At 63.6% G+C, this 405,849-nt stretch carries 338 protein-coding genes, 5 tRNA genes, 2 pseudogenes and 3 riboswitches; of the genes and pseudogenes, 181 read left to right on the forward strand and 164 right to left on the reverse strand.

Translation table 11 applies throughout. The features are described from left to right. The 4 genes from PCA20602_RS25825 to PCA20602_RS10150 form a co-directional block, all read left to right on the forward strand. Window positions 1-276: hypothetical protein (locus tag PCA20602_RS25825; RefSeq protein ID WP_217432401.1), on the forward strand; the 276-nt coding region annotated here is incomplete at its 5' end. Window positions 277-530: 254 nt separating this feature from the next. Then, entirely contained in the window at window positions 531-2,165 is a 1,635-nt protein-coding gene (locus tag PCA20602_RS25830; RefSeq protein WP_217432403.1) for a hypothetical protein, read from the forward strand. A gap of 852 nt (window positions 2,166-3,017) precedes the next feature. Next, window positions 3,018-4,478 carry a hypothetical protein gene (locus PCA20602_RS10145; RefSeq protein ID WP_150721135.1) on the forward strand — a complete coding sequence of 487 codons (1,461 nt, stop codon included), beginning with the start codon at window positions 3,018-3,020 and terminating at the stop codon, window positions 4,476-4,478. A gap of 41 nt (window positions 4,479-4,519) precedes the next feature. Beyond that, window positions 4,520-5,419, forward strand: coding sequence for a DNA adenine methylase (locus PCA20602_RS10150; protein ID WP_217432405.1), 900 nt, complete (start codon window positions 4,520-4,522; stop codon window positions 5,417-5,419). Between the two features lie 405 nt (window positions 5,420-5,824). On the opposite strand, the gene PCA20602_RS10155 is transcribed toward PCA20602_RS10150, so the two are convergent. Next, on the reverse strand, window positions 5,825-6,805 hold the full coding sequence (locus PCA20602_RS10155; protein ID WP_150721137.1) for a site-specific integrase: 981 nt from the start codon (window positions 6,803-6,805) through the stop codon (window positions 5,825-5,827). Between the two features lie 714 nt (window positions 6,806-7,519). Here PCA20602_RS10155 and PCA20602_RS10160 point away from each other — a divergent pair. Next, window positions 7,520-9,760, forward strand: coding sequence for an NADP-dependent isocitrate dehydrogenase (locus PCA20602_RS10160; RefSeq protein WP_150721138.1), 2,241 nt, complete (start codon window positions 7,520-7,522; stop codon window positions 9,758-9,760). 151 nt (window positions 9,761-9,911) lie between these two features. Here PCA20602_RS10160 and PCA20602_RS10165 read toward each other — a convergent pair whose 3' ends face one another. From PCA20602_RS10165 to PCA20602_RS10180, 4 genes are all read right to left on the reverse strand, one after another. Further along, complete coding sequence (locus PCA20602_RS10165; RefSeq protein ID WP_150721139.1) at window positions 9,912-11,222, reverse strand: MFS transporter; 1,311 nt, start codon at window positions 11,220-11,222, stop codon at window positions 9,912-9,914. Between the two features lie 390 nt (window positions 11,223-11,612). After that, window positions 11,613-12,815, reverse strand: a complete 1,203-nt coding sequence (locus PCA20602_RS10170; RefSeq protein ID WP_150721140.1) for an arabinose transporter — start codon at window positions 12,813-12,815, stop codon at window positions 11,613-11,615. Between the two features lie 405 nt (window positions 12,816-13,220). Continuing rightward, window positions 13,221-13,763 (reverse strand): Na/Pi symporter, encoded by a 543-nt coding sequence (locus PCA20602_RS10175; RefSeq protein ID WP_150721141.1) that lies wholly within the window; start codon window positions 13,761-13,763, stop codon window positions 13,221-13,223. A gap of 132 nt (window positions 13,764-13,895) precedes the next feature. Beyond that, entirely contained in the window at window positions 13,896-14,501 is a 606-nt protein-coding gene (locus PCA20602_RS10180) for a TetR/AcrR family transcriptional regulator (RefSeq protein ID WP_246182115.1), read from the reverse strand. A 177-nt stretch (window positions 14,502-14,678) separates the two neighbouring features. Here PCA20602_RS10180 and PCA20602_RS10185 point away from each other — a divergent pair, with 177 nt between their 5' ends. The 3 genes from PCA20602_RS10185 (at window position 14,679) to PCA20602_RS10195 (ending at window position 18,359) form a co-directional block, all read left to right on the forward strand. Continuing rightward, a complete protein-coding gene (locus tag PCA20602_RS10185) occupies window positions 14,679-15,518 on the forward strand; it encodes a metal-dependent hydrolase (RefSeq protein ID WP_150721142.1) in 840 nt (279 codons plus the stop codon). 403 nt (window positions 15,519-15,921) lie between these two features. After that, window positions 15,922-16,962 carry a porin gene (locus PCA20602_RS10190; RefSeq protein WP_150721143.1) on the forward strand — a complete coding sequence of 347 codons (1,041 nt, stop codon included), beginning with the start codon at window positions 15,922-15,924 and terminating at the stop codon, window positions 16,960-16,962. 104 nt (window positions 16,963-17,066) lie between these two features. Further along, window positions 17,067-18,359 (forward strand): NCS2 family permease, encoded by a 1,293-nt coding sequence (locus PCA20602_RS10195; protein ID WP_150721144.1) that lies wholly within the window; start codon window positions 17,067-17,069, stop codon window positions 18,357-18,359. Window positions 18,360-18,512: 153 nt separating this feature from the next. On the opposite strand, the gene PCA20602_RS10200 is transcribed toward PCA20602_RS10195, so the two are convergent. Continuing rightward, complete coding sequence (locus PCA20602_RS10200) at window positions 18,513-19,238, reverse strand: GNAT family N-acetyltransferase (RefSeq protein ID WP_150721145.1); 726 nt, start codon at window positions 19,236-19,238, stop codon at window positions 18,513-18,515. 103 nt (window positions 19,239-19,341) lie between these two features. Between PCA20602_RS10200 and pdxR the strand changes: the two genes are divergently transcribed. Then, a complete protein-coding gene (gene pdxR, locus PCA20602_RS10205; RefSeq protein WP_246182116.1) occupies window positions 19,342-20,922 on the forward strand; it encodes a MocR-like pyridoxine biosynthesis transcription factor PdxR in 1,581 nt (526 codons plus the stop codon). 38 nt (window positions 20,923-20,960) lie between these two features. Further along, complete coding sequence (locus tag PCA20602_RS10210) at window positions 20,961-21,374, forward strand: hypothetical protein (protein WP_150721146.1); 414 nt, start codon at window positions 20,961-20,963, stop codon at window positions 21,372-21,374. On the opposite strand, the gene PCA20602_RS10215 is transcribed toward PCA20602_RS10210, so the two are convergent. Both PCA20602_RS10215 and PCA20602_RS10220 read right to left on the reverse strand, forming a co-directional pair. Next, window positions 21,323-22,567 (reverse strand): MFS transporter, encoded by a 1,245-nt coding sequence (locus PCA20602_RS10215; protein ID WP_150721147.1) that lies wholly within the window; start codon window positions 22,565-22,567, stop codon window positions 21,323-21,325. The two genes, PCA20602_RS10210 and PCA20602_RS10215, sit on opposite strands and share 52 nt — an antisense overlap. 245 nt (window positions 22,568-22,812) lie before the next feature. Further along, complete coding sequence (locus tag PCA20602_RS10220) at window positions 22,813-27,894, reverse strand: NAD-glutamate dehydrogenase (protein WP_150721148.1); 5,082 nt, start codon at window positions 27,892-27,894, stop codon at window positions 22,813-22,815. 283 nt (window positions 27,895-28,177) lie between these two features. Here PCA20602_RS10220 and dbpA point away from each other — a divergent pair, with 283 nt between their 5' ends. Together dbpA and PCA20602_RS10230 are read left to right on the forward strand one after the other, a co-directional pair. Beyond that, window positions 28,178-29,620, forward strand: coding sequence for an ATP-dependent RNA helicase DbpA (gene dbpA, locus PCA20602_RS10225; RefSeq protein ID WP_150721149.1), 1,443 nt, complete (start codon window positions 28,178-28,180; stop codon window positions 29,618-29,620). Window positions 29,621-29,708: 88 nt separating this feature from the next. After that, the gene (locus tag PCA20602_RS10230; protein WP_150721150.1) at window positions 29,709-30,320 is read left to right on the forward strand and encodes a hypothetical protein; all 612 of its coding nucleotides are present in this window, start codon (window positions 29,709-29,711) and stop codon (window positions 30,318-30,320) included. Window positions 30,321-30,413: 93 nt separating this feature from the next. On the opposite strand, the gene PCA20602_RS10235 is transcribed toward PCA20602_RS10230, so the two are convergent. Beyond that, entirely contained in the window at window positions 30,414-31,442 is a 1,029-nt protein-coding gene (locus PCA20602_RS10235; RefSeq protein ID WP_150721151.1) for a LysR family transcriptional regulator, read from the reverse strand. A 169-nt stretch (window positions 31,443-31,611) separates the two neighbouring features. On the opposite strand from PCA20602_RS10235, the gene PCA20602_RS10240 reads away from it, so the two are divergent. The 6 genes from PCA20602_RS10240 (at window position 31,612) to PCA20602_RS10265 (ending at window position 40,438) form a co-directional block, all read left to right on the forward strand. Further along, window positions 31,612-32,877, forward strand: coding sequence for a D-amino acid dehydrogenase (locus PCA20602_RS10240; protein WP_150721152.1), 1,266 nt, complete (start codon window positions 31,612-31,614; stop codon window positions 32,875-32,877). Between the two features lie 160 nt (window positions 32,878-33,037). Continuing rightward, on the forward strand, window positions 33,038-33,940 hold the full coding sequence (locus PCA20602_RS10245) for a transporter substrate-binding domain-containing protein (RefSeq protein ID WP_150721153.1): 903 nt from the start codon (window positions 33,038-33,040) through the stop codon (window positions 33,938-33,940). 85 nt (window positions 33,941-34,025) lie between these two features. Next, a complete protein-coding gene (cuyB, locus tag PCA20602_RS10250; protein WP_150721154.1) occupies window positions 34,026-34,754 on the forward strand; it encodes a cysteate racemase in 729 nt (242 codons plus the stop codon). A gap of 526 nt (window positions 34,755-35,280) precedes the next feature. After that, window positions 35,281-37,056 carry a putative bifunctional diguanylate cyclase/phosphodiesterase gene (locus PCA20602_RS10255; protein ID WP_174980965.1) on the forward strand — a complete coding sequence of 592 codons (1,776 nt, stop codon included), beginning with the start codon at window positions 35,281-35,283 and terminating at the stop codon, window positions 37,054-37,056. A gap of 18 nt (window positions 37,057-37,074) precedes the next feature. Continuing rightward, complete coding sequence (locus PCA20602_RS10260; RefSeq protein WP_150721156.1) at window positions 37,075-38,574, forward strand: HDOD domain-containing protein; 1,500 nt, start codon at window positions 37,075-37,077, stop codon at window positions 38,572-38,574. A gap of 493 nt (window positions 38,575-39,067) precedes the next feature. Then, entirely contained in the window at window positions 39,068-40,438 is a 1,371-nt protein-coding gene (locus PCA20602_RS10265) for a nucleobase:cation symporter-2 family protein (protein ID WP_069344795.1), read from the forward strand. Window positions 40,439-40,441: 3 nt separating this feature from the next. Here PCA20602_RS10265 and PCA20602_RS10270 read toward each other — a convergent pair whose 3' ends face one another. From PCA20602_RS10270 to imuA, 5 genes are all read right to left on the reverse strand, one after another. Beyond that, complete coding sequence (locus PCA20602_RS10270; RefSeq protein WP_150721157.1) at window positions 40,442-41,107, reverse strand: hypothetical protein; 666 nt, start codon at window positions 41,105-41,107, stop codon at window positions 40,442-40,444. A gap of 543 nt (window positions 41,108-41,650) precedes the next feature. Next, a complete protein-coding gene (locus PCA20602_RS10275) occupies window positions 41,651-43,123 on the reverse strand; it encodes a hypothetical protein (RefSeq protein ID WP_150721158.1) in 1,473 nt (490 codons plus the stop codon). Window positions 43,124-43,351: 228 nt separating this feature from the next. Further along, window positions 43,352-46,807, reverse strand: coding sequence for an error-prone DNA polymerase (locus PCA20602_RS10280; RefSeq protein ID WP_150721159.1), 3,456 nt, complete (start codon window positions 46,805-46,807; stop codon window positions 43,352-43,354). A gap of 31 nt (window positions 46,808-46,838) precedes the next feature. Continuing rightward, window positions 46,839-48,629 carry a Y-family DNA polymerase gene (locus PCA20602_RS10285; RefSeq protein ID WP_174980968.1) on the reverse strand — a complete coding sequence of 597 codons (1,791 nt, stop codon included), beginning with the start codon at window positions 48,627-48,629 and terminating at the stop codon, window positions 46,839-46,841. After that, a complete protein-coding gene (gene imuA, locus PCA20602_RS10290; protein WP_150721161.1) occupies window positions 48,586-49,464 on the reverse strand; it encodes a translesion DNA synthesis-associated protein ImuA in 879 nt (292 codons plus the stop codon). Before imuA ends, PCA20602_RS10285 begins: the two co-directional genes overlap by 44 nt. Before the next feature lie 187 nt (window positions 49,465-49,651). Between imuA and PCA20602_RS10295 the strand changes: the two genes are divergently transcribed. From PCA20602_RS10295 to PCA20602_RS10315, 5 genes are all read left to right on the forward strand, one after another. Continuing rightward, window positions 49,652-50,962, forward strand: coding sequence for an Nramp family divalent metal transporter (locus PCA20602_RS10295; protein WP_150721162.1), 1,311 nt, complete (start codon window positions 49,652-49,654; stop codon window positions 50,960-50,962). A gap of 249 nt (window positions 50,963-51,211) precedes the next feature. Continuing rightward, the gene (locus PCA20602_RS10300) at window positions 51,212-51,853 is read left to right on the forward strand and encodes a CsgG/HfaB family protein (RefSeq protein WP_069344850.1); all 642 of its coding nucleotides are present in this window, start codon (window positions 51,212-51,214) and stop codon (window positions 51,851-51,853) included. A gap of 138 nt (window positions 51,854-51,991) precedes the next feature. Next, window positions 51,992-52,429 carry a DUF4810 domain-containing protein gene (locus tag PCA20602_RS10305; protein ID WP_150721163.1) on the forward strand — a complete coding sequence of 146 codons (438 nt, stop codon included), beginning with the start codon at window positions 51,992-51,994 and terminating at the stop codon, window positions 52,427-52,429. Further along, window positions 52,426-53,091 carry a DUF799 domain-containing protein gene (locus PCA20602_RS10310; protein ID WP_217432407.1) on the forward strand — a complete coding sequence of 222 codons (666 nt, stop codon included), beginning with the start codon at window positions 52,426-52,428 and terminating at the stop codon, window positions 53,089-53,091. Before PCA20602_RS10305 ends, PCA20602_RS10310 begins: the two co-directional genes overlap by 4 nt. A 347-nt stretch (window positions 53,092-53,438) precedes the next feature. Then, window positions 53,439-54,029 carry a DUF995 domain-containing protein gene (locus PCA20602_RS10315; protein ID WP_150721164.1) on the forward strand — a complete coding sequence of 197 codons (591 nt, stop codon included), beginning with the start codon at window positions 53,439-53,441 and terminating at the stop codon, window positions 54,027-54,029. 221 nt (window positions 54,030-54,250) lie between these two features. Here the strand turns inward: PCA20602_RS10315 and PCA20602_RS10320 are convergent, their stop codons facing one another. The 5 genes and pseudogenes from PCA20602_RS10320 to PCA20602_RS10340 all read right to left on the reverse strand — a co-directional run bounded on the left by PCA20602_RS10320 (window position 54,251) and on the right by PCA20602_RS10340 (window position 61,657). Next, window positions 54,251-56,467 (reverse strand): TonB-dependent receptor, encoded by a 2,217-nt coding sequence (locus PCA20602_RS10320; protein ID WP_150721165.1) that lies wholly within the window; start codon window positions 56,465-56,467, stop codon window positions 54,251-54,253. Window positions 56,468-57,092: 625 nt separating this feature from the next. Then, window positions 57,093-57,233, reverse strand: coding sequence for a DUF3563 family protein (locus PCA20602_RS10325; protein WP_087686702.1), 141 nt, complete (start codon window positions 57,231-57,233; stop codon window positions 57,093-57,095). A gap of 495 nt (window positions 57,234-57,728) precedes the next feature. Further along, a pseudogene (gene cueR / locus PCA20602_RS10330) lies at window positions 57,729-58,118 on the reverse strand (Cu(I)-responsive transcriptional regulator); the annotation flags it as partial. Window positions 58,119-58,125: 7 nt separating this feature from the next. Continuing rightward, window positions 58,126-58,932, reverse strand: a complete 807-nt coding sequence (locus PCA20602_RS10335) for an endonuclease/exonuclease/phosphatase family protein (RefSeq protein ID WP_150721167.1) — start codon at window positions 58,930-58,932, stop codon at window positions 58,126-58,128. 175 nt (window positions 58,933-59,107) lie between these two features. After that, entirely contained in the window at window positions 59,108-61,657 is a 2,550-nt protein-coding gene (locus PCA20602_RS10340; protein ID WP_150721168.1) for a heavy metal translocating P-type ATPase, read from the reverse strand. 277 nt (window positions 61,658-61,934) lie between these two features. On the opposite strand from PCA20602_RS10340, the gene PCA20602_RS10345 reads away from it, so the two are divergent. From PCA20602_RS10345 to PCA20602_RS10355, 3 genes are all read left to right on the forward strand, one after another. Beyond that, window positions 61,935-62,135 carry a heavy-metal-associated domain-containing protein gene (locus tag PCA20602_RS10345; protein WP_150721169.1) on the forward strand — a complete coding sequence of 67 codons (201 nt, stop codon included), beginning with the start codon at window positions 61,935-61,937 and terminating at the stop codon, window positions 62,133-62,135. Window positions 62,136-62,396: 261 nt separating this feature from the next. Continuing rightward, a riboswitch (FMN riboswitch) is annotated at window positions 62,397-62,573 on the forward strand. Window positions 62,574-62,669: 96 nt separating this feature from the next. Further along, a complete protein-coding gene (ribB, locus tag PCA20602_RS10350; protein ID WP_246182117.1) occupies window positions 62,670-63,386 on the forward strand; it encodes a 3,4-dihydroxy-2-butanone-4-phosphate synthase in 717 nt (238 codons plus the stop codon). 349 nt (window positions 63,387-63,735) lie between these two features. Further along, complete coding sequence (locus tag PCA20602_RS10355) at window positions 63,736-64,314, forward strand: PaaI family thioesterase (protein ID WP_150721170.1); 579 nt, start codon at window positions 63,736-63,738, stop codon at window positions 64,312-64,314. A 150-nt stretch (window positions 64,315-64,464) separates the two neighbouring features. Here the strand turns inward: PCA20602_RS10355 and PCA20602_RS10360 are convergent, their stop codons facing one another. Next, a complete protein-coding gene (locus PCA20602_RS10360) occupies window positions 64,465-66,249 on the reverse strand; it encodes a cation:proton antiporter (RefSeq protein ID WP_150721171.1) in 1,785 nt (594 codons plus the stop codon). Between the two features lie 529 nt (window positions 66,250-66,778). Between PCA20602_RS10360 and PCA20602_RS10365 the strand changes: the two genes are divergently transcribed. From PCA20602_RS10365 to PCA20602_RS10380, 4 genes are all read left to right on the forward strand, one after another. Continuing rightward, window positions 66,779-67,465: a DUF2848 domain-containing protein gene (locus PCA20602_RS10365; RefSeq protein WP_069344782.1), complete on the forward strand. Its 687-nt coding sequence runs from the start codon at window positions 66,779-66,781 to the stop codon at window positions 67,463-67,465. Between the two features lie 13 nt (window positions 67,466-67,478). Further along, on the forward strand, window positions 67,479-68,198 hold the full coding sequence (locus tag PCA20602_RS10370; protein ID WP_150721172.1) for a GntR family transcriptional regulator: 720 nt from the start codon (window positions 67,479-67,481) through the stop codon (window positions 68,196-68,198). A 2-nt stretch (window positions 68,199-68,200) separates the two neighbouring features. Beyond that, window positions 68,201-69,586 (forward strand): amidase, encoded by a 1,386-nt coding sequence (locus PCA20602_RS10375; protein WP_150721173.1) that lies wholly within the window; start codon window positions 68,201-68,203, stop codon window positions 69,584-69,586. A gap of 253 nt (window positions 69,587-69,839) precedes the next feature. Next, entirely contained in the window at window positions 69,840-70,352 is a 513-nt protein-coding gene (locus PCA20602_RS10380) for a disulfide bond formation protein B (RefSeq protein ID WP_150721174.1), read from the forward strand. Between the two features lie 127 nt (window positions 70,353-70,479). Here PCA20602_RS10380 and PCA20602_RS10385 read toward each other — a convergent pair whose 3' ends face one another. Beyond that, window positions 70,480-71,451 (reverse strand): LysR substrate-binding domain-containing protein, encoded by a 972-nt coding sequence (locus tag PCA20602_RS10385; RefSeq protein WP_150721175.1) that lies wholly within the window; start codon window positions 71,449-71,451, stop codon window positions 70,480-70,482. Window positions 71,452-71,709: 258 nt separating this feature from the next. Between PCA20602_RS10385 and xdhA the strand changes: the two genes are divergently transcribed. From xdhA to PCA20602_RS10420, 7 genes are all read left to right on the forward strand, one after another. Beyond that, window positions 71,710-73,182 (forward strand): xanthine dehydrogenase small subunit, encoded by a 1,473-nt coding sequence (gene xdhA / locus PCA20602_RS10390; protein ID WP_150721176.1) that lies wholly within the window; start codon window positions 71,710-71,712, stop codon window positions 73,180-73,182. A 12-nt stretch (window positions 73,183-73,194) separates the two neighbouring features. Continuing rightward, on the forward strand, window positions 73,195-75,534 hold the full coding sequence (xdhB, locus tag PCA20602_RS10395; RefSeq protein ID WP_150721177.1) for a xanthine dehydrogenase molybdopterin binding subunit: 2,340 nt from the start codon (window positions 73,195-73,197) through the stop codon (window positions 75,532-75,534). After that, window positions 75,534-76,622, forward strand: a complete 1,089-nt coding sequence (gene xdhC, locus PCA20602_RS10400) for a xanthine dehydrogenase accessory protein XdhC (protein ID WP_150721178.1) — start codon at window positions 75,534-75,536, stop codon at window positions 76,620-76,622. The genes xdhB and xdhC overlap by 1 nt, the downstream gene beginning before the upstream one ends. Window positions 76,623-76,718: 96 nt before the next feature. Continuing rightward, window positions 76,719-77,759, forward strand: a complete 1,041-nt coding sequence (locus tag PCA20602_RS10405; RefSeq protein ID WP_150721179.1) for an adenosine deaminase — start codon at window positions 76,719-76,721, stop codon at window positions 77,757-77,759. Window positions 77,760-78,031: 272 nt separating this feature from the next. Further along, window positions 78,032-79,498, forward strand: coding sequence for an NCS2 family permease (locus PCA20602_RS10410; protein WP_242559225.1), 1,467 nt, complete (start codon window positions 78,032-78,034; stop codon window positions 79,496-79,498). A gap of 19 nt (window positions 79,499-79,517) precedes the next feature. Then, complete coding sequence (gene guaD / locus PCA20602_RS10415; protein ID WP_150721180.1) at window positions 79,518-80,864, forward strand: guanine deaminase; 1,347 nt, start codon at window positions 79,518-79,520, stop codon at window positions 80,862-80,864. Between the two features lie 209 nt (window positions 80,865-81,073). Further along, window positions 81,074-81,258, forward strand: a riboswitch (yybP-ykoY riboswitch). Window positions 81,259-81,271: 13 nt separating this feature from the next. Beyond that, entirely contained in the window at window positions 81,272-81,829 is a 558-nt protein-coding gene (locus PCA20602_RS10420) for a TMEM165/GDT1 family protein (RefSeq protein WP_246182118.1), read from the forward strand. 135 nt (window positions 81,830-81,964) lie between these two features. Here the strand turns inward: PCA20602_RS10420 and PCA20602_RS10425 are convergent, their stop codons facing one another. Then, window positions 81,965-82,573 (reverse strand): DUF4136 domain-containing protein, encoded by a 609-nt coding sequence (locus PCA20602_RS10425; RefSeq protein ID WP_150721182.1) that lies wholly within the window; start codon window positions 82,571-82,573, stop codon window positions 81,965-81,967. A gap of 224 nt (window positions 82,574-82,797) precedes the next feature. Between PCA20602_RS10425 and pepN the strand changes: the two genes are divergently transcribed. After that, window positions 82,798-85,509, forward strand: a complete 2,712-nt coding sequence (pepN, locus tag PCA20602_RS10430) for an aminopeptidase N (RefSeq protein WP_150721183.1) — start codon at window positions 82,798-82,800, stop codon at window positions 85,507-85,509. Between the two features lie 64 nt (window positions 85,510-85,573). Here pepN and PCA20602_RS10435 read toward each other — a convergent pair whose 3' ends face one another. The 5 genes from PCA20602_RS10435 to PCA20602_RS10455 form a co-directional block, all read right to left on the reverse strand. Further along, window positions 85,574-86,170, reverse strand: a complete 597-nt coding sequence (locus tag PCA20602_RS10435) for a hypothetical protein (RefSeq protein ID WP_150721184.1) — start codon at window positions 86,168-86,170, stop codon at window positions 85,574-85,576. 326 nt (window positions 86,171-86,496) lie between these two features. Then, entirely contained in the window at window positions 86,497-87,090 is a 594-nt protein-coding gene (locus tag PCA20602_RS10440) for a class I SAM-dependent methyltransferase (protein WP_069344771.1), read from the reverse strand. A gap of 64 nt (window positions 87,091-87,154) precedes the next feature. Then, a complete protein-coding gene (locus tag PCA20602_RS10445) occupies window positions 87,155-88,594 on the reverse strand; it encodes an MFS transporter (protein WP_425495662.1) in 1,440 nt (479 codons plus the stop codon). Between the two features lie 271 nt (window positions 88,595-88,865). After that, the gene (locus PCA20602_RS10450; protein WP_150721185.1) at window positions 88,866-90,824 is read right to left on the reverse strand and encodes an aconitase family protein; all 1,959 of its coding nucleotides are present in this window, start codon (window positions 90,822-90,824) and stop codon (window positions 88,866-88,868) included. A gap of 204 nt (window positions 90,825-91,028) precedes the next feature. Beyond that, window positions 91,029-92,009, reverse strand: coding sequence for a LysR family transcriptional regulator (locus PCA20602_RS10455; protein WP_246182119.1), 981 nt, complete (start codon window positions 92,007-92,009; stop codon window positions 91,029-91,031). Between the two features lie 135 nt (window positions 92,010-92,144). Between PCA20602_RS10455 and PCA20602_RS10460 the strand changes: the two genes are divergently transcribed. From PCA20602_RS10460 to PCA20602_RS10470, 3 genes are all read left to right on the forward strand, one after another. After that, on the forward strand, window positions 92,145-93,428 hold the full coding sequence (locus PCA20602_RS10460; protein WP_039402605.1) for an aspartate carbamoyltransferase: 1,284 nt from the start codon (window positions 92,145-92,147) through the stop codon (window positions 93,426-93,428). Window positions 93,429-93,581: 153 nt separating this feature from the next. Next, window positions 93,582-94,595 (forward strand): class 1 fructose-bisphosphatase, encoded by a 1,014-nt coding sequence (locus tag PCA20602_RS10465; protein ID WP_150721186.1) that lies wholly within the window; start codon window positions 93,582-93,584, stop codon window positions 94,593-94,595. A 176-nt stretch (window positions 94,596-94,771) separates the two neighbouring features. Continuing rightward, window positions 94,772-94,847: transfer RNA gene (locus PCA20602_RS10470), tRNA-Thr, on the forward strand. A 251-nt stretch (window positions 94,848-95,098) separates the two neighbouring features. Here PCA20602_RS10470 and PCA20602_RS10475 read toward each other — a convergent pair. Continuing rightward, window positions 95,099-95,713 carry a DUF1415 domain-containing protein gene (locus PCA20602_RS10475; RefSeq protein ID WP_150721389.1) on the reverse strand — a complete coding sequence of 205 codons (615 nt, stop codon included), beginning with the start codon at window positions 95,711-95,713 and terminating at the stop codon, window positions 95,099-95,101. Window positions 95,714-95,939: 226 nt separating this feature from the next. Between PCA20602_RS10475 and PCA20602_RS10480 the strand changes: the two genes are divergently transcribed. From PCA20602_RS10480 to PCA20602_RS10490, 3 genes are all read left to right on the forward strand, one after another. Continuing rightward, on the forward strand, window positions 95,940-97,112 hold the full coding sequence (locus PCA20602_RS10480; protein WP_150721187.1) for an ankyrin repeat domain-containing protein: 1,173 nt from the start codon (window positions 95,940-95,942) through the stop codon (window positions 97,110-97,112). A 178-nt stretch (window positions 97,113-97,290) separates the two neighbouring features. Continuing rightward, on the forward strand, window positions 97,291-99,156 hold the full coding sequence (locus PCA20602_RS10485; protein WP_150721188.1) for an ankyrin repeat domain-containing protein: 1,866 nt from the start codon (window positions 97,291-97,293) through the stop codon (window positions 99,154-99,156). A gap of 199 nt (window positions 99,157-99,355) precedes the next feature. Further along, the gene (locus tag PCA20602_RS10490; RefSeq protein ID WP_150721189.1) at window positions 99,356-100,558 is read left to right on the forward strand and encodes a globin domain-containing protein; all 1,203 of its coding nucleotides are present in this window, start codon (window positions 99,356-99,358) and stop codon (window positions 100,556-100,558) included. A gap of 107 nt (window positions 100,559-100,665) precedes the next feature. On the opposite strand, the gene PCA20602_RS10495 is transcribed toward PCA20602_RS10490, so the two are convergent. The 7 genes from PCA20602_RS10495 to PCA20602_RS10525 all read right to left on the reverse strand — a co-directional run bounded on the left by PCA20602_RS10495 (window position 100,666) and on the right by PCA20602_RS10525 (window position 107,958). Then, window positions 100,666-101,493 carry a phosphodiesterase gene (locus PCA20602_RS10495; RefSeq protein WP_150721190.1) on the reverse strand — a complete coding sequence of 276 codons (828 nt, stop codon included), beginning with the start codon at window positions 101,491-101,493 and terminating at the stop codon, window positions 100,666-100,668. Between the two features lie 7 nt (window positions 101,494-101,500). After that, window positions 101,501-102,544, reverse strand: coding sequence for an ABC transporter ATP-binding protein (locus PCA20602_RS10500; RefSeq protein ID WP_150721191.1), 1,044 nt, complete (start codon window positions 102,542-102,544; stop codon window positions 101,501-101,503). Between the two features lie 60 nt (window positions 102,545-102,604). Then, the gene (locus PCA20602_RS10505) at window positions 102,605-103,408 is read right to left on the reverse strand and encodes an ABC transporter permease (protein WP_069344761.1); all 804 of its coding nucleotides are present in this window, start codon (window positions 103,406-103,408) and stop codon (window positions 102,605-102,607) included. Window positions 103,409-103,413: 5 nt separating this feature from the next. Next, window positions 103,414-104,238, reverse strand: a complete 825-nt coding sequence (locus tag PCA20602_RS10510) for an ABC transporter permease (protein ID WP_069344760.1) — start codon at window positions 104,236-104,238, stop codon at window positions 103,414-103,416. A gap of 49 nt (window positions 104,239-104,287) precedes the next feature. Next, window positions 104,288-105,301, reverse strand: coding sequence for an extracellular solute-binding protein (locus PCA20602_RS10515; RefSeq protein ID WP_150721192.1), 1,014 nt, complete (start codon window positions 105,299-105,301; stop codon window positions 104,288-104,290). Between the two features lie 275 nt (window positions 105,302-105,576). Then, complete coding sequence (locus PCA20602_RS10520; protein WP_150721193.1) at window positions 105,577-106,629, reverse strand: LacI family DNA-binding transcriptional regulator; 1,053 nt, start codon at window positions 106,627-106,629, stop codon at window positions 105,577-105,579. Window positions 106,630-106,941: 312 nt separating this feature from the next. Continuing rightward, entirely contained in the window at window positions 106,942-107,958 is a 1,017-nt protein-coding gene (locus PCA20602_RS10525; RefSeq protein ID WP_150721194.1) for a hypothetical protein, read from the reverse strand. Window positions 107,959-108,148: 190 nt separating this feature from the next. Here PCA20602_RS10525 and PCA20602_RS10530 point away from each other — a divergent pair, with 190 nt between their 5' ends. Next, window positions 108,149-108,715: an SRPBCC family protein gene (locus PCA20602_RS10530; RefSeq protein ID WP_150721195.1), complete on the forward strand. Its 567-nt coding sequence runs from the start codon at window positions 108,149-108,151 to the stop codon at window positions 108,713-108,715. 82 nt (window positions 108,716-108,797) lie between these two features. Here the strand turns inward: PCA20602_RS10530 and PCA20602_RS10535 are convergent, their stop codons facing one another. After that, a complete protein-coding gene (locus tag PCA20602_RS10535; RefSeq protein WP_150721196.1) occupies window positions 108,798-109,790 on the reverse strand; it encodes a hypothetical protein in 993 nt (330 codons plus the stop codon). 351 nt (window positions 109,791-110,141) lie between these two features. On the opposite strand from PCA20602_RS10535, the gene PCA20602_RS10540 reads away from it, so the two are divergent. The 11 genes from PCA20602_RS10540 (at window position 110,142) to PCA20602_RS10590 (ending at window position 120,075) form a co-directional block, all read left to right on the forward strand. Beyond that, window positions 110,142-111,614, forward strand: a complete 1,473-nt coding sequence (locus PCA20602_RS10540; protein WP_150721197.1) for a 2-hydroxymuconic semialdehyde dehydrogenase — start codon at window positions 110,142-110,144, stop codon at window positions 111,612-111,614. A 3-nt stretch (window positions 111,615-111,617) separates the two neighbouring features. Further along, window positions 111,618-112,058 carry a RidA family protein gene (locus PCA20602_RS10545; protein ID WP_150721198.1) on the forward strand — a complete coding sequence of 147 codons (441 nt, stop codon included), beginning with the start codon at window positions 111,618-111,620 and terminating at the stop codon, window positions 112,056-112,058. Between the two features lie 98 nt (window positions 112,059-112,156). Then, window positions 112,157-112,705, forward strand: coding sequence for a 3-hydroxyanthranilate 3,4-dioxygenase (locus PCA20602_RS10550; RefSeq protein WP_150721199.1), 549 nt, complete (start codon window positions 112,157-112,159; stop codon window positions 112,703-112,705). Window positions 112,706-112,766: 61 nt separating this feature from the next. After that, on the forward strand, window positions 112,767-113,762 hold the full coding sequence (locus PCA20602_RS10555; protein WP_150721200.1) for an amidohydrolase family protein: 996 nt from the start codon (window positions 112,767-112,769) through the stop codon (window positions 113,760-113,762). A 213-nt stretch (window positions 113,763-113,975) separates the two neighbouring features. Further along, entirely contained in the window at window positions 113,976-115,169 is a 1,194-nt protein-coding gene (locus tag PCA20602_RS10560) for an ABC transporter substrate-binding protein (RefSeq protein WP_069344750.1), read from the forward strand. Window positions 115,170-115,240: 71 nt separating this feature from the next. Then, window positions 115,241-116,113, forward strand: a complete 873-nt coding sequence (locus tag PCA20602_RS10565; protein ID WP_150721201.1) for an alpha/beta hydrolase — start codon at window positions 115,241-115,243, stop codon at window positions 116,111-116,113. Further along, complete coding sequence (locus PCA20602_RS10570; protein WP_150721202.1) at window positions 116,110-117,030, forward strand: branched-chain amino acid ABC transporter permease; 921 nt, start codon at window positions 116,110-116,112, stop codon at window positions 117,028-117,030. The genes PCA20602_RS10565 and PCA20602_RS10570 overlap by 4 nt, the downstream gene beginning before the upstream one ends. A gap of 29 nt (window positions 117,031-117,059) precedes the next feature. Next, window positions 117,060-118,034 carry a branched-chain amino acid ABC transporter permease gene (locus PCA20602_RS10575; protein WP_069344840.1) on the forward strand — a complete coding sequence of 325 codons (975 nt, stop codon included), beginning with the start codon at window positions 117,060-117,062 and terminating at the stop codon, window positions 118,032-118,034. Further along, window positions 118,031-118,801 (forward strand): ABC transporter ATP-binding protein, encoded by a 771-nt coding sequence (locus PCA20602_RS10580; protein WP_150721203.1) that lies wholly within the window; start codon window positions 118,031-118,033, stop codon window positions 118,799-118,801. The genes PCA20602_RS10575 and PCA20602_RS10580 overlap by 4 nt, the downstream gene beginning before the upstream one ends. Then, a complete protein-coding gene (locus tag PCA20602_RS10585) occupies window positions 118,798-119,508 on the forward strand; it encodes an ABC transporter ATP-binding protein (protein WP_069344746.1) in 711 nt (236 codons plus the stop codon). Before PCA20602_RS10580 ends, PCA20602_RS10585 begins: the two co-directional genes overlap by 4 nt. Before the next feature lie 207 nt (window positions 119,509-119,715). Continuing rightward, entirely contained in the window at window positions 119,716-120,075 is a 360-nt protein-coding gene (locus tag PCA20602_RS10590) for a helix-turn-helix domain-containing protein (RefSeq protein ID WP_150721204.1), read from the forward strand. A 121-nt stretch (window positions 120,076-120,196) separates the two neighbouring features. Here the strand turns inward: PCA20602_RS10590 and PCA20602_RS10595 are convergent, their stop codons facing one another. Both PCA20602_RS10595 and PCA20602_RS10600 read right to left on the reverse strand, forming a co-directional pair. Further along, a complete protein-coding gene (locus PCA20602_RS10595; protein WP_069344745.1) occupies window positions 120,197-121,153 on the reverse strand; it encodes a LysR substrate-binding domain-containing protein in 957 nt (318 codons plus the stop codon). Between the two features lie 10 nt (window positions 121,154-121,163). Further along, window positions 121,164-121,811 carry a TetR/AcrR family transcriptional regulator gene (locus PCA20602_RS10600; RefSeq protein ID WP_150721205.1) on the reverse strand — a complete coding sequence of 216 codons (648 nt, stop codon included), beginning with the start codon at window positions 121,809-121,811 and terminating at the stop codon, window positions 121,164-121,166. A 706-nt stretch (window positions 121,812-122,517) separates the two neighbouring features. Between PCA20602_RS10600 and PCA20602_RS10605 the strand changes: the two genes are divergently transcribed. The 3 genes from PCA20602_RS10605 to PCA20602_RS10615 all read left to right on the forward strand — a co-directional run bounded on the left by PCA20602_RS10605 (window position 122,518) and on the right by PCA20602_RS10615 (window position 123,934). Further along, window positions 122,518-122,955, forward strand: a complete 438-nt coding sequence (locus PCA20602_RS10605; RefSeq protein ID WP_150721206.1) for a hypothetical protein — start codon at window positions 122,518-122,520, stop codon at window positions 122,953-122,955. A 123-nt stretch (window positions 122,956-123,078) separates the two neighbouring features. Beyond that, on the forward strand, window positions 123,079-123,336 hold the full coding sequence (locus PCA20602_RS10610) for a glycine zipper 2TM domain-containing protein (protein WP_150721207.1): 258 nt from the start codon (window positions 123,079-123,081) through the stop codon (window positions 123,334-123,336). Window positions 123,337-123,352: 16 nt separating this feature from the next. Then, window positions 123,353-123,934, forward strand: coding sequence for an EF-hand domain-containing protein (locus PCA20602_RS10615; protein ID WP_150721208.1), 582 nt, complete (start codon window positions 123,353-123,355; stop codon window positions 123,932-123,934). Between the two features lie 179 nt (window positions 123,935-124,113). Here the strand turns inward: PCA20602_RS10615 and PCA20602_RS10620 are convergent, their stop codons facing one another. From PCA20602_RS10620 to PCA20602_RS10635, 4 genes are all read right to left on the reverse strand, one after another. Further along, the gene (locus PCA20602_RS10620; protein ID WP_150721209.1) at window positions 124,114-125,481 is read right to left on the reverse strand and encodes a DUF3100 domain-containing protein; all 1,368 of its coding nucleotides are present in this window, start codon (window positions 125,479-125,481) and stop codon (window positions 124,114-124,116) included. Window positions 125,482-125,921: 440 nt separating this feature from the next. Further along, the gene (locus tag PCA20602_RS10625) at window positions 125,922-127,436 is read right to left on the reverse strand and encodes an aldehyde dehydrogenase family protein (protein WP_150721210.1); all 1,515 of its coding nucleotides are present in this window, start codon (window positions 127,434-127,436) and stop codon (window positions 125,922-125,924) included. Window positions 127,437-127,561: 125 nt separating this feature from the next. Then, window positions 127,562-128,665: an NAD(P)-dependent oxidoreductase gene (locus PCA20602_RS10630; protein ID WP_281354656.1), complete on the reverse strand. Its 1,104-nt coding sequence runs from the start codon at window positions 128,663-128,665 to the stop codon at window positions 127,562-127,564. Beyond that, the gene (locus PCA20602_RS10635) at window positions 128,566-129,465 is read right to left on the reverse strand and encodes a VOC family protein (RefSeq protein WP_150721212.1); all 900 of its coding nucleotides are present in this window, start codon (window positions 129,463-129,465) and stop codon (window positions 128,566-128,568) included. The genes PCA20602_RS10630 and PCA20602_RS10635 overlap by 100 nt, the downstream gene beginning before the upstream one ends. Window positions 129,466-129,754: 289 nt before the next feature. Between PCA20602_RS10635 and PCA20602_RS25995 the strand changes: the two genes are divergently transcribed. After that, window positions 129,755-130,789 (forward strand): LysR family transcriptional regulator, encoded by a 1,035-nt coding sequence (locus PCA20602_RS25995; protein ID WP_246182120.1) that lies wholly within the window; start codon window positions 129,755-129,757, stop codon window positions 130,787-130,789. A gap of 652 nt (window positions 130,790-131,441) precedes the next feature. Next, a complete protein-coding gene (locus PCA20602_RS10650) occupies window positions 131,442-132,506 on the forward strand; it encodes a porin (RefSeq protein ID WP_150721213.1) in 1,065 nt (354 codons plus the stop codon). Between the two features lie 94 nt (window positions 132,507-132,600). Here the strand turns inward: PCA20602_RS10650 and PCA20602_RS10655 are convergent, their stop codons facing one another. Then, window positions 132,601-135,615 (reverse strand): autotransporter domain-containing protein, encoded by a 3,015-nt coding sequence (locus PCA20602_RS10655; RefSeq protein WP_174980970.1) that lies wholly within the window; start codon window positions 135,613-135,615, stop codon window positions 132,601-132,603. Window positions 135,616-135,693: 78 nt separating this feature from the next. Here PCA20602_RS10655 and PCA20602_RS25595 point away from each other — a divergent pair, with 78 nt between their 5' ends. Beyond that, the gene (locus PCA20602_RS25595; protein ID WP_174980972.1) at window positions 135,694-136,053 is read left to right on the forward strand and encodes a hypothetical protein; all 360 of its coding nucleotides are present in this window, start codon (window positions 135,694-135,696) and stop codon (window positions 136,051-136,053) included. Window positions 136,054-136,356: 303 nt separating this feature from the next. Here the strand turns inward: PCA20602_RS25595 and PCA20602_RS26190 are convergent, their stop codons facing one another. After that, window positions 136,357-139,452, reverse strand: a complete 3,096-nt coding sequence (locus PCA20602_RS26190; RefSeq protein ID WP_150721215.1) for an autotransporter family protein — start codon at window positions 139,450-139,452, stop codon at window positions 136,357-136,359. Between PCA20602_RS26190 and PCA20602_RS10665 the strand changes: the two genes are divergently transcribed. After that, on the forward strand, window positions 139,429-139,956 hold the full coding sequence (locus PCA20602_RS10665) for a hypothetical protein (RefSeq protein WP_150721216.1): 528 nt from the start codon (window positions 139,429-139,431) through the stop codon (window positions 139,954-139,956). The two genes, PCA20602_RS26190 and PCA20602_RS10665, sit on opposite strands and share 24 nt — an antisense overlap. Before the next feature lie 511 nt (window positions 139,957-140,467). Here the strand turns inward: PCA20602_RS10665 and nrdR are convergent. From nrdR to PCA20602_RS10680, 3 genes are all read right to left on the reverse strand, one after another. After that, a complete protein-coding gene (gene nrdR, locus PCA20602_RS10670) occupies window positions 140,468-140,950 on the reverse strand; it encodes a transcriptional regulator NrdR (protein ID WP_150721217.1) in 483 nt (160 codons plus the stop codon). A gap of 18 nt (window positions 140,951-140,968) precedes the next feature. After that, window positions 140,969-142,216: a serine hydroxymethyltransferase gene (gene glyA / locus PCA20602_RS10675; protein ID WP_069344733.1), complete on the reverse strand. Its 1,248-nt coding sequence runs from the start codon at window positions 142,214-142,216 to the stop codon at window positions 140,969-140,971. A gap of 98 nt (window positions 142,217-142,314) precedes the next feature. Continuing rightward, a riboswitch (ZMP/ZTP riboswitch) is annotated at window positions 142,315-142,422 on the reverse strand. Window positions 142,423-142,453: 31 nt separating this feature from the next. Then, window positions 142,454-143,464 (reverse strand): zinc-dependent alcohol dehydrogenase family protein, encoded by a 1,011-nt coding sequence (locus PCA20602_RS10680; protein ID WP_150721390.1) that lies wholly within the window; start codon window positions 143,462-143,464, stop codon window positions 142,454-142,456. A gap of 128 nt (window positions 143,465-143,592) precedes the next feature. Between PCA20602_RS10680 and PCA20602_RS10685 the strand changes: the two genes are divergently transcribed. Beyond that, window positions 143,593-144,507, forward strand: a complete 915-nt coding sequence (locus PCA20602_RS10685; RefSeq protein WP_150721218.1) for a LysR family transcriptional regulator — start codon at window positions 143,593-143,595, stop codon at window positions 144,505-144,507. 135 nt (window positions 144,508-144,642) lie between these two features. Here PCA20602_RS10685 and PCA20602_RS10690 read toward each other — a convergent pair whose 3' ends face one another. The 6 genes from PCA20602_RS10690 to PCA20602_RS10715 all read right to left on the reverse strand — a co-directional run bounded on the left by PCA20602_RS10690 (window position 144,643) and on the right by PCA20602_RS10715 (window position 152,670). Beyond that, a complete protein-coding gene (locus PCA20602_RS10690; RefSeq protein WP_174980973.1) occupies window positions 144,643-146,160 on the reverse strand; it encodes a hypothetical protein in 1,518 nt (505 codons plus the stop codon). 164 nt (window positions 146,161-146,324) lie between these two features. Further along, window positions 146,325-146,906, reverse strand: a complete 582-nt coding sequence (locus PCA20602_RS10695) for a DJ-1/PfpI family protein (protein ID WP_150721220.1) — start codon at window positions 146,904-146,906, stop codon at window positions 146,325-146,327. A 235-nt stretch (window positions 146,907-147,141) separates the two neighbouring features. Continuing rightward, entirely contained in the window at window positions 147,142-148,407 is a 1,266-nt protein-coding gene (gene boxA, locus PCA20602_RS10700) for a benzoyl-CoA 2,3-epoxidase subunit BoxA (RefSeq protein WP_150721221.1), read from the reverse strand. 37 nt (window positions 148,408-148,444) lie between these two features. Then, entirely contained in the window at window positions 148,445-149,872 is a 1,428-nt protein-coding gene (gene boxB, locus PCA20602_RS10705; RefSeq protein WP_069344728.1) for a benzoyl-CoA 2,3-epoxidase subunit BoxB, read from the reverse strand. A 115-nt stretch (window positions 149,873-149,987) separates the two neighbouring features. Then, window positions 149,988-151,643 (reverse strand): 2,3-epoxybenzoyl-CoA dihydrolase, encoded by a 1,656-nt coding sequence (boxC, locus tag PCA20602_RS10710; RefSeq protein WP_150721222.1) that lies wholly within the window; start codon window positions 151,641-151,643, stop codon window positions 149,988-149,990. Between the two features lie 112 nt (window positions 151,644-151,755). Continuing rightward, entirely contained in the window at window positions 151,756-152,670 is a 915-nt protein-coding gene (locus tag PCA20602_RS10715) for a helix-turn-helix transcriptional regulator (protein WP_150721223.1), read from the reverse strand. 281 nt (window positions 152,671-152,951) lie between these two features. Between PCA20602_RS10715 and PCA20602_RS10720 the strand changes: the two genes are divergently transcribed. The 4 genes from PCA20602_RS10720 to PCA20602_RS10735 all read left to right on the forward strand — a co-directional run bounded on the left by PCA20602_RS10720 (window position 152,952) and on the right by PCA20602_RS10735 (window position 157,670). Then, entirely contained in the window at window positions 152,952-153,422 is a 471-nt protein-coding gene (locus PCA20602_RS10720; RefSeq protein ID WP_069344725.1) for a DUF4863 family protein, read from the forward strand. A gap of 77 nt (window positions 153,423-153,499) precedes the next feature. Continuing rightward, complete coding sequence (locus tag PCA20602_RS10725; RefSeq protein ID WP_150721224.1) at window positions 153,500-155,083, forward strand: 3,4-dehydroadipyl-CoA semialdehyde dehydrogenase; 1,584 nt, start codon at window positions 153,500-153,502, stop codon at window positions 155,081-155,083. 170 nt (window positions 155,084-155,253) lie between these two features. Beyond that, window positions 155,254-156,834 (forward strand): benzoate-CoA ligase family protein, encoded by a 1,581-nt coding sequence (locus PCA20602_RS10730; protein ID WP_150721225.1) that lies wholly within the window; start codon window positions 155,254-155,256, stop codon window positions 156,832-156,834. 14 nt (window positions 156,835-156,848) lie between these two features. Continuing rightward, window positions 156,849-157,670: an alpha/beta fold hydrolase gene (locus tag PCA20602_RS10735; RefSeq protein ID WP_150721226.1), complete on the forward strand. Its 822-nt coding sequence runs from the start codon at window positions 156,849-156,851 to the stop codon at window positions 157,668-157,670. Window positions 157,671-157,679: 9 nt separating this feature from the next. Here PCA20602_RS10735 and selD read toward each other — a convergent pair whose 3' ends face one another. Further along, on the reverse strand, window positions 157,680-158,780 hold the full coding sequence (gene selD, locus PCA20602_RS10740) for a selenide, water dikinase SelD (RefSeq protein ID WP_150721227.1): 1,101 nt from the start codon (window positions 158,778-158,780) through the stop codon (window positions 157,680-157,682). Window positions 158,781-158,983: 203 nt separating this feature from the next. Here selD and PCA20602_RS10745 point away from each other — a divergent pair, with 203 nt between their 5' ends. Together PCA20602_RS10745 and PCA20602_RS10750 are read left to right on the forward strand one after the other, a co-directional pair. After that, the gene (locus tag PCA20602_RS10745) at window positions 158,984-160,141 is read left to right on the forward strand and encodes a transglutaminase-like domain-containing protein (protein WP_150721228.1); all 1,158 of its coding nucleotides are present in this window, start codon (window positions 158,984-158,986) and stop codon (window positions 160,139-160,141) included. 67 nt (window positions 160,142-160,208) lie between these two features. After that, window positions 160,209-160,817, forward strand: coding sequence for a TlpA family protein disulfide reductase (locus PCA20602_RS10750; RefSeq protein WP_150721391.1), 609 nt, complete (start codon window positions 160,209-160,211; stop codon window positions 160,815-160,817). 64 nt (window positions 160,818-160,881) lie between these two features. Here the strand turns inward: PCA20602_RS10750 and PCA20602_RS10755 are convergent, their stop codons facing one another. After that, the gene (locus PCA20602_RS10755) at window positions 160,882-161,826 is read right to left on the reverse strand and encodes a LysR family transcriptional regulator (protein WP_150721229.1); all 945 of its coding nucleotides are present in this window, start codon (window positions 161,824-161,826) and stop codon (window positions 160,882-160,884) included. A gap of 203 nt (window positions 161,827-162,029) precedes the next feature. On the opposite strand from PCA20602_RS10755, the gene PCA20602_RS10760 reads away from it, so the two are divergent. Next, window positions 162,030-162,611, forward strand: coding sequence for a chromate transporter (locus PCA20602_RS10760; RefSeq protein WP_246182138.1), 582 nt, complete (start codon window positions 162,030-162,032; stop codon window positions 162,609-162,611). Next, window positions 162,608-163,138, forward strand: a complete 531-nt coding sequence (locus PCA20602_RS10765) for a chromate transporter (RefSeq protein WP_150721230.1) — start codon at window positions 162,608-162,610, stop codon at window positions 163,136-163,138. Before PCA20602_RS10760 ends, PCA20602_RS10765 begins: the two co-directional genes overlap by 4 nt. 14 nt (window positions 163,139-163,152) lie before the next feature. On the opposite strand, the gene PCA20602_RS10770 is transcribed toward PCA20602_RS10765, so the two are convergent. Beyond that, window positions 163,153-164,508: a hypothetical protein gene (locus PCA20602_RS10770; RefSeq protein ID WP_150721231.1), complete on the reverse strand. Its 1,356-nt coding sequence runs from the start codon at window positions 164,506-164,508 to the stop codon at window positions 163,153-163,155. Between the two features lie 209 nt (window positions 164,509-164,717). On the opposite strand from PCA20602_RS10770, the gene PCA20602_RS10775 reads away from it, so the two are divergent. From PCA20602_RS10775 to PCA20602_RS10785, 3 genes are all read left to right on the forward strand, one after another. After that, entirely contained in the window at window positions 164,718-165,344 is a 627-nt protein-coding gene (locus PCA20602_RS10775) for a LysE family translocator (RefSeq protein ID WP_150721232.1), read from the forward strand. 122 nt (window positions 165,345-165,466) lie between these two features. Then, entirely contained in the window at window positions 165,467-166,318 is an 852-nt protein-coding gene (locus PCA20602_RS10780; RefSeq protein ID WP_246182121.1) for a DUF3047 domain-containing protein, read from the forward strand. 232 nt (window positions 166,319-166,550) lie between these two features. Next, a complete protein-coding gene (locus tag PCA20602_RS10785; RefSeq protein ID WP_150721233.1) occupies window positions 166,551-168,335 on the forward strand; it encodes a peptidoglycan D,D-transpeptidase FtsI family protein in 1,785 nt (594 codons plus the stop codon). Between the two features lie 550 nt (window positions 168,336-168,885). Here PCA20602_RS10785 and PCA20602_RS10790 read toward each other — a convergent pair. The 5 genes from PCA20602_RS10790 to PCA20602_RS10810 form a co-directional block, all read right to left on the reverse strand. Beyond that, on the reverse strand, window positions 168,886-169,254 hold the full coding sequence (locus tag PCA20602_RS10790) for a cytochrome o ubiquinol oxidase subunit IV (protein WP_069344025.1): 369 nt from the start codon (window positions 169,252-169,254) through the stop codon (window positions 168,886-168,888). After that, on the reverse strand, window positions 169,255-169,881 hold the full coding sequence (locus PCA20602_RS10795; RefSeq protein WP_069344024.1) for a cytochrome o ubiquinol oxidase subunit III: 627 nt from the start codon (window positions 169,879-169,881) through the stop codon (window positions 169,255-169,257). Between the two features lie 2 nt (window positions 169,882-169,883). Beyond that, the gene (gene cyoB, locus PCA20602_RS10800) at window positions 169,884-171,863 is read right to left on the reverse strand and encodes a cytochrome o ubiquinol oxidase subunit I (protein ID WP_069344032.1); all 1,980 of its coding nucleotides are present in this window, start codon (window positions 171,861-171,863) and stop codon (window positions 169,884-169,886) included. Between the two features lie 15 nt (window positions 171,864-171,878). Further along, window positions 171,879-172,934, reverse strand: a complete 1,056-nt coding sequence (gene cyoA, locus PCA20602_RS10805; RefSeq protein WP_150721234.1) for a ubiquinol oxidase subunit II — start codon at window positions 172,932-172,934, stop codon at window positions 171,879-171,881. Window positions 172,935-173,445: 511 nt separating this feature from the next. Next, a complete protein-coding gene (locus PCA20602_RS10810; protein WP_150721235.1) occupies window positions 173,446-174,075 on the reverse strand; it encodes a LysE family translocator in 630 nt (209 codons plus the stop codon). A 268-nt stretch (window positions 174,076-174,343) separates the two neighbouring features. Between PCA20602_RS10810 and PCA20602_RS10815 the strand changes: the two genes are divergently transcribed. Together PCA20602_RS10815 and PCA20602_RS10820 are read left to right on the forward strand one after the other, a co-directional pair. After that, window positions 174,344-174,808 (forward strand): Lrp/AsnC family transcriptional regulator, encoded by a 465-nt coding sequence (locus PCA20602_RS10815; RefSeq protein WP_044456539.1) that lies wholly within the window; start codon window positions 174,344-174,346, stop codon window positions 174,806-174,808. Window positions 174,809-174,979: 171 nt separating this feature from the next. After that, a complete protein-coding gene (locus PCA20602_RS10820; RefSeq protein ID WP_174980999.1) occupies window positions 174,980-176,440 on the forward strand; it encodes a sensor domain-containing diguanylate cyclase in 1,461 nt (486 codons plus the stop codon). Here PCA20602_RS10820 and PCA20602_RS10825 read toward each other — a convergent pair. Beyond that, window positions 176,368-177,552 carry a LysR family transcriptional regulator gene (locus PCA20602_RS10825; protein ID WP_150721236.1) on the reverse strand — a complete coding sequence of 395 codons (1,185 nt, stop codon included), beginning with the start codon at window positions 177,550-177,552 and terminating at the stop codon, window positions 176,368-176,370. The two genes, PCA20602_RS10820 and PCA20602_RS10825, sit on opposite strands and share 73 nt — an antisense overlap. Continuing rightward, entirely contained in the window at window positions 177,549-179,033 is a 1,485-nt protein-coding gene (locus tag PCA20602_RS10830) for an MFS transporter (RefSeq protein WP_150721237.1), read from the reverse strand. Before PCA20602_RS10830 ends, PCA20602_RS10825 begins: the two co-directional genes overlap by 4 nt. 65 nt (window positions 179,034-179,098) lie before the next feature. Between PCA20602_RS10830 and PCA20602_RS10835 the strand changes: the two genes are divergently transcribed. Next, complete coding sequence (locus PCA20602_RS10835) at window positions 179,099-179,779, forward strand: helix-turn-helix transcriptional regulator (protein ID WP_170836298.1); 681 nt, start codon at window positions 179,099-179,101, stop codon at window positions 179,777-179,779. Between the two features lie 109 nt (window positions 179,780-179,888). On the opposite strand, the gene PCA20602_RS10840 is transcribed toward PCA20602_RS10835, so the two are convergent. Further along, window positions 179,889-180,206, reverse strand: coding sequence for a YnfA family protein (locus PCA20602_RS10840; RefSeq protein ID WP_150721238.1), 318 nt, complete (start codon window positions 180,204-180,206; stop codon window positions 179,889-179,891). A 111-nt stretch (window positions 180,207-180,317) separates the two neighbouring features. Between PCA20602_RS10840 and PCA20602_RS10845 the strand changes: the two genes are divergently transcribed. Both PCA20602_RS10845 and PCA20602_RS10850 read left to right on the forward strand, forming a co-directional pair. Further along, on the forward strand, window positions 180,318-180,524 hold the full coding sequence (locus PCA20602_RS10845) for a SlyX family protein (RefSeq protein WP_069344030.1): 207 nt from the start codon (window positions 180,318-180,320) through the stop codon (window positions 180,522-180,524). A 216-nt stretch (window positions 180,525-180,740) separates the two neighbouring features. Then, window positions 180,741-181,421, forward strand: a complete 681-nt coding sequence (locus tag PCA20602_RS10850; protein WP_246182122.1) for a DUF1439 domain-containing protein — start codon at window positions 180,741-180,743, stop codon at window positions 181,419-181,421. Between the two features lie 106 nt (window positions 181,422-181,527). On the opposite strand, the gene PCA20602_RS10855 is transcribed toward PCA20602_RS10850, so the two are convergent. From PCA20602_RS10855 to PCA20602_RS10870, 5 genes are all read right to left on the reverse strand, one after another. After that, window positions 181,528-181,953: an organic hydroperoxide resistance protein gene (locus PCA20602_RS10855; RefSeq protein ID WP_150721239.1), complete on the reverse strand. Its 426-nt coding sequence runs from the start codon at window positions 181,951-181,953 to the stop codon at window positions 181,528-181,530. Window positions 181,954-182,242: 289 nt separating this feature from the next. Next, window positions 182,243-182,827 carry a TetR/AcrR family transcriptional regulator gene (locus PCA20602_RS10860; RefSeq protein ID WP_150721240.1) on the reverse strand — a complete coding sequence of 195 codons (585 nt, stop codon included), beginning with the start codon at window positions 182,825-182,827 and terminating at the stop codon, window positions 182,243-182,245. Window positions 182,828-183,019: 192 nt separating this feature from the next. Then, window positions 183,020-185,227, reverse strand: coding sequence for a TonB-dependent siderophore receptor (locus PCA20602_RS10865; RefSeq protein ID WP_150721241.1), 2,208 nt, complete (start codon window positions 185,225-185,227; stop codon window positions 183,020-183,022). A gap of 231 nt (window positions 185,228-185,458) precedes the next feature. Further along, a complete protein-coding gene (locus PCA20602_RS25600) occupies window positions 185,459-185,620 on the reverse strand; it encodes a hypothetical protein (protein WP_174980975.1) in 162 nt (53 codons plus the stop codon). 21 nt (window positions 185,621-185,641) lie between these two features. Beyond that, window positions 185,642-185,890, reverse strand: a complete 249-nt coding sequence (locus PCA20602_RS10870; RefSeq protein WP_174980977.1) for an NAD(P)H-dependent oxidoreductase — start codon at window positions 185,888-185,890, stop codon at window positions 185,642-185,644. Between the two features lie 55 nt (window positions 185,891-185,945). Between PCA20602_RS10870 and PCA20602_RS25605 the strand changes: the two genes are divergently transcribed. From PCA20602_RS25605 to PCA20602_RS10885, 4 genes are all read left to right on the forward strand, one after another. After that, a complete protein-coding gene (locus tag PCA20602_RS25605) occupies window positions 185,946-186,110 on the forward strand; it encodes a hypothetical protein (RefSeq protein ID WP_174980979.1) in 165 nt (54 codons plus the stop codon). After that, window positions 186,107-186,589, forward strand: a complete 483-nt coding sequence (locus PCA20602_RS10875; RefSeq protein WP_150721243.1) for an SRPBCC family protein — start codon at window positions 186,107-186,109, stop codon at window positions 186,587-186,589. Before PCA20602_RS25605 ends, PCA20602_RS10875 begins: the two co-directional genes overlap by 4 nt. A gap of 83 nt (window positions 186,590-186,672) precedes the next feature. Then, window positions 186,673-187,167, forward strand: a complete 495-nt coding sequence (locus PCA20602_RS10880) for an Lrp/AsnC family transcriptional regulator (RefSeq protein ID WP_150721244.1) — start codon at window positions 186,673-186,675, stop codon at window positions 187,165-187,167. Then, the gene (locus PCA20602_RS10885) at window positions 187,160-188,116 is read left to right on the forward strand and encodes a DMT family transporter (protein WP_150721245.1); all 957 of its coding nucleotides are present in this window, start codon (window positions 187,160-187,162) and stop codon (window positions 188,114-188,116) included. The genes PCA20602_RS10880 and PCA20602_RS10885 overlap by 8 nt, the downstream gene beginning before the upstream one ends. Before the next feature lie 76 nt (window positions 188,117-188,192). On the opposite strand, the gene PCA20602_RS10890 is transcribed toward PCA20602_RS10885, so the two are convergent. Further along, complete coding sequence (locus PCA20602_RS10890) at window positions 188,193-188,951, reverse strand: SDR family NAD(P)-dependent oxidoreductase (RefSeq protein ID WP_150721246.1); 759 nt, start codon at window positions 188,949-188,951, stop codon at window positions 188,193-188,195. A gap of 133 nt (window positions 188,952-189,084) precedes the next feature. On the opposite strand from PCA20602_RS10890, the gene PCA20602_RS10895 reads away from it, so the two are divergent. After that, window positions 189,085-189,990, forward strand: a complete 906-nt coding sequence (locus tag PCA20602_RS10895) for a LysR family transcriptional regulator (protein ID WP_150721247.1) — start codon at window positions 189,085-189,087, stop codon at window positions 189,988-189,990. Window positions 189,991-190,014: 24 nt separating this feature from the next. Here the strand turns inward: PCA20602_RS10895 and PCA20602_RS10900 are convergent, their stop codons facing one another. Continuing rightward, complete coding sequence (locus PCA20602_RS10900) at window positions 190,015-190,668, reverse strand: TetR/AcrR family transcriptional regulator (RefSeq protein ID WP_150721248.1); 654 nt, start codon at window positions 190,666-190,668, stop codon at window positions 190,015-190,017. 218 nt (window positions 190,669-190,886) lie between these two features. Between PCA20602_RS10900 and PCA20602_RS10905 the strand changes: the two genes are divergently transcribed. The 3 genes from PCA20602_RS10905 (at window position 190,887) to PCA20602_RS10915 (ending at window position 193,182) form a co-directional block, all read left to right on the forward strand. Continuing rightward, window positions 190,887-191,315: a VOC family protein gene (locus tag PCA20602_RS10905; protein ID WP_150721249.1), complete on the forward strand. Its 429-nt coding sequence runs from the start codon at window positions 190,887-190,889 to the stop codon at window positions 191,313-191,315. Between the two features lie 167 nt (window positions 191,316-191,482). Continuing rightward, entirely contained in the window at window positions 191,483-192,412 is a 930-nt protein-coding gene (locus PCA20602_RS10910) for an ABC transporter ATP-binding protein (protein WP_069344006.1), read from the forward strand. An 8-nt stretch (window positions 192,413-192,420) separates the two neighbouring features. After that, the gene (locus PCA20602_RS10915; protein ID WP_069344005.1) at window positions 192,421-193,182 is read left to right on the forward strand and encodes an ABC transporter permease; all 762 of its coding nucleotides are present in this window, start codon (window positions 192,421-192,423) and stop codon (window positions 193,180-193,182) included. 113 nt (window positions 193,183-193,295) lie between these two features. Here the strand turns inward: PCA20602_RS10915 and PCA20602_RS10920 are convergent, their stop codons facing one another. Further along, window positions 193,296-193,910, reverse strand: coding sequence for a glutathione S-transferase (locus PCA20602_RS10920; protein ID WP_150721250.1), 615 nt, complete (start codon window positions 193,908-193,910; stop codon window positions 193,296-193,298). Between the two features lie 95 nt (window positions 193,911-194,005). Between PCA20602_RS10920 and PCA20602_RS10925 the strand changes: the two genes are divergently transcribed. Next, window positions 194,006-194,695, forward strand: a complete 690-nt coding sequence (locus PCA20602_RS10925; RefSeq protein WP_150721251.1) for a type 1 glutamine amidotransferase domain-containing protein — start codon at window positions 194,006-194,008, stop codon at window positions 194,693-194,695. Continuing rightward, complete coding sequence (locus PCA20602_RS10930) at window positions 194,692-195,222, forward strand: GNAT family N-acetyltransferase (RefSeq protein WP_150721252.1); 531 nt, start codon at window positions 194,692-194,694, stop codon at window positions 195,220-195,222. The genes PCA20602_RS10925 and PCA20602_RS10930 overlap by 4 nt, the downstream gene beginning before the upstream one ends. Before the next feature lie 117 nt (window positions 195,223-195,339). Here PCA20602_RS10930 and PCA20602_RS10935 read toward each other — a convergent pair whose 3' ends face one another. After that, window positions 195,340-195,861: a DUF1993 domain-containing protein gene (locus tag PCA20602_RS10935; RefSeq protein WP_150721253.1), complete on the reverse strand. Its 522-nt coding sequence runs from the start codon at window positions 195,859-195,861 to the stop codon at window positions 195,340-195,342. Window positions 195,862-196,062: 201 nt separating this feature from the next. Between PCA20602_RS10935 and PCA20602_RS10940 the strand changes: the two genes are divergently transcribed. Further along, a complete protein-coding gene (locus PCA20602_RS10940; protein ID WP_150721254.1) occupies window positions 196,063-196,809 on the forward strand; it encodes a hypothetical protein in 747 nt (248 codons plus the stop codon). A 60-nt stretch (window positions 196,810-196,869) separates the two neighbouring features. Continuing rightward, entirely contained in the window at window positions 196,870-197,703 is an 834-nt protein-coding gene (locus PCA20602_RS10945) for a hypothetical protein (protein WP_150721255.1), read from the forward strand. Window positions 197,704-197,779: 76 nt separating this feature from the next. On the opposite strand, the gene PCA20602_RS10950 is transcribed toward PCA20602_RS10945, so the two are convergent. From PCA20602_RS10950 to PCA20602_RS10965, 4 genes and pseudogenes are all read right to left on the reverse strand, one after another. Next, window positions 197,780-198,232 carry a hypothetical protein gene (locus PCA20602_RS10950; protein ID WP_150721256.1) on the reverse strand — a complete coding sequence of 151 codons (453 nt, stop codon included), beginning with the start codon at window positions 198,230-198,232 and terminating at the stop codon, window positions 197,780-197,782. Between the two features lie 30 nt (window positions 198,233-198,262). Beyond that, window positions 198,263-198,523, reverse strand: a complete 261-nt coding sequence (locus PCA20602_RS10955) for a hypothetical protein (RefSeq protein WP_150721257.1) — start codon at window positions 198,521-198,523, stop codon at window positions 198,263-198,265. Between the two features lie 34 nt (window positions 198,524-198,557). Continuing rightward, a pseudogene (locus PCA20602_RS10960) lies at window positions 198,558-198,836 on the reverse strand (nitrogen fixation protein NifQ); the annotation flags it as partial. 107 nt (window positions 198,837-198,943) lie between these two features. After that, the gene (locus PCA20602_RS10965) at window positions 198,944-199,153 is read right to left on the reverse strand and encodes a TOBE domain-containing protein (protein ID WP_150721259.1); all 210 of its coding nucleotides are present in this window, start codon (window positions 199,151-199,153) and stop codon (window positions 198,944-198,946) included. A gap of 237 nt (window positions 199,154-199,390) precedes the next feature. Here PCA20602_RS10965 and PCA20602_RS10970 point away from each other — a divergent pair, with 237 nt between their 5' ends. The 4 genes from PCA20602_RS10970 to PCA20602_RS10985 all read left to right on the forward strand — a co-directional run bounded on the left by PCA20602_RS10970 (window position 199,391) and on the right by PCA20602_RS10985 (window position 202,140). Continuing rightward, on the forward strand, window positions 199,391-200,125 hold the full coding sequence (locus PCA20602_RS10970; protein WP_150721260.1) for a YoaK family protein: 735 nt from the start codon (window positions 199,391-199,393) through the stop codon (window positions 200,123-200,125). Between the two features lie 93 nt (window positions 200,126-200,218). Then, entirely contained in the window at window positions 200,219-200,980 is a 762-nt protein-coding gene (locus PCA20602_RS10975; protein ID WP_150721261.1) for a 3-oxoacyl-ACP reductase, read from the forward strand. Window positions 200,981-201,165: 185 nt separating this feature from the next. Beyond that, window positions 201,166-201,684 carry a hypothetical protein gene (locus PCA20602_RS10980; RefSeq protein WP_150721262.1) on the forward strand — a complete coding sequence of 173 codons (519 nt, stop codon included), beginning with the start codon at window positions 201,166-201,168 and terminating at the stop codon, window positions 201,682-201,684. A gap of 138 nt (window positions 201,685-201,822) precedes the next feature. Continuing rightward, complete coding sequence (locus PCA20602_RS10985; protein ID WP_069343994.1) at window positions 201,823-202,140, forward strand: VOC family protein; 318 nt, start codon at window positions 201,823-201,825, stop codon at window positions 202,138-202,140. A 126-nt stretch (window positions 202,141-202,266) separates the two neighbouring features. Here the strand turns inward: PCA20602_RS10985 and PCA20602_RS10990 are convergent, their stop codons facing one another. After that, window positions 202,267-203,223 carry a DMT family transporter gene (locus PCA20602_RS10990; RefSeq protein WP_242559307.1) on the reverse strand — a complete coding sequence of 319 codons (957 nt, stop codon included), beginning with the start codon at window positions 203,221-203,223 and terminating at the stop codon, window positions 202,267-202,269. A 133-nt stretch (window positions 203,224-203,356) separates the two neighbouring features. Here PCA20602_RS10990 and PCA20602_RS10995 point away from each other — a divergent pair, with 133 nt between their 5' ends. Together PCA20602_RS10995 and PCA20602_RS11000 are read left to right on the forward strand one after the other, a co-directional pair. Beyond that, complete coding sequence (locus PCA20602_RS10995; protein ID WP_069344026.1) at window positions 203,357-204,079, forward strand: AraC family transcriptional regulator; 723 nt, start codon at window positions 203,357-203,359, stop codon at window positions 204,077-204,079. Between the two features lie 40 nt (window positions 204,080-204,119). Beyond that, window positions 204,120-204,416: a YciI-like protein gene (locus PCA20602_RS11000; protein WP_150721263.1), complete on the forward strand. Its 297-nt coding sequence runs from the start codon at window positions 204,120-204,122 to the stop codon at window positions 204,414-204,416. Between the two features lie 124 nt (window positions 204,417-204,540). Here the strand turns inward: PCA20602_RS11000 and PCA20602_RS11005 are convergent. From PCA20602_RS11005 to PCA20602_RS11030, 6 genes are all read right to left on the reverse strand, one after another. Further along, window positions 204,541-204,616 (reverse strand) — tRNA-Glu (locus PCA20602_RS11005). Between the two features lie 16 nt (window positions 204,617-204,632). Then, a tRNA-Ala gene (locus tag PCA20602_RS11010) sits at window positions 204,633-204,708 on the reverse strand. A gap of 135 nt (window positions 204,709-204,843) precedes the next feature. Further along, complete coding sequence (locus PCA20602_RS11015; RefSeq protein WP_150721264.1) at window positions 204,844-206,028, reverse strand: DSD1 family PLP-dependent enzyme; 1,185 nt, start codon at window positions 206,026-206,028, stop codon at window positions 204,844-204,846. A gap of 49 nt (window positions 206,029-206,077) precedes the next feature. After that, window positions 206,078-209,173 (reverse strand): FAD-binding and (Fe-S)-binding domain-containing protein, encoded by a 3,096-nt coding sequence (locus tag PCA20602_RS11020; RefSeq protein WP_174980981.1) that lies wholly within the window; start codon window positions 209,171-209,173, stop codon window positions 206,078-206,080. A gap of 176 nt (window positions 209,174-209,349) precedes the next feature. After that, window positions 209,350-210,627, reverse strand: a complete 1,278-nt coding sequence (locus tag PCA20602_RS11025) for an MFS transporter (protein ID WP_150721265.1) — start codon at window positions 210,625-210,627, stop codon at window positions 209,350-209,352. A 203-nt stretch (window positions 210,628-210,830) separates the two neighbouring features. Beyond that, window positions 210,831-212,051 carry a pyridoxal-phosphate-dependent aminotransferase family protein gene (locus tag PCA20602_RS11030; protein WP_150721266.1) on the reverse strand — a complete coding sequence of 407 codons (1,221 nt, stop codon included), beginning with the start codon at window positions 212,049-212,051 and terminating at the stop codon, window positions 210,831-210,833. A gap of 187 nt (window positions 212,052-212,238) precedes the next feature. Between PCA20602_RS11030 and PCA20602_RS11035 the strand changes: the two genes are divergently transcribed. Then, window positions 212,239-212,955 (forward strand): GntR family transcriptional regulator, encoded by a 717-nt coding sequence (locus PCA20602_RS11035; protein WP_150721267.1) that lies wholly within the window; start codon window positions 212,239-212,241, stop codon window positions 212,953-212,955. Between the two features lie 153 nt (window positions 212,956-213,108). Here PCA20602_RS11035 and PCA20602_RS11040 read toward each other — a convergent pair whose 3' ends face one another. Both PCA20602_RS11040 and PCA20602_RS11045 read right to left on the reverse strand, forming a co-directional pair. Further along, complete coding sequence (locus PCA20602_RS11040) at window positions 213,109-213,765, reverse strand: flavodoxin family protein (protein ID WP_069343351.1); 657 nt, start codon at window positions 213,763-213,765, stop codon at window positions 213,109-213,111. A 560-nt stretch (window positions 213,766-214,325) separates the two neighbouring features. Continuing rightward, the gene (locus PCA20602_RS11045; RefSeq protein WP_150721268.1) at window positions 214,326-215,162 is read right to left on the reverse strand and encodes an IclR family transcriptional regulator; all 837 of its coding nucleotides are present in this window, start codon (window positions 215,160-215,162) and stop codon (window positions 214,326-214,328) included. A 288-nt stretch (window positions 215,163-215,450) separates the two neighbouring features. Between PCA20602_RS11045 and PCA20602_RS11050 the strand changes: the two genes are divergently transcribed. The 8 genes from PCA20602_RS11050 to PCA20602_RS11085 all read left to right on the forward strand — a co-directional run bounded on the left by PCA20602_RS11050 (window position 215,451) and on the right by PCA20602_RS11085 (window position 224,473). Beyond that, complete coding sequence (locus PCA20602_RS11050; protein WP_150721269.1) at window positions 215,451-216,899, forward strand: NAD-dependent succinate-semialdehyde dehydrogenase; 1,449 nt, start codon at window positions 215,451-215,453, stop codon at window positions 216,897-216,899. Window positions 216,900-217,021: 122 nt separating this feature from the next. Beyond that, window positions 217,022-218,314 carry an ABC transporter substrate-binding protein gene (locus tag PCA20602_RS11055; protein ID WP_240493611.1) on the forward strand — a complete coding sequence of 431 codons (1,293 nt, stop codon included), beginning with the start codon at window positions 217,022-217,024 and terminating at the stop codon, window positions 218,312-218,314. Window positions 218,315-218,501: 187 nt separating this feature from the next. Beyond that, the gene (locus PCA20602_RS11060) at window positions 218,502-219,398 is read left to right on the forward strand and encodes a branched-chain amino acid ABC transporter permease (RefSeq protein ID WP_069343349.1); all 897 of its coding nucleotides are present in this window, start codon (window positions 218,502-218,504) and stop codon (window positions 219,396-219,398) included. After that, the gene (locus tag PCA20602_RS11065) at window positions 219,395-220,402 is read left to right on the forward strand and encodes a branched-chain amino acid ABC transporter permease (RefSeq protein WP_150721270.1); all 1,008 of its coding nucleotides are present in this window, start codon (window positions 219,395-219,397) and stop codon (window positions 220,400-220,402) included. The genes PCA20602_RS11060 and PCA20602_RS11065 overlap by 4 nt, the downstream gene beginning before the upstream one ends. A gap of 16 nt (window positions 220,403-220,418) precedes the next feature. Next, a complete protein-coding gene (locus tag PCA20602_RS11070; protein WP_150721271.1) occupies window positions 220,419-221,201 on the forward strand; it encodes an ABC transporter ATP-binding protein in 783 nt (260 codons plus the stop codon). Further along, the gene (locus PCA20602_RS11075; protein WP_150721272.1) at window positions 221,194-221,835 is read left to right on the forward strand and encodes a branched-chain amino acid ABC transporter ATP-binding protein; all 642 of its coding nucleotides are present in this window, start codon (window positions 221,194-221,196) and stop codon (window positions 221,833-221,835) included. The genes PCA20602_RS11070 and PCA20602_RS11075 overlap by 8 nt, the downstream gene beginning before the upstream one ends. A 70-nt stretch (window positions 221,836-221,905) precedes the next feature. Continuing rightward, complete coding sequence (locus PCA20602_RS11080) at window positions 221,906-223,066, forward strand: iron-containing alcohol dehydrogenase (protein ID WP_150721273.1); 1,161 nt, start codon at window positions 221,906-221,908, stop codon at window positions 223,064-223,066. 693 nt (window positions 223,067-223,759) lie between these two features. Beyond that, window positions 223,760-224,473 carry an autoinducer binding domain-containing protein gene (locus tag PCA20602_RS11085; protein WP_425495663.1) on the forward strand — a complete coding sequence of 238 codons (714 nt, stop codon included), beginning with the start codon at window positions 223,760-223,762 and terminating at the stop codon, window positions 224,471-224,473. An 80-nt stretch (window positions 224,474-224,553) separates the two neighbouring features. Here the strand turns inward: PCA20602_RS11085 and PCA20602_RS11090 are convergent, their stop codons facing one another. Then, the gene (locus PCA20602_RS11090) at window positions 224,554-225,222 is read right to left on the reverse strand and encodes an acyl-homoserine-lactone synthase (protein ID WP_246182123.1); all 669 of its coding nucleotides are present in this window, start codon (window positions 225,220-225,222) and stop codon (window positions 224,554-224,556) included. Between the two features lie 985 nt (window positions 225,223-226,207). Beyond that, window positions 226,208-230,599 (reverse strand): hypothetical protein, encoded by a 4,392-nt coding sequence (locus tag PCA20602_RS11095; protein WP_150721275.1) that lies wholly within the window; start codon window positions 230,597-230,599, stop codon window positions 226,208-226,210. Window positions 230,600-230,810: 211 nt separating this feature from the next. Here PCA20602_RS11095 and PCA20602_RS11100 point away from each other — a divergent pair, with 211 nt between their 5' ends. The 3 genes from PCA20602_RS11100 to PCA20602_RS11110 all read left to right on the forward strand — a co-directional run bounded on the left by PCA20602_RS11100 (window position 230,811) and on the right by PCA20602_RS11110 (window position 234,854). Further along, window positions 230,811-233,180 carry a hypothetical protein gene (locus tag PCA20602_RS11100; RefSeq protein WP_150721276.1) on the forward strand — a complete coding sequence of 790 codons (2,370 nt, stop codon included), beginning with the start codon at window positions 230,811-230,813 and terminating at the stop codon, window positions 233,178-233,180. Window positions 233,181-233,286: 106 nt separating this feature from the next. Next, on the forward strand, window positions 233,287-234,315 hold the full coding sequence (locus PCA20602_RS11105; RefSeq protein WP_150721277.1) for a transcriptional regulator: 1,029 nt from the start codon (window positions 233,287-233,289) through the stop codon (window positions 234,313-234,315). Continuing rightward, window positions 234,312-234,854 carry a hypothetical protein gene (locus PCA20602_RS11110; RefSeq protein WP_150721278.1) on the forward strand — a complete coding sequence of 181 codons (543 nt, stop codon included), beginning with the start codon at window positions 234,312-234,314 and terminating at the stop codon, window positions 234,852-234,854. Before PCA20602_RS11105 ends, PCA20602_RS11110 begins: the two co-directional genes overlap by 4 nt. 133 nt (window positions 234,855-234,987) lie before the next feature. Here PCA20602_RS11110 and PCA20602_RS11115 read toward each other — a convergent pair whose 3' ends face one another. The 6 genes from PCA20602_RS11115 to PCA20602_RS11140 all read right to left on the reverse strand — a co-directional run bounded on the left by PCA20602_RS11115 (window position 234,988) and on the right by PCA20602_RS11140 (window position 245,027). Then, entirely contained in the window at window positions 234,988-237,240 is a 2,253-nt protein-coding gene (locus PCA20602_RS11115) for an autotransporter outer membrane beta-barrel domain-containing protein (RefSeq protein WP_150721279.1), read from the reverse strand. A 171-nt stretch (window positions 237,241-237,411) separates the two neighbouring features. Then, window positions 237,412-239,661 (reverse strand): autotransporter outer membrane beta-barrel domain-containing protein, encoded by a 2,250-nt coding sequence (locus PCA20602_RS11120; RefSeq protein ID WP_150721280.1) that lies wholly within the window; start codon window positions 239,659-239,661, stop codon window positions 237,412-237,414. A gap of 387 nt (window positions 239,662-240,048) precedes the next feature. After that, window positions 240,049-241,173 carry a glycosyltransferase family 9 protein gene (locus PCA20602_RS11125; RefSeq protein ID WP_174980983.1) on the reverse strand — a complete coding sequence of 375 codons (1,125 nt, stop codon included), beginning with the start codon at window positions 241,171-241,173 and terminating at the stop codon, window positions 240,049-240,051. A 188-nt stretch (window positions 241,174-241,361) separates the two neighbouring features. Next, window positions 241,362-242,942, reverse strand: coding sequence for a rhodanese-related sulfurtransferase (locus PCA20602_RS11130; RefSeq protein WP_246182139.1), 1,581 nt, complete (start codon window positions 242,940-242,942; stop codon window positions 241,362-241,364). Window positions 242,943-243,093: 151 nt separating this feature from the next. After that, window positions 243,094-243,759 (reverse strand): cysteine dioxygenase family protein, encoded by a 666-nt coding sequence (locus tag PCA20602_RS11135; RefSeq protein ID WP_150721283.1) that lies wholly within the window; start codon window positions 243,757-243,759, stop codon window positions 243,094-243,096. Then, the gene (locus PCA20602_RS11140; protein ID WP_150721284.1) at window positions 243,756-245,027 is read right to left on the reverse strand and encodes an acyl-CoA dehydrogenase family protein; all 1,272 of its coding nucleotides are present in this window, start codon (window positions 245,025-245,027) and stop codon (window positions 243,756-243,758) included. Before PCA20602_RS11140 ends, PCA20602_RS11135 begins: the two co-directional genes overlap by 4 nt. Before the next feature lie 261 nt (window positions 245,028-245,288). On the opposite strand from PCA20602_RS11140, the gene PCA20602_RS11145 reads away from it, so the two are divergent. The 9 genes from PCA20602_RS11145 to PCA20602_RS11185 all read left to right on the forward strand — a co-directional run bounded on the left by PCA20602_RS11145 (window position 245,289) and on the right by PCA20602_RS11185 (window position 254,169). After that, entirely contained in the window at window positions 245,289-246,386 is a 1,098-nt protein-coding gene (locus tag PCA20602_RS11145) for an LLM class flavin-dependent oxidoreductase (RefSeq protein WP_150721285.1), read from the forward strand. A 49-nt stretch (window positions 246,387-246,435) separates the two neighbouring features. Then, on the forward strand, window positions 246,436-247,335 hold the full coding sequence (locus tag PCA20602_RS11150) for a class II aldolase/adducin family protein (RefSeq protein WP_150721286.1): 900 nt from the start codon (window positions 246,436-246,438) through the stop codon (window positions 247,333-247,335). An 81-nt stretch (window positions 247,336-247,416) separates the two neighbouring features. Then, entirely contained in the window at window positions 247,417-248,460 is a 1,044-nt protein-coding gene (locus PCA20602_RS11155) for an ABC transporter substrate-binding protein (protein ID WP_150721287.1), read from the forward strand. A gap of 25 nt (window positions 248,461-248,485) precedes the next feature. After that, a complete protein-coding gene (locus tag PCA20602_RS11160; protein WP_246182124.1) occupies window positions 248,486-249,634 on the forward strand; it encodes an ABC transporter permease in 1,149 nt (382 codons plus the stop codon). Further along, a complete protein-coding gene (locus tag PCA20602_RS11165) occupies window positions 249,628-250,521 on the forward strand; it encodes an ABC transporter ATP-binding protein (protein ID WP_150721288.1) in 894 nt (297 codons plus the stop codon). Before PCA20602_RS11160 ends, PCA20602_RS11165 begins: the two co-directional genes overlap by 7 nt. Before the next feature lie 120 nt (window positions 250,522-250,641). Continuing rightward, the gene (locus PCA20602_RS11170; protein WP_150721289.1) at window positions 250,642-251,883 is read left to right on the forward strand and encodes a c-type cytochrome; all 1,242 of its coding nucleotides are present in this window, start codon (window positions 250,642-250,644) and stop codon (window positions 251,881-251,883) included. 78 nt (window positions 251,884-251,961) lie between these two features. Further along, window positions 251,962-252,939 carry an ABC transporter substrate-binding protein gene (locus PCA20602_RS11175; RefSeq protein ID WP_150721290.1) on the forward strand — a complete coding sequence of 326 codons (978 nt, stop codon included), beginning with the start codon at window positions 251,962-251,964 and terminating at the stop codon, window positions 252,937-252,939. Between the two features lie 247 nt (window positions 252,940-253,186). After that, a complete protein-coding gene (locus tag PCA20602_RS11180) occupies window positions 253,187-253,828 on the forward strand; it encodes a LysE family translocator (RefSeq protein ID WP_150721291.1) in 642 nt (213 codons plus the stop codon). Between the two features lie 98 nt (window positions 253,829-253,926). After that, complete coding sequence (locus PCA20602_RS11185) at window positions 253,927-254,169, forward strand: DUF3820 family protein (RefSeq protein WP_069343331.1); 243 nt, start codon at window positions 253,927-253,929, stop codon at window positions 254,167-254,169. A gap of 68 nt (window positions 254,170-254,237) precedes the next feature. Here the strand turns inward: PCA20602_RS11185 and PCA20602_RS11190 are convergent, their stop codons facing one another. Then, window positions 254,238-255,824 carry an amidase gene (locus PCA20602_RS11190; protein ID WP_246182125.1) on the reverse strand — a complete coding sequence of 529 codons (1,587 nt, stop codon included), beginning with the start codon at window positions 255,822-255,824 and terminating at the stop codon, window positions 254,238-254,240. Window positions 255,825-256,049: 225 nt separating this feature from the next. On the opposite strand from PCA20602_RS11190, the gene PCA20602_RS11195 reads away from it, so the two are divergent. After that, on the forward strand, window positions 256,050-257,258 hold the full coding sequence (locus PCA20602_RS11195; RefSeq protein WP_150721292.1) for a hypothetical protein: 1,209 nt from the start codon (window positions 256,050-256,052) through the stop codon (window positions 257,256-257,258). 91 nt (window positions 257,259-257,349) lie between these two features. Here PCA20602_RS11195 and PCA20602_RS11200 read toward each other — a convergent pair whose 3' ends face one another. Continuing rightward, on the reverse strand, window positions 257,350-258,090 hold the full coding sequence (locus PCA20602_RS11200) for a substrate-binding domain-containing protein (protein ID WP_174981002.1): 741 nt from the start codon (window positions 258,088-258,090) through the stop codon (window positions 257,350-257,352). 211 nt (window positions 258,091-258,301) lie between these two features. After that, entirely contained in the window at window positions 258,302-259,621 is a 1,320-nt protein-coding gene (gene tcuC / locus PCA20602_RS11205) for an MFS transporter (RefSeq protein ID WP_150721294.1), read from the reverse strand. Between the two features lie 363 nt (window positions 259,622-259,984). On the opposite strand from tcuC, the gene PCA20602_RS11210 reads away from it, so the two are divergent. Together PCA20602_RS11210 and PCA20602_RS11215 are read left to right on the forward strand one after the other, a co-directional pair. Beyond that, on the forward strand, window positions 259,985-260,953 hold the full coding sequence (locus tag PCA20602_RS11210) for a LysR family transcriptional regulator (protein ID WP_150721295.1): 969 nt from the start codon (window positions 259,985-259,987) through the stop codon (window positions 260,951-260,953). A 119-nt stretch (window positions 260,954-261,072) separates the two neighbouring features. After that, window positions 261,073-261,501, forward strand: a complete 429-nt coding sequence (locus PCA20602_RS11215) for a hypothetical protein (RefSeq protein ID WP_069343327.1) — start codon at window positions 261,073-261,075, stop codon at window positions 261,499-261,501. Between the two features lie 27 nt (window positions 261,502-261,528). Here the strand turns inward: PCA20602_RS11215 and PCA20602_RS11220 are convergent, their stop codons facing one another. The 5 genes from PCA20602_RS11220 to PCA20602_RS11240 form a co-directional block, all read right to left on the reverse strand. Then, window positions 261,529-262,251, reverse strand: a complete 723-nt coding sequence (locus PCA20602_RS11220; RefSeq protein ID WP_150721296.1) for a GntR family transcriptional regulator — start codon at window positions 262,249-262,251, stop codon at window positions 261,529-261,531. A gap of 47 nt (window positions 262,252-262,298) precedes the next feature. Continuing rightward, window positions 262,299-265,901, reverse strand: a complete 3,603-nt coding sequence (gene uca / locus PCA20602_RS11225) for an urea carboxylase (protein WP_150721297.1) — start codon at window positions 265,899-265,901, stop codon at window positions 262,299-262,301. 11 nt (window positions 265,902-265,912) lie between these two features. Then, the gene (atzF, locus tag PCA20602_RS11230; protein WP_150721298.1) at window positions 265,913-267,835 is read right to left on the reverse strand and encodes an allophanate hydrolase; all 1,923 of its coding nucleotides are present in this window, start codon (window positions 267,833-267,835) and stop codon (window positions 265,913-265,915) included. A gap of 252 nt (window positions 267,836-268,087) precedes the next feature. Further along, window positions 268,088-269,275, reverse strand: a complete 1,188-nt coding sequence (locus tag PCA20602_RS11235) for an alpha-hydroxy acid oxidase (protein ID WP_150721299.1) — start codon at window positions 269,273-269,275, stop codon at window positions 268,088-268,090. Between the two features lie 65 nt (window positions 269,276-269,340). Next, the gene (locus PCA20602_RS11240; RefSeq protein WP_058377695.1) at window positions 269,341-269,814 is read right to left on the reverse strand and encodes an Lrp/AsnC family transcriptional regulator; all 474 of its coding nucleotides are present in this window, start codon (window positions 269,812-269,814) and stop codon (window positions 269,341-269,343) included. A 270-nt stretch (window positions 269,815-270,084) separates the two neighbouring features. On the opposite strand from PCA20602_RS11240, the gene PCA20602_RS11245 reads away from it, so the two are divergent. Next, window positions 270,085-271,173 carry a porin gene (locus PCA20602_RS11245; RefSeq protein WP_150721300.1) on the forward strand — a complete coding sequence of 363 codons (1,089 nt, stop codon included), beginning with the start codon at window positions 270,085-270,087 and terminating at the stop codon, window positions 271,171-271,173. Window positions 271,174-271,453: 280 nt separating this feature from the next. Continuing rightward, window positions 271,454-272,938, forward strand: a complete 1,485-nt coding sequence (locus PCA20602_RS11250) for an amino acid permease (protein WP_174980985.1) — start codon at window positions 271,454-271,456, stop codon at window positions 272,936-272,938. 121 nt (window positions 272,939-273,059) lie between these two features. On the opposite strand, the gene PCA20602_RS11255 is transcribed toward PCA20602_RS11250, so the two are convergent. Next, window positions 273,060-273,812 carry a CerR family C-terminal domain-containing protein gene (locus PCA20602_RS11255; RefSeq protein WP_150721301.1) on the reverse strand — a complete coding sequence of 251 codons (753 nt, stop codon included), beginning with the start codon at window positions 273,810-273,812 and terminating at the stop codon, window positions 273,060-273,062. 148 nt (window positions 273,813-273,960) lie between these two features. Here PCA20602_RS11255 and PCA20602_RS11260 point away from each other — a divergent pair, with 148 nt between their 5' ends. The 3 genes from PCA20602_RS11260 to PCA20602_RS11270 are packed head-to-tail and all read left to right on the forward strand — an operon-like array spanning window position 273,961 to window position 278,287. After that, entirely contained in the window at window positions 273,961-275,241 is a 1,281-nt protein-coding gene (locus PCA20602_RS11260; protein ID WP_425495665.1) for an HlyD family secretion protein, read from the forward strand. Then, the gene (locus tag PCA20602_RS11265; RefSeq protein ID WP_246182126.1) at window positions 275,234-276,832 is read left to right on the forward strand and encodes a DHA2 family efflux MFS transporter permease subunit; all 1,599 of its coding nucleotides are present in this window, start codon (window positions 275,234-275,236) and stop codon (window positions 276,830-276,832) included. Before PCA20602_RS11260 ends, PCA20602_RS11265 begins: the two co-directional genes overlap by 8 nt. Window positions 276,833-276,838: 6 nt before the next feature. After that, the gene (locus PCA20602_RS11270; protein WP_150721304.1) at window positions 276,839-278,287 is read left to right on the forward strand and encodes an efflux transporter outer membrane subunit; all 1,449 of its coding nucleotides are present in this window, start codon (window positions 276,839-276,841) and stop codon (window positions 278,285-278,287) included. Between the two features lie 238 nt (window positions 278,288-278,525). Here PCA20602_RS11270 and PCA20602_RS11275 read toward each other — a convergent pair. Next, a tRNA-Arg gene (locus PCA20602_RS11275) sits at window positions 278,526-278,602 on the reverse strand. A gap of 148 nt (window positions 278,603-278,750) precedes the next feature. Further along, window positions 278,751-278,827, reverse strand: a tRNA-Arg gene (locus PCA20602_RS11280). A gap of 408 nt (window positions 278,828-279,235) precedes the next feature. Between PCA20602_RS11280 and PCA20602_RS11285 the strand changes: the two genes are divergently transcribed. Further along, complete coding sequence (locus tag PCA20602_RS11285; protein WP_150721305.1) at window positions 279,236-280,888, forward strand: AMP-binding protein; 1,653 nt, start codon at window positions 279,236-279,238, stop codon at window positions 280,886-280,888. A gap of 309 nt (window positions 280,889-281,197) precedes the next feature. On the opposite strand, the gene tcdA is transcribed toward PCA20602_RS11285, so the two are convergent. Beyond that, complete coding sequence (gene tcdA / locus PCA20602_RS11290) at window positions 281,198-282,034, reverse strand: tRNA cyclic N6-threonylcarbamoyladenosine(37) synthase TcdA (protein WP_150721306.1); 837 nt, start codon at window positions 282,032-282,034, stop codon at window positions 281,198-281,200. 40 nt (window positions 282,035-282,074) lie between these two features. Between tcdA and PCA20602_RS11295 the strand changes: the two genes are divergently transcribed. The 4 genes from PCA20602_RS11295 to PCA20602_RS11310 all read left to right on the forward strand — a co-directional run bounded on the left by PCA20602_RS11295 (window position 282,075) and on the right by PCA20602_RS11310 (window position 287,616). Continuing rightward, window positions 282,075-284,120, forward strand: a complete 2,046-nt coding sequence (locus PCA20602_RS11295) for an AsmA family protein (RefSeq protein WP_246182127.1) — start codon at window positions 282,075-282,077, stop codon at window positions 284,118-284,120. A gap of 352 nt (window positions 284,121-284,472) precedes the next feature. Continuing rightward, the gene (gene pdxH, locus PCA20602_RS11300; RefSeq protein WP_150721307.1) at window positions 284,473-285,120 is read left to right on the forward strand and encodes a pyridoxamine 5'-phosphate oxidase; all 648 of its coding nucleotides are present in this window, start codon (window positions 284,473-284,475) and stop codon (window positions 285,118-285,120) included. A 115-nt stretch (window positions 285,121-285,235) separates the two neighbouring features. Continuing rightward, window positions 285,236-286,447 (forward strand): SAM-dependent methyltransferase, encoded by a 1,212-nt coding sequence (locus PCA20602_RS11305; RefSeq protein ID WP_069342688.1) that lies wholly within the window; start codon window positions 285,236-285,238, stop codon window positions 286,445-286,447. Next, a complete protein-coding gene (locus PCA20602_RS11310; protein ID WP_425495666.1) occupies window positions 286,414-287,616 on the forward strand; it encodes a DUF72 domain-containing protein in 1,203 nt (400 codons plus the stop codon). The genes PCA20602_RS11305 and PCA20602_RS11310 overlap by 34 nt, the downstream gene beginning before the upstream one ends. Window positions 287,617-287,733: 117 nt before the next feature. On the opposite strand, the gene fabV is transcribed toward PCA20602_RS11310, so the two are convergent. Both fabV and PCA20602_RS11320 read right to left on the reverse strand, forming a co-directional pair. Beyond that, the gene (gene fabV, locus PCA20602_RS11315; RefSeq protein WP_150721309.1) at window positions 287,734-288,927 is read right to left on the reverse strand and encodes an enoyl-ACP reductase FabV; all 1,194 of its coding nucleotides are present in this window, start codon (window positions 288,925-288,927) and stop codon (window positions 287,734-287,736) included. Between the two features lie 167 nt (window positions 288,928-289,094). Beyond that, window positions 289,095-290,633, reverse strand: a complete 1,539-nt coding sequence (locus tag PCA20602_RS11320; protein ID WP_150721400.1) for an MFS transporter — start codon at window positions 290,631-290,633, stop codon at window positions 289,095-289,097. 479 nt (window positions 290,634-291,112) lie between these two features. On the opposite strand from PCA20602_RS11320, the gene PCA20602_RS11325 reads away from it, so the two are divergent. Beyond that, window positions 291,113-291,475, forward strand: a complete 363-nt coding sequence (locus tag PCA20602_RS11325) for a hypothetical protein (RefSeq protein ID WP_150721310.1) — start codon at window positions 291,113-291,115, stop codon at window positions 291,473-291,475. A gap of 459 nt (window positions 291,476-291,934) precedes the next feature. Next, window positions 291,935-292,915, forward strand: a complete 981-nt coding sequence (locus tag PCA20602_RS11330) for a hypothetical protein (protein WP_150721311.1) — start codon at window positions 291,935-291,937, stop codon at window positions 292,913-292,915. 78 nt (window positions 292,916-292,993) lie between these two features. Here the strand turns inward: PCA20602_RS11330 and msrA (PCA20602_RS11335) are convergent, their stop codons facing one another. The 10 genes from msrA (PCA20602_RS11335) to PCA20602_RS11380 all read right to left on the reverse strand — a co-directional run bounded on the left by msrA (PCA20602_RS11335) (window position 292,994) and on the right by PCA20602_RS11380 (window position 303,254). Next, on the reverse strand, window positions 292,994-293,566 hold the full coding sequence (gene msrA, locus PCA20602_RS11335) for a peptide-methionine (S)-S-oxide reductase MsrA (protein ID WP_150721312.1): 573 nt from the start codon (window positions 293,564-293,566) through the stop codon (window positions 292,994-292,996). Window positions 293,567-293,836: 270 nt separating this feature from the next. After that, window positions 293,837-294,793, reverse strand: a complete 957-nt coding sequence (gene hutG, locus PCA20602_RS11340; protein WP_150721313.1) for a formimidoylglutamase — start codon at window positions 294,791-294,793, stop codon at window positions 293,837-293,839. 127 nt (window positions 294,794-294,920) lie between these two features. Then, window positions 294,921-295,703, reverse strand: a complete 783-nt coding sequence (locus PCA20602_RS11345) for an amino acid ABC transporter ATP-binding protein (RefSeq protein ID WP_150721314.1) — start codon at window positions 295,701-295,703, stop codon at window positions 294,921-294,923. Beyond that, on the reverse strand, window positions 295,700-296,368 hold the full coding sequence (locus PCA20602_RS11350) for an amino acid ABC transporter permease (protein ID WP_069342679.1): 669 nt from the start codon (window positions 296,366-296,368) through the stop codon (window positions 295,700-295,702). The genes PCA20602_RS11345 and PCA20602_RS11350 overlap by 4 nt, the downstream gene beginning before the upstream one ends. A gap of 206 nt (window positions 296,369-296,574) precedes the next feature. Then, window positions 296,575-297,312, reverse strand: coding sequence for a transporter substrate-binding domain-containing protein (locus PCA20602_RS11355; protein WP_150721315.1), 738 nt, complete (start codon window positions 297,310-297,312; stop codon window positions 296,575-296,577). A 39-nt stretch (window positions 297,313-297,351) separates the two neighbouring features. After that, window positions 297,352-298,098: an IclR family transcriptional regulator gene (locus PCA20602_RS11360; protein ID WP_069342677.1), complete on the reverse strand. Its 747-nt coding sequence runs from the start codon at window positions 298,096-298,098 to the stop codon at window positions 297,352-297,354. Between the two features lie 266 nt (window positions 298,099-298,364). After that, window positions 298,365-299,894: a class I adenylate-forming enzyme family protein gene (locus PCA20602_RS11365; protein WP_150721316.1), complete on the reverse strand. Its 1,530-nt coding sequence runs from the start codon at window positions 299,892-299,894 to the stop codon at window positions 298,365-298,367. A 168-nt stretch (window positions 299,895-300,062) separates the two neighbouring features. After that, complete coding sequence (locus PCA20602_RS11370; RefSeq protein ID WP_150721317.1) at window positions 300,063-301,307, reverse strand: acyl-CoA dehydrogenase family protein; 1,245 nt, start codon at window positions 301,305-301,307, stop codon at window positions 300,063-300,065. A 49-nt stretch (window positions 301,308-301,356) separates the two neighbouring features. Beyond that, on the reverse strand, window positions 301,357-302,211 hold the full coding sequence (locus PCA20602_RS11375; RefSeq protein ID WP_150721318.1) for an alpha/beta fold hydrolase: 855 nt from the start codon (window positions 302,209-302,211) through the stop codon (window positions 301,357-301,359). Further along, window positions 302,208-303,254, reverse strand: a complete 1,047-nt coding sequence (locus PCA20602_RS11380) for a 2,5-dihydroxypyridine 5,6-dioxygenase NicX family protein (RefSeq protein WP_150721319.1) — start codon at window positions 303,252-303,254, stop codon at window positions 302,208-302,210. Before PCA20602_RS11380 ends, PCA20602_RS11375 begins: the two co-directional genes overlap by 4 nt. Window positions 303,255-303,390: 136 nt before the next feature. Between PCA20602_RS11380 and PCA20602_RS11385 the strand changes: the two genes are divergently transcribed. The 5 genes from PCA20602_RS11385 to kynA all read left to right on the forward strand — a co-directional run bounded on the left by PCA20602_RS11385 (window position 303,391) and on the right by kynA (window position 307,642). Further along, entirely contained in the window at window positions 303,391-303,930 is a 540-nt protein-coding gene (locus PCA20602_RS11385) for a flavin reductase family protein (RefSeq protein WP_069342672.1), read from the forward strand. 8 nt (window positions 303,931-303,938) lie between these two features. Then, entirely contained in the window at window positions 303,939-304,385 is a 447-nt protein-coding gene (locus PCA20602_RS11390; RefSeq protein ID WP_150721320.1) for a MarR family winged helix-turn-helix transcriptional regulator, read from the forward strand. A gap of 248 nt (window positions 304,386-304,633) precedes the next feature. Continuing rightward, window positions 304,634-305,320 carry an arylformamidase gene (kynB, locus tag PCA20602_RS11395; RefSeq protein ID WP_150721321.1) on the forward strand — a complete coding sequence of 229 codons (687 nt, stop codon included), beginning with the start codon at window positions 304,634-304,636 and terminating at the stop codon, window positions 305,318-305,320. A gap of 65 nt (window positions 305,321-305,385) precedes the next feature. Then, window positions 305,386-306,639: a kynureninase gene (gene kynU / locus PCA20602_RS11400; protein ID WP_150721322.1), complete on the forward strand. Its 1,254-nt coding sequence runs from the start codon at window positions 305,386-305,388 to the stop codon at window positions 306,637-306,639. Window positions 306,640-306,655: 16 nt separating this feature from the next. Then, window positions 306,656-307,642, forward strand: coding sequence for a tryptophan 2,3-dioxygenase (gene kynA, locus PCA20602_RS11405; RefSeq protein WP_150721323.1), 987 nt, complete (start codon window positions 306,656-306,658; stop codon window positions 307,640-307,642). A 362-nt stretch (window positions 307,643-308,004) separates the two neighbouring features. Here kynA and PCA20602_RS11410 read toward each other — a convergent pair whose 3' ends face one another. Next, the gene (locus tag PCA20602_RS11410) at window positions 308,005-308,853 is read right to left on the reverse strand and encodes an IclR family transcriptional regulator (RefSeq protein ID WP_246182128.1); all 849 of its coding nucleotides are present in this window, start codon (window positions 308,851-308,853) and stop codon (window positions 308,005-308,007) included. A 153-nt stretch (window positions 308,854-309,006) separates the two neighbouring features. Between PCA20602_RS11410 and PCA20602_RS11415 the strand changes: the two genes are divergently transcribed. Then, window positions 309,007-310,200 carry an acyl-CoA dehydrogenase gene (locus PCA20602_RS11415; RefSeq protein WP_150721324.1) on the forward strand — a complete coding sequence of 398 codons (1,194 nt, stop codon included), beginning with the start codon at window positions 309,007-309,009 and terminating at the stop codon, window positions 310,198-310,200. A gap of 360 nt (window positions 310,201-310,560) precedes the next feature. Here PCA20602_RS11415 and PCA20602_RS11420 read toward each other — a convergent pair whose 3' ends face one another. Next, window positions 310,561-311,199, reverse strand: a complete 639-nt coding sequence (locus PCA20602_RS11420) for a peroxiredoxin (protein WP_150721325.1) — start codon at window positions 311,197-311,199, stop codon at window positions 310,561-310,563. Window positions 311,200-311,424: 225 nt separating this feature from the next. Here PCA20602_RS11420 and PCA20602_RS11425 point away from each other — a divergent pair, with 225 nt between their 5' ends. The 3 genes from PCA20602_RS11425 to PCA20602_RS11435 all read left to right on the forward strand — a co-directional run bounded on the left by PCA20602_RS11425 (window position 311,425) and on the right by PCA20602_RS11435 (window position 312,754). Beyond that, entirely contained in the window at window positions 311,425-311,733 is a 309-nt protein-coding gene (locus PCA20602_RS11425) for an ElaB/YgaM/YqjD family protein (protein ID WP_069342666.1), read from the forward strand. Window positions 311,734-311,826: 93 nt separating this feature from the next. Then, on the forward strand, window positions 311,827-312,210 hold the full coding sequence (locus PCA20602_RS11430; protein WP_150721326.1) for a phage holin family protein: 384 nt from the start codon (window positions 311,827-311,829) through the stop codon (window positions 312,208-312,210). A 13-nt stretch (window positions 312,211-312,223) separates the two neighbouring features. Next, window positions 312,224-312,754 carry a DUF3318 domain-containing protein gene (locus PCA20602_RS11435; protein ID WP_174980989.1) on the forward strand — a complete coding sequence of 177 codons (531 nt, stop codon included), beginning with the start codon at window positions 312,224-312,226 and terminating at the stop codon, window positions 312,752-312,754. 165 nt (window positions 312,755-312,919) lie between these two features. On the opposite strand, the gene PCA20602_RS11440 is transcribed toward PCA20602_RS11435, so the two are convergent. The 8 genes from PCA20602_RS11440 to PCA20602_RS11475 all read right to left on the reverse strand — a co-directional run bounded on the left by PCA20602_RS11440 (window position 312,920) and on the right by PCA20602_RS11475 (window position 322,541). Continuing rightward, window positions 312,920-313,435, reverse strand: a complete 516-nt coding sequence (locus tag PCA20602_RS11440) for a GspH/FimT family pseudopilin (RefSeq protein WP_150721328.1) — start codon at window positions 313,433-313,435, stop codon at window positions 312,920-312,922. After that, a complete protein-coding gene (locus PCA20602_RS11445) occupies window positions 313,428-314,069 on the reverse strand; it encodes a pilus assembly PilX family protein (RefSeq protein WP_150721329.1) in 642 nt (213 codons plus the stop codon). The genes PCA20602_RS11440 and PCA20602_RS11445 overlap by 8 nt, the downstream gene beginning before the upstream one ends. Continuing rightward, complete coding sequence (locus tag PCA20602_RS11450; protein ID WP_150721330.1) at window positions 314,048-315,016, reverse strand: PilW family protein; 969 nt, start codon at window positions 315,014-315,016, stop codon at window positions 314,048-314,050. The genes PCA20602_RS11445 and PCA20602_RS11450 overlap by 22 nt, the downstream gene beginning before the upstream one ends. Further along, window positions 315,013-315,462, reverse strand: a complete 450-nt coding sequence (locus tag PCA20602_RS11455; RefSeq protein WP_150721331.1) for a hypothetical protein — start codon at window positions 315,460-315,462, stop codon at window positions 315,013-315,015. The genes PCA20602_RS11450 and PCA20602_RS11455 overlap by 4 nt, the downstream gene beginning before the upstream one ends. 496 nt (window positions 315,463-315,958) lie before the next feature. Then, window positions 315,959-316,216, reverse strand: coding sequence for an acyl-CoA-binding protein (locus PCA20602_RS11460; protein ID WP_069342659.1), 258 nt, complete (start codon window positions 316,214-316,216; stop codon window positions 315,959-315,961). A 412-nt stretch (window positions 316,217-316,628) separates the two neighbouring features. Next, entirely contained in the window at window positions 316,629-318,110 is a 1,482-nt protein-coding gene (gene adeC / locus PCA20602_RS11465) for an AdeC/AdeK/OprM family multidrug efflux complex outer membrane factor (RefSeq protein ID WP_069342658.1), read from the reverse strand. 3 nt (window positions 318,111-318,113) lie between these two features. Beyond that, window positions 318,114-321,293, reverse strand: coding sequence for an efflux RND transporter permease subunit (locus PCA20602_RS11470; protein WP_069342657.1), 3,180 nt, complete (start codon window positions 321,291-321,293; stop codon window positions 318,114-318,116). A 15-nt stretch (window positions 321,294-321,308) separates the two neighbouring features. After that, window positions 321,309-322,541, reverse strand: coding sequence for an efflux RND transporter periplasmic adaptor subunit (locus PCA20602_RS11475; protein ID WP_150721332.1), 1,233 nt, complete (start codon window positions 322,539-322,541; stop codon window positions 321,309-321,311). Window positions 322,542-323,032: 491 nt separating this feature from the next. On the opposite strand from PCA20602_RS11475, the gene PCA20602_RS11480 reads away from it, so the two are divergent. The 4 genes from PCA20602_RS11480 to modC all read left to right on the forward strand — a co-directional run bounded on the left by PCA20602_RS11480 (window position 323,033) and on the right by modC (window position 326,880). Then, window positions 323,033-323,701 (forward strand): TetR family transcriptional regulator, encoded by a 669-nt coding sequence (locus PCA20602_RS11480; protein ID WP_069342655.1) that lies wholly within the window; start codon window positions 323,033-323,035, stop codon window positions 323,699-323,701. Between the two features lie 481 nt (window positions 323,702-324,182). After that, window positions 324,183-325,016, forward strand: coding sequence for a molybdate ABC transporter substrate-binding protein (gene modA, locus PCA20602_RS11485; RefSeq protein WP_246182129.1), 834 nt, complete (start codon window positions 324,183-324,185; stop codon window positions 325,014-325,016). A 60-nt stretch (window positions 325,017-325,076) separates the two neighbouring features. Then, window positions 325,077-325,775 (forward strand): molybdate ABC transporter permease subunit, encoded by a 699-nt coding sequence (modB, locus tag PCA20602_RS11490; protein ID WP_150721333.1) that lies wholly within the window; start codon window positions 325,077-325,079, stop codon window positions 325,773-325,775. After that, window positions 325,765-326,880, forward strand: a complete 1,116-nt coding sequence (gene modC, locus PCA20602_RS11495) for a molybdenum ABC transporter ATP-binding protein (RefSeq protein WP_150721334.1) — start codon at window positions 325,765-325,767, stop codon at window positions 326,878-326,880. Before modB ends, modC begins: the two co-directional genes overlap by 11 nt. 101 nt (window positions 326,881-326,981) lie before the next feature. Here modC and PCA20602_RS11500 read toward each other — a convergent pair whose 3' ends face one another. From PCA20602_RS11500 to PCA20602_RS11520, 5 genes are all read right to left on the reverse strand, one after another. After that, entirely contained in the window at window positions 326,982-327,266 is a 285-nt protein-coding gene (locus PCA20602_RS11500) for a pentapeptide MXKDX repeat protein (protein WP_150721335.1), read from the reverse strand. Window positions 327,267-327,375: 109 nt separating this feature from the next. Then, window positions 327,376-328,194, reverse strand: a complete 819-nt coding sequence (locus PCA20602_RS11505) for a molybdopterin-dependent oxidoreductase (RefSeq protein WP_150721336.1) — start codon at window positions 328,192-328,194, stop codon at window positions 327,376-327,378. A gap of 49 nt (window positions 328,195-328,243) precedes the next feature. Continuing rightward, window positions 328,244-328,879, reverse strand: coding sequence for a cytochrome b/b6 domain-containing protein (locus tag PCA20602_RS11510; protein ID WP_242559382.1), 636 nt, complete (start codon window positions 328,877-328,879; stop codon window positions 328,244-328,246). A 154-nt stretch (window positions 328,880-329,033) separates the two neighbouring features. Continuing rightward, entirely contained in the window at window positions 329,034-329,549 is a 516-nt protein-coding gene (locus PCA20602_RS11515) for a winged helix-turn-helix domain-containing protein (protein ID WP_150721338.1), read from the reverse strand. Between the two features lie 19 nt (window positions 329,550-329,568). Further along, complete coding sequence (locus tag PCA20602_RS11520) at window positions 329,569-330,186, reverse strand: SRPBCC family protein (protein ID WP_150721339.1); 618 nt, start codon at window positions 330,184-330,186, stop codon at window positions 329,569-329,571. Window positions 330,187-330,509: 323 nt separating this feature from the next. Here PCA20602_RS11520 and PCA20602_RS11525 point away from each other — a divergent pair, with 323 nt between their 5' ends. Beyond that, entirely contained in the window at window positions 330,510-331,550 is a 1,041-nt protein-coding gene (locus PCA20602_RS11525; protein ID WP_150721340.1) for an XdhC family protein, read from the forward strand. A gap of 218 nt (window positions 331,551-331,768) precedes the next feature. Here the strand turns inward: PCA20602_RS11525 and PCA20602_RS11530 are convergent, their stop codons facing one another. Together PCA20602_RS11530 and PCA20602_RS11535 are read right to left on the reverse strand one after the other, a co-directional pair. Beyond that, window positions 331,769-332,218, reverse strand: a complete 450-nt coding sequence (locus PCA20602_RS11530; protein WP_150721341.1) for a carboxypeptidase-like regulatory domain-containing protein — start codon at window positions 332,216-332,218, stop codon at window positions 331,769-331,771. Window positions 332,219-332,320: 102 nt separating this feature from the next. Further along, window positions 332,321-333,865 (reverse strand): DegQ family serine endoprotease, encoded by a 1,545-nt coding sequence (locus PCA20602_RS11535; RefSeq protein ID WP_150721342.1) that lies wholly within the window; start codon window positions 333,863-333,865, stop codon window positions 332,321-332,323. Between the two features lie 306 nt (window positions 333,866-334,171). On the opposite strand from PCA20602_RS11535, the gene PCA20602_RS11540 reads away from it, so the two are divergent. Then, window positions 334,172-334,558 (forward strand): hypothetical protein, encoded by a 387-nt coding sequence (locus PCA20602_RS11540; RefSeq protein WP_150721343.1) that lies wholly within the window; start codon window positions 334,172-334,174, stop codon window positions 334,556-334,558. Between the two features lie 128 nt (window positions 334,559-334,686). Here PCA20602_RS11540 and PCA20602_RS11545 read toward each other — a convergent pair whose 3' ends face one another. Together PCA20602_RS11545 and PCA20602_RS11550 are read right to left on the reverse strand one after the other, a co-directional pair. Beyond that, entirely contained in the window at window positions 334,687-336,105 is a 1,419-nt protein-coding gene (locus PCA20602_RS11545; protein WP_150721344.1) for an ATP-binding protein, read from the reverse strand. After that, the gene (locus PCA20602_RS11550; protein WP_174980994.1) at window positions 336,105-336,827 is read right to left on the reverse strand and encodes a response regulator; all 723 of its coding nucleotides are present in this window, start codon (window positions 336,825-336,827) and stop codon (window positions 336,105-336,107) included. The genes PCA20602_RS11545 and PCA20602_RS11550 overlap by 1 nt, the downstream gene beginning before the upstream one ends. 365 nt (window positions 336,828-337,192) lie before the next feature. Here PCA20602_RS11550 and dacB point away from each other — a divergent pair, with 365 nt between their 5' ends. Both dacB and PCA20602_RS11560 read left to right on the forward strand, forming a co-directional pair. Then, complete coding sequence (gene dacB / locus PCA20602_RS11555) at window positions 337,193-338,782, forward strand: D-alanyl-D-alanine carboxypeptidase/D-alanyl-D-alanine endopeptidase (RefSeq protein ID WP_246182130.1); 1,590 nt, start codon at window positions 337,193-337,195, stop codon at window positions 338,780-338,782. 254 nt (window positions 338,783-339,036) lie between these two features. Next, window positions 339,037-339,984, forward strand: a complete 948-nt coding sequence (locus PCA20602_RS11560) for a sterol desaturase family protein (protein ID WP_246182131.1) — start codon at window positions 339,037-339,039, stop codon at window positions 339,982-339,984. 73 nt (window positions 339,985-340,057) lie between these two features. Here the strand turns inward: PCA20602_RS11560 and PCA20602_RS11565 are convergent, their stop codons facing one another. From PCA20602_RS11565 to PCA20602_RS11585, 5 genes are all read right to left on the reverse strand, one after another. After that, on the reverse strand, window positions 340,058-341,119 hold the full coding sequence (locus PCA20602_RS11565; protein ID WP_150721345.1) for an L-threonylcarbamoyladenylate synthase: 1,062 nt from the start codon (window positions 341,117-341,119) through the stop codon (window positions 340,058-340,060). A 3-nt stretch (window positions 341,120-341,122) separates the two neighbouring features. Further along, entirely contained in the window at window positions 341,123-342,316 is a 1,194-nt protein-coding gene (locus PCA20602_RS11570; RefSeq protein ID WP_150721346.1) for a 5-(carboxyamino)imidazole ribonucleotide synthase, read from the reverse strand. Between the two features lie 41 nt (window positions 342,317-342,357). Next, window positions 342,358-342,864, reverse strand: a complete 507-nt coding sequence (purE, locus tag PCA20602_RS11575; RefSeq protein ID WP_069342641.1) for a 5-(carboxyamino)imidazole ribonucleotide mutase — start codon at window positions 342,862-342,864, stop codon at window positions 342,358-342,360. A 16-nt stretch (window positions 342,865-342,880) separates the two neighbouring features. Next, entirely contained in the window at window positions 342,881-343,771 is an 891-nt protein-coding gene (locus PCA20602_RS11580; protein ID WP_150721403.1) for a phosphoribosylaminoimidazolesuccinocarboxamide synthase, read from the reverse strand. Window positions 343,772-343,917: 146 nt separating this feature from the next. Continuing rightward, complete coding sequence (locus tag PCA20602_RS11585) at window positions 343,918-345,621, reverse strand: hypothetical protein (protein ID WP_150721347.1); 1,704 nt, start codon at window positions 345,619-345,621, stop codon at window positions 343,918-343,920. Window positions 345,622-345,703: 82 nt separating this feature from the next. On the opposite strand from PCA20602_RS11585, the gene PCA20602_RS11590 reads away from it, so the two are divergent. Next, window positions 345,704-346,420 carry a hypothetical protein gene (locus PCA20602_RS11590; RefSeq protein WP_150721348.1) on the forward strand — a complete coding sequence of 239 codons (717 nt, stop codon included), beginning with the start codon at window positions 345,704-345,706 and terminating at the stop codon, window positions 346,418-346,420. Window positions 346,421-346,532: 112 nt separating this feature from the next. Here PCA20602_RS11590 and fba read toward each other — a convergent pair whose 3' ends face one another. From fba to PCA20602_RS11615, 5 genes are all read right to left on the reverse strand, one after another. Continuing rightward, window positions 346,533-347,597 (reverse strand): class II fructose-bisphosphate aldolase, encoded by a 1,065-nt coding sequence (gene fba / locus PCA20602_RS11595; RefSeq protein WP_042112359.1) that lies wholly within the window; start codon window positions 347,595-347,597, stop codon window positions 346,533-346,535. Between the two features lie 132 nt (window positions 347,598-347,729). Further along, a complete protein-coding gene (gene pyk, locus PCA20602_RS11600; protein ID WP_150721349.1) occupies window positions 347,730-349,163 on the reverse strand; it encodes a pyruvate kinase in 1,434 nt (477 codons plus the stop codon). Between the two features lie 239 nt (window positions 349,164-349,402). Next, complete coding sequence (locus PCA20602_RS11605) at window positions 349,403-350,608, reverse strand: phosphoglycerate kinase (RefSeq protein ID WP_150721350.1); 1,206 nt, start codon at window positions 350,606-350,608, stop codon at window positions 349,403-349,405. 86 nt (window positions 350,609-350,694) lie between these two features. Further along, window positions 350,695-351,018 (reverse strand): AzlD domain-containing protein, encoded by a 324-nt coding sequence (locus tag PCA20602_RS11610; RefSeq protein WP_150721351.1) that lies wholly within the window; start codon window positions 351,016-351,018, stop codon window positions 350,695-350,697. Next, window positions 351,015-351,878 (reverse strand): AzlC family ABC transporter permease, encoded by an 864-nt coding sequence (locus tag PCA20602_RS11615; protein ID WP_246182132.1) that lies wholly within the window; start codon window positions 351,876-351,878, stop codon window positions 351,015-351,017. Before PCA20602_RS11615 ends, PCA20602_RS11610 begins: the two co-directional genes overlap by 4 nt. Window positions 351,879-352,301: 423 nt before the next feature. On the opposite strand from PCA20602_RS11615, the gene PCA20602_RS11620 reads away from it, so the two are divergent. The 5 genes from PCA20602_RS11620 (at window position 352,302) to PCA20602_RS11640 (ending at window position 355,970) form a co-directional block, all read left to right on the forward strand. Continuing rightward, a complete protein-coding gene (locus PCA20602_RS11620) occupies window positions 352,302-352,496 on the forward strand; it encodes a zinc-finger domain-containing protein (protein WP_069342635.1) in 195 nt (64 codons plus the stop codon). A 120-nt stretch (window positions 352,497-352,616) separates the two neighbouring features. Then, entirely contained in the window at window positions 352,617-353,642 is a 1,026-nt protein-coding gene (gene waaF, locus PCA20602_RS11625; RefSeq protein WP_150721352.1) for a lipopolysaccharide heptosyltransferase II, read from the forward strand. Window positions 353,643-353,723: 81 nt separating this feature from the next. After that, the gene (locus tag PCA20602_RS11630) at window positions 353,724-354,179 is read left to right on the forward strand and encodes a nuclear transport factor 2 family protein (protein WP_069342633.1); all 456 of its coding nucleotides are present in this window, start codon (window positions 353,724-353,726) and stop codon (window positions 354,177-354,179) included. Window positions 354,180-354,195: 16 nt separating this feature from the next. Next, entirely contained in the window at window positions 354,196-355,227 is a 1,032-nt protein-coding gene (locus tag PCA20602_RS11635; protein ID WP_150721353.1) for a YheT family hydrolase, read from the forward strand. Window positions 355,228-355,286: 59 nt separating this feature from the next. Beyond that, the gene (locus PCA20602_RS11640; protein WP_150721354.1) at window positions 355,287-355,970 is read left to right on the forward strand and encodes a DUF2946 family protein; all 684 of its coding nucleotides are present in this window, start codon (window positions 355,287-355,289) and stop codon (window positions 355,968-355,970) included. 174 nt (window positions 355,971-356,144) lie between these two features. Here PCA20602_RS11640 and PCA20602_RS11645 read toward each other — a convergent pair whose 3' ends face one another. After that, complete coding sequence (locus PCA20602_RS11645) at window positions 356,145-357,719, reverse strand: M48 family metalloprotease (RefSeq protein WP_246182133.1); 1,575 nt, start codon at window positions 357,717-357,719, stop codon at window positions 356,145-356,147. A 322-nt stretch (window positions 357,720-358,041) separates the two neighbouring features. Between PCA20602_RS11645 and moaC the strand changes: the two genes are divergently transcribed. After that, window positions 358,042-358,521, forward strand: coding sequence for a cyclic pyranopterin monophosphate synthase MoaC (moaC, locus tag PCA20602_RS11650; RefSeq protein ID WP_150721355.1), 480 nt, complete (start codon window positions 358,042-358,044; stop codon window positions 358,519-358,521). 129 nt (window positions 358,522-358,650) lie between these two features. Here moaC and PCA20602_RS11655 read toward each other — a convergent pair whose 3' ends face one another. Next, window positions 358,651-359,523: an EamA family transporter gene (locus PCA20602_RS11655; protein ID WP_150721356.1), complete on the reverse strand. Its 873-nt coding sequence runs from the start codon at window positions 359,521-359,523 to the stop codon at window positions 358,651-358,653. Between the two features lie 78 nt (window positions 359,524-359,601). Here PCA20602_RS11655 and PCA20602_RS11660 point away from each other — a divergent pair, with 78 nt between their 5' ends. Beyond that, window positions 359,602-360,180, forward strand: a complete 579-nt coding sequence (locus PCA20602_RS11660) for a MarR family winged helix-turn-helix transcriptional regulator (RefSeq protein ID WP_150721357.1) — start codon at window positions 359,602-359,604, stop codon at window positions 360,178-360,180. Window positions 360,181-360,355: 175 nt separating this feature from the next. Here PCA20602_RS11660 and PCA20602_RS11665 read toward each other — a convergent pair whose 3' ends face one another. Further along, window positions 360,356-361,570: an MFS transporter gene (locus PCA20602_RS11665; RefSeq protein WP_150721358.1), complete on the reverse strand. Its 1,215-nt coding sequence runs from the start codon at window positions 361,568-361,570 to the stop codon at window positions 360,356-360,358. 102 nt (window positions 361,571-361,672) lie between these two features. Here PCA20602_RS11665 and PCA20602_RS11670 point away from each other — a divergent pair, with 102 nt between their 5' ends. Then, window positions 361,673-362,677 (forward strand): LysR substrate-binding domain-containing protein, encoded by a 1,005-nt coding sequence (locus tag PCA20602_RS11670; protein WP_150721359.1) that lies wholly within the window; start codon window positions 361,673-361,675, stop codon window positions 362,675-362,677. Window positions 362,678-362,863: 186 nt separating this feature from the next. Here the strand turns inward: PCA20602_RS11670 and groL are convergent, their stop codons facing one another. From groL to PCA20602_RS11685, 3 genes are all read right to left on the reverse strand, one after another. Next, complete coding sequence (gene groL / locus PCA20602_RS11675) at window positions 362,864-364,510, reverse strand: chaperonin GroEL (protein ID WP_039396571.1); 1,647 nt, start codon at window positions 364,508-364,510, stop codon at window positions 362,864-362,866. A gap of 48 nt (window positions 364,511-364,558) precedes the next feature. Then, window positions 364,559-364,849 carry a co-chaperone GroES gene (gene groES / locus PCA20602_RS11680; protein WP_069343957.1) on the reverse strand — a complete coding sequence of 97 codons (291 nt, stop codon included), beginning with the start codon at window positions 364,847-364,849 and terminating at the stop codon, window positions 364,559-364,561. Between the two features lie 274 nt (window positions 364,850-365,123). Further along, a complete protein-coding gene (locus PCA20602_RS11685; RefSeq protein ID WP_343032077.1) occupies window positions 365,124-367,811 on the reverse strand; it encodes an eCIS core domain-containing protein in 2,688 nt (895 codons plus the stop codon). 576 nt (window positions 367,812-368,387) lie between these two features. Between PCA20602_RS11685 and PCA20602_RS11690 the strand changes: the two genes are divergently transcribed. Then, complete coding sequence (locus PCA20602_RS11690) at window positions 368,388-369,767, forward strand: DASS family sodium-coupled anion symporter (protein ID WP_150721361.1); 1,380 nt, start codon at window positions 368,388-368,390, stop codon at window positions 369,765-369,767. A gap of 184 nt (window positions 369,768-369,951) precedes the next feature. After that, a complete protein-coding gene (locus PCA20602_RS11695) occupies window positions 369,952-371,154 on the forward strand; it encodes a hypothetical protein (protein ID WP_150721362.1) in 1,203 nt (400 codons plus the stop codon). Here the strand turns inward: PCA20602_RS11695 and PCA20602_RS11700 are convergent. After that, on the reverse strand, window positions 371,138-372,640 hold the full coding sequence (locus tag PCA20602_RS11700; protein ID WP_150721363.1) for a sensor histidine kinase: 1,503 nt from the start codon (window positions 372,638-372,640) through the stop codon (window positions 371,138-371,140). The genes PCA20602_RS11695 and PCA20602_RS11700 overlap by 17 nt on opposite strands. Beyond that, on the reverse strand, window positions 372,640-373,392 hold the full coding sequence (locus PCA20602_RS11705) for a response regulator transcription factor (RefSeq protein ID WP_150721364.1): 753 nt from the start codon (window positions 373,390-373,392) through the stop codon (window positions 372,640-372,642). Before PCA20602_RS11705 ends, PCA20602_RS11700 begins: the two co-directional genes overlap by 1 nt. Window positions 373,393-373,692: 300 nt before the next feature. Here PCA20602_RS11705 and msrB point away from each other — a divergent pair, with 300 nt between their 5' ends. The 3 genes from msrB to msrA (PCA20602_RS11720) all read left to right on the forward strand — a co-directional run bounded on the left by msrB (window position 373,693) and on the right by msrA (PCA20602_RS11720) (window position 377,301). Further along, window positions 373,693-374,331: a peptide-methionine (R)-S-oxide reductase MsrB gene (msrB, locus tag PCA20602_RS11710; RefSeq protein ID WP_174980995.1), complete on the forward strand. Its 639-nt coding sequence runs from the start codon at window positions 373,693-373,695 to the stop codon at window positions 374,329-374,331. Between the two features lie 168 nt (window positions 374,332-374,499). Then, entirely contained in the window at window positions 374,500-376,389 is a 1,890-nt protein-coding gene (locus PCA20602_RS11715) for a cytochrome c biogenesis protein DipZ (RefSeq protein ID WP_150721365.1), read from the forward strand. 102 nt (window positions 376,390-376,491) lie between these two features. Then, window positions 376,492-377,301, forward strand: a complete 810-nt coding sequence (gene msrA, locus PCA20602_RS11720) for a peptide-methionine (S)-S-oxide reductase MsrA (RefSeq protein WP_150721366.1) — start codon at window positions 376,492-376,494, stop codon at window positions 377,299-377,301. Between the two features lie 68 nt (window positions 377,302-377,369). Here msrA (PCA20602_RS11720) and PCA20602_RS11725 read toward each other — a convergent pair whose 3' ends face one another. The 6 genes from PCA20602_RS11725 to PCA20602_RS11750 all read right to left on the reverse strand — a co-directional run bounded on the left by PCA20602_RS11725 (window position 377,370) and on the right by PCA20602_RS11750 (window position 385,056). Next, window positions 377,370-377,744, reverse strand: a complete 375-nt coding sequence (locus PCA20602_RS11725) for a VOC family protein (RefSeq protein ID WP_069343983.1) — start codon at window positions 377,742-377,744, stop codon at window positions 377,370-377,372. Between the two features lie 215 nt (window positions 377,745-377,959). After that, window positions 377,960-378,643: a helix-turn-helix transcriptional regulator gene (locus tag PCA20602_RS11730; protein ID WP_150721367.1), complete on the reverse strand. Its 684-nt coding sequence runs from the start codon at window positions 378,641-378,643 to the stop codon at window positions 377,960-377,962. Between the two features lie 77 nt (window positions 378,644-378,720). After that, window positions 378,721-380,001 carry a c-type cytochrome gene (locus PCA20602_RS11735; protein WP_150721406.1) on the reverse strand — a complete coding sequence of 427 codons (1,281 nt, stop codon included), beginning with the start codon at window positions 379,999-380,001 and terminating at the stop codon, window positions 378,721-378,723. A gap of 206 nt (window positions 380,002-380,207) precedes the next feature. Then, window positions 380,208-380,927 carry a (2Fe-2S)-binding protein gene (locus PCA20602_RS11740; RefSeq protein WP_174980996.1) on the reverse strand — a complete coding sequence of 240 codons (720 nt, stop codon included), beginning with the start codon at window positions 380,925-380,927 and terminating at the stop codon, window positions 380,208-380,210. Continuing rightward, entirely contained in the window at window positions 380,924-384,037 is a 3,114-nt protein-coding gene (locus tag PCA20602_RS11745; RefSeq protein ID WP_246182136.1) for a xanthine dehydrogenase family protein molybdopterin-binding subunit, read from the reverse strand. The genes PCA20602_RS11740 and PCA20602_RS11745 overlap by 4 nt, the downstream gene beginning before the upstream one ends. Window positions 384,038-384,516: 479 nt before the next feature. Next, window positions 384,517-385,056 carry a GNAT family N-acetyltransferase gene (locus tag PCA20602_RS11750; RefSeq protein ID WP_150721368.1) on the reverse strand — a complete coding sequence of 180 codons (540 nt, stop codon included), beginning with the start codon at window positions 385,054-385,056 and terminating at the stop codon, window positions 384,517-384,519. Window positions 385,057-385,222: 166 nt separating this feature from the next. On the opposite strand from PCA20602_RS11750, the gene PCA20602_RS11755 reads away from it, so the two are divergent. Together PCA20602_RS11755 and PCA20602_RS11760 are read left to right on the forward strand one after the other, a co-directional pair. Next, window positions 385,223-385,813 (forward strand): helix-turn-helix domain-containing protein, encoded by a 591-nt coding sequence (locus tag PCA20602_RS11755; protein WP_150721369.1) that lies wholly within the window; start codon window positions 385,223-385,225, stop codon window positions 385,811-385,813. Further along, entirely contained in the window at window positions 385,813-386,379 is a 567-nt protein-coding gene (locus PCA20602_RS11760; protein WP_150721370.1) for a GNAT family N-acetyltransferase, read from the forward strand. Before PCA20602_RS11755 ends, PCA20602_RS11760 begins: the two co-directional genes overlap by 1 nt. Window positions 386,380-386,457: 78 nt before the next feature. Here the strand turns inward: PCA20602_RS11760 and PCA20602_RS11765 are convergent, their stop codons facing one another. Next, window positions 386,458-387,615, reverse strand: a complete 1,158-nt coding sequence (locus PCA20602_RS11765; RefSeq protein WP_150721371.1) for an alpha/beta fold hydrolase — start codon at window positions 387,613-387,615, stop codon at window positions 386,458-386,460. A 704-nt stretch (window positions 387,616-388,319) separates the two neighbouring features. Between PCA20602_RS11765 and PCA20602_RS11770 the strand changes: the two genes are divergently transcribed. Continuing rightward, window positions 388,320-388,958, forward strand: a complete 639-nt coding sequence (locus PCA20602_RS11770) for a GntR family transcriptional regulator (protein WP_170836297.1) — start codon at window positions 388,320-388,322, stop codon at window positions 388,956-388,958. A 118-nt stretch (window positions 388,959-389,076) separates the two neighbouring features. Here the strand turns inward: PCA20602_RS11770 and PCA20602_RS11775 are convergent, their stop codons facing one another. Then, window positions 389,077-389,619 carry a DUF4019 domain-containing protein gene (locus PCA20602_RS11775; protein ID WP_150721372.1) on the reverse strand — a complete coding sequence of 181 codons (543 nt, stop codon included), beginning with the start codon at window positions 389,617-389,619 and terminating at the stop codon, window positions 389,077-389,079. Window positions 389,620-389,756: 137 nt separating this feature from the next. Here PCA20602_RS11775 and PCA20602_RS11780 point away from each other — a divergent pair, with 137 nt between their 5' ends. Further along, entirely contained in the window at window positions 389,757-390,935 is a 1,179-nt protein-coding gene (locus PCA20602_RS11780) for a GGDEF domain-containing protein (protein ID WP_150721373.1), read from the forward strand. Between the two features lie 81 nt (window positions 390,936-391,016). Here the strand turns inward: PCA20602_RS11780 and PCA20602_RS11785 are convergent, their stop codons facing one another. Beyond that, complete coding sequence (locus tag PCA20602_RS11785; protein WP_150721374.1) at window positions 391,017-391,736, reverse strand: glutathione S-transferase C-terminal domain-containing protein; 720 nt, start codon at window positions 391,734-391,736, stop codon at window positions 391,017-391,019. A gap of 180 nt (window positions 391,737-391,916) precedes the next feature. Here PCA20602_RS11785 and PCA20602_RS11790 point away from each other — a divergent pair, with 180 nt between their 5' ends. The 12 genes from PCA20602_RS11790 (at window position 391,917) to PCA20602_RS11845 (ending at window position 405,346) form a co-directional block, all read left to right on the forward strand. Then, window positions 391,917-392,444, forward strand: coding sequence for a DUF2471 family protein (locus tag PCA20602_RS11790; RefSeq protein WP_150721375.1), 528 nt, complete (start codon window positions 391,917-391,919; stop codon window positions 392,442-392,444). Continuing rightward, window positions 392,438-394,111: an exonuclease domain-containing protein gene (locus tag PCA20602_RS11795; RefSeq protein WP_150721376.1), complete on the forward strand. Its 1,674-nt coding sequence runs from the start codon at window positions 392,438-392,440 to the stop codon at window positions 394,109-394,111. Before PCA20602_RS11790 ends, PCA20602_RS11795 begins: the two co-directional genes overlap by 7 nt. A 372-nt stretch (window positions 394,112-394,483) precedes the next feature. Then, window positions 394,484-395,464 carry a LysR family transcriptional regulator gene (locus tag PCA20602_RS11800; protein WP_069343988.1) on the forward strand — a complete coding sequence of 327 codons (981 nt, stop codon included), beginning with the start codon at window positions 394,484-394,486 and terminating at the stop codon, window positions 395,462-395,464. Next, a complete protein-coding gene (locus PCA20602_RS11805) occupies window positions 395,461-396,969 on the forward strand; it encodes a flavin-containing monooxygenase (protein WP_150721377.1) in 1,509 nt (502 codons plus the stop codon). The genes PCA20602_RS11800 and PCA20602_RS11805 overlap by 4 nt, the downstream gene beginning before the upstream one ends. After that, on the forward strand, window positions 396,966-397,940 hold the full coding sequence (locus PCA20602_RS11810; RefSeq protein WP_150721378.1) for an ABC transporter permease: 975 nt from the start codon (window positions 396,966-396,968) through the stop codon (window positions 397,938-397,940). The genes PCA20602_RS11805 and PCA20602_RS11810 overlap by 4 nt, the downstream gene beginning before the upstream one ends. A gap of 56 nt (window positions 397,941-397,996) precedes the next feature. Then, window positions 397,997-398,884: an ABC transporter permease gene (locus PCA20602_RS11815; RefSeq protein ID WP_150721409.1), complete on the forward strand. Its 888-nt coding sequence runs from the start codon at window positions 397,997-397,999 to the stop codon at window positions 398,882-398,884. A gap of 8 nt (window positions 398,885-398,892) precedes the next feature. Beyond that, complete coding sequence (locus PCA20602_RS11820; protein ID WP_425495664.1) at window positions 398,893-399,915, forward strand: ABC transporter ATP-binding protein; 1,023 nt, start codon at window positions 398,893-398,895, stop codon at window positions 399,913-399,915. Window positions 399,916-400,001: 86 nt separating this feature from the next. Then, window positions 400,002-401,000 (forward strand): ABC transporter ATP-binding protein, encoded by a 999-nt coding sequence (locus PCA20602_RS11825; RefSeq protein ID WP_150721410.1) that lies wholly within the window; start codon window positions 400,002-400,004, stop codon window positions 400,998-401,000. A 109-nt stretch (window positions 401,001-401,109) separates the two neighbouring features. Then, window positions 401,110-402,684, forward strand: a complete 1,575-nt coding sequence (locus PCA20602_RS11830) for an ABC transporter substrate-binding protein (RefSeq protein ID WP_150721380.1) — start codon at window positions 401,110-401,112, stop codon at window positions 402,682-402,684. 15 nt (window positions 402,685-402,699) lie between these two features. Then, window positions 402,700-404,217, forward strand: coding sequence for an acyl-CoA thioester hydrolase/BAAT C-terminal domain-containing protein (locus PCA20602_RS11835; protein ID WP_150721381.1), 1,518 nt, complete (start codon window positions 402,700-402,702; stop codon window positions 404,215-404,217). Next, window positions 404,214-404,750 (forward strand): CMD domain-containing protein, encoded by a 537-nt coding sequence (locus PCA20602_RS11840; RefSeq protein ID WP_150721382.1) that lies wholly within the window; start codon window positions 404,214-404,216, stop codon window positions 404,748-404,750. The genes PCA20602_RS11835 and PCA20602_RS11840 overlap by 4 nt, the downstream gene beginning before the upstream one ends. Further along, window positions 404,747-405,346 (forward strand): peroxidase-related enzyme, encoded by a 600-nt coding sequence (locus PCA20602_RS11845; protein ID WP_150721383.1) that lies wholly within the window; start codon window positions 404,747-404,749, stop codon window positions 405,344-405,346. The genes PCA20602_RS11840 and PCA20602_RS11845 overlap by 4 nt, the downstream gene beginning before the upstream one ends. Window positions 405,347-405,849: the final 503 nt, after the last annotated feature.

Consider the following 405,849-nt stretch of genomic DNA (forward strand, 5'->3'; position numbering starts at 1 on the left):
CTTCTTCATGTTCGTCTTCTTCTCCGAAAACGAACTTTACTAGACTCCGGCTGGCCCTGTTTGCAGGGGGCAGGTCAGGACGGCGGCACCTTATGCGCTTGGCGACCGGGCTGGACCGGATGGAGAAACTGGACGTGTAGCCTTAGCGATAGCGATTTGAAAAATCTGATGCACGTGCTCGGGTGGCTGCGCGGTAACGAATTTACCCACCAATGGCCCGAACCGGGGATGCAGGAGAGCGCGGCATTCAAGGTGACGCGCAAGGTGGAAAAATGACGTTTCACTAAACGCTCCACCAGCTCAGCCTCCTAGCAACTACTCCAACATCGAACTCTGCGCGGCAAGTGAGCATACAGACGTGATATTTGAAAGGTTTGATCGAATCGAACTGGCAGCGTCAGATCGACTGACTCGCTTCGGCCAGTTTCACCACGTTCGACATCACTCTCTGGATCGTCCACAATCCGGAACTGCGAGCCATATATGGCGAGCTAGACAGATTCAACTTACCTAACAAACATTAAAATCAAATGACATCTTACACGCAGTCAGTAAAAAACAAGGCTAGGCACATCGTTATAAGTAACGCCATTTCAGCACTCACGAAAAACCGAACGTCGTCTACATTGACACCACGCTCATACGTTCGCGCCGTAAAAGATCATATCCTCAACGCGAAAAATCCACTGGACACCAAAGTGGCGAACAATTTATCCAACAGTACAATTGAGCGATGGGAGTCATTTTACGACTCAATTATTCAATCAAGAACTGCCGCAAACCTTAAGATTGCCTATCTTTCGGGTCCAAATCCAGAAAATGATCTAAGAGTTTTTTGCGAAGCGGGCGTTCTTCCAGAAAATATCTGGGCATTTGAGTCCGAGAACTCAACGTATTCCGAGGCAGTAGTATCGGCTCTCAGTTCCGAATTCCCATTCATAAAAATAATCAATGGTGGACTGGACGCATTTGTGGAGGCATCCCCTCAACGCTTTGATATCATTTATTTGGATTTTTGCGGCCCACTACCAAACCGAAATAAAAAGCAAAAAACATTAACCGCACTTACTCGGGTTCTTGCCAAACACTCACTCAATTCGCCGGGAGTTTTGATAACAAACTTCTCTCTGCCCACCGAAGAGCAGGACTCCAATGGCCGTATGCTATTGGCAAAACTAGTTGCTTGCTACTTGTATCCCAAGAGCTTTATCGAGGGCGAAGATTCGGAACACGACTTTAGCGAAGGTCCGGTTGCGCTCGGCCTTGATCCAGACCAGTGGTACGAAATGGTTCTATCCAATCTTGATCATTACTATAGCCAATTTGTAACTCGCCTGCTGATGGATCACGCAAGCCTTATATCCCCTTACAACAGATTCCCAAAAAACAACTCACTATTTGGCAAGTTTTTTGATATCAAAGATGATCCCCTACTAAAAAAGAAATTAGAAAATCTATTTCATTTCAATGAAACGCAAGAAGATGAGATTGGCGGCGATGTTATTGCTGATTCAGGCGAATATCCCCTCCTCTGGACGCTTGCCGCACTCGACAAAGGATTGAATAAAAAAGACTCGAATTACCCACAATTTGTATTCACGGATGAAGAGTTCGCAAAGTTTGCCGATCTATTTATTTCTCAATTGGATATTGACGGAAACAAGAAAAATCTCATTGACAGCTTAATGCGACTATCATTTCTCTTGTCCGAGGGAAGAGATCAGGAAAATTTCTTGTCCGAAAGATTCAAGAGCATGTATAAATCGCATAAATTTTCAGATTTCCACCAATTCTGCGATCTCGTCTTGTTTCATCAGTCGATCGAGGCTTTATTCAGGCAAGTGGCAACGCCGTACCATGTAAATATAGAAAAAACTTTGCGGTGGAGCTACAAAGCCAAGGACACCCCAATGTTCATGGATATGATTATATTGGACGAGTGTCGATATCTTTACGACTGGATGCCCACAGTCGATATGTTCTCGGAAGCAATCAAGAATCCAGAGCGGCAACTGGCTTATCGTTTTGCACTGGATGGCGTCGCAAAGCACCATCGCTGGTATAACGCAGAATACTTTTCCGGCACGGCGATTGTCGATCAATTCACAAACGGCTTTAAGGCCAAGACGTTACAGCCGCGGCAAATGATTGAAGACGATCTTTGAGTCGCAGCAAAGGAACAGCGATCTTTTTTGCTTCAGCGAGGGTGGACGTCGCTAGGCCGTTTTTCCGGAATGGTGAGTTTCGGCAGTGGGCGATCACAGCCACTGGCAACGAACAGTCGCCCCGAGACTTAATCTGACTTTGCCCGACAGATTAGGTCTCGGTCTATATACGTGGATCAACACGCATAGGCGGCGCGACAAGAGGATCCGTTCCAAACACGCGCCATCCTCTTCACTCGCCCACTTTCCGGCACCATTCAGGAAGACGACATCTCCTGTGTCTCGGCCCTACGCTCAACAGGCGACTAAGTCATCTCAAGTGAGGTAAGAAGGATCACGCCGCCCAGGAAACATTCATTAGCCCCCCCCCCCGCCAAATCGGTTCGCGCGTCTTGTCTGCGTCCCTACGCAAACACCTCTCAGGTGCGTCAGCGAGGCGACCGCCCACAGTAGGCAGGGGCCGTGCGCTGCGAACGAGAACGGCTGCGGCAGCCAGCGTCAGGTCGACTGACTCGATTAGGCCCCCCCCAACTGTGCAATTGGCAGGTCGTTTGTGTGACGGCTTCAGCTCCGGCATCATCTTCGTCGATTAACCGCGGCCCCTTCATCAACCACATTAAAGCGCGGCCATTGAGCCGGGCTTTATTCATCCGAATAGAAGATCGCGCAGTACCCGAGCACGGGAGGGCCTGAACATCGGCAGAAGCAACAGCGCCGTTGCGGAATACCTCGATTTCATGTCGGAAAAAGCTCGACAGCGTGCAGCCCGACGTTACAGAGGGAGGGTGTAGCGCGCCGAGGCGATATCATGTATACCATCACGATCAAAAAATAACGTTTCCGGGGCAATATATGGCGGCCAAAACCGGCTGGACTACTGCAGAACTTGATCCTCGAAAAATCCAGCTAGACCTTCTGAATCCACGGATCGAGCTGAGTACCAACGCAAGCCAGGCAGAGATCCGCCTCAAACTCTTGACGCTTGAGGGCGTTCTGGAGCTAGCCCGAGGCATCGCCAAGAATGGTGGTCTTTTTCCTGGAGAGCGCGTGATCACGGTTGAAGAGGACGGCAAGCAGGTCGTGCTCGAAGGCAACCGCCGGATCGCTGCTTGCCAGATGCTTCTTAAGCCGTCCCTGATCCCAGCGGAGTTTGCCGACCGGTTCCCCGTTGCCAATGCTTCGGTCAAAGCAGCTTTGCGGTCCATTAGCGTTGACGTTGCACCTAACCGTCAAGCTGCCGACCCCATCCTGCAGAAGCGCCACACCGAACAGGGAGCAAAGCCGTGGTCTCCGGTCGCCAAGATGCGCCGCGCGGTGCGCATGCTCGAACGCGCATCCATCGAGGACGTTGCGGAGGCACTAGGCACGACCGCAAGCGCAATTCGCAAGCTCGTGAAGCCCTATCGTCTTCTGCAATACGCACTTGGCCTCGATACATGGACGGCCGACGAGCGGGCTGCTCTCGAAAACGAGAAACTCGTAACCACCCCGTACACACGCTTCTACACGCTCAAAGACACTCAACGCATCTTGCGCCTGTCTTTCGATGCCGACCAGAACCCAGTCAGCGAACTACCGCCCGACGTTTTTCGCGAACAAATGACGGCGATAGCGCGCGACTTTTTGCTTCCGGATCCAGTCAGAGGCCGCCCTCGACATGACACGCGTACCCAACCTCTCGACTACTTCGACGGGTTCCTGAAAACGCCCGAAGGCAAGGCAGCGATAAATGCGCCAGCCACGCGCAAGGGAGTAGCCTTACCGACTAGTGCGTCACCGGCAACCCCGACTACGAGCTCACCGACCGCGCAACCTGCCTCGCCGTCCCCCGCGTCCCCTTCGCCAGCAGCCGGCGCTGCAAGGCCGAAGGCACCCAAAGCATCTGTTTTCTTTGAAAACCTTGAATGCCACGTGGTCGACGATAACCTCATAAAGCTCACTCAAGAAATCAAAAGGATCGACCACACAAAGCTGCCCATCGCCGCGTCATTGATGATGCGAGCGCTTTTTGAGTGCGCGCTGGTGTACAAGATCAAACGGGCGAAGAAGTGGGGTGAACTCATCAAGCAGGCTCCGAAAGCAGGTTGGGATCCAGGGCTTGGCGATCTAATTAATTTCGCAAAGAACTTTGGTAACGGGGTCTTCGCAGAAAACAACATCTGCAAGGTTCTCGGTGGCCACCATACGCAACAGGCGAAACAGTACCTCGACGCAATGACTCACATCAAGTACCAAGGCATCGACGTGAATGCCCTGGAGACGTATGCAAATCATCTGCGCGGAACGATAAAGTATATTTTGGAAGACAATTAACGATGGCCAGAAGAAAGAGCCCCCTCCCTCGCAACGAGCCCATGAGCCCACTGCGCTACCCCGGTGGAAAGGCCCGTCTCGCGGCATACGTAAGCGGCGTGATTGAAGAAAACTACCTGAATGGCTGCACTTTTTATGAGCCATTTGCCGGCGGCGCCTCTGTTTCGTTGGAACTGCTGCGACTGGGATTCGTCAGCGATGCGGTACTCGTCGAAAAGGATCCGCTCGTTTACGCGTTCTGGTGGTGCGTATTCAATCAGACGGACTCTCTCTGCGCAGCTGTCGATACATGTCCTGTCTCGATGGAAACCTGGCTTGAGCTGCAGCCTACCCGAGACATTGCCAACCCCGCAGATGGCCGATATACGCTACTTCAGCTTGGGGTGGCTGGTCTCTTTTTTAACCGTACCAACTTCTCAGGCATCATTGGTGCCGGTCCGATTGGCGGCGAAAGTCAGGCGTCCGAGTACAAGATCGATTGTCGATTCAACAAGGAAAAGATTATTCGGCAGATTCGAGCGGCCGCTGCATTCGCGGGGCATGTCAGCGTCCACTGGGGCGACGCAATATCGTTTATGCGGGCCAACACTGAGCAGCTTGCCACGGGATTCGCGTTTGTCTATGTCGACCCACCTTACTATCAACAGGGGCGCAAACTCTATCGCCATCACTATGCGGATAGCGATCACGCAGAGCTCGCGGCGTTTCTTCAAAGCCAAGGCTATCCCTGGTTGCTGAGCTACGATGACCATCCTCGAATTCGAGAGCTCTACGCCAATAACACGGTTCAGCCGATCTACCTCGATTACAACGTCAAGTCGAGCCGCACGGCACAGGAACTCGCGATATCGAACCTTGTGATACCCGTCCCTGTCTATGATGGAACGCCGCAGCTACACGCTGCCGAAGTCGACGCCATCTCACCCATCGTTAGCGACTAGTTTCAGCCGCCCGTTTTCGCGACCTAAGTGGGATCCAGATTGGCATACCGCTTCAGGTCGCGCTAAGCCTTGCGCCACGTCACCGCATCGCAGCAACTTCTGGAATCTGCCAGCCCCCCCCCTCAAATAGCGCGCTGGTTAACAAGCGCAAGCGAATGATTTCCCGTCAATAGCTCTGAACATCTTGTGCGCGCACGACCTTCACAAAGTGGGCCTATAACGCGCTGGAAATCGGCATGACCAACAAAATTACCTGGCAGGCACGCTCTTGAGCGAGTGAAGAAAGAGGCATCCAACGCCTGGGTCGGTCACGCAACAACTCATGCTCCGCAGGACTGACGGCCTACCAAGGGCTCAACCGAGCGGCAAGGCCCAGTACCTCGCCGCACGCCGTTTACCGGACGATCACCCCATCAGTCCGACCAACTCGTCAGCCTTCAGGTGAGTGTAGCGAGAGAGCATGCGAATATCCTTGTGCCCACTGATCACCGCCAGTTGAATCGGGTTCAAGCCTGCACGAGCATATCGGGTGATTGCCGTGTGGCGAAGATCATGAAAACGCAATCCTTCGATTCCTACACTCCGAACGAGACGGATAAATCGGCGCTTCATCGCCTCCGCGCTCATCTGGAACACCAGCCCGTCGCCCTGCTCTAGGCCGTCCAGCGCGGCAATCGCTTTGGTCGATAGCGGTACGTCACGAGGAAGACCATTCTTGGATGTATGCAAACGGGCAACCTTGCGCGACAAATCGATGTCCGCCCACTTGAGCGCAGCAATTTCACCTTGCCTCATGGCGGTGGCTACAGCGAAATCGATGACTGGCCTAAACTCCCCCGCCTTAGCGGACAATTCCTCTTCCTCGTCCTCGCTGAGAATGCGGTCACGATGCGGCGGACTTTTCGGCCTTGCGACCTTGCACTCCGGGATGGCACAGCTCCATTCCGCCCTAGCTCGATTGATGGCGGCAAAGAGCAAGTTCATTTGACGGGCAACGGACCCCGGCTTGACCTCTTTCAGCCGCGCATCTCTCCACGCGGCCATGAACGCAGCATCCACGCCAACGAGCGGCGTTCGCACAAAATCATGCTCTCGAAGCCATTCGTTGATCTTCAGAACCTCGATCCACCCGCCGCGATGGTCCGGACAAACGGTATCCCGGTATCGCCGCAGCACGTCCGCTAAAGTGTTCAGACCGCCCGGCTGCGGCTTGTTAGGCTTCGGTAGCTCCCCACGATCCAGCGCCGCCTCGGCGGCCCTTACCCACTTTTCGGCGTCCTTCTTCTCATGGAAACTCCGCGTTTGGGTGGGTGCCCCCTTCCGCCGCACCTTTGCTTGAAATGTTACTGCACCACTTTTCGCTACATACTTGCTAATCGTTCCCATCTACGGTCATTTCGCGTCAGGGGTCCTGTACGCGTCCTATGAACGCAGAATCCACCCGGAAAGGTGCGTAGCTATTTGGTCTCTCACGTGCCTTCACACGGCAGGGGTCACAGGTTCAATCCCTGTACCACCCACCAGATTCGAAGGGCCGACGATACGTCGGCCCTTTTTGCATTCGGCGTTCGCTTTTGCAATAAGCGTATCGAACGCCACCATGAGCCGCCATCGTCTCATCCTGCCGCGTCCAGAACTCCAGGCCCGCGACTTCACCTCGCTCTCCCTCCCGGATTCGCATCCTTTCAGCATCTTCAAGCTTCCGCATTAGCATCACCCCGTCTCAGAGCAGCCGCGCCACCCCCAAGAAAAAATTTGTCGACGCTCACGAGAACGCAGCCTCGCACCGGAAATTCGCTCGCACTCTTCTATAGATTTTATTTATAGAAATTTTCCAGCGATCGCAAAAACCCGCACCCACACCCACGAGCGCGCCCCTATCCCCCGCACCCCCGCCCCACCCTGCGGGGTTTTCATCGAAGTTATGGGCACTTCCATGGCAGTCTTATATAAGACCCAAGCATTCACATTACGAAAAGGCATTTCAGTTTTGCCCCCGACCCGTGTCACAATCGAGGAAATTAGTCATGGCTAGCGGACTGTCACCCCAGTCGGCGGCGTTCCCCCACCTTTTCCTGATTCTTGAATCCGAGACCAGCGATGAGTACGCAGCAACCCAGCATCATCTACACCCTGACCGACGAAGCTCCGCTTCTGGCCACCGCCTCCTTCCTGCCGATCATCCGCACGTTCGCCGCTCCGGCCGGCGTTGCGGTCGAGACGAGCGACATCTCGGTCTCGGGCCGTATCCTCGGTGAATTCCCCGAATTCCTCACCGAAGAACAGCGCGTGCCGGACAACCTCGCCGAACTCGGCCGTCTGACGCAAGACCCGGACACGAACATCATCAAGCTGCCGAACATCAGCGCTTCGGTGTTCCAGCTCCAGAGCGCCATCAAGGAACTCCAGTCGAAGGGCTACAAGGTGCCGGACTATCCGGAAGACCCGAAGACCGACGAAGAGAAAGCCATCCAGAAGCGCTACTCGAAGTGCCTCGGCTCGGCCGTGAACCCGGTCCTGCGCGAAGGCAACTCGGATCGCCGCGCACCGCTGGCCGTCAAGAACTACGCCAAGAAGCACCCGCACAGCATGGGCGAGTGGAGCATGGCTTCGCGCACGCACGTCGCGCACATGAAGCATGGCGACTTCTACCACGGCGAAAAGTCGATGACGATCGACAAGGCCCGCGACGTCAAGATGGAACTCGTCACGAACAGCGGCAAGACGATCGTGCTCAAGCCGAAGGTCTCGCTGCTCGACGGCGAAATCATCGACAGCATGTTCATGAGCAAGAAGGCACTGTGCGAGTTCTATGAAGAACAGATGGAAGACGCACGCAAGACCGGCGTCATGTTCTCGCTGCACGTGAAGGCCACGATGATGAAGGTCTCGCACCCGATCGTGTTCGGCCACGCCGTGAAGATCTTCTACAAGGAAGCCTTCGAGAAGCACGGCAAGCTGTTCGACGAACTGGGCGTGAACGTCAACAACGGTCTCGTGAACCTGTACGAGAAGATCGAATCGCTGCCGAGCACGCAACGCGAAGAGATCATCCGCGATCTGCACGCCTGCCACGAACACCGCCCGGAACTGGCGATGGTCGACTCGGCCAAGGGCATCTCGAACCTGCACGCACCGAACGACGTGATCGTCGACGCCTCGATGCCGGCCATGATCCGCATCGGCGGCAAGATGTGGGGCGCCGACGGCCGTCCGAAGGACACGAAGGCCGTGATCCCGGAAAGCACGTTCGCCCGCATCTATCAGGAAATCATCAACTTCTGCAAGACGAACGGCGCGTTCGACCCGACCACCATGGGTACGGTGCCGAACGTCGGCCTGATGGCGCAGAAGGCTGAAGAGTACGGCTCGCACGACAAGACGTTCGAAATCGCCGAAGACGGCGTGGCGAACATCGTCGACATCGCCACGGGCGAAGTGCTGCTCTCGCAGAACGTGGAAGCCGGCGACATCTGGCGTATGTGCCAGGTCAAGGACGCCCCGATCCGCGACTGGGTGAAGCTCGCCGTCAATCGCGTGCGTAACTCGGGCATGCCGGCCGTGTTCTGGCTCGACCCGTACCGTCCGCACGAAGCCGAACTGATCAAGAAGGTCGAAACGTACCTGAAGGATTACGACACCAACGGTCTCGATATCCAGATCATGTCGCAAGTGCGCGCCATGCGTTACACCCTGGAGCGCGTGATCCGCGGTCTGGACACCATCTCGGTGACCGGTAACATTCTGCGCGACTACCTGACCGACCTGTTCCCGATCATGGAACTCGGCACCAGCGCCAAGATGCTCTCGATCGTGCCGCTCATGGCCGGTGGCGGCATGTACGAAACGGGCGCCGGCGGCTCGGCACCGAAGCACGTCAAGCAACTGGTGGAAGAAAACCACCTGCGCTGGGACTCGCTCGGTGAATTCCTGGCGCTGGCCGTCTCGCTGGAAGACCTCGGCATCAAGACGGGCAACGCCCGCGCCAAGATCCTCGCCAAGACGCTCGACGCCGCCACGGGCAAGCTGCTCGACAACAACAAGGGTCCGTCGCCGAAGACCGGTGAGCTGGACAACCGCGGCAGCCAGTTCTATCTGTCGATGTACTGGGCGCAGGAACTGGCCGATCAGAAGGACGACGCCGAACTGGCCAAGCTCTTCGCACCGCTCGCCAAGCAACTGGCCGAGAACGAGAAGGCTATCGTCGGCGAACTCACCGACGTGCAAGGCAAGCCGACCGACATCGGCGGCTATTACAAGCCGGACTTCGCCAAGCTCGAACAAGTCATGCGTCCGAGCAAGACGTTCAACGCCGCACTGGCCAGCGTCGCGAAGGCCTGAGTCATCAGGTCATCGCACCGCATTACCGGGCAGTCTTCGTGACCGCCCGGTCGCAATGAGGCAGACGGAAGTCGGTCGCGCTGCGAAAGGCAAATAAAAACGCCGCTTCGACAAAAATCGAAGCGGCGTTTTTTTGCGTCAGCCCTTAGTGTTAGCGGTTGACCTGCTCCTTCGATTGCGTGAGCGCCAGCACAGCGCCCAGGGCGAGCGCCGCCGACACGCAGTACATGCCCGCGTTGGTGCTCTGCGTCACGTCCTTGAGCCAGCCGATGACGAACGGGCTCACGAAGCCCGCGAGGTTGCCGATCGAGTTGATCATGCCGATGGCCGCAGCCGCCGAGCCACCGACGAGCAGCGCGCTCGGGTACGTCCAGAACACCGGCATCGTCGCGAGCATGCCCGCCGTACCGACCGACAGCGCCACCATGGCGAGCGGCACATTGTTGCCCCACACCGTGCTCAGGTACAGACCCACGGCACCGGCGAACGACACCACCGCGAAGTGCCAGCGACGCTCACGCGTGCGGTCCGAGCTACGCGCCACGGTGATCATGCTGACGACGGCGCACGCATAGGGAATCGCGGTCAGCAGACCGACGTCCAATGCGCTCTTCACGCCGCTGGCCTTGATGAGCGTCGGCAGGTAGAAGCCGATGCCGTAAAGACCCATCATGCAGCAGAAATAGATCAGCGCCATGCGCCACACGCGGCCATTCGAGAACACCGACGCCACCGTTTGCTGCGCCTTGCCCGCGCTGTCCTGCGCGATGTTGTGTTCGAGAATCGCCTTCTCGTCCTCGGTCAGCCACTTCGCAGCGCGAATGCCGTTCGGCAGATACATCAGGGTCACGACGCCCAGAATCACCGACGGAATGGCTTCGATGAAGAACAGCCATTGCCAGGCCGCCCAGCCGCCCACGCCGTTGAATGCCGCCAGAATCCAGCCCGAGAGCGGGCCGCCGAACACACCGGCGATGGGAATGCCGATCATGAACAGCGCGTTCATGCGGCCGCGACGCTGCGCCGGGAACCAGTAGGTCAGATACAGCACGATGCCCGGGAAGAAGCCGGCCTCGGCCACGCCGAGGAAGAAACGCACGAGGTAGAACTGCGTGGGTGTCTTGACGAGCAGCGTCGCTGCCGAGAGCACCGCCCACGAGATCATGATGCGCGCGATCCAGCGACGCGCACCGACCTTGTGCATGATGATGTTGCTCGGCACTTCGAAGAAGAAGTAACCGATGAAGAAGATGCCGGCGCCCAGACCGTACACGGTCTCGCTGAACTGGAGGTCGTTCAGCATTTGCAGCTTGGCGAAGCCGACATTCACACGGTCCAGATAGGCCGCGACGTAACACAGGAAAAGGAACGGCAACAAACGCCAGGTCGCTTTTGCGTAGGCTTGCGCCTCGATCTCGCGCGTATGCGCGTTGGCTTTGATACCGCTAGCGATAGTACTCATGGTCTCCACTTCGAACCTCGGCTGCCAGGCAGCCTGAATTGACTGCAACGCTGCACCCGGACCACTCGCACCGATCACGCTGCCTTACCGACTCGACCGCTCTGAAGACCTCACGATTCCCGTCGTACGAGAATCGATCCCGCGGGGTCCGGAGGCATTGTCTCCGGACGTCGCGCGCGGCCCGCAAGCCGTGACGCAACGTTTCTCACCCTGCCATCCCCTCTTGTTGTTGGGAGGCCGACGCGGATTGTAAACCATAGGACACCGCTCGATCTGGAACGCTTCCTCAGTCTTTGGGCGAATGACGAAAGCCAGGACGTGGCGAAGGGGCAACCCTTCGCCATCACCACGACGCGCGCAATCCGCTCGACACTGCCGCCGACGCTGAGATCAGCGCCGACGTGCACGTAAGGCGACGACGACGAATACCCCCACGACCGCCGCCACCGCGCCACACAGGAACACGGCGCGATAACCGAAAGGGTTGGCGACCGCACCGGCGAGCGGCCCGGTCGTCAGAATCGCGATGTCCTGAAACGCGGCATACGTGCCCAGACTGGTGCCGCGACTCGCGGCCGGCGCACGCTTGACCACTTCAATCCCCAGCGACGGGAAAATCAGCGACGCGCCCGCACCTGCCAATGCCGTGCCGAGCAACGCCAGCCACGCCACCGGCGCCTGCCAGACGACCAGCAAGCCGATCGCCTCCACCGCCAGCGACACTTGCGCGACACGCAGGTTACCGAAGCGCTCCGGCCAGCGTCCGCCGATGAGTCGCATCAGCACGAACGCCAGACCGAATGCCGACAGCGCGACAGCGGCCCCCGCCCAGCGCGACGCCTCGAAGTACAACACCACGAACGCCCCGACCACCGCGAACCCGACACCCTGCAACGCGAGCGCGAGCCCCGGCAGGAAGACGATACGCAGCACTTCCGCATACGGCAGCCCGCCACCCGCCTGATGCGCCGGCGCGACCGCCGGAATCCGCGAGATGACGGCCCAGCCGGCCAGCGGCAACAGACAGATCGCGATCGCCACGCCGGTCAGCGCCGTCGGCCCATAGAGCGCGAGTCCCAGCGGCGCGCCCACGGCGAATCCGCCGAAAACGGCAGCGCCTGTCCACGACATCACCCGGCCCGACTGTTGCGCGCCGAGGCTGGCAATGGCCCAAGTCAAGGTGCCGGTAATGCAAAGGCTTTCGCCCACGCCAAGCAGCAGACGCGCCACCGTCAGTACCGCCAGACGCGGCTCGGGAGCAATTGTCAGCCAGCTTGTGGCGAGCAGGGCAATGCCGGACAGCCCGACGAACGACAAGCCGCGCACCAATGCAACGCGCGCACCGCGCTGGTCGGCGGTGCGTCCCGCAAACTTGCGAGTGAGCACCGTGGCGAGCGACTGCACGCCCACCGCAAACCCGACGACGACGTTGTGATACCCCAAGGTGTTGTGCACGAACAGCGGCACGACGGAGAGCGACATGCCGATGGTCAGGCACGCGAGAAAAACGTTTAACGAAAAGCGCACGAGCAACGCCGTAGCGTTGGGCGGCGCGGTGGCCACATGATTGGCCGATGCAGCAGAGGACGACATGCGAGAAGACTCCATGGGTTGCCGGGAGACGCTGGACAACGAACGACAAATGGCGGATACCAGACGCCGACCGGCGGACGAACAACCGCAACCGGGCATCGGTATCGAAACGTACAAATCGGGGAGACGGCGCTTGTGGCGCTCAGAGAATCCGGCGCAGCGCTGAATGGGCTGCCCGGTCGTTCACCGGCGAACGCACGCCCCTCGACCGACGTGCCGGATCGTCCGGCCGCTGTCGCGGAGAATGCGTTGTTTCACGTGAACGCTTACGTGACACCAGCGAACGTTCTGCCGATGCCAAAAATCTGCAACCATTCTAGCCACGCATGTTGCGTTGCGCAAGAGACGTACACAGGGCGTGAAACCGGCGTCATCCAAGGCCCTCGTTTCAACGAATGGCGGGCGTCACGGCATCACGGTATCGACGCCGGCCGCATGAAGCAAGGCAACGGCGAGCGGAATCATCAGCAGCACACCGAGCGCGTTGAACGTCGTATGGAAGATGGCAAGTTTGATGGCGGGATCGGCGGCATAGCCCGTCCACGACATGCCGGTCGCAATGGCGCGGATCATCCACGGCAACAGCAGTAGCGCGACGGCCGCCGCCACCACCTTGAACGCGACGTGCGCCATCGATGCGCGCCGCGCGTTGGGCGTGGCGCCGATGGCAGCGATTACCGCCGTGTCGGTCGTGCCGACGTTCGCGCCGATCACGACCGCCGCCGCACCCTGCGCGCTCAGCAGACCGTTCTGCGCGGCCGTGAGCATAATCGCCATGGCCGCCGCCGACGACTGCACGATGCACGTGAGCACGAAGCCGACAACCACTTGCAGCAGCACATCGAGCGGACCCTCGCCATCGGGCAGACGGATCATGCCGGCCATACCGATGAGGAAGATGCCGACGCCCCCGGCCAGAATACTGACCGCCTTGACGATTTCACCCATGCGACGCGTTCCCCGGTGAGAACGTGAATCGAACGTGGATCGAACTTCGTAAGCCCTGCCGCAGCCCCCTCGTCAGTCCGGTCATTTCTGACCGAGCGCAATGCCTGCGTTGCGCACTCAAAAGACCCGCACTTAACCGTCGGCGCGCAACAGCCCCCAGCACAACCGGTAAAGCTCGTCTTCGAATTCCGGCGTGCCAAGCAACGGCGAGTCTTCGAGCACCGCCGAGCGCAGCGTGCCCATGAAGGCGCGCGTGAGCACGAACACCATCGCCGACGTGGGTTTGCGCATCTCCGGCGCATCGCGGCGCGCCATCGCCACCGCAATGTGCTCGGCCGCCTCGCGCATCGCCTGCATGATGTTCTCGTGGTGATCCATCTGCCAGGCCATCTTGATGAGCGAACGCTTCACGCGCCCGCCCGATGCGAACGCTTCGACCAGCAGGCGAATGCGCTCACGGATGACGCGCTCGGGATCGGCGCCTTCTTCGGCGGCCAGCGCGAGCCGTTCGTTCTGCTCGTCCATCACGCGACGGCGCTCGCGCGCAATCATCGCCAGCAGAATCGCCTCTTTGGTCGGGAAATACTGATACAGCGTGCCGATGGAAAAACCGGCCTTCTTGGCGATGCGATTGGTCGTGAGCGCCGCCTCGCCTTCTTCGTCGAGAACCTGAGCGGTGGCCTCGAAAATCGTCTCGACGGTGTGCTGCGCGCGCGCCTGCATCGGCCGCTTTCTCATAGTGGACGCGGCATTCGGCGTGGCGGGCGGCTTGGGTGTGGACATAGCGAAAAATCTGAGCGGGAAGCGAGTTGCGGCGTAACGCCTGGAAAATGAATAATGCTCACATTCACGACGAAATTCAAGAGACGGCGCTATTGGCGTCACAAGCGTCACTTTGAAGCGAGGTCCGCCATCATGAGCAACGACATTTCCGCCCTGACCGTACGTAAGCTGACCGTCGATCTGGCCAGCGGCTTCGACCGCCATTGGCATAGCGGCGACGCGTACCGCACCATGTACTACAACGCGCTGTCGATGAGTTTTCCCGTCGGCGAGCAGTCGTTCATCGACTCGGTACGCGACACGATGGACCGTTTGCCGGACGACGCGCGCTACGACACGTTGCGCGCCGACATCGCGCAGTTCATCGGTCAGGAAGCGACGCATCGCCATCTTCATGGCCAGTACAACGCGCAACTCGCCCGGCAGGGTCTGGTGAATCACTGGGAAAACTGGGCGACGACACGTATCAGTTGGGCGCGACGCCGCAAGCTCTCCCCGATGTACATGCTCGCGATCACCGCCGCGTATGAACACTGCACGGCGGTGTTTGGCGACGGCGCATTGCGTTACGACCGCTGGCTCGCGAAGGCGGAGCCGAAAATGCGTCTGATGTGGCGCTGGCACGCCGCGGAGGAAACCGAGCACAAGGCCGTGGCGTTCGATCTGTATCGGGCGTTGGGCGGCAGCGAGACGCAACGCGTGCTGACGTATCTTTACGTGCTGCTCATGTTCGGCCTCGAAAGTCATGCACAGACGATCAACAACCTCTGGCACGACGGCACGCTCTTCAAACCGAAAACGTGGTGGGGATTCGCCACGATGTTTTTCGGGCGCGACGGCGTCATCTGGCGCACCACCGGGCCGATGCTCAAATACCTGCTGCCGTCGTTCCATCCGAATCGTCACGGCGATCCGTCGCTGGCGCAGAACTGGCTCGAAGCCCACAACGCGAGTTGGCGCGCCGTACGCTGATTCGCGGTCATCTCAGGTCGTCATCGCGCTGGCCCTCACAGCCAGCGCCGCCCCTCTGTCTCCTCTATCTCCTCTCATTCACGCGCCTCGGCATCGCTCCCATCGCGGCTGCACAACGCCGTCCCCCCTACGCAAGTCGTTCAAGCGAGGCAACGCAAGAGGCAAACCGCCCGTGTTAACCCGCGAAGTGTGACGGTAACAACGGAATACCGAGTATCAACGCGGCGTGATATGTCGTTTGCCGCCTGTTGATAATAATGATCACGCCTCAACCTCAACGCAGCACCGATCACCGCGCGATGCGAAGTCAGTGTGTCAATGACTCAGGCGGGCCCCTTGCACTCTTCGGTGAAAAGAGAAATCCAGAGGCACGCACAAACTAAAACGAGACGGAGACACATTCATGAGCAAGGCAGCAGGTTGGCTGCGGGGCGCGCTCGCCCTCGCGGTCTGCGGCGCGGCGGGCGTCGCCAACGCACAATCGAACGTATCGCTCTACGGTCAGGTCGACGCCTGGGTCGGCGCGGCCAAAGCCCCCGGCGGCGATCGTGCATGGACGCAGGGCGGCGGCGGCATGTCGACCTCGTACTGGGGAATCAAAGGCTCGGAGGATCTCGGCGACGGCCTCAAGGCCATCTTCACGCTGGAAGACTTCTTCCTGCCGCAAAACGGCAACTACGGCCGCTTCACGGGCGACAGTTTCTTCTCGCGCAACGCCTACGTCGGTCTGCAATCGAACACGCTCGGCACCGTCACGATGGGCCGGCTCACCACGTCGTATTTCGTCTCGACGATTCTGTTCAACCCGTTCGTCGACTCCTATACGTTCAGCCCGATGGTCTATCACACGTTCCTCGGCCTCGCGGGTCAGGGGATCGTCGGTGACTCCGGCTGGAACAACGCGGTGATGTATGCTACCCCCGACTACAAGGGGCTCGGCGCGAGCGTCTCGTACGCTTTCGGCAACAAGGCCGGCGAAGGCGGACAGAACAAGTGGAGTGCGGCGGCAATGTACTTCCACGGCCCGCTCGCGGCCACCCTCGCATATCAGCAGGTCAAATTCGATTCGACGCCCAACGATCAGGCCGGTATCGCCGGTTTTCGTAATCAGCAGGCCCTGCAAGCGGGTCTGACGTACGACTTCAAGGTGGTCAAGCTCTTCGGTCAGTATCAGTACATCAAGAACACGATCACGGGCGGCAATCTGACGTCCAACGGCGGCCAGCTCGGTTTTACCGTGCCTTTGGGCGGCGGCAATGTGATGGCGTCCTATGCTTACACGAAGAATTCGGGCGCAGACAATCGTAGCCGCAATACCTGGGCCGTCGGCTACGACTACAGCCTCTCCAAGCGCACCGACGTGTACACCGCCTACCTGAACGACAAGGTTTCCGGGCTCGACGCCGGGAATACTTTCGGGGTGGGCATGCGCATGAAGTTCTGACAAACTCGCCTCACAAACTCGGTGGCAAGGGCTCGCGCGCAGTACAATGCGCGCGCCCCCGCTGCACACGGACAACGGCATAACAAAGCCACAAGGAGAGCACGTTGCTGACCAAATTCTTCAAACTCGAGGAGCATGGCTCCAATGTACGGACGGAAATGGTGGCGGGTCTCACGACCTTCCTGACCATGTCGTACATCATCTTCGTCAACCCCAACATTCTCGGCACGACGGGCATGGACAAGAGCGCCGTGTTCGTGGCGACCTGTCTTGCGGCCGCCATCGGCTCGGTGGTGATGGCCTTCGTCGCCAACTACCCGATCGGTATGGCGCCGGGCATGGGGCTGAACGCCTTCTTCGCCTTCACGGTCGTGGGCGCGATGGGCTACACGTGGCAACAGGCGCTGGGTGCGGTGTTCATTTCCGGCTGTCTGTTCATCATCCTGACGGTCACGGGGGTGCGATCCTGGCTGATTGCCGGGGTACCCAAATCGTTACGATGCGCCATCGCCGCAGGTATCGGCCTGTTCCTCGCGATCATCGCGCTGGGTAACGCCGGCGTGGTCGTGGCCAATCCGGCCACCAAGATCGGTCTGGGCGACCTCCACTCGCCGCAGGCGCTGCTGGCGATCTTCGGCTTCTTCCTGATTGCCGTGCTCGACGCCCTGCGGGTTCGCGGCGCCATCCTGATCGGGATTCTGGTGGTGACGGTGCTCTCGATGGTGCTGGGCCTGAACCAGTTTCAGGGCGTGTTCGCCATGCCGCCGAGCCTCGCGCCGACGTTCCTGCAACTCGATATTCCGGGTGCCCTGCACGCCGGCTTCGTGCACGTGATCCTGGCGTTCGTGCTGGTCGAAGTGTTCGACGCAACGGGCACCCTCATGGGCGTGGCCAAGCGCGCCGGTCTGCTCGAAGGCACGCACTACAAGGGGCTGGGCCGCGCGCTCTTCGCCGATTCGATCGCCATCTTCATCGGTTCGCTGTTGGGCACGAGTAGCACCACGGCCTACGTCGAAAGCGCTTCGGGCGTGCAGGCCGGCGGCCGCACCGGCCTCACGGCGCTGACGATTGCCGTGCTGTTCATCCTCGCGCTGTTCATCGCCCCGCTCGCAGGCTCGGTCCCGGCGTACGCCGCTGCGCCCGCGCTGTTGTATGTCGCCGGCCTGATGCTGCGCGAACTGCTCGACGTCGAGTGGGACGACATCACGGAAGCCACCCCGGCCGCGCTAACCGCACTGGCCATGCCGTTCACGTACTCGATCGCCACGGGTCTGGCGTTCGGCTTCATCTCGTACGCCGTGCTGAAGTTGTTCACGGGCCGCGCGAAGGACGTGCATCCGGCAGCATGGGTGATCGCAGTGCTCTTCGTGTTGAAGTACATCTTCTTCCCGGGCTGATCGCTCGTTACCGGTTGCTGCCGGTACAGGCATGACCTGCGTGATATGCGTGATATGCGTGACAAAAAGGCCCGCCGGGGAATTTCCCGGCGGGCCTTTTCGTTGACACCGTCCAATGCGATTGGATGCGATGACTGCGCCGCTATCTCGCGATCATGACTTCGCCGCCGAGATCAGCGCCGCCAGACTGGCGCGATGCTTGCCCTCGAGGTCGAAGTTCTCCGGCGAGAGCCATTGCTCGAAGCCACGGCTGATGGCAGGCCATTCGCTGTCGATGATCGAGAACCACGCGGTATCGCGGCTACGGCCCTTGTAGACGATGGCCTGACGGAAGATGCCCTCGAACGTGAAGCCATAGCGGGCTGCTGCGCGGCGCGACGGCGCGTTCAGCGCATCGCACTTCCACTCGTAGCGGCGATAGCCCAACTCGTCGAACGCGCGACGCATCAGCAGATACTGCGCCTCGGTGCCCGCGCGCGTGCGCTTGAGCAACGGCGAGTAGGCCACATGACCCACCTCGACGACGCCGTTCGCGGGATCGATACGCATGAGCGAGAGCGTACCCACCGCCTTGCCCGTCTCCAGATCGATCACCGCGTGATGCAACGGGTCGGTCGATGCCGCGAGCTTCGTCGCATACGCGTAATAACTGTCGAAGTCCGGGAACGGGCCACCGCCCATGTAGGTCCAGTCGCGACCGTCGGCAGCCGACGCATAAGCCTCGAAGAGATCCTTCGCGTGACGCTCGACGTCGACCGGTTCCAGGCGGCAGTAACGCCCGGTGATCGGCGTGCGCGGCGGCTGCGAACGCGGCGTCCAGTCAGGCAGCGGCGGGCCGACCGGCTGGTCGAATTCGTTGAAATGCGGGGCGTCCGTCATGTCTGTCTCATCTCCGGCAAGTGACTGGGTATTGTGCTGATGCTCAAGTTATCGCGTCGGTGGTACGATTAAAAGCACCATCACTGGCAAATCTCTTGGTGCCATGACATTCCAGCCCCCTGCCCGTTCCGAGGCCGTCGCGCCCGCCTCCGAAAACGTTGCCGCCCTGTTCGACACGCCGCTCGCCACCGGTCCGGGGCGCAACACCTCGCTCCAGAAGCAACTGCTCTCGCGCCTGAAGCACGCCATTCTCGAAGGACGTCTGCCCGCCGGCGCACGATTGCCGGCGTCTCGCACGCTCGCGGAAGATCTCGCCGTCTCCCGCAACACGGTATCCATCGTCTACGACCAGCTCGCCGCCGAGGGCTTCATCGTCCCGCATCGGTTGGGCACGCGTGTCGCGCAGTTGTCGCTCGATCCGCACATTGCCGCGCAGGCCGCGAAGGCCCTCGGGCAGAAGGCGCTGGCCGATGCGGCAGCAGCGGCCGCAGCGGAGGATGTCAACCCGCCGCTCGCCTCTCGTCGTATCCAGCGTCTGCCCGCCACGCGTCATGCGGCACGCGCCGACGAGACGCCGCTGCCCTTCACGCCCGGCGTGCCCGCACTCACGCGCTTTCCCGCGAGCACATGGCGGCGTACGCTCGAACGCGTGATGCGTGAAGCGCAGCCGCGTCACTACCACTACGGCGATCCGCTCGGCGAGCCGGCGTTGCGCGAAGCGATTGCCGGCCATCTGCGTATCTCGCGCGGCGTGCGGTGCGATGCGTCGCAGGTCGTCATTACGGAAGGCGCGCACGAAGCGTTGATCCTGTGCGTGCGGTTGCTCACGGACCCGGGCGACACCGTGTGGATGGAAGACCCCGGTTACCGTGGCGCGAAGGCCGCCTTTCATTCGAGCGATGTGCGTCTGCACGCGCTGCGCGTCGATGACGAAGGCATCGTGATTCCCGAGGGGCTCTGGGAACGCTCGCCCCCGAAACTGGTGTACGTGACGCCATCGCATCAATATCCGCTCGGCAGCGTGCTGTCCGCGTCGCGCCGACTCGATCTGATCGCGCAGGCGGGACGTCACGGCGCCTGGATTCTGGAAGACGATTACGACAGCGAATTCCGGCATCAGGGCGAGCCGATTGCGGCCATGCAAGGGATGGTGCCGGATGCGCCCGTGGTCTACGTCGGCACATTCAGCAAGACGATGTTCCCGGCGCTGCGTCTGGGTTTTCTGATTCTGCCGACCGCGCTCGCCACGCAGGCGCGCGACGCACTCGACGAACTGCTGCGCGGTGGTCATCGCTTCGAGCAACTCGCACTGGCGGACTTCATTCGCAGCGGGCAGTTCGCACGCCATCTCGGGCGGATGCGACGGTTGTACCGGGAGCGTCAGGCGGCGTTGCGCGATGCGCTGGCCGCGCATTTCGACCCCGCGTACGCAGTGATCGGAGAGCGTTGCGGCCTGCATCTGACCGTGCGGCTCGACCCCGCGTTTCCGGACAAGGCGATCGTGGCGGCGGCGCAGCGCGAAGGCATCGGCCCTCGCGCGCTGTCGAGCTTTGCACTCGATCCGCAACCGGCTGATAACGGGCTGGTGATCGGCTACGGGGATACGGATGCGTCCCGCATCCCCGGTCTGATCAAGCGACTCGCGGCGATTGTCGCGGCGGCCCGATCGACGTCATCGGATTGAGTCAGGGGTTCCGGGGCAGCAGACAAATCGGCGCGCCCGTGTCCGAGCAGAAACATCCCGGCGGCGGATTTTCACACTTGGCCGGCACGACGCGCGGCACCGGCGTAAATTCGGCAGCCTTGACCATTGCCACCGGGGACAAGAGCACTAACGACGTCGCCGAGATCCACCCGGCTCGCATCATCCAACTCATCTTCATTGCAGACTCCAGAAAGGTTTCCGATCCCTGCGCGAGTCATGTCTCGCACAGCGTTCATTCACTTCATACTGCAAGTCGATTTAAGACCTGCCGGAGAGAAGCCACTTTCAGGAATGGTTCACGCGCCGCCGATGAGGGAACTTTCCCCAAAGACATCGCGCGACGGCGCCGTTCAGCCAGTCGCGCGAAGGAAGCCATGCGTCAGGAAGACGTTGCGGTGCGTGCCGGTTTGCCCGACGACTCGCTGTCGTGAGCGTGTGCAACGGGCGCGTTGCGTGACATCCAGAACGTCAGCAGGACAGCCGTAATCGCGGCCATGGCGGCGCACAGATACACCTCGGCGTAACCATACGCACCGACGATCAGTCCGGCGACGGGACCGGTCACGCCCAGCGCGACGTCGAGAAACACCGAGTAGGCCCCCAGCGCTGCGCCGCGATTTTGCGCCGGCACGAGATTCACGGCCGCCACGCCCAGCGACGGGAACACCAGCGAGAAGCCCGCCCCCGAGAGCGCCGCGCCGAGGAGTGCGGTGAAGCCGGTCGGCGCAATGCCGAGCACGATCAGGCCGAACGCTTCGAGGGCGAACGACGTCATGGCGACACGGTAGCCGCCGAAACGGCCGATGCTGCTGCCCAGCAACAGACGCACGCCCATGAAGCACAGACCGAACGCGGTCAGCGCCAGTGCAGCGTTGTCCCAATGATGGCTTGCGTAGTAGAGCGTGATGAAGGTCGAGATGGCGCCGAAACCGATGGAGCCGAGGGCCAGCCCCATGCCGAACGGCAACACCCGGCCGAGCACCGCGCGAAACGCCAGACGCTCACCGTGAATCACGGGCGTCGCACGCTTCAGGCGGGCAAGCAGCAATCCGACGATGCCTGCCAACGCCACTGCGCCGCCGACGGCCTCGATACCGTACGCGTTGCTGAGCGCCACACCCAGCGGTGCGCCGAGCGCGAGCGCGCCATACGTCGCCACACCGTTCCACGAGATGACCCGCGCCGTGTGCGACGGTCCGACTTGCCCGATGCCCCACATGATCGCGCCCGTCGACACCCAGCTCTCACCGAAGCCCAGCACCAGACGCCCCGCGATCAACGCGAGCAACGCCAGCCAGGGCACACCGGAGAACACGCCGCCGAGTGCCACGAGCAACCCGGAAGCGCCGCATGCCACCAATCCGCAAAGGACGGTGCGCTTCGGCCCCCAGGCGTCGGCGGTGCGTCCGGCATAGGGACGCGAGAGCAACGTCGCGAGATATTGCACGCTGATCGCCAGACCGGCGATCACGGAGCTGTACGCCAGATCCACGTGGACGAACGACGGCAGCACGGCGAGCGGCAGACCGATCGTCAGATAGCAGAGAAACGTGAAGAACACGGTGGAGACGATCTGCAACGTCGTGGCGAACTGGCCGTTCGCGGGGCGGGTGTCGGTAGGCATTGCGCAGGAGATCAGAAATCGACGAAACCCCAGGACGCGACAACCCGCACGACGGGCAAGCATGCGTGCGGGTTGACTCAATCCTAGGGTTTTCCCGGATCATACGCCGTTTTGCGCGTTTTGTGTAAACGCTTAAAAGATGTCGGACAAGTCACATCGAGCGACATTGAGAGATGACCGTCATCATGCCGGGAAAACCGCCGCCGAGCCCCGCCCGGCGGACGATTCACCGCAGGCAGACGAGTTCAGCGGCCGACCTCGGCGAGCGATTTCAGGCTGACTGACAACATGGCAAGGTCGGCGTTACCCGCCGCCACCTGATCGGCCAGCACGCGGTGATAACGGGCGAGGGCTTCCGAATGCGTCTTCTGCCAGTTCGCGACCAGCCGGTCCGCCGGGCGCATGCCGTCGCTGTCAGCCACATCGCCGGCGGGCCCCTTCTCCTCCTTGCTCCCTGCCCGGCCGTCTTCGAGCACGCTCGCCGTCAGCCGTCGCCGCAACACCGACAACTCTTCGAGCAGCGTGGCGCGTGCCAGCCGCTGCCAGTGCGTCTGCATCGGCAAACCGAGCACGCCGGTCTGCAACCAGCCATAGCCGAGCGGCGCGTCCAGCGCAAAGTACACCTGTGCGGTCAGCGCCGGTTCGCACCCGGTCGTGCTCGCGACCTCGGCAATGTCGAGCAACGCGATCCGCGCCCCGATCCCCGCCGCCGTTTGCGCCAACTGCGGTGGCACCCCTGCGTCGATCATGGTCTGGCTCTGGGTGCTGGCCGCTTCCAAGGCCTCACCGCTGACCAATGTATCGAGCGTGGGAAGGAGCGGATCGAGCACATGCCGCAGACGCTCGACCGTCTGCGGCACGTCGGTCAGACGGCGCCGCAGGAACCACAGCGTCGCTTGCTCGTGCCACTGCGCCACTGCCGCGAAAAGCGACGCCTGCGTCTCATGCGAGACCCGCGCGTCGAGCGCGTCGATCTCGAGCCACAGCGCGTCGAGCCCATAGGCCCCGCGCGCTGCGAGACTCGCGCGCACCACGTCCGCCGCCTCGGCCCCGGTCTCCTCGCTCAGCCGATGGACGAACGTCACCCCCGCCCGGTTGACGAGCGCGTTGGCATGCATCGTCGCGAGAATTTCCCGCTTGAGCGGGTGACGCAGCATCGCCGCGCCGCACCGGCTCGCCAACGGCGTAGGGAAGTACGACGGCAATCCGTCGGCAACGAACTCGGCGTCGGGCAAATCGCTGGCGAGCAGCACGTCGTAGAGCCACATCTTGCTATACGCCATGAGCACCGCGCGCTCGGGCGACGTCAGCCCCGTACCCGCCGCGCGACGGGCATCGAGCGCTTCGTCGTCGGGCAGGAATTCGATGGCCCGCGACAGCCGCTGCGCGCGTTCCAGATACCGCATGAAACGTGCGTCGCCGTCGAGCGCCGCGGCCGAACGCAATCGTCCCAGCGACAGAGCTTGCGTTTGCAGATAGTTGTCGCGCAGGACCAGCGTGCCGACTTCCTCCGTCATTTCCGCGAGCAACGTATTGCGCTGCTTGAGCGTCATCTCGCCATCGGTGACAACCAGTCCCAGCAGAATCTTGATGTTCACTTCGTGGTCGGAACAATCGACGCCGGCCGAGTTATCGATGGCGTCCGTATTGATGCGGCCACCGTGCTGCGCGTACTCGATGCGCCCGAGCTGCGTCAGCCCGAGGTTGCCGCCTTCCGCCACGACTTTGCAACGCAACTCGGCGCCGTTCACGCGCAGGCCGTCGTTCGCGCGGTCCCCCACTTGCGCATGCGTCTCGGTGCTCGCCTTCACATAGGTGCCGATGCCGCCGTTGTACAGCAGGTCGACGGGGGCCGTGAGCAGCGCACGCAGCAGGTCGGTCGGCGCCATCTCGCCGGCGTCCACGCCGAGCCATTCGCGGATCTGCGGCGACAGCGCAATGGCCTTTGCCGTGCGCGGAAAAATGCCGCCGCCGGGCGAAATCAGCTTGGCGTCGTAGTCGGCCCAGCTCGAACGGGGCAACTGGAACAGACGCTCACGCTCCGCGAACGACGTTGCCGCGTCCGGCGTCGGATCCAGGAAGATGTGACGATGATCGAAGGCCGCCACGAGCCGGATGTGCTTCGACAACAGCATGCCGTTGCCGAACACGTCTCCCGACATGTCGCCGACACCCACGACCGTGAAGTCCTGCGTCTGCGTATCGACGCCCATCTCACTGAAATGCCGCTTGACCGATTCCCACGCACCTCGCGCCGTGATCGCCATCTTCTTGTGGTCGTAGCCGACGGAGCCGCCTGACGCGAAGGCGTCGCCCAACCAGAACCCGTACTCTGCGGAGATCGCGTTGGCGTAGTCCGAAAAGGTGGCCGTGCCCTTGTCGGCGGCGACGACCAGATACGGATCGTCGCCATCGATGCGCACGGTCTGCGGCGGGGGCACCAACCGGCCGTCGACGTAGTTGTCCGTCAGGTCCAGCAACCCGCGCAGGAACGTCTGGTAGCACGCCACGCCCTCGGCCAGATAGGCATCGCGATCTGCCGGCGACGGCGGCTGCTTGACCACGAAACCGCCCTTCGAACCGACCGGCACGATGACCGTGTTCTTGACCATCTGCGCCTTCACCAGTCCCAGCACTTCGGTACGGAAGTCCTCACGACGGTCCGACCAGCGCAGGCCGCCGCGCGCGACCCGTCCCCCGCGCAGGTGCACGCCCTCGACGCGCGGCGAGTACACCCAGATCTCGAACATCGGTTTCGGCTCGGGCAGCCCCGGCACTTTCGACGGATCGAACTTGAACGACAGATACGTCTTCTGCGAGGGCTGCGTGGCGCCATCCCTGGAAGCGACATCCTTTGCCGTCTGGAAATAATTCGTGCGCAGCGTCGCCTCGAACACGCCGAGGAACTGACGCAGGATGCGGTCTTCGTCGAGATTGGGAACGTCTTCGAGCGCCGCGTGGATTTGCGTACGTAACTGATCGGCACGCGACTCACGGACGTCCGCAGCCAGCGAGGGATCGAAGCGCGCGAGGAAAAGCCGCACGAGCATGCCCGCAATCGCGGGGTTCCCCGTCAGCGCGTTCTCGATGTACGCGTTGCTGAAGGTGGAACCGACTTGCCGTATGTACTTTGCGTACGCCCGCAGAATGCGCACCTCACGCCAGGTGAGGCCCGCTTGCAGCACGAGACGGTTGAGATCGTCGTTCTCGACGTCGCCGGCCCAGATTCGCGCAAAAGCGTCTTCGAAGCGCGAGCGCGCATGCTCCAGATCGACATCCGCCCCGTCGAGGCTCGTCATGCCGAAGTCGTGCATCCACACCACGCCAGCGTCGGTCGGTTCGATGCGGTAGGGGCGCTCATCATTTACGCGCACGCCGAGATGTTCGAGCATCGGCAGACTGCGTGAGAGGGCAATCGGCTCGCCCGCCTGATAAATCTTGAAACGCAACGTGCCGGGAGCCGCTTCCAGCGGGCGATACAGTTGCATCGCAAGCGCCGTCGCCTCCGAAGGCCCCGCGGTGCCTGAACTCCCCGTCTGCGGCGCCCGCCCTGCCGCGCTCAGCAACGGCTCGATGAGTTCGACGTCACGCACGGCCACGCGTGCTGCGTAGTCCTCGCGATACCCCGCAGGGAACGCCTGTGCGTAGCGGCGTAGTGCCCGCGTACCACGTTCCTCCCCCAGTTGTTCGCGTAGCGCGTCGGACAGATCGTCCTGCCAGCGCCGCGCCGTCTCGACGATCCGCGCTTCGAGTTCGGTGACGTCGACATCGGGCACGTGACCCGGTTCGGTGCGCACGGTGATGTGAATACGCGCGAGCATCGATTCCGACAGCAACGGCGTGAATTCGACGCTGGTGCCGTGATAGGCGGCGAGCAGCAGGTTCTGCACCCGAATGCGCAGATCGGTGTTGAATTTCTCGCGCGGCACGAACACGAGGCACGACACATAGCGGTCGAAGCGATCGCGTCGCACGAACAGCCGCGTGCGTTGGCGTTCCTGCAAGCGCAGAATGCCCAGCGCGATATCGGCGAGCTGATGGGCGTCGATCTGGAAAAGTTCGTCGCGCGGATATTGTTCGAGGATGGTGACGAGCGTCTTGGCAAGATGCCCGTTCGGCAGGAAGCCGGTATGGCCGATCACCTCGGCCACCTTGCGGCGCACCAGCGGGATCTCTTCGGCCGGCACCATGTAGACGGTGGACGTGTAGAGCCCGAGAAAGCGCCGCTCGCCGCAGACATTGCCTTGCGCGTCGAAGCGTTTGACGCCGACGTAGTCGAGATAGCCGGGACGATGGACGCTCGCGCGCGAGTTCGCCTTCGTCAGGAAGATCGGCGCGCTCGCCTGAACGATGCCGATGGCGCCCGGCGAGAGGCGCGTCACGTCGGGCGTGCTGGCGTCGCGCCGGGATTCCCTCAGCACACCGAGGCCGGTGCCGTTGACCCCTTGCAGGTAATGCTCGCCGTCACGCTCGACCAGTTCGTAATCGCGATACCCCAGGAACGTGAAGTGTCGGGCGAGCATCCAGTCGAGGAACGCCTGCGCTTCGTCGATCTCCTCGCGCTCCTGCGTGGTCACGCCCTTTTGCGCGGCGCGCTGGGTGAGCGACTCGATGGCGGCGTGCGCGGCGGCCTGCATCGCGCGCCAGTCCTCGACGGCGGCCCGCACGTCGCCCAGCACGCGTTGCAGGCCGTCGACCAGCGCCTGTATGCGCTCGGGCTCCGAAAACCGGTCGACTTCGATGTGGATATACGATTCGAAGCGGCTGCCGTCGTCGGCGGGCGCCGGGCGCTCTTGCGCCGTAGCGCTGCCGTTCACACTACCGTTTTTGCCGCCGCTTTCGGCGCCATTTTCGGCCCCATTTCCGCCGCCAGTTCCACTACCGACATTGCTGCTGCCGGGCGCAACGCTCAGGCGCTTGCCTGCCGCATCGCGACGCACGCAATAGACCGGATGGAACGCCGAATGCAGCGCCAGCCCCTGCCGGTTGATTTCCATCGTCACCGAATCGACGAGGAACGGCATGTCGTCGTTGACGATCTCGACCACGGTATGGCTGCAATGCCAGCCGTGCTGATCGAGGGTGGGGTTGTAGATGCGGATTCGCGGCTCGCCGGAGACGAACTTCTGGCCGAGTTGCCAGTGCGCCATCGCCGCGCCATAAAGATCGGCGACACTGCGCGAGACGACATCCTCGGCGTCGGCCAGACCGTAGTAATGCTGGACGAAGGGCTCGAACAGGGCGGCCACGCCGGGCGCGCGCTCACGGGCCATCGTGACGACTTCCGCCATGTGCTGGCGGACTTTCTCTTCCGGGTTCGCGGGCATGGGCACCTCTGCGGAAATGGACGAGACGGCGACCGGCCGACGACCGGCCCGTCGACGAGAAAGGACAGGCAAAAGACGTGCAAGCGGCAAGCAGAGCCATGCTACGCCCGGCGGCCCCGGACTGGCAACGGCGCAATCCCTGAGATCGGGTATGCTGGGCCGTCCGAGCGTACCGGCGTCCGAGCGTGCCGAGACCGTACCGATATGCGCCCTCCGCCCGAAACCCGTCCACCGGCGCCGCTGGAGCCACCGGAGCCATCGAACATACCCGGTATAATCGCGCATGAACTCAAAAGCCACCGATTCGCGCAACGACAGCGCCCCGTCGCCCTCCGCTGCGCCCACGACGACGCCCTTCTCGAACCTGCCGCTCTCGCCTGCCATGCAGGAGAACCTCGCACGGCTCGGTTACGTCTCGATGACGCCCATCCAGCAGGCGTCGCTCCCGGACATTCTCAACGGTCACGACATCATCGCGCAGGCCAAGACCGGCAGCGGCAAGACCGCCGCGTTCTCGCTGGGCCTGCTCCAGCGTGTGGACGCCCGCGATTTCGCCGTTCAGGCCGCCGTGCTCTGCCCCACCCGCGAACTCGCCGAACAGGTGGCGCAGGAAGTGCGCCGCATCGCGCGCGCCGAGGACAACATCAAGGTCCTCACGCTGTGCGGCGGCGCCCCGCTGCGACCGCAGGCCGAGAGCCTTGCGCACGGCGCCCACGTGATCGTGGGCACGCCCGGGCGCATCATGGATCACCTCGATCGCGGCACGCTCTCGCTCACCGGCATCAAGACGCTGGTGCTCGACGAGGCCGATCGCATGCTCGACATGGGCTTTTTCGACGACATCGCCACCGTCGCCCGCCAGACACCTGCGTCGCGCCAGACGCTGCTGTTCTCCGCCACGTACCCCGAAGGCATCGGCAAGCTCGCACAGCGCCTGCTGAAAACGCCGCGGGAAATCCGTCTGGAAGAGAAGCACGACGCCAGCAAGATTCGCCAGCGCTTCTATGAAGTCCGCGACGAAGAACGCCTGCACGCCGTGGGGCAGTTGCTCGATCATTTCCGCCCGGTGAGCACCATCGCGTTCTGCAACACGCGCGCGCAGTGCAACGACCTGACCGACGTGCTGCGTGCCGAAGGCTTCCACGCGCTGACACTGCACGGCGATCTGGAGCAGCGCGAGCGCGACATGGTGCTGATCCAGTTCGCGAACCGCAGTTGCTCGGTGCTGGTGGCCACGGACGTCGCCGCGCGCGGGCTCGACATCGCGCAGCTCGAAGCGGTCATCAACGTGGACGTGACGCCCGACCCCGAGGTGTACGTGCACCGCATCGGCCGCACGGGCCGTGCCGACGAAGACGGCTGGGCGTTCAGCCTGGCGACGATGGATGAGATGGGTCGCGTCGGCAACATCGAAGCGGCCATGGGCGGCGAAGTCCAATGGCACAAGCTCGCCGAGCTGACGCCCTCGGGCAGCGGCCACCTGCTCCCGCCGATGGTGACGATTCAGATGCTGGGCGGCAAGAAGGACAAGATCCGTCCGGGCGACGTGCTCGGCGCGCTCACGGGCGAAGCCGGTTTCGCCGCCGCGCAGATCGGCAAGATCAACGTGATGGAAAACTTCACGTATATTGCCGTGGATCGCGACATCGCCCCGGTGGCGTTGCGCAAGTTGTCAGATGGACGCGTCAAAGGCCGCAAGGTCAAGGTAAGATTCCTTCAGGATTGATTGCCGGGGCTCGCGCGAGCAACGCCGAGCCCACCCCATCCCTGCCGGATGTCCCCCCCTGAGCGCCACGCGCCACTAGGAGGCTGCAATGAGGTCACTGCGTACCCTGTTGTTATTCCCTGCGGCGTGGCGCCGGGCACCCCAGATACTGATCGGCGCGGCGGCCATCGCACTGGCCGCTTGCAGCACCAAGGGCGTCGCGCCCAACCCTGCCCTCACCGAAGACACGCTCGACGAGTACGCCATCGTCATCGTCGGCCTCGACACGCCATTGCAAAGCACCTGGGGCCCGTGGAATTTCTCGGACTTCAACCAGACGGTCAACGGCATCATCGGCGGCAAGATCACCCGAACCCTCAACAGCAATCCGCCAACACGCGGCTATCTCGCCATGCGTGTCTCGCCGCTCATGCGCAACGAGCGCTTCGGTCCGATGGAGTTCACGCCGCCCGACAACAGCTATCGCTTCCGCTATTGCAAGGGGCGCAAGGTGCCGACAGTTCAGGTCAAACGCGGGGACGTGATCTACGCGGGCACGCTCGTGCTCGACAGTCGCGACGGCAAACTCTGGCTGCGCACCGAGTTCGACATGGCGGGCGCGCGCCGCTTCGTGCAGGCGAACTATCCGTCGCTCGCCGACAAGCTCCAACCGCAGCCGTTCACGTATTACGAAGTGAAGAGCGAACCGGGTTGCCGGTAAATCCCGGATGCCCTGGCTCACGCCGATGAGCGCCGTCGGCGTGGCATCACGGCATGCGAGGTGCAAGCCGGTCCCTCGGGAGTCCGTCCGGGTTCAACCCGTCTGTGCCTCGTCGCTCGGCGTGAGCACGATCTCGCGCCCCTCGCACAAGGTGTCGGCGCGTTCGCTCAGTTCGTTCGCGACGTCGGACAAATGACGCCGCAGCGTATCGGCCAGCACCGACTCCGGGGCATGCGCCGGGCGCAGCATCTCGACCGGAAACTCGATGGCTGGCGAGACCCGGTACAAACGCTGCGCCTGCACATGCGCACTCGCTGCGGTGAACTGATCGAGTAGTGCGTAGCCCAGCCCATGCTCGACGAGCGCCGCCGCGAGCGAATACGTCTGCACCATCAGTTCGGCGTCTTGCAGCAGTTCCGTCTGGTCCAGACGCTCGTTGATCAATGCGCCCAGCGGCGTGTCGTCGTGCAGCTTGATGAGATCGCGACCGGCAAGCGCGTCGGCGCTGGCGGGCCCGCGCCGCGAAAGCTTGGGCCACGAGGCGGGCACGGCGAGCACGATGTGCCCCTGCGCCACCGGGCGGCTCACGATACCAGCGGCCATTGGCGGCGCAGACACGATACCCACGTCGACCGAGGACGTCAGGATCGCGGTGATCGTCTCGCTCGTGTGATGGGTGATGAGCTCGAAGACCACGTCGGGATGCGCCCGGCGCATGCGTTCGATGGCCGCCGGCAGCAGGCTCTGCGCAAGACTCGGCGTGACGGCGATGCGCAGATGACCCACACCGTGCTGACGCAGATTGCGCGACGTGGTCCGCAACCGTTCCAGATCGGTGAAGATGCGCTCGACGTCGGGATACAGGCGCCGGGCTTCCGCCGTGGGCACGAGACGTCCCTTGATGCGATCGAAGAGCTTGAAGCCGAGCTGCTGCTCGGCATGCTGCAACACGCGGGAGACGACCGGTTGCGAGACGTTGAGCAATTGCGCCGCGCCGCTGGCCGAACCGGTCAGCACCACCGCGCGAAATGTCTCGATATGCCGCAATTTCATGCCTGACGTGATCTCCCTGTCTTCGATGCCCGGATCGGCAGCACCGCCGATCCTATAGCCAAAAGACATATGCTGCCTCAAATCTGCATAGGTTGCCGAATTTTCTCCCCCTACACTGCGTAGCAAAGGGCGGGAGAAAAAGGACCCTGGAAGGGACCCCAGAAAGGACGGCACAACCGCCCTCCGCAAATTTTTTCCTGCCTTGCGTTCCCTTGCGTTTTTCGTTGTTATCTATCTCATGCACATTGGAGTTATCGGCGCGGGTATCGTCGGCCTTGCCAGCGCGTATCAGTTGATTCGCGCGGGTCATGACGTCACGGTGATCGATGCCGGACGCGGCCCCGGCCTCGGCACCAGCTTCGCCAACGGCGGTCAGTTGAGCTACGGCTATGTGTCGCCGCTTGCCGCCCCTGGCGTGCTCTCGCAACTGCCGTCGCTGCTGTTCTCACGCACGGGACCGCTGCGCATCAAGCCGTCGCTCGATCCGGATTTCTGGCGCTGGTCGGTCGAGTTCGTCAAACACTGCAATGCCAGCGCGAATGCCAGCTCCACGCTGCGTCTGCTCTCGCTCGGGCTGCACAGCCGCGAGGTGATGCTGGAATTTCTGGCGCAGGAATCTCAGGCGTCGGCCGCGTTCGCGTACCGTCTGAGCGGCAAGCTGGTGGTGTATCGCGACGCCGCCACGCTCGCGGCGGCAGAGCGCTCGCTGGAACTTGCCAACGGGCTCGGTTACCCGCAGCGCCGGGTCGACGCGGCGACGTGCGCCACGCTCGAACCCGCGCTGGGCAAGATCGCAGGCGAGCTGGCCGGCGGCATCTACACCCCGGGCGAAGGCACCGGCGACTGCCAGTGGCTTTGCAACGAGCTGGCGCGCATCGTCACCGCCTCCGGGCGCGGCACGCTGCGCCTCGAACAGGAAGTGACCGGGTTCGACGTGCGCGGCAACACCGTGCAGGCGGTTCGCACGCGCACCGGCGACATCCCGGTGGACGCCTGCGTCGTCGCCAACGGTCTGGGCGCCGTGCCGTTGTTGCGTGAGGTTGGCGAGCCGGTGTCGATGTACCCGCTCAAGGGTTACAGCCTGACGTACCGCGACGCGCCGTCGGATGCCCGCCCGCAAGTCTCCGTGACGGATGCCGACAACAAGGTCGTCTACGCGAGTCTCGGCGACCGTCTGCGCGTGGCGGGCATTGCCGATCTGGTCGGGTACGACAATGGCATTGCGGCACACCGCATCAGCGCGCTGCGTACGCTGTCCGCCGGGCTGTTTCCGTCGTTGCGCGGCACGCCGGCGCCGCTCGAATGGACCGGCATGCGCCCGTCCACGCCGCATGGGCGGCCGGTGCTGGGGCGCGCGGACAAGCTGGGGAATCTGTGGCTGAACGTCGGCCACGGCGGGTTGGGTTTCACGTTGTCGATGGGGGCCGCACGCGCCATCGCCGACGCCATCGACGGCAAGCGTCCCGCCGTCGATCTGACAGGGTTTGCCCGGCTGGCCGCGTAAGCGTCGGTATTCGACCATGTCGGGGCACTCGGGCACACGGCCGGCGTTGTGAGACGCCGGGTCGCACGCGAGGCATCAGCGGCACGACGCCCACGGGGAACGATGGGGCGTGTCGGGTTGTATCAGTGTTTTACATTCACCTCCGATAGGACAAGAGACCATGAAGAAGCTGTTTGCTCCCCTGCTGCTCGTCAGCGCCGTCGCCGCCCTGTTCGCGCAAGCCGCGAGTGCAGAGGAACTGACCGGCACGCTCAAGAAGATCAAGGACACCGGCGTGATCGCTCTCGGCGTGCGCGAGTCTTCGATTCCGTTCTCGTACTCGGATAACGCCGGGAAGACCATCGGCTACTCGCAGGAAATCGCGCTGAAGATCGTCGATGCCGTCAAGAAAGAGCTGAAGACGCCGAACCTCAAAGTGACGGAAACGCCGATCACGTCGCAGAACCGCATCGTGCTCATGCAGAACGGCACGATCGATCTGGAATGCGGCTCGACCACCCATACGTTCGATCGCGCCATGCAGGTCGGCTTCTCGCACAACATCTTCCTTTACTCGATCAAGATGATCGCCAAGACGGGCTCGGGCATCACCGACCTGAACAGCCTGAAGGGCAAGACCATCGCGACGACGGCCGGCACCACCGCCGACCGCATTCTCTCGGGCAAGAAGGGGGAAGTCGGCTTCAACCTGATTCAGACGAAGGAACACTCGGACGGCTTCCTGACCGTCAAGCAGGGCCGTGCCGTCGCGTTCGTGATGGACGAGCCGCTGCTCTACGGCCAGCGCGCCGCCCTCTCGGCAGGCGAAGCCAAGGGTTATGAAATCGTCGGCCCGAACCTCCAGTTCGAAAACTACGCCTGCATGATGCGCAAAGATGACCCGGCATTCACGAAGGTCGTGGACACGGTCATCGCCGACATGGAGAAGTCGGGCGAGATGGAGAAGCTGTACAACAAGTGGTTCACGCAGCCGGTGCCGCCGAAGAATCAGAACATGAACTATCCGATGACGCCGGAAATGCGCGCCATGTTCAAGGACCCGATCACGAAGGCTTACGACTGATCCTGACGGACTGACCGTTGTGCAGGGACCACGGTCCCTGCACCGGACGATCCCGTTTTTTGCCGTTTCCTCAGATTCCCCCCTCATGAACTCGCACGCCACGCTCGGCATCCTCGGCGGCATGGGCCCCGCCGCTGGCATCGACCTCTGCCGCAAGATCGTCGACCAGCACCCCGCCAACCGCGATCAGGATCACATCCCGTTCATCCTGTATTCGGTCCCGCAGATTCCCGACCGCACCGAAGCGCTGCTGCGCGACGGCGCCTCGCCCCTCGACGGCATGCTCGATGGCGTGCATGCACTGGAACAGTCCGGCGTAGGCTGCATCGCGATTGCCTGCAATACCGCTCACGCGTGGCTCGACGCACTGCGTCATCGCACCCGTCTGCCCATGCTCGACGTGGTCGAAGCGGTCGCCGGCGAACTGTCGACGTGCGTCGCGCCCGGCGCCCCGATCGGCCTGATGGCCACGGAGGGCACGCATCACGCCAACGTCTACCGGCCCCGGCTCGAAGCGCTGGGCTACCGTTTCGTCAGCCCGAGCGAGCCGCTGGCCCACCAGGCGCTCGTCAATGAAGGGATCCGCCTGACCAAGGCCGGAGACATGCGCCGCGGCGGTGAAGCCCTCGCAATGGCGATGGAACAACTCCTTGCCGCCGGTGCGCAGCGCGTGATCCTCGGCTGTACCGAAATCCCGGTCGCGCTGGCGACCCTCGATTCGCCGCTCGCGCGCTTCGGTCTGGATGCGTCCGCCGCGCTGGCCCGTGCCTGCATCGCCTGGTCGCTCGCACATGAAGTGCCGACACACGGCTGAACGGGAACTCGCCACGCGCGAATCCTCAATTTCCTGATTTCTCATTTTCCCGACGCCTCTCTCATCTGCCGCGAATCGCCGTTCCCCAAGGGCAGCGCGCGGCAGCGTCGGCCGACCATGAATGTTGCGATGTTGCATCGCAATGACAAAATCCACGATTGCTGCCCCCTCAAGTCGCTCCGGCTTGGGTAGACTGGCGCACGCAAGTTGATCGCGCCGGTGAAAATACCGGCGGCATGGAGGTGTTCCGGGCGGACGATGTTGACCGAACTTCGGTCAAACGCCACCGGCCATGCAGGAAAAAATCCCGATTGTCTTGTAGGAAAAAATCCAACACGGGAAATCCGTTGGAAAGCGGCGTGAAACGGGGATTGAGGCCATCAAAATCGCTGGCGTCTTTAGCTATAATGGCCCACAATCCATCGGACACCTGCCGGACCACGGTCCGGCCATGAGCGCGTTTGCCTTAACGGGGAAGCACATGAGCGGCAGCGCGCTCGACGTGATGCATGCACAGACAACAACAATGAGTTCAGATCGACTCCCAGCCGGTGTGCCTTTGGTCGAGCCTTCGACCCTGGCACCGGCAATCGCCGAGGCCAACGCCACGGCGCCGGCCCCGGCATTGTCCCGGGCGCTGGTCGAGCTGACCGGCGGACTTTCGGCACATGTTGCAGCCGATGGCCGTTTCCTTTTCATTGCCGAAGCTTCCCTGCGTCTGCTCGAGTACTCGCGTGAGTACATCGACCATGCCACGCTCTTCGAGCTGACTGGCATCGAAGACGTTCCTTTGTTGCAGGATGCGTTTTCCGCCGCCCAGACCCTCGGTCCCCAGCAGTGCACGGTACGCCTGCTGCGCGGTCTGACCGACCGTGTCTGGATGCGCCTTCGCATTGCCCAGTACACCCCGCGCATCGGCAGCGCCTCCAGCGCCACGTTCCTCGTGCACGGCGAAGACATCACCGCGTTCAAGGAAAACGAAGCGCGTCTGTCCGACCTGGCGGTACGCGATGCGGTCACGGGTCTCGGCAATCGTCAATATATTCAGCAGTGCATCGTCGAGACGATTCAGCACGCGCGTGAGGGCGGCCCGAATTTCGCCGTCGCCCTGCTCGATCTGGACGGCTTCAAGAAGGTCAACGACTCGCTCGGTCACGACGTGGGCGACCAGTTGCTGCGCGACGCCGGCCAACGCCTGATCGCGCAGATTCGCGAGACGGACATGGCCGCGCGCATGGGCGGCGACGAATTTGTTCTGGTGCTGCCCGGCTGCGATAACGAACAGGCGCTCGGCGGCATCATGAAGCGACTGCTCTCGGCGGTTCAACAGCCGTTTCAGGTCGGCGATCAACTGCTGCACCTGACGACGAGCATCGGCGTATCGTTCTACCCGCAGCACGGCGACTCGGCCGGCCTGCTGATCAAGCACGCCGACGCCGCCATGTACTGCGCCAAGGATCGCGGCCGCAACGGTCTGTTCGTCTACACGGACGATCTGGGCGATTTGCACCGCAAGGCGTTTTCGCTGGAATCGGCGATGTTCGAGGCCATTCACAACGGTGAATTCAGCCTGCATTACCAGCCGATCTGCGATCCGGTTTCGCTGAACGTGAAGGGTGTCGAGGCGCTGATGCGCTGGCATCCGGCACTCGGTCCGGTCTCGCCGGCCGAATTCATTCCGCTGGCCGAGGCCAATGGTCTGATCAACTTGCTGGGCGGCTGGGCGTTACGCGCCGCTTGCATGCAGCTCGCGCGCTGGGATCGCACCCGGCTCGACGGGATCTACATGTCGGTCAACGTCTCGGCACAACAGTTTCACCATCCGTCTTTCCCGAGCCTCGTGTGGCAGGCGATCGCCGACTCCGGCGTGGAAGGTCACCGGCTGGTGCTCGAAATTACCGAAAGCGTGCTCATGCGCGACCCGGAGCAGGCCAATCTGGTATTGCGCGAGTTGCAGACGCTGGGCGTGCGTTTCGCCGTCGACGACTTCGGCGCGGGCTATTCGAGTCTGGGATACCTCAAGCGTTTCCCGCTCTCGGCGCTCAAGATCGACCGCAGCTTCGTCAAAGACATGCCGACGTCACCGAACGACCGTACGATCGTCACGGCAGTTCTGGGACTGGCACGCGAGCTGGGTCTGTCGGCAGTCGCCGAAGGGGTCGAGACGGAAGAACAACGGCAGATGCTGATCGATCGCGGCTGCCATTCCATCCAGGGCTGGCTGGTGTCGAAGGCCTTGCCTGCGGGAGAACTGGAGGCGGCCTTTGCGAGCGGGCGTCTCAACGTGGATGCCGGCCACTGACCGGACAACCCCGCTACCATGAGCCTTACCAAAGAAAAAACGCTCGAATTGTTGTGGCAGCGCATGGCTGAGCGCGGCGACTTTCCGTCGCTGCAACGCTCGGTCACAGGCATCGTGTCTGCCATGCAAAGCGAGAACACGAGCACGGCCGACCTCGCGTCGTCGGTGCTCTCGGATTTTGCTCTCACCCAGAAAGTGATTCGTCTGGCCAACTCCGCCATGTATGCGCCGTTTGGCTGCAACGTGACGACGGTCTCGCGCGCGATCATGATTCTGGGCGTCGACACGATCGGTCACCTGGCCCTCAGCCTGAAACTGCTCGAAGGCTTCGGCGAGGTCGCCGCGCGTCGCGACGACATGGCACGCGAGCTGGCCCGCGCCACGCTCGCAGGCGCTTTCGCCCGCGACATCACTTCGAAGAACGGGATCCGCGACGGTGAAGAAGCCGTCGTCTGCACGTTGCTGCATCACGTGGCGCGTCTGCTGGTGACGTATTGCTTCCCCAACGAATGGGTCGAGATTCAGGAAATCGCGGCCGAGCAAGGCATCAGCGACAGCGATGCCTGCGAGCAGGTGCTGGGCATCTCGTTCCCGGAGCTGGCCGAAGCGGCAGCGCGCAAATGGGGCCTGCCGGAATCGATTGCGACGAGCATGCGCCCGATCGATCTCGATGGCGACACGCCGCTCTCGCACGCCGACTGGCTGTGCGCCGTCGCGAACATGTCCAACGAGATGGTGACGGAGCTCACACGCGGCGCCGATGCGGCACGTCTGGCCGAACTGGCCGAGCGTTATGCCGATCGCCTCGCGCTGGACATCAGCGAAGTGGTCTCCGTCGGTGAGGAGATGGCGCGCGACACGAGCCATCAGGAATTCATTGCGATCAGCACCGGCGCCTCGAACACGCGTCAGCCGCCGGCGGGCAAGCCGCTGGATTCGGCGCGACGTCTGGCCGACGGGCTTTCGGAAGTGCGCGCCGCCACCGGTGAGACCGATGCGGTCGGGCTGCTCAACCTCACGCTCGAAGCCATCCTGCAATCGCTGGGCTTCGTCAATTGCGCGGCGTTCGTGCGCGCACCGGCGGGCAAGTTCTTCGAGATGCGTTTCGGCATCGGGCGCGACGTGCAGCCGCTGCTCGGCCTGACCTTCCCGGAAGCGTTCGAGCCGGACGTCTTTCATCTCGCCCTGACTAACGGCCGTGCGATCCTGATCGACAACGCCCGCGAACCGCGCATCGTGCCGCGCATTCCGCTGTGGCACCGTCAGCACTTCTCGCACGTGAAGTCGTTCTTCCTGCTGCCGGTTCGCCAGCGCAATCAGACGGTGGCGTTGCTCTACGGCGATTGGGGCGGCGCCTTGTGCGCAGGCGGCATCGGCGCGAAGGAAATGGAGTTCCTGCATCACATGGGGGACGAGATTTCGAGCAAGCTCGAGAGCGTCGCTCAGCAAAATGCGGCAACGGGCAACACCACCGATTCGCTCGCCCGCAAGCCGTCAGGCACGACTGGCGGCCGTTAAGTTAAGTTAAGTTAAGGCCACGCCGGTTCATCACGCGAAGCCGCGACCGTCCGACAACCGTCGACGGTCGTTTTTGTTTGTCCGCGCCGATCGCAGCGGTGTCTCGGCAATTCATATCGTCAATGCAATCTTTGGTATCGCGGATTCGATATAGTCTGCGGCGCTCGTCCTGCGACGTCGGCCACGCACTGGATATTTCGCACACGTGCCGCCGTCCGCCATGGCAGCGCGATGTCACGCTATCAGGCGCTGTTCCCCGCGTGGCGTAAGGCGTCAGCCCGTTTGGGCGATCTCCCTGCACGCAGGCGTACTATGTCGCCAGACCGCAGTTTTTCTCCACGACTGCGCGTCAGTCGTCGGCCGCGCATCGTCCTCAATGTCCTTCGATGTTTTTTGACGCGACTCGCTGCACCCCGGTAAAAAATTTACGCTCGGTTTCGCCTTATCAGTCAGGCCATGTAAATCAAATCGTACCGTCGGATCAGGAGAAGACATGACGCAATCTGCTGCTGCACCGGTGCATCCGGTCGACGAGCGCCTGCCGCTCCCCAAGTTGTTCACGCTGGGATTGCAACACGTGCTGGTGATGTACGCGGGCGCCGTTGCGGTGCCGCTGATCATCGGTGGCGCGCTCAAGATGTCGGTCGATCAAATCGCGTTCCTCATCAACGCCGATCTTTTCGCGTGCGGTATCGCCACGCTCATCCAGACGCTCGGCCTGTGGATCTTCGGCCTGCGTCTGCCGATCATGATGGGCGTGACGTTTACCGCCGTGACACCGATGATCGCCATCGGCACGAACCCGGACCTCGGCCTGCTCGACATCTACGGCGCGACGATTGCCGCCGGCATTATCGGGATTCTCATCGCGCCGTTCATCGGCAAACTGCTGCGGCTCTTTCCGCCGGTCGTGACGGGCACGGTCATTACGGTGATCGGCATCTCGCTCATGGGCGTCGGCATCAACTGGGCGGCGGGTGGTTTCGGCAATCCCGACTACGGCAACCCACTGTATCTGGGCGTGTCGTTCGCGGTCTTGCTGTGCATCCTGTTCATCACGAAGTATGTGCGCGGCTTCTTCTCGAACATTGCGGTGTTGCTGGGCATTCTGTTCGGCACGATCGTGGCGATCGCACTCGGCAAAGTGTCGTTCGCAGGCGTGTCGGAAGCCCCGTGGTTCGGCTTCGTCATGCCGTTTCACTTCGGCGTGCCGCGCTTCGATCCGATCGCCATCGCCACGATGACGCTGGTGATGCTTGTCACCTTCATCGAGTCGACCGGCATGTTCCTCGCGGTGGGCGACATCGTGGGACGTCCGGTCGATCAGAAGACGCTGGTGCGCGGCTTGCGTGTCGACGGACTGGGCACGATGATCGGCGGCATCTTCAACACGTTCCCCTACACGTCGTTCTCGCAGAACGTGGGACTGGTCGGCGTGACGGGCGTCAAGAGCCGCTGGGTGTGCGCCATGGGCGGCTTGATTCTGATCGTGCTGGGGTTGTTTCCGAAGGTGGCGCACGTGGTGGCGTCAGTGCCGCAGTTCGTGCTGGGCGGCGCGGGCATCGTGATGTTCGGCATGGTGACGGCCACCGGCATCAAGATTCTCTCGACGGTGGATCTGTCGAAGAACCGCTACAACCTGTACATCATCGCGATCAGTATCGGCGTTGGGATGATCCCGGTGGCGTCGGACAAGTTCTTCATGAAACTGCCGCACGCCCTCGCCCCGTTCTTCCACAGCGGCATTCTGCTCGCATCGATCAGCGCTGTGCTGCTCAACGCACACTTCAACGGGTTGCGCAGCGAGGAAGAAGCGAGCGCGCTGGCGCAGGAGGCCGGCAAGCAGGCGGATGCGGCGCATTGAGGGTTATGAGGTGTGGGTGTTGAACCGATTTCTGATCATTTCATCGAGTTGCCGATGTTGTCGTTGCGTGCTCTCCTGAACTGCGACAGTGACGTCAGCTATGTGTTGATCGAGGCGTTCGTCATTGTAGTCAAATGGTTCGCGCAACGTTAGTCCGCTCAGCCAGTGCGGACCAGCAATGTCGGAAACGGCGTCGAGATCAGAGGTTTCAGGAGGCGCGGCAACTTCCGCTGGAATGCCTGCCGCTCGACCGAAGATCCATGCAAACCACATCGCACGCCGTTCCTTTTCCGAATCAAAGTCGGAACACATCGATCCGCTGGCACGATTCCGGACGACCATCGCCCCATTGGCCACCATTTTCTCGAAGATGTCTCCATCACATCGATCCAACTGAATAGACGATATGCGATCGGTCGACGCGTCAAACTCGGGAAACATCTCCTGGAAGTACGGCGCTAATGCCTCCTTCAACGACAGGAATGGCGCGGTATATCGCCTGGGCTCCGACGGTGGATTGAGCCCAAATCGGTCCAGCCCGGCCTTCATGACGCCAAGTGTCCGAGTCCATAGCGGCTGTTGGTGTCCAGCGAGGTAGAGTGTTGCGGTCTTTTTGTCGTTGGCGTGGTCAGTGGCATCACCGCGAAACATGAGGATCATGCCGGGCACGGCCAGACTGTCGGTTTTTTTGCCGCCGTATAAAACACGTTGATCCGGAGGGTAAAGCGTGCTCCGATACCGTGCGCTCCATCCCTACGGGGTTCCGACAGATGCTGCGCATGAGTGAGCGCATTCCGGGCGTTAGCTTTCTTTTCATGACGGGATCGTCGATAAGATCTGACAACGCGCGCTTAGACCACGGCACGATCACTTGGCGGCACGAAGAATCCGTTTCCGACAAAAGATAGTCGGCAACGACGTGCGCGAATGCGTGCCCCTGATCTTCTGGCAAACCAACCCGAATCCACGAGGCCGCCATATCGATAGCACGCCGGATAGGGACATAGACATCGGGCTTCCCCGACGCTGTCCCCTCGCGCACCCAGTTGTCCATTTCGTGCTCAGGCCAGCGGCCTATCCGGCTCGCAAGATCGCGCGATGATCTGCCATGCCGTCCCAACCGGTCGGATTTCTCGCGAATCCGGGGCTCTGTGCAAGATCGTCACATGCCGCAGATCGATGTCGCCCGGCTCGACCGATGGACAAAACCGCTCAAGGAGCCGGTGCGGCAGGGTGAACATTTCCCGTTCGACTGAATCGATGAAAGCATTCATTTCTCGCCGCAGATCCGTCCATTCGTCGGGTGCCGTTCACCGCCGCGACGATAGCATCGCTCATGCCCCACAAAGAAGCCGCCAATTGCCTGCCCGGATTCAGAGACAGCAACGCGTCTTCAAAACCGACGGTGGCGTCGGGGCGCCCTCCGAGCCAGTCGCGCCACAGACTTCGCGTCGTACTTTCCGATGCAAAGTCTCGCGCCATTGACGCCCTCGCACCCACATCGACGACACGAGCGGCGTCCGTCGCCATCTTTTCGAAGATGTCGTCGTTGTACGGCACCAGTTCGGCGCGGACAACCTTGTCCGACGCCTCCGAAAAGTCCGGCACCATCAGCTTCAGGTAATAGGGCAGCATCTCGCCCAACGACAACGTTGCTTTTGGAAATGCCGATAACGGCTTCACACTCGCGTTCGCGGCAAATTCGGCGATCGATCTCTCCATGCTGCCGAATGCGCTGGCCCTGAACGATTTCTCCATGCCGGCGCAGTAAAGCACCGCCGATTTCGTTTTTCTGTTTTCGGCGCCGCTGACGGCTGTCGAGACAATCACCATACCCGGGACAGTCAGGCTGTCGATACCGTTCGCACCCTTGCGAGAAACGCCAATCTCTACGGTGTAAGCAAACACACTGGCCCCTTTGCGATCAAAACGCGCTTCGATGGTGGGATGCTCACAGAGGGCATTCAAAAGGGAGGCAATCAATCGCTGCGCCGATTTCGTTTCGTCGATTTCAACCTTGGTGCGCGCAGCAAGCGCATCCCGATTCCATTGCGCGATCGTTTCCCGCGCCGAGGCATCGGTGAGCATGGCATCGGCAATCGACCGGGCTGTTGCACGCGCGCGATCTTCCGGCACATCCTGACGCACCCAGGTCACAGCGGCATCGATGGCCGATCTCGCCGGCTGGAATGTCTCCGGATCCTGACCATGCTTCACGCAAACCCACTGGTCGTAGTCCGCCTCCGACCAACGGCCGGTACCGCTCACGATATCCGCGATCAATTTTCCCGCCGATCCGACTACCTTGTACTGCGGCGGTTGCGGCGCCGCCTGAGACGCAGCCTCCCCCGAGGGAAGCACCACGCCGATGAGCATGTCTCTCGGATGCATGCCGTCCGGGAGATCGAGCGCGGAGAATATCTCCCGGGGCAATGCGTTCAGCCCGGCGTCTAGCGCCTGCGTGAATTCGTCGAGAGACGCCACGTCGTTCGACAACCTCACCGCATCCACCGAGGTCGATGGCATCGCGCCCGCTGCGATCGATGACGACACTGCGCCATCGTCCTGGGGGATTCGGGTGCTTTCCGATATCGATGAGGATTGTGAGGATGGCGCGGAATGGCTCGCGATATCGGGACTGACAGTGGGCACTCCCAGTCCTGACGATAACGAGTTGATTTCCATGAGGGACTCCGGATGTCTGATGTGGCGGATCGTCGGTGGATATCCCAATCCCACAGGACGGGGCGGGACATGCACGTTCGCCCTCACCGACGTTGCGCCATCGTTGCCCTGATATCGCCAAGGCACTTTCAACAATCGACCCAACGCCTGCGAGCTATTTCCCCCGCGCCGACGGCCCGGCGCTGTGACATCGCAGCTCCGCAGCACCACAGCGCCGCGAAATAAGCCTCAATGAAAATTCCGGCTCGAAATCGTGAGTTCGCCCAGCATCGGCGAAAGATCGATCAGGCGATGCGCGACCAGATGGGTAACGCGTTCCTCGCGCTGCCATATCCCTTCCACGCCCAATAGCGACGACGCCAGCAACTCCTTGCGCTGCGCCTCGACCAGATCGGGCCAGACGATCACGTTGATGACGCCCGTCTCGTCTTCCAGCGACACGAAGACCGTGCCGTTGGCCGTGCCCGGACGCTGACGTCCCGTCACAATGCCGACCGCGCGCACGCGTCGCCCGTGCACGCCATCGGACTGCAACTCCTTTGCCGTACGCACGCGCATTTTCGTCAGCTTCTCGCGCAACAGCAGTAACGGATGACGCCGCAACGTCAGCCCCGTACTCGCATAGTCGGCCACGATGTCCTGCCCCTCGGCCATCGGCGGCAAGGCCACCTGCTCATCCGCACTGCCCGGCGCGGCGTCGCGCAGGACAGTGGCCCCCAGCAACGGCGTGGGCGGCTGCCAGGCGGCCACTGTCCAGCGTGCCTGACGCCGTCCGCCCAGGAGGGCCGACAAGGCGTCCGCTGCCGCCAGCGCATCGAGATCGCGACGCAACAACGCGGCGCGCGACGTCAGATCGTCGATATCGGTAAACGGCCGCGACCGACGCGCACGCTCGATGGCCTGCGCGCCCTCGGCAGACAGGCCCTTGACCAGCGACAGGCCAAGGCGCACCGCCGGTCGACGCGCATCCCCATACCGGCCGACCCTCGCCTCGGGACGCGACTCGACATCGCTCACGCACACGTCCACCGCGCGAACCTCCACACGATGCCGTCGCGCATCCTGCACCAGTTGCGAGGCCGAATAGAAGCCCATCGGCAAACTGTTGAGCAACCCGCACAGGAACATCTCCGGCGCGTGACACTTGAGCCACGCACTGGCGTATGCCAGCGAGGCGAAGCTCGCCGCATGACTCTCGGGGAATCCATACTCGCCGAACCCCTCGATCTGACGACAGATCGCCTCGGCAAACTCGAGCGGATAACCATTCTTCAGCATGCCGTCGACGATGCGGGTCTGGAATTTCTCCAGACCGCCTTTGCGCTTCCATGCCGCCATCGAACGACGCAACTCGTCGGCATCGCCCGCCGAGAAGTCTGCGGCGATCATCGCGATCTGCATGACCTGCTCCTGAAAAATCGGCACGCCCAATGTACGTTCCAGTGCCGGTCTGATGGCGTCACACGGATAGACGACGTCTTCCGGTTTCAGCTTGCGCCGCTTCAGATAGGGATGCACCATGCCGCCCTGAATCGGCCCGGGACGCACGATCGCGACCTGCACGACCAGATCGTAGAACTTGACCGGTTTCAGACGCGGCAACATGCTCATCTGCGCTCGCGACTCGATCTGAAACACGCCCACGGTATCGGCGCGGCGGATCATGCCGTACGTTGCCGGGTCATCGCGTGGGATTTCGGCCAGTTCGATCGGCTTGCCCTGCCATTCGCCCAGCAAATCGAGCGTGCGCCGCAACGCACTCAGCATGCCGAGCGCCAGCACGTCGACCTTGAGCAGTCTGAGCGTCTCGATATCGTCCTTGTCCCATTGAATGACGTAACGGTTCTCCATCGCGGCCGGCGCGATCGGCACGAGGCGCGAGAGCTTGTCGCGCGCAATCACGAAGCCCCCGACGTGCTGCGACAAATGCCGTGGAAAGCCGATCAGCCGCGCCGCCAGATCGGCCCAAAGCCGCGTCGTCGGCGCATCGGGCGACAGTCCCTGCGCGGCCATGCGGGCGAGCAGGTTCTCCTTGCCGTCCCACCACTGCTGACTCTGTGCCACCTGCTCGACGATGGACAGATCGATCCCCAGCGCCCGCCCCGTATCGCGCACGGCGCTGCGCATGCGATAGCTGATGACCGTTGCCGCCAGCGCCGCCCGGTCGTTGCCGTACTTCCGATAGATGTACTGGATGACGATCTCGCGCTTCTGGTGCTCGAAGTCGACGTCGATATCTGGCGGCTCCTTGCGCTCCCTCGACAGAAAACGGCCGAACAGCACTTGCGCTTCGTCGGGGTTCACCGCAGTGATGCCCAGGCAATAACACACCGCCGAGTTCGCCGCCGAGCCGCGCCCCTGACACAGAATCTTCTGGCTGCGGGCATAGCTCACGATGTCGTAGACCGTCAGGAAGTACGGCTCGTACTCAAGCTCGCGAATGAGCGCCAGTTCCGCCTTGAGGAGCGCCACCACTTTCGGCGGCACACCGTCTGGATAACGCCACGTCGCCCCCTTGTCGACCTCCTGACGCAGATACGATTCCGGCGTATGGCCTGCGGGCACGAGTTCTTCCGGATATTCGTAACGCAGTCTCCTCAGATCGAAATGACATCGCGAAGCGATCGCCACCGTCTCGGCCAACGCCTCTTTCGGATAAAGCCATGAAAGCCGTAGCCGGGGACGCAGATGTTGCTCCGCATTCGCCGTGAGCGACAACCCGCACGCCTGCACCGGCACGCCCCGCCCGATGGCCGTGAGGGTATCTTGCAATGGCTTGCGCGAGCGCACATGCATGAGGACATGCCCTGTCGCGACGAGCGGCACGCCGCATTCGACGGAGATCGCACGCAGACGCGCCAACTGCGCTTCGTCGTCCGCACGGTGACGACGTTCCAGCGCGAGCCAGATCCGCCCCTCACCGAACGTCCGGGCGGCCCAACGCGTCTGCGCCAGCGTCAGTTCGGCGCTCGCGTCGGGGTCCGGCACCAGAATGAGCAGACAGCCCTTCAGACCGCGCAGATGCGCGTACTCCCCGGTCGGCGCACTGAAATCGCCCGGGTGCAACCGATAGCTGCGATTCGGACCACGCATGCGTCCGAGCGTGATCATCTCCGACAGATTGCCGTAGCCATCACGGTGCTGCGCCAGCGCAACCAGATGCACGGTGCCGAGTGCGTCTGGAAGATCACGGGGATCGAGGGGATCGTGGCCCGCCAGCGCGCCCGGTTCGATTCCCGTCGACCTGCGCTGTTCGGACGATGTGTCGTGTGACGATGGCGACGGAACCGGCGGCCGGGTCGTCGACGCTCCCGTCGATTGCGGTACTTGTGATGCGACACACTCGGGCGTCAGACGAAACTCGCTGCCGACGATCAGCTTCACCGCCGGATACTTGGTCGCTTCCGCAAGCGCCCGTACGACACCGGCCAGCGAACACTCATCGGTAATGGCCAACGCGGTGTACCCCAGATGTGCCGCCCGTGCGACCAACTCCTCCGGGTGAGACGCACCGCGCTGAAACGAGAAATTCGACAGGCAATGCAATTCGGCGTACGCCGGCAGGCCGCCTTCCTCCTCCCCGTACGGCCGAGCAGGGGCGTCTTCGGGGGTGTCGGCACCGTCGTCGTTGGCGGCCAACCCGTCGGTCGACCCTTGCCAGGGGAGAAAATCGTCGAAATTCATAAGGCGACTTATCGATCGGCGTTCACCGGCATCAGCCGAACAGGCCGTGCAGATACCACGCGGCGTCGGCCCCTTTCACCGGACGCTCCCGAAACACCCACAGCAGCGCCCCCGAGGCATCAGCCGCGATGAAGTAATCGCGCGTGACCGTGCCCGGCTCCCACCATCCCGCCTCGATCCGCTCGGGACCACTCACCAGTTGCAACGGCCCCTGCCGCCACGGACGCTCCTGCTGCACGCGCAACCGTTGCGGGGCATCGAGCAGCCATGCCGGACGTGGGGGCAATGCCTGCGCAGTCTCCGGCAAATGACGCGACGTCCTGGCGCTCGGCCCCCGCGCGCCATGCGTGGTACGGGTACCCACGCTCGCGCCTGGGTTGGTGTCCGGGCTGTTGCCTGCCCCTGCGCCCCCTCCCGCCCCATAAGCCACGCTGACGAACGCCGCCTCGGGGCGATGGTCGCCGCGCACCTGCAAACGCCGCACATGCTCATCCCCCAGACGCGCCGCCACACGCTCCATCAATTGCACGAAGTCCTGACGCTCGCGCCCGGGCTCCGGCAGTAACGACCCGTTTTGCGGAACGTGCGGTGCGGTCTGGGTCACATCCAGCCGTAGCGTCAGCACCGGTGCAACCAGCGGCGCACGCGCGAGCCGCTCCTTGCACAGCGACAGCAAGTGCGCCGGCGCGGCACTGGCCTCGGCCAGACGGATATCAAAACGCGTCGGCGCCAGCGTCTGTCTGCCGAGCGGTTCGTGTTCGAGTATCAGTGTCAGCGAGCGCGTCGCCAGTTGGCCGGCGGCCAGCCATCCCGTCAGTTGCGCCAGCAAGCGGCGCAAACCGAAGAGCAGCACTTCAACGTCGTGAGTGAGCGACGGCAACGGCAAGACCGCTTCGAAATGCGGCGGCGCGCGGTACCACGCCGGGGCTTCCGGCGTATCGCCATAAGCGCGGGAAAGCGAAGTCATCAACGCTGCGCCGCAGCGACGCCTGACGCCCGCCGCTGGCAGCGCTCGTAGCGCTCCCAACGTCGCACAACCGATTTGCGCGAGCCAATCGAGCCATGGCTGCGCTTCAGGCAGCAACGCGACCGATAGCGGGTCGAGTTGCGACGGCAGCACGGCCAGCGGAGGTGGCAACAACGGCTCGCCGGGTTCACCGGACTCGCCATGCCATGCCGACGAGATTGACGACGATGTCTCTCCGGACTTCGATGCCGCTGACGCCACGTTCACCGGCACGTTCACCGGCACGTTCATCGGCACAATCGAGCGACGCGACGCGCGCGACTTCATCGCTGCCTGCATATGTTCCGGCGTCGGTGCATGCGAATCGACAGGCGGTGAGGCCACTTCTGCGGCACGCGCGAGCAATACCGCAGCGCTGGCCGTCGCGGCCATCCCCAACGATGCGCGATGCCCGAGCGCTTCGGCACTCTCCAGCACCTGCACGGCCAACGACGCCAGACCGCCGAACAGGCGCAGGCTCGGCGCAACGTCGATCACCACACACTGCGGCGCGGCAATCGCGACATCGGGCCCGAAGCGCAGCAAGGCCAGCGCCAGGGCTTCGAGCGCCAGCGACTCGGCCCCCTCGTCGCGATCGTGAAACCGGGCTTGCGGCAACAGCGCCAGCACGCCGCCACGACGCATCCCCGGCTGCACCCCGGCCGCCTGTGCGGCCTCGCTCGCCTGCCAGACACGCGCCTGCGCCAGCACGACCGTCGTGTCGGCCTGCGCGCCCGCGTCCCCGTGCGCACGCATACGCGGCGAGGCGACCTCAAGCGCCAGAGATGGCAGATGCAGGGCGATCCAGCAGGCCATGCGAGACTCCGGAAGCAGAAACGAAAGAAGCGGTGGAAGGGGTGGACGGTGTGGACGGAACGGGCGACGGTGTCGGATCGGGCCGCACATGCCATGGCATCGCATCGTCCCAGGTCCCCGTCACCGGTTGCGGTGCACGCGTATAAGGCGCAGGCAACGTCAACCAGAGCGGATCGAGGCGGGGCGGTCCGCGACGCTTGTGAAACTGCACCCCTAGCCGACTGCCCTCCCCGACGGTAAGCCCGAGCCGCAGCGGCGCGGCCGAAGCTGTCGAGACCGCCGCCGGCGCACGCACCACCCAGGTCAGCGTCTCGCCGCCGCCCGCCGCGACCTGAAGCCGCCGGAGTTGCTCTGGCGTCGCTGCGGGCAGCCACGTCAGCACCGCCCCGCAGCAAGCGCTTTTGAGCGCCTGCTCGGCGCACCAGAGCATGTCGCGGTCCTCAGCCCTCATCCCCCGCCCCGCACGCTCACCGGCCCCGCGACGCCCCCGGGACACTCCGGACACCGCAGACGCCGGACGCATCACTACGCTCAGCCAGCGCAAATCGATCCCCCATCCCGCCAGTGCCGGTGCGTACGGCAGCATCGGCGGCGCAATGACCATCACCGGCTTGCCAGCCTGTGTCAGGTCGCGCAACGTCGGCGCCAGCAGCCGCCACTCGCCGATCCCCGGGCGCTCGCACAGCAGCTCCGTCACCGCACCATGCGGCCACCCGGCGCCGGGCAACTCGGCGTCGAGCGCGGCAAAACCGGTGGTGTGGCCCGCGCGGTGGCAATGCGCCAGTTCGCTGGCACGCCATAGCCCGGCAGGCAGGGAGGAAAGCGGCAGGGTCATCTGGAGAATCAAGCACCCAAATACTGTATGAATGTACAGTATAGCAGTTCATCGACTTTCGGCAGCATTCCAGTGGCTTCCCATCCATCGCGCCTGTCGCAATTTGTCCGTGCTTTCCCGACGATCGTGCTTGCGGGCAAACGCCGGCCCGGCTAACGTGAGCGTCATTGCCAGTCATCCCACCCTCATGCCCCTCCCGACTACCGCCACCGCGCCTTTCTGCCCCTCCGAGGTCAAGGGCAGCATCGTCATCGACGCGCGCCAATCGCGCTGGACCAAACTCAAACGCTTCGCCGGCCCCGGACTGCTCGTCGCCATCGGTTACATGGATCCCGGCAACTGGGCGACGGACATTCAGGCCGGCTCGCAATTCGGCTACTCGCTGCTGTGGGTCGTGGCGTTATCGAGCCTCGCGGCCATCTTCTTGCAGATGCTCGCCGCCCGCCTCGGGCTGGTGGCCGGACGTGACCTCGCACAAGCCAGCTACGAACGCTACGGCCGCACGGGACGTCTGGTGCAGTGGATCACGGCGGAGATTTCCATCATCGCGTGCGATATCGCCGAAGTGCTCGGCTGCGCGCTGGCCTTCAAGCTGCTGCTGGGGGTACCCATCTCGTGGGGGATCGTGCTGACTGCGCTCGACACGATGATCGTGCTCGGCCTGCAAGGCAAAGGCTTCCGTCAGATCGAAGCGATCGTTTTCGGATTGATCGGCACGATGGCGTTCTGCTTCGTCGCACAAGTCGCCATGGCGCCGCCCGACTGGCATGCCGTGGCCGCAGGTCTCGTCCCCGGCGCGCCCAGCCACGACCGGCGCGACGCCATCGTGCTGGCGCTGGGTATCGTCGGCGCGACGATCATGCCGCACAACCTGTACCTGCACTCTTCCGTCGTGCAAACCCGACGCGTTGTCGGCGGCAAGCGTGGCGACGTGCATGACACGCTCGCATTGGTGCGTATCGACACCTGGGGCTCGCTGCTGATCGCCATGTGTGTGAATGCGGCCATTCTGATTCTTGCGGGGTCGGTCTTTCACGCGAGCGGGCAGACCAACGTCACCGATATCGAGCAGGCGTATCAATTGATCACGCCGATTGCAGGCGGGGCCGCCGCTTTCATGTTCGGCATTGCCCTGCTGGCGTCCGGACAAAGCTCGACACTCACGGGCACCATCGCCGGGCAAGTCATCATGGACGGCTTTCTGCACATGAAGATCCCCTGCTACCAGCGACGCCTGATCACGCGCGGTCTCGCGCTGGTGCCCGCCCTCATCGGCGTGCTATGGCTCGGCGACGGCGCCGTGGGCAAGCTGCTGGTCTGGAGTCAGGTGTTGCTCAGCCTGCAACTGCCGTTCGCCATGTGGCCGCTCATTCGCTCGGTCAGCGACCCGCGCGTGATGAAAGGCAACGCGATCGGACGTCCCACGCAGGTCTTCGCATGGTGCCTGTTCGTGGTCATCACCGGCACCAATCTGCTGCTGATTTTCGGACTGAGCTGAAGATTCGGGCGTAAAAGCCCGCAAGGGCGACGCCCGGCATCCCTGTACGCAACGCCAACGCGACAATCGCACGTGCTACCATCAGTACCCCTTATGAATCCGCAGAACAAAAAAGCGTCAGGAAAATAAGGGACCAGATGACTCGCAACGGATCGATGCGATCGTGCATCGTCCTGCGAGCACTAAAACACACTGAGGGGTATCAACGTGCAGAAAAGCAAGTCCGGCATTGCGCTGTTCAGCGCCGCCATGCTCGCGATGGCAACGCTCGGCGGTTGCGCTACCGAAAGCTCGCGTACCGTAGAAGTCGCCAAGGTCGAGAGCGCAAGCCGCGCCTACGTCGGCGTGCGTACACCGATCGCCGTCGGCAAGTTCGACAACCGTTCCGCATACATGCGTGGTGTCTTTTCCGATAATGTCGACCGCCTCGGCAGTCAGGCCAAGACGATCCTGATCACGCATCTTCAGCAAACGAATCGCTTCAACGTGCTCGACCGCGACAACATGGCCGAGATCCGTCAGGAAGCCGACATCAAGAAGACCCAGCAGACGCTCAAGGGCGCTGACTACGTGATCACCGGCGACGTCGTCGAGTTCGGTCGCAAGGAAGTGGGCGACAAACAGCTCTTCGGCATTCTGGGCCGCGGCCGCGAGCAGATCGCGTACGCCAAGGTCAATCTGAACGTGGTCGATATCTCGACGTCGGAAGTCGTGTATTCGAGCGGCGGCGCCGGCGAATTCGCCCTGTCCAACCGCGAGGTCATCGGTTTCGGCGGCACAGCGGGCTACGACTCGACGCTCAACGGCAAGGTCCTCGACCTCGCCATGCGCGAAGCCGTCAACAACCTCGTCGCCGGCATCGAAAGCGGCGCCTGGAAGCCCGGCAAGTAAGCCGACCGCATCCCTTTTTGCAGCATGCCGCAGCGCGTGATTCGTCACGCGCTCGTTCGCGCGCGTCAATCGGGTGCGAGCAGCGCCTACCACGAAGGACGCGCAGGCTGCGGCATGCCTGTCAGGATCTCTATCGTCATGAATCGCACATTCCCTACACTCTCACCTACGCGCTCACCTGCGCGCTCATTACGCCGTCCCGGCGCTATCGGTCAGGCCGGCCGTCTGGGCGTAGCGGCCATCGCGGGCGCCATCATCGTCACGCTGTCGGGTTGCGCTACGCCGCAAAAACCGCTGTACGACTGGGAAAGCTACCAGCCGCAGGTCTACGAGTATTTCAAGGGCGAATCGAAGGAAGCGCAGATCATTGCGCTCGAGCGTGATCTGGAGAAGATCAAGGCGTCGAACAATGCAGCGCCGCCGGGCTATCACGCGCACCTGGGTCTGCTCTACGCATCGGTCGGCAAGCCCGACAAGATGGTCGAGGAATTCCAGATCGAGAAGCAGTTGTTCCCCGAATCCGCCAATTACATCGACTTCCTGCTCAAGAACAAGACCACGGAGGCCAAGCAATGATCGCCCGACTCTGCAAATGGATGACGGTTGCGGCACTGGCCGCCGTGATGACCGGCTGCGCCATGCATCAGGCCAAACCGTATGACTACACGGCGTTCAAGGAAAGCAAACCGAAGTCGATTCTGGTGTTGCCGCCGCTGAACGAATCGCCCGATATCGACGCCACCTACAGCGTGCTTTCGCAGGTCACGGTGCCGCTGGGCGAAGCCGGCTACTACGTGATGCCTGTCGCGCTGGTCGATGAGTCTTTCCGTCAGAACGGTCTTACCGTTGCCGGTGACATTCATCAGGTCAGCCCGGCCAAGCTGCGCGAGATCTTCGGTGCAGACGCCGCGCTCTACATCAAGATCACCCAGTACGGCACGAAGTACATGGTGCTCGACAGCGCCACGGTGGTGACCGTCACAGCCGATCTCATCGATCTGCGCAACGGTGCGAAGCTGTGGAGCGGCGTGGCCAGCGCGTCGAACAACGAGGGGAACAACAACGGTGGCGGCGGGCTGATCGGTATGCTCGTCACGGCAGCCATCAAGCAGATCGTCAACAGCGTGTCGAACGCGGGCTACACGGTCGCGGGCACCGCCAACGCACGCCTGCTCTCCGCCGGACGCCCCAACGGCATGCTCTACGGTCCGCGCTCGCCGAAGTACGGCACGGACTGATGTCGCGACGCCGAACCCACCGAGAGCCTCACGCTTAGCGGCCGGTTCGGTGCCACGGCGATGTCGGGTGACGGAAAGATTGGGGATCGTCGACCCCGTCGCCTATAGTGGTAGCGCATGATGCCGCCGGATCGCAACGGTCCGGCGCGTCCTGCGGAAAGTGTGGTATCTCGCTTCACCTGGACCGATAGCCGACCCCGTCGCAGCACGGGGACAGAAATGCCTGACGACGCGCGCCGTCGCTTGCGCGTGTGCCGGTGTCTATGCATGCCGACATGGGTTTCACGCCCCTTCGTCGGCTGACCCGCCCCACGCTTTGCGTCGGCAGGTTTCGTCCGGGAGTCATCATGGTCTATCGCTTCGCTCCATCGCTCGCCCAACCCCATCTCCGCCCCCAGCCCGCCATGGCGTCACGCAGACGTCCCGGATCACGCGCGGCTGCGGCAAAACCACTCGCGGCGCGCAAATCGACCAAGTTTTCTAAGGCGCTTGGCCCACTCAGGTCGTTCATCGGGCTCACCCTGCTTGTCGGCCCCGCGTTCGCCTACGCCGACCCGATGCACCTCTCCGACATCAAGGATGCCAACGGCCAGCAATTGAGCGTCGACGACTTGCGTTCGCTGATGCCCGGCGCGCACATCACCAACATGGTGCCGAATGGCAGCACGCGCAAATGGGTCAACGACACCAACGGCTCGCTCAATGCCACGAGCGACAACAAGGGGAATATGGGGTCCGGCGGCCGCAGCGTGCAGGTCGCACGCGCCACCGGCACCTGGTCGGTCAACGACAACGGATCGTATTGCGTCAATCTGGAGTGGCGCGCGCTGACCGAGAACTGGTGCCGTTTCATGTTCAAGGTCGGCGACAAGTACTACGGCGTGACCTCACTGGCCAACGGCGCCGCCATCGCGACTGAATTCAGCATCGAGAAGTAGAGGGAGCGCCGAACTCGCCGCGCAGTCCGAGCCCATCGACGCACACTTGGCGACTGCACGGGGTGCCGCTTTGCGTCGCCCCCCAAAAAAAGCGCCCCGGGCTGCGAACAGCGCCGGGGCGCGACTGCACGCTGCGTTTCTGTCGTCAGCGAGGCAGTTGGGGCTATGGCGCTCGGTAGCCACGCCCCGCGAGGGACGGAGGGCTAACGCGCGCTAGCGACTCAGAAGTCGGTCGTCATGGACAAGAGGAACGTGCGCGGTGCGCCGAGCGTCAGGTAGTTGCTCGACGATACGCTCGACCAGTAGGCCTTGTTGGTCACGTTCAGCACGCTCACACGGAAGGTCGTCGGCTTGCCGTAAATCTGCGTGGCGTAACGCGCGCCAAGATCGAAGCGGTCCCATGCCGGGATCGACGCCGTATTGGCAATGTTGGCGTACTCGCGACCCGTGTGAATCCAGCGGGCGTTAAGCGTCAGCCCCGGCACCCACGGAATGTCGTATTCCGCACCGAGGTTGTACGAGAACGTCGGCACGCCGACCGGACGATTGCCGTTCGTCGCCGCGCTCGACTGGTTGAGCAACGTGCCATTGATGTACGACACCCCGGCGATCACGCGAACGTCCTTGACCGGGCTGCCATACACCGACGCTTCGACGCCACGGTGACGCTCAAGCCCGTCTGCCACGTAGACGTTGGACGCGTTCGTGTACGCCGACGGCTTCTCGATCTGATAGAACGCGATCGACGCGCCGAATCGGGCCGTATCGTACTTCGCACCGAATTCGATCTGCTTGGAGCGGAACGGCGGCAGCGACTGACCGTAGTTGAGCGTGCCTTGCGGTGCGGTGGTGCCCGCCGCCAGCCCTTCGCTGCGGTTCGCGAAGAGCGAGACGTTCTGCCACGGCTTGAACACGAGCCCGAACAGCGGCGTGGTGATGGCATCGTTGTACGCGAGCGTCTGCGCACCGGTATAGCCGTAGTTGTTCACCCCGATCGACTGATGGCGCACACCGACCGTCGCCAGCACACGATCGTTGAAGAAGCCCAGCGTGTCTGACGCCGACACGCTACGCAACAAGGTGAGTGCCGTCGTTTGCGGATCGTTCAGATTCCCGCCCTGCGACGTAGCTGCCGGATAAGGGACTTGCGGCGGGTTGACGAAGCTCGTCGAGAACGCCGGCGCGAACGTAAATGCCGACTGCGAGTCCAGACGCGTGCCCGACGCGCCTGCCGTCACGAAATGCGTCACCGGACCGGTCGTGAAACGACCGCGCACGCCAACCTCGCCGGAGAGCGCATCTTCCTGGTGCGGAGCATTCAGACGCGTTGCGGTAATCGTGCTGGGCGAGCCCTTCCACGTCGGATTCGAGTACTCGCCGTTCTCGTTCGTATGACGGATACCGCCCGTCACGTAGGCCGTCCAGTGAGGCAGGAAGTCATACTCGGCACGCAGAATGCCGACGTTGTCCTCCAGCGTGGTGTAGCTCCACGACTGCGCGTAATTCGACGTTGCGGCCGGCGGCTGGGGCAGCACCGTGCCCGAGAAGTTGTACAGCGCCCGCCCCGAGCCGATGTGTTGCTTCTGATAGAGGAAATCGGCCGACAGACGCAGCTTGTCACCGCGCCAGTCGAGCGCCACTGCCGTGGTCTTCGAGTTCTGATGTTCGCGATCGACCGACGTCTCACCGTCGCGCACCGCCTGATTCACGCGAATACCGAATTGCCCTTCGCTGCCGAAGCGGCGGCCCACATCCACATGCGCGCCGAATTCGCCCGAGCCACTGCCTTCGAGCGTGACCCGGTTGAGCGGGGTATCGTCCGCGCGCTTGAGTTGCAGATTGACGCCACCGCCAATGGCCGAGCCGCCCGGCGACGCGCCATTCAGGAAGGCATTCGCCCCCTTGAACAATTCGACACGTTCGAGCGCTTCGGTCGACACGAGTTGTCGCGGCGTAATGCCATAAAGACCGTTAAGCGAAATGTCGTCGCCCGCCAGCGTAAAACCGCGAATCACAAACGTTTGCGCAAAGTTACCGAATCCGCGCGACATGCGCACCGACGGATCGTTGTCGAGCACGTCCGCCAGCGTACGCGCCTGCTGATCTTCGATCATTTTCGACGTGTACGCGCTCATGCTGAACGGCACGTCGAGCGTGCTTTGGTTACCGAGCACGCCAAAGCTCATGCCTCGCGCAATTTGGCCGCCTACGTAGGCCGGCGGCGTGTCGTTCGGCGACGCTTCGCGCGCGCCCTGCACCGTCACGGCCGGTAGAGCGACGTCGTTCTGCGCTCCCGCCTGACCTGCCTGCCCCGCATTACCCGGCGGCGTGGTTTGTGCGATCGCACCGACGCTAAAAACAGACGAGCCGAATGCCAGTACCGAAGCGGCAACGATCGGGCGCAACGACAGCCATTGGCCGGCGGCAGGCGCAGGCATACCGGCATTAGCAGAACGAGGAGCTCGGGCAATACGGGAAGAACGGGAAGCGAGCGACATGAGGAACAACTTCGAGGAAACGCCCCGGCAATCAAACATCACCTGGACGAGGAAGAGATTCGCCGGTCGGAAATCAACCCCTGCCCTCAAGCCACAAGAAAGGAAAGCTGCGTACGACAACGGCACCGTCAAGAGACTCGCGCTCACGGCGCGACATCTCCATTGGGCAAAAGTTTAATGATAATAACAATGATTATCAATTGCATTAACAAAAATACGACGCGCAACTCGCCAACCATTGGGGAGGGAACGTCGGTACGGAGAGTGTTGTGAAGCGACAGCCGAACTCGCTCGTCGAACCGTTGAGCGATACCTGCTACTTTTACCAGGGATCCAGGATGCAGTCGTTGCCGCGTGGAGGCTTCGATAGGGGGCCGTAAACGACAAAGCCCGCCGAAGTGGCGGGCTTGTTTTCACCGGTCCCGGAACAACGGGAACGGCATCCGGACTCACGGCTGGGCGCCGTCGCACGTCATTACACAATGACGGGAATCGCCCGATGAGACGATCGACTTGCCTGGCTGCGCCAGCGACGACCGTTCGTCCGGAAGGACTTCAGACTTGCTTAGTAACCGGCGGTTTCGAGCGCGCGGATACGTTGTTCCAGCTCAATGATGTCCTTCGACTCAGCCAGGAACGACTCACGACGACGGCGTTCAGCAGTTTCAAACCAAGTGTTCACGACTTCAAACAGGGCGGCAAACATGACGTTTCTCCAATTCAATTAGTGTGCTGCATCGCAGCAGTGCTTCGCATTATATAGGGTTTTCCCGTTAAGGGTTAGACCCTATATGTGAAAAACCAACAAAATCTGCTAGAGCATCACTTCGAATGGAGTCAATTCCATAAAATTCAATTAAAAATCAACAACATAAAAAAAAACCTCACCCAAAAGTACGCTGCGATCCGCTGTCGCACCGGCGCGATCAAAATTCGAATGACAAAAAAAGCGCCGCTGCTGCGGCGCGTCACGGGGTAGATGACGTGTCGAATGTGACACGCCCATCACGTCATGCCATCGTCGTCAGCCTTGCGGCGCATGGCGCGCGCCTTGGGCATCGCTCTCGACCACCGGCCCGCCCGCAGGGGTGTTGGCTGCGCTCGCCGACGGCGCCGCCGCGGGTTGTGTCGCACTGCCGCACGCGGCAGCCATCGTGCCGCAATCGGCTTGCGCCTTGTTCGCACCGAGACTACCGGGCAGTTCTGCGGCCGCCAGCCCTTCCAGAATCGGACAGTCCGGCCGGTCGTCGCCATGGCAATGCACGGCGAGATGCGACAGCGTGTCGCGCATGGCGACGAGTTCGCCGATGCGTTGATTGAGTTCGTCGACGTGAGATTGCGCCAGCGCCTTCACCTGGGCGCTAGAGCGGCCACGATCCTGCCAGAGCGCGAGCAACTGACGAATCTGGTCGATACCGAAACCCAACCGACGCGCCTGACGAATGAACCGCAGCAAATGCAGATCCTGTTCGCCGTACCGCCGGTAACCTGCCTCGGAGCGGGGGCTCGGGGGCATCAGGCCGATACTCTCGTAGTACCGGATCATCTTGGCCGTAACGCCGCTGGCCTGCGCCGCTTGTCCGATGTTCATGGCGACCTCACTGGGGGGAACGAGGGTTGAACGACGGGAGAGAGGATCCGTTCACGGCCTTCCCGGTATCCGACGGCACGAGTCGGGCACTGATCGGCGCATGATCGGAGATCCGTGACCAGGGACGCCCATGCAACACTTGCGCCCCTTCGATACGAAAGCCGCGTGCGTAAATACGGTCAAGTCGTAAAAGCGGCAATCCGCTCGGGAAACTGCGCGCCGGACGACCAGCGCTATTCTGAAACACTTCCGTCAGCGCCAATTTCTCAGCCAGCAGACGGTCCGCCTGATTACTCCAGTCGTTAAAGTCGCCGGCGATGATCAGCGGTGCATCCGAAGGAATGGCGTCCGCCACCCGCTCCGTCAGCATCTCAAACTGGCGACGTCGGCCCTGGCCGGCCAGCGACAGATGCACGCACAGGCAATGCAACGGTTGCTCCAGCCCCGGCACGGCAATTTCGCAATGAAGCATGCCGCGCTTCTCAAAACTATAGGTCGTGATGTCGTGATTGTCCGATTTGACGATCGGATAACGGCTCAAAATCGCGTTGCCGTGGTGCCCATGCTCATAAACGACATTCCGGCCATATGCGTGATCACGCCACATGGCGCCCGCCAGGAACTCGTGCTGCGGCTGCACCGGCCAATTACTGTGGCGCACCGCGTGCCGCTGGTGCATGCCCTGCACTTCCTGCAGGAAGACGAGATCGGGCGCCAGCCCCTCCAGCCCTGCGCGCAATTCGTGAACACGCAGTCGGTTGAACGCGGAAAAGCCCTTGTGGATGTTGTAACTTGCGATATGCAGACTATTCATATTCGGCAGCATTGACTCCGTGCCGGAAGACAGACGATATCACCTAGATGATGCCGCTTTCGGCGAATTTCAAGGCAAGTGAAAATCTCGGCAACGGACTGACGATTCACCGTCGGTACGTTGCCTCTGCTGGTTTCATTATGCGCCGATCACCTTGTGCCCGGGCAAACCGCCCTCAGATGCCCGCCCGATGGGCCTCACCGACGTGTTTCGCCGCCCCGCCGGCACCATCTACTGCGCCTAATGTCGCCGGTTGATCCGCAGGTCGCCACCGACGCAACAGCAGTGCATTACTGACGACACTGACACTGCTCAACGCCATCGCCGCACCGGCAATCACGGGACTCAGCAGCCCGAACGCCGCCAGCGGAATCCCGACCACGTTGTACGCAAACGCCCAGAACAGGTTCTGACGGATCTTCGACCAGGTGCGACGCGAGACGTCGATGGCATCGGCCACACGCAGCGGATCGCCGCTCATGAGCGTAATGCCCGCCGTCTGCATCGCAACATCGGTCCCCGAGCCCATGGCGATGCCGACGTCGGCAGCCGCCAGCGCCGGGGCGTCGTTGATGCCGTCACCGACCATCGCCACGACGGCGCCGTCACGCTTGAGTTGCGCAATGACTTCGGCTTTGTGTTCGGGCAACACGTCCGCGTGCACATCGTCGAGGCCCAGCGCGTTCGCAACGGCGCTTGCACTGCCCGCGTTGTCGCCCGTCACCATCACGCAACGCACGCCGAGGGCGTGCAACCGGTCGATGGCAGGCTTCGCACTGGCCTTGAGCGTGTCGCCGAACGCCAGCAGACCGAGCAGCCGTGCCGTTGCCGTCGTGCCACCAACGCCACCAACGCCATCGACGCCAGTCTCGACCAGCCACGAGACGGTGCGTCCCTCGCCCGCCAGACGCGTCGCCTCTTGCGCCAATGCGCCTTGCGACACCCCCAGCTCATCGAGCAATCTGGCATTGCCCAACTGAAGCGCATGGCGGCGGCCCGGGTTGCCGGCGTCCGACGTCTCCAGAATGCCGGCACGCATGCCACGTCCAGGCAGCGCCGCGATATCCGACGCCACGGGCACCTTCGACGTCAGGCCGCCTTCCTCAGCCGCCACCATGACCGCCTTGGCCAACGGATGCGAACTGCCCGACTGCACCGCTGCGGCCCATCGCAACAGCGTATCTGCGCTCGTACCGTCAGCGGGCAGATGCGCCACCAGACGCGGCTTGCCTTCCGTCAGCGTGCCGGTCTTGTCGAACGCCACGACGTTGATGCGATGTGCCAATTCGAGCGCTTCGGCATCCTTGATCAGAATGCCCTGCCGCGCCGCCGCGCCTGTGCCGACCATGATCGCAGCCGGCGTTGCGAGCCCCAATGCGCACGGACACGCAATCACAAGCACCGCCACGGCATTCAACAGCGCCGCCTCCAGCCCGATCCCGAGCGCCCAGCCGGCGATCACCGTGACGATGGCGATCAGGACCACCACCGGCACGAACACCGCCGCGACACGATCCACGGCGCGCTGAATCGGCGCCTTGCCCGCCTGCGCGTCTTCGACCATGCGGATGATGCGAGCGAGCGCCGTGTCGGCGCCGACCGCCGTCGTTTCCACGCGCAGCGTCCCCGCGCCATTGATCGAACCGCCCACGACCTTGTCGCCACTCGTCTTGTCGATGGGCAACGGTTCGCCCGTCAGCAACGACTCGTCGAGTTGGCTTGCGCCATCGCGAATCACGCCGTCGACCGGCACACGCTCACCGGCGCGCACCACGACCCAATCGCCCACTTTCACTTGCGAGAGCGGCACGTCAACCTCACTCGCTGCGCCATCCGGGTCGCGCAACACGCGCGCCGTCTCGGGCCGCAATGCCGCCAGCGCACGAATCGCTTCCACCGTACGCCGCTTCGCACGCGCTTCGAGCCCCTTGCCCAGCAGGACCAACGTAATGACGACCGCAGCCGCCTCGAAATAGAGATGCGGCATGCTGCCGGCAGGCGCACGCCACCATTCGTACAGACTCAGGCCATACGCCGCCGAAGTGCCCAGCGCCACGAGCAAATCCATGTTGCCGCTGCCCGCGCGCACCGCCTTGTAGCCTGCCCGGTAAAACCGCGCGCCGAGCCAGAATTGCACCGGCGTCGCGAGCAGCCATTGCACCCACGGCGGCGGCATCACATGCACCCCGAACGGTTCGAGCAGCATGGGCAGCAGCAGCGGCAGCGAGAGCACCGCCGCGACCGCCACCGGCCACCACGCCGGGCCGCCTTCGGTCTGGGCCGCCTGCGCCGGGTCCGTCACGGGCGACGCCTCATATCCCGCCTTCTCGACCGCGGTCGTCAGCGCCGCGATGTCCACGGCACCGCGTACCCCACGCACGGCGGCGCGCTCAGTCGCCAGATTGACGTTCGCCTCGACCACGCCCGGCACATTGCGCAGCGCCTTTTCGACGCGCCCCGCACACGAGGCGCATGTCATGCCGCCGATGGCGAGTTCGAACGATTGCTCCGCCACCTGATACCCGGCGTCGGCCACCGCCGCTTCGATCGCGCCAAGCAGAGCCGCCGGCTTCACATCGGCCGCGGCCTCGACAGCCGCCGTTTCGGTCGCAAGGTTCACATTGGCGCTCGCCACCCCTGGGGTGCGTCGTAACGCCTTCTCTACCCGCGTCACACACGATGCGCAGGTCATGCCTTCGATACCGACCGACCAGTTCTGAGTCATTTATGGGCCTCCCACGAGGACTGTCATCATGCGTCAAAGCATAGACCTTGCCATGACAGGAAGGTCAAGCACTGTGCGGCAACTTGTCACGCATCGTATCGACCGCCTGTCCGATCATTCAAGATAACGCGATCGGCACCGCCCGGGTTTGGGGGATGTCCGAGCCGTCACCCGACGCATCCGAAAAAAGCGCTTGAGCTTCCTGCAATGGGAAGGTCTATCATCGGTTCCATTCATTCGTGTCACCCTGCAATCGAACCTCTTCAAGGAGAACATCATGCAAGTGCAAGTCGAAGGTATGAGCTGCGGTCACTGCGTCAAGGCCGTCACGCGCGCGATCACCGAGCTGGACGCCGACGCCAAGGTCAATGTCGATCTGGGCGCCGGTCGCGTCGACGTGCAGAGCAATCTGTCCCCCGCCGAAGTCAGCGCCGCCATTACCGAAGCCGGTTATACGGTCAAGGGCACGCAGGCCTGAGCGTCATCTCGTCGTCCCGTCATCCCGTCATTCGGCCATCCGCGCCGTCCGGCCCGCTCGCCCGGACCCGATCGCGGCGTGGCCGAATATGCCGGACTCGAAATCCGGTATCCGGACGGAGAGCGGGAACGGCCCCGCCATTCCCACGCGCTCGACGCGGCCTTCGCTGCAAAGCGGCAAGACCTTGTGCTACGCTCTGTCTCGCCGACTACGTCATGACGCCGCGCGATGCGTTACTGCCAGCGACTGACGGGCGGCAATACACGTCTTCAGGGCGGGGTGAAAGTCCCCACCGGCGGTATGTGACGCCGCGCAGTGCGCTGCGCCGTCATGAGCCCGCGAGCGCCTGCCATCGTTGCTTTCGCGACACCGGCAGGGTCAGCAGATCTGGTGCGAAGCCAGAGCCGACGGTCATAGTCCGGATGAGAGAAGATGCGTCGACACCCACGTGCTATGGGACGAGCTCCCATGGTCACGTCCGTTCGCGTGCCCCGAAAACGTTTTTCGCCAATTGACTTACGCGAGGAGCGTTTCATGTCCACCAGCACCCAGCGCAATACCCAAGTTGCATCGCAAGACAACACCACGGCAGACGATCTGCATGCCTACCCGGCATTCGTCGATCTTGCGCCGGTCGAAGTCCGTCTGGCCGCCGCGCTCGACGCCATGCGCGATGGCCGCCCCGTCATTCTCATGGACGATCTCGACCGCGAGAACGAAGCCGATCTGATCGTCGCCGCCGAGAAAATCACGCCGGCCACCATGGCCATGCTGATTCGCGAATGCAGCGGCATCGTCTGCCTGTGCCTGCCCGACGAGACGCTTCGCCGCCTCGATCTGCCGCCGATGGTCGAGCAGAACCAGAGCCGTTACGGCACGGCGTTTACCGTGACGATCGAAGCTCGTCAGGGCGTGAGTACCGGCGTTTCGGCCGCCGACCGCGTCACCACGATCCGCGCGGCGATTGCCGACGATGCGCAACCGTCCGACCTGTCGCGTCCGGGTCACGTCTTCCCGCTGCGTGCGCAACCGGGCGGCGTGCTCACGCGTCGCGGTCACACGGAAGGCTCCGTCGATCTGGCGATCCTCGCCGGGTTGAAGCCGGCCGCCGTGCTGTGCGAACTGATGAATCCGGACGGCACGATGACGCGCGGCGCCGATATCGAGCGCTTCGCCAAGTTGCACGATCTGCCGATCCTGACCATCGACGAACTTGCCACTTACCGCCTCAGTCACGCTCAGGCCGCTTGAGTTGTCGGTTAGATAGAGGACGATGAAGCGTCGATAAGTCACTCATCGACGCAGTCCTTTACGGCAACGGCTCGCACCGTCGTGGCCGCAGCGTCACCTTCGCCTGCCGCGTCGTCAGCCCCTGTTTCATCGCGGACCGACGACGCTCATCGCCCCGGCCCGCCTACACACCTGCACGCCGATACGCCGGTACGCCGATATGCCGCGTACCACGAGCAAGCCCCGCCGCCCAGCCCGGCACCCGTCGACACTTCCCTCTAACGCGAAATGAGCAACCGAGCGCGGTCACTCCTATAATCGGCCTGACAATGCGATTGCCTAGCATGATAAAAGTTACGAGGAAGACGTCATGAATACCAAACTGGACACCCGCGCGGATGCCGCCGCCGTTCTGGCGCAGTGGGAAGCCGACGAAGCCGCCGTGCGCGAGCGCATCACCCGCAACGGTCCCGCCCGTTATGGCGTGGCCACGCCGTCGGACGTCATCGGCCTTTCCGGCCAGGAAATCTTCGACGCCATGTTCGACGGCAAGCTGCCGATGCCGCCGATCAGTGAAACGCTCGGCTTCATTGCCGTCGAGGTTGCCAATGGCCGCGCCGTCTTTCAGGGACGTCCGGCATTGCCCTATTACAACCCGCTCGGCTCCATTCATGGCGGTTGGTTTGCCACGCTGCTCGACTCGGCCGTGGCCTGCGCGATTCACTCGACCCTGCCCGCCGGACGCAGCTACACCACGCTCGAACTCAAGACCAACATGGTCCGCGCCCTCACCCGCGACGTTCCGCTCGTGCGCGCCGAAGGCAAGGTCATTCAGGCGGGACGTCAGGTCGGCATTGCCGAAGGCCGCATCGTCGGACCGGACGGCACGCTCTACGCACACGCCACGACGACCTGCCTGATCTTCGACTTCCCGCCGAAGAAGGCGTAAGCCAGTCGAAAACAGCGCTAGACGCGTCACCCGATAAAAAAGCCCGCCGGAGGATGACCCCGGCGGGCTTTTTTACGACCTGGCGCAGCACGCAATCATGCTCTCGCGCCGTCGATACCTACTGAAACGCGGCGACGCTCGAAACACGCCTCAGTGCGATGGCCCCTTGCCGCCATGCTCGCCATCGGGCTGATGTTCGAGCGTCTCCTTGAGGGCGATCTGCAACTTGGCGTGCATGCGCACGAACCAGCTTCGCATGATGACCGCCAGCACCAGCGTGCCGACAACGATCAGCGCAATCATTTCGGTCGACGGCAGAATGCTCGCCGACAACGCTGCCAACAGCAGGATCACGCCGACCATGGCGGCAATCGGCAGGATCTCGGCCACCACGCGTCGCACCTGGAACGTGTAGCGACCGGTCAGGCTCGGCGGCACCGACAGCTCCACGAGCAGCAACGACAGCGACTTGAGCTTGCGATACACCGCGATCAGGAACGGCAGCGACAGCACCAGCGCCGCGCCCCAGACCACCGCGCTTTGCAGGCTCGGATCCGACACCCACGGATTCATCAGATCCGCGAGGCGACGATAGAAGAACGCGCCGCCGAGGAAGATCGTGACGACCAGCGCCAGGTTGATTGCTACGCTCACCACGATGCGTCGCACGATGGTCACGATCGCCGCGCTGTCACCCGTCAGTTGAATGCTTTGCAGCCACTGCGTGTACTGTCCGAGCACGTAGGCCAGACGCCCCGGCATGGCGCGTCCCAGCCAGCCGGTCACCGGATCGGCGCTCTTGATGAGGTACGGCGTGAGCAGCGTGGTGATCACCGAGACGGCCACCGCAATCGGATACAGGAAGTCGCTGGTCACCTTGAGCGAGAGCCCGAGCGAGGCGATGATGAACGAGAACTCACCGATCTGCGACAACCCCATGCCCACGCGCATCGACGTGCGGCCGTCCTGCCCCGAGAGGTACGAGCCCAGCCCGCACGAGACGATCTTGCCCACGACCACCGCCACCGTGATGACCAGAATCGGCCAGACGTACGTGACGAGCACATTCGGGTCGAGCAACAGCCCAATGGTCACGAAGAACACTGCGCTGAACATGTCGCGCAGCGGCGCGACCAGACGCTCGATCGTGTGCAACTCCCGCGCCTCCGCCATGATCGCGCCGATCAGGAATGCGCCGAGCGCCACGCTGTAACCCATCTGGATCACAAGCAGACAGAAGCCGAAGCACAGGCCGAGCACGACCACCAGCAGCATCTCGTCGCTCTTGAACTTCGCGACGTAAGCCAGAATCCGCGGCACCAGCAAGATGCCCACGACCAGCGACACGACCATGAACAGCAGCAGCTTGCCCAGCGTGAAGGTGGCTTCGCCGGCATCGACCTGACCGCTGATGGCGATCCCCGAAAGCAGCGCGATCATGCCGATAGCGAGCACGTCTTCCACGATCAGTACGCCGAAAATCAGTTGCGCGAAGCGTTCGCGCTTCATGCCGAGTTCGTCGAGCGCCTTGACGATGATGGTGGTCGACGAGACCGCCAGCATGGCACCGAGGAAGATCGAATCCATCGCCTTCCAGCCGAAGAAACGGCCGATCTCGTAGCCGAGCCAGAGCATCAGCACGATTTCGGTCAGCGCCGCGACGAACGCCGTCACTCCAACGCGCGCGAGCTTGCGCAGACTGAATTCGAGGCCCAGCGAGAACATCAGGAACACGACACCGAGTTCGGCAAGGATCCCGATGGTCTTCTCGTCATGTATGAGAGCGAACGGCGGCGTATATGGCCCGATGATCACGCCCGCCACGATGTAGCCGAGCACGACCGGTTGCCGGAACCGGTTGAAGATGACCGTCACGATGCCTGCCAGCAGCATGATGACGGCCAGATCCTGAATGAAGTCGATGGCGTGATGCATCCGATACGTTCTCCCCGCAGCGCCTTGCGCCGATATTGATGTTCTTGACCCCACGCCGGTGACGCGCCGCGTCTTCGGAGAAGCCGCAGCGATGACACGAGGCGTGATGCTTGATGAAGGTGGGAAGCCGGTCAGGTTTGCCCCTGCCGGCTTGATAGACGTTGCGTTCGTATGCCCGGGTTCCGGACGAGCCTGCTGCCGAACCCCGTGATTTGCTGCATTCCTCCAACCCCGCGGAGGACGCCGGTTCGCACACCGGAACAGCAAAACACGCAAATATTCGGTCAATCCGACGGCTGACTACTAGCGCCGAATCAATATACGCGATGCCCTGACACGCGCGCAACCCAAGATTGACGGGGCTTTTCATAAAAAATTCCCGTTTTTCACCACATCGTCAGAAATTTTTCTTCTTGATTTTTGTCGATGCTCCTTGTGAAATATCACATAAATATCAATTGAATTTCACTGACCGCCGCGATTGGCTATCCATCGGCTGTCCAGCGGTCTTTTCAGGAGTTGTGGACGTATGAGTTCCCGTTTGTCACTGATGGTGTCCGGCGACGGCGCCCCCGTGCGCGTCGATGTCCAGGTCGACACGCTGATCATCGCCGGCTGGGCCGGGCGCGATCAGGACGCCGTCGAGCATCACATTGCCGAGCTGGCGGCACTGGGCGTACGCCGGCCGTCGAGCACGCCTTGCTTCTACCGGCTCGCCCCGGCACTGCTCTCGCAGGACGACGCCATCGACGTCGTGGGCCAGACCAGCAGCGGTGAAGCCGAGTGCGTCCTCGTGCGGCACGGCGACGACCTGTTCGTGAGCATCGGTTCGGATCACACCGACCGCGAAGTCGAGGCCTACGGCGTGACCGTCTCCAAACAGGTCTGTGCCAAGCCGGTGGCTCGCGAGGCATGGCGTTTCGCCGACGTCGCCGCGCACTGGGATCGCCTGACGATGCGCTCGTGGGTGACGAAGGACGGCGAGCGGCGCCTGTATCAGGAGGGCAATGTGGACGGCCTGCTGTCGCCGCAGGAATTGATGGCGAAGCTCGGGCCGCAAGGCTTGCCGGCGGGCGCGGCCATGTTCTGTGGCACACTCGCTGCCATTGGCGGCGTGGCCGGTGGCGAGCAGTTCGAGATCGAGCTGCACGACCCGGTCCTCGGCCGCACGATCCGGCATTGCTACGCCACCCGGGCGCTGGCGATCGCCGACTGACCGCCCCCATCCGATGCCCAACGACACCGCTTTCGAGTCCCGCGCTTCTCACATCGCCACAGACGCCGCCGCAGCCACCCTCGCGCCGCCCGCCACCACGGACGGCCGCAGCCTGACGGAACGCGCCTACGAAGCGATCAAGCACGACATCATCACGTTGCGTCTGCGTCCGGGCGAAACGCTCAACGAAGCGCAACTGATGCAGTCGACGGGACTCGGACGCACGCCCGTGCACCAGGCAATGCACCGTCTGGCGCTCGAAGGGTTGTTGGTCATCCTGCCGCGCAAGGGCGCGATGGTCTCGCCCGTCTCGCTGAACGATGCGCTCGAGATCATCGACGTGCGCATGATCAACGAGACGTATTGCGTCGAACTGGCCGCGCGTGCCGCCACGCCAGACGACCTCGCGGCCATTCACGCCGTGCTGAGGCGTTCGCGTGAGGCCATCGCCGCGCGCGACGTCGCGGCCATGATGCGCATCGACCGCGACTTCCATCTGGCGATTTCGCGCGCCTCGCGCAACCAGACACTCGCCGAACTGCTGCGCGGCCTGCACGAACGCTCGCTGCGCTTCTGGTTTCTCGCGCTGTCCACGCCGAGCCATCTGGAAGGCGTCTATGAAGAGCATCTGGAACTGTACGAAGCGCTGGCCGCCCATGACGGCGAGCGCGCCCGGCGGGCCATCGCCCGTCACATCGAAGAATTCCGCACCCATATTCTGAAAGCGATCTGACCATGAGCACCGACGCCATCGATCTGCAACGCCCCCTGTCCGAACTCGCCGCCGCGCTCGACGCGGGCCGCACCACCAGCCGCGCCCTTACGGAGCAGGCGCTCGCGCGCATCGCCGATCCCGCCGGTCAGGGCAATGTCGTTTTCACGCAGGTCGATGCACAAGCCGCCCGCGACGCCGCCGACGGGCTCGACGCGCTGCGCCGCGCCGGCACGCGCCTGTCGCCGCTCATGGGCGTTCCCGTCTCGGTCAAGGATCTGTTCGACGTCGCCGGTCAGGTCACGCGCGCCGGTTCCACGGTGCTCGCCGACGCAGCCCCCGCCACGCACGACGCGCTTGCCGTTGCCCGCTTGCGTCAGGCGGGCGCCGTCATCGTCGGCCGCACCAACATGACCGAGTTCGCGTTTTCGGGCCTCGGGCTGAATCCGCATTACGGCACGCCGCGCTCGCCGTGGCAGCGTGAAGCCGGCCACATCGCCGGCGGGTCCTCGTCGGGAGCCGCCGCTTCGGTCGCCGACGGCATGGCAGCAGTGGGTCTGGGCACCGATACGGGCGGCTCGATCCGCATTCCGGCGGCATTCTGCGGCCTGACGGGCTTCAAGCCAACGGCCTCGCGCACTCCGCGCGATGGCGCCCTGCCGCTGTCGACGTCGCTCGACTCGGTCGGCCCCATCGGTCGCTCGGTGGATTGCTGCGCGTGGATCGATGCGATTCTCGCCGGCAATCCGGTGGACGAAACCCCGGCCGCGCCGCGCAGTGTGCGCGGCATGCGTTTCGGCGTCTTGACCAACTTCGTGCTCGACGGCGCCGAACCGGCCGCCCTCGCCATCTACGAGCGCGCCCTCTCGGCGCTTGCCCAGGCCGGGGCCACGCTCGTCGAATTCCAGTTCACACCGTTCGACAACCTGCCCGCGATCAACCGCTTCGGCTTTTCCCCGATCGAGGCATATGCCTGGCATCGCAAGTGGCTCGCCGAGCGTGCAGACGGCTACGACCCCCGCGTGCTCGTGCGCATCCGCAAGGGCGAGCCTGCGGGCGCGGCCGACTATATCGACCTGCTCAACGCCCGGGCAGCGCTGATCGCAGCCGCCGTCCCCGTCTGGCAACGCTTCGACGCCGTGCTGTGCCCGACCGTGCCGCTCACGCCGCCCGCCATCGCCCCGCTCGAAGCCAGCGACGACGCCTTCACCGCGACCAACGCGCTCGTGCTGCGCAACCCCACGGCCATCAACATGATCGACGGCTGCGCCTTTTCGTTGCCTTGTCAGGCGAAGGGAGAAGCCCCAATCGGCCTCATGGTCAGCGGCGCACGCGGCGACGACGCGCGCCTCTTCCCGACCGGACGCGCCATCGAGCGCGCCCTGCGCTCGGCAGGTCTGGGGAGTTGACGCATCAAGCGTTGACACAAGACACGGGCGGGCGGTGCGCAACCGCATCGCACCGCCTGTCAGGGTCAATCCTCAACTCGCGAAGCGGGTGGCATCGGAACGTGCGCAACCGTCTGATTTTCGGACGAAAAGTTCCCTAATTTTTCGACTCACACACGCCCCGGGCTGGGGTTACAATCCCAGCCCAAGTGCCTGCTGCCCGGCGTCATGCGGGGATTCGCGGGATTTGTGATGGCCTACCGCCCGAAGTGAAATGAACGCTCAAATCGACCCGGCCCTGCGCCGCGAACGTCTGCTGTATCTCCTGCTCACCGTGGTTTGCCTCGCCCTGCTGGGCGGCGCACTGTACTTCCAGTACGTGCGTCACGAAGATCCGTGTCCGCTGTGCATTCTGGCGCGTTACGCACTGCTGCTGATCGCGATCTTCGGTCTCGTCGGTGCGGTCTCGCGGGGATGGGCAGGCATTCAGGTCGCGCGCGTGCTCGCTGCGCTGTCGGCCATCGGCGGCATGGCCGCGTCGGCCTATCTGATCTACGTGCAGGCCAATCCGATGGTGAGCTGTGGTTACGACGTGGTCGAAGCGTTCGTCGACGCGCTGCCGACCTCGCGCATGCTGCCGCAAGTCTTCCAGGTGCAGGGCATGTGCCAGACGATGTACCCGCCGATTCTGGGGCTGACGCTGCCGATGTGGTCGCTCGCCGCATTCGTGGTGATTTTCCTGGCGCTGGCGCTGCATCGCCCGCGTCGCGCGATTTCGTTGCGCTAAGGTTTGTCGCTCACGGCTTGTAACGCTGCCGCGACACGTTAAGCCACACACAACAACGGCCGTCAGCCCCTGGGGCGACGGCCGTTATGCTTTGGGCCACAAGCCTTGTGCTGAGACGCTATCGCGCTCAGGGCCGCGCCAAGGCAGGCGCTTCCGTTGCGCCGCTGCCGCCGCTCGCCGCGTCGAGTTCCGTCGCCACTTCGGCGATGCGTCGGCGCAGCCACGTCACCTCGGGCGCGGCGTGCGTGCGCTCGTGCCACAGTTGATAGAAGCGCATGGGCGGGAACTGGATCGGCGACGGCACCACACGAATCGGCAGATAACGCGCGTAATGCTGCGCAAACTGACGCCCCGTCGTAAACACCAGATCGGTGCGCATCAGCACGTACGGCACCAGCCCGAAGTAAGGCATCGTCATCTGGATATTGCGGCGCAGCCCCTGCTCGGCCAGATAGCCGTCGATGAAGCTCTGCCGCTCGGCGACGTAAGGCATCGGCGCGAGGTGCGGCAACTCCAGGTAGTGCTTGAGCGAGATGCCCTTGTTCGCGAGCGGGTGCTGCGCGCCGAGCATGCAGACGACCTCGTCGTCGAACAGCCGCGACATGTGCAACTGCGGCGGCGGCTCCAGCCAGTTGCCGATCACCACGTCGAGCGAGCCGTTTTCCAGCGCGCCCGCGTAGTCGAAGCCGGCATTGATCGGCTGGACATGCAGTCTGGCCGACGGTGCATCGCGGCGCAGCACTTCGGCGATGTTGGGCAGAAAGACGGCATCGAGGTAGTCGGGGGCGCCGAGCCGGAACGCCCGCGTGGTGGTTTGCGGCGCGAATTCGGTGGTCGGATGGGTAATGCGTTCGATGGCGGCGAGCGCGTCGGTGGCGTAGCCTAGCAGTTCCCGGCCGCGCTCGGTGGCCACCATGCCGCTCTTGCCGCGCACCAGAATGGCGTCGCCGGTGATCTCGCGCAGGCGACGCAGCGAGTTGCTGATGGCCGGCTGCGACTGCCCCAGCTTGAGCGCGGCGCGCGAGACGCTTTGCTCGGTGAGCAGCGTATGGAGTACCCGCAGCAGGTAGGCGTCGATCTGTTCGCGGGGTCTTTGCATGGGCGGGGGCGCTCTGAAGGCGTGTTGAACACCGGAAAACGGCAGGTTGAGCGGTAGTTTATGACAAGCACGGCTCATCGGGGCGCCCGAATAGCCATCATCATGGTGGCGAAATATTTCCCCCGTCAGCCGGTGCTATCTTCGGCTCATCCCTACGCCGGGCCTGCTCCATACCGCTCCTGCCCCGTCCACCGGGGCTTCCGGGCGATGACAAGCGATCCGGCACCCCTGCAACCCCACTGCACTACACTGAGAACCATGGAGACACAAGCCATCCGCTTCTTTTACCGCGGCAAGGTGCACGAGGTCACTGGCGAAGCCACGACCCGCACCGTGCTTCAGTACACGCGCGAAGACCTGCATTGCACCGGCACCAAGGAAGGTTGTGCCGAGGGCGATTGCGGCGCCTGCACGGTCGTGATCGGCGAGTTGGCCGACGATGGCAATGTGGCGCTGCGTGCGGTCAACGCGTGCATCCAGTTCCTGCCCACGCTCGACGGCAAGGCGCTCTTCACGGTCGAAGACCTGCGCGCTGCCGACGGCACGCTGCACCCGGTGCAGCAGGCGCTGGTGGACTGCCATGCCTCGCAGTGCGGTTTCTGCACGCCGGGCTTCGTGATGTCGCTGTGGGCCATGTATCTGAACCGTCCGGCCGACGCCGGCTGCCCGGGCCGCCGGGAAATCGACGACGTGCTGTCCGGCAACCTGTGCCGCTGCACGGGCTACCGTCCCATCGTCGACGCCGCACAGAAGATGTTCGAACTGCCGCGCCAGGCATTCGACCGGAAGGCGCTCGCCGAGCAGCTTCAGGCGTTGCAGCGCGGCGACACACTTTCGTATGAACACGACGGCCATGTCTTCCACGCACCGCGCACGCTCGCCGAACTCGGCCGTCTGCGCGCCGCCTACCCGGACGCCCGCATCCTCGCCGGCAGCACCGACGTGGGTCTGTGGGTGACGAAGCAATTCCGCGAACTGAAGCACCTCATCTACATCGGTCAGGTGGCGGAACTGCGCGAGATTTCCGAAGGTCCGAACGGCATCTACATCGGTGCGGGGGCCTTGCTCAACGATGCGTACGATGCGCTCGTCAATCACTATCCGGATCTGGCCGAACTGCGTCAGCGCTTCGCCTCGTTCCCGATCCGCAATGCCGGAACACTCGGCGGCAACGTCGCCAACGGCTCGCCCATCGGGGATTCGATGCCCGCGCTGATCGTGCTCGGCACGCGCATCGTGCTGCACCGCGAAGGCGTGGTGCGTGAAATGCCGCTCGAAGACTTCTACATTGCGTATCAGAAGAACGCTCTCGAAGCGGGCGAGTTCGTGCAGGGCATTCGCGTGCCGCTGCCGGGCACGGCGCAACGCTTTCGCACCTACAAGCTCGCGAAACGCTTCGATCAGGACATCTCGGCCGTTTGCGCCGCGTTTGCCGTCGAACTCGACGGCGACACCGTGCGCTCGGCGCGCATCGCCTTCGGCGGCATGGCCGCCACGCCCAAGCGCGGCAGCGCCATCGAGGCGGCACTGAACGGCCAGCCGTGGACGGAAGCCAATGTGCGCGCCGCCATGGCCGCCCTGCCGACGGACTATCAGCCGCTGTCCGACATGCGTGCGACGAGCGCGTATCGTCTGGCCGGCGCGCAGAATCTGCTGTATCGTTTTTTCCTGGAAACGCGCACCGACGCGCCGCTTGCGGCGCATGAAGTCAACGCGTTTGCCAACGTCTAACCGGAGTTGCCCATGAACACGCAAGTCGAAGGCTTCATGACGCAGACCGCACAGACTGCCGCCCAGGTTGGCCGCTCGCGCCCGCACGAGTCGGCCGAGCTTCACGTCGCCGGCGAGGCCACGTACACCGACGACATTCCCGAGCTGCAAGGCACTCTGCACTGCGCGCTCGGCCCGTCTCCCAAGGCGCACGCGCGCATTCTCTCGCTCGATCTCGACGCCGTGCGCCGCGCCCCGGGCGTGATCGCCGTGCTCACCGCGGCCGACATTCCCGGCGTGAACGATTGCGGCCCGGTCATTCACGACGACCCGATTTTCGCGGACGGTGTCGTGCAATACATCGGCCAGCCGATGTTCGCCGTGGTGGCCGAATCCCACGACGCCGCCCGTCGCGCCGCACGTCTGAGCAAGGGCGAATACGAAGACTTGCCCGCCATCCTCACGCCGCAGGCCGCCAAGGCCGCGGGCGCCGGCGTACTTCCGCCGATGCAATTGCGCCGGGGCGATGCCGATGCCGCGCTGCAAGCGTCGCCGAACCGCCTGAGCGGCACGTTCGAATGCAATGGGCAGGAGCAGTTCTACCTCGAAGGCCAGATTTCGTACGCCATCCCCAAGGAAAACGACGGCATCCACGTCTATTGCTCGACGCAACACCCGAGCGAAATGCAGGCGCTCGTCTCCCATGCGCTGGGCTGGCACAGCCATCAGGTGCAGGTCGAATGCCGTCGTATGGGCGGTGGCTTCGGCGGCAAGGAATCGCAGTCGGGCCTGTTCGCGTGCGTCGCGGCGCTGTGTGCCTCAAAGCTCAAGCGCCCGGTGAAGCTGCGTCTGGATCGTGACGACGACTTCATGATGACGGGCAAGCGTCACGGTTTCTACTTCGAGTATGACGTCGGTTTCGACGACGACGGCCGCATCACCGGCGCGAAGGTCGACATGACGCTGCGCGCCGGATTCTCGGCTGACCTGTCGGGCCCGGTCGCCACGCGCGCCATCTGCCACTTCGACAACGCCTACTTCGTGCCCGACGCCGATCTGCGCGCCCTGTGCGGCAAGACGAACACGCAATCGAACACGGCGTTCCGTGGCTTCGGCGGCCCGCAAGGCGCGCTCATCATGGAAGTGCTGCAAGACGCCATCGCGCGCCGTCTGGGCAAGGATGCGCTGGACGTACGCCGCGTGAACTTCTACGGCAAGACCGAACGCAACGTCACGCCGTACGGACAACTCGTCAAGGACAACATCATCCACGAGCTGGTCGCGGAACTGGAGCGCACGAGCGACTACCGCGCCCGCCGCGAAGCCGTGCGCGCGTTCAACCGCACGAGCCCGGTGCTGCGCAAGGGGCTGGCGCTCACGCCGCTCAAGTTCGGCATCTCGTTCAACGTGCAGGCGTTCAACCAGGCCGGTGCGCTGGTGCACGTCTACCGTGACGGCTCGATGCTCGTGAACCACGGCGGCACCGAGATGGGTCAGGGACTGAACACCAAGGTCGCACAGGTGGTGGCGCATGAACTCGGCGTCGACCTCTCCCACGTGCGGGTGACGGCCACCGACACGAGCAAGGTGGCGAACACGTCGGCTACGGCCGCATCGACCGGGGCCGATCTGAACGGCAAGGCCGCACAGAACGCGGCGTGGCAGATTCGCCAGCGTCTGGCCGCGTTTGCCGCACAGAAGTACGGCGGCTCGGCGGACGACGTGCGTTTCGCCAACGACCTCGTCAGCGCGAACGGCAACGACGTTCCCTTCCCCGACCTCGTGGAAGCGGCGTACTGGGCACGCGTGCAACTCTGGTCGGACGGTTTCTACGCCACGCCGGGACTCTCGTGGGACGCCAAGGCGATGAACGGCAACCCGTTCTACTACTTCGCCTACGGCGCGGCCGTCTCGGAAGTGATCCTCGACACGCTCACCGGCGAATGGCGTCTGCTGCGCGCCGATGTGCTGCACGACGCGGGCAAGTCGATCAACCCGGCGCTCGACATCGGTCAGGTCGAAGGCGCGTTCATTCAGGGCATGGGCTGGCTCACGACGGAAGAGCTGTGGTGGAACAAGGACGGCAAGCTCATGACGCATGCCCCCTCCACGTACAAGATTCCCGGCATCAGCGATTGCCCGACAGACTTCCGCGTGGCGCTGTTCGACAACACCAACGTGATGGACTCGATCCATCGCTCGAAAGCCGTGGGCGAGCCGCCGCTGCTGCTGCCGTTCTCGGTGTTCAACGCCCTGCGCGACGCGGTGGCCAGCGTGAACGACTATCGCGACGAGCCGGTGCTCAACGCGCCGGCCACTTCCGAAGCGCTGCTCATGGCGATCACCGAGTTGCGCACCCGGAGCGCCGCCTGATGCATCGCTGGGTTGACGTCGCCCACAAGCTGCTCGCGCGCGGCGAAGCGGCCGTACTGGTCACGATCGCGCGCGTGGAGGGCTCTGCGCCGCGTGAGGCGGGCACACATCTGCTTGTGACGCGTGAACACGTGTGGGAGACGATCGGCGGCGGCCATCTCGAATGGCGGGCGATGGATGTCGCGCGCCAGTTGCTGCGTCAGTACGGGCAGCAAGGCGCGCGCCACGTCGAGCGCTTTGCGCTCGGCCCGAGCCTCGGCCAGTGCTGCGGCGGCGCCGTCACCCTTGCCTTCGAAGTGCTCACGCTGGCCGATCTGGCCTGGGTGAGCGCCTTGCACAAGCGTCTGGCAGCCGGTCAGGCGAGCCTGCGCAGTGTGGCGTTCGGCGCACCGGGGGCAGACGCGGCGGCAAGTCAGCAGCAAGGCGGCCCGGTACTGCTGACGGCGCTCGACGCCAGCGAACCGCTCGCCCAACCGCACACGCTCACTCGCGACGCCGACGACGCCGCCTGCTCGTTCTGGCAAGGCAGCGACGGCTGGCTGTGGCTCACCGAGCGACTCGCGCCGAGCGACTTCCATATCGTGCTGTTCGGCGCGGGCCACGTCGGGCAAGCCATCGTGCAAGTGCTCGCCACGCTGCCGTGCCGCGTCACATGGGCCGACGAGCGTAGCGAGACGTTCCCCGAATCGGTACCGCCCAATACCGTCGTCGAGTCGACCGACACGCCGGAGGCCGTGGTGACCGAAGCGCCGCCGGGGGCGTATTTCCTCGTCATGACGCACAACCATGCGCTCGACCAGCGCCTGTGCGAGGAAATCTTCAAGCGCCGCGATTTCGCCTATTTCGGGTTGATCGGGTCGATGACCAAGCGTCGTCAGTTCGAACACCGCCTGCGCGATCGCGGCGTGCCGCCCGAGCGTTTCGAACAGATGATCTGCCCCATCGGTGTGGCCGGAATCAGCGGCAAAGCCCCCGCGACGATTGCGATTGCCGTCACGGCGCAGTTGCTGCGAGTGCGCGAACAGCAGATGCATCAGATGGCGCAGACCGCTCAGACCGCGACGCAGGACACCGGCATTTCGGCCTGACGATCTCGCGAACGTCACAGACGGCAACGCGCCCACGAGACCGGCGAGGGTCTCCGACGGTAGAATCCCGCCCATCCCCCTCACACAAGACACCCCATGCCACTCACGCCAGAACTCGCCAAGACCCTTTGCGCCATGCCCAAGGCGGAGCTGCATCTGCACATCGAGGGCACGCTGGAGCCCGAACTGATCTTCCGCCTCGCCGGGCGCAATGGCGTCACGCTGCCCTATCCCAGCGTGGAAGCCCTGCGCGACGCCTACGCCTTCACCGATCTCCAGTCGTTCCTGGACATCTACTACGCGGGCGCAAGCGTGCTGCTCACCGAAGATGATTTCTACGACATGACGCGCGCCTACATGACGCGCGCTGCCGCCGACAACATCCGCCACACGGAAATCTTCTTCGATCCGCAGACGCACACCTCGCGCGGCGTATCGATGGCCACAGTCGTCAACGGCATCGAACGCGCGCTCGCCGAAGCCGAAGCACAGCATGGCATTACGAGCCGTCTGATCCTGTGCTTCCTGCGCCATCTTCCCGAGGAAGACGCCCTGCAAACGCTGGAAACGGCGCTGCCGTATTTCAACAGCCACGGGCATCGTCTCGTGGGCGTGGGGCTCGACTCGTCGGAACAGGGGCATCCGCCCAACAAGTTCGCGCGGGTGTTCGAGCGCTGCCGCGCGCTCGGCCTGCGCATCGTGGCGCACGCCGGTGAAGAAGGCCCGCCCGAGTACATTCACGAAGCGCTCGACATGCTGCGCGTGGAGCGCGTCGATCACGGCGTGCGCGCCATCGAAGACGAGGCGCTGCTGGATCGCCTCGCGCGCGAGAAAATCGCGCTGACGGTGTGCCCGCTGTCGAACGTGCGTCTCAAAGTGTTCGACGACATGGGACAGCACACGCTGCATCAGTTGCTCAAACGCGGTCTGGCAGTGACGATCAACTCGGACGACCCGGCCTACTTCGGCGGCTATCTGAACGAGAACTTCCTCGCGACGTTCGACGCCCTCGACATGACGCTCGACGACGCTTACACGATGGCAAGGAATAGCTTCGAAGCCTCGTTCATCGATGACAGCGAGAAGCGCCGTCTGGTCGGTGAACTTGAGCAATTCCGCGCAGCGCACACGGCATAAACCGCCACCGCTAACCATTCCGCCAGTCAAACGCCCGAATCATTCGGGCGTTTTTTTAAGTGCGCGCGATCCGTAATGGTCGTAATAGCCGTAATGGCCGCACCGCGCGCGTCGCCACATTACCTGCCGATGATGTGGAACATTCCGCATGAGGAATATTTTCACCGGGGCCCGATGCTATTTTTCGAGCGTGCCCTGATACGTGCCAAAGGTGCCCCCACACCCCCGGCGCGAGGCGCACTCCACATAGAACATATCGGAGACAACACCCCATGGACTCATCGCTCAGCCCCCCGGCGAGTCATACGCTTGACGTCGCACTCGATGCCGCCATCGACAAGGCGCCGGCGGCAACGACTGCGACGAACGACGGCACGCGCGTGGCGGGCGCGCAACCGGCATCCCCACTCGATCGTTATTTCGGTATCACGGCGCTCGGCTCCACGTTCCGCACCGAAGTGATAGCGGGTATCACGACTTTCCTCGCGGCGATGTACATCATCGTCGTGAATCCGGCCATCCTGTCCAAGACCGGCATGGCCTTCCCGGCGGCACTGACCGCCACGGTGCTCATCAGCTTCTTCGGCAGTTGCGCGATGGGGCTGTACGCGCGCAATCCGGTGCTCGTCGCGCCGGGCATGGGTCTGAACGCGCTGTTTGCGTTCACGATGGTGCATGGCGTCGGCATGCCGTGGCAGACCGCACTGGGCTGCGTGTTCTGGTCGGGCATTCTGTTCGCCTTGCTCGCCGCGCTGAACGTGCGACGCTTCGTCGTCGAAGCGATTCCCGCGAACCTGCGTTACGCCATCTCGTGCGGCATCGGGCTGTTCATCACCGTGATCGGACTGGTCAACGCCAAGCTCGTGGTGAGCGATCCGGTCACGGTCGTGCGTCTCGCGCATCTGTCGCCGCCGACTGTCACGTTCCTTATCGGGCTTGCGCTCACGACCGTGCTCGTCGCACGTCGCGTGAACGGCGCGCTGATGATCGGTATCGTCGTCACCACGCTCATGGCCGTGCCCATCGGGCGTCTCTGGGGCGACGGCAGCGGCTACTTCCCCAAGGAAATCGCCACGGCCACGCTGGTGAACTTCCAGGGATTCTTCGCCGCGCCGGACTTCTCGGGCATCGGTCAACTGGATCTGATGGGCGCGCTCAAGGTGGCTTACCTGCCGTTCATCTTCGTGATGCTCTTCACGGCGTTCTTTGATACCCTCTCGACCTTCATGAGCATTGCCGAAGCCGGCAACATGAAGGATCGCGACGGCAATCCGCGCAACATGCGTCAGGCGATGATCGTCGACTCGTTCTCGGTGCTCATCTCCGGCCCGCTCGGCACGAGCCCGGCGAACGCCTACATAGAATCGGCTGCCGGTATCGCCCAGGGCGGCCGCACCGGCCTGACCGCCGTGGTGTGCGCGTTGCTGTTCCTGCCGTTCCTGTTCCTCTCGCCGATGCTCTCGCTCGTGCCGGCCATCGCTACCGCCCCGGCGCTGATCCTCGTCGGTGTGTTTATGATGGAGTCGGTCGCGCGCATCGAGTGGCATCGCATGGATGAAGCCATCCCGAGTTTCATCGCGCTCGTGATGATTCCGATTTCGTATTCGATCACCGACGGCATCGCCTACAGCTTCCTCGCCTTCGTCGTTCTCAAGCTGTTCACGGGACGCGTGAAGGAGATCAAGCCCGCGATGTGGGTCGTGGCAGCGCTGGCCGTGCTGCTGCTCACGCAAATGTAAAGACAGAAGGACCCCACTCATGTCCACCGCAAACCCCACCACGACGGCCGCCGGCGAGCTTCGCGCCGTGCGTGCCCAACTGGTCTACTTCACCCACGATCCCGCGCGCGCCTATCTCGACGGCACGCCCGGCACCGTGCATCACACGGACGGCATCGTCGCGTTCGCCAACGGCCGCATCACCGCCGTAGGCGACTATGCCAAGGTGGCGCCGACGCTCCCGGCGGGCACGCCCATCGAAGACCTGCGCGGCAAGGTCATCACCCCGGGCTTCATCGACACGCACATCCACTATCCGCAAACGGATATGATCGCGTCGCCCGCGCCGGGCCTGCTGCCGTGGCTGGAGAAGTACACGTTCCCGACCGAGCGCCGCTTCGAGAACCCGGAATACGCGGCCGACGTCGCCCAGTTCTTCCTCGACGAACTGCTGCGCGGCGGCACCACGAGCGCGCTGGTGTACTGCACCGTGCACCCGGGTTCGGCCGATGCCTTCTTCAAGGAAAGCGACTCGCGCAATCTGCGCATGATCGCGGGCAAGGTGATGATGGATCGCAACTGCCCGGACTTCCTGCGCGACACGGCCGAGAGCGGCGCGCGCGACAGCGAGACGCTGATCCAGCGCTGGCATAACAAGGGACGTCAGCTCTACGCGCTCACGCCGCGCTTCGCACCGACGTCGACCGAAGCCCAGCTCGGCGTGTGCGGCGAACTCGCCGAGCAGTATCAGGACGTGTTCATCCAGAGCCACGTTGCGGAGAACACCGACGAGGTCGAATGGGTGCGCTCGCTGTTTCCGGGGCATCGCAGCTATCTCGACGTCTACGACCATTACAAGCTGCTGCGCAAGCGCGCCGTGTACGGGCACTGCATCTGGCTCGACGAGCACGATCGCCGACGCATGTTCGAGACGGGCACCGTCGCCGCGCATTGCCCCACATCGAACCAGTTCCTCGGCAGCGGGCTGTTCGACTTCGCCGCCGCCGAAGCGACGCGCATGCCGGTCACGCTCGCCACGGACGTTGGCGGCGGCTCGACCTTCTCGATGTTGCAGACGATGAACGAGGCGCACAAGGTGGCGCGTCTGTCGGGTTATCACCTCTGCGCCGAACGCATGTTCTATCTCGCCACCGAGGGCGCGGCGCACGCGCTGGACCTGCACGGCACGATCGGCACGCTGGCCGTGGGCGCAGAAGCCGACTTCGTGGTGCTCGATCCGAAGGCCACGCCGCTGCTCGCGCGTCGTACCGCACTGGCTGAATCGCTGGAGGAGCTGCTCTTCGCGTTCGCGATGCTGGGCGACGACCGTGCCATCGCCACGACCTACGCGGCAGGCAAGCCGGTGCATCGCCGCGCGGCGCACTGAGCAGTGAGATGACGCCTCGTTGCCGGGCGTAGGGATGACGACACGACAGCTGTCTTTGCGAGGAAACAGCCGCCGCTGCCTTGGCGCGGCGAACGTTTCCCCGCAGTCGCCGGCCGCGCGCAAGGGGCATGCGGCCGGGGATCTCCTTGGGCGGCTTCGGCCGCCCTTTTTTTGCATTTTGCACATCAACGAGCGGATGCTATAATCCGCCCCGATTCATTGGGGAGTAGCCGCCCTGTCATAGACATCTGTCTTCGGCAGGGGCGTACGTCAACAAACTTGGCCGGTTCCGGCTATGGCGTGCGCAGCCCTCGGGCCTGGCGAGACCGATGACGATGCTTCCGCCACCCGGGCCGGGATGCATTGTCATTGGCTCGCAATTACACGGCCCGGCGGAGAAAAATAAGGTGTCCCCATTCCTCGTATCGACCGGTGTGGTCGCGCTTGCCGAAATCGGCGATAAAACCCAACTGCTGTCCCTCGTGCTCGCCGCGCGCTTCAAGAAGCCCGTACCGATCATTCTCGGCATTTTCGTCGCCACGCTCGTGAACCACGGCTTCGCCGGCGCTGTCGGGGAATGGCTGTCGAGCGCGATCAGCCCCGCCATCATGAAATGGGCGGTCGTCGCATCGTTCATCGGCATGGCGATCTGGATTCTCGTGCCCGACAAGCTCGATGACGAGGAATCCAACACCCGCCGCAAGTTCGGGGTGTTCGTGTCGACCGTCATCACGTTCTTCATTGCCGAGATGGGCGACAAGACGCAGATCGCCACGGTCATGCTCGCGGCGCGCTATCAGGATTTCTTCGGCGTGGTGGCCGGCACGACGCTCGGCATGATGCTCGCCAACGTGCCCGCCGTGCTCGTCGGTCACAAGTTCTCGGGACGTCTGCCCACGCGCGCGGTGCACGCCGTGGCCGCCATCATCTTCCTGGTGCTCGGCGTGATTACGCTGATGCAGTAATGCAAAACGCCGGAGCCAGGCCATGCGTCGTCAGACGCGGGCATTGACTCCGGCGCTTTTGTTGCATTGCCCGGATCCGTTGCCGGGGGTTCCGCCGCCGGGTGTCGGCTGACGTCACCGCCGGCGCATGCCGTCTTACTTCCCGACCTGCTGCTGCACGCTGACCGTGCGTCCGCTCGGGAACGGCAACTGCTTGAGTGCCGCGTCGATCAGGAAAGGCATCGCGGAAGCCATCGAGGTGCCGGCGTCGCTCGTATCGGCCTGCACGCGGTACACCTCCTTGCCGCTGGCGCGGTCGGTGAAACGCAACTGCAAACCGGCAAGCGCGTAGGGATAATCGCGCTGGACATAGGCAGGCGGCGCCCCGTAGGGATAGCCGTACCAGCCCCACGGACGTCCCCACGGCCCCCAGGGGCCGGGCGCGAACATCGGATCGTAGGCCGGTTCCGTCACGCGCATCACCTGCTGCTGAATACCGTAGGTCATGCCGACCAGATAGTGCGCACTCGACGCACTTTGCTCACTGAAACCATCCCCCGACAGACGCGTGCGCAACCACTGCTCGTAGGTGGCGTGTTCCTGATTGTTCTGCTGCTCGGGCGTGCGCGTGAGCGCGTAAGTGCGCGGCCCGTCGAAACCCGGCGAATCGCCGAACGCGGTGACCTGACTGGTGACCGTGCTGGCGCATCCGGACAGCAAGACGCTGGCGACGGCCAACGTCGCCATTCCCCATCGTTTCCACATGATTCACAGCTCCCGAGTTAATCCAAGACCGGCCGGGCGTGCGGCAAATGCCCTTCCATGGCCGGTAACCTGCGACGATTTAAGCATAGGACGGCGCCTCGCGCACATCCGAGTCATTTGACGGAAGCGTTGAACGAAAATTCAGCAAATTTGGGGCTTGGACGCCAAGGTTGCGCCACTCCGTTACAATTTGTGAATCCTTGGCCGTCCGCACATTACCGTCCATGCTCAGAACCGACCTCGCAGGTGTCATCCAACGTTCCGACTATACGCCGCCAGCGTATCTAATCGACACCGTCCAACTCGACTTCGATCTCGCCCCCGATGTGACCACCGTGACCAGCCGATTGCGCTTGCACCGCAACCCGGTCGGCGCAGGCGGCGACCTTGAACTCGTGGGGCAAGGGCTGCAACTGGTCAGCCTCGAAATCGACGGCAAGCCGTGGTCCGGCTACCGCACCGGCGACGAGACGCTCACCGTGCAGGCGCCGCCGCAAGCGTTCGAGCTCACGCTCGTGACCCGCTGCCGCCCGCAGGAGAACACGTCGCTCATGGGGCTGTACGTCTCCGGCGGCAACTTCTTCACCCAGTGCGAGGCCGAAGGCTTTCGCAAGATCACCTACTTCCTTGATCGTCCCGATGTCATGGCGACGTACACCGTCACGCTGCGCGCCGAGCGCGAAGCGTATCCGGTGCTGCTGGCCAACGGCAATCTGATCGACAAGGGCGACCTGCCCGACGGTCGCCATTTCGCCGTGTGGGACGACCCGTTCAAGAAGCCCAGCTATCTGTTCGCGCTCGTTGCGGGCCGTCTGGTGTGCCGTGAAGAACGCATCGTGGCCGGCGACGGCCGCGAGAAGCTGCTTCAGGTGTGGGTGCAGCCGCAGGATCTGGAGAAGACCGAGCATGCCATGCACTCGCTCATCAACTCGATCCGCTGGGACGAGGAGCGCTTCGGCCGCGTGCTCGATCTCGATCGCTTCATGATCGTCGCCGTGAGCGACTTCAACATGGGCGCGATGGAGAACAAGGGCCTGAACATCTTCAACACGAAGTACGTGCTGGCGGATGCCGCCACGGCCACCGACGACGACTTCGGCAACATCGAAGCGGTCGTGGGCCACGAGTACTTCCACAACTGGACCGGCAACCGCGTGACCTGCCGCGACTGGTTCCAGTTGAGCCTGAAGGAAGGCCTGACGGTGTTCCGTGATCAGGAATTCTCCGCCGACATGATGGGCTCCGAGTCGGGCCGCGCCGTCAAGCGCATCGACGACGTGCGCGTGCTGCGTCAGGCGCAGTTCCCTGAAGACGCCGGTCCGATGGCGCATCCGGTGCGCCCCGAGAGCTACGTCGAAATCAACAACTTCTATACGGTCACCGTCTACGAGAAAGGCGCCGAAGTCGTGCGCATGTATCAGACGCTGCTCGGCCGGGACGGCTTCCGTCGCGGCATGGACCTGTATTTCGAGCGCCATGACGGTCAGGCCGTGACCTGCGATGACTTCCGCGCCGCCATGGCAGACGCCAACGGTCGCGACCTCACGCAGTTTGGCCGCTGGTACAGCCAGGCCGGCACCCCGCGTGTGACGGTCGATGCCGCATACGACGAATCGGCGCGCACCTACACGCTCACGCTCACGCAGCGCTGCCCGAAGGTCGGCGTCGAATTACAGGACGAAACGCTCGTCAAGCAACCGTTCCATATTCCGTTCGCTGTCGGCCTGCTCGATCGCGACGGACGCGACATGGTGCTGCGCCTGCAAGGCGAAGCCGCCGACGCACCGGCGTCGACCACGCGCGTGCTCGACTTCACGCAGGAGCGTCAGAGCTTCACCTTCGTCGACGTGGAGCACTCGCCCATGCCCTCGCTGCTGCGCGGCTTCTCGGCACCGGTCATCGTCGAACACGAATACACCATCGACGAACTCGCCTTCCTGATGGCGCACGACAGCGACCCGTTCAACCGCTGGGAGGCAGGTCAGCGACTGGCCACGCGTCAGTTGCTCGCGCTCGTCGAATCGATTCAGATGGGCCAGTTGCCGAGCGTGGACAGCTACGTGCTCGAAGCTTTCCGGCAAGTGCTGCGCGACGAAACGCTCGATCCGGCCTTCCGTGCGCAGGCGCTCACGCTGCCGGCTGAGTCGTATCTCGGCGAACAGACGACGGAGATCGACCCGGCGGCGATTCATGCCGCACGTCAATATCTGCGCCAGCGTCTGGCGGCGTCGTTGCACACCGAGTGGCTCGCGGCATATCACAACCATCGCGTGCCGGGCCCGTACCAGCCGGACGCCGCATCGAGCGGCGAGCGGGCGCTGAAGAACCTTGCCCTGTCGTACCTGATGGAGTTGTCTGACGCCGGCATCGCACAAACGGCGCATACGCAATACGACACCGCCGACAACATGACCGACCGTTTCGCAGCGCTCACGGCGCTCGTGCAGCGTGGCGGCGCAGCGCGTGAAGGCGATGCGGCGCACGGTCAGAATCATGCCGCCGATGCGCTGGTCGACTTCTATCAGCGCTTCGAGAACGAGCCGCTCGCCATCGACAAGTGGTTTGCCCTGCAAGCGATGCAACGCGGTGACGGCAGCCATTGCGTGATCGATGCGGTACGCGCGCTGATGCGTCATCCGGCATTCACGCTGAAGAACCCGAATCGCGCGCGCTCGCTGATTTTCAGCTTCTGTAGCGGCAATCCCGCGCAGTTCCACGCCGCAGACGGCTCGGGTTACCAGTTCTGGGCCGAGCAGGTCCTCACGCTCGACGCGCTCAATCCGCAAGTCGCGGCGCGTCTGGCACGCGTGCTCGATCGCTGGCGCAAGTACACGCCGGCGCTGCGCGAGCGCATGCGTGAAGCGCTGGAGCAAGTGGCGAAGCACACGGCACTGTCAAAGGACGTGCGCGAGATCGTCGAGAAGGCGCTCGCCTGATCGCAGATCGTCAGACCCGCCGCTTTCCGGAGAGCCGGTCATGCAGCCGTGACGACACCCATCTTCACGGCTGCATGACTTCGAAGTATCCGCATCTGACGTAAAGCTTGTAGGGCCAGCGCGGCCCGACGCCAATCAACGGCCGCAGCGCCGGCACCGGAATGACAACCTCGTCGAACGCCCCTGCCATCAGGTGGTTTACGGGATCGTTGCACAGCGTGACCTTGCCGCTCATGGCGCTGATGGTCAGATGCACGTCCTGCCCCGGATAGTGCGGCGGATCGCGAAACGTCAGTTGATAGATCATCATGACGCGCGCATCCGGCGGGCTCTCCACCTCGTAAGTCCCGTTGAGCAGACTTGAGCGAAATGTCAGGCGCAGCGCCTCGTCGAAGGCGGCATGAGACGCGACGGGCGAACGGACTTCCCCGCGCACGCTCCACCAGAACGGTGAGCCGTCGATCGCTTCGAGCTTGACGTCGACGGGCAAAAAACGCTTCTTCTCCTCGCCGTCGTAGCACCACGCGCGCATACACCCGTCGTAATGCAACGCCCCGCGTTCCGGTGCGCCCTGCTCATCGATCGTGACGCGTGGATAACGAGTGTCGACGGAAACTGGCGGCACGAGATCACCGCGCGAAAGTAGAACGAACTCTTCCATGCGCTACCTCCCGACTTCTGCTCTACAAACCTGAGTCGTTGCCGCGAGCGCGCTTTCCCGCCTTGCCAATGCTCCCACCACTGCATCGCAACTCGCATAAGGCACGCCGCTTGCTTGTGATTGATCGTGTGCGTGCTATTTGCAGCGGAGTCTAGTCAACCAAATGCATTTGCGCACCTGTCAACCCTGACAGGTGCGCCGTCCCGAATGCTGCGTCCATGATGAAAAGCGCCGCCGATGCGTGTCCGTATCGGGGAGTGATTCAGCCATCCGCGCCCGCCCGGTCTGGCCCGGGATGGCGAATGACGTCGACCGGGCAGCGCTCGTCAGGCAGGCCGTCGCACGATGATCCGGCACACGCGCTTGCCGGAGCTGGCACTTGTGACGTCTTCTTCGTGCAACACAATGCCGTCATGCAACGCGGCGCGCACGACGGCTGGCTCGAAGGCGCTGTAGAGACGACCATCTTCGTGCCGGTGATCGGCGCCCTCGGTCACGCGCCACGACACGTACAGCACGCCGCCCGGGCGCACGAGCGTCCAGAGGCGGTCCGCGGCCTGCGCGACTTCGTCGGCGGGCAGATGCATCAGCACCGTCTCGCACAGCACGTTGTCGAACTGCGCCATTACGGTGTCGAGCATCGGCAAGCGGTCGAGGTGAAACGTCACCCAGGGGAAGGATTCGCGCGCCAGTGCCACCAGTGCGGGCGATGCGTCGTAACCGGTGACGTCGAACCCCTCTTGCGAGAGCCACGCGGCGTCGCGCCCGTTACCGCACCCAACATCGATGGTCCGCCCGCCCGGGACGAAATGCCGCACGAGCAATGCGTACATGTCGTCGGGCGGCGGCTGGTTGAGCCACTCCTCGCCATAACGCCGGGCATTGGCCTCATAGGCCGCTTCAGTCTGCAAGTCCGCCATGATGGGAATCTCCGGGAGGGCTCGAAAGCCCTCGAAAGCTTTCGCAAGTCTCCAGCTTAACCAACTATTGCGAAATCTTCTCGAGCGCGATATCCCGGGTGCGCGGCCCCATCAGACCGATGGAGAGCATCACGATCAGCATGGCGCACGAGATGAAGGCGAACACGCCCGTCACGCCGAAATTGCGCAATACCGATGCAATCAGAAACGCCGTGAAAATGGCCGAGAAGCGGCTCCACGAATAGACGAAGCCCACCGCGCGCGCACGAATGCCCGTGGGGAACAGTTCCGTCTGATAGGCGTGATAGCTGTACGACATGATGTTGTTCGCGAGCGTGAGACCGATACCCATCGCAATCAACAGGACCGACGAGGTGACTTGCGAGAACACCATCCCGCACACGATGCCGATACCGGCTGTCCACACGATGGCGTGCTTGCGCTCGACCTTGTCGGCCATCCACAGCCCGATCAGCGGCCCGACCGGCGCCGCGAGCGCAATCACGCTCGAATAGGCGAGACTCGTCGTCACCGTGATGCCCTGCTTGATGAGCAGCGTCGGCACCCAGTTGGCGAAGCCGTAAAAGCCCACCGTCTGGAAGATGTTGAAGAGAATCATCATGATCGCGCGCTTGCGATACGGCGGCACCCACATGTCGCGAAATGCGCTCTTGGGTGCGACCGGCTCGGGCGCGCCCGGCGGCGGCAGCGGCTTGCCGTATTCGCGCTCGACACTCGCTTCGAGCGCCGAGAGTACGCGCTCGGCTTCGTCGAGACGCCCCTTCTGGGCGAGCCAGCGCGGGCTTTCCGGCAACGCGCGGCGAATCCACCAGACGAACACAGCGCCGTGTGCACCGATGAGCACGACCCAGCGCCAGCCTTCCAGACCGAACAACTCACGAGGCACGAGCCAGTAGGAGAGCAACGCGACAACCGGCACCGCCGTGAAGCCGACCGCCTGCTCGCACGCGAACGCACGGCCGCGAATCTGCTTCGGGACGAGTTCGGCAATGTACGTGCCGATCGTCACGAGTTCGACACCGATGCCCAGCCCCACGACGAAGCGCCAGAAGTTCACGCCCGTGGCCGTCTCCTGAAACGCCATGATGACGTTGGCGACCGTGTACCAGAGCAGCGAGCCCGTGAACACGGCGCGGCGTCCGAAACGATCGGCGAGAAAACCGCACGCGATGGTGCCGATGAACAGCCCCGAGAATAGCGCGGCGATGAAACTCGCCACGCCGGTGGTGCCGAACAGGCCCGGCGTCGTGGGCGTCAGAATGCCGCTCTTCACGAGGCCCGGCGCAATGTAGCCGGTATAGAGCAGATCGTAGAGTTCGAAGAAGAAACCGAGACTGAGCAACACCACCAGCTTCCAGACAGTGCGGGTGGGGGGCAATCGGTCGAGTCGGGCGGAAATGTCGCCTGCGGTGAGGCGGGTGGCCGCAGTCGTTGCTTGCGCGGCGTGGGGCATGGAAGGCATCGATACGTCGGGGGATGGCATGAAAATCGTCTCCGGGCCTGTTCGGTCATGGCCGAACTGCTCACTGACCGACGTCTCTCCGGACGTCGGATACACCATGAATCGACAGGCGCGAGGCCGAAATTGTGCCACGAATAGCGCCGCGCCAGTCACCTTTGCCACGTACTACGAAAAATTGCGATGTTCACCAACAACAGCACAGTGCGCCACAACACTCGCGACCGGCAGCACATCCTCACGGATTGCACGGGACCGGCGGCATGCGTCGCGCCTGTCGAAACCCGATGCTGCGCTACGACGCCACCGTCGCCTTCAATTCATCGAAGCTGACGATGCGCCCGGCAAGCGCGCTCGCCGCGACCGTGTAAGGACTCGCGAGCCACACACTGCCCGGCCCCGAGCGTCCGGGGAAATTGCGGTTGATGGCGCTGATCGTGACCTGATCGGCCGACGTCGATTGTCCCGGCCCGCAGTTCGCGCATGCGCCGCATCCCGGCGAGATGAGCGTGACGCCCGCCGCCTCGAACGTCTTCAGATACCCCTGCGCCTCGCAGTAGGCATGCACGTCCATCGTGCCGAATTGCAGGAACAGCGAGCGGCCTTGCGCAACACGAAGGCCCTTCGCGACGCCCCAGGCGAGCACGTCGTGATAGGCGTCGAAGTCGTCGCGCTTGCCCGCCGTGCAGGAACCGCCGTAGGCAATGTCGATGGCCACCGGCGCGTCGAGCTCCGCGAGCGCAACGCCGTTGCCCGGATCGCCGGGACGCGCCAGCATGGGCGTGAGCGACGCGGCGTCGACGCGAATCACGTCGCGATAGCGCGCGCCGGGGTCGCTCGTCATCCACGGTTCCAGCGCGAAATCGATGCCGCGCCGCGCCTTGAGGAACGCCACCGTCTTCTCGTCGGGTTCGACGATGCCGGTGAAGCCGCCCAACTCCGCCACCATATTGGTCAGCGTGGCGCGCTCGTCGACCGACATGGCCCGCACGGCGCTGCCCGCATATTCGAAGACGAGGCCGATGGCGTCGCCGCTGCGAATCGCGTCGAGACGCAGCAGATGCAGCACGACGTCCTTGGCGGTGACGCCCGGCGCGAGTCGGCCGTCGACCTCGATGCGCAGCGTCTGCGGCACCTTGCAGCGCACGTAGCCCGTCACCCAACTGTTCGCGATGTCCGTGGCGCCCGCGCCGAACGCGAGGCAGCCCAGCGCGCCCGCGTGCGGCGTGTGCGAGTCGGTGCCGATCACGATCTGCCCCGGTAACGCATAGCGCTCGGCCATCAGTGCGTGGCAGATGCCGTCGGCACCGGCCGCGCCCGGCTCACCGTCCTGCGTCAGTTGCCCATGCGCCAGCACGGGATAGCGCGCGACGAATTCGCGATGGCCGCTCGTCAGATTGGCCACGCCCGGCAACAAGCCATGCGAGACGTGCGGAAAGCTCTGCGCCGCGAGCACCAGATGGTCCTGAAACGCGATGATGCGGGCGGGATCATGCAGCGCCGCCGGCTCGCCGAACGCGCGATGCATCAGATGAGCGCACATCCCGGTGAAGTAATCGTGCGAGAAGCGCCAGTCGACACGCAGGAATACGCCGTCGCCATGCGCTGTGCCCGGCGTGGCAGGATGCAGACGCCGCGCCATGATCTTCTCGACGAGCGTACGGGGCGTGGCATCGGCTGCCTCGACGGGGGCCAACGGTGCAGGCCACTCGGCGAACTTGCTGTAGGCGAGCAGACCGCCGCTGCGGATGATTTGCTGCGTGAGGGCGTCGCGCCCCTTGAGAAATTCGGTGATCGGAATGGACTCGCCGGCAAGAATACGGTCGAGCACACCGAAGTCGGTCGTCGTCAGAATGCCGATGTTGTCGCAGTTCTGCTGATAGATGCGCTCGAAGCTCTCGGCGACGATCAGCCGGATGCCCGCCGACAACTCCGCGAGCGGGCTCGATTCACGCGACGATCCCTTGCCATATCGCTTGCCCGCTACGGTGACCTGAAAGCCACCGCGACGCACGTCGTGCTCGCCGATGGGCATCTCGTTTCCCGCTTTGAAACCAACGTAGGGGTAGCGGCCAAGTCGCTCGTCATACGTGAGCATGACGGTCACCGGCGTGATTTCATCCGTCGAAACGTTGTCGCGCAGCGCACCGGCTTGCGCACGCGCGATGGACTCGCCCGACAACTGACGGCGCACGATGGCCGGGTCGTCGGACAGAAACAGCACGCGGCCGTCGAAACGAATGGTGTCTTCCATGCGGCATTACCTCCGGAAGACAGCATAGCGGCCGCGTCATCGCCCTGCCGTGCCGTCTCGGCAAGCCGGGCGTGATCGATTGCGAAGGGCGGACGTGAAGGCATGTGCGCGAGGCACGCGCTCAGGACGTTGCCGTGCGCCGCCCGCGCGCGGGGATGGCTCGGCCGTCGGCCGGACGAGGCGGGGCAGGCACGCGGGGATGGCTCAGCCGTCGGCCGGACGAGGCGAGGCAGGCGCGCGGGGAGCGTCGGGCGCGCCGTGTGCCTGACCTTGCTGTCCCTGCTGTCCCTGGGCGAGGAAATTCACGACCGCAGACGCCGTCGCACTCAGTTGCTCGCGCGAGGGGAAGACGAGCCACAGTTGCCGGTGCGCCCACTCGTCGGTGAGCGGACGCACGACGATATCGAGCTTGCCGACATACAACTGCCCGACCTGCTCGGGCGCGATGGCGATGCCCAGCCCGGCATGCGCCATGCGGCAAAGGGCGTCGAGACTGGACACACGAATCTTGATGCGCAACTGTTCTCCCGCTGCGCTCGCCTGCTGCCGCAACATCTGCGTGAGTGCACTGTTGCCCTGAAGGCCCACCAGCGTCTCCCCGACACAGGCCGAGAACGGAATCTCGCCGGTGCGCGCGGCCAGCGGATGCCCTGCGGGCAGAATCACCGCAAGCCGGTCACGACGGTACGGCACCATCGTGAAGGCTTCGATCCCTTCGACGGTGTTGCAGATGCCCACATCCACGGCCCGCTCGGCCACGCGCTGGAGCACTTCGTTGCTGTGCTGCTCGTCGAGTTCGACATCCACGGCGGAGAACACTCGCCCGAAGGCGGCCAGATCCTCGGGCAGGAACTGCACGATGGCCGACAGGTTCGCCGCAATCCGCACGCTGCCACGGGCGCCCTCGTGAAATTGGGACAACTCGGCGCCCAGCGATTCGATCGTGCCTAAAATACGTTCGGCATAACGGCGCACCGTCTCGCCGACCGGCGTGACGGTAATGCCGCGCTGATGACGCTGGATGAGGGGGAGTCCGACGATGGCTTCGATGTCGGCAATGCGACGGCTGATGGCCGACGGCGCGATGAATTCGCGCTCGGCGGCGCGCGCCATGCTCCGCTCCTGGCAGACAGCCACGAAAAGACGCAAAGAAGTGAGGTCAAGCTTGCGGAGAAGGTTTTCCATACCCGTACGGCAATACACCGGAAATGCCGGAAACGCCCGGCTGGCGCGGCCCCGCGAGGGGCACGTCTTTTGCTGGACAAACAACGAATCGACGCCTATTATACGCATCGCGTACACAGACCTGCCGACCCGACCATGAGTGCACAGCAGACTTTCCTGCGCGACGCGATGCGTCGCCTGAACATGACCCGCGACACCTTCGCCGAGCGCATCGGCGTTCGCCGGCGCGCCCTCGACACCTGGCTGCTGCCGGAGGATTCGAGCGAATATCGCACGATGCCGAGCATCGTGGAGAAATTCGTCGGCGAAATCCTCGGTCGCGAAGCCCCGTCCGCAGAATCTACGCAAAGCGCACACAAGCCGTTGCGCGAACGCATGGGCCTCGACGGCAAGCCGCACCTGATCTCCGTCGACCAGTTCTCGCGTGACTCGCTCGAAGAATTGTTCCACGTCGCCGACATCATGCAACCGATCGCGCGCCGTCAGAAGATTTCCCGCGTGCTCGAAGGCGCCGTGCTCGGCAATCTGTTCTTCGAAGCCAGCACCCGCACCCGCGTGAGCTTCGGCTCCGCCTTCTGCCGCCTCGGCGGCTCGGTGTGCGACACGACCGGCTTCACGTTCTCGTCGATGGCCAAGGGCGAATCGATCTACGACACGAGCCGCGTGATGAGCGGCTATGTCGACGCGCTCGTCGTGCGCCACCCGGAAAAGGGGTCGGTCGCCGAATTCGCTCGCGCCACGAACATCCCCGTCATCAACGGCGGCGACGGCCCGGGCGAACACCCGAGCCAGGCCATTCTCGATCTGTACACGATCGGCCGCGAGTTTTCGCGTCTGGGCAAGCTGGTCGACGGCGCGCACGTGGCGATGGTCGGCGACCTGCGCTACGGCCGCACGGTGCACTCGCTGATCAAGCTGCTCGCGCTGTATCGCGGCCTGAAGTTCACGCTGATCTCGCCGCCGTCGCTCGAAATGCCGACGTACATTCTCGATCAGATTTCGCAGAACGGCCACGTGATCGTGCAGAGCAATTCGCTCGCCGATCTGGCCGGCGCCGACGTGGTCTACGCGACGCGCATTCAGAAAGAGCGCTTCGCCGACGAAGCGATCGAGGGCTACACGCCGGACTTCCAGATCAACGAAGCGCTGATCAACCAGTACTGCGACAGCCGCACCATCATCATGCACCCGCTGCCGCGCGACAGCCGTCCGGGTGCGAACGATCTGTCGACCGATCTGAATCATGATCCGCGTCTGGCGATCTTCCGTCAGACGGACAACGGCATTCCGGTGCGTATGGCGATCTTCGCGATCCTGCTCGGCGTGGACAAGCAAGTCCAGCACAGCATGCGTGACGCCGCATGGCGCTCGCCGTCGCACATCGGTCCGGACGACGCGCTGTTCGACGGACTCGACTGATCGTCCCGTGCGGCTACGGTCTCGGATATTTCCGAGATGCGCACCGCGCCCGTCCGATACCGCACTGCCCCCAAGGATTTTTCGCGGGGGCAGTGTCGCTTTACGAGTAAAATTGCGTCCATCTCGAATCGGTACGCTTTTCCGGAGGCCCACATGCGGCGCAAGACCCTTACCCAATATCTCATCGAACAGCAGCGGGAATACAACAACATTCCCGCCGAGTTGCGTCTGCTGATCGAAGTCGTCGCACGCGCGTGCAAGTCCATCAGCCATGCCGTGTCCAAGGGCGCGCTCGGCGGCGTGCTGGGCAGCGCCGGCAGCGAAAACGTGCAGGGCGAAGTGCAGAAGAAGCTCGACGTGATCTCGAACGAGATCATGCTCGAAGCGAACGAATGGGGCGGCCATCTGGCGGCCATGGCATCGGAAGAGATGGAAGACGTCTTCCACATTCCGAACCGCTACCCGCAGGGCGAATACCTGCTGATGTTCGATCCGCTCGATGGCTCGTCGAACATCGACGTTAACGTGTCGATCGGCACGATCTTCTCGGTGTTGCGTTGCCCGGACGGCGTGACGGACCCGACCGAAAAGGACTTCCTGCAACCGGGTACGCAACAGGTCGCGGCCGGTTATGCGGTGTACGGTCCGCAAACGGTGCTCGTGCTCACGACGGGACATGGCGTGAACTGCTTCACGCTGGACCGCGAAATGGGATCGTGGGTGCTCACGCAGGAAGGCATGCGCATTCCGGAAGACACCAAGGAATTCGCGATCAACATGTCGAACGAGCGCCACTGGTATCCGCCGGTGCAGCGTTACATCGGCGAGCTGCTGCAAGGCAAGGAAGGCGTGCGCGGCAAGGACTTCAACATGCGCTGGATTGCGTCGATGGTGGCAGACGTGCATCGCATTCTGACGCGCGGCGGCGTGTTCATGTACCCGGCCGACAAGCGCGATCCGGACAAGCCGGGCAAGCTGCGCATCATGTACGAAGCCAACCCGATGAGCTTCCTCGTGGAGCAGGCCGGCGGCGCCGCCACGAACGGCACGCAGCGCATTCTGGACATCCAGCCGCAGAAGTTGCATGAGCGCGTGGCGGTGTTCCTCGGCTCGAAGAACGAGGTCGAACGCGTGACCGGCTATCACCTCGAAGCCGGCGCGAAGTAAGTCGAGAAGGTCGTCGTCGCAGTCTGGCCTAACGGCAAAAAATCTCGCGACGATGAAAGCGCAGGATCTCTGGAATTTCAATGATTTACGCGTGATGCACGCAAGCATCACAAAAAATCTTGAAAAAAGGTAGTGACAAATCCGGAAAACCTGCTAATATCTCACTTCTTCGCAGCGCCGGAGTAGCTCAGTCGGTAGAGCAGCTCATTCGTAATGAGAAGGTCGGGGGTTCGATTCCTCTCTCCGGCACCAGCGACTCGTCAGAGTCCTTGGTGATGCAAGCAAGACGAAGTCCTAAGCAGTCAGCAAAAAAGCCGCCCGAATCTGTCGTGCGGCTTTTTTGTTTTTGTCGTCCGGGAATCCGGTTCCGGAGAGAGGTGTCGCATTCTCGCCCGTGCTGCCGGGTCGGCGTGCCTCCCCCTTCTCCTGGAATGGGAGCGATGCCCGCTTCGGTGTATCACACGCCTGAAACTATCCTATCCCCGGCCTCGCCTGATCCTTCGTCATCGCTTGCCGTCATTCGCATCGTCGCCGATGGCGTTATCGTTCGCGCCGTCCTCGTCCTCCGCGGGCTGCGCCATCCACGCGTGGTACCCCGCAGCGCCCATCTTGCGCATCAGCGCTTCATTGCGTTCGTAGATCGTCTCGGCTTCGGGGAAAGCCTCCACAGCGCGGTCGAGACTCGCCTCACGCAGCAGATGCAGGATCGGATACGGGGAGCGGTTCGTGAAGTTCTCGACGTCGTCCGGCGCCGTGCCTTCGAACTGGTAGTCCGGATGGAAGCTCGCCATCTGGAGTTCGCCTTCGAGATGCAACTGCTTGAGCAGGCGTTCGGCGAAAAACAGCGCGTCGTTGTACTCATGAAAGTCGAGCAAGGCGTCGGGCAGAATCAGCAGCGTTGTGTCGACGACCAGCGGATCGGCCTGCGACAGCCACTGCAACTCGCTCTCCAGATCGAGTAGCGCCCCCTCCATGTCCCGCGCAGCACTCACCACGTAACGAATCTGATCCTTGACGTGTACCGCCTTCGCAAACGGACAGAGGTTCAGTCCGATCACGGCGCGCGTGAGCCAGTGGCGCGTCGCGGCGATCACGGCCTCGTTGTCCTGCGTCTGCATCGATGCCGTTGACGATTCGGTCACGGGCGCAGCGGGGGAATGGGTTTTCTCCGGCATACCAAAAACATAGCGATGATTCATGAATATCGCATTGTAGTTCGTGGTTCGCTGCCGATGGCAGGTCCGTGCTCGATAGCTTCAGGGGGTGAATGCCAAAACGCGGCGTTGGCGAATGCGCAACCATTCGGCCTTTCCAACGCAACGCGCCACCTGGCGCCTAACCATCATGCCCGGATCCCCGCCCATCACCACCTGCGCCCACAGCACCAGCGAAGGGTCAGCCGCGTCGACCCAGATGGCCGACAGCGCACATCTGACCGCCATGCCTTTAAGTGAATTGCTCGACGTCCAACGCACGCCGTTCTACCGCCCGCAGGACATGTGGAACACGCTTGTCAACGCGCAAACCTGTGCAGGCCGGGAATTGCGAGACGCCTGCGATCGGGCGTCGCGCAACGGCCCATTGTTTCTCGAGATGGTGACGTTGCTGACCATGCCGGAAAGCGATCGCACCCTGGATCGACTGTCCGACGCGGGCATCTTTCTCGCCCCCGATCCCGCCAGAAGCTTGCGCCCCGACCACACAGCGCTATTACGGAGCAACGAAGGCCTCGGACTCTGGCTGCGCTACGCCGCCACTCCCACGGGCTATCTGAATGTCTTCGACGGCGCCGACATCTTCGGCACAGCCTGCGCTAACGACCACACACGCATCGACAAGATTCTTCGGGTTCTGGTGGCAAGCGCACGCGATCACACCGACGCCGCCCCGTCCATCATGGTCGAGACCGCCCCGCTCAACCCGCTCGTCCATCTATGCAGTCAGGTCGCGCCACACTGGCTGGCTCGCCTGCTCGACATCGGAGCCAATGCCAATCAACGTAACCAGCGCGGCATGCCACTGACTGTCGCGGCCATGCGCGCCGAAGCACTGCGTCTGCATAACGGAGGGCAGGATGTCATGCACGCCCATGCGTCGCTGCACGCGCTGGCCAACCTGCTCAAACGGCATGGCGGCGATCTGATGGCGCCGAATCGGCGTGGCGTGCCCGCCGTCGCACTACTCACGTTCCATGGGCTATGCGGTGCCGCCGAAGCACTGCTCGCGTCAGACGCCGATCCGAACGCAGCCGATGCCCACGGCAATACGCTGATGCACCACCTCACCCATGCGGCGCGTCTGCAAGATGACCCCACACACAGCGACAACGCCAGGCTTGCGCATTACATGCTGATCGTCGCATCGCGATACGGCGGCGACCTCACCCGTGTGAACGGCAATGGACATACGGCGCGGGAATGGTTGCCGACGTCGCTACCGCTTGATGCGCGCGTCGACGATGCGTTTGTCGGCACCGTGCGTGCAACGGCCTTCCGGCGAATCAAGGCGCTCTGCTGAGTCGGCGCGCCTGTCGCAGCGCATGCCAGACGCCACGCCACGATGCCACCACGTCGCTGGGCCGCCGCGCACCGTCATGCTCATGACGAACATGCCCCCTCGCGGCGGCGCGCTCACCGCCCGCCGCACACCTCAAGCCTCAAGCACCTTTTTCCCGGCGACTACCGCCCGCGCCTTCATGCCTTCCATGCCCCTGACCGTATTAACACCATTGGCTCCCGCCCCGCTCCCAGTCCCGACGCCTGCGTCAGGCTTCGCCCCGCCCATCGCGCCGTGCGCCACGGGGCTGCGCGTCGAGGCGTCCCTCACGCAGATCCGCCTATCCGACATCGCGCTCGACGACCTTCTCGCCGCGCATCGGGACGGGCGCTGCTCGTCGCAAACCACCTGGGACACGCTGATGAGTCTCGCAACCGTCGCAGGCCGTGAGCTACGTGACAGCTGTCTGATCGCCAATCCGGCGGATGCCGCGGGCCTGGCCTTTTCAATGGCATCGCTGTTCAGCACGCCCGAGCGGCGTCGTACGCTCTCCGATCTGGACAACGCCGGCATCTTCATCGACCGCTCCCGATACGCGCGACTCGCCCCCGAAGACGCCACGCTCCTGATGTCCGATGAGGGACTTCAGCTCTGGTTGCGATATGCAGCATCCCCATCCGCGTACCCGACCCTCTTCGTCGATGCGATCATGAACGGCAGCTTTGCCCCGGAACCACCGCCAGCGATCGCCCGGGCCTTGCGCGTACTGATCGCCTGCGGACGGGACACCACCAACGACGTGCCCATCTCCGAGATGCCCGGCGACGTTCAGTTACCGCTCGCGCACCTGTGCGGCCACGTCGCCTGGCAATGGTTGCCATCGTTGCTGAAGTTCGGCGCGAACCCCAATCAGGTGACGGCAAGCGGCGTGCCGCTCATCGCATCGGCCATGGCGGCGCAGGCCGACCGCCTTCACGCGCAGGGGCACGATTTGCTTGTTGCCCATGAATCGCTTTACCGCCTTGGCAAGACACTCCATGCCCTCGGCGCCAGCCTCACCGCGCCGTCCCACAGCGGCTCACCGCCGATCATGCTGCTCGCGCTCAATGGTTACTGTGCTGCCGCCGAGGTCCTGCTCGGACTGGGTGCGACATGCAACACCGCTTCGGCCAACCGGGGCGGAAACACGCTAATGCATCAGCTTGCTTCGGCCACACAGCACAAGGGCTATTCATTCACGGCCTTCTTCCTCTTCATTCTCGCCCTGCGTTACGGCGGCGATCCCGACCTGCCCAACGATTCGGGCATCAAGGCCATCTCACTGCTTCCGGACAGCCTCTCGCAATACGTTCGACTAAGTCAGAAGATGAACCTCCAGGCACGCGAGAGGGCCTTGCACGTCATCGCCAATCCGAGACCGAAGTCGGCCGAGGAAATGAACGGAACGTTGCCCACCGTCAGCGCTGCACTCATGGCCGAAGCCAAACAGCTCTGCGATGCCGGGCAAGATCCTCTACTGCCGCATGCTTCGCTGCTGTTGCTGGCCGCAACACTCAAGCAACAAGGCGTCGATATCGCCCAGTCGCATCAGGACGGCTCCCCGCCCATCCTGTGGCTTGCATTGCGCGGGTACTGCGGTGCGGCCGAAGTGTTGCTCGCGCTGACGCCGGACTGCAACGCGCCTCAGTTCGAAGGCAATACGCTCATGCACTTCCTGGCCGTCGCCACACGTCATCCGGGCGACGCCATCTACGCGGATTACATGCTCAATACGGCACTGCGCTATGGCGGCGATCCGACCGTCTGTAACAACGCAGGCCATTCGGCGATCACCTCGCTGACGTCCGAACGTATCCGCTTCCTGCGCGCCGGGCTGTCTTTCGTCGCACAAACCCGCAAACGCTCCGCACAGACGGTCGAGAACCGTCGCAATCCGCTTCTGCGCGCAACACTGCTCGCCAGCCGCGCAGGCCGCGCCAGCCATCAAGACCGTCAAAACCGGCAGACGCCCGCGACCTCACTGACCGCCACGAACCCCTTGCGACATTCCGCCGCAGACCTATAACATGCATTTTATTTACATCTTATAATCACTCCGCCGGCCCCCTGAATGTTGTTGTCGTGATTTGAGTCTTGGGGGACCGGCGACCGAATGCCGCGCCGTGAATCTTTCGTAACGAGATGCCACGGGGCTCGAGAAACACCCACAAGTACGACCAAAAAGATGCATTTTGTTTGCATCTTATAAATTCAGGAGTCTTGCCATGCTTTCCGCCGCTTCCCGCCCGTATATCGACGCCAGCGTTCCGGTCCTGCGCGAACACGGTCTCGCGATCACGCGTCACTTCTACGCGAGCATGTTCGAGGCGCATCCCGAGCTGCGCAATCTGTTCAACATGGGCAATCAGGCGAGCGGCGCACAGCAGCAATCGCTCGCCTCGGCCGTGTTCGCGTACGCCGCGAACATCGACAACGCCGCGGCCCTCACACCGGTGCTCGAACGTATCGTCCACAAGCACGTGTCGGTCGGCATCACGCCGGCGCATTACCCGATCGTCGGACGTCATCTGCTCGGCGCCATCAAGGATGTGCTGGGTGATGCCGCCACGCCCGAGCTGATCGCCGCCTGGGACGAAGCCTACTGGCTGCTCGCTGGCGAGTTGATCGCGGCGGAAGCGCGTCTGTCCGAGAAATCCCGCGCGCCGTTGGGTACGCTGCGCGAGCTGATCGTGACCGACGTCGACCGCGAAACCGAACATGTCGTGTCGTACTACCTGCGCACGCCCGAGGGCGGCTCGCCGGGCGAGTTCTTGCCGGGTCAGTATGTGAGTGTCTGTGTCACGCTACCGGACGGTCTGCAACAGCGCCGCCAGTACAGCCTCTCCGACGCCCCCGAAGCCCCGCACTGGCGCATCACCGTCAAGCGCGAAGACGCGGGCGATGCGAAGCCCGCTGGTCAGGTCTCTAACTGGTTGCATGCCAACGTGAAGGCCGGCGACCGTCTGCGGGTCGGCCCGGCATACGGTGAGTTCACGCTGCCGCAGCACGACACGCGAGCGCTGGTGCTGCTCAGCGCGGGCGTGGGGATCACGCCGATGGTGTCGATGGTGGCCGCCTTGGCAGCCCAGGGGTCGCGTCGCGAAATTCTGTTCGCACATGCCGGTCGCAACGGCTCGCACGTTGCCCTGCGCCGACAACTGGCGTTCGCAAAGACGCAGTTGCCGCATCTGCGCGTGGCAACCTTCTTCGAGACGCCGCTGCCGATCGAGCGTGAGGGCGTGGATTACACGTTTGCCGGACGTATGGACCTCTCGCGTCTCACCCTGCCCGCCGATGCCGACTACCTGATGTGCGGCCCGTCGCCGTTCATGCAGACGCAATGGCGTGCGCTGCGCGACGCGGGCGTACCCGCCGAGCGCATGCATCGCGAAGTCTTCGGCCCGGACGCACTGGATCATCTGCTGTAATCGCACGCGCCCCGGTAAACGCACAAGGCCCCCGAGTCATCCTCGGCGGCCTTGTGCTATCTGCGCCGTTCATGTGGCTGATGCAACCGTCAGCGCCACGAACAGGATCAGTCGATCAGCGCACCGGTAGCGTCGTAGAACGGATGCGAGCCGCCCGCATCGTCGACAAACGCCAGATGGGAGACAAGGCCCGTCTGCGGCGTGAAGCGATGCAACTGGAACGCGGGAGGATCGAGCACCCAGGCGGACGGCCCGCCCTCACGCAGATCGAGGGCGACCTGGTGCGCAGGCGACGGACACACGCTCGCCACGGTGCCTGCGAAGCGCATGTGAATCGGACGATGCACGTGACCGCAGATCACCCGCTCCACGTTGTCGAAACGCTTCACGATGGCGGCCAGCTTGACGGCCGCCGCCGGATCGAGCGCCTGAATGTCCATATGCTCGATACCGCAAGCAAACGGCGGATGGTGCATCGCAATCACCGTCGGCGTTCCGGTATCGCTGGCCAGCGTCGCTTCGAGCCAGTCGAGACGCTCGTCGCACAACTTGCCGCCGCCATTGGGCGGATCCTGCGTATCGAGCGCGACGAGTCGCATCGGCCCGAACATCGCCGTGTACTGAACGAAGTCGCCCGGCTTGCCGAGGTACGTATGCTCCGGGAACACCTCTCGCAAGGCGTCGCGTCCGTCGTGATTGCCGATGACGAGGTAGTACGGGATTTGCAGCGGCGTGAGCAGACGTCGCAGGTGCTCGTACTCCTCGCGCGCGCCGAAATCGACGAGATCGCCCGTGAGCACCACGAAGTCGGGACGCGGTTCCAGCGTATTGAGACGCGCCACGCAGCGTTCGAGATAAGCGGCGGTATCGACACGACGATAGGCCAGCTTGCCGGGGCGTTTGATGTGAAGGTCGCTGATTTGCGCGAACAGCATGAGCGAATTATCCGTGAAGCGAAAAGACATGGGCGGCGGGCAGCGACAGGCCCACCTTGTCGCCGACGCGGCACTCGCGGCGGCTGGAAACTTCGACCAGCACCGCGCCGGCGGCCGACACGCCGCTGAGCGTCAGGCGCGTGCGGTCGCCAAGGAACTGCACTTCCTCGATCTGGCCCGTGAGCGCGGCGTCGCCGGCAGGCACCACGATGGCGTCTTCCGGACGGAAGTACAGCTCCTCGACATCGGCGCGCACATTCGGGCACGCCAGGTGACCGCCCTCCAGATGGAATTGACCGTCGCGCCACACACCGGCCAGACGATTGAGCGTGCCGACGAAGTTCGCCACGTGACGCGACGCCGGTTGATAGTAGATGTCGCGCGGCGCGCCGATCTGTTCGATACGGCCGGCGCTCATCACCACGATGCGGTCGCCCAGTGCCATCGCTTCGTCCTGATCGTGCGTGACGTACACCGTCGTCACGCCGAGTCCCCGCAGCAGGCGGTCCATATCGGCGCGCACGGTCTCGCGCAACTTGGCGTCCAGCGCCGTGAGCGGTTCGTCGAGCAGCAGCACACGCGGCTCCGGCGCGAGCGCGCGGGCCAGCGCCACACGCTGCTTCTGACCGCCGGAGAGTTGTGCGATGGCGCGGTCTGCGTACGGCGTGAGATGCACCAGATCGAGCAACTCGTCCACACGCTTGTCGATCTGCGCCGAGGGCAGACCGCGCAACTTGAGGCCGTACGCGACGTTGCCGCGCACGGTGAAGTTCGGAAACAGGGCGTAGTTCTGGAAGACCATGCCGACATGACGCTTTTCGATCGGCAGACGCGTGACGTCTTCGTCGCCGAAGCGAACGCGACCGCCGGCGTCCGGGCGCTCAAGGCCCGCGATCATGCGCAGCGTCGTGGTCTTGCCGCAACCCGACGGGCCGAGCAGCACCAGCGTCTCGCCCGCGCCGATCGTCAGATCGAGCGGTTGCAGAACGGTGTTGCCGTGAAACGTCTTGGCACAGCGTTCGAGGTGAATGGGGATGGAAGTCAGTTTCATCGTCAAATCCTTGGCATTCGGAGTGCGCGCGGCGCAATCGCTAAGTCAGGGGCACTCGGCTCAGGTGCGCCCGCGCGCGTTGCGAACTTTCGCGCGTTGCGCCGTCATCTGCATGACGATGAGCAGCGGCACGATCAATACGAAGAACACCGCCGTGTAGGCACTGCCGATCTCCAGACGCAGCGACGCGTAAGCGTCGGCCAGCCCAACCGGCAGCGTCTTGGTGTCGGGCGTGTGCAACATCCACGTGAGGTTGAATTCACCGAGCGAGAGCGTCACGACGATGAGCGCAGCGGCCACGATCTCGCTTCGGATGTTGGGCAGCACCACGGTCATGAAGCGTCGCAGGAAGCTCGCACCGAGACTCGCGGCGCCCTCCTCCATCAGCTTGATGCGCGAGTCGGCGCAGGCAGCCGCCACGGCGCGCACCATGAACGGCAGCGTGAAGATCACGTGGCCTACGATGATGAACGCCAGGCTTTCGCGAAAGCCGCGCATGCCGCCATACACGCTGATCAGCGCCAGCGCACTCGCCAGACCCGGCAGCGCGATGGGCAGCGTGAGCAGTTCTTCGATCCAGCGCGCGAAACGGCTCTGCCAGCGGGCGAGCACGTAGCCGGCGGGTACGCCGAGCAACGCCACGAGCACCAGCGTGGCGGCGCCGACGTAGAGCGAATTCAGAATCGCGTCGTGATAGTCCTGCCAGACCTGAATCACCCACTTGAACGTGAGGCCGGCGGACGGACCACGGAAATAGTTCACCGACAGGCCGGCGAGAATCGACATCCCGACCGGAATCAGCAGGAACGCGCACATCAGCAGCGTGAGCAGCAGTTGCAGCGTGAAAAGGGTTTTCTTGAGCATGCGGATCAACCTCCGGCGGCGACAGCCTGCCCAGTGAAATTGCGGGCCAGCATCAGCACCGCCCAGGTGACGATGCCGAGAATTACCGAGAGTGCCGCCGCCGTCGCCACATTGGCGTTGAGCGTGAACTCGGTGTAGATGGTCATCGGCAGCACGTCGATGTCAGTGGCCAGCGTAAAGGCCGTGCCGAACGCACCGACCGAGGTCGCGAAACACATCGCGCCCGAGGCGATCAGCGCGGGGGCGAGCGCGGGCAGCGTGACGTCGCGCGCGATGGCAAACGGACCGGCGCCCAGCGAGGCCGCCGCTTCCGTGAGCGAATGATCGAGCGATTCCGCCGCGGCCATCACGGCCAGAATCACACGCGGAATCGAGAAATACAGGTAACCGAGAAACAGCCCGGCGAGCGAGTACGCAAACACGAGCTTGTGACCGACGAGCTTCAACGTCAGATCGCCGATCAGACCCTGGCGTCCCGCGAGCATGATGACCATGAAACCGACCACCACGCCGGGGAACGCCAGCGGCAGGGTAAGCATCGACACGAGTGCCGATTTCCCCGGAAAGTCATGACGGGTGAGGAAGAGGCCCGCCACAAGCGATAGCGCCAGAGTGGCCAGAGTGACGAGTGCCGAGAGCACCACGGTCTGCCAGAGGCTGTCGAGATAACGCGCGTTGGTGAGAATCGCGCGATAAGTCTCGAACGCGTGACCGTCGCCGCTGACCTGCACAAGTGCGGCCATCGGCAACAGCCAGAACGCCAGAAAGACCGCCAGTGCCGGTAGCAGAAGTGCCACGCGCCAGCCGCGCGGCAAAGTCAGGTCACGCATCGCTTGCTTTGCTCCTCTTCCTCGTTGGTCGTTACCGTACGCAGATGTCTTAGCGCACGTTCTTCAGATACTGCTGACCGAACGCGTCCTGCTGCGCGGCGAGCTTTTGCAGGTCGACGGGCTTCACGCGAGCGTAGTCGGTCGACGGCAGGAACTTGGCAGCTACGTCAGCCGGCATGGTGCTGGCACGCACCGGACGCAGGAACGCTTGCGCCCAGTGCGCCTGCCCCTTGTCGGACAGCGTGTAGTCGATCACCTTCTTGCCGTTGTCGCTGTGCGGTGCGTTCTTCACGAGCGCGATGACGTACGGCAGCGACACCGAGCCTTCCATCGGAATCACGAACTGCACGTTGGCGCGGTCCTTGTAGATGGCGCGGTAGGCGTTGAAATCGAAGTCGATCAGGATAGGAATCTCACCCGAGAGCACGCGCGCGTAGGCCGTTTGCTTCGGCACGATCGGGGCGTTGGCCTTGAGCTTCTGGAAGAAGCTGATGGCCGGGCCGAAGTTGTCCATCGAACCGCCGAGCGCCTGGTTGGCGGCAATCGCGGCGGCGTAGCCGGCGAACGCGCTGCTCGGATCCAGATAACCCACCATGCCCTTGTATTCCGGCTTGAGCAGGTCGGCCCACGAACGCGGCACCGGCTTGCCTTCCAGGGCGTCGCGGTTCACGAAGAAGCCGACCGTGCCCGAGTGGATGGTCGTCCACATGCCGTTCGGATCCTTCAGGTTGGCCGGCACCTGATCCCAGTTAGCCGGCTTGTACGGGGCGAGCAGGCCCTTCTTCGCGGCTTCAATGGCCGACGTGATGCCCAGATAGACGATGTCAGCGACCGGCGCCTTCTGTTCGGCGATCAATTGTGCAACCGCCTGGCCCGAGTTCTTGTTGTCGAGCGGCACGCGGATGCCGGTGTCCTGCGCAATCGACTTGACCTGACCGGCCCAGTCCGCCCATTCCGGCGGGCAGTTGTAGCAGATCGCGGTCTGCTGGGCATGCGCGGCGCCAGCGCCGAGCAAGGTGAACAACGCCAGCGTGCGAGCGGCGCGGGTGATCCAAAGCTTCATTTCTGGGCTCCTGAAAGTCTGAGCGTGGGCAGCACATGGCTGCCTCAGGTTGCGTTCTCTACAGTCCGGGACTGTCCGACTGTCTGATACGGGCCTTGCGGCCGGATGCCTGATTGCCTTGGCCGTCGCTGCGCTCTCTTGACGGAGTCAGTCGTCGGCCGCTTCCTTGCTTTCTTGCTGCTATTTCTTGCTGCTATTTCTTGCTGCTTTCTTGCTATTCACTTCGATACTTCAAAATCTTTGCGGCACTGCGCCGCCTGCGTCCTGCGACGGCGTCACTCGCGCCTGCCCGGCGGCGACGCCACCGTTCCGCCCCGGCGCACTTCGTGCGGCAGGATCAGCGCGTGGCTGAGCGCCGCATCATGCGGGGCGCTCACGCCGGCGGCGCCCACCCGTCCGTCGATCTGCGCGAGCAGGCGTTGCGCGGCGTGACGTCCGATGTCCACGCTCGGTTGCACGACCGTGGCGAGCGTGGGCGAGAGCAGTTCGCCCACGGCGAGGCCGTCGAAGCCGAGCACGGAGATATCGTCCGGCACGCGCAGGCCGGCTTCGCGCAGCGCACGCATCACGCCGAGGGCGAGAAGATCGTTGGAGCAGAACAGGGCCGTGGGACGCGCGCCGTCGCGCTCGCGCTGCGCCAGCCACTCGCGAACCCGCTCACCGCGTGCTCCGCTGTTGAAATCGATTTCGAAGGCCGGCAGCGGCGTGAGGCCGGCGGCTTGCATGGCGTCGCCGTAGCCGAGATAGCGACGCTTGGCACGGTCCGACGCGTGCAGCGCCCCCGTCACCATGACGATGTCGCGATGCCCCGCTTCGATCAGCATGGCAACGCCCTGCGCTGCCGCAGCACGGTTATCGACGGAGACACATGGACGATCCGGCGCGTCGTTGTAGACGAGTTGGCAGGCCACCCCTTCGGCGGCGAGATCGTCGATGAGCGCGCTGTGCTCGGCGTCGGCGAGGGTGAGCAGCAGACCGTCCACCCGCTGTTGCAGCAGGGTTTCGATGGCATTGCGCTCGCGCTCGGGATCGTATTGCGTGGTGACGAGCAGCAGGCGGTGCCCGATCCCGTCGATGGCCGCCTCAATGCCTTCGAGGCAGTCGGCAAACACCGGGTTGCCGAGCGTGGGCAGCATGACGCCGATCAGGCCGGTGCGTTCGCCGCGCAGTTGACGGCCGAGGGCGTTGGGACGGAATTTCAGCTCGGCGGCCGCCGCATGCACCTTGGCAAGCGTCTCGGGACGCACGAGATGCGGCGAATTGAGCGCGCGCGACACGGTCGCGATCGAACATCCTGCACGCTGTGCCACATCCCGAATATCAGCCACACCCCGCTCCTCTTGTCTGGACCGTCATTTTTGACGTTGACGGATTTTACGCAAATGTAAACGTTTACGAAAACGTTTTCATTTAGGGATTGTATGGAGGCTTTGTGATGAATTCGTGACAGGAAACGCGCCGATGCGCACGCACAACGGTCGGCGGGACAAGGCGGTACGCGGGTGCACCGCCCCCTCACAGGCGCGAGGTTCGCTGAATCGGCCGATATCCGGCGATGAATTGGATGGGGGAGTAAGCGAGATGGCGCCGTCGGGGGGCGTTGGCGATGCGTCGCCCATCCCCCCGACGGATACCCGCGATTACATGGCCGGGGGTTGTTGAGACGACGCTGCGGTCTTATCCGCCGGCTTGCCGGGCAGGCGTCCGGGTTTCAGTGCGGTGACCGTGTTGCCGGCCGGCGCCGATGGCGCCCGGCGTACGGACCCGCCGACGGAGGCTCGCGCCGTGCGTAACTCAGAATCGGTGACGTCGTACTCCAATAGCAGAATGCTGACTTCACCGAGGCGTTCGCTTGGGACGAATTGATTGATTATCGACGCGTAGTCCTGAACGACAGCGACACCGTAAGGCTTGTCATTCAGGATGCATCGCAACGCCGGCACGACCTCCTCTGACCTGAGACATGACAAGCTCGTGACGAACTGTGCCAGCACCATTTGCTTGACGTAGTCCAGATCGTCCAGATCGTTGGCTTTTGCGACCTTGGCGACATAGCCGTTGACGAAGGTACGCCATGCGTCGTCGCCCGCGGATACGGCCTGCCTCCATGCACTCGCCATCTCAGGAGCGAGCGGTGCCCGCCGGACCTGACCGGCGGCTGGCGCCTGAAACTCGATGTACTGCGAGCGTGCGTTGCGCAGGGTGCCGCTACCCGCGGTATAGGAATGGCCAACGGGCAATGCCGCGGCCATTGTCACGGGTTGACCGATGTTGCGATTGTGGAGTCGACGGGGCTGCGGTGCGCCCGAAGTGACTTCCAGACGCAGCGTTGCATTGCCTTGCACTGTGAATACGCCTCGGACCGCCTGATCGCCGCGAATTGCATCTGCTCGCGCGGCATAGGGATAGCCGAGCTCGTCGGGATCGACGTAGTCACCACCGCCTCCGAACCACTCCATGAAATCGTCGAAGTCGTCGTACGGACACATCTTGGGCTGCGCTGAACGTTGCTCGGCGCCGGAAAACGTTTGCGCGAAACCTTCCGGATTCGATGCTTGAGCTTGCGGGGGTGTTTCGACGAGCAGCGGGGGGGTTTGAATCGTGGGGATATCAATCTTCATCATGATGGCTCTCCATCGGTTGGGGGGAGATTCCATCTTGGTCTCGATACGTCACACCACTTTAATAGACGGTCGCACTGCTTTGGCTTTCGGAACGTGGCCCGGGCAGGTGAAGCGTCGTCCCAACGAACGGGCAGGATGCCGCCTATACTGAAATTCCCCCCTCGCAACGGCTCCAACGGGGGGATATCACGGCAGCCCCTTCCATTCACGACCGGGAAAGGCCATGAACGACTATCACTTCCTCACCTTGTGGCGGCTCACTGCGCCGCTAGACGAAGTCTGGGACACCCTGCGCGATGTCGACCACTGGGCGCGCTGGTGGCCGTGCGTGCGAGACGTCCGTACGCTCGATGCCGGCGACGCCGATGGCGTCGGCGCCGTGCGCCAACTGACGTGGCACGGCGCGCTCCCCTACTCGCTCACCATCGAGACCCGCGTCACGCATATCGATCCGATGCGCGAAGTGCGCACCGTCGCCACCGGCGAAGCCGAAGGCACCGGTGTCTGGCGTTTCGATACGGAAGGCTCGATTACCGTCGTTCGCTATGCGTGGGACGTGCACACCAGGCGGGAATGGATGAACAAGCTCGCGCCGCTCGCCCGCCCGCTGTTCCGCTGGAATCACAACTATGTGATGCGTCGGGGCGGCGAAGGTCTCGCCGCGACGCTCAATGCCCATCTGGTCGAGTGCCTCGACACGGACCTGCCGCCCGCCGCCATCGGCAAGGAACGCGACCCGCGCGAGCTGCGGGAAGCCAGGGCCAGGGTCAGTCACGATCCGCGGCACTAATGCGGCACTACCGGCCAGCGCATGGACGATGTCAACCGTCACTGCGCTGGCGTTGCCGCATCACGCCACGGCGGTCTTGATATCACGCGATGATCTTGTAGTCACGAAGCAGCGACTTCAACGCGTCTCGCTGGTCTTCCGGGAAGAACGATTCGATCTCGTCCGCCCAGCCCTGCACCGCGTCGACACCCTTGCGCGCCGAGTCTTTAAGAATGCACTTGAGCGCAGGCAGTTTGTCGGCGTCGGGCAGTAATCGCAGTTTCCCGACGAATTCCGACATGAGACCGGCGGTGACATAAGGTCGCACCGAGTCGAGGGCCGCCGCGACTTTCTCATTCATGAAGGCATTCCAGGCGGCGTCGCCATTCTGAGCGGTCCTTGACCACTCATCGATCAGGTTGCCGCCTGAGGGCACGGACTCAAGCATGCCCGCCGCCGGGATCGTCGCCTGACGCGCGCGTTGCAGCACGCCGTCCTTCACGATCAGCTTGCCCTTGGTTGCCCCGCCGATGATCTGATTGAGAATGCTGTCGAAAATACTGCGCGTTTGCGGCGGCTGCGACTTCAGGTCGACTTTGGACGAGCACGCTCTGAACGGGTCGCCCCCATCCGCCCTGTCGACCGGCCGTTGCCACGATTGCATCGGCCCCGGTCGAACGCCCGTGCGTGCCGCATAGGAAACGCCTGGAGCCGTCGGCGCGGAGGCCACCCCCGCGCCAGGCACACCATTGAGAGACGATGGATACGCCTCCGAACGTGCCCCGCCAGTCCAGAGTTCAACGGCGAGCTTGGCGTTGCCTTGCAATGAAAACGCCGCGTGCGTGCTGTTCTGCCCTTGCGCACGGCCCAACGGCGCGCTGGCGAGACGATCGTCCCATTTGATGTCATCCGACGGCAACCAGTTTTCGTCGAAATCCTGCCATGCGTTGCGCGTCGACACCTGCGGCGCCTGAAGTCGGGCACCGTCGAAGGTGCTCGCGAAGTGTCCTGGACGATTGTCCTGAGCCTGCGCCGTCGGTAGCGTCGGATCGACCGGTGCGGTGACTGTCGGGGCATACGTTGAACTCTCAATCATGATGGCTCTCCATCGGGTAAGGGAGATTCCATCTTGGTCGCAATGCGGCACATCACTTTAAGAGACGTCAGCCGCCTTTCGGATTTCGAATCACACTCGATGTAGGTCATGGCGTAGTCCCAGTCATCGGGCGAGATATCCCCCGAAACGCGCACCACCAAATGGTTCGCCTGAGCCTGCCTCGCCGACTCGCCAACGCCGCTATTCCATTCCGGAATACACGATCCCGCACATTTCATTATTTTTTATATCGACGGATGCCTAGACTTGTGGACATCCGGCGGTCATGCCGTGGCGCTCGCCGCCGCCGACCTCTGCCGCCCCACAAGACATTCAGCTCCAGGAGACCTCGTGAGCCTTGCGACTGCGCCGCTGCTGCGGCATTACGTGGATGGCGCCTTCGTCGCCACCGACCGTCAGTTCGATAACCTCAGCCCGGTGGACGGGCGGCTCGTCGCGAAGGTCTGCGAAGCCGATGCCGCCACCGTCGACCGTGCCGTGAGCGCGGCCCGCCGCGCGCTGCACGACGGCCCGTGGGGCAAGACCACGCCTGCCGAGCGCGCCGCGGTGCTGCACCGCATCGCCGACGGCATTCAGGCGCGCTTCGACGACTTCGTCGCCGCCGAAGTTGCCGATACCGGCCGTCCCGTGGAGCAGGCCCGTACGCTGGACATCGCCCGGGGCATCGCCAACTTCCGCATGTTCGCGGACCTGATCAAGACCGCCGGCAGCGAAATGTACGAGATGCGCGCCGCCGACGGCGGCGACGTCATGAACTACGTCACCCGCAAACCGCTCGGCGTGATCGGCATCATCTCGCCGTGGAACCTGCCGCTGCTGCTCTTCACGTGGAAAGTCGCTCCGGCTTTGGCGATGGGGAATTGCGTGGTCGCCAAGCCGTCGGAGGAAACCCCGTCGTCCGCCACGCTGCTCGCCGAAGTCATGGACGCCGCCGGCGTGCCGCCCGGTGTCTTCAACCTCGTGCATGGCTTCGGCCCGGACTCCGCCGGCGAATTCCTGACGAAGCACCCGGACGTGGCCGCCATCACCTTTACCGGTGAGTCGCGCACGGGCAGCGCCATCATGAAAGCGGTCGCCGACGGCGTGAAGGAAATCTCGTTCGAACTCGGCGGCAAGAACGCTGCCGTCGTGTTCGCCGACGCCGATTTCGAGAAGGCTGTCGACGGCGTGGTGCGCTCGTCGTTCACCAACGCCGGACAGGTCTGCCTGTGCTCGGAGCGTGTTTATGTCGAGCGTCCGATCTTCGACCGGTTCGTCGCCGAGCTGGCCAAGCGAGCCGCCGCCCTGCGCATCGACGCCCCGGACGCCGACGGCGTGCAAATGGGTCCGCTCGTTTCCCGCAAGCATCGCGAGAAGGTGCTCTCTTACTATCGTCTGGCCGTCGAAGAAGGGGCGACGGTCGTGACCGGCGGCGGCGTGCCGAGCTTCGGCGATGTCCGCGACGAAGGCGCTTTCGTGCAGCCGACGGTGTGGACCGGCCTGCCGGATACCGCTCGCTGCGTGCGTGAAGAGATCTTCGGCCCGGTGTGCCACGTGGCGCCGTTCGACAGCGAAGACGAAGTGATTCGCCGCGTGAACGATAGTGACTATGGTCTGGCGGGCTGCGTGTGGACGACGAACCTGTCGCGCGCGCATCGCGTGGCGCGTCAGTTCCAGACCGGGCTGGTGTGGGTCAACACGTGGTTCCTGCGCGACCTGCGCACGCCGTTCGGCGGCGTGAAGCTCTCCGGGCTGGGCCGGGAAGGCGGGCGTCACTCGCTCGACTTCTATTCCGAAATCACCAACATCTGCATCAAGCTCTGAACCATGGACACTTCGCAAAACCAGAACACGCAGGCCCGGGTCGTCGAAGGCAAAGCCAAGCCGCGCGGCAAGTTTCCGCACATCAAGCGCGCAGGCGACTTCCTGTTCGTCTCGGGCACCAGTTCGCGCCGCCCCGATAACTCCTACGCCGGCGCACAGGTCGATGCGCTGGGCGTGACGCAACTCGACATCCGCGAGCAGACGCGCGCCGTGATCGAGAACATTCGCGACATTCTCGCGAGCGAAGGCGCCACGCTGGCCGACGTCGTCGAAGTCGGTTCGTTCCTTGTGAACATGAACGACTTCGGCGGCTATAACGAGGTGTACGGCGAGTACTTCGACGAGAACGGCCCCACGCGCACGACGGTCGCCGTGCATCAGTTGCCGCACCCGTTGCTGCTCATCGAAATCAAATGCGTGGCCTACGCGCCGCGTGCACGGTAACGGCACAAGACGCTCGACGCGCCATCGATACCGATAACGATACCGATAAAACGATACCGACCCCCATACCTCTGAAGCGGCATGACCCGGGAGACAGCATGTTGACGTATGGCAAGCCTTTCAATTTCCAGCGCTGGATCGACGACCACGCGCATCTGCTCAAACCGCCCGTGGGCAATCAGCAGGTCTGGCAGGACAGCGACTTCATCGTGACGGTCGTGGGCGGACCGAACCACCGCACCGATTACCACGACGATCCGCTCGAAGAGTTTTTCTACCAGTTCAAGGGCAACGCCTGGGTCAATCTGTGGATCGACGGGCGGGCCGAGCGCGTCGACCTCAAGGAGGGCGACATCTTCCTGCTGCCGCCGCACGTGCGCCACTCTCCGCAACGGCCGGAGGAAGGCAGCCTGTGCCTCGTGATCGAGCGTCAGCGCCCGGCCGGTCTGCTCGACGGCTTCGAGTGGTACTGCCTGAACTGCGGCACGCAGGTGCATCGCGTGGAAGTGCAGCTCAAAAGCATCGTGACGGATCTGCCGCCGCTGTTCGAAGCGTTCTATGGCAACGAATCGCTGCGCCGATGCCCCGATTGCGGCGAGATCCACCCGGGCCGCGCGGCACAACCCAGGACCCCGGTGTCGGCCTGATCCACACGCCGCGCCCTTCAACGATAACCACAGCAGCACTCAGCACATCACACGTCACGTCATGAAGAAAATCGACATGCACGCCCACTTCTTCCCGCGCATCACGCAGGAAGAAGCGGCCCGCCTCGACGCCGCCACCGCCCCGTGGCTGCGTATCGACGAAGGCGGCGAGACCGGCAACATCATGCTCGACAACCGCGCCTTCCGCCCGGTCTACCGCGCGCTGTGGGATCCCGCGCTGCGCGTCGAGGAGCTCGACCGCCACGGCGTAGACCTGCAAGTCGTCTGCGCCACGCCGATCATGTTCGGTTACCGCTACGACGGCCACGCCGTCATGGACTGGGTGCAGCGCATGAACGACCTCGCGCTGGAACATTGCGCCTACGCCCCCGCGCGTCTGAAAGCCATGGCGCAAGTGCCGCTGCAAGACCTCGACCTGGCCTGCGCCGAGGCGTCGCGCGCCAAGGCCACCGGTCATGTGGGCGTGCAGATCGGCAACCATCTGGGCGAAAAAGATCTGGATGACGAACAACTCGTCGCATTTTTGCGGCACTGCGGCAACGAACATATCCCGGTGCTCGTGCACCCGTGGGACATGATGACCGACGGTCGCATGAAGAAGTGGATGATGCCGTGGCTCGTCGCCATGCCCGCCGAGACGCAGCTCTCCATCCTCTCGCTGATCCTCTCCGGCGCGTTCGAGCGGCTGCCCCGCTCGCTCAAGCTGTGCTTCGCCCACGGCGGCGGCGCCTTCCCGTACCTGCTGGGCCGTGCCGAGAACGCCTGGCATTGCCGCGACATCGTGCGCGCCGACAGCCCGCACCCGCCGTCGCACTATCTGGACCGGTTCTACGTCGACAGCGCCGTGTTCGACCCGCGCGCGCTGCGTCTGCTCGTCGATACGATGGGGGTGGAGCGCATCATGCTCGGCTCCGACCATCCGTTCCCCCTCGGCGAACAGGACATCGGCCGTCTGGTCGCCGATCAGCCGGGGCTGGACGACGCCGGCCGGCACCGCATTCTCGCTGGGAACGCCATTGAATTCTTCGGCCTGTAACTGGTGCTTTCCCGGAGTGTTTTTAAAAACGCTTGCCTACGCAAAAGGCGTCGTTTAGGCTGGGCGATGAAATACTTGATGCTTAAACAATTCTGTAGGTTTTGACATAGTCTGACGCGCCTGGCCAACGATGACCGACGTGAAGAAGCGGTCAGGTATCCCGGCGCGAGTCCGCAGATAGACGGTGCTTGAATTCATAGTTTGGAGACCATGATGACGGGAACGAAGACCACGCAACGCAAAGCCATCGCTGTTCTGGGCGCCATCGCTGCCGCAGCGGCGATGTTCGCATCGGGCGGTGCGCAGGCCCAGGTGAAGATCGGCTTCATCGGCACGCTGTCCGGCCCAGGCGGCGCGCTCGGCCAGGATCAGTACGACGCCTTCATGCTCGCCATCGAGCAAAAGGGCGGCAAGCTCGGTGGCGTGCCGGTGCAGGTGATCAAGGAAGACGACCAGCTCAAGCCGGACGTCGGCGTGCAGGCGGCGCAAAAACTGGTGGAGCGCGACAAGGTCCAGCTCATCACCGGCGTGACGTTCTCGAACGTCATGATGGCGATCCACAAGAACGTGACGAACGCGGGCGTGGTGATGGTCGGCTCGAACGCCGGTCCGGCGCCGATCGCGGGTGAGCAGTGCTCGCCGAACTTCTTCTCGACGTCGTGGGACAACGACGAACTGCACGAAGCCGGCGGTCAGCTCTCGACCGATCTGGGCTACAAGAAGATGTACGTGATGGCCCCGAACTATCAGGCCGGACGCGACGCCGTGAACGGCTTTAAGCGCGACTTCAAGGGCCAGATCGTCGATGAGGTCTACACGCAGGTCAACCAGCCGGACTACTCGGCCGAAATCGCGCAGTTGCAGGCCGCCAAGCCCGACGCCGTCTACGTGTTCTACCCGGGCGGCATGGGCGTGAACTTCGTCAAGCAGTACCGTCAGGCCGGCCTGCTCGGCAAGATTCCGCTGATCTCCGTGTCGACCATCGACGGCTCGACCCTGCCCGCCCTGAAGGAACAGGCGGTCGGCAGCATTACCAGCGCGCCGTATTCGCCCGATCTCGACAACGCGCAGAACAAGCAGTTCGTCGCGGCCTTCCAGAAGAAGTACAACCGCGTGCCGTCGATGTACGCCGCGCAGTCGTACGACGCCGCCAACCTGATCGACTCGGCCCTCGCCAAGACCAAGGGCAGCGTGGCCGATCGCGAAGCGCTGCGTGCCGCACTCAAGGCCGCCGACTTCCAGTCGGTGCGCGGGTCGTTCAAGTTCGCGAGCAACCAATTCCCCATCGCCCCGTTCTATCGGGTGGACGTCGTGAAGGACAGCAGCGGTGCTGCGTTCGCGAACAAGGGAAAGATCGATATCAAGACGCGCGCCAATCTGGCGTCGATGTGCAAGATCCGTTCGTAACGTTGTCAATCGGCGGACTTGCCGAGCGGGGGCGGCCTGCCCCCGCTGTCTTTGAGCACCATCGAGGTTTTATGAAGCGCTACCGCAATTTCGACGACGCCGAGCTGGACGTTCAGTACAACGCTCGCGCCACCACCCCCAACGTGCTCGACATCCTGACGCAATACGCCGAGCGCAGCGCGCATGCGCGCGCCACCGTGCCCTGTGTCCTCGACGTCGCCTACGGGGATCATCCCGACGAAACGCTCGACATCTTCCCCGCGCCCACGCCCGGCGCCCCCGTGTTCTTCTTCGTTCACGGCGGCTACTGGCGCGCCCTGAACAAGAGCGATTCGAGCAACATGGCGCCCGCTTTCACGCAGGCCGGCGCCACGGTCGTCACCATCAACTATTCGCTCGCCCCCGGTGCATCGCTCGACACCATCGTCGATCAGACGCGGCGTGCGCTGGCCTGGGTGCATCGCCACATCGGCGAACATCACGGCGACCCGAGCCGCATTCACGTGTGCGGCAGTTCCGCCGGCGGTCATCTCGTGGGCATGCTGCTCGCGACGGGCTGGCATGCCGGGTATGGCGTGCCCGAGAACGTGATTGCCGGGGCCGCCCCGCTGTCCGGTCTGTTCGACCTCACGCCGATTCCGTTCACGCACATCAACGAATGGATGAAGCTCTCCGCCGACGATGCGCGCCGTAACAGCCCCCACTTCCAGTTGCCGGCACAGGGCTGCCCGATCGTCGTGTCCTACGGCGAGACCGAGACGGCCGAGTTCAAGCGCCAGTCCGACGACTATCTCGCCGCGTGGCGTGACAAAGGTTTCGACGGCGAGTATGTGCCGATGCCAGGGACCAATCACTTCGACATCGTGCTCACGCTGAACGACGTGTCCCGCCCGCTCACGCAGGCGATCTTCCGTCAGATGGGCCTGGCAGGGGAGTCGACATGAGCCTCACCCTCTTCATCATGCAGTGCCTGAACGGGCTGCAACTCGGGGTTCTGCTGTTCCTGATGGCCGCCGGGCTCACGCTCGTGTTCGGCATCATGAACTTCGTGAACCTCGCGCACGGCTCGCTCTACATGATGGGCGCGTTCATCGCCGCCACCGTCTACAACCACACCGGATCGTTCGCGCTGGCTGCACTTGCCATCGTTCCCGCGATGCTGGTGCTTGGGCTGCTCGTCGAGTTCGTCGCCCTCAAGACGCTCTATGACCGCGATCACCTCGATCAGGTGCTCGCCACGTTCGGGCTGATCCTGTTCTTCAACGAGCTGGCCCGCATCATCTGGGGGCCGTCGCCGTACTACATGGAAGTGCCCGACTGGCTCTCCAGCACCGTCAGTCTCTTTGGTCTCGATTACCCGGCGTATCGCTTTCTCATCATCGTCGTGGGCCTCGTCGTCGCGCTTGGCTGCTATCTGCTGATTCACCGCACGCGCATCGGCATGCTGATTCGCGCGGGCTCCACCCATCGTCAGATGGTCGGCGCGCTCGGCGTGAACATCGTGCTGCTCAACTCGCTGCTGTTCGGTCTGGGGGCCATTCTCGCCGGTATCGCCGGGCTCATGGCCGGCCCGATTCTGTCGGTGCAGCCTGGCATGGGCGAGCCGATCCTGATTCTGACGATGGTCGTGATCGTGATCGGCGGCATCGGGTCGGTACGCGGGGCGTTTCTTGCCGCACTCATCGTGGGCGTGGTCGACACCGTGGGCCGCACCGCACTGCCCACGCTCCTGCGCAGCCTGATGGAGCGCAGCACGGCGGACACCGCCGGCCCCGCGCTCGCGTCGATGCTGATTTACCTGGTGATGGCGGCAGTGCTCGCCGTACGTCCGCAAGGGCTCTTCCCGGTCAAACACGGGTGACTACACGGCTGACGATGGAAACGATGGAAATGAAACTCAATCTACGCACCGCCGTGCCGATACTGCTGCTGGTTCTGCTGGCGCTGGTGCCCATTTACGCGACGTTTGCCCAGCAACCGTTCTTCCTCACGCTCTTCGGGCGCATCGTCGTGTTCGCGATCGCGGCCGTCTCGCTCGATCTGATTCTCGGCTACGGCGGCATGGTCAGCTTCGGCCATGCGCTGTATCTCGGCCTCGGCGCCTACGTCGTGGGCATCATGAGCTTTCACGGCATCGACAACGGCTTCCTGCATCTCGGTGCGACGCTGCTGCTGTGCGCGATCGTGGGCGCCGTCACGGGCCTGCTCTCGCTGCGCACGACCGGCATCGCCTTCATCATGATCACGCTGGCGTTCGCGCAGATGTTCTACTTCCTCGCCGTCAGCCTGAAGCAATACGGTGGCGACGACGGCCTGCCGGTGTCGGCGGGCAGCCGCTTCGGCAGCGTCTCGCTGGATGACCCGGCGGTGCTGTACTACGTGGCCTTTGCCGTGCTTTGCCTGTGCGTGTGGGCCGGTCGCCGACTGGTCGAAGCCCGCTTCGGCATGGTGATTCGCGGCGCCCGTCAGAACGACCGTCGCATGCGCGCGCTCGGCTACCCGACGCTGCGCTACAAGCTCGTCGCCTACGTCATCAGCGCCATGGTCTGCGGCGTCGCCGGCATGCTCTACGCCAACCTGACGCACTTCGTCTCCCCCGCCTATATGGCGTGGACGGCATCGGGCGAATTGATCGTGATGGTGGTGCTCGGCGGGCTGGGCTCCTTCTTCGGGCCGGTGCTGGGCAGCACCGCCATGCTGCTGATCGAGGAATGGCTCAAGGGCATGACGGAGCACTGGATGATTGTCTTCGGGCCGCTCATCGTCGTGGCCGTGCTCGTCTCGCGTCGCGGCCTCTACGGCCTGCTCGGCGACCTGCAAGTGCGCCTCTCGCGCCGTGCGCGCACCGTGGAGGGCAAAGCATGAGCCTGCTTCGTGTCGACCAACTGGTCAAACGTTACGGCGGTCTGACGGCCACCGATCACTTCTGTCTCGACGTCGCGCCGGGTGAGCTGCACGCCATCATCGGGCCGAACGGCGCGGGCAAGAGCACGCTGATCGGCCAACTGGCCGGCGAGCTTCGCTCCGACGAAGGCAGCATTCATTTCGACGGGCAGGACATCACGTCCATGCCCATCGAGCAACGCGCCCGCTCGGGGCTGGCGCGCTCGTACCAGATCACGTCGGTGTTCCGCGAGTTCACCGCGCTGGAGAACGTGCTCGTGGCCGTGCAGGCGATGCAGGGGCACAGTTTCGGGTTCTGGCGTCCGGCCATTCGCGAAGCCGCGCTCGTCGAGCCGGCGCGGGAGATTCTCGCGCGCACCGGTCTGGCCGCACGCATGAACGTGCCGGCCAGCGCGCTGGCGCACGGCGAGCATCGTCAACTGGAACTCGCGATGGCGCTCGCGGGGCAGCCGAAACTGCTGCTGCTCGACGAGCCGATGGCCGGCATGTCGCAAGCCGAGTCCGAACAGATGACGCATCTGCTCGCCGATCTCAAGGGCGATTACGCGATCGTGCTCGTGGAACACGACATGGACGCCGTGTTCGCACTGGCCGACCGCATCACCGTACTCGTCTACGGACGCGCCATCGCCTGCGGCACCGCCGACACCATCCGCAACGATGCGGGCGTGCGCGAAGCCTATCTCGGGGACGAAACCCGCAACGAAATGCTGGGAGCGACGGCATGAGCACCTTGTTGTCTTTATCCGGCGTCGAGTCCTATTACGGCGCGAGTCAGGCGCTGTTCGGCATGCATCTGGAAATCGAGCGCGGCGCGTTCGTCACGCTGCTCGGGCGCAATGGCATGGGCAAGTCGACTACCGTCAAATCAATGACGGGGCTGATGCGTCCCGCGCGCGGCGAGATCGTGTTCGACGGTCAGCCGGTGCACGCGAGCCCTTCGCATCGCATCGCGCGCGCCGGCATGGGGCTGGTGCCCGAGGGGCGGCAGATTTTCCCGACGCTGACGGTGCGCGAGAACCTCGTCGCCACCGCAGGCAACCGTCACGGGGCGAGTTCGCCGTGGACGCTCGAACGCATCTACGGCCTGTTCCCGCGCCTGCGCGAGCGTGAGAAAAACCTCGGCAGCAATCTGTCCGGCGGCGAGCAGCAAATGCTCGCCATCGGCCGCGCCTTGATGACGAATCCGAAATTACTCATTCTCGACGAAGCGACGGAAGGCCTCGCGCCGCTCATTCGCGGTGAAATCTGGCAGTGCCTGAAGCAACTTAAAGGCAGCGGCCTGTCGATTCTCTGCATCGACAAGAATCTGGCGCCGATGCTGGAGCTTGGCGACCAGCACTACATCGTCGACAAGGGCCGTGTGGCGTGGCAGGGCGACTCATCGAAGCTGCGCCGGTCGCTGCCCGAATTGCAGGCTTATCTAGGCGTCTGATACGCCTGTTAGACGGTGTAAGCCACATTTCTGCGTACACTCTACGGCACCTCGACTCCACGAGGTGCGTAGTGCTCGATAGGTGTCAGACGCAAAAATCGGGAGTGTTTTGTGAAAGCACCCAGCAAAACTATGTGGTGCAATCGGCTCCGCTTGATTGACTTTGCAAGCGCTCCCGATCAACAACTCACGACACCGGTCAGGACTATGGCTTACTCGAACACGCCTTCGAATCCCTTCCGCTGGCTGCTTTCACAGGACACCGGTGCACCGCCACCGGCCGAGCCGGCGCACGTCAGGAACGGTCTTCCTGCGGATCTTCCGCTCAACATCAAGGAGTTGCCGCGCACGCCACTTCCCAAACTGGAAGTGTTTCCCGACGAGTTGCTCGCCCTGCGAAAGCACCTCGGCATGTCGCGCAATGTCTTCGCGCATTACCTGCGCACCAATCCCCGCACGCTGGAGAACTGGGAGCAAGGGCGCGCGCGTCCGAACGCTCAGGCGGCCTGCCTGATCCGGCTCGTGCAACAGAACCCGGGGTTGGTTTCGTCGCTGGCGCGTCTCTGAATCGCTTTTGGGTGGGGGGAAGGACCGTGGCCTGGTTCATGCGCCGGCCACGTTGAAAAGGGGCGTACCGATCCGTCGGTACGCCCCCTTTCTTTACATCGATGGAGATGTGCGTCGGGCGTTATGGCTTCAGACCGCAAGCCTCGCGCAGACACGCCACGAACCGGGCACAGGCCGGGCTCGGCGACTTGTCCGAGCGCAGCGAATAGCCAACGTCGCCAAAGCTGCCCGGCATGGTGTCGGCCAGCACCCGCAGCAGCCCCGACTCCACGAACGGCGTAGCGGCTGCGCGCGGCATCAGCGCCACGCGAGGCGTCTCGAGCATCAGGCCGATATTCGTGAGCACGGACAGCGACTCCACGACATCTTCGGGCAACGCGAGACCCGCGTCGTGGAACAATCGTTCCGCCGCCAGTCGCGAGGGCGATTCCGGCACCGGCAGAATCCACGCCTGCTCACGCAGTTCGGCAAGCGGCACACGCTCGGGAAAATGCGACCAGTGGCGCTTGCCCCCGATCACGCTGAGCGATTCGTTAAAGAGAATTTCATGCGTCAGCGCAAAGGCATTGGCCACCGGCAGCGAACGCTCGGGCAAACGCCCCACGACGATATCCAGATCGCCGCTGGCCAGCGCCGGGAACAGTTGCGCCGTGGTGGCCTCGCGCACGGTGACGAGCACGCCTGGCGTGCGCTCCTTGAGCATGGCGATGGTACGCGGCAGCAGGTCGGCGGCAGCCGAGATGAGTGTGCCGACGATTACGTGACCGCTGGTGCCTGCGCTGAACGCATTCACCTCGTCCGTCAGGTATCGCAATTCGGCCATGAGCGATTTCACGCGATGGCCGAGCAACTCGCCGAGTTCCGTGGGCTGCATGCCGCGATTGCTGCGCACGAAAAGCGGCCCTTCGAAGCAGGCCTCCAACTCATGCACGATCTTGCTCACCGCCGGCTGGGTGAGGCCGGTTTCGTTCGCGGCGCGCACGAGCGAGCCCGTCTCCAACACGCGGTCGAAGACCTGAAGCTGGTGAAACTTGAGCTTTCGTCCGAGGTTGAGCGCTGTCCAGGGGAGTGATCGCATCGGCGTCCCGTCAGGCCGCCGCAGCAGAGCCGGACGCGCTCACCGGGTCCATCGCCTGCGGCACCGATGCCGCTTCCGCAGGCTCTGCACTGAGAAACGCCGCCACGTACTCTTCGAGCATGGCGACGTCCGGCAACGACGCCGGGTTCACGTGATAGTTGACGAGACAGCCGTCGAAGATCAGCACGAGCATGTCGATGAGACGCGCCCGACGCACGCTGTCGCGCGCGAGACTCGGCGCGCTGGCCGCCAGCATGGCCGACAGACGCTCCCGAAACCACTGAAGTAATGACGGATCGTACGGATCTCCCGGGCTGACGGTCGCCAGCGCCTGCACCAGATTGTGCGAAAACCCGTTATCGAGTCGCGGCGTCTCGACGAGCAGGCCGGCGAGCAGCGTGCGCATGCGGGCATGCGCGCCGTGCGCCGACATCACTTCGGTTTCCAGTGCGGAAATACGCGCCTTGAACCATTTCTCGTAGACGCAGAAGAAGACTTGCAGCTTCGCGGTGAAGTAGCTGTAGATGTTCGCGTGCGAAATGCCGGCGCGTTTGGCGATCTGCACCATTGTGGTGTCGACATACCCTTTTTCGAGAAACAGGGCATGCGATGCTTCGAGAATGGCGAGACGGATGTCTTCTTTCTTGACTTGTGGCATATGTGAGCCTGCCCGGATAGGCCGGGCACCTTGATCGTAAATTCTCAACTGCTACCAGCGCCGATACCGAGTGTCAGCGCGCACAGTATGCCAGCGCAAACGCAGCTTGCGGCGAAAACTAAGCGCAAACACTCCCCCGGACTTTCCCGATATTTCAACGCACGCAACGTGATCTGCGATGACAGACATCGCGTAATGCGCCGTCCTGGCGCAGATTCCGCGCACAACGGCGCGCGGCACCTTCTACAACGGGGTTAGCGGCAAGATATTTCAAAATCGAACAATTCTGATGTCATGTTTTTCCGGTGCTGCGACGTGTGCCGCATCGTAGCCACCGTCGTATATGCGCGCGAATACCGGGACGCATGCGTGCTCCCCCATTCGCGAGTACGCACTATGCGTACCTGCATCCATGAAAACCTTCCGCCCCGATTGTGGGATCGCAATGTCTCCTCGCCTCATCGATAGCGAGGTCGTGTAGGTGACATCCGTCAGCGAATTCCTACATTGATTCGGACTCCATCTCATTTATTCGATGGCATGTGCGATACCCATCGACCGCAAACGCCCGCGATACGGTGCATCCAAAAGCAATTACAAAGATTTACAAGATCGACCGATCCAAATACCGCAAATTGCGTCCAACTACCGTCAATCCATGATGACGACGGGCGGGAATCAACACCGCTCTCGCAAGGAGGTCATGATGAGAAGAAACGTTGAACAAGCGCTTGACCCAATGTCGGTACACGTCTCGAAGACACGCATTGCGAAGGTGTCCTCGGCAATCGGACTGGCAGCCGTCGTCCTCACGCTGGCCGGCTGTGCGTACGAAGCGCCGCCGCAACCTCGCCTGCCGTATCGAGGACCGGAGAGTACGAATCCGGCCTACCAGCCGAATTGCGGACCGCCTCCTTATGCGCCGGGGTCGGCATGCAGTCCCTACGCAGCGCCGCCGGCGCCTGTGCCGAACACGGATGCTTACGGGCGTCCCTATCCGCCGACCGACGCGTATGGCCGCCCCTATCCGACCGATGCACAGGGCCGTCCGTATCCGCCGCCGCCCCCGCCCCCGGCTTATCGCGAGTCGAACCCTGCCACTGGGGTAGGCGTGCCGGAAAACGGGTCGGCAACGGCCAATTGAACGAACGATTAACGAAACGGCAGTCCGCTGTCGTCCCACGTGCTCCGCTGCTGCGATGCCACGAGGTACCTAACGGCCTGCCGACACCTGGGGCGCCTCGCCCCGTTGAAGGAGCCATACGTCATGAAAACCACACAACGATGGGTCTCGCGTGTTTCGCGCTCGGCGGCCCCGATACTGGTCGGTGCCGCGCTGATCGGCACGCTTGCCGGATGCGGCGGCATGACACCGCGCGAATCGCGTAATACCGCCGTGGGTGCCGGTGTCGGCGCACTCGGCGGCGCCCTGATTTCCGGCGGCGACCTCGGTACGACCGTCGGCGGTGCCGTCGTCGGCGGCGTGATCGGCAACGTGATCACCGACGACCGCCGTCGCCGCTGATAAGGAGAAGCGAGACATGACATCCCGAGACATCGTTCGCCAACGAACGCTTCATACCCTCAAGACGCGACGCCATGCACGCCGGGCCCTCGCCGCCGTGGCGCTGTGCGCCGGCGCCGCCGTGCTGTCGCTGGCCGCCATGCCCAGCTTTGCGCAGTCGGCGCCCCCCATCAATGGCGTCGTGCCGACAACGCCAGCGCCGCCGCCACCGCCCATGGGTGGTCCGGTGAATGGTCCTGATTACGGCGACGCCGCCGATCAGAACGCCGCGCTGGGCCTGTACCTGCAACGGTCGTTCGACGCCATCGACACCAACCACGACGGCAAGATCAATCGCAACGAATGGTCGGCCTATCAACGCAGCCAGTTGCAGGCGCGTCGTGCCACGTTCGAGCGCTACTTCAAGGCAGCCGACAAGGACGGCGACGGCTACCTGAGCCGCGATGAAGCCGCCGCATCGGAACCGTTCCTCTACCAGCATTTCAACGAAATCGACGTCAACCACGACGGCAAGCTCTCGCCGGCCGAAATTCGCAGCTTCTTCCGCCGGTACTACCACGACCGTGCGCAGGCCGACGCCGCGACAACGAAACCGTAAGCCGCGAGCCAAATGCCGCGTCCCGGCGCGGCACCAGCAAAAAGGGCTGGATCCCGTACAGGATCCAGCCCTTCGTTTTTCAGCCTCCCGCCGGTCCGGCGGGAGGCATTCACCTACGTATCAACACCGATCTCTGCGGCGTGCGCGACCTGTCACCGTCACGCCGCCGCGATCACGCATTACACGTGGAAGAATTCGGCAATGATCGCGGCACCGAGGAACGTGCCGGCGTTCGCGAGGAACGACACGACCACGATGCGCCAGCCCAGACGACGGAAGGCAGGCACGTCCTTGGCGACCGACAGACCCGCGTACGTCAGCATCGGCGTGACGAGCGACAGGAAGTTGATCTTGCCCGTGAACTGCTCGACGACCGGAGCGAACGGGAAAGCAGGCGAGGTCAGGAACATCGCGATCAGCGACACCCAGCACACGGCCGGCACCTTGCGGCGCGTGATGAAGTACAGCGCTTCGCCGACGATCACGGCCGCGATGATGATCAGCATGCCCGGCACGCCGTCGAGGAACGGCGTCTTGAAGGCCATGCTGTTACCGACCAGCGCCAGTGCGCTGGAGAAGACCCAGGCGAACAGACGCGCACCGAAGTTCATCTCGACGGTGTGGGCCTTGCTGGCTTGCTTCAGTTCCTTGGCGGCGTCTGCGTCGGCCACGGCAGCGGCTTCGGCATTGGCACGGCCGCGCTTGCTCATGCGGCCCAGCACCGGCTCCATCACGCGATAGCCCCACACGGCGAGCGGCAGCGAGATGAACAGGGTGAAGTACGTACCGATGGTCGTCGTGATCAGGTTCGACGCCGCAGCGAACGTCGCCACTTCCTTGGCGACTTCCGGCGTCTGCTGGGCCGCGATGGCACCGGCAGCGGCGGCCATCATCGAACCCGAGCCCACACCGGCGCCCATGGCGAGCGAGTGCGGATGGAACAGGTTCAGGCTGGCGACGAAGCCCGCGAACAGCGAGATGAACACGGCACCGAAGATCGTGCCCGTCAGGTACTCGGCCAGCACGCCACGGCCTTCCGGCGAATCGAAGCCGTACTTTTCACCGATGATGGCGAGGCTCGGCTCACGGCCGACCGAGAAGGTCGCACCGATGGCTTCACGCTTGATACCGAGCATCAGCGCGACCGGCAGGCCCAGAATGATCGTGCCCACGAAGTGGCCGAACTCCTGGAACACCAGCGCCCAGCCGGCAGCCACGAGCTTGGGCAGCGAGCCGCCCACGAGCAGGCCCAGCTTGGCGACGAACAGCAGCAGCGCCGGTTGCAGAATGGCCGCTGCCTTGTGCTGCATCGGCAGATCGATCTGCGCGAAACGCGGCAAACGCGATTGCGACAGGCCCAACGCCGCGCCGAGCAGCAGCGCCCAGACCATCGGCAACAACACGATCTTGCCGTGACCGGCACTGATGCTGATCGCGCCGATCAGCTCCGCGATCACGAGGATCACGATTGCCCACACATACAGGCGCACGCCATCGCTGAAGGCGCCTCCCTGCGGCTTTGCCGCGTTTTGTTCCATGACTGCCATCTGGGTCTCCACTGCACTTGCTATTGAACCGGTCCGGTGCCGTTCGCCCGTCGCTTTTGGCGACGATGCGGCGGGTCGACGAACATGTCGGTGATTAAGGACGTTCGGCACGCCGCCCGTCCGGTCGCAAGACCGGCGGACTTTTCGGCATGACGGTGCGTGAACGCCCGCCATGTTGGCACGCCTTGGTGACAGCAACAGCGTTTCCGCGCCGAACCGCCCGAGGGCGGCATTATACGCGGTCAAAAACCCCGTTTCGGCCCCGTGTCCCGCAGGCTGAAACGGTCGTGTGCAGGACGACGTCTCACGACCGGCGCCCGGCACACTTTCTGCACTTTTACGTCGCGTTCGCCCCCCATTGCCGGTAAGTGAACGCACGATGACAGCACGACCTCACGGTTCGCCGGCCTCATGCCGACCGGCAAACCGTCACACTGGGATCAGACGTAGCCAAACGGCGTGGCCGGATTGGCCGCCGTCTCGACCCAGACGCTCTTCGTCTGCGTGTACTCGTAGAGCGCTTCCACACCGCTGGAGCGGCCGTAACCGCTGTGGTTGTAGCCACCGAACGGCGAGGCGACGTTGATCGTCTTGTAGCCGTTGATCCAGAACGTGCCGGCGTTGACCTGCGACGCCACACGGTGCGCACGTGCGACGTCCTGCGTCCAAACGGCGCCGGCCAGACCGAACTCGCTGTCGTTGGCGATCGCGAGCGCTTCTTCTTCCGTGTCGAACGGGATCGCCACGACCACCGGGCCGAAGATTTCCGTGCGGGCCACGCCCATGGTGTTGTTCGCGTCAGCCAGTACCGTCGGACGCACGAAGAAGCCGCCGTCGCTACGCTGCTGCGAACCGGCCGCCAGACGCGCACCGCCTTCGACGCCCGCGTCGATCATGTTCATCACGTGCTGATACTGCGTGCGATTGCAGATCGGGCCGACTTCGGTCGTATCGTCCAGCGGCTCGCCCACGCGAATCTTCTCGGCGCCGCGCGCCAGCATCTCGACCATCTGGTCGTACACGCCGCGCTGCACCAGCAGACGCGAGCCTGCCACGCAGCTTTGTCCGGCGCTCGAGAAGATCGCGGCCTGTGCGCCAAGGCAGGCGCGCTTGAGATCCGCATCGTCGAACACGATGTTGGCGGACTTGCCGCCCAGCTCCAGCACGCTCGGCAGCAGGCGCTGCGCAGCGGCCGTGGCGATCTTGCTGCCGGTGGCCGGCGAGCCGACGAACACGACCTTCTTGATGACCGGATGCGAAATGGCGGCTTGCCCTGTCGTGTGACCGAAACCGGCGAGCACGTTGATCAGACCGCGCGGCACACCGGCCTGCTCGGCGAGTGCGGCGACCACCAGCGAGCTGGCCGGCGTGAGTTCCGACGGCTTGAGCAGCACGCCATTGCCCATGGCGATGGCCGGGGCGAGTTGCCAGCCACAGGTGAAGACCGGCGCATTCCACGGCGTGATCTGCAACACCACGCCCATGGCTTCGCGGCGGGTGTAGTTCAGGTGCGTGCTCGGCACCGGGATGACGTCGCCGAAGAACTTGTCCGTCCAGCCGGCGTAGTACTCGAACATCTCGGCCACTTTGCCGACTTCGCCGCGACAGTCGCGGATCGGCTTGCCGGCACCGATGGATTCGAGTTGTGCGAGGGCTTCGGCATTTTCGCGAATCTTCGCGCCGACGGCCTGCATCACGCGACCGCGTGCGGCGTGTGTGAGGGCCCACCAGGTCTTTTGTGCGGCCTGTGCGGCGGCGGCCGCTTGCGCCACGACATCGGCACCGGCGTCGCAATAGGTGAGCACCGTCTGGCCAGTCGCCGGGTTGACGATGTCGATGGTGGTCTCGCCACGGCCTTCGACCAGTTCGCCATTGACGAACGAACCGATGGTGCTGGCGTTGGGGAAGAACTTGGCGAATGCGCCGAGCAAAGCGGAGGCTTGTTGGTCTGGCATGTGAAAACTCCGTGCGATGCGCTCAGACGCGCATCGTGTCGTCAAATAGAAACAAAACTTTCAGGGGCCGCTGACAGGGGCGATGACAGCCGTCGATGACAGCGGCAAGGCGATCGATTCAACGATTAGGCGCGGCCCGGCTCGATGAACTGCACGATGCGGTTGAAATCCTCGTCGTCGCCCACGGTCGCGGCGCTCGCCGCCCACAGACGCCCCACTTCCGCCGACAGCGGTCCCGTGGCGAGCGTGCCCGTCTGCTCGGCCAGCGCCATGGCCAGACGCACGTCCTTGCGCATGAGCTTCATCGTGAAGCCCGAGTCGAAGGCGTCGTTGAGGATCCACGTCGGGTAGTTGGTTTGCGTGATGCCGCTGCGGCCCGAACCGGCATTCAGACCTTCGAGCACCTGTTCCGGGGCCACACCGGCGGCCTTCGCCAGACGCATCGCCTCGCCCGCCACCACCAGATGCGCCGCGCACATCAGGTTATTGATGAGCTTGGTCACGTGACCGGCGCCCACATCGCCGATATGCACGCGCTTGGCCGACATGGCGGCGAGCACCGGCTCGATACGGGCGATGTCGTCCGCCGAGCCGCCCAGCACCATCGTGAGTGCCCCGTTCAACGCGCCCTTCGGGCCGCCGGAGACCGGTGCATCGACCAGAGCGATGCCCTTCTCGCGCAGCGTGACGGCCAGCTTGCGGGTGCTTTCCGGGTCGGCCGTCGACGTGTCGACCACGATCAGGCCTTCGCGCCCGTTCGCGGCAATGCCGTCGGCACCGTTCACCACGGCTTCGACGACTTGCGACGTCGGCAGCGACAGCACGAGCGCGTCGGCCTCGCGTGCCAGTTCCGCGACCGAAGCGCGCAGGCCAACGCCTGCGTCGGCCAGCGCGGCACCGGCTGCCGGCGACGGATCGAAACCGAGCACCGTGAAACCGCCGCGCTGCAACGACAGCGCCATGCCGCGTCCCATATTGCCCAGTCCGACCACTCCGATGATTTTCATGTTGACTCCAGATTGACTGCGAAGATGACGCCGCCCGCACGGGCCGCGCCGCGTTGCTCCGCCCGCCGGGATCTCCGGCCGACGCTTGGAAAGCGGATAGAAGGCGATAGGAAGCCGCCGCGCTAGTGGTTCACGAACTCCAGCACGACGTTGCCGGCGAACTCGGGCTCCACCACCAACCCGTGCTCGTTGTAGCCGTAGGGCACGCCGTTCTCGCGCCACAGCGCTTCGACGTGGGCCAGGTCCGGCGTGAGCAGCGTGATCGCAACGGCATGGGTGCGCACGCCCTGCGCCATCGGCAACCCGACCGCTGCGTAACGCGCCTCGGCCCGCTGCGGCGACATGGCGCGCAGATGACCGCAGCCGGTGTCGGCGACCGCCCCGCCCTCATAGAGATCGACATGCCGCGCGCCGTACATGCGCTGCCAGCGCGTGGCGAGCGTGCGCAGCGACGCCGCATCGGGCGTCACATAAGTGACACCGACGATATTGGTCACCCCGTTCGCGTGGTTCTGCCACTCCGGCACCCAGATCAACTCCGGGCGATGCTGGTGACAAATGAAATTGGAGACGTCGCCGAGCGTATCGTCGATGAACAGCCCCAGCGTGACCACGACCTCGTCGGGCGTGCCATCGGGTTTGCGCATCGCGCGGCGGAAATCGAGCATGCCTTGCGATTCGAGCCCCGCCTGCGCCAGCCGGGAGTGGTCGGCGCGGGCGTCCTTGCTGTGAAGTGCGACGAGCGATACGCCTTCTTCGCGTACGAGGAAGTCGCCGAGATAGCGTCCGAAGCAGAAATCGCCCACGGCATTCGTGCCGAACTTGCTGGCGTTGTCCACGCCGATCAGCTCGATGAAGTTGTCGCCGAACATCATGAGCGACGTGACGGTGCCCCACGGGTGATACGACACCGGCGACGGGGCGAAGCCCATGCGCGCGTAATGCGCCAGCCGCCGCGGATGGTCATGCACAGTGACCAGCGGATGATCGATGCCGAATCGCGTATTGCGCGGAGGAATCATCAAGTGTCTCCGAAGGGCTCGGGGGCTCACGCGGCGCGACCGTTCGTGAGTCATGCCGGGCCCGGGGCCGCGCGTCATCCCGCAGGATCGCTCACCCTGACACCCCACCGTGTCGTCACATCCGGTCACATCGAAACTGGCGCGGAATCGGGCCGCCGACACCGGGCCTCGCCTGGGTTCGTTGCCCGGCGTTGGGGCCGATCCGCATGAGTCGCAGTGTGGATTGAAAAAAAATGACGCTCAATGACAACGCTTGAAGATTTTTGTTCTAATTATTAGTCTTTAGGGTATGACACCTGCCATCAACGAAAGCCGTTTGTCCTATCTGTACGAGGCCGTCCAGTGCGGCACGGTGCGCGCCGCCGCCGACAGACTCGACATCGCCCCCTCCGCCGTCAGCCGTCAGATCGCCTTACTGGAAGCCGAACTGGCCCTGCCGCTCATCGAGCGTCACAAACGCGGCGTGCATCTGACGCAGGCCGGTCGTCTGCTCATGGAGTACTACCGGGAGCAGCGTGCGCACCAGGAGGACTTGCTGGCCAAGCTTCAGGAAGTGCGCGGGTTGCGGCGCGGGCACATCCGGCTGGCGGTCGGCGAAGGCTTCGTCAGCGACCTGATGGGCGCGCCGCTGCAATATTTCTGCAAACGTTATCCGGACATCACGCTCACGCTGGATCTGGCCGGTACCAACGAGGTCATGCGTCTGGTCGCGGAAGACGACGCCGATATCGGACTGGTCTACAACCCGCCCGCCGAACCCAAGATCGTCTCGCGCGCCCAGATGGCGCAGCCGGTGCACGCGATCGTCGCGCCCGGCTCTCCGCTGATCGCGCAAGCGGCGAACGCCGCCGCGACCCAGGCCGCCGAAGCGATGAGGGCGATGGGGGCGACGAAAGCCACCAAGGCCATCCAGGCGGGAGATGCCACCCATGCAGACGGGAGACACCAGCCCGGCGCCCTCACGCTCGACGCCCTCTACGATGTGCCGCTCGCGCTCATGCACGGCGCTTACGGCACGCGGCAGTTGATGGAGTTGGCCGAACAATCCGAAAAGCACCGACTCACGCCCACGGTCACCACGAACTCGATTTCCGTGCTCAAGCACTTCGTGCGCGCAGGGCTGGGCGCGACCTTTCTGCCGACGTTCGCCGTCTCGCAGGAAATCGAAGCGGGGGTGCTGTGCGCCGTGCCTATCGACCATCCGATTCTCAACAGCGCCGAGGCCCACCTGATCACGCGTGCCGGGCGCCGCCTGTCCGGCGCGGCCAACCGCCTGCTCACCCACCTCGCGAGCAAGATGGAGGCCTTCGGCGCGCCGGGTTGACGCCCCAAGCGCGCCGACGCCGCATGGCAGAGGCATGGGGCACGAGCATGCGTCAAAGGCATGCATCAACGACATGAAACGGCCGAATGAAAGCGTCCGACCGTATCTTTCGATACGCAAAGGAATGCGCAACGCCGTTTCGGTTGCTGGCACGCAACACTCGACGCCCTAAGCCTTTCCCTTATATTGCGTACCGGAAAATTCGGATATAAAGAAGCCAATCAGGGAAACGGGTGCTTCTTCGTCATCCGGCTGGCGTCGTACGAATCGTGTTGTACGAGTCGCGTTGTACTTACGTCGCACTACGAGACAAATAAGTCCGCCCGTTCCCGCCACTCATTCCGGTCGCATGGCAACGCGCGCGTGCGCGTTGCCGCCGACCTAACGCCAGTGGACCGCCATGACGACGACCTGTGAAAACCAGAGCGTGACTGTCGTACCGGCATCACTCGCAACCGGCCGCGTTCCCCCATGCGGCGCCCGTTGCCCAGGCGTTCCCGATTGCCGATTTCTCGTCACTCGTAACGAAATTTCAGGCTTTTCCGACGATGTCGCAGACCGCTCCCGCTCGGGCGCGCTACGACGACGACGGTCATAACCACGCGAAAGAGGTGCGGGGCGCAACGCAATATCGCAACCTGGGGAGCAGATCATGAAAAAGAAGCTCATTGCAGCCAGCCTGCTGTGCGGCATCGGTACGTTCGCGCACGCGCAAACTAGCGTGCAACTCTACGGCCGCGTCGATGGCGGCTTTCAGTTCATGAACAATTTGCAGGACGGCAACGGCGGCACCGCCTCGCGCTGGAGTGCGCAGGGCGGCGATTACGGCACGAGCCTGTTCGGCCTGCGCGGCTACGAGGATCTTGGGCAGGGATTGCATGCCGTATTCAATCTGGAAGGCGGATTCCAGTTGATGAACGGCTTCAACAACAACGGCTCGGGATCGATCTTCGACCGTCGCGCGCTGGTCGGTTTCAACTCGCGCTCGTGGGGGCAACTCACGCTCGGTCGCAACCTGTTCATCAGCAACGGGGTCTGGGACTTCGATCCGTTCCAGCAGCAGGCCTTCTCGTCGGCGTCGCTCGTGCGGGGTCGTAACTGGCCGCAGGCGAGCAACACCGTCAACTATCAGAGCCCGAACTGGTACGGCTTCGACGTCGCGGGTCAGTATGCTTTCTCCAACATCGCCGGCCAGTTCAACAACGGCCGGGGCATGGGCGCGCAATTGACCTACACGCACGACCGCTTCCAGTTGCGCGCGTTGTACGACGAAATTCGCGACACCAACGGACGCTTCACCGACGTGTTCGCCACCTCGCGCGAATACTTCGCGGGCGCCAACGTCTTCCTGAACCGCTTCACGATTTCGTTGGGTTACACGCACATGTCGGCCCCCGACGCGCCAGCGCCCGACTTTGCTACCCGCGCCGACCATTACTGGGCAGGCGTGAAGTATCAGGCGACGCCCGTGTGGGCGGCAAACGCCGCGGTCTATCACGTGAACGTGCCGGGGGGGTTCGGACACGCGACGATGTTCGAACTGGGCACGACCTACAACCTCTCGAAGCGCACGTTCCTGTACGGCACCGTCGCATACGTGAAGAACAGCGCGAACCAGAGCTTCTCGGTCGCCGCGATTCCGAGCGATTCGCTCGACAATCCGCCGGCGGGCAAGAGCCAGACCGGTGCCTACATCGGGGTCTCGCACTCGTTCTGACGTCGCACGACGTCTCGCCGCAAGCACAAAGCCCCCGGCCAGTGAAGTCACTGGCCGGGGGCTTTGTCGTTGACACGTGGCGGGTCAGCGCCCGTCAGAAGCGGTACTTCGCACTCACGCCACCGGCCACCGCCGTCTCACCGGCACGCAGGCTGAGATCGCCACCGACATGCACGTTGAGTTGTCGGGTGACGCGGATGTCGGCGCCGAGGTCGGCGGTGAAGATGTCGCGCCCGAGCTTCACACCGCTGACGGTGAACGAGCGCGGCGCACCGAAGATCGCGTTCGTCAGGCTGCCCTGCGTGTCGCCGAACTCGTGCTCGTAAGCCAGACGCAACGACGGGATCACGCTGCCGCCTGCCGTGTTGACCAGCTCGCGCCAGAGTCGCACCCCGGCGATGACACGCCGCGAGTTGCTGGTTTGCGGACCAACGTGCAGCCCGTTGTTGCCCTGACCGGCATCGCGATCCGTTTCGTCATAGCCGTTCAGGCGCGTGTTGGCGATGCGCACACCGAGGAACGGGTCGACGTTCACGCCCCCCGCCAGCACCCGCTGGCCAACTTCGCCGAACAAGCCGAGCGTGCGACCGCCGGTCTTGCCCGAGACGCGCGCCGACACGTCGCGGGCCGCGACGGTGCGCTCGGTCGACACGTTGTGATTGGTGTAGAACACGCCGCCATTGGCAAACCAGCGCGTGTCGCTCAGATACGAGCCGTAGAGGCCGACACTGGCGCTTCTGACGTCGGACGAACCCGGCAGGTCGCTGGCCACCGAAGAGCGGGTGCCGATACCGAACGCCGCGCCCACCAGGGCGTTGCGATTGAGGCGCCTGTCGACTCCGAACGCGCCGTCGATCCCCTTCGTGGAAAAGCTCATGTCGTCGCTCTCCTGTCTCGCGCCCGTCCCTTTGAACGAACCCCAGACGGCCGTTCCGTTTTCCCCCGCGCGCTGACCGTTCGTCGCATTGCAATCGGGCAATGAGCCGCCGGCGAGCATGCGGGTCTGCATGCTGCTGCGGAACGTGTCGGCCGCACTGTAGGCTGCGGCGGCATTGTTCGCGAGCGACTCGCCGGAGAGCATGCGCGCGGCGCGGCGCTGCTCCGCCGAACCCGCAGGCAGCAGCACCAGTTGACCGAGCACGCTGCCGCCGACGCGACCCGACACGATGTCGTCGAGCGTCACCCCCTGGAGCGATGCCAGCACGCCTTGCTCGTTGCCCGAATACGGCGCATTGGGGTCGAGGAACGCAATGCCCTTGTTGGGATCGATGATGACCGAGCCGTCCTCGCCACCGTCGTCGGGGTTGGTCGGGATACTGCCGTACTCGACCTCGCCGAGTTTCACTTTGGCGTTAGGGCCGGGCACGATGACCTGAATCTTCTTCTCGAGCAGTTCCCTGGGCGAGACGGAATTGTCGATAGGACGCAGCACGACCTTGGTCTTGGTGAAATCGCCGTCCTTGTTCACCTCGAGCGTGCCGCGATGGATGCCGTCGGCGTCTTTCTTCGCGTCCGATTCGATTCTCGCCTTGTCGCCCTTCGACTCGTAGGAGTCGATCACAAGCCGGTAGCCATGCAGCTTGAGCGTACCGGCGTTCTCGAATTTCTTGACGTCGTAGACGTCGTTGGCGAGCGCGATGGTCCCGGGCTCGGAGATGGTCAGCAAGCCGGTGCCGAGCGCGTTGCGATGCGCGGCAAGCAGTGTGCCGTTTTCAACGTTCAGTGTTTCGATGCCGCTTTGGTCGCCGCTGAACGTGAGATGCCCGGTGCCGACCTTGGTGACATGGGCGCCGTGCGATCCCAACACGTCTTTGCCGATTTCCCCCGCGAACGCTTCGTCTCGTCCGAGCGCACCCAGTTTGAGATGCGTATCTCCGGTACCGACATGGCCATTTCCGCTCAAGGAGCCGATCGTCAGCGTGGGGGCATCCGTGCCCGCTTTCTCACCGTCTTTCACACCATCTTTCGCGCTCTCAGCCTTGATTTCCGCCAGGTTGAGATAGCCGCCGTTCAACTCGATCGAGGCGGCATCCGCCGTCGTCTTGCCGCTCAGGTCGAGCATGCCGCTATTGACGATGCTCATCCGTTCCAGTTGCGTGTCTTCCATCGACAGCGCGACTTTGGACGTGTTTTCCAGATGGGCGTCGCCGCCTTTGGCGCCAATGAATTCCAGATGACCGCTGTTGCGAATCGTCGCCTTCTCGGCGCTCGACCCTTTGTCGAAAAGCCCCTGACCACCCTGCTCGATCATGATGTAGCTCGAACCGGCGTGGGTATCCTTGAGGAACCTCAATTGCCCTTTGTCCTTGATATCGATCGTCGCCCCACCGGCGCCCGTGCCGGCATCGAACTCGATGACACCGCCCGCCTCACCCGGCTGCGCGCCCTGCGAGACTCCCGCCACAAGGCTGATGTGCTTGGACGCGTTGTCGATGCCGGGGCCGCTCACGAATTTCAGAACGCCGTCGCTGCCGACATCCACGTCGAGCCGCCCCGGACCATCGATGCCTTCATGGACGCCCAATGTGCCCTTATTGACCAGCACCGTATGATTCGCGCCGTCCATGGCGCGAAGCAGGCCGACGTCGCGCTCGCGATTGTTGGTCCCTTCGATCGCGTCAGACACCAACCCGGAGCGCTGCGATATTTCCAGCGTCGTGTCTTTGGTGATGAGCGTCTCGCCGGCAGGCGGCCGGTCTGTGTCGGACATGAAATCGATCAGGTGTTGATCGTTCCATGTGACAGGCTTGGCCGGATCGTCCGACGCGACGCGCGGGGCTAATTCGCGCGTCTTCGCCAACCGCTCGGCTTCCGCCCCCTCGGCCGCCTGCTCCCAGCGGGCCTTCTTGTAGTGCACTGATTCATCCAATCGCTGCGCCTCATTGAGCGACTGCAATGAGGCGATCCACTCCTTGATCGCGCCTTCCAGTCGCTTTTCCAGCGCTTGTCGTTCCTGAGAGGCCCTGTCTATGGGGTTGGCCAGCGCCTCAAGCGACTCGACGTCTTTTTTCAGCGCGTTCAGTGCGTCCAGCCGGAACTGCTGCGATGGCGTGATTCCCGTCGGCGGAATACCGGCTTTAATCTTGTCGATTTCCCCCTGAATTTCCATCGCCGATTTATTCAATGCACTTTTTAGCTTATCGACGTCCTTGATATCTGTAATATCTTTTAATGGCGTGTGTAATGAATGACCCGCATCCGCAACAAATCTATCATCCGCTTCAGCAACGACTTTCTCATCGAGATCGTTTTTTGCTTTCTCCGCCAGCGCCGTCAATTCATTGATGCGATCTTCCTTCACGCTGTTACCGGCCGGGCTCGCCGCAAACGCCGATGGTACGCCGCCCATTGCAACCAGGGCGGCCGCCGCCGCCAAGCAAACCCTTGTCTGACCACGCGCATTAGACTTCGGACGATTCCCTCGCATTCGACAACTCCTTTTCAATTCGCCTCAAATGATGATTTCCCTCATCACGCTTCAGACAGTGGCTTGATAGCCGCCATCGTTCCGGCAAATTCTAGGAGTCGATTTCTTCGAATCGGCTGACTACTCTATAGCTTTGATACTTAACCCAAGATCACGAAATTTATCGAATAAACGTCAAATCCCAATTTAATTCATTTTATTTTTCCAACAATCGCTCACCATCACACCGGATCAATACATCAAGCACCCAAATTCATGCGCATGTGATGTCCTGACGCCACACGTTCCGGCGAAAAAGGAGGCATTTCCCTCGTCCATTTTTTGAACAAAAAACCCGCCACGCCCCTGCGGACGTGACGGGTTTCCTTTCCCATCCGTGCTGATCGCGTGAGCCTGTGACCCACGCAATCCGATCAGCAACGCTTAGAAGCGATACTTCGCTGAAATGCCACCGGCCAGGGCGCTCTCACCCTTGCGCACACTGACGTTGCCGCCCAGATGCACGTCGAGCCGTTTCTTGAGCTGGAGATCGACGCCGAAATCGGCCGTGAAGACTTCACGACCCAGCTTCGGACCCTTCACGTTGAACGCGCGCGGCGCGCCGTAGATCGTGTTCGTCAGGCTGCTTTGCGTGTTACCGAACTCGTGCTCGTAGGCCAGACGCAGTGACGGCGTGAGCTTGCCGCCTTCGAAGTTGAACACGTCACGCGAGAAGCGCACGCCCAGCACGCTGCGGGCCGACGTTTGCGACTGTGCGCCGACCTTCAGGCCATCGTTGCCGGCCGTGCCGTCGCGATTCGTCTCGTCGAACGCATTCAGCTTCGTCGACGCGATGCGCATGCCCACCGACGGATCGACACGGAACCCTGCCACGTCGAAGCGCTTGCCGATCTCGCCGAATGCACCGAACGTGTTGCCGCCGGTCTTGCCCGACAGACGCGCCGAGGCATTGCGCGCCGCGACGGTACGGTCGGTCGTGACACTGTGATTCGTGTACGAAACGCCCCCGTTCACGAACAGATCGGCATCGTTCAGATGCGAGCCGTACAGGCCCACGCTGACGCTGTTGATCTTCGATTCGCCCGGCATACCGTCAGCCTTCACGTTCTGGTTGCCCATGCCGATGGATGCCCCGACGACGGTGCCGCGACCGACACGTTTGTCGACACCGATGGCGCCGTCGATACCGCGAACGTCGAACGACAGCGCGTCGCCACGTTGCGTCGAGTTGCCGCCGGCGAACGATGCCCAGCCAGCGATACCCGAGTCGTCCGTACGCACGCCGTTCGCCGTCTTGTCGTCGAGCATCGCGCCCCCGGCGACCATGCGCGACTGCATGCCGCGCTGGAACGCCGTGGCGGCGCCCTGGGCCGCGGTGGCGTTGTTCAGTAGCGACTCACCCGACAGCAGGGCGGCCGAACGACGTTGCTCTGCGGAGCCCGCCGTTTGCAGCGCCATCTCGGAAAGCACTTTGCCGCCGATCTTGCCGGAGGTCAGCTCGCCCACCGTGACGCCGTCGACCGAAGCGAGCACCGCTTTTTCGTTGGCACGGTAGCCGGCATCCGCCGCCAGATAGCGCACGACGTTCTGACTGGTGATGAGTCCCGTCGGATTGTTCGGATCGACGGGCTTCGTCGTGTCGGGATTGTTCGGGTCTACCGGCTTTTTCGTGTCGGGATTGTTCGGATCGTCCGGGTTGTTCGTGTCCGGGCCATCGGGATCGGTCGGCTTGGTTGTCTTGCCGCCGGTGATGCTACCCACGGTGACCTTGCCCAGCGTCGCCGTTTTTCCTTCGGCAACGCTCACGACACCGAGCTTGTCCTGAACGTCGGCGAGAGCGATGTCGTCAGCCACGCTCACGTTGATTTCCGTTTGCGTGAAATCGCTGTCCTGGGACACCTGAATCGCACCGCTGGTCACCTGAGCGCCCACCTTTTCCACCCGCGACTGGATTTTCGCCCCGGGCTTCGACGTGTACTTCTCCACGGCGAGCTTGTGGGTGCCGAGATCCACCTTGCCCGCGTTATCGAAATGGCCGACGCCCTCGACGCCGGATAACAGCGAGACCGCGCCCTTCTCAGCCACAGTGACAGTCCCGGAGCCCAGCGCGTTGACGTGGGCAGCTGACACGGTACCCCCCTCGACGCGCAGGCTCGTGATGCCACGCTGGTCACCCGCCAGCGTCAGATTACCGACGCCGACCTTGACCACTTCCGAGCCGGTTGGCGTCGCACCGACTTGCGGCGCCGTCGGGTTCGCACGAAGGATGCCGGAGGCATTCGACGCAGTATTCGACGCGACGGCATTACGCTTGATGGAGCCCTCGAAGTGATCGTCTTCGTTGCGCTCGCCGAGCACGAGCTTCGTGTCGCCGGTCAACACATCGCCGAACCCCGACAACGCGCCGATGGACAGCGTCTTTTCCGCCTTGCGTCCCGGCGCGGCAGCCGTGACCTTCGAGATATCCAGCGTCCCGCCGAACATGTCGATCTTCGCGGAATGCGCCGTCGTATTGCCCGACATTTCGGCCGTCCCGACGTTCACCAGGGACAGTGCCTCAAGCTCGGTGTCCTTGATGTAGAGATTTCCGCTGGCGCCGTTGATGATGTTCGCTTGTCCCCCTCGCGAACCATTGATGACAGCGGTCCCGAGGTTGACGACTTCCGAGGTGTCCAGTGCGGAATCGACGAAACCGACAAGCGACGTGCGATCGTTGGCAATTTCGGCCTGCGCGAGCTTCGAGTGCTTGAACTCGACCGTTCCCCCTTGATTGGAAACGTTCGATACGGCGGCGTCCGCTTCGTCGAAACGCACCTCGCCCCCGTCGCGCACGCCAATATCACTGCGCCCCGCGTTGGCGCCCTTTGCGAAAGTCAGCTTCCCGTGGTCGAACACGTCGATCACGGCATGCCCGGCGCTGGTGCCCTCACCGAACACGATCTCTCCGCCCTTACCGGTATTGCCGATACCCCGTCCCGCACTCAGCGACACCGTTTCCATGTCATGGGCAATGCCTGCGCCGCCCTTGAAATTCAGTTGACCGTCGGTACTGACGGCAATGGTCAGTTCCCCCTGACCTTCGATGCCCTGATACACGTTGAGCGTTCCGTCGGTCACCGTCACCAGATGCGCAGCGTCATCCAGCGCACGAAGCGTGCCGATCTCACGCTTTTTGCCCGTAGCGCCGGCCAGCGCGTCGGACCGATCGCCCGAGGCCGAGGTCAGCTCCAGCGTGGTGTCCTTCGTGATGACAGCGTGCGTATCGGAAACCGCTTCTGCGCCCATGAAGTTTGTCAGATGCTTGTCGCTCCAGGTCAGCGCGCCGTCGTGCTTCGCGGCGTTCGGCGTGGTCGCATCGAGTTGGCGCGTGGCCTTGAGCGCGGCAAGCGCGCTTTCCGATGTCGCGCCGGTCAGGCGCGCTTCCTTCATCGCCAGCCGGTCGGCCTGACGCTGAACGGGAGCCAGCGCCGCCCGACTTTCCCCGGCGAAGGACGCGTGGTTGCCGACCTCCTTGCCCAAATCACCCAGCGCCTTTGTCAGCGCCTTATCGTCTTTGCTCGTCGCAGCCGCCGCTGCATCGAGTTTCTTTTTCAGGTTCTCGAGAGATTTTTTCTTTGCAACACCGGCGGACGACAACTTCTGGTCGTCGATATTCAGAATTTCGCCGAACGTCGCATTGAGAAGAAGAAGCAGTGCATCGCGATCCTCCTTTTTCAGATCAGCCTGATTATCGATTGCCGCCAGAATGGAAGTTTTATGCTCATCCACAGCTTCCGAAAATTCCCGTGTTGCAACCAGTTTCTCCAAATTAGGCGCGATCGCTTTAATTTCGTTTTTAATCTCAGCAATTCTGGAATTTCGGTCACTTTCCCACTGAGCAGTCGGCTGGGGGACTGCCGACGCCGTCGCATTCATGGGCAACGCAGCTGTCGCGACGACCGCCGCAGCGGCCATGCAGATCGTGGTCTGACGCAGGACTTTCGAGTTCGGACAAATCTTTTGCATTCGATAAATCTCAATTGAATACGCAATAGACGATGGAATTCATTCACCGTCACCACAACAGCGGCATACTTGCCACCGTCAAGGCTGCGAATTCTAGAGACGACCTATCGAAATCTAATCAAAACCCGGGGTTTTTGGTAATTACCCCACAATTACATCAAAATCGAAGATTAGGATGATCCATAAAACATTAAGTTATTGATTTTAAGGATCATCCCAAAATAATAAAGATAACTCTTCTTATTCACCCAAAGTCATGGATGCGTGCGGCGCCCGCGCAACGCCGCATCACCGTCTTTCAGTCACATCCCACCACGATATTTCTGACGTCGCGAGTTGCGATTGCGACGGCGAGCGCGCCCCTCCCCGACGCGTCCGCACGTCCTCGGCGTCTCGCACGGCCATAAAAAAACCCGCCGTACCCTTTCGGGCACGACGGGTTTTCCGTCATTCTCAAGACCGTGGGAGCCGGCAGGGCCACCACCGCCCCGCATGCGTCATCACATGCGCGCTGACGCGCTACGCGACATCACGCCACCGGCTTGCGCTTGGGCTTGATATCGGTGCTGTCGATTTCTTCGAGCACGTCGCGGAATTCCGCAATGTCCTCGAAGCTTCGATACACCGAGGCGAAGCGGATGTAGGCGATCTTGTCCAGCCGCTTCAGCTCGCGCATCACCAGTTCACCGATGCGCTGGCTCATCACTTCGCGCTCGGCCCCCGCCAGTAGCTTGTACTCGATGCGCGCGATCGCTGCATCCATCGCTTCGGCGCTGACGGGGCGCTTGCGAATCGCCAGTTGCATGCTGGCGCGCACTTTCGCACGGTCGTACTCGGCGCGGCTGCCGTCTTTCTTGACGACGGCCGGCATGGTGAGTTCGACACGCTCATACGTGGTGAATCGCTTATCGCACGACGGGCATTTCCGGCGCCGCCGAATGGCAGCGCCGTCTTCCGCTTCACGCGAGTCGATGACCTGCGTGTCGTCGTGCCGGCAGAACGGGCAGCGCATGCGTGCGACGCCTGTGGCTTAGCCGTAGACCGGGAAACGCTTGGTCAACTCGGCCACTTGTGCGCGCACGCGGGCCAGGTTTTCTGCGTCTTCCGGATTCTCGAGCACGTCGGCGATCAGGTTGCCGACCAGCTCGGCCTCGGCTTCCTTGAAACCGCGCGTGGTCATGGCCGGCGAGCCCAGACGCACGCCGCTTGTCACGAACGGCTTTTCCGGATCGTTCGGAATGGCGTTCTTGTTGACGGTGATGTGCGCTTCGCCCAGTGCGGCCTCAGCGGCCTTGCCGGTGATGTTCTTGGCGCGCAGGTCGACCAGCATCACGTGCGATTCCGTACGGCCCGACACGATGCGCAGACCACGCTTGACCAGCGTCTCGGCCATCACGCGGGCGTTCTTCGCGACTTGCTGTTGGTATTCCTTGAATTCCGGCGATGCGGCTTCCTTGAACGCGACGGCCTTGCCGGCGATCACGTGCATGAGCGGGCCGCCCTGGATACCCGGGAAAATCGCCGAGTTGATGGCCTTCTCGAATTCCGCCTTCATCAGGATCACGCCGCCGCGCGGGCCGCGCAGGCTCTTGTGCGTGGTCGTGGTGACGAAGTCGGCGTGCGGCACCGGGTTCGGGTACACGCCTGCGGCGATCAGACCGGCGTAATGCGCCATGTCGACCATGAAATACGCGCCGACCGACTTGGCGATCTGCGACATGCGCTCGAAATCGATCTTCAGCGCGAAGGCCGAGGCGCCAGCCACGATCATCTTCGGCTTATGTTGCTCTGCCAGCTTCTGGGCGGCGTCGTAATCGATGTCTTCGGCTTCGTTCAGGCCGTAGCTCACGACATTGAACCACTTGCCCGACATGTTGACCGGCGAACCGTGCGTCAGGTGACCACCGTGCGCGAGGCTCATGCCCATGATCGTGTCGCCCGGCTTGAGCATGGCGAAGTACACGCCCTGGTTGGCCTGCGAGCCCGAGTTCGGCTGCACGTTAGCGGCTTCTGCACCGAACAGCGCCTTCACACGGTCGATCGCCAGTTGTTCGACAATGTCGACGTACTCGCAACCGCCGTAGTAGCGCTTGCCCGGATAACCTTCCGCATACTTGTTGGTCAGTTGCGAGCCCTGCGCTTCCATCACGGCCGGGCTGGTGTAGTTTTCCGAAGCGATCAGTTCGATGTGATCTTCCTGACGCTGGTTTTCCTTCTGAATCGCGGCCCAGACGTCGGGATCGACGGAGGCAACGGTAGATTTCGATTTGTCGAACATGGCGGTTCCGTTGAATTGAACAGGTTTTCCGGGAGGGGATGCTGCGGCGCGCCTTCCTTTGTGCTTCGGAAGACGATAGACAGGGCAGCACCAACCATCACGGCTGCCCAGGCGAACGGCAAATAAGACCCCGGCGCTTCCCGGTGGGTTGCTCCACCTCGGGCACACAAGGCTGTGCACCCTAATCGCCAGTCACGCGGGGTTTGTGGCGTCGACAGTTTATGCGAGGTTGAGACGTTAGGCAACCGGCCCGGAAACTCGTACCACGACCTTGCCGAACGCCCCGCGGCGCAGGTGCGACAACGCCTGCCGGAAGTCCGCGAAATCGTAGACGGCATCCACCTGCGGCACGATCCCATGCCGGTCGACAGCCGTCACCAATGCCTCCAGCCCCTGCCGATGGCCCACACCGATACCCTGCACATGCGCCCGTTTGAGCAGCACCGGGTACACCGGGATTTGCAGGGTGTCCCCGCCCAGCATGCCGATGACCGACACCTTCCCGCCTGGCGCGAGCGCCGCCAGCGTCTCGCGCATGTCGCCCCCGGCCAGTTCCAGCACCTGCTCGACCCCGCGCCCTTCGGTCAGCCGGCACACCTCGTCCGACCAACCTTCCCGGCGTAGGACACCATGCGTGACGCCGAGCGCCGCCGCCCGGCGCAGCTTGTCTTCGCTCCCGCTCACGACGATGGCCTTCGCACCGTGCGCCGTCGCCAGTTGCGCCCCGAACAGCGCGACCCCGCCCGTCCCGATGATCAGAACCGTCTCGCCCGGTGCGAGCTTGCGGCCCGTGCCGAACAGCGCGTGCCAGGCCGTCAGCCCGGCGCAGGTCAGCGTCGACGCCGCCACATCGTCGAGGGTGGACGGCGCACGCACCAGCGACGCCTCGTCGAAAACCGCATATTCCCGTAGCACGCCCGTCAACGTGCCGCCAAAGATATTGAGCCCGGCCGGCGCCTGTTCGCCATCGACCCAGCGATCCCAGAAGGTATTGATCACGCGCTCACCCACCGCCACGCGCGTGACCCCGTCGCCCACCGCCACGACCTCCCCTGCCATGTCGGAACCGGGCACGAACGGAAATTCCACCGGCAATCCCATGCCGGTGTCGATCATGAGGGCATCGCGGTAATTGAGCGATACGGCGTTCACCCTGACCAGCACTTCGCCCGGACCGGGTGTCGGCACGGCCACCGTCGTCAGGTCGAGTGCCGCTTCCCCCCAGGTGGCCATTTGCCACTGTTGCATCGTTGTCATTGCCATCTCTCTGTTCATCGTTTCTCAATCGAAGATCCCGGCGCGCCGGGTGGACAGAGTTAGCTTATTGGAGAATACTTCGCGGCAGTGATGGCGATTTATCCACTAATTGGCGACATATGAGAACCAATGACACCTACACGCCCGATCGCCTCTCCGGCATTTCGGCGTTCGTGGCGGCGGTCGACGCGGGCAGCTTCGCCGGCGCGGCCGAGCGATTGCACCTGACCCGTTCGGCGGTCGCCAAACGGATCGCGCGACTGGAGACCCGACTGGGTGTCCGCCTGTTCCATCGCACTACCCGCAGCCAGCATCTGACCGACGAAGGGCAGACGTTCTATCAGCGGTGCACGAAGGTGCTCTCGGAACTGTCCGAAGCGGAAGATGAGTTAAGCGCCGGATCGCAAACGCCGATGGGCAGGCTACGCGTGACGATGCCCGTGCAGATCGGGCGGCAATGCATCGCGCCCGTCCTGCTGACGCTGGCGAAATCGCATTCGCAGTTGCGTCTGGAGATGTCGTTCTGCGACCACCGGATCGATCTGATCGAAGAAGGCTTCGATCTGGCCGTGCGCAGTGGACGTCTCGATGACACGCCCGGGCTCAAGGCGCGTCCGCTCGCCGAACAAACGATGTTGTTGTGCGCGTCGCCGGCATATCTCTCCGAACATGACGCACCGCAGACGACCGCCGATCTCGCCCATCATGAACGCCTGATGTACGGACGCGGCGGCAATCTCTATCAATGGCCCGCGCTCTCGATGCCGCCCGAGGCCATGTCGCGCGCGCCGCGCTTCGTCTTCGACGATCTTGTCGCGCTCGTGACCGCCGCCGAGCAAGGACTCGGCATCGCCTACGTTCCCCGTTGGGTCGCGATGCATCAACTGGACGCCGGAACGCTCGTGCATCTCCTGCCGCAGACCTATGCCCCGGGCACGCCGCTGCATCTGGTCTGGCCCGACACGCGGCACCCGTCCCCCAAGCTGCGCGCGGCGATCGACGCACTGTTGGCCTCGGCGCCGACGTGGACGTGACCGGCGCATGCATCGACGTCCATCGCCAGTACCGGACTCAAGGATTCGCCGACGTTGGCATCTGACGCTTCCATGCGGTCGCGGCCGTCGACTGACTGACGGCTGACGCCAGACCACCATCTCGCACATCGCCGGTCAGACACCCCGCGGACAACCAAACGGCTCCTGCTGCGCATCGATCGCCTGCGCGCGCATCGGATACATGCGCGCCCATGTCTGTGCGGCCCACGAGCCACCCAGCAATCGCACGAGGCTGTCTCGCCGCATCAGGAGATGCACGACCAGCGCCTCCGGATCACGAAGTTCCTTCATCGTGTCGCACGACGTATGGCCGGTTGTCTGAGACGTTTGCGCGCTCTGCGACAGGTATGCCACCTCATGGGCACGTGTCGCCCATCGCCGCATTTCCTGCGACGAAATTCGCCCGAGCCGATACGCCATTTCAGCGGCCAGTGCGCGTACGCCGTTGGGGTTCCGCAACGCCTCCGACATCGCTTTGCCCGTCACATCGCACGCCGCCCCGCTCAGCCCCGAAAGTCGCCGCACGAAGGGCGCGTAGTGTTCGCCATAGGGAAATTGTGTGAGATCGGCCAGTGCATCATCGGGTAGCGTAGCTGCGAAGCTCGCCGCCTCCCGGCGAAACGTCGACGTCAGCGGCGGCAGCGACGTCAACGTCTTGCGCTGGTTGAGCGCCACGTCGTACCCGTCGACCTTGCGCGTGTGCTGAAACGCCAGATCGAGGCACGCATCGAAATCCAGCGACATCACGTAAGGCAGGTCGTTCTTGTCGCGCCAGACCCCGATGTTCTCCATGAACACGTTGCAGAGATCCCAGTTACCGAGCCAGAGCGCTGCAATGTAATGACGCTCCAGTGCACATTGGTAGACGTCCGGGAGTGCGTGACAAAGCAGGCGACGCATGGCAATACGGTGCCCGAGTGCTTCGGCATGCACCTGCGCCATTTCACCGTCGAGGTGATAGAACGGCAGACCGCCCGCCGTCTCCACGGCCTGCGCCATGCGTTGCCCTGCGGCGCGCGCCTGTCCCCTTGCGTGTTGCAGTGTCTCGACATCGGGAGGATGTGCACCGCCGATGACGCGCCACGCGTCGTCGCTCTCGAGCCAGTCGCCGAGATTGCGGTAGGTCTCGAGAAACGTCGTTGCCAGATAGAGACGTTCGGGGGCCTGTGTGCCATCGAACGCCTGCGAACAGCCGCGCACCAGAATGGCGGTCGGCGTGGCGAGCCCGAGCGCACCGAAAAGCCGCGACGCCAGCCAGGCCTGCGCGGCATGCCCTGCGCTCGGACATGCCTTCACGACGTATTGCGGTGCGTCCGCCGGCGCAAGATGCGAGGTGGGTGATGTGTGGGGAAGGGATGCCGCCGATGCCGCCGACACGCCGTGCGTCGAAAGCGACATACGGATGGCGGACCCGGCACTTCCCATGGGCGCCGCAGCGCACACCCGCATCGCCGATGAAAAATCGTAGGGACCGATGTCCGGCAACGGCGCCCCGCTACCATCGTGTCCGACAACCGCGCCGAATACGCCGAACGTGCCGGCTTCGGGTAGCGTGTCGGCGCGCTGCCTGATGTCGTCTCTCCTCCAGTCGAACCGTGTGTTTCCCTGACCGATACCCGCATTGACGTGCATCACGACGCTCCTTGGTCGTAGCACGGAGACCGGTGCGCATACGCGGCAACGGTCTCCCGATTAAGATCGGCAAATCTTGCTGCGGTACCGAACGGCCAGCTTTCGAAAATGGGGCAACATCGGATAATTCCGCCTCGACACCCGGCGCATCGAGGCGCTACGTCTTATAACTCGATCTTCGTGCCCAGCACCGCGAGGAACTGCGCGATCCATGCGGGATGTGCGGGCCACGCTGGTGCGGTGACGAGTTTGCCGTCGGTATGGGCATCGTCGATGGCGATTTCCATGTACTTCCCACCGGCCAGCCGCACTTCCGGCGCACAGGCCGGATACGCCGAGCATTCGCGCCCTTCGATCACGCCAGCGGCCGCGAGCAACTGCGCGCCGTGGCAGATGGCGGCGATCGGCTTGTCGTTTTCGGCAAAGTGACGAACGGCGGCGAGCACTGCGTCGTTCAGACGCAGGTACTCCGGCGCGCGTCCGCCGGGGATGACCAGCGCGTCGAAGTCGGACGGCGACAGGCCGTCGAACGTAGCATTCAGCGTAAAGTCGTGACCGCGCTTTTCGCTGTACGTCTGATCGCCTTCGAAATCATGAATCGCGGTGCGCACCTTGTCGCCCGCCTTCTTGCCGGGACAGACGACTTCCACGCGATGTCCCACGGCCATCAGTGCCTGCACCGGCACCATCAGTTCGTAGTCTTCGACGTAATCGCCCGCCAGCACCAGAATCCGCTTCTTGCCCATGTGACTCTCCGTTCAGAGAAAAAATGGAAGGGAAACAGCCCCTCCATATTACTCAATTCCAGTGACATCTCCGGGACCGGGGTAACAGCACACGCAAACATCCGGACAAAAAAAACCGCGTGCCGAAACACGCGGTGTCAAGTCGGCGCAAAACGCCGTCGGTCAATCATCAGGCACTGCGCGATGTGGTCCAACGCCGCCCCTCCATCCCCACACCGGGCACGCGCCCCGAATCTCAATAAGTCTCCAGATGCAGGCGCCCTTCCGTCTTCATCCGTTGCCAGAGCGACGGCCAGTCGAGTCCGGCCTCGCCTGCGATGGTCTGCAACACTTGCAGCACGCCGTCCTCCATGCCCTTCAGCCCGCACACGTAGATGTACGTGTGATCGTGACGCAGCAGTGCCGCCACATCGGCCGCCCGCTCGCGCATCGCGTCCTGCACGTAACGCTTGGGCTGCCCCGGGGTGCGCGAGAACGCGAGATTGGTGTCGATGAAATCCTTCGGCAGATTGAGCAGCGGCCCGAAGTACGGCAACTCGCCTTGCGTGCGCGCACCGAAGAACAGCATCAGCTTGCCGGTCGCGCCCTTCATGCGGCGACGACGGCGATACTCCGTCATCGCGCGCATCGGCGCCGCGCCCGTGCCGGTGCAGATCATCAGCAGATGCGAATCCGCGTGATTGGGCATGAGGAACGTGCTGCCGAACGGCCCCATCACATTCACCACATCCCCCTTCTTCAGGTCGCAAAGGTAGTTCGAGCACACCCCGCCGACCGCCTGCCCGTGATGATCTTTCGTCACGCGTTTGACCGTCAGCGCCAGGTTGTTATACCCGGGACGCTCGCCGTCGCGCGGCGACGCGATCGAGTACTGACGCGCATGATGCGCCCGCCCGTCGGCCGTGGTGCCCGGCGCAATGATGCCGATGGATTGCCCTTCGAGCACCGGGAACGGCTGCTTGCCGAAGTCGAGCACGATGTGATGGATGTCGCTCTCGGTGCTCGCATCCGTCACGCGATAGTTACCGACCACCGTGGCCTGCACCGGGGCCTTGTGGTTATACAGATTGACGTACGGCTTGGCAGCCGACCACGGCGGGACGACCGACCCGCGCACGAGGTCCGACCCCCCGATCACCGGCTCGGCAGACTCGGCACCGCCCGTCGACCCGCCGCCGGCAGCGCCCTCGGTCGCCTCACCGATCGAACCCTGCCCGGCAAGCGTATCGTCCTGCACGGGCAGTTCGTCCCACGTGAGCTGCTCGTCGACGGGGTAGGCCTCGGCCCTGAGCACGTCGCGCCAGTTGTCGATAGCCCCCGTCGGGCACGGCGAGATACACGCCATGCACCCATTGCACGTGTCCGCGCGCACAACGTAATTGTTCTCGTCGTGCGTGATCGCGTCGATCGGACACGTCTCCTCGCAGGTATTGCAGCGAATGCAGATCTCCGGATCGATCAGATGCTGCTTCAGAACTTCGACCGGAACGGGGCCGTTCATGATGCTGTCTCCTTGTGGGGATGGCGCTTGCGGCCGCTCAGTTGAAACGCACGTACTCGAAATCGATCGGCTGGCGATTGATGCCCAGCGGAGGCGGCGCAATCCAGTTCGCGAACTTGCCCGGCTCCGTCACGCGGCCCATGAGCGACGCCACATACGCGCGGTCTTCCGACGACGGCAGCCACTCACGCTCATGCGCGGCCCATTCCGTCTCGCTCACGACACGGCCGTCCGGCGAGACACGCACACCGGCGAACGTACCGATCTGGCGGTTGAACGCCTTGTGCGGCACCGTCAGACGGAAGTCGATGCCCGCCTTCTCCAGCACCTTGTTCCATCGGTTCACACCGGCCACGGAGTCCTTGATGTAGTCGTCGCGCAGCACTTCGTTCATCGCGTTGAGCATCGGCACTTCGCGCTCCACGAGCTTGCCGTTGTCCACGTCCAGCAGGCGATACATCTGGCCGTTGAGTTGATGGTCGTCGTCGCGCTTGCTCTCCTCGTAGCGGCCCTTCAGACCCGAGCTGTAGAAGATCGCCGCGTTGGACGACTGGTCCGCACCGAACAGATCGATCGTCACGGAGTAGTGGAAGTTGATGTAACGCTGGATCGTCGGCAGATCGATCACACCGGCAGCGCGCAGCTTCGAGACGTCGTCGGTCTTCAGTTCGTTCATCACCTGCGCCGTACGGGCGATCACACGCGATACGCCCGACTCGCCCACGAACATGTGATGCGCTTCTTCGGTCAGCATGAACTTCGTGGTGCGTGCGAGCGGATCGAAGCCCGACTCGGCCAGCGCGGACAACTGGAACTTGCCGTCGCGATCCGTGAAGTACGTGAACATGTAGAACGCGAGCCAGTCCGGCGTCTTCTCGTTGAACGCACCGAGAATGCGGGGATTGTCGTCGTCGCCCGAGCGGCGGCCAAGCAGCGCTTCGGCTTCTTCCCGACCGTCGCGACCGAAGTAGCGATGCAGCAGATAGACCATCGCCCACAGGTGGCGGCCTTCTTCCACGTTCACCTGGAACAGGTTACGCAGGTCGTACATCGACGGCGCGGTCAGCCCGAGGTGACGCTGTTGCTCGACCGATGCCGGCTCCGTGTCGCCTTGCGTGACGATGATGCGGCGCAGGTTCGCACGATGCTCGCCCGGCACGTCCTGCCACGCGGCCTCGCCCTTGTGCTCGCCAAAGTGAATCTTGCGATCGGCTTCGCCCGGCGTGAGGAAGATGCCCCAACGGTAGTCCGGCATCTTCACGTGATCGAAGTGGGCCCAGCCACTCGGATCGACGCTCACCGCCGTACGCAGATAGACGTCAAACCCATGCGAGCCTTCCGGGCCCATGTCGCCCCACCAGGACAGGAAGTTCGGCTGCCACTGTTCGAGCGCGCGTTGCAGCGTGCGGTCGTCCGACAGGTTGACGTTATTGGGGATCTTCTCGCTGTAATTGATCGAAGCCATCGTGGGAATCCTCGTGTCTTGTGAATCTCGTGCGTCGCTTGTATAAGACGTCTCGTCCGGTGGGTGCCGCGCGCACCGCCCGAGTTGGCTCAGGGGCAGTGGCGCGTCGTATTCGTCAGACGCGGTTCAGATCGAACTGCGCCTTGTTGCCCTTGCCGTAGACCTTCAGTGCTCCCTTCTCGCCCACGGCGTTCGGACGAATGAATATCCAGTTCTGCCACGCGGACAGACGGCCGAAGATGCGCGTATTCATCGTTTCTTTTCCGTTGAAGCGCAGGTTGGCTTCCATGCCGGTGAGCGCATCGGGCGACATGGCGGCGCGCTCTTCGATGGCGATACGGATTTCGTCCGGCCAGTCGAGATCGTCGACGGCAGCGGTCACCAGACCGAGACGCTCCGCTTCGTCCGGACGCACCGGGCGGCCGATGGTGGCGCGTACGGCCTCCAGCTCGGCAGCGTCTTCATAGAAACGACGTGCCAGACGCGACTGATCGGTGACCATCGGCAGCAAACCGAAGTTGACTTCGCTCAGCGTGATCGCCGGTTCGTCTTCCTCGCTCGCGGGCAGCGCCGCCATGTACGTACGGTCGGCGGCAAACGCGAATTCGGCGAGCGTGCCGGTGAAGCACGAATCCGGCTCGATCAGCGCGAACAGCGAGCGCGACGACACGTCGATACGGGCGAACGTGCGGCGCAGCATGCCGAGGGTTTCGCGCACGAACCAGTGATCCTGATGCGCGAGCAACGAGGCGTCGGCGGCGAGCACATGCTTTGCGTCGCCTTCCGTGCGCAGCAGCCACGTGCCGATGTCGAGTTCGTTGGTACGGAGATTGAGAATGGCGTCATCCAGCTCGCGCGCCATCTTTAGGGGCCACCAATTGATACCGGCGGCTTCGATGCCTGCGATGTCGGCCGGCGGCGCGGACTTCGGCGCCTTCACGGTCAGGCTGGCGGTGCGGTTGGCACGGTCGATTTCGACGTCGACGAATTCATAGCGAATGGCGTCCGGCTCATCGGTGCGCTCGATACGCGTGAGCGTCACGCCCTTGCCGCCCGGACGGTCGCTGCCCTGTGCCAGTGCCTGCGCACGTGCCGCCACGGACTGAGCGAACTGCGCCGGCTTGACCACCTCGTCCACGAGACGCCACTGCTTGGCGCGCTCGCCGCGAATGCCTTCGACGATGGTGCAGAAGATGTCGGCGCGATCGTTGCGCACGTGGCGCTTGTCGGTCAGACGCGTCAGGCCGCCCGTGCCCGGCAGCACGCCCAGCAGCGGCACTTCCGGCAACGCGACCGATGACGAACGGTCGTCCACCAGATAGATCTCGTCGCAAGCCAGCGCGAGTTCATAACCGCCGCCTGCGCAGGCGCCGTTCACGGCGGCAATGAACTTCAGGCCGGAGTGACGGCTGGAGTCTTCGAGACCGTTACGCGTTTCGTTGGTGAATTTGCAGAAGTTGACCTTCCACGCATGCGAGGAGAGGCCGAGCATGAAGATGTTCGCGCCCGAGCAGAACACGCGGTCCTTGGCGCTCGTGACCACCACCGTCCTGACTTCGGGATGCTCGAAACGGATGCGCTGAACGGCATCGTGCAGTTCGATGTCCACGCCGAGATCGTACGAATTGAGCTTGAGCTTGTAGCCCTCGCGAATGCCGCCGTCTTCCGCGATATCGATGGCGAGCGTTGCGACCGAGCCGTCGAAGCTCAGCTTCCAGTGCTTGTACTGCGTAGGGTCCGTACGGTAGTCGACGTGGGGTTTGCCGAACATGATTGCCTCCAACTCGAATAATGATCTTGTTGAATTGCAATATAGTGCAGCACAAACCCACCGTCAACCATCTACTCAAATAAAAATGAATTATTTTGCAGAATTTTGATACTCAGTCCGACGACAACTGCACTGCCAGGCGTCCGCGCAGCTGCAGATAGGCGTCGGCAAGCGCCCGTCCGCCGGTGTCGAAGCTCATGTCGGCCTTGGCGTAGAAGTCCGTGCGGCCGGCCAGAATGCGCTTGAGGTCGTCCATGGCTTCCGCGTTGCCCGACATGGGACGCAGATCGCCCTGCGCCACGACACGCTTCATATGCTCTTCGGGCGAGGCTTGCAGCCACACCGTATAGCAGTGGGTGAGCAGGAAGTTGAACGTGGCGGCGTCGCTGACGATACCGCCCGGCGAGGCGATCACCGCCCGCGGATGCTCGGCCACCACGGCTTCCAGCGCGCGCAGCTCGTAACGGCGATAGGCCGTCGCGCCGTACAGCGAATAGATTTCCGAAGGCGGGCAGCCGGCCAGTTGCTCGATCACGCGGTTGAGTTCCACGAACGGCACGTGCATGTCGTCGGCAAGCATGCGACCCAGCGTCGACTTGCCCGCGCCGCGCAGGCCGATGAGCGCGATGCGCCCGCGCCGGTCCGGATCGCGCTCGCTGCCCGCGAACAGCTCGCTGAGCGCCTGACGCGCCCGGGTGAGCGCTTCGCCATCGCGACCGTGCAGGATTTCACGGATCAGCAGCCATTCGGCAGACGACGTCGTTTCGTCGCCCACGATTTCGGCCAATGTGCAATTTAGTGCCTGTGCCAGCTGACGCAGGAACATGACGGACGCGTTACCGACGCCCGACTCCAGATTGGCCACGTGACGCTCCGACACGTCCGCATCGAGCGCCAGCGCCTTGCGTGTCAAGCCGCGACGCGCACGCAGCGTCCGAACCCGCTCGCCCAGCGCGACCAGGAACGGGTCTTTATCACCAGCGCCTCGCGCCGTCGGCACCCCATCGGCTTGCGCACTCTTATTCATCGGACGAGATCCTCGAAGCAGGTAACATGTAATATATTGCTTGACAGCCAAATTTGCATGCTCTAATTTTCACCATGCGTCGATAAAAAAGCAAACGCGGGCCGGACATGCTGCGCACCGTTATTGATCGACGTCATATCAACAGACAGTGCGCGGACCCGACGGCGCGCCAGCGACGCGATGAGACACGGCATTGCACTGACGATGCCAACCTGGACGAATTCAGGGGTTTCGTGTCGGCGCGCACGGTGCAGCGACTGCGACGTCCCCAGGAGACATGGATGGATGTGCCCCAATTTCAGGCGCTGATCGCCGACGTGACACGTCAGCTTGACGGTCGCCCGCTCGACGCATCGCTCGCCGACTGGCTCAACGCGCATTACGGCGCGGGTTCCCCGGGTTTCGAGACGCTGGCCGATGCCTGCCGCACCGGCGTGGCCGAAGGTTGGCTGTGCAACCGCGAAGGCGGCGGCATTCGTTACGGACGCGTCATCAAACCCACGCCCGACACGCACGGCTTTTCCGTCGACGTCGTGGACATGGCCGATCTGGCCGGACCGCACCACGTGCATCCCAATGGCGAAATCGATCTGATCATGCCGCTCACGCCGGGCGCGACCTTCGACGGCCACCCCGCCGGCTGGTGCGTGTATGGCCCGGGCAGCGCACATCGTCCGACGGTCGCGAGCGGCCGTGCCCTCGTGCTGTACCTGTTGCCAGAAGGCGCGATCGAGTTCACGCGCAGCGCCTGACGCGCACGTCGCCTTCGGCCTGACCTACGTGACTTATGTGACTTACGTTCGACTTTAGTTCGACTCCCCCTCGGTTGATGGACATGACAACCCCTGCCTTGCTGGAAAACTACATCGCCGGCCAATGGGTCGCCGGCAACGGAGAACGCACCGCGCTGACCGACCCCGTCACGGGCGACACGCTGGCTTACGTGTCGAGCGCCGGTCTCGATCTCGACGCCGCCTTCACCTTCGCGCGCGAGACGGCCGGTCCGGCCCTGCGCGCCTTGTCTTATGACGAACGCGCACAACGCCTCTCGCAGATCGTTGCGACGTTGCAGGCGAATCGCGACGACTACTACGCCATCGCCACGGCGAATTCGGGAACGGTCGCCATCGACTCCGCCGTCGATATCGACGGCGCGATCTACACGCTGTCGACGTATGCCAAGCTCGGCGCATCGCTGGGCGACGCGCACACGTTGCTCGATGGCGCAGCAGCCCCGCTCGCCAAAGACGCCTCGTTTGCCGTGCGTCACGTTTTCCGCCCCACACCGGGTGTCGCGCTGTTCATCAACGCCTTCAACTTCCCGTCATGGGGGCTGTGGGAGAAGGCTGCCGGCGCCTTGCTCGCGGGCGTGCCGGTCATCGTCAAGCCGGCGACGTCCACCGCGTGGCTCACGCAACGCATGGTCGCCGATGTCGTCGCGGCCGGGATTCTGCCGCCGGGCAGTCTGTCGGTGATCTGCGGCAGTGCCGCCGGTTTGCTCGATCGTATCGGGCCGTTCGATGTCGTCTCCTTCACGGGTTCTGCCGACACGGCCGCCACGCTGCGCGCCCATGCCGCGTTCACCGAGCGCTCCGCACGCATCAACGTGGAAGCGGACAGCCTGAACAGCGCTGTTCTGCTACCCGACGCTGCACCCGGTACGCCGGCCTTTGATCAGTTCGTACGGGAAGTGGCGCGCGAAATGACCGTGAAGTCGGGGCAGAAATGCACCGCGATTCGTCGCGCGATGGTGCCCGTCGAGCACTTCGACGCGGCCGCCGCTGCGATTGCCGAGCGTCTGGCGAAGACAGTGGTCGGTAATCCGCGCAACGAATCCGTGAAGATGGGATCGCTCGTGAATCTCGCGCAAAAGCGCGCCGTGCTCGAAGGCATCGCGCAATTGCAGACGGAAGCCGAGACGCTCTATGACGGCAATGTGGATGCGACGTTCGTCGATGCCGACGCCAATAGTGCGTGCGTCGCGCCCGTGCTGCTGGGGCTGCGCGATGGTGCAGCGGGCCAGCGCGTGCACGACACGGAAGTCTTCGGCCCCGTCGCCACGCTCGTCGGCTATCGCGATCTCGACGAGGCGGTAACACTCGCCAGGCGTGGGCAAGGCTCGCTCGTCGTCTCCCTCTATAGCAACGATGCCGTTGCCATGCGCGTGCCTGCGCTGGCGCTGGCAGACGCCCATGGCCGCGTGCACGCCGTCGATCCGTCGGTCGCGAAAACACAGACAGGCCACGGCAACGTCATGCCGCAGTCGCTGCACGGTGGCCCGGGCCGCGCGGGCGGCGGCGAAGAACTCGGTGGTCTGCGCGCACTGCGCTTCTATCACGTGCGCGCCGCCGTGCAGGGACCGGCCGCGCTCGTCGAAGCGCTGATGCAGGATGCCGTCGAACTGCCGAAGTGAAGTCCGCAGCATCCGCACAACACGTATCCAAAGTTTGATCCAGCAGTAGCCGCAAGCCGTCGCAGTCAAGGTGATTCAGACAGGCGCCATCAGAGCGCTGAAAAGAACTCACGCCACGCATGCCCGCCCGTTGGTGGACGAGGCACGCGTGGTGATCCACCGGAGGCAACATGGAAGCCGTACTCACCCCACCGCCGGCGAACTTCAACTTCGCCGCGCATCTGGAGGCGCTCGGTCGCGAGCGCACTGCCAAGACTGCTTATCTCGACGACACGCGAGGCCTCACCTACGGCGAACTGGCCGAGCAAAGCCGACGCTTTGCCACGGGTCTTGCGCGCACGGGCGTGCATCGCGAAGAGCGCATTCTGCTGGTCATGCTCGACACCGTCGACTTGCCGGTGGCGTTTCTCGGCGCGTTGTACGCCGGGGTCGTCCCGGTCGTCGTCAACACGCTGCTCACGGCCGACGACTATGCGTACATGATCTCGCACAGCAAGGCGCAGCTCGTGATCGCATCGGGCGCGCTCATGCCGACAGTGCAGGCCGCACTCGGCAAGGTCACTGAGGCGACGGGCGCCGCGCCGCCGCCGTGCATCGTCTCGCAGCCGGTCGCGGGCGAGACCGATGCGGCGTCCAACGCGCACGCGACATTCGATGCCCTGCTCGACGGCCCGCCGAGCGCGCTGCCCGCCGACACCGCTGCCGACGACATCGCCTTCTGGCTGTACTCGTCCGGCTCGACCGGCAAGCCCAAGGGCACCGTACACACGCACGCCAACCTGTACTGGACAGCAGAAACCTACGGTCGCAACGTGCTCGGCATTCGTGAGGACGATGTCGTCTTCTCTGCGGCCAAGCTCTTCTTCGCCTACGGTCTGGGCAACGGGCTGACGTTCCCGCTATCGGTCGGCGCCACCGTCGTGCTGATGGCCGAGCGCCCCACGGCGGAGGCCGTGGCCCAGCGCCTTCGCCAGCATCGACCGACGATCTTCTACGGCGTGCCCACGCTCTACGCCACGCTGCTCGCCTCGCCGCACCTGCCGGCGCGTGAGGACGTGGCGCTGCGTCTGTGCACGTCGGCCGGCGAAGCGTTGCCGCGCGAGATCGGCGAGCGTTTCACGAAGCACTTCGGTGCGGAAATTCTCGACGGCATCGGCTCGACCGAGATGCTGCACATCTTCCTGTCGAACCGCGCAGGACAGGTGGCCTACGGCACGACCGGCGAACCGGTGCCCGGCTACTCGGTGGAGTTGCGCGACGAAAACGGCCAGCCGGTGCCCGATGGCGAGATCGGCGACCTGTACATCAAGGGGCCGAGCGCGGCGCTCATGTACTGGTGCAATCGGGAGAAGTCGCGCTCGACGTTCCTCGGCGACTGGCTCAAGAGCGGCGACAAGTACCAGCGTCTGCCCAGTGGGTATTACGTCTATGCGGGACGCAGTGACGATATGCTCAAGGTCAGCGGCCAGTACGTCTCGCCCATCGAAGTCGAGATGGTGTTGATGCAGCACGATGCAGTGCTCGAGGCGGGGGTCGTGGGACGCGACGACAACGGCCTGACCAAGACACAGGCGTTCGTCGTCCTCAAGCCGGGGATCGTCGCCACCGACGAGATGGCCAGCGAGTTGAAGGCCTTCGTCAAGGCGCGTCTGGCGCCACACAAATATCCGCGCGAGCTGGTGTTCGTCGACGATCTGCCGAAGACGGCCACGGGCAAGGTGCAACGCTTCAAGCTGCGCGAGTTGCTTTAGGAGACAACCGAAGCATGTCAGACGTACAGTTCGCCAGCATCGAGACGCCCTCGCACGGCGCGCTCTCGCTGGAATATCGATGGATCAACCGCGAGCGCACCGGCGCGCCGCTGCTGGTTTTCCTGCACGAAGGGCTCGGTTCCATCGCCATGTGGAAGGACTGGCCGCAGCAGTTGTGCGACGCCGGCGGCTACCGTGGCCTCGTGTATTCGCGCAACGGCTACGGCCGCTCCACGCCGCGCCCGCATGACGAGAAGTGGCCCGTCGACTTCATGCACCGCCAGGCGCGCGAAGTGCTGCCCGCGTTTCTCGACGCGGTCGGTGTCGGCCCCGATCAGGCAGAGCGCGTCTGGCTCGTCGGACACAGCGACGGCGGCTCGATCGCGCTGCTGTTCTCGGCCGCGTTTCCCGACCGGCTCGCCGGTGCGGTCGTGCTCGCACCGCATCTGTTCGTCGAGGACGTGTCGGTCGAGAGTATCGCGAAGACGAAGACCGTCTACGAGACGACCGACCTGCGCGCCAGGCTCGGCCGCTATCACGACGATGTCGATTCAGCCTTCTGGGGCTGGAACGACATCTGGCTGAACCCGGCGTTTCGCGACTGGAATCTGGTCGGCGCCGTGGCGACGATCGAGACGCCGCTGCTCGCGATTCAGGGCGAGGACGACGAGTACGGCACGATGGCGCAGATGGACAGCATTGCCGCGCACGTGCCGCACGCGAAGGTGGTGAAGCTGCCCGACTGCGGGCACTCGCCGCATCGCGACGCGCCCGCACCGCTCGGCGAAGCCATCGTCGCGTTTATCGGTGCGCATGCGCAGCGGCAGGCCGCTTGACGCCGGGCGTCAGATCACGCGCACGCCCGGCGTGCCCGGACGCATCGCACCGACGATGGCGGCTTCGATGAAACCATCGGCACGGAAGACGGCGAGCACGTCGTCGACCGCGCCGGGTGCGCACGACACCAGCAAGCCACCGGCCGTCTGCGGATCGCACAGCAAATCGCGGTCACGCTCCGTGAGACGCTCGCCCAATTCCACCGACGCGCCATAAGACGCCCAATTGCGGCCGGACGCACCGGTAATGCATCCCTTGTCCGCCAACTCGCGCACGCCATCGAACAGCGGCACATCGGACATACGCAGATAGGCCGCCAGGTTCGCGCCACGGCACATCTCCAGCGTATGGCCGAGCAAACCGAAGCCGGTCACGTCGGTCAGCGCGTGCACACCGGGCAGCGCCGCGAGCGCCGGGCCCACACGGTTCAGGCGCGTGGTTGCGTCGATCATGCGGCGATATCCTGCGTCGTCGAGCTGATTTTTCTTGAGGGCGGCCGACATGACGCCGACACCGAGCGGCTTGCCGAGCACGAGCACGTCGCCCGCCACCGCATCGGCGTTGCGCTTGAGACGCTTCGGATGCACCACGCCCAGCGCCGCCAGTCCGTAGATCGGCTCGACGGAGTCGATGCTGTGACCGCCCGCAATCGGAATGCCCGCCTCGGCGCAGACCGACTCGCCGCCGCGCAGGATCTCGCGAATCGTTTCGCGTGGCAGCACGTTGATCGGCATGCCGACGATCGCCAGTGCGAAGATCGGCTTGCCGCCCATCGCATAGATGTCGGAGAGCGCGTTGGTCGCCGCGATACGGCCGAAGTCGAACGGATCGTCGACGATGGGCATGAAGAAGTCGGTCGTCGCGATGATGGCCTGCTCGTCGTTGAGCTGGTAGACGGCGGCATCGTCGGACGTCTCCGTGCCCACGAGCAGTGCGGCCGGGGCAGGCAGCGGCGCGTCGTTGCGCGCGAGCAGTTCGGACAGCACGCCCGGGGCGATCTTGCAGCCGCAGCCGCCACCGTGAGAGAGCGAAGTCAGACGCGGCGCAGCCGCCGGGGTGCCAGTGGCAGCGGGTGAAGCGCCCGCTTGATTTCCATCGTTTGCGGTCATGGTCGTCAGTGTTCGTTTTCCGTAAGTCGACGTATTATGAAGCAGCTTTGGCGTGTCGCGACGTCCGGCCATGTCTCGAAATGACGGCCTCACGATGGTCGACACCGCCATGCTACCGTTTCACATCGTCCCTGCATTGCGGGACGTCGTCGATTCACCCTACCCACCATGCGCCGTGAGCGCTGACGCACAAGGGGACCACCATGCAACGCCGCCGCTTCCTGTCTCTGGGCGCTTACGCCCTGCCCGCCTCCCTGCTCTCTTCCTCGCTGATGCCCGCCGCTGCGCACGCCGCATCGACGAACCCAGCCGCGACCGCAGCACCCAGCGCCGCCGATGGCTGGCGCACGTTTGAACTGACCACTCAGGTCGAGCTGCCTGCGGCAAGCGGTCCGGCGAACGTCTGGCTGCCGGTCGCGACGTCGCCGTCCGGGGCATATCAGCTTGCTCTGGGGACCCACTGGGAAGCGCCCGGCGCCAAGGCCGAGTTGCGCATGGTGCGCGGCGCGTCCGGCATCGGGGTGCCGATGCTGGCCGTGGCATGGCCCGACGGTGCAGCACAGGGCGCACGCACCGTCACACTGACGAACACGTTCGCCACGCGCGACCGCCGCGTCGATCTGTCGCAGCCGCCGTCGGCGCAGGCGCCGCGCGAGTCCGAAGCGGTGCTGCGTCAGTACCTGCGTCCGACCGAACTGCAACCGACCGACGGTCTGGTGCGCGAAACCGCCGAGAAGATCACGCGCGGCGAGAAGGGCGACGTCGAGAAAGCCCGTGCGATCTATCAATGGATCGTGGAGAACTGTCGTCGCGAAGGATCGGTGCGCGGTTGCGGCACCGGCGACGTGCGCTACATGCTCACCACGGGCGATCTCGCGGGCAAGTGTGCCGACATCAACGCCCTCTTCACGGCACTGGCGCGCTCGGTCGGGATTCCGGCGCGCGACGCTTACGGCGTGCGGGTGGCGACGTCGCGTCATGGGTTCAACAGTCTGGGCAAGGCGGGGGACGTCACGCGCGCCCAGCATTGCCGCGCCGAATTCTACGCGGCCGGCTACGGATGGATCCCGGTCGACCCGGCGGACGTGCGCAAGGTCGTGCTGGAGGAAGTCCCGGGCGGACTGCCGGTCGACGATCTGCGCGTTCGTGCGGCGCGTGCGATGCTCTTCGGCCAGTGGGAAATGAACTGGGTGGCGTTCAATCACGGGGCGGACATTCCGCTGCCGGGGGCGCATGGCGCGCCGAAGACCACGGTGCCGTTCCTCATGTACCCGAACGGCGAAGTGGCGAATGCCCGGCTCGACAGCCTCGATCCGGACACCTTCCGCTACCGTATGAACGCACGGGAAATCACGACCTGATCGCCCCGATACGTCTGAAACATCGTCATTCACCTCGCCGGAACCCTTCACGCAGGAGCGCATCGCCATGCAACGTCGTCACTTTCTTCATACCCTCGGGGCGCTTGGCGCCGCGGGCGCGCTGAGCGGACCCGGTGCGCCGGCGTGGGCTACGGGGCCGGCGGGACCGACGAAGGGTGGCGCGGAAGTCGACGACAGCGCGCTGGCCGGCACGTCCGGCGGCACGCTGTCGGCATGGCGCGGCGCGACACCGGCTTTTTCGCTACAGAGCCTGGACGGCAAGACGCACGCGTTGTCGGAATATCGCGGACGCGTGGTCATCCTGAACTTCTGGGCGACGTGGTGCGGCCCGTGCCGCGAAGAGATTCCCGCGATGGGGGCGGTGGTTCGGCAGTACCGTCAGCGCGGGCTCGATCTGCTCGCCGTGAACTACAAGGAGCCGCTGGCGACGGTGAAGCCCTTCGTCGACAAGTTGCCCATCGACGGCACCGTCCTGCTCGACACCGACGGCGCTGTCTACAAGCGCTTCGGTTCGCTCGGCCTGCCTGCGACGTATCTCGTCGACCGCACGGGCAATGCACGCTTCTGGCGCATGGGCGAACTCGACTGGCGCGATGTCGGATTGCACGGGCACATCGAAGCCCTGATTGCGCAAAAGGGCGGCGCAACGGCCTGAGCGTTTCGTCTGAACGAACGTCCACTGACCGGGCAGCACAGCCTGCCCGGTGAGCAGCGTCAGTTCAAGCGGTACCTTCCTTCGCATTCTCCGCAGTGGCGGCACGAACATGCGCCATCAGTTTGGCCGTCGGCCCTGCGAGCACGCCCTCCCGGTACGCACAGCACAGCGGCGCGCGCGGTGGCGGTGCGAGCGGCCGGTAGACGATCCCTTCGATCTGCATGCGCATGAGCGATGCAGGCACCACCGACACCCCGAGTCCTGCGGCGACGAGCGACAGCGTGGTGAGCAGGCGCGGCGCTTCCTGCTCGATGGCCGGGCTAAAGCCTGCGCCGTGACAGGCGGCGATGATGGCGTCGTAGAGTCCCTGCCCTGCGCGTCGACGATAGAGAATCAGCTTCTCGGCCGCGATGGCGGTCATGGGGACAGCGGCGGCTTTGCCGGATTTGCCCGACTTCCCGGTGCGCGCCAGCGGATGCGCAGACGGCACGGCGAGCACCATCGGTTCTTCCAGCACCTGCAAGACGGTGACCTCTGCGGTGTTGCCCTGCGGCTGCCGGATGAATGCAACGTCGATGTGTCCGTCACGCAAGCCGTCGAGCAACTCGCCGGTGCTCGCCTCGTCGAGCATCAGTGAGACCGACGGCGCATCGCTGCGAAACGCGCGGATCACCGTGGGCACGAACGGATGCAACGCGGCCGAACTGGTGAAGCCGACCGACAGGCGGCCTTTCACACCGGCGGCAACGCGACGCACGTCGTCCACCGCCTGATCGAGCTTGCGCACCACCTCATAGGCATCGGCGAGAAACGCCTGACCGGCGTCGGTGAGCGCCATGCCGCGCGGCAGCCGTTCGAACAGCGTGACGCCCAACTGCGTTTCCAGCACCCGGATCTGTTGCGAGAGCGGCGGCTGCCCGATCCCCAGACGCTCGGCCGCACGCGTCATGTGCCCCGTTTCGGCCACCGCAATGAAATAGCGCAGCAAGCGCACGTCGATGTTTGCCATATGAGTTCGATATGATTCAAGCCACTTCCATATATTGGACAATATAGCGCAATCGGCCTACTCTCAGGGGGTCCCGCGCGGCATCCGTGCCCTCTCCCTCATGACACTTCCTGCCGGGCGGCCCCACCGTAATACCGCTTTTGCTGAACTTGTCCGCCATGAACACACCGGCCCCACCCACGTCCGCGACTGCCGCCACGCCCATGGCCCCGGTTGCCACCGATGTCCCCGTGATTCCCAACACGCCCGCGACCGATACCCCAAGCGTGCGCGCCCTCTTCCTCGGCTTTCTCGGTCTCGGGATGACCGCGTTCGGCGGGGCCTTGCCGCTGGCGCGGCGCATGATCGTGGAGAAGCGTCGCTGGGTCACGTCGGCCGAATTCACCGACCTGCTCGGTCTGTGTCAGTTTCTGCCGGGCGGCAACATCATCAATCTGTCGGTTGCGCTCGGCATGCGCTTTCACGGCTGGCGTGGCGCGCTGGCGTCGATTCTCGGGTTGATTGCCGCGCCGTCTGCGGTGGTCATCGTGCTGGGCACGATCTACCAGCACTTCCAGAACGATCCGCACGTCAAGCATCTCTTCGCCGGGTTGGCGGCGGCGGCGGCTGGCTTGCTGATTCAGATGGCATGGAAAGTGTCGTGGCCGCTGCGCAAATCGCTCGCGCTCGGCGGCGTGGCGCTCGCGTGTTTCATTGCGATTGCCGTGCTGCGCGTGCCGCTCGTGCTCACCATGCTCGTCATGACGCCGATCTCCATCTATGCCACGTGGCGGGTGTCGCAATGACCGGCACGCTCATCTCGCTCGCGCTCATCTTCACGCAGTTGTCGGTGCTCGCCTTCGGTGGCGGCAACACCATCCTGCCGGAGATGGAGCGTCAGGTCGTCGATCTGCATCACTGGATGACGTCGGAAGAATTCAGCGCGCTGTTCGCACTTGGGCAAGCCGCGCCGGGGCCGAATCTCATGATCGTGACGCTCGTCGGCTGGCACGTGGCCGGCTGGCAGGGCATGCTCGTCACGTCGATTGCGAAATTCGGGCCGTCGTCGCTCATCACGGTCGGCGTCCTGCATTTGTGGGAACGCTTCAAGGACCGGCCGTGGCGACGCATCGTACAGGCCGGTCTGATTCCGATGACCGCCGGGCTTGTCGCAGCGAGTGCTGCACTGATTGCCGAAGCCTCAGCAACCTCGTGGTTGCTCGCCGGTATCACCGCGAGCGTTGCGGTGCTGGCCATCCGTACCAAAGTGCATCCCTTGTGGTGGCTCGCGGCGGGCAGCGTCGCCGGGCTGCTCGGCGGCGCGTACCTGTAAGCGACTCTCCACCTTCAGCGTTTGCCGGCCTCACAGATCTGCGCGAACGAGGTATGCCAATGGTCGCGGCGCAGTACGTCGATCCCATCGACGAGATGCATCCAGTCGTCGCTGCCAATTTTTAGCGACGGTGGCGTGTCGCCGCGCACCAGGGCAGCGAGTCGTGGCGGGCACTGCGCGTCGCGCCCCGTCGCTTCCGGCCTGCCCGCCACGATCATGATTCGCGCGATCCATTTGGCGACATCCAGCGCAATCGTGGGGCGAACTGTCTCGCCGGGGCGCGGCGCCGGTTCGTCGGACCACCGCCACGCATAACGCGCGCTGACGCCTGCACGCGTGGCAACGCCCAGCGCCGTGAGCACCTGCTCGCACGTCATGCCGTGCTTAGCCGCTGCCGTCAGGGCGCGCTCCGTGAGATGACGCCAGTCGCCCGTGCCGCCGCAATCGTGCCGCACGCTGGCGGCGAATAGCTCGACGACGCGGGCGCGTACCCGACGCAGCGCCTTGGCATCCGTGAGCAAACGGCGCTCGTGTCGCGTTTTCGCGGACAGGTCGTCGGTCGTCTCGGCAGGATCGAAGATCTGCACGTCGACGGGATGGACCGTGAACGTCGGCGACCCCGCTTCGTCATGACGCCAGTCGGGCTCCAGCCGCGATTGAAGCAATGCAAAGGCGTTGTCGTCGCGAATCAGCGAGGGACGTTCATCGCAGATGTGCAGGGCCTCGCGCATGGCCCTGGGCAACCTGAACCCCAGTCCGTGCGACATGAGCTGGCAAAGCCCGGCCACGCGATCGCTGCGCGCAAGATCGGATTGTGGGGTGTCGGCGAGGTGGAGCAGCAGCGCTTCGGCGATGCGCATTTCCGCCAGCGCATGACGCGGCAGCGTGGCGCCATCGCGCTGCGCCCTGGCGGCGTCGAGCGTGGCGTCGAAGACGGCCAGACATTGGCGCATGGCCGTCACGTCCGCCAGCGTTCGTCGGCGTAGTTGCGAATCCGTCTGCAAGGCCCACTGGCGCTGCGCCTCGTCGCCTGCGCAGATGGCTTGTTCCAGCGCCTTGAGTTCCGGCCAGAGATAAGTGCAGGTGGCACCGACGGTCAGTGCGCTCAGCGCGCAGGCGAAACCGACGTCCACCGCTCCCGGTTGCGACGCCGCATGCCGAGCGAAGCGCAGCGACGCTTGATGCCAGGCGTCGGCAAGCACATCGCGCAGTCCGTTCTCGCGCAGACATGCCGCCGCGCTGGAGAAATCGCCCCGGAAGCCCCCGAAGGCGCAGTTCGCGGCCGCCTTCGCGAGCTGAAACAGCGTGTCGACGCTCGGGGGCGTGCGTGAGGAAAGAGAGGTGACGATCGCATCTGACGCGAATGACATGGCGCAAGCTCCTTGGTAAGGGACATCGACGGAAGTCGAAGCAGCGGGCATGGTCGGCTACCGCGGTAACAGCGGCTTCAGGATTCGCTCGCGGCCCTTTCGGGCGTCCTCTCGCAGAATCTGGGATGATGTCGCCATGGCGTCGTCCTGACCGCCCTTTGGCCATCACCTGACCGTCCTGATCCCGTCCCCATCCGACCGGAGCCCCTATGCCGACTTTTGCCACGCTTGCCACGTTCGTTGCCGTCGTTCTCGGGCTCTTTCTGATTCCGGGACCGGCGGTGTTGCTCACCATCACGCGCACCGTGCAGGGCGGACGCCGCGCCGGCGTCATGACCGGCATGGGGATTGCGTTCGGCGATCTCATCCACACGTTGTTCGCGGCGGTCGGACTGTCGGCGGTGCTGATGACCTCGGCGCTGGCTTTCGATGTCGTCAAATACGTCGGCGCGGCTTACCTGATTTACCTCGGGATCAAGGCGTTGCGCGAGCGGCCGTCCGATCCGCAATTGCCTGTCGCGTCTCAGGTCTCACCGGGTCGTGCGTTCGCGCAGGCCGTGGCGACCGAAGTGCTCAATCCGAAAACGGCGCTGTTCTTCCTCGCCTTCATGCCGCAGTTCGTGCACGCCAGCGAGGGCAACGTCTTCGTGCAGTTCCTCGTATTGGGCCTGGTGTTCGTGGCGATGAGCGCGCTTTACACGGCGGCCATCGCCTTGTCGGTGCGTCCGCTCGGCAAGTTCGTGGGACGCTTCACCTGGCTGCTGCGCTGGCAGGGGAAGATCATCGGCACCATCTTCATCGGTCTGGGCCTGCGCGTCGCCATGCAGCAGCGGTGAGCCGGTCTGGACGGTGGCGCTGAAGCCGTCCACCGCAGTCAGCCCGCTAAGTCAGCCCGCTAAGTCAGCCCGCTAAGTCAGCCCTCTTCGTCAGTCGTGTCCCAACGCAGGAGTCGTTCACCATGCAACGCATTGTTTCGACGCTTCGTTCACGCGCTTGTCCCTATCAGGGTCATCACCCTCATCGGCGGCACCGGTCTCACGCCCGTCTGACGGTCGCGGCCGTCGCGATGACCGTCTGTCTGGCGGTGACATTGCTTTCGGCCTCGCGGGCCTTTGCGGCAGATCCGGCGACCGGTACTGCGTCGGCAGCGGGTCCCGCCGTGCCCTTTTCCAAAGCCAGTCCCGGCAGCGCCTTGCCGGCGGGCTGGCAGAACCTGCCGGTCGTGAGCGGCAAGAAGCTCACGGTCTACACCGTGGTGGCCGACGGCAAGCGCAACGTCATCGAAGCGGACTCGACCGATTCGGCATCGGCGCTCATGGCCAAGGGAGGCGGTATCGACCTGAACGCGACGCCGGTCGTCGCATGGCGCTGGAAAGTCGACAAGGCCATTCCCGGCGCAGACAACCGGGCGAGCGACAAAGAAGATGCGCCCGCGCGGCTGGTCTTCTTCTTCGACGGCGACAAGTCGCGGCTCTCGTTCGGCGACCGGGCGACCATGACGCTAGCCAAGGCGGGGGGCGAAGACCTGCCGTACGCCACGCTCATGTACATCTGGTCCAACGACGCACCCGTTGGCGGCGTGATCCAGAACCCGCACACCGATCGGGTCCAGATGCTCGTGGTGGCGGGAGGCGATGCGTCGCTCGGCAAATGGCAGACGTTCTCGCGCAACCTCGCCGCCGATTACGAGCGCGTCTATAAAGAAAAGCCGGGCAAGCTGCTCGGTTACGGTGTCTTCACCGACAGCGACAACACCCATGCGAGTGCACATGCATGGTACGGCGACGTGCGTTTCGACGCAGGCAAATAGCGCCCGGGATTCGCTTCCGGTTTCACCAGCCGACACCCATGTGAAAAGTCACGTCGAATGCATCGAAAAAAACCCTGAAAGCCCCGTCTGACGGGGCTTTCGCGCTATTACAACAGTCGCTTGCGTGCTACGCTATCTCGCCTAGAATTTGAGCCAGAGTCAGTGCACGGATACCTTGCGATCCGTTGCTGGCGATTGGCTGTATCGAGTCTCTCAACGCCCCGCGAGCGCCATGCAAAAGAATCGCCAGCCCAAGGACGTCACGTTCGCCGCCAGTCCTGTCTTGCAATCGCGCATGTCGTTGTGGCGCTCCAAGCTCGTCGTCATCGTCATTACGCTGGCCTTCATCGGCCTCGTAGTGCGGGCGTTCTGGATTGCCGGACCGGGCAACAGCTTCTACATCGCGCAGGGCGAAAAGCGTTATGAGCACGCCATCGTCATGCCGGGCGTGCGCGGTAAGATCGAAGACCGCGACGGCCGTGTGCTCGCCACCAGTCTGCCGATGCGCACCGTCTGGGCCGTGCCTGCCGAAGTCCCGGACGACCTGTCCGATAGCGACATCCAGAAAGCGAGCAAACTGCTCGACATCCCCACCAAGGAATTGCGCACCAAACTCATTGGCGAGAAGAAGTTCGTCTATGTGAAGCGTCAGGTGTCGCCGGAGATCGGCAAGCAGGTCGAGGCGCTGGGCATTCCCGGCGTTTATGAGAGCAGCGAATTCAAGCGCTTCTACCCCGAAGGCGAAGTGGCCGCGCACGTCGTGGGGTTCACGAACGTCGAGGACAAGGGGCAGGAAGGCATGGAGCTGGGCGAAGAGCCGCTGCTTGAAGGGACGGCCGGCGTACGTCGCGTGATCAAGGACCGTATCGGGCGCACCATTCAGGATCTCGACGATTCCAGCCCGCCGCGCGACGGCAAGGACATTCGTCTGACGCTCGACACCCGCGTGCAGTACATCGCCTATGAAGCCCTGAAGAATGCGGTGGAACGCACCGGCGCGAAGGCGGCCATGGCGGTCGTCATCGACGCCAAGAGCGGTCAGGTGCTGGCACTTGCCAACTTGCCGACCTACAACCCCAACGATCGCGAGCATCTGACGGGTGAGCAACTGCGCAACCGAGTGTTCACCGACGTCTTCGAGCCGGGTTCCATTCTCAAGCCGTTCACAATGGCGCTGGCGCTGGATCTGCACCGTCTGACACCGACCACGACCATCGACACCGGCCCGGGCCGATATGTCTTCGAAGGCGCGACCATTTCTGACGACTCGGCGAACGGCGTGCTGACGGCGGCGGGCGTGATTCAGAAGTCGAGCAATATCGGCATGACCAAAGTGTCGACGATGCTGCGTGCCGAAGAAATGTGGGACATGTTCACCGAAATCGGGCTGGGACAGCAGCCGAAGCTGGGCTTCCCGGGCGCGGTGTCCGGGCGTTTGCGTCCGTACAAATCGTGGCGGCGCATCGAGCAGGCCACGATGGCGTACGGGTACGGCATTTCGGCGTCGCTCTTCCAACTGGCGCGCGCCTACACGATCTTCGCGAACGACGGCGTACTCGTGCCCATCTCGATCATCAAGCCGGACACACCGGTGCAGCCCGAGGGCGTGCGTGTCATCGATGCGCGCACGGCGGCCGAAATGCGCAAGATGCTGGCTGGCGTGGTGGATACGGGCGGGACGGCCACGACGGCGCAGGTGGCCGGATACAGCATTGGCGGGAAGACGGGCACGGCCTACAAGGCGGGCGCTCACGGTTACGACCACTCGAAGTATCGGGCGTCGTTCGTGGGGATTGCGCCGTTGTCGTCACCGCGTCTGGTGATTGCGGTGTCGGTGGATGAGCCGAAAGCGTCGCAACACTTTGGCGGTCAGGCGGCAGGTCCGGCGTTTGCGGAGATTGCGTCGCAAGCGTTGCCGTTGCTGGGGATTCGACCGGATCTGCCGGTACGCCCGGGGGTGATTCTGGCGGCGCCGACATCGGACACGCCGCCGGATGACAAGGGGTCGCACGGTTGATTCTGTGCTGCGTCAGGAAGGGCCTCACCCACTTCCAACGTTAGCGGCAGATCGGGGTGGGGGCCGCCCGCGGCACTCCATTGCTTGTTAAGTCGCACCGCGGGCGGCCCCCACCCCGATTCAGCATCGATAGCGATGCGACGACACCATCGACGTGCAACCGATAGCACCACCGCGACGGACGGTTGCCGTTTAGCGTCGTCATTCGGCGCGGAGATGGTTGCATTACAGGATGTATGAGCGGTGATTGTCGGTGCCCTGACGGAGCGACTTTAAGGTGGAGCGCAGTCAGGGTACCGGCAAGCGCCGCGGGTTGGGGCGATGGACAGAGCTGTCGGCGATAGGTTGACGGGCGGTGTCGACGCACAGGTGAGGCGTGAGCAAAAAGGGCGATTCGATTAGTCGAATTGCCCTTTTTGCGTACTGAGGCGCCAAAGAGGCACCAGACCAGCCTAAGTCCCCACCAAAGCACAAAAAGAAAAAAGGCGGCCCGGAAAATCCGAAAGCCGCCTTTTTCACTTACCCGAGGGTTCGGGTAAGACCGGAAGACTTACATCCCCGGCATCATCAGCGAATTGGCGTTGTGCATGATCCACAGCGAGCCGACGAGCACGATGGCCACGATCAGCACGGTGAACAGGAACGCCATCACATTCCAGCGCTGTTCCGACGAGCGGTCCATGTGCAGGAAGTAGATCAGGTGGACGATGATCTGCACGAGGGCTGCGCCGAGGATCAGCGGCAGCACCGTCGACGGCGGCATCGTGCCATCCATCACCAGCTTGAACGGCACGACCGTCAGGATCACGGCGAGCACGAAGCCGATCAGGTACGACTTCACGCTGCCGTGGCTGCCACCGGCCGCATTGTGGCCAGCGTCGTGGCCGTGCGATTGCACCGATTTGCTATTGCTGCTCATTTACATCGCTCCCATCAGGTACACGACCGTGAAGACGCCGATCCAGACCACGTCCAAGAAGTGCCAGAACAGCGAGAGGCATTGCAGACGCGTGGTGTTGGTCGACGTGAGGCCCTTCTTGCCGATCTGGAACATCAGCACGGCCATCCACAGCAGGCCCGAGGCCACGTGCAGACCGTGCGTTGCCACCAGTGCGAAGAACGACGACAGGAAGCCGCTACGGTTCGGACCTGCGCCTTCGAGGATCAGGTGGTGGAACTCGTACAGTTCCATGGCGATAAACGCCGCACCCAGAATCCACGTAATGGCGAGCCAGCCCATCACGGCGCCCTTCTTGCCGTTGTGCAGGCCGATCATGGCGAAGCCATAGGTGATCGACGAGAACAGCAGGATGAAGGTTTCGACCAGCACGAACTTCAGGTCGAAGAGTTCCTTACCCGTGGGGCCGCCCGCCGTGGAGTCACGCAATACCGCAAACGTGGCGAACAAGCTGGCGAACAGCACCAGGTCGGTCATCAGGTACACCCAGAAACCGAAGATCGTGTTGCCCCCGGTGTCGTGGTGCGCGTGGTCATGCGCATGCGCATCGGCATGCGCGCCCGTGTGTTTGAGAACTTCGCTCGTCATGATTAAGCCTTTGCTGCTGCGGCCAGTGCCTGATGGTGAGCCGATTCAATGGCCACCACTTCCGGCGACTGCACGTAGTAGTCGATCGAATCGTTGTTGCTACGGCAGATGAACGTCAGGATCATGCCCACGAAGCCCACGATGGCGAGCCACCAGATGTGCCAGATGGCGGCGAAACCGAACACCAGCGAGAAAGCACTGATGATAAAACCGGCGCCAGTGTTCTTCGGCATGTGAATCGGAGCGTAGCTCGTCTTCAGATCGCTCTTGATGCCGTGTTCCTTGCGATAGGCCAGCTCGTCGATGTCATGCACGCGCGGCTCTTCGGCAAAGTTGTAGAACTGCGGCGGCGACGACGTCATCCACTCCAGCGTACGGCCATTCCAGGGGTCGCCCGTGGTGTCGGCCAGCGCCTTGCGGTTCTTGATCGACACGACCAGTTGCAGCACCTGGAAGCCGATACCGGCGGCGATGAACAGCGCACCGATCAGTGCGGCGATCAGCCAGGGTTGCCATTCCGGATTGCTGTAGTGGTTCAGACGACGGGTCATGCCCATCAGGCCCAGCACGTACAGCGGCATGAACGCGAGGTAGAAGCCGATCAGCCAGCACCAGAAGCTTGCCTTGCCCAGACGCTCGTCGAGCTTGAAGCCGAAGGCCTTCGGGAACCAGTAGTTCATACCGGCGATGTAACCGAACAGCACGCCACCGATGATCACGTTGTGGAAGTGAGCAATCAGGAACAGCGAGTTGTGCAGCACGAAGTCCGCGCCCGGCACCGCCAGCAGCACGCCCGTCATACCGCCGATCACGAACGTGACGATGAAGCCCAGCGTCCACAGCACCGGCGTGGTCATCTGAACGCGACCACGGTACATCGTGAACAGCCAGTTGAAGATCTTCACGCCGGTCGGGATCGAGATGATCATCGTCGCGATACCGAAGAAGGCGTTCACGCTGGCACCCGAGCCCATCGTGAAGAAGTGGTGCGCCCACACGAGGAACGACAGCACCATGATCGCCGCCGTGGCGTACACCATCGACTTGTAGCCGAACAGCTTCTTGCCGGAGAACGTCGAGATGATTTCCGAGAAGATACCGAACGCCGGCAGAATCAGGATGTACACCTCCGGGTGACCCCAGATCCAGATCAGGTTGATGTACATCATCGGATTGCCGCCCAACTCATTCGTGAAGAAATGGAAGTCGAGGTAGCGATCCAGCGAAAGCAGACCCAGCGTCACGGTCAGGACCGGGAACGCGGCGCACACCAGCACCATCGTGCACAGGGACGTCCAGGTGAAGATCGGCATCTTCATCAGGTTCATGCCCGGCGCACGCATCTTCAGAATCGTGACGACGAAGTTCACCCCGGTGAGCAACGTCCCCAGACCTGAGATCTGCAAGGCCCAGATGTAGTAATCCACCCCCACGCCCGGACTGTACTGAATGCCCGAGAGCGGCGGGTAGGCCAGCCAGCCCGTGCGAGCGAACTCACCCACGGCCAGCGACAGGTTCACCAGCACGGCGCCAGCCACGAACAGCCAGAACGACAGCGTGTTCAGGAACGGGAACGCCACGTCGCGTGCGCCGATTTGCAGCGGCACCACGAGGTTCACGAGACCCGTCATGAAAGGCATCGCCACGAAGAAGATCATGATCACGCCGTGGGCGGTGAAGATCTGGTCGTAGTGATCCGGCGGGAGAATGCCGCCCGAGTTGTGCGCGAGCGCCAGCTGGGTACGCATCATCATGGCGTCGGCGAAGCCGCGCAGCAGCATGACGAGCGCGACCAGCACATACATGACACCGATCTTCTTGTGATCGACCGACGTCACCCACTCGTTCCACAGGTACTTCCACTTGCCGAAGTAGGTGAGCAGCGCGAGGATGCCCAACCCACCAATCACCATCATGCCGACCGCGCCCATGATGATGGGCTCGTGGTACGGGATGGCTTCGAGAGTCAGTTTGCCAAACAGCGTTGACATTGTTGTTTACTCCTTATGCGCGTGCGCAGCCGCACCGGCGTGCATCGCGTGCGCGCCGGCGTCCATGGCCATGGTCATCGACTGGCCTTGCACGTTGGCAGCGGCGGCCGGAGCCGTCGCGGCGTCGGTGCCCGCGCCCTTCATTTCCATCTTCATGTCCATACCCTTCATGTCCATGGCACCGTGGTTCTCATGGCCTTCATGCTGCTGCGCCATACCCGATGCCATCGGGGCATGCACGATCGACTGGAACATGTTCGCGTCGACCGAGCTGTAATACGTGACCGGCGTGTTCTCGCTCATCGGCACCAGCGAGGCGTAGGCGTCGCGGTCGAGCACCTTCTTCGACTCGCGCACCTTCGTCACCCATTGCTGGAAGTCGCCGTCGGTCATGGCCAGCGTCTTGAAGCGCATGCCCGAGAAGCCGCCGCCGCTGTAGTTCGCCGAAATGCCGTCGTACGAGCCGACGTGGTTGGCGATCAGGTGCAGCTTCGTTTCCATACCGGCCATCGAGTAGACCTGGCTACCCAATTGCGGAATGAAGAACGAGTTCATGATCGATTCTGAGGTGATCTTGAAATTCACCGGGACATCGACAGGAACGGCCAGTTCGTTGATCGACGCAATGCCCTGTTCCGGGTAGATGAACAACCACTTGTAGTTCAACGCCACCACTTCGACGGTGATCGGCTTCACGTCGCTTTCCAGCGGCTTGTAGGGATCGAGTTCGTGAGTGGAGACCCAGGTGATGCGCGCAAGGATCGCAATGATGATGATCGGCACGAGCCAGACCACAACCTCAATGGCCGTCGAGTGCGACCAATTCGGCTCATAGCGCGCCGACTTGTTGGTTGCGCGGTACTTCCACGCGAACCACAGCGTCATCAGAATGACCGGAATCACCACGATCAGCATCAGCCAGGTGGCCGTGAGGATCAGGTTCTTGTTCTCGATTCCGATCTGCCCCTTAGGGTCGAGCAGCGTCATGTCGCAGCCTGCCAAAAGCAGCGGCGAGCACAAGGCGAGCAGCCTAAACAATCGCGGGTTTCTGTGTTTCTTCATGTCACACGACAGGGTTGAGTTGGCCAGCGAACGGCGCAACACGGGCTTACCGGCCTGATGCAGGGTCGCAGGAGGTTGGCAAGGGTTAAGGTGAGACGGGAGCAGTCGTCACGCCGGTATTGCACCGGTCGAACTACGACGACTGTGTCATCGAAAAGACGGGAACCGGGGCGGATTGCCGCCCGCAGACCTCAAGTCACTGTCCGACTTCTTGTCTTTTACTTCCATCACGGTGCGGCATTATGCCGAAGTTTAATTAGGCGGGACATCGCGCACCCGCCAGCGCGACAATGTGTCGCGCGGCCCTCACGCGTACGCGCGCGACGTTTTCCAAGCAGATCGACACCTTTTTGGCGGTAAACGCTGTGCAATGCAGCAATTCGGGAAGGTTCTGTGAATTCAACAGGTGCGACGTTGTGTCGCACCCTGATTTGCGGTGTCGCAGCGAAATGCACCTAAGTGGGGCAATCGCTGGAGGGTGATGTAGGTGAGATGTATTGTGCCCGGCTTTTCAGTCGAGCGACAGTCGTACGGCAAATGCCATGAGCGCCGCGCCGAATGACCAGCGTTGTACTTTTTGTGCAAGTGGACGTGCGCGCAGCCAGCGCGCGATGCGCACGGCGCCGAAGGTCAGTGTTACGTCGAACATCGCGCCGACGGCCAGCAGCAACAGCCCGAGTTCGAGTACCTGACTCCACACCGGCCCCGCCTCCGGACGCACGAATTGCGGCAGCAGCACCGAACAGAACAGCAACGCCTTGGGGTTCAGCACGCTCGAGAGCACCCCACGGCGGAACGCGTGGGAGAGCGGCGGTGCGGTGTCTTTCGCTTCGGCCGTCACCTCCATGCCGAACGCCGGCGAGCGCCAGATCTGGATCGCGACCCATGCCAGATAGATCGCGCCCACGATGCGCACCGTCTCGAAGAGCCAGGGGGCCGCACGCAACAGCGCCGCCACACCACAGGCCGAAAGCGTCACGTGCGCGGCGCGGGCCAGTGCCAGACCGGCCGCCGTCGCCAAACCGTGACGCGTGCCGCGCATCATGCTCGTTTGCATCACGACCGCCATGTCGGGTCCGGGTAATGCGTAGACGACGACCAGCGCGCCAATGAACACCGTGAGCAATTGCAGCGAGACCATGACCTTTCCCCAGAGGATTTGAAGCAGCGAAAACGAGCCTCATGATCTCGCCAATCGATGAGTGAAACATGGCGTTTTCCACCCATTAGAATCTAATTATTTGGAGCAATCCTCTTGCATGTCACGCCTAACAAGGCAAACCACCAATGCCGCTTTTTGCGTATCACCGGTCGGATTAGGGCGAACGGATGAGGGAAACACTTTCCGGACGCGGCAGATCGTGGTGGAATGCCATCTTTGAAGCTGTTTTTGTAGCGGGACACCCACAATGAATGAACTTGACGCCATCGATCGAGCGATTCTCGCCATCGTGCAACGCGATGGCCGTATCTCCAACGCTCGACTTGCCGAACGCGTGTCACTCTCCGAGACCCCCTGCGCCCGACGCCTGAAACGCCTCGAAGCCGAGGGCTACATCACCGGTTACCGCGCCGAACTCTCGCATCGCGCACTGGGTCTGGGCGTCACCGCATTCGTTCACGTGCGCTTCGCGGTACACGATCGCGCCCTGTCCGAACAATTCGAGCGTGAAGTGCAGGCCATCGACCGTATCGTCTCCTGCCACAACATCTCGGGCAGCGCCGACTATCTGCTCGGCGTCGTCGCCACGGATCTTGACGATTACGGCAGTTTCACGCGCGACGTGCTGCGCGCCCTGCCCGGTGTCACCGCCATCGAGTCGATGCTCTCCCTGCGCGAAGTCAAGCGCGATACGGGCGCGCCGCTGCTGTAGATCAGATTCACTGCGGCGTAGAACAGGTTTAACCTTAAAATGGCGGGCCAAGACCAGAACCCGATCAGATCAGGTGCCTAAATGGACGCCATGCCTGCCGTACCCCCTTTGCCCGCCTCATCGCCGTCCGACGTCACTCCCGGGAGTGACGGTCGTACCGACGACGCCCTGATGTTCGACCTCGCGCCAGTCTCGCTCTGGCTCGAAGACTTCAGCGGCGTGAAGCAGTTGTTCGACGAATGGCGGGCGCTGGGGGTGCGCGATCTGCGCGCCTACTTCAAGGCCGATCCGGCGCAGGTGTCGCTGTGCTCGCAACGCATTCGCGTCATCAAGGTCAATCGACGCACACTCGCCATGTTCAACGCATCGTCGCTCGACGACCTCGTGGCCAACTTGCCGCGCGTGTTTCGCGACGACATGCTCAAGACGCACATCGAAGAACTCTGCCAACTGTGGGACGGCAAGACGCACTTCACGAGCAAGACCGTCAACTACACGCTCGACGGACGCCGTCTGGACGTGCTGCTCAACGGCTCGGTACTGCCCGGCCACGAAACCTCGCTCGATCGCGTGCTGATCTCGCTGGAAAACGTGACGGAACTGGAGCACGCCCGCGAGCGCGTCACGATGGGAGAGCAATACGCCCGGGGCCTCTTCGAATATTCGCCGGTCTCGCTGTGGGTCGAAGACTTCAGCGCGATCAAGCTACTGCTCGACGATGCACGCGCACGCGGCATTACCGACTTCCGCACCTTCACCGACGTTCACCCGGAGTTCGTCGAGCGCTGCATGCAGGAGATCGACGTGCTGGACGTGAACCGTCACACGCTCGCGATGTTCGTCGCCCCCGACAAGGCAACGCTGCTCGGCCGCCTGCCCGCCGTGTTCCGCGACGACATGCGTCACAACTTCCGCGAGCAGTTGATCGACCTGTGGGAAAACAAGCTCTTCCAGCAACGCGAAGTCATCAACTACGCGCTCGACGGCAACGAGATCAACGTCCATCTGCAATTCGCCGTGCTGCCCGGCCATGAAGCGCGATGGGATCTGGTGCTGGTCGCGCTCACGGACATCACCGCACGAAAGAAGGCCGAGTCGTATCTGGAATTCCTCGGCAAGCACGACGTGCTCACCAAGCTGCGCAACCGTTCGTTCTATGCCGACGAACTCAACCGGCTCGAACGCAAGGGCCCCTTCCCCGTGACGGTGGTCGTGGCGGATCTGAACGGGCTGAAGGCGGTGAACGACCAGCTCGGCCACGCAGCAGGCGATGCGCTGCTGCGCCGCGCCGGCGAGGTGCTGAGCAAAGCCGTCGTGGCGCCGCAAATTGCCGCACGTATCGGCGGCGACGAGTTCGCGCTGCTGCTGCCGTCGACCGACGCCACGGGCGGCGCGGCGATCATCGAGAGCATTCGCCAGCTCGTGGAGTTGAACAATTCGTTCTACCCGGGCACGCCGCTGTCATTCTCGATGGGGATGGCAACGTGCGAAGCGGGCGAGCGTCTCGAAGCGACGATTCAGCGCGCCGACCTGCTGATGTACGAGGAGAAACGAAACCACTACGCCGGCAGCCTGAACGAGCGACGCGGATTCGACGGCGCACCTTCGGGCAAGACGGGGAGCGGCGCGTAACGAGTATCTCGGGCATCGCGGGCTTCACGGACATCACGCCTCTCGTCATCAAGCGCCGCCTCCGAGGCCGGCACCGCTGGGTCGATGCCGACGTCAGCGGTGGCCGGCTTCGCAGCATTCGTACGGACGCCGCCATGCATGTCGGCTTGCGCATGGCCCAGCGGCTCGCAGATGAGCGCCAGCCAGTCGACGAACGCCCGCACGCGCGGCGATACCCGCTTCTGTGACGGATAGGCCGCCGAGAGCCGCAGCGGCGGCGGTGGACACTTCGGCAGCACCGGCACCAGACGTCCCGACGCGAGATACGGGGCCGCCGCGAGCACTGTCGGTTGAATCAGCCCGAGACCTTCGAGTCCCGCCGCAAGATACGCGGCCTCGTCGCCCACATGCAGTTGACCGCGCGTACGCACGCAGGTGGCCTTGCCACCCACGATCATCGTCAGATCGCCGCAGCGTGCAGGCAGCGGCACGCCTTCATTACCGTGCGAAGCCGACGCCCCCATCGAGGCCAGCGGCTCTGCCGGCGCCGACAGCCATTTCACCGAGGTGTGCATCGCGAGATCGTCGAGGTCGGCCGGTGTGCCATGCGACTCCAGATAACGACGGCTCGCGCATGTCACACGCGGCAGATCGCCGAGATGCCGCGCCACCAGACGCGAGTCCGGCAACTCCCCGAGCACCACACCGCAATCGACGCCATCGCCACGCCAGTCGCCATGCGCGGGCGTCGCATCCAGCGCGATTTCCAACCCCGGATAACGCGCCTGGAATTCCGCGAGCGACGGCATCACAACCTCGCGCGCAATGACCGGCGGGAGGACGACGGCAAGGCGTCCGCGCAGTTGCGCCTGCGCGCCGAACAGCCCGGACTCGACCTCTTCGACGTCCGCGAGAATGGCCGAGCAGCGCTCGTAATATGCCGCGCCCTCCATCGTGAGCGCGACACGCCGCGTGGAGCGCGTGAAGAGCGCCACCCCGAACCAGCGTTCGAGATGCTGGATCTGCGTGGTCGCGGTTGCGCGGGGAAGGTCGAGCGAGAGCGCCGCCTTCGTGAAGCTGCCGACTTCGGCGACGCGCACGAAGGTACGCATGGCTGTGATGCGATCGATCATAGTGCCTCCTGTCCTTCCGGCTTTGCAGCAGTCCCGGCGACCCTGCCGCGCAAGATGATGACGGCTGCGCCCGCAGGCGCCAGCGCGAACAACACGAACAACCAGACCGATGCGCGCTGCACATGCGCCAGTCCACCGTCCGCCAGCCCGGCCGAGTTCGCGACCAGTCCGGCCAGCGCCGAGCCCAGCGCCATCGAGTACAACTGCACGGTCGTGATCGACGCCGACGCCAGCCCCGCTTCGCCCGGGCGCGCCGCCGTCATCACCCGCGTGAGCAAATGCGGCCAGCCGATCCCGACCCCCACGCCCACACCGAACAACGCAATGCACATGCCGGCGACACCCGCCGCACTCGTAAAGAGCGACGCCTGCGGCAACAACCACGCCAGCGCCAGCATGCCGACCGTGACGATCACCGGGCCGAGTCGCACGCGACGATCGGCCGCCTCCCCCTGCCGTCCGGCGCTGGTCATCGAACCGACCGACCAGCCCGCTGCCATCAGCGCGGCGAGATAGCCCGCAGCAAAAGGTGTCTGGCCGTGAATCGTCTGAAGGAAATACGGGATGTAGATCTCGCTGGTCATCGCCAGACCGAGCAGGCTCATCACCGCATAGCGTCCGCCGAGGCGCGTTCGCAGCGAGTACGCGCCCGTCGGCATCAGACGCGGCAACGCATGGCGCACGCTGCGCTCACGGTGCGCGAGCCACCACGCCAGCGCCAGTCCCAGCACCATCCATACGGCGGCGACGACATGCGAATCGACCACCGCCCCCAGCGAAATCGCAACGGCCGATGCGCACAGCAATACGACCTTGAACCACGGCACCGCATGCGTTACGTCGTTGGCGTGCGATGCCCCCTCGGCACCCGCGACCTTGCGTCCGGCGGGGACTTGCGCACGAATAATCAGCCCGAGGCCCACGACCACCGGCAGCAGCGACCAGAACGCCCAGCGCCAATGACCGAACTGGGCGAAAACGCCGCCGAGCGCCGGCCCGCATAACGTAGCAACGCCCCACATGCCCGAGACGAGCCCCATCGCGCGCGACCACAGCGGCGGCGCGAACACGATGCGGATCAGCGCGTAACTCAAGGCGAGCAGAATGCCGCCGCCGAAACCTTGCAGCGTACGGCCCACGAGCATCCACGGCATGCTCGGCGCTGCGGCACACAGCATCGTGCCGGCGCTGAAACCCACCAGTGCCGTGATGTAAGCCACGCGCGGGCCGAGCGAGGACAGCATCTGCGCAGCGAAAACCGAGCCCAGGATCGAGGCAACCACGAACAGCGTGGTGTTCCACGAATACAGATCGAGCCCGCCGATCTCCCTGACGATGGACGGCAACACCGTCGTCGCCACATAGACGTTGGTCGCATGCAACGCCACACCGCCCGCCAGCGCCAGCGACCGCCAGCCGTTGTTGCCACTCAACAGATCGCGCCAGCCCGGCGCGCCTTCGTTCGTCGTGCTCGTTGTCATGGATAGACAGCCCCCCATCGGGCGACTAATATGCAAGAAAGTTCTTGGATATTACATGCCTCACGATGAATTACCCAAATAACCACTTGGATAATAGGGCGGGTGCGCCGCTCAGCGCCGCCAGCGCCGGGCACGAACGGGTGCTGCATTGGTTGAAGACGCAGGGACCGGCATCCACGGCCGAAGTCGCTTCGGGTCTGGGGATCACGGCCGAGGCTGCGCGTCAGCAGGTGCAGAAGCTGGTGGCAGAGGGTTTGCTGGCCGGAGAGACGATGCCCACGCGCGGCGCGGGACGTCCGCGTCAGGCATGGGCGCTCACCGAGGCCGGCCACAATCGCTTCCCCGATGCGCACTCCACGCTCACGATTCAGTTGATCGGTTCGATTCGTCAGTTGTTCGGCGAAGACGGGCTCGACCGTCTGATTACGCAACGCGCGGCGGAGACGCGCGCGCAGTACAAGCGCGCGATCGATCCCCTGCCCGGCTTGCCCGAGCGCATCGCGAAACTCGCGGAGATTCGCTCGGCGGAAGGTTATATGGCGCGCGTGGAGCGCGACGGCGACGACTGGCTGCTCATCGAAGACCATTGCCCGATCTGTGCGGCGGCGAAGACGTGTCAGGGCTTCTGCCGCACGGAGCTGGAATTGTTTCAGGAACTGGTCGGCGAGCGCGGCACCGTCTCACGCGAGACGCACATCCTCGCGGGCGGCCAACGCTGCACGTATCGCGTGAAGACGCCGGACTGAAGAGGACGGAAGGCCGGCTAAAGCGAGGGTCTGAGATTGGTGTGATGCCTCAGTGTGGCGCCTGAATGCGTCACTTGATACCTCATTGATGCGTCACTCCGTGCCTCATTTAGCGCGGCTGAAACGCGATCAGACTCATCCCGGCAAGGGCGACCGCCACGCCGGCGATGTCCCACGACGTCGGACGCATCCCGTCGACCAGCCACAACCACACGATGGCGACACTGATATACACGCCGCCGTAGGCGGCATAAATGCGTCCGGCGGCCGACGGATGCAGCGTCAGCAGCCATGCGAAGAGCGCCAGTGCGATACCGCCGGGCACCAGCAGCCACGCGCTGCGATCCTGCTTCAGCCACAACCAGGGCAAGTAGCAACCGACGATTTCCGCCACTGCAGTGACGACATAAAGCAGAAAGGTTTTCATGTTGCGATTATGCCCGGAGCGCTCATCGAGCGACCTGCCCCTCGCGACGTGGGCTGGCGAATCGTTCGATAGCCTACAATGCCGCGTTCACCGGAGAAGCCCATGGAATCGTTGGAAGCCCGCGTCGTCGAACTCGAAGTGAAGACGGCGTTTCAGGACGATCTGCTCGAAACACTCAACGAGATCGTCACCCGTCAGGAGCAGCAAATCGATCTGCTGCAAAAGCAGTTCAAGGCGCTGTATCAGCAGATGCAGTCACAGGGTCAGGGGGGTGGCAACGACGGCAATCCGCGTCACGAAATCCCGCCGCATTATTGACCGGTCGCCTGCCTTCACCACGCATTGCCACGCTCATGCGGGTCGGTTTTCCGGAGTGGGTGGCGCGTTTTGTGGTTCACGTGCAACGCCAATTGTGAAGTCTTGTCCCGGATGTCCGGTGCACGGATCAACGCGGCGTTCAGAACGATTCCACATCCGACGAGTCACAAAACCATCGACGATTCAACGCGCGCCCGCTTGTCCGGCGCCCACGACATGACTTCGCAACGCTCCCGCAATACCGCTCGCACGCTTTGCATCAACGGTTCGACGTCTGCCGACGGCGCATCGGACACCCTGGATGTGTCAGGCCAGTCAGGCGTGTCGCGCCGCACGACCCTGCGTCTGACGCTCGGCGGCCTGCTCGGCATGACGCTCACGCCGTTCATGCGCGTGGCCGAAGCCGGCTACAACATCTGGACCGGCGAGTACACGATGACGCGCAAGGACATCGAGACGGCCGTCGACAAGCGCTTTCCCACCACGCTCAACTACGGCCAGTTGCTCTCCGTCGAGCTCACGCATCCGCAGATCGGCTTCAATCCGCAAGCGAACCGCATCAACACGCAGGTCGACGCTCAGGTGCAGAACGTGTTGCTGCAAGGCCAGCCGCTCAAGGGCGTGCTGGCGATTTCCAGTGCACTGAAGTATGACCCGGTCAGGCGCGCCGTGCTGCTCGACAACCCGAGCGTCGAGCGCGTGGACGTGAACGGCATGCCGCCTGCCTACGGCCAGCAACTCACGGCCATTGGCGGCAACGTCGCGCAACAGGTGCTCAACCAGTACCCGATCTACACGTTCAAGCCGGAACAACTGAAGTACGGCGGACGCGACGTCGAACCGGGCGCCATCACCGTGCTGCCCGACGGCATCAAGGTCGAAGTGAAGACGAAGTGATCGTCGACGCCTGGCGGCCTGTCGACTTGTCGGACAGCCAACGCATCGCACAGCAAAAAGGGCAGCCCGAGGGCTGCCCTTTGCACATCCGCAGACGTCGACCGTCTTAGACGATCGTCAGCGTCACGTCGATGTTGCCACGCGTGGCGTTCGAGTACGGGCACACGATGTGCGCCTTTTGCACGAGCGCTTCGACCACGGCGCGGTCCACGCCCGGCACGCTGATCTTCAGTTCGGCCTGAATGCCGAAGCCGGTCGGGATCTGGCCGATGCCCACGGCGCCGTCGATCTTCGTCTCGGCAGGCAGCGCGACCTTTTCCTTGCCGGCGACGAACTTCAGCGCGCCGAGGAAGCAAGCCGAGTAGCCGGCCGCGAACAGTTGTTCCGGGTTCGTGCCGCCAACGCCGGGGCCACCCATTTCCTTGGGCACGACCAGCTTGACGTCGAGCACGCCGTCGGACGAGACGGCACGGCCATCACGGCCTCCGGTGGCGGTGGCATGGGCGGTGTACAACACTTTTTCGATCGACATGACGAACTCCTGGTAAGTAGAAAATTTCACTTCCAAACTTCGACCATCCTGACCTGACACGCCGTCGTGGCGTTGCCTTGAAGCCAAGCGGTCATCTTAATGCACCTGCGGGACCCCTTTCGTGAACATGGGCGCAACCTCACACCCCCGCTCGTCCCGTTTTGTCCCGCTTCTATGTTGCTTAGATCCTGCCTCTTACACTTCACCATCTATCTACTTATAGATAGATGAATGACCCCAAATAAACGGGAGAACTCTCCCGTTGTGATTCTGGCCTGCGTGCCGCCACTCAGGCGACCCCGCACACCGATGCGACCACATCCTCCAGCCGCGACGGCGCACGAAACAACCGCGACGCCATCACACTCCCCTGAAACCCGGCGAACAGCGCACGGGCGGTGGCTTCGGGTGATGATGTCAGCTTCAACGTGCCGTCGGCCTCACCCTGCATCAGCACACGTGCGAGCCAGGCTTCGTGAAACGCGAAGAATCGTTGCACCGCTTCGCGCACCGTCTCCGGCAACGTTTCGATGTCCGCCGCCAGCATGCCGCACAGGCAAATCCGGTGGCCGTCTTCGACAATGCGCCCGAACCCCTGCGAGTACAACGCGAGCTTTTCCGGTGCAGGCAGCGACTCGTCGATCTGTGCCAGCCCTTCACTGATGAAAGCGTCGTACGCCTTGATCGCTTCGAGCACCAGATCTTCCTTGGCCGGGAAATAGTAATGAATGCTCGATGTCTTCACCCCGACCCGCTCCGCCAGATCCCGATAGCTGAAGCCGTTGTAGCCTCGCGTCATCAGGAACATCTGCGCTTGATCCAGCAGTTGTTCTCTGACGGTCGATGCAGCAGGCGATGTCGTTGTGCGGTGCATGTGACGAACTTTATCTACTGGTAGATAGATAGTCAAGCCATTTTTTCGAAAGTGCCGATGGATTCTTTCGATGAGATCGATAGCGAGTCATTAGCCCGTCGCACCGGAAAGCAAAAACAGCGGCCCGGAGGCCGCTGTCGAAGGTGCTGCAAGTGATGACGACCGACGTCAGTCGGACATCCGCCGGATCGATCAGAAGTCGATCTTGGCGTTCAGGCTGAACATGCGCGGGTCGGCCGGCTTGATGTAGTTGTCGTACTGGTACTCCCAGTACTGACGGTTCGTGAGGTTGCTCACGGCAGCGCGCAGCGTCACGTCCTTGCCGGCGACGCGCGTGCGATACGTCGCGCCGAGGTTGATGAGCGTGTAGCCCGACACCGTGAGCGAGTTCTGCGGGTTGAGCGACGTGCGGCCGTTGTAGCGGATGTCACCGCCGACCGACAGGCCCGGCACGTACGGAATCTTGTATTCGACGTTGCCCGAGAGCACGAAGCGCGGTGCACCGCCGACACGGTTGCCGTCGAAGCCGCCCGACGTGCGTGCGTACCAGGCGTCGAGCGCCATGGCGCTGGCGCCGACCGTCCATTGCGAGCCGAGCTTCACGGAACCGGCTAGCTCGATCCCCTGATAGATCGACTGACCGTCTGCCACGCGCGCATTCGCGCTGTTCGTGTAGACCGCGCCACGCTCGATACGGAAGAGCGCCGCCGTCGTGCTCCAGGTGGCCTGCTCCGTCTTCACGCCGACTTCGTACTGACGGCTCTTGAACGGGTTGAGCACCGCGCCGGCATTGGCGTAGGTCGAGCCGACGACTTCACCGGCTTCGAGCGCTTCCACATAGCTCGCGTAAGCGGTGGTGTTCGCCGTGAGCTTGTACATCGCGGCGAGCGTGGGCGTGAACACACCGTTCGTCGAGTACGTCGACAGGCCCTGCGCGTTGGTCTGGTCGTAGTTCGTGAAGCGGCCGCCCGCGAGCACCGAGAAACGATCCGTGATCTGGACCGTGTCGGACGCGAAGACCGACTTCTGCTCGATGGCGCTCGAGCGTTGCGCCTGAAGCGGCGTGCCGTCACCGTAGAACTGGTACGACGCGCCCTGATACAGATTGCCCGAGTATGTCGAGAACGCAACGGACGGATTCGCCGTCACGGGGCTGTAGAGATACGCATAGTCGTTCGTCTGATATTGCGAGGCGTAGCCGAACGTCAGTTGATGCGTGAGCGGGCCGGTGCGCACCTTGCCTTCGGCCGTCACTTGCCAGGCGTGGAACGTGTTGATTTCATCGCCCAGATCGTTCAGGCCACGGTAATCGCCCGCGCCGTTGAGCAGATACAGCGTGGCTTCGTTACGGTCGCGCGTGGACTTGTTGTAGGCGAAGTTGGCCGACACCTTCCAGTCCGGATTCACCTGATATTGCAGTCCCGTCGTGTAGAACTGCGTAATCGTGTTCAGGTGCGTGGCCTGCGTCTGGAGGTTCGCGTTGGAAACGTTGATCGGGCCCGGCAACTGGTTGCCCGTGAAGTAGGCAGTAGAGAGCGACGGCGATGTCCCCGTCGCACGGCGGTCCTGATACATCGCGCCGAAGTTCCACGTGAGGTCGGACGTGATGCGCGCATCCAGGGCCACCGACACCGTATCGCGATTCAAATTGCCGTCGGTGTATGTGCGGCCTTCCTCGTGGGTGTAGTTCAGGCGGGCGCCGAACATGTCGTTCGGACCGGCACGGCCGCCGAGGTCAACGTGCTCACGCCAGATGCCCTTCGACTGAAAGCCGACATCGACGCTCGCGATGCGCTCGTCCGTCGGCTTCTTCGTCACGTAGTTCACCACGCCGCCCGGCGCCACGAAGCCGTACATGAAGCCGGACAGGCCCTTGAGCAACTCCACGCGGTCGAACTGTTCGTACGGCATCGTCACGCCGTAGGTCATTACAGGCATGCCGTCGAGCTTGAAGCCCGATTGCCAGTCGATGGGCATGCCGCGCACGTAGATGTAGCCGGCCCACGCGTCGAAGGCGTTACTGCCGTCGGTCACGGAGGCGTCGGTGACGAACACGTCGCCGAGCTTGGCCGGCATGCGCTTTTCCAGTTGCTCCTGGCTCACCACCGTCGTCGAGAAAGGCGTATCGAGCTGGCTGCGCGAACCGAGCGCGCCAGCCGCCACCGACTGCTTGAGGTTCTGCGGCGTCTCGCGCAGCGCCGATTCCGTCACCGTGGTGGCCTTGAGCGCAGCCGGCGCAGTACCGTCGGCAGCCGGAGCCGCAGCGGCCGTGTCAGGCGTGGCCTGTGCGAACGCCGACGTGGAACACGCGGCGGCGAAGGTCAGAAAGGCGGCGAGGGCCAGCGGGCGGATGGCCGCGCGCGAGGCGCGGCCGGCGTGATAAACCTGAGCGGACGACATGCTTGAATTCCCGAGTATCCAGAAAGCTTTTTTATTAATGAGAATCGTTAACGTTCTCATTCGCAGCGCAGGATAGTATCAGGTCACCGCACATCGTCAACAAATGTTGTTATTCCGTGGTAACGACAACACAGAAAAACAACATTTCCTTTCCTTACCGGTCAAGGGACACGCCGGACGCCACCACGCAGCGCTCACCTCGCAAGGCGCTGCCAGACGCTGTCGCAGCGGTCAGTCGTGGCGACCCGGCGAGACTGCCTCGCGCCGCACCTGCTCGACGTGAGGCGCGAGGAACGCCTCTCGCTCGAGCGTCCCATTCAGTACGTTCACCGCACCGTCCGCCAGCACGAACCGCATGTCGTCGACGCCCAGATAGCCGAACAACGTGCGCAACCACGGTTCGATGAAGTTCAGCTAGGCCATCGCGGCGCCCGCACCGTAGTGCCCACCCGCGGCGATGACGAAGGTCGCCCGCTTTCCACCGAGGCGGCCGCGCGGCCCTGTATCCGTCGGCAGCACCGTCTCGCCCTGCCGCACAATGTGGTCCACCCACAGCTTGAAACTCGCCGACGGCCCCCAGTTGTGCATCGGCACCCCGATCACGTAATCGTCCGCCTGATGCAACTCTGCGGTGAACACATCGGACAGCAAGAGTGTTGCCATCTCGTTTCTCCTGAATGCCATCTCCAAGCACGTGAAAACGCTGGAGAAGGCGGGTTTGATCCGACGCGAGGTTCGCGGTCGCGAGCACACGTGCGAACTCGACGCGACCCGCATGGCGGAAGCGTCGGCCTGGCTCGATTACTACGCCGACTTCTGGCAAACGCGTATGGATGCGCTCGAAACGCATCTGGTGAACAAGCGCAAGCGAGAGGCCCCATGACCTTGCAGACCGTGCGCGTGAGCAAAGTGCTACCGGCCTCGCGCGATGAAGTGTTCGATGCATGGCTCGATCCCGACGGAATGTGCGCATGGATGCTTCCGGGTACCGTCAAGCATTGCGACGTGATGCTCGAACCGCGCGTGGGCGGACGCTTTCACATCTTCATGAAATCGGCGGGCGCCGATTATGTTCACACCGGCGAGTATCTGGTGATGGACCGCCCGTCGAAACTCGCCTTCACGTGGCTATCCTCTCGTATGGATCAGCAGCGCACGCTCGTGACGATCGAGCTTTTCGAGCGCGGCGAGCAGCAATGCGAACTCGTCTTGACGCACGAGCGCGTGCCGGCCGACCATTCCGCGCGCGGTCTGGGCGTTGGCTGGAACCAGATGCTGGAGAAACTGCGCGAGCATTTCAAGAGACCGCACAACGACGCGAGCGCGCGTGAAGACATCGCCACCGGCAACGCGCGCAAATAGGCTAATATCGCGGCACTGTCGCCTACCGAGCGGCTAATTGAACGGAACGCCGGCCCCCATCCGGGGCACGCGCGCAGTGTGGTATGGAACTCGACGCCATTGATTTGAAGATTCTGCGGGAGCTGCAAGCCGACGCCCGCCTCACCAACGTTGAACTCGCCTCGCGGGTCAGCCTGTCGCCCTCGCCGTGTCTGGCGCGCGTCAAGGCGCTCGAAGCGGCGGGTTACATTCGTCAGCGCGTGACGCTGCTCGATCCGTCGCGCCTCGGGTTGCACATCAACGTATTCATCCACGTCACGCTGGAAAACCAGAATCGCGACGGCCTCGACGCCTTCGAAACCGCCGTGACCGCCCTGCCGAACGTCATGGAGTGTTACCTGATGTCCGGCGACGCCGACTATCTGCTGCGGGTCATGGTCAGCGACATGGCCGCGTACGAAACGCTCATCACTGATCGCATCTCGCGGATTCCGGGCATCCGCAATATCCGTTCGAGCTTCGCGCTCAAGCAGGTCATGTACACCACGGCCGTACCCGTGCCCGATCCGCACGACGCCTCCGCGGCAGGCGATGCCTGAAGCCCGCGCCGCAGACACTGCCGGTACCGCCGCGCCCCTGCCGACACAACGCGGCGGCCAAGGGGGCGCCAGCCAGCAGATCGCGCTGCATGTGGCTGCGATGCTGTTCGGGGCGTCGGCGCTGTTCGGCGAGCACATCGCCGCGAGCAGCACGATGATCGTGTTCGGGCGCGGCCTGTTTTCGTGGCTCGCGCTCACCGTCATCGCCCTCACCGGTCTGGCGGGTCTGCGCAGCGCGTCACGCTTGTCCGGCGGTGCGCCGTGGCGTGGCATCTCGACGGCGTCCGCCTTGCGGCTCATCGTCGCCGGTGTGCTGCTCGCCGTGCACTGGCTCGCGTTCTTTCTCGCAATCAAGGCGGGGGGCGTGGCCGTCGGCACACTCGGCTTCGCTTGTTTCCCTGCGTTCGTGATCCTGCTGGAATGGCCGTTGCGCCGTGAGCGTCCGTCGTTGGGCGACGTGGGGGTGATCGCCCTCGTTTGCGTCGGCCTCGCGCTCGTGACGCCCGCTTTCGACTGGCAGGCGGGTGCGACGATCGGCCTCGCGTGGGGTGTGTTGTCGGGTGCGATTTACGCCGTCATTGCGCTATCGAACCGGGTGCTCGGCGCGCAGGCGTCGCCGTTACAGGCGAGTTGGTGGCAATGCCTCGGCATTCTCATCGTGCTCGGGCCGTTCGCGTGGCGCGAAGCCCTGACGTTGCCTGTCGTGCAATGGGGCTGGCTCGCATGTCTGGGCGTGGTGTGCACCGCCCTCGCCTACACCCTGTTCATTCACGCGCTGCGCACCGTCAAGGCCAGTCAGGCCGCCGTGGTGATCGCGCTCGAACCGGTCTATGCCATCGCCTTCGCGTGGGTGCTGTTCGGCACGTCGCCCACGCTCAAGATGGCGATCGGCGGCGTGTGCATCGTCGGCGCCGTGGCCTGGTCCGGTTCGATGCGCTCACGCCGCTGATCGTCGATGTCGGTATCGATGAGGGTCTCGGTGGCTCATCGAGTCGCCGAGACCCTCATCGCTGACACATCGCGCGTCAGAGAATCATGCCGCCCGACGCTTCGACACGCTGGCCGTTGATCCAGCCAGTCTCGTCGCTCAGCAGCGCCGCCACTACACCGCCGATATCTTCAGCTTCGCCGACCCGGCCCAGCGCGATGTTGTTGGCGACCATCTTGTGCACCGCCTCGTTGTCACGCACCGTGCCGCCGTTGAAGTCCGTGGCAATCGCCCCCGGCGCGATGGTGTTGGCGCGAATGCCGCGCGCGCCCAGTTCCTTGGCCAGATAACGCGAGAATACTTCGATGCCGCCCTTCATCATGGCGTAGGCCGACGCGTTCGGCAGCGTGAAGCGGGCCAGACCGCTCGATACATTCAGAATGCGGCCGCCGTCGGCAATCATCGGCAGCAACGTCTGCGTGAGGAAGAACGGCCCCTTCAGGTGCAGACGCACCAGAAAATCGAACTCGTCTTCCGTCGTGTCGACGATCGCCTTGTGCAGACCGGTGCCGGCGTTGTTCACGAGGAAGTCGAACGTGTCGCGCTTCCAGACTTCCTTTAGCAGACGCTTGACCTCAGCGGCGAATGGCGCGAACTGAGACGAATCCGAGGCGTCGAGCGGCAGCGCCACGGCGTTTGCGCCCAGCTTGACGATCTCGGCGACTACAGCCTCAGCTTCTTCGCGCTGGCTGCGATAGGTGAGGATGACATCAGTGCCGCGATGGGCGAGAGCAAGCGCCGAAGCACGGCCAAGGCCGCGGCTGCCACCGGTGATGAGAGCGATCTTACGGGTCATGGTGATTCTCCTTGGATGTATGTTCAACATCCTATTGCATTGAATTTCACCAATAAATCCAGCGAATTTGATTACACTGATCAAATTCCAATAACAATCGTTCGTCTGCCCCGACGAATGCCCCCTCGCCCCCATGCACCAGCTCGACGCCATGCGCATCTTCGTGCGCGTTACCGAGACCGGCAGCTTCACGCAGGCTGCCGACAGTCTCGGCCTGCCGCGCGCCAGCGTGTCCAACGCCATCAAGCAACTCGAAACGAAGCTGGGCACGCGCTTGCTGCATCGGACCACGCGTCGTGTGCAGCTCACGCAGGACGGACAGGCCTGCCTTGAACGCTGCAAGGACCTGCTCGCCGATATGGAGGAGTGGGAGACGATGTTCGCCGCGCAGAACGAAGCGCTCACCGGACGGCTGCGGGTCGATCTTCCCGCCACGCTGGCGCGCACGACCGTGATCCCGCAACTGCCGTCGTTTCTGGCGCAGCATCCGGCGTTGCGCATCGAGCTGTCGAGCACCGACCGGCGCGTCGATCTCGTGCGCGAAGGCTTCGATTGCGTATTGCGCGTGGGCGCAGTCGCGGACTCCACGCTGATTGCGCGTCCGCTGGGCCATATGCGGCAAATCAACGTGGCGAGCACGGCGTATCTCAAACGTTACGGCGTACCGAAAACGCTGGAAGACCTTAGTCGCCACCGGCTGATCCATTACACGACGACATTGGGCACGCGCCCCGTAGGCTGGGAGTATTTCGATGGCGAGCGCTACGCACAATGGCCGATGGAGGGTGTGTTGACGGTGAATAACGCCGACGCCTATCAGGCCGCCTGCCTCGCCGGACTCGGGCTGATTCAGGCCCCCGAATCCGGTGTGCGAGCTCACATCGCGGACGGCACGCTGCAAGAAGTGATGCCGGACTTTCAGGCCGAGCCGCTCGCGGTGTCGCTGCTCTATGCCAACCGTCGGCATCTGCCGCGCCGCGCGCAGGCGTTCATGAACTGGCTCACCGACCTGCTCACACCGCGCCTGACGAACGTCTGACCCATCCCGTGCGCGCTATCGCGACTACAGCCCCTGCTCGACCATCGCGACGAGCCGCTGCCCGAGCGCGTCGACCTGTTCGTCGGGCAAGTCACGCAGCGGGCCGTCGATGACCAGCACCGACAGGCCGTGCACCGCCGCCCACGCGAGATACTCGGCGCCCGGCCGTTGTTCAGGGCGCACGATGCCGGCGGCCACCATACCGTCGAGCGCCGCCCCCAGCAATTCGAACGGATTCAATCCGCTCGCCCCCGCCTTCTCCGGCCCGCCGGCCGAACGTACATTCTCCGACGGCGCAAACGCAGTGCGGAACAGCCCCGGCTGCCTGCGCGCGAAGTGCAGATAGCCGATACCCACGCCACGCAACACCGCGCGCGAGCGCGCCGCGCCGTCAGGCAGCGACGCTGCGTCGAGCAACGCCTGCTCATGCTCGATGAACACCGCCAGCTCGGCCAATGCCGCCGAGCGCACCGCGTCAAGCAGATCCTGACGATTGGCGAAATGCCGGTAAGCCGCATTGGGAACCACCCCGGCGCGCCGCGTGGCCTCGCGTAGGATCACCGCATCCGGTCCCCCGTCGCGCGCGAGCGCGATCCCCGCTTCCAGCAACGCCCGGCGCAGGTCGCCGTGGCGATAGGTCGCCCGCGCCGGCCCGGTCGTTGTTTCCTGTTCTGTCATTGCTACCCCTTGTGGACAGTGTCCATTATGTCTGCTATTGTTTGTGTACACCGTCCACAATGGCAAGTTGCAATGCATCATCGGTCGGTGGATGACGTCACATTCGCGCCTCGCCTGTGCAGGCACTATGGTTGTTGAAGTACCGATGACGTTCGACCGATGACACTTCCCCGGGCACCCGAATGCCCGTTTATCGCAGACATATTGAGGAGCGCTCCATGCAAGTTCATTCCTATCTGTTTTTCGAAGGTCGTTGCGAAGAAGCCATGGATTTCTATGTGAAGACGCTGGGCGCGAAGCGCGGCATGGCCATGCGCTACGGCGACAGCCCGGAGCAGTGTCCCGAAGGCATGCTGCCGCCGGGCAGCGAGAACAAGATCATGCACGGTGAGTTCTTCATCGGCGAATCGATGGTGATGGCGTCCGACGGCATGGTGAGCGGTCAGCCGAAGTTCGACGGTTTCTCGCTGTCGGTGGACTTCACCGAAGTGGGCGCGGCCGAGAAGGCGTTCCACGCGCTGGCCGAGGGCGGCTCGGTCAACATGCCGCTGGGCGAGACGTTCTTCGCGAAGACGTTCGGCATGGTCAAGGACCGTTTCGGCATGAACTGGATGGTGATCGTGCCCAAGGAAATGCCGAAGGGCTAAGGCACTGGCTGAAGGGTGGGCATAAGGGTGACCGAATGCCCCGGCGGGTGTCGGATGAGATGGCTGGGTGTGCAGGATTGCGCCTCTGTCGACGATTCCGTCACCCGCCTCTTTTTTCTGCCCGGCGTGTCCGACAAGTTCCTCGCGCCTGTGCTATCGTCGCCGCCATGCCATCCGTTATCTCAATCAAAAATCTGTCGAAGACGTACGCGACAGGGTTCCAGGCACTCAAGAACGTCAGCCTGGAAATCCAGCGCGGCGAGATCTTCGCCCTGCTCGGCCCGAACGGCGCCGGCAAAACGACCCTCATCAGCACCATCTGCGGCATCGTGCGTCCGACCTCGGGCACGGTCACCGTCGACGGTCACGACATCGTCACGGATTACCGTGCCGCGCGTGAAGCCATCGGCCTCGTGCCGCAGGAGCTGACCACGGATTCCTTCGAATCCGTGTGGGCCACCGTCTCCTTCTCGCGGGGTTTGTTCGGCAAACCGGCGAATCCGGCGCACATCGAAAAGGTGCTGCGCTCGCTCTCGCTGTGGGAGAAGAAGGACAGCCGCATCATGCAGCTCTCAGGAGGCATGAAGCGTCGCGTGCTGATCGCCAAGGCGCTCTCGCACGAGCCGCGCGTGCTGTTCCTCGACGAGCCGACCGCCGGGGTGGACGTCGAGTTGCGACGCGACATGTGGCGTCTCGTGCAGTCGCTGCGCGAGACCGGCGTGACCGTGATCCTCACCACGCACTACATCGAAGAGGCCGAAGAAATGGCCGATCGCGTGGGCATCATTACCGGCGGGCAGATCACGCTCGTGCAGGAGAAGACCGAACTGATGCGGCACATGGGCAGCAAGCAGCTCTCGCTGCAACTGACCGAGCCGATCGCAGCCGTGCCCGAAGCCCTCGCCGGTTACGGTCTGGTGCTCGGCAACAACGGCACCGAACTCGTCTTCAGCTACGACGCCAATATCGAGCAGACGTCCATCGCCTCGCTGCTGCGCGACATGGAGCGCGCCGGCATTTCGGTGAAGGATCTGCACACGACGCAAAGCTCGCTCGAAGACATCTTCGTCTCGCTCGTGCATAAAAAAGAAGGATGAGCCGCGCCATGAATTTCTACGCCGTCAGGGCGATCTACAACTTCGAGATGGCCCGCACGCGTCGCACGCTGATGCAGAGCATCATCTCGCCGGTCATCTCGACCTCGCTGTACTTTGTGGTGTTCGGCGCGGCCATCGGCTCGCGCATTCCCGAAATCGAAGGCGTGCCGTACGGCGCGTTCATCGTGCCGGGCCTCATCATGCTCTCGCTGCTCACGCAGAGTGTGACGAACGCCTCGTTCGGCATCTACTTCCCACGTTTCACAGGCACGATCTACGAGGTGCTCTCCGCGCCCGTGTCCTACATGGAGATCGTGTGCGCCTACGTGGGGGCGGCGGCAACGAAGTCGATCATTCTCGGGGTCATCATGCTGGGCACGGCGGCGCTGTTCGTGCCGCTGCGCATCGAGCATCCGATCTGGATGATCTTCTTCCTCGTGCTCACCGCCGTAACGTTCAGCCTGCTCGGCTTCATCATCGGCATCTGGGCCGATGGCTTCGAGAAGCTGCAACTCGTGCCGTTGCTCATCATCACGCCGCTCACGTTCCTTGGCGGCAGCTTCTACTCGACGAGCATCCTGCCGCCGTTCTGGCGCGCCGTCACGCTTTTCAATCCGGTCGTGTATCTCATCAGCGGCTTCCGCTGGAGCTTCTACGGACTGGCGGATGTGAGCGTGGCGGTCAGTCTCGGCATGACGCTGCTGTTCCTCGCGATCTTCCTTGCGATCGTCGCGTGGATGTTCAAGACGGGCTATCGCCTCAAGAGCTGATCCTCTCAACGTCCATCAGGCCCGCCCGGTATCCGGCGGGCTGCCCACATGATTCGCCGGACAGCACGATGTCCGGCGTCTTTCTGCTCTGCGTCCCCCCAACGCTCCCGACGTCAGATCGGCGGCGTTTCGCGAAACGCGGGCAACGCTTCGGCTGCCGCCGAGAAGTTGGCAACCTCGGGAAACGCGCTGCCGAAATCGACTTCGGGCAGCATCATCTGGTGGAAGCGCCACGCCACGGCAATCGCGACACCGTGCTCGCCAATGCGATCCGGTGTGGCCTCGACCGGCACCTGCGCCAGTTCCTTTTCCAGCCCCTGAAACGCCGCGTGAACCTGCGTGCGCACGCGGTCCGTCCACGGCGTGTGGCGCTTCTCGCTCGGACGCAGTTCGCGCTCGTAGACCAGTTGCACCGACTTCTCGCACGCCGCCAGCGCAAGTCCCGTCAGTCGTAACGAACGCAACCGTGCCGCCGGTTCGACCGGAACCAGCCGCTGCTCGGGATCGACCAGCGACTCGACGTACTGAAGAATCAGCGTGGAGTCCATGAGCACCGTGCCGTCGTCAGCGACGAGCGTGGGCGCTTTCACGACAGGGTTGATGGCGGAAAACTCGTCGAACGTCCGGAAGACGGACAGTGAACGGTGCTCGAAGGGGAGCCCGAGCAGCTTCAGGCAAATCGCCGTGCGACGCACGTATGGGGAATCCAGCATTCCAATCAACTGCATGTCTCGCTCCTTGGCAAGGCGGTCACCGCCGGTTTCGTCGATCATACATGACGGGTAGAATGGGTCGCATGGCTGATTCGACAGGGAGATGCTTCATGAACATCCTGATGGTTCTGACCTCGCACGACCGCCTCGGCGACACGGGCAAGAAGACCGGCTTCTGGCTCGAAGAATTCGCCTCGCCGTATTACGTGTTCATCGACGAAGGGCTCGCGGTAACGCTCGCGTCGCCTGCCGGCGGACAGCCGCCGCTCGATCCCAAGAGCGACGAGCCCGATGCGCAGACCGATGCCACCCGACGCTTTCGCGACGACACCGATGCGCAACAAGCCCTCGCCAATACGCTGAAACTCGCCGACGTCAAAGCCGACGACTACGACGCCGTCTTCTACCCCGGCGGCCACGGCCCGCTCTGGGATCTCGCGCAGGACCCGGATTCCATCCGCCTGATCGAAGCGTTCGAGCGGGCAGGCAAGCCGATCGGCTTCGTGTGCCACGCGCCGGGCGTGCTGCGTCAGGTGCGCGCGGCGAATGGCGAGCCACTGGTGCGCGGACGTCATGTGACCGGCTTCACCAACGACGAAGAGGCGGCCGTCGGACTCACCGACGTGGTGCCGTTCCTCGTCGAAGATGAATTGCGGCGTCTCGGCGGTCTCTACGAGAAGGCGGAGAACTGGGCATCGCACGTCGTCGGCGACGGGCGCCTCGTCACCGGGCAGAATCCGGCTTCGTCTGAAGAAGCCGCGCGCACGGTGCTCGCCATGATGGAGCCTCGCCTGCCATGAGGACACTGGATGCAGCCGTCGATGTACGGCGCCTGGTGCCGGCCGATGCGCTGGCGTTCCAGGCGCTGCGGCTTGCGGGTTTGCAGGCACACCCGGAGGCGTTCGGATCGAGCTATGCGGAAGAGAAGGACTGGCCGGTCGAGCGCGTGCGCGAATGGCTGACGGTACGCCCTGACGCAGGTGTCTTCGGCGCGTTCGAGAACGAGCGGTTGGTCGGCGTGGTCGGGCTGGGCCGACAGGCGCGTCCGAACTTCGCTCACGTGGGTTTTCTCTGGGGCATGTACGTCGAAGCACAGGCCATGGGACGCGGTGTCGGACGCGCACTGATCGACGCGGCGCTCGCGCTGGCGCGCTCACAACCCGGACTGCGACACATCACGTTGCAGGTCAATGCCGACAATCGCGCGGCCATCGGGCTGTATCAGTCGTTCGGTTTCGTCGAGATCGGACGCGAGCCGGATGCCATGCGCGTGGGCAACGGCTATTGCGACGACATTCGCATGTATCTGCCGATTGCCACGCACTGAACGCGTGCAATCGGCGCAACGACGCCAGACAATGAAAAGCGGGCGCGACAATGACGTCGCGCCCGCTTTTTTGCATGGGTGCCCTGCCGACGATCCGCGCGTCGGATCGTCGGATCGTCAGACCGGTTGCATCTCGAACGGTCCGAGGTAATCCATCTTGCCGACTTCCACGCCTTGCGCACGCAGAATGTCGTGCGTCGTGGTCACGTGGAAATAGAAGTTCGGCAGCGCGAACTTGAAGAGGTAATCGACCGCGTCCATCGTCGTTTGCTGCGTCTTGAACTTCAGCGTGATCTGGCGCGACTCCGCCCCTTCGAAACGATCTTCGAGAATGCCCGCGATGAACGCTTCGGTGTTGGCGATGCGCTCGATCAACTGATCGAACGACGTTTCCGCGTCGTCGAACTTCGGTGACTCCACGCCCGTCAGACGCGCCACTGCGAACTTCGCCGTGTCGCTCACGCGCTGGATCTGCGCGATGAAATCGAGCATGTCCGGGGCCAGCTTCGCCTTGAGGATCGTGTCCGGGTCGAGCGACTTGGCCGCGCAATGTTCGCGCGCCTTCTTGAGGTAATCAGCCATGACGCTCAGACCGCGGAGATAAACGGGGATGGTGGCGCGATAAAGGGTAATCGACATCGGGAGACTCCTCAAAATTGGCACAGCGCGTTGCGCGGGGGGCGCGCAGGGATTGTGCGAAAAAGACATGCTATCAGTGCACAAACTTTCTTGCCGTGCACCGGGCGATTCCTGAAATGCAGAAGCGCGTCGTGCAGCGAAAATTCTGTCAAGCGCGATCGCGCACCGCTTCTCGCCATCTCGAAACAAGGATACGCCCTCATGAGTTCGCTCCTGCCCATCGCACTGGAAGGTCATTTCACGCGCTCGCTGAGCAACGCCACCATTCAGCGCTGTGCCACCGCCGCCAGCAAGAAGGACCTCAAGAATGTCTGGAGCGAGGTCAAGGATTTCGTTCTCGGCACGCACAAATGCGCGGCGGAAGCCGCGCTCTACGATCTGTCTCACGCGAAAACGACGCGCGAACAATTCGACGCCTTCAACGCCCTGACCTATTACATCGAGCCAGGCGACCGGCACAAGCTGGCATGGAAACTCGACGTCAGCGAATTCCAGGGCTTTCAGATCGGCGAGCACCGATTTCCGGTACCGGACGATATCGGGGACTTCATGAAAGGCACCGTCCCCATGACGACCTCGGCAAGCTGCCGCCTGCTCAATACGCTCCACCTCAACGATCACCATGTCCTGTTGAGTTCGCAGCAATTTGGACTCGACCTGAGTCCGCTTTCCAATATCCCGACGGACAACGACCTGTACGGCGCCACGATGCGTCATGTCCTCATCAAGGATTTCCAGACGCGGTTCAGCCATTTCCCCGCGCTGCTCGACACGCTTCAGGTCCTCGGTCTGGATCAGGACGACGCCAGCGGTCAGTTTGCGCTCGAAGTCATGCAGGAAACCGAGCACCAACTCGCACAGACCGGCCTCGGCTCGGTCGCGGCAACGATGGCGGAGAACGCCGCACATCTGGTGCGACTGGCCTCGGCCATGAAAGACGATCGATAAAGATCGTTAAGCCGCAGCGATCGCCATCGTGCCGATCGACTCGCCGACACTTGTCGATTCATGAAATACCGCAGCGCCGGTCTGCGAGAGGCTTCAAGAAGGCCCCGCACCGGCGCACGCGCATCACGTTCAAGGCCCCCCCCTTCGGGGCTGACTGACTATCCAGGCATGACCATTTCGATGACTTCCCTTCTGCCGACCGGCACCTCCTCTCGCACCTTAAGCGCGGCAACCATTCAGCGATGCGCAAGTGTCCTTCACGCAGACGAACTCGACAGTTTCTGGGGCCGCGTGAAGGACTACTTTCTCGGCACGCACAACGAAGACGCCAAACGCGCCATCTTCCGGCTGGCCACCGCCGAAAATGCGAGGCAACAATGCAGCGCGTTCGCGCAACTGGCGGCCTGTATCGAGCCGGCGCAAAGCCATTTGCTGCGTTGGAATCTGTCGGCCGACGACGCACTCGACTTTCAGATCGGCGACCGCCGGTTCCCGATGAAAGGCGACGTGACCGAATTCATGCACCAGGCCGCACCCCTCAGTTTCGACGACAGTTGTCGTCTGTTGATCGCATTGAAGCTGAACGATCACGACGTGCTCAGTGAATCGGAGCAATTCGGTCTGCCGCTGAACGTGCTGGCGCGACACCCCGACGATCCGGCTTACTCCAGCGTCTGCATCAGCGCGGCGATGGCGGTTCCCGCCCTGCTCGACGCCCTGCACGTCCTCGGACTGGACAGCGCAGTCAACGACAGTCAACTGGCGCTGGACGTTGCCAGCACCGTGCAACGCATGGTCCTCGAGCGTCGACACGACACCTATCTCGCGAACCGATGCTACCTGCACGCTCATCAACTGATGAACATCGCGGCGGCGATCAGAGACCGGGACTGAACGATTGAGACCTTACGCGCGCGACGCCACTTCGGCTCGCTGAGCGCGCGACAAATGGAGAGATGCAATCAATATGTCAGCTACGCCACTCAGCCTGATTGGCCACGTCCCCCGCAGCCTCGATGCCGAAACCATCAAAGCCTGCGCGACGGCCGGCAGCGATTCGGAGATCACGACCCTCTGGGGGCGCATCAAGGACTGGGTTTTCGGCACCCATAAAGTCGATGCCAAGCTCGCCATCTTTCAAATGGCGAACGCACAAACCGCCCATGAGCAGTTCAGCGCCTTCATCCGCTTGACGCGCTACGTCGAGCCGCAGCATTTCCATCAACTGCAATGGTGCGTCGACAAAGACAGTCACCTGTCCTTCAAGATCGGAGACCATGCGTTCGCGTCGAACGCACAATGGGCTTCCCAAACGCCGTTGATGCTGGATATGGAGGACATGTCGCGCCTCTTGCTGTCGCTGCGTTACGACGGGCACGACGTCGCCGACGCGTTCCGCGAAATCGGCGTGAAACGCCTGCATGAGGCGGCCGCATCTGCGACTGCCAGCGGATCAGGTCCAGCGGTCGACATCAACGCGGACAGTCTGCTCACCATGCAGCAGCAATATCTGTGCGAGGCCCCCGTGCTGCTCGCAGCGCTCGAAATCATCGGGCTGCATCGCAACGACGACGAGGGCGATATGGCCTATCGCCTCAGACAGACCATGGAGGCATTGAAGGAATCGACGTCTATCGATCGCGACGATGACATGGCCGCGATCGTTGGCCGCAACGCGGAAAGTCTGATGTCCCTCGTGACCGCCCTGTTTCACGAACGCGAGCGTGACAAGCGCGCGTCTCAGGCGGTCACTTTGCCGCAGGCTTCAGCACAACGACTTCACGCAAATGGGCATAACACTCCCCATACGCTTCGCATCCCGGGCAACCCGGTGCGGGTGCCGGCGCACGACCATACGCCTGCGCACACATCTGCGCCAGAAAGCGTTTCCAGCGCAGGTTCTCCGTATTCTCAAGCACCAGCGACGGGAAGAAGTGAGTGAGCAGCGCCGTGACGTCGTCGCGGCCGGTCAGGCCGAGGTCACGCCACAGATGATCGGGGCGCAGGCAAGCCGTCGCGAGGTTCGAATTCGGGATATCAGCCAATGCCGATTGACGTCAATTGACGCCGACTCACGTCCCGAACATCCGAATCGATAAAATGCGGAGTAGAGACGAAATCGAGACGCCGTCGCTCACGCCACCGCGAGGATCACGCTCGACGCCTTGACCAGCGCAGCCGCCGCGCTGCCTTCCTTCAACCCCAGATTCACGGTGCTCTCGTGCGTGATGACCGCCACGACTTCCTGACCGGCGTCGGTGCGCAGCGTGACTTCGTCGTTCACGGCGCCACGTTGCAACGAAATGACTTTACCGGTGAATTGATTGCGTGGGCTGGTTTTCATACTAAGTCTCCTGTCGATGAGCGTGACAGCCTTCACGCAGTGTGATGCGGCGACCCGTCGTCGCGCAGCACATCGATGTGGTGACGGCAGGGTGGTGCAATAAGACGTTCGGACGGTAGATCGTCCCGTCGGCGTGTTGCAGTATAGCGGGTCCACGCGACGGGCGACGTCGCGAGCCGGTGATATGCTTCATCAGCCTGCGCACCGCCTCCGTCACATGCCGACACAGGAGTCTCCATGGGTACCTCTCGCCATATCCCCTCGCCGACCGAAGCCGCCACCTTCGCCCGCACATGGGTCGGCCACTTCTCCAAACCCACCGCCATCGGCATGACACTCGCCTTCGTTGCCGGTTACATCGACGTGGTCGGCTTCATCGCGCTGTTCGGGCTGTTCACCGCGCACGTCACGGGCAACTTCGTGATGATCGGCGTGCAACTCGTGGCAAGCACCCACGTCGGCGTGCTTGCCAAGCTGCTGGCGCTGCCCGTGTTCGTCATCTTCGTCGCCATGGTCAAGCTCGTCGTGCAGGGCTTTGCGAATACCAACCGACGGCCGTTACGCTTGCTGCTCATCGTGCAGACGTTGCTGCTGCTGGGCTTCATGATCATCGGCATGATCGCGCAGCCGATCATCTCGGCCGATGCCCCGCTCGCCATTCTCTCGGGCATGTTCGGTGTGGCTGCCCTCGCCATCCAGAACGCCATCGGACGTCTGGTGCTCTCCGATCTCGCACCGACCACCATCATGACCGGCAACACCACACAGATCGTGATCGACATGGTTGAACTGGCCAGTGGCAACTGCGGCGACGGCACCGCTGCAAAGGCACGTCTTCGCAAGATGCTCCCCGCACTGGCGGCGTTCGCCGTGGGCGCCATTCTCGGCGGCTTTGCGTATCACGGCACCGGCTTCTGGAGCGTGCTGTTGCCGGTAGTGCTGCTCGCCGCGCTGGCGGCGGCCAACGAATAGCGGGGCCATTCATGCGATGATTCGTGCCGTGAATAGCGCAATGAGCTGCGCAACAAAGCGCTACGAAGCGCAACAACGTCAGGGAAGATCGTCATGAAGCTGGATTCGCAGTGGGTACTCGTCACCGGCGGGGCACGTGGGCTGGGCGCCTCGATTACGCGGGCCGTTGCGCGTGAGGGCGCGGGTGTCGTCATCAACTATCTGCGCAGCGATGTGGCTGCACGCACGTTGGCCGAGTCGCTTGGTGAGCGCGCCATCGCGTTGCAGGCGGATGTCACCGACGAAAAAGCCGTCGCCCGTCTTTTCGCCGAAGCCCATGAGCGCATCGGCAGCCCGATCGTCTCGGTCGTGAACAACGCGCTGGCCGACTTCCGTTTCGATGGCGACGCGCGCCCCAAGCTCGCGGACATCTCGTGGTCGCGCTTCTCGCAGCAACTCGAAGGCGCCGTCAAGGGTGCGCTCAACACCATGCAGGCCGCATTGCCCGGCATGCGCGAAGCGGGCTTCGGCCGCATCGTGAACGTGGGCACTAACTTGTTCCAGAACCCCGTCGTGCCGTATCACGATTACACGACCGCCAAAGCCGCCCTGCTCGCGCTTACGCGCACCGCCTCCAACGATCTTGGCCCCGACGGCATCACCGTCAACATGGTCTCGGGCGGCCTGTTGCGCGTGACCGACGCCAGCTCGGCCACGCCGGAAGCGGTGTTCGACCTGATCGCGGGACTCACGCCGCTGCGCCGCGTCACCACGCCGGAGGAGTTCGCCGACGCCGTGCTGTATTTCCTCTCGCCGTGGGCTCGCGCCGTGACGGGGCAGAACCTGATCGTCGACGGCGGGCTGGTGAAGGGCTGAGCCCGGGAAGTCGTCTTGAGGTCGGCATCCTGCGCGTCAGGATGCCGATGTCTCTACGCAATGCGCTGAACGCGACCGCACATCCGCCGGACACGGTAAAATCGCGATCTTGGTAAGCGCACGCTTCGGTATTCGTCGAGGCCTGCCGCCCGCACCTTCTCATCCGCCCATCCCGAACGCCGACAGTGACCGCAACTTCCTCCCCCACCGACCTCCCCACGACTGACGACACCGCCAATAGCACCGATGCCATCCACGAAGATCGCCTCTGGCGCGATGACGGATGGACGGCGAAGGTCGTCAAGAACGAGGAAGACGACGGCTGGGCCGTGGCCATGTTCAAGGACGGCGAGTCGGAGCCCGCGCTAGTAGGCCCCTGGACGATGGGACGCGACAAGAAGAATCCGAAACCGCTCGACGTCGGCGCCTTCCATACGCTGGTGAAAACGGCTGCCGAAGTGTTGCGACGTCACGAGCAGCAATTGCACGCGCAGTTGCACAAGCGAGTGAGCGTCGACGGGCCGGACGGCGATATCGACGTCACCCTGGACATCGTGCCCGACGACTACGATCCGTACGCCATGCTCAGCGCCATCGACCGGTTCGGCGAAACCATTGCGTCGGTGAAAGTGCCGCCGTCGTTCAAGCTCTCGCGTAACAGCGCCCGCGCGTGGGTGGAGAACGATTTTCAGCGGCCCCAGTGAGCGCTCGCTGACTCGACTTATCCCATCACTGCGGATACCGGGATAACCGACCGTCTGGCTGGCCTTTCTGACGATCTCTATGATGGTTTTCGCCCCTTCGCAGGCGACACCCCATCACATCCAACGTCAGGAGACCCCATGAAACGCTTCCACATCGCGCTCGCCGTGCGAGACCTCGATGCGTCCATCGCCGATTATTCCGTCCGTCTCGGGCAAGCGCCGTCGGCCGTCGTGCCGGGCGCGTACGCCATGTGGCGCACCGATCTGCTGAATTTTTCGATCAATCTGTCGCCGTCGCGCGCCGGCGAGTTGCGGCACGTTGGCTTTGAGGACGACGATGCCCCCGAATATTCGAGCAGCACCGACTGTAATGGTCTGCTGTGGGAAGCCTTCTCCGCGGCGGAACAGGATCGCCGCATAGTGAGCACTTACGGGGTCGCGGTGCGCGACGTCTGAGGTCCGCCCGCCCTGCCCTGATGGGCCCCAGTGTGCGCAGGCGCCCCCCGGCAACCTGCGCACACCACATACAACGCGGGGCTCGAAGCCGGCTTGCGCCGGCGTCGAATCCGGCGCAGGTCAGGATCAGGCAGGTACTTCGTCCGACTCGTCCGGCACACCGCCGAAACCTGGCAGCGGGCGCTGCCACCGCTGCGCGATGAACACGCCGACGAGCGCCACACCCCCGCCGATCACGTGGAACATGTGCAGTTGCTCGCCCAGCAGCACCACGGCAATCGCGGCCGTCATCACCGGCAGCACATTGATGAACATGCTGCACCGGTTCGGCCCCAGATGCCGGATGCCCTGAATCCACAGGATCGGCAGCACGATCGACGCCCCCAACCCGGCATACAGCACCAGCGGCACCGTCGCGGCGTTCAGTTGCGCCTGTCCGGCGGGCACCATCGCCAGCATCGGAATCATCGTGATGAGCGCCGCCCAGGCCTGCACGTACGTCGACTGAGCCGGGGGCACCGCGACATGCCAGCGACGCAGCAGCACGCTGTACAACCCATACGACGCCGACGCAATCAGCATCAGGATGTCGCCCAGATGCATGCCACCATCGAGCAACCGCGACGGATGCCCTTGACCGATCAGGTAGACGAGACCCGCGAGCGAGAGCAACCCGCCGACGAGCATGCCGAGCGTGGGCGGCTCACGCAGCAGCACGGTGCTCCACAGCAGCGTGAGCAGCGGCGCGAGCGCCGTCACGATCGCCATGTTGGTCGCGGTCGTGCTGTGCGCAGCGAGATAAGACAGGCTCTGATAGAACGACATGCTCAGAAAGCCGAGGAAACCGAGCTTGGCGAGTTGCGGGCGCACGTGATGCCAGTTGCGCGCGAGCGGACGAATCACGAACGGCGTCATGACGGCTAGCGCCAGCACCAGCCGGTAGAACGTAATGGCCGACGGCGCAATGGTCGTGGCAGAAAGCTTGGAGACGATGACATTGCCGGCCCATAACAACATGGCGCCCAGCGGATACAGGAAGTACCCCATGACGAATTCCCACAGGTTTGATAAAGGAAGCGCCATCGTCAGGCATACCGCCACGGACCGTCTCACGCTAAAATCACGAAACCTGTCTTGAAAAGGACACCTCGTGTCGACCATCCGCCGGATTACCGATCCTCGCGTCACGCGTCATCTGCACTTCGAAAGCACGCCCATGCCGATGGCGGCCATGGCGATCGATTACGCGCACAACGAGTTCATTGCCTCGCATTCGCACCGGCGCGGGCAATTGTTATATGCCATCGAAGGGGTGATGATCATCGCGTCGGCCTCGGGCCGCTGGGTGGTGCCGCCGACGCGCGGCGTGTGGCTCGCCGCCGGGCTGGAACATACGGTGCAGATGAGCGGCACCGTGAAGATCCGCACGGTATTCGTCGAACCCGGCAGCGAACCGTTGCCCGACACGAGTTGCGTCGTGGAGATCACGCCGCTCATGCGCGAGCTGATTCTGGCCGCCATCGCCGTGCCGCCCGACTATGCGCCGGATTCACGCGACGCCCGCCTCATGCGCCTGTTGCTCGACGAACTGATTGCGCTGCCGGTGCTGCCGCTGTACCTGCCGTGGCCGACGGACAAACGCTTGCTACGCGTGTGCGACCACTTGAGGCAGTCGCCCTGCGAAGATGCGACCATCGACGACTGGGCCGGGAAAGCCGGTCTGTCGGCGAAGACGTTTCAACGTCGCTTTTCTGCGGAAACAGGACTCACGTTCGGACGCTGGCGTCAGCAGGCGCGCCTGCTGCAAGCATTGGAAGCGTTAGCGCGTGGGGAGAAAATCGTGAACGTGGCGCTCGACCATGGCTACGCCAGCCAGAGCGCATTCGCCGCCATGTTCAAACGCCATTTCGGCGTGCCACCCTCGGCTTTTTATCGATGACGGCGACACGCCGACATGTCATCGGACAGGAGATATCGACATGCATTACCTGCTGACTTACGACCTCGTCGACGATTACCTCGAGCGTCGCGGCGAATACCGCGACGCCCATCTGGCGCTCGCCTGGGCTGCCACTGAACGCGGCGAACTGCTACTCGCCGGTGCGCTGGAATCGCCAGTGGACGCGGCGGCACTGCTCTTCGAAGGAGAATCGCCAGCAGCGGCCGAAGCGTTTGCGAAGGCCGATCCGTACGTGGTGAATGGACTTGTGAAATCGTGGCGCGTGCGACCGTGGAGAACGGTCGTTGGGAAGACGGCCAGCACACCGGTGCGGTGAATCTGCGCAGAGAATGTCGGCGCACAAAAAACAAAACGCGCTTGGTGGTTAAACCAAGCGCGTTTCTCGACAACCGATCGTACGTCGTGCTTCCGGAGCTTTCCGCGAATCACGCCGCTAAATCTGGCGTCCCCTAGGGGATTCGAACCCCTGTACTCACCGTGAAAGGGTGATGTCCTAGGCCTCTAGACGAAGGGGACCTAAAGTCTTTCGTTTTGGTGGAGGTAAGCGGGATCGAACCGCTGACCTCTTGCATGCCATGCAAGCGCTCTCCCAGCTGAGCTATACCCCCGTACGGCGAAGAAGTGAGACTATAGCGTGCTTTTCCGAACTTGGGAAGCCCCTCACCGAAATATTTTGGCGCAGCGAGATGTCACGGTCATGACCCCATGCCCATCTCGCCAGTGCCAGCCGGTTCGCCGGGAGCTTACTGACTCAGACCACGCGACTCGATGGGCCACAGCCCTTCAACCCTCCCATGCCGCACAGCCACATACCGGTCGTACAGGTTGACGGTCGGATCGCAATGCCCCGGCACCAGCAGAATCGGCTCACCGAGCCACGGTGCGCTGTCTTCGTCCGGCGACGCCAGTTCAAGCACGCCATGCTCGTCCGACGCCGTCCGGTAATGCGGCTTGCCCGCCTGCTGCGACGACCAGAAACGCGGCAGCCCCGAATCGGTCGCCACACTCTTGAGCCCCGCGTCGCACACGATGATGCCGGCGCGCGCCGTGCTCATCACCGTCGAAGCCAGAAACAGCCCGTGACGGAAACGCCAGTCGTCGCGCCATTCGAGCGAGCCGTAATGCCCGTCGAGAAACACATACGATCCCGGCTGAATCTCGGTGTAGACGCCGCTCTCGATATCGAACTCGGCCGTGCCCGTGCCACCGCCCGTCACGACCGGGCAGGCAATGCCGCGCGCTTCGAGAAAGCGCACGTAAGCCGAAGCCCGATCCGCGGCGAGTCGCGCCGTATCACGACGCTTGTCCCAATTGTCGATGTGCTGCGCACTACCGTGATACGCCTGCAATCCGCCGAAGCGCAAACCTTCGTAATGATCGATGGCGTCGACCAGTTGCGCCACGGCATCCGTCGAATCGACACCGCAGCGCCCCTGCCCGACATCCACCTCGGGCAACACGCTAATCCGTACACCGGCGCGTTGCGCTGCTTTGCCGAGCGGGGCGACCTGGCGCACGTCGTCAACACACACGGAGAGCGAGACACGCGCGGCCATCGCCACGGCCAGCGCCACACGCGCTTCGCCGACGAACTCGTTGCTGATGTGAATGTTGTCGACGCCCGCGTTGGCGAACGGGATCGCCTCGGTGACCTTCTGGCAGCAGATACCGACGGCGCCTGCCGCCAGTTGTTTCCGCGCGATGGTCACGGACTTGTGCGCCTTCGCATGCGGGCGCACCGCCACACCCCGCGCGGCCGCGGCACTCGCCATGCGCGCGACGTTCGCATCGAACGCGTCGAGATCGAGCAACAGCGAAGGCGTGGCGACCTGCGCAAGCGCATCGCCCACGCGCGCCACGGGCGGCACGGCAATCCCACCGGCCGCAGCGCTTGCAGACGTCGAAACCGTATTGACTGAATCTGGCATCACAATCCTTTGAAGGGCGTTCGCAGAAATTCGCACAAAACGTCGGCCATCAGACGGACGAGGCAACCGGCGAAGCGGGCAACGCACGCGCCAGCACACGCGCGACGTGCAACGCCTGCGCCTGCGCACCGTCGTGAATCTGATGTCGGCAACTCGTGCCGTCTGCCACCACGATGGCGTTGTCGCTACGCTGACGTATCGCCGGCAACAGCGTCAATTCCGACATGGCGCGCGACGTGTCGTAATGCTCCGCCTCGTAACCGAAGCTGCCCGCCATGCCGCAGCACGACGATTCGATCAATGATACCTTCAGCCCGGGCACCCATCCAAGCACCGCCGTGACAGGTGAGTAGGCATCGAACGCCTTCTGATGGCAGTGACCGTGCACCAGCGCTTCGCCCACGCCATCGGGCAGCGACTGCCAGGCGACGTCGAGCCGCCCCGCCGCCTTCTCGCGAACCAGAAATTCCTCAAACAGGAACGCGTTATCGGCCAACTTGCGGGCCGCATCGCCGAAGCCATACCCCAGCACCTCGTCGCGCAGCGACAGCAGGCACGACGGCTCCAGCCCCACGATCGGCACACCACGCTCGACGAACGGCATCACGGCATCGAGCAGGCGCCGGGCTTCGGCTTTCGCTTCGTCCACCAGCCCCGCCGCGAGGAAGGTGCGTCCGCAGCACAGCGGCCGCTCACCCGCACGACGATTGACATGGACGGTGTACCCCGCCGCTTCGAGCACCTGTTTTGCGGCGAGCGCGTTCTCGGGCTCCATGTAGTTGTTGAACGTATCGACGAACAGCAAGACCTGCCGCTCACCGTGCGCCGCCGCGGCCTCGCCCAGCGCGCGCTGCCGATCGAGGAACGACGCCTTCAGCGCGGGCACCGAACGCTCCAGCGCCAGCCCCAGCCAGCGCTTGGCCGCGTTGCTGCCCGGCAAACGCTGCGCCGCATCCAGCAGCCCGCCCACACGACTGGCCCACGGCGCGTAGCGCGGCAGATACGCGATCAGTTTGTCGCGCAACGACACGCCGTGTCGCCTGGCGCGCGCATGACGCGCCTCGATCTTGAAACGCGCCATGTCGATGCCCGTCGGGCAGTCGCGCTTGCAGCCCTTGCATGACACGCACAGGTCGAGCGCGGCCTTCACGTCGTCGCTCGCGAGCCCCTCGTCGCCCAACTGACCGGAGACCGCCAGACGCAGCGTATTCGCGCGGCCGCGCGTGACATGCTGTTCGTCGCGTGTGACCCGATAGCTCGGGCACATCGTGCCCGCGTCGAACTTGCGGCAATGCCCGTTGTTGTTGCACATCTCCACGGCGGACGCCAGGCCGTGCGTCGCATCGCTGCCGGTATCCGGCGCGCTCTGCTCGCCGGTCAGGGCATCACGCTTGACGTTCCACGCCGTCCAGTCGAGCGCCGGTGTGAGGGGCTTTGCCGCGTAGCCCGGCGCGAAGCGGAACAGTTCGCGCGTGTCCATCTTCGGCGGACGCACCATCTTGTCGGGGTTGAAGCGGTTCTCCGGGTCGAACAGTTGCTTGATCTCTCCGAACGCCGCATTGATGCGCGGCCCGTACTGCCATGCCACCCATTCGCCGCGGCACAGTCCGTCGCCGTGTTCGCCCGAATACGCGCCCTTGTATTCGCGCACGAGCGCCGCCGCTTCCTCGGCGATCTCGCGCATCTTCACGGCGCCGTCGCGACGCATGTCCAGAATCGGCCGCACGTGCAGCGTGCCGACACTCGCGTGGGCGTACCAGGTGCCCTCCGTACCGTTGCGATGGAACACCTCGGTCAACCGGCGCGTGTACTCCGCCAGATGCTCCAGCGGCACCGCACAGTCTTCAATGAAGGACACAGGCTTGCCGTCGCCCTTCATGCTCATCATGATGTTCAGCCCTGCCTTGCGCACTTCCCACAGCGCCTTTTGCGGCCCGGCATCCGGCATCTTCACCACGCTGTCGGGCAGCCCGAGATCGGCCATCAGGGTGGCAAGGTCGTCGAGTTTCGCGCGCAACACTGCAGGATCGTCGCCCGCAAACTCCACCAGCAGAATCGCTTGCGGATCCCCCGTGAGCGCCTTTTCGATCACAGGCCGGAACGCTGCGTTGTCCATCGCCAGATCGATCATCGTGCGGTCGACCAGTTCCACCGCCACCGGTCCGAGCTTCACGATGTGCTGCGTGAGATCCATTGCCTGATAGAACGTCGGGAAGTTCACGACTCCGAGCGTCTTGTGTTGCGGCAGCGGCGCGAGCCTGAGCGTGATCTGACGGCTGTACGCGAGCGTGCCTTCCGAGCCGACCAGCAGATGCGAGAGATTGGCCACGCCGTCGTCGGTGTACGCGCGCGGGTTGAGGCAATCGAACAGATCGAGGTTGTAACCCGCCACACGACGCAACACGCGCGGCACACGCTCGCGCAATTCCGCCTGCTCACGCACGGCGATCTCGTGAACGCTGGCGAGCAACGCCTTCGTGCGGGCATCCGTCGGGGGCGTGTGCAACGAGCCGAAGTGCAGTTGCGCACCGTCCGCGAGCACGGCATCGATGGACAGCACGTTGTGCACCATGTTGCCGTATTCGATGGAGCGCGAACCGCACGAGTTGTTGCCCGTCATGCCGCCGATGGTGCATTGGGCCGCCGTCGACACGTCGACCGGAAACCACAGCCCGTGCGGCTTGAGCCAGGCGTTCAGATGATCGAGCACGATGCCCGGCTCGACCGTCACGGTACGCGCCTCGGCATCGAACGCCACCACACGGTTCAGCCACTTGCTGTTGTCGATGACGAGCGCTTCGCCGATGGTCTGGCCGCACTGGCTCGTGCCCGCGCCGCGCGCGAGCACCGGCACGTGCTGGTCGCGTGCGATGTCGAGGGCGCGGATCAAGTCCTCCTGATCGCGCGGCACCACGACCCCGATGGGGAAAATCTGATAGATCGATGCATCCGTCGCATAGCGGCCACGGCTCGCGCGATCAAAGAGTACGTCGCCGCGCATTTCACGGCGCAGACGTTCCTGCAACGGCGTGAGGGCAACGCCGCCGCGTTGCATCGGCATCAGATGCACAGGCTGGCTGACGAGGTTCGGACCCATGGCGGGATGGGGAGAGTGCGGCTCGCGGGCGTTCGATTGGGGATTCATGGCGTGGCTGGCGTAACAGGTCGGCCGGATACCCGGCTGCCCGGCAGGGGCTTTGCGGGGAGATGTCGCGGCTGTCGGACCTCCGACAGCCGCGACGATCAGGGGGACATCGTGCGCTTCATTTTGACTTCGAATGGCGCTTCATTCGTGCAGCTGTTGGTGCACCTGTCTGTCAATCAGGCAGGCTGGCGCGCATTGCTGGTCTGCGCGGCGTCGCCGGCCACCGAGAACTTGCTCTCGGGCTGCATGCGGAAGGCCAGCACCACACCGACGGCCATCAGAATCATGCTCCCCACGAACGGCAGTTCCCAGTTGCCCGTACGGTCGATCAGATACCCCGAGAGCACCGGCGAGATGATCGCCGCCAGCGCCGAACCGGTGTTCATCATGCCGCTGGCCGTGCCCGAGTATTCCGGCGCGACGTCCATCGGGATCGCCCACATCGGGCCGATCGTCATTTCCGCGAAGAAGAAGCCGAACGCCAGACAGGCCATCGACACGTACAGATGGTGCGTGAACATCATCGGCACGAGCGAGATCAGCGTGAGCGCCATGCACACCGAGACCATCCAGCTACGGGCGCGCTTCAGATTGCCCGTGCGCTCGTAGAGCTTGTCGGTGACGATCCCGCCGAGCGTGTCGCCGATCACGCCGGCAAAGAACACGCTGGAGGCGAACAGCGCCGACTTCTTCAGATCGAGGTCATAGCTGTGCAGGAAGTATTGCGGAATCCACGACAGGAACAGCCACAGCGTCCATCCATAGCAGAAGTACACGATGGTGACCGGCATCATGCGCTTGAACAGCGGGCCCCAGGGCACCGAACTGCTCTTGGCCTTGAGCGCCGGCAGCACCGCGAGTTCTTCCGTCGTGATGCGCGGGTGATCCTGCGGACGCTCGGTGAACGTCAGCGCCCACACCGCTACCCAGACCAGACTCACGATACCGCACAGGTAGAACGATTCGCGCCAGCCGTGCGTGGCCATGATGAACACCACGACAGCCGGTGCCACGGCGTTACCGATACGCGAAGCCGCGTGCGTAATGCCCTGCGCAAAGCCCCGCTTCTCTTTCGGAATCCAGCGCGACATGGCCGACGTGGCCGCCGGAAACGTCGCCCCTTCGCCAAAACCGAGCAACAGACGCGCCAGCAACAGCGTGACGAGGCCGCCCGCCATACCGGTCAGGATCGTCGCCACCGCCCACAACGCGCCGCACACGAGCAACGTGCGCTTCGCACCGAAGCGGTCGCTGACCCAGCCGCCGATGATTTGAAAGACCAGATAGGGGTAGGCAAATGCCGAGAAGACAAGACCGATTTCCGTCTTGCTGAGATTGAACTCTTTACCGAAGCCGGCCGCAGCCGTACTGACGTTGACACGATCGAGGTAGGTGATGAAATACATGACGCATAGCATCACCAGCACGACCCTTGTCGCTCTGAAAAGCTTCATTGCATGTCTCCTGAAACATCCTGTGAAGCGCCGCCCGCAGCATGCCGGCAACGCAAAGGTGTTGCTGCGTCACGGGCTCTTCTGTCATGAAGCCCTGTGACACATGAATGACAATTAAAGCGTTTACTTCAGAGGCGCTGCTTACCCGGCATTACCGCGACATCAGCGCCCCTCGTCTCCTGATAAGGACTACTAACGGCAAGTCAGGCAGCGACCTTGAGCGACGGCATGTCTTTTGCCTGAGCGAGGTAGTCCATGGCGGCCACGACACCCGAACCGGCAAGCTTCACGCCGGAGATTTGCAGGCCCATCTCGCAGCCGGAAAGCGTGGCCATGAGCGTGAGGTCGTTGCAGTCGCCGAGATGACCGATACGGAACATCGTGCCGCGAATCTTGCCGAGCGCCTGACCGAGCGACATGTCGAAGCGTTCGTAGATACGCTTGCGCACTTCGTCGGCGTCCACGCCCTGCGGCATCACCACACCGGTGAGCACGGGGCTGTACACGGCCGGGTCCTGACACTGAATCTCGAGACCCCAGGCGTTCACGGCACGACGCGTGGCCTCGGCCAGACGCTGGTGACGCGCAAAGACGTTGTCCAGCCCTTCTTCGAGAATCATGTCGAGCGCTTCGGACAGCCCGTAGAGCAGGTTCGTGTTCGGCGTGTACGGCCAGTAGCCGTTCTTGTTCGCCTCGATGATTTCCTGCCAGCCCCAGAAAGCGCGCGGCAACTTCGCCTGCTTGCCGGCTTCGAGAGCCTTCGGCGAGACCGCATTGAAGCTGATGCCCGGCGGCAGCATCAGGCCCTTTTGCGAGCCCGAAACGGTAACGTCCACGCCCCATTCGTCGTGACGATAGTCCGCCGAGCCGAGGCCCGAAATCGTATCGACGAGCAGCAATGCCGGATGACCTGCGGCGTCGATGGCGCGACGCACCGCCGCGATGTCCGACGTCACGCCCGTGGAGGTTTCGTTATGCACCACACACACCGCCTTGATGACGTGCGCGGTATCGGCGCGCAGACGCGCTTCGATCATGTCCGGCTGCACGCCACGGCGCCAGCCTTCGGTACCCGGCAGGCCGATGAACTCCGGCTTGAGGCCGAGGTTTTCGGCCATCTTCTTCCAGAGCGTCGAGAAATGCCCGGTCTCGAACATGAGAACGGTGTCGCCCGGCGAGAGCGTGTTCGACAACGCGGCTTCCCAAGCGCCGGTGCCCGAGGCCGGATAGATCACCACCGGCTGTTCCGTCTTGAAAATCTTCTTGATGTCGGCGAGTACCTTGCGACCGAGGGCGCCGAATTCGGGACCACGATGATCGATCGTCGGATAGCTCATGGCGCGCAGAATACGATCCGGCACCGGGCTCGGACCAGGGATCTGCAGGAAATGGCGACCCGAGGGATGGAAATCGAGCTTCAACATGAACGTCTATCTCCTCTTCAAAAATTCGCTTTTGAATTTTGCATGCAAAATACTTTAGCAGAGCGCAAGACTTTCGCAAGGGGTGAGAAGCGCTTTTAATACAGTCGTTTACCCTAGAGATACGGTTGCCTGATACCGTGCGTTACAATCCCGCCCATACGGCTTGACGATGGCAGGATGATTTTGAATGCAAAACATGGATAACACGTCGACGATTTCCGCCCCAGAGATTCCGCGTGTCGAGCGTCTTCGCTTGCACGACACCGTCGTCGAGCACCTGCGCCGCCTCATCATCGAGGGGGTGCTCTCCCCCGGCGTCAAACTCAACGAGCGCGAGTTGTGCGAGACGCTCGGCATCTCCCGCACGCCATTGCGCGAAGCCTTCAAGGTGCTCGCGGCGGAGGGGCTCATCGAGATTGCGCCGAATCGCGGGGCGAGCGTCGCACGCATGACGGAGAAGGAAATTCGCGAGATGTTCGAGCTCATGAGTGCGCTCGAAGCCTTCTCGGGCGAACTGGCCGCCGAGCGGATGACGCCAGTCGAGCTCGCCGAGATCAAGGCGCTTCACTACGCCATGCTCGCATGCCGTGCACAACAGGATCTGCCGGGTTATTACGCGCGCAATCAGGCGATTCACGATCGCATCAACGAAGCCGCGCGCAACGGGGCCCTGCGTCAGACCTATGTGTCGATCAACCGGCGCCTGATGGCCCTGCGCTTTCGCTCGAACTTCCGTACGGACAAATGGGATCGCGCCATCGACGAGCACGAGCAGATGATCGATGCGCTCGAAAAGCGCGATGGCAAACGTCTGGGCGAGATTCTGCGCAAGCACCTGCTGGCCAAGCGCGACGCCGTCCTGCAAATCCACGCCGAACCGGCAGAGAGCGCCCCGAGCAACTGACGTCACCCCGGGTTTCCGTACCGGGGATCATCTTCCGCAAAGACAAACGGCACGCGAGTGAGATCACTCGACGTGCCGTTTGTCTTCACTGGCCTGGCTACCCCGACTCACACCCTGCGTGCGGCCGACGCGGCTGGCTTTCCTTCCTTCGCTTTACAGACGACGCTCCGCTGCCTCCAGCGCACGACGTGCGAGCACCGCCGGCGATTCCAGCACTTCGCCGGCCAGACGTGCCACCAGCGCTGCGACATTGCGGCCGTATTGCTTGCCGGCAATGACATCGGCCGGGTCGAGCGCGTAAGCCGCGTCAACCTCCACGCCCGGTGCCGTGACCGCCGGAAAATCTCCGGCGAAGCGCGTGATTGGCGAACGCGCCGCGCCGCGCATCTCGAAGTCGGTGTCATCGGCTTCGGCGTCGGCCCACACCATGCCGTGCTGTGCAGCGAGCGCGGCAAAGTAGTCGAGCGTATTGCGCTTGTCTTCGCCCGAACGGCAACTGAACGAGAAGCCGCCGGCGACCTTGTTGCGCCAGCTACGGGCGCGCCACATGCCGGTGGTCGCGTCGGCAAACGCTTTGAATGCCGTAGCGATACCGCCCTGGAAGGCCGGTGCGCCGAAGATGATGGCATCGGCTGCGGCTAGACGCGACAGCATGGCTTCGTCGTGCCATTGCCCATCGACGAGCTGGTGCGGCTCGATGCTGAAAAGTTGTGCGTGTGCGCCGGCGTCGTTCACGCCTTGCGCGACGGAATGAGCAATCATGGCGGTCGCGCCGCCTTGCGAGTAATAAACGATTGCGATATTGGACATGGCGTAGTGCTTCCCTATTGGATGTCCGCCCCATGGCACCGCCGGGATCGCGCTTCCCTACGCTTCCTCTGGCTTGTCTGGACATCAGTCAAGGCCAGATAATGCCAGTGATAACCCCTAGGGAATAGCCCGCATTCGTGGACATGACTGTTCCGCTAAAGATAACAATCGAATGACTGCGGGACGCTGTCGGCTCACGAGCGTGAAACTGACAGGTAGATGACGGCACGCTGACAGCGAGGCCGGGCGGTGAAAACACGCCGCAGAGCGAGGGATAGTGCGGTGCGCGATGCACACGGACGCGCTGGCCGCGACCGAAGGGCGTGAATGCTCAATTCACGTGCGATTCGCCTTCAATTCCCCTGTAAATCGCGGGGCAATTATAGGGAGATTCGCGGCGTCAGGCGCAGCAGGTTGCGTGCGTTTGCGAAACAGTTCCCCGAATACGACGTGAGATCCATTCAATGACACACGAACGTCACGTCCGACACATGACTGCGCTTTCCCCCCATCCGCATGAGGGTTTTCGTGACGTTTCGTGAGAATGCCGCCACACAATCTCAATGCCGCGACGGCGCGCCGAGACGCACCGACAACTGATCGGCCAGCTCGCGCATCTGACGCCCGATCCGCTGCCCGGTCTGCGCGTCGATTTCGTTGGTCAGGAAACTGACCGCCAGTCCCGCGACGGCACGCTCGCCGCTCGCATCGAACACCGGCGCGCCGAAACAAATCATGCCCTCGCGCATCTGCCCGTTATCGATCGAGTAACCGTCGCGTCGCACCTGCGCCATCTCCTCCGCCAAAGCCGGGTACGTGCCTACACTGGCGCGCGTGAGCGGCGCCGGCCAGGCGCCCGCGAGCAGGTCGGCCGCCTCGCCCGGCGGTAGCGTCGAGAGCATGGCCTTGCCGGTGGCGGTGTACGGCGCGGGCAAGCGCATGCCAATGCGGAACGTCACGCCCAGCGGGCGATTGCCGTTGTGGCAAGCCAGATAGATGACCTCCGCGCCATCGAGCACGGACAGCGTCACCGTCTCCTGCGCAAACGCACGCGAGGCTTCCCAGACCGCCCGGAACTCCTCGGTGATATTCGTCTGCGACAGAAACGCGTTCGCCCATCCCATTACGTACGACCCCATCGTCATGCCGCCATTGGCGTGACGCTTGACCAGCCGCAGCTTGACCAGCGTATCGCACAGCCCATGCAGCGTGCTCTTGGGCACGCCGGTCTCCCGCGCCAGATCGGCCAGCGCCACCGGTTCGGACGAGGCCGCAATCACATCGAGGATGTGCACCGCGCGCACCACGGCAGGCGCGGTGGTCTTGAGCGGCTCGTCGGAATGGGGGGCAGCAGCGAGAGAGGCGTTGGCAGGCAGATCGAGTTTGCGCTTTGGCATGAATCGGAAGTCTCAGGGATCTCTGGAAAAGTTGTCGACATCGTGCTGCGGCGCGGGTCACGTCTTCATGCCAGGCGCGCACGCCGCCAGCATGGTACGGGCAAGTCATTCTCATTGACGCCCTAGGAAAACCCCTTAGTTGCACCCGAAACGTTCAATACGTAGAATCACATTCAATACATAGAATACTGTTCAATAGATCGAACGGCAAGCGACAAACTGAGACACTGCCGCGGGCCGCTCCTCGTTCCTTCCAGAAGGAAACGCCGGCATCGCCGGCCAACTGCCATGCAACTCAAAGACACCCAACTCTTCAAGACGCTCGCCTGGGTCGACGGTCAATGGATCGCGGCTGACAGCGGCAAGACTTTCGACGTGCTCGACCCCGCCACCGGCGAAGTGCTGGCGAAGGTGCCGGAACTCGGCGCGGAAGAAACCACGCGTGCCGTGGCCGCAGCGGAAGCAGCACAAAAGCCGTGGGCCGCACGCACCGGCAAGGAGCGCGCCAATGTGCTGCGCCGCTGGTTCGACCTGATGATCGCGAACACGGAAGATCTCGCGTACCTCATGACCCGCGAGCAGGGTAAGCCGCTGTCCGAGGCACGCGGCGAAATCGCTTACGCCGCCAGCTTCATCGAGTGGTTCGCCGAAGAAGCCAAGCGGGTCGATGGCGACGTGCTCGCCACGCCCGCTGCCGACAAGCGCATCGTCACGCTCAAGCAGCCGGTCGGCGTGTGCGCGGCCATCACGCCGTGGAACTTCCCCGCAGCGATGATTACGCGCAAGGTCGCGCCGGCCCTGGCCGCCGGTTGCGCCATCGTCGTCAAGCCGTCGGAACTCACGCCGCTGTCCGCCTTCGCGCTGGCCGAACTCGCGCACCGCGCCGGTATTCCGGCCGGGGTGTTCCAGGTCGTCACCGGTGACGCCCGCGCCGTGGGTGGCGTGCTGACGTCTCACCCGAGCGTGCGCAAGCTGTCGTTCACCGGGTCGACCGGCGTGGGCCGCCTGCTCATGGCGCAGTGCGCCCCCACGATCAAGCGCCTGTCGCTGGAACTCGGCGGCAACGCACCGTTCATCGTGTTCGACGATGCCGACATCGATGCCGCCGTCGAGGGCGCGCTCGCGGCGAAATACCGCAATGGCGGTCAGACGTGCGTCTGCGCGAACCGCTTCTATATTCAGGACGGCATCTACGACGCCTTCGCCGAGAAGTTCGCCGCACGTGTGGCCGAGATGAAGGTCGGCAACGGGCTGGAAGACGGCGTGGTGATCGGCCCGCTGATCGAAGGCAAGGCCGTGGACAAGGTCGTAACGCTCGTGGAAGACGCCAAGTCGCGCGGCGCACGCGTGCTCGTGGGCGGCGCCGCGCATGCGCTGGGCGGCACTTATTACGCCCCGACCGTGCTCGCCGACGCCACCGCGCAAATGCGCATGGCCCGCGAAGAAATCTTCGGCCCCGTCGCCCCGCTCTTCCGCTTCACCCGCGACGAAGACGCCATCGCGCTGGCGAACGACACCGAATTCGGCCTCGCCGCCTATCTGTATACGCGCGACATCGCACGCGCGTGGCGCACGTCCGAAGCACTCGAGTACGGCATGGTCGGCCTGAACACCGGCCTCATCTCCAATGAAGTCGCTCCGTTCGGCGGCATCAAGCAATCCGGGGTGGGCCGCGAAGGCTCACGCTACGGCATCGAGGAATACCTCGAAATGAAGTACCTGTGCCTGCAAGTGTGAGGTAAGGGGCCGGCCGGATGACGTCAAGACATCCGGCCGACCCGGGCACCGCACCGGGGCATCAGACTCCGCACGTCCCAAAGTCGACCGGCAAGGTCGCAACACCACCAAAGGAAACCAGTATGAAGCGCGTCATTCAGCGCGGCATGAAGCCGCTCGCTCTCGCACTTGCGGCCGGCGCCGCCATCGCCTCGGTTGCCACCACGGCACACGCCGATGCGAAGCCGATCAAGATCGGCATCGTCACCTTCATGTCGGGCGCTGCGGCCGGCCCGTTCGGTGTGCCGGCGAAGAACGCCGCCGAAGTCACTGCCGCCGAACTCAACGCCGGCAAGGTGCCTGCGCCGTATGCCACGAAGGGCTTCGGTGGCGCGCCGATCGAACTCGTCTACATCGACGAAGCGGGCAGCACGAGCAAGCAGGTCAGCGAGTACCGCAACCTGCTCAATCAGGGCGTGGACTATGTGGTCGGCTACACGTCGTCGGGCAACTGCCTGGCCATCGCCCCGGTCGCCGAAGAAATGAAGAAGGTCACGCTGTTCTTCGATTGCGGCACGCCGCGCGTGTTCGAAGACGCCAGCTTCAAGTACGTGTTCCGTCCGGTCGCCACGGCCACGATGGACAACGTCGGCGCCGCGCGTTACGTCGCCGAGCGCAAGCCCGATCTGCAAACGTACGCCGGTATCAACCAGAACTACGCCTGGGGTCAGGACGCCTGGGCCGACTTCGAAGGCACGCTCAAGGTCCTCAAGCCGAACGCGAAATCCGTGAGCTCGCAAATGCCGCAACTGGGCGCGGGTCAGTACAACGCCGGTATTTCGAGCCTGCTCGCCGCACACCCGGACGTGCTGCATTCGAGCTTCTGGGGCGGCGATCTGGAAGGTCTCGTGGTGCAGGCCGGACCGCGCGATCTGTTCAAGAAGTCGCTGACGGTGCTGACCGCCGGCGAGACCGCCACGCACGGCAAGACCCGTCTGCCGGACGGCGTGATCATCGGCGCGCGCGGCATGTACGGCATGTTTGCGCCGGACAACGCGCTGAACCGCTGGCTGCGCACGGCCTACAGCGCCAAGTTCAACGACACCCCGAGCTACCCGTCGTACAAGATGAACCAGAGCATTCTGGCGCTCAAGGCCGCCTATGAGAAGGCGCAGGCCGCCAACGGCGGCAAGCAGCCGACGCCCGAGCAGGTCATCGCGTCGTTCGAACATCTCGCCTTCGACGCACCGGCCGGCAAGATCGGTCTGACGCTGGGCAAGGGCCATCAGGCCGCACAAGGCACGGCGTTCGGCATCGTGAAGAACGTGAACGGCAAGGTCACCGTGACCGACGTGAAGCAGTACTCGATCGCGGAAGTCACGCCGCCCGAAGGCGTGAAGTCGGCCGATTGGATCAAGGGCGGCCTGAAGCACTAAGCCCAAGCCCTACGCCCGCATCACCGGGGCATCAAGACGTAATTGAGGACGTCCTTCAGGACGTTTTACAAGGCACCAAACCGGGACGGGCGAGTCCGCTCGCCCTCCCGGAAATGAAGCAGTACCCGCAAAGCCGGACCGACGCGCCTAAGTCGTTCCCCGCTTTGCGTTCCAAGGAGAATGCGAGATGTCGCAGATCTACGCCGTCCTGGTGGACGGGGTGATGTACGCCGCGTGGCTGTTCCTGGTTGCTCTGGGACTGACCCTCGTCTACGGCGTGCTCAAAATCTTGAACATGGCACACGGCAGCCTCTACGCGTTGGGCGCGTACGCCGGCGTGACGCTGATCGGCCCGTGGGTCGCCCAGGGCGGCAACCTCTACGTGAGCTATCTGTTGCTCGTGCTGGCGGCCATCGTCGCCGGCGGCGCGATCGGCTTCATCATGGAGCGCGGCATTCTGAAGCGCTTCTACGGGCAGGATCCGGTCGTGCTGCTGCTCGTGACATACGCGCTCTTCCTGATCATGGAAGACGCGATCAAGCTCGTCTGGGGTGTCGACCCGTACTCGGTGTCCGAGCCGTACAGCTTCCTCGGCAACTTCGATCTCGGCGACCTTTCCTATCCGAACTACAACTTCCTGATCGTGGGCGTGGCGCTCGTCGCCGGCATCGGCCTCACGGCGTTCCTGAAGTACACCCGTAGCGGCCGTTTGCTGCGCGCGGTGATTCACGACCGCGAAGTCAGTCAGGCGATGGGCATTCGCGTGAGCCGCTATTTCGTGGTGACGTTCATGGCAGGCGCCGTGCTCGCGGCCATCGGCGGTGCGCTTACCGCCCCCACGGTGTCGGTCGCGCCCGGCATGGGCGTCGAAATCGTGGTGCTCACGTTCGCGGTGGTCGTCATCGGCGGGCTGGGCTCGCTGCCCGGTGCGGCGTTCGGTGCGTTGCTCGTGGGTCTGGTGCGCGCCAGCGCCGTGCACTACTGGCCGCAAGGCGAGCTGTTCTCCATCTATATCGTCATGGCGCTGGTGCTGGCTGTGCGTCCGAAAGGCATCTTCGCTCCGCTGGAGGCTCGCAAGATATGAGTTCCGCAATCTGTTCCCAACTGCGCGCGCCCGGCACGTGGCTCGCCGTGGCCGGCTTCGTGGCGATCGGCGCCGCGGGCCTCGCACTGCCGCAGTGGCAATTTCTGGTGTCGGTGGCGTTGTCCAAGGGCATCGTCGCATTGGGTCTCGCGCTGCTGTTGCGCACAGGACTCGCGTCGTTCGGTCAGGCGTTGTTCTTCGCAGTCGGCGCGTATTGCGTCGGCCTTGGTATGAACTATTACGGCCTGACGGAGCTGTTCGCGCTGCTTGCCCTCTCGATGGTCGTCTCGGCAGTGCTCGCGTTCGTGCTCGGCTTCCTGCTCGCGCGCTATCGCGACATCTTCTTCGCGATGCTCACGCTCGCGTTGTCGATGATCTGCTATGGCCTGCTGCTCAATAACGTCGAACTCGGCGGCAGCGATGGCTTTAACGTGAACGCGCCGACGCTCGGCAGCAGTGCCGAGCCGTGGCAACTCACGGGCACGAACCTGTTCGCCGTGGGCTTCATTGCGGCCATCGTGTGCGTGATGGTCGTGGCGCTGTACATGCGCTCCACGCCGGGACGTCTGGGCCCCGCCATCAAGGACAACGAGATCCGCGTGGAGTATCTGGGCACGTCGGCCCGCGCGAACATTCATCTGACGTACGTGATCGCCGGTGCGCTCGCCGGACTGGGCGGCGCGTTGCAGGCGTTCAACATCGGGCACATCGATCCGGACATGGCGTTCTGGACGACCTCGGGCGAATTCGTCTTCATCGCCGTGCTCTCGGGCACGCGCTTCGCCTTCTCACCGTTCATCGGCGCACTGCTGCTGGAAGTCGCACGCGCCATGGCCTATCGCTATGCCCCGAACACGTGGCAGATCGTGATGGGCGCGATCATGCTCGCCATCATCGCGTTCCTGCCGGGCGGGCTGACGAGTCTGGGCCTGGGCCGTCGCAAGTCCACGGCGGCGCATCCGGTCACGCAGACGTCGACCGCTACCGCCTCGGGCGATGCCTGATACGAAGGGGCCCCCTATGACATCGAAACACATCATTGAAGCCACGGGTCTGCACAAGACCTTCGGCAGCGTCACCCCCGCGAAGGACATCACCGTCAACATCGACGCGCAGAGCGTGGTCGGGCTGATCGGCACGAACGGCGCGGGCAAGACCACCTTCGTCAACATGCTCACCGGCTACATCAAGCCGGATCGTGGCGAAATCGTCTTCCGTGGCAAGCGCATTACGGGTCTTGCGCCGCGCAAGATTACGGGCCTCGGCATTGCCCGTTCGTTCCAGATTCCGCAGCTCTTCGGCTCGCAGACCGCACGCGAGAACATCGAGATCGCGCTGGCGATCTCCGGCCTGCCCGCCGAGCTGGCTGACGAGAGTCTGGCGCGTCTCGGCGTGCTGGAGTTTGCCGACATGATTTCGGGCACGCTGCCCGAAGGCGTTCGCAAGCTGCTGGACATCGCACTCGCCATGGTCTGCAAGCCGGAAGTCCTGTTGCTCGACGAGCCGACCTCGGGCGTGGCGGCCGAAGAGAAGTTCGACGTGATGAACCGCGTGCTCGACGCTGCGCGCGCGCTCGGCATCACGGTGCTCTTCGTCGAACACGATATGGAAATCGTGCGCCGTTACAGCCACCGCGTGCTGGCGTTCTGCGACGGCCGCATTCTGGCCGACGGCACCCCCGACGTGGTGCTGGCCGACGCACAGGTGCGCGAATTGATCATTGGCGAGACGGTGGCGGCGACGCCCGCTGCCGGCCATGCAGCCCATGCAGGGCATACGACAGCCGGAGTGCACCATGCTTGAAGTCGACAACCTGAACGTGCGCTTCGGCGCGACCGACATTCTTCGCGGGGTGCGCTTCTCAGTGCCGAAAGGCGCCATCGTCGGCCTCATCGGCCGTAACGGCGCGGGCAAGACCACCACGCTGCGCGCGATCATGGGACTCGTGAAGTCCAACGGCGGCTCGCTGTCGTTCGACGGTGTGGATCTGGTCAAGGCGCCCTCGCACGAACGCACGTCGCTGGGCATCGGCTACGCGCCGGAAGATCGCCGTCTGATTCCGGACATGACCGTCGAGGAGAACCTCTGCGTGCCCGCCTGGGCGTTGAAGGCGAAAGACGTGCAGGCGCGTCTGGACAAGGTGTATCGCATCATTCCGGAAGCCCGCGAATGGGCGCCGCGTCGCGCCTTGCAATTGTCGGGAGGTCAGCAGAAACTGGTGGCCGTCGGACGCGCCCTGATGACAAGTTCGCGCCTGCTGATGCTCGACGAACCGTTCGAAGGCGTGGCCCCTGCACTGTCCAAACGCATTGCCGAAGTGATCGGACAGATGCGTGGCGAAGGCCTTGCCGTGATTCTCTCCGGCGCCGACTTGCAGCACGCCGGCGCCGTGCTTGACGACGTCTACCGGATCGATCGCGGCCAGATGGTCGCATAGCGCTGCGCAACGTCGGTCGTCGCCCCGGCCGTATCGCTCATTACCCACAAGCTCCACAAGGAAAACGATCATGAATGCGTTTCGTTTCCAGACGGTCCCCACCGTCGTCGTCGAATTCGGCGCAGCGCGCCGTCTCGGCGCCCTGCTGCGCGAGCAGTTTCCCGCAGGCAAGCGTCTGTGTGTCGTCACCGACGGATTCCTGCACAAAAGCGGTTTGCTCGCCCCGGCGCTGGCGGATCTGGCCAAACACGACTGGCAGGTCGCGGTGATCGACGACGTGATCGCCGATCCGCCCGAGCACGTGGTGCTCGAAGCCGCCGAGCGCGCGCGTGCCGCCGATGCCGAGATCGTGCTGGGTCTGGGCGGCGGTTCGTCGATGGACGTTGCCAAGCTGCTCGCCGTGCTGCTGCCGGGCACGCAGTCGATCAAGGAGATGTACGGTGTCAAGAAGGTGACGGGTTCGCGCCTGCCGCTCGTCCAGATGCCGACGACAGCCGGCACCGGCTCTGAAGTCACCGCCGTTTCGATCGTCACGACCGGCGAGACGACGAAGATGGGCGTGGTCGCACCGCAACTCTTCGCGGATCTTGCGATTCTCGACGCCGAACTCACGCTCGGCCTGCCGCGCGCAGCCACCGCCGCCACGGGTATCGATGCGATGGTGCACGCCATCGAAGCCTATACGTCTGCGCATCTGAAGAATCCGATCTCGGACATGCTCGCCGTCAAGGCGCTGGAACTGCTCTCACGCAACCTGCTGCCTGCCTGCAACGACGGCAACGATCGCAAGGCACGGGAAGCCATGCTCGTGGGCGCCATGTTCGCCGGACAGTCGTTCGCGAACTCGCCGGTGGCCGCCGTTCATGCGCTGGCCTATCCGATCGGCGGCATCTTCCACGTCGCGCACGGCCTTTCGAACGCCCTGGTGCTTTCTCACGTCATGCGTTTCAACGCAAGCGCCGCGAGCCCGCTGTACGCCGAACTGGCCGACGTGATTCTGCCCGGCGGCGCCACGGGCAGCGATGAAGCGAAGACCGATGCGCTCATCCGGCACATCGAGTCGACGATCGTCGACACCGCCATTCCACGCACGCTGCGCGAAGTCGGCGTCAAGCAGGATGACATCGCGCGCATGGCCAGCGATGCCATGCTCCAGACCCGCCTGCTCGTGAACAACCCCCGCGAGGTAACGGAGGCCGACGCTTTCGCGATTTATAGCGCGGCGTTCTGAACGGCCTCACGGTGGCTCGGGCGGCGCTGCTGCCCAAGCCCCGTGAGTCCACATGCGTCATCGCATATGGCGTGCAAATCCCATCCAAAGATTCACAATCGACGAGCCGATTGCGCAACCGATCGCCCACCAACGAGAAACAAGACCAAATACAACGATCAAAATTAATTAAATAGACAATTAACTACATCTTGCCAATTCAAGAGAAAACCATTAACATTACCGAAAACCATTCTCACTAAAACATCGGGTCAAAAAATACAAGTAAAAAAACCCCATAACTGAGTGTGATTTCAGACAAATTTTTCGATTCTACGTCGAAAAAAACAACGAAATAATATCTTGAAATTCGAGAAGTCTCGTTTTTCGATATTTTCGATACATACATTGAAATCGTATAAACCGGTTGATATTCTTCAGCGCATCGGTGTACGGATTTCAGTCGATACATGCGGTCAGAGCCGCCCGGCACCGATACGTAGCTTTCGATTTATTGCATTGCCACGGCGTGCGAAACGATTGCGAACGTCAGCACACCATCGTTTTTGTATTCAATTTAAAACTCCGACGCTTCAAACGACTCAGGGGCCGACACGGCAAAACTCGCCGTGATGGCGTCGTGCGCGCGTAAGGAACCGGTGTCTCTGACTAACAATTGGACGCACAAGCATAGCTTTATCCCCTGGAGGCATCATGTCAGCCTTGATGCATTTGCTCGAAACGATTCACGACGATTGCAGCGGGATTACCGATTCACAAAATTTGTTTCAGCGGATAGATTCGTTTTCCAAACGCATTGGATTCGAATATTGCTGCTACGGCTTTCGTCATCACCGTAGCGCGACACAAACAGAAGTCCGAGTCTTCGACAGCTATCCGACCGGATGGATGGCGCACTATGGCGCGAGCGGATATCTGGACATTGATCCAACGGTCGCCGTTGGTGCGCATACGGATCAGCTTTTGTCCTGGCGCGATCCCGCCTTGCCTGCGGCGCCCGAGTTATGGCGCGACGCTAACGACTTCGGTCTCAACCACGGCGTTGCGCGATCGAGTTGGGGCCCTCACGGCGAGTTCGGGTTGCTGAGTTTCGGTCGTTCGACCGAAATCCTCACTTCCGTTGAGCTGAACTCATTGCAGATCGGCATGGGTGTCCTGGCAAACTACACACACGAGTCGATGAGCCGATTGCTGCGCCCGCAACGGCCGCCATTCGACATCATGTCGTTGTCGGCCCGGGAACGTGAGGTGCTGCTCTGGACCGCAGAAGGGAAAACCGCCGATGAAATCGGCGACATTCTGGGTATCTCGACACGCACGGTCAACTTTCATATTCGCAACTGCCTCGACAAGACAGGTTGCAGGAATAAGGTACAGAGCGCTATCCGGCTCGTGATGTGGCGTTAATACGGCGATAGCTTAGGGTTGCCGTCAAGACATCGAGGACACGGGGAGCGCCGACGCAGCGATGCGCCGGCTCTATTACGTCAGTTCGTCATGCTGCGGCAGGACAAGCCCAGGGCAGTGCATGTCGTCGCGTCGATGTCGATCCGGTACGCCGCCACCAGACGGCCATCGATGCGGTAAGCCGCACCGAGCTTGTGTGTCGGCACGCCAAGGCGCACGAACAAACGCGCCAGACTAACGAATGTGACACCGATCAGCCGTCGCGCACCCAACGAACTGGCGGTGAATACCGCAGCACGCAACAATTCCCGAGCCCCCTGCATGGACTGCTGCCCCGGGGCGCAGTCGGACTCAAAACCCTCGGCATGCGGCGGCTCCCAAGCGAAACGTGAAAGCTCCCATACGGGCGTATGCGATGCGCTATGCGCGTAAGCGCCTTCCCCCATGTCGAAACCGTCTCCCATGTGAATGGCCGCCGGAAGATCGTCTACGAGATGGGGGAAATGATCGCCGAGCAGATAGCGATGCGTGGCCGGCAACAGGCGGGCACATCCGACGATAGCGTCCTCATGCCGAAGCGTGACATAAATAGTGTCGTCCCGATCATATTCATCGGACTCCTCACCATCCTTCGACATTCCGAACTGAGATGAAGACTTCATCTCCCATCCAAGTTTCTGCACGAAGACCCGATGGCGAAAGCGCGCGAGTTCGCCTCTTGCAGATGGGATCAACTGAGCACCGCGCATGACATCGACTCGCATTCCAAACCTCCATCGTTAGTAGATGAAGGCAGATTAGCGAGGGCGAAATGCAGCGAAAACTGTCAACGTTGACAGGTATGAAAATCATCAAGCAGACCGCAGGAATTAACCTTCAAAGATCGCTCATTTTTTGAGATAGCCAAGTGAATTCCGGAGTGTTTCGGTTAAGCACTCCGGGATCCGAACGAATCTGCAAGGCAATGATGCCAACAGCCTTTGCAACCCACACGGCCCGCAGGGTCGATAAGTCCGGGGGGCGATCTCTCGAATAATGAGGAAGGATGAAAAGATGCAAGAGCGGGCATGGCGATAAAATCGCCATGCCCGCTTTGGTGAGAGAGAAGATTAGACGGCTATCGCGTCATTGCACGCACTGAACATCAATGCTGAACATCCGGCCGACAGTGAAAGTGAAATCGACTGGCCTGCTATCAGGGTCTAGGAACCAGGCACCATGCACTATACGCCGCGCCGTAGCCGTTATAGTTCGCGACACACGTCAGGCCAGCAGTCCCTCTGATATAGAGAAGACCAAATCCTTGCTCACATTGACCCTGCACATCACTCCAGAGATAGTCCTTGGAGCTGGCAGGAAATGGCGTCGTGTACACCTTTTTCATGATGTCCATTTCAGTAGTGCCAATTCTCCGCGCGGTCGATACGGAGTTGATCCAGTTCGCAGCGTACGCGCGTTCGTAAGCATGACGAGGCGGGAAAAAACGGCACACGTGGCGATCATCGGGCGCCGCGCGTGCCAATGTCCTCATCTCACTACTGAGATCGATGCCCGACAACTGTCAACGTTGACAGGCGACGTGGGAATTTCATGAGGTGATCAATGGCATAAAAAATGCCACGGCGTGAAATACCGTGGCATGAGGTGATGCTCCGTTTATCGGAGATTGAGGATTGATGAAAAGGCGGACTTAGAAAAATGATTGGTCTGCGCTATTCGCTTTTCCGATCGGTGTCATCCATTCCTTGGGACCAAGCAAGTGGCTTTCGCGTTCGTCGAACCACCGCTTCCCGGAGTCGAACAATATATCCGGAGATACCAGATGTCGATCATCATCGAGCTATTCGCTCCACAAGTGGAGTTAGTGCATGACCAGTAAAAGTAAGACGCCCCATCTGGGTAATATCCTTGTACATAGAGAGATTTGAGCAGCTCGATCTCGGTGTGCGCTATTCCTCGTCCGCCTAAGCTGTTCGCCCACGCGATCGCTTGAGAATACGACATGCCGTAGTTGTGATTGAAAGCAAAGCGATATACGTTGCTGACGACAACCGGATAGGAAACGGTCGCCCCCCCGCTGTCCCGGATGGTAATCGTGGCGCTGCCGTTCCCCATGCCCGACACCTTGCCCGCACCGTTGACTGTCGCCACCGATGGGCGGCTTGAACTGTACGTGTACGGCGGTACACCGCCGGTGCCGACACGCGTGCCCGTATTGCCCGGCGCATCCCGCCCTGTTGATGGCCACCCATCCTGCCTGACCGCAAGCCCGTTAAGCACCATCTGACTCGGCTCAACCCCCAGATCCGGCACTACCTCGATCTTCAACCGCAGTTCGGGGAACAGACTGGCTTGCGCTTCATCGCTGCCGCCATCGAACGTCACCTTCATTTCTACACGAAGGTCCGAGGCGTCCTTCAACGCCTCTAGACGCGCACGCGGAATCGCCTTCGACAGCCCGGCCGTGACCTCCCCTGCCGTCACCCCCGACGCCTGCCACAGCGCAATCGTGTCGCTCTGACCGTTCGCCAGCGTGCCATGCACCCGCAGCCACACTTTCTGTCCCACTGCGATGGCGTGCCACGGCTCAACCGTCACACGAGGATCGCCGTCGAAGTCCGCCAGACGCAGCACGCCCCCGTCTGCCTGCGGAATCTCCGGGGTCGGCAGATCGTCCGGCTCGAACTCATTGACGGTCAGATCCCGCACGCCGGAGGCGTAGTACCCCGACTCCCGAATCACCATGTAATGCACCGTCACCGTCTTGCCGATGTACGCCAGCACCTTGTCCGCATCCACTTCGATTTCCACGATGCCTGCCGCAGTCCCCGGCACCTGACCGAAGTCCGAACCGCCGTCCCACACCAGTTCGATGAGATCGGTCGGCTCCATGTCGTCGTACTGAACACGTACCGTTACGCCGTCGAGCGCGTCGATCGCATCCAGCTCGCCGTCGGGCGCGTCAACGACCAGCGGTTCCGGCAATGGCAGCGTGTGCGCAATGCGCAACGTGCGCACTCGGAACGGCACCGCGTCATCCTCGTTGTCACTACCGTCGAACGTCACTTTCACTTCGATACGAAGCTCGGATCCATCTTTCAGTTTCTCCAGATCGGCACGTTTGAGCACGCTATTGAAGGGTTTGCCGCCTTCCGCTTCGGTCACGACATGACCGTTCTCCAGCGTGATCGTTGTCGGCCGATCCGTATCCAACGTGCCAAGGACGCGCACCCAGATGCGCTGTCCCGCCGCCATCAACGGCCAATTCGGCTGCCGCACCGTCGCATCACCCGTGAAGCTCGGCAGCGACACCACGCCATCCTCCTGCTCAACCACATTGGCTAACGGCAAATTGGTCGGCACGAAATTGTTCACGGTCAGGTTCAACGTATCGGAGTCAATCTCCTTTTCCCCTCGCTTGAACGTGTACATCACCGGCACCGTGCGACCGAGGCTCATCGCCACCTTGCCCGGCGGCACCACGATCTCCAACGTGCCGCTCGGATCGCCTGAAGCTTCAGCGAAGCTTGTATCGCCATCCCAGCTCAGTTGGATCTTGTCGGTGACCTGCATATCTTCGTATGTGATGACCACCGTCGCCCCGTCGCGCGCATCGGTCGGCTTGAGTACGCCTTGCTCCGCTTCTGCAACGTCCGGTGCGCCCAACGTCGGCAGGAACAGGCCCACCCGCAGGTTCAGCACATCGGACTTCATCACCCGGTTACCGCGTGTGATGGTGTAGTACACCGGCACTTCCTGCATCAGGAATCGCTCCACCACGGCCTTGGGAACGGTAAATTCGTAATCCATAGGCCCGATGATGTCGACACCATCGCGATACTCGTCAGCGCCTTCTCCCCAATAGATGTCGAGCTTGTCACCGACTTTCATGCCATCGTGCCATGGCACGACAGTCGTCGCGCCCCGACCGAACGCCTCTTCCGGCAAGTAGTCGCCATCGGCTTCCCGTACGGAAGGCGCAGGCCACTGGATCGCCCGGCTGACCTCCAGCATCACGTCTTCGGACGGTGTCACAACGTCACCGACTTTCACGGTGTAATTCACGGTCACGATCAGGCCGTCGACAGCCGCCACCTTGTCGTGCGGCACATACATCACGAGGTCCTGTCCTACTGTGTTGTCGCTCACGATGAACGTCTGTGTGAACTCGCCGACCGTCCCCTGGCCGAACCATGCTGTCACCACGTCGTTACGCGCCATACCGGGATAGGCCTTGATCGTCACGGGGGCGTCGTCGGGCACGTCATCCGGGTCGAGCACACCGTCGATCGCATCGTCCACGACAGGGGCTGGCAGCCGCTCTGGCGGCAGCGGCAACACCTTGAACTGATACGACTCAGATTCCTGTTCCGCGCCGCTCGCGCGCTTGACCCGATAGAGCACTGTCACCGTGTCGCCGCCGTTGGCATTGGCTTCTACGACGCCACGGGAAACCTTCACCTCCATATGCCCCACGGAGGAGACCGGCACGGTCTTGCTCTCCTGCCCGCCCTCCGACGTCCCCAGCCAGTACCACGTCACCGAATCGCCTACCGCCATGCTGGGCCACTGAGGGATCACCATCAAGGCGTCGTTCGGACCCGGCCCCGGATCGTATTCCCCATCGGCTTCGGATACCACATAGGGCGGCACGAGTTTGACGGTCGAGAGCACCGATAACGTGATCGACTCGGACTGGCGCAAGCTCGTACCCGACAGCACCGTGTAATACACATCGACCGTGCCGCCCGCCAATGCGTCGACCTTGCTCTTGGGCACCACGAATGTCACCGTCTCGCCGATATGCGTGTCGTCAAGCGTTACCGACTCCTGATGGGTGACCGGCGTGCCGTCGACGGCGGTCCCGATCCAATGCACGGTGACGATGTTCTCTTCTGCCATGCCCTCCCACTCGGCAATGTCCACATGCGCACCGTCCGGCGCCAGCGTGGGATCGAGCTCGTCGCCCAACGCCTCGCGCACCACCGGGGCAGGCAAGGTTCGTTCACTGCCGATGATGTCGTAGTTGGAGCGCAGCGACACCCCTTTGCTTTGCCCCGCGCTATCGAATACGCGATATCTGATCGACCCTTCGCCCGGTACAACCGGTGCCAGCGAGGCATTCGGCAACATGAACTGAAGAATCGGCTCGCCCGTGATGTCCAGCGTCACATCGAAGGTCACCGGCATCCCATCGTAGGAACGCCCGGTAAACGTCAGCACCGCCTGATCGCCCGCGACCATATCGCCGTTGAGCATCGTGATGGCAGTGGCATCCGCGCCATTCAACGCGTCGAAGTCGAGCACACCGCCGGGGGCATTCATCAACGCCGGAGCGGTGTAAATCGCGTCGCCGACACTGACCTCGATGAATGCCGGGGGCGCGCGAAGCGAATAGTTCGTCACCACGTCGTAGACATCGTAAGTGACCGCCATGTCCTCGCCGTCGCCAGCCTCCCTGATAGTCTCCTCATCGACCATCACGACAATGTCCGTATCAACCTCATCGAGCGATATCGTTTTCACCGGGAGCGACTGCGATCCCCAATACACTGTCAACCGGTCGCCTTGCGCCATGTTCAGCCATCGCGGAATCGTGAGCGCGATCCCTTCCGAAGGAATCGGCGGCTCGATCGGGCCGGCGGGCAGCACCGCCAGCGCCAGCCGCTCGTTGATCGGCGGCGTCGATTGGTCCGGGTCAAGTCCGCCCGGAATCGTGCGCTTGACACGAATCAATGCCGGCGGCGACGGTTTCACTTCGCCGCTGATGTTCGACACCAACTCGAACCACACCTCCACTTCGCCGTCGTCCTGATTCAACACGTGCTGCACCGGAACTTCCATCTGATACGACGTGTCGTCTGCATTCGTGATGATGATCGCATCCGCAACGATGTCGTCTCGCCCCCAATACAGCCGCAGCGTATCGTTTCGCTCGAACTCGTTTGCCCACGGCACCAACACCGTGATCGGCTGTCCGATGTTGTGCAGACTCCGGTAGCCGATACCGCCCCACGTTTCCGCATCGAGCACGCGCGGCGCCTGAAGGACTCGGGTATCGGCCCGCTCTTCGTCGGCGCTCAGCCGCGATAGCTCGGGAAACAGGGATGCATCTCTGATATTCATGACGGACCTCCAGACGAGCATGGCCTTGGGGGCACATGCGTGACAGACGGGGAAAAACGGCACACGCCGCGCGCATTCGGCGCGGCGTGTGCCGTCCCCCTCATCTCACTGCCTCGGTCGATGCCCGACAACTGTCAACGTTGACAGTTACCCGGCGAAACTTGCAGGGCGACACTTGGCGAACCCTTCCCTCTCCGAATGGAGGTTTGTCATGACAGTCAAGCGCAAGGCCCTTTTACGCACGGACAACAAGGCGGCGAGCCTCAATGTGCCTGCGACCCAGCCATCTGGGGAGGAAGATCCATCCTTCCAGCCTACCCCCCCGATTATCGACCCGAACGCGCTGGCCGATCGGGAGAACATCCCCGACAACGTCTACCCGTTCAACATCGTGAAGGCGACATTTGAGGGACAGCCCATCAACTTCACTGCGCCCATCGAGGCTCACTACACGCTGGGCTATCGAACCCGGTATTACGTGGACGGTGTGTCTGATGGCGTGGAGGGCTCGATCGGGCAACCGGATTTGGACGCAGGCTTCTTCACCATCGGGGTCCAGCCGACGTTGCTGACGCACGGGATGCACACGCTTACATACGGCGTGAAACCGGAGTTCGACCCCGATTGGGGCGAGAACTCAGTGGAGACGTACTTCACACTGGACTTCGAGGAACCGGAGAATCTCGGCGAGGGCGAAGTGCCGGTAGAAGCAGAGAACGGACTGACCGACCAGATTCTCACGAATCTGGGTAACGTTTTGGAGGTCACCCTCCCCAGTTGGGGCAACCAGTTCTACCTGGATAAGATCGTCGGCATCATCCGGCAGGTCGGTGGCGCGGATCATACAATCCCGGAAGTCAAGATCCCCTACCCTTACGACTTTTCGGACCCCGTGGTACTGGAATTCCCCCGCGCGCTTCTCGAACAGGTCGGCGACGGGATTCTCGAAATCACCTACAAGATCACCGACCTCGCTGGCAACGAGTCGGACGAAGCGTTCGTCAAACTCATCGACGTGTTCATTCAGGGCGGGATCGACGATCTGGAACCGCCCGAGGTTCCGCTGCACGAAGACGATGATCTCATTGTGGAAGAGGATGCCCGCACGCCAGTGGTCGTACGGATCCCTGGGCATGCGAGCGTCGAACCCGGCTTTACCATCGTGGTGCTATGGGGCAGTCGCGCGCTGGACGGCGTCGTTTTCAATGGTGATAACACGCAACCGTTCATGCTCGATGTCGAAGTGCCCTATGGCGTGGTCGCCGCCGAATGGAATGAGAACAAGGACGCCGAGGAGTACGCCGATATCGACGTGAACTATGTCGTCTATGGCGCCGGTGGCCGGGAAGTCGGGCGCCCCGACACCGCGACCCCGGTTCGCGTGAATCTGAGTCAGGCGGGCGGCGAAGATCCCGATGAGGAAACCCCGGAAAACGAAGCACTCGGCGCACCCATCGTGCGGCATTCGGCATGGCAGGCCGGGGAGCGCGAGAACTATATTCCCGATGCCTCTGTCCAGGTCGACCATACGATCGTCATTCCCTGGTTCGTTAGAGCAGCAGATGGCACGATCACGGATCAGCATGCCTTCTTGCCCGGCGACAAGATCATCTTCATGTATGACGGCGTTGCCGCAGGTGAATACACGATAGCCAATCAGGACGTGGTGAACGAGATCGATCTCGAGCGTGCGCTGCTGTGGCAGACGGTGGAAGCTGCGGGCAGCGGCGAAAAAGATGTCCAGTACATCGTGGAACGCACGCTGATTCCCGACGGACAAGTCAACACCAGTCTCTCTCCCCCCACTGCCGTGGAAGTCGAAGACACCGGCGATCTGCCCGGCGGGGGCGAGCCCCTCGATGACGCATATTTCAACGACGCCGTCATTACCTGGCGAATCGTCGTCGAACATGGCGGTTTCGCGCCGATGACGGTGCCCCTCTATGCAAATCAGGAGATCGGCGATCGCGTTCGGGTACACGTGCTGTGTAACGCATGGGCCAGCGGTCAACCCGACGGCGCGCCTCTGCCCGATGCGGAGTGGGGAGGTCCCGACGAAGTGAACGAGGTCCCCGGGTTCGATTTCGAAACCATCATCACCGACAGGAATGCCGGCGCGGATCTGACATTTGCGTGGCCGCAGGCAGTGCTGGTCAATGCCTATCCCCTGGCCCGGGCACGTATCCAATACTCAGTGTCGCGAAATGACGGTTCCGGCACCGTGACTTCGAACGAGGGCGGCAGACACATCGTCGAGCTCGGCAACATGCCGAACCCACCACAACCGGCGGGTACGCAATCGGTCGGTAGCCGAACGGTACGCCGTCACCGTCCGACACTCGCAGAAGCCCTTGCCGGCGTGGGCAGATCGCCGGAGGCACGGCAGGCCGCACTCAATGCCTACGTGCGCGCCTGGCGAACCACTTCGTCGCAGCGACGTGCCTTCCGGGAATACAAGCAGGAGCGCGAGGCACAACTGCTGAAGCTCAGCAAAACCGAGCACCGGATCGACGATCCGCTGCAACGAAAGCTCGCCGAGATCGCGGCTCGCCCAACGCCAGATCCATTTAAGAAGGAGTAACATTTGGCGACGACGGCGTGACGCTGTCTCAAAACGAAAGCGTCACGACCTCGTCGCACTTCCAAACTCTCTACCGCCAGGGTGTTCCACACCTTGGCGATTTGCTATGGTCAAGTTCCTCATCGGCGACATTGCAGGCTTCGATACGGACACCTTCACGCTAGTCTCGCAGCATGACGCGAGTCTAAGCGTACCGCTCGGCGCCGCCGCCGGGCGTTGCCTTCAGGTGCTGCTAGAGGCCGAGGGCGAGATCGTGACCAAGCGTAATTTGCTCACGCAAGGCTGGGAACAGTACGGCGCAGTCGTCTCCGACAACAATCTAAGTCAGTCCATCGTACGCATCAGACGCGGCTTGCAGCAACTCGGTGTCGATCCCACCGTGCTGGCGACGTTGCCACGAATCGGATACCGCCTGACTAACGCGAAACGAATCAGTCCGTTCGTCGATGCGCTCACGAGCGCTCCGCTCAGCCCTGAAAATGGACCGGCCATTGCCGCCTCACCTTGGGATAACGCTCAAATTGTCGGCATTTCTAAAGCAACGTCCAATGACGGAAGCAACTCCGCTCAAACACCGGTTTCCCCGAACGCATCCAGCTTGACAACGCGCCCGGCCTCGGCGCCCTCCGTGGCCATATCACTTCGCAACGTCGAGCCCCACGATGCTTCGCCGAACGCCGATCGAAAGCCGGTCGGCGAAACCGCGCCGGCATCGCCCAACGCCGTTGCGACACCCGCCGCGCATCCCCAATGGCGGCCCGGATGGTCCACCGCGAGCGTCTGGTCAGGGGTGGCTATCGTAAGTGCCATATTGGCCGGCTGGGGCCTTCCCTCGTTACGCGGCGACCTGCGAACCAATGCGAGCATCGCTCAATGGACGCCACTCGAAGACGCCCCCGACAATCGCGTCTTCATCGCTCCCGATTTCAAACAGGATACGGACTTCGTCAAACAACGTCTCGCGCGGCTCGCAAGTACTCCACCGCTGAGCATCGACGACGCGCACGAACGATACGTCTACATCAACGGTTCGGGCGGTCTCGACGTCTTCAGTTACTTCCTGTGTCGCGAACCGATCGGACGCGCCAATTCCGATTGCCTGTCTTACTTGCTGATCGACCACACAAACTCATGACGTCCCCTGCCCCCAGCACTTCGCACGAATCCACCCGACTTCGTCGTCGCACCGTTTGGCTGGGCGTGATCGTAGCTGCCATCGTGCCCTGGGGCGCAGCATGGTGGCTGATACCGGATGACCGTGCCGATTGGCGATGTCTGGCAAATATCGAATTCGACACTCATATTTCCGATGGCACCCGCGTTCAGGTTTTCGGCACGATGGAGTCGAACTATCACCGGGATGGCACAGGCACAGCCCGTTTCACGGGGCGCGTGCGGCAAGGCAAAACGTCGAGCGTCGTCCATCGGGCAAGCGAGTTCGAGTACGTTGCGCTACGAAGCTGGCTGCGTGTGCATACCGTACGTACGAGCCGCCTGAATAACGACGATACGCCGGACGATCTGGTCTACCGTTTCGTGTATCGCGGCTTTCAGGCGGACTACACCGATTATTTCCAGGCGATGCGCGTGGGCGATGGCGCCAGCGTCGGCTATAACGATCAGCCTCGCGTGTATTGCGCGCCTGAAGCGCCAAAATCGCGCCCGCCTGCCTGAAACACCGTCCGACTTCAAGGCCACGCCAAGAAAAAAGCCCGACACCCTTGCGGGCAGTCAGGCCAAATGGAGAACATGGAACAACAACACTTCTCGGGCGACGCGCGCACGTCACCCTTGAACCGCAGACACCTCAGAATCGATAGCGCACGCCGACGTTGACACCCCACGGCTTATCGAGACGTTTGCCGATCGAGTAACTGCCTTCGGCATACGCCTGCAAATTCTTCGCCATCTGCGCAGCGAGGCCCGCACCGACTTCGAAGCGAGTGCCCGAGATGTCCTGCTGCAGATCGATACCGTTCACACGTACCGAGTTGCTGCGCACGAATTCGTGCGTCACTGCAAGCTTGCCGTACGGCTGGAAAGTGCCCTTGGCCGTCTCGAATGTTTTACCAAAGTGCATACCGACCGTGCCGAGCAGCGACTTCGTGCTGCTGGTCGTTGCATGCATACCGTTATCGAGCGTGAAATCCGATCCATTTGCCCACATGCCGGCCACCTGCCCGAACGGCTCGATAAACCAGCGATTGCCGAATTCGATCTTGCGCCCGACTTCTGCCGACAGACCCACGCCATGATTGACGAAATCGCCCTTGCTGCGCATACCGTCGCTCATCCGGACATCCAGCTCGGAGCCGAATCGGTTGTACTTGAGCACACCGTCGAAATAGAAACCGTTATTCGCCAGCCAGGTCGCGTATGCGCCGACGGTATGGCTCTCGATCGTGCCGCGCGAACCATTATTGAACTTCAGGCGGCTGGTGCTGGTGCCGAACATGCCACCGACCAGCCAGCGCCCCGCGTCGTTTTGCATCACGATGGCGTCGCCACCGGCGATGACACCCCACTGGTCCTGACTGTATCCCGTACCCGCCTCAGGGCGTGCGTTGTACCGGCTACCGAACGTACGCGCCCAAACACCGCCCGTATCGCCCTCGCCCAGACGCACTTCGCCCAGTCGCGAACGCAACACGGTGTGCTCACCTAGCCACGCGGTCGGCAATGCGCTGTGAATGTTCACGACCGCGTCGGTCCCTGGCGTAAGCTCTTCGGTGCGCTCCAGATACCACGATTGCTCGCCACCGGATTCACCGGTCGATTTCAGCACGTACGAATACACGCCAGCATCGACCTTGTCGCCCACGAGGGAGAACATGCCGTCACCACCGCCCTGTTCGACCAGAAGCTGCGTTTCGACACCGCCTTCCGTACCCGTGTTCTTCACGTGCAACTGGTGCGCACCGGTGGCGTTTTCGACGTCAAGCAAATCGGCGCCGCCCACTTGCAGGTCAGCCTGCATCTGGAACGTGCCGTTGCCGGATAGATCGGTGACATCGAGCTTGTGGAACGTGCCGTCGGCCGCCGTGCCATGGATATCGACGAAGCCGCCGTCCATCGTCATCAGGGCCATGCTGCTGTCGCCAGTCAGTGCCCATTTACCGTTTGAATTCACAGCCAGCGAGTCAACGTTGATCAGTGCCCCGGTCAACGAGCCGTGATTCTGCAACGTCAGATCCAGCCTTGCGCTGCCGTCGCTCACAATGTCGCCGGTCAGTTGGGCGTTGTCGACGGTGACGGTCGAATCAAGCCCCTCCCTGAGTTCGATCAACTTGCCGTCGGCCCCTGAAATCGTCGTGCCATTCGCAATCGTCAGCGATACGGTCTTGCCATCGACATGGTCCTTGTCGGCCTGGATCAGAATGCCAGCGCCCTCGATGCCTTCGATATGCGTTCCGTTGAGCACGGCCACGGATTCGTTGCCGTTCGGGCCGCTGGACAGCCAGATTCCGTTCATCATCCCGGTCACGGATCCGCCATTGATCAATACCCGGGAGTCCCGTGAGTACAGACCAGCGTTGTGCGTGCCGATCACGCCTTCCAGGCTGCTGACATGCGTGTCGTTCAGCTCGATCGTGGCCCCTGCCCCCATATGCACACCGAACCCATAACCTTTCACGGTGCTGTTGATGAGCGTCGCAACCGAACCTTCCGTATTTCCCCCGGCGGCACCGAGCCACAAACCGGCGCCTCGTGCACTCGAAATGTTGGAGTTCGCAATCGTCGCGGTCGTATTCTCCAGCGAGATCCCCGCGTTTACTCCCCCAGTGGAGTGGATTTCCGCGCCGTCGACATGCAACGTGCCACCGTTAGCGACCCGAATCCAATTGGTTGCGGCCCCCGGATGGATTGTCAGCGTGCTGCCGTTGAGCACTTGCCACATCTCCACGGCATCGCCAGGTCCATAAAGATCGTGCTGGCCGCCATCGATCAGGTTAGCCGCGTTCGCGGTAGTGCTCAGGCAGGCAAGAAGAATTGCGACACCTTGGGCGATCCGGTGTCGATGGGGTGACGCAGCTAAGCGCTGCGGCGTTGTCGTACGCATGATGGTCGTTTCCCAAAAAAGTCAGAACGACGCGAAGCGTACGGACAAACCCTAAAAAAACACGATTAATACGATAAAATACACCAATATTCACTGAAATTCATTGATATTTCACCTGACTCGCGAATCACAGCCCTATTTTTTCACTTGCAATACCCGGCATCGAACCAATCAGAAAGTGTAACGAACCCCCAATTGCACACCCCAAGGCTGGTTGATGTGACGTCCCACGCTGGATTCGATTTCTGAGTAAATCTGAAGATTGCGACGCACTTGCCCTGTCACCCCGGCACCGAATTCGAAGCGAGTACCCGAAAGATCGCTGTTGAAACCAATGCCGTTGACCATAACCTGATTGCTTTTGATGAACTCCTGGACCAGCGCAAGCTTGAGGTAGGGTTGAATGACGCCACCGCCCGACAGCGACAATGTTTTGCCAAATGCGGCCCCCACACGCAGTTGCACCGAGCCGGTGCGCGACGTATTGGATTGCATGCCGTTGGTCAGCGTAAAGTCGTCGCCACCGACACGCAACAGCGCGAGGTGGGCGTACGGCTCAAGGAACCAGTCACCATTGAATTTCATGTGACGACCGAATTCGAAGGTCGCCCCGAAGCTGTTTTCGCCAAAGCTGCCGTGCGCGCCTTCACCATCGCTCATGATGACGTTGGCGTCGTTCTGGAAGTGGTTGTAACGCACCACCGTCTCGAAGTAGTAGCCTGTGGCGCCGAGCCACGTCCCGTACAGACCCGCCGTGTAGCTGTTCACACCGCCGGTAGAACCACCATCGAACGAAAGCTTGCTGTGGCTCGTACCGAGCAACCCGCCGACAAGCCAGGTCCCGCCCCAGGCCTTGCCGACGACGGCATCCGCCCCTCCCATGACACCGTACTGCGTCTGACGGTAGTCGACACCCGACGTGGGTGTCGCGTGAAACTGCTTGCCGAACGTGCGCACCCACGCGCCGCTGTTGCCCTGGTCCTGAAGACGCACGTCGCCGAGTCGGGATCTCAAGATAGCCTGCTCGCCGTACCAGACTGTCGGCGCCACGCCCGAAATGCCGATGACAGTCTGTGCGCCCGGCGTGAGATCTGGTCCACCCGGTTCCCCGGGCTGCGCGTCAGTATTGAGCACCCAATTGTTACCGTCCTGCCGCAAGTCGTAACTATAGACACCCGCATCGACCTTGCCGCCGACGAGTGAGAATGCGGCCCCACCGCCGCCGGTCGTCACGACCGTCAACGGCGCAATCACACTCGGCTCGGCCCCGGAATTCGTGATGTGAAGCTGATACGTGCCCGTCGCGTTGCCCGTGATCGCCAGCAGATCGCCCGAATGGGTGGCGATGTTGGTGTTCATGTTGAAAGCGCCGTTACCCGAAAGTGTGCCGAGCGTGAGCGTGTGGAACGTGCCGGTGCCTGCAGCGGTGCCGGAAATATCGATCGTGCCGCTATTCATCGTCACAGTCGGCACCGTGTTGTTGCCTGTCAGCACCCACTTCCCGCCGGAATTCACAGCAAGTGAGTTCAGATTGACAAGCGAGCCGGTGAGCGACGCGTTGTTCTGAAGGGTGAGATCCACGACCGCCGTTCCATCGCCTGTCACGTTGCCCGTCAGTTGCGAATTGTCCACGACGACCGTCGAGGTGATTGCACCGACCGCTTTGATGACGTTGCCATCGCTTCCTGTGATCTTGGTGCCGTTTTCGATATTGACGCTTGCGGTTCTCGCGCCGGTGACGCCGGGTTGCGGCTGTATCAGAATGCCCGGGCCCGTATTACCCGTCACTGTCGTGCCGCTAAGCGTCGTGGTAGACGCGGTGCCATTCGTCGCCGTCGCGACCCACACCCCGTTCAACCCGCTCACGCTGCCACCAGTGACGGAAAGCGTCGAATCGAAGTTCGCCAGGCCAGCGTGAAATGGCCCCGTTCCGCTGCTGGTCAAGGTGCTGTTGGTAATCGTAAGGGTACCCTTCGTGCCAACCGTCGCACCGAATGTTGCCCCTGAGATCGTGCTGTTGGAAATCGTGACTACGGGGGCTATCGTTGACCCGCCGAAAGAGCCCATCGAAACACCGGCGCCACTGTTGCTGCTCACGGTCGAGTTCGAGATCGTGCCTGTCGTATTGAGAAACTGGATGCCGTCGTTCGCACCAATCGTGGCCGATACCGTCGCCCCATCGACGCTCGTCGAACTTCCCGATTCGACCGTAATGAAGTTAGTAGCGGCTCCCGGCGAGACCGTGAGCGTTCCGCCGTTGATGACCTGCCACGATTCGGTCGGATCTCCTGGCGCCGCCACCGTTTGGGAAACTCCATCCACGATCGCGCCATGAGCTTGGGCGGCCATACAGGCGACACATACGGCAACGGCCTGGGCTATCGGGCGACGCGTGAGCGCCTTGGGCTTTAGCGTTTTCATACGGTTCTCCCACACATAGGCATGACAAACCGATCGATACGACAAAATCGGCGGACGCTCCCACCAAGCGAACCGCCGAGAACCGAGCCCCTAGCCTGTCCACGCCATCGCCCCCGAGGTCACGGACTGTCGCGCCGCCCTCTCCGCGCAAGGGAAAACCCTATGCAATCATGAGGTTGCAGCATCTTTGTTGATTGAACGTTAGGTTCCGGCGCACGAAACCGCACCTGTCAACGTTGACAGGTGTCTCCACGGTGCTTTCGTGTAATGCTCGGAACGCGGCCGTCTCGGCGCGTGACACGCCTAGGGGCGGCGCAACAGGGGAAAAGCTGCCTCAGTTGCAGCGGCGGGAGGGTAAGACGAGGGCCCGTCGGACAGGGATATGGATTAATTCGACAGGCGCGACGACGTGGCTGCGAGCGTTGCAACGATCGTCTGCGCCAGTTCGACCGGATCGACGGCGCTCACATCGCTCTGGGTTTGCAAAGGTGTGGACTGGCAACGCGGCGTGAGGCGCAGATACGGCGGCTCGGCCGCAGCGAACAGCGTGACGCTTGGCGCGCGTGTCGTATGCGCCACGTGCATCAGGCCTCCGTCCGCGCCGACGAACAGCGACGCATTCGCGATGACACGCTTCGCGTCACGCAACGTCAGCTCGCCAACGAATGAGACCAGCTCGAGGTGCGGGAACTTCGTCTGCATGAGTTCACGGGCGGCATCTGCACCGTTGCCCGAACCCAACAGCACGATGCCCGTCGGCATGCCCGGTGCCAACGCCACTTCGTAAGCGTCGATACATTCGCGCCAATGGGTATAGGTGCGGCGCGGTTCGACCCCGCCCATCGCCAACACAATGAACGGTCCGGACGGCAAACGATTGACGATCGCTTGCGGCAAATCCATCTCTTCGCGCAGATACGGTTTTGCTCGGGCGAAGAGTTCGTCGGGGGCGAGTTGCAGATCGAAGACGTCGTTGACGGCAGCCAGACTGAACTGTGTCTGATTGCGATCCGGCCCATGGAAGAAGCGGAACAGGCAGGCGAACGGCAGCGCCGCGAAAAAGCGGCGTTTGATGCGCAGCGTCGGGTAGTTGAATTCCTGCAAGACCACGACATCGTAGTTCGCCGGATCGACGGCCGCCGGATCATCGTAGATGTTCCGGAAAATATCGTCGCCGTCGAACACGGCCTTCAGGCCCGATCCGATGAGCAGGTCGACCGGGCCTTCGCGATCACGCAGCAACGCGCGGCCGGACATGTCCATCACGGCATCGCCAACGGAAGCCTTGCCGCCATAGATCCACAACACACGTGCCTGCGGCGCGACGTGCCGCACCTCGCGTCCCGCCTGACCGCTGAGCGCGAGACGCAGGCGGCGATGGAGGTACTTCTTGGCGACGGAGAACTTCGAGGTGCGTTGCAGGAAGACGTCCGGCTCGTGGTACACCCACTCGTAAGGAATACGGGTGCACGGATCGATGAGGCTGGCGAAGCGGCGCTGCGGCTGTGACATGGATGGATCGGTCGGATCGAAAGCGGGTCGGCCGCTGCGCAGGCTCCGCATCACATGGCGCGCTCATGGAGAACCCATTGAGCACTTACGGGGGCGCGCGAAGCGGCTCTTGAAGTTCGGGAGTATGCCACGAGCGCGCTCCCGCGACGGGTGGCTCCCCTCACACGCCCCCGCCCATGAGTGCGTCCTTACACGACCTGAAAGTGATGCGTGCCGTCGCGATGCAACTGATCGACGAGACCGAATTCCCAGTCGAGGTAGGCCTGCATGGCCTCGGCGGCATTGTCGGTGCCTTCGTACGGACGACGGTAGCGGTCGTCGCGCGCGCTGGCCAGATGCGTCTCGCCGGATTCGAGCGGCAACCCCGCATTGATCCACGCCTGCGTGCCGCCATCGAGCACCACGATCTCGGCATCGGTCAGACGCCGCAGATCGGCTGCCGCGAAGCGTGCCAGCAGGCTGGAGCCGCAGGTCAGCACGTAGCGCTGCACAGGGCCGATCTCACGCAGCGCCTGCGCCAGACGTGCCCGAATCACGAACCATGCGCCCGGGATATGACGCTTGACGTAGTTGACGCCCGACGTGAAGTCGAGCACCGCGATCTGACCGGGCGTCGCATCGTCGAGCCAGCGCGCGAGCAACGCGGGCGTGACCGTGTCCACATCGGGCGCGCTCGGCGTGTGCAACGGCCAGCCGCCCTGCGCGTCGCGCGCCTCGTCGCCGTGCGGCTCGACCACATACACCGTCCAGCCCATCTGGGCGAGCCAAGAGCCGGTCATGTCGGCACGCACGCCGTCGTTGTCCGCAAGCACGATCCATGCGCCGCGCACCGGCGCCTGATGATCCGTCTCCTGCACCAGTTGGCCGCCCGGGGCGTTCGCAAAATCGGGAAGATGCCCCGCCGCGTACTCCTCCGGCGTGCGCACGTCGAACCGGTAGACAGTGCGCCCCGGGGCATTCAGGGACGGCAGCTCCGCCAACGCAATCCGACGCACCCCGGCACGATCCGCTACGTCACGTGCGCCTTCGCGGGCGACGGCCAGCGTGGCTTCACGCACGGTCGACGGGTGACGACGGTCGGCGCCGCGTTCCAGCGTCTGACCGGCAAGCGTCCAGCCGATGGTGCCGTTGCGCAGGGCCGCGACGGGATTCGGCAGACCGGCGTTGACAAGCGATTGCGTGCCGATGATGCTGCGCGTGCGTCCCGCGCAATTGACGATCACCCGCGTGGCCGGATCGGGCGCGAGTTCGCGCACGCGCAGCACCAGCTCCGCGCCGGGCACACTCGTCGAGCCGGGAATGTTCATCGTCTGGTATTCGTCGAAACGGCGGGCGTCAACGACGACCACGTCCGCGTCGGCATCGAGCAACGCCTGCACTTCCTGCGCCGAGAGCGACGGCGTATGCCGCAGCCCTTCCACCCACTCGCCGAACGCTTTGCTAGGCACATTCACGTCGCGGAAGACTTCGCCACCGGCCGCGATCCAGCCGTCGAGGCCGCCCGCGAGCAGATTGACGTCGGTGTAGCCGAGCTTGCAAAGCACGGCGGCGGCACGCGGCGCGAGATCCTCACCGTCATGCACGCCATAGACGACGATGCGCGTGTCACGGCGCGGAATGCGCGCCCACGCGTCGATCTCCACACGCGAGAGCGGCAGGTTGGCGGCCCATAGCGGGTGTGTCTGCGCGAACGGATCTTCCTCGCGCACGTCGAGCAAGGCGATTTCGTTACGCGCGAGCAACGCAGCGCGCACCTCGGCATAGGTCAGTTCGGGGAACGCGGCGTCTGCGGTCTGCGACGATACGTCGTTGGATGTGGGGGATGCGGTGGTCGATTGCACGGACACGGTGATTCCTTGAATTCGTCGAATGCCGACGCCTGCGGGTTCGTCAGGCCCATCAGGCGCGTCGGGCGTTTGTCTATTGTTTGTCGGCGGGCGGCGCGGCCTTGCCCCACGGGTTCGGCAGTTGCGCGTTGGCATAGCCGGAGACGAAGCCCTTGCGCTCGCCCGACTCGGTGAAGACGCTGCGGTGCACCGCCCCGATGTTCGCGCCGTAGACGTGGATGCTCACCGACACGCGGTCGTCGTAAGCGTTGCTCACGCGGTGGATGTCGCCCAGTCGCGGCGACAGCACTTCGACGTCGCCCGGCGTGAGCCGTACCGGATCACCCGCGATGACGGGCACGCCTTGCGCGTCCAGCACGTACGGCTGCGAGTCTTCCGCCCCGCGCAACATGCCGATCAGTCCCCACACGGTGTGATCGTGAATCGGCGTGCGCTGGCCCGGCCCCCACACGAAACTCACGATGGAGAATCGTTGCGCGGAATCGCAGTGCAACAGGAATTGCCGGTAATGCTCGGGATGCGGCGTAGCGAACGCCTCGGGCAGCCAGTCGTCGCGGGCGACGAGTTGCGCCAGCAGTCCGGCGCCCTCTTCGAGCAGCGTGGTCTCGTGCGGACGCCGCTCCAGCAGTCGCGAAAACGCAGCCACGAAGGTGCGCAGCGGGTCGAGCGCGTCGTAATCGTGTGCCGGCAAATCGCGCGACAAGGCGATGCCATCGAGCACTTCGGTCGTACCTGTCATGCAGATTCCCGGAAAGCGGCGAGCGCCTGCCTGCCGGCAGCGCCCAGAATGGTGTCGTTTTGCGGCGTGTGGATGCGGCTGCACAGCACGTCGCGATGATAGCGCTCAAGCGGGTTGTTGCGCGAAAGCCCATGGTTGCCCGACAGTTGCAGGGCCAGTTCCAGCGCGCGGATCGCGTTGCCCGTCACCGTGAACTTTAGCGCACCGCTGGCAATGTCGTCATCGGGTTCTCCCGCATCGGCTGCGTGCGCCGCAGCATCGAGCAGACGCTGATTGACGTGCAGCAGCGTTGCGATCTCCCCCACGGTCTCCTGAACACGCGGCAGGGTCGCAAGCGGCGCGCCGAGATTGCCCGGCACGCGTGTATTCAGGAACGTCACGAGCCAGTCGACGCCCGCGCGGGCGACGGCGTCATAAAGCGTGCCGAGCAATACGCTCATCCACGCCTGCTGCTCGATATGGGCATCGTTGTCGCGCTGCCCGATGCCCGCCGGCGCCCACTCGGACGGCGCACGAATGTCCACCGCATTGCCGAACGGCAGATCGATGTCCTCCAGAATGACCTCATGACTGGCAGACGCCCGCAGGCCGAGGTGATCCCAGTTCTGCACCACGCGAATGCCCGGCCGATCGGGCGACGCCTCGGCACCCGCCGGACGCGGCACGAGAAACACGCCGACACGCGGCTCCGCTTCGTCCGTGCGCGCCCACACCGAAAGCCAGCGCAGCGCCGGAATGCCGGTGCAATACAGCTTGCGCCCGGACAGCCGCCAGCCGGTTTCGGTACGTCGTGCAATGGTCGACGGCAAGCCGCCCCGCGCCGGCGTGCCGAGATCGGGCTCGACGCGCAGCGCATTGATGAGCGAGCCGTCACGCACCGCGCTCTCGAACACCGCGCGACGCTGCGCTTCGGCCCAGCGCGTGCTGGTTCTCACGAGCGAGCGATGCTGGAGATAGGTCATCGTCAGTACGAGCGCCGTGGCCGATTCGCCGGCGGCGACAGCCCCGACGATGCGGCGCGCCGTCGCCAATCCGCCGCCACCGCCGCCCTCGGCACGCGGCACGATTTCGGCGATCAGGCCATGACGATGCAGCAGCGCAAAGTTCTCGAACGGAAAACGGGCATCGCGATCGAGCGACGCCGCGCCCTCGGCCAACGCGCGCGTGATGGGCGGCAGCAGCGCGTCCAGTTGAGCCAGGCGTGCGGGGCCGTCGGCACGCGGCAGGGGCAGTACCGCCCCGGAAGGTGCGAGACCGGAAGAAGACATGATTTTGGAATAAGCAAATTCGCGTTCGGCACCCTGTGCGCCTCACTGCGTGTCGGTATGACCGTGCCCATAGCGTAAGGCCCGGCATGGCGCGGCCCAACCATCCATATCGAATAATCTTTGCGGAAATGATTATTTAACGGCCGGAGATTGTTTGCGTAGGCTCACTCCCATTCACCGTCTGTTCCGATCGATGGGCGTGTAGCGCAAACCGACCCACGTCGCCGTGCACGCGTCCCCTGTCAAAAAATGGAGAGCGTCATGAGCGTCGAAATCATCGGCATGATTCAAAGCAGTAAGCAATCCGAAATTCATCCCAAGAGCGGTCCGGTCGTCGACCGCGACTACGTGCGCAACTTCGCGCGAGCTCACGAGCAATCGGGCTTCGACCGCATTCTCGTGCCGCATCACTCGACCAGTCCGTCGGCCACGCTCACAATCGCCTACGCGTCGGCCGTGACCGAGAACATCCACTTCATGCTCGCGCATCGTCCGGGGTTCGTCGCCCCGACGCTGGCCGCACGCCAGATCGCCACGCTCGACCAGTTCAGCGGCGGACGTCTGGGCGTTCACTTCATCTCCGGCGGCTCCGACGAAGAACAGCAGCGTGACGGCGACTTCCTGCTGCACGACGAACGCTATGCGCGCACGGACGAGTACCTGAGCATTCTGCGTCGCATCTGGACGGAAGACACGCCGTTCGATCACGACGGCAAGTACTACCGCTTCAAGCAAGGCTTCTCCGAAGTCAAACCCGTGCAGCAACCGCACGTGCCGATCTTCTTTGGCGGCGCCTCCGAGGCTGCGCTGGAAGTCGCGGCCAGGCATGCGGACATCTATGCGCTGTGGGGCGAGTCGCTCGATCAGGTACGCGACATCACCACGCGCGTACGCGCCGCAGCGGCGGTATATGGCCGCGTGCCGCGCTTCTCGGTGTCGTTTCGTCCGATTCTGGCCGAGACGGAAACCAAGGCCTGGGAGCGCGCCGACAAGATTCTTGCGCAGGCGAAGGCCATTCGCGAAGCCGCGGGGCTGCCGCAGGGCTCGGCACTGCAAAGCGAGGGCGCTCGCCGCCTGCTCGCCGCCGCCGACAAGGGCGCGCGTCTGGACAAGGTGCTGTGGACCGAGATCGCCAAGCTCATCGGTGGACGTTCGAACTCCACCGCACTCGTGGGCACGCCGGAACAGGTCGCCGACGCCCTGCTCGATTACTACGACCTCGGGGTCACGACGTTCCTCATTCGCGGCTTCGATCCGCTGGGCGACGCCATCGACTACGGACGCGAGCTGATTCCGCGCCTGCGCACGCTGGTCGCCGAGCGCGACCGTCAGCACGACGCCACGCGCCGCGCCGCCTGACGGACCAGTCGCCCCGTCACTTCCCCACTCGACGCCAAGGAGAAACTCAATGGCTGCCGTTCTGCCCGTCGACACCCACAGCTTCGGACGTACCTCGCCCACCTCGCCGGCGCCCATCACCCCGGCCACCGTCACCACGCCGACCGGCCTTGTGCTCAACGCCGCCCCGGCGCAGCGCTTCTGGTTCGACGCGCCGCCCGTGCGCAGCGACATCGTCGCCGAGCGTCGCCATCGTCAGACACGTCTTGCCGCCGCGTTCCGCATCTTCGCGCGTCACGGCTTCGACCTCGGGCTGGCCGGCCACATCACCGCGCGCGATCCCGAGCTGACCGACCACTTCTGGGTCAATCCGCTCGGCGTGCACTTCTCGCGCATCAAGGTCTCCGACCTGCTGCTCGTGAACGCAAAGGGTGAGACCGTCGTGGGCGATCGGCCCCTCAACAAGGCGGCGTTCGCCATTCATGCGGCGATTCACGAAGCGCATCCGCATCTGGTCGCCGCTGCGCACACCCATTCGACCTACGGCAAGGCATGGTCGACGCTGGGCCGCGCACTCGATCCGCTCACGCAGGACTCGTGCGGCTTCTTCGAAGACCACGCGCTCTTCGACGACTTCACCGGCATGGTGGTCGACGACAGCGAAGGCAACCGCATCGCGCACGCACTGAACAAGCCCGATGGCAGCGGCACGGTCAAGGGCGTGATCCTCAAGAACCACGGCATTCTCACCGCGGGCCCGACGGTCGAGGCCGCTGCGTGGTGGTACATCGCGCTCGAGAACGTTGCGCACACGCAGTTGCTCGCCGAGGCCGCCGGCACGCCGCAACGCATTGATGAGGCGACGGCGCGTCACACGCACAGTCAGGTCGGTGGCCCGGAAGGCGCGCTGTACTCGTTCGAAAGCCTTTACGAGGGCCTCGTCGAAGCCGAGCCGGATCTGCTCGACTGACTTTGCGCTGCTGACTTTGCACGACTGAGGTACACGCAAACCCGTGTACAAACATCACAAATCAACAGGGGAGTCGTATCCATGAAGTTCCGCCACACCGACAAGACCATCGATGTCGCCACACCCGCCACCGTGCACGCCGGTCGCCGCAAGGTGCTGCGCGCGGGCACAGCCGTGGCGCTCGCCGCGCCCGCGTTGCTGCTCGGGCGTCAGGCATGGTCGCAACCGAAGAAGCTCACGTTCGCGTGGAACCAGAACTCGTTCTGCCTGACGCCCATCGTTGCGGCGCAGGAGCGCGGCTTCTTCGAAAAGAACGGCTTGCAGGTCGACCTCATCAACTACAGCGGCTCGACCGATCAGTTGCTCGAATCCATCGCCACAGGCAAGGCAGACGCCGCCGTGGGCATGATTCACCGCTGGCTCAAGCCCCTGGAATCGGGCTTCGACGTGAAGATCATCGGCAGCTCGCACGGCGGCTGCGTGCGTTTGCTCGGCTCGAAGGCGGCAGGGATCACGTCGCTCGCCGCGCTCAAGGGCAAGACCGTCGGCGTGTCGGATCTGGCCGCACCGGGCAAGCACTTCTTCCAGATTCTGCTCGCGAAGAACGGCATCGACGCCGAGCGCGACATCACCTGGCGTCAGTATCCAGCCGACCTGCTCGGCGTGGCTGTGGACAAAGGCGAGATTCAGGCAATTGCCGACGGCGACCCGAACCTCTATCTGCTGGAAAAGCGCACCAACGGCGCGTACGTCGAACTGGCGACGAACCTCAGCGGCGAATACGCCCGCAAGGTGTGCTGCGTGATCGGCGCACGCGGCGAACTCGTGCGCAACGACCGGGCCGCCGCGAGCGCGCTGGCACGCTCGATCGTGCAGGCCACGGAATTCGTCAACGAGAATCCGAACGAGGCCGCGAAGATCTTCGCCAAGTACTCGCCGAAGATCAGCCCCGAAGATCTGCGCAAGCTGTACGCCACGCTCACCTATACCCATCACCCGACCGGTGTCGATCTGCGCGACGAGATCGCGTATTTCGCCGACGACTTCCGTCGTATCGGCGTGCTCAAGAAGACGACCGATCCGCAGAAACTCGCGCAGCACGTCTACGCCAATGTGCTGGGCTGACGCTGCAATTTTTGGATAAGCCACCATGAGTGCAATCCTCGACAATGCCGCACTGCGCGGCGCCTCGCCCGCCGGTGCACTGGAATTGACGGAACACACGGAAGGCTCGGCGCTGCGCGCGACGGCGTCGGCGGTGTCGACGACGTCCTCGCATCTGCCAGTATTCGACGACACCGACATCGATCAACTGTTTGCCGCACCACGCGCCCCGGCGCTGTGGGGCGCGGGCTTCGCGGCCGCACTCGCCTGGGCGGCCTTCGGCTCGCTCACGCTGCGCTGGCCCAACAAGATCGTGGGGTTCGCCGACTGGGCGTTCACCGATGAGTTGGGCGTGTTCGCACTGGTCGTCGCCGCGTTGCTCGCGGTGCTGTCCGTCGCGGGGCGCGCCACACCGCCGCTGCTGCGACTGCGCGAAGCGCTGACCGGCGCGGGCCCCTGGCTCGTCGCCATTCCGGTGGCGCTGTCTGCGTGGGAAATCCTCACCGCCAAGACGGGTGCACTGCCCACACCTTTCTTCGCCCCGCCGCAAGCGCTCATCGAGGTCTACACCGAAGACTGGCGACGGCTTGGCGACAGCGCGGTGAACACGCTCAAGCTGCTCGGTCTCGGCTTCGGCTTCGGTGCGGTTGCCGGCTTTCTGATCGGCGTGTCGATCGGCTGGTCGCGCGCCATCGGCTATTGGGTGCATCCGGTGCTGCGCGTGCTCGGCCCGGTGCCCGCCACCGCGCTGCTGCCGCTGACCTTCTACTTCTTCCCGTCGAGCTATTCCGCCGCCGCGTTCCTCATCGCATTGTCGACAGCCTTCCCCGTGGCGGTGCTTACGTGGTCGGGCGTTGCAGGCGTGAACAAGAGCTACTACGACGTGGCGCGCACACTTGGCGCATCGGAAGCGTTTCTGGTGCTGCGTGTGGCGATTCCCGCCGCCTTGCCGAACGTTTTCGTCGGCCTGTTCATGGGCCTCGGCGCGTCGTTCTCGGTACTCGTGACGGCCGAGATGATGGGCGTGAAGTCCGGCCTCGGCTGGTATCTCACGTGGGCGCAGGGCTGGGCGTCGTACGTGAACATGTACGCCGCATTGATCGTCATGGCATTGCTCTTCTCGGGCGTCATCACGTTGCTCTTTACCGTGCGCGACCGCGCGCTCGCCTGGCAGAAAGGAACCGTCAAATGGTAAGCGCCGCCACCACTTCACCCACATTTGCCGGCGCGGACGCCGAGACGCCGCAATCCTCGGCATCGCAAACGTCGACTGAGTCGGTTCAGTCGCCCGATACGGGCCATCGCCCGAATGCCTCGGCCAACGACACCGGCGCGCAAATCGACATCCAGGGCGTGAGTCACTGGTTCGGCTCGCGGCAAGCCCCGTTGCAGGTGCTCGACGGTGTCGACCTGCACGTCGCGCCCGGCGAGTTCGTCGCCTTGCTCGGCCCCAGCGGCTGCGGCAAGTCCACGCTGCTGCGCCTCGTTGCCGGACTGGAGACGGCCACGCGTGGCGCGATCCAGCAGGACGGCGCCGACATCACACGCCCCGATCCGTCACGCATCGTCGTGTTCCAGGACCCGACGCTTTACCCGTGGCGCACGGTGCGCGATAACGTCGCGCTCGGTCTGCAGGCGCGCGGCGTGCTCGCGAAGGAACGTCCCCGTGTCGACGCCGCGCTGGCACGCGTGGGCCTGTCCGAGTTCGCCGACGCCTTCCCGCATCAACTCTCCGGCGGCATGGCGCAACGTGTAGCGCTCGCCCGTGCACTCGCCAACGATCCGCGCCTGCTCGTGCTCGACGAACCGCTCGGCAAGCTCGACTCGCTCACCCGGCTGGCGATGCAAAGCGAACTCGTCGATCTGTGGCAGCGCGCCGGCTTCTCCGCGTTGCTCGTCACGCACGATGTCGAGGAAGCGCTGTTCCTCGCGCAACGGGTGATCGTCTTCAGTGCGCGCCCCGCGAGAATCGTGGCGGAGTTGCGCGTCGATCTGCCGTACCCACGTCATCGCGGCGACCCTCGCATTACCGAACTGCGCCATGAAGCGCTCCGACATCTGGGGCTCGATGCCAGTTGGTAAACCTGCACGTGTCGTGGCTGTCGTGAATCGATTTACCGTGCGTCGTTCTGCGATGCGGGCGACGTTGACGCGCCCGCCGTCATCGGACTGCTGCCCGACAAAACCACTTCGGCAGCATCGATGACATCGCCGCCCTCTCATCTCTGGCTCAATGCCTTGCTTCAGGCGTTGCAGTTCGCGCAGTCCACATGGCTGAGCGCGATGTATGCGCTCGGCATTACCGACGATTCGCACGGTGCCCCGGCGTGGCCGTGGGCGTCGCGCATCGCCGGTGAAAACCTCGTCATCGACGTCTCCCTCGCCCGGCAATTCGCGTGGATGCTCGCAGCGATCGCGTTCGCGCTCCTCTGTCTGACAATCGCCCTGTGCTGGCGGCGTGCCTGGCGCTGGCTGACGGTGGCCGCCATCGGCGCACTGGTCATCGCACCATGGCCATCGCCGCCGCTGTGGCTTGCCGCCGCCGTGCCGACGAGCTTCCACACGAGTCCGACGGGCTTCACCGTCGAGAGCATCGCGCGCGGCGCACGGATCTATGCCGCGCAATGTGTCGCGTGTCACGGGGACGACGGGCGCGGCGAGGGGCCGCTGGCCCAGACGCTCAGACGCTGGCCGCCCACGATGGCGAGCGCGCTGCTGAGTCGTCGTGCTGACGGCGAACTCTTCTGGCACGTGTTGTACGGCATGCGCGACGATCAGGGCGTGACGATGCCCGGCTTCGTCGGGAGACTGAACGACCGCGAAGTCTGGGCTGCGCTCGATTACATGCGCGTGCTCTCCGCGTCGGCAGGCATGGCAGCGGGCGGCAGTTGGCCGGTGCCGATCGCCATACCGTCCGTTGCCGTGAAATGCGGCAATGGTCCGGACGCGCCTGTCGCCGCGTGGCGCGGCCGTCAGCGCGTGCGTGTCGTGGCCGTGGACGCCGCGCATCCCGCACCGTTCGAAGATCCGCGTTTTCTCACGCTGCTGATTCGCACCGCAGATTCGCCGACGGCATCGACAGCATCAACCGCATCAACCGTAAGCGCCGTTCGCACTGCGGCGTCGCCACAGACACGCGCCAACGTCACGCCGCTGTTCGGCGCGCGCGCGGACTGCGTCGCCGATTCGCCGCAGGCATGGCAGGTCTTCGCGCAGATCGCCGGGGCGTCGCCTTCGTCGCTCGCCGGTACCGAATGGCTGGCGGACCGCGACGGCTGGCTGCGCGCGCTCGCTCCGGCCGGGCGTCGCGGCTGGGCAGACGGCGGTCTCATGTGCACGACGACGACCGCACTGGCGACCACCACCGGCGACCCACTGACCGCCACGCTGCGTCAGATGGACGACGATCCCGTGCGCTTCGTCAAAGGCGGGTTCGTGCATTAGCGCGCACGCCGTGCGCTCACCGTTGCCAACCTTTACAACACGTTCTTACGCTTTAGCTATCCACGACAGGCTTTCCTCATGACGATCTCACGACGCCGATTCTTGCAGTACCTAACCACAACGAGCGCCGCAGGCACCGTAACTACAATGGCCTCGCTGGCCGCCCCCGGCCTCGCCTTCGCCCAATCCGGCCGCCCGGTACTCAAGGCGGGCGACCAGAAAGGCGGGCTGCGCGCGCTGCTCGAAGCCGCCGACGAGTTGAAGCAACTGCCCTACGACATCCAGTGGACGGAATTCCCCGCCGCCGCACCGCTCGCCGAAGCACTCAATGCGGGCGCCGTCGACTGCGGCCCGATCGGCGACGCGCCGGTGATCTTCGCGCTCTCCGCAGGAGCCGCGATCAAGATCATCGGCGCCAACCGCTCGGACGCCTTTGGGACCGCCGTGCTGGTGCGTCCCGATTCGACGCTGCGCACGGCCGCCGACCTCAAGGGCAAGAACATCGGCACGACGCGCGGCTCCATCGGTCACTTCGTCACGCTCAAGGCGATCACGGCCGCGGGCCTCTCGCCGAGCGACGTCAACTTCCGCTTCCTGCCGCCGGCCGACACCGTCACGGCGCTGGCGAGCGGTTCGGTCGACGCGTGGGCCACCTGGGAGCCGTACACGGCCGTGGCCGAGACCACCGGCCGCGCCCGCGTGCTCGTGAACGGCCGGGGACTCTGGTCGGGCCTGAGCTATCTCGCGGCAACCGACGCGGCGATTGCGGCGAAACAGGAAGTGCTGCGCGACTTCCTCGCGCGGGTCGTGCGCGCGCAGGTCTGGTCGTATCAGCACGTCGACGCGTTCTCCGCCGCGATGGCGCGCATCATCGGCATTCCGCCCGAGGCCGCGAAGCTCCAGTTCTCGCGACGCGCCACGAAATGGCGCAACATCGACGACGCGCTCGTCGCCGAACAGCAACGCACGGCCGATTTCTACTCACAGGTCGGGTTGCTGCGTCAGCCGCTCGACGTCAGACCGACGTTCGACAAACGCTTTCCGCTCAAGGTCTGAACACGCACGGCGATCGGTGTCATAACGTGAGACTCCGGCCCATCGTCCCCATCCGGCGGTTCGACGATGGCGAACGGGGGATCGGAGGATGAGCCGACGCCCCGTACGGCATCCCCGGCGTCCAACTGGCTTGGCGGGAATTCGCCGAAGTGTCTATGGCACGCGGCGTGGCGTGCCCCGACACTAGGGCATTGCCCGCCGTGCTGTGTGCGGGCCCGACATTCATCCGGGCTTACCGGGATTCGTCATGACCGCCAACGCCGCGCTCTCCACGCATTTGCTGATCGCCTTCACGGCGTACTTCGTCAACGCCGCCAGCCCCGGGCCGAGCAATCTGGCGATCATGTCCATCGCGGCCAATCACGGACGTCGCCCGGCACTCTCCTTCGCACTCGGCGTCATGTCCGGCTCGCTGTTCTGGGCGATGGTCGCGATGCTGGGCATCTCCGCAACGTTGCTCGCTTATGCGCAGTTCCTCGTGGCGATCAAGATTTTCGGCGGCGCCTACCTGCTGTGGCTCGCGTTCAAGTCGGGGCGTGCGGCACTGCGTCCCTCTCAATCGACCCCGTTCGTCCCCATGGATGCCGACGGCAAGCCCTCGCTCAAACGACTCTATGTGCGCGGCACCCTGCTCCACCTGACCAATCCGAAGGCCGTGCTGGGATGGATGTCGGTCGTCGCACTGTCATCCGCACCGGACGGCACGATGCCGGTGGCCGTCGTGCCCGGCTGCGCCGCGCTCGGGCTCACGATTTTCTGCGGTTATGCCTTGCTGTTCTCCACGCGTGCGGCGCGGCAGATCTACCTTCGGATCCGTCGCTGGCTCGACGGCTGTCTCGCCGTCGTGTTCGGTGCTGCGGGCTGGCAACTGCTGACGTCGCGCCTCTGATCGGCATGCACAGGGGACGCTAGCGGGCGCGACGCACGACCGCCTGTGGTAGCGTGTTGCCTTCCCTTCGATCTGCGCGCCTCACACGCACCCGCACCATGCTGGATTTCGACGCCGACGCCCTGATGCGTCTCGTAACCACGCCCATGCCGTACGGCAAGCACAAGGGCACGATGATCGCCGACCTGCCGGGCAACTATCTGAGCTGGTTCGCCCGCGAAGGCTTCCCGTCAGGCGAGATCGGCCGTCTGCTTGCGCTCATGCACGAGATCGATCACAACGCGCTCGGTGAATTGCTCAAACCGTTGCGTGCGCACGCACAGGGCGCGCGGCCGAAGTAACCGGCGCGCCGCGTGCATTCCGTGCAATTTCGGGTGACCTCGTTCGACTCGATAAGCGGCAGATGACGTCAGACGCCCGTGAGCATCGACGGCAAACGACGTTGCACCCACTGCGTCTGCTTCTCGTGCGCATGCGCCAGTTGCAGCACCGCGAGGTCGGCCTGCGCCGGGCCGATGATCTGCAAACCCATCGGCAAGCCACGCGCGTCGAACCCGACCGGCACGCTGATGGCCGGCAGCCCTGCCAGCGTCGGCCCGATCACGACTTCCATCCAGCGGTGATAGGTGTCCATCGACTTACCCGCCACCGACGTCGGCCAATGCAGGTCGGCGTCAAACGGGAAGACCTGTGCCGACGGCAACAGCAGGAAGTCGTAACGCTCGAACAGACGCGCCAGCGAGCGGTACCACTCGCTGCGGTCGATGGACGCGCGAAACACGTCGGCAGCACGCAGGGTCTCGCCCCCCGCCGCCTCCCACTGCGCTTCGGGCTTGAGCCTGTCGCGCCGTGCCGGGTCGGCGTACATCTCGCCAAGCGATCCGTTCACCATCCAGTGACGCAGCGTCAGCCACGTCTGCCAGAGGCGGTCCGGGGCGAAATCGGGCGCGCAGGCTTCGACTTCACATCCCATTGCCGCGAAGTCCCTTAGCGACGCCTCGCACAGCGCCATCACGCCGTCTTCCATCGGGAGATGACCGCCGTAGTCGCCCAGCCAGCCGAGCTTCAATCCCTTGACGTCGCGTTGCAGGCTGCCTGCGAAATGCGACGCGTCATGCGCAAGCGACAACGGACTGCGGGCATCGAAGCCCGCCTGCGTGACGAGGAGTTGCGCGACGTCCGCGACCGTGCGTCCCATCGGGCCTTCGGTGCTCAGTTGCTGCACGAAGACTTCCGGGGCCGGACCGTACGGCACCCGGCCTTGCGACGGCCGGAAGCCGTAGACGTTGCCGAACGCAGCCGGGTTGCGCAACGAGCCCATCATGTCGCTGCCATCGGCCACCGGCAGCATGCGCAGTGCCAGCGCGCTGCCCGCGCCACCGCTGCTGCCTCCGGCGATGCGCGTGGGGTCGTAAGCGTTGCGGGTGGTACCGAACACGGGGTTGTAGCTATGCGAGCCGAGACCGAATTCGGAGACGTTGGTCTTGCCGATGAAGATCGCGCCGGCGGCACGGATGCGCGACACGCTGATGCTGTCCTGCGTGTCGGGGGCGTCCGACGTCAGTGGCGAGCCCTTGCGGGTCGGCAGTCCGGCGCAGGACGCCAGATCCTTTACCGCGTGCGGCATGCCGTGCATCCAGCCGAGATAGTCGCCATTGGCAAGCTGACGGTCGCGCGCATCGGCCTCGGCGAGCAGGGCGTCGGCGTCGCGCAGCGACACGATGGCGTTGACCGACGGGTTGTGTCGTGCGATGTGCGCGAGGTACGCCTGCATCACTTCGCGGCACGACACGCGGCGTTCGCGAATGGCGGCGGACAGCGCGAGCGCGTCGAGCGCGACGATGTCGTTCAGGGGGGCGTGTGACGTGAACGGTGAAGCGGGCTGTGAAGCTGACCGTGAAGCGGACTGTGAAGCGGACCGTGAAGCGGACAGTGAAGCGTCACGCGAAAATTCGGCGGCGTCCGAGGGCATCGGCCGGGTCGGCACTGTGGCCATGTCTCTCTCCTTGGCGGTGGCGTCGTCCGGTGCGACGCCGTTGTCTTAAACGTCATTCTCTGCCAAACGCGCGACAAATGCCGAAGGAAAAATATCGCTCGCTCGGCGACGATCCCAATTCGCGTGACCCGACATTGAGAAGAACACCCAAAAATTTCGCCATTCCATTGAATCGCGTCCCGACGGCTTCTAGCTTTGTCAAACCAATCAACGGAACAGGAACGAATGATGAAGCGTCTCGTCGTTACAACCGCCCTGCTGGCGCTGTGGGTTTGCGCAGTTCCCAATGCCGCGTCGAAAGCCACGATCGCGAAACCACCGTCTGCGATAACTCAGGTGCCGCAGCCTGCCACCGCGACCGGGCCTCGAACGGATCTGAAAGGCACCAAGACATTGCTGATCGTCCCGGTCAGTTTTACCGACTATCCATACGGGGACGTCAAGCTCACCCAGAACATCGTATTCGGCGTCACCCGCAACTTTCAGCCGTTTAACTTCCGACAGTATCTGCACGACGTTTCACGAACCCATCTGTTGCTGTCCGATGGCTTTCAAGGCACGGGAGCTCACCCGCCGCCCAATATCGTCAAGCTTGGCGGCATGCCCCCCGCCTGCGATCCGAAAGCCATCATCAAGGCGACGCAGGACGCACTCGCCGCCAGCAAGACAGACACCGATCGCTTCGACTATGTGCTGATCGACGTCTCCTCGACCATCAAGGCGTGCACCGGCAAGGACTACGCCGCGCCGTCGGAGAAGTGGATGGTTTCCATGGGACTGAGCAAGGTTGAAACGCTTGCCTACCTCTTCGGACGAGCGGCGGGATTCGCCGACGCGAAAACGGTCGGGAACTGCGCCGTCACGCAAGGGAAATGGCGACTCAACGATCAGTGCGCCACGTCGAGCGCAATGGACTGGAGCGATCCGATGTCGCCGGGACACAAGGGCATGTACCCGGTCAGCTATCAACTTTATGCGGGCTGGCTGAAAGACACGGACAACCCGATCGTCGCCGGAGCGGATCTCGATCGATCGCTCCCGCTCGCGCGCATCTGGGAGACGCGATCGAAGAAAACGGGTGGGAAAGCCCCCCCTGCCGAAGCGCCCGTGGGATATCGGATTGCGCGCAAGGATGGGTCTTTTCTACAAATCGAGTACCGGCGTCCCTATGAAGTTTTCGAAGAGTGGAATCCGACTGCCGCATTAGCCAAGGGGGTGACGATACGCATCACCCGGGTCCAGGCGCGGTCCATCGCCAGCGCCATTGTCGATCCGGCGAACGCCGGATCGGGACCTGTCCAGACGTCTCTGCTCGCCGGACAATCCCTCTCCGATGATCTTTCCGGAAAGACGATCACGGTGGAGAGCGTCGACGCCAATGTGGCGAAGATCCACATCAAGTCGATCAGCGATGTCTCCGCCGCGCCCCGATAGCGGACGCACGCCGTACTGAATCGAACGTGGCCTGGAAATTCCGGACCACGTCGTCGCGTCACGCGTTCGGGCAGTTTCCTGTGTCAGTGTCTCAGTGTGTCAGCGGATCCAGACCGGTGGACTCGACATCCTTGGCGGCCGACGGTGCAGCCATGTACGTGAGCAACTTCTTGCCCTCGTCCGGATGCGGGGCCGTCACCGGCACGCCACCCGCAAAGCGCGTGACCGATTGCAGCGACTCGGGAATCTTGCCCGCGTAGGCGATGCCCTTCACCGGCAGCAGTTCGCTCACCTGTTGCAGCCCGATGGCATAGTCGCCCGCGGCGACCTTCTCGGCCACCGGCGTCTTCTGCACCATCACCGCCTTGCCTCGCATTTCGTCGGCAATGCCCAGTTTCCTGAACAGTTCGCGCTCGACATACACGCCGCTGGCGCTGTCCGAGTACGCCACCGACTTCGCTGCCAGCAACGCCGCCTTGAGCTTCTCCGGCGTGCTGACGTCAGGCACCGTGTCACCCGCTTTCACCACCACGCCAATGCGCGAATCGGCGAGATCGACGCGCGAATCCGCACGCACCTTGCCCGCCTTGATGAGATCGTCGAGCGCATAGCCGACCATGATGACGACGTCGGCCGACTCGCCGCGTGCCAGACGATTGGGAATCGCCTCGGGCGCACGGCCCATCGACGGACCCCAAGCCGTGTCGACGTGATCGCCGCTCGCCGCTTCGAACTTCGGCAGCAGCAGCTTGTACGCGGCCGTGAAGCCGCCGGAGTTCATCACGCGCAGGTCTTCCGCTTGCGCGGCGCTCGCGCCGAACAGCGTCGCCATGACGACACCCGCACCTGCCGCGGCCAGCAAACGACGAACCGTACGCGCGCGCGTCGGAGCACCAGGAATATTCATGATGTTGTCTCTCTGAATTTTGCTTTTGATGACGCCGGATGCAGGAAGGCATCCGGCAGGGGAAAGCGAGGAAGCCGGGAAAGTAAAGGCGCGGCGCACCGCAATATCCCGGTGCGCCGGTTGCCGTCTTTCCGGATTAGCCGACAGCGAGTTCCGTGGGCGTGCGTCCCTGATCGCCACGACGGTTGCGATAGAGCGCCAGCGTCGCGCAAATGGCGCACAGCGCCGCGAAGCTCATCCAGTAACCGGGAGCGGCCTTGTCGCCCGTGACGTGAATCAGGTACGTCGACAGTGCTGGCGTGAAGCCGCCGAACAGCGCCGTCGCCAGACTATAGGCCAGCGAGAAGCCAGCCACGCGCACGTCCGGCGGCATGACCTCCGTCAGCGCCGGGATCATTGCGCCGTTGTACATGCCGTACAGGAACGACAGCCACAGCAGCGCGATCAGCATGCGCGTGAAGCTCGGGGCCTGCACGAGGAACGAGAGCACCGGGTAAGCCGTCGCCAACGTGAGTCCGGCGAACAGCAACAGCACCGGACGACGCCCGATACGGTCCGACAGCGACCCGCCGATCGGCAGCCAGATAAAGTTCGACACCCCCACGCACAGCGTGACGAGCAGCGCGTCGGCGCTCGACAGGTGCAGCACGCTCTTGCCGAACGTCGGCGCGTAGACGGTAATCAGGTAGAACGCCGTGGTGGTCAGCGCCACGAGCATGGTGCCGCCGATCACGACGCCGAGATTCGACGCCATCGAACGGAACACTTCCTTCACCGACGGATGACGCTTGCGCTGCTTGAACTCGTCGCTCTCTTGCAGCGAACGGCGCAGCGCGAAGATCACCGGCACGATCATGCAGCCCACGAGGAACGGCAGACGCCAGCCCCACGATGCGATCTGCTGGGCCGTGAGCGTGAGCGACAGCGTGAAGCCGAGCGCCGCCGACACCACGATGGCCACCTGCTGACTGGCCGATTGCCAGCTCGTGTAGAAACCCTTGCGACCCGGCGTAGCGATTTCCGCCAGATACACGGACACGCCCCCGAGTTCGGCCCCGGCCGAGAAACCCTGCAACAGACGACCGATCAGCACCAGCACCGGCGCGGCGAGACCGATGGTCTCGTAGCCGGGCACGAACGCGATGAGGATGGTGCCGCTCGCCATGATGCCCAGCGTGGTGACCAGCCCTTTGCGACGGCCGACGTTATCGATGTACGCGCCCAGCACGATGGCGCCGAGCGGGCGCATCAGGAAGCCCGCACCGAAGACGGCGAAGGTCAGCATGAGCGAGGCGAATTCGCTGTCCGTCGGGAAGAAGACGCGGGAAATCTGGGTGGCGTAGAAACCGAACAGGAAGAAATCGAACTGCTCGAGGAAGTTACCGGCCGTGACGCGCAGGACTGCGCCGGCTTTCGATTGGCGACGCGAAACCGCGTCTTGGGGGCGCTGTGACATGCGCTGTCTCCGTGTTGCCTGCGGCCCGGGGGGTCGGACCGTCAGTATTTGTCGCACTGCGTCTCTGCCAGGGACGTGTCAGACCGTCACGGACGCTTTTTGATCGGCCGCCAATGGTGCGCCGGAAGTTCGACGTTTGTGAATTGCAATTTTTGGAACGATTGATGCGCATATGCTATCAATCGTATGATGCTAATGCACCAACCGAGCGGTAACACGTTTCACTCGCTCCGCACTGGATATCGCGCCTTTACCCACCGATCAAGGGCTTCGGCGCTTTCCGGTACCGGATGACGCTTCCCCGCGCGTTTGGGCCCCTCCGGGCATCTGCCGCTGCTTGCACGGCTTTCATCTCCTCATGTCATGGCGATCAACTTCGATCTGAACGATTTGCAGGCCTTTCGCGCGGTAGCGCAACTCGCGAGCTTTCGCCGCGCGGCCGAATCGATCCATATTTCCCAGCCGGCCCTCTCGCGTCGCATCGACAAGCTCGAAGACGCGCTGGGCGTCAAACTCTTCGAGCGCAGCACGCGACGCGTGGCGCTGACCAACGTCGGCCGGGCATTTGCGCGTGACGCTGAGCGGATTCTCGACGATCTGGACAACGCGCTGCTCGGCATTCGCGATGTGGCGTCGTCGAGCCTCGGGCACGTGACCATCGCCTGTGTGCCGTCCGCCGCGTACTACTTCATGCCGCAAGTGATCTCGCGTTATCACAAGGCGTTCCCGCGCATTCGCATCTCGGTGTTCGACGCGAGCGCCAACGAAGTACTGGTCGCCGTGGTGAACGGCGACGCCGACTTCGGCCTGAATTTCATCGGCAGCCAGGAGCCGAACATCGAGTTCAAGCTGTTGTTGCAGGAGCGCTATGTCGCCGCGTGCCGACGCGATCACCCCCTTGCGGGCAAGAAGCGCGTGACGTGGCGCGAGCTTTACGAGTACGACTACATCACCGTGGGCAAGGTGTCCGGCAACCGGCTGCTGCTCGATCAGGCGCTCACGGAACTGCCACAACGCCCGCCGAGCATTTGCGAGACGCAGCACGTCACCACGATGATCGGGCTCGTCGAAGCGGGGCTGGGGGTGGCGGCGGTGCCGACGATGGCGATGCCCGGCAGCGATCATCCGGTGCTCACGAGCGTACCGCTGGTCGATCCGGTGGTGACGCGCCGGGTGGGCCTCATCCACAGCAAATCGCGCCCGCTCTCACCGGCGGCCGCGCAGTTATACCGGTTCGTGGCGGAGATGAAGACGGGCTCGCGTCGCCGCGCAAGCGGCGCAGGGGATGCCGCGGAGACCCGGGATCCGGCCGGTATCTTCGATTCGCGCTGATTGCACCTGTCGAAACACTTTGTTACCCGTCTTACGAGAAGTGAAACATTGGGTCGACGGCAGCGCGGCGAAGCGTCTTTATACTTGCGTCGCGTCAATCCGAATCTTACTCAAGACTCATGTTCAAGCGAATTTTCCCGATGGTGGCGCTGGCCACGCTGGCTGCAACCACTTCCCTGACGGCCACGGCCGGTGATATGAACAATGCCCTCGGCGGTGCGCTGGGCGGCGTGGCAGGCGCGGCGGTCGGCGGCGCGCTGGGCGGCAGCACCGGTGCGGTGCTCGGCGGTGCAGTCGGCGGCGGCGCCGGCGGCGCGATGACGTCGAACCGTCGCGAGCGCACGGGCGCGATTATCGGCGGTGCACTCGGCGGCGGTGCCGGCACGGCCGCCGGCAATGCGATGGGCGGCCGCTCAGGCGGTCTGATCGGTGCGGCAGTGGGCGGTGGCGCAGGTGCCGCGCTCGGCGGCAACATGTCGCGCTCCAGCTCGTATGACGACGATCACTATCGCGGCAAGCGTCGCGGTCATCGCAAGCACCATCATTGATGGCGCGCGGGGGGCCAGCAGCCGCTTTCAGCCCCCCTCACCCTCCCGGGCCGCATAGCGTTCGCGTGCGGCCTGCATCATGTACAGCGTGATGCGTTTGACCTCCGCCTGACTCTCCGCGATGTGCGCACCGATCATCTGCTGCGCCAGCGTCACGTCGCCTGCAAAGATCGCGGTGAGAATCTCGCCGTGCTCCTTGTAGGTCGCGGCGATACGCGGCTTCTTGGTGAAGTCCAGCCGCCGGATGATGCGGATCTTCTCCGTCACCTCTTCGTGCATGCGGGCCATCTCCTGATTGCCGACGGCCGCTACGAGCCGCGCGTGAAACGCTTCGTCCATGGCGGCCACCGTCGCCGGGTCTTCCAATTGCTGCTTTACCGGCACGCACCACGTCTCGCGCAGGGCGTCCAGCCGCGACGCCGCATCTGCCGCCACGATCTTCGCGATGGCGGTCGTCTCCATCATCACCCGAATCTCGTACAGGTCCTCGAAGTACTTGAAGTCGAAGGCCCGCACCTGCCAACCGCTGCGAAAGTGCACTTCGACGTACCCCTCGCGCTGCAACCAGAACAGCGCCTGCCTGACCGGCGTGCGGCTGACCTGCATGCGCGTGGCGATATCGCCTTCGCTGAACCGATCGCCGGGCAGCAGACGGAAATCGAAGATGTCCGTCTTCAACTGCACGTAGATTTGCGCGGCGAGGTTGCTCGCGCTCTTGGCCACATTGGCCGGGGGAAGGTTGTCCGTCATAGACGTTCGACTCGATGAATCCGGTGAAAACGTTTTGGAGAAGACGCTCATACTAACGACACCAACGGTTCTCCTGCGTTGATCGTCATGCCCGGCATGCAGTGGAACTGTCTCACGGTGCCGTCACACGGCGCGCAGACCTGAAACTCCATCTTCATCGCCTCGAGAATCAGCAGCGGATCGCCCGCGCTCACGCTCGCGCCCGGGGCGGCGAGCAGCTTCCAGACACTGCCGGAAATGTCCGCCGACACGGTCGATCCGCTTAGGTCGATGGCCTCGGCCCGCTGAGCACCGGCATGCGTATCGACATCGGCGCCGCCAGCATCCAGCGCCCAACGGGCGACTTCCGCCTCGAAGGCGTCCTGCTGCCTGTCGTGGAACGCCGCGAGTTCGGGTTCGATCCGCACGAGGAAGTCATTGTAGGCCCCGAGATCGAACATCTCCTGCTCGATGCGAACGGCACTGCGGCCCTCCCGGAAGTCGTTACGCAGCGTTTCGAGTTCCGCTTCGCTTACCGGATAGAAGCGCACCTGATCGAAGAAGCGAAGGAGCCACGGCTTCCCGTCGACGAACACCTCGTTCTTCAGAAACTTGTTCCAGATCGGCAGTGTGCGTCCCACGAGTTGGTAGCCGCCCGGCGAGTCCATGCCGTAAATGCACATGTAGACGCCGCCGATACCGACGGTGCCCTCCGCCGTATAGGTCCGTGCCGGGTTGTACTTCGACGTGAGCAAGCGGTGACGCGGATCCACCGGCACGGCGCAGGGTGCGCCGAGGTAGACGTCGCCCAGCCCCAGCACCATGTAGCTCGCGCTGTAGAGCACGTCGCGCACGTCGTCGACCGAGTCCAGACCGTTGATGCGCCGCATGAACTCGGTGTTGCTCGGCAGCCAGGGCGCCGTGTCGCGCACCGACTGGCGGTAGCGTGCGACGGCATCGAGCGTGGCCGAGTCTTCGAACGCCATCGGCAGGTACACGACGCGACTCGGCACCTTCATCGTCCGCACGTCGGCGAGCGAAGCGTCGGCAATGCGCAACGCGTCGACGAGCGCGCGCTGCGGAATCACCCGTGAGTCGTAGCGCACCTGAAGCGAGCGCACCCCCGGCGACAACTCCAGCACGCCGGGCACGGCATGCGCCTTCAGTTCCTCCATGAGCGCATGCACCCGGAAGCGCAGATTCAGGTCGAGCACGTTCTCGCCGTATTCAATCAGGAGGTACTTGTCGCCTGCCTGACGGAAGACGGTCTTCGGATGCGCGTCCCGCTCCGGCGCTTCGAACAGAATCGGCTCGCCGCGTCCGGCACGGAACACGGGGGCGAGCGTCGCCGTGGTCGGCCAGTCGGCGAGGAATGCGTCCTGTGCGCGCTCAAGTGCGAGGGCGTCGTCGAATGTCATCTCATGGAAACGAATCTTGTCGCCCGGCTTGACCTGACCGACCTTCCACAACTCGGCTTTGACGATGGTCGCCGCGCAGACGAAACCACCGAGGCTCGGGCCGTCGCGCGTGAGGATCACCGGCATATCGCCCGTGAAGTTGATGCTGCCGATGGCGTACTCGCAATCGTGCACGTTCGACGGATGCAACCCCGCCTCGCCGCCGTCGGCACGCGCCCAACTCGGCTTCGGCCCGCTCAGACGGACACCCAGACGGTTCGAGTTGTAATGCACCTCCCACTCGCTCGCGAAGAACGTCTCGATCGACTCGGCCGTGAAGAAATCCGGTGCGCCGTGCGGGCCGTACAGCACGCCGATGTCCCACGTCTTGCCGTAGGTCGGCACAAGCGTATCGGGCAACGCCGACGGCGCATGCTGCGGCGCGAGTGCCGCGCATGCGGGCAGCGTGATGTCGGCGATGGACAACACGTCGCCCGGGCGAAGCGTGCGTCCGGCGTGACCGCCGAACTGACCGAGTGCGAACGTCGAACGGCTACCGAGATACACGGGCACGTCGAAACCGTGGCGCACGGCCAGATAGGTGCGACAGCCGCTCGTGGCGCGTCCGATGCGCAACGTCTGACCGGCTTTCACTGTCATCGGCGCCCAGAACGTCAACGCTTCGCCATCGAGATTGCCGTCGGTCGGCGCGCCCGTGAGCGCGATGACGGTGTCGACGTGAAAACGCAGCGTCGGTCCGAGCACGGTGGTCTCGATGCCCGCCGCTTCGGGCGCATTGCCCACGATGCGATTGGCCAGACGAAACGCCCAGTCGTCCATCGGCCCGGAAGGTGGCACGCCAATGTCCCAGTAGCCGACACGTCCCGGATAGTCCTGCACCGTCGTGTACGTACCGGGCTCGACCACTTCGACGACTTGCGGACGGTAGACGAAGCTGTCGAGATAGCGCGTCGACACGTCGCCCGCGACGAAGCCTTCGCTGTCGATCACGTAACGCAGATAATCCAGGTTCGTCGAGATCCCCGACAGCCGCGTGTCCGCCAGCGCCTGCTTCATCTTCGCGATGGCAGCGGGACGGTTTTCCGCGTGCACGATCAGCTTCGCGATCATGGGATCGTAGTGCGCCGAGACTTCGGTGCCGGTGTCGACCCAGCCGTCGACGCGCACGTCCGGCGGGAAACTGACTTCGGTCAGCGTGCCGGGGCTCGGTGCGAAATTGCGTAGTGCGTTCTCGGCATAGATACGCACTTCGATGGAGGCGCCCTCGGACGTCACCGGCCGATCGAGCGACGGCGGCTCACCGGCGGCGGTGCGAATCATCCACTCGACCAGATCGACGCCCGTCACGCATTCGGTGATGGCGTGCTCCACTTGCAGACGCGTGTTCACTTCGAGGAAGTAGAACGCCTGTTGCGCTTCGTCGTAGATGAACTCGACGGTGCCGGCGGAACGGTAGTTCACCGAGCGTCCGAGACTCGCGGCGGCCGACAGCAAACGCTCGCGCACGTCAGCAGGCAGATTCGGCGCGGGCGTCTCTTCGACGACTTTCTGGTTGCGCCGTTGCAGCGAGCAATCGCGCTCGCCCAGCGCAAGCACGTTGCCCCGACCGTCGCCGAAGATCTGCACTTCGACGTGACGCGCGCGGTCCACGAAGCGCTCGACGAACACGCCGCCGTTGGAGAAGAACGATTGCCCCAGACGTTGCACCGAAGCGAACGCGGCGACGAGTTCGGCTTCGTCGTTGCACCGCGTGAGGCCAATGCCGCCACCGCCGGCCGTGCTCTTGAGCATCACGGGGTAGCCGATGGTACGAGCCGCTTCACGCGCGGCGTCGATATCGGCGAGCAACCCCGACCCCGGCGTGAGGGGCACGTCGGCGGCTTGCGCGAGTTCACGGGCGGCGTGCTTGAGGCCGAATTGCGCCATCTGCTGCGCAGTCGGGCCGACGAAGGCGATGCCTTCTGCCTCGCATCGCTCGGCGAATTCGGCGTTCTCGGACAGGAAGCCGTAACCGGGGATGATGGCCTGCGCGCCCGTCTGTTTGGCCGCCGCGATGATGAGGTCGGCTTTGAGGTAACTCTCGGCGGCGGTATTGCCCCCGAGTGCGACGGCGACATCGGCCGCGCTCACGTGCAGACTGTTGCGGTCGGCGTCGGAATAGACAGCGACGGCGCGGATGCCCATTCGCTTGAGCGTGCGAGCGATGCGACAGGCGATTTCACCGCGGTTGGCGATCAGAACGGTATCGAACATTGGGGGCTCTCTCAGGCGTCGGACGGCGTGGAACCGCGGGTGGTCTTGCCAACGTTGGCGAGGTCGGCGAGGCTCGCGATGTAGGCTGCCCAGCCACCGAAGGCCGTGATGTCCTTCGCCTCATGCAACCCGAACGGCTCGCAGATGAAGCCCTTGACCTGACGTCCGTCGGCCAGCGCAACGGAGCCGATGCCCAGCGGTGCGGGCACGCCGGCGACGAACGACCCGAATTCAGCGGATGGCACGTCCCACAACTCCAGTCGAATCTGCGCGCCGTCGTCGGTACGCAGCAATCCCGGCTTCGGCGGCGAGGTGTTGGCAAGCGCGAACAGGCGGTAGTTCGCAGACGTCGTCGTGCTCTCGACGAACTGCGCGCCGCGACTCGTCAACTCGTGGTTGAGCGGCATGCCGCGAAGGTGCGCGCCGACGACCGCGACGCGGATGGCGGCGGCGGGAGCGGAATCGGTCGTGGGGGCGAAGGCGGCATCATTGGCCGGGCGTGCCGAGGCGGGAGCACCCAGGGTGGCCGGCGGGTGCGGCGCGGCGACATCGTCTGCCGGCAGCGGCTGCCCCGTCGCACCTCGCGTCAGACCGGTGGTGCGATGCCATTCGCCGGCGAACTCGGCGAGCGCGCGTTCGCGCCAGGCATCGGCGATGAACGTGATGCCGAACGGCAGTCCGTCGTCGCGCAAACTGGCGGGCACGGAGAACGCGCTCCAGTCCAGCAGGTTCACGAAGTTGGTGTATTTGCCGAGGTGACTGTTCAAACGTACCGGATCGGCCAGCAGTTCGTCGATCTTGTAATGCGTGGGGGCCGTCGGCACGAGCAAGGCGTCGAAGGGGGCGAGCACGGCATCGGCGCGACGTTTGAGATCGGCCAGCCGGTACATCGATGCGAACGTGTCTGCCGCGGAGAAGGCCTTCGCCTTGAAGATGATGTCGCGCACCACCGGATGGATGTCGGCTTCGTTGGTTTGCGCGAAGTCGCGAATGGCGGCGTAGCGTTCGGCGACCCATGCACCGTCGTACAGCAATTGCGTCACCTCGTCGAACAACGAGAAGTCGATGGGCACGCAGGTCGCACCGCGCGCTTCGATCTGGGCGACGGCGTCACGGAAGGCTTCCTCGGCCAGCGCGTCACCGAAAAACTCGGGCGTTGCGGGGATGGCGAAGCGCGGTGCCGCAGGGACTTTCCAGCGCATTGCCTGCGCCGGGGCTTCGCGCGACAGACCATCCAGCGGGTCGAACGCTGCGGCCACGTCGTAGACGAGTGTTGCATCGGCGGCGGTCGTCGCGAACACCGAGACGCAGTCGAGGGTGCGGCAGGCGGGCACCACACCGGTGTTGCTGAACGCGCCACGCGTGGGCTTGAGGCCGACGATGTTGTTCAGGCCAGCGGGGACGCGTCCCGAGCCCGCCGTATCCGTACCGAGCGCGAAGGGCACGATGCCGCGCGCGACGACGCTCGCGGAGCCCGAGCTGGAACCGCCGGAGATGTAAGCAGGATCGAACGTGTTGGTGGGAATGCCGTAAGGCGAGCGCACGCCGACCAGGCCGGTGGCGAACTGATCGAGATTGGTTTTACCGATGACGATGGCGCCGGCGTCCACGAGACGTTGCACGAGGGTGGCGTTGGTATCGGGGGCATACGCAAAGGCGGGGCACCCTGCCGTGGTCTCGAAGCCCGCGGCGTCGATATTGTCTTTCGCGGCAAACGGCACGCCATACAGCGGCAGCTTGCGCATGTCGCCCCCGACGGCGGCGAGCCGCGCGTCGAGCCGCATGAGTTGCGCCTCAAGCACGGCGGGCGTGACCGTCGAGATCCACGCGACGTCGCCGGGCACAAGGGCGTCAACCAGTTCACCGAGTAATTGTGCGGGTGTGGCGCCGCTACGATAAGCGCTCAGCCACTGCGTGATTGTCCAGGAGTGCATCTGGTATTCCTTCTTGTGTACAAGTTTGAGGAATACCTATGCAAGGGGTGTGCCAGACCTTGGCAATACCAGTCAATATAAGGACGCCAGCGCAAACGCCCCGAAAGCGGGCAGCGCCGTAGTTGTGCCGGATGCACGAAGGCGGTGCGGTTTGCACAATGGAGACGCGCCCAAGTTTGGGGGCGCACCAATAAAAAAACCGCAGCACGATGGCTGCGGTTTCGGTGTGTCGCGTGAGTGGCGCGAGCTGTCTTACGGCCTGCCCGGCTCCGGGAGGTAGGGGCCGATGCCCGTCGGGTAGCTGCCCGGGATCAGCATCGAGGTGTCGAGACGCTCGACGTTCGTACGGCCCGTCAGGGCCATCGTCACGTCCATCTCTTTCGCGATCACCTCAAGCGCGCGACGCACGCCCGCTTCGCCCATCGCACCCAGGCCGTACAGGAACGGACGCCCGATCAGCGTGCCCTTCGCGCCCAACGCCATCGCCTTGATCACATCCTGCCCCGAACGAATGCCGCCATCGAGCCACACCTCCGTGTCGCGCCCCACGGCCGCCACGATGTCCGGCAACGCGCGAATCGTCGAGATCGCACCGTCCAGCTGACGACCACCATGATTGCTCACCACAATGGCGTCCGCCCCGGTGTCGCGTGCCGCACGCGCATCTTCGGGATCGAGCACACCCTTGAGTACCAGCTTGCCGCCCCAGCGCTTCTTGATCCACTCGACGTCGTCCCACGACAGACACGGATCGAACTGCGCGGCCGACCATGCGGCAAGCGAACCGATGTCGTCCACGCCCTTCGCATGCCCCACGATGTTGCCGAACGTGCGACGTCGCGTGCCAAGCATGCCCATGCACCAGCGCGGCTTGGTCATCATGTTCGCGATGTTCGGCAGCGTCAGCTTGGGCGGCGCGGACAAACCGTTCTTGATGTCCTTGTGACGCTGGCCGCTGATTTGCAGATCCATCGTCACCATCAACGCCGAACAACCGGCCGCCTTGGCGCGATCGATCAGACGTTCGATAAAGTCGCGATCGCGCATGACATACAACTGGAACCAGAACGGTGCCTTGGTATGCGCCGCCACATCCTCGATGGAGCAGATGGACACCGTCGAGAGCGTGAACGGCACACCGAACGCCTCAGCGGCACGCGCCGCGAGAATTTCGCCGTCGGCATGCTGCATGCCCGTCATCCCCGTGGGTGCCAGCGCCACCGGCATCGCCACCGACTCGCCGAGCATCGTCGTGCGTGTGCTGCGATGCTCGATGTTCACGGCCACGCGCTGCCGGAATTCAATGCCGCCGAAGTCCGCCGCGTTCGCCCGATACGTGGATTCGGTCCAGGACCCGGAATCGACATACTCATAGAACATGCGCGGTACCCGTTGCTGCGCCAGAACCCGTAAATCCTCAATCGTGGTGATCACTGCCATGCTGCGTCTCTTCTTTTAAGAATGTATTCCCAAATTTCGAGAATAGTTAATATGTTTTGTATTTTTTATTTCTGCTTCACGAGATCGACGAGCGACTGCGTGTTTTTAATTGTCTTTAGGACAATGTTCGATTGAATCGACATGACAGCCGGCGCCCGGTATAGCTCATTGACGATAAAGTCGGAGTAATGCGCGAGGTTACGCGCTCTTACCGTCAAGATGTAATTGGCAGAGCCGGTGACGATGCGGGCCGTGACGACTTCCGGCCAGTTCTGCACGCACGCCAGAAACTTTTCATGCCACTGATCGACGTCCGGACGCAATGTGATTTGCACTAGCGCTTCGAACTCCAGACCGATATGCTGTGCGTCCACGATGCAGCGATATCCGGAAATCACCCCCCGGTCCTCCAGCAATTTCACCCGGCGCAGGCATGCCGATGGCGACAAGCCAACGGCGTCGGCCAGTTCCTGATTGGAGATGCGGCCATTGAGTTCCAGATGGCGGAGGATGCGCAGGTCGGCAAGGTCGAGGTTCATTGGCAGAATCCATCAAGTTTTCATGGATTCTGGCAGATCCTTCGAATTATTGCCAGTTGCCCGCTAGAAATAGCAAGCAAATTCCATTTTTGCGTTGATATGATAGCCCTCGGCCCCGGGCCGCATGGGTGACATATTCCCGATGGGGCCGTTTCTAATATTGCAGTCGTCGTGCCGAGAAGAATCCGTAATCTCCTTTATCGGAAGGAGCTGCGGATCGTTTTAAGCGTTCACCAAAAAAAACGTCTACAAGACGCACCAAGGAGACCCATGAAGTCTGCACTTCCGGCCAGTCTGGCCATCATTTCGGCCGCTTGCGGCCTCGCCTTCAGCACCACCGCTGCCGCACAAAGTTCCGTCACGCTGTACGGGATCGTCGATCAGAGCGTGCGCTATCAGACCAACGCCAACGCCAATAACGACGCCCTCTGGCAAGTGACCAACGGCGCCGTGACCAACAGCCGCTTCGGCTTCAAGGGCTCGGAAGATCTGGGCGGCGGCATGAAGGCGATCTTCCAACTGGAATCGGGTATCAACCCGCAGAACGGCACGCTCGCCAACAACCCGCGTCTGTTCGATCGTTATGCATTCGTCGGTTTGCAGAATCAGTACGGCACGATCAAGATCGGTCGTCAGGCGACCGAGGCGTTCAACGTGTACGGCGACTTCGATCCGCTCACGATCGGCAACTACGCGAACAACTCGTGGATGTACAACATCACGCGCGGTCGTGTGGATAACGCCGTGAGCTACGCCGGCACGTTCGGCGGCCTGTCCGTCGGCGCAACCTACGGCTTCGGCAACACGGCCGGCACGATGGCTGCAAGCAACTATTGGGGCGCACGCGCCGCCTACGCCATGGGCCCGTTCCAGATTGCCGGCGTGTATCAGGCCGCCCGCGATGCCAGCAAGCGCGTGCAGCAGATGTGGGGCCTGGGCGGTATCTACAGCGTCTCCATCGCCAAGGTGTTCGTCGGCTACATGGGCGGACGCGACCGCAGCGGCTGGCTCGACAGCACGCTCAACGATCCGGCGCACACGGTCACCACGGGTAACCTGAACGACAACCCGCGCAAGGACATGACGTTCTACCTCGGCACGACCATCCAGGCCATGCCGAACCTCGCCATCACCGGCGCCGCGTACTTCGACGACATCAAGAACATCAACGCACAGGCGGGCGACGCCGGCTCGGGCCGTCGTTACACGTATGTGCTGCTCGCCGAGTACGCGCTGTCCAAGCGCACGCAGGTCTACGGCACGGTCGATTACAACAAGGTCAGCGGCGCCGCACGCGTCGAACTGCCGGGTAACTCGACGCAGGTCGGCGTGGGCACGGGCATCCGCCACATCTTCTAAGCGGCACGCACAGGGCGCACATCGAGCGCATCAAACGCACGCCCTGGGCCATCCGGTCCGCCAGAAGGCTTCACCTTTTTGCAGTTCGTATCACCCGCCCCGACTCCGATCGGGGCGGCGGGGCCCGCTCGCGCCTGCGATTCCGGCATCCTGGCCACAGGCACAGCGCGGTGCATCGGCCAATGCCGTGTTGCGTCGCGCAAACGGGCAATGACAAGCAATGTTGTACTCATGCAGATGCCGCGTCCATCTCGATCGTGCGGTGTCCCAGAGGTGTGTCATGACGCGTACTCCCCAGTCTCCCCAGCCGACCCGGTCCACTCAGTCGACGTCCCCGGCCAGGCCCCGCGACTTCTCGCACATCACGAAGCGCGAGCAAGGCCTGCGTCGTTCGCTCACCGCAAGTCAGATGGCCATGATCGCCATCGGCGGCGCGATCGGCACAGGACTCTTCCTCGGTAGCGGTTTCGCCATCGGCTTCGCCGGACCGAGCGTGCTGATCTCCTATGCCATCGGCGCACTCATCGCGCTCATGCTCATGGGGTGTCTGGCGGAGATGACGGTCGCTCACCCGACGTCCGGCTCATTCGGCGCGTACGCCGAGCATTACATCGGGCCGTGGGCCGGTTTTCTGGTGCGCTACGCGTATTGGTCCTGCATCGTGCTCGCCGTCGGCACGGAAGTCAGCGCCATCGCCGTCTATATGAAGTACTGGTTCCCACAGGTGCCGGGCTGGTACTGGGTCGCGGGCTTTTCCGCCGCGCTGGTGCTCGTGAACGCCATGTCTGTGAACCTTTTCGGCGCCATCGAGTATGGGTTCTCGCTCATCAAGATCACCGCCATCGTCATCTTCATTCTGATCGGCGCGTATGTGGTCTTCATCGCGCCGAACTCGGTCGCAGACGCCGCTCACTCACCCGCAGGTTTCGCCAACTACACCGCACACGGCGGCTTCTTCCCGAAGGGCCTCTGGGGCATGTGGATAGCGGTCATCATTTCGATCTTCAGTTACCTGTCCATCGAAATGATCGCAGTCGCCGCCGGTGAAGCGGAGAACCCCGAGCGCGCCGTGACGCGCGCCTTCCGCTCGACGGTCGTGCGCCTCGTGCTGTTCTATCTGCTCACGCTCGCGCTGATGCTCGCCATCGTGCCGTGGACCGCCGCCGGTCAGGACGAGAGCCCGTTCGTGAAGGTGATGCAGGCCATCAACATTCCGGGTGCTGCCGGCGTCATCAACTTCGTGGTGCTGATCGCGGCGCTCTCGTCGATGAACAGCCAGCTCTACATCACCACACGCATGATGTTCTCGCTCTCGCGCGCCGGCTATGCGCCCGCCCGATTCGGCGAAGTGAACCGTCGCGGGGTGCCACTCGCAGCACTGTTGCTCTCGACCGTAGGCATTGCGCTCGCGACGCTCGTGAACTTCCTTTACCCCGAGTCGTCGTTCACGTTCATGATGGCGATCTCGATGTTCGGCGCGATGCTCACGTGGATGATGATCTTTGTCACGCACTTCTTCTTCCGTCGCGCGTGGCGACGCGAATCGCATCCGCCGCTGGCGTTTCGTATGTGGGGTTTTCCGTGGCTCACACTGATGGGCGCAGCGCTCATGGCCGCGATCATGCTCACGACGCTCTTCACCGGTGTCTTCCGCATGACGCTGATCTTCGGTGTGCCGTTCGTCGCTGTCGTGTTGCTGGTCTACTTCCTCTGGTATCGCAAGCGCGATGGCGAACCGCAGGGGCGAACGGCCACGCAGTCCTGATCGCGTGACCGTGATGTGGTTGTCGTTCCTGTTGCCGCGAGGCATCGGCATGGGCCGCAATGCGCTGAAATGAAAATGGGGGCACGTGTCAGTGCCCCCATTTCGTTATGTGCCGCGCAGCTTACTTTGCCGCAGCCTTGCGTTCGCGCACGGTGCGCTCCAACAGGTAGCGCGTCTGTTCCATCACGGCTTCGCGCACCATGCGGTTACGCTCGGGGTTCGGCTCAGTGCCCCACCCCATCGAACAATCGACGGAGCGGCGCATTACGCGAAACGCCATGCCGAGCGTGCTGATGCACACGGCACGAACGCGCATCGCTTCGTTGTCGGGTTCGACACCGGCGAGTCGCGTCACGATATGCGAGCCGACCGCCGCCAGACGGCTGGAAAAGCGATCGTGAAAGACCTTGAAGCCCGCGTCGGGCCCCAGCCCCGCCTGCTCGCGCGCCATGAACATGTTCCAGCCCTCGATCTCCGGGCTCTTCTCCATGAAGCCGCCCTTGCGGCTCTGCAACTCGCAGAAGGCGTCGATCAGTTGCTCGTCGGTCGCATTCGGATCGGCCACCACCTGCTCGGCTAACTCGATGGCTTCGCCCATCTGCCCGAGCACGAGTTCCAGGATGTACTCGACGCAAGCCTTGTACACCCCTTCCTTGTTGTCGAAGTAGTACTGAAGCGCGGGCGCATTCACGCCCGCCGCGTTCGCGATGTCGCGCGTGGACGCCCCGGAAAACCCGAACTCCCCGAAGCACTTGATCGCCGCGAGGATGATGCGCGCACGCGTTTCCTCGCCACGTTGGTATCCCGTATCGACCGCATGTCGCGGGCGCGCGGGTGTGCTCTGAACACGCGCAGCACGTGATGTTCCAGTCATGTATCCCCTTGCTTGCCAAAACTTTCGTCAAAAATATAACACTTGACATAAATCGATCAACTGGAATAATTCTGCCAATTGGAATAATTTGAGGAAAATTCCCATGACCACCGCAGCACAGGTCAAGCCGTCGGAGTCGGTGCAGACGATGGCGCGACCCGCAGACACCCCGGCCGCCAAGGCACAGGAAAGCGCCGCAAAGCCCGACCAGACAAAGGCGCCGGCCAATCCGCGCCGCAAGAAGATGCTGCTCGGCGCGCTGGCGCTGGGGATCGTCGCCGGCCTCGGCTGGGGGGCGCACTGGTGGTTCGTGGGACGCTTCATTGAGTCGACCGACGACGCCTACCTGCAAGCCGACAGCATGACCGTCGCCCCGAAGGTCGGCGGTTATGTGACGGAAGTGCTCGTGCGCGACAACGAGACGGTCAGCGTCGGCCAGCCGCTCGTACGACTCGACGGCCGCCAGTATCAGGCCGCCTACGACGAAGCCGCCGCGACCGTGGTCGCCCGCGAGGCGGACGTCGCCCGCGCGCAGGCCGAGCTGTCGCAGCACGCCGCGACCATTGCGCAGGCACGTGCCGAACTCGACAGCGCCCGCGCCAATGCCGCTTACTCGGCCGGTCAGGTCAAGCGTTACGCCCCGCTCGTGGCGACCGGCGCCGAGACGGACGAGCGGCTGGCCGAGCTGCGCAACACCAGCACCCGCGCGGACGCCTCGCTCAAGAGCAACGAGGCCAACCTTCAGTCGACGCAGCGTCAGACGGACACCCTGACGGCCGCGCTCGCGCAGGCCAAGGCGCAATTGGCGGTGGCGCAGGCCAGTGCCCGCAAGGCAGAACTCGATCTGGCGGATACCGTCGTCAAGAGCACGCTCGCCGGACGCGTCGGCGACCGCGCCGTGCGCGTCGGTCAGTTCGCGCAACCGGGCACACGGCTGCTGACGGTCGTGCCGGTACAGAACGTCTATCTGACGGCCAACTTCAAGGAAACGCAGGTCGGCCATATGCGCGCCGGCCAGCCGGTGACGATTCACGTCGACGCGTTGCCGGGCGAGCCGATCCATGGCGTAGTCGACTCCGTGTCGCCGGGCACCGGCTCGCAGTTCGCACTGCTGCCCGCCCAGAACGCGACGGGCAACTTCACGAAGATCGTGCAGCGCGTGCCGGTACGCATTCGTCTCGAAGCGCCGGAATCGTTGCGTGCCGTGTTGTTGCCGGGACTCTCGGTGACGGCGGACGTCGACACGCACCGCGACGCTACGACGGCCACGGCGGCCGCACCGGCCAAGCAGGCGGCACGAGCGGAACCGACACAGGTGTCGCTTAGCGCGCCGCTCGGCTCGGCGGTCGGTCCACTCATGAACGCACCGTCGAATGCCAATGCGGCCAACGCCGCAGCGACGTCCGGCAACGGAGTCCAACGTGGCTAATACGGGCGCTGGCAGCGTCACCCCCGCGCCGGCGGCACACCCGGCGGCCCCGGCAAACGCCACGGCGTCAGACTGGATCGCGGTGGCAGCCGGCGCGCTCGGCGCGTTGCTCGCCACGCTCGACATCTCGATCACGAACTCCGCACTGCCGCAGATTCAGGGGCAAATCGGCGCATCGGGCACCGAGGGCACGTGGATCTCGACCGGCTATCTCATGTCGGAAATCGTCATGATTCCGCTGGCAGCGTGGCTCACGCGCGTGCTCGGTCTGCGACGCTTTCTGATGCTCAATGCCGTCTTCTTCACGCTGTTCTCGATGATGTGCGGCGCGTCGAGCAGCCTGCCCGAAATGGTCATCGGTCGTATCGGACAGGGCTTCGCGGGCGGCGCCATGATCCCGACGGCGCAGATGATCATCCGAACGCGATTGCCGCGTCACCAGATGGGCGTCGGCATGGCGATGTTCGGACTGATCGTGCTGCTCGGGCCGCTACTCGGTCCGGTCGTTGGCGGATGGCTTACCGAAAACGCGAACTGGCGCTGGTGCTTCTTCCTGAACCTGCCCCTGTCGGCCGCCATCGTCACGCTGCTCATCCTCGGTCTCAAACGCGAACCAACCGACTTGCAGGCCTTCCTCAAGGCGGACTGGCTGGGGATCGTGGGGCTGGCTATCGGACTGAGTTCGCTTACCGTGGTGCTCGAAGAAGGTCAGCGCGAACGCTGGTTCGACTCGCACATGATCATCTGGCTGTCGATACTGTCGGCACTCGGCATCGGCTTGATGCTCGTGGCGCAGTTCACCGCCGAGAAGCCCATCGTCAAGCTCTCGTTGCTGGGCAACAAGAACTACGCGAGCGTGATCTACATCGTGTTCACGGTCGGGGCCGGGCTGTATGGCGTGTCGTATCTGCTGCCGCAGTTCCTCGCGACCATCGCGGGCTACAACGCGCAGCAGTCCGGCAACATCATGCTGCTCTCCGGATTGCCCGCGTTCCTGATGATGCCGTTCCTGCCTCGCCTGATCAGCCGAGTCGACATACGTCTGCTCGTGATTCTCGGGCTGTTGTTCTTCTTCGCCAGTTGCATGCTCGACATCGATCTCACGGCACAGAGCGTGGGGCATGACTTTACGCTGTCGCAATTGCTGCGAGGCGTCGGGCAGATGCTCGCGATGATGCCGCTCAATCAGGCCTCGATGGCAGCGGTCGAAGCACAGGACGCCGGTGACGCCGCAGGCCTCTACAACATGGCACGCAACCTCGGCGGCTCCGTGGGCCTCGCGCTGCTGGGCACGCTCATCGATCGTCGCACCGACTATCACGACGCCGTGCTGCGCGAATCGCTCACCGCGAACAATCCGATGGGCCAGGAACATCTCTCGGCGAATGCGGCAAGTTTCTTCGCACAGTCGGGCGATATGGTCCACGCGCAGTTGCAAGCCACGGCGCAACTGGCCACCGAGATCGCGAGACAGGCGAGCGTGATTACGTTTTCCGAGACTTTCTACGCACTGGGTATCGCGCTGCTGCTTTGCGTGCCGCTTGCCCTGCTACTCAAGCAACCGGCCGGATTCTCCTCTGGCGGGCATTGATCGAACATGACTTTTTCTCTACGAACCCTGGCGGTTGCGGCCGCCTTTCTCGTCGCCGGTTGCACTGTCGGTCCCGACTATCGCGGCGCCCCTGACGTGGCGAACGATGCGCTGCGCACCGGCGCGACGTTTGCTCACGCGGGTGAAGGCGTCGAAGCCCACACCCCGGGCGTCGCGCGCTGGTGGACAGGACTCGACGATCCGCAACTCACCGCGCTCATCGACGATGCCATCGCCAATAGCCCGGACATCCGTGCGGCGCAGGCGAAGGTGCGTCAGTCGCGTGCGAGCCTGCGCAGTCATCAGGCCGATCTGTTGCCGAAGGCGACCGTCGATCTGGCCGCCGTTCGCACGCGCTCGCCGGACCTCGGCGCGCTCACGGGCAACGGCGGTGGCAGTGGGCGCGGGCCGCTCGACCTCTACATTGCGGGCTTCGACGCGAGTTGGGAAATCGATTTGTTCGGCGGTACCCGCCGGGCGGTCGAAGCGGCGAGTGCCGACGCCGACGCCGCGTCGGAGGATCTCGCCGATGCCCACGTGCAACTCGCTGCCGAAGTCGCGCAGACCTACGTCGCATTGCGCGATCAGCAGGCGCGTCTCGCACTGGTGCGCGATTCTGCGCAGCTCGAAGGCGAGATGCTCGATCTGACGCGTCAACGCCGAGCCGGTGGCGTGGCCTCGGAACTCGACGTCGAACGCATCTTCACGCAAGTCGAACAGACGCAGTCGCGCGTGCTGCCGCTAGAGGCCGACGTCATCGAGTCGCTCGATCAGTTGGCACTGCTCACCGGCCGTGCGCCCGGCGCCCTGGACGACGAACTCAAATCGCCCAAGGCGCTGCCCCGCGTGCCGGCCAAGGTGGCCATCGGTGACCCGTCGGCACTGTTGCAGGCGCGTCCGGACATTCGTGCGGCGGAGCGACGCCTGGCATCGCAGAACGCGCAGATCGGCGTGCAGACCGCCAACTGGTTCCCGAAACTCTCGATCATGGGCGAACTCGGTTACTCCGCGCTGGACCCCGGCCATCTCCTGCGCAAGGACAACTTCAGTTGGCTGGCGTTGCCGCGTCTGCAATGGAACGCGCTCGACTTCGGACGCGTGCAGGCAGGTGTCGACGGCGCCAAGGCCGGGCGCGATCAGGCACAGGCCAAGTATGAAAGCGCGGTCCTGACGGCGTTGCGCGACGCCGACGTGGCATTGGCGCGCTACGGCCATCAGCGCGAAAACGTCTATCGCCTGCAAAGCGTGGAGTCGTCGGCATCGCGCGCGGCGACGCTTACGCGTCAACGCTATCGCGCCGGAACGGCCAGCACGCTCGACTGGCTCGACGCCGAACGCACGCGCTTCTCGGCAGAGCAGGACCGGATTGCCGGCGACGCGCAACTGCTCAAGTCGTTCGTGACGTTGCAGAAGGCGTTGGGGCTGGGATGGCAGGTGAACACCACGACCGGCTGAACGATCCGAACGGGCTGAACGGGCTGAACGGGCTGTCGTTCATCGTGGACGCCCATCGATCGATGTGCGTGTCGACGGTGACGGCATGGCGACGCATTGGGGATGTGTCGTCATGCCCGCGAAAGAAGGAGGAAGGGCATGCGGGACGGACAGCAGGCAAGCGAGGCGCGTAAGCCGGGCACGTAAACGAAAAACGCTCCAGAAGCTTTCGCCTCTGGAGCGTTTTTGCCAACTGAGTTGGCGCGGCTGGCAGGATTCGAACCCACGACCCCTTGGTTCGTAGCCAAGTACTCTATCCAACTGAGCTACAGCCGCACTTACTGCACGAGACACCGACCAGACGATTCTGCTGGCTGTCGGCCGACCTTCTCAACAACGTCACCGGTGCATGACACTCGGTACGCCACTGGGAAGGACTCCCCCGAAAAACTAAGGGTCTCCGTGAGGAGACCCTCGAAATAGGTGGCGCGGCTGGCAGGATTCGAACCCACGACCCCTTGGTTCGTAGCCAAGTACTCTATCCAACTGAGCTACAGCCGCGCTGTGAGAACAGAATTATGTAAGAAACCAGTCTGCCACGCAAGTGTTTTTTGCAATTCTTTTGTCATATCCCCGATTTACCCGCCGCATCCCGCGTTCCATGCGGGATTAGCGCGGAATCGCCCTCAATGGCAAGCCTTTGCCGCTAGAACAATTACTCCACGCAAACCCGCATCAAATCAGGGCTTTCCATGTGCTCGCCCCGGAAACGGCACGGTATGCTACGGCTTTTTGCAACGCATCGAATGGCGCACCCGCTGCGCAGGCGAGACAGTATCGGGCAAGGAGACGCCCCGCTCGCACCCCCACACGACATGCGATGAAACGACGCATCGGCCCGCCCGTACTTTGCCTGGTACTTCCCCCGGCGGCCACGATGCGATAAAAACCAAATTCAAGGAGGCGCTCATGGAAAAAGTCTGGCTCAAGAGCTATCCGCCCGGCGTGCCGGCCCAGATCGACGTCAACACCTATCGTTCGCTGAACGACCTGTTCCTGCAAAGCTGCCAGAAGTTTGCGAATCGCCCGTCGTTCACCAATCTCGGTGTCACGCTGACGTTCGCCGACCTAGAACGCAAGTCGCGTGATTTCGCCGCCTATCTGCAAAGCCTGCCCGGCTTACAACGCGGTTCGCGTGTGGCCATCATGTCACCGAACCTCCTGCAATATCCGGTCGCCGTCTTCGGCATCCTGCGCGCGGGAATGGTCGTCGTGAACGTCAATCCGCTTTATACGGCGGGCGAACTCGAACATCAGCTCAAGGACGCGGACTGCGCGGCGATTCTCGTCATCGAGAACTTCGCCGCCACGCTGCAAAAGGCGCTGCCGAATACGCCGGTCAAGCACGTCATCACCACCGCCATCGGTGACCTCGTGCCGGCACCCAAGCGCTGGATCGTGAACTACGTCGTGCGTCACGTGAAGAAGATGGTGCCCGAGTGGAGCATTCCTCATGCCGTGCCGTTCCGCACCGCCATGGCGCAGGGGGCACGCGCCAAGTTGCAGGAAGCGCAGCTCGGTCATGACGACATCGCGTTCCTGCAATACACCGGCGGCACGACCGGTGTGGCCAAGGGCGCGATGCTCACGCATCACAACATGATCGCCAACATGCTGCAGGCACGCGCGTGGATCGGCTCCGGTCTGGAAGAAGGCAAGGAGATCATCGTCACCGCCCTGCCGCTGTATCACATCTTCTGTCTGACGGCGAACTGTCTGGTCTTCCTCCAGCTCGGTGCGCTCAATCTGCTCATCACCAACCCGCGCGACATGCCGGGCTTCGTGAAGGAACTGGGCAAGTGGAAATTCACGTTCATGACCGGCGTGAATACCCTCTTCAACGGCTTGCTCAATACGCCGGGCTTCGATCAGCTCGACTTCAGCGAACTGAAGTGCGCGCTTGGCGGCGGGGCCGCCGTGCAACGCGCCGTCGCCGAGCGCTGGCAGAAGGTCACGGGGCATCCGCTGATCGAGGCTTATGGGCTCACCGAGACATCGCCTGCCGTATGCATCAACCCGCTCGGCAGCGAGTTCAACGGGTCGATCGGTCTGCCGATCTCGTCGACGGAAGTCAGCATCCGCAACGACGCCAACGAGGCGCTCGACTTCGGTCAGGAAGGCGAAATCTGCGTGCGTGGCCCGCAGGTCATGAAGGGCTACTGGAATCGCCCCGATGAGACCGCCAAGACCATTACCCCGGACGGCTGGCTGCGCACCGGCGACATCGGCACGATGGATGACAAGGGGTATGTCCGCATCACCGATCGCAAGAAGGACATGATCATCGTCTCGGGCTTCAACGTCTATCCGAACGAAGTCGAAAGCGTGCTGGCGATGTGTCCGGGCGTGCTGGAGTCGGCCGTGGTCGGCGTACCGAGCGAGCGCACCGGCGAAGCGGTCAAGGCCGTGATCGTCAAGAAGTCGGCGGATCTGAGCGAGAAGGCCATCATCGACTTCTGCCGTCAGCATCTGACTAACTACAAGGTGCCGCACGTCATCGAGTTCCGCACCGAATTGCCGAAGACGCCGGTCGGCAAGGTGCTGCGTCGCGAACTGCGCTGACGATAGGCAGATAGGCAGGTCTCGCGCGCTCGCTGAGATTTTTGCATCCACGCGTTGTTCTGGTTGTTTCCGTTGTTTCGTTATGCACAACGAATCAACGTCGCATCGATGCTGCGAGGCAGCATATAAATCGGCCCAGGGCGGTTCATTCGCCCCGGGCCGTTTTCTTTTACGCATCGAGAGACCTATCGAGAGGTCTCGCGTCCTTCGCCGTAGCCCAACCCCGCTCGTTTCGTAACTTTTGGTTACAGACGCGAGGCGTGAGGCTTGCGAAAATCTCGGGCACGCCAGTGCCCTCGCGCGCGCCGTTCAGCGCCCGACCTTCGTGACTTGCTTCAGAACGTGAGCAGCGGCTGCCATGCCGAATGTCGCTGTGACACACATGCTCGACCCGAAGCCGGCACAGTTAAGGCCCTGCGGCCCCACAGCGGCATCGGGCGATTCGCCCGGCGCGCACACGGCTTCCGGATACTGCAACGGCTCGTCCGAGTACACGGCGGGCACGTTGAACTTGGCTTTCGGGCCACGGACAAAACCGTGTTGCTTGCGTAATTGCGCACGCACTTTCGCAAGCAGCGGGTCCTGGATCGTGCGGGCGAGATCGTCGATGCGAATCCGTGTCGGATCGATCTGACCGCCGGCGCCGCCCACGGTGATCAGACGCTGCTTATGCGCCACGCACCACGCGATGAGCGCCGTCTTCACCCGCACGCTGTCGATGGCATCGATCACCCAATCGAAGCCACCGCCCAACATGGCGTCGAGATTTTCGAGCTCTACGAAGTCCTCGACGAGCGTAAGCTGGCAAGCAGGATTGATGGCCACGATGCGTTCGGCCATCGCGGCGACTTTCGGTTTTCCGTAGTTGCCATCGAGTGCATGCACCTGACGATTGGTATTGCTTTCGGCGACGTTATCGAGATCGATGAGCGTGAGTCGACCCACGGCGCTACGCGCCAGCGCTTCGGCCACCCACGAGCCGACACCGCCGATACCGATGACGGCCACGTGAGCGTCGCGTAGACGCGCGAGACCGTCGTCACCATACAAACGCGCGAGGCCGCCGAAACGGCGATTCGCGTCAAAATCCACCTCCGGTGGCGCAGCGGGCACCGGAGCAACAACGATCGACGGGGTACTGTTCATGATGCGATGGGTAACGTCCTTGAAATGGCTGGCGATCACGATGGTCGCCATCGTGCTGGCATTCGCGGCGTTCATCACGTGGTTTGACTGGAACTACGCCCGGCCCTTCATTAACCGGGAGGTGAGCACCGCGACCGGGCGCCCCTTCGCAATCCGGGGCGACCTCTCGCTGCACTGGTTGGCGCCGAATGCACAGGCCCCGGGTCTGGGGCGCTGGCTGCCGAGGCCTCGCCTGATCGCGAATGATATCGTGTTAGGCAATGTCGCGTGGAGTCAGACGCCGAACATGATCTCCGTCGGCCGCCTCACGTTCTCGCTCGAATGGCTGCCGCTACTCGAGAAGCACGTGGTGCTGCCCGAAGTCGCGCTGTCCGCCCCGAAGGTCATCGTCGAACAACAGGCCGACGGTCAGAACAACTGGACCTTTGCGAAGGGCGACGGCAAGCCTTCGCCGTGGAAGCTCCGCATCGGCCGCCTGATTCTCGAAGACGGCGTGATACGCGCCAACATCGTGCCGCAGCAGCTCGACCTGACGGCCAACATCGCCACCATCGACGGTCAGGCACCGTACGGCATCGGCGTCTCTTTGAAGGGCACCTTCCGCAAGGTCGCTGTCACCGGCAAGGCGCGCGGCGGGGATGTGCTTTCACTCGAAGACACTGGCGAGCCCTATCCGCTCGACGCCAGCGTGCGCATCGGACGCACCTTGATCGCCGCGAAAGGCACGTTCACGAATCCGGCCACGCTCTCGGCACTCGACATGCATCTGAAGCTGGCGGGGCCGACGATGGCCGATCTGTATCCGATCACCGGCGTGCTGCTGCCGGAAACGCCCGCCTACGAAACCAACGGCCATTTGCTGCACACGGCCGGCGTGTGGCGCTACGAGCGCTTCCAGGGCAAGGTCGGACAGAGCGATCTGTCCGGCACGCTCGTGTTCCGTCAGCGCGAGCCGCGCAACATCCTGCAAGGCGCGGTGGTGTCCAATCAATTGCGGCTGGTCGATCTCGGTCCGGCGATCGGCGGACAGAACCCGTCCGGCGGCAGCGACCTGTCGGGCAAGCCGAAAGCGCCGCCGTCCGACAAGGTGCTGCCGGTCGATCCGTTCAAGACCGACCGCTGGCGCGCCATCGATGCCGACGTGCAATTCACCGGCCGCAAGATCATCAAGGACAAGAGCCTGCCGATCGACAACCTCGTGACGCATCTCGTGCTGGACGATGGCGTACTGTCGCTGCGTCCGCTGGAGTTCGGCGTGGCGGGCGGTCGCATCACGTCCACACTCGTGCTCAACGGACAAGCCGAGCCGATGAAGGTGGACTCGCAGGTGTCGCTGCGGCATCTGAAGATGAAGCAGTTGTTGCCCGACGTCGACCTGATGAAGACGAGCGTGGGCGAAGTCAACGGCGACGCCGCGCTCACCGCGACCGGCAACTCCATTGCGGCGCTGGCCGGCTCGTCCAACGGCGAGATCAAGACGCTGATCGACCGTGGGTCGGTGAGCAAGTTGTTGCTGCAATACATGGGGCTCAACGTGGGCAACATCGTGCTGACCAAGCTCTTCGGCGACAAGCAGATCGAGATGCGTTGCGCGGCGGCCGACTTCGCCGTGCGCGACGGTGTCATGGACGCCCGTACGTTCGTGATCGACACCGACGATACGAGCATTGGCGTCACCGGTCAGGTCGATCTCAAGCGCGAACACTTCAACCTGACGATCCGTCCGGAACCGAAGCACTTCGGCCTGCTGTCGCTGCGCTCGCCGCTGTATGTACGCGGCACGTTCAAGCATCCGGACGTCGGGGTGAACGTGCCGACGCTCGTCGCGCGCGCAGGCGGCGCGATCGCGCTGGGCGTGCTCGCGCCGTACACGGCGCTGATCCCGTTGCTCGAACTCGGCCCTGGCAAGGACAGCCCATGCGGCGAACTGCTCGCCAAGCTGCAACATCCGCCCAGCCGCAATCCGGCGAACGTCAAAGCCGTTCCCGGCGCCGACGGCGCCGCCAAGGCCAACAAGACAGACAACAGGACGCGCACGAACCAACCCGCCGCCGCCGGCATCGACGCCGGACGCGACAAGCCTTGATCCGGTCCGCCCGCCGCCGCTAACGCGGACCCCGGATCGGTCGACGGTGCCGCGATCGAGCCAGCGCGTCAGCCATTGCATGCGATATGCCATCCGACGCGCGAAGCAATGCCCATGCCAACGAGATGGATTTGCCGCCGTCGTCGCGAACGATTTTCGGGACATCTACGGCGACCCGGCGCAATTACTTCACTCATTAAATATCAAGCACATAGCGCGAGACGCCCATTCCACGGGGCATTCGGGGGGTTGATATTCACGCGACGCGGCAAATCGTCACGTGCACACATTTGCCGACTCTTCGCTATACTGTGTCGCAACCCCCAACCGCCATAGACCGGCTACGATCGTCGTGACACAGACGCTTTCTCTCGCGGACCTGCGCAAGAACTACGCCCTCGGCTCTCTTTCCGAGACCGACGTGGCGTCCAGCCCGTTCGACCAATTCCGACTCTGGTTTGAGCAAGCGCTCGCGGCCCAACTGGCCGAACCGAACGCCATGACGCTCGCCACCGTGACACCGGATGGCCGCCCGGATGCGCGCATCGTGCTGATCAAGGGCGCCGACGAACGCGGCTTCACGTTCTTCACGAACTACGAGTCGCGCAAGGGGCAGGAATTGGCGGCGACGCCGTACGGCTGTCTGCTGTTTCACTGGATCGAGCTTGAGCGTCAGGTGCGTATCGAGGGACGTGTCGAGAAGGTGAGTGCAGAAGAAAGCGACGCGTACTATCACTCGCGCCCGGTGGGCTCCCGTCTGGGCGCCTGGGCCTCGGTGCAGAGCGCCGAAGTGGCCGACAGGACCATCATCGAGCAACGCGAAGCGGATTTTCGGCGCCAGTTCGGCGACGCCCCGCCGCGCCCGCCGCACTGGGGTGGTTACCGGCTCGTGCCGGAGACCATCGAGTTCTGGCAGGGCCGCGAATCGCGCCTGCACGATCGCATCAAATTTTTCCGGCTTGCCGATGGAACGTGGCGCGTGGCGCGCCTGTCCCCCTGAACGTTGTTGTGTCGGCTACGCCGACGCGGTACGCCTGCCCGCCCGTTTGACGAGGAGACGTCACCGTGCCGACGGTACGGATTGAAGTTTTTTTGGTGACACTTGGAGCACATCCATGTTGTGGGAGAAAAAACTCGAAAACTGGGTAAGCGGCGTCAAGACATCTTCGAATCTGCCCATCCGCCTCGCGCTTTGGAACGGACAGCAATACGATTTCGGTGCCTTCGACAATCCCAGCGTAACGTTGCGCATCAATGGCCCTGCGGCCATGACGCGTCTACTGAGTCCCAGCCTCGACAATCTCGGCGAGGCCTATGTGAAGGGTGAAATCGACGTCGAGGGCAGGCTGACCGACGTCATCGACATGAGCTACGCGCTCGCCGGTAGCAGTCTCACGACTATCGGCCCGCTGGAGCGTGCCGTACGTCACTTCAATCACAGCAAGAAGTCCGACAAACGCTCGATCGAGTTTCACTACGACGTGTCGAACGAGTTCTACCAGCTCTGGCTGGACAAGAACATGGTCTATTCGTGTGCCTACTTCGAAAATGGCGACGAAGACCTCGACACGGCGCAGGAGAAGAAGATCGATCACATCCTCACCAAGATCCAGCTTCAGCCGGGGCAGACACTGCTCGACATCGGCTGCGGATGGGGCGCGCTGGTGATTCGTGCCGCCCAGAAGTTCGGTGCGAAGTGTATCGGTGTGACGCTCTCGCAGAACCAGTTCGATCTGGCGACCGAACGCGTGAAGAAGCTCGGTCTGGAAGATCAGATCGAAATCCGCATTCAGGATTATCGCGACGTGGAAGGTCAGTTCGACCGCATCACGAGCGTGGGCATGTTCGAGCACGTCGGGCGCAAGAATCTCAAAGACTACTTCGCGAAGATTTCGTCGTTGCTCAAAGACGACGGCGTCGCCATGAACCACGGCATCACGTCGACCGATCCGGATAGCGGCGAGACGGCAATGGGCGGCGGCGAATTCATCGACAAGTACGTCTTCCCGAACGGCGAGCTGCCGCACATCAGCCTGGCGCTCGAAACGATGCAGCGCGGCGGGCTGGAGGCGAGCGACGTGGAAAGCCTGCGGCGTCACTATGCGCGTACACTCACGCTCTGGTCGGAACGCTTCGAAGCTAACGCTCCGCGCCTGCGTGAGCTGGCCGGCGAAGAGCGCTTCCGGGTCTGGCGTGTGTATCTTGCCGGTTGCGCATATGCGTTCGAGCACGATCACGTGTCGATCTATCAAATCGTTTGCCGCAAGGCCGGGCAATCGGCCAGGAATCTGCCCTGGTCGCGCCGTTACATGTACGAAAACCGATGAGCCAGTTCGATCTGTTCGGCGCGCCGCCTGAGGATCTTTCGCCAGGCAAGCGCGCCGGGCAGGTCGACGACCATCGTGCGGCATCGCCCGATGCCGCCGACAGCACCGAATCCCCTCGCCGCCGTGGCGGCGTCGGTGCTGCCGACAGTCCTCCCGCCATGCACACACTGGGCAAGCACTTGCCCGGCAACATCCGCCTCGGCACCTCGTCATGGTCGTTCCCCGGCTGGAAAGGCATTGTCTGGGACGACGATTACAGCGATACCAAACTCTCACGTCAGGGACTCCCGGCATACGCGCGTCACCCTGTGCTGCGTTGCGTCGGCATCGACCGGTCGTTCTACAAACCGATGTCGATCATGGAGTATCAGAAGTACGCCGAGCAGGTGCCGAAGGACTTCCGCTTTCTCGTCAAGGCGCCGAGCGTTGTCACGGATGCCGTCGTACGGGGCGACAAGGGCGAAGGCCTGAGTGCCAATCCCTGCTTTCTCGACGCGCGCATCGCCAACGAACAATTCGTGGCGCCCTGCCTTACCGGACTCGGCCCCAAGGCTGGCGTGCTGGTGTTTCAGGTGTCGCCGTTGCCGGTCGAACTCCTGCGCGACGTGCCCGCACTGATTCAACGCATCGAAGCGTTCTTCGCCGCCCTGCCACCGCTGCCCGAAGGTGAGATAGCGCCTGACGGCACGCCGTCACCGGGGCCGTGTTACGCACTCGAGATTCGCGACGGCGCATTGCTGACCCCACGCCTCATGCGCGCGCTGGGACAGCTAGGCGTGCGCTACTGCATTGGCCTGCACGCGCGCATGCCGCATGTTGAGCGTCAGGCCGCCGCCCTCGCCCTGCTCGATGAGATGAACGCCGGCCCGCTGGTGGTCCGGTGGAATCTGAACAGCGCACACAAGTACGAACAGGCGAAAGCGAAGTACGCGCCATTCGACAAGATCGTCGATCCCGATCCGACAACGCGCGACGTGCTTGCCGCACTCGCCACACACTATGCGCTCGCGGGGCAGCCCGTCTATGTGATCGTCAACAACAAGGCGGAAGGTTCGTCTCCGCTGTCATGTCAGGCGCTGGCCGAGCGGATCTTCGAGATGTCGCAGGCGGCGCCCCCGTCCGAGACCTCCGAGACCTCCGAGACCTCCGAGAGCACGCCGGACGCCTGACGTCGCCCTCAGCGCGAAAGCGATTCCCTCAGAAACGACAATGGCCTGAGCCGGCAGTCATGCCGAACTCAGGCCATCGCTCACTATCGATCGCTAACGGGTAGAACGACGTAGCACTTACGCGACGAGGTGCGTAATCGCGACGTCCGGGTACACATCAGCCTCGTAATCGACGCCTTCGATCTCGAAACCGAACAGACGCAGGAATTCGTGCTTGTAGCCCGCGAAGTCCGTCAGTTCGTACAGGTTCTCATTCGTCACCTTGTCCCACAGCGCCGACACTTCGCCCTGCACGTCCGCTGCGAGCTCCTTCTGGTCGGTGCGCACGCGGCCTTCTTCGTCGAGTAACGGCGATGCGCTGTACAGGCTGTCCTTGTACAGGCCATAGATCTGCTCGATGCAACCTTCGTGGGTGCCCTTGGCCTTCATGACCTTGAACAGCAGCGAGAGGTAGAGCGGCATCATCGGAATGGCCGAGCTGGCCTGCGTGACCAATGCCTTGAGCACGGCAACGCGCGCGTCGCCGCCAGTCGCACCCAGCTTGGCGCGAATGCCCAGCACCTTCTCGTCCAGATCCTTCTTGGCCGCGCCAATGGAACCGTTCCAATAGATGTCGTGCGTGATCTTCTCGCCGAGATACGTGAACGCGGTCGTCTTGGCGCCCGGGGCGAGCACGCCGGCTTCAGCCAGCGCATCGATCCACATCTGCCAGTCTTCACCGCCCATGACGGCCACCGTGTTCTCGATTTCTTCCTGCGTGGCAGGCTCGAACACCGATTCCTTCACGACTTCCTTGTCCGTGTCGATGCCGCGCAGCGTCACCGACTTGCCAACCGGCTTGAGCACCGAGTTGAACACCTGACCGGTTTCCGGATGCGTGCGGCGCGGCGCGGCCAGGCTGTACACGACCAGATCGACCTGACCGAGATCGTTCTTGATCGTCTCGATGGTCTTGGCCTTGATTTCGCGGGAGAAGGCGTCGCCGTTGATGCTCTTCGCGTACAGGCCCTTTTCCGTGGCGAACTTGTCGAAGGCGGCCGTGTTGTACCAGCCCGGCGTGGCCGGTTTGGTATCGGTACCCGGACGCTCGAAGAACACCCCGAGCGTGGCGGCGTCGCTGCCGAAGGCGGACGTAATACGTGCAGCGAGGCCGTAGCCGGTCGATGCACCGATCACGAGCACCTTCTTCGGGCCGTTCGCGATGGGGCCTTGCGCCTTCACGTATTCGATCTGTTGCTTGACGTTGGCTTCGCAGCCGACGGGATGGGTGGTGACGCAGATGAAGCCGCGCACGCGTGGCTTGATGATCATGGAAACCTCGTTCACAAAATTCGGTGATGCCGGCTCACCCGGCAAACACCGCGCATTGTAAACGAGGTCGGGCCCAGCCCGGCATTTCACGGCCGTTTTGCCCTGCTAGCGGCCGATTTTGCGCCATCCGGCAATGCCGCGTCGGACAGCGCCGAGCGGCAATCGGATTATTCCGGCGCGACTACGACAGTACGGTCGACGCGCTTGGGAAATTGAATCTGCCGGATGCGACGTACGAGCAATGCTGCAACGATAGCGGCGAGCCCGGTCAGCAGCACCCCGGCATGGACGGCGCTCACGAGCGTCTGACGAGCCGTCTCGACCAGCGGCGCGCCATCGATACCCATTGCGCGCAAATCCGTGAGCAGGTCCGTTCGCAGTGCCGGGTCGATCAGAATGCGCGGATCGAGCGCCCGGGCCACCGCATGCGCGGCGAGCGTGCCGTCATAGGCCGACACCGCACCGGCGACACCTCGGGCGTACCAGTGATTGACCAGCGTGCCCACGATGGTCGTGCCCAGCATGCCGCCGACCATGCGCGTCGATTGCAGCAATGCGGTGGTGATGCCGAAGCGCTCGCGTCCGGCGATTTCCTGCCCGAACACGTTCATGTTGTTCAGGATGAAACCGATGCCGATACCGGCGCAGGCCATCGCCATCGCGAGCAGCCCGTGCGGCGTGTCGCTATGCGACAGACCGACGCCAGCCGAGGCGACCGCCAGCAGACAGAATCCGATCACCAGCATGTTCGTGGGACGCGCCAGACGCACGACAACCGGTGTGTTGATGAAGCTGCCCAGCGCGATACATGCGGCAATCGGCGTGGCAATCAGTCCGGCCGCCTGCGGGCTCAGACCAAAACCGCCTTGCAGCAACAACGGCGCGAAGAAGATCAGGGAGTACATCACGAAGCCGATCAGGACCGACAGCGTGAACAGCACCACGAGTTGCGGGTGACGGAACATGTCCAGCGGCACGATCGGATGCGTAGCGCTGCGCTCGGTACGCAGCAATGCCCAGAAACCGACGGCGACCGCCACGATCAGCGCGAGATTGCCGAGCGACGCACCGTGCGACGGCACGTTCTCGATGAAGACCTGAAAACCGCCGAGCACGACGGCGATCCACAACGCGCCGCGCCAGTCGACGCGAACGTCGCCCTTGTGCGCGGGCGGGAATTTCGGCAAATAGCGCCACACGAAGTAGAGCGCCGCCAGACCGACAGGCAGATTGACGAAGAACGTCGAACGCCAGCCGAAGTGTTCCGAGAGCAGACCGCCCAGCGACGGGCCGGCGGCGGTGCCGATACCGTACGCCGTCGTGATCACGACCTGCCAGCGCACGCGCGAGCGGGCGTCCGGAAAGAGGTCGGGCACCGACGCGAAGGCCGTGCCGACCATCATGCCCCCACCGATGCCTTGCAAACCTCGCGCGAAGACGAGGAACGGCATGTTGGGTGCCAGACCGCACAGCAGCGAGGCGAAAGTAAATGTCAGGACCGACGCGATCACGAAACGGCGACGGCCGAAGTAATCGCCAAGACGTCCGAACACCGGCACGGTCACGACGGATGCCAGCAAATATATGCTCGCGATCCAGGCGTAATACTCGAAACCTTTGAGTTCGGCGACGATGGAAGGCAGGGCGGTACTGACGACGGTCTGGTCGAGGGCGACCAGCATATTGACGAGCGCGATGCCGATCATGGCCATCAACGCATCGCGGAAAGGCAGGGGGCGCACGGCGGACTACCTGAAGACTTCATGAAGGAGAGCGGTCATTTTATGCGAAAAATAATGAATATATGAACGTTCATGCGTGGCGCGCATTTCCGGACCAAAGCCCCCGAAACCCCTTGCCAGGGGCCAATCCGCAACCTTTGATCGAGCAACGAATTTACCAGCCACAAACACTCAATGCCATCGATCAAATAATTCAACCATCGATTTCCTGGCCCACCTTCCCCCTCTCAATCCCCAAACCAAGGCGTTGTCCGATACCGCTTTCGGACGCACCTCAACCCGATTCTCGGCCTGCCCGTGCATCATCTTTCCATCGCCATCGGTGTGGATCGATGCAAATTCGGCAATTCCCGGTGCATTCGCGAAAACCGCTCTCGAACAACGGCCGCACCATCGCTCGACGCTTCGGACAGCGTCGTCGTCAATTCTCTGGAGGCACGTCAATGAAACATCGCCCTGCGCGCGAGGAATACCGTCGCTGGCTGAACGCACAGAGCGCAACTGACGGAAAGATCACGGACGCGATGAGAACGGGTATCGAAACGGCCACTGCCGCGCGTCCCGAACTTCCAGCAACGCTGCCCTTCGCCGGGTATGTCGTCTGGTTCCACACGAGTCTGACGTTTCTCGACATCCGTTTCGATCACCACCGGTTCGCCATCGTCACCCAGCAGGTGGAAAACCCCTCGGAAGCGTTCTATTTCGACCATCTCGACGCCGCCTATGGACACGCAGCGGACGTAGGCGAGCCGTGTCTGATCCTGTTTGCCGAGACGGCAGGGGCGCCGGTCAGCGTCGTCGGTTGAGCTGCCGATCCCCGACATAGCCTCGATGCCCCCCTTATCGCTTCATCGCCATTCCACTCTTTTCAAGGGAGCATGAACTATGCCGTTCCTCGCTTTGGCAATTCCGCAAACACGGGCGAACACCCCGTCGGTACCTATCGAGGCCGATGGCCAGCGACATGAGGTCGTCATCGATATGCAGGAAATCAGGAACCAACTGCCCGGGAGACCTCAGTTCGACCCCGTCGCCTCCATGCCGGTGTCGCCCTTCGCGTCGTTCCGTCCGACTTTCGAATGCCGGCCGATTCCTGTCGGCGAATACTTCGAGCGCGCACTCGCGGAACTCGCACGCTGTCGTCATCGCGACACATCGGGTCGCGCTACACGCCACAGCGCGTCACGTCAGCAGGCGCTATCGCCGCTCGACGCCAGGCAGAATGGCCTGACGTGCTCGATTCTTTGACCTGAAGGAGCGCACCCATGCACGTACCATCGCAACCGCTGCCGGGTTACTGGCCGCAACTGTCGGACTGGCAAGTCAAGGCGGGGGAAGCACCGGCCACCTCTCGTCCCGCAACGACATTTACAAGCATCAGAAATCGTTTGCCCGAAGGGCACGCCATCCGAATGGATTCGTGGAGATCGAAAGCGCATGCGGCGCCGAAGGACAACGGCTGCCGTGCCGTGCATGTGAATGAATACACACACCATGTGCTCACAGCGCTGGTCACGCCGCAGGAGGGGTGTCCGTCACGACGCTATACGCGCAATGCAGAACTGCGGAATTCGGTGGCCACCGCACTGGCACTTCACCCGCAAGGGGGCGATGCGTTGCTCGAAGCGAGACTCAAGGCGCTGGGTCTGCCGTCATTGCTGCGCGACGAACCCCAATACTTGCCGGGGACACTCGCCGCCCTTCGCTACGACGTGGGCTCGCGCATCGTGGCGATCGGCCGCAGCAAGCTGCCCGACCTCGCGGATCTCGATGCGCCGGGTGATCTCGCGCTGCATGCGGCTGGCGGGCGCGAATTGTCGTATCTCGACGGCGAAAGCCCCCACGCCGCGCAAGTCGCCCACGATCACAAACGGATTCTAGATTTCCACTACAGCGCGGCGGGCGTGTCGACGTGGCAAGCGATGCCCGATAGCGAGCGTCGTCAGGCGTCCTCGGACGATCATCAACGTCTCGATGAACGTAGACGTCACCGCACCTTCAGTGCGAGCGTTACGTCTCGCCCGCCAGAAGCCGAAGCGCCACGTATCGGCACATTCATCGAGCATCTCGAACAATGCCGGCAGCGCCGCGAACCCTCGCGGATGCGAAGCAAGCCAAAGGGAAGAATTCCGATTTCGCACGACTCGGAGGCGCAACGAATGCGGCGTAAGGCATCGAAGCCCACGCCGCCCCCCTATCCGCTTTCGCCGCACCACGACGCGCTCTACAACTGCACGCTGCTTTGACTGGCCGCCTGGGCGGCCGGTCGATCGCGGGATGACGCAGGATGACGCCGGATAAGATAACGGGCGTCGGTCAGGAACTCACGCCGCCGGCTTGAGGCGGCGGGCGAACTTCTCGCGGAATTTCTTGAGCTTCGGTGCGACGACGTAAGCGCAATAGCCCTGGTCGGGATGTTGGCGGAAATAGTTCTGGTGATAAGCCTCGGCCGGCCAGAACGTTTGCACGGGCACGACCTGCGTGACGATGGGGTGCTGATACGTCATCTCGGCCATCAGCTCGGCGATGAGATGATCGGCAGCCGTCTTTTGCACGTCGTTGTGATAGAAGATCGCCGAGCGGTATTGGGTGCCGATGTCGTTGCCCTGACGATTGAGCGTGGTCGGATCGTGGATCTGGAAGAACACGATCAGAATTTCCTCGAACGTGACGACGTCCGGATCGTAGGTCACCTGTACCACTTCGGCGTGACCCGTATCACCCTCGCAAACCTGCTCGTACGTGGGGTTATCGACGTGCCCGCCTTCGTAGCCCGAGACGACGGACTTCACGCCGTCCAGTTGCTGATAGCAAGCTTCGAGGCACCAGAAACAACCACCAGCCAGCGTGGCGACTTCGGTACGGGTATCGCTCGGAGAGTTCGTCTGCTCTGTCATCTTGACCTCGCTTGTCGACTGCGTTCGTGCGTGCGCGTCAGTGAGCGGTTGTGCGCCCGGCCGTGTCGCACTGCACCAAACAAATAGGGCGGGCGATCGATGGTTCGATCGCCCGCCCTATTGTCGCGCAGAAGTCTCGCGAATGGCGCAAATAACCTTTCAGGCCGCTCAGTCGCCCTGCCACGCTACGGCTGCGCCTTGTGTTCGCCGCCCATACCGGCTTGCACCGTCGAATCGGGCGTCAGCACAAGCGCCACCGATAACGGCGAGTCAGTCCTGCAACTGCGTGATCAGCGGATGCAGCAGACGCGCGCCGACACGTGCGGTGAGGCCGTCGCGGTCGTACGTCGGGTTGTACTCGGCAATGTCCGCCACGCGCAGCTTGCCCGAACGACGCACCACACCGATCAACGCCTCGACGACTTCGAGCGCCACGCCGTGTGCCGCCGGCGCCGACACGCCCGGCGCCTTCTCGCCCGGCAGCACGTCCATGTCGATGGTCAGATAAACGTGGCTCACCTTCGCCAGTTTCTTCTCCAGACGCTCGCACATTTCCGGCAGACGGTGCGCGAGCATCGTGTCGTCGAGCCAGTAGTCGACGTTCAGCGACGCCGCACGCTCGAACAGCGCTTCGGTATTGCTGTAGCGGCTCACGCCGAGACAAGCATACTGAAACGGTGCCTGGCGCCCCGCGAGCAACTGCGAGATCTGCCAGAACGGCGTACCCGAGCTGGCGGTCGGCTGGGCGCGAAGATCGAAGTGTGCGTCGAAGTTGAGAATCAGGATCGGCTCGTCGCGCAGACGGTCGCCGTAATGTTCGGCCACCCCGAGGAACGTGCCGTAAGCGATTTCATGTCCGCCGCCCAGCACCACCGGACGCGCCCCCGCGGCCAGCACTTCCGCCACACGATGCCCCAGCGCCGCTTGCGCCGCTTCGAGACGCTCGTCGGCACAGACGATGTTGCCGCCGTCGAACACCGCCGGCGTGCCCTGCACCGGCAGACTCGCCAGTGCCCGACGCAGCATGTCCGGACCTGCCACGGCCCCCTGACGCCCATGGTTGCGACGCACGCCCTCATCACTGCAGAAGCCCAGCACCACGGCGCCACCGGCGACTTCAGATGCATCGCACGCATCGTAGTCCCGCAGCACCTGATGCAAACGCAGCGTGTGACCGGTTTCGCCGGTATCCACACGGCCTTGCCAGACTGCTCGATCGATTGTCATACGTTTTCCTGCCTTGCCTTGCCTGATCGTTGCCGAATTACCGTACTGCTCACATGTCACCCGCGGATCGCACGCTCTCGGCGCGCGCGAATGTCACGTCATCACCTCTTCACGCCTGCTGTACGAATTACGCCGAACGCGAAATCACGGCTTGCAGGAATTCGCGCGTACGCGCTTCGCGCGGTGCGGTGAAGATCTGCTCCGGCGAACCGGCTTCGATGATCCGGCCCTGATCCATCACGACCACCACATCGGCGACTTCACGGGCGAAACCCATTTCGTGCGTGACGACGAGCATGGTCATCCCGTCGTTCGCGAGTGCCTTCATCACTTGCAGCACTTCGCCGACGAGTTCCGGATCGAGTGCAGACGTCGGTTCGTCGAACAGCATGACCTGCGGCTGCATGGCAAGCGCGCGGGCAATCGCCACACGCTGCTTCTGGCCGCCAGAGAGCGTGCCCGGGTAGACGTCGGCCTTCGCGGCGAGACCGACCTTGGCGAGCAGTTCGCGGGCCAGCTTGTCGGCATCGGCACTCTTCAGGCCGCGCAGCTTCTTCGGCGCGAGCGTCACGTTATCGAGCACGCTCAGATGCGGAAACAGGTTGAACGACTGGAACACCATGCCCACGTCCGTGCGCAACTGGTTCAAGGCGTTCTCGCCCATCATCTTGCCGTGATCGACGAGCTTCTTGCCGACGATCTCGATGGTGCCCTGCTCGGCCGTCTCCAGCCCGTTGCAGCAACGCAGGAACGTGCTCTTGCCCGAGCCGCTGGGGCCGATGACCACCACGACCTGACGCGCCTGAACTTCGAAATCGATGCCCTTCAGGACCTGATGGCTGCCGTAGGCCTTGCCCAGCCCTTCGATCTTCAGGATCGGGGCTTTGCCCGCTTGATTCACTTCGCTCATTGCACGGCACCTCCGGCACGCAGGGACTTCTCGGCGCGCTGCAGCAACAGCGTGGTGACACCGGTCAGAATCAGATAAACAAAAGCAATCGCCAGATACACTTCCAGCGAGCGATACGACACGCTGATGATCTTCTGGCCTTCGTGCATCACGTCGTGAATCGTCAGCAGCGACACGAGGGCAGAGTTCTTGATCAGCGCGATGAATTCATTGCCCAGCGGCGGAATCATGCGCACGACAGCCTGCGGCAGAATCACCGAGCGCATGGCCAGACCGTACGGCATGCCCAGCGAGCGGGCGGCTTCCATCTGGCCGCGCTCGATCGACTGGATTGCGCCGCGCACGATTTCCGAGACGTAAGCACCGCTGTAGATGCCCAGCCCCAGCACACCGCACACGAACGCGGGCAGCAGAATGTTGAACTGCGGCAGACCAAAGAACAGGATGAAGAGCTGCACCAGCAGCGGCGTGCCACGAATGAACGTGACGTATGCGGTACAGATGCCGTAGCGAATGCGGTTAGCGGGGTTGAGGCGGCCCATGCCGACCAGCAAGCCCAGCACACAGCCCAGTGCCAGGGCACAGGCAGTGACTTCGACGGTCACCAGCGCGCCACGCGCCAGATCCGTCCAGTTTGCCCACACCGGCGAGAAATCGAGTTCCATGCGTACTCCGTCAGTTGCTCTACTGCGCTAATGCTTTATTGCTTGGGCGGGCGACGTCGCCCTGCGAAGGGTGACGGCCAGCCCGCCCGGGTAGTGCTCAGGGTGACGACGTGGGCGAGGTCGCCCCGGATCGGTGCGACGGTTCGCACGTCGTCGTACCCTGACGTCAGACCTTAGTCAGACCTTAGTCAGACCTGAGTCAGACCTTACTTCGACGAACCGAAGTACTTGGTGACGAGTGCGGCGTAAGTGCCGTCGGCACGCACCTTTTCCAGCGCCTTGTTCATCTCTTCGGTCAGCGCCTTGTCGTCCTTACGCAGGGCGAAGCCGTAGCGCTCGACGGTCAGCGTCTTGTCGAGCACCTTCACGACCGGATTGGCCTTCGCGTACAGCAGCGCAGCCGGCTTGCCGGTCACGGCCGCATCGGCACGGCCGATCTTCACGAGTTCGAACATCTGGTCGTTCTTCTCGACTTCCACGCGCGAGACCTTCGGGTAGTTTTCCGTCAGGAACTGCACCGACTTCGTACCGACCTGCACCGAGACCTTCTTGCCGTTCAGATCGGCCGGTTCCTTGATGCTGGTGTTGTCAGCCTTGACCATGATGGCCAGACCGCCGGTGTAGTACGGATGCGTGAAGTTCACGGCCTTCAGGCGTTCGTCGGTGATGTAGATCGCCGAAGCGGCCACGTCGACACGCTTGGACAGCACGGCCGGGATCAGGCCCTTGAAATCGATATCCGTCCACTCGATCTTCTTGCCCATGGCCTTGCCGAGCGCTTCGATCATTTCCACGTCGAAGCCGGTACGCTTACCGTTTTCCACGTATTCGAACGGCGGGAAGGTCGCGTCGGTGGCAACACGCAGCACGTCGTCGGCAGCGAAAACCTTGGTCGAGCAGGTGACGGCCAGCGCCATCGTGAACAGGATGTGACGCAATTTCATCTGGTACTCCTTCGTGTAGTCTCGGTTCGGAAAAACCGGTTAAAAGTACTGCAATCGATTCGAAATACGCTCAGCTGCCGCCACCGTCAGGCGGATCAGCTCCTCGTGGCGCTGCGCCACACGCACGGCCGGCGCCATCAGGGTGATGGTGCCTTCCAGACGTTCCTTCGCGGCAAACACCGGGGCCGACACGCCCCACACGCCGAAGTCCACTTCGCTCTCCGACACGGCATACCGCTGCTTGCGAATCTCTTCGATCTGCGCAACGAGACGCTCCTGCGCAACCGGCTGCCCCGCCAGTTGGCGGCCGATCAGGTTATCGCGGGTGGTCTGGGGAAGGAAGGAGAGCAAGGCCTTGGCCGACGCGCCGTGCACCAGCGGGTGCGCACGTCCCTTGGCGAACGAGCAACGCAGCGACTGCTCGCTCTCGTGCATGTCGAGGCAGACGACCTGACCGTTCGCGGCGACGAGCAGACCGACGGTCTCCCCGGTGCGCTGCACGAGGGCGTCGATCTCTTCACGCGCCTGGGTGACTAGATGCGAGTTGTGGTCGAAACCCCACGCCAATTGCACGCCAACCGGCCCCGGTTCATAGAGCGCCTCATGGGCATGCTCTTGCACCAGGCCCCACTTCTTGAGCGGCACGAGGTGGCGGTAAACCGTAGAGAGCGGCAGGCTCGTTTGCGCGGCGATCTCGCGTGCCGCGATCGGGCGTCCATGACGCGCCACAGTCACAAGGACTTGCAGTACGCGCTCGGAGACCGAATGCGCTTCGGTGGTGTCCATCGTCTTCAAAAACTAAAGAAAGCAAAAAAACCGGCAGGCGGTGCCGCCGATGACGACATGGGCGCTATCTTGCGATGCAATTCCCAAAGTAAAAAATACGATTCTCAGCGGATGGTAACAAATTGGGAGATTACGCATAGGGACTTTCCCTTATGCACCGCGTAAGCCGAGCATAAAAAAACGCCGAGTCCCTTGTGTGACAAGGCGATCGGCGTTATTAAGCAAAAACTGAATAAAGATTCTGATTAGCGAATCCGGGTAGACATTTACGAATCCGGGCCGTCGGATAGCCACTCGATGAGAATCGGTTTTTGCACTTTCCCAAGGGCGCTCTTGGGCAGGATGTCGAAAACGACCACGCGCCGCGGCAGTTTGAAGCGTGCAATGCGCGTGCCGAGGAAGTCGAGCACCGACGCCTGCGTCGCGGGCGAGTCCGCCGTCGGCACGACCACGGCAACGGGCACTTCACCCCATCGCTCGTCCGGCACCCCCACGACCGACGCTTCCATCACGCCCGGGCAGTCGACCAGCGCGTTCTCGATCTCCGCCGGGTAAATGTTCTCGCCGCCCGAGATGATCATGTCCTTGCTGCGGCCAACGACCTCGTAACAGCCGTCCTCGCGCAGTCGTGCGAGGTCGCCCGAGTGAAACCAGCCGTCTGCGAACGACACGTGACCGGGCGCGCGCCAGTACTCGCGCATGACGTTCGGCGCACGCACCAGAATCTCGCCGACGTGGCCGGGCGGCACGTCCTGCCCTGCCGCATCGACCAGACGCACTTCCACGCCCGGACACGCACGTCCCACCGCGCCGGGATGCGCCTTCGCTTCGCCGAAGCGCAGCGCGATCGACACCGGCCCGGTTTCCGTCGCGCCATACACCTGCCCCAGCGGAATGCCTCGCGCGTGAAAGGCGTCAATGGCAGACATCGGTACGACACTCGATCCGGCCATCACGCCACGCAGCGACGAGACGTCTGTCGTCGCCCACATCGGGTGCATCTGTACGGCGCGCATCGTGGCGGGCACCATCAGCGACAGCGTCGGGCGATGTCGGGCGACGTCTGCGAGCCACGCCGCCGGATCGAAGCGAGGGTGCAGCGTGACGCTGGCGCCCCGCAACAGCGCCGGGAGCGTCTGAATGCACAGACCGCCGACGTGGAACATCGGCAGCGTCGAGAGCACATGATCGTCGGCGCGCATGTCGTGCGACCACCAGCTCGCCTCGGCATTGGCCAGCAATCCAGCCTGCGTATGCAGCGCGCCTTTGGGCTCCCCCGTCGTGCCGGAGGTATACGCGAGCAGCACAGGCGCGTCGGGCGAGACGTCGGGGTAATGGACCGGTTTGACGGACGGTACTGCGATCAGGCCTTCGATCGGCGCGATGGCGGGCGGCGGCAAATCGGTGATGACGTCCTGTTCCAGCGTGTCGCGGATCTGGCGCGCGGCGTCACGATGCGCCGCGTCGAACCACAGCACGCGCACGCCCGCATGGCGCACGATCGCGGCCAGTTCGGGCACGGCAAGACGGAAATTGAGCGGCAGAAAGATGGCGCCGGCCCGCGCGCAGGCGAACAGCAGCGCCAGTTGCAGTTCGTCGTTCAGACCGAGGCACGCGACGCGATCGCCGGGGGCGATGCGCCATGTCTCACGCAGATGACCGCCTACGCGCTCGATGCGCCGCCATAGCGCGGCGTAGTCCGTCGTCCGGGCTTGCTCACCCACGCCGCACCGCAGCGCCAGCCGCTCGGGCGTGGCGCGCGCATGACGGGCAAGCGCTTCTACAAAAGGCGTCAACTTGTTCTCCGTGACAAGAGAGACGGCAAGGCGCTTGTCGCCTCGCCGTTTCGCTGAACCACTGACCTGCCGATTTTCTTGCGATCTGTCGTCGACTTGCCGACTTACCAACTTGCCAACGCATAACCTCGTCGAGCACTCACCGATGACCCGACGCGTTCGCCGCGATTACTCGTCGCGCTCGCCCGGCTCATAGAGCGCTTCGCGCCCGATACGGTCGAGGCACAGCTCCGCCGTCCACGGCAGCATCAGCGCACCGCAGCGCGAGTCGCGATACATGCGTTCGAGCGGCAGCGTCTTGAGCATCGACTGTCCGCCACACGTGCGAATCGCGAGGCGGCACAACTCATTCGCATTCTCCATGATCGTGTACTGCGCCGCATAGGCGCGCAGACGCGCTTGCTTGCCCGGATCGGCACGACCGTCCTGCAACGCGCGCAGGAACAACGCGCGCGTCTGCTCCAGCATGATGTGCATTTGCGCGACGGCGATCTGCTTGGTCGGATACATACGGCGCTTGACCGGCGCGCCCATGCCTTCGGCTTCGCCGCGCAGATAGCGCACGGTGAAGTCGTAGGCGGCCTGCGCGATCCCCATGTACGTCGGCGCGAGCGTCATGAACATGTGAGGCCAGCGGCTCGCTGCCTGATAGTAGACACCGCGCGGCATCAGTTGCAGTTCGTCGGCAACGAACACGTCCTTGAACAGCAGCGTACGCGAGACGGTGCCACGCATGCCGAGCGGGTCCCAGTCGCCGGTGACGGTCACGCCCGGGGCGTCGCCCGGCACGGCGATGTAGAACGTGTCTTTCATTGACAGTTCGGGCTTCTCTTCCGTGCAGAGCACGCCGTAGTAGTTCGCGGCACCGGAGAGCGACGCGAAGATCTTGCGGCCATTGATGAGCCAGCCGCCGTCGACCTTCGTCGCGGTGGTGCCAAACGGCGCCTTGCCTGCGGCGGCCGCGCTGCCCTCGGAGAACGGTTGCGCGTAAATCGCACCGTCCTGGATCACGCGCTCGAAGTGATGCTTGCGATATCCCGCGTGCTCGGCGCGTTGCTCGGGGGTCATGTCGAGATCGTCGGCCAGAATGCCCGTCCACATCATCGAGCACGTATGCATGTTGAACGTGAGCGCCGTCGCGCCGCAATGGCGCCCCAGCTCGGCGGACACCATCATGTACGTGGCGAAGTCGGCGCCCAGACCGCCGTCCGCTTCGGGAATGCATAGCTTGAGCAGGCCGGCCGCGCGCATGTCGTCGTAGTTCTCGAACGGGAACGACGCTTCGCGATCCCAGCGAGCGGCGCGCGGCGCGAGGGACTCGCGTCCTACCTGTTCGGCCAGCGCCAGCAGGCGCCGCTGCTTGTCCGTGAGCGGGTAGTGCTCGCCGACGATCGAAGGGGGCTGATAGGCCACGGTAGTCTCCTGATAGGTTCTTGGGGTGCCTGATGTGGGTAGGCAGTGGCTAGAGCGCCGAGAGGAACGCTTGCACCTCGGCGTCGAATGCCGCCGGATGCGTGAGATTCATGAGATGACCCGCGCCGGGCAGACAGACGTAACGTGCGTCGGGAATGGCCTCGGCCATGCGTGCCATCACCTTCGGCGGTGCGTTGTTGTCGTGCTCACCGGCAATGAGCAGCACCGGCACGGACAGACGCGTCAGCGCGGCACGCTGCTCGAAGCCGACGAGCGCCTGCAATGCCGCACGGTAGGCGTCGGGCGTGAGTGCGCCCATGGCATCGACGGCCAGCGCCTGCGCCTGTTCACGGGTGACGTCGTCGGGCTCGCCCAGCATGCCCGGCACGATCGCCTGCGCCATCTCGCGCAGGGTCTTGCCCGCATCGAGCGGCGCGGTGCGTTGGCGCACGAATTCGCGCTGAAAATCGCCGTCCGGCTTGCCGAACGCGGGCGATGTGCCACACAGCACGAGGCCCGCAATATCGTGGGTGAAGGGCTCGCCGCGTGACATCAATTCCTGCACGACCATGCCGCCCATGCTGTGACCGACGAGCACGAACCGCGAAGCGCCGAGCGACGTCAGACGGTCGAGCAACGCGCGCAGGCTGTCGGCGAGCGCCGCCATCGTCGGCGCGGCGGGCATGGCGCTTTCGCCGTACCCCGGCATGTCCCAGGCCACCACGCGATAGCCCGCCGCGACGAACGTCGCGAACTGAGCGGGCCAGACATCACGATTGCCGCCGATGCCGTGCAGCAGCACGAGCGTGAGCGGACCCTCGCCCGCAACACGATAGGTTGGACAGGCCGGACCGTCAGGCTGACCGGACTGCGTGGATGATGTTGGCGGAACGGGCGTCGTCATGCGAACTCGCCTTGCAGTTCGCCGTCGCGCACGACGACGTCGCCATCGAGCGAGATCGTGCATTTGCGCAGCGGCAGATCGAAGTGGCCCAGCGTGTGGCGACCGGCGACTTCGTTGGCCCCCGTCGAATAGAGGAAGTTGCCTGCGAAGGCGCGCTGCTCCGTACCGTTGCAGTCGCGCTTGTCGTAGCAGGCGAGCGCATCCCAGCGCGCGCGCTGGTTCAGACCGAAGCCGACGTGCGAGACGGCGTACGCCTCGCGATCGCCCCAGGCGGCAAAGTAGTCGCGCATGAGATCGACGTCGACGCCCTCGCCGTCGATGGCGACGACATAATCGTCCTCGACGGTGAGCGCAATGCGATCGCGCAAATACTGTTTGAAGGTGAGGTTGATGTCGCCCGGCGCGAGCACGAGCTGGCCGCTCACGCTGTGCGCGGCGGGGAAGGCCAGCGCCAGTCCGCCGGGCCAGTGCGCGACCTGCCCGGGCTTGGCACACCAGCCCCACACGCCGCCTACGCGCGCGTCGCGAAGTCCGATGCGCAGATCGGTACCGGCGGCAGACGTCACATGCATCTGTGCTGCACTGCGCAAGCGCTTGATCGCGGCACGCACCTTCGGCTCCAGCGCCGGGTCGGTCGCGCAGCGCTCCAGAATCTCGGGATGTTCGTTGGAGACCATCAGCACGCGCGCGCCGCCGCCCAGGATGTCGGGCAATTCGGGGGCATGCAGCAAGCCTTCGACTGTGCAGTCGACAACGAGGGTCGCAGCCTTGAGGGCCGCCACGACGGGGGCGAGTTGCCCCAGGGCGTCGCTCGCGCCGGTCGAGCGCACGGGCACCGGTGCAGACACGCGCGGGCTGGGCACGACCAGCCGGAATGGCCTTGCGCCAAGCGACTCGGCGGCCAGTTGCGCTAATTCCACGTTGACAGGCCGGGATTGGGTTTCAGCTACAATCGCCACCACGTCACCGGGTCGTATGTCGCAGCGCCGCAAAGTCTCGGCAAATACGTCGATCCACTTATGCTCGATTCGCTCGATCAGCATATCGTCTCCTGAGCGCCTGACCTTCTCGCCCCGAAAGGGAGCCATGTTTGGCCATCACGCGTCTTGTCGATCTGTTGTTCGTGCCATAGTATATGAATATTCATACAAATCAACCCGATCAAATTTACCGGACGCAATGGACGGGAGTGCAGGGAAAGTGAACGTCAAACACGCCACAGCGCCGGACTTCGACAGCGCGGCTTTTCGCAGTGCGCTCGGTCAATTCGCCACCGGTGTCACCGTCATCACCACGCGGGCCGACGATGGCTCGCTCATCGGCATTACCGCCAGTTCGTTCAACTCGGTGTCGCTCACGCCGCCACTCATCTTGTGGAGTCTGGCCACGCGAGCCGGCAGCATGCCTGTCTTCCGTGAAAACTCGCACTATGCGGTGAATGTGCTGGCGGCCGATCAACTCGACCTGTGCAAGCGCTTCGCCACGATGAAGGGCGACCGGTTCGCGGGCGTGCCGTACACGCTGTCGGCGTCGGGTACGCCGGTGCTCGACGGCGCGCTCGCCTGGTTCGAATGCCACAACCGCAGCCGGTACGACGAGGGCGACCATGTCATCTTCGTGGGCGAAGTCGAGCGTTGCGGTGTGCATGAGGAAGTGGCGGATCGCATGCCGCTGATCTTCCACGCTGGCGGCTTCCACAAGCCGCAGTCGCTGGGCTGAGGCGCGCGATGTCCGTGGCGGGCGCGCCGTTCGTCGACGACTATCTGGCGTATCTGCTCGCCCGCGCGAGCGCGCTCGTCTCGGACGAATTCCATCGTGAAGTCGCCGCCGCCGGTCTGGGCGTGCTGGAGTGGCGCGTGCTCGCTACGCTCTCCGACGCCCGGGCGCGTACCGTCAATCAACTCGCGGACATCGTGCTTGCCAAGCAGCCCACGGTCACCAAGGTCATCGACCGGCTCGAGGCGGCGGGGTATGTCGTGCGGGGTGCGAGTGCCACCGACAAGCGCCAGTCGCTCGTGTCGCTGACCGAGGCGGGCGTCGTTCACGTCACGCCGCTGCTCGATAGTGCACGCCGTCATGAAGCGCATGTGCTTGTGCGGTTTGGCGAGACGCAATCGGCGCAGTTGAAGGACTCGCTGCGCGAACTCATCCAGCAGATGACACAGGGCCGGTAGTCGCAGACGCGATTTGCCCCAGCGCTCCTACGCTATCCCGCGCCCCTGCCTGAGCGCCCTGTCCGAATTCTGTCGAACTCGCATCGAATTCGATCAATTTCGCGAAAATTAAAATAATCCACCGCGAAAATGGCAAAAATGTTTGCCAGGTTTCAATCTGACGTTTCGCGCCCTTCGAATACGCAAGCACCTGCGGCAAGGAATTTCCTACACTATGTGGGACTTTTCCTTTCACAAAACGCTTGCGCATGAACGCTTCGAACGTTTCGAACGCCTCGGACAAAACCGTCGCACACGCCCAGACTCGCGAGCGTCGCGTGTGGGATATCAGCGCGCCGCTCTCGGCCAGCACGCCGGTGTGGCCGGGCGACACCCCGTTCACCGAGGAGGCCGTCTGGCAGATCGGCCCGGGCTGCCCGGTCAATGTGGGGCGCATCACGTTGTCGCCGCACACCGGCGCCCATGCCGACGCCCCACGTCACTACGACGATGCCGGTGCGTTCATCGGGGAAGTCGATCTTCAGACGTATCTGGGGCCGTGCCGGGTGATTCACTGCCTCGGCGCCGCGCCGGTCGTCACGCCCGAGATGGTCGAAGCGCACCTGAAGGATGTGCCGTCGCGCGTGCTGCTGCGCACCTATGCGCACGCCCCCGTCGCGCAGTGGGATAGCGCCTTCTGCGCGGTTGCGCCCGAGACCATCGATCTGCTTGCCTCGCACGGCGTGAAGCTCGTGGGCATCGATACGCCGTCGCTCGATCCGCAGGAGAGCAAGACGATGGACGCGCACCACCGCATTCGCGCGCATCGCATGGCGATTCTCGAAGGGCTGGTGCTCGACGCCATCGAGCCTGCCGATTACGAACTCATTGCCCTGCCGCTCAAGTTCATGCGACTCGACGCCAGCCCGGTTCGCGCCGTGCTGCGTTCGCTCTGAGCGTCATCGCACACCGTTTTTTGCTTCGATTGCCTTTACAACATCCACACCTACCAACGCAAACCATGACGTCTTCTCGCAACGATTGTCTGGCCCTCGACTCGGCCGATCCGCTCGCTCCGCTACGCGCCCAATTCGATCTGCCGCCGGGGGTCATCTATCTCGATGGCAACTCGCTGGGGGCGCGTCCGATCGCATCGGCCAAGCGTGCCCAGGAAGTGATTACCGCGGAATGGGGCGTGGGTCTCATTCGCAGCTGGAACGAAGCCGACTGGTTCGCGCTGCCGCGCACGCTGGGTGATGCGCTGGCGCCGATCGTCGGCGCGGGCAAGGGGGAAGTCGTGGTGACGGACACCACGTCGAGCAACCTGTTCAAGGTGATGGCCGCGGCGCTCGACGCACAGCGCGCACGCGCGCCGCAGCGCAAGGTCGTCGTCTCCGAGCGCAGCAACTTCCCGACCGATCTGTACATCGTGCAGGGCCTGACACGTCTGCTCGACGACGGCTACTCGCTGCGTCTGATCGACTCGCCGGACGAACTGCAAAGCGCGCTGGGCGACGACGTCGCCGTGGCCCTGCTCACGCACGTGAACTACCGCACCGGCGCGATGTACGACATGGCGGCACGTACGGCGCAGATTCATGCGTCCGGCGCGTTGGCGGTGTGGGATCTGTGTCACTCGGCAGGTGCCGTGCCGGTCGACCTGAATGGCGCGAACGCGGACTACGCCGTGGGTTGCACGTACAAGTACCTGAACGGCGGCCCGGGCGCGCCTGCGTTCGTATGGGTCAACAAGAAGCATCAGGACACGTTCTGGCAGCCGCTGTCGGGCTGGTGGGGTCACCGCACGCCGTTCGCGATGACGCCGGAATACACGCCGGACGACGGCATCGGCCGTTACCTTTGCGGCACGCAGCCGATCGTCTCGCTCTCGCTGGTCCAATGTGGTCTGGACATCTTTGCGCAGACGTCGATGCAGGCGTTGCGCAGCAAGTCGCTCGCACTCACCGACCTGTTCATCAAGCTGGTGGAGGAGCGTTGCGCCGAATTCCCGTTGACGCTGGTCACGCCGCGCGACCATGCGGCGCGTGGGTCGCAGGTGAGCTTCGAGCATCCGGAAGGGTTTGCCGTGATTCAGGCGTTGATTGCGCGGGGCGTCATCGGCGACTACCGCGAGCCGCGCATCATGCGTTTCGGCATGACGCCGCTGTACACGAGCTTTGCCGACGTCTGGGATTCGGTCGAAATTCTGCGCGACGTGCTGAGCACGGGTTCCTGGGACAAGCCCGAGTTTCATCGTCGTGGCACGGTGACCTGAGCGAGGAGCAGTCAGCATGAGCAAGACTTCCCCCACGTCTCACGTACCGACCGGCGAAGACGGTTCGCCGTCGTCGGCTCAGGCATCGTCGGGTGGTTGCCCGTTCGGGCATCGGAGCGACGAGAGCTACGAGACGGCCGGTGCGCCGAAGACCGAGGCACCGGCATCGACGTCGGCGAACGCCAACGCGTGGCACGACGCCCAGCTCGATTTCTCGAAGAGCATGAGCTACGGCGACTACCTGTCGCTCGATCCGATTCTGAATGCGCAGCATCCGCGCTCGACCGATCACAACGAGATGCTGTTCATCATTCAGCATCAGACGAGCGAGTTGTGGATGAAGCTCGCGCTGTATGAGTTGCAGGCAGCGCGCACAGCGGTGCATAACGACGAACTGCCGCCGGCGTTCAAGATGCTCGCGCGCGTGTCGCGCATTCTCGAGCAACTGGTGCAGGCGTGGAGCGTGCTCGCGACGATGACGCCGTCGGAGTATTCGTCGATGCGTCCGTCGCTGGGCAGCTCATCGGGCTTCCAGTCGTATCAGTACCGCATTCTGGAGTTCATGCTGGGCAACAAGAATGTGGCGATGCTCCAGCCGCATTCGCATCGTCCCGATCTGTTCCAGCAGGTCGAGGCGGCCCTCAAGGCGCCGTCGTTCTACGATGAAGTGGTGCGCTTGCTCGCGCGTCGCGGATTTGCGATTGCGCCGGAGCGGCTGGATCGCGACTGGACGAAGCCGACGCCGCACGACAAGACCGTCGAAGCGGCTTGGCTGGAGGTGTATCGCAACCCCTCGCAGCATTGGGAACTCTACGAGATGGCCGAAGAACTGGTCGATCTCGAAGACGCGTTCCGTCAATGGCGCTTCCGTCACGTGACAACCGTCGAGCGCATCATCGGCTTCAAGCAAGGGACCGGCGGCACCAACGGCGCGCCCTATCTGCGCAAGATGCTCGATGTCGTGCTGTTCCCTGAGTTGTGGCACGTGCGGACGTTGTTGTGATTTGGACCTTCACGTAGAGACGGTTTTCGCCGTCTCTTATGCCCGGGGCTGCGGCGCTGAGTGTTTCGGCATTTTGCGGTCCGCCGATGTAACCCATCTTATAGAGACGGCCCTCACCCTCTCCTCTGCCCGGGGCTGCGGCGCTTGCCCGGCCCCTGACTCCGCTCCAATGCTCGTTAAGTCGCTACGTCAGGGGCCGGACAATCACCGCCATCGAATGCCCTATGCGTTGCCGCCCGCAGTGCGCTCGGTGTCGTCGCATCGACGACGGTTGCGAATCGGGTTGGGGGTCGCTCGCAGCGCGACTTAAAACGATGTCGGAGTGCTGCGGGCGACCCCCAAGCCGATTGACCACCGACCGCTTAAGCGTTTCCGCTGAGCCGAGCGGCCAACTGTTTCAACCGGGGTCCGATCTCCTCGCGAAAAACCGCATCGGGAATCGACGACGACGGCCCGCTGCAACTGATCGCGAGCCACCGGTTTTGCCGCACGTCGCGCAACGGCACCGCAACGGCATTCACCCCCTCATGCCAGTCGCGGAACGAGTAACAACACCCCTCCCGCTTGTACGATTCGACGCCCTTGCCGACCCCGGCCTGCAACGCCTCCCACCCCATATTGCGCAGTGCCGCCGGATTCGCGTCGTAGGCGTCATGCAAGTCGGAGAGCATCGTCTCGCGCTCAGTCGGCGTCATGGCCGCGAGATAGACGCGCCCCATCGAACTCGTCAGCATCGACAGACGCGACCCCGCAGTCAAACCCAGCGTGAGATGCGCCGAGTCGCTACGAATCGTCTCGAGATACATCATGTCGAGGCCTTCGCGACAACCGAGTGAAATCGAGCAGCCCATTTCCTTGGCCAACGCCCGCATGTGCGGACGCGCCAGCGTGAGCATGTCGGTACCGTTGAGGAATGCGTAACCGAGGGCCAGCACGCCTGCGTCCAGCGCGTATTTGCCCAGTTCGGCGTCGTAACGCAGATAGCCGAGTTCGGTCAGCGTGTACGCCAGGCGGCTGACGGTCGCCTTGGGCAAACCCGTGCGGGCGGCAAAGTCGCGGTTGCCGAGTAACACGTCGTCGGGCCCGAAGGCCCGCAACAACTCCAGTCCCCGCGCGAGCGCCGTCACGAATTTGCGCTCGTCATGCGACGGCGGCACACCATGCGCCGGGGCACCGGCAAAGGCAGATAGGGAAGTTTTGATCACAGCCATGGCGCACTCCGCTCCCAGTCATCATCAACAGCTTCGGCCAGCGCACGCACTGGCCGTTGCCGGGCAAAAAACTTTAGTGTTAAACTAACTTCGATTTCAGAACATTGTTCCGCATTGCGGAACTTCCGTCAAGTTGAATGGAGGAGAAGGGCCATGGCAGGCAATGCACAGTTTCATTGGGAAGATCCGCTGTTGCTCGACGCGCAGCTCACCACCGACGAGCGCATGATCCGCGATGCTGCGGCCGCCTATGCAAACGACAAGCTCGCGCCGCGCGTGCTCGAAGCGTTTCGTCATGAGCGCACCGACGCTGCGATCTTCCGCGAGATGGGCGAAATCGGTCTGCTCGGCCCGACGATTCCGGAACAGTACGGTGGCCCCGGTCTGAACTATGTGGCTTACGGTCTGATCGCGCGTGAAGTGGAGCGCGTGGACTCGGGCTATCGCTCGATGATGTCGGTGCAGTCGTCGCTGGTGATGGTGCCCATCTACGAATTTGGCAGCGAAGCGCAGAAGCAGAAGTATTTGCCGAAGCTCGCGAGCGGTGAGTGGATCGGCTGCTTCGGTCTGACCGAACCGAACCACGGATCGGATCCCGCCGGCATGACGACGCGTGCCAAGAAGGTCGCCGGCGGCTACGAGCTGAGCGGCGGCAAGATGTGGATCACGAACTCGCCGATCGCCGATGTCTTCGTCGTGTGGGGCAAGCTCGCCGACGAAAACGGCGAGGAGAAGATCCGCGGCTTCATCCTCGAGAAGGGCTGGAAGGGTCTGTCGGCACCGGCGATTCACGGCAAGGTCGGCCTGCGGGCATCGATCACCGGCGAGATCGTGATGGATCAGGTCTTCGTGCCGGAAGAGAATCTGATGCCGGGCGTCTCCGGTCTGAAAGGTCCGTTCACGTGCCTGAACTCGGCGCGCTACGGTATCGCATGGGGCGCACTGGGCGCCGCTGAATTCTGCTGGCACATGGCGCGTCAATATGTGCTCGACCGCCAGCAGTTCGGTCGCCCGCTCGCCGCCAATCAGTTGATTCAGAAGAAACTGGCCGACATGCAGACGGAAATCACGCTGGGCCTGCAAGGTTGCCTGCGTCTGGGCCGCATGAAGGACGAAGGCACGGCAGCCGTCGAAATCACGTCGATCATGAAGCGCAATTCGTGCGGCAAGGCACTCGATGTCGCCCGCCTCGCCCGCGACATGCTCGGCGGTAACGGTATCTCGGACGAATTCGGTATCGCCCGCCATCTCGTGAACCTCGAAGTGGTCAACACCTACGAAGGCACGCACGACATCCACGCGCTGATTCTCGGCCGTGCACAGACGGGCATTCAGGCGTTCTTCTGATCGCGTCGCCCTGCCGGTCGATCGGTCGCCGTCGCCACGATCCGACCGGCGGCGATGATCTCGATGCGCTGAACCGGGCAGACGGCACAAGCAAGGGGCGGGCTTCCGAGCCTTCCCCGGCGGGTGCCGGAGACATCCGGTTCGATGCATCGCCGGAGTTGTCTGGTACGCGCCGTTCTCGCGCCGCATGCAGCGGGCCGTCAATCCCACGAGTGACGGCGCGTACCAAACAAAATGCCAGCTCATCGAGCTGGCATTTTTTTCAACCGGTATACCGGTGCGTAACGTCACGAACGTTGAGAACGTTGAGAACGTTACGTACCGGACGCCCGGCGTACTTACGTATGTCTTGCGACCGGCTTACTTGTTCGGTTGCGGCGTCAGACGCAGGTACGGACGCACGGCCTTGTAGCCCTTCGGGAATTTCTCCTTGAGCACGGCTTCGTCCTTGAGCGACGGCACGATCACCACGTCTTCGCCATCTTTCCAGTTACCCGGCGTGGCAACCGAGTAGTTGTCGGTCAGTTGCAGCGAATCGATGACACGCAGGATCTCGTCGAAGTTACGGCCCGTGCTCGCCGGGTACGTAATGGTCAGACGCACTTTCTTCTTCGGGTCGATCACGAACAGGGAACGCACCGTCATGGTTTCGCTGGCGTTCGGGTGAATCATGTCGTACAGCTGCGAGACCTTGCGATCCTTATCGGCCAGAATCGGGAAGTTGACCGTGGTGTTCTGCGTCTCGTTGATGTCGCTGATCCAGCCCTTGTGCGATTCAGCATCGTCCACCGACAGCGCGATGGCCTTCACGTTGCGTTTTTCGAACTCGCCCTTGAGCTTTGCGGTCAGACCGAGTTCGGTCGTGCACACCGGCGTGTAGTCGGCCGGGTGCGAGAAAAGGACACCCCAGCCATCGCCAAGGAACTCGTGAAACTTGATCGTACCGATCGACGAATCCTGCTCGAAATCGGGAGCGATATCACCCAAACGCAATGTCATTGACGGTCTCCTTGAGAACCTTTCACTCAGTGGGAACAAGACTAAAGGATGCTAAGCTTAGTCAGAACGAATAAAAAATTTGTTCCAAATAACGATTCGAAATATACCGCAGACAGTGTGTTGTTTTCTGGCAACGACGCATTGAAAGCGGTACGATAAGCCCCATATCCCCCGTACCCGCAGCATCTCTATTACGCATTTTCCTCCCAGAATCGGGTAATGACTATGTCGCAAGTGCCCACCAACAAGGAGAAGTTCATGACCGATATCAAATCCGTACTGGCCGACGCAGAAGATCTGCTCAAGCAAGCTGCCAACACGACCGGTGAGCGTGCTTCCGAACTGAGCGACCGCGCCCTGACGCTGCTCAAGCAAGCCAAGGAAAAAGCCTCGGACGTTCAGGTCGTCGTCGTGGAGAAGAGCAAGCAAGCCGCGCGTGCAACCGACGACTACGTGCACGATCATCCGTGGCAAGCCGTGGGCATCGCGGCCGGTATCGGCGTGGTGATCGGTCTGCTGCTCAACCGCAAGTAAGCATCGCCGACGCAAGTCACTTCTCGCCTACTCTGCCGAGGCGGAGCCTGCCTGACCGGTGCGACGGGTCGGGCGGGCCGCCCAGACCAGCCCATGACCGACAATGATCGCACGACCCCACCGCGGCCTTCGCTGCGGCGCCTCGCCGGTGCGTTGCTCGAGATCGTACAGTCGCGCATCGAACTCATCGGTATCGAACTGACTGAAGAAAAGGAACGCCTGATGGGCGTGGCCTTCCTCGGTCTCGCCGCGATGCTCTTCGGCGTTCTCGCCCTCGTGTCGCTGACCGCGCTGGTGATCGTCATCTTCTGGGATACCTATCGCCTCCAGGCCATGACCGGCATCTTCATCGTGTATCTCCTGCTCGCAGGCTGGTGCGCCGCACGCGCACGCAACATTCTGCGCGATGCCCCGATGCCGTTCGAAGCCACACTGGCCGAATTCGAAAAGGACCGCGACGCCCTGCGTCCGGACTGAAGGAGATCTGCCCGTGCCGTTGGAACATCCACAACGTCCACGCCGCCCGCGACAATCGCGACGCTCGCGTCATGACCTGCTTGCCATTCGCAAGGAGCTCGTGCTCACGCGCATCGCGGTCGAGCGCGCAGAGCTGATACAGGCCTCGCATGTCACGCGCGAACGCCTGCGCAATTTCCGCTGGGTTCGCTATCTGCTGCCCGGCGGCCTCGCGAACTTCTCCGGTCTCGGCGGTCTCGCCAATTCCGGCCTCAAGCTCGGCGGTCTGCTCGAACGCTACCCGCTGGTCAGTTCGGTCGCATCGATTGCATTGACGGGCCTGTCGCATACGCCCATCGGTCGCATCGCCCGACGCGGCCTCAAGTGGGGCACGCTCGGCGTGCTCGCCTGGCAAGGCGTCAAGCTCTGGCATGAATCGACGAAATCGTCCGCGTCGCAAGTCAAGGCGCCGGAAGGTGCCGCAACGGCGAACGACAGCGCCACAACCGCATCGGCTAAGGCCAATGCCAGCAGCAACGATCGTGGCACACCGCCGTTGATGTAAACGTATGGTGTCACGCTCGCCGGGCCATGCCCATCAAGCCCGGCGAGCGGACATCGAGACCGGTTGAGCCCGTTGCGACGAAGCAACCTCCCGTGCTTCGCTTGGGTCGCGAGCCTGTGTCACCGCTTCCCTCTTCCGATTTCCTTTGAGACTGACTTCTGCCGACTATGCGTCGCAACGTTTTGCATAGCGCGCGCGTCCGTACGCGTTGATGGTGATGCAGATACGTCGGTCGTGCCCGCTGATTCGCACCGTGCCCGACAGCCGTTTGCGCGCTTCGGTCCCCACGAAGCCGCTCTCCGAAAGTGCAAGTCCCTCCGTGTAGTACAACCCCCATTTCACGTCGATCGACACGCCCTGCGGAAGCGGCGCGTAACGACTTAGCAACGGCTCACCGTCATCGAAGCGATGATTTCGATTCTCGTCGACGAACGTGATCCATCCCCCGCTCAGACTCGCGCCGTCGTGTGGCGCAAAGGCGATCTGGCGATGTCGCGCCATCGCTTCCCCTCGCGCGGTCTGCATCGCTGCCATGAAGGCACGTGCCGTGATGTCCACGCCGACACGACGCCGCACCGCTTCGATCGACGGCGCAACCGCCAACAACGCTACAGCCATGATCGCCATCGCCACGAGACACTCGATCAATGTCACGCCGCGCATGGTTCGTACGCTACACATCGCAATGCTCACGACGACGCCCCGGCACGGCTTTCACAGCCGAACTGTCGTGCCATGCCGCGACCTCGCGCCAGTTCAGCAACCGCGACGCGTAGGACCCGGCCGCCGCACTGGCTTCGTCTCGACGCGCCGACGGCGCTTTCACCTCGTAGATCGCTTGCAGAAAGACCCGCGTGCCCGGCAAATTGCCGCACCCCATCGCGCTGATCCGATAACGACGTATCGGCGACTCCCTCGCCACCTTTGCCGACCCGCCATCGGGATACGCGCCGGTAAAGGCAATTCGCTCGATGAAGTAACGCGCGTTGTCCGTCGGCACGACCGCACGACCATTCCAATCGACCTTTCCCCATCCGGCCGCAAGGTTCGGCTCACGATAGTCAGTGAGATAACTCGCAGCGATGATGTCGCCCGGCCCGGCATCCCATTCGCTCAGCGCTGCTATCTCGGACGCTTGTGCGCCATGCACCAAACGCTCTCGAGCCACCACTAACGCGTTGTCCGCAGCCGCAAAAGCCACCATGCGGTCATTCGTGTATGCGACGAAGCGAGTCGCCATCTCGCGATGCTGCATGCCCGACGCCGCAAGCGCCATGAGTGCCGCCAGCCACATCACCATGAAGACGCCAACCACGTCGCCTCCTCCCCCACGCCACCGTCGTTACGTCGATAGGCCACCGCATTGAAAACATGGAGATGGACATTGCCCGCATTGGAGAGCCATTTGTACTCTCGGCCTCCCGTGTCACCGTCGAAGACTTCGACCGAGCGCCCGACACGTTGCTTACCGCCCGCGCGTGGCGCACCGCGCAACACCAGCGAAAATGCCACTGCGCTCACGTTCTCCCAGCCGCCGGCGCCCATCGGCGGGTTCGGGGGTTTGCGGCGCGCGCTCTTGACCGGTGATATCCAGCGCAGCGGCCCGGTCCCGCCGGCCCGGACCCCCAGTCGGAGATACATCGCTTCCACACCGATGACCAACGCCTGCGCATTACGCAGATCCGTAAAGCGCCCCGCGCGCTCGCCGTAGCGACAAAACAGCGAGGGAATTCCATCCTCTCCCTTGTCGACGTAGAAGATGCCGACGTTGCGGTTGTCGCCGTTACTACGCGCCCTGACGTTCAGGCCTGCGCAATTCTGCACCGCCCCGCTGCCATTGCCGCTGTCGTCGCCAAATCCCGCGCCGTGAAATTGCACCTCGAGAATCGAGCTTCCCTGCCAGCCGCGCTTCGGACACGTATCCACCGTGCTCGCGCACTCGGCGCTCGCGCGTAGTGACGTCCAGTCGCGCTTGCCGGCGTCGCCTAGCGGACGGATCTGGCCCTCGGTGGGATCCCAATTTCGATAGCCGGCCATGGCGACCGCACGCGAGAGTTGCGTCAATGCAAAGCTGGCCCGCTCGTTCACGTCGTATCGTTCGGCCTGCACGCGCCACAGTCGAATACCCGCGAGATAGATCGCGGTGGCCGCTATCACGATCAGTATCCCCAAAGGCATGGCGATCACCCATTCGAGCAGCGTGAAGCCACGAGCATGACGCTTTCGCCCCATCAGCGGAAATCGGCGATGCTGCGTCGTCATGGATGACGTCCGAAGTCAGGCGATCCGTCCGACGCCATATGCGACACCGCGAAGCGATCCCCGTCCGGCATCGCATCAAACGACACAGGCGACACACCGCCGGCACCCGGTAAGTGTTGGTGCGCAGCGAACGCGCCCTCATCGCTAGCAATCAATGGCTTCGCCATCGTCTCCGGCGTCGGGAAATGCTCGGCAGGCGGCATCGCATCGCCCGCTCGCCAGTACCCGCGACCAACAAATGCGCCACCCTCGACGCCCGAGGGCGGCATTGCCATCGCGACCACCTTGGGCGAGGTAACGAGCGCCTGAGACGACATCCCGCCCGCCGTCTGCCAGTGCGCAAACCCCTGCGCACCCGCCATGAGTACGGTCAGCGTGAACATCACATCGAGTAGCGCCGCGCCTCGCGCAAGACGTCGGCTGCGAGCCTGCGGCGTTCGACGCACGGCGCGCGAGGCGTTTTCGGAAGCCGCCGGCGCATGTGATCGTTCGCCTCGCTTCACCCGCAATCGCAACCGCCTGCGTGCCTCGCCCTGCACAGGCTCTCCCATTTGCCGCTGCGGTAGCCCACGCGCACGCGCTATCCGCCGATCGATTCTCGCGTCGCGCGACGCGTGTTGCCCGGTCATAAGCATCATGTAGTGACGGTCCTGCTGCATGGCGCGTCTCCTCATCTCGTTGATCGTTGACGACGCCTCCATCGTCGCGCACCTATGCCACCGAGCCAATCGGACACCACCGCAAAACCCACCCCGTTATGGGCCACCGCATTCTTCAGACACAACGTGACCGGGTGGCGCCAACGCCGGCGCACGCGCCCATAAAAAAACGGCGACCGAAGTCGCCGTTTCTGGCATGTCGCACGAATGCGCTGAACGCGCGACATGGCGGCATACTGCTACGTCACGCTAAGCGCGAAGCCCCCCACATGACGCGTCGCCATCATCCCTTGAGGGATTCGATGAGTTCGACGTAAGCCTGCTGCACTTCGTCTTTCGACTTGCCCTTGAGCATTTCCCAGGCGTCGAACTTGGCGCGTGCAACGAAATCCATCGCACCAGGGCGGGAGCCGGTCACGTCGCCTTCCGTGCCTTGCTTGAACAGCGCATAGATGCGCAGCAGCGTGAGATTGTCGGGGCGTTCGGGCAGCGTCTTGGATTGGGCTACCGCTTCGTCGAAGCGGGCTTGAAGATCGCTCATGGTGTCTCTCCCTGAAAAACAGTCAGCTTATAAGTGTCCCGCGTGACGAACGGCGATGCCCGGCAAGGCACATGTCCACAGTCCTCCACGCTCGGGGTGTTGCGAATACAACGCGATCAAGGATAGCGACGATGGCCTACGCAAGGTAGAGGCCAGCGTAGAAGCCCGCGTCTAAACCTCTCAGGAACTGAATCGATTTTTCAAGGAATTTCGGCACGTGCGTAGCCTGTGGGTCGTGTGTGCGTAACGCGATCCTGTGCACGCCTTCGCCCACACGACGCACCAATGCAAAACGCCCGGCATTGCCGGGCGTTTCGATTCACAAGCTTTCCATCGCAGCGAGACATTCGGTCCCGCCAGACTCATCGAACCCATCAGATGAATCCGGGCGACCTCACGTCTCGCCGTATCTTCACGATGCGGACGGCGCTGACGCAGCACCTGCATTCGCCGGCACACTGCGCTCTTCCCAACCGCCGCCAAGCGCCTTGTACAGCGTGACGAGGTTGGTCCAGCGCGCCAGACGTGTTGCAATCAGCGTCTGTTGCGAGGAGTACAGCGAACGTTGTGCGACCAACGCATTCAGGTAGCTGTCCACGCCGTTGCGATAGCGCAGGTCCGAGAGCTTGTAGCTCTCGTCGCTCGCCTTCACGAGCGATTCCTGCGCGGCGATCTGGTCGTCGAGCGTGCCGCGTGCGGCCAGCCCGTCGGACACTTCGCGGAACGCCGTCTGAATCGCCTTCTCGTAGTTGGCGACTTCGATGCGCTTCTGCACCTTGGCCAGATCGAGGTTGGCGATGTTCTGCCCGCCCGCGAAGATCGGCAGCGTGATGGTCGGTGCGAACGACCAGGCACCCTGCCCGCCCTTGAACAGATTGCTCAGCGACGCGCTTGCCGTGCCCGCATTCGCCGTCAGCGAAATCGACGGGAAGAACGCGGCACGCGCAGCGCCGATGTTGGCGTTGGCACCCTTGAGCGTGTGCTCGGCGGCGGTCACGTCCGGACGACGCAGCAGCAGATCCGACGGCAAGCCGGCCGGCAGATCGGCCAGCAGGCCCTGCCCGTCTAGCGGACGTGCCGGCGGCAGATCGGCCGGCAACGGCTGACCGATGAGCAGCGCCAACGCGTTTTCGTCCTGCGCCACCTGACGCGTGTACTGCGCGAAGTTCGCCCGCGCCGTATCGACCGGCGTTTGCGCCTGACGCAGATCCAGCCCGGAAGCCGTACCCACGTCGAAGCTGCGCTTGGTCAGGTCGTAAGACGATTGCTGACTCTTGAGCGTGTCGGACGTCAGCTTGAGCAGTTCCTGATCGGCCAGCCACGTGAGATACGCCGTCGCCACTTCCGAGACGAGCGTGATGTGCGCTGCCTTGGCGGTGTCCTCGCTCGCCAGATACGTCTCCAATGCCTGATCCTTCAGGCTCTGGATGCGACCGAACAGATCGAGTTCGTACGACGTGAAGCCCACGCCGACCTGATAGCTGCGGCTGATACCGGCACGTCCCGACGACGACAGATCCGCCGGCGAGCGCTGAACCGACGCCTGGCCTGCCGCCCCCACCGAGGGCAGCAGCGCCGAGCGCTGGATCTGGTACTGCGCACGTGCAGCTTCGACGTTGAGCATCGAGACGCGCAGATCGCGGTTGTTCTCCAGCGCGATCTCGATCAGCTTTTGCAGACGCGGATCGGCGAAGAACTCACGCCAGCCCAGTTCGGCGGCCACGACATTGCTGTCGGTGGCGCCGTTCTGATTCGCCGCTGCGGGCGTCTTGTAAGCCGGGCCCGTGGGGAACGACGTGGCAACCGGTGCCTCGGGCCGCTCATAGTGCGGCGCGAGGGTACAGCCTGCCAGGAACGCTGCCGCCAAGGCAATCGGCAATGCTTTGTGCTTCATAGGTCAGTTTCCTTCCTTGGCGGGGCCGTCGGTTGCGTCCGGTTTTTCATGACGTGCTTCCGGATGCTCCACCGTATCCAGATCCTCGTGTGCGAAGCGCTTGCGCACCAGCACGAAGAAGACCGGCACGTAGTAGATCGCGAGGAACGTTGCGGCCAGCATACCGCCGATCACGCCCGTACCGATCGCGTGCTGCGAAGCCGAACCGGCACCGTTCGAGATCGCCAGCGGCAGCACCCCGAGAATGAACGCCATCGACGTCATCAGAATCGGGCGCAGACGCAGTCGCACCGCTTCCATCGTCGCTTCCATCAGTGTGCGGCCCTGCTCTTGCAGATCCTTGGCGAATTCCACGATCAGAATCGCGTTCTTCGCCGACAGACCCACTGTCGTCAACAGACCCACCTGGAAGTACACGTCGTTCGACAACCCGCGCAGCGTCGCGGCCAGCAGTGCACCCAACACACCCAGCGGCACCACCAGAATCACCGAGAACGGGATCGACCAGCTTTCGTACAACGCGGCCAGACACAGGAACACGATCAGGATGGAAATCGCGTACAGCGCCGGCGCCTGCTGACCCGAGATGCGCTCTTCGAACGACAGGCCCGTCCACTCCAGACCGATACCCGGCGGGAGTTGCTTCGCGATCTCTTCGACAGCCTTCATCGCGTCGCCCGACGACTTGCCCGGTGCCGGCATACCCTGAATTTCCACGGCAGGCACACCGTTGTAACGCTCCAGACGCGGCGAGCCGTAAGTCCACTTGCCGGTGGCGAAGGCCGAGAACGGCACCATCGTCCCGCTGGCGTTACGCACGTACAGCTTGTTGATGTCCTGCGGCAGCATCCGGTCCTTCGGTTCCGCCATCACGTACACCTTCTTCACACGACCACGGTCGATGAAGTCGTTCACGTACGACGAACCCCACGAGGCAGACAGCGTCTGGTACACGTCGGAGATCGACAGGCCCAGTGCGGAAGCCTTTTCTTCGTCGACGTCGACCTTGTACTGCGGCGTGTCGTCCAGACCGTTCGGACGCATGTTCGCCAGGTTCGGGTTCTTCGCCGCCATGCCAAGCATCTGATTCCGGGCCGCCATGAGCGCGTCGTGGCCGAGGCCTGCGCGATCCTGCAACTCGAAGTCGATACCGCCCGCGTTACCGAGTTCCGGCACCGACGGCGGGTTGATGGCGAAAATCATGGCGTCCTTCACGCTGGCGAAAGCCTGATACGAGCGCGCAATCACGGCCTGTACCTTGAGGTCGGACGCCTGACGGTCTTCCCACGGCTTCATCATCGTGAACGCCAGACCCACGTTCTGACCGCGGCCGTTAAAGCCGAAGCCCGTCACCGTGAAGATCGAACGAACCGAATCCTTTTCCTTCTCGAGGTAGTGCTTCTCGACCTGCTTCATGACGTCGAGCGTACGTTCCTGCGTCGCACCCGGCGGCAATTGCACGAGGTTGAAGAAGTAACCCTGGTCTTCGTCCGGCAAGAACGCCGTCGGCATACGCACGAACAGGAAGCCGACCGCCGCCACGATCACGACGTAGACGATCATGAGCGGCGCGGTGCGCTTGAGCAAACGCTCCACCTGCCCCTGATACGCCTTCGAGCCGCTGTCGAACTTGCGGTTGAACCAGCCGAAGAAGCCGCGCTTCTCGTGGATTTCGCCCTTCTTGATCGGCTTGAGGATCGTTGCGCACATGGCCGGCGTGAGCACGATAGCCACCAGCACCGACAACGCCATGGCCGCCACGATCGTCAACGAGAACTGACGATAGATGGCACCCGTCGAGCCGCCGAAAAACGCCATCGGCACGAACACCGCCGAGAGCACCAGCGCCACACCCACCAGCGCGCCGACGATCTGATCCATCGCCTTCTTCGTCGCTTCCTTCGGACTGAGCCCCTCCTCGGCCATCACCCGCTCGACGTTTTCGACCACCACAATGGCATCGTCGACGAGCAGACCGATGGCCAGCACAAGGCCGAACATCGAGAGTGTGTTGATGGAGAAGCCCGCGGCACCCATGATGCCGAACGTACCGAGCAGCACCACCGGCACGGCAATCGTCGGGATGATCGTCGCCCGCAGGTTTTGCAGGAACAGATACATCACCAGGAACACGAGCACGATACCTTCGATGAGGGTCTTGATCACTTCCTCGATCGAGATCTTCACGAACGGCGTGGTGTCGTACGGATAGTCGACCTTCATGCCCTGCGGGAAGTACGGCTCCAGCTCGGTAACCTGCTGCTTGACGGCAGTCGCCGTTTGCAGCGCGTTCGCCCCCGTGGCCAGCGTAATCGCCAGACCGGCGGCAGGCTTGCCGTTGTAACGGGCCACCACCTGATACGACTCACCGCCCAGCTCGATGCGCGCCACGTCACCCAGACGCACTTGCGAGCCGTCCTTGTTGACCTTGAGCAGAATCTTGCGGAACTGCTCCGGCGTTTGCAGACGACTCTGGGCCGTCACGGTCGCGTTGAGCTGCTGGCCCTTCACCGCAGGCGCGCCACCCAGCTCACCCGCTGAGATCTGCACGTTCTGCGCCTGAATGGCGTTCGAGACGTCGATGACGGTCAGGTTGTAGCCGTTGAGCTTCTGCGGATCGACCCACACGCGCATGGCGTATTGCGAGCCGAACAACTGGACCTGACCCACGCCGTTCACACGGCTGATCGGATCCTGCACGTTGGCGGCAATGTAGTTCGCCAGGTCGATGTCGGTCATGTTGCCGTCATCGGAATACGCGCCGATCACCAGCAGGAAGTTCTTGGTCGCCTTGGCCACCTTGATACCCTGCTGCTGCACCTGCTGCGGGAGCAGCGGCGTGGCGAGCTGCAGCTTGTTCTGCACCTGCACCTGCGCGATGTCCGGGTTCGTGCCTTGCGCGAACGTCAGCGTGATCTGAGCGGTGCCCGAGCCGTCGGACGTCGACGACATGTATTCCAGGTGGTCGATACCGTTCATCTGCTGCTCGATCACCTGCGTGACCGTATCCTGCACGGTCTGCGCCGAAGCGCCCGGGTAGGTCGCGGTGATCTGCACCGACGGCGGTGCGATCGGCGGGTACTGCGAGACCGGCAGCTTCAGAATCGAAAGCGCGCCGGCCAGCATGATGACAATGGCGATCACCCAAGCAAAGATCGGGCGATCGATAAAAAACTTTGCCATGAATGAGGCTCCGCGTTATTGGGCTTTGGCGCCAGAGGCGGCGTCGGCCTGCGCTGCGCTCGCGGCGGCCGGTGCGCTCGCACCTGCCGGCGCCTGCGCCTGAGCACCCGGCAACTGCGCCGGCACTGCCTTCGCGGGCGCGCCCGGGCGCACCTTTTGAAGACCGGCCACGATCACCTGATCGCCTGCCGCCAGACCCGAACTCACCAGCCACTTGTCGCCGACCGCGCGGTCGGTCACAAGCTGACGCAGCTCGACCTTGCCTTCCTTGTTCACGATGAGCGCCGTGGGCTGACCCTTCTGGTCACGCGTCACGCCTTGTTGCGGCACCAGCAGACCGCCGTCCTTCACGCCTTCCTGGAGCTTGGCGTGCACGAACATGCCGGGCAACAGCTCGCGGTTCGGGTTCGGGAAGATCGCGCGCACGGTCACCGAGCCGGTCGTCTGATCGACCGTGATGTCCGAGAACTGGAGCTTGCCTTCGAGCGGGTACTTCGTGCCGTCTTCCAGCGTCAGCTCGACCTTCGCGGCGTTCTTGCCCGCGCTCTGGAGCTTGCCGTCGGCCAGTGCACGACGCAGACGCAGGCCATCGGCGGCCGATTGCGTCACGTCCACGTACATCGGGTCGATCTGCTGCACGGTCGTCATGAGCGTGGCGGCGCCGGACTGCACGTAGGCGCCTTCGGTCACCTGCGACAGACCGGTGCGGCCCGAGATCGGCGCCGGCACGTCGGTGTAGCCGAGGTTGATCTTCGCCGTATCGACGGCCGCCTTGCCGGCCTGCACATCGGCGTCGGCTTGCAGTGCGGAGGCCACCGCGTTGTCGTAATCCTGCTTCGACACGGCTTCGACGGCGACCAGTTGCTTGTAGCGGTCGGCCAGCAGCTTGGTCGATGCCTGATTCGCCACGGCCTTCGCGAGCGTTGCTTTGGCATTCTCGAATGCGGCCTGATACGTTGCCGGATCGATCTTGTACAGACGCTGGCCGGCCTTGACGTCACCGCCTTCGGTGAAATCGCGCTTGAGCACGATACCGTCGACTCGCGCACGCACGTCGGCGACGCGGTAGGGCGCGGTGCGGCCAGGCAGGTCGGTCGTCAGCGTGACGCTCTGGGGTTGCAGTGTCACGACGCCGACTTCCGGCACCATGCCCTGCGGCTGCTGCGGCTTCTTGCCGCACGCGGCCAGGGTCAATACCGCGAGTGCGACGGCAGTGACCATCCCCAGTGAACTTCTCTTGACGTGCATATACGCCCCCGATAAATGGAATGCGGTCAAACAAAATGACGAATACGTTGCGACGATTGCGACGGCGAAGGCTGGTCCGCAATCCCGTCGCACAAAGGCGGGCGGCGAATGCCAAAAGGCCCGGGTGAGCGGGCCATCGGAGACAAGCCCGTCAGGCGGGCCAACAAGACGTCCCCGGGCGCGGCGTTCACCGCGCACGCTGGCACTCGTTTGAGATCGTCGAACAGGCTCCGGGACATCAGGCGACCCCGACTGGCGCACCTAACATCGATTCAGACGGTGCGCCTTGGTCAAATCGCTTACCCCGGTCAGGGAGTTTTCCCTTAGAGGAGGCAGCTTAAATGGTCCCTGTGCAATAGAGCAAGCGGCTGCTATTATAGATACATTCATGAATGTATGTAAATCACATCGCGTCGCACCATAGTGTGGCGTGGTTTACATGACATTTCACAAATCCCGGCGCCCTCCGGCGCTCGCCCTGTGACACGACGATGGCCCGCAGAACGAAAGAAGAAGCGATCGAGACCCGCAATCTGTTGCTGGATACCGCCGAGACGGTGTTCGCCCAGAAAGGCGTGTCGCGTACGTCGCTCGCCGACATCGCCGAAGCCGCCGGCCTGACCCGCGGCGCCATTTACTGGCACTTCAAGAACAAGATCGATCTCTTCAACGCCATGACGGATCGCATCCGCCTGCCGATGGAGCGCATGATCGACGAAGAATGCACGGAGCCGGAAAACGGCGATCCGATGCAGCGCATGCACGAAATCTGCAAGCTCGTGCTCAAGGAAACCGCGCGCAACGAACGCCGCCGCCGCGTGCTCGACATTTTGTTCCACAAATGTGAATACACGAACGAGATGCTCTCGGTGCTGGAGCGTCAGCGCGAAGCCTGTGCCGACGGCAAGCAGCGCATCATGCGTGACATGGAGCGCGCCATCGAGCGAGGCCAGTTGCCCGCCGCCCTCGACACCCGCCGCGCCGCCATCATGCTGCATGCGCTCGTGGTCGGCATGATGTCAGACTGGCTGTTCCTGCCCGATTACGATCTCGGGGTGGAGTGCGACGCCGTGGTCGATGGCTTCTTCGACATGCTGCGCACCAGCCCGGCGATGCTCCGCCCCAGCGGCAAACCCGTGCACAGCGCCCTGCCTGCCTGAAATCGCAGGGGCGATCGAAGCGGCACTTACCGCCCCTCGCGATTTACTACATATATTAATTAGCAGGCCCGCCGAATCCGGCCTTCCGGTCTCCGCTCTCACCGCCCCCGCTCCCCCGCACCGCCTCACGCCGACACCTGCCGCGCGCTCGCGCCGCGATGTCAGGCGCATGTGCACACTGTCCCGATTTTTCGATTCGGTGCGCGGCGTCGCCGCGCCGGACGGCATTCGAGCGCCGTGATACGGCGTATACCTGTACAGCGTGGCAGCGTTATATATAATCCTACACAACGCGTTGCGCACCCCGCGCAACCGACGGTCCGGCCTCGCTGCCCGACCGTATCCATGTGCCGGCTCGCGGCGATTCGAAAGGGATCAAGGGTGATCGAGGGTGATCGAACGGGAAGTCCGCCCCGACGTCACCGTCATTCGCGCCGATCATCGAGCCTGCCTGGCCCATTACACGCTGGAGACCACTTTCGTGAAAGCTGCTGTCGCAACCACCGTCACCGTTAGCCCGAAGTCCCAAGCCACACCGCGCGCCGGCACGATGCTGCGCCGCGTTCTGAGCGTTGCCGCCGTCGGCACGAGCCTGTTGTTTGCCGGCCACGCTGCGGCCCAGCAAGTGTTTGCCGCCGCCAGCATGAAAGACGCCCTCGACGACCTGTCGGCCGCCTACACCAAGGAAACGGGCAAGAAGCCGGTGCTGGTCTACGGCGCCAGCTCGACGCTCGCCCGCCAGATCGAAAAAGGCGCACCGGCCGACGTCTTCATCTCCGCTGACCAGGACTGGATGGATTACGCCCAGAAGCACGACCTGATCGACACCGGCACGCGTCGCAATCTGCTGGGCAACGAACTGGTACTGATCGCGCCGGCCACGACCACGGGCGACGTCGACCTCAAGTCGGGCGCGGACCTCGATGCCAAACTGGCGCAGGTGCCGAACGGCAAGCTCGCCATGGGCGACCCCGCACACGTGCCGGCTGGCCTCTACGGCAAGGCCGCCCTCGAGAAGCTCGGCATCTGGTCGAAGGTGCAGGGCAAGGTCGCCGCCGCCGACAACGTGCGTAACGCGCTGCTGCTCGTCGCGCGTGGCGAAGCCCCGTACGGCATCGTCTACAAGACGGACGCCAACGCCGAGAAACGCGTGCGCATCGCCGGCACCTTCCCGGCCGACAGCCATGCGCCGATCGTCTACCCGGTGGCCGTGACGAAGCAGGCCAACCGCGCCGACGCCGATCCGTTCTACAAATTCCTGCAAACGCCCACGGCGCAGGCAACGTTCCAGCGTTTCGGCTTCAGCCGTCCGTAAGCGCATCGTGCGGACAATGCTGACGCAACAGGCACAACAAGCACTACGGAAATCACCGTCATGGGCCTGACCTCGGAAGAATGGGGCATCGTCGAACTCAGTCTGCGCGTAGGTCTGTGGGGCACGCTTTGCAGCCTGCCCTTCGCCTACGCTGCCGCCTGGCTGCTCGCGCGCCGTAGCTTTCCCGGCAAGGCGCTGCTCGATGCCATTCTGCATTTACCGCTCGTGCTGCCGCCGGTCGTCGTGGGCTTCGCGCTGCTCGTGCTGTTCGGCGCGCAAGGCGCCATCGGCAAATTGCTGCGCGAGTGGTTTCACTTCACGTTCGCCTTTCGCTGGACGGGTGCCGCGCTGGCCGCCGGTGTGATGGGTTTCCCGCTGCTTGTCCGGGCGATCCGGCAGGCGCTGGAAGCGTCCGACACCAAGCTGGAACAGGCCGCGCAAACGCTCGGCGCCGGCCCCTGGCTCACGTTCCTCACGGTGACCCTGCCGCTCACCGCCACCGGCGTGCTGCACGGCTTCGTACTGGCGTTCGCCCGCGCACTGGGCGAATTCGGTGCGACGATCACGTTCGTCTCGAACATTCCGGGGCAGACGCAAACGCTGCCGCTGGCGATCTACACGGCCACGCAAGTCCCCGATGGCGACGCAATGGTCTGGCGCCTGTGCGCGATTTCGGTCGTGCTCGCGGTCGCCACACTCATCTTCTCCGAAGTCATGATCCGCTTCGGTAATCGCAAGGCGCTCGGTTATGACGGTTGAAGTGCGTCTCAAGCATCGCTTCGGCGACTTCTCGCTCGACGCCGAGTTCGCCGCCGGTATGGGCGTGACGGCGCTGTTCGGGCCGTCCGGCAGCGGCAAAAGCACAGTGGTCAATGCGGTGTCCGGGCTGCTCAGGCCCGATGCCGGGCGCATCGTCGTGGGCGACGACGTGCTCTTCGACAGCGCCGCCGGTGTCGCCCTGCCGACCTGGCGTCGTCGCATCGGCTACGTGTTTCAGGACGCGCGACTGCTGCCGCATCTGACCGTTCGCCAGAACCTGCTCTTCGGCCGCTGGCTGAGACGGCGCGACGTGGCCGCCGCCGGCAGCGGCGCCATCGCGCTGGAACATGTGGTCGATGTGCTCAACCTCGGGCACCTGCTGAGCCGGCGTCCCGGCGCGCTGTCGGGCGGAGAGAAGCAGCGTGTGGGCATCGGCCGCGCGTTGTTGTCGTGCCCGCGCATGCTGCTCATGGACGAGCCGCTCGCCTCGCTCGATCACGCGCGGCGCACGGAGGTGCTCGACTACCTGAACCGTATTCGTCATGAGTTGAAGTTGCCGGTGCTTTACGTCACGCACTCGCTGGATGAAGTGATGCGGCTGGCCGATCAGGTGGTGCTGTTCAAGGAAGGACGTACGATCTCGCAAGGGGCCCCGGCCGACGTGCTCAACGTGCATCGCGACGCGCTCGACGGCACCGCGGAGTCGCCGGGCACGGTGCTGGAGACGCGCATCGTCGCGCATGACGCGCAGTACGGTCTGACGGAACTGGCCGTGAACGGCAACGACGCGATCCGGCTGCGTGTGCCGCGTGCGGGTGGCGAAGCGGGCGACGCGTGTCGCATTCTGGTGCGCGAGCGCGACGTCGCCGTGGCCACGTCGCCCCCGGTCGACACCAGCGTACTCAACGTGTTGCCCGCCACCGTGAGCGCGCTGCGTGATCTTGGCGATTCGGTCGAGGTCACGGCAACGCTGACGGGCAGCAATCACCACGACAGCGGCGTTACGCTGCGTGCGCGCATTACGCGCTTCTCCGCAGACCAGTTACGCCTCACACCGGCGCATAACGTGTATCTGCTGATCAAGTCGGTCGCCCTGACTCGCTGAGCGGACTCGCGCCGCGCGAGCCATTCGCATCCGAGAAAAAGCACAAGGCGTCGCAACGGAATCCCGTTGCGACGCCTTGTCGCTGTACCACGACGACGAGCTTACTTGCTCATCGCATCGCCCTTCTTCATGGCGTCGCCTTTGCCCATCGCATCGCCCTTCTTCATGGCGTCGCCCTTGCTCATCGCGTCGCCCTTCTTCATGGCATCGCCCTTGCCCATCGCGTCGTGCTTGGCCATGGCATCGCCCTTGCCCATCGCATCGTGCTTGGCCATGGCATTGCCCTTCGACATGGCGTCGCCCTTGCTCATGGCGTCCTGCGCAAAGGCTGCGCCCGTGCAGAGTGCCAGACCCATTGCCATCACTGCCAGATATCGCGTCTTCATTGCTGTTACTCCTTGAGTGAGAAATTTCCAGTGAGACGTTTCCTGTCCGTCTCCTAAATCGTGCAGTCATGCGAACCGGAGGGTTTCAACGCCGCTCCGGCTTTTCGCATCAACTGCCTCCGAACCAGTTGTAGCCCTGGTCCTCCCAGTACCCACCCGAGTACGTGTTGGTCACGTAGATCGCCTGGATATGTTTGGGATTTTTGTAGCCGAGCTTCGTGGGCATGCGCAGCTTCATGGGGAAGCCGTACTCCCGCGGCAGCGTCTGGCCGTCATACGTGAGCGCGAGCAGCGTCTGCGGATGCAGCGCCGTCGGCATGTCGATGCTCGTGTAGTAGTCGTCCGCACATTTGAAGCCGACGTACTTCGCCGTGGTATCCGCGCCGATGCGGCGCAGGAAGTCGGCGAACGTCACGCCGCCCCAGCGGCCGATGGCGCTCCACCCTTCCACGCAGATGTGCTGCGTGATCTGCTCGGCAGCTCGCACGGACGCAAACTCGCGCAGGGCGTCGAGCCGCCAAGACGCCTTGTCCGCGATGAGTCCCGACAACTCCAGCCGGTAATCCGCTTCGTCCACGACCGGCGCTTCGTCGATCGAGTAGAACGCATTGAACGGGAACGGCCGGGTAATGGCGGATGCGGGGAACGTCGGAGCCAAAGCGTCCTTGCGAAACAGAGCGGCCTGCACACGATCGTTCCAGCGCGAGATCTTGGTCAGCGCCGATTCCACGCTCGCGTTGTTGTCGAGCGAACACCCCGTGAGCATTGCCACGCCGCCAAGCGACAGGGTGCGCGTGAGAAAGGCCCGTCGCGAAGGCTCCGTCACCCGGCGCGACACCAGCGCGCGCGCCTCGCGGAGAATCGCGTCGCCGTCCTGGATGACCGGCGCATTGGGCGTCATGATGTAGGGTTTGCGTTCTGAGGTCATGGCAGTGCCGTCCGTCTCTCTAGTCTTTCGCTGTCGGTACGCGATGGGCTTAGCGCCCGGTGATCATGGTTCGCAGCGTGCGCGGCACGAGCGCCACCATCGCCACGTGAATCACGATGAAACCCACCAGTCCGGCCATCGCGAGGAAATGCACCAGTCGCGCCCCCTGGAAGCTGCCGAAGAGCACAAGCAGCCAGCCGAGCTGGATCGGCTTCCAGATCGCAAGCCCCGAAGCGACGAGCAGGATGAGGTCGAGCACCGCAAACAGATAAGCGGCACGTTGCACCTGGTTGTAATGACGGGGATCGTCATGCGTCAGACGGCCACGCAGGGCGGCGAACAGATCGCGCACGATGCCCAGCGGCGTAAGCGGAAAGAAGCGTCGGGAGAAGCGACCGCTCGTGAGGTTGCTCAGCAGGTAGATCAGGCCGTTGGCGGCCAGCAGCCACATGGCGGCGAAGTGCCATTGCAACGCACCGCCAAGCCAGCCGCCGAGGGTGATCTCGTTCGGGAAGCGGAACGCAAAGATCGGCGACGCGTTATAGATGCGCCAGCCACTCATGATCATCACGATGACCGCCAGCACATTGAGCCAGTGCGTGACACGCAGCCAGGCGGGCTGGACGGGTGCGCTGCGCACGGGAGGCTGTGCCGCAGGCGGCACTGACTTCGTCAAGGTGGACATCGGAATCTCCATCGCAGAGGTGTCTTTCGATGGAGTTAGTGTCGCGTCGCAGCGATGCCAAAGTCCTCACAAAAACTTAACGTTTTCGTGAAAATCTTCGAAATCGCGGAATAACGGATGAAAAACGGTGTTGATGCGGCGCGCGAGGCGCCCCCTAGGACGCCGGATCGGGATCGACGCTCCCGCCGCCCTCGCCGCTCTCGCGTTTGAGATAGGCGTCGAAGGTCGGCACGTGGGCGTCGAGCAACGCGCGGATTTCCTTGATAAGCGTGTCGTAATGCGCGACGAGGTTCTGCGCGAACGGCGTGAGTTGCGCCCCGCCGCCGGACACCCCGCCGATATGCCGTGTGACGAGCGGCTCGCGGAATTCGTGGTTCATCGCCTCGACCAGCAGCCACGCACGGCGATACGACATGTTCATGCGGCGCGCCGCCGCCGAGATCGAGCCGGTTGCGTCGATGGCCCGCAACAGCGTCACACGCCCCGGTCCGAACACCGGCGTCTCGCCGTCACGAATGCGCACGCGCACGTCATATCCCGCCACGCCTGGAGTCACCGGCTCCTTGCCCGCCGCCTCCAGCGCCTCGGCGGTGGCGAGCAGTTCACGGGCCAGCGAGTCGCGAGCCGTATCGTCGCCCGTGTCCGGACGTCCCGCGTCCGACGTGCCCATCCCCGTCTCCTGACGTCGCTCAGCCGGCATGATTGCCCCACATCACGATGAAGATCAGGATCAGCAGCGCCGCCGCCCACGGCCACCAGCGCGCCATCTTGCCGCGCGTGGACGGCATGTCGCGCATCGCGGCGTCCGTGGCGAGCGCTGCGGCCACTTCGCCGTCGGCCGCGACGGGGTCGTTCAGTTTGTGATGCGGCGCAATGGCCGCCGTCAGACGACGGAAGAAGGTGTCGGCAAGCTGACTGGCGGCGCCATCCACCTGCGGCGTGTCGAGCCCGGCGAACTCGCCGCCGAACTGCGCTTTCAGGTCATACGTGATCAAAGTGTTCATCGGTCCTTGCGGCTGCAACGTGACCACAGCCCGGCCGTGCGTGAGCCCGGCAGACGAGCCCAGTCCGTCGAAATTCAGTGTGTACGAGGTCGGGACGACCACATCGGTGAGCTTGATGCGACCAGTCCAGCGGCCGCCCACCGGGCCAAGCGTCGCAGCCACGACGATGGTCCACGTCGTGTCGTCGATCCGCTCGATGGATTCGCATCCTGGAATGCACCCCTGCAAGACGCCCGGATCGTTGAGTGCAATCCACGCGACGTCTCTGGCGACCGGCAGTTGCCGACTGTTTCGAAGTTCCATTGCCCCTCTCCCTGGTATCCGTTGTGTACGGACGCTCGTCCCGCCTTCAGCGTTGTACGGAGTTGTCGTGGCCTTGTCTCGAACATTGAACTATTGTGACACGAGTTACCGTCCGACGATTGACACCGCCCCTCGTCGCGCTCACATCGCACCGACATCGCGCTCGCGTCGGGCTGACAACCGGAATATCCCCTGAAATACAGCGCGAGCCAAGGCGAGATATACTCGCCGCATCACATTGAGCGGCGTCCCATTGGAAACCACGCCTCATTCGGCCTGTGGATCGACGGTCGCCGCTCGCGTATTGGCGAAGGAAGCGTGTTATGGACAGTGTCGATCTGGAAGTGCTGAAGTCCGCCGTACAGTGGACCCGCGCAGGCTTTTTCGTCACGCTGGGCACCGTTGTGCGCACCTGGGGCTCGGCCCCCCGTCCCGTGGGCTCGATGCTCGCGATCCGTGAAGACGGCCACATGGTCGGCTCCGTGTCGGGCGGTTGCGTCGAGGACGACCTCATCCTCCGCATTCGTGGCGGCGACTGGCCGCAAGATCGGCCGCAGGTCACGAGCTATGGCGTGACGGCCGAGGAAGCGCATCGCTTCGGCCTGCCCTGCGGCGGAACGCTGCAACTGGTGCTCGAACCGGTTCGAGAGAGCTCGCGCATCGCCGAGCTGCTCGACACCATCGGAAAATTCCGCCTCGTGGTGCGGGAACTGGACATGAAGACCGGCGCGGTGCGCATGGCGCCAGGTCACCAGACACCGTCGGTCGAATTCGACGGTGAACGCCTCATCACCTCGCACGGCCCGCGTCATCGGCTGGTCGTGATCGGCGCAGGACAGTTGTCGAAGTACGTCGCCAGCATGGCCAGTGCGCTCGACTATCACGTGATCGTGTGCGATCCGCGCACCGAGTATGCCGACGAATGGCAGGTGCCCGGCACCGAACTGTCGCGCGAGATGCCGGACGACCTCATCGTGCGCCTGCAACTCGACTCGCACAGCGCCGTGCTCACGCTCACGCACGACCCGAAGCTCGACGACATGGCGCTGCTCGAAGCGCTCAAGTCGCCGGCGTTCTACATTGGCGCCATCGGCTCACGCGTGAACAACGCCCGGCGTCGCGAGCGGTTGTCGCTGTTCGATCTGAGCACGACCGAGATCGAGCGTCTGCACGGCCCCGTCGGCATGCATCTCGGGGCGCGCACACCGGCCGAAATCGCCGTGGCGATCCTGGCCGAGATGACGGCCATCAAGAACGGCATCGCCGTCACGCAAACCTTCGCCGTCCGCCGCGATGGCGACGAGGATGCCGACGACGGCGAACCGCGGGACAACACTTCCGCCGAGTGCCGCAGCGCCGCCTGATTCGCGTGGCCTGATTCACGGGACTAACTCACGGGGCTGAAATCGGCACCGGGTGAGGTTCGCCCGCCCATTCCCGCACCAAATCCCGCACAAAAAAAAGCGCCGCCATGATGGACATGGCGGCGCAACTCGCTCACTCGTTGCAGAGTGGTACTGCTCGGTGCTGCCTGGGTTACCTCGTCATCCGTGGAACTTCACTTGCCCGACCGATCGGCACATCAATCGTGCGGCCACAGAAATGTTGCGACGGCGTGCCCCTTGGCCGAAACCTTCACATCCTTCGTCATGGGCTTGCCGTTGTAGGTCGCCTTCACGGTGTAGTTGCCTTCGGGCAGCTTCACCAGCATGAACGGACCTTTCGAACGCGTGTCGAGCACGGTCGCGCCCCCACGCATGATCTGCACCTGCGCATCGGCGACGTATTCGTTCGCGCCATCGCCGCGTGCCGCCATCTCGATCGACAGCGGCCAGCGCGACGCTTCACGCTTGAAAGCCCCCGACTCGTCGCTGTCGATACCACCCGAGACGTATGTCACGTTGCCCTGCTGCATCGACGGGGGCAGCGTACCGCCCTGTGCATGCGCGACAGAGATGCCGCCCAGCCCACCCGTCAGTGCTGCGGCGGTGGCCGCAGCCACCGTCCAGCGTTGCCATTGGTTCTGCCACATGTTCAACCTCCCCTTGCATGACTTCACGATGCCGGATCGTACCGAGGTTGCGGCCTCGGTACTCAGGTAGCGCATGGCATCCCTTGGCGGTCTTCGCGACGTTTAGCCGAGATCGACCGGGATGAAAATCTGTTGCCCGTCGCGCTGTACGAGCAACGCGACATTATTGCCCGCTTTCTTGAGCTTATCGCTCAGTTGCGCAGCGCTGGTGACCGGGGTGCCGTTGAGCGACAGAATGATGTCGCCCGCCTCCACACCGGCCTGTGCCGCAGGACCGCCGGCACGCGCGACGAGCAGCCCGTTCGTGACCTGCGCCGAACGCTTCTCTTCCGGCGACAGCTCCCGCACCGCCAGCCCCAGACGGCCGTGCGTGGCGGAATCGTCGGCATTCGCAGCGTCCTTCTTCTCGTTGAGCGCTGCGACCTTCACACTCACGTCCTGCTTCGCGCCGTTGCGCCAGATCGTGAGCGTCGCCGTCTGCCCGGGGCGCATATCCGCGATCTTCTCCGGCAACTGCACCGAATCGTCGATGTTCGTGCCGTTGACCGCGAGAATCACATCACCCGGCTTGAGATCCGACTTCGCCGCAGGCCCGCTCTTGTCGATGGACGACACAAGCGCGCCCGTAGGCTTGGGCAGACCAAACGACTTCGCGAGCGACTGATTCACTTCCTGAATCGCGACGCCGATGCGACCGCGACTCACCTTGCCGTACTGCTGCAACTGCGTCTTGACCTTCATGGCCATGTCGATCGGAATCGCGAACGACAAGCCCTGGAACCCACCGGTACGCGAGTAGATCATCGAGTTGATGCCGATGACCTCACCATTCAGGTTGAACAGCGGACCGCCCGAGTTGCCCGGGTTGACCGGCACATCCGTCTGAATGAACGGGGTGTAGTTCTCGTCCGGCAGCGCACGCGCTTTCGCCGACACGATGCCCGCCGTCACCGTATTGTCGAAGCCATACGGCGAACCGATGGCCACGACCCACTCGCCCGCCTTCGACTTCGACGGATCGCCGATCTTCACGGTCGGCAGGTCCGTCGCGGCAATCTTGAGCAACGCCACGTCGCTCGCCTTGTCGCTACCCACGACCTTCGCCTTGTACTCGCGCTTGTCGGTGAGCTTCACCGTCACCTGACTCGCATCGTCCACGACGTGCGCGTTGGTGAGGATGTAACCGTCCGGGCTCACGATGAAGCCCGAACCGAGACTGCGCGTTGGCCCGCTGCTCTCATCGCCATCTCCATTGTCACCGCCGTCGTTACCGGGCGCGCCATAGAAGTGACGGAAGAACTGGAACAGAGGGTCGTTCGGATCCATGCCCGGCGGCAGTTGGTTCGCAGCCGAGCCATGTTGCGCCGAAGGTTTCCCATCGTGCGTCACACTAATGTTGACTACGGCCGGTCCGTATTGTTCCGCCAGTTGCGAGAAGTCCGGCACAAGCATGCGCGGAGCGGTATTCGGGGTGTTTTGCACGTTGGCGACGGGCGTGGCCGCAGCGCCGCTTGCCGCGCTGGCGTCGCTGACCATCTCCGAGGCGAGCGGCGCCTGCCAATGCTGACGTCCCGCGACGTACCCGCCCGTCAACGCGACGAGCACAGCACCAGCAACCAGCGTACGAGTGAGCTTTGAGGTCCGCATGAGTCTCTCCTTACCGACAACCCTGTTTAACCACGTTTGAACATGACTGCCATCGTAGAGACGCTCCCTTAAGACAACCTTAAGAGCCCACTTCCCGCGCAAATGCCGGCAAAACATCGGACGTCGACCTCAAAACGTCACCCATCGGAACCCAATTCGGCCCGTGCTGCGTGCTATGCGTTACGGCTTCAGGCGTTTGAAGGCGCAGCTCACGTGGTTCTCCTTGCGAATGCGAGGCACCGCTGTCTACGGTGGCACAGTGGCGCAATTCCGCGTCGCAGGTTTTTCGTCTACAGGAGAATCACGATGCCTACGCAATCCGATCGCAACTTCCGCCGGACCACTCGCTGGATGGGGGCTGCCGCCTTGTGTCTGACGTTCGCCGTGTCGGCACATGCCGCGTCAGGCAATGGCAATGGAATGGGCACACAGGGACCGGCGGATTCGACGCCGATGCAAGGACAGATGTCCGGTCAGATGCAGGGGCAGAACGGCGCCTGCTCGAAGGATTCGCCGTCCGATCAGGCGATCGTCGGCAAGTCGCTCACCGAAGCGAAATCGATGCTGCAAGGATGCCCGTGGCGCATCGGCATGCAGGACGGCAAGGCCATGCCGACCACGCGTGACCACCGGCCGGATCGCCGCACGCTCACCATCGAGCACGACAAGGTCACGGATGTGACGCGCGGATAAATACGTCGACATTCACGTCGACACTCACGCAGATAACACGCCGATGCGTGCCGCCGTACGTCGTCAGCGCGGTGTCGGGCGAGGTCATGCCTGCACCGCGCGCTACCTCGCCCGTCACGCCAAAGCCATCAGAGCGCGGGCGGCACCGACGTCGCACCGCCGAAGCTCACGCGCACACGCAGCCCCCGGCCGTTGCGTCCATCGAACAACTCCACGCTCGCGCCATGCGCTTGCGCGATGTTGCGCACGATGGCAAGACCCAGACCGCTGCCTTGCGCACGCGGCGCGGCGTTGTCGTGCTCGGCGCTCGCTGAGGACGGCGCCTCCTGCGTGGCCGCAGCGGATGACGAAGTCGCCTCCACCGACGCCGCGCCACCACGGAAAAAACGATCGAACACGCGCTCTCGCTCAGCAGGCGCAATGCCCGGCCCGGTGTCTTCGATTTCGACGACCGGAGACGGTGTCGCCGACACCAGACGCACATCCACATGTCCGCCGGGCGGCGTGTACTTCAGCGCGTTGTCGACGAGATTGCCGAAGAGTGTCTGCAACGCGTTTGCATCGCCGCGCACGCGACTGATCGCCGCGAGCGCATCCGGCGCATCGAGCCCCAGATCGATGCCGCGTGCCACGGCCAGCGCCGCGTGATGCGCCACCACGTCTTGCAGCAACGGCGCGAGCGGCATGTCGACGAACGCCGATGCCGCTCGCGTGGCATCCGGCTCCTGACGCGCCAACGTGAGCAACTGCGCGACCATATGCGACGAGCGCCGCACGCCTTCACGCAGATCGCGCATCGCCTCGGCGCGCTCCTCGTTCGTCTGCGCGCGTTCGAGCAGTTGCACCTGAAGTTGCAGCGCGGCCAGCGGCGTGCGAAGTTCGTGCGCGGCATCGGCAACGAACGCCTTTTGCTGCAAGAGCGCTTCGTCGAGTCTGCCGAGCAGGCTGTTCAGCGCGCGCACCAGCGGACGGACTTCGTCCGGCAAGCCCGCCTCGGGAAACGCTTCCAACGCGCCTGGCGCACGCGCATCGAGTGCCTTGGTGACGCGACGCAACGGCCGCAGGCCGCGTCCCACGACGATCCACACGAGCAACCCGAGCAGCGGCATGGCGATCACCAGCGGCAACAAGGTGCGTAGCGCCATCGAGACGGCGAGCGAATCGCGGATGACCATGGGCTGCGCCAGTTGCACGACGTTGTCGCCCACGAGCGCGGCATAGACACGCCAGTCGCCGGCGGGTGTCTGCACCGTGGTGAAGCCGAGTTCGGCGCGCGGCGGCAGCGGCGTGCGCGGGTGCGAGTAGTACAACTCCACCCCGTTGCGGCTCCAGATCTGAATGACGAGCCCTTCCGTGTCGTTGTGTTCGCCCGGCACGCTCGAGAACGATTCGGCGGGCAGCGACAACGCCATCTGCTGCAACTGGAAGTCGAACAACTCGTTGGCTTCGGTACGCGCCTGACGGAAGATGGCGATGCCCGCGAGCACGAGCGCTATCGCCAGCGTGATCAGCAACCCGACGAGAAGACGACGGCGGATCGAGCGCATCAATTCGCCTCCGACGCCGTGCCGGAGGCCGGTGCGATGCCGTCCTGCGGCCCGGCGGGCGACATTTGCGCGGGCATCATATAGCCCACGCCGCGCACCGTCCGGATGGCCTCCGCGCCCAACTTCTTGCGCAAGCCGTGAATGTGCACCTCGACGGCGTTACTGGCCACCTCTTCCCCCCATCCGTAGATGCGCTCTTCGAGTTGCGATTTGGACAGCACCGCGCCCGGGCGATTGAGCAACGCTTCGAGCACCGCATATTCACGCGCGGAGAGCACGACCGGTGCGCCCTCACACGTGACCTGACGCGTGGCCGGATCGAGCACGATGCCGCCATGCCGCAGCAAGGGCTCGCTGCGCCCCGCCTGACGCCGCACCAGCGCACGCAACCGCGCGGCCAGCTCATCGAGATCGAACGGCTTGACGAGGTAGTCGTCGGCACCGGCGTCCAGTCCCTTGACGCGATCGGCCACGGCGTCGCGTGCCGTGGCGATCAGCACCGGCAACGTCTGGCCGCGCCCACGCAGGGTGCGCAACACATCGATGCCGTCGCGACGCGGCAAGCCGAGATCGAGCAGCAAGGCGTCGTAGGACTCGACGGAAAGTGCATCGAGTGCACGCTGCCCGTCGCCGACATGGTCGACGGTCCAGCCGTCCTGGCGCAGACCTTTCGAGACCGCCGTGGCGATCATCGTATCGTCTTCCACCAACAAAATTCGCATGGTTCAGGCACCGTTTGAGGCGTTGTCCGGGCTCAGCGCGTCGCATCGTATGAAACGCATGCCACGTTGCGTGATGTTGTCTTCGAGTGACAATTGCCGGATTTCGACTCATTGTAGCCACAGTTCGTTGCACGGCGGATTTACAATGTCACGCACGCGCCGCGCGCTCAGACGCACTCGCGGCCTACCTTTATGCCTAACTGCGTTGCCGCGTGTGCATCGCCCGACTCCGGTCTGTCGTGCATTCCGAGCGTCACCCCGAGTCATCCGAAAAGCACCGCACGCAACGCTGGAGAACCTCGCCCGTCATGCGCGTCCCTCGCCTGCCCCGACATTCCTCGCCGCTGCTTCGCTCCGCTTCCCTCGTGTTCGCTTCCTCTGAAATGCCCCATCTCCAGATCGTCAGTCCCCGTCAGATGGCGCGCGCCTGCTGCGCCGCGTTGGCGCTGGCGATGGTTGTGAGTGCCCCTGCGCAGGCCAGGCCCGAGAAGTCGGCGAAGTCCGCGAAGTCGACCAGACTCGTGAAGGCCAAAGTGCCGAAGGTGCCGGTCACGCCCGCGCGTGCCACGGCGTTGCCCGCGCCGCTCGCGCGCGCGCTCGCCGCCAGCAAGGTACCGGCGTCGCACATCAGCCTGATCGTCGCCAAGGTCGACAACCCGCTGCAAACGCGCGGCGAGGTGCCGGCGCCGATGCTCGCGCTCAATCCGAACGTGCCTCGCAACCCTGCGTCGACGATGAAACTCGTCACGACGATTGCCGCCCTCGACACGCTCGGCCCCGATTACCGCTGGCGCACGCAGGCGTACACCGACGGGCAATCGGATGGCCGCACGCTCAACGGCAATCTCTACTTCAAGGGCACGGGCGATCCGAAGCTCGTGCCTGAAGAGATGGAAAAGTTCATCGCCGAGTTGCATAACGCGGGGGTGACGAACATCAACGGCGATATCGTGCTCGACCGCTCGGCGTACAGCGCGGACATCGGTGCGCAAGGCCCCATCGACGGCGACACCGACCGTCCGTACAACGTCTCGCCGGACCCGCTGCTGTACTCGTTCAAGGCGATGTCGTTCAGCTTCACGGGCAACCCGAACGGCACCGTCGATGTCGGCGTGCTGCCCCCGATGGCCAATCTGCAAGTCTCGAACGAGATGTCGTCGACGGCCGCCGGCAACTGCGGCGACTGGCTCGCTCGCATTCATCCCGCCCTGAGCACCACACCCGACGGCGCCTACGTGGCGAGTTTCTCCGGGACCTACCCGGCGTCGTGCGAAGACAAGGGATGGAACATTGCCGCACCGGATCGCGACCGCTTCTTCCTTGGCGGCTTTCGTGCGCTGTGGCAAGCCTCCGGCGGACAGTTCAACGGCAATGTGCGCACGGGCGTCGTGCCGCCGGGCGCACGTCTGCTCGTCACGCATCGCGGCCAGACGCTGGGCGAAGTCGTGCACGACATGAACAAGTTCAGCAACAACGTGATGGCGCGCCAGTTGTTCCTCACGCTCGGCCTGCCTGCCGACGGCAAGACGCCCGCGAGCATTGCACGCTCGCGTGAGGTGCTCAATCGCTGGCTCGACAAGAACGATCTCGCCGCGCCGGGCCTCGTCGTGGAGAACGGCTCGGGGCTGTCGCGCATCGAGCGCATCAGCGCAGCAGAGCTGGGACGTCTGCTGCAACACGGCATCAACAGCCCGACCGGGCAGGTGCTCGTCGAGTCGATGCCGACGGTCGGCGTGGACGGCACCATGCGCAATCGTCTGACGAATCGCGATGTGGCGGGTAACGCCCACATCAAGACGGGTACGCTCGATGATGTCGGTGCCGTGGCCGGCTATGTCGCGGCGCGCTCGGGCAGCGTGTACGTAGTGGTCTCGCTGGTCAACGACCCGCGGGCGAGCAACGCGCGAGCCTTCAATGATGCCCTGATCTCGTGGGTGTTTGAAAACGCGCCCTGAAGCAAGACAGTCGCAAGTCTCACGCCGTCCGCAGGATCATCGTCAGCACGCGATAAGCACACCGTAAGCCCGTAACTCCGCATTAAAATGCGACATATCGGGCTTACGGCTCGTATTTGACGTTTTCCTCTAACCCCGACGCCGACGCGCCACATTCGCGTCAGAATAGACGTTCCATCGGTGCCACCCGCGCCAACCCTACGAGATGCGGGGACACCGGTTCAGATGACCCTATCGTGAGGAGACGCGAGGTCATGAACGTCGAATTGATCCTGCTGGCGCTCGCGCCGGTATTCGTGCTGTGCATCGGCATCGAGGCCTGGTACTGGCGACGCCGCCGCCCCGGCATGTACAGCCTCAAGGACACCCTCAGCAACGCCACGCTCGCGCTCATGCATCAGGGCGCGGACAAGCTTGCCTGGCTGCTCATCGTGCCGTTCTACGCGTGGCTGTACGACCATCACCGCATTTACACGATGCCCACCGGGTGGCTCGGCTTCCTGCTCCTCTTCGTCGTGCAGGATTTCCTCTACTACGTGTTTCATCGCGCCAGTCATCGCATTCGCTGGCTCTGGGCGGCGCATGTCGTGCATCACTCGTCGGAGCGCCTGAATCTGTCGACGGCCTTCCGGCAAAGCCTGATGTATCCCGTCGCCGGTATGTGGCTGTTCTGGACGCCGATGGCACTCATCGGCTTCACGCCCGTGCAGATCGTCGGCGTGGTACTGCTCAATCTCGCGTTCCAGTTCTTCGTGCATACGCAGGCGATTCCCAAGCTCGGCTGGCTGGAGTATGTGCTCAACACACCGTCGATTCATCGGGCGCATCACGCGCGCAATCCGCGTTACATCGACAGGAATTACGCGGGCGTGCTGGTCATCTGGGATCGTCTTTTCGGATCGTACGTCGAGGAGAGCGACGCCGAGCCATGCGAGTACGGCATCGTCGACCCGATCCATACGCACAATCCGATCACGCTGACGTTTCACGAATGGCGCACGATGGCGCGCGACGTCTTCACGATGCCCGGGTGGCGCAACAAGTGGATGGCGTTGTTCGGACCGCCGGAGTGGCGGCACGCGTGGCAGGTGTCGCATGCGGGCGCAGCGACGGGCAGCGGTTCGGGCGGGTCGGGAACAGGGGAAATGGTAACGCCCGATGCACAGGCACCGGGTGTCGGCGCCATGCAGAAACACCTCTGACGTTTCGATGCGATGAAGCCTTGGTGTCGCCCCGCATCGAACGGCGGGGCAGCCGCTTCAGCGCTTGTACGCTTCAGGCGCGCTCGAATGCCGCCGCGGCGCGGCCGAGGCGATCGCCCACTGCCGCCCATGCGGGCGTGTCGGGTAGACGTTCGAAGAGGATATGCGTGACGTTGGCGCGATCGAGGCGTCGCAACATCGCGTACAGATCGGAGGCGAGCGCCGTCGGCGTTGGCGGCAGCACGATCGTCATCACGTCATTCGACGCGGTTACATCGGACGGCAGTGTCGCCAGCGTCGGCGCGAACGCCACGACCGCCACGCGCTCGCCCGCCGGATGCACGGCCAGCGCCGCCGCGAATTGCGCGGCGTCGCACAGATACAGCGGCGTGCGCGGCGCGTAATGCGCCTTGAGCGTGCCCGAGGCACGCGGCGCATTGCTGTCCTGTCCGGGCAGACGCGGCATCTCGCCCAGCACCTCGGCGATCTGCTCAGGCGTGATGTGGCCGGGACGCAGCAGCGCCGGGAACCCACGCGAGAGATCCACGATCGTCGATTCGATCCCGACGGCAGCCTCGCCGCCATCGAGCACATGAACCGTGATGCCCGGCAACCCGGCGAACTCGTCGCGTACGTGTTGTGCGGTCGTCGGGCTCACCTGACCAAAACGATTGGCCGACGGTCCGGCCACACCGCCCTGTCCGCCCTTCACGCGCTCGAACTCGCGCAGCAACGCCTGCGCCACCGGATGCGACGGGCAACGCAGCCCCACGGAATCCTGACCGCCGGACACGGCATCGGGAATATGCGGGGCACGTTTGAGGATGAGCGTGAGCGGACCGGGCCAGAACGCGTCCATCAGCTTGCGCGCCGCGGGCGTGACGTCGTCGCTCCAGTAGCCGGCGTCGCCGTCCGGAGAAAAATGCACGATGACCGGATGGTTCGCCGGACGCCCTTTCGCCGCGTAGATCGCCGCCACGGCCGCCGGATTCTCGGCGTCGCCACCCAGGCCGTAGACCGTTTCCGTCGGGAACGCGACCAGCTCACCGGCAGCCAGTTGCGCTGCCGCTTGTGCGATAGCTTCGGCCGGCGGCATGACGATACGCGGCACGGCAGGCGTCGTGGATGTTGCCATCGCTCAGTCTTCCAGCGGGATGTCGAGGCTTGCGGCGGCCGTCACGCACGCGTTGCGCGCTTCGTCGAGCGATGCGCCTGCGAACGTGATGTGACCCATCTTGCGGCCCACGCGCGCGTCTTCCTTGCCGTACAGATGCAGGCGAGCGGACGGCAGCGCCGCCACGCTGGCCCACGCGGGGGTACGCGGCAGATCCTTGCCCGGCCCTTCGAACCAGACATCGCCGAGTACGTTGAGCATGACCGCCGGCGAGTGCTGACGTGTCTCGCCGAGCGGCAGCCCGGCCATCGCGCGCACTTGCTGCTCGAACTGGCTCGATGCGCAGGCATCGATCGTGTAATGACCGCTGTTGTGCGGACGCGGCGCCATTTCGTTCGCCACGAGCGAGCCGTCCTTCAGAATGAAGAACTCGACGCACAGCACGCCCACGTAATCCATTTGCGACGCAATCGCGGCAGCCGCCGCACGCGCGGCATCGGCCAGTGCCGGGGCGGCATCGGGCGCGGGCACCGTCGTGGTGGCGAGAATGCCGTCGATATGCACGTTCTGCGCGAGCGGATAGGTCGCGACAGTGCCGTCTGCGCCGCGCGCGCTGAGCACCGACACTTCGAATGCCAGCGCCAGACGCTTTTCCAGCACGCACGGCACGCCGCCAAGTGCGGCGTAAGCCTCGCGGGCCTCGGCAGCCGTATTCACGCGCACCTGCCCCTTGCCGTCGTAACCGAGGCGCGCCGTCTTCAGAATACCCGGCAGCACGCTCTCGATAGCGGCGTCGCCAATGGCGGCGAGCCCCTCGTTCGATTCGATGACCAGATGCGGCGCCACGGGCACACCGCAGCGCTCGATGAAGCGCTTCTCGGCGACCCGGTCCTGGGCGATCGCAACGCAGCGGCCCGCCGGGCTCACGGTCGTGGTTTGGGCGAGGAAGTCGAGCGACTGGGCCGGCACGTTCTCGAACTCGGTCGAGACGGCAGGACACAGCGCGGCGAGTTCGGCAAGCGCCGTCTCGTCACGGTAATCGGCGACGATCAGGCGGTCGGCGACAGCGCCGGCCGGACAACGCGGGTCCGGGTCCAGCACGCAGACCTTGTAACCCATCGACTGGGCGGCAAAACAGAACATGCGGCCGAGTTGGCCGCCGCCCAGCATGCCCAGCCATTGGCCGGGAAGGACAGGCGCAGCGGAGGCAGAATTCATCTTCGGTCGGAAGCAGACGGTAGCAGGGACGTTCTTTTCTTTTACAGCGCGGGCAAGGTCATGCCGCGCGCCGCTTCGGTCTGCTTCGCACGGAACGCGTCGAGCTTGTCGGCAAGCGTCTTGTCGTCGGCAGCCAGCATCGAGACGGCGAACAGGGCCGCGTTGGCCGCGCCCGCTTCACCGATGGCGAAGGTGGCGACCGGCACGCCCTTGGGCATCTGCACGATGGAGAGCAGCGAGTCTTCGCCGCGCAGGTACTTGCTCGGCACCGGCACGCCCAGCACCGGCACGGTCGTCTTGGCGGCGATCATGCCCGGCAGGTGCGCGGCACCGCCGGCACCGGCGATGATCGCGACCAGACCGCGCTCACGCGCCGCTTCGGCGTAGCGGAACATGTCGTCCGGCATACGGTGCGCCGAGACGACCTGCGCCTCGTACGGCACCCCGAACTCGGCCAGAATGGCGGCCGCGTTCTTCATCACTTCCCAGTCCGAATTGGACCCCATTACCACGCCAACGCGCGGGGCCACGGCTTGTTTGTCGCTCATGTCTTTCCTGCCCCGCTCAGGCCAGTTGCTGGCCGGTCAGGCGCTCGAGCGCCTCGCGGTACTTGGCCGCCGTCTTCTCGACGACTTCGGCCGGCAGTGCCGGTGCGGGCGGGGTCTTGCCCCACGGCTGCGTTTCGAGCCAGTCGCGCACGAACTGCTTGTCGAACGACGGCGGGTTGCTGCCCACGGCGTACGAGTCGGCCGGCCAGAAGCGCGACGAATCGGCGGTCAGCGCTTCGTCCATCAGGTGAAGCTTGCCGTCGTCGTCCAGACCGAATTCGAATTTCGTGTCGGCGATGATGATGCCGCGCGTCGCGGCGTAAGCGGCCGCTTCCTTGTACAGACGGATCGAGATGTCGCGGATCTGCTCGGCCAGTTCACGACCGACGCGGCTCACCATGTCGTCGAAGCTGATGTTCTCGTCGTGCTCGCCCAGTTCGGCCTTGGCCGCCGGGGTGAAGATCGGTTCCGGCAGTTGCTGCGCGTTTTGCAGACCGGCCGGCAGCTTCACGCCGCACACGGCGCCCGTTGCCTGATAGTCCTTCCAGCCGCTGCCGGCCAGATAACCGCGCACCACGGCTTCGACGAGAATCGGCTTCAGACGCTTGACGACGACCGCACGGCCGGCGACCTGAGCGACTTCATCTGCCGAGACGACCGTCTCCGGCGCCACACCGGTCAGGTGATTCGGCACAACGTGGGCGAGCTTGTCGAACCAGAAGTTGGCCATCTGGTTGAGCACACGGCCCTTGCCCGGAATCGGCTCGCCCATGATCACGTCGAACGCCGAGAGGCGGTCCGTCGTCACGATCAGCAGCTTGTCGTCGCCGACGGCGTAGTTATCGCGCACTTTGCCGCGCGAGAGCAGCGGCAGGCTCTTGAGGGAGGATTCGTACAGGGCGTTCAGAGCGGGGGTAGTCACGGCGGGACCCAATATCAGGAAGGGCAAAGGCGTAATTATACGCGCGTCGGGGGGTGTTTCACGAAGATGTCGGTCCGGCGCGTGCCGGGCGACGACATCTTCCCGACATCCCCGGGTCCTGGCGCCCGCTGTCAGTCACGAAATCCGGCCGCGAGCCGCGCCTTCTCGCCCTCGGCCACCAGCAAGGCGACGACCGGCGAGCGCGAGACCGGGTTCGTCATGACGCTGCCGCGCCGCTGGCAATGCCAGTGCCAGTCGATGACTGACCCGACGTCGTAATACTTATTGTCGCACGTCAGCCCATAGTCGTCGAACGACACCAGACGCACGGCATCGGGACTCCCCGGATCGATGGCCTCCTGCGAAATCCGGTCGGTGTGAGCGCCGACGTAGCCGGGACTGAGGAATCGCACGCCGCTGAGCACGCCGATCTCTTCGCGTAGCCACAGCAACGCCGTACCCGGCGGCAGACCGCCTGCCGCCAGCAGCGGCGGGACGCGTTCGAAGTTCGCTTCGAGCATGCCGGCCAGTTGACGCCGCCCCTGCGTGCCATGCCAGTCGACGTCGCCATTCGCGATCAAATCGGGCAGATGCTGCGTGAGCAGCGCCACTTTCCGCTCCCAGCGCGGATCGCCGCGCCCGGGGGTGCGCAGCATCGCCGTGAGCCGGGAGAGCTCCGCCACCAGATCCAAGCTGCGCGCCGCCGCGTTGATGTGATGATCGCTGACCTCCGAGCGCTGGGCGACGACTTCCGTGGCGAGTTGACTGCGCAGCCGCGCGTCGCCCGCCCGGAGTTGCAGCGCCGCACTGGCGATGACCGCGCAGGGCCGCGCAATGCCGTGCTCGGAACATACCAGCACGGTCTTGCCGGGATGACTTCGCATGAAATCCGCGATGCCCTTGCCGGCGCGCCAGAGCGTTGCGCCGTCGATCTGCGCGTCGAAGCGCTCCATGCCCGCGAATTCCATGAACTGCACGTGCGACAGACCCCCGTCGAGATTGCCGTGGGATGAGGCGACGGCGGACGTCGATGACGCGGGTGCAGCATGACGCTGGCTCGCCCCGCGACGGGTAACCGCAGCGATGTACTCGCCGATGGGCCGCTCACGGTAACCCGATCCGGCTGCGGCGCCGTCCGCTCCCTCACGCCCATCGAGGCCATCGCACCCATCACGCCCCACGGCCCCCATGTCAGCCAAGTCACGCACACCCGCACGCATCGCGCCCGGCTCGACACTGAAAACCGCGCCGATCTGCGCATGCGCCTTGAGCATACGGGTCAACGAGCGCGCCTCGGCCGGGGTCGCCGTGGGCCCGACGATGAAGCGACAGCCGCCCAGTTCGAGCAGGCCGTAGCGCGTGCATTCGCTCCCGACGCGAATCAGCGTGGCCGTGTTCACGCCGTAGCGTTCGGCCCAGCGTTGCGCGCCCTCCCGAATCGGCTGCACCCAATCGGGTGCCGGATCGTCGCAGCCCCAAAGCCTGATCGGTAATGTCAGGTCGATCGGGGCAGCATGGGCGTCGGTCTTGAGGGCACGTCCGGCACCCGCCCTGACGCCACCTCGCCAATCGGCGGCCATCGTCATGCGCAGATCGGCCGAAACGTCTGCTGATCTGCCGGTCGACGTCGGTGCGCCAGGCATTTGAGATTTTTGGGACGCCCGCGCCGACGCATGGGATACGGCGCCCGGCCCGCGCAGTGCCGGCGTACGGTTGAGGGTGCCTGTCAGCGACGTCGCCATGGCACCGGTACGCGACGGTGGCGGCGAAGATTCCTCGGGGCTGGACAGCCCAAGACAGCGGGTGACGGTCTTGGGAAAGCGATTGAACGGCATCGAAAACTCCGGGTGGCCCAGAATGGGCGGGTTGGCGGGAGGCACGGAGACTGCCACGCCCCCTGCCGCCGGACTTCCGGGATTGACCGCACCGCTGTCGTTTCATGCCGACGCCGGAGCCGCCGCATCTTCAGGCCGAGCGCCAGCCGGGGTTTCGCCGTCCTTCGCCGGTCGAGGATGTTGCCTAGAATGGAAACGTTCACCCGCCAAAGAGGCAAAGGGGGCTGCCGTGACGCTCGTCAGTTTCGTGACTTATGTCACTTTCACCGCTTTCGCCCTGCTGGGCGGCGTCCCGGCGTGGGCGCAGACGGCACCGACGCACCCGAGCGCCTCCCCCTCGACCGCGCCCCACAAGCCGTCGCCTCGGGCCAAGGCACCGCACGCGGCGTCCGGCAGCAGCGCGTCGAGCGCCCCGGCCGATGCCGACGAACGCCTCGCGCTCCCACGGCTCATCGCCATCGCCACGTCTGACAACGACGACGACATTCCTCGCTTTGCCCTGTATGCGGCGCGCGACATCGAACAACTGGGGTTGCAGTTCCCGGCGCAGACGGCCAATGCGGCGCCCGACAGCGAGGTCGTCATCACCATGCGCCTGCGTGACAGCGCGACCGCGCGCATGCGGGATTTCTCACGCCAGCATATGAACGAGCCGATGACGCTGATCGTCGACGGCGTGGAGATGCTCACCGCGACGATTCGCTCGGAGCTCGGCGGCAAGTTTCAATTGCAACTGCCCAAAGAAAAAGCCCGGCTTCTGTTCCAGCGGGTGCTGGCGAAAGCCGGGCCTGCGACCTGAGCGGGGATGTCCGTGCGACGCAACGTGCAACGTGACGGTCCGTCGACATCTCCCGGCTCCGGCAGGGCAACGCGCCATGCGAGACGTGTCTCTTACGGCGTGAGTTGCCTGATTACTTCACGATCTGTGCAAGGTCGCCGCTCTTGTACTTCTCGGCCATCTTCTCGAGCGAGACCGTCTTGATCTTGCCCGCCTGACCTTCGCAGCCGAACGACAGATAGCGCGCCTTGCAAACCTGCTTGGCGGCTTCACGTGCCGGCTTCAGGTAGTCGCGCGGGTCGAACTTGCTCGGGTTTTCGAACAGATAACGACGAATCGCGCCGGTCATGGCCAGACGGATGTCGGTATCGATGTTGATCTTGCGCACGCCGTGCTTGATGCCTTCGACGATCTCTTCGACCGGCACGCCGTACGTTTCCTTCATGTCGCCACCGAATTCACGGATTTCGGCGAGCAGTTCCTGCGGCACCGACGACGAACCATGCATCACCAGGTGGGTGTTCGGAATGCGGCGGTGGATTTCCTTGATGCGGTCGATGGCGAGAATGTCGCCCGTCGGCTTGCGGCTGAACTTGTAGGCGCCGTGCGAGGTACCGATGGCGATGGCCAGCGCGTCGCACTGCGTCTGTTGCACGAAGTCGGCAGCCTGATCCGGGTCGGTCAGCAGTTGCTCGCGGGTCATCGTGCCGTCGGCGCCGTGGCCGTCTTCCTTGTCGCCCTTCATCGTTTCGAGCGAACCCAGCACGCCCAGCTCGGCTTCCACCGTCACGCCGATGTAGTGCGAGAACTCGACGACCTTCTTCGACACTTCGACGTTGTACTCGTAGCTGGCGACCGACTTGCCGTCGGCTTCGAGCGAGCCGTCCATCATCACGCTCGAGAAACCGCTCTTGATGGCGGCCATGCACACGGCCGGCGACTGGCCGTGATCCTGGTGCATCACCACCGGGATATGCGGGTAGGCTTCCACGGCGGCCGAGATCAGGTGACGCAGGAACGCTTCGCCGGCGTACTTACGGGCACCGGCCGAAGCTTGCATGATGACCGGCGCACCGACTTCGTCGGCGGCGGCCATGATGGCGGAGACCTGCTCCAGATTGTTGACGTTGAAGGCCGGCAGACCGTAGCCGTTTTCGGCGGCGTGGTCGAGCAGCTGTCGCATAGAGACTAGGGGCATGATGTTCTCCTTGGAATCAAAAACTAAGCAAATCTTTCCTCGATCCAGAGGCGCCCCTCATGACGACGGCTCGCGAGCGGCGTGACGCGTGCAAAGCACTGCGCCCTCGCCGCCATCGCGCGGCCCGCGTCGTCATGCGTGGCCCACCTGGACGATCTTCAACGTATTGGTGCCGCCGGGTTGTCCCATCGGCTCGCCTACCGTCAGCACGATCGTGTCGCCGCGCTTCACGACACCGCTCGAGAGCAGCAGTTGTTCTGCCTGCTTGAGCGCCTGGTCGCGGTCATGCGCGGCGTCCGCGCGCATGGCGTAGACATTGCGATACAGCGCCATTTTGCGATGACTGCTGAGCTGCGAAGTCAGGGCAAAAATCGGCACATGGATCTTGTGACGAGACAGCCACAACGCGGTCGCGCCCGACTCGGTCAGCGCCACGATGGCTTTCGCGCCAAGATGATACGCGGTAAACAAGGCACCGGCGGCAATCGTTTGATCAATGCGCGTAAAAGTTTGGTCCAGCCAGTCGCGATCGAGTTCCACCGTTTCCGAGCGCTCGGCTTCGACGCAAATCGCCGCCATCGTTTCGATGGTTTCGACCGGATACTTGCCCGCGGCGCTCTCGGCCGACAGCATCACGGCGTCGGTGCCGTCGAGCACCGCGTTGGCGACGTCCGACACTTCGGCACGGGTCGGCACCGGATTGTGGATCATCGACTCCATCATCTGCGTGGCCGTGATGGTCGTCTTGTTCATCTCGCGCGCCAGCCGGATCATGCGCTTCTGAAGCGCCGGGACCGCCGCATTGCCGACTTCGATGGCCAGATCGCCACGCGCGACCATGATGCAGTCCGACGCCGCCAGAATCTCTTCGAGCGCCGGAATCGCTTCCGCACGTTCGATCTTGGCGATCATCAGCGGCTTGATGCCGTAGGGCTCGCCGGCCACGTTCGCCAGACGACGCGCCATTTCCATATCGGTGGCGTTCTTCGGAAACGAGACCGCGACGTAGTCGGCGCCCAGCGCCATCGCGGTCTTGATGTCTTCCATGTCCTTGGCGGTCAGCGCCGGCGCCGTCAGCCCGCCGCCCTGGCGGTTGATGCCCTTGTTGTTCGACAGATCGCCGCCGACCTTCACGGTCGTGTGGATCTCGGTGCCGAGCACGCGATCGACGATCAGCACGATCAGGCCGTCGTTGAGCAGCAGCACGTCGCCCGTGCGCACGTCGCGCGGCAGTTCCTTGTAGTCCAGCCCGACGCGCTCGTCGTTACCGAGTTCGCATTCGGCGTCCAGAATGAAGCGGGCGCCGGCTTCGAGCGTCGTCTTGCCGTTCTCGAACTTGCCGACGCGAATCTTCGGACCTTGCAGGTCGGCCATGATGGCCACTTCGCGGCCCGCCGCCTTGGCGGCCGCGCGCACCATCTCGGCGCGCTCGATGTGGTCTTGCGCCTTGCCGTGCGAGAAGTTCAGGCGAACGACGTCGACGCCTGCGGCGATCATGCGCGAAAGCACTTCCGGCGTGCTCGATGCCGGACCGATGGTGGCGACGATCTTGGTGGAGCGGTTCATTACATCCATCTCTTCATCCTCTTTTGGTAGCAGCGCTTTCGACATAACTGGCGCTTAGAGGTTTGTAACGCAATTAGGCCGCCGCAGGTTAACCAAAAAGTTCGTATTGTCCGTACGAAATCGTTTGATTCGATCCCAAACGTTCGCAATAAAGCGGCCGAAACCACCATCTGCCAACGTCTCCGGGACCGTCCAACCGGCCCGCGAGCCCCGCCCCACCTGCCTTCGTGTATCCGCGATCAGTTCGACCGGGCGGCGCGTTGTTGCAACACGTCGACGGCCGGCAGCGTCTTGCCTTCCAGGAATTCCAGGAAGGCGCCGCCACCGGTCGAGATGTAGCTGACCTGATCGGCGATACCGTACTTGGCGATGGCCGCGAGCGTGTCGCCGCCGCCGGCGATCGAGAAGCCCTTGGCGGCAGCGATGGCGCGCGCCAGGGTTTCCGTGCCGTGACCGAACTGGTCGAATTCGAACACCCCGACCGGGCCGTTCCACACGATGGTGCCGGCGCTGCCCAGTTGTTCGGCCAGCTTGGCGGCCGTTTGCGGGCCGATGTCGAGGATCATGTCGTCGGCAGCCACGTCGGCCGCGGCCTTCACGGTCGCTTCGGCGGTGGCGCTGAATTCCTTGGCGCAGACGACGTCCGTCGGGATCGGTACCGACGCGCCGCGTGCGGCCATGGCGTCGATGATCGCGCGCGCCTCGCCGACCAGATCGGCTTCGGCGAGCGACTTGCCGATCGGCAGGCCGGCGGCCAGCATGAACGTGTTGGCGATGCCGCCGCCCACGATCAGCTGATCGACCTTGTCGGCTAGCGTCTTGAGAATGGTGAGCTTGGTCGAGACCTTGGAGCCGGCCACGATGGCCACGAGCGGACGCGCCGGTGCGTTCAGCGCCTTGCCCAGCGCTTCGAGTTCCGCGGCGAGCAGCGGACCGGCGCAGGCAACGGGGGCGTACTTGGCGATGCCGTGCGTCGTGGCTTCGGCGCGGTGGGCGGTGCCGAACGCGTCGTTCACATAGACGTCGCACAGCTTGGCCATCTTCTGCGCCAGTTCGTCGTTGTCCTTCTTCTCGCCCTTGTTGACGCGGCAGTTCTCCAGCAGCACGACCGTGCCGGGGGCCACGTCGAAGCCGCCGTCGACCCAGTCAGCCACCAGCTTCACGTCGCGGCCGAGCAGTTCCGACAGACGCTGCGCCACCGGGGCGAGCGAATCGGCGGGCTTGAACTCGCCTTCGGTCGGGCGGCCCAGATGCGAGGTGACCATCACGGCAGCGCCGGCGTCGAGCGACATCTGAATGGCGGGCACCGAGGCGCGGATCCGCGTGTCTTCCGTGATACGGCCGTTATCGTCTTGCGGCACGTTCAAATCGGCGCGGATGAAGACACGTTTGCCCGCAAGGGCGCCCTGAGCGATCAAATCGGAAAGACGTACGACGGAAGCCATGAGAATCCGGAATAAATGGTGGGAAAAACATGCATTTTAACTGATCCGACCCACCGGATGCCCATTTTCACGGCGAGAGGTTCCACCTACAGGAACAGTCGTCCCAGCGTGTAGACGACCATGCCGACCGCGATCATCTCGATCATGTTGCGCCGCCAGACGAACCAGCCCGTGGCCGCGACTGCCGCCGCCAGCTTGTGATTGCCCAGATGCAACGCAAACTGATGATCGAGCAGCATGACCTCGGGCACGACGATCACGGCCAGCGCCGCCGCCGGCGCATAGCGCAGCGCACGTTGCAGACGCTGGGGCAGCGCCACACGGTCGCCGCCGAGCAGGAAGAGCGTGCGCGTGACGATGGTGACCGCCGTCATGGCGACGAAGGCGAACCAGATCTCAAAGGTGCTCATCGACGGCGCTCCCCGGCATGACGGCGTTCCTCGTCCATGACTTCCACGGCTTGCTCGGCCTGCACGACTTCATTTCGAATGTCGAGGGGGCTCGCCGCTGTCGGCGGCGCCACCGGAATCGGCACTTTCACCGGATCCGCCAGCGCCAGCCGCTTCGTGTGACGTGAGGCCAGTTCGTCGCACACCATGCCGGCGGCGAGCGCGCCGATCACGCCCAGCACGAGATTGAGGCGGTACGGCAGATCGAAGGCCAGCACGCCGATGAGCGACGCGAGCGCCACGGCGAGCATCGTCGAGCGGCTGTTGATCGTGTGCACCATCATAGGAATGAGCGCGAGCGTGCCCGCAAATCCCAGCCCCCAGCTATCGGGCACGAGCGCGCCCAGCAAGATGCCGAGCGTCGACGAGATATGCCATACCGCCCAATTGCTGAGCGTGATGCCGTAGTAGGTGCCCTCTTTGCCCGGCACGTAGCCGTTGGCGAAATTCTGATTCATGAACATCACGAACCCGAGGTCGCCGTTCACATAGCCGAGCGCGATGCGGCGCGGCAGGGACAGATAGGAGAAATGCGGTTGCAGCCCGGCGCTGAAAATCACGAAACGCAGATTGACGATGCCGACCGTCAGCAGAATCGTCCACAGCGGCATGCCCGCAGCGAACAGGGGCAGTGACGCCAACTGCGCCGAACCGGCGTAGAGCATCAGGCTCATGCCGATGGCCTGCGGCACGGTGAGCACCGATTTGCTCATGGCGACGCCGGTGACCAGCCCCCATGAAAAGATCGCAGGCAATAGCGGCGAAATAATGCGAAAACCCGCCGCGAACCCTTCACGTTCGGCGGCTGGCAAGCGAAACATTGGCATGGTCGGCTGGGGGGCGAGCGCCGTGACGAACGACGCGGTGTCTGGCATTGCGGGGCAAAGCGGTCCCGACGGCGCCCGGCACGCCCAAGATGACCGCTGGCGGTCATGGCGCCCGCCAGGGTTGCCGGAGTGTCTCGTAATAGGTGCATCGTTGGCGGCGGACGACAGGCCATTATAGCCACGGTAAATGGTTACTTAGTCCATGAAATACCGTCGTCGGCCTGTTTTTTCTGATGCAACGGGCGAGTTGTCGCGTGCGCACCACGCGGACCCATGAGGCGAGGCAGCGCCGCACCGCGCGAGGCGCTCGCCATCCGCAAAGGGCTGCTGCTGCTTTACAATAGCGACTTTTGGTAAGCGGGCAGCCGCTCGCGACGCCAGCGAATACCAGCGAATACCCATCACGGTCCGAACCCCATGAGCGAAGTCAAACAAATGCCGGTCGTCGAAGTCGGCGCCGAAGATTTGCCCGTCCACTGCCCGAACCCGAAAATGCAGTCCTGGAGCAGCCATCCGCGCGTGTTCATCGACGTGAGCCACGGCGAAGCGGCCTGCGCCTACTGCGGCACGCGCTATCGCCTGAAGCCCGGCGTCGTGATCAAGGGTCACTGATCGCTGCCTGCCTCGTGATCCGGCCCCGGCCGACGGCGCGCGGCACGCAACCGTTGCCCCGCGCCTGCCGGCTGGTCGTCCGTTTCATCGTCACGCTTAACGTATAGAGTCTCCGCCACGATGCATAAAGCCTTGGTGATCGCCCCCAACTGGATTGGGGACGCGCTGATGGCGCAGCCGTTGTTTACCCTGCTCAAGCGTCTGCATCCGCGTCTGACCATCGACGCGATCGCGCCCGGCTGGGTCGCCCCGGTGCTGGAACGCATGCCGGAGATTTCGCGCGTCGTCGCCACCGACCTCGCGCACGGCAAATTGCAGCCGCTCGAGCGCTACCGGCTCGCGAGCGTGCTCGCCGACGAAGGGTACGACGCCGCCTATGTGCTGCCGAACTCCCTGAAGTCGTCGCTGATTCCGTGGCTGGCGCGCATTCCGTTGCGCATCGGCTACAAGGGCGAGCAGCGCTACGGCCTGCTCAACGTGCGCCACACCAACCCGCGCAAAGACGAGCGCCCGCCGATGGTGCGGCACTACGCTGCGCTCGCGTTCGCGCCCGGCGCCAAGCTGCCCGAGACGCTGCCCACGCCGCGCATCGAAGCCGATCTGAACGAGTCGGCTCGCGTCTTCGCCCGCTTCGGGCTCGATCTGCGCGTGCCGCTCGTGGTGTTCTGCCCCGGTGCCGAGTTCGGACCGGCCAAGCGCTGGCCGCCGGGCCATTTCGCCCAGCTCGCGCAACTGGTGCGCCGCTCGTTCCCGTATGCGCAGATCGTCGCGCTCGGGTCGGGCAAAGACGGCGCGCTGGCCCAGCAGATCGCCGCCGACGCGCCGTTCGTGCGCAATCTCTGCGGGCAGACGTCGCTCGCCGAAGCTTGCGCATTGCTCGCACGCGCCAACGCTGTGGTGAGCAACGACTCGGGGTTGATGCACGTCACCGCGGCGTTGCGCCGCCCGCAGATCGCCCTGTTCGGTTCGTCCGATCCGCGCCACACGCCGCCGTTGTCCGACCAAGCGCATATCCTGTGGCTACAATTGGAGTGCAGCCCGTGTTTTGCCCGCGAATGTCCGCTGGGTCACACCCGCTGCCTGAACGAGCTGATGCCCGAGCACGTGTTCGCAAATCTGCGCAACATCCTGCTCACGCAACGCTGAGGCGCACAAAGCCTCTTGCGAAACACGAGACGTCGGAAGCTGCAACAGTTCGACCCCGGTAACACTCAACGGTAAATCCTCATGCCACGTTTTGTCCGTCTGTTCGATGCCGCCAGTGAAACCATCACGGCCTTTTATGACGCGCTGCGCCGGGGGCAGACGGATCGCGCGATGGCGCTTTGGGCGAACGAGGATTTCGTCAGCTACATTCGCGCCGACGGCACCCGCTGGGACGGTCTCGAACAGATCCGCAGCGGCCTCGTCGCCCAGTTCACGCAAAGCGTCGTGCTGATCGACTCGCTGGACACGACCGAGTACGACACCGTCGGCACGGTCGTGCATACGGCGACCGAAGCGATACGCGTGGGCAACGAAGACGCCAAGCAGAACACTGCCCAGCTCATCCACACGACCTACGTGCTGGTCCACGAGCAGGGCGACTGGCGCTTCGCCCACATCCATTCCAGCCCGCTGCCGCCGCATGCCGTCGAGCAATTCAGCCTGATGATGCACGCGCGCCCGGACGGGCTGCACTGATCCGCCCGGCGTCTCGATGACAGCGCGCCCGGCGGTCTTTCTCCCCCAGGATTACCGGTCGCCACGGTGGCTGCCCGACGGGCACAGCCAGACGATCTATCCCGCACTGCTGGGCCGTCGCCCGTCGGTGGAGTTTCGTCGCGAGACGTGGGATACCCCCGACGGCGATTTCGTCGATGTCGACTGGCTGGTCGCGCCGCCCGCCTCGGAGAAATCGCCGCCCGCGCCGGACGGTCTAGTCCAGACACCGCTTGTCGTGCTCTTCCACGGACTGGAAGGCGGCTCGGGCAGCCATTACGCCCGCACCCTCATGCGTGAAGTCGAAGCACTGGGCTGGCGCGGCGTCATCCCGCACTTTCGCAGTTGCAGCGGGCGCATGAACCGCGCGCCGCGCTTCTACCATTCCGGCGACAGCACCGAAATCGACTGGATGCTGCAACGTCTGCGCGAGAACGTCTCGGGACCGATCTTCGCTGCCGGCGTGTCGCTCGGCGGTAACGTGCTGCTGCGCTGGCTCGGCGAGCGCGAGGGACATGCCGCGCGGATCGTGAGCGCGGCCTGCGCGATTTCCGCCCCGCTCGACCTGCGCGCCGGGGGACTCGCGCTCTCGCACGGCTTCAACATGGTGTACACGCGCAACTTTCTGGGCACGCTCAAGAAGAAGGCGCTGGCGAAGCTCGATCAGTACCCGGGCCTCTACGACCGCGATCTGATGATGGCCGCCCGTGATCTGGGCGAGTTCGACCACGTGGTGACGGCGCCGCTGCACGGCTATCACAGCGCCTTCGACTACTACACGCGGGCGTCCAGCAAACCGATTCTGCCGGCCATCGAAGTGCCGACACTGGTCATCAACGCACGCAACGACCCGTTCCAGCCCGCCAGCGCCTTGCCCGGCGACGACGACGTTGGCCGCTTCGTGCAACTGCTGCAACCCGCCAACGGCGGACACGTCGGCTTCATGAGCGGACCGTTCCCGGGAGGGCTGACGTGGATGCCGCGTACCGTCGTCGACTATTTCCGCCAATTTTTGCCGAACGCCGCATGATCGTGGACCACGCTCGTGCGAGCGATAGACGTCGGCACGACAGACATTAAGGTTTCCTAATGGATGAAATCGTTCGTCAGGCAATGGCCAAGTGGCCCAATGTGCCCCATTGCTACGGGTGGCTGGCGCTGGATCGTCGCGGACAGTGGCGCATGCGCGACGAGCAGGCGCAGGCCGAAGGCACGGCGGGAGACCCGATTCGTCACGAGGCATTGATCGCGTTCATTGCGCGCAACTACGCCAGCGACGACGCGGGACGCTGGTACTTCCAGAACGGTCCGCAACGGGTGTACGTCTCGCTGGCCTATGCGCCCTTTGTGGTGCGGCTGACGTGGGATGCCAGCGCGAACGATGGCCGCGGCGCACCGGTGCTGACGGATCAGTTGGGCCACGTATTCGTGCCGCAGGCGTGTCTGCTGGACGAGGACGGCAGCGTCGCATTCGCGGGAACCTCCGGCGCTGCGGCAACCCTTGGCGCGAACGACGGCACGGGCACCACCGCAACGACGACGCTCGCGCTGCTGCACGATCACGACATCGATTTGCTTACCGAGGTATCGGATCTGACGCAGGCCTATGAGGTCGCCGAAACCGCCGACGATACGGTCGACGCCAGGGCGGCCGTCCGTCTGCACTGGCGCAATGGCGACTCGCTGCCGCTCGCAACGGTCCACGCGGGCACCCTGCCGCAGACCTACGGCTTCGAGCGCGTCCCGCAGGCGCCCGACACGTCGACGGCGTGAAGCGACAAGGACGCGCGCGGAACTAAGGCTGCGAAGATCGCGACGGTTACGAAGTCGCCGCCTGTCGACGCCCGATTGATTCCCGCTTCATGCTCGCTTCATGGCCGCTTCATGCTTGCTTCATGCTTGCTTCATGCTCGCTTGATGGCCGCGTCATGTCCGCGTTGTCTCCGCTTAACCAAACTGCTTGTTGAAGTCCTTCTCGTCTTCCTTGTCTTCGCGGTACCGACGCTGGAACTCATGCAGTTTTGCGTCGATGGTCGACATCTCGTAGAAGTCGGCGTCGCCCGCATCGCGCGCCAGCTTTAACTGGCTGACGGCCGCCATCCACTGGCCCTGCAAAGCGTATTGTTCGGCCAGCGCCTCATGCTGACGCGCCCGCTTGCCGCCCGCCGCCCACGCGCCTGCGAGCGCCCGCCACCAGATCGGCTCACTGCGATAGCGCTCGACCTGCGCTTGCAGAAACTTCGTTGCGTCGGGAATGCGCTGGCTCGCGACCAGCGCATCGGCATACGCCATGTCGGCCGCCTGTGACAGCGGGAATGCCGCACGCGCTTGCGTAGCGACCCGTAACGCTTCGTCCGGCCGGCCTGAGAGTCGTGCGATATCCGAGGCGAGTACCGCCAGACTCGGCGTGCCGGGGCCGGTGCCGCCGAAGGCCGCTCGCGACTTCTCCAGCGCTTCGCGTGCCGGTTCCCAACGACGCTGCTTGAACTCGGCCAGCGCCACCGCGTACCAGGCGCCCGCCACGCTCGGCGTCGTCTGCGTGCGAATTGCGGTGCGCTGCGCCTCGGCAATCGCCGCAAAGTCGCTCGCCGACTTCTGCTGCAACACGAGGGAGCGGGCACGCACGAACACATACTCCGGCGACTGTTCCGGCTGACGATAGCCGGCGGTGCGGGAGCGGTTCAGCATATCCGCGATGCGTTCGGTCGTGAGCGGGTGGGTCCGGACATATTCGGGCACACCGGCTTCGTTGATGGCATCGGCACGCTGGAGGCGCTCGAAGAACGTCGGCATGGCGTACGTATCGAAGCCCGCGGCCTGAAGCAACTGAAAGCCGACGCGGTCGGCCTCGCGTTCGGCGTCACGAGAAAAGCGGAGTTGGCGATCGATGGCGAGCCCCTGCCCGCCCATGGCAATGCCCATGCCGAGATCCGAGCTGCGCGCGCCGATCCCGGCGAGCAGGCCGAGCAGCATCCCGCCCAGCGCGAGCCACGAGTTCTGCGCCTGCTGACCGAGCATCCGCGCGATGTGATGTTGCAGCACGTGCCCCGTTTCGTGCCCGACAACTGAAGCGAGTTCGGACTCGGTACGCGTCGCGACGATAAGCCCCGTGTTGATGCCGATGAACCCGCCCGGCAGTGAAAAAGCATTGATCCCCGCGTCGCGCACCACGAAGAACTCGAAGCTCTGGCTGGCGTCGAGCCCCACCTTGCGGGTGGCCGAAACAAGCCGGCTGCCCAGCGCGTTGACGTAATCGGAGAGCAACAGATCGGCAAGGTAATCCGGGTCGGCGCGGATCTCGCGCATCACCCGCTCACCGAGCTTGCGCTCCATCGCGGGCGAGAGATCGTCTGCCGAACTCTGGCCCAACGTCGGCAACCCCTGCGCGGCCGCTTGCGTCGGCACGATCGCGGTCGCAAACGTAGTCGCCGTCATCACGGGCAACATGACCCACGCGATCACGCGGCGCCAGCGGCCGGGGGCGGCAACCTGCGCGGGATGGCGAGCGCGCTTCGGCATCATGGTCATGCGAGAGAAGACAGACGGAGCAGGCAAAGCGCACGGCACGCCCGCACGGCGTTCGAGCGATGCGTGAAGCGGAGGGTGGCGCCGAATGCGGCGAGGAGTGTGGCTCGAAAGGAAGGTAGCGAACGCGTCATGGAAGTAGGCGCAGCGCGGCGCAGATCACTCGGGGCTGCTGCTATGATAGCAGCCAGACGTAGACGTTCCGCACCATCGCCTGGACGTCGAAAACATCGGCAAATTCACATCCACGACCGACGCAATAACGGGGTACGCAGACCGTTTTCGTCATCTTCCCAGCATTCTCTCAGCATCGACGCTCATGGCAGAACTCACCCACTTCGATACCGCCGGACAGGCTCACATGGTTGACGTTGGCGGCAAGGACAGCACGCATCGCATTGCGGTTGCACGCGGCACGATCCGGATGAAGCCCGAAACGCTCGCGCTGATTCGCACGGGTACCGCCAAGAAGGGCGACGTGCTGGGCATCGCGCGAATCGCCGCCATTCAGGGCGCCAAGCGCACGGCCGATCTGATTCCGCTGTGCCATCCGCTCGCGCTCACGCGGGTGACGGTGGAGTTTCTGGTGGACGACGGCGCCAACGCCGTCCATTGCCGCGCGCAGGTCGAGACCATCGGACGCACCGGTGTCGAGATGGAAGCCCTCACGGCCGTGCAGGTCGGCCTGCTTACGATTTACGACATGTGCAAAGCGGTCGACAGAGGCATGACCATGACCGACGTTCGCGTGCTGGAGAAGCACGGCGGCAAGTCGGGAGATTGGGTGGCGTCCGAATAATCGACGGACAGACTGATCGACGGGAGGGATCGTGGTCGACGTGAGGCGGTGTCGCGTTCGATACACGACACCGTTGGCGAGCGTCGATCAACGCGGGCGCAATGCCTCGATCGGGCATCACGCATGTCGTCAGGCCCGCGCGGCCGTCCACTGCACCGCCAGAATGCTCGCGAACACCACCGCGAGCCCCACGAAGGCGAGGCCTTTGATTGCCTCCCCCGGCAGCACCCATCCGAGTACGACCGCCGTCAGCGGACTGAGTAGTCCGAGCGACGACACGGCCACCGGGGCCAGACGGGCGATGCCGCGAAACCACAACGCATACGCCAGTAAAGCGCCCGCCATCGACAGATACGCATAGCCCGCCGTCTGCCAAATCGTGAGCGACGGCAACGGCGGATCTGCCAGCCACGCGACCGGCACGAGCATCGCGCCGCCGAGCAGCAACTGCCAGCCCGTGAGCGCGAGCACCGGCATGTTCAAGCGCCAGCGACGCGTGAGATACGTGCCCGTCGCCATGCTCGCCGCCCCGGCCAGTGCGGCCAGAATGCCGACCGGCTCGAACACCGTCCCCGGCGAGAGCAACAGCACGCCCATGCCGACGACACCCGCCACCGCCGCCCACACCGTGCTCGCCAGCGGACGCCGTTGCTCCACGCCCCACGCCAGCCCCATCACGAGCAACGGCTGAATCGCGCCGACGACCGCCGCCAATCCGCCCGGCAAGCGATAAGCCGCCACGAACAGCAACGCCTGAAATGCCCCGATGTTCAGCGCCGAGAGCACCAGCAATCGCGCCCACTCGCCACGTGCGGGCCAGCGTCGCGCATACATCAACAGCAGCAATCCAGAGGGCAGCACGCGAATGAGCGCCGCCGTGAAAGGTCGGTCGGGCGGCAACACCTGCGTCGTCACGATATAGGTCGAGCCCCAGATCACCGGTGCCAGCGCCGTCAGCAAGACGTTGAGCCACGTCGATCGCACAGGGTTTCTTGTCGTCATGATGATTTATCTTCAATTCAAGATAAATCGCAGTTTGGTATCCTTTTGTCTTGATGTCAAGACAACTGGAGTCAAGGGATGGCGAATCGGCCAACGGGAAAAGCGGGAAAAGTGGGAGATGAAGCACTCGACGCGCGCCGTGCCCTGTCACGGGAATCTGCGAACGGCGACGCCGTCGACCGGATCCTCGCGCAATGGCATCGGGAACGTCCGGATCTCGACGTATCGCCCATGGGCGTGATCGGCCGCCTCAAGCGTTGCGCAGCACTCGTGCAGCAGCAACTCGACGCCACGTTCGCCGAGTTCGAGATGAGCGGATGGGAATTCGACATGCTCGCGACGCTGCGACGCGCTGGCGAGCCTTTCCGTCTCGCTCCCACTGCCCTGTTTTCGGCGCTGATGGTGACCTCGGGGACGATGACGCATCGTTTGCAGCGCCTCGAAGGGCGGGGCTGGATCGCACGCGTTGCCAATCCGGACGATGCCCGCAGCACGCTGGTCCAGTTGACCGAGTCCGGCTTTACGGTGATCGAGCGCGCGCTCGAGGCGCACGTCGCCAACGAACATCGCATGCTCGCACCGCTCTCAGGAGCGTCGCTCACGAGTCTCGAAGCCGGGTTGAGCGAATGGCTCCGGGTGCTCGAAGCGGAGCAGTGACGACAAACCTCGACGTGGAATGTGAAAGAGGCTCGCCATGCGAGCCTCTTCGTTGATGCGCATCGCTCATGCGCGCCGCTTATGTGCATCATGAGCGCACGCCATGCATCCGCGTGCTTAGTGTGCGCCGTCATCCGATATCGGGACGACGCGCCGCACCGCCATCACGCCGCCATCACGCCGCCGCGGCCGCCTTGCCGGCGCGCTGACGCTGCGGCCAGAAGTACCACACTGCGCCGATCACTTGCAGCACGATAAGTGCCGTCCAGGCCGAGAAGTGTCCCTGCATACTGTGCGCCGGGTAAGCGCCGAGCACCGCGCCGATGCCAACCTGACACAGGAAGATCAGCAGGAAGATGATGAGGGTGAGCGACGTGTTCACGCGTCCGATCAGCGTGCCGTGGAAGTACTCCGCGAGCACGGCATACGACAGAATGCCCGTACCGCCGAAAATTCCGTAAGCCGCCCACAACCAGACCGGGGGAATCGGCGTACCCAGCATCAGCAGCACCTGCACCAGAACGAACACCAGCATGCCCACACCCGAGAAGGCAAAGACACTCACGCCGCGTCGCTCCAGTGAGCGGGCTGCCGCACCGAACACCACGCTCCCCGCCATCATCGCGAGCCCCACGACCGACACCAACGAGGCGGCCTGCGCTTCGGACAGCCCTTCGACGTCGCGCATGAACGGCGCCATCCACAGCGACTGCATCGCGTAGAACACCCCCTGCGTGATCCCCGAGAGGGACGTCACTTTCCAGAACATGGCGCTGCCAAGCACCTCGCGCACGCCTTGCAGGGCTTCGGACAAACCGCCCTGTGCGTGCGACCCCGGCTTCTCCGGCGCGCCGAACCAGAGCGCCACCGACATGAACACCGTGAGCGCCGCCAATCCGAACGACACCACGCGCCAGTCCGTCAGGCCGAGCAGCCAGTTCAGCGGTGTGCCGACGACCACGCCGCCCATACCGCCCACCGCCATCACCAGACCGTTGAGCAGCGGCAGACGAGCCACCGGAAACCATTGCGCCAATGCCTTGAAGGCGCTGCCCAGACACACCGACACGCCGACACCGATCAGCAGACGCCCGACCATCAGCGCGCCCACGCCCTGCGCCAAACCGAACAGCGCCGCACCGGCGGCTGCCAGCAGCAACACCAGCGACGCCACACGGCGGGGCCCGAACTTGTCGAGCAACACGCCCGCAGGCAATTGCGCCCCGGCAAAACCGAGGAAATAGAGGCTCGTGAGCAGACCGAGGTCAGCGGACGAGAGGCCGAGTTCGCGCGTCATGAATGGCGCAAATCCGATGTTCACACCGCGATACACGTAGGAGACGAAGTATCCGCAGGCAAACAGCACGAAGATTCTGAGTGCTTTCGACATGGAGTAAACCCTAATCACTTGCTTGGGCATCGATTGTCTGCGGAACCGTGCGTGGAAGCCAACGAAACCTTTGCGCTCGTATTGTGAGTAGAATTTGACATCATGTTCCAGCACCTCCCTCCCCTCCAATCCCTGCGTGCGCTTGAAGCGGCTGCCCGTCACCGCAGTTTTACGCGCGCCGCCGAAGAATTGAATTTGACGCACAGTGCCGTCAGCCATCACATGCGCGCGTTGGAGCAGCAGTTGGGCACGGCCCTCTTTCGCCGCGTCGGGGCACGGATGATTCCGACCAGCGTCGGCGCCCGTCTGGCCGAGCGGGTGCGCATTGGCATGTCGGAACTCGACGAAGCAATGAACGAGGCCAAAGCGGGTATCGCGCCCCATGCAACACCCGCCATCGTCCGTCTGGAAATCAGCGTGATGACCGATCTTGCGGCGCAATGGCTGATTCCCCGGCTATCGCGATTCAGCGAGCGGCACCCCGGCATCGATCTGGTCGTGCGGATTCATGCGGATATCGCCGCGCCCGATCCGTACTCGGTCGACGTCGGCATCTGGCATCAGCGCGTGGAAGAGACCGGGTTCGTGACGCGCAAGCTGCTCGACGACTTTGTCATCGCCGTCTGCCGCCCCGACGTCGTCGCACAGGTGCCGGACTTTACGGTGGCCGACATCCACAAGTTGCCGATGCTGCGTTTCGCCCACCGCTCGTGGCGCGACTGGCAGGTGGCTGCCGGTTTGCCGCCGCACGAGCCCACGCGCGGGCCGATCTTCGACGATTCGGGGTTGCTCCTGCGGGCCGCCATCGCAGGGCAAGGCGTTGCGACCTCTCGCAGCCTGCTCGTGCGCGATACGCTCGCTGCGGGTGAACTGGTGCAGATCGGGGACGTCTGTATCCCGCCGAGTCTGGAATATCACGTGAACTGGCGGGAAAATCATCCGCGCGTGCGCGCGATCCACGCCTTCTGGGACTGGATGCAGGACGAGATCGCGGCCATGACACCGCTTGCCGGCTCCCCATTCCCGCTCAGCCGCGACGATGGGGCAACCGAGACCGTCGCACCGCCGGATATCGCCGCCTGCCCGAAAGCATCGGGGAAAGACTGACGGCGAACGCCCGCGTCGTCAGAGCTCAAACGTCGGCGCATAAAAAAACGGCAACGCATTCCGGAGAATGTGTTGCCGTTTTGGCGTCGGGCGACGGTACGTAGATCGAGGATCTTGCACCGACGCCCGGAGGCCAGACATTCGAAGCGCCTCACGGCGCTCCGTGCATGCCGTCTCTTGCGAGACTTACATGCCCATGCCCATGCCGCCCATACCGCCCATGTCGCCCATACCGCCGGCCATCGGAGCATCTTCCTTCGGCAGTTCGGCAACGGCGCAGTCGGTCGTCAGGAGCAGGCCCGACACCGAAGCGGCGTTTTGCAGTGCAGTGCGGGTGACCTTGGTCGGGTCCACAACGCCCATTTCCACCAGATCGCCGTACTCGCCCGACGATGCGTTGTAGCCGTAGTTGCCCTTGCCGGCAACCACGTTGGCCACGACGACGCTGGCTTCTTCGCCACCGTTGGTGACGATCTGACGCAGCGGCTCTTCCATCGCGCGCAGCACGATCTTGATACCGGCGTCCTGGTCAGCGTTGGCACCCTTGAGGTCCGACACGGCAACGCGAGCACGCAGCAGCGCAACACCGCCGCCCGGGACGATGCCTTCTTCCACGGCAGCGCGGGTAGCGTGCAGCGCGTCTTCCACGCGTGCCTTCTTTTCCTTCATTTCGACTTCGGTCGCAGCACCGACCTTGATCACGGCAACACCGCCGGCCAGCTTGGCCACGCGCTCTTGCAGCTTTTCACGGTCGTAGTCGCTGGTGGCTTCTTCGATCTGGGCACGGATCTGCTTGACGCGTGCTTCGATGTTCACGGCTTCACCGGCGCCATCGATGATGATGGTGTTTTCCTTGCCGATTTCGATGCGCTTGGCTTGACCCAGCTCAGCCAGCGTAGCCTTTTCCAGCGTCAGGCCGATTTCTTCGGCGATGACCTGGCCGCCCGTCAGGATGGCGATGTCTTCCAGCATGGCCTTGCGGCGGTCGCCGAAGCCCGGAGCCTTGACGGCGCAGGTCTTCAGGATGCCACGGATGTTGTTGACCACCAGCGTTGCGAGGGCTTCGCCTTCGACGTCTTCGGCGATGATCAGCAGCGGACGGCCAGCCTTGGCGACTTGCTCGAGCACCGGCAGCAGGTCACGGATGTTCGAAACCTTCTTGTCGAACAGCAGGACGAACGGGTTCTCCAGGATCGCGACTTGCTTTTCCGGGGTGTTGATGAAGTACGGCGAGAGGTAACCGCGGTCGAATTGCATACCTTCGACGACGTCCAGCTCGTCTTGCAGCGACTTGCCGTCTTCGACGGTGATCACGCCTTCCTTGCCGACCTTGTCCATCGCCTTGGCGATGTAGTCACCGATCGAGGTGTCGCTGTTGGCCGAGATCGAGCCGACTTGAGCGATTTCCTTGTTCGTGGTGCAGGGCTTGCTGATCTTGCGCAGTTCTTCGATGGCGGCAGCAACGGCCTTGTCGATACCGCGCTTCAGGTCCATCGGGTTCATGCCCGAGGCAACGTACTTCATGCCTTCGCGAACGATCGACTGCGCCAGCACCGTTGCGGTGGTGGTGCCGTCACCGGCGTTGTCGCTGGTCTTGGAAGCCACTTCCTTGACCATTTGTGCGCCCATGTTCTGGAGCTTGTCCTTGAGTTCGATTTCCTTGGCGACCGACACACCGTCCTTGGTCACGGTCGGGCCGCCGAAGCTGCGCTCGAGCACGACGTTACGGCCCTTCGGGCCCAGGGTCACCTTGACGGCGTTGGCGAGGATGTTGACACCCTCGACCATCTTGGCACGAGCGGCATCGCCGAAAACGACTTCTTTAGCTGCCATTGCTGTAACTCCTTGAATACTTTACGTAGATGTCTTTGGGGGAAAGACTTACTGGGCCACGACGGCCATGATGTCTTCTTCGCGCATGACCAGCAGTTCCTGGCCATCGACCTTCACGCTTTGGCCGGCGTACTTGCCGAACAGAACGCGGTCGCCCACCTTCACGTCGAGTGCGATCAACTTGCCTTGATCATCGCGCTTGCCCGGGCCGACGGCCAGGATCTCGCCCTGGTCCGGCTTTTCAGCAGCCGCGTCCGGGATCACGATGCCCGATGCGGTCTTCGTTTCGTTGTCCAGGCGCTTGACAATAACGCGGTCATGCAAGGGACGAAGGTTCATTACAAGCTCCTCTTTCTCTCAGTGAGATCGTCAAAACTAAATATGCAATCATTTGCATATCTGGTGAATTCATGGCGTTAGCACTCTGCGCCAACGAGTGCTAATTATAGGGACGGGGTTTTACGATTTCAAGACGCGGTGTTTTCCCGGGGGTGAAGAAAAGTGAAATTACTGACGAGATGCACTGAATTCCGGACTTTGCTCAACTTTGAGCTCGCCAGATCGACATCAGACGCAAATCTTTTGAAATCAACCACATACGTGACGATCTCAGCTAGAGGGTGTGGGGAATGCGGGGTACGCCAGGATCCAGTGCCGCCTGGAAGGCGGTCGGATCACCGAACAGCGGCGCGAAGTGATTGCCGGTGTGAAGGATCGTGAGCACTGGGCCACCGCCGAGATTGTAGGTCTCGTAGCTCGAAAAACCCCCAGTCGCCGGATTCACGCTGACAACGTGCAACGTGAACGCGCCAATCTGATTGACGATCATTTGCAGCACCGCCTGCCCGCCGCCCTGATTCAGATCGAACATGTCGAGCAGCCCGACCAGACCGAGGTCCATCGCGTTCGCGCGGATATGGTCCACTTGCTGCTGTGTCGGATTACGCCCGGATGCCAGCAGGACCGCATAAATCAGGCAGTTCATGCCACGTCCGGGTGCGCGCCCGACGCCGAAATGGTGCCGGACGTTCTGCAACGAAACATCCATGGCCTGTTGCGCAGCAAAGACGTCGCTGTGTCGATGGCCGAGGTCGTGAAAGGTTAGCTGCTTGCTCGACGGATCTGGCGGCGTGTCGAGTTTTTCGCGTTTGAATCGACTGAGCTCAGGCACCGAGACCTGGCCGGCTTCGCGCGACGCCCTGACGAAGTCTTCGGCACCCACGTCAGGCTGCGCTGGCAAATGGCCGCTACCTAACACGGGAGACGCCAGATCGTAGCGAACGTTCATCCGGACGTTCCTCACGTTGTCGATGCCGAAACGTTGCACATACTCCAGCACGTTTCCTAACACCTGCTCGATTCGGCTCGTAGCGCCTCGGCCTTCCATCCAGGCCTGCCCCAGATTGCTGTTGACGTCGTAATTTCCAAGGTGCCGCAATATGGCGTTCCGATACTCGGTCGCCGATTCCCGGTATCGGACCGATATCTCGGTTAACTGCCCTTCGAGCGTACCCAGCGTTAGGGTCGCATCCTGCAGTTCCTGCGCCAGCGTATCGGGTGATTTTGGCGCCGAGGCGGGCATACGGAACAAGGCGCTGAACCGATTGGAATCGTTAACTTTCGCGAGATAAGCCCCCCGGTTTTCAACGTCAGATCGCTTCTGCGCGACCGACTGCCGTTGCGTATGGCACGCGTTGGCCAGCCGCGCATATTCGTCGCGAAAGCGTCGGAAATTCTCTTGCAGCGTGGCGACGGCTTCTTCTTCGCGGCCGTGCCAAAGAATGGCCATCGGTCCGCCGATACATTGGTCGGGATTGTGAAGCACGGCATTGCGTTCGAGAGCACCGCCGTTGGCTGACGCAAGGTGAATGCCGTCGGCGAATTTGGCACGGAACCACGTGTTGTCGCCTTCGCCCGAATTACGTCCGACACCGCCTTCCAGACCATTTTTCGCGAGCCAGTCGAGGTACATCTGGCCGTTCATGTTCCGGAAAATCAGGTAGACGTTCTTGCCCACGGCAATGGCCGTTTGCGCGGCCCGGATGATCCCTTGCACCGCCGCGTTACCTGCATATTCCTTATGCTTGCTCACAATGTCTTCAAGACGCCGCAAGACGGTATTCATGAAGAACAGCGCGAGGTCATCGTCCTTGAGCAGATACCCATCGATGGTCTGCGCGACACGCTTGCCGGTATCGGTGGCAAATTTTGACGATACCTGCGTATCCGTGGACTTCATCCGGTTCAACAAGACATTGCCTAGCCATTGCTCGACCGACAGCGAGTTGATGCCTTCGATCTGAAGTCGAATCTGCCGTGCATGCTCCTGCCGTACGGGCAGCGGCGTCTCGTGCGGCAGATCGAGCGGATCGACAGTGACTTCCAAACCAGGCGGGGGACGGCGATTGCGCGCCGTCCACGCGTACCAGGTCTCGAACGTATCTTCGAGAATCTCAAAGAAATGGTCTTCGCCGTCGAGTGATTTCTCCGTGTATCGTTGATCGATATCTTCGACGACCTCGCGCAGAATCTCGGGCTGCGCGATCAGCGGCCGGAAGCGCGCGTCGATGCGGGGGGAGGGAGTCTCCAGTTCATCCAGCACTGCTGCGATGGCCTGCTCCACCGAGTATTGATGCCCGCTAATGTTCACCCGCTGGACGGTGGGGGTGGCCCGTGCACTTTGCAACGAACCCGGTGCGCCGGCGCGGCCGCGAAGTTGCAGCGCCCGCTCGCCCATGATGTCGGCTTCGCGTTCGAGCCCGGCGTCGTCGTTGAGGGCGGTGCCATTCCGGGTTTGCGCGTTGGGCCGGACTCGGCCTTGCTTCTGCTGGACGACGTGCCACGCTTCATGAGCAAGGTGCTTTTCTTGCCCCGGGGCGAGGTGGATCTGAGTGTCCTGCGTGAAGGCATGCGCCTGACGCTGCGCAGGCTTTGTCGAATTGGCGTGGACGGTGACGTCGTCCATCGTGAATCCCGATAACAGCTCGATAGACGACTTTAACCCGCCCGGCAGACCGCCTTCGGGCGGAGACTCCGGTCCCGCCGATGTGTCGGCCGCCCGTTGCAGTGGCAGCATCGCGCCGACCTTGTCCCCATCGCGGTCCGTGCTGGCGTCTGCCATGCGTTGAATAGCGGCCGAGTGACGTGTTCGCGGACTTGCATCGGCCATGTCCTGAATCTGACGTTGCCGTAAGGCGCTGGGGCGATTGTCACTGAGTGCCTGGCCGACGAGTCCTCCGCCAAGGCCTTGCTGCGGCAAATGGCCACCGTCCCGTCTCGTTTGATCATCATGGGAATGCATCGCCCGCCCCCCGTATCCGACATGAAGTTGTGCCGTGTTTTGCTCGGCGATTCTCGGGGAGGATCAAAGGATTGTCAAAAACAGGGGGGCGATCTCGCCCGGGCATAAAAAGAGCGCTGCGTACCGACATCGCGCAGCGCCGCTCCCATCGCACAACAGAACTAACCTCGTGCTACCTCTTATGAATCGTTGTGGAATCTTGCAACGATGTCGGTTATGCCATCGAGACCCAATACTTAAGCGTTTCCATGTTCGACGAATTCACGACGCTCGCCACATCGCTATCCCGCCATGCAAATCCATGCCCGCCAACTGTCAACGTTGACAGGCGAAACAGGGCATAGGCCCGAACTATCGCTCCCCACCCCACGTATGAGCGATTTCCTAAGGCACCGCAGCGGCATTCGCGATATCAAAGGCTGGCACGTAACCAATGGAGAGCGATGGACAGTCGTCTCGGAACGCCATCGGTGCCGGACCTCGCCGCTACCGGTCCGGCGCGTGCCCCGCCCCCTCGCTCAGTTTGTTACGACGGGAAACGCCAAGGAAAACTATCGCAACTCGAGGAATCTGGAGATGAACCAACTTGCTGGAACCGTCGCCCGGCAGTGGGCGATGTCCGCCCGCGACGCCTGGATACTGCTCGCCAATCTCGTTCTGATGGTGACGCTGATTTTCGTCCTGCCGTTCGAAGACAAGACCAATCGCGGGCTGGCGCTCGCCGTCTTCATCGCCGTGCTGTGGCTCTCCGAAGCCGTCCATCTGACGGCCACCGCGCTGATGGTGCCGGTGCTTGCCGTGATGCTCGGCATTCTCGACACACCCGCCGCGCTCGGCTCGTTCGCCCATCCCATCGTCTTCCTGTTCTTCGGCGGCTTCGCGCTGGCGACCGCCATGCGAATTCAGGGGCTCGACCGCTTTCTCGCCAACTGGCTCCTCCATCTGGCCGGCGGCCATATGGGACGCGCGGCGTTGATGCTGTTCGCCGCGACCGCCCTGCTCTCCATGTGGGTGAACAACACCTCGACCACGTCGATGATGCTGCCGCTCGCCCTGGGCATCCTCTCGCAGCTCGACGCCGGCCGCGACCGCAAGACCGTGACGTTTCTGCTGCTCGGCATCGCCTACAGCGCGAACATCGGCGGGTTGGGCACCGTGGTCGGCAGCGTGCCCAACGCCATGGTCGCCACCCACCTCGGCATCGATTTCCTGACGTGGGCGAAGTTCGGCGTGCCGCTGGTCGCCGTGTTGCTCCCGCTCATGATCGCGACGACCTGGCTGGTGCTGCGTCCGCGTCTGGACCAGACGGTCGACATCGAGACCGAACCGATGACGTGGACCGGCCAGCGCATCGCCGCCGTCGGCATCTTCGGTTTCACGGTCCTGTCATGGATCTTCAGCCAGCACATCTCGGCGTGGCTTGGCGGCGTGAAGCAACTCGACACACTGATCGCATTGCTCGCCGCGATCCTCATCGCCACCACAGGCGTTGCCTCATGGAAGCAGATTCAGGCCCATACCGACTGGGGCGTGCTGCTGCTCTTCGGCGGCGGTCTTACGCTCAGCGTGGTGCTGCGCGACTCCGGCGCCAGCGTCGTCATGGCACAAGGCGTGTCGAGCGTCTTCGCGACGAGCCCCGTTCTCGTGATCCTGCTCATCACGGCCGCATTCATCGTTTTCCTCACCGAGTTGACGAGCAACACGGCCAGCGCCGCGATTCTGGTGCCGATCTTCGCCGCCATCTCGCTGTCGCTGGGCCTGCCAGAGGCGTTGCTGACGATGGTGATCGGCATCGGCGCATCGTGCGCGTTCATGCTGCCCGTGGCCACCCCGCCCAATGCCATCGTGTTCGGCACCGGCAGCGTGCCGCAAAGCCGGATGGTCCGCGCAGGGCTCGGGATCAACCTCGTCTGCATCGTCGTCATTACCGCGTTTGCATGGTTCCTGTGGCGCTAAGGCGGTCGACCGAAGGCGCGCCGTCGATCCCCCGTAGACACGCCTTCGGCCCATCCCGGAACGGGCTGGCGCGGACACGTCACACGGAGCCGGTACAATTGCAGAAAAACACCTCCGGCAATCCGTTGCGATGATGTCTGCTTCACCTGCCCGAACTGTCCAATCCATGCTTTCTTTACGTCCCATGCGCGGTGCTCTTGCACTCGCCACACTCACCGCCGTGCTCGCCGGCTGCGCCAGCACACCGCCGGGCACCGCCCCGGCCAGCCAGAAAGTGACGCATACGCCGGTATCGGCGCCCGCGAACGCCGCCACCCCGGCCACCGCCGTCGAAGCGGCTCAGCCCGTCACACCGCTGCCGTGGTGCGTGCAAACCTCCCTTCGCGAAGAAGACGACCTGATGCGCAACTTCGGCGGCATTCCCGCCGGCGTTCGCAAAATCGAGGAAACGCGCTTCATCGCCAGCTACGACCGCGCGACCGGCAAGGTCGGCTCGCTCGATAACGGCAACCGCATCGTGATGGAGTTCGACCCGCAAGGTCATCTGCTCGCCAGCACCGATCGTGGCCGTTACACCTACGGCGCGGACGGTCGACTGCACAGCATCGACGGTGCAACCGTAGACTGGGAGGGGCCCGACGCGTGGATCGTGCACGCGGTGCGCCATCCGGCATGGAAGGAGCAGGTGCGTCAGGAGGATGGGCACCTGGAATGGACGCGCAGCATCGTGTCCGCGTCAAACAGCCTGCATCACCGCCGCCCGGGCACCGTGCAGGCACGACAGTTCGACGACGAGTGCTTCGCGTTGTCGCGTCAGTGGGAAGCGCCGAACGAAGCCCGGCGGGTGATCACGGCGGATGGCCGGGCACGTCCCGCCCCGAAGATGGTGTCGTATCGCACCTTTGCGAGCGTCGAGCGCAAGGCCGATGGTGGCCGTATCGTGCGTGATAACGGCGCTTCGGCCTTTATCGACGGACAGTGGCTACCGCTGGCCTGGGACAACGAGGTCTCGGAATATTCTCCGAAACACGAGCTGATGCGCGTCACCCGCACCGATGCGGCAACCGGCGAGCGTCACGTGTCCGAGTATCACTACAAGTACGACAGCCACGGCAACATCGTGCGCATCGTCATCACATCGCCCGGCGACAGGGTCGACCCGTTTGCCAACGTTTTCGTGCGCAAGCTGACGTATTTCGACGCGGCAACCGGTGTCGCACTCAATGGCTCAATTGGCGCGAATGGCTCGAACGGTGCATCGATGCCCGCCCCGACCCTGCCTGTCGTTTCGGCACCGGCAGTGACTGCAACGCCCCCAGCCACAACGGTGGCGTTGCCTGCGGCAGCTTCTGCCGCCACCGGCAACGCGCTTACGTCGGCAAAGTAAAGCGGAACGTTGCGCCCTGCCCCGCCTGACCGGTCGTATCCATTAACGTGATGCGCCGGTCGTGCAGTTGCAGGATACGGTGCACGATCCGCAATCCGAGCCCGCCTTCACGGCGAGCGCCGCCTACCGTAAAGGGACGCTCGAAGAGCCCTTCGCGCGCATTCTCCGGAATGCCCGGCCCCGTGTCGCTCACGCGCACCTCGATTTCCGAGCCGACCGGCGCCACCGCCACCGTGATCTCCCCGCCCGACGGCGTATAGCGCAACGCGTTTTCCAGCAGGTTCGTGAACACGCGCTCGATCAGTCCGAGATCGGCGCGGGCGGCCGGAATCTGCGGGGCCAGTTGTGCGCGCAATGCCACGCCGCGCGACTCAGCGCTCAGTTCGAATTTCTGGAAGACGTCCTGAATCAGATCCGTCACCGAGAACGGCTCCGCCTCGGGTTGCACGAACCCGTGCTCCAGACGCGCCAGCTCGAACAGCGACTGCGCCAGCGCGCCCACCTTACGGCTCTGATCCAACGCGATGCCCAGATAGCGCCGCCGCTCGGCGGGCGTGAGCGTGGCGTCCTTGAGCGAGAGCGTCTCCAGATAGCCGTGCATCGACGAAAGCGGCGTTCGCAGATCGTGGGAGATGTTGGCGATGAGTTCGCGCCGCTCCTGATCCTGACGCGTCAACGTGCGCCACTGCGTGCCCAGCCGCTCGGCCATCTGACGGAAAGCACGCTCCAGCACCATGATTTCGTCGCTGGGCCGCGACTGCTGTGCCGCCAGTTCCTCGGCCGACATCGACGACATGGGGGCGGGCGCGGCAACCGGCGGTGCGGCGTCGATATCGAATTCGCGCACGGTATCGGTCAGGCGACGCAATGGGCGCGTGATGAGCGCGAACGCCGCCAGACCGGCGATCAGGCACAACGCCGCCACCAGTCCGATCGACCACAGCGCCGTGTTCAGTGCCGCGCTCGTCGCGCCACGCTCGGCGAAGCGGTCGTGCGCCTCACCCAACAGCACCACGTACACGTAGCCGACTTCGCGCCCATCCACACGCAACGGGGCCGCGCTGAACACTTTGCGCACATCGCTGTTGCGCGGATCGTCGCCGTAAATCGGCAGCGCTTCGCCATCGATCAGTTGATGCACCGGCCCGAGGTCGACCTGCGTGCGTCGCAGGCGTCCCTCCGGTGCGGCGTGCCCGGTGATGCGGCCCTGTTCGTCGAGCAGATAGACCTCGACGCTCGGGTTCACGACCATGAGTTGCCCGAACAGACGCCGCACGGCGTCGGGCTTCATGCCGTTCGCGTCCATCAGTTGCGCGTTCGCGGCGATATGTTCGGCCAGCCCGCGCGACAGCCCCTGAATTACTTCGGCTTCGTGCATGCGGTTCGCCTGCACCTGCATCCATGCGGACGTGCCGCTGCAAATCAGCAGCAGGACTGCGAAAACGACCGACAGGCGTTGAGTCAGTGTGAGATTCCAGCGACGCATCACGCAGCTCCTGCCTCGCCACCGGCGCCACCCGCGCCATCGGGTGCGCCGTCGTTCGCGAACTTGTAGCCACGGCCCCACACCGTCAGGATGCGCGTCGGCTGCGCCGGATCGGCCTCGATCTTCGCGCGCAACCGGTTGATGTGCGTGTTGACGGTGTGCTCGTAGCCCTCGTGCTGATACCCCCACACGGCGTTGAGCAGATCCATGCGCGAGAACACCTTGCCGGGCTGGCGAGCGAAGAAATACAGCAGATCGAACTCGCGCGGCGTGAGATCCAGCAGCTTGCCGGCGAGCGACGCCTCGCGGGCGATCGGATCGATGAAGAGACCCGCGATCGCCAGACTGCCCGCTTCCATGCGGGCGTTGCGCGCCAGGGCGTCGACACGGCGCATGAGCGCCTTGACCCGCGCCACCAGCTCCAGCACGGAAAACGGCTTGGCGAGATAGTCGTCCGCGCCCAGCTCCAGCCCGAGAATGCGGTGCACCTCGCTGGAGCGGGCGCTCGTAATGATGATGGGGGTGTAACGGGTCATTTCACGCGCCCGGCGGCAGATCTCAAGCCCGTCGACGCCCGGCAGCATCAGATCGAGAATCAGCGCATCCCATCCGCCTTCGGCCAGACGGCGCAAGCCCTCGTTGCCGTCGGCGCAATGCACGACTTCAAAGCGCTCGTCGCGCAGATGCAGCGTGAGCAGGTCGGCGATATGCACGTCGTCTTCGACGAGCAGAACACGGCGCGGCGATTCCATCGAACGGGTGGCTCCCGAAAAGTGAGGGCGGCGGATGATAACCGATGCTAGCGGCACTTTAGCGCCCTGATAGCAGCGTATTAGCAGATGCTAACGGCTCCCATTGTGCGCAGAACCGGCGCTCGCAGGTATCACGAATTGTTTAATTTTACGTGAGGACTTTGCCATCGCTCGCGCACTACCCTTCAGTCATCGATCCGGCGTGGATCCCCTCTGTGCCGTACCACCGCCGTCGCGCTCCCCGTTTTTGCTGCGGCGGGGCCAGCCCACCCCGGATCGTCCCACTGACCGGAGGATGTCATGAGATTGTCCGATTTGTACCCGCCCAAGCCACGCAAGCCGATCCAGGCGCTTGAGGCAAAACACTCGCCGGCGCCGCGCCAGAGCGCGCAATCCGGCGCCGCCGACGCCGGGGCTACGCCTGCCCGCCGTCTCTTCCTGCTGAGCGCGAGCGCTGCTGCCGCCGCAGCAGCCGCCGGACTGGTACCGCGTCTGGTGCGTCCGGCCTTTGCCGACGACAGCCGCCGTGCGGGCGCATCGGCACATTTCGAGGTCGCCTTCAGCGACGCCGAATGGCGCAAGCGTCTCTCGCCCGGACAGTACGAAATCCTGCGTCAGGAAGGCACCGAACGCCCGTATTCCAGCCCGCTGAACGACGAACACCGCGCCGGCACCTTCGCGTGCGCGGGCTGTGCACAGCCGCTGTTCTCGTCGCGCACCAAGTTCGACAGCCATACCGGCTGGCCGAGCTTCTGGACCCCGCTCGACAAGGCCGTGGGCACCCGCACCGACACCACGTTCGGGATGATTCGCACCGAAGTCCATTGCAGCCGTTGCGGCGGCCATCTGGGTCACGTATTCGACGACGGCCCGAAGCCGACCGGCCTGCGCTACTGCATGAACGGTCTGGCGATGACATTCCTCCCGCAAGCCGCCTGAGTGCCCGCACGGGTCCCGCCAGCCAGCCCGATGGCAAGCGACGAGACCCGCAGCGGCACTCAGGCAATGAAGAGAAGCACCGTCCCGGCTGAAGCCGGTCCCGACTCACCGCTCACTCTATAAAAACTCGCACCGTCCGAAGGTCGGACGTCGCCCAAGGAGCGCTTCATGACTTTGCTCATCCTTGCCTACCTCGGTGGGATTCTGACGATCGTCAGCCCGTGCATCTTGCCGGTGCTGCCGTTCGTGTTCTCGCGCGCCGGCCAGTCGTTCTCGCGCAGCGTGCTGCCCATGCTCGCCGGCATGGTGCTGATGTTCGCGGTCGTCGCCACGCTCGCCGCCGTCGGCGGTAACTGGGTCGTGCAGGCCAACCAGTACGGACGCTGGCTCGCCCTCGCGCTCGTCGCCATCTTCGGTGCGACGCTGCTGTTCCCGAAACTGGCCGAACGCCTGACGCACCCGCTCGTGTCGCTCGGCAATCGTCTGACGCAGTCCGCACAAGGCGACGGCACAACCCCCGATGGCGAACCGAAGGGTGCCGGCCCGGGCGCCTCGTTCCTGCTCGGCATCGCCACCGGTCTGCTGTGGGCGCCCTGCGCAGGCCCGATTCTCGGTCTGGTGCTCACCGGCGCCGCCCTGCAAGGCGCGAGCGTCGGCACCACGTTGCTGCTGATCGCTTACGCGGCAGGTGCAGCGACCTCGCTCGCACTCGCGTTGCTCGTCGGCGGACGCGTCTTCGCCAGCATGAAGCGCTCCCTCGGCGCAGGCGAATGGATTCGCCGCGTGCTGGGCGGCCTGATGCTCGCAGGCGTCGGTGCGATTGCGCTGGGTCTCGACACGGGCGTACTCGCCCAATTATCGACGGCGTCGACCGGCGGGATCGAACAGCGTCTGGTCGACCAACTGGGCGGACGAGGCAATGCAGCGAATGGCGGGAACAACGGCAATAGCGCCAACAACGCCGCCGCCGATACCCCGACGGCAGACGCTGGCAATGGCACGAACAGCACGAACAACGCTGCCGGTGGACCCGCCATGATGGCCGCGAGCAATGCCATGGTTCGCACCGCAGCGAGCGAGCCCGCACCGCTGCCCGTCGAAGGCCAGTTGCCCTCGCTCGATGGTGCCGTGCAATGGCTCAATTCGCCGCCGCTCACCGCACAGGCACTGCGTGGCAAGGTCGTGCTCATCGACTTCTGGACCTACTCCTGCATCAACTGCCTGCGCACGCTGCCGTACGTGAAAGCGTGGGCACAAAAGTATCGCGATCAGGGGCTCGTCGTCATCGGCGTACACGCACCGGAATTCGCCTTCGAGCGCGACATCGGCAACGTGAAGAAAGCCGTGCACGATCTCGGCGTCGACTATCCGGTCGCCATCGACAACAACTACGCCATCTGGCGCGGCTTCAATAATCAGTATTGGCCGGCGCACTACTTCGTCGATGCGCAGGGCCGCGTGCGTTACCACCACTTCGGTGAGGGCAACTACGCCGAGTCGGAGCGCGTGATCCAGCAACTGCTGCGTGAAGCCGGCGCCAAGCAGGTCGCCGACAGCATCACGGACGTCAAGGCCAACGGCGTACAACAAGCCGCCGACACGGGCGACGTGAAGTCGCCGGAAACGTACGTCGGTTACGAACGTGCCGAGAACTTCGCGTCGCCGGGCGGTGCCGTGAAGGATGCCGTGAACGAGTACCGCGCCCCGTCGATGCCGTCGCTCAACCACTGGGGACTGGCCGGGCAATGGAAGGTCGGCCCTGAGCAGGCGACGGCAACGCAGGTTGGCGCACGCATCGTCTACCGCTTCCATGCACGCGACCTGCACCTCGTGCTTGGCCCCGACGCCAGCGGCAAGCCCGTGCGCTTCCGTGTGAGCGTCGACGGCGAGGCCCCGGGCGAAGCGCATGGCACCGACGTCGCGGCCGACGGCACCGGCACGGTGACCTCGCAGCGTCTGTATCAACTGGTCCGTCAAAAGGGCGACGTGCGCGACCACACGTTCAGCATCGAGTTTCTCGACGCCGGGGCATCTGCCTACGCCTTCACGTTCGGGTGATCGAAAAACCATGACTCACTAACGCCGTACAAGGCCGTACAAGGCCATACCGACCCTAACAACACCGCAACCGAGGCGTCCGTCGACGCCGGGAGTCTTAAGATGACCAAGTTCGATTCACAACAACGGCAACAACAGCAGCAACAGCAGCAACCGCTCCATCACGATGCCGCCACATCGCGCCGCAAGACGTCACCGATCTCGCACTTGCGACGCGCCCTGATCGGCACGGCCGCCGTCGCCGCCGGGGTCTTCGTGTGGCAATCGGGGGCGTTCGCCTTTGGCGCCGAGGATGCCGTGGTCATTGCCGCGCCGAAGCTCGACGAACCGTCGACGGGCGCCCGCACCGAAACGGCGGTCTTCGCCGGCGGCTGCTTCTGGGGCGTGCAGGGTGTCTTCCAGCACGTGAAGGGCGTGACGAAGGCCGAGTCGGGCTATGCCGGCGGCACTGCCAAGACGGCCGACTATGAGACCGTCAGCACGGGCTCGACCGGACATGCCGAATCGGTGCAGGTGACGTTCGATCCGCAGCAGGTGTCTTACGGCAAGCTGCTGCAAATCTACTTCTCGGTGGCGCATAACCCCACGGAGGTGAACCGCCAGGGCCCGGACAGCGGCACGCAATACCGCTCGGCCGTCTTCCCGATGACCGATGCACAGCGCCAGGTCGCCACCGCCTACATCGCTCAGCTGGACGCCTCGCACGCCTACAACAAGCCCATTGCCACGAAGGTCGAGAAGTACACGGGTTTCTACGCTGCCGAGACGTATCACCAGGACTTCCTCACGGAGCACCCGACCTATCCGTACATCGTCATCAACGATCTGCCGAAGGTGAAGGACCTCAAGCGCATTTTCCCCACGCAGTACCGCGATTCGCCGGTGCTCGTGAAAACCGCGTCGACGAAGTAAATGTTGCGGTGGAGGAGAACGACAACGGCCTCGTCATATAGGCCGTTGTCGTAGATTTGGCGTTCGGATCAACGATTCTCGGCAAGGCGGTAAACACGCAGACGATGCCCATCCGGATCGGACGCGACGAACGTGCGGCCGAAGTCCATCGTCGTCGGCGCCTGAAGAATCGTGATGCCTCGCGAACTCCAGTCCTCCCACGTCGCGTCGACGTGTGCATACGACGCCACCGGGAACACCACCTCGCTACCGCCCGGCGGCGCAATCGCCGTCGGCGCCACGGAGAAGCGCGCCCACAGGCCGAGCTTCATCCCCGAGGGAAAAGCAAACAACGCAAATCCCGGCGACGCTTCCACCGGTTCCAGATCGAACAGATCCGAATAGAAACCCGCGCTTTCGGGCGGGCTGGCAACGTACAAATTGATCATGTCGGGATGCAGCATGACGAGCTCCTGTCGTTCGTTATCGATGAAGTTTTTATGGACAACGCCGCTTCGATCGCTGGCGAATCGAATGCCGTCCTGCGTTGTCATGAACGTCATCGTACGAAGGGATGCTGTCAGTTTTTGTCAGCAGCAAAACACCGATTTGAAACGCATCGACGAACGGCTTTTGCACCGTCCGTCACACCGCCGACACATGCAAAACCGACGGCAACTCAATCCTTGCCCGTCGTCTCGCGCCACGCTTTGAGCAACGCGCGACGCCCGCGCGGGTAACGCGTTACGGTCACCGCCATCGCCTCGATACGATCACAGCGGAAGCTGCGAAAATCGTCGCGCAATTCGCACCACGCCAGAATCATGCGAACACGGTCGAAGAAGCCGAGTGCGAACGGCCAGACGACGCGCTCCGACAGGCGTCCCGCTTCGTCGCGGTAGGAGAGATGGAGTTTGCGTTCGGCGCGAATGGCCTCACGAATGTCGGTCAGCTCGACGATCATCGGCGGCAACGGATCGCCCGGCCCGATGAGCAATGTCGACGCCTCCAGCGACGTGCGCAGATCCGACGGCAGCACGGCGGCGATCTTCGCCAGCGCGTTCGCGGCGGCGTCCGCCAGCGCCCCGTCGGTGCGCTTCGCGACCCAGCGCGAGCCGAGCACGATCGCCTCGATTTCCTCTTCCGAGAACATCAGCGGCGGCAGCATGAACCCCGGCTTGAGCACGTAGCCCAGCCCCGGCGCGCCTTCGATGTGCGCGCCTTGCGACTGCAATTCGGCGATGTCCCGATAGAGCGTGCGCAAGCTCACGCCGAGCGAAGTGGCGAGCGCCGCCCCCGCCACCGGATAGCGGTGACGGCGTAGCAACTGCATCAGGGAAAAGAGACGTTGTGTGCGGGACATGGCGCGTCATTATGCGCCATGTCCCGCCACGTCCGATATGTCGCACAGCGTCGGACGACGCCGGCATGGCTTGCGATTTACTTCTGACGCAGTTGCTTGACGATCTCGGAATTCACGTCGCCCGCCTGCCCGCCGTACGCCACGCGCAGGTAGTTCGACAGCTCCGAGATCTGCGCGTCGGTGAGCCGTCTGTCGAAGCCCGGCATGTCCTGCATTGCTTCGAGTCCCGGGAATTTCTGCGCCTCGACCCCATCGAGAATCGTGACGATCAGATTGCGCGGATCCTTCTGACGCACCGTCGAATTGCCCAGCATCGATACGGCCACGTGCGGCTTGCCGGTGCCGTCGGCTGCGTGGCAGCCGGCGCAAACGGCGAGATACAGGTTACGGCCCGCCATCAGCTTGCTCGTATCGGGATGCTCCGGCAGCGGCTTCGGGGCCGGCGGCGCATCGCCGAGCAGGTACGTCGACAATGCACGCAGATCGTCTCCCGTCAGATACTGCGTACTCAGATGCACCACCGGATACATCTCGCCGAACGCCGAGCCTTGCGGCGCGATGCCGGTGCCGAAGAACGTTTGCAGATCCTTCACCGTCCAGCCGCGTGCCGCCAGCGCGTCGGGCGTCAGATCGGGCGCCGCGATACGCGCGAGCGCCGCGCCGCCGAGCGGCTTCGCCTTGTCGAGCTGCCCGAAGGTGCCGCGCGGGGTGTGGCACTCCGCGCAATGGCCGAGGGCGTTGGCGAGGTAGCGTCCGCGCAGCCAGTCGGCCGACTGGCCTTTCGATGCGTCGGGCAACGTGTCCTTCAGGAACATCCAGTCCCACGCGCGCATGGCGAAGCGCATGTTGTACGGGAACGAGAGGTCGTGTTTGCGGTTGGGCACGGCGGCCGGTTTCACCGACATCAGATAAGCGTAGATGGCGTCGCTGTCCGCGCGCGTCATCTGCCGGTACGACGTGTACGGCATGGCGGGATACAGCACCTTGTCCGGCGCCACGCCATCGTGCAACGCGCGGTAGAACTCGTCTGCCGTCCATCCGCCGATGCCGTTCGTCTTGTCCGGCGTGATGTTGGTCCCGTAGAACGTGCCGAACGGCGACTTGAGCGGCACGCCCCCCGCGAACGGCGCACCGTCTGCGCTCGTATGACACGCCGCGCAGTCTGCCGCACGCGCCAGATACTTGCCGCGCGTGATCAGTTCGGACGGGGCCTGCGATGCTGGCGCGGACGTCGGGGCAACCGTTGCCGACGACGCTTTCGCCGCAGGCTCGCTGGCCGATGCCGCCGGTGCCGACGCTGCCGATGTAGCCGCAGACGCCGCCGGTGCGCTCGCCGCTGCCGGGGCGTCCGCTGCCATCGCGTTCGTCACGAGCGACGGGATCATCGACGTCTTCGGCTTCGGCGGTTGCGTCGGCTCGGGCGGCTTCGGCGTGTTCGAGTCGTTGCACGCGGTGACGAGCAACACAGTGGCGAGACACGCCACGCGCAGCCCCCATCGGGAGACGCGAGATCCGCGGGAGGCGCGAGTCGAATGCATGGTGGTTCCTGTCATTTCGCGCCCCCTCACTTCGCGTCCTTGATGCAACCGGGCGTCTTCAGCACAACGTCGCGCACGGCCTCGTAATAGCGCACATAACCCGTGCACCGGCAGATCTGATCGTTGAGCCCTTCGGTGATCGCGGCTTCAAGATCCGCCCGTGCAATCGGTTGACGCTTCAGCCGCTCGATCAGCACCGTCGCCGCATTCACGAACCCCGGGGTGCAGTAGCCGCACTGGAAGCTGAAATGATCGAGGAACGCCTGCTGGATCGGCGCGAGCGACACCTTGCCGTCGGCGTCGCGCGTGGCGTGCCCTTCCACCGTGCGTACCGTCTTCCCGTCGAAATAGTTCGCACCGGTGATGCAGCTACGCACCGTCTCACTGCTGCCGTCGGCATGATCGACGATCACCACGCACGCATGGCAGATGCCCTGCCCGCACCCCAGACGGGAGCCGGTCAGCCCCAGCGTCTCGTGCAGGAAGTCGATCATCATCAGGCCGGCGGGCACGTCCATCGGACCGTGCGACACGCCGTTGACTTTCACCGTCACGGGTAACGTTTCCCACGGTTTCTTGCCATTCGACGGCGTCGAAACCGGTGCAGCACTCGCGCTGCTCATGGGTTGCGTCGCGGCGGCCGCAGACGCAGCAGACGCCGCGGAAGCCGATGCCGCCGTCGCGTTCGCGTCTGACGCCGCCTGTGGTGCGCTCACCGCGCCCGGTGCGTTCGTTGTGTCCGTCATGCCAGTACCTCCTGGATCTTCTCCGGCGTCACCGGCAAATCAGTAAATCGATGGCCGATCGCGTGCGCGAGGCCGTTCACAATGGCGCCCACCACGGGAATCATCACCACTTCGGCGATGCCCTTGGGCACGTCGGTCTCTGAGATCGGCGGCAGCACTTCGCCCGTTTGCGTCCACACCGCGACGTCCACCGCGCGCGGCAGGTGATAACGGTTGAAGTTCCACGTGCCATTGCCGGGGCCGTCTTCGTACAGCGGCAGGTATTCGTGCAACGCATGGCCGATGCCCATCGCGAGCCCGCCTTGCAGTTGCCCCGAGACGAGTTGCGGCGAAATCTGATTGCCGCACTCCATGATCGAGTGATGCGAAATCAGTTCGACCTTGCCCGACGCTTCGTGCACGGACAATTCGACGAGCGTGCCTACCGCGCTGTAGTACGTCACGGCCGCGTTGTTGCGCTGCACCGGCGGGTAATAGACGCGCTTGCGGTCGAAAGTCCGATAGCCGGTGGCGGGCACGGGTGCCGCGACTTGCGCCCCTATGGCATTCGTGGCGCTCGCGTTGGCCGACTGCGCGCCTTTCGCGCCCTGCGATGCGGATGCGGCGGCCGACTTCGCCGGCGCATTACCGCTGCGATGCGCAGCCTTCGCCGCGGGGGCCTGCACCGCCTGCGTCTGTGCTGCCGTAGCCGCCGGGTTCGCCCCGCCCTTGCCGAAACGCAGCGCAATGCCGTCGACCGGCAGGCGCTGCGTCACACCGTCGCCCAGATCCCAGTCGGCTTCGGCCCACTGCCAGCGGTTGAACACGTGCACCGTCGCGCCCGTGGCGAGTCCCAGATCGTGGGCCGTCTTCGCGAGCACGGCGAACGGCAGCGCTTCGAGCCCGGCCGCGGAAAGCTTGCCCTCGACCCAGCGCGCGTCTTCGGCGCGCACCACGAGCGGTGCGGCCTGACCGCCGCCCAGCCCCCGTCGCCAGATCGACAGCGCCGCCGGCCAGAGGCCCTGCAGGAACAGCAGACGCGCGGCTTCGCGCGTGCTGTGCGTGAAATAAAACGCGGAGTTCGTAGCGCTCGACGGCGACGCATACCCCGGCGACCAGCGCGGGTTCGCCGCGAGCTTGTCCTGATCGCCCTGCGACATCAGGTACGGATCGCCACTCGTGACGACCGGCAGTTCCGGCCAGTCGGTGATGGCGATATGCACGTCCGTCGCGGGCATGCCCAGCCATTTCGCCACCGCCACCGCCTGCGACGTAGACGTTCCTGTACCGATCTCCGCCGCCGTGTGGTGCAGCGAAATCTTGCCGGTCTCGTCGAACTCCACGCGCGCAAACGACGTCTCCGCGCCCGTGCCGAAGTCCTTCTGCACACACGCGAATCCCACGCCGTAGCGACGCCCCGGATGCGCGGCTTCATACTCGGCTTTCTTCTTGTCGCGCTGCGTCCACAATGGATGTGCCTTCGCGCGGGCGAGCACTTCGTCGACCCGCACCGCCCCGGCGGGGATCGCACCCTGCGTGTTCTTCATGCCCGAGCGCAATGCGTTCTTCATGCGGAAGTCGATCGCGTCGAGACCGAGTTGCGCGGCCATCTCGTCGATCATCATCTCGGTGGCCGCCATCGACTGCAACGTGCCGTAGCCGCGCGCCGAGCCCGCATCGATCGCGCGCGAGGCAATCGCCACGCTCGCCAGATCGCTTTGCGGGAAGTAGTAGATCGACTGCGCGGCCGTAGCACCCACCATCGCCACCGAGGGCGAGAAGTTCATGCGGCCGCCGCCGTTGCACTCCATGTCGGCTGCGAACGCCTGAAGCATGCCGCTCTCTTTGTCGACGCCGATGCGATAGCGCATCGTGAAGGCGTGGCGCTTGAGCGACGTCTGAAACTGTTCGTAGCGGTCGTTGGCGAGCCGCACCGGCAGGCCGTCGCCGTACATCGCGGCGGCCAGTCCGTAGAACGGCATGTTGTAGTGATCCTTCGAGCCGTAGCCGACCGTGTAGCACGGATAGACAATCAGACGCCTGACCGGAAAGTGCCCTTTCGCCGCCATCGCCGCCGCGTTCTCCGCCACTTCCGACGGCGACTGCGTGGGCACCACCATGTGCAGCGTTTGCGTCGCGGCGTCGTACCAGCAGTTGGCGTTATCGGGTTCGAGCGCCGCCGTGTCGACCGATTGCGTGCGGTACTCGCGCGACATCACCAGCCAGCTCGCCGGCGGATGCGCGAGCGCGTCGCCGATCTTGCCCGCATGCGCCATGCCCTGCTCGTCGAGTTTGCCGTGGTCGTTACCATCCGGCCAGACAGGCAGATGCTTGCGCATCATGCTCGGGAAGATCGGGGCGTCCTTCAGACTGGAGTAGACGTCATCGTCGTAGGCTGTCTTGCCACCCACACGCACGTACCGGAAGCTGCCCCACGGGTCGCGTTCCAGCGGGCCGGTGACATCACCGTAACGAATGATTTCGTCGTGGAACTTGAGCTTGTCCTTGGCGAAGCGAAAGCGCGTGAAATCCTTGTAGATCAGAATCGCGACCGCGTGCCCGAGATAGGCGGGCGTCTTGCCCGTGGGCAGCAGCATGTCGTCGCCATAGAACTCGGGGAAGGCGATGCCGTCGCGTGCGAGATCGTCGGCCGTCACCAGACGATCGGGTTGCAGACCGTCATCCAGACGCGAGAGATCGAAGCCGAGATAGGGACGGTCGGCGAGCGTCGTGCGCAGCACGAAGGCATGCGCCTGTTGCGCGGGCCAGCCCGGCATGTCGCGCGCGCGAACGTCGCGCGCGAAAATCTTGCTGCCGGTGACTTTGGCCGTGCCGTCGATACGGAATTTCGCTTGTCCCTTGACGGCGTCCCACGCGACCGGCGTGAGGTTCCTGTCTTCGAAGAGCGCGGCGAATGCCCGGCTGCCCATCGGCGCGATGTACACGGAGATCCCCGCGATAACCGACGCCTTGAGGAACCCGCGACGCGTCAACGCGAATCCGGGCGACGTCTCGGGACTCGTGGTGTTCGATGCACTTGGGGAGGATTGGGGGGATGCGCTGGCGTCATGACGAGCGTCGTCGCTCGACACGGCCGCAGATGGACTGTGTTTTCTTGGCAGGCGCGGCATATGCGTTCCGTCCGTCTTGTTTTGGGGGGACGTGCCACGAACACGAATGCGACCCGCAATTCCCGAACGACAAAACGGCACTGCAACGATTCACGCGGCCACATCGTCACGCACTGACGTCACGTACATCGCTGACGTCTGACGATATGGACCCACGATGCATGTTCACAATGCGTGACATTCGCGCGCCGTGATGCGCTCAGGAAGTGCGATGAGAACACGCTTCATGAGTGACACCGGACGTTTCAAGGCTACACGCCGACTCCATGAATGACAAGGTTGGGCATGACGCACTGCGTGAGACCGCGCCCGTCGCATCACGCATTGCGCACCGCGCGGCGGGCACGAGCGGGCGATATTCGCGATGCGTGATGTTCGCTATGCCAAATAAGAAATGCCGCTATATCCGGACGGACACAGCGGCATCGAAAAGTTTGTGCAGCGCGTGCTTTTTGCGTCACGTGCGCGTCAGACCGACATCAGGCAATACGCAACTCCATGCACGTCAGATCGAGCCAGCGACCGAACTTCGTGCCGACTTCGCTGAACGTGCCGACCATGCGAAAACCGAGCTTCTCGTGCAGACGAATCGACGGTGCGTTCTGGGCTTCGATGGCCGCGATCATCACGTGCACGTCGAGTGCGCGCGCCCGCTCGATGAGCGCAAGCATGAGCGCCTCACCGAGGCCACCACCGCGCGCATTCTTGTCGATGTAGATCGAATGCTCGACGGTGTGCCGATAGCCATCGAATGCGCGCCAGTCGCCGAACGAGGCGTAGCCCACGGTCTTGCCATCGCGCTCGGCAACGATCACCGGATAGCCGCGCTTCAGACGTGCCGCCAACCACTCGCGGCGATTATCGAGGTCGACGAGGACCTCGTTCCAGATGGCGGTGGTGTGCTCGACGGCGTCGTTATAGATGTCGCGGATGACCGGGAGGTCGGCGTCGGTGGCGTCGCGAATCGTCAGCGAAGCCGACGAGGTGGACGAAGCTGACGATGAGGAGGAAGCAGTCATTTCAGAAATCCCGCAAGCAAGTGGCCGCATGCCAGTGTGTGATCACATTTGCCGTATCACTCGCATACGGCCATGAAAAGACGACAAGCATGACACCAATGGTCACCGTGCCGTCAATTCGTGGCGTCCAGTTTACTAGAAATAAATTTCCAGTAAACTGGACGCCATGGATATCAACGAACGCATCGCCCGCCGTGTGCGCGACCTGCGCAGCGAGCGCGGCTACTCCCTCGACACGCTGGCCGAGCGCAGCGGCGTGAGCCGTTCGAGCATTTCACTCATCGAGCGCGCACAGACGAGCCCGACGGCCAACGTGCTGGACAAGCTCGCCACCGCGCTGGACGTCACGCTGGCGTCGCTCTTCGACGAGCAGGCCGAAGCCGATGTCCCCCCCTCGCCGCTTGCCCGGTACGCCGATCAGCCCGTGTGGACCGATCCCGATTCGGGTTACGTGAGACGCAATCTCTCGCCGTCGCAACCGTCACCGCTCCAGTTCGTGGAGGTCCGGTTCCCGGCAGGCGAGCGCGTCGCCTACGACACCGGTGCGAGGGACAACGAAGTCTGGCAACAGATCTGGGTCATCGACGGCACCATCGAAATCACGCTCGGCAGTACCACCTGGCGACTCGATACCGGCGATTGCCTCGCCATGCGGCTCGATCAGCCGATCGGCTTTCACAATCCCACGTCGGCCACGGCGCGCTATCTCGTCGGGCTCGTCACATTGCCGTTTCATGCTGCGAGGAGAACGCCCTGATGTCTTGCGCTTCCCCCGTCTCCGACATTGTCGTGACATCGCTCGACGGTGAGCAGGCGTTTGCGGCCGTCGACACCCTCGCCGACGTGCTCATCGATTGCGTGGAAGGTGGCGCATCGGTGAGCTTCATGCTGCCGCTCACCCGAGAGCGCGCGACGGCGTTCTGGTGCAAGGTCGCCGAAGGTGTCGCCCGGGGCGAGCGCGTGTTGCTCGTGGCGCGACGTGCCGCCGATCCAGCCGACGGCGGTGGGATCGGCAGTATCGTCGGCACCGTGCAACTGATTCTCGATCTGCCGGAGAACCAGCCGCACCGCGCCGACGTCGCCAAGATGCTCGTGCGCCGTTCTGTCAGGCGTCAGGGCGTAGCCCAGCGCTTGATGGCCGCGCTCGACGATGCCGCACGGGCCCATGCACGTCACGTGCTGGTGCTCGACACCGTCACGGGCGGCGATGCGGAACGGCTCTACCAGCGTAGCGGCTGGCAACGCGCGGGGGACGTCCCGAAGTTCGCGCTCATGCCGGACGGCGAATACTGCGCCACGACCTTCTACTACAAGCACCTCTGATACTTGCGGCGCGATGCTCGCCCGGCGCTGGTCCATGGGTGCTTTATGGCCAGTCACGCCGGACCGCACGTCGTTAGATCAACGCAGCGCCGCCAATCCGGCAAGCAACGCCTTGTGGAACGCTGCCGGGTCTTGCATCTGTGGGGCGTGCCCCAGATCGGGGAATTCGACGAGGGTCGAATCCGGAATCGTGGCATGCGTGGTCTTGGCCAGTTCTGCATAGTGGCCGATGCGCGCCTGCACGTCAGGCGGCGAGAAGTCCTTGCCGATCGCGGTGGTGTCCTTGTCGCCGATCATCAATAGCGTGGGCACGCGAATTTCCCCCAGTTCGTAGACGACCGGCTGCGTATAGATCATGTCGTAGAGCAACGCCGAATTCCACGCCACGATCCGCTTGCCCGGTCCCCGGTACATGCCTGCGAGCATCTGCACCCACGGCTCGTAGCGCTCGCTCCATTGCCCGGCGTAATACGTCGACTGTTCGTATCGACGAATGCCGGGCGCGCTCGTGCGCAACTCCCGATCGAACCACTGGTCCACCGTCCTGGACGGCACGCCCAACGCCTTCCAGTCCTCGAGACCGATCGGATTGACCAGCACCAGTTGCTGCGTCTCGTTCGGATACATCAGCGCATAACGTGCGGCCAGCATGCCGCCCGTCGAGTGGCCGATGATCGTCGCCGACGAGATGCCCAGCGAAGCGAGCAACGCATGCGTGTTGTTCGCTAGTTGCTGAAAACTGTATTGATACTGCGCCGGCTTGCTCGACTTGCAGAAGCCGATCTGGTCCGGGGCAATTACGCGATAGCCCGCGCCGGCGAGCGTGTCGATCGTCTCCTGCCACGTGGCGGCGCAGAAGTTCTTGCCGTGCAACAGCACGACGGTGCGGCCGTTCGCTTGCGCTGGTTTGACGTCGATATACGCCATATGCAACGGCAAGCGCTGCGACGTGAAGTCGAAACGATTGACCGGATACGGATAGTCGAAGCCCTGCAACTCCGGGCCGTAGGCCGGACCGGCGTTGGAATCCGGACCGATGGCGGGACTGATGGCGGGACTGGCGCCAGGACTGACCACGGTACTCCCCGGCACCGGGTCGGCGGCACGTGCGGGGGCTGCGATCAGCGTAGCGCTCAGCGTCACGAGGGAGGCAAGACTGACAAAGGCTGTGGTGCGCAATGTGGCGGCAGCGTGTTGCGACAGGTGGCGCACGCGCCGGTAGAGCAATGACGGCATGGGAGGGGGGCGTGCAATGGCACGCGAAGTGGCACAAAGCGGGATGCCCTGATTCTGCCACGCAGGCCCTTTTTTCGAAGCGCAGGGACGACGCCTCTCGGCCGACAGTTCACGCAACGGGTTTGCACCGATTTCATTAACAATCGCGCCGAATTACCATCATTTGCAAAAATTCACGAACAAATCATCGACATCGCCTTCCATCGCGGCCTGTGAAATCCCGTTTCCCGGAAAGACGGTCAGCATTTCCGTCGAAAGCCCCTTATAAATAAGGGGTTATTCACCGGACTTTCTTCACATCTTCATCAATTTTCCGAAGCGCTCGCGCGCCTCATGTTTCGTTACCCGCAACGCTACGACGGTGGGTACTCACATTACATGTAAGTGAGCGCGAACCCCGATACGTCGGGGGTTGTGGTATTTTTCTGGCGCTTCAAACGCTCGTATAAGCGAGTCCTCGCTTCGGAAACCGAAAGAATTGCGTAAAACCGGACCCCATTGATGCGTGGCGCGCATGGCTGCCACAACTTTGCCGTTTTGGGAATGGTTTTCGGGGGGCCGAAAGAAACTCGGTAAAATCCGCAGCGGCACAGGTATCCCTACATAGCGCATGCCCGTGCATGAGAGGCCCGGCAACACCTGCGGCCTCTCGCCGAAGTCGAAGTAAACGGCGTTCTCGCCGCTCAATGGAAGACAAGCATCAGATGAAAGCGCCCAGCAACCTGATTACTGGTGAAGTGCGGACCAAAATCCGCGGCATGATTCTCGCCTCGGAACTCAAGCCGGGGCAGCGCCTCATCGAGGACGATCTGATTCAATTACTTGGCGTGGGCCGCACGCCCGTGCGTGAAGCGTTGCTGATCCTTCAGGGCGAAGGTTTCATCGCCCGCAATCGCGGCTGGGAAGTGCAAGGGGCCGACCATCTGCCCGTGCGAGCGATCTTCGAGAGCCGCATGGCGATCGAATCCGAAACGGCCCGGCTGGCGGCGCGCAAGATCACGCCGGACGTCTGCAATGCGCTGGAAGCCCTGATCGAACAGATGGAGCCGAGTCCGGATCTGCCGCGTCTGGCCCTGAATCGTCTCAATACGGAATTTCACGATCTGATCGTGAAGGCGGCAGATAACGTGGTGATCGCACAGTTTCACGAACGTACGCAGTTTTACTACCGGGCGCTGCGCGTGCCGGTCATGTTCTCCGACGAACAACTGCGTGCCACCAATGCGCAGCACCGCGAACTGCTCGCCGCATTGCGCGCGCACGACGAAGCGCTCGCGGAGCAGATCGCCCGTGACCACGTCGAGACGACAATGCACATCGTCGAACCCGCCCTGCCGCGCTGAGCGGGCATTCGTGCATCGGGCGGCTCAGATCTGATTCAAGCCCTGCCCGACACCCTCACCCGCCGCACCGCCCGACATGTCGACGGGCAGCGCCAACATGGGGCACCGACCGCCCTCGTCAGCGCACCAGATAGCCTGCGACACGCCAACGCGCGTCGATCCCGTAGGCCATCGTCACCATCTCATGCGCCTCGGCCTTGTTCTCGAACACCGTGTCGTACTGAATCACCACGTACTCACCATCCGGTTGCCCGGCGAGCGAGCGGGTAAATACCGCGTCGTGCATCTTTCTGGACTTCACCTTGCCTAGCGGCAAGCGTGCGCCTTGCAGGCTGCGCGCCCAGTCGTCGGCGGAGACCGCACGCTGAAACACCGGTGCGGCCTGCTCCCAGCTCTGCTGCCCGCGATTGACGTCGACCAATCCCAACCAAAGACCGGCGGCTTCGAGCGCCGGACGCATATCGCGATTGATGTCCGCTGCCGGTGCAGTGGCGTTACTGGCCGGGCTGGCAAACAGCGGCGGTTGCGCCGAGCGGCGTTGCATCGGCTCTTGCTGTGCCAGCGCGGGCAGAGCGCTCAGGCCGGCGGCCACGCCCAGCGCGAGCGCCGCCAGGCGGGTGAAACGAAAAGGATGTGACGCTTGGCGTCGGGTCGTCTGCATTGACGAAAGCTCCTTCAGGCAGAAATAGCGAACCCGGCCATTCTACTGGTGTGGCACGCGAAGGAATGTAACGCGCGTCGCGCCGTACATTACAATGCTCAACACATACATGTCAGCCTTCCCCCTTGGCCATTGCCATGTTGACGACGTCCCTCCTCGCGATTACCTCGTTGCTCAGCTTCATGATGTTGCTGATCGTGGGGTCTCTGTTGCGTTCGCGCGTGGCCGGCGTCCGTGAGTGGTGCTTCGCCAACGTCGCCGTTCTGGCGTCTTTACCGCTCTTCGCGCTTCGGGGCGTCATCCCCGACTTTCTGTCGATTCCCATCGCCAACCTCGCCCTGGCCGGTGGCCTGCTGCTCTATTACGCCGGCTGCGCGCGCTTTCTCGGCCGTTCACCGCACTGGCACGTGCTGGGCGCGTCGCTCGGCGTGCTCGCGGCGGCGATCCTGTTCTGGCATTACGGCATCGACAACCCCTCGCTACGCGTGGTCGCGGTCTCGGCGTTTCACGCCACGTTCCTGCTCGCAACCTCAGTGTTGATCCTGCGCCATATCCCGCCGCGCCGTCATCGCTATAACTATTGGCTGACGGCTGGCATGGCCGCAGTATTCGCCATTGCGCATACGGTGCGCGGCGTGACGTTCGCCTGGGCGCCCGCGCCCGGTCTCGATGTTTTCGCGCCGACGATGTTCAATCTGGTCATGCTCACGATCGGCGCCGTTGTCATGCCCGCCATGACCATGGGGTCGGTCCTCATGATTCACGACGCGATGCTCGCCACGGCCGAAGAGGCAGCCAATCGCGACTATCTGACGGGGGCGATCTCGCGCAAGCATTTCGATCTGCTCGCACGTCAGGAGATGGCGCGCGCCGTGGCACGGGGCTGGCCGCTGTCGATCATCGTCATCGACCTCGATCACTTCAAGGCAATCAACGACACGCATGGGCATGCGGGTGGCGACACGGTGCTGCGCGAATTCGTGAAGCTCGTTCGCGACAGTCTGCGCGAGGGGGACGTCTTCGGACGGCTGGGCGGCGAGGAGTTTGCGGTGTTGCTGCCCGGCACCGATACGCCGGGGGCGATCCGCATTGCCGAGCGCCTGCGAACGCAGGCGAGCCGGCATCTGGTCGCCGGGCCGTTCGGCGTGTGCCACTACACGCTGAGCGGCGGTGTGGCGACGTGGATCGAGCACGAAAGCCTCGAAGCGCTGTGCATTCGCGCCGACCGCGCCCTCTATGCGGCCAAGATCTCCGGGCGCAATCTTGTGCTCTCCGACGTACTCTCCAGCGACGAAACGGCCTCCGAAGCCGGCTGACGACCACCGTCGGCCCTCAGTCATCAGCCCTCGGTCGTCAGCCTCGGCGACCTTGATCGCCTCGCGCGTCTTACCTTCGACTTACGTCGTCGCACCATCTCCCGCATCGGGGAAGAATTCGCGACGCATGCGTGCCACATAAGCCGTCAGGTTCGGATGGTTTTCGATCTCGTCGCGCAACGGCTGACGAAAATCGGGCGACATCGCGCCGGAGATGAAACCGAATGCCGTGGCGTCGGCCCCGCACGGCCGGTCACCGAAGAAGTATGGCTGATCGCCGAGCAACTGGGCGGCGGCCTGCGCCCCGCGCGCGAGCAACTGGCGCTGCTCCTCCGGCTGGTAACGGCCGGTGCCCTGCCCGTGCAGCGTGTTGCGCACCTTGCGACGGATCAGCGCCTGCGCCAGCGGACGTACCGGCCACGGAATCGACCGGAAGAACGACGCCGGGCCTTTCTCGAAATTCTCGTCGTCGCACCAGCGCGCCTGCACGACGTGCCAGTAGAAATGATCCTCCAGCGCCTTCTCGAACATCCACGCCGCGCCGCGTTGCACCGGCGTGAGCCCCGCATCGAAGTCGAACCCGTACTTGCGCTCGACATGCAGGCGGATCAGCGTCGAGTCCGCCACGATCTCGCCGTCGTCGTCGATGTAAGGCAGCTTGCCCTTGGGCGCGCGACGGAATCCGCCTCGATTGGTCTGGTATGGCAGCCCGGCCAGCTTGAGCAGCATCTCCGCCTTGACGACGAACGGACTGGCGTCCGGCAGCCCGAACGCCGGGCCGAAGGTATACAGGGTCAACATCTTGAGGCGCGCTCCTGTGCGAAAAGGTTGGCGCAGAGTATTACACGCCGTCATGCCCGCGGCGAGCCCCTCGGAACGCGGAGATGTGTGGCGTCAATCGGGCCTCGCTCAGGCATCGGCTACGTGACTCGCGCACTGTGATTTTATACAGTATTATATCGCTCAATCGAGGAACATCTCATGGAAACCATCGACTGGGATCAACTGGCGCTGAGCGCCGCCGAGCGCGATCTTGCGAGCATCGTGCGCGAGATTACCGCACGTTATTTGCAGCATCATGTGTCACATCGTCCGTTGGCGATCGTGCCTGCGAACAACGCCGTCGCGCAGCATCAGGACGCCTCACCGGCCATGCTGCTGGACTGGCGCACGCTCGTGGCCATCGCCGACGAGGCGGAGGCGGACATCGGCCTTCACGCGCGGCATGAGCCGTGGGCACTCGCGCGTCTTCTGCGGCTGCCGGGTGACGAAGCGCTGCGACGCGCCGGCGAGTTGCCGTCGCTCGACGCCGCCGTCGACCTGCAATGGCCGGATGCCCCTGCGCCGGCCGTGTTTCGCGCCATCGTCAGCGCGTTCGCCGACGGCGGGCTGTTTGCCGACACGACCGACGCTGACGATGCCGACAATGGGGATGCCCCGGCATCGGCGCAACCGTTCGTCGCCGGGTCGGCGACGCTGTCGTCCTCGGGGTCTGCTGCGGCATGCTGATCGATCCGGACGCGCTTGCGCGTTCCCTGCCTGCCCCGATGGTCTTCGTCGATCTGGAAACGACGGGGGGCAACGCGCTGGACGACCGTATCACGGAAATCGGCGTGGTCGAAGTCGGGCCGCACGGTGTCGAGCAATGGAGCACGCTGCTCGATCCGGCCGAGCCGATCCCGCCATTCATCCAGAAACTCACCGGCATCACCAACGAGATGGTGAAGGGCCAGCCGTCGTTCGGCACGCTGGCGCAAGGGCTGGCGGAACGCCTGCACGGCAAGCTGTTCGTCGCCCACAACGCGCGCTTCGACTACGGTTTTCTCAAGAACGAATTCCGACGGGCGGGCATCGGGTTTCAGGCCGACGTGCTGTGCACCGTACGGCTGTCGCGGCTGCTGTTTCCGTCAGCGGCGCGTCACGGACTCGATGCACTGATCGCCCGGTTCGGCCTCGCGCCGCAGGGGCGTCACCGCGCCCTCGCCGATGCCGATCTGCTCTGGCAGTTCTGGCAAAAGCTCCACACGATCTATGAACCCGACCTGATCGGGCAAGCCGTGCAACGGGTGACAAAGCGTTCGAGCCAGCCGCCGCAATTGCCGGACGAAGCCATCGACGCACTGCCAGACAGCCCCGGCGTGTATCTCTTTTACGGCGAAGGCGACACGCTGCTGTATGTCGGCAAGAGCGTCGATGTCCGCTCGCGCGTGCGATCTCACTTCTCCAGCGACCATCAGGTCGCCAAGGACCTGCGCATCTCGCAGGAGATCCGCCGCGTGGAAGTGCGTCGCACGGTCGGCGAGCTGGGCGCGTTGCTGCTCGAATCGCAACTCGTCAAGCAATTGCAGCCCGTGCATAACCGCATGCTGCGTCGCGCCGCCAGCCTCTACAGTTGGCAACTGCCGCAGGGCAGCGATACACCGCAGCTTGTCAGCGCGAAGACCGTCGACTTCGCCAGCGCCGAGTCGCTGTACGGTACGTTCTCGTCGCGCACCGGGGCGGAAAGCGCGCTGCGTGCGCTGGCAGACGAGCATCGTTTGTGTTGTGCGCAGTTGGGGCTCGAGAAAGCCGCGAAGGGACGTCCGTGCTTCGGTTATCAGGTGAAGCGCTGCGACGGTGTCTGCGTGGGTGATGCCCCCGTCGACGCCCACACCGAACGCACACGCGAAGCCCTGGCGACATTGCAACTGGAGACCTGGCCGTATGACGGCCCCATCGCCATCGAGGAACACGGCAGTGATCCCGGTGAAGTGGAATATCACGTCATCGATCGCTGGCAGTATCTGGGCACGGTGGCGTCGCGCGACGCCCTGGATGCGCTCGTCGACAATATGCCCGCCGCAACGGGCTTCGATCCGGACATCTACCGGTTGCTTGGGCGACGCCTTGCCGCCAGCGCGATGCGTACACCGGACGACGGCGCTACGCCTGCCTGCGCGGACGCTGCCGACACGACCGGTGCGTCGACGACAACGCTGGGTACAACACCCGCACCGCCGCGCCGCGCACCGGCCCCGCTGAGCGTGCTCCACCTCACACGCCCCGCGTTTCGCTTGAGTCATATCGAGCCGCCAGTCGCCGCGCCGAAAAAACCTCGCAGTGTTGCGTTGTTGCGTCGCCGCCAACCGCACCCCGAAGATCCGAATCAGCTTCGACTGCCGCTCGACGGGCATTGACGTCATCAGCGTGCGATCGCGGCGGCCGACCGCTCAAGCCCGAAAACCCCGCCCGCGCCCCCGGATTCCCTCCCCCTCCGCCCCGTTTTGCCCCATTTCGCTCCCTTGCTAATCTCACCCGGCGAGAAGCCGTTGCGCGCTCAAATCCCGGCCTAAATTTCTTTCCGCCTTATGCCACCTAGGCAAAACCCTCCTTTGCACTTCGGGTCATGAGCATATAAATATTAAGTATTTGCAAGACGCATGCTTGAGGCCGAAGAATGCGCAATCCGAATACAAGGCATTGCGACATCGACGGCCATGGCGTCGTCGATGACCGGGGCGCTGGCGCGTAGGGGTACGCGCCAGCGCTTCGTCCCCACACCGAGCCAGATGGAATTACGCCAACTAGAAGCCTTCGCGGCTGTCATGTCGACCGGTAGCGTCACGGCTGCCGGGCGTTTGCTCGGGCGCTCGCAGCCTGCCATCACCCGCATGATTCAGGAACTCGAAGCCGAGATCGGCTACGCCCTGTTTACTCGCAGCGGTCCGCGCGTCACACCGACCGAGCAAGGTTTTCTGCTGTTCGAAGATGTCGAGCACGTGCTCGCCGGACTACAGCAGATTCGCGCCCGCGCCGACGAAATTGCGCGCGGCCAGACCCGTCCTCTGCATATCGCCGCCACCTCGGCGCTGGCCGCCGGCCTCGTGCCTGCCGCCCTCGCGCTGCCGGGGCTCGCCCGCGACAGCCACCAGATTCAGATGCGCAGCACGTCGCCCGAACAGGTCGTGCACGCCGTCCTGACGGGTGCCGCCGACATCGGCGTGACGAGTCTGCCGCTGGAGCATCGCGGCATCGTGGTGCACTGGATCGGCGAGGCAGCCTGCGTTGCCGCCGTGCGGGCCGACGATCCGCTGGCTGCGCACGACCGTCTGCCGCTCGCCGCATGTGCAGGGCGTCGCATCGTCACCATGCAGAACCCTTACCGCCTGCGCAGACGTCTCGACCAGGCGTTTGCGCAGGCGGGCGTCGCACCGGCCGGACTCATCGAGACGAACGCGTCGATCAATGCGATGACGGCCGTGCGTGCCGGACTCGGCGTCGCGGTGCTCGAACCGGTCACGGCGTACGGGTTGCCGCTCGCCGATGTCGCCGTGCGTCCCATCGACGCCGACATCCCGTTTTTCTTCGGCGTCATTACCCGCGACGCCCGTGCCCCGTCACCCGCCGCGCTGGCCTTCGTCGACGCGCTGGCCGAGGCGGCCCGCGACCTGCTGCCCGGCTTCGTGCAGCGCGCCGCCACCGAACACGCTCAAGTCCTGCAATCGCTCTACGGCGATTTGCCCGCACCCAAGGAAGCTCAGTCGTCATGACCACGTCCCCGACCACCGCCACCGGCCTGCCCGCGCTCGAAGCGCGTCTGCGCCAGGACCTCGCCTGGCTCGAACTGCCCGCCAGACGCTGGGTGCCCGAGCGCACGCACAACGGCCAGCCCGTACTCGACGTTGCCATCATCGGCGGCGGCATGGCTGGACTGGCTGCGGCCGCCTCGCTCACGCATCTCGGCGTGGGCGCCGTGATCTTCGATCAGTCGCCGCGCGGCTTCGAAGGCCCGTGGGCAACCACCGCGCGCATGGAAACCCTGCGCTCGCCCAAGCAGCTCACCGGCCCGGCGCTGGGCTTGCCCGCGCTCACGTTCCGCGCGTGGTTCGAAGCGCAATTCGGTCTGCAAGCGTGGGAAGCGCTCGACAAGATTCCGCGTCTGCAATGGATGGATTACCTGCGTTGGTATCGCGACGTGCTCGGCATCGACGTGCGTAACGAGCATCGCATCGACCATGTCACGCCGCGTGGCGAAGACGGCCTCGTCGAACTATCCGTAACGTCGCCCGAAGGCACGCGTACCGTCTACGCGCGCCATGTCGTGCTGGCCACGGGACGCGACGGCCTCGGGGGGCCGACCGTCCCCGCATTCGCACGCGATTTGCCGCGCCGCTTCTGGGCGCACTCGTCGGATGTGATGGACTACACCACGCTGCGCGGCAAGCGCGTCGGCGTCATCGGCGCCGGCGCCTCCGCGATGGACAGCGCGGCCACGGCGCTCGAAGCCGGCGCCGCCAGCGTCGATCTGCTGATCCGCCGCGCAGACATTCCCCGCATCAACAAGGGCAAGGGCGCGGGCAACCCGGGTCTCACGCACGGTCACATCCATTTGCCGGACGAATGGAAGTGGCGCATCCGTCATTACGTGAACGTGCAGCAGGTGCCGCCGCCGCGAGGCAGCACGTTGCGCGTGTCGCGTCACGACAACGCACGCTTCAACCTTGGCGCACCGATCCTCGACGTCTCACCGGTCGGTGACGCACTGCACGTGCGCACCGCCAAGGGCACGTTCGTCCTCGACTTCCTCGTCTTCGCAACGGGCTTTCGCATCGACATCGAAGGACGCCCGGAATTCGCCGCGTTCTCGAAGTCCGTGCGCAAGTGGAGCGATCGCTACACGCCGGCCGCTGGCGACGAAGACATGGAACTGTCGGACTCGCCGGATCTCGGCCCGACGTTCGAATTCCAGGAGAAGACACCGGGCGTCTGCCCCGGGCTGGAACGTATTCACTGCTTCTGCGCCCCGGCAACGCTCTCGCACGGCGCCGTCTCCGGCGACATCCCTGCGGTGAGTGAAGGCGCGAAGCGTCTGGCACAAGGCCTGGCGGGCACGTTCTATCGGGAAGACGTCGCGCATCACTACGCCAACATGGAGACGTACGCCGAGCCGGAAGTCTACGGCGACGAGTGGACGCCTGCGCCGCCCCCGCCCGCTGTGGCCGAGATCGCCGCGTCCCACGTCGCAGGCAAGGACAAGGAGCCTCTGGCATCATGACCGCCTGGATTCTGCGCCGCCTGCTGCAAGCGGTACTCGTGGTGTGGCTGATGACGCTGATCGTGTTCATCGGTCTGCACGCGATCGGCAACCCGGTCGACATTCTTATCGGCCAGGACGTCGATCAGGTCGACCGCGCGCGCATCATCGCGCAACTGGGCCTCGATCAACCGCTGTGGCGACAGTACCTGTCGTTCCTCGACGGCGCGCTGCATGGCAATCTGGGCAACAGCTTCGTGTACAACGTCCCGGCCATTCAGTTGATTCTGCAACGTCTGCCGGCCACGCTGGAGCTGGCGTTCGCCGCGCTCATCCTGGCCGTGTCCATCGGCATTCCGCTGGGACTGTTCGCAGGCCTCTACCCGCGTAACCCGATCTCCAAACTGCTCATGACGGGCAGCATCGTGGGCTTCTCGCTGCCGACGTTCTGGGTCGGCCTGATGCTCATCATGTTCTTCTCGGTGCATCTTGGCGTGCTGCCCGCAAGCGGCCGTGGCGAGACAGCGAGTCTGTTTGGCGTGGAGTGGTCGTTCCTCACGATCGACGGCTTGCGTCACCTGATTCTGCCAGCGTTCAATCTGGCGCTGTTCAAGATGTCGCTGGTACTGCGTCTGACGCGCGCCGGGGTCTCCGAAGTGCTGCCGCAGGACTTCGTGAAGTTCGCGCGCGCCAAGGGGTTGTCGCCGCTGCGGGTCGTGCTCGTGCACGTGTTGCGCAATACGCTGATTCCGCTGGTGACGGTGTTGGGTCTCGAATTCGGCTCGACCATCGCATTCGCCGTCGTCACCGAGAGCGTGTTCGCATGGCCCGGCGCAGGCAAACTTATTCTCGACAGCATCAACGCGCTCGACCGCCCCGTGATCGTGGCGTATCTCATCGTCGTGGTGTGCCTGTTCGTGTCGATCAACCTGATCGTGGACGTGCTCTATAAGTGGCTCGATCCGCGTGTGCGCGTGGAGGCCGCTGCCTGATGTCGCTCAACGTCTCCCCCAACGGCAACCCCGCACCGGCGCTCACCCCCGAGCCGATGCCGATGCGTCGTGAATCGCCGTGGCAGCAAGGGCTGCGCGAGTTTCTGCGCTCGAAGAGCGCCGTGCTCGGTCTCGTGGTGCTGGCGATCCTGATCGTGGCGGCACTCGCCGCGCCGTGGATCTCGCCGCAAAACCCGTACGACCTCAGCCAGCTCGACGTCATGGACGCACGCCTGCCGCCCGCCACCGCCAACGGCGCCGCCACGTACACCTACTGGCTCGGCACCGACGGTCAGGGCCGCGATCTGCTTTCCGGCATCATCTACGGGCTGCGAATCAGTCTCGGCGTGGGCGTCGGCTCGGCGCTCATCGCGGGTATTCTCGGCACGATCCTCGGTCTGGTCGCCGCCTACGCGGGCGGACGCGTCGACGCCTTCATCATGCGTCTCGTCGATCTGCTGCTGTCGTTCCCCTCGATCCTCGTCGCGCTGATGATCCTGGCGTACGTCGGCAAAGGCATCGGCAACGTGGTGCTCACCCTCGTCGTGCTCGAATGGGCGTACTTCGCACGTACGGCACGCGCACAGGCGCTGGTCGAATCGCGTCGCGAGTATGTGGAAGCCGCACGCTGCCAGGCGATTCCGAACTGGCGCATCGTGCTGGGTCACATTCTGCCGAACTGCCTGCCGCCGCTGATCGTCGTCGGCTCGCTTCAGGTCGCGCGTGCGATCACGCTCGAAGCGACCCTGTCGTTCCTCGGACTCGGTGTGCCGGTGACGGAGCCCTCGCTCGGCCTGCTCATCGCCAACGGCTATCAGACGATGCTCTCGGGCGAGTACTGGATCAGCCTCTACCCGGGGCTCGCGCTACTCGTCACCGTCGTCGCCATCAATCTCGTGGGCGACCGCCTGCGCGACGTGTTCAATCCAAGGTTGCAGAAATGAGCGGCGCCGTGTCACCCCCGTCATCCCCTTCATCCTCGACTTCGACGTCGCCGCTCACGCTGGAAGTGCGCAATCTGCGCACGCAGTTCGTCACGCGTGCCGGCACTTTGCCCGCCGTGGACAACGTCTCGTTCTCGCTGCCGCCGGGTCACATCATGGGGCTCGTCGGCGAGTCCGGCTCGGGCAAGTCGGTGACCGGCTTCTCGATCATGGGACTGGTCGATGCCCCGGGCCGCATCGTCGGCGGCGAAGTGCTGTTCCAGGGGCGTGATCTGACGAAGATGTCGCCGGGCGAGCTACGTCACCTGCAAGGCAATCGCATCGCGATGATCTTTCAGGACCCGATGATGACGCTCAACCCGGTGCTTCGCGTCGACGTGCAGATGATCGAAGCCGTCCGTGCACACCAGAAGGTGTCGAAGTCGCAGGCGCGTGACCTCGCGCGCGACACGCTCGGCATGATGGGCATTCCCAGCCCGGACGAGCGTCTGCGCGCCTATCCGCATCAGCTGTCGGGCGGCATGCGTCAGCGCGTGGCGATTGCCATCGCCATGCTGCATCGCCCTGACCTGATCATTGCCGACGAGCCGACGACCGCGCTCGACGTCACGATTCAGGCGCAGATTCTTTCGGAAGTGCAGAAGCTCGCGCGCCAGAACGGCACCGCGCTCATCTGGATTACGCACGATCTGTCGGTGGTGGCCGGACTGGCCGACACGCTGGCCGTGATGTACGCCGGACGCATCGTCGAGCAAGGCACGGTAGACGCGGTGCTCGACGCGCCGCATCACCCCTACACCGCAGGACTCATCGGCAGCCTGCCGAGCCTGAACAAGCGCGGGCAACGTCTGCGCCAGATTCCCGGCATGACGCCGAACCTGCTGAACATGCCCGCCGGCTGCGCGTTCGCGTCGCGCTGCGCCTATGCGACGGCGGTCTGCGGCGAGCGTCCCGAGATCACGCAGACGTCGCCGGGCCGCCTCGTGCGTTGCTTCCATCCGGGTGCGGCGCTGCAAAAGGAGATGGTATGAACACGCCGCAGCCGCAAGGTCAGCCGGCCAATCCCGCCAACCCGGGCAGTACCGGTTACGGCAAGTCGAACAGCCCGAGCGCCACGCTGCCGGCGCCCATCGTGTCGCTGCGCGGCGTGAGCAAGCGCTTCGGCGAGCGTCACGTCGGTCCGGCCGGACGTCTGCTCGAACGCGCCGGTCTCGCGCATCCGCCCGCCGTCGTGCATGCGGTGGATAACGTCGATCTCATCGTCAAGCCGGGCGAGGTCGTCGGTCTCGTGGGCGAGTCCGGCTGCGGCAAGTCCACGCTCGGACGCATGCTCGCGGGCCTGCTCAAACCGTCGTCGGGCGAGGTGCAGATTCATGGACGTCCCGCGCAATCGCTGAACGTGCAGGAACAGCGCGACGCGCGGCTGAAGATCCAGATGATCTTTCAGGATCCGTATGCGAGCCTGAACCCACGACTTCGCATCGACCGCATCGTCGGCGAAGGCGCGCTCGTGCACGGGCTGACCGATCGCGCCGGGTTCGACGATTACGTGAGCGCACAGTTGCAGCGTGCGGGGCTCGATCCGGCATTGCGTCATCGTTACCCGCACCAGTTCAGCGGCGGACAGCGTCAGCGTATCGGCATCGCCCGCGCGCTCGCCGTGAATCCCGATCTGCTGGTGTGCGACGAAGCCGTCGCCGCGCTCGACGTCTCGATTCAGGCGCAGATTCTGAATCTGTTCATGGATCTGCGTGAGCAACTGCGTTTGACGTACGTCTTCATCAGCCATGACCTCGGCGTAGTCGAGCATCTGTCGGATCGCGTGGTGATCATGTATCTGGGGCGCATCGTCGAGAGTGCGCCGGTCGAGGAAGTCTTCCGTCGCCCGAATCATCCGTACACGCAGGCGCTGCTTGCCGAGATTCCGCGCATCGACGTGCGTCACAAGACGTTCTCCTCGATTCGCGGCGAAATCCCGAGCCCGATTGCACCGCCCAGCGGTTGTCACTTCCATCCGCGATGTCCGCACGCCATGCCGCGCTGCCGCACGGAAGTGCCGACACTGCGCGGTGTGGCGATCAACCACGTGAGTGCCTGCCATCTGAACGATGCGTGATCCGCGTGATCCCTGACAGGTTTGTCCGAATTTCCGCCGATCGGCCGCACGAATCTGCGTGCCGTCCCGGCTTTGACTCCGAATCACCAACGACCAGGATCGATTGATAATGAAACGCTTCTTGTTGTCCTCTCTCGCTGCGGCGCTGCTCGTCACGAGCGCAGCCGCATCCGCCCAATCCAGCACGCTTCGTATCGCGTTTGCCGACCCGCTGTCGTCGCTCGACCCGCAACTGAACAATCACGCGGGCGACCGCTCGGTCGATCTGCACTTCTGGGATCTGCTTGTCGAGAACAAGTGGAACAAGCTTCAGCCGGGCCTTGCCGTGTCGTGGAAGGCGCTCGACTCGAAGACCTGGGAATTCAAGCTGCGCCCGAATGTGAAATGGCACGACGGTCAGGCCTTCACGGCGGCCGACGTCATCTACTCGTACCAGCGTGCACGTAACGTGCCGGGCAGCGTGGCCACGTTCGCGGGCTACCTGCGCACCATCGACACGATGACCTCGCCGGACCCGCTCACGCTCGTCGTCAAGACCAAGATCCCGAACCCGGACCTGCCGCTGAACCTCGCGTCGGTGCACATCGTGAGCAAGCACGTCGGCGAGAAGTCGAATACGGACGACTACAACGCCGGACGCGCGATGGTCGGCACCGGTCCGTTCAAGTACGTGTCGTACACGCCGGGCGACCGCGTGGAGATGGTGCGTAACGACGCTTACTGGGGTGGCAAGTCGGAGTGGGAGAAGGTCGACTATCGCTACATCAACAACGGCGCGGCGCGCACTGCGGCGCTGCTCGCCGGTGACGTCGACGTGATCGACAAGGTGTCTGCCTCGGACATTCCGCGTCTGAAGAAGGCGCCGAACGTGACGGTCTTTCCGTACCCGGGGCTGCGCGTAATGCTGCTTCAGCCGTCGTTCCGCGAAGGCACGAATCAGTACATCACCGATAACGCCGGCAAGCCGCTCGCAAAGAACCCGCTGCTCGACGTGCGCGTGCGTCGCGCCCTGTCGCTCGCCATCAACCGCGAAGCGATCGTCTCGCGCATCATGCAGGGCACGGCCAGCGTGGCCAACCAGTGGATGCCCAAGGACACGTTCGGCTACAACCCGGACGTCAAGGACATTCCGTTCGACGCGGCGCAAGCCAAGAAACTGCTGACCGACGCGGGCTTCCCGGAGGGCTTCAGGCTGACGATGCACGTGCCGAACGACCGTTATCCGCAGGGGCCGGAAACGGCGCAGGCCGTGGCGCAGTTCTGGACGCGTATCGGCGTGAAGACGCAAGTGGAAGTGGTGCCCTGGGCCGTGTATTCGAGCCGTGCCAACAAGAACGAGTACGCCATGACCATGCTGGCATGGGGTAACGGCACGGGCGAAGCGAGCTATGCGCTCGTGAACGTGCTGGCGACGGTCGACGCGAAGAAGGGTCTCGGTGCTTCGAACTGGGGTCACTACAGCAACCCGGCCATCGACAAGGCGCTCGACGCGTCGACCGCCGAGTTCGACGAAGGCAAGCGTGAAGCGATCCTGCGTCAGTCGGTCAAGGTGGAGACGGACGACGTCGGCACGATTCCGCTGTACCACTACCAGAACATCTGGGCCGCGCGTAAGGGCCTGAAGGTCACGCCGTTCACTAGCGATCGCACCGTCGCGATGCAAGTGACCAAGGCGGCGAAGTAAACCGGTCGCCACGCTATGACGTCATCGCACGTTTCATCGTCGGCGGCTTCGTCCGCCGGGTCGTCAGACTCGACGCTCACCTCGTCGTTGATCCTGACGGCGACGCCCGCCGATGCGCTGATCGACGTACCGCGTCACCTCGTGGTGCGCGGTGCGGCGCCGGGTGCCCATGTCACGCTGACTGCCCGCACCGCGCGGGCGGGCGGCGTGGTGTGGCACGCACAGGCTACGTTCGCGGCCGACACGGAGGGTGTCGTCGACGTGTCGCGCGACGCCCCGGTGAGCGGCAGCTATCGCGGCGTGTCCGCCATGGGCCTCATCTGGTCGCAGGTGCCGGAAGACGGCAAAAGCCGCGACGTCTTCCCGCAACCGGTCATCGCGCCACTCGTCACAACGGTCCTCGCACAGGTCGTCGGCGGCGAAGGGACGGGGGCGGTGTCGGGGCAGGAACCGCGATCGAATGCGGCAGTAGCGCCTGAGTCAGAATCGCGGCTCCCCACGGGCGACACCGCATCTACGTCGGGCGCATCGCCGGAACACGGGGTCCCGCCTGCGCCGGTGGCGACGTCGGTGTCCTTCACTCAGCGACTCGTGGCGGAAGGGGTGACACGACACGACGTTCGTGAAGAGGGACTCGTCGGCACGTTGTACCTCCCGCCGGGCAACGGCCCTCACCCTGCTGTGATGATCCTTAACGGGTCCGGTGGCGGGATCAATGAGCCTCGCGCTGCGTTGTACGCGTCGCACGGTTACGCCGCCTTCGCGTTGGGTTACTTCAAAGGCCCGGGCTTGCCGGACTACATCTCCAACACGCCGCTGGAGTACTTCGCGAAGGGGATGGACTGGCTGCGCCGCACGGTGCGCCCGGCCCATGACTTCGTGGCGCTTTCCGGGCAATCGCGTGGCGGCGAGTTAGTACTGCTGCTCGGCGCGACGTTCCCGGACGCCGTTTCAGCGGTCATCGGCTATGTGCCAAGCGCATTGATCCACAGCGCGCAGAACGCCTGTGATCCGGCCCTTGGTCGGGAAGGTCCGACGTGGTTGCTCGACGGCAAGCCGTTGCCGCACATCTGGGAGAACAACCGGACCGCGTCGTGGGCGCCGTTCGACGAAGGCCCGCCGCCGCATCGTCACGCCAGGGCGATGCTGACGGCGTTGGACGATCCGGACGCGGTCGAGCGCGCCCGCATTCCCGTCGAGAAGATTCGCGGGCCGGTGATGTTGCTGTCCGCCGAAGACGATGGCTCATGGCCGTCGAGCCTCTACTCGCGCATGGTGACGGAGCGACTCGCAGCACACGAGCATCCGCATGCGGTCGAGCATCTCGATTTCGACGGCGCGGGACATGCCATCGTGTTCCCCTACGTGCCGACCACGCAACTCGTGTACGCCCATCCCGTCTCCGGCAAGATCAGCACCGGCGGTGGAGCGCCGGAAGCCAACGCGTTCGCGGACGAGCGATCGTGGGCTGCTGTACAGGCATTTCTCGCGCACGCCGTGGCCGAGCGCGCCCAATCACAAGGACAATCATGACCGTCAATACTGAGTACGACATCGCTAACGATCTCGTCGACCGCGTCGCCGGTCTGACGCCGGGATCGGCTACGCATACCCTGCGTCACGCACGCGACAAGGTTGCCGTCGCAACGCAGGGGAGCTATGAAGGGCTGTTCGATCCGAAGCTCGAAGGCATTTCGCTGGTGGAGCGTTTGCTCGTCGCGCTGTACGCAAGCCGTCTGACGCCTTCAGCATCGCTCGCTGCGCACTATCGGGCGGAACTGGGCAAGTATGACGTCGATACCTCGCAACTGAAGGCCGCAGAGTCCGGTTCGCCAGAGGATGTTGCAGATGCACGTCTGCGCGCCATGCTGACGTTCACGAAGACGCTGATCGAGAACCCGGTCGCCGGGGATAAGGATGCGTTGCACAAGCTGCCGGCAGCAGGATTGACGACGCCTGCCGTCGTCGCACTGGCACAACTGATTGCATTCCTGTCGTATCAGACGCGTCTGGTCGCAGGGCTGCAAGCGCTGAAACAACTGGCACCGCAGGAGACGACAGCATGAGCGACATCATCCGTTCGCATGGATTCACCAACGAGTCGCTCGACTGGGACGCGTGGCTCGACGTAGTCGAGTTGGACAAGGCGACGCCGGAGCAGGTCACCGTGCTGGAGGAAAGTCATCCGAAAGCGAAAACGTCGGATTATTACCTCTTCCTCGTGCATCAACCGGAGATCCTCCGCCAACGCTCTGCGGCGTTCAACGCCATCATGTATGCCCCGGGTGGCATGCCGCGAGCCGAACGTGAGTTGTCGACGACAGTTGTCTCACGTATCAACGGGTGCGTGTACTGCGCGTCGGTGCATGCGCAGCGATTCGAGCAGTTGGCGAAGCGCAACGACGTGATTCGCGAAGTGTTCGACGAACCGCGCACCGCAGGCACGACGGACCGCGAAAAAGCCATCTCGCAGTTTTCGATTGCGCTGACGGAGACGCCTGGCGACGTTCGTCCGGAGCAGTTGCAGGCATTGCGCGACGTAGGCCTGACGGACGCCGAGATTCTGGACCTGATCCACTCGATCGCGATCTTCGCGTGGGCCAACCGGCTGATGCTCAACCTGGGTGAACCAGTGTTCCCGGAATCCGCTGCAACCGCCTGACGCTTAACCTGGGTGAGCCGGTTTTTCTGGAATCCGCTGCAACCGCCTGATGCCAGGATGCCGTACGAAGAGGGGGCACCTTAGCGTCCCAGCATCGTCGGCAACGTCACGAACGCGCTGTCCCACTGTCCTGGTGGGCAGCGCGTTTTTTACGCATGTCGAACTTAAGCCGATCGAATTTTCGCTTATCGAGTTACGGGGTCGGGCAACGGGAATTTACGGGCCCGTTGCCGACTCATCGGGTGCATTAGCTGATTCCTGAAGCGGCATGGGAAACCGTGTAGGCTGGTGAAACGTCCCTCTCAAGCGAACGCCCAGAATGTCACTACGCCCGTTTCTCATCAAGCGCGTTCACACCGGCGCTATGGCAACGCCAGGAAAAGTGAGAGCGAAACTCTGGCCCGACGCGAGCGCATGCGTCACATGACCGCTGGAAAGTGATTGGGGCACAAACGGCGCCGATCCGGGCATCGTCTTCGAGCTATCGGCTGAACAGCGGAAGC

Source organism: Pandoraea capi (assembly GCF_902459735.1).
In the GTDB taxonomy this organism is placed as follows: Bacteria; Pseudomonadota; Gammaproteobacteria; order Burkholderiales; family Burkholderiaceae; genus Pandoraea; species Pandoraea capi.

What these genes read in the sequence shown, in the direction of transcription:
- PCA20602_RS25830 (WP_217432403.1), top strand. Translation starts at nt 531, where the DNA reads ATGACATCTTACACGCAGTCAGTAAAAAACAAGGCTAGGCACATCGTT.
- PCA20602_RS10145 (WP_150721135.1), top strand. Translation starts at nt 3,018, where the DNA reads ATGGCGGCCAAAACCGGCTGGACTACTGCAGAACTTGATCCTCGAAAA.
- PCA20602_RS10150 (WP_217432405.1), top strand. Translation starts at nt 4,520, where the DNA reads ATGAGCCCACTGCGCTACCCCGGTGGAAAGGCCCGTCTCGCGGCATAC.
- PCA20602_RS10155 (WP_150721137.1), bottom strand. Translation starts at nt 6,805, where the DNA reads ATGGGAACGATTAGCAAGTATGTAGCGAAAAGTGGTGCAGTAACATTT.
- PCA20602_RS10160 (WP_150721138.1), top strand. Translation starts at nt 7,520, where the DNA reads ATGAGTACGCAGCAACCCAGCATCATCTACACCCTGACCGACGAAGCT.
- PCA20602_RS10165 (WP_150721139.1), bottom strand. Translation starts at nt 11,222, where the DNA reads ATGAGTACTATCGCTAGCGGTATCAAAGCCAACGCGCATACGCGCGAG.
- PCA20602_RS10170 (WP_150721140.1), bottom strand. Translation starts at nt 12,815, where the DNA reads ATGTCGTCCTCTGCTGCATCGGCCAATCATGTGGCCACCGCGCCGCCC.
- PCA20602_RS10175 (WP_150721141.1), bottom strand. Translation starts at nt 13,763, where the DNA reads ATGGGTGAAATCGTCAAGGCGGTCAGTATTCTGGCCGGGGGCGTCGGC.
- PCA20602_RS10180 (WP_246182115.1), bottom strand. Translation starts at nt 14,501, where the DNA reads ATGAGAAAGCGGCCGATGCAGGCGCGCGCGCAGCACACCGTCGAGACG.
- PCA20602_RS10185 (WP_150721142.1), top strand. Translation starts at nt 14,679, where the DNA reads ATGAGCAACGACATTTCCGCCCTGACCGTACGTAAGCTGACCGTCGAT.
- PCA20602_RS10190 (WP_150721143.1), top strand. Translation starts at nt 15,922, where the DNA reads ATGAGCAAGGCAGCAGGTTGGCTGCGGGGCGCGCTCGCCCTCGCGGTC.
- PCA20602_RS10200 (WP_150721145.1), bottom strand. Translation starts at nt 19,238, where the DNA reads ATGACGGACGCCCCGCATTTCAACGAATTCGACCAGCCGGTCGGCCCG.
- pdxR (WP_246182116.1), top strand. Translation starts at nt 19,342, where the DNA reads ATGACATTCCAGCCCCCTGCCCGTTCCGAGGCCGTCGCGCCCGCCTCC.
- PCA20602_RS10215 (WP_150721147.1), bottom strand. Translation starts at nt 22,567, where the DNA reads ATGCCTACCGACACCCGCCCCGCGAACGGCCAGTTCGCCACGACGTTG.
- PCA20602_RS10220 (WP_150721148.1), bottom strand. Translation starts at nt 27,894, where the DNA reads ATGCCCGCGAACCCGGAAGAGAAAGTCCGCCAGCACATGGCGGAAGTC.
- dbpA (WP_150721149.1), top strand. Translation starts at nt 28,178, where the DNA reads ATGAACTCAAAAGCCACCGATTCGCGCAACGACAGCGCCCCGTCGCCC.
- PCA20602_RS10230 (WP_150721150.1), top strand. Translation starts at nt 29,709, where the DNA reads ATGAGGTCACTGCGTACCCTGTTGTTATTCCCTGCGGCGTGGCGCCGG.
- PCA20602_RS10235 (WP_150721151.1), bottom strand. Translation starts at nt 31,442, where the DNA reads ATGTCTTTTGGCTATAGGATCGGCGGTGCTGCCGATCCGGGCATCGAA.
- PCA20602_RS10240 (WP_150721152.1), top strand. Translation starts at nt 31,612, where the DNA reads ATGCACATTGGAGTTATCGGCGCGGGTATCGTCGGCCTTGCCAGCGCG.
- PCA20602_RS10245 (WP_150721153.1), top strand. Translation starts at nt 33,038, where the DNA reads ATGAAGAAGCTGTTTGCTCCCCTGCTGCTCGTCAGCGCCGTCGCCGCC.
- cuyB (WP_150721154.1), top strand. Translation starts at nt 34,026, where the DNA reads ATGAACTCGCACGCCACGCTCGGCATCCTCGGCGGCATGGGCCCCGCC.
- PCA20602_RS10255 (WP_174980965.1), top strand. Translation starts at nt 35,281, where the DNA reads ATGAGTTCAGATCGACTCCCAGCCGGTGTGCCTTTGGTCGAGCCTTCG.
- PCA20602_RS10260 (WP_150721156.1), top strand. Translation starts at nt 37,075, where the DNA reads ATGAGCCTTACCAAAGAAAAAACGCTCGAATTGTTGTGGCAGCGCATG.
- PCA20602_RS10265 (WP_069344795.1), top strand. Translation starts at nt 39,068, where the DNA reads ATGACGCAATCTGCTGCTGCACCGGTGCATCCGGTCGACGAGCGCCTG.
- PCA20602_RS10275 (WP_150721158.1), bottom strand. Translation starts at nt 43,123, where the DNA reads ATGGAAATCAACTCGTTATCGTCAGGACTGGGAGTGCCCACTGTCAGT.
- PCA20602_RS10280 (WP_150721159.1), bottom strand. Translation starts at nt 46,807, where the DNA reads ATGAATTTCGACGATTTTCTCCCCTGGCAAGGGTCGACCGACGGGTTG.
- PCA20602_RS10285 (WP_174980968.1), bottom strand. Translation starts at nt 48,629, where the DNA reads ATGGCCTGCTGGATCGCCCTGCATCTGCCATCTCTGGCGCTTGAGGTC.
- imuA (WP_150721161.1), bottom strand. Translation starts at nt 49,464, where the DNA reads ATGACCCTGCCGCTTTCCTCCCTGCCTGCCGGGCTATGGCGTGCCAGC.
- PCA20602_RS10295 (WP_150721162.1), top strand. Translation starts at nt 49,652, where the DNA reads ATGCCCCTCCCGACTACCGCCACCGCGCCTTTCTGCCCCTCCGAGGTC.
- PCA20602_RS10300 (WP_069344850.1), top strand. Translation starts at nt 51,212, where the DNA reads ATGCTCGCGATGGCAACGCTCGGCGGTTGCGCTACCGAAAGCTCGCGT.
- PCA20602_RS10305 (WP_150721163.1), top strand. Translation starts at nt 51,992, where the DNA reads ATGAATCGCACATTCCCTACACTCTCACCTACGCGCTCACCTGCGCGC.
- PCA20602_RS10310 (WP_217432407.1), top strand. Translation starts at nt 52,426, where the DNA reads ATGATCGCCCGACTCTGCAAATGGATGACGGTTGCGGCACTGGCCGCC.
- PCA20602_RS10315 (WP_150721164.1), top strand. Translation starts at nt 53,439, where the DNA reads ATGGTCTATCGCTTCGCTCCATCGCTCGCCCAACCCCATCTCCGCCCC.
- PCA20602_RS10320 (WP_150721165.1), bottom strand. Translation starts at nt 56,467, where the DNA reads ATGCCTGCGCCTGCCGCCGGCCAATGGCTGTCGTTGCGCCCGATCGTT.
- PCA20602_RS10325 (WP_087686702.1), bottom strand. Translation starts at nt 57,233, where the DNA reads ATGTTTGCCGCCCTGTTTGAAGTCGTGAACACTTGGTTTGAAACTGCT.
- PCA20602_RS10335 (WP_150721167.1), bottom strand. Translation starts at nt 58,932, where the DNA reads ATGAATAGTCTGCATATCGCAAGTTACAACATCCACAAGGGCTTTTCC.
- PCA20602_RS10340 (WP_150721168.1), bottom strand. Translation starts at nt 61,657, where the DNA reads ATGACTCAGAACTGGTCGGTCGGTATCGAAGGCATGACCTGCGCATCG.
- PCA20602_RS10345 (WP_150721169.1), top strand. Translation starts at nt 61,935, where the DNA reads ATGCAAGTGCAAGTCGAAGGTATGAGCTGCGGTCACTGCGTCAAGGCC.
- ribB (WP_246182117.1), top strand. Translation starts at nt 62,670, where the DNA reads ATGTCCACCAGCACCCAGCGCAATACCCAAGTTGCATCGCAAGACAAC.
- PCA20602_RS10355 (WP_150721170.1), top strand. Translation starts at nt 63,736, where the DNA reads ATGAATACCAAACTGGACACCCGCGCGGATGCCGCCGCCGTTCTGGCG.
- PCA20602_RS10360 (WP_150721171.1), bottom strand. Translation starts at nt 66,249, where the DNA reads ATGCATCACGCCATCGACTTCATTCAGGATCTGGCCGTCATCATGCTG.
- PCA20602_RS10365 (WP_069344782.1), top strand. Translation starts at nt 66,779, where the DNA reads ATGAGTTCCCGTTTGTCACTGATGGTGTCCGGCGACGGCGCCCCCGTG.
- PCA20602_RS10370 (WP_150721172.1), top strand. Translation starts at nt 67,479, where the DNA reads ATGCCCAACGACACCGCTTTCGAGTCCCGCGCTTCTCACATCGCCACA.
- PCA20602_RS10375 (WP_150721173.1), top strand. Translation starts at nt 68,201, where the DNA reads ATGAGCACCGACGCCATCGATCTGCAACGCCCCCTGTCCGAACTCGCC.
- PCA20602_RS10380 (WP_150721174.1), top strand. Translation starts at nt 69,840, where the DNA reads ATGAACGCTCAAATCGACCCGGCCCTGCGCCGCGAACGTCTGCTGTAT.
- PCA20602_RS10385 (WP_150721175.1), bottom strand. Translation starts at nt 71,451, where the DNA reads ATGCAAAGACCCCGCGAACAGATCGACGCCTACCTGCTGCGGGTACTC.
- xdhA (WP_150721176.1), top strand. Translation starts at nt 71,710, where the DNA reads ATGGAGACACAAGCCATCCGCTTCTTTTACCGCGGCAAGGTGCACGAG.
- xdhB (WP_150721177.1), top strand. Translation starts at nt 73,195, where the DNA reads ATGAACACGCAAGTCGAAGGCTTCATGACGCAGACCGCACAGACTGCC.
- xdhC (WP_150721178.1), top strand. Translation starts at nt 75,534, where the DNA reads ATGCATCGCTGGGTTGACGTCGCCCACAAGCTGCTCGCGCGCGGCGAA.
- PCA20602_RS10405 (WP_150721179.1), top strand. Translation starts at nt 76,719, where the DNA reads ATGCCACTCACGCCAGAACTCGCCAAGACCCTTTGCGCCATGCCCAAG.
- PCA20602_RS10410 (WP_242559225.1), top strand. Translation starts at nt 78,032, where the DNA reads ATGGACTCATCGCTCAGCCCCCCGGCGAGTCATACGCTTGACGTCGCA.
- guaD (WP_150721180.1), top strand. Translation starts at nt 79,518, where the DNA reads ATGTCCACCGCAAACCCCACCACGACGGCCGCCGGCGAGCTTCGCGCC.
- PCA20602_RS10425 (WP_150721182.1), bottom strand. Translation starts at nt 82,573, where the DNA reads ATGTGGAAACGATGGGGAATGGCGACGTTGGCCGTCGCCAGCGTCTTG.
- pepN (WP_150721183.1), top strand. Translation starts at nt 82,798, where the DNA reads ATGCTCAGAACCGACCTCGCAGGTGTCATCCAACGTTCCGACTATACG.
- PCA20602_RS10435 (WP_150721184.1), bottom strand. Translation starts at nt 86,170, where the DNA reads ATGGAAGAGTTCGTTCTACTTTCGCGCGGTGATCTCGTGCCGCCAGTT.
- PCA20602_RS10440 (WP_069344771.1), bottom strand. Translation starts at nt 87,090, where the DNA reads ATGGCGGACTTGCAGACTGAAGCGGCCTATGAGGCCAATGCCCGGCGT.
- PCA20602_RS10445 (WP_425495662.1), bottom strand. Translation starts at nt 88,594, where the DNA reads ATGCCATCCCCCGACGTATCGATGCCTTCCATGCCCCACGCCGCGCAA.
- PCA20602_RS10450 (WP_150721185.1), bottom strand. Translation starts at nt 90,824, where the DNA reads ATGGAAGACACCATTCGTTTCGACGGCCGCGTGCTGTTTCTGTCCGAC.
- PCA20602_RS10455 (WP_246182119.1), bottom strand. Translation starts at nt 92,009, where the DNA reads ATGGAAAACCTTCTCCGCAAGCTTGACCTCACTTCTTTGCGTCTTTTC.
- PCA20602_RS10460 (WP_039402605.1), top strand. Translation starts at nt 92,145, where the DNA reads ATGAGTGCACAGCAGACTTTCCTGCGCGACGCGATGCGTCGCCTGAAC.
- PCA20602_RS10465 (WP_150721186.1), top strand. Translation starts at nt 93,582, where the DNA reads ATGCGGCGCAAGACCCTTACCCAATATCTCATCGAACAGCAGCGGGAA.
- PCA20602_RS10475 (WP_150721389.1), bottom strand. Translation starts at nt 95,713, where the DNA reads ATGCAGACGCAGGACAACGAGGCCGTGATCGCCGCGACGCGCCACTGG.
- PCA20602_RS10480 (WP_150721187.1), top strand. Translation starts at nt 95,940, where the DNA reads ATGCCCGGATCCCCGCCCATCACCACCTGCGCCCACAGCACCAGCGAA.
- PCA20602_RS10485 (WP_150721188.1), top strand. Translation starts at nt 97,291, where the DNA reads ATGCCTTCCATGCCCCTGACCGTATTAACACCATTGGCTCCCGCCCCG.
- PCA20602_RS10490 (WP_150721189.1), top strand. Translation starts at nt 99,356, where the DNA reads ATGCTTTCCGCCGCTTCCCGCCCGTATATCGACGCCAGCGTTCCGGTC.
- PCA20602_RS10495 (WP_150721190.1), bottom strand. Translation starts at nt 101,493, where the DNA reads ATGCTGTTCGCGCAAATCAGCGACCTTCACATCAAACGCCCCGGCAAG.
- PCA20602_RS10500 (WP_150721191.1), bottom strand. Translation starts at nt 102,544, where the DNA reads ATGAAACTGACTTCCATCCCCATTCACCTCGAACGCTGTGCCAAGACG.
- PCA20602_RS10505 (WP_069344761.1), bottom strand. Translation starts at nt 103,408, where the DNA reads ATGCTCAAGAAAACCCTTTTCACGCTGCAACTGCTGCTCACGCTGCTG.
- PCA20602_RS10510 (WP_069344760.1), bottom strand. Translation starts at nt 104,238, where the DNA reads ATGCGTGACCTGACTTTGCCGCGCGGCTGGCGCGTGGCACTTCTGCTA.
- PCA20602_RS10515 (WP_150721192.1), bottom strand. Translation starts at nt 105,301, where the DNA reads ATGAAGCTTTGGATCACCCGCGCCGCTCGCACGCTGGCGTTGTTCACC.
- PCA20602_RS10525 (WP_150721194.1), bottom strand. Translation starts at nt 107,958, where the DNA reads ATGGAATCTCCCCCCAACCGATGGAGAGCCATCATGATGAAGATTGAT.
- PCA20602_RS10530 (WP_150721195.1), top strand. Translation starts at nt 108,149, where the DNA reads ATGAACGACTATCACTTCCTCACCTTGTGGCGGCTCACTGCGCCGCTA.
- PCA20602_RS10535 (WP_150721196.1), bottom strand. Translation starts at nt 109,790, where the DNA reads ATGATTGAGAGTTCAACGTATGCCCCGACAGTCACCGCACCGGTCGAT.
- PCA20602_RS10545 (WP_150721198.1), top strand. Translation starts at nt 111,618, where the DNA reads ATGGACACTTCGCAAAACCAGAACACGCAGGCCCGGGTCGTCGAAGGC.
- PCA20602_RS10550 (WP_150721199.1), top strand. Translation starts at nt 112,157, where the DNA reads ATGTTGACGTATGGCAAGCCTTTCAATTTCCAGCGCTGGATCGACGAC.
- PCA20602_RS10555 (WP_150721200.1), top strand. Translation starts at nt 112,767, where the DNA reads ATGAAGAAAATCGACATGCACGCCCACTTCTTCCCGCGCATCACGCAG.
- PCA20602_RS10560 (WP_069344750.1), top strand. Translation starts at nt 113,976, where the DNA reads ATGACGGGAACGAAGACCACGCAACGCAAAGCCATCGCTGTTCTGGGC.
- PCA20602_RS10565 (WP_150721201.1), top strand. Translation starts at nt 115,241, where the DNA reads ATGAAGCGCTACCGCAATTTCGACGACGCCGAGCTGGACGTTCAGTAC.
- PCA20602_RS10570 (WP_150721202.1), top strand. Translation starts at nt 116,110, where the DNA reads ATGAGCCTCACCCTCTTCATCATGCAGTGCCTGAACGGGCTGCAACTC.
- PCA20602_RS10575 (WP_069344840.1), top strand. Translation starts at nt 117,060, where the DNA reads ATGAAACTCAATCTACGCACCGCCGTGCCGATACTGCTGCTGGTTCTG.
- PCA20602_RS10580 (WP_150721203.1), top strand. Translation starts at nt 118,031, where the DNA reads ATGAGCCTGCTTCGTGTCGACCAACTGGTCAAACGTTACGGCGGTCTG.
- PCA20602_RS10585 (WP_069344746.1), top strand. Translation starts at nt 118,798, where the DNA reads ATGAGCACCTTGTTGTCTTTATCCGGCGTCGAGTCCTATTACGGCGCG.
- PCA20602_RS10590 (WP_150721204.1), top strand. Translation starts at nt 119,716, where the DNA reads ATGGCTTACTCGAACACGCCTTCGAATCCCTTCCGCTGGCTGCTTTCA.
- PCA20602_RS10595 (WP_069344745.1), bottom strand. Translation starts at nt 121,153, where the DNA reads ATGCGATCACTCCCCTGGACAGCGCTCAACCTCGGACGAAAGCTCAAG.
- PCA20602_RS10600 (WP_150721205.1), bottom strand. Translation starts at nt 121,811, where the DNA reads ATGCCACAAGTCAAGAAAGAAGACATCCGTCTCGCCATTCTCGAAGCA.
- PCA20602_RS10605 (WP_150721206.1), top strand. Translation starts at nt 122,518, where the DNA reads ATGAGAAGAAACGTTGAACAAGCGCTTGACCCAATGTCGGTACACGTC.
- PCA20602_RS10610 (WP_150721207.1), top strand. Translation starts at nt 123,079, where the DNA reads ATGAAAACCACACAACGATGGGTCTCGCGTGTTTCGCGCTCGGCGGCC.
- PCA20602_RS10615 (WP_150721208.1), top strand. Translation starts at nt 123,353, where the DNA reads ATGACATCCCGAGACATCGTTCGCCAACGAACGCTTCATACCCTCAAG.
- PCA20602_RS10620 (WP_150721209.1), bottom strand. Translation starts at nt 125,481, where the DNA reads ATGGCAGTCATGGAACAAAACGCGGCAAAGCCGCAGGGAGGCGCCTTC.
- PCA20602_RS10625 (WP_150721210.1), bottom strand. Translation starts at nt 127,436, where the DNA reads ATGCCAGACCAACAAGCCTCCGCTTTGCTCGGCGCATTCGCCAAGTTC.
- PCA20602_RS10635 (WP_150721212.1), bottom strand. Translation starts at nt 129,465, where the DNA reads ATGATTCCTCCGCGCAATACGCGATTCGGCATCGATCATCCGCTGGTC.
- PCA20602_RS25995 (WP_246182120.1), top strand. Translation starts at nt 129,755, where the DNA reads ATGACACCTGCCATCAACGAAAGCCGTTTGTCCTATCTGTACGAGGCC.
- PCA20602_RS10650 (WP_150721213.1), top strand. Translation starts at nt 131,442, where the DNA reads ATGAAAAAGAAGCTCATTGCAGCCAGCCTGCTGTGCGGCATCGGTACG.
- PCA20602_RS10655 (WP_174980970.1), bottom strand. Translation starts at nt 135,615, where the DNA reads ATGGAAATTCAGGGGGAAATCGACAAGATTAAAGCCGGTATTCCGCCG.
- PCA20602_RS25595 (WP_174980972.1), top strand. Translation starts at nt 135,694, where the DNA reads ATGACCCGCATCCGCAACAAATCTATCATCCGCTTCAGCAACGACTTT.
- nrdR (WP_150721217.1), bottom strand. Translation starts at nt 140,950, where the DNA reads ATGCGCTGCCCGTTCTGCCGGCACGACGACACGCAGGTCATCGACTCG.
- glyA (WP_069344733.1), bottom strand. Translation starts at nt 142,216, where the DNA reads ATGTTCGACAAATCGAAATCTACCGTTGCCTCCGTCGATCCCGACGTC.
- PCA20602_RS10680 (WP_150721390.1), bottom strand. Translation starts at nt 143,464, where the DNA reads ATGCAACAGTGGCAAATGGCCACCTGGGGGGAAGCGGCACTCGACCTG.
- PCA20602_RS10685 (WP_150721218.1), top strand. Translation starts at nt 143,593, where the DNA reads ATGAGAACCAATGACACCTACACGCCCGATCGCCTCTCCGGCATTTCG.
- PCA20602_RS10690 (WP_174980973.1), bottom strand. Translation starts at nt 146,160, where the DNA reads ATGCACGTCAATGCGGGTATCGGTCAGGGAAACACACGGTTCGACTGG.
- PCA20602_RS10695 (WP_150721220.1), bottom strand. Translation starts at nt 146,906, where the DNA reads ATGGGCAAGAAGCGGATTCTGGTGCTGGCGGGCGATTACGTCGAAGAC.
- boxA (WP_150721221.1), bottom strand. Translation starts at nt 148,407, where the DNA reads ATGAACGGCCCCGTTCCGGTCGAAGTTCTGAAGCAGCATCTGATCGAT.
- boxB (WP_069344728.1), bottom strand. Translation starts at nt 149,872, where the DNA reads ATGGCTTCGATCAATTACAGCGAGAAGATCCCCAATAACGTCAACCTG.
- boxC (WP_150721222.1), bottom strand. Translation starts at nt 151,643, where the DNA reads ATGTTCGGCAAACCCCACGTCGACTACCGTACGGACCCTACGCAGTAC.
- PCA20602_RS10715 (WP_150721223.1), bottom strand. Translation starts at nt 152,670, where the DNA reads ATGAATAAGAGTGCGCAAGCCGATGGGGTGCCGACGGCGCGAGGCGCT.
- PCA20602_RS10720 (WP_069344725.1), top strand. Translation starts at nt 152,952, where the DNA reads ATGGATGTGCCCCAATTTCAGGCGCTGATCGCCGACGTGACACGTCAG.
- PCA20602_RS10725 (WP_150721224.1), top strand. Translation starts at nt 153,500, where the DNA reads ATGGACATGACAACCCCTGCCTTGCTGGAAAACTACATCGCCGGCCAA.
- PCA20602_RS10730 (WP_150721225.1), top strand. Translation starts at nt 155,254, where the DNA reads ATGGAAGCCGTACTCACCCCACCGCCGGCGAACTTCAACTTCGCCGCG.
- PCA20602_RS10735 (WP_150721226.1), top strand. Translation starts at nt 156,849, where the DNA reads ATGTCAGACGTACAGTTCGCCAGCATCGAGACGCCCTCGCACGGCGCG.
- selD (WP_150721227.1), bottom strand. Translation starts at nt 158,780, where the DNA reads ATGACCGCAAACGATGGAAATCAAGCGGGCGCTTCACCCGCTGCCACT.
- PCA20602_RS10745 (WP_150721228.1), top strand. Translation starts at nt 158,984, where the DNA reads ATGCAACGCCGCCGCTTCCTGTCTCTGGGCGCTTACGCCCTGCCCGCC.
- PCA20602_RS10750 (WP_150721391.1), top strand. Translation starts at nt 160,209, where the DNA reads ATGCAACGTCGTCACTTTCTTCATACCCTCGGGGCGCTTGGCGCCGCG.
- PCA20602_RS10755 (WP_150721229.1), bottom strand. Translation starts at nt 161,826, where the DNA reads ATGGCAAACATCGACGTGCGCTTGCTGCGCTATTTCATTGCGGTGGCC.
- PCA20602_RS10760 (WP_246182138.1), top strand. Translation starts at nt 162,030, where the DNA reads ATGGCCCCGGTTGCCACCGATGTCCCCGTGATTCCCAACACGCCCGCG.
- PCA20602_RS10765 (WP_150721230.1), top strand. Translation starts at nt 162,608, where the DNA reads ATGACCGGCACGCTCATCTCGCTCGCGCTCATCTTCACGCAGTTGTCG.
- PCA20602_RS10770 (WP_150721231.1), bottom strand. Translation starts at nt 164,508, where the DNA reads ATGTCATTCGCGTCAGATGCGATCGTCACCTCTCTTTCCTCACGCACG.
- PCA20602_RS10775 (WP_150721232.1), top strand. Translation starts at nt 164,718, where the DNA reads ATGCCGACTTTTGCCACGCTTGCCACGTTCGTTGCCGTCGTTCTCGGG.
- PCA20602_RS10780 (WP_246182121.1), top strand. Translation starts at nt 165,467, where the DNA reads ATGCAACGCATTGTTTCGACGCTTCGTTCACGCGCTTGTCCCTATCAG.
- PCA20602_RS10785 (WP_150721233.1), top strand. Translation starts at nt 166,551, where the DNA reads ATGCAAAAGAATCGCCAGCCCAAGGACGTCACGTTCGCCGCCAGTCCT.
- PCA20602_RS10790 (WP_069344025.1), bottom strand. Translation starts at nt 169,254, where the DNA reads ATGAGCAGCAATAGCAAATCGGTGCAATCGCACGGCCACGACGCTGGC.
- PCA20602_RS10795 (WP_069344024.1), bottom strand. Translation starts at nt 169,881, where the DNA reads ATGACGAGCGAAGTTCTCAAACACACGGGCGCGCATGCCGATGCGCAT.
- cyoA (WP_150721234.1), bottom strand. Translation starts at nt 172,934, where the DNA reads ATGAAGAAACACAGAAACCCGCGATTGTTTAGGCTGCTCGCCTTGTGC.
- PCA20602_RS10810 (WP_150721235.1), bottom strand. Translation starts at nt 174,075, where the DNA reads ATGGTCTCGCTGCAATTGCTCACGGTGTTCATTGGCGCGCTGGTCGTC.
- PCA20602_RS10815 (WP_044456539.1), top strand. Translation starts at nt 174,344, where the DNA reads ATGAATGAACTTGACGCCATCGATCGAGCGATTCTCGCCATCGTGCAA.
- PCA20602_RS10820 (WP_174980999.1), top strand. Translation starts at nt 174,980, where the DNA reads ATGTTCGACCTCGCGCCAGTCTCGCTCTGGCTCGAAGACTTCAGCGGC.
- PCA20602_RS10825 (WP_150721236.1), bottom strand. Translation starts at nt 177,552, where the DNA reads ATGATCGATCGCATCACAGCCATGCGTACCTTCGTGCGCGTCGCCGAA.
- PCA20602_RS10830 (WP_150721237.1), bottom strand. Translation starts at nt 179,033, where the DNA reads ATGACAACGAGCACGACGAACGAAGGCGCGCCGGGCTGGCGCGATCTG.
- PCA20602_RS10835 (WP_170836298.1), top strand. Translation starts at nt 179,099, where the DNA reads ATGAATTACCCAAATAACCACTTGGATAATAGGGCGGGTGCGCCGCTC.
- PCA20602_RS10840 (WP_150721238.1), bottom strand. Translation starts at nt 180,206, where the DNA reads ATGAAAACCTTTCTGCTTTATGTCGTCACTGCAGTGGCGGAAATCGTC.
- PCA20602_RS10850 (WP_246182122.1), top strand. Translation starts at nt 180,741, where the DNA reads ATGACTTCGCAACGCTCCCGCAATACCGCTCGCACGCTTTGCATCAAC.
- PCA20602_RS10855 (WP_150721239.1), bottom strand. Translation starts at nt 181,953, where the DNA reads ATGTCGATCGAAAAAGTGTTGTACACCGCCCATGCCACCGCCACCGGA.
- PCA20602_RS10860 (WP_150721240.1), bottom strand. Translation starts at nt 182,827, where the DNA reads ATGCACCGCACAACGACATCGCCTGCTGCATCGACCGTCAGAGAACAA.
- PCA20602_RS10865 (WP_150721241.1), bottom strand. Translation starts at nt 185,227, where the DNA reads ATGTCGTCCGCTCAGGTTTATCACGCCGGCCGCGCCTCGCGCGCGGCC.
- PCA20602_RS10870 (WP_174980977.1), bottom strand. Translation starts at nt 185,890, where the DNA reads ATGGCAACACTCTTGCTGTCCGATGTGTTCACCGCAGAGTTGCATCAG.
- PCA20602_RS10875 (WP_150721243.1), top strand. Translation starts at nt 186,107, where the DNA reads ATGACCTTGCAGACCGTGCGCGTGAGCAAAGTGCTACCGGCCTCGCGC.
- PCA20602_RS10880 (WP_150721244.1), top strand. Translation starts at nt 186,673, where the DNA reads ATGGAACTCGACGCCATTGATTTGAAGATTCTGCGGGAGCTGCAAGCC.
- PCA20602_RS10885 (WP_150721245.1), top strand. Translation starts at nt 187,160, where the DNA reads ATGCCTGAAGCCCGCGCCGCAGACACTGCCGGTACCGCCGCGCCCCTG.
- PCA20602_RS10890 (WP_150721246.1), bottom strand. Translation starts at nt 188,951, where the DNA reads ATGACCCGTAAGATCGCTCTCATCACCGGTGGCAGCCGCGGCCTTGGC.
- PCA20602_RS10895 (WP_150721247.1), top strand. Translation starts at nt 189,085, where the DNA reads ATGCACCAGCTCGACGCCATGCGCATCTTCGTGCGCGTTACCGAGACC.
- PCA20602_RS10900 (WP_150721248.1), bottom strand. Translation starts at nt 190,668, where the DNA reads ATGACAGAACAGGAAACAACGACCGGGCCGGCGCGGGCGACCTATCGC.
- PCA20602_RS10905 (WP_150721249.1), top strand. Translation starts at nt 190,887, where the DNA reads ATGCAAGTTCATTCCTATCTGTTTTTCGAAGGTCGTTGCGAAGAAGCC.
- PCA20602_RS10910 (WP_069344006.1), top strand. Translation starts at nt 191,483, where the DNA reads ATGCCATCCGTTATCTCAATCAAAAATCTGTCGAAGACGTACGCGACA.
- PCA20602_RS10915 (WP_069344005.1), top strand. Translation starts at nt 192,421, where the DNA reads ATGAATTTCTACGCCGTCAGGGCGATCTACAACTTCGAGATGGCCCGC.
- PCA20602_RS10920 (WP_150721250.1), bottom strand. Translation starts at nt 193,910, where the DNA reads ATGCAGTTGATTGGAATGCTGGATTCCCCATACGTGCGTCGCACGGCG.
- PCA20602_RS10925 (WP_150721251.1), top strand. Translation starts at nt 194,006, where the DNA reads ATGAACATCCTGATGGTTCTGACCTCGCACGACCGCCTCGGCGACACG.
- PCA20602_RS10930 (WP_150721252.1), top strand. Translation starts at nt 194,692, where the DNA reads ATGAGGACACTGGATGCAGCCGTCGATGTACGGCGCCTGGTGCCGGCC.
- PCA20602_RS10935 (WP_150721253.1), bottom strand. Translation starts at nt 195,861, where the DNA reads ATGTCGATTACCCTTTATCGCGCCACCATCCCCGTTTATCTCCGCGGT.
- PCA20602_RS10940 (WP_150721254.1), top strand. Translation starts at nt 196,063, where the DNA reads ATGAGTTCGCTCCTGCCCATCGCACTGGAAGGTCATTTCACGCGCTCG.
- PCA20602_RS10945 (WP_150721255.1), top strand. Translation starts at nt 196,870, where the DNA reads ATGAAATACCGCAGCGCCGGTCTGCGAGAGGCTTCAAGAAGGCCCCGC.
- PCA20602_RS10950 (WP_150721256.1), bottom strand. Translation starts at nt 198,232, where the DNA reads ATGCAGGCGTTTCACGCCGATTTCGCGGAACGCGTCGGCGACGTCGTG.
- PCA20602_RS10965 (WP_150721259.1), bottom strand. Translation starts at nt 199,153, where the DNA reads ATGAAAACCAGCCCACGCAATCAATTCACCGGTAAAGTCATTTCGTTG.
- PCA20602_RS10970 (WP_150721260.1), top strand. Translation starts at nt 199,391, where the DNA reads ATGGGTACCTCTCGCCATATCCCCTCGCCGACCGAAGCCGCCACCTTC.
- PCA20602_RS10975 (WP_150721261.1), top strand. Translation starts at nt 200,219, where the DNA reads ATGAAGCTGGATTCGCAGTGGGTACTCGTCACCGGCGGGGCACGTGGG.
- PCA20602_RS10985 (WP_069343994.1), top strand. Translation starts at nt 201,823, where the DNA reads ATGAAACGCTTCCACATCGCGCTCGCCGTGCGAGACCTCGATGCGTCC.
- PCA20602_RS10990 (WP_242559307.1), bottom strand. Translation starts at nt 203,223, where the DNA reads ATGGCGCTTCCTTTATCAAACCTGTGGGAATTCGTCATGGGGTACTTC.
- PCA20602_RS10995 (WP_069344026.1), top strand. Translation starts at nt 203,357, where the DNA reads ATGCCGATGGCGGCCATGGCGATCGATTACGCGCACAACGAGTTCATT.
- PCA20602_RS11000 (WP_150721263.1), top strand. Translation starts at nt 204,120, where the DNA reads ATGCATTACCTGCTGACTTACGACCTCGTCGACGATTACCTCGAGCGT.
- PCA20602_RS11015 (WP_150721264.1), bottom strand. Translation starts at nt 206,028, where the DNA reads ATGCCAGATTCAGTCAATACGGTTTCGACGTCTGCAAGCGCTGCGGCC.
- PCA20602_RS11020 (WP_174980981.1), bottom strand. Translation starts at nt 209,173, where the DNA reads ATGAATCCCCAATCGAACGCCCGCGAGCCGCACTCTCCCCATCCCGCC.
- PCA20602_RS11025 (WP_150721265.1), bottom strand. Translation starts at nt 210,627, where the DNA reads ATGAAGCTTTTCAGAGCGACAAGGGTCGTGCTGGTGATGCTATGCGTC.
- PCA20602_RS11030 (WP_150721266.1), bottom strand. Translation starts at nt 212,051, where the DNA reads ATGTTGAAGCTCGATTTCCATCCCTCGGGTCGCCATTTCCTGCAGATC.
- PCA20602_RS11035 (WP_150721267.1), top strand. Translation starts at nt 212,239, where the DNA reads ATGCAAAACATGGATAACACGTCGACGATTTCCGCCCCAGAGATTCCG.
- PCA20602_RS11040 (WP_069343351.1), bottom strand. Translation starts at nt 213,765, where the DNA reads ATGTCCAATATCGCAATCGTTTATTACTCGCAAGGCGGCGCGACCGCC.
- PCA20602_RS11045 (WP_150721268.1), bottom strand. Translation starts at nt 215,162, where the DNA reads ATGCCAAAGCGCAAACTCGATCTGCCTGCCAACGCCTCTCTCGCTGCT.
- PCA20602_RS11050 (WP_150721269.1), top strand. Translation starts at nt 215,451, where the DNA reads ATGCAACTCAAAGACACCCAACTCTTCAAGACGCTCGCCTGGGTCGAC.
- PCA20602_RS11055 (WP_240493611.1), top strand. Translation starts at nt 217,022, where the DNA reads ATGAAGCGCGTCATTCAGCGCGGCATGAAGCCGCTCGCTCTCGCACTT.
- PCA20602_RS11060 (WP_069343349.1), top strand. Translation starts at nt 218,502, where the DNA reads ATGTCGCAGATCTACGCCGTCCTGGTGGACGGGGTGATGTACGCCGCG.
- PCA20602_RS11065 (WP_150721270.1), top strand. Translation starts at nt 219,395, where the DNA reads ATGAGTTCCGCAATCTGTTCCCAACTGCGCGCGCCCGGCACGTGGCTC.
- PCA20602_RS11070 (WP_150721271.1), top strand. Translation starts at nt 220,419, where the DNA reads ATGACATCGAAACACATCATTGAAGCCACGGGTCTGCACAAGACCTTC.
- PCA20602_RS11075 (WP_150721272.1), top strand. Translation starts at nt 221,194, where the DNA reads ATGCTTGAAGTCGACAACCTGAACGTGCGCTTCGGCGCGACCGACATT.
- PCA20602_RS11080 (WP_150721273.1), top strand. Translation starts at nt 221,906, where the DNA reads ATGAATGCGTTTCGTTTCCAGACGGTCCCCACCGTCGTCGTCGAATTC.
- PCA20602_RS11085 (WP_425495663.1), top strand. Translation starts at nt 223,760, where the DNA reads ATGTCAGCCTTGATGCATTTGCTCGAAACGATTCACGACGATTGCAGC.
- PCA20602_RS11090 (WP_246182123.1), bottom strand. Translation starts at nt 225,222, where the DNA reads ATGCGCGGTGCTCAGTTGATCCCATCTGCAAGAGGCGAACTCGCGCGC.
- PCA20602_RS11095 (WP_150721275.1), bottom strand. Translation starts at nt 230,599, where the DNA reads ATGAATATCAGAGATGCATCCCTGTTTCCCGAGCTATCGCGGCTGAGC.
- PCA20602_RS11100 (WP_150721276.1), top strand. Translation starts at nt 230,811, where the DNA reads ATGACAGTCAAGCGCAAGGCCCTTTTACGCACGGACAACAAGGCGGCG.
- PCA20602_RS11105 (WP_150721277.1), top strand. Translation starts at nt 233,287, where the DNA reads ATGGTCAAGTTCCTCATCGGCGACATTGCAGGCTTCGATACGGACACC.
- PCA20602_RS11110 (WP_150721278.1), top strand. Translation starts at nt 234,312, where the DNA reads ATGACGTCCCCTGCCCCCAGCACTTCGCACGAATCCACCCGACTTCGT.
- PCA20602_RS11115 (WP_150721279.1), bottom strand. Translation starts at nt 237,240, where the DNA reads ATGCGTACGACAACGCCGCAGCGCTTAGCTGCGTCACCCCATCGACAC.
- PCA20602_RS11120 (WP_150721280.1), bottom strand. Translation starts at nt 239,661, where the DNA reads ATGAAAACGCTAAAGCCCAAGGCGCTCACGCGTCGCCCGATAGCCCAG.
- PCA20602_RS11125 (WP_174980983.1), bottom strand. Translation starts at nt 241,173, where the DNA reads ATGTCACAGCCGCAGCGCCGCTTCGCCAGCCTCATCGATCCGTGCACC.
- PCA20602_RS11135 (WP_150721283.1), bottom strand. Translation starts at nt 243,759, where the DNA reads ATGACAGGTACGACCGAAGTGCTCGATGGCATCGCCTTGTCGCGCGAT.
- PCA20602_RS11140 (WP_150721284.1), bottom strand. Translation starts at nt 245,027, where the DNA reads ATGTCTTCTTCCGGTCTCGCACCTTCCGGGGCGGTACTGCCCCTGCCG.
- PCA20602_RS11145 (WP_150721285.1), top strand. Translation starts at nt 245,289, where the DNA reads ATGAGCGTCGAAATCATCGGCATGATTCAAAGCAGTAAGCAATCCGAA.
- PCA20602_RS11150 (WP_150721286.1), top strand. Translation starts at nt 246,436, where the DNA reads ATGGCTGCCGTTCTGCCCGTCGACACCCACAGCTTCGGACGTACCTCG.
- PCA20602_RS11155 (WP_150721287.1), top strand. Translation starts at nt 247,417, where the DNA reads ATGAAGTTCCGCCACACCGACAAGACCATCGATGTCGCCACACCCGCC.
- PCA20602_RS11160 (WP_246182124.1), top strand. Translation starts at nt 248,486, where the DNA reads ATGAGTGCAATCCTCGACAATGCCGCACTGCGCGGCGCCTCGCCCGCC.
- PCA20602_RS11165 (WP_150721288.1), top strand. Translation starts at nt 249,628, where the DNA reads ATGGTAAGCGCCGCCACCACTTCACCCACATTTGCCGGCGCGGACGCC.
- PCA20602_RS11170 (WP_150721289.1), top strand. Translation starts at nt 250,642, where the DNA reads ATGACATCGCCGCCCTCTCATCTCTGGCTCAATGCCTTGCTTCAGGCG.
- PCA20602_RS11175 (WP_150721290.1), top strand. Translation starts at nt 251,962, where the DNA reads ATGACGATCTCACGACGCCGATTCTTGCAGTACCTAACCACAACGAGC.
- PCA20602_RS11180 (WP_150721291.1), top strand. Translation starts at nt 253,187, where the DNA reads ATGACCGCCAACGCCGCGCTCTCCACGCATTTGCTGATCGCCTTCACG.
- PCA20602_RS11185 (WP_069343331.1), top strand. Translation starts at nt 253,927, where the DNA reads ATGCTGGATTTCGACGCCGACGCCCTGATGCGTCTCGTAACCACGCCC.
- PCA20602_RS11190 (WP_246182125.1), bottom strand. Translation starts at nt 255,824, where the DNA reads ATGGCCACAGTGCCGACCCGGCCGATGCCCTCGGACGCCGCCGAATTT.
- PCA20602_RS11195 (WP_150721292.1), top strand. Translation starts at nt 256,050, where the DNA reads ATGATGAAGCGTCTCGTCGTTACAACCGCCCTGCTGGCGCTGTGGGTT.
- PCA20602_RS11200 (WP_174981002.1), bottom strand. Translation starts at nt 258,090, where the DNA reads ATGGCGACGCTGTTCGGCGCGAGCGCCGCGCAAGCGGAAGACCTGCGC.
- tcuC (WP_150721294.1), bottom strand. Translation starts at nt 259,621, where the DNA reads ATGTCACAGCGCCCCCAAGACGCGGTTTCGCGTCGCCAATCGAAAGCC.
- PCA20602_RS11210 (WP_150721295.1), top strand. Translation starts at nt 259,985, where the DNA reads ATGGCGATCAACTTCGATCTGAACGATTTGCAGGCCTTTCGCGCGGTA.
- PCA20602_RS11215 (WP_069343327.1), top strand. Translation starts at nt 261,073, where the DNA reads ATGTTCAAGCGAATTTTCCCGATGGTGGCGCTGGCCACGCTGGCTGCA.
- PCA20602_RS11220 (WP_150721296.1), bottom strand. Translation starts at nt 262,251, where the DNA reads ATGACGGACAACCTTCCCCCGGCCAATGTGGCCAAGAGCGCGAGCAAC.
- uca (WP_150721297.1), bottom strand. Translation starts at nt 265,901, where the DNA reads ATGTTCGATACCGTTCTGATCGCCAACCGCGGTGAAATCGCCTGTCGC.
- atzF (WP_150721298.1), bottom strand. Translation starts at nt 267,835, where the DNA reads ATGCACTCCTGGACAATCACGCAGTGGCTGAGCGCTTATCGTAGCGGC.
- PCA20602_RS11235 (WP_150721299.1), bottom strand. Translation starts at nt 269,275, where the DNA reads ATGGCAGTGATCACCACGATTGAGGATTTACGGGTTCTGGCGCAGCAA.
- PCA20602_RS11240 (WP_058377695.1), bottom strand. Translation starts at nt 269,814, where the DNA reads ATGAACCTCGACCTTGCCGACCTGCGCATCCTCCGCCATCTGGAACTC.
- PCA20602_RS11245 (WP_150721300.1), top strand. Translation starts at nt 270,085, where the DNA reads ATGAAGTCTGCACTTCCGGCCAGTCTGGCCATCATTTCGGCCGCTTGC.
- PCA20602_RS11250 (WP_174980985.1), top strand. Translation starts at nt 271,454, where the DNA reads ATGACGCGTACTCCCCAGTCTCCCCAGCCGACCCGGTCCACTCAGTCG.
- PCA20602_RS11255 (WP_150721301.1), bottom strand. Translation starts at nt 273,812, where the DNA reads ATGACTGGAACATCACGTGCTGCGCGTGTTCAGAGCACACCCGCGCGC.
- PCA20602_RS11260 (WP_425495665.1), top strand. Translation starts at nt 273,961, where the DNA reads ATGGCGCGACCCGCAGACACCCCGGCCGCCAAGGCACAGGAAAGCGCC.
- PCA20602_RS11270 (WP_150721304.1), top strand. Translation starts at nt 276,839, where the DNA reads ATGACTTTTTCTCTACGAACCCTGGCGGTTGCGGCCGCCTTTCTCGTC.
- PCA20602_RS11285 (WP_150721305.1), top strand. Translation starts at nt 279,236, where the DNA reads ATGGAAAAAGTCTGGCTCAAGAGCTATCCGCCCGGCGTGCCGGCCCAG.
- tcdA (WP_150721306.1), bottom strand. Translation starts at nt 282,034, where the DNA reads ATGAACAGTACCCCGTCGATCGTTGTTGCTCCGGTGCCCGCTGCGCCA.
- PCA20602_RS11295 (WP_246182127.1), top strand. Translation starts at nt 282,075, where the DNA reads ATGGTCGCCATCGTGCTGGCATTCGCGGCGTTCATCACGTGGTTTGAC.
- PCA20602_RS11305 (WP_069342688.1), top strand. Translation starts at nt 285,236, where the DNA reads ATGTTGTGGGAGAAAAAACTCGAAAACTGGGTAAGCGGCGTCAAGACA.
- fabV (WP_150721309.1), bottom strand. Translation starts at nt 288,927, where the DNA reads ATGATCATCAAGCCACGCGTGCGCGGCTTCATCTGCGTCACCACCCAT.
- PCA20602_RS11320 (WP_150721400.1), bottom strand. Translation starts at nt 290,633, where the DNA reads ATGATCGGCATCGCGCTCGTCAATATGCTGGTCGCCCTCGACCAGACC.
- PCA20602_RS11325 (WP_150721310.1), top strand. Translation starts at nt 291,113, where the DNA reads ATGAAACATCGCCCTGCGCGCGAGGAATACCGTCGCTGGCTGAACGCA.
- PCA20602_RS11330 (WP_150721311.1), top strand. Translation starts at nt 291,935, where the DNA reads ATGCACGTACCATCGCAACCGCTGCCGGGTTACTGGCCGCAACTGTCG.
- msrA (WP_150721312.1), bottom strand. Translation starts at nt 293,566, where the DNA reads ATGACAGAGCAGACGAACTCTCCGAGCGATACCCGTACCGAAGTCGCC.
- hutG (WP_150721313.1), bottom strand. Translation starts at nt 294,793, where the DNA reads ATGACAATCGATCGAGCAGTCTGGCAAGGCCGTGTGGATACCGGCGAA.
- PCA20602_RS11345 (WP_150721314.1), bottom strand. Translation starts at nt 295,703, where the DNA reads ATGAGCGAAGTGAATCAAGCGGGCAAAGCCCCGATCCTGAAGATCGAA.
- PCA20602_RS11350 (WP_069342679.1), bottom strand. Translation starts at nt 296,368, where the DNA reads ATGGAACTCGATTTCTCGCCGGTGTGGGCAAACTGGACGGATCTGGCG.
- PCA20602_RS11355 (WP_150721315.1), bottom strand. Translation starts at nt 297,312, where the DNA reads ATGAAATTGCGTCACATCCTGTTCACGATGGCGCTGGCCGTCACCTGC.
- PCA20602_RS11360 (WP_069342677.1), bottom strand. Translation starts at nt 298,098, where the DNA reads ATGGACACCACCGAAGCGCATTCGGTCTCCGAGCGCGTACTGCAAGTC.
- PCA20602_RS11375 (WP_150721318.1), bottom strand. Translation starts at nt 302,211, where the DNA reads ATGACGACGCCCGTTCCGCCAACATCATCCACGCAGTCCGGTCAGCCT.
- PCA20602_RS11380 (WP_150721319.1), bottom strand. Translation starts at nt 303,254, where the DNA reads ATGCTGATCGAGCGAATCGAGCATAAGTGGATCGACGTATTTGCCGAG.
- PCA20602_RS11385 (WP_069342672.1), top strand. Translation starts at nt 303,391, where the DNA reads ATGGACGGGAGTGCAGGGAAAGTGAACGTCAAACACGCCACAGCGCCG.
- PCA20602_RS11390 (WP_150721320.1), top strand. Translation starts at nt 303,939, where the DNA reads ATGTCCGTGGCGGGCGCGCCGTTCGTCGACGACTATCTGGCGTATCTG.
- kynB (WP_150721321.1), top strand. Translation starts at nt 304,634, where the DNA reads ATGAACGCTTCGAACGTTTCGAACGCCTCGGACAAAACCGTCGCACAC.
- kynU (WP_150721322.1), top strand. Translation starts at nt 305,386, where the DNA reads ATGACGTCTTCTCGCAACGATTGTCTGGCCCTCGACTCGGCCGATCCG.
- kynA (WP_150721323.1), top strand. Translation starts at nt 306,656, where the DNA reads ATGAGCAAGACTTCCCCCACGTCTCACGTACCGACCGGCGAAGACGGT.
- PCA20602_RS11410 (WP_246182128.1), bottom strand. Translation starts at nt 308,853, where the DNA reads ATGGCTGTGATCAAAACTTCCCTATCTGCCTTTGCCGGTGCCCCGGCG.
- PCA20602_RS11415 (WP_150721324.1), top strand. Translation starts at nt 309,007, where the DNA reads ATGGCAGGCAATGCACAGTTTCATTGGGAAGATCCGCTGTTGCTCGAC.
- PCA20602_RS11420 (WP_150721325.1), bottom strand. Translation starts at nt 311,199, where the DNA reads ATGACATTGCGTTTGGGTGATATCGCTCCCGATTTCGAGCAGGATTCG.
- PCA20602_RS11425 (WP_069342666.1), top strand. Translation starts at nt 311,425, where the DNA reads ATGTCGCAAGTGCCCACCAACAAGGAGAAGTTCATGACCGATATCAAA.
- PCA20602_RS11430 (WP_150721326.1), top strand. Translation starts at nt 311,827, where the DNA reads ATGACCGACAATGATCGCACGACCCCACCGCGGCCTTCGCTGCGGCGC.
- PCA20602_RS11440 (WP_150721328.1), bottom strand. Translation starts at nt 313,435, where the DNA reads ATGTGTAGCGTACGAACCATGCGCGGCGTGACATTGATCGAGTGTCTC.
- PCA20602_RS11450 (WP_150721330.1), bottom strand. Translation starts at nt 315,016, where the DNA reads ATGACGACGCAGCATCGCCGATTTCCGCTGATGGGGCGAAAGCGTCAT.
- PCA20602_RS11460 (WP_069342659.1), bottom strand. Translation starts at nt 316,216, where the DNA reads ATGAGCGATCTTCAAGCCCGCTTCGACGAAGCGGTAGCCCAATCCAAG.
- adeC (WP_069342658.1), bottom strand. Translation starts at nt 318,110, where the DNA reads ATGAAGCACAAAGCATTGCCGATTGCCTTGGCGGCAGCGTTCCTGGCA.
- PCA20602_RS11470 (WP_069342657.1), bottom strand. Translation starts at nt 321,293, where the DNA reads ATGGCAAAGTTTTTTATCGATCGCCCGATCTTTGCTTGGGTGATCGCC.
- PCA20602_RS11475 (WP_150721332.1), bottom strand. Translation starts at nt 322,541, where the DNA reads ATGCACGTCAAGAGAAGTTCACTGGGGATGGTCACTGCCGTCGCACTC.
- PCA20602_RS11480 (WP_069342655.1), top strand. Translation starts at nt 323,033, where the DNA reads ATGGCCCGCAGAACGAAAGAAGAAGCGATCGAGACCCGCAATCTGTTG.
- modB (WP_150721333.1), top strand. Translation starts at nt 325,077, where the DNA reads ATGGGCCTGACCTCGGAAGAATGGGGCATCGTCGAACTCAGTCTGCGC.
- modC (WP_150721334.1), top strand. Translation starts at nt 325,765, where the DNA reads ATGACGGTTGAAGTGCGTCTCAAGCATCGCTTCGGCGACTTCTCGCTC.
- PCA20602_RS11500 (WP_150721335.1), bottom strand. Translation starts at nt 327,266, where the DNA reads ATGAAGACGCGATATCTGGCAGTGATGGCAATGGGTCTGGCACTCTGC.
- PCA20602_RS11505 (WP_150721336.1), bottom strand. Translation starts at nt 328,194, where the DNA reads ATGACCTCAGAACGCAAACCCTACATCATGACGCCCAATGCGCCGGTC.
- PCA20602_RS11510 (WP_242559382.1), bottom strand. Translation starts at nt 328,879, where the DNA reads ATGTCCACCTTGACGAAGTCAGTGCCGCCTGCGGCACAGCCTCCCGTG.
- PCA20602_RS11515 (WP_150721338.1), bottom strand. Translation starts at nt 329,549, where the DNA reads ATGGGCACGTCGGACGCGGGACGTCCGGACACGGGCGACGATACGGCT.
- PCA20602_RS11520 (WP_150721339.1), bottom strand. Translation starts at nt 330,186, where the DNA reads ATGGAACTTCGAAACAGTCGGCAACTGCCGGTCGCCAGAGACGTCGCG.
- PCA20602_RS11525 (WP_150721340.1), top strand. Translation starts at nt 330,510, where the DNA reads ATGGACAGTGTCGATCTGGAAGTGCTGAAGTCCGCCGTACAGTGGACC.
- PCA20602_RS11530 (WP_150721341.1), bottom strand. Translation starts at nt 332,218, where the DNA reads ATGTGGCAGAACCAATGGCAACGCTGGACGGTGGCTGCGGCCACCGCC.
- PCA20602_RS11535 (WP_150721342.1), bottom strand. Translation starts at nt 333,865, where the DNA reads ATGCGGACCTCAAAGCTCACTCGTACGCTGGTTGCTGGTGCTGTGCTC.
- PCA20602_RS11540 (WP_150721343.1), top strand. Translation starts at nt 334,172, where the DNA reads ATGCCTACGCAATCCGATCGCAACTTCCGCCGGACCACTCGCTGGATG.
- PCA20602_RS11545 (WP_150721344.1), bottom strand. Translation starts at nt 336,105, where the DNA reads ATGCGCTCGATCCGCCGTCGTCTTCTCGTCGGGTTGCTGATCACGCTG.
- PCA20602_RS11550 (WP_174980994.1), bottom strand. Translation starts at nt 336,827, where the DNA reads ATGCGAATTTTGTTGGTGGAAGACGATACGATGATCGCCACGGCGGTC.
- PCA20602_RS11560 (WP_246182131.1), top strand. Translation starts at nt 339,037, where the DNA reads ATGAACGTCGAATTGATCCTGCTGGCGCTCGCGCCGGTATTCGTGCTG.
- PCA20602_RS11565 (WP_150721345.1), bottom strand. Translation starts at nt 341,119, where the DNA reads ATGGCAACATCCACGACGCCTGCCGTGCCGCGTATCGTCATGCCGCCG.
- PCA20602_RS11570 (WP_150721346.1), bottom strand. Translation starts at nt 342,316, where the DNA reads ATGAATTCTGCCTCCGCTGCGCCTGTCCTTCCCGGCCAATGGCTGGGC.
- purE (WP_069342641.1), bottom strand. Translation starts at nt 342,864, where the DNA reads ATGAGCGACAAACAAGCCGTGGCCCCGCGCGTTGGCGTGGTAATGGGG.
- PCA20602_RS11585 (WP_150721347.1), bottom strand. Translation starts at nt 345,621, where the DNA reads ATGCCGTTCAATCGCTTTCCCAAGACCGTCACCCGCTGTCTTGGGCTG.
- fba (WP_042112359.1), bottom strand. Translation starts at nt 347,597, where the DNA reads ATGCCCCTAGTCTCTATGCGACAGCTGCTCGACCACGCCGCCGAAAAC.
- pyk (WP_150721349.1), bottom strand. Translation starts at nt 349,163, where the DNA reads ATGAACCGCTCCACCAAGATCGTCGCCACCATCGGTCCGGCATCGAGC.
- PCA20602_RS11605 (WP_150721350.1), bottom strand. Translation starts at nt 350,608, where the DNA reads ATGGCTTCCGTCGTACGTCTTTCCGATTTGATCGCTCAGGGCGCCCTT.
- PCA20602_RS11610 (WP_150721351.1), bottom strand. Translation starts at nt 351,018, where the DNA reads ATGAGCACCTTTGAGATCTGGTTCGCCTTCGTCGCCATGACGGCGGTC.
- PCA20602_RS11615 (WP_246182132.1), bottom strand. Translation starts at nt 351,878, where the DNA reads ATGTTTCGCTTGCCAGCCGCCGAACGTGAAGGGTTCGCGGCGGGTTTT.
- PCA20602_RS11620 (WP_069342635.1), top strand. Translation starts at nt 352,302, where the DNA reads ATGAGCGAAGTCAAACAAATGCCGGTCGTCGAAGTCGGCGCCGAAGAT.
- waaF (WP_150721352.1), top strand. Translation starts at nt 352,617, where the DNA reads ATGCATAAAGCCTTGGTGATCGCCCCCAACTGGATTGGGGACGCGCTG.
- PCA20602_RS11630 (WP_069342633.1), top strand. Translation starts at nt 353,724, where the DNA reads ATGCCACGTTTTGTCCGTCTGTTCGATGCCGCCAGTGAAACCATCACG.
- PCA20602_RS11635 (WP_150721353.1), top strand. Translation starts at nt 354,196, where the DNA reads ATGACAGCGCGCCCGGCGGTCTTTCTCCCCCAGGATTACCGGTCGCCA.
- PCA20602_RS11640 (WP_150721354.1), top strand. Translation starts at nt 355,287, where the DNA reads ATGGATGAAATCGTTCGTCAGGCAATGGCCAAGTGGCCCAATGTGCCC.
- PCA20602_RS11645 (WP_246182133.1), bottom strand. Translation starts at nt 357,719, where the DNA reads ATGATGCCGAAGCGCGCTCGCCATCCCGCGCAGGTTGCCGCCCCCGGC.
- moaC (WP_150721355.1), top strand. Translation starts at nt 358,042, where the DNA reads ATGGCAGAACTCACCCACTTCGATACCGCCGGACAGGCTCACATGGTT.
- PCA20602_RS11655 (WP_150721356.1), bottom strand. Translation starts at nt 359,523, where the DNA reads ATGACGACAAGAAACCCTGTGCGATCGACGTGGCTCAACGTCTTGCTG.
- PCA20602_RS11660 (WP_150721357.1), top strand. Translation starts at nt 359,602, where the DNA reads ATGGCGAATCGGCCAACGGGAAAAGCGGGAAAAGTGGGAGATGAAGCA.
- PCA20602_RS11665 (WP_150721358.1), bottom strand. Translation starts at nt 361,570, where the DNA reads ATGTCGAAAGCACTCAGAATCTTCGTGCTGTTTGCCTGCGGATACTTC.
- PCA20602_RS11670 (WP_150721359.1), top strand. Translation starts at nt 361,673, where the DNA reads ATGTTCCAGCACCTCCCTCCCCTCCAATCCCTGCGTGCGCTTGAAGCG.
- groL (WP_039396571.1), bottom strand. Translation starts at nt 364,510, where the DNA reads ATGGCAGCTAAAGAAGTCGTTTTCGGCGATGCCGCTCGTGCCAAGATG.
- groES (WP_069343957.1), bottom strand. Translation starts at nt 364,849, where the DNA reads ATGAACCTTCGTCCCTTGCATGACCGCGTTATTGTCAAGCGCCTGGAC.
- PCA20602_RS11685 (WP_343032077.1), bottom strand. Translation starts at nt 367,811, where the DNA reads ATGCATTCCCATGATGATCAAACGAGACGGGACGGTGGCCATTTGCCG.
- PCA20602_RS11690 (WP_150721361.1), top strand. Translation starts at nt 368,388, where the DNA reads ATGAACCAACTTGCTGGAACCGTCGCCCGGCAGTGGGCGATGTCCGCC.
- PCA20602_RS11695 (WP_150721362.1), top strand. Translation starts at nt 369,952, where the DNA reads ATGCGCGGTGCTCTTGCACTCGCCACACTCACCGCCGTGCTCGCCGGC.
- PCA20602_RS11700 (WP_150721363.1), bottom strand. Translation starts at nt 372,640, where the DNA reads ATGCGTCGCTGGAATCTCACACTGACTCAACGCCTGTCGGTCGTTTTC.
- PCA20602_RS11705 (WP_150721364.1), bottom strand. Translation starts at nt 373,392, where the DNA reads ATGGAATCGCCGCGCCGTGTTCTGCTCGTCGAAGACGACGTGCATATC.
- msrB (WP_174980995.1), top strand. Translation starts at nt 373,693, where the DNA reads ATGAGATTGTCCGATTTGTACCCGCCCAAGCCACGCAAGCCGATCCAG.
- PCA20602_RS11715 (WP_150721365.1), top strand. Translation starts at nt 374,500, where the DNA reads ATGACTTTGCTCATCCTTGCCTACCTCGGTGGGATTCTGACGATCGTC.
- msrA (WP_150721366.1), top strand. Translation starts at nt 376,492, where the DNA reads ATGACCAAGTTCGATTCACAACAACGGCAACAACAGCAGCAACAGCAG.
- PCA20602_RS11725 (WP_069343983.1), bottom strand. Translation starts at nt 377,744, where the DNA reads ATGCTGCATCCCGACATGATCAATTTGTACGTTGCCAGCCCGCCCGAA.
- PCA20602_RS11730 (WP_150721367.1), bottom strand. Translation starts at nt 378,643, where the DNA reads ATGTCCCGCACACAACGTCTCTTTTCCCTGATGCAGTTGCTACGCCGT.
- PCA20602_RS11735 (WP_150721406.1), bottom strand. Translation starts at nt 380,001, where the DNA reads ATGGCAGCGGACGCCCCGGCAGCGGCGAGCGCACCGGCGGCGTCTGCG.
- PCA20602_RS11740 (WP_174980996.1), bottom strand. Translation starts at nt 380,927, where the DNA reads ATGACGGACACAACGAACGCACCGGGCGCGGTGAGCGCACCACAGGCG.
- PCA20602_RS11745 (WP_246182136.1), bottom strand. Translation starts at nt 384,037, where the DNA reads ATGCCGCGCCTGCCAAGAAAACACAGTCCATCTGCGGCCGTGTCGAGC.
- PCA20602_RS11750 (WP_150721368.1), bottom strand. Translation starts at nt 385,056, where the DNA reads ATGACTGCTTCCTCCTCATCGTCAGCTTCGTCCACCTCGTCGGCTTCG.
- PCA20602_RS11755 (WP_150721369.1), top strand. Translation starts at nt 385,223, where the DNA reads ATGGATATCAACGAACGCATCGCCCGCCGTGTGCGCGACCTGCGCAGC.
- PCA20602_RS11760 (WP_150721370.1), top strand. Translation starts at nt 385,813, where the DNA reads ATGTCTTGCGCTTCCCCCGTCTCCGACATTGTCGTGACATCGCTCGAC.
- PCA20602_RS11765 (WP_150721371.1), bottom strand. Translation starts at nt 387,615, where the DNA reads ATGCCGTCATTGCTCTACCGGCGCGTGCGCCACCTGTCGCAACACGCT.
- PCA20602_RS11770 (WP_170836297.1), top strand. Translation starts at nt 388,320, where the DNA reads ATGAAAGCGCCCAGCAACCTGATTACTGGTGAAGTGCGGACCAAAATC.
- PCA20602_RS11775 (WP_150721372.1), bottom strand. Translation starts at nt 389,619, where the DNA reads ATGCAGACGACCCGACGCCAAGCGTCACATCCTTTTCGTTTCACCCGC.
- PCA20602_RS11780 (WP_150721373.1), top strand. Translation starts at nt 389,757, where the DNA reads ATGTTGACGACGTCCCTCCTCGCGATTACCTCGTTGCTCAGCTTCATG.
- PCA20602_RS11785 (WP_150721374.1), bottom strand. Translation starts at nt 391,736, where the DNA reads ATGTTGACCCTGTATACCTTCGGCCCGGCGTTCGGGCTGCCGGACGCC.
- PCA20602_RS11790 (WP_150721375.1), top strand. Translation starts at nt 391,917, where the DNA reads ATGGAAACCATCGACTGGGATCAACTGGCGCTGAGCGCCGCCGAGCGC.
- PCA20602_RS11795 (WP_150721376.1), top strand. Translation starts at nt 392,438, where the DNA reads ATGCTGATCGATCCGGACGCGCTTGCGCGTTCCCTGCCTGCCCCGATG.
- PCA20602_RS11800 (WP_069343988.1), top strand. Translation starts at nt 394,484, where the DNA reads ATGGAATTACGCCAACTAGAAGCCTTCGCGGCTGTCATGTCGACCGGT.
- PCA20602_RS11805 (WP_150721377.1), top strand. Translation starts at nt 395,461, where the DNA reads ATGACCACGTCCCCGACCACCGCCACCGGCCTGCCCGCGCTCGAAGCG.
- PCA20602_RS11810 (WP_150721378.1), top strand. Translation starts at nt 396,966, where the DNA reads ATGACCGCCTGGATTCTGCGCCGCCTGCTGCAAGCGGTACTCGTGGTG.
- PCA20602_RS11815 (WP_150721409.1), top strand. Translation starts at nt 397,997, where the DNA reads ATGCCGATGCGTCGTGAATCGCCGTGGCAGCAAGGGCTGCGCGAGTTT.
- PCA20602_RS11830 (WP_150721380.1), top strand. Translation starts at nt 401,110, where the DNA reads ATGAAACGCTTCTTGTTGTCCTCTCTCGCTGCGGCGCTGCTCGTCACG.
- PCA20602_RS11835 (WP_150721381.1), top strand. Translation starts at nt 402,700, where the DNA reads ATGACGTCATCGCACGTTTCATCGTCGGCGGCTTCGTCCGCCGGGTCG.
- PCA20602_RS11840 (WP_150721382.1), top strand. Translation starts at nt 404,214, where the DNA reads ATGACCGTCAATACTGAGTACGACATCGCTAACGATCTCGTCGACCGC.
- PCA20602_RS11845 (WP_150721383.1), top strand. Translation starts at nt 404,747, where the DNA reads ATGAGCGACATCATCCGTTCGCATGGATTCACCAACGAGTCGCTCGAC.